This is a genomic window from Pseudomonas sp. AC252 (assembly GCF_979258105.1).
This window is the reverse complement of sequence record NZ_OZ409837.1, coordinates 1,251,971-1,707,550: the sequence shown is the minus strand read 5'-3', so window position 1 is coordinate 1,707,550 and position 455,580 is coordinate 1,251,971. Positions and strand designations below refer to the sequence as shown.

At 60.5% G+C, this 455,580-nt stretch carries 386 protein-coding genes, 7 tRNA genes, 3 rRNA genes, 1 other RNA gene, 25 pseudogenes and 1 riboswitch (2 of these 423 only partly in view); of the genes and pseudogenes, 235 read left to right on the top strand and 187 right to left on the bottom strand.

Annotation, left to right across the window (positions count from 1 at the left end; genetic code table 11):
* Nucleotides 1–135 carry the end of a putative bifunctional diguanylate cyclase/phosphodiesterase gene (locus tag ACZZZ4_RS07995; RefSeq protein WP_129997930.1) on the top strand. Its footprint begins 1,536 nt before the window's first position, so 135 of the gene's 1,671 nt are visible here — the last part of the coding sequence; its start codon lies off the left edge, out of view; it ends in the stop codon at nt 133–135.
* 78 nt (nt 136–213) lie between these two features.
* Here the strand turns inward: ACZZZ4_RS07995 and ACZZZ4_RS07990 are convergent, their stop codons facing one another.
* Entirely contained in the window at nt 214–1,608 is a 1,395-nt protein-coding gene (locus ACZZZ4_RS07990; RefSeq protein ID WP_463547584.1) for a NorM family multidrug efflux MATE transporter, read from the bottom strand.
* Nucleotides 1,609–1,767: 159 nt separating this feature from the next.
* Between ACZZZ4_RS07990 and ACZZZ4_RS07985 the strand changes: the two genes are divergently transcribed.
* The 3 genes from ACZZZ4_RS07985 (at nt 1,768) to ACZZZ4_RS07975 (ending at nt 6,263) form a co-directional block, all read left to right on the top strand.
* Complete coding sequence (locus ACZZZ4_RS07985; RefSeq protein ID WP_039757387.1) at nt 1,768–2,688, top strand: LysR substrate-binding domain-containing protein; 921 nt, start codon at nt 1,768–1,770, stop codon at nt 2,686–2,688.
* A 187-nt stretch (nt 2,689–2,875) separates the two neighbouring features.
* The gene (locus ACZZZ4_RS07980) at nt 2,876–4,852 is read left to right on the top strand and encodes a methyl-accepting chemotaxis protein (protein WP_039757388.1); all 1,977 of its coding nucleotides are present in this window, start codon (nt 2,876–2,878) and stop codon (nt 4,850–4,852) included.
* A gap of 196 nt (nt 4,853–5,048) precedes the next feature.
* Nucleotides 5,049–6,263 (top strand): aldose 1-epimerase family protein, encoded by a 1,215-nt coding sequence (locus ACZZZ4_RS07975; RefSeq protein WP_463547583.1) that lies wholly within the window; start codon nt 5,049–5,051, stop codon nt 6,261–6,263.
* Here the strand turns inward: ACZZZ4_RS07975 and ACZZZ4_RS07970 are convergent.
* Nucleotides 6,260–7,753 carry a YifB family Mg chelatase-like AAA ATPase gene (locus ACZZZ4_RS07970; protein ID WP_039757390.1) on the bottom strand — a complete coding sequence of 498 codons (1,494 nt, stop codon included), beginning with the start codon at nt 7,751–7,753 and terminating at the stop codon, nt 6,260–6,262. The genes ACZZZ4_RS07975 and ACZZZ4_RS07970 overlap by 4 nt on opposite strands.
* A gap of 325 nt (nt 7,754–8,078) precedes the next feature.
* Between ACZZZ4_RS07970 and ACZZZ4_RS07965 the strand changes: the two genes are divergently transcribed.
* Entirely contained in the window at nt 8,079–8,357 is a 279-nt protein-coding gene (locus ACZZZ4_RS07965) for a type II toxin-antitoxin system RelE/ParE family toxin (protein ID WP_080769343.1), read from the top strand.
* A 7-nt stretch (nt 8,358–8,364) separates the two neighbouring features.
* The gene (locus tag ACZZZ4_RS07960; RefSeq protein ID WP_039757791.1) at nt 8,365–8,670 is read left to right on the top strand and encodes a HigA family addiction module antitoxin; all 306 of its coding nucleotides are present in this window, start codon (nt 8,365–8,367) and stop codon (nt 8,668–8,670) included.
* 113 nt (nt 8,671–8,783) lie between these two features.
* On the opposite strand, the gene ACZZZ4_RS07955 is transcribed toward ACZZZ4_RS07960, so the two are convergent.
* The gene (locus ACZZZ4_RS07955) at nt 8,784–9,044 is read right to left on the bottom strand and encodes an accessory factor UbiK family protein (protein WP_415761089.1); all 261 of its coding nucleotides are present in this window, start codon (nt 9,042–9,044) and stop codon (nt 8,784–8,786) included.
* A 394-nt stretch (nt 9,045–9,438) separates the two neighbouring features.
* Here ACZZZ4_RS07955 and glnK point away from each other — a divergent pair, with 394 nt between their 5' ends.
* From glnK to sutA, 4 genes are all read left to right on the top strand, one after another.
* A complete protein-coding gene (glnK, locus tag ACZZZ4_RS07950) occupies nt 9,439–9,777 on the top strand; it encodes a P-II family nitrogen regulator (RefSeq protein ID WP_002555808.1) in 339 nt (112 codons plus the stop codon).
* A gap of 37 nt (nt 9,778–9,814) precedes the next feature.
* Nucleotides 9,815–11,152, top strand: coding sequence for an ammonium transporter (locus tag ACZZZ4_RS07945; RefSeq protein ID WP_024014776.1), 1,338 nt, complete (start codon nt 9,815–9,817; stop codon nt 11,150–11,152).
* A 214-nt stretch (nt 11,153–11,366) separates the two neighbouring features.
* Nucleotides 11,367–11,792, top strand: a complete 426-nt coding sequence (locus tag ACZZZ4_RS07940; RefSeq protein ID WP_129997924.1) for a secondary thiamine-phosphate synthase enzyme YjbQ — start codon at nt 11,367–11,369, stop codon at nt 11,790–11,792.
* Between the two features lie 101 nt (nt 11,793–11,893).
* Nucleotides 11,894–12,220 carry a transcriptional regulator SutA gene (sutA, locus tag ACZZZ4_RS07935; RefSeq protein ID WP_016772583.1) on the top strand — a complete coding sequence of 109 codons (327 nt, stop codon included), beginning with the start codon at nt 11,894–11,896 and terminating at the stop codon, nt 12,218–12,220.
* 189 nt (nt 12,221–12,409) lie between these two features.
* Here the strand turns inward: sutA and ACZZZ4_RS07930 are convergent, their stop codons facing one another.
* The 6 genes from ACZZZ4_RS07930 to lptM are packed head-to-tail and all read right to left on the bottom strand — an operon-like array spanning nt 12,410 to nt 17,019.
* The gene (locus ACZZZ4_RS07930; RefSeq protein ID WP_463547582.1) at nt 12,410–13,117 is read right to left on the bottom strand and encodes an HAD family hydrolase; all 708 of its coding nucleotides are present in this window, start codon (nt 13,115–13,117) and stop codon (nt 12,410–12,412) included.
* Nucleotides 13,114–14,013: a tyrosine recombinase XerC gene (xerC, locus tag ACZZZ4_RS07925; protein ID WP_039757393.1), complete on the bottom strand. Its 900-nt coding sequence runs from the start codon at nt 14,011–14,013 to the stop codon at nt 13,114–13,116. The genes ACZZZ4_RS07930 and xerC overlap by 4 nt, the downstream gene beginning before the upstream one ends.
* Before the next feature lie 2 nt (nt 14,014–14,015).
* Nucleotides 14,016–14,741, bottom strand: coding sequence for a DUF484 family protein (locus tag ACZZZ4_RS07920; RefSeq protein WP_024014772.1), 726 nt, complete (start codon nt 14,739–14,741; stop codon nt 14,016–14,018).
* A 13-nt stretch (nt 14,742–14,754) separates the two neighbouring features.
* On the bottom strand, nt 14,755–15,585 hold the full coding sequence (gene dapF, locus ACZZZ4_RS07915; protein ID WP_039757394.1) for a diaminopimelate epimerase: 831 nt from the start codon (nt 15,583–15,585) through the stop codon (nt 14,755–14,757).
* 3 nt (nt 15,586–15,588) lie between these two features.
* A complete protein-coding gene (lysA, locus tag ACZZZ4_RS07910) occupies nt 15,589–16,836 on the bottom strand; it encodes a diaminopimelate decarboxylase (protein WP_463547581.1) in 1,248 nt (415 codons plus the stop codon).
* Nucleotides 16,837–16,845: 9 nt separating this feature from the next.
* Nucleotides 16,846–17,019 carry an LPS translocon maturation chaperone LptM gene (lptM, locus tag ACZZZ4_RS07905; RefSeq protein ID WP_007911098.1) on the bottom strand — a complete coding sequence of 58 codons (174 nt, stop codon included), beginning with the start codon at nt 17,017–17,019 and terminating at the stop codon, nt 16,846–16,848.
* A gap of 314 nt (nt 17,020–17,333) precedes the next feature.
* Between lptM and cyaY the strand changes: the two genes are divergently transcribed.
* The 3 genes from cyaY (at nt 17,334) to rnk (ending at nt 18,562) form a co-directional block, all read left to right on the top strand.
* Nucleotides 17,334–17,666, top strand: a complete 333-nt coding sequence (cyaY, locus tag ACZZZ4_RS07900) for an iron donor protein CyaY (RefSeq protein ID WP_310403215.1) — start codon at nt 17,334–17,336, stop codon at nt 17,664–17,666.
* Nucleotides 17,667–17,669: 3 nt separating this feature from the next.
* Nucleotides 17,670–17,891, top strand: coding sequence for a DUF1289 domain-containing protein (locus tag ACZZZ4_RS07895; protein ID WP_415761094.1), 222 nt, complete (start codon nt 17,670–17,672; stop codon nt 17,889–17,891).
* 251 nt (nt 17,892–18,142) lie between these two features.
* Entirely contained in the window at nt 18,143–18,562 is a 420-nt protein-coding gene (rnk, locus tag ACZZZ4_RS07890; protein WP_039757397.1) for a nucleoside diphosphate kinase regulator, read from the top strand.
* Nucleotides 18,563–18,571: 9 nt separating this feature from the next.
* Here rnk and ACZZZ4_RS07885 read toward each other — a convergent pair whose 3' ends face one another.
* The 3 genes from ACZZZ4_RS07885 to ACZZZ4_RS07875 all read right to left on the bottom strand — a co-directional run bounded on the left by ACZZZ4_RS07885 (nt 18,572) and on the right by ACZZZ4_RS07875 (nt 22,330).
* Nucleotides 18,572–21,415: a class I adenylate cyclase gene (locus ACZZZ4_RS07885; RefSeq protein ID WP_463547580.1), complete on the bottom strand. Its 2,844-nt coding sequence runs from the start codon at nt 21,413–21,415 to the stop codon at nt 18,572–18,574.
* 183 nt (nt 21,416–21,598) lie between these two features.
* Nucleotides 21,599–21,844, bottom strand: coding sequence for a TIGR02647 family protein (locus tag ACZZZ4_RS07880; RefSeq protein WP_039757399.1), 246 nt, complete (start codon nt 21,842–21,844; stop codon nt 21,599–21,601).
* A gap of 195 nt (nt 21,845–22,039) precedes the next feature.
* Nucleotides 22,040–22,330, bottom strand: coding sequence for a hypothetical protein (locus ACZZZ4_RS07875; protein WP_463547579.1), 291 nt, complete (start codon nt 22,328–22,330; stop codon nt 22,040–22,042).
* A 123-nt stretch (nt 22,331–22,453) separates the two neighbouring features.
* Here ACZZZ4_RS07875 and ACZZZ4_RS07870 point away from each other — a divergent pair, with 123 nt between their 5' ends.
* Nucleotides 22,454–23,113: a glutathione S-transferase family protein gene (locus ACZZZ4_RS07870; protein WP_463547578.1), complete on the top strand. Its 660-nt coding sequence runs from the start codon at nt 22,454–22,456 to the stop codon at nt 23,111–23,113.
* Between the two features lie 128 nt (nt 23,114–23,241).
* Here ACZZZ4_RS07870 and argH read toward each other — a convergent pair whose 3' ends face one another.
* The gene (gene argH / locus ACZZZ4_RS07865; protein WP_463547577.1) at nt 23,242–24,636 is read right to left on the bottom strand and encodes an argininosuccinate lyase; all 1,395 of its coding nucleotides are present in this window, start codon (nt 24,634–24,636) and stop codon (nt 23,242–23,244) included.
* 332 nt (nt 24,637–24,968) lie between these two features.
* Here argH and ACZZZ4_RS07860 point away from each other — a divergent pair.
* The 8 genes and pseudogenes from ACZZZ4_RS07860 to ACZZZ4_RS07825 all read left to right on the top strand — a co-directional run.
* A pseudogene (locus ACZZZ4_RS07860) lies at nt 24,969–25,109 on the top strand (sensor histidine kinase); the annotation flags it as partial.
* A complete protein-coding gene (locus tag ACZZZ4_RS07855) occupies nt 25,106–25,852 on the top strand; it encodes a LytR/AlgR family response regulator transcription factor (protein WP_129997914.1) in 747 nt (248 codons plus the stop codon). The pseudogene ACZZZ4_RS07860 and the gene ACZZZ4_RS07855, both read left to right, overlap by 4 nt.
* Nucleotides 25,853–25,990: 138 nt before the next feature.
* Nucleotides 25,991–26,932 carry a hydroxymethylbilane synthase gene (gene hemC / locus ACZZZ4_RS07850; RefSeq protein ID WP_463547576.1) on the top strand — a complete coding sequence of 314 codons (942 nt, stop codon included), beginning with the start codon at nt 25,991–25,993 and terminating at the stop codon, nt 26,930–26,932.
* Nucleotides 26,929–27,675, top strand: a pseudogene (locus ACZZZ4_RS07845) (uroporphyrinogen-III synthase); the annotation flags it as partial. The gene hemC and the pseudogene ACZZZ4_RS07845, both read left to right, overlap by 4 nt.
* 36 nt (nt 27,676–27,711) lie before the next feature.
* Nucleotides 27,712–28,854: a uroporphyrinogen-III C-methyltransferase gene (locus tag ACZZZ4_RS07840; protein ID WP_039757793.1), complete on the top strand. Its 1,143-nt coding sequence runs from the start codon at nt 27,712–27,714 to the stop codon at nt 28,852–28,854.
* Nucleotides 28,851–30,089: a heme biosynthesis protein HemY gene (locus ACZZZ4_RS07835; protein WP_039757405.1), complete on the top strand. Its 1,239-nt coding sequence runs from the start codon at nt 28,851–28,853 to the stop codon at nt 30,087–30,089. The genes ACZZZ4_RS07840 and ACZZZ4_RS07835 overlap by 4 nt, the downstream gene beginning before the upstream one ends.
* 216 nt (nt 30,090–30,305) lie before the next feature.
* Nucleotides 30,306–30,857 (top strand): disulfide bond formation protein B, encoded by a 552-nt coding sequence (locus tag ACZZZ4_RS07830; protein ID WP_039757406.1) that lies wholly within the window; start codon nt 30,306–30,308, stop codon nt 30,855–30,857.
* A 182-nt stretch (nt 30,858–31,039) separates the two neighbouring features.
* Entirely contained in the window at nt 31,040–31,498 is a 459-nt protein-coding gene (locus ACZZZ4_RS07825) for an Rsd/AlgQ family anti-sigma factor (RefSeq protein ID WP_039757408.1), read from the top strand.
* Between the two features lie 57 nt (nt 31,499–31,555).
* Here ACZZZ4_RS07825 and ACZZZ4_RS07820 read toward each other — a convergent pair whose 3' ends face one another.
* A complete protein-coding gene (locus tag ACZZZ4_RS07820; RefSeq protein ID WP_129997910.1) occupies nt 31,556–32,221 on the bottom strand; it encodes an FKBP-type peptidyl-prolyl cis-trans isomerase in 666 nt (221 codons plus the stop codon).
* A gap of 191 nt (nt 32,222–32,412) precedes the next feature.
* On the opposite strand from ACZZZ4_RS07820, the gene ACZZZ4_RS07815 reads away from it, so the two are divergent.
* Nucleotides 32,413–33,600: an AlgP family protein gene (locus tag ACZZZ4_RS07815; protein WP_463547575.1), complete on the top strand. Its 1,188-nt coding sequence runs from the start codon at nt 32,413–32,415 to the stop codon at nt 33,598–33,600.
* On the opposite strand, the gene ACZZZ4_RS07810 is transcribed toward ACZZZ4_RS07815, so the two are convergent.
* Nucleotides 33,597–34,058 (bottom strand): TIGR02444 family protein, encoded by a 462-nt coding sequence (locus ACZZZ4_RS07810; RefSeq protein WP_463547574.1) that lies wholly within the window; start codon nt 34,056–34,058, stop codon nt 33,597–33,599. The genes ACZZZ4_RS07815 and ACZZZ4_RS07810 overlap by 4 nt on opposite strands.
* Nucleotides 34,059–34,108: 50 nt before the next feature.
* Here ACZZZ4_RS07810 and ACZZZ4_RS07805 point away from each other — a divergent pair.
* The 3 genes and pseudogenes from ACZZZ4_RS07805 to ACZZZ4_RS07795 all read left to right on the top strand — a co-directional run bounded on the left by ACZZZ4_RS07805 (nt 34,109) and on the right by ACZZZ4_RS07795 (nt 37,424).
* A pseudogene (locus tag ACZZZ4_RS07805) lies at nt 34,109–36,018 on the top strand (ATP-binding cassette domain-containing protein).
* Nucleotides 36,018–36,599: a mechanosensitive ion channel family protein gene (locus ACZZZ4_RS07800; RefSeq protein ID WP_039757413.1), complete on the top strand. Its 582-nt coding sequence runs from the start codon at nt 36,018–36,020 to the stop codon at nt 36,597–36,599. The pseudogene ACZZZ4_RS07805 and the gene ACZZZ4_RS07800 overlap by 1 nt, the downstream one beginning before the upstream one ends.
* 192 nt (nt 36,600–36,791) lie before the next feature.
* Nucleotides 36,792–37,424, top strand: a complete 633-nt coding sequence (locus tag ACZZZ4_RS07795; protein ID WP_463547573.1) for a LysE family transporter — start codon at nt 36,792–36,794, stop codon at nt 37,422–37,424.
* 218 nt (nt 37,425–37,642) lie between these two features.
* Here ACZZZ4_RS07795 and ACZZZ4_RS07790 read toward each other — a convergent pair whose 3' ends face one another.
* The 5 genes from ACZZZ4_RS07790 to ACZZZ4_RS07770 all read right to left on the bottom strand — a co-directional run bounded on the left by ACZZZ4_RS07790 (nt 37,643) and on the right by ACZZZ4_RS07770 (nt 42,409).
* A complete protein-coding gene (locus tag ACZZZ4_RS07790) occupies nt 37,643–38,389 on the bottom strand; it encodes a penicillin-binding protein activator LpoB (protein ID WP_129997904.1) in 747 nt (248 codons plus the stop codon).
* 3 nt (nt 38,390–38,392) lie between these two features.
* The gene (lpoB, locus tag ACZZZ4_RS07785; RefSeq protein ID WP_016772610.1) at nt 38,393–38,980 is read right to left on the bottom strand and encodes a penicillin-binding protein activator LpoB; all 588 of its coding nucleotides are present in this window, start codon (nt 38,978–38,980) and stop codon (nt 38,393–38,395) included.
* A gap of 36 nt (nt 38,981–39,016) precedes the next feature.
* Nucleotides 39,017–39,388 (bottom strand): YcfL family putative periplasmic lipoprotein, encoded by a 372-nt coding sequence (locus ACZZZ4_RS07780; RefSeq protein ID WP_016772611.1) that lies wholly within the window; start codon nt 39,386–39,388, stop codon nt 39,017–39,019.
* Between the two features lie 16 nt (nt 39,389–39,404).
* A complete protein-coding gene (locus tag ACZZZ4_RS07775) occupies nt 39,405–40,799 on the bottom strand; it encodes a COG3014 family protein (protein WP_463547572.1) in 1,395 nt (464 codons plus the stop codon).
* A 215-nt stretch (nt 40,800–41,014) separates the two neighbouring features.
* On the bottom strand, nt 41,015–42,409 hold the full coding sequence (locus ACZZZ4_RS07770) for a COG3014 family protein (protein ID WP_129997902.1): 1,395 nt from the start codon (nt 42,407–42,409) through the stop codon (nt 41,015–41,017).
* A 167-nt stretch (nt 42,410–42,576) separates the two neighbouring features.
* On the opposite strand from ACZZZ4_RS07770, the gene ACZZZ4_RS07765 reads away from it, so the two are divergent.
* Together ACZZZ4_RS07765 and ACZZZ4_RS07760 are read left to right on the top strand one after the other, a co-directional pair.
* Nucleotides 42,577–44,475, top strand: a complete 1,899-nt coding sequence (locus ACZZZ4_RS07765) for an FTR1 family protein (protein ID WP_463547571.1) — start codon at nt 42,577–42,579, stop codon at nt 44,473–44,475.
* A 102-nt stretch (nt 44,476–44,577) separates the two neighbouring features.
* A complete protein-coding gene (locus ACZZZ4_RS07760) occupies nt 44,578–45,033 on the top strand; it encodes a YaiI/YqxD family protein (RefSeq protein WP_463547570.1) in 456 nt (151 codons plus the stop codon).
* Between the two features lie 128 nt (nt 45,034–45,161).
* On the opposite strand, the gene elbB is transcribed toward ACZZZ4_RS07760, so the two are convergent.
* Both elbB and ACZZZ4_RS07750 read right to left on the bottom strand, forming a co-directional pair.
* Nucleotides 45,162–45,830, bottom strand: a complete 669-nt coding sequence (gene elbB / locus ACZZZ4_RS07755) for an isoprenoid biosynthesis glyoxalase ElbB (protein WP_463547569.1) — start codon at nt 45,828–45,830, stop codon at nt 45,162–45,164.
* A gap of 166 nt (nt 45,831–45,996) precedes the next feature.
* Complete coding sequence (locus tag ACZZZ4_RS07750; RefSeq protein WP_039757420.1) at nt 45,997–46,656, bottom strand: DedA family protein; 660 nt, start codon at nt 46,654–46,656, stop codon at nt 45,997–45,999.
* 207 nt (nt 46,657–46,863) lie between these two features.
* Between ACZZZ4_RS07750 and hemB the strand changes: the two genes are divergently transcribed.
* Nucleotides 46,864–47,877 carry a porphobilinogen synthase gene (hemB, locus tag ACZZZ4_RS07745; RefSeq protein ID WP_463547568.1) on the top strand — a complete coding sequence of 338 codons (1,014 nt, stop codon included), beginning with the start codon at nt 46,864–46,866 and terminating at the stop codon, nt 47,875–47,877.
* Between the two features lie 18 nt (nt 47,878–47,895).
* The gene (gene ppk1, locus ACZZZ4_RS07740; protein ID WP_101161521.1) at nt 47,896–50,121 is read left to right on the top strand and encodes a polyphosphate kinase 1; all 2,226 of its coding nucleotides are present in this window, start codon (nt 47,896–47,898) and stop codon (nt 50,119–50,121) included.
* A gap of 171 nt (nt 50,122–50,292) precedes the next feature.
* Here the strand turns inward: ppk1 and ppx are convergent, their stop codons facing one another.
* The 5 genes from ppx to ACZZZ4_RS07715 form a co-directional block, all read right to left on the bottom strand.
* Nucleotides 50,293–51,795 carry an exopolyphosphatase gene (gene ppx, locus ACZZZ4_RS07735; protein ID WP_039757422.1) on the bottom strand — a complete coding sequence of 501 codons (1,503 nt, stop codon included), beginning with the start codon at nt 51,793–51,795 and terminating at the stop codon, nt 50,293–50,295.
* A 122-nt stretch (nt 51,796–51,917) separates the two neighbouring features.
* Nucleotides 51,918–52,655, bottom strand: a complete 738-nt coding sequence (locus ACZZZ4_RS07730; protein ID WP_463547567.1) for an amino acid ABC transporter ATP-binding protein — start codon at nt 52,653–52,655, stop codon at nt 51,918–51,920.
* Nucleotides 52,642–53,292, bottom strand: coding sequence for an amino acid ABC transporter permease (locus ACZZZ4_RS07725; protein ID WP_024014753.1), 651 nt, complete (start codon nt 53,290–53,292; stop codon nt 52,642–52,644). The genes ACZZZ4_RS07730 and ACZZZ4_RS07725 overlap by 14 nt, the downstream gene beginning before the upstream one ends.
* On the bottom strand, nt 53,289–53,957 hold the full coding sequence (locus ACZZZ4_RS07720) for an amino acid ABC transporter permease (RefSeq protein WP_463547566.1): 669 nt from the start codon (nt 53,955–53,957) through the stop codon (nt 53,289–53,291). The genes ACZZZ4_RS07725 and ACZZZ4_RS07720 overlap by 4 nt, the downstream gene beginning before the upstream one ends.
* Before the next feature lie 21 nt (nt 53,958–53,978).
* A complete protein-coding gene (locus ACZZZ4_RS07715; RefSeq protein ID WP_463547565.1) occupies nt 53,979–54,764 on the bottom strand; it encodes a transporter substrate-binding domain-containing protein in 786 nt (261 codons plus the stop codon).
* 256 nt (nt 54,765–55,020) lie between these two features.
* Here ACZZZ4_RS07715 and ACZZZ4_RS07710 point away from each other — a divergent pair, with 256 nt between their 5' ends.
* From ACZZZ4_RS07710 to ACZZZ4_RS07680, 7 genes are all read left to right on the top strand, one after another.
* Nucleotides 55,021–55,725 carry a FadR/GntR family transcriptional regulator gene (locus tag ACZZZ4_RS07710; protein WP_071172248.1) on the top strand — a complete coding sequence of 235 codons (705 nt, stop codon included), beginning with the start codon at nt 55,021–55,023 and terminating at the stop codon, nt 55,723–55,725.
* 120 nt (nt 55,726–55,845) lie between these two features.
* The gene (trxA, locus tag ACZZZ4_RS07705; protein WP_003206727.1) at nt 55,846–56,175 is read left to right on the top strand and encodes a thioredoxin TrxA; all 330 of its coding nucleotides are present in this window, start codon (nt 55,846–55,848) and stop codon (nt 56,173–56,175) included.
* A gap of 245 nt (nt 56,176–56,420) precedes the next feature.
* Entirely contained in the window at nt 56,421–57,680 is a 1,260-nt protein-coding gene (gene rho, locus ACZZZ4_RS07700) for a transcription termination factor Rho (RefSeq protein WP_003229334.1), read from the top strand.
* 137 nt (nt 57,681–57,817) lie between these two features.
* Nucleotides 57,818–59,773, top strand: coding sequence for an acyltransferase family protein (locus ACZZZ4_RS07695; protein ID WP_463547564.1), 1,956 nt, complete (start codon nt 57,818–57,820; stop codon nt 59,771–59,773).
* 80 nt (nt 59,774–59,853) lie between these two features.
* Nucleotides 59,854–61,320 carry a 4-hydroxy-3-polyprenylbenzoate decarboxylase gene (gene ubiD, locus ACZZZ4_RS07690; protein ID WP_039757427.1) on the top strand — a complete coding sequence of 489 codons (1,467 nt, stop codon included), beginning with the start codon at nt 59,854–59,856 and terminating at the stop codon, nt 61,318–61,320.
* Nucleotides 61,320–62,288 (top strand): CDP-6-deoxy-delta-3,4-glucoseen reductase, encoded by a 969-nt coding sequence (locus ACZZZ4_RS07685; RefSeq protein WP_039757428.1) that lies wholly within the window; start codon nt 61,320–61,322, stop codon nt 62,286–62,288. The genes ubiD and ACZZZ4_RS07685 overlap by 1 nt, the downstream gene beginning before the upstream one ends.
* A 237-nt stretch (nt 62,289–62,525) precedes the next feature.
* Complete coding sequence (locus tag ACZZZ4_RS07680) at nt 62,526–63,194, top strand: gamma-glutamylcyclotransferase (protein ID WP_039757429.1); 669 nt, start codon at nt 62,526–62,528, stop codon at nt 63,192–63,194.
* Here the strand turns inward: ACZZZ4_RS07680 and glpT are convergent.
* Nucleotides 63,170–64,519 carry a glycerol-3-phosphate transporter gene (glpT, locus tag ACZZZ4_RS07675; RefSeq protein WP_039757430.1) on the bottom strand — a complete coding sequence of 450 codons (1,350 nt, stop codon included), beginning with the start codon at nt 64,517–64,519 and terminating at the stop codon, nt 63,170–63,172. The two genes, ACZZZ4_RS07680 and glpT, sit on opposite strands and share 25 nt — an antisense overlap.
* 257 nt (nt 64,520–64,776) lie before the next feature.
* Nucleotides 64,777–65,754: an NADPH:quinone oxidoreductase family protein gene (locus ACZZZ4_RS07670; protein ID WP_463547563.1), complete on the bottom strand. Its 978-nt coding sequence runs from the start codon at nt 65,752–65,754 to the stop codon at nt 64,777–64,779.
* 150 nt (nt 65,755–65,904) lie between these two features.
* Here ACZZZ4_RS07670 and ACZZZ4_RS07665 point away from each other — a divergent pair, with 150 nt between their 5' ends.
* Nucleotides 65,905–66,312 (top strand): flagellar basal body-associated protein FliL, encoded by a 408-nt coding sequence (locus ACZZZ4_RS07665; RefSeq protein WP_039757432.1) that lies wholly within the window; start codon nt 65,905–65,907, stop codon nt 66,310–66,312.
* Between the two features lie 113 nt (nt 66,313–66,425).
* On the opposite strand, the gene ACZZZ4_RS07660 is transcribed toward ACZZZ4_RS07665, so the two are convergent.
* On the bottom strand, nt 66,426–66,878 hold the full coding sequence (locus ACZZZ4_RS07660) for an EVE domain-containing protein (RefSeq protein ID WP_463547562.1): 453 nt from the start codon (nt 66,876–66,878) through the stop codon (nt 66,426–66,428).
* A gap of 196 nt (nt 66,879–67,074) precedes the next feature.
* On the opposite strand from ACZZZ4_RS07660, the gene ACZZZ4_RS07655 reads away from it, so the two are divergent.
* Nucleotides 67,075–67,230 (top strand): hypothetical protein, encoded by a 156-nt coding sequence (locus tag ACZZZ4_RS07655; RefSeq protein ID WP_007911192.1) that lies wholly within the window; start codon nt 67,075–67,077, stop codon nt 67,228–67,230.
* Between the two features lie 34 nt (nt 67,231–67,264).
* On the opposite strand, the gene ACZZZ4_RS07650 is transcribed toward ACZZZ4_RS07655, so the two are convergent.
* From ACZZZ4_RS07650 to ACZZZ4_RS07635, 4 genes are all read right to left on the bottom strand, one after another.
* The gene (locus ACZZZ4_RS07650; RefSeq protein WP_039757434.1) at nt 67,265–67,870 is read right to left on the bottom strand and encodes a 5-formyltetrahydrofolate cyclo-ligase; all 606 of its coding nucleotides are present in this window, start codon (nt 67,868–67,870) and stop codon (nt 67,265–67,267) included.
* A 79-nt stretch (nt 67,871–67,949) separates the two neighbouring features.
* A non-coding RNA gene (gene ssrS, locus ACZZZ4_RS07645) (6S RNA) lies at nt 67,950–68,128 on the bottom strand.
* A gap of 30 nt (nt 68,129–68,158) precedes the next feature.
* Nucleotides 68,159–68,476: a cell division protein ZapA gene (locus ACZZZ4_RS07640; protein WP_042607079.1), complete on the bottom strand. Its 318-nt coding sequence runs from the start codon at nt 68,474–68,476 to the stop codon at nt 68,159–68,161.
* Nucleotides 68,473–68,682 (bottom strand): TIGR02449 family protein, encoded by a 210-nt coding sequence (locus ACZZZ4_RS07635; RefSeq protein ID WP_007911197.1) that lies wholly within the window; start codon nt 68,680–68,682, stop codon nt 68,473–68,475. Before ACZZZ4_RS07635 ends, ACZZZ4_RS07640 begins: the two co-directional genes overlap by 4 nt.
* Nucleotides 68,683–68,807: 125 nt before the next feature.
* Here ACZZZ4_RS07635 and ACZZZ4_RS07630 point away from each other — a divergent pair, with 125 nt between their 5' ends.
* From ACZZZ4_RS07630 to gcvP, 10 genes are all read left to right on the top strand, one after another.
* Nucleotides 68,808–69,368 (top strand): YecA/YgfB family protein, encoded by a 561-nt coding sequence (locus tag ACZZZ4_RS07630; RefSeq protein WP_463547561.1) that lies wholly within the window; start codon nt 68,808–68,810, stop codon nt 69,366–69,368.
* 27 nt (nt 69,369–69,395) lie between these two features.
* The gene (gene pepP / locus ACZZZ4_RS07625) at nt 69,396–70,730 is read left to right on the top strand and encodes a Xaa-Pro aminopeptidase (RefSeq protein ID WP_463547560.1); all 1,335 of its coding nucleotides are present in this window, start codon (nt 69,396–69,398) and stop codon (nt 70,728–70,730) included.
* Complete coding sequence (gene ubiH / locus ACZZZ4_RS07620) at nt 70,727–71,914, top strand: 2-octaprenyl-6-methoxyphenyl hydroxylase (protein ID WP_463547559.1); 1,188 nt, start codon at nt 70,727–70,729, stop codon at nt 71,912–71,914. Before pepP ends, ubiH begins: the two co-directional genes overlap by 4 nt.
* On the top strand, nt 71,907–72,392 hold the full coding sequence (locus ACZZZ4_RS07615; protein ID WP_129997887.1) for a DUF4442 domain-containing protein: 486 nt from the start codon (nt 71,907–71,909) through the stop codon (nt 72,390–72,392). Before ubiH ends, ACZZZ4_RS07615 begins: the two co-directional genes overlap by 8 nt.
* Before the next feature lie 9 nt (nt 72,393–72,401).
* Nucleotides 72,402–73,619 (top strand): 2-octaprenyl-3-methyl-6-methoxy-1,4-benzoquinol hydroxylase, encoded by a 1,218-nt coding sequence (locus tag ACZZZ4_RS07610; RefSeq protein WP_463549259.1) that lies wholly within the window; start codon nt 72,402–72,404, stop codon nt 73,617–73,619.
* 219 nt (nt 73,620–73,838) lie between these two features.
* Nucleotides 73,839–74,843: an extracellular solute-binding protein gene (locus ACZZZ4_RS07605; protein WP_129997885.1), complete on the top strand. Its 1,005-nt coding sequence runs from the start codon at nt 73,839–73,841 to the stop codon at nt 74,841–74,843.
* 147 nt (nt 74,844–74,990) lie between these two features.
* The gene (locus ACZZZ4_RS07600) at nt 74,991–76,604 is read left to right on the top strand and encodes an ABC transporter permease (protein ID WP_463547558.1); all 1,614 of its coding nucleotides are present in this window, start codon (nt 74,991–74,993) and stop codon (nt 76,602–76,604) included.
* Nucleotides 76,605–77,027: 423 nt separating this feature from the next.
* Nucleotides 77,028–78,110 (top strand): glycine cleavage system aminomethyltransferase GcvT, encoded by a 1,083-nt coding sequence (gene gcvT / locus ACZZZ4_RS07595; RefSeq protein ID WP_125916755.1) that lies wholly within the window; start codon nt 77,028–77,030, stop codon nt 78,108–78,110.
* Between the two features lie 48 nt (nt 78,111–78,158).
* Nucleotides 78,159–78,542, top strand: coding sequence for a glycine cleavage system protein GcvH (gene gcvH, locus ACZZZ4_RS07590; RefSeq protein ID WP_463547557.1), 384 nt, complete (start codon nt 78,159–78,161; stop codon nt 78,540–78,542).
* 254 nt (nt 78,543–78,796) lie between these two features.
* Complete coding sequence (gcvP, locus tag ACZZZ4_RS07585) at nt 78,797–81,670, top strand: aminomethyl-transferring glycine dehydrogenase (RefSeq protein WP_463547556.1); 2,874 nt, start codon at nt 78,797–78,799, stop codon at nt 81,668–81,670.
* Nucleotides 81,671–81,856: 186 nt separating this feature from the next.
* On the opposite strand, the gene ACZZZ4_RS07580 is transcribed toward gcvP, so the two are convergent.
* From ACZZZ4_RS07580 to ACZZZ4_RS07570, 3 genes are all read right to left on the bottom strand, one after another.
* On the bottom strand, nt 81,857–82,177 hold the full coding sequence (locus tag ACZZZ4_RS07580; protein ID WP_172667868.1) for a DUF2388 domain-containing protein: 321 nt from the start codon (nt 82,175–82,177) through the stop codon (nt 81,857–81,859).
* 66 nt (nt 82,178–82,243) lie between these two features.
* The gene (tfpB, locus tag ACZZZ4_RS07575) at nt 82,244–84,028 is read right to left on the bottom strand and encodes a type IV pilus assembly ATPase TfpB (RefSeq protein WP_463547555.1); all 1,785 of its coding nucleotides are present in this window, start codon (nt 84,026–84,028) and stop codon (nt 82,244–82,246) included.
* 92 nt (nt 84,029–84,120) lie between these two features.
* Nucleotides 84,121–84,459: a hypothetical protein gene (locus ACZZZ4_RS07570; RefSeq protein WP_463547554.1), complete on the bottom strand. Its 339-nt coding sequence runs from the start codon at nt 84,457–84,459 to the stop codon at nt 84,121–84,123.
* A 125-nt stretch (nt 84,460–84,584) separates the two neighbouring features.
* Between ACZZZ4_RS07570 and ACZZZ4_RS07565 the strand changes: the two genes are divergently transcribed.
* Nucleotides 84,585–85,049 carry an Lrp/AsnC family transcriptional regulator gene (locus tag ACZZZ4_RS07565; RefSeq protein WP_024014730.1) on the top strand — a complete coding sequence of 155 codons (465 nt, stop codon included), beginning with the start codon at nt 84,585–84,587 and terminating at the stop codon, nt 85,047–85,049.
* Between the two features lie 105 nt (nt 85,050–85,154).
* On the opposite strand, the gene ACZZZ4_RS07560 is transcribed toward ACZZZ4_RS07565, so the two are convergent.
* Nucleotides 85,155–86,525, bottom strand: a complete 1,371-nt coding sequence (locus tag ACZZZ4_RS07560) for a CYTH domain-containing protein (RefSeq protein ID WP_463547553.1) — start codon at nt 86,523–86,525, stop codon at nt 85,155–85,157.
* Nucleotides 86,526–86,681: 156 nt separating this feature from the next.
* On the opposite strand from ACZZZ4_RS07560, the gene argE reads away from it, so the two are divergent.
* Both argE and argA read left to right on the top strand, forming a co-directional pair.
* On the top strand, nt 86,682–87,836 hold the full coding sequence (gene argE, locus ACZZZ4_RS07555) for an acetylornithine deacetylase (protein ID WP_463547552.1): 1,155 nt from the start codon (nt 86,682–86,684) through the stop codon (nt 87,834–87,836).
* A gap of 262 nt (nt 87,837–88,098) precedes the next feature.
* Nucleotides 88,099–89,400 carry an amino-acid N-acetyltransferase gene (gene argA / locus ACZZZ4_RS07550; protein ID WP_016772647.1) on the top strand — a complete coding sequence of 434 codons (1,302 nt, stop codon included), beginning with the start codon at nt 88,099–88,101 and terminating at the stop codon, nt 89,398–89,400.
* Between the two features lie 139 nt (nt 89,401–89,539).
* Here argA and tauA read toward each other — a convergent pair whose 3' ends face one another.
* Nucleotides 89,540–90,529: a taurine ABC transporter substrate-binding protein gene (gene tauA / locus ACZZZ4_RS07545; protein ID WP_463549258.1), complete on the bottom strand. Its 990-nt coding sequence runs from the start codon at nt 90,527–90,529 to the stop codon at nt 89,540–89,542.
* 364 nt (nt 90,530–90,893) lie between these two features.
* On the opposite strand from tauA, the gene ACZZZ4_RS07540 reads away from it, so the two are divergent.
* From ACZZZ4_RS07540 to ACZZZ4_RS07505, 8 genes are all read left to right on the top strand, one after another.
* Nucleotides 90,894–92,237: an OprD family porin gene (locus ACZZZ4_RS07540; RefSeq protein ID WP_039757452.1), complete on the top strand. Its 1,344-nt coding sequence runs from the start codon at nt 90,894–90,896 to the stop codon at nt 92,235–92,237.
* A gap of 291 nt (nt 92,238–92,528) precedes the next feature.
* On the top strand, nt 92,529–93,167 hold the full coding sequence (locus ACZZZ4_RS07535) for a peroxiredoxin (protein WP_024014725.1): 639 nt from the start codon (nt 92,529–92,531) through the stop codon (nt 93,165–93,167).
* A gap of 321 nt (nt 93,168–93,488) precedes the next feature.
* Nucleotides 93,489–94,082: an NADPH-dependent FMN reductase gene (ssuE, locus tag ACZZZ4_RS07530; RefSeq protein WP_463547551.1), complete on the top strand. Its 594-nt coding sequence runs from the start codon at nt 93,489–93,491 to the stop codon at nt 94,080–94,082.
* Nucleotides 94,083–94,171: 89 nt separating this feature from the next.
* A complete protein-coding gene (locus ACZZZ4_RS07525; protein ID WP_041476876.1) occupies nt 94,172–95,146 on the top strand; it encodes a sulfonate ABC transporter substrate-binding protein in 975 nt (324 codons plus the stop codon).
* A 25-nt stretch (nt 95,147–95,171) separates the two neighbouring features.
* Complete coding sequence (ssuD, locus tag ACZZZ4_RS07520) at nt 95,172–96,320, top strand: FMNH2-dependent alkanesulfonate monooxygenase (protein WP_463547550.1); 1,149 nt, start codon at nt 95,172–95,174, stop codon at nt 96,318–96,320.
* 9 nt (nt 96,321–96,329) lie between these two features.
* Nucleotides 96,330–97,112, top strand: coding sequence for an aliphatic sulfonate ABC transporter permease SsuC (gene ssuC / locus ACZZZ4_RS07515; RefSeq protein ID WP_463547549.1), 783 nt, complete (start codon nt 96,330–96,332; stop codon nt 97,110–97,112).
* Nucleotides 97,109–97,915 (top strand): aliphatic sulfonates ABC transporter ATP-binding protein, encoded by an 807-nt coding sequence (ssuB, locus tag ACZZZ4_RS07510; RefSeq protein ID WP_463547548.1) that lies wholly within the window; start codon nt 97,109–97,111, stop codon nt 97,913–97,915. The genes ssuC and ssuB overlap by 4 nt, the downstream gene beginning before the upstream one ends.
* A gap of 104 nt (nt 97,916–98,019) precedes the next feature.
* Entirely contained in the window at nt 98,020–98,235 is a 216-nt protein-coding gene (locus ACZZZ4_RS07505) for a TOBE domain-containing protein (RefSeq protein ID WP_003229256.1), read from the top strand.
* A 167-nt stretch (nt 98,236–98,402) separates the two neighbouring features.
* Here the strand turns inward: ACZZZ4_RS07505 and ACZZZ4_RS07500 are convergent, their stop codons facing one another.
* Both ACZZZ4_RS07500 and ACZZZ4_RS07495 read right to left on the bottom strand, forming a co-directional pair.
* Complete coding sequence (locus ACZZZ4_RS07500) at nt 98,403–99,029, bottom strand: TetR/AcrR family transcriptional regulator (protein WP_039757467.1); 627 nt, start codon at nt 99,027–99,029, stop codon at nt 98,403–98,405.
* 285 nt (nt 99,030–99,314) lie between these two features.
* Nucleotides 99,315–100,691: a glutamine synthetase family protein gene (locus ACZZZ4_RS07495; RefSeq protein WP_039757469.1), complete on the bottom strand. Its 1,377-nt coding sequence runs from the start codon at nt 100,689–100,691 to the stop codon at nt 99,315–99,317.
* Nucleotides 100,692–101,418: 727 nt separating this feature from the next.
* Between ACZZZ4_RS07495 and ACZZZ4_RS07490 the strand changes: the two genes are divergently transcribed.
* The 7 genes from ACZZZ4_RS07490 (at nt 101,419) to ACZZZ4_RS07460 (ending at nt 109,776) form a co-directional block, all read left to right on the top strand.
* Nucleotides 101,419–102,777, top strand: a complete 1,359-nt coding sequence (locus tag ACZZZ4_RS07490; protein WP_016772658.1) for a glutamine synthetase family protein — start codon at nt 101,419–101,421, stop codon at nt 102,775–102,777.
* 56 nt (nt 102,778–102,833) lie between these two features.
* Nucleotides 102,834–104,198, top strand: coding sequence for an aspartate aminotransferase family protein (locus ACZZZ4_RS07485; protein WP_039757470.1), 1,365 nt, complete (start codon nt 102,834–102,836; stop codon nt 104,196–104,198).
* Between the two features lie 171 nt (nt 104,199–104,369).
* Nucleotides 104,370–105,482 carry a polyamine ABC transporter substrate-binding protein gene (locus tag ACZZZ4_RS07480; protein WP_039757472.1) on the top strand — a complete coding sequence of 371 codons (1,113 nt, stop codon included), beginning with the start codon at nt 104,370–104,372 and terminating at the stop codon, nt 105,480–105,482.
* Nucleotides 105,483–105,668: 186 nt separating this feature from the next.
* Entirely contained in the window at nt 105,669–106,766 is a 1,098-nt protein-coding gene (locus ACZZZ4_RS07475) for a polyamine ABC transporter substrate-binding protein (RefSeq protein ID WP_038860901.1), read from the top strand.
* Between the two features lie 63 nt (nt 106,767–106,829).
* Complete coding sequence (locus ACZZZ4_RS07470) at nt 106,830–107,972, top strand: ABC transporter ATP-binding protein (RefSeq protein WP_463547547.1); 1,143 nt, start codon at nt 106,830–106,832, stop codon at nt 107,970–107,972.
* Nucleotides 107,973–108,007: 35 nt separating this feature from the next.
* Nucleotides 108,008–108,889, top strand: coding sequence for an ABC transporter permease subunit (locus tag ACZZZ4_RS07465; protein WP_178083722.1), 882 nt, complete (start codon nt 108,008–108,010; stop codon nt 108,887–108,889).
* Entirely contained in the window at nt 108,886–109,776 is an 891-nt protein-coding gene (locus ACZZZ4_RS07460; RefSeq protein ID WP_024014718.1) for an ABC transporter permease subunit, read from the top strand. The genes ACZZZ4_RS07465 and ACZZZ4_RS07460 overlap by 4 nt, the downstream gene beginning before the upstream one ends.
* 172 nt (nt 109,777–109,948) lie before the next feature.
* On the opposite strand, the gene ACZZZ4_RS07455 is transcribed toward ACZZZ4_RS07460, so the two are convergent.
* Complete coding sequence (locus ACZZZ4_RS07455) at nt 109,949–110,590, bottom strand: HD domain-containing protein (RefSeq protein WP_463547546.1); 642 nt, start codon at nt 110,588–110,590, stop codon at nt 109,949–109,951.
* Nucleotides 110,591–110,900: 310 nt separating this feature from the next.
* On the opposite strand from ACZZZ4_RS07455, the gene ACZZZ4_RS07450 reads away from it, so the two are divergent.
* Nucleotides 110,901–111,866, top strand: coding sequence for a GlxA family transcriptional regulator (locus tag ACZZZ4_RS07450; protein ID WP_463547545.1), 966 nt, complete (start codon nt 110,901–110,903; stop codon nt 111,864–111,866).
* 114 nt (nt 111,867–111,980) lie between these two features.
* Here ACZZZ4_RS07450 and ACZZZ4_RS07445 read toward each other — a convergent pair whose 3' ends face one another.
* Complete coding sequence (locus ACZZZ4_RS07445) at nt 111,981–114,392, bottom strand: penicillin acylase family protein (RefSeq protein WP_463547544.1); 2,412 nt, start codon at nt 114,390–114,392, stop codon at nt 111,981–111,983.
* A 102-nt stretch (nt 114,393–114,494) separates the two neighbouring features.
* Nucleotides 114,495–115,073, bottom strand: coding sequence for a DUF6436 domain-containing protein (locus ACZZZ4_RS07440; RefSeq protein ID WP_463547543.1), 579 nt, complete (start codon nt 115,071–115,073; stop codon nt 114,495–114,497).
* A 98-nt stretch (nt 115,074–115,171) separates the two neighbouring features.
* Between ACZZZ4_RS07440 and bipL the strand changes: the two are divergent.
* Nucleotides 115,172–116,118, top strand: a pseudogene (bipL, locus tag ACZZZ4_RS07435) (phospholipase BipL).
* Between the two features lie 132 nt (nt 116,119–116,250).
* On the opposite strand, the gene ACZZZ4_RS07430 reads toward bipL, so the two are convergent.
* On the bottom strand, nt 116,251–116,982 hold the full coding sequence (locus tag ACZZZ4_RS07430) for a DUF2059 domain-containing protein (RefSeq protein WP_024014712.1): 732 nt from the start codon (nt 116,980–116,982) through the stop codon (nt 116,251–116,253).
* 108 nt (nt 116,983–117,090) lie between these two features.
* Here ACZZZ4_RS07430 and ACZZZ4_RS07425 point away from each other — a divergent pair, with 108 nt between their 5' ends.
* Both ACZZZ4_RS07425 and ACZZZ4_RS07420 read left to right on the top strand, forming a co-directional pair.
* Nucleotides 117,091–117,723, top strand: a complete 633-nt coding sequence (locus tag ACZZZ4_RS07425; protein WP_463547542.1) for a 2OG-Fe(II) oxygenase — start codon at nt 117,091–117,093, stop codon at nt 117,721–117,723.
* Between the two features lie 2 nt (nt 117,724–117,725).
* Nucleotides 117,726–118,211 carry a 2-thiouracil desulfurase family protein gene (locus tag ACZZZ4_RS07420; RefSeq protein WP_463547541.1) on the top strand — a complete coding sequence of 162 codons (486 nt, stop codon included), beginning with the start codon at nt 117,726–117,728 and terminating at the stop codon, nt 118,209–118,211.
* A gap of 103 nt (nt 118,212–118,314) precedes the next feature.
* Here the strand turns inward: ACZZZ4_RS07420 and ACZZZ4_RS07415 are convergent, their stop codons facing one another.
* The gene (locus ACZZZ4_RS07415) at nt 118,315–118,881 is read right to left on the bottom strand and encodes a transporter substrate-binding domain-containing protein (protein WP_463547540.1); all 567 of its coding nucleotides are present in this window, start codon (nt 118,879–118,881) and stop codon (nt 118,315–118,317) included.
* Nucleotides 118,882–119,016: 135 nt separating this feature from the next.
* Between ACZZZ4_RS07415 and ACZZZ4_RS07410 the strand changes: the two genes are divergently transcribed.
* On the top strand, nt 119,017–119,442 hold the full coding sequence (locus tag ACZZZ4_RS07410) for a DUF4399 domain-containing protein (RefSeq protein ID WP_039757489.1): 426 nt from the start codon (nt 119,017–119,019) through the stop codon (nt 119,440–119,442).
* A gap of 117 nt (nt 119,443–119,559) precedes the next feature.
* On the opposite strand, the gene serA is transcribed toward ACZZZ4_RS07410, so the two are convergent.
* Complete coding sequence (serA, locus tag ACZZZ4_RS07405) at nt 119,560–120,789, bottom strand: phosphoglycerate dehydrogenase (protein WP_024014707.1); 1,230 nt, start codon at nt 120,787–120,789, stop codon at nt 119,560–119,562.
* Between the two features lie 205 nt (nt 120,790–120,994).
* On the opposite strand from serA, the gene ACZZZ4_RS07400 reads away from it, so the two are divergent.
* The 4 genes and pseudogenes from ACZZZ4_RS07400 (at nt 120,995) to ACZZZ4_RS07385 (ending at nt 125,351) form a co-directional block, all read left to right on the top strand.
* The gene (locus ACZZZ4_RS07400) at nt 120,995–122,389 is read left to right on the top strand and encodes an FAD-binding oxidoreductase (protein WP_041476861.1); all 1,395 of its coding nucleotides are present in this window, start codon (nt 120,995–120,997) and stop codon (nt 122,387–122,389) included.
* 41 nt (nt 122,390–122,430) lie between these two features.
* Nucleotides 122,431–123,095, top strand: a pseudogene (locus ACZZZ4_RS07395) (fumarylacetoacetate hydrolase family protein).
* Between the two features lie 299 nt (nt 123,096–123,394).
* On the top strand, nt 123,395–124,318 hold the full coding sequence (locus ACZZZ4_RS07390; protein ID WP_463547539.1) for an SdiA-regulated domain-containing protein: 924 nt from the start codon (nt 123,395–123,397) through the stop codon (nt 124,316–124,318).
* 115 nt (nt 124,319–124,433) lie between these two features.
* Nucleotides 124,434–125,351 carry an SdiA-regulated domain-containing protein gene (locus ACZZZ4_RS07385; protein WP_463547538.1) on the top strand — a complete coding sequence of 306 codons (918 nt, stop codon included), beginning with the start codon at nt 124,434–124,436 and terminating at the stop codon, nt 125,349–125,351.
* A 141-nt stretch (nt 125,352–125,492) separates the two neighbouring features.
* Here ACZZZ4_RS07385 and rpiA read toward each other — a convergent pair whose 3' ends face one another.
* The gene (rpiA, locus tag ACZZZ4_RS07380) at nt 125,493–126,167 is read right to left on the bottom strand and encodes a ribose-5-phosphate isomerase RpiA (RefSeq protein ID WP_463547537.1); all 675 of its coding nucleotides are present in this window, start codon (nt 126,165–126,167) and stop codon (nt 125,493–125,495) included.
* Between the two features lie 313 nt (nt 126,168–126,480).
* Here rpiA and ilvA point away from each other — a divergent pair, with 313 nt between their 5' ends.
* Together ilvA and ACZZZ4_RS07370 are read left to right on the top strand one after the other, a co-directional pair.
* Nucleotides 126,481–127,995, top strand: coding sequence for a threonine ammonia-lyase, biosynthetic (gene ilvA / locus ACZZZ4_RS07375; RefSeq protein WP_463547536.1), 1,515 nt, complete (start codon nt 126,481–126,483; stop codon nt 127,993–127,995).
* Nucleotides 127,996–128,036: 41 nt separating this feature from the next.
* Entirely contained in the window at nt 128,037–128,450 is a 414-nt protein-coding gene (locus ACZZZ4_RS07370) for a DUF2269 family protein (RefSeq protein ID WP_463547535.1), read from the top strand.
* 120 nt (nt 128,451–128,570) lie between these two features.
* On the opposite strand, the gene ACZZZ4_RS07365 is transcribed toward ACZZZ4_RS07370, so the two are convergent.
* Nucleotides 128,571–129,227, bottom strand: a complete 657-nt coding sequence (locus ACZZZ4_RS07365) for a histidinol-phosphatase (protein WP_463547534.1) — start codon at nt 129,225–129,227, stop codon at nt 128,571–128,573.
* Between the two features lie 143 nt (nt 129,228–129,370).
* Here ACZZZ4_RS07365 and ACZZZ4_RS07360 point away from each other — a divergent pair.
* Both ACZZZ4_RS07360 and ptsP read left to right on the top strand, forming a co-directional pair.
* Nucleotides 129,371–129,849: pseudogene (locus tag ACZZZ4_RS07360) on the top strand (RNA pyrophosphohydrolase).
* Between the two features lie 22 nt (nt 129,850–129,871).
* Nucleotides 129,872–132,151 (top strand): phosphoenolpyruvate--protein phosphotransferase, encoded by a 2,280-nt coding sequence (gene ptsP / locus ACZZZ4_RS07355; RefSeq protein ID WP_064364717.1) that lies wholly within the window; start codon nt 129,872–129,874, stop codon nt 132,149–132,151.
* Nucleotides 132,152–132,273: 122 nt separating this feature from the next.
* Here the strand turns inward: ptsP and ACZZZ4_RS07350 are convergent, their stop codons facing one another.
* Nucleotides 132,274–133,020: an NRDE family protein gene (locus ACZZZ4_RS07350; RefSeq protein ID WP_463547533.1), complete on the bottom strand. Its 747-nt coding sequence runs from the start codon at nt 133,018–133,020 to the stop codon at nt 132,274–132,276.
* A gap of 130 nt (nt 133,021–133,150) precedes the next feature.
* Here ACZZZ4_RS07350 and ACZZZ4_RS07345 point away from each other — a divergent pair, with 130 nt between their 5' ends.
* The 3 genes from ACZZZ4_RS07345 to ACZZZ4_RS07335 all read left to right on the top strand — a co-directional run bounded on the left by ACZZZ4_RS07345 (nt 133,151) and on the right by ACZZZ4_RS07335 (nt 135,850).
* Nucleotides 133,151–133,933: a sulfite exporter TauE/SafE family protein gene (locus ACZZZ4_RS07345; protein WP_039757504.1), complete on the top strand. Its 783-nt coding sequence runs from the start codon at nt 133,151–133,153 to the stop codon at nt 133,931–133,933.
* A gap of 79 nt (nt 133,934–134,012) precedes the next feature.
* A complete protein-coding gene (gene lgt / locus ACZZZ4_RS07340) occupies nt 134,013–134,828 on the top strand; it encodes a prolipoprotein diacylglyceryl transferase (protein ID WP_016772683.1) in 816 nt (271 codons plus the stop codon).
* Nucleotides 134,829–134,878: 50 nt separating this feature from the next.
* Complete coding sequence (locus ACZZZ4_RS07335) at nt 134,879–135,850, top strand: thymidylate synthase (RefSeq protein WP_463547532.1); 972 nt, start codon at nt 134,879–134,881, stop codon at nt 135,848–135,850.
* 128 nt (nt 135,851–135,978) lie between these two features.
* On the opposite strand, the gene cadR is transcribed toward ACZZZ4_RS07335, so the two are convergent.
* Nucleotides 135,979–136,428 (bottom strand): Cd(II)/Pb(II)-responsive transcriptional regulator, encoded by a 450-nt coding sequence (cadR, locus tag ACZZZ4_RS07330; RefSeq protein ID WP_016772685.1) that lies wholly within the window; start codon nt 136,426–136,428, stop codon nt 135,979–135,981.
* Nucleotides 136,429–136,511: 83 nt separating this feature from the next.
* On the opposite strand from cadR, the pseudogene ACZZZ4_RS07325 reads away from it, so the two are divergent.
* The 7 genes and pseudogenes from ACZZZ4_RS07325 (at nt 136,512) to ACZZZ4_RS07295 (ending at nt 145,584) form a co-directional block, all read left to right on the top strand.
* A pseudogene (locus tag ACZZZ4_RS07325) lies at nt 136,512–138,816 on the top strand (heavy metal translocating P-type ATPase).
* Nucleotides 138,817–138,831: 15 nt separating this feature from the next.
* Nucleotides 138,832–139,695: a LysR family transcriptional regulator gene (locus tag ACZZZ4_RS07320; protein ID WP_463549257.1), complete on the top strand. Its 864-nt coding sequence runs from the start codon at nt 138,832–138,834 to the stop codon at nt 139,693–139,695.
* Between the two features lie 221 nt (nt 139,696–139,916).
* Nucleotides 139,917–140,993, top strand: coding sequence for a putative 2-aminoethylphosphonate ABC transporter ATP-binding protein (locus ACZZZ4_RS07315; RefSeq protein WP_463547531.1), 1,077 nt, complete (start codon nt 139,917–139,919; stop codon nt 140,991–140,993).
* Nucleotides 140,993–142,717 carry a putative 2-aminoethylphosphonate ABC transporter permease subunit gene (locus ACZZZ4_RS07310; protein ID WP_463547530.1) on the top strand — a complete coding sequence of 575 codons (1,725 nt, stop codon included), beginning with the start codon at nt 140,993–140,995 and terminating at the stop codon, nt 142,715–142,717. Before ACZZZ4_RS07315 ends, ACZZZ4_RS07310 begins: the two co-directional genes overlap by 1 nt.
* 33 nt (nt 142,718–142,750) lie before the next feature.
* Entirely contained in the window at nt 142,751–143,776 is a 1,026-nt protein-coding gene (locus ACZZZ4_RS07305) for a putative 2-aminoethylphosphonate ABC transporter substrate-binding protein (protein ID WP_463547529.1), read from the top strand.
* Nucleotides 143,777–143,899: 123 nt separating this feature from the next.
* The gene (locus ACZZZ4_RS07300; RefSeq protein WP_463547528.1) at nt 143,900–145,033 is read left to right on the top strand and encodes a TIGR03364 family FAD-dependent oxidoreductase; all 1,134 of its coding nucleotides are present in this window, start codon (nt 143,900–143,902) and stop codon (nt 145,031–145,033) included.
* Nucleotides 145,030–145,584, top strand: coding sequence for a phosphonate degradation HD-domain oxygenase (locus ACZZZ4_RS07295; RefSeq protein ID WP_463547527.1), 555 nt, complete (start codon nt 145,030–145,032; stop codon nt 145,582–145,584). Before ACZZZ4_RS07300 ends, ACZZZ4_RS07295 begins: the two co-directional genes overlap by 4 nt.
* A gap of 113 nt (nt 145,585–145,697) precedes the next feature.
* Here ACZZZ4_RS07295 and ACZZZ4_RS07290 read toward each other — a convergent pair whose 3' ends face one another.
* Together ACZZZ4_RS07290 and ACZZZ4_RS07285 are read right to left on the bottom strand one after the other, a co-directional pair.
* Nucleotides 145,698–147,074 (bottom strand): GTPase/DUF3482 domain-containing protein, encoded by a 1,377-nt coding sequence (locus ACZZZ4_RS07290; RefSeq protein ID WP_463547526.1) that lies wholly within the window; start codon nt 147,072–147,074, stop codon nt 145,698–145,700.
* Nucleotides 147,067–148,440, bottom strand: coding sequence for a DUF2868 domain-containing protein (locus ACZZZ4_RS07285; protein WP_463547525.1), 1,374 nt, complete (start codon nt 148,438–148,440; stop codon nt 147,067–147,069). The genes ACZZZ4_RS07290 and ACZZZ4_RS07285 overlap by 8 nt, the downstream gene beginning before the upstream one ends.
* An 85-nt stretch (nt 148,441–148,525) precedes the next feature.
* Here ACZZZ4_RS07285 and ACZZZ4_RS07280 point away from each other — a divergent pair, with 85 nt between their 5' ends.
* Nucleotides 148,526–149,038 (top strand): dihydrofolate reductase, encoded by a 513-nt coding sequence (locus ACZZZ4_RS07280; protein ID WP_463547524.1) that lies wholly within the window; start codon nt 148,526–148,528, stop codon nt 149,036–149,038.
* A 108-nt stretch (nt 149,039–149,146) separates the two neighbouring features.
* Here ACZZZ4_RS07280 and ACZZZ4_RS07275 read toward each other — a convergent pair whose 3' ends face one another.
* The gene (locus tag ACZZZ4_RS07275; RefSeq protein WP_463547523.1) at nt 149,147–150,538 is read right to left on the bottom strand and encodes an L-cystine transporter; all 1,392 of its coding nucleotides are present in this window, start codon (nt 150,536–150,538) and stop codon (nt 149,147–149,149) included.
* Between the two features lie 239 nt (nt 150,539–150,777).
* Here ACZZZ4_RS07275 and ACZZZ4_RS07270 point away from each other — a divergent pair, with 239 nt between their 5' ends.
* A complete protein-coding gene (locus ACZZZ4_RS07270) occupies nt 150,778–151,833 on the top strand; it encodes an HAD family hydrolase (RefSeq protein WP_463547522.1) in 1,056 nt (351 codons plus the stop codon).
* Between the two features lie 210 nt (nt 151,834–152,043).
* On the opposite strand, the gene ilvD is transcribed toward ACZZZ4_RS07270, so the two are convergent.
* From ilvD to ACZZZ4_RS07240, 6 genes and pseudogenes are all read right to left on the bottom strand, one after another.
* Nucleotides 152,044–153,885 carry a dihydroxy-acid dehydratase gene (gene ilvD, locus ACZZZ4_RS07265; protein ID WP_024014684.1) on the bottom strand — a complete coding sequence of 614 codons (1,842 nt, stop codon included), beginning with the start codon at nt 153,883–153,885 and terminating at the stop codon, nt 152,044–152,046.
* A gap of 256 nt (nt 153,886–154,141) precedes the next feature.
* Nucleotides 154,142–155,374: a multidrug effflux MFS transporter gene (locus ACZZZ4_RS07260; protein ID WP_463547521.1), complete on the bottom strand. Its 1,233-nt coding sequence runs from the start codon at nt 155,372–155,374 to the stop codon at nt 154,142–154,144.
* Nucleotides 155,367–156,342, bottom strand: a pseudogene (locus ACZZZ4_RS07255) (diiron oxygenase). The gene ACZZZ4_RS07260 and the pseudogene ACZZZ4_RS07255 overlap by 8 nt, the downstream one beginning before the upstream one ends.
* Nucleotides 156,339–157,412, bottom strand: coding sequence for a SagB family peptide dehydrogenase (locus tag ACZZZ4_RS07250; protein ID WP_463547520.1), 1,074 nt, complete (start codon nt 157,410–157,412; stop codon nt 156,339–156,341). Before ACZZZ4_RS07250 ends, ACZZZ4_RS07255 begins: the two are co-directional and overlap by 4 nt.
* Before the next feature lie 451 nt (nt 157,413–157,863).
* Nucleotides 157,864–159,060, bottom strand: coding sequence for a class I SAM-dependent rRNA methyltransferase (locus tag ACZZZ4_RS07245; RefSeq protein ID WP_016772700.1), 1,197 nt, complete (start codon nt 159,058–159,060; stop codon nt 157,864–157,866).
* 159 nt (nt 159,061–159,219) lie between these two features.
* A pseudogene (locus tag ACZZZ4_RS07240) lies at nt 159,220–159,747 on the bottom strand (type 1 glutamine amidotransferase domain-containing protein); the annotation flags it as partial.
* A gap of 239 nt (nt 159,748–159,986) precedes the next feature.
* Between ACZZZ4_RS07240 and ACZZZ4_RS07235 the strand changes: the two are divergent.
* From ACZZZ4_RS07235 to ACZZZ4_RS07225, 3 genes are read left to right on the top strand one after another with little or no spacing between them, the layout of a single operon-like run.
* Nucleotides 159,987–160,799, top strand: a complete 813-nt coding sequence (locus ACZZZ4_RS07235) for an HDOD domain-containing protein (RefSeq protein WP_160769650.1) — start codon at nt 159,987–159,989, stop codon at nt 160,797–160,799.
* A gap of 12 nt (nt 160,800–160,811) precedes the next feature.
* Complete coding sequence (mutM, locus tag ACZZZ4_RS07230) at nt 160,812–161,624, top strand: bifunctional DNA-formamidopyrimidine glycosylase/DNA-(apurinic or apyrimidinic site) lyase (RefSeq protein WP_463547519.1); 813 nt, start codon at nt 160,812–160,814, stop codon at nt 161,622–161,624.
* A 55-nt stretch (nt 161,625–161,679) separates the two neighbouring features.
* On the top strand, nt 161,680–162,003 hold the full coding sequence (locus ACZZZ4_RS07225; RefSeq protein ID WP_076564452.1) for a multidrug transporter: 324 nt from the start codon (nt 161,680–161,682) through the stop codon (nt 162,001–162,003).
* Nucleotides 162,004–162,128: 125 nt separating this feature from the next.
* On the opposite strand, the gene ACZZZ4_RS07220 is transcribed toward ACZZZ4_RS07225, so the two are convergent.
* The 5 genes from ACZZZ4_RS07220 to ACZZZ4_RS07200 form a co-directional block, all read right to left on the bottom strand.
* Nucleotides 162,129–162,380: a YfhL family 4Fe-4S dicluster ferredoxin gene (locus ACZZZ4_RS07220; protein ID WP_003195146.1), complete on the bottom strand. Its 252-nt coding sequence runs from the start codon at nt 162,378–162,380 to the stop codon at nt 162,129–162,131.
* Between the two features lie 145 nt (nt 162,381–162,525).
* Nucleotides 162,526–163,005, bottom strand: a complete 480-nt coding sequence (coaD, locus tag ACZZZ4_RS07215; RefSeq protein WP_003229157.1) for a pantetheine-phosphate adenylyltransferase — start codon at nt 163,003–163,005, stop codon at nt 162,526–162,528.
* Between the two features lie 115 nt (nt 163,006–163,120).
* Complete coding sequence (locus ACZZZ4_RS07210) at nt 163,121–164,716, bottom strand: GMC family oxidoreductase (protein ID WP_463547518.1); 1,596 nt, start codon at nt 164,714–164,716, stop codon at nt 163,121–163,123.
* Nucleotides 164,717–164,847: 131 nt separating this feature from the next.
* A complete protein-coding gene (locus ACZZZ4_RS07205) occupies nt 164,848–165,387 on the bottom strand; it encodes a twin-arginine translocation pathway signal protein (RefSeq protein ID WP_463547517.1) in 540 nt (179 codons plus the stop codon).
* Nucleotides 165,388–165,416: 29 nt separating this feature from the next.
* Nucleotides 165,417–166,847, bottom strand: a complete 1,431-nt coding sequence (locus ACZZZ4_RS07200) for a coniferyl aldehyde dehydrogenase (RefSeq protein WP_463547516.1) — start codon at nt 166,845–166,847, stop codon at nt 165,417–165,419.
* Nucleotides 166,848–166,994: 147 nt separating this feature from the next.
* On the opposite strand from ACZZZ4_RS07200, the gene ACZZZ4_RS07195 reads away from it, so the two are divergent.
* Nucleotides 166,995–167,666, top strand: a complete 672-nt coding sequence (locus ACZZZ4_RS07195) for a TetR/AcrR family transcriptional regulator (protein WP_016772708.1) — start codon at nt 166,995–166,997, stop codon at nt 167,664–167,666.
* Nucleotides 167,667–167,697: 31 nt separating this feature from the next.
* The gene (locus tag ACZZZ4_RS07190) at nt 167,698–168,552 is read left to right on the top strand and encodes a sulfurtransferase (protein ID WP_463547515.1); all 855 of its coding nucleotides are present in this window, start codon (nt 167,698–167,700) and stop codon (nt 168,550–168,552) included.
* Nucleotides 168,553–168,672: 120 nt separating this feature from the next.
* Here ACZZZ4_RS07190 and ACZZZ4_RS07185 read toward each other — a convergent pair whose 3' ends face one another.
* From ACZZZ4_RS07185 to ACZZZ4_RS07170, 4 genes are all read right to left on the bottom strand, one after another.
* Complete coding sequence (locus ACZZZ4_RS07185) at nt 168,673–169,668, bottom strand: hydrolase (RefSeq protein WP_463547514.1); 996 nt, start codon at nt 169,666–169,668, stop codon at nt 168,673–168,675.
* A gap of 65 nt (nt 169,669–169,733) precedes the next feature.
* Nucleotides 169,734–170,348 (bottom strand): 16S rRNA (guanine(966)-N(2))-methyltransferase RsmD, encoded by a 615-nt coding sequence (gene rsmD, locus ACZZZ4_RS07180; RefSeq protein ID WP_039757533.1) that lies wholly within the window; start codon nt 170,346–170,348, stop codon nt 169,734–169,736.
* Nucleotides 170,348–171,838: a M16 family metallopeptidase gene (locus ACZZZ4_RS07175; RefSeq protein ID WP_463547513.1), complete on the bottom strand. Its 1,491-nt coding sequence runs from the start codon at nt 171,836–171,838 to the stop codon at nt 170,348–170,350. Before ACZZZ4_RS07175 ends, rsmD begins: the two co-directional genes overlap by 1 nt.
* Nucleotides 171,831–173,186 carry a M16 family metallopeptidase gene (locus ACZZZ4_RS07170; RefSeq protein ID WP_123441741.1) on the bottom strand — a complete coding sequence of 452 codons (1,356 nt, stop codon included), beginning with the start codon at nt 173,184–173,186 and terminating at the stop codon, nt 171,831–171,833. Before ACZZZ4_RS07170 ends, ACZZZ4_RS07175 begins: the two co-directional genes overlap by 8 nt.
* Before the next feature lie 344 nt (nt 173,187–173,530).
* On the opposite strand from ACZZZ4_RS07170, the gene ftsY reads away from it, so the two are divergent.
* The 4 genes from ftsY (at nt 173,531) to rpoH (ending at nt 177,675) form a co-directional block, all read left to right on the top strand.
* Nucleotides 173,531–175,015 carry a signal recognition particle-docking protein FtsY gene (gene ftsY, locus ACZZZ4_RS07165; protein WP_463547512.1) on the top strand — a complete coding sequence of 495 codons (1,485 nt, stop codon included), beginning with the start codon at nt 173,531–173,533 and terminating at the stop codon, nt 175,013–175,015.
* On the top strand, nt 175,012–175,683 hold the full coding sequence (gene ftsE, locus ACZZZ4_RS07160) for a cell division ATP-binding protein FtsE (protein ID WP_016772715.1): 672 nt from the start codon (nt 175,012–175,014) through the stop codon (nt 175,681–175,683). Before ftsY ends, ftsE begins: the two co-directional genes overlap by 4 nt.
* On the top strand, nt 175,680–176,705 hold the full coding sequence (gene ftsX / locus ACZZZ4_RS07155; protein ID WP_053124717.1) for a permease-like cell division protein FtsX: 1,026 nt from the start codon (nt 175,680–175,682) through the stop codon (nt 176,703–176,705). Before ftsE ends, ftsX begins: the two co-directional genes overlap by 4 nt.
* Nucleotides 176,706–176,820: 115 nt before the next feature.
* Nucleotides 176,821–177,675, top strand: a complete 855-nt coding sequence (rpoH, locus tag ACZZZ4_RS07150; protein WP_016772717.1) for an RNA polymerase sigma factor RpoH — start codon at nt 176,821–176,823, stop codon at nt 177,673–177,675.
* Between the two features lie 182 nt (nt 177,676–177,857).
* Here rpoH and mtgA read toward each other — a convergent pair whose 3' ends face one another.
* Complete coding sequence (gene mtgA, locus ACZZZ4_RS07145; protein ID WP_016772718.1) at nt 177,858–178,580, bottom strand: monofunctional biosynthetic peptidoglycan transglycosylase; 723 nt, start codon at nt 178,578–178,580, stop codon at nt 177,858–177,860.
* 74 nt (nt 178,581–178,654) lie between these two features.
* On the opposite strand from mtgA, the gene ACZZZ4_RS07140 reads away from it, so the two are divergent.
* The 4 genes from ACZZZ4_RS07140 (at nt 178,655) to trmB (ending at nt 180,898) form a co-directional block, all read left to right on the top strand.
* On the top strand, nt 178,655–179,035 hold the full coding sequence (locus ACZZZ4_RS07140; RefSeq protein ID WP_463547511.1) for a DUF423 domain-containing protein: 381 nt from the start codon (nt 178,655–178,657) through the stop codon (nt 179,033–179,035).
* A gap of 71 nt (nt 179,036–179,106) precedes the next feature.
* Nucleotides 179,107–179,307 (top strand): sulfur carrier protein ThiS, encoded by a 201-nt coding sequence (thiS, locus tag ACZZZ4_RS07135; RefSeq protein ID WP_052269070.1) that lies wholly within the window; start codon nt 179,107–179,109, stop codon nt 179,305–179,307.
* Nucleotides 179,308–179,368: 61 nt separating this feature from the next.
* On the top strand, nt 179,369–180,163 hold the full coding sequence (locus tag ACZZZ4_RS07130; RefSeq protein WP_463547510.1) for a thiazole synthase: 795 nt from the start codon (nt 179,369–179,371) through the stop codon (nt 180,161–180,163).
* Nucleotides 180,164–180,172: 9 nt separating this feature from the next.
* Nucleotides 180,173–180,898: a tRNA (guanosine(46)-N7)-methyltransferase TrmB gene (gene trmB, locus ACZZZ4_RS07125; RefSeq protein ID WP_024014663.1), complete on the top strand. Its 726-nt coding sequence runs from the start codon at nt 180,173–180,175 to the stop codon at nt 180,896–180,898.
* 133 nt (nt 180,899–181,031) lie between these two features.
* Here trmB and ACZZZ4_RS07120 read toward each other — a convergent pair whose 3' ends face one another.
* The 9 genes from ACZZZ4_RS07120 to ACZZZ4_RS07080 all read right to left on the bottom strand — a co-directional run bounded on the left by ACZZZ4_RS07120 (nt 181,032) and on the right by ACZZZ4_RS07080 (nt 187,734).
* Nucleotides 181,032–181,355 (bottom strand): DUF3392 domain-containing protein, encoded by a 324-nt coding sequence (locus tag ACZZZ4_RS07120; protein ID WP_008083808.1) that lies wholly within the window; start codon nt 181,353–181,355, stop codon nt 181,032–181,034.
* A 22-nt stretch (nt 181,356–181,377) separates the two neighbouring features.
* Nucleotides 181,378–182,583 (bottom strand): radical SAM family heme chaperone HemW, encoded by a 1,206-nt coding sequence (hemW, locus tag ACZZZ4_RS07115; RefSeq protein ID WP_136493113.1) that lies wholly within the window; start codon nt 182,581–182,583, stop codon nt 181,378–181,380.
* A complete protein-coding gene (rdgB, locus tag ACZZZ4_RS07110) occupies nt 182,580–183,176 on the bottom strand; it encodes an RdgB/HAM1 family non-canonical purine NTP pyrophosphatase (RefSeq protein WP_016772725.1) in 597 nt (198 codons plus the stop codon). Before rdgB ends, hemW begins: the two co-directional genes overlap by 4 nt.
* Entirely contained in the window at nt 183,173–183,607 is a 435-nt protein-coding gene (locus ACZZZ4_RS07105) for a DUF4426 domain-containing protein (RefSeq protein WP_463547509.1), read from the bottom strand. Before ACZZZ4_RS07105 ends, rdgB begins: the two co-directional genes overlap by 4 nt.
* 26 nt (nt 183,608–183,633) lie before the next feature.
* Entirely contained in the window at nt 183,634–184,254 is a 621-nt protein-coding gene (gene metW / locus ACZZZ4_RS07100; protein WP_039757544.1) for a methionine biosynthesis protein MetW, read from the bottom strand.
* 7 nt (nt 184,255–184,261) lie between these two features.
* Nucleotides 184,262–185,401: a homoserine O-succinyltransferase MetX gene (metX, locus tag ACZZZ4_RS07095; RefSeq protein WP_083353760.1), complete on the bottom strand. Its 1,140-nt coding sequence runs from the start codon at nt 185,399–185,401 to the stop codon at nt 184,262–184,264.
* Nucleotides 185,402–185,604: 203 nt separating this feature from the next.
* Complete coding sequence (locus ACZZZ4_RS07090; RefSeq protein ID WP_039757546.1) at nt 185,605–186,195, bottom strand: YggT family protein; 591 nt, start codon at nt 186,193–186,195, stop codon at nt 185,605–185,607.
* A gap of 10 nt (nt 186,196–186,205) precedes the next feature.
* Nucleotides 186,206–187,024 (bottom strand): pyrroline-5-carboxylate reductase, encoded by an 819-nt coding sequence (gene proC / locus ACZZZ4_RS07085; protein WP_463547508.1) that lies wholly within the window; start codon nt 187,022–187,024, stop codon nt 186,206–186,208.
* A 23-nt stretch (nt 187,025–187,047) separates the two neighbouring features.
* On the bottom strand, nt 187,048–187,734 hold the full coding sequence (locus ACZZZ4_RS07080) for a YggS family pyridoxal phosphate-dependent enzyme (protein WP_129997824.1): 687 nt from the start codon (nt 187,732–187,734) through the stop codon (nt 187,048–187,050).
* Between the two features lie 56 nt (nt 187,735–187,790).
* Between ACZZZ4_RS07080 and ACZZZ4_RS07075 the strand changes: the two genes are divergently transcribed.
* The gene (locus ACZZZ4_RS07075; protein ID WP_016772732.1) at nt 187,791–188,825 is read left to right on the top strand and encodes a type IV pilus twitching motility protein PilT; all 1,035 of its coding nucleotides are present in this window, start codon (nt 187,791–187,793) and stop codon (nt 188,823–188,825) included.
* Nucleotides 188,826–188,950: 125 nt separating this feature from the next.
* On the opposite strand, the gene ACZZZ4_RS07070 is transcribed toward ACZZZ4_RS07075, so the two are convergent.
* The gene (locus tag ACZZZ4_RS07070) at nt 188,951–189,568 is read right to left on the bottom strand and encodes a C40 family peptidase (protein ID WP_016772733.1); all 618 of its coding nucleotides are present in this window, start codon (nt 189,566–189,568) and stop codon (nt 188,951–188,953) included.
* A 248-nt stretch (nt 189,569–189,816) separates the two neighbouring features.
* Between ACZZZ4_RS07070 and ACZZZ4_RS07065 the strand changes: the two genes are divergently transcribed.
* Nucleotides 189,817–190,251 carry an NINE protein gene (locus tag ACZZZ4_RS07065; RefSeq protein ID WP_463547507.1) on the top strand — a complete coding sequence of 145 codons (435 nt, stop codon included), beginning with the start codon at nt 189,817–189,819 and terminating at the stop codon, nt 190,249–190,251.
* A gap of 146 nt (nt 190,252–190,397) precedes the next feature.
* On the opposite strand, the gene ACZZZ4_RS07060 is transcribed toward ACZZZ4_RS07065, so the two are convergent.
* From ACZZZ4_RS07060 to gshB, 7 genes and pseudogenes are all read right to left on the bottom strand, one after another.
* Nucleotides 190,398–191,669, bottom strand: coding sequence for a dihydroorotase (locus ACZZZ4_RS07060; RefSeq protein WP_463547506.1), 1,272 nt, complete (start codon nt 191,667–191,669; stop codon nt 190,398–190,400).
* The gene (locus ACZZZ4_RS07055) at nt 191,666–192,670 is read right to left on the bottom strand and encodes an aspartate carbamoyltransferase catalytic subunit (protein WP_463547505.1); all 1,005 of its coding nucleotides are present in this window, start codon (nt 192,668–192,670) and stop codon (nt 191,666–191,668) included. The genes ACZZZ4_RS07060 and ACZZZ4_RS07055 overlap by 4 nt, the downstream gene beginning before the upstream one ends.
* A 27-nt stretch (nt 192,671–192,697) precedes the next feature.
* Nucleotides 192,698–193,204 (bottom strand): bifunctional pyr operon transcriptional regulator/uracil phosphoribosyltransferase PyrR, encoded by a 507-nt coding sequence (pyrR, locus tag ACZZZ4_RS07050; protein ID WP_024014655.1) that lies wholly within the window; start codon nt 193,202–193,204, stop codon nt 192,698–192,700.
* Nucleotides 193,205–193,285: 81 nt separating this feature from the next.
* Nucleotides 193,286–193,723, bottom strand: a complete 438-nt coding sequence (gene ruvX / locus ACZZZ4_RS07045; protein WP_463547504.1) for a Holliday junction resolvase RuvX — start codon at nt 193,721–193,723, stop codon at nt 193,286–193,288.
* Nucleotides 193,723–194,296, bottom strand: a pseudogene (locus tag ACZZZ4_RS07040) (YqgE/AlgH family protein). The gene ruvX and the pseudogene ACZZZ4_RS07040 overlap by 1 nt, the downstream one beginning before the upstream one ends.
* Nucleotides 194,297–194,465: 169 nt before the next feature.
* Nucleotides 194,466–195,365, bottom strand: a complete 900-nt coding sequence (locus ACZZZ4_RS07035; RefSeq protein WP_329515635.1) for an energy transducer TonB — start codon at nt 195,363–195,365, stop codon at nt 194,466–194,468.
* 152 nt (nt 195,366–195,517) lie between these two features.
* The gene (gshB, locus tag ACZZZ4_RS07030) at nt 195,518–196,489 is read right to left on the bottom strand and encodes a glutathione synthase (RefSeq protein ID WP_463547503.1); all 972 of its coding nucleotides are present in this window, start codon (nt 196,487–196,489) and stop codon (nt 195,518–195,520) included.
* Nucleotides 196,490–196,714: 225 nt separating this feature from the next.
* On the opposite strand from gshB, the gene pilG reads away from it, so the two are divergent.
* The 16 genes and pseudogenes from pilG to madM all read left to right on the top strand — a co-directional run bounded on the left by pilG (nt 196,715) and on the right by madM (nt 215,141).
* On the top strand, nt 196,715–197,119 hold the full coding sequence (gene pilG / locus ACZZZ4_RS07025; RefSeq protein WP_016772743.1) for a twitching motility response regulator PilG: 405 nt from the start codon (nt 196,715–196,717) through the stop codon (nt 197,117–197,119).
* A 60-nt stretch (nt 197,120–197,179) separates the two neighbouring features.
* Nucleotides 197,180–197,545: a twitching motility response regulator PilH gene (gene pilH, locus ACZZZ4_RS07020; RefSeq protein ID WP_039757553.1), complete on the top strand. Its 366-nt coding sequence runs from the start codon at nt 197,180–197,182 to the stop codon at nt 197,543–197,545.
* Nucleotides 197,546–197,555: 10 nt separating this feature from the next.
* Complete coding sequence (locus ACZZZ4_RS07015; RefSeq protein ID WP_039757554.1) at nt 197,556–198,095, top strand: chemotaxis protein CheW; 540 nt, start codon at nt 197,556–197,558, stop codon at nt 198,093–198,095.
* Between the two features lie 272 nt (nt 198,096–198,367).
* A complete protein-coding gene (locus tag ACZZZ4_RS07010; RefSeq protein WP_016772746.1) occupies nt 198,368–200,416 on the top strand; it encodes a methyl-accepting chemotaxis protein in 2,049 nt (682 codons plus the stop codon).
* A gap of 11 nt (nt 200,417–200,427) precedes the next feature.
* Nucleotides 200,428–206,337, top strand: a complete 5,910-nt coding sequence (locus ACZZZ4_RS07005; RefSeq protein WP_463547502.1) for a hybrid sensor histidine kinase/response regulator — start codon at nt 200,428–200,430, stop codon at nt 206,335–206,337.
* Nucleotides 206,330–206,800, top strand: a complete 471-nt coding sequence (locus tag ACZZZ4_RS07000) for a chemotaxis protein CheW (protein ID WP_463547501.1) — start codon at nt 206,330–206,332, stop codon at nt 206,798–206,800. The genes ACZZZ4_RS07005 and ACZZZ4_RS07000 overlap by 8 nt, the downstream gene beginning before the upstream one ends.
* Nucleotides 206,801–207,332: 532 nt before the next feature.
* Nucleotides 207,333–207,698: a DUF6124 family protein gene (locus tag ACZZZ4_RS06995; protein WP_463547500.1), complete on the top strand. Its 366-nt coding sequence runs from the start codon at nt 207,333–207,335 to the stop codon at nt 207,696–207,698.
* A gap of 230 nt (nt 207,699–207,928) precedes the next feature.
* Nucleotides 207,929–209,598: pseudogene (mdcA, locus tag ACZZZ4_RS06990) on the top strand (malonate decarboxylase subunit alpha).
* On the top strand, nt 209,598–210,455 hold the full coding sequence (locus tag ACZZZ4_RS06985; protein ID WP_463547499.1) for a triphosphoribosyl-dephospho-CoA synthase: 858 nt from the start codon (nt 209,598–209,600) through the stop codon (nt 210,453–210,455). Before mdcA ends, ACZZZ4_RS06985 begins: the two are co-directional and overlap by 1 nt.
* Complete coding sequence (locus ACZZZ4_RS06980; protein ID WP_003229075.1) at nt 210,455–210,754, top strand: malonate decarboxylase subunit delta; 300 nt, start codon at nt 210,455–210,457, stop codon at nt 210,752–210,754. Before ACZZZ4_RS06985 ends, ACZZZ4_RS06980 begins: the two co-directional genes overlap by 1 nt.
* Entirely contained in the window at nt 210,747–211,598 is an 852-nt protein-coding gene (locus ACZZZ4_RS06975; protein ID WP_463547498.1) for a biotin-independent malonate decarboxylase subunit beta, read from the top strand. Before ACZZZ4_RS06980 ends, ACZZZ4_RS06975 begins: the two co-directional genes overlap by 8 nt.
* Nucleotides 211,595–212,380, top strand: coding sequence for a biotin-independent malonate decarboxylase subunit gamma (mdcE, locus tag ACZZZ4_RS06970; protein WP_463547497.1), 786 nt, complete (start codon nt 211,595–211,597; stop codon nt 212,378–212,380). The genes ACZZZ4_RS06975 and mdcE overlap by 4 nt, the downstream gene beginning before the upstream one ends.
* Nucleotides 212,374–212,994, top strand: a complete 621-nt coding sequence (locus ACZZZ4_RS06965; RefSeq protein WP_415761171.1) for a malonate decarboxylase holo-ACP synthase — start codon at nt 212,374–212,376, stop codon at nt 212,992–212,994. Before mdcE ends, ACZZZ4_RS06965 begins: the two co-directional genes overlap by 7 nt.
* Nucleotides 212,991–213,911 carry a malonate decarboxylase subunit epsilon gene (gene mdcH, locus ACZZZ4_RS06960; protein WP_415761172.1) on the top strand — a complete coding sequence of 307 codons (921 nt, stop codon included), beginning with the start codon at nt 212,991–212,993 and terminating at the stop codon, nt 213,909–213,911. Before ACZZZ4_RS06965 ends, mdcH begins: the two co-directional genes overlap by 4 nt.
* Before the next feature lie 67 nt (nt 213,912–213,978).
* A complete protein-coding gene (gene madL, locus ACZZZ4_RS06955; protein WP_016772756.1) occupies nt 213,979–214,371 on the top strand; it encodes a malonate transporter subunit MadL in 393 nt (130 codons plus the stop codon).
* A gap of 5 nt (nt 214,372–214,376) precedes the next feature.
* Nucleotides 214,377–215,141, top strand: coding sequence for a malonate transporter subunit MadM (gene madM / locus ACZZZ4_RS06950; RefSeq protein ID WP_024014642.1), 765 nt, complete (start codon nt 214,377–214,379; stop codon nt 215,139–215,141).
* 42 nt (nt 215,142–215,183) lie between these two features.
* Here the strand turns inward: madM and ACZZZ4_RS06945 are convergent, their stop codons facing one another.
* A complete protein-coding gene (locus ACZZZ4_RS06945) occupies nt 215,184–216,104 on the bottom strand; it encodes a LysR family transcriptional regulator (protein ID WP_310403441.1) in 921 nt (306 codons plus the stop codon).
* A 141-nt stretch (nt 216,105–216,245) separates the two neighbouring features.
* On the opposite strand from ACZZZ4_RS06945, the gene trhA reads away from it, so the two are divergent.
* Entirely contained in the window at nt 216,246–216,863 is a 618-nt protein-coding gene (trhA, locus tag ACZZZ4_RS06940) for a PAQR family membrane homeostasis protein TrhA (RefSeq protein ID WP_039757573.1), read from the top strand.
* A 175-nt stretch (nt 216,864–217,038) separates the two neighbouring features.
* On the opposite strand, the gene ACZZZ4_RS06935 is transcribed toward trhA, so the two are convergent.
* Complete coding sequence (locus tag ACZZZ4_RS06935) at nt 217,039–217,758, bottom strand: 16S rRNA (uracil(1498)-N(3))-methyltransferase (protein WP_463547496.1); 720 nt, start codon at nt 217,756–217,758, stop codon at nt 217,039–217,041.
* A gap of 208 nt (nt 217,759–217,966) precedes the next feature.
* Nucleotides 217,967–219,373 carry an adenosylmethionine--8-amino-7-oxononanoate transaminase gene (locus ACZZZ4_RS06930; protein WP_463547495.1) on the bottom strand — a complete coding sequence of 469 codons (1,407 nt, stop codon included), beginning with the start codon at nt 219,371–219,373 and terminating at the stop codon, nt 217,967–217,969.
* Nucleotides 219,374–219,594: 221 nt separating this feature from the next.
* On the opposite strand from ACZZZ4_RS06930, the gene ACZZZ4_RS06925 reads away from it, so the two are divergent.
* From ACZZZ4_RS06925 to ACZZZ4_RS06915, 3 genes are all read left to right on the top strand, one after another.
* A complete protein-coding gene (locus ACZZZ4_RS06925) occupies nt 219,595–221,364 on the top strand; it encodes a flavin monoamine oxidase family protein (RefSeq protein WP_129997803.1) in 1,770 nt (589 codons plus the stop codon).
* A gap of 391 nt (nt 221,365–221,755) precedes the next feature.
* On the top strand, nt 221,756–222,307 hold the full coding sequence (locus ACZZZ4_RS06920; protein ID WP_129997802.1) for a cytochrome b: 552 nt from the start codon (nt 221,756–221,758) through the stop codon (nt 222,305–222,307).
* A 31-nt stretch (nt 222,308–222,338) separates the two neighbouring features.
* On the top strand, nt 222,339–222,917 hold the full coding sequence (locus ACZZZ4_RS06915; RefSeq protein WP_039757580.1) for a YceI family protein: 579 nt from the start codon (nt 222,339–222,341) through the stop codon (nt 222,915–222,917).
* A 265-nt stretch (nt 222,918–223,182) separates the two neighbouring features.
* On the opposite strand, the gene ACZZZ4_RS06910 is transcribed toward ACZZZ4_RS06915, so the two are convergent.
* The 4 genes from ACZZZ4_RS06910 to ahcY form a co-directional block, all read right to left on the bottom strand.
* Entirely contained in the window at nt 223,183–225,060 is a 1,878-nt protein-coding gene (locus tag ACZZZ4_RS06910) for a DEAD/DEAH box helicase (protein ID WP_463547494.1), read from the bottom strand.
* A 221-nt stretch (nt 225,061–225,281) separates the two neighbouring features.
* On the bottom strand, nt 225,282–226,094 hold the full coding sequence (locus ACZZZ4_RS06905) for a substrate-binding periplasmic protein (RefSeq protein ID WP_310403453.1): 813 nt from the start codon (nt 226,092–226,094) through the stop codon (nt 225,282–225,284).
* A 163-nt stretch (nt 226,095–226,257) separates the two neighbouring features.
* Entirely contained in the window at nt 226,258–227,103 is an 846-nt protein-coding gene (gene metF / locus ACZZZ4_RS06900) for a methylenetetrahydrofolate reductase [NAD(P)H] (RefSeq protein ID WP_463547493.1), read from the bottom strand.
* A gap of 186 nt (nt 227,104–227,289) precedes the next feature.
* Complete coding sequence (gene ahcY / locus ACZZZ4_RS06895) at nt 227,290–228,699, bottom strand: adenosylhomocysteinase (protein ID WP_039757587.1); 1,410 nt, start codon at nt 228,697–228,699, stop codon at nt 227,290–227,292.
* 23 nt (nt 228,700–228,722) lie between these two features.
* Nucleotides 228,723–228,821, bottom strand: a riboswitch (S-adenosyl-L-homocysteine riboswitch).
* A gap of 190 nt (nt 228,822–229,011) precedes the next feature.
* Here ahcY and ACZZZ4_RS06890 point away from each other — a divergent pair.
* Both ACZZZ4_RS06890 and ACZZZ4_RS06885 read left to right on the top strand, forming a co-directional pair.
* The gene (locus ACZZZ4_RS06890; RefSeq protein WP_016772772.1) at nt 229,012–229,416 is read left to right on the top strand and encodes an acyl-CoA thioesterase; all 405 of its coding nucleotides are present in this window, start codon (nt 229,012–229,014) and stop codon (nt 229,414–229,416) included.
* 174 nt (nt 229,417–229,590) lie between these two features.
* A complete protein-coding gene (locus ACZZZ4_RS06885; RefSeq protein ID WP_415761180.1) occupies nt 229,591–230,478 on the top strand; it encodes a formate/nitrite transporter family protein in 888 nt (295 codons plus the stop codon).
* On the opposite strand, the gene ACZZZ4_RS06880 is transcribed toward ACZZZ4_RS06885, so the two are convergent.
* Together ACZZZ4_RS06880 and ACZZZ4_RS06875 are read right to left on the bottom strand one after the other, a co-directional pair.
* Nucleotides 230,479–231,744, bottom strand: a complete 1,266-nt coding sequence (locus tag ACZZZ4_RS06880; protein ID WP_016772774.1) for a cation:proton antiporter — start codon at nt 231,742–231,744, stop codon at nt 230,479–230,481.
* A gap of 249 nt (nt 231,745–231,993) precedes the next feature.
* Nucleotides 231,994–233,163: an MFS transporter gene (locus ACZZZ4_RS06875; RefSeq protein ID WP_463547492.1), complete on the bottom strand. Its 1,170-nt coding sequence runs from the start codon at nt 233,161–233,163 to the stop codon at nt 231,994–231,996.
* A gap of 344 nt (nt 233,164–233,507) precedes the next feature.
* Here ACZZZ4_RS06875 and ACZZZ4_RS06870 point away from each other — a divergent pair, with 344 nt between their 5' ends.
* Entirely contained in the window at nt 233,508–233,891 is a 384-nt protein-coding gene (locus tag ACZZZ4_RS06870; protein ID WP_024014628.1) for an MAPEG family protein, read from the top strand.
* Nucleotides 233,892–234,005: 114 nt separating this feature from the next.
* Here the strand turns inward: ACZZZ4_RS06870 and mltA are convergent, their stop codons facing one another.
* A complete protein-coding gene (mltA, locus tag ACZZZ4_RS06865) occupies nt 234,006–235,190 on the bottom strand; it encodes a murein transglycosylase A (protein WP_310403464.1) in 1,185 nt (394 codons plus the stop codon).
* A 128-nt stretch (nt 235,191–235,318) separates the two neighbouring features.
* Here mltA and ACZZZ4_RS06860 point away from each other — a divergent pair, with 128 nt between their 5' ends.
* Entirely contained in the window at nt 235,319–235,768 is a 450-nt protein-coding gene (locus tag ACZZZ4_RS06860) for a c-type cytochrome (RefSeq protein ID WP_039757595.1), read from the top strand.
* Between the two features lie 165 nt (nt 235,769–235,933).
* Here ACZZZ4_RS06860 and ACZZZ4_RS06855 read toward each other — a convergent pair whose 3' ends face one another.
* The 4 genes from ACZZZ4_RS06855 to ACZZZ4_RS06840 form a co-directional block, all read right to left on the bottom strand.
* Nucleotides 235,934–236,329: a DUF1090 domain-containing protein gene (locus ACZZZ4_RS06855; protein ID WP_039757598.1), complete on the bottom strand. Its 396-nt coding sequence runs from the start codon at nt 236,327–236,329 to the stop codon at nt 235,934–235,936.
* Nucleotides 236,330–236,426: 97 nt separating this feature from the next.
* Nucleotides 236,427–238,103, bottom strand: coding sequence for an NAD-dependent DNA ligase LigB (gene ligB, locus ACZZZ4_RS06850; RefSeq protein ID WP_463547491.1), 1,677 nt, complete (start codon nt 238,101–238,103; stop codon nt 236,427–236,429).
* 220 nt (nt 238,104–238,323) lie between these two features.
* Nucleotides 238,324–239,514: a methionine adenosyltransferase gene (gene metK, locus ACZZZ4_RS06845; RefSeq protein ID WP_024014624.1), complete on the bottom strand. Its 1,191-nt coding sequence runs from the start codon at nt 239,512–239,514 to the stop codon at nt 238,324–238,326.
* A gap of 18 nt (nt 239,515–239,532) precedes the next feature.
* Entirely contained in the window at nt 239,533–240,528 is a 996-nt protein-coding gene (locus ACZZZ4_RS06840; protein ID WP_463547490.1) for an ArsR/SmtB family transcription factor, read from the bottom strand.
* Between the two features lie 259 nt (nt 240,529–240,787).
* Between ACZZZ4_RS06840 and tkt the strand changes: the two genes are divergently transcribed.
* The 6 genes from tkt to fba all read left to right on the top strand — a co-directional run bounded on the left by tkt (nt 240,788) and on the right by fba (nt 247,137).
* Entirely contained in the window at nt 240,788–242,785 is a 1,998-nt protein-coding gene (gene tkt, locus ACZZZ4_RS06835) for a transketolase (protein WP_039757603.1), read from the top strand.
* 149 nt (nt 242,786–242,934) lie between these two features.
* Complete coding sequence (gene epd, locus ACZZZ4_RS06830) at nt 242,935–243,987, top strand: erythrose-4-phosphate dehydrogenase (RefSeq protein ID WP_463547489.1); 1,053 nt, start codon at nt 242,935–242,937, stop codon at nt 243,985–243,987.
* Nucleotides 243,988–243,999: 12 nt separating this feature from the next.
* Nucleotides 244,000–245,163 carry a phosphoglycerate kinase gene (locus ACZZZ4_RS06825; RefSeq protein WP_375122805.1) on the top strand — a complete coding sequence of 388 codons (1,164 nt, stop codon included), beginning with the start codon at nt 244,000–244,002 and terminating at the stop codon, nt 245,161–245,163.
* A 34-nt stretch (nt 245,164–245,197) separates the two neighbouring features.
* Entirely contained in the window at nt 245,198–245,419 is a 222-nt protein-coding gene (locus ACZZZ4_RS06820) for a hypothetical protein (protein ID WP_016772786.1), read from the top strand.
* A gap of 57 nt (nt 245,420–245,476) precedes the next feature.
* Nucleotides 245,477–245,809, top strand: coding sequence for an MliC family protein (locus ACZZZ4_RS06815; RefSeq protein ID WP_039757606.1), 333 nt, complete (start codon nt 245,477–245,479; stop codon nt 245,807–245,809).
* A 263-nt stretch (nt 245,810–246,072) separates the two neighbouring features.
* Complete coding sequence (gene fba, locus ACZZZ4_RS06810) at nt 246,073–247,137, top strand: class II fructose-bisphosphate aldolase (RefSeq protein ID WP_008081027.1); 1,065 nt, start codon at nt 246,073–246,075, stop codon at nt 247,135–247,137.
* Nucleotides 247,138–247,216: 79 nt separating this feature from the next.
* On the opposite strand, the gene ACZZZ4_RS06805 is transcribed toward fba, so the two are convergent.
* The 3 genes from ACZZZ4_RS06805 to ACZZZ4_RS06795 form a co-directional block, all read right to left on the bottom strand.
* A complete protein-coding gene (locus tag ACZZZ4_RS06805; protein ID WP_463547488.1) occupies nt 247,217–248,416 on the bottom strand; it encodes a type II toxin-antitoxin system HipA family toxin in 1,200 nt (399 codons plus the stop codon).
* Nucleotides 248,413–248,664 carry a helix-turn-helix domain-containing protein gene (locus tag ACZZZ4_RS06800; protein ID WP_129997789.1) on the bottom strand — a complete coding sequence of 84 codons (252 nt, stop codon included), beginning with the start codon at nt 248,662–248,664 and terminating at the stop codon, nt 248,413–248,415. The genes ACZZZ4_RS06805 and ACZZZ4_RS06800 overlap by 4 nt, the downstream gene beginning before the upstream one ends.
* 166 nt (nt 248,665–248,830) lie before the next feature.
* Entirely contained in the window at nt 248,831–249,499 is a 669-nt protein-coding gene (locus ACZZZ4_RS06795; protein WP_039757609.1) for a polysaccharide lyase family 7 protein, read from the bottom strand.
* A gap of 312 nt (nt 249,500–249,811) precedes the next feature.
* Here ACZZZ4_RS06795 and ACZZZ4_RS06790 point away from each other — a divergent pair, with 312 nt between their 5' ends.
* Genes ACZZZ4_RS06790 through ACZZZ4_RS06780 form a run of 3 tightly spaced genes read left to right on the top strand, consistent with a single transcriptional unit; the run spans nt 249,812 to nt 252,788 of the window.
* Nucleotides 249,812–251,935 (top strand): putative bifunctional diguanylate cyclase/phosphodiesterase, encoded by a 2,124-nt coding sequence (locus tag ACZZZ4_RS06790; protein ID WP_463547487.1) that lies wholly within the window; start codon nt 249,812–249,814, stop codon nt 251,933–251,935.
* A gap of 44 nt (nt 251,936–251,979) precedes the next feature.
* Nucleotides 251,980–252,474 (top strand): M48 metallopeptidase family protein, encoded by a 495-nt coding sequence (locus ACZZZ4_RS06785; RefSeq protein ID WP_039757611.1) that lies wholly within the window; start codon nt 251,980–251,982, stop codon nt 252,472–252,474.
* Nucleotides 252,475–252,491: 17 nt separating this feature from the next.
* Nucleotides 252,492–252,788 (top strand): winged helix-turn-helix domain-containing protein, encoded by a 297-nt coding sequence (locus ACZZZ4_RS06780; RefSeq protein ID WP_415763981.1) that lies wholly within the window; start codon nt 252,492–252,494, stop codon nt 252,786–252,788.
* A 96-nt stretch (nt 252,789–252,884) separates the two neighbouring features.
* On the opposite strand, the gene ACZZZ4_RS06775 is transcribed toward ACZZZ4_RS06780, so the two are convergent.
* Nucleotides 252,885–253,337 carry a GNAT family N-acetyltransferase gene (locus ACZZZ4_RS06775; protein WP_039757613.1) on the bottom strand — a complete coding sequence of 151 codons (453 nt, stop codon included), beginning with the start codon at nt 253,335–253,337 and terminating at the stop codon, nt 252,885–252,887.
* Nucleotides 253,338–253,592: 255 nt separating this feature from the next.
* Between ACZZZ4_RS06775 and ACZZZ4_RS06770 the strand changes: the two genes are divergently transcribed.
* Nucleotides 253,593–254,330 carry a substrate-binding periplasmic protein gene (locus ACZZZ4_RS06770; protein WP_463547486.1) on the top strand — a complete coding sequence of 246 codons (738 nt, stop codon included), beginning with the start codon at nt 253,593–253,595 and terminating at the stop codon, nt 254,328–254,330.
* A 79-nt stretch (nt 254,331–254,409) separates the two neighbouring features.
* On the opposite strand, the gene yccS is transcribed toward ACZZZ4_RS06770, so the two are convergent.
* From yccS to betI, 9 genes and pseudogenes are all read right to left on the bottom strand, one after another.
* Nucleotides 254,410–256,584, bottom strand: coding sequence for a YccS family putative transporter (gene yccS / locus ACZZZ4_RS06765; protein WP_129997784.1), 2,175 nt, complete (start codon nt 256,582–256,584; stop codon nt 254,410–254,412).
* A 263-nt stretch (nt 256,585–256,847) separates the two neighbouring features.
* Complete coding sequence (locus tag ACZZZ4_RS06760; RefSeq protein ID WP_129997783.1) at nt 256,848–258,026, bottom strand: BaiN/RdsA family NAD(P)/FAD-dependent oxidoreductase; 1,179 nt, start codon at nt 258,024–258,026, stop codon at nt 256,848–256,850.
* Between the two features lie 157 nt (nt 258,027–258,183).
* Complete coding sequence (gene dbpA / locus ACZZZ4_RS06755; protein ID WP_024014613.1) at nt 258,184–259,569, bottom strand: ATP-dependent RNA helicase DbpA; 1,386 nt, start codon at nt 259,567–259,569, stop codon at nt 258,184–258,186.
* A gap of 257 nt (nt 259,570–259,826) precedes the next feature.
* Complete coding sequence (gene mdtD / locus ACZZZ4_RS06750) at nt 259,827–261,254, bottom strand: multidrug transporter subunit MdtD (protein ID WP_463547485.1); 1,428 nt, start codon at nt 261,252–261,254, stop codon at nt 259,827–259,829.
* A 189-nt stretch (nt 261,255–261,443) separates the two neighbouring features.
* A complete protein-coding gene (locus tag ACZZZ4_RS06745; protein ID WP_463547484.1) occupies nt 261,444–262,781 on the bottom strand; it encodes a TldD/PmbA family protein in 1,338 nt (445 codons plus the stop codon).
* A pseudogene (locus ACZZZ4_RS06740) lies at nt 262,781–264,222 on the bottom strand (TldD/PmbA family protein). The gene ACZZZ4_RS06745 and the pseudogene ACZZZ4_RS06740 overlap by 1 nt, the downstream one beginning before the upstream one ends.
* A 279-nt stretch (nt 264,223–264,501) precedes the next feature.
* Nucleotides 264,502–266,205, bottom strand: a complete 1,704-nt coding sequence (gene betA / locus ACZZZ4_RS06735; RefSeq protein WP_122612391.1) for a choline dehydrogenase — start codon at nt 266,203–266,205, stop codon at nt 264,502–264,504.
* 148 nt (nt 266,206–266,353) lie between these two features.
* Nucleotides 266,354–267,826 (bottom strand): betaine-aldehyde dehydrogenase, encoded by a 1,473-nt coding sequence (gene betB, locus ACZZZ4_RS06730; protein WP_024014608.1) that lies wholly within the window; start codon nt 267,824–267,826, stop codon nt 266,354–266,356.
* A gap of 88 nt (nt 267,827–267,914) precedes the next feature.
* Entirely contained in the window at nt 267,915–268,508 is a 594-nt protein-coding gene (gene betI, locus ACZZZ4_RS06725; protein WP_008085771.1) for a transcriptional regulator BetI, read from the bottom strand.
* 486 nt (nt 268,509–268,994) lie between these two features.
* On the opposite strand from betI, the gene ACZZZ4_RS06720 reads away from it, so the two are divergent.
* Nucleotides 268,995–270,935: a BCCT family transporter gene (locus ACZZZ4_RS06720; RefSeq protein ID WP_223259140.1), complete on the top strand. Its 1,941-nt coding sequence runs from the start codon at nt 268,995–268,997 to the stop codon at nt 270,933–270,935.
* Nucleotides 270,936–271,187: 252 nt separating this feature from the next.
* Here the strand turns inward: ACZZZ4_RS06720 and choV are convergent, their stop codons facing one another.
* From choV to ACZZZ4_RS06705, 3 genes are all read right to left on the bottom strand, one after another.
* Nucleotides 271,188–272,366, bottom strand: coding sequence for a choline ABC transporter ATP-binding protein (gene choV / locus ACZZZ4_RS06715; protein WP_016772804.1), 1,179 nt, complete (start codon nt 272,364–272,366; stop codon nt 271,188–271,190).
* Nucleotides 272,363–273,208, bottom strand: coding sequence for a choline ABC transporter permease subunit (choW, locus tag ACZZZ4_RS06710; RefSeq protein ID WP_463547483.1), 846 nt, complete (start codon nt 273,206–273,208; stop codon nt 272,363–272,365). Before choW ends, choV begins: the two co-directional genes overlap by 4 nt.
* 77 nt (nt 273,209–273,285) lie before the next feature.
* Complete coding sequence (locus ACZZZ4_RS06705) at nt 273,286–274,233, bottom strand: choline ABC transporter substrate-binding protein (protein ID WP_016772806.1); 948 nt, start codon at nt 274,231–274,233, stop codon at nt 273,286–273,288.
* A 435-nt stretch (nt 274,234–274,668) separates the two neighbouring features.
* On the opposite strand from ACZZZ4_RS06705, the gene ACZZZ4_RS06700 reads away from it, so the two are divergent.
* Together ACZZZ4_RS06700 and gbdR are read left to right on the top strand one after the other, a co-directional pair.
* The gene (locus tag ACZZZ4_RS06700; RefSeq protein WP_463547482.1) at nt 274,669–276,045 is read left to right on the top strand and encodes an L-serine ammonia-lyase; all 1,377 of its coding nucleotides are present in this window, start codon (nt 274,669–274,671) and stop codon (nt 276,043–276,045) included.
* 539 nt (nt 276,046–276,584) lie between these two features.
* A complete protein-coding gene (gbdR, locus tag ACZZZ4_RS06695; RefSeq protein WP_129997777.1) occupies nt 276,585–277,688 on the top strand; it encodes a choline metabolism transcriptional regulator GbdR in 1,104 nt (367 codons plus the stop codon).
* Between the two features lie 151 nt (nt 277,689–277,839).
* Here gbdR and ACZZZ4_RS06690 read toward each other — a convergent pair whose 3' ends face one another.
* From ACZZZ4_RS06690 to ACZZZ4_RS06665, 6 genes are all read right to left on the bottom strand, one after another.
* Complete coding sequence (locus ACZZZ4_RS06690) at nt 277,840–278,103, bottom strand: hypothetical protein (RefSeq protein WP_016772808.1); 264 nt, start codon at nt 278,101–278,103, stop codon at nt 277,840–277,842.
* Between the two features lie 317 nt (nt 278,104–278,420).
* The gene (locus ACZZZ4_RS06685) at nt 278,421–279,584 is read right to left on the bottom strand and encodes a gamma-butyrobetaine dioxygenase (protein ID WP_463547481.1); all 1,164 of its coding nucleotides are present in this window, start codon (nt 279,582–279,584) and stop codon (nt 278,421–278,423) included.
* A gap of 24 nt (nt 279,585–279,608) precedes the next feature.
* On the bottom strand, nt 279,609–280,085 hold the full coding sequence (locus ACZZZ4_RS06680) for a thioesterase family protein (RefSeq protein WP_415761201.1): 477 nt from the start codon (nt 280,083–280,085) through the stop codon (nt 279,609–279,611).
* 134 nt (nt 280,086–280,219) lie between these two features.
* On the bottom strand, nt 280,220–281,185 hold the full coding sequence (locus ACZZZ4_RS06675) for an L-carnitine dehydrogenase (protein ID WP_463547480.1): 966 nt from the start codon (nt 281,183–281,185) through the stop codon (nt 280,220–280,222).
* Nucleotides 281,186–281,411: 226 nt separating this feature from the next.
* On the bottom strand, nt 281,412–282,284 hold the full coding sequence (cdhC, locus tag ACZZZ4_RS06670; protein ID WP_463547479.1) for a 3-dehydrocarnitine:acetyl-CoA trimethylamine transferase CdhC: 873 nt from the start codon (nt 282,282–282,284) through the stop codon (nt 281,412–281,414).
* A gap of 119 nt (nt 282,285–282,403) precedes the next feature.
* The gene (locus tag ACZZZ4_RS06665; protein ID WP_130911553.1) at nt 282,404–283,348 is read right to left on the bottom strand and encodes a choline ABC transporter substrate-binding protein; all 945 of its coding nucleotides are present in this window, start codon (nt 283,346–283,348) and stop codon (nt 282,404–282,406) included.
* Between the two features lie 191 nt (nt 283,349–283,539).
* On the opposite strand from ACZZZ4_RS06665, the gene ACZZZ4_RS06660 reads away from it, so the two are divergent.
* The gene (locus ACZZZ4_RS06660; protein ID WP_463547478.1) at nt 283,540–284,484 is read left to right on the top strand and encodes a GlxA family transcriptional regulator; all 945 of its coding nucleotides are present in this window, start codon (nt 283,540–283,542) and stop codon (nt 284,482–284,484) included.
* 143 nt (nt 284,485–284,627) lie between these two features.
* Here ACZZZ4_RS06660 and ACZZZ4_RS06655 read toward each other — a convergent pair.
* The 3 genes and pseudogenes from ACZZZ4_RS06655 to ACZZZ4_RS06645 all read right to left on the bottom strand — a co-directional run bounded on the left by ACZZZ4_RS06655 (nt 284,628) and on the right by ACZZZ4_RS06645 (nt 285,711).
* Nucleotides 284,628–285,043: pseudogene (locus ACZZZ4_RS06655) on the bottom strand (DUF3010 family protein).
* Nucleotides 285,044–285,071: 28 nt separating this feature from the next.
* Nucleotides 285,072–285,299, bottom strand: a pseudogene (locus ACZZZ4_RS06650) (helix-turn-helix domain-containing protein); the annotation flags it as partial.
* A gap of 10 nt (nt 285,300–285,309) precedes the next feature.
* Nucleotides 285,310–285,711 carry a lysozyme inhibitor LprI family protein gene (locus ACZZZ4_RS06645; RefSeq protein WP_073476459.1) on the bottom strand — a complete coding sequence of 134 codons (402 nt, stop codon included), beginning with the start codon at nt 285,709–285,711 and terminating at the stop codon, nt 285,310–285,312.
* A gap of 231 nt (nt 285,712–285,942) precedes the next feature.
* On the opposite strand from ACZZZ4_RS06645, the gene ACZZZ4_RS06640 reads away from it, so the two are divergent.
* From ACZZZ4_RS06640 to etfB, 6 genes and pseudogenes are all read left to right on the top strand, one after another.
* Complete coding sequence (locus ACZZZ4_RS06640; protein ID WP_007962626.1) at nt 285,943–286,920, top strand: dipeptidase; 978 nt, start codon at nt 285,943–285,945, stop codon at nt 286,918–286,920.
* A 103-nt stretch (nt 286,921–287,023) separates the two neighbouring features.
* Nucleotides 287,024–287,554 (top strand): 4-vinyl reductase, encoded by a 531-nt coding sequence (locus tag ACZZZ4_RS06635; protein WP_039757633.1) that lies wholly within the window; start codon nt 287,024–287,026, stop codon nt 287,552–287,554.
* Nucleotides 287,555–287,569: 15 nt separating this feature from the next.
* A complete protein-coding gene (gene dgcA / locus ACZZZ4_RS06630) occupies nt 287,570–289,630 on the top strand; it encodes a dimethylglycine demethylation protein DgcA (protein WP_463547477.1) in 2,061 nt (686 codons plus the stop codon).
* Between the two features lie 113 nt (nt 289,631–289,743).
* A pseudogene (gene dgcB / locus ACZZZ4_RS06625) lies at nt 289,744–291,694 on the top strand (dimethylglycine demethylation protein DgcB).
* The gene (gene etfA / locus ACZZZ4_RS06620; RefSeq protein ID WP_434766964.1) at nt 291,694–292,914 is read left to right on the top strand and encodes an electron transfer flavoprotein subunit alpha; all 1,221 of its coding nucleotides are present in this window, start codon (nt 291,694–291,696) and stop codon (nt 292,912–292,914) included. Before dgcB ends, etfA begins: the two are co-directional and overlap by 1 nt.
* 9 nt (nt 292,915–292,923) lie before the next feature.
* The gene (gene etfB / locus ACZZZ4_RS06615; protein ID WP_463547476.1) at nt 292,924–293,694 is read left to right on the top strand and encodes an electron transfer flavoprotein subunit beta; all 771 of its coding nucleotides are present in this window, start codon (nt 292,924–292,926) and stop codon (nt 293,692–293,694) included.
* Nucleotides 293,695–294,567: 873 nt separating this feature from the next.
* On the opposite strand, the gene gbcA is transcribed toward etfB, so the two are convergent.
* A complete protein-coding gene (gbcA, locus tag ACZZZ4_RS06610) occupies nt 294,568–295,863 on the bottom strand; it encodes a glycine-betaine demethylase subunit GbcA (RefSeq protein WP_039757637.1) in 1,296 nt (431 codons plus the stop codon).
* A 296-nt stretch (nt 295,864–296,159) separates the two neighbouring features.
* Here gbcA and gbcB point away from each other — a divergent pair, with 296 nt between their 5' ends.
* Nucleotides 296,160–297,260 carry a glycine-betaine demethylase subunit GbcB gene (gene gbcB, locus ACZZZ4_RS06605; RefSeq protein WP_129997767.1) on the top strand — a complete coding sequence of 367 codons (1,101 nt, stop codon included), beginning with the start codon at nt 296,160–296,162 and terminating at the stop codon, nt 297,258–297,260.
* A gap of 63 nt (nt 297,261–297,323) precedes the next feature.
* Here gbcB and ACZZZ4_RS06600 read toward each other — a convergent pair whose 3' ends face one another.
* On the bottom strand, nt 297,324–297,857 hold the full coding sequence (locus ACZZZ4_RS06600) for an REP-associated tyrosine transposase (protein WP_463547475.1): 534 nt from the start codon (nt 297,855–297,857) through the stop codon (nt 297,324–297,326).
* Nucleotides 297,858–298,330: 473 nt separating this feature from the next.
* Complete coding sequence (locus ACZZZ4_RS06595) at nt 298,331–299,371, bottom strand: threonine aldolase family protein (RefSeq protein WP_463547474.1); 1,041 nt, start codon at nt 299,369–299,371, stop codon at nt 298,331–298,333.
* 126 nt (nt 299,372–299,497) lie between these two features.
* Between ACZZZ4_RS06595 and ACZZZ4_RS06590 the strand changes: the two genes are divergently transcribed.
* From ACZZZ4_RS06590 to fdhA, 8 genes and pseudogenes are all read left to right on the top strand, one after another.
* Nucleotides 299,498–300,208 (top strand): TraX family protein, encoded by a 711-nt coding sequence (locus tag ACZZZ4_RS06590; protein WP_463547473.1) that lies wholly within the window; start codon nt 299,498–299,500, stop codon nt 300,206–300,208.
* A gap of 286 nt (nt 300,209–300,494) precedes the next feature.
* Nucleotides 300,495–301,748, top strand: a complete 1,254-nt coding sequence (gene glyA / locus ACZZZ4_RS06585) for a serine hydroxymethyltransferase (protein ID WP_024014589.1) — start codon at nt 300,495–300,497, stop codon at nt 301,746–301,748.
* Nucleotides 301,749–301,770: 22 nt separating this feature from the next.
* Nucleotides 301,771–303,020 (top strand): annotated as a pseudogene (locus tag ACZZZ4_RS06580) (sarcosine oxidase subunit beta family protein).
* 14 nt (nt 303,021–303,034) lie between these two features.
* Nucleotides 303,035–303,364 carry a sarcosine oxidase subunit delta gene (locus ACZZZ4_RS06575; protein ID WP_016772830.1) on the top strand — a complete coding sequence of 110 codons (330 nt, stop codon included), beginning with the start codon at nt 303,035–303,037 and terminating at the stop codon, nt 303,362–303,364.
* Entirely contained in the window at nt 303,361–306,378 is a 3,018-nt protein-coding gene (locus tag ACZZZ4_RS06570; protein WP_463547472.1) for a sarcosine oxidase subunit alpha, read from the top strand. The genes ACZZZ4_RS06575 and ACZZZ4_RS06570 overlap by 4 nt, the downstream gene beginning before the upstream one ends.
* Before the next feature lie 181 nt (nt 306,379–306,559).
* Nucleotides 306,560–307,191, top strand: a pseudogene (locus tag ACZZZ4_RS06565) (sarcosine oxidase subunit gamma).
* 234 nt (nt 307,192–307,425) lie between these two features.
* On the top strand, nt 307,426–308,283 hold the full coding sequence (gene purU / locus ACZZZ4_RS06560) for a formyltetrahydrofolate deformylase (protein WP_039757644.1): 858 nt from the start codon (nt 307,426–307,428) through the stop codon (nt 308,281–308,283).
* 112 nt (nt 308,284–308,395) lie between these two features.
* The gene (gene fdhA, locus ACZZZ4_RS06555; RefSeq protein WP_016772834.1) at nt 308,396–309,595 is read left to right on the top strand and encodes a formaldehyde dehydrogenase, glutathione-independent; all 1,200 of its coding nucleotides are present in this window, start codon (nt 308,396–308,398) and stop codon (nt 309,593–309,595) included.
* Nucleotides 309,596–309,657: 62 nt separating this feature from the next.
* Here fdhA and ACZZZ4_RS06550 read toward each other — a convergent pair whose 3' ends face one another.
* Complete coding sequence (locus tag ACZZZ4_RS06550; protein WP_341638063.1) at nt 309,658–309,969, bottom strand: hypothetical protein; 312 nt, start codon at nt 309,967–309,969, stop codon at nt 309,658–309,660.
* 279 nt (nt 309,970–310,248) lie between these two features.
* Here ACZZZ4_RS06550 and ACZZZ4_RS06545 point away from each other — a divergent pair, with 279 nt between their 5' ends.
* Nucleotides 310,249–310,806, top strand: coding sequence for a DUF2780 domain-containing protein (locus ACZZZ4_RS06545; RefSeq protein ID WP_463547471.1), 558 nt, complete (start codon nt 310,249–310,251; stop codon nt 310,804–310,806).
* Between the two features lies 1 nt (nt 310,807).
* Here the strand turns inward: ACZZZ4_RS06545 and ACZZZ4_RS06540 are convergent, their stop codons facing one another.
* Nucleotides 310,808–311,695, bottom strand: coding sequence for an acyltransferase (locus ACZZZ4_RS06540; protein ID WP_039757648.1), 888 nt, complete (start codon nt 311,693–311,695; stop codon nt 310,808–310,810).
* 285 nt (nt 311,696–311,980) lie between these two features.
* Between ACZZZ4_RS06540 and rloA2 the strand changes: the two genes are divergently transcribed.
* The 4 genes from rloA2 to creD all read left to right on the top strand — a co-directional run bounded on the left by rloA2 (nt 311,981) and on the right by creD (nt 316,155).
* Complete coding sequence (rloA2, locus tag ACZZZ4_RS06535; RefSeq protein WP_463547470.1) at nt 311,981–312,487, top strand: retropepsin-like aspartic peptidase RloA2; 507 nt, start codon at nt 311,981–311,983, stop codon at nt 312,485–312,487.
* A 69-nt stretch (nt 312,488–312,556) separates the two neighbouring features.
* A complete protein-coding gene (gene creB, locus ACZZZ4_RS06530; protein WP_039757649.1) occupies nt 312,557–313,237 on the top strand; it encodes a two-component system response regulator CreB in 681 nt (226 codons plus the stop codon).
* The gene (gene creC / locus ACZZZ4_RS06525) at nt 313,237–314,655 is read left to right on the top strand and encodes a two-component system sensor histidine kinase CreC (protein WP_463547469.1); all 1,419 of its coding nucleotides are present in this window, start codon (nt 313,237–313,239) and stop codon (nt 314,653–314,655) included. The genes creB and creC overlap by 1 nt, the downstream gene beginning before the upstream one ends.
* Nucleotides 314,656–314,787: 132 nt before the next feature.
* Nucleotides 314,788–316,155: a cell envelope integrity protein CreD gene (gene creD, locus ACZZZ4_RS06520; protein ID WP_463547468.1), complete on the top strand. Its 1,368-nt coding sequence runs from the start codon at nt 314,788–314,790 to the stop codon at nt 316,153–316,155.
* A gap of 208 nt (nt 316,156–316,363) precedes the next feature.
* On the opposite strand, the gene ACZZZ4_RS06515 is transcribed toward creD, so the two are convergent.
* The 9 genes from ACZZZ4_RS06515 to ACZZZ4_RS06475 form a co-directional block, all read right to left on the bottom strand.
* Complete coding sequence (locus ACZZZ4_RS06515) at nt 316,364–316,993, bottom strand: glutathione S-transferase (protein ID WP_463547467.1); 630 nt, start codon at nt 316,991–316,993, stop codon at nt 316,364–316,366.
* Between the two features lie 180 nt (nt 316,994–317,173).
* On the bottom strand, nt 317,174–317,353 hold the full coding sequence (locus ACZZZ4_RS06510; protein WP_463547466.1) for a hypothetical protein: 180 nt from the start codon (nt 317,351–317,353) through the stop codon (nt 317,174–317,176).
* Nucleotides 317,350–318,480: a PepSY-associated TM helix domain-containing protein gene (locus ACZZZ4_RS06505; protein ID WP_463547465.1), complete on the bottom strand. Its 1,131-nt coding sequence runs from the start codon at nt 318,478–318,480 to the stop codon at nt 317,350–317,352. Before ACZZZ4_RS06505 ends, ACZZZ4_RS06510 begins: the two co-directional genes overlap by 4 nt.
* A 74-nt stretch (nt 318,481–318,554) precedes the next feature.
* Nucleotides 318,555–320,981, bottom strand: coding sequence for a TonB-dependent siderophore receptor (locus ACZZZ4_RS06500; RefSeq protein ID WP_463547464.1), 2,427 nt, complete (start codon nt 320,979–320,981; stop codon nt 318,555–318,557).
* 257 nt (nt 320,982–321,238) lie between these two features.
* Nucleotides 321,239–322,213 carry a FecR domain-containing protein gene (locus tag ACZZZ4_RS06495; protein ID WP_415761225.1) on the bottom strand — a complete coding sequence of 325 codons (975 nt, stop codon included), beginning with the start codon at nt 322,211–322,213 and terminating at the stop codon, nt 321,239–321,241.
* Nucleotides 322,210–322,686 (bottom strand): RNA polymerase sigma factor, encoded by a 477-nt coding sequence (locus ACZZZ4_RS06490; RefSeq protein ID WP_166554767.1) that lies wholly within the window; start codon nt 322,684–322,686, stop codon nt 322,210–322,212. The genes ACZZZ4_RS06495 and ACZZZ4_RS06490 overlap by 4 nt, the downstream gene beginning before the upstream one ends.
* Nucleotides 322,687–322,862: 176 nt before the next feature.
* A complete protein-coding gene (locus ACZZZ4_RS06485; RefSeq protein ID WP_310408833.1) occupies nt 322,863–323,858 on the bottom strand; it encodes an IS110 family RNA-guided transposase in 996 nt (331 codons plus the stop codon).
* 314 nt (nt 323,859–324,172) lie between these two features.
* Entirely contained in the window at nt 324,173–324,880 is a 708-nt protein-coding gene (locus tag ACZZZ4_RS06480) for a 3'-5' exonuclease (protein ID WP_463547463.1), read from the bottom strand.
* The gene (locus tag ACZZZ4_RS06475) at nt 324,877–326,811 is read right to left on the bottom strand and encodes a putative nucleotidyltransferase substrate binding domain-containing protein (protein ID WP_463547462.1); all 1,935 of its coding nucleotides are present in this window, start codon (nt 326,809–326,811) and stop codon (nt 324,877–324,879) included. Before ACZZZ4_RS06475 ends, ACZZZ4_RS06480 begins: the two co-directional genes overlap by 4 nt.
* Before the next feature lie 255 nt (nt 326,812–327,066).
* On the opposite strand from ACZZZ4_RS06475, the gene ACZZZ4_RS06470 reads away from it, so the two are divergent.
* Complete coding sequence (locus ACZZZ4_RS06470) at nt 327,067–327,513, top strand: response regulator (protein ID WP_016772851.1); 447 nt, start codon at nt 327,067–327,069, stop codon at nt 327,511–327,513.
* 135 nt (nt 327,514–327,648) lie between these two features.
* On the opposite strand, the gene ACZZZ4_RS06465 is transcribed toward ACZZZ4_RS06470, so the two are convergent.
* Nucleotides 327,649–329,826: a malate synthase G gene (locus ACZZZ4_RS06465; RefSeq protein WP_415761227.1), complete on the bottom strand. Its 2,178-nt coding sequence runs from the start codon at nt 329,824–329,826 to the stop codon at nt 327,649–327,651.
* Between the two features lie 639 nt (nt 329,827–330,465).
* On the opposite strand from ACZZZ4_RS06465, the gene ACZZZ4_RS06460 reads away from it, so the two are divergent.
* Nucleotides 330,466–330,984 (top strand): glycine cleavage system transcriptional repressor, encoded by a 519-nt coding sequence (locus ACZZZ4_RS06460; protein ID WP_016772854.1) that lies wholly within the window; start codon nt 330,466–330,468, stop codon nt 330,982–330,984.
* Between the two features lie 223 nt (nt 330,985–331,207).
* On the opposite strand, the gene rarD is transcribed toward ACZZZ4_RS06460, so the two are convergent.
* The 5 genes from rarD to ACZZZ4_RS06435 form a co-directional block, all read right to left on the bottom strand.
* The gene (gene rarD / locus ACZZZ4_RS06455) at nt 331,208–332,095 is read right to left on the bottom strand and encodes an EamA family transporter RarD (RefSeq protein WP_415761229.1); all 888 of its coding nucleotides are present in this window, start codon (nt 332,093–332,095) and stop codon (nt 331,208–331,210) included.
* Between the two features lie 202 nt (nt 332,096–332,297).
* Nucleotides 332,298–333,272 (bottom strand): serine/threonine protein kinase, encoded by a 975-nt coding sequence (locus tag ACZZZ4_RS06450; RefSeq protein WP_039757662.1) that lies wholly within the window; start codon nt 333,270–333,272, stop codon nt 332,298–332,300.
* Between the two features lie 205 nt (nt 333,273–333,477).
* Nucleotides 333,478–335,379: a PhoX family protein gene (locus ACZZZ4_RS06445; protein WP_129997748.1), complete on the bottom strand. Its 1,902-nt coding sequence runs from the start codon at nt 335,377–335,379 to the stop codon at nt 333,478–333,480.
* Between the two features lie 70 nt (nt 335,380–335,449).
* On the bottom strand, nt 335,450–336,214 hold the full coding sequence (locus tag ACZZZ4_RS06440) for a TOBE domain-containing protein (protein WP_463547461.1): 765 nt from the start codon (nt 336,212–336,214) through the stop codon (nt 335,450–335,452).
* Between the two features lie 185 nt (nt 336,215–336,399).
* A complete protein-coding gene (locus ACZZZ4_RS06435) occupies nt 336,400–337,134 on the bottom strand; it encodes a double zinc ribbon domain-containing protein (RefSeq protein WP_463547460.1) in 735 nt (244 codons plus the stop codon).
* A 91-nt stretch (nt 337,135–337,225) separates the two neighbouring features.
* Between ACZZZ4_RS06435 and bioB the strand changes: the two genes are divergently transcribed.
* The 10 genes and pseudogenes from bioB to ACZZZ4_RS06385 all read left to right on the top strand — a co-directional run bounded on the left by bioB (nt 337,226) and on the right by ACZZZ4_RS06385 (nt 349,609).
* On the top strand, nt 337,226–338,281 hold the full coding sequence (bioB, locus tag ACZZZ4_RS06430) for a biotin synthase BioB (RefSeq protein WP_016772860.1): 1,056 nt from the start codon (nt 337,226–337,228) through the stop codon (nt 338,279–338,281).
* Between the two features lie 160 nt (nt 338,282–338,441).
* The gene (gene bioF / locus ACZZZ4_RS06425; RefSeq protein WP_463547458.1) at nt 338,442–339,620 is read left to right on the top strand and encodes an 8-amino-7-oxononanoate synthase; all 1,179 of its coding nucleotides are present in this window, start codon (nt 338,442–338,444) and stop codon (nt 339,618–339,620) included.
* Nucleotides 339,613–340,344, top strand: a complete 732-nt coding sequence (locus tag ACZZZ4_RS06420) for an alpha/beta fold hydrolase (RefSeq protein ID WP_129997744.1) — start codon at nt 339,613–339,615, stop codon at nt 340,342–340,344. The genes bioF and ACZZZ4_RS06420 overlap by 8 nt, the downstream gene beginning before the upstream one ends.
* A pseudogene (bioC, locus tag ACZZZ4_RS06415) lies at nt 340,337–341,145 on the top strand (malonyl-ACP O-methyltransferase BioC). Before ACZZZ4_RS06420 ends, bioC begins: the two are co-directional and overlap by 8 nt.
* Nucleotides 341,142–341,822, top strand: a complete 681-nt coding sequence (bioD, locus tag ACZZZ4_RS06410; RefSeq protein WP_016772864.1) for a dethiobiotin synthase — start codon at nt 341,142–341,144, stop codon at nt 341,820–341,822. Before bioC ends, bioD begins: the two are co-directional and overlap by 4 nt.
* A gap of 108 nt (nt 341,823–341,930) precedes the next feature.
* Nucleotides 341,931–342,227: a hypothetical protein gene (locus tag ACZZZ4_RS06405; protein ID WP_016772865.1), complete on the top strand. Its 297-nt coding sequence runs from the start codon at nt 341,931–341,933 to the stop codon at nt 342,225–342,227.
* 275 nt (nt 342,228–342,502) lie between these two features.
* The gene (locus tag ACZZZ4_RS06400; RefSeq protein WP_463547457.1) at nt 342,503–344,308 is read left to right on the top strand and encodes a phenylacyl-CoA dehydrogenase; all 1,806 of its coding nucleotides are present in this window, start codon (nt 342,503–342,505) and stop codon (nt 344,306–344,308) included.
* A 191-nt stretch (nt 344,309–344,499) separates the two neighbouring features.
* On the top strand, nt 344,500–345,789 hold the full coding sequence (locus ACZZZ4_RS06395) for a GGDEF domain-containing protein (protein ID WP_041476719.1): 1,290 nt from the start codon (nt 344,500–344,502) through the stop codon (nt 345,787–345,789).
* 90 nt (nt 345,790–345,879) lie between these two features.
* On the top strand, nt 345,880–347,676 hold the full coding sequence (locus ACZZZ4_RS06390) for an acyl-CoA dehydrogenase C-terminal domain-containing protein (RefSeq protein ID WP_463547456.1): 1,797 nt from the start codon (nt 345,880–345,882) through the stop codon (nt 347,674–347,676).
* A 154-nt stretch (nt 347,677–347,830) separates the two neighbouring features.
* Nucleotides 347,831–349,609, top strand: coding sequence for an acyl-CoA dehydrogenase C-terminal domain-containing protein (locus ACZZZ4_RS06385; protein WP_039757676.1), 1,779 nt, complete (start codon nt 347,831–347,833; stop codon nt 349,607–349,609).
* Nucleotides 349,610–349,837: 228 nt separating this feature from the next.
* Here ACZZZ4_RS06385 and ACZZZ4_RS06380 read toward each other — a convergent pair whose 3' ends face one another.
* Nucleotides 349,838–350,752 carry a LysR family transcriptional regulator gene (locus tag ACZZZ4_RS06380; RefSeq protein ID WP_024014561.1) on the bottom strand — a complete coding sequence of 305 codons (915 nt, stop codon included), beginning with the start codon at nt 350,750–350,752 and terminating at the stop codon, nt 349,838–349,840.
* Nucleotides 350,753–350,921: 169 nt separating this feature from the next.
* Between ACZZZ4_RS06380 and ACZZZ4_RS06375 the strand changes: the two genes are divergently transcribed.
* Both ACZZZ4_RS06375 and ACZZZ4_RS06370 read left to right on the top strand, forming a co-directional pair.
* Nucleotides 350,922–352,148 carry an aspartate aminotransferase family protein gene (locus ACZZZ4_RS06375; RefSeq protein WP_463547455.1) on the top strand — a complete coding sequence of 409 codons (1,227 nt, stop codon included), beginning with the start codon at nt 350,922–350,924 and terminating at the stop codon, nt 352,146–352,148.
* A 192-nt stretch (nt 352,149–352,340) separates the two neighbouring features.
* A complete protein-coding gene (locus ACZZZ4_RS06370; protein ID WP_003228885.1) occupies nt 352,341–352,499 on the top strand; it encodes a YqaE/Pmp3 family membrane protein in 159 nt (52 codons plus the stop codon).
* Nucleotides 352,500–352,648: 149 nt separating this feature from the next.
* Here the strand turns inward: ACZZZ4_RS06370 and ACZZZ4_RS06365 are convergent, their stop codons facing one another.
* From ACZZZ4_RS06365 to rpsU, 16 genes and pseudogenes are all read right to left on the bottom strand, one after another.
* Nucleotides 352,649–354,439 carry a S9 family peptidase gene (locus ACZZZ4_RS06365; RefSeq protein ID WP_463547454.1) on the bottom strand — a complete coding sequence of 597 codons (1,791 nt, stop codon included), beginning with the start codon at nt 354,437–354,439 and terminating at the stop codon, nt 352,649–352,651.
* Entirely contained in the window at nt 354,405–355,565 is a 1,161-nt protein-coding gene (pqqE, locus tag ACZZZ4_RS06360; protein WP_463547453.1) for a pyrroloquinoline quinone biosynthesis protein PqqE, read from the bottom strand. Before pqqE ends, ACZZZ4_RS06365 begins: the two co-directional genes overlap by 35 nt.
* Nucleotides 355,537–355,812, bottom strand: a complete 276-nt coding sequence (pqqD, locus tag ACZZZ4_RS06355) for a pyrroloquinoline quinone biosynthesis peptide chaperone PqqD (protein WP_016772874.1) — start codon at nt 355,810–355,812, stop codon at nt 355,537–355,539. The genes pqqE and pqqD overlap by 29 nt, the downstream gene beginning before the upstream one ends.
* Entirely contained in the window at nt 355,809–356,561 is a 753-nt protein-coding gene (pqqC, locus tag ACZZZ4_RS06350) for a pyrroloquinoline-quinone synthase PqqC (RefSeq protein WP_039757691.1), read from the bottom strand. Before pqqC ends, pqqD begins: the two co-directional genes overlap by 4 nt.
* A 140-nt stretch (nt 356,562–356,701) precedes the next feature.
* Nucleotides 356,702–357,613, bottom strand: coding sequence for a pyrroloquinoline quinone biosynthesis protein PqqB (gene pqqB / locus ACZZZ4_RS06345; protein WP_460121885.1), 912 nt, complete (start codon nt 357,611–357,613; stop codon nt 356,702–356,704).
* 81 nt (nt 357,614–357,694) lie between these two features.
* Nucleotides 357,695–357,769, bottom strand: a complete 75-nt coding sequence (gene pqqA, locus ACZZZ4_RS06340; protein ID WP_003444522.1) for a pyrroloquinoline quinone precursor peptide PqqA — start codon at nt 357,767–357,769, stop codon at nt 357,695–357,697.
* 156 nt (nt 357,770–357,925) lie between these two features.
* On the bottom strand, nt 357,926–360,337 hold the full coding sequence (gene pqqF / locus ACZZZ4_RS06335; RefSeq protein WP_463547452.1) for a pyrroloquinoline quinone biosynthesis protein PqqF: 2,412 nt from the start codon (nt 360,335–360,337) through the stop codon (nt 357,926–357,928).
* A 38-nt stretch (nt 360,338–360,375) separates the two neighbouring features.
* A complete protein-coding gene (locus ACZZZ4_RS06330; protein ID WP_463547451.1) occupies nt 360,376–361,170 on the bottom strand; it encodes a carbon-nitrogen hydrolase family protein in 795 nt (264 codons plus the stop codon).
* Between the two features lie 12 nt (nt 361,171–361,182).
* Nucleotides 361,183–362,865: a flavin monoamine oxidase family protein gene (locus tag ACZZZ4_RS06325; protein WP_463547450.1), complete on the bottom strand. Its 1,683-nt coding sequence runs from the start codon at nt 362,863–362,865 to the stop codon at nt 361,183–361,185.
* Nucleotides 362,866–363,087: 222 nt separating this feature from the next.
* Nucleotides 363,088–363,549, bottom strand: coding sequence for an Lrp/AsnC family transcriptional regulator (locus ACZZZ4_RS06320; RefSeq protein ID WP_039757699.1), 462 nt, complete (start codon nt 363,547–363,549; stop codon nt 363,088–363,090).
* Between the two features lie 314 nt (nt 363,550–363,863).
* The gene (locus tag ACZZZ4_RS06315; RefSeq protein WP_463547449.1) at nt 363,864–364,394 is read right to left on the bottom strand and encodes a PBECR2 nuclease fold domain-containing protein; all 531 of its coding nucleotides are present in this window, start codon (nt 364,392–364,394) and stop codon (nt 363,864–363,866) included.
* A 196-nt stretch (nt 364,395–364,590) separates the two neighbouring features.
* Nucleotides 364,591–364,667: transfer RNA gene (locus tag ACZZZ4_RS06310), tRNA-Ile, on the bottom strand.
* Between the two features lie 15 nt (nt 364,668–364,682).
* Nucleotides 364,683–368,428 (bottom strand): annotated as a pseudogene (locus ACZZZ4_RS06305) (bifunctional diguanylate cyclase/phosphodiesterase).
* A gap of 125 nt (nt 368,429–368,553) precedes the next feature.
* Nucleotides 368,554–370,401: an RNA polymerase sigma factor RpoD gene (gene rpoD, locus ACZZZ4_RS06300; protein ID WP_039757703.1), complete on the bottom strand. Its 1,848-nt coding sequence runs from the start codon at nt 370,399–370,401 to the stop codon at nt 368,554–368,556.
* A 67-nt stretch (nt 370,402–370,468) separates the two neighbouring features.
* The gene (dnaG, locus tag ACZZZ4_RS06295) at nt 370,469–372,433 is read right to left on the bottom strand and encodes a DNA primase (RefSeq protein WP_076564352.1); all 1,965 of its coding nucleotides are present in this window, start codon (nt 372,431–372,433) and stop codon (nt 370,469–370,471) included.
* 486 nt (nt 372,434–372,919) lie between these two features.
* Nucleotides 372,920–373,135: a 30S ribosomal protein S21 gene (rpsU, locus tag ACZZZ4_RS06290; RefSeq protein WP_002551877.1), complete on the bottom strand. Its 216-nt coding sequence runs from the start codon at nt 373,133–373,135 to the stop codon at nt 372,920–372,922.
* 199 nt (nt 373,136–373,334) lie between these two features.
* On the opposite strand from rpsU, the gene tsaD reads away from it, so the two are divergent.
* Nucleotides 373,335–374,360, top strand: coding sequence for a tRNA (adenosine(37)-N6)-threonylcarbamoyltransferase complex transferase subunit TsaD (tsaD, locus tag ACZZZ4_RS06285; protein ID WP_039757706.1), 1,026 nt, complete (start codon nt 373,335–373,337; stop codon nt 374,358–374,360).
* A gap of 23 nt (nt 374,361–374,383) precedes the next feature.
* Here the strand turns inward: tsaD and plsY are convergent, their stop codons facing one another.
* Nucleotides 374,384–374,953 carry a glycerol-3-phosphate 1-O-acyltransferase PlsY gene (gene plsY / locus ACZZZ4_RS06280; protein ID WP_024014548.1) on the bottom strand — a complete coding sequence of 190 codons (570 nt, stop codon included), beginning with the start codon at nt 374,951–374,953 and terminating at the stop codon, nt 374,384–374,386.
* A 74-nt stretch (nt 374,954–375,027) separates the two neighbouring features.
* Between plsY and folB the strand changes: the two genes are divergently transcribed.
* Together folB and folK are read left to right on the top strand one after the other, a co-directional pair.
* The gene (gene folB, locus ACZZZ4_RS06275; protein WP_016772885.1) at nt 375,028–375,384 is read left to right on the top strand and encodes a dihydroneopterin aldolase; all 357 of its coding nucleotides are present in this window, start codon (nt 375,028–375,030) and stop codon (nt 375,382–375,384) included.
* On the top strand, nt 375,375–375,890 hold the full coding sequence (gene folK, locus ACZZZ4_RS06270) for a 2-amino-4-hydroxy-6-hydroxymethyldihydropteridine diphosphokinase (protein ID WP_463547448.1): 516 nt from the start codon (nt 375,375–375,377) through the stop codon (nt 375,888–375,890). Before folB ends, folK begins: the two co-directional genes overlap by 10 nt.
* A gap of 72 nt (nt 375,891–375,962) precedes the next feature.
* On the opposite strand, the gene ACZZZ4_RS06265 is transcribed toward folK, so the two are convergent.
* The 12 genes and pseudogenes from ACZZZ4_RS06265 to ACZZZ4_RS06210 all read right to left on the bottom strand — a co-directional run bounded on the left by ACZZZ4_RS06265 (nt 375,963) and on the right by ACZZZ4_RS06210 (nt 391,335).
* Nucleotides 375,963–376,934, bottom strand: a complete 972-nt coding sequence (locus tag ACZZZ4_RS06265; protein ID WP_056786210.1) for an IS110 family RNA-guided transposase — start codon at nt 376,932–376,934, stop codon at nt 375,963–375,965.
* Nucleotides 376,935–377,209: 275 nt separating this feature from the next.
* Nucleotides 377,210–378,432 (bottom strand): annotated as a pseudogene (locus ACZZZ4_RS06260) (multifunctional CCA addition/repair protein).
* A gap of 63 nt (nt 378,433–378,495) precedes the next feature.
* Nucleotides 378,496–380,058: a SpoVR family protein gene (locus ACZZZ4_RS06255; RefSeq protein WP_463547447.1), complete on the bottom strand. Its 1,563-nt coding sequence runs from the start codon at nt 380,056–380,058 to the stop codon at nt 378,496–378,498.
* Nucleotides 380,055–381,326: a YeaH/YhbH family protein gene (locus ACZZZ4_RS06250; RefSeq protein WP_463547446.1), complete on the bottom strand. Its 1,272-nt coding sequence runs from the start codon at nt 381,324–381,326 to the stop codon at nt 380,055–380,057. The genes ACZZZ4_RS06255 and ACZZZ4_RS06250 overlap by 4 nt, the downstream gene beginning before the upstream one ends.
* A 119-nt stretch (nt 381,327–381,445) precedes the next feature.
* Entirely contained in the window at nt 381,446–383,368 is a 1,923-nt protein-coding gene (locus tag ACZZZ4_RS06245) for a PrkA family serine protein kinase (protein ID WP_039757710.1), read from the bottom strand.
* A 293-nt stretch (nt 383,369–383,661) separates the two neighbouring features.
* Nucleotides 383,662–383,990 (bottom strand): annotated as a pseudogene (glpE, locus tag ACZZZ4_RS06240) (thiosulfate sulfurtransferase GlpE).
* Nucleotides 383,991–384,023: 33 nt separating this feature from the next.
* Complete coding sequence (locus tag ACZZZ4_RS06235; protein WP_463547445.1) at nt 384,024–384,905, bottom strand: symmetrical bis(5'-nucleosyl)-tetraphosphatase; 882 nt, start codon at nt 384,903–384,905, stop codon at nt 384,024–384,026.
* Nucleotides 384,905–385,285, bottom strand: coding sequence for a Co2+/Mg2+ efflux protein ApaG (gene apaG / locus ACZZZ4_RS06230; RefSeq protein ID WP_039757715.1), 381 nt, complete (start codon nt 385,283–385,285; stop codon nt 384,905–384,907). The genes ACZZZ4_RS06235 and apaG overlap by 1 nt, the downstream gene beginning before the upstream one ends.
* A 113-nt stretch (nt 385,286–385,398) precedes the next feature.
* Nucleotides 385,399–386,217, bottom strand: a complete 819-nt coding sequence (gene rsmA, locus ACZZZ4_RS06225) for a 16S rRNA (adenine(1518)-N(6)/adenine(1519)-N(6))-dimethyltransferase RsmA (protein ID WP_463547444.1) — start codon at nt 386,215–386,217, stop codon at nt 385,399–385,401.
* Nucleotides 386,214–387,203, bottom strand: a complete 990-nt coding sequence (pdxA, locus tag ACZZZ4_RS06220; protein WP_463547443.1) for a 4-hydroxythreonine-4-phosphate dehydrogenase PdxA — start codon at nt 387,201–387,203, stop codon at nt 386,214–386,216. The genes rsmA and pdxA overlap by 4 nt, the downstream gene beginning before the upstream one ends.
* Nucleotides 387,200–388,520: pseudogene (surA, locus tag ACZZZ4_RS06215) on the bottom strand (peptidylprolyl isomerase SurA). Before surA ends, pdxA begins: the two are co-directional and overlap by 4 nt.
* The gene (locus ACZZZ4_RS06210) at nt 388,495–391,335 is read right to left on the bottom strand and encodes an LPS-assembly protein LptD (protein WP_463547442.1); all 2,841 of its coding nucleotides are present in this window, start codon (nt 391,333–391,335) and stop codon (nt 388,495–388,497) included. The pseudogene surA and the gene ACZZZ4_RS06210 overlap by 26 nt, the downstream one beginning before the upstream one ends.
* Nucleotides 391,336–391,465: 130 nt before the next feature.
* Here ACZZZ4_RS06210 and ACZZZ4_RS06205 point away from each other — a divergent pair.
* From ACZZZ4_RS06205 to ACZZZ4_RS06195, 3 genes and pseudogenes are all read left to right on the top strand, one after another.
* Nucleotides 391,466–392,484 (top strand): annotated as a pseudogene (locus ACZZZ4_RS06205) (aminoglycoside phosphotransferase family protein).
* A complete protein-coding gene (murU, locus tag ACZZZ4_RS06200) occupies nt 392,481–393,152 on the top strand; it encodes an N-acetylmuramate alpha-1-phosphate uridylyltransferase MurU (RefSeq protein ID WP_122506051.1) in 672 nt (223 codons plus the stop codon). Before ACZZZ4_RS06205 ends, murU begins: the two are co-directional and overlap by 4 nt.
* A 1-nt stretch (nt 393,153) precedes the next feature.
* The gene (locus ACZZZ4_RS06195) at nt 393,154–393,921 is read left to right on the top strand and encodes a TerB family tellurite resistance protein (protein ID WP_039757727.1); all 768 of its coding nucleotides are present in this window, start codon (nt 393,154–393,156) and stop codon (nt 393,919–393,921) included.
* Nucleotides 393,922–394,051: 130 nt separating this feature from the next.
* Here ACZZZ4_RS06195 and ACZZZ4_RS06190 read toward each other — a convergent pair whose 3' ends face one another.
* Nucleotides 394,052–395,038, bottom strand: coding sequence for an alpha/beta hydrolase family protein (locus ACZZZ4_RS06190; protein WP_463547441.1), 987 nt, complete (start codon nt 395,036–395,038; stop codon nt 394,052–394,054).
* Nucleotides 395,039–395,111: 73 nt separating this feature from the next.
* Here ACZZZ4_RS06190 and ACZZZ4_RS06185 point away from each other — a divergent pair, with 73 nt between their 5' ends.
* From ACZZZ4_RS06185 to trpE, 10 genes are all read left to right on the top strand, one after another.
* Nucleotides 395,112–397,508 carry a PAS domain-containing sensor histidine kinase gene (locus ACZZZ4_RS06185; protein WP_463547440.1) on the top strand — a complete coding sequence of 799 codons (2,397 nt, stop codon included), beginning with the start codon at nt 395,112–395,114 and terminating at the stop codon, nt 397,506–397,508.
* 84 nt (nt 397,509–397,592) lie between these two features.
* Complete coding sequence (locus ACZZZ4_RS06180) at nt 397,593–398,222, top strand: response regulator (RefSeq protein ID WP_463547439.1); 630 nt, start codon at nt 397,593–397,595, stop codon at nt 398,220–398,222.
* Nucleotides 398,223–398,576: 354 nt separating this feature from the next.
* On the top strand, nt 398,577–399,701 hold the full coding sequence (locus ACZZZ4_RS06175; RefSeq protein WP_463547438.1) for an ABC transporter ATP-binding protein: 1,125 nt from the start codon (nt 398,577–398,579) through the stop codon (nt 399,699–399,701).
* 50 nt (nt 399,702–399,751) lie between these two features.
* A complete protein-coding gene (locus ACZZZ4_RS06170) occupies nt 399,752–400,795 on the top strand; it encodes an ABC transporter substrate-binding protein (RefSeq protein WP_016772907.1) in 1,044 nt (347 codons plus the stop codon).
* Nucleotides 400,796–401,071: 276 nt separating this feature from the next.
* On the top strand, nt 401,072–402,319 hold the full coding sequence (locus ACZZZ4_RS06165) for an ABC transporter permease (RefSeq protein ID WP_463547437.1): 1,248 nt from the start codon (nt 401,072–401,074) through the stop codon (nt 402,317–402,319).
* A gap of 12 nt (nt 402,320–402,331) precedes the next feature.
* The gene (locus tag ACZZZ4_RS06160; RefSeq protein WP_016772909.1) at nt 402,332–403,156 is read left to right on the top strand and encodes an ABC transporter permease; all 825 of its coding nucleotides are present in this window, start codon (nt 402,332–402,334) and stop codon (nt 403,154–403,156) included.
* Nucleotides 403,157–403,369: 213 nt separating this feature from the next.
* Nucleotides 403,370–404,518, top strand: coding sequence for an iron-containing alcohol dehydrogenase (locus ACZZZ4_RS06155; protein WP_463547436.1), 1,149 nt, complete (start codon nt 403,370–403,372; stop codon nt 404,516–404,518).
* 114 nt (nt 404,519–404,632) lie between these two features.
* A complete protein-coding gene (rpe, locus tag ACZZZ4_RS06150) occupies nt 404,633–405,307 on the top strand; it encodes a ribulose-phosphate 3-epimerase (protein WP_007918813.1) in 675 nt (224 codons plus the stop codon).
* On the top strand, nt 405,304–406,122 hold the full coding sequence (locus ACZZZ4_RS06145) for a phosphoglycolate phosphatase (RefSeq protein ID WP_041476686.1): 819 nt from the start codon (nt 405,304–405,306) through the stop codon (nt 406,120–406,122). Before rpe ends, ACZZZ4_RS06145 begins: the two co-directional genes overlap by 4 nt.
* Nucleotides 406,123–406,192: 70 nt before the next feature.
* Complete coding sequence (trpE, locus tag ACZZZ4_RS06140; RefSeq protein ID WP_463547435.1) at nt 406,193–407,674, top strand: anthranilate synthase component I; 1,482 nt, start codon at nt 406,193–406,195, stop codon at nt 407,672–407,674.
* A gap of 172 nt (nt 407,675–407,846) precedes the next feature.
* Here trpE and estP read toward each other — a convergent pair whose 3' ends face one another.
* Complete coding sequence (gene estP / locus ACZZZ4_RS06135; RefSeq protein ID WP_463547434.1) at nt 407,847–409,754, bottom strand: esterase EstP; 1,908 nt, start codon at nt 409,752–409,754, stop codon at nt 407,847–407,849.
* Nucleotides 409,755–410,161: 407 nt separating this feature from the next.
* Between estP and ACZZZ4_RS06130 the strand changes: the two genes are divergently transcribed.
* From ACZZZ4_RS06130 to ACZZZ4_RS06115, 4 genes are all read left to right on the top strand, one after another.
* A complete protein-coding gene (locus tag ACZZZ4_RS06130; protein ID WP_463547433.1) occupies nt 410,162–410,755 on the top strand; it encodes an aminodeoxychorismate/anthranilate synthase component II in 594 nt (197 codons plus the stop codon).
* Between the two features lie 9 nt (nt 410,756–410,764).
* Complete coding sequence (gene trpD, locus ACZZZ4_RS06125; protein WP_039757740.1) at nt 410,765–411,814, top strand: anthranilate phosphoribosyltransferase; 1,050 nt, start codon at nt 410,765–410,767, stop codon at nt 411,812–411,814.
* Nucleotides 411,811–412,647, top strand: coding sequence for an indole-3-glycerol phosphate synthase TrpC (gene trpC / locus ACZZZ4_RS06120; RefSeq protein ID WP_150743524.1), 837 nt, complete (start codon nt 411,811–411,813; stop codon nt 412,645–412,647). Before trpD ends, trpC begins: the two co-directional genes overlap by 4 nt.
* A gap of 136 nt (nt 412,648–412,783) precedes the next feature.
* The gene (locus ACZZZ4_RS06115) at nt 412,784–413,485 is read left to right on the top strand and encodes a lipoate--protein ligase family protein (RefSeq protein WP_463547432.1); all 702 of its coding nucleotides are present in this window, start codon (nt 412,784–412,786) and stop codon (nt 413,483–413,485) included.
* Between the two features lie 9 nt (nt 413,486–413,494).
* On the opposite strand, the gene crp is transcribed toward ACZZZ4_RS06115, so the two are convergent.
* Nucleotides 413,495–414,139 carry a cAMP-activated global transcriptional regulator CRP gene (gene crp / locus ACZZZ4_RS06110; RefSeq protein ID WP_463547431.1) on the bottom strand — a complete coding sequence of 215 codons (645 nt, stop codon included), beginning with the start codon at nt 414,137–414,139 and terminating at the stop codon, nt 413,495–413,497.
* Nucleotides 414,140–414,373: 234 nt separating this feature from the next.
* Between crp and ACZZZ4_RS06105 the strand changes: the two genes are divergently transcribed.
* On the top strand, nt 414,374–414,796 hold the full coding sequence (locus tag ACZZZ4_RS06105; protein ID WP_016772921.1) for an OsmC family protein: 423 nt from the start codon (nt 414,374–414,376) through the stop codon (nt 414,794–414,796).
* 237 nt (nt 414,797–415,033) lie between these two features.
* Nucleotides 415,034–415,828, top strand: coding sequence for an adenosylmethionine decarboxylase (gene speD / locus ACZZZ4_RS06100; protein ID WP_024014530.1), 795 nt, complete (start codon nt 415,034–415,036; stop codon nt 415,826–415,828).
* Nucleotides 415,829–415,939: 111 nt separating this feature from the next.
* On the opposite strand, the gene coq7 is transcribed toward speD, so the two are convergent.
* The 6 genes from coq7 to hemJ all read right to left on the bottom strand — a co-directional run bounded on the left by coq7 (nt 415,940) and on the right by hemJ (nt 420,482).
* Nucleotides 415,940–416,587, bottom strand: coding sequence for a 2-polyprenyl-3-methyl-6-methoxy-1,4-benzoquinone monooxygenase (coq7, locus tag ACZZZ4_RS06095; protein WP_039757746.1), 648 nt, complete (start codon nt 416,585–416,587; stop codon nt 415,940–415,942).
* Between the two features lie 195 nt (nt 416,588–416,782).
* A complete protein-coding gene (locus ACZZZ4_RS06090) occupies nt 416,783–417,121 on the bottom strand; it encodes a histidine triad nucleotide-binding protein (protein WP_017128660.1) in 339 nt (112 codons plus the stop codon).
* A gap of 56 nt (nt 417,122–417,177) precedes the next feature.
* Nucleotides 417,178–417,966: an SDR family NAD(P)-dependent oxidoreductase gene (locus tag ACZZZ4_RS06085; protein WP_039757750.1), complete on the bottom strand. Its 789-nt coding sequence runs from the start codon at nt 417,964–417,966 to the stop codon at nt 417,178–417,180.
* Nucleotides 417,967–418,027: 61 nt separating this feature from the next.
* A complete protein-coding gene (locus tag ACZZZ4_RS06080) occupies nt 418,028–418,975 on the bottom strand; it encodes a DUF805 domain-containing protein (protein WP_463547430.1) in 948 nt (315 codons plus the stop codon).
* A gap of 78 nt (nt 418,976–419,053) precedes the next feature.
* The gene (locus tag ACZZZ4_RS06075; RefSeq protein WP_463547429.1) at nt 419,054–420,022 is read right to left on the bottom strand and encodes an NAD(P)H-dependent flavin oxidoreductase; all 969 of its coding nucleotides are present in this window, start codon (nt 420,020–420,022) and stop codon (nt 419,054–419,056) included.
* 31 nt (nt 420,023–420,053) lie between these two features.
* Nucleotides 420,054–420,482 (bottom strand): protoporphyrinogen oxidase HemJ, encoded by a 429-nt coding sequence (hemJ, locus tag ACZZZ4_RS06070; RefSeq protein ID WP_463547428.1) that lies wholly within the window; start codon nt 420,480–420,482, stop codon nt 420,054–420,056.
* Between the two features lie 134 nt (nt 420,483–420,616).
* On the opposite strand from hemJ, the gene argC reads away from it, so the two are divergent.
* Together argC and erpA are read left to right on the top strand one after the other, a co-directional pair.
* Entirely contained in the window at nt 420,617–421,651 is a 1,035-nt protein-coding gene (argC, locus tag ACZZZ4_RS06065; RefSeq protein ID WP_463547427.1) for an N-acetyl-gamma-glutamyl-phosphate reductase, read from the top strand.
* Between the two features lie 168 nt (nt 421,652–421,819).
* Entirely contained in the window at nt 421,820–422,170 is a 351-nt protein-coding gene (gene erpA, locus ACZZZ4_RS06060) for an iron-sulfur cluster insertion protein ErpA (protein WP_007918905.1), read from the top strand.
* 69 nt (nt 422,171–422,239) lie between these two features.
* Here erpA and ACZZZ4_RS06055 read toward each other — a convergent pair whose 3' ends face one another.
* Nucleotides 422,240–423,331, bottom strand: a complete 1,092-nt coding sequence (locus tag ACZZZ4_RS06055; RefSeq protein ID WP_463547426.1) for an anhydro-N-acetylmuramic acid kinase — start codon at nt 423,329–423,331, stop codon at nt 422,240–422,242.
* 3 nt (nt 423,332–423,334) lie between these two features.
* A complete protein-coding gene (locus ACZZZ4_RS06050; RefSeq protein WP_463547425.1) occupies nt 423,335–424,759 on the bottom strand; it encodes a peptidoglycan DD-metalloendopeptidase family protein in 1,425 nt (474 codons plus the stop codon).
* 212 nt (nt 424,760–424,971) lie between these two features.
* On the opposite strand from ACZZZ4_RS06050, the gene tyrS reads away from it, so the two are divergent.
* The 32 genes and pseudogenes from tyrS to rpsS form a co-directional block, all read left to right on the top strand.
* Entirely contained in the window at nt 424,972–426,171 is a 1,200-nt protein-coding gene (tyrS, locus tag ACZZZ4_RS06045) for a tyrosine--tRNA ligase (RefSeq protein WP_463547424.1), read from the top strand.
* A gap of 553 nt (nt 426,172–426,724) precedes the next feature.
* Nucleotides 426,725–428,261 (top strand): 16S ribosomal RNA (locus tag ACZZZ4_RS06040).
* 81 nt (nt 428,262–428,342) lie between these two features.
* Nucleotides 428,343–428,419, top strand: a tRNA-Ile gene (locus ACZZZ4_RS06035).
* Between the two features lie 30 nt (nt 428,420–428,449).
* Nucleotides 428,450–428,525, top strand: a tRNA-Ala gene (locus ACZZZ4_RS06030).
* Between the two features lie 247 nt (nt 428,526–428,772).
* Nucleotides 428,773–431,666 (top strand): 23S ribosomal RNA (locus tag ACZZZ4_RS06025).
* Nucleotides 431,667–431,819: 153 nt separating this feature from the next.
* Nucleotides 431,820–431,935, top strand: a 5S ribosomal RNA gene (gene rrf, locus ACZZZ4_RS06020).
* The 16S, 23S and 5S rRNA genes sit together here with 2 tRNA genes alongside, the layout of an rRNA operon.
* Nucleotides 431,936–432,067: 132 nt before the next feature.
* On the top strand, nt 432,068–433,021 hold the full coding sequence (gene birA, locus ACZZZ4_RS06015) for a bifunctional biotin--[acetyl-CoA-carboxylase] ligase/biotin operon repressor BirA (RefSeq protein ID WP_039764223.1): 954 nt from the start codon (nt 432,068–432,070) through the stop codon (nt 433,019–433,021).
* Entirely contained in the window at nt 433,011–433,763 is a 753-nt protein-coding gene (locus ACZZZ4_RS06010) for a pantothenate kinase (protein ID WP_463547423.1), read from the top strand. Before birA ends, ACZZZ4_RS06010 begins: the two co-directional genes overlap by 11 nt.
* Nucleotides 433,764–433,770: 7 nt before the next feature.
* Nucleotides 433,771–434,202, top strand: coding sequence for a hypothetical protein (locus ACZZZ4_RS06005; protein WP_039764221.1), 432 nt, complete (start codon nt 433,771–433,773; stop codon nt 434,200–434,202).
* Nucleotides 434,203–434,344: 142 nt separating this feature from the next.
* Nucleotides 434,345–434,429: transfer RNA gene (locus ACZZZ4_RS06000), tRNA-Tyr, on the top strand.
* Between the two features lie 25 nt (nt 434,430–434,454).
* Nucleotides 434,455–434,528, top strand: a tRNA-Gly gene (locus ACZZZ4_RS05995).
* A 27-nt stretch (nt 434,529–434,555) separates the two neighbouring features.
* A tRNA-Thr gene (locus tag ACZZZ4_RS05990) sits at nt 434,556–434,631 on the top strand.
* Between the two features lie 85 nt (nt 434,632–434,716).
* A complete protein-coding gene (tuf, locus tag ACZZZ4_RS05985; RefSeq protein ID WP_024014521.1) occupies nt 434,717–435,910 on the top strand; it encodes an elongation factor Tu in 1,194 nt (397 codons plus the stop codon).
* 53 nt (nt 435,911–435,963) lie between these two features.
* A tRNA-Trp gene (locus ACZZZ4_RS05980) sits at nt 435,964–436,039 on the top strand.
* A gap of 45 nt (nt 436,040–436,084) precedes the next feature.
* Nucleotides 436,085–436,453, top strand: a complete 369-nt coding sequence (gene secE / locus ACZZZ4_RS05975) for a preprotein translocase subunit SecE (protein ID WP_016772937.1) — start codon at nt 436,085–436,087, stop codon at nt 436,451–436,453.
* A 9-nt stretch (nt 436,454–436,462) separates the two neighbouring features.
* Nucleotides 436,463–436,996 (top strand): transcription termination/antitermination protein NusG, encoded by a 534-nt coding sequence (gene nusG, locus ACZZZ4_RS05970; RefSeq protein WP_007957598.1) that lies wholly within the window; start codon nt 436,463–436,465, stop codon nt 436,994–436,996.
* A gap of 118 nt (nt 436,997–437,114) precedes the next feature.
* On the top strand, nt 437,115–437,546 hold the full coding sequence (gene rplK, locus ACZZZ4_RS05965; RefSeq protein ID WP_003176435.1) for a 50S ribosomal protein L11: 432 nt from the start codon (nt 437,115–437,117) through the stop codon (nt 437,544–437,546).
* On the top strand, nt 437,546–438,241 hold the full coding sequence (gene rplA / locus ACZZZ4_RS05960) for a 50S ribosomal protein L1 (protein WP_024014523.1): 696 nt from the start codon (nt 437,546–437,548) through the stop codon (nt 438,239–438,241). Before rplK ends, rplA begins: the two co-directional genes overlap by 1 nt.
* 198 nt (nt 438,242–438,439) lie before the next feature.
* Nucleotides 438,440–438,940 carry a 50S ribosomal protein L10 gene (gene rplJ / locus ACZZZ4_RS05955; protein WP_008081912.1) on the top strand — a complete coding sequence of 167 codons (501 nt, stop codon included), beginning with the start codon at nt 438,440–438,442 and terminating at the stop codon, nt 438,938–438,940.
* Between the two features lie 73 nt (nt 438,941–439,013).
* Nucleotides 439,014–439,379: a 50S ribosomal protein L7/L12 gene (gene rplL / locus ACZZZ4_RS05950; protein WP_007962228.1), complete on the top strand. Its 366-nt coding sequence runs from the start codon at nt 439,014–439,016 to the stop codon at nt 439,377–439,379.
* A gap of 221 nt (nt 439,380–439,600) precedes the next feature.
* Nucleotides 439,601–443,674, top strand: a complete 4,074-nt coding sequence (rpoB, locus tag ACZZZ4_RS05945) for a DNA-directed RNA polymerase subunit beta (protein WP_016772939.1) — start codon at nt 439,601–439,603, stop codon at nt 443,672–443,674.
* 64 nt (nt 443,675–443,738) lie between these two features.
* Nucleotides 443,739–447,938 (top strand): DNA-directed RNA polymerase subunit beta', encoded by a 4,200-nt coding sequence (rpoC, locus tag ACZZZ4_RS05940; protein ID WP_016772940.1) that lies wholly within the window; start codon nt 443,739–443,741, stop codon nt 447,936–447,938.
* Nucleotides 447,939–448,154: 216 nt separating this feature from the next.
* The gene (gene rpsL, locus ACZZZ4_RS05935) at nt 448,155–448,526 is read left to right on the top strand and encodes a 30S ribosomal protein S12 (RefSeq protein ID WP_003186084.1); all 372 of its coding nucleotides are present in this window, start codon (nt 448,155–448,157) and stop codon (nt 448,524–448,526) included.
* Nucleotides 448,527–448,633: 107 nt separating this feature from the next.
* Complete coding sequence (gene rpsG / locus ACZZZ4_RS05930) at nt 448,634–449,107, top strand: 30S ribosomal protein S7 (protein ID WP_016772941.1); 474 nt, start codon at nt 448,634–448,636, stop codon at nt 449,105–449,107.
* A gap of 30 nt (nt 449,108–449,137) precedes the next feature.
* Nucleotides 449,138–451,243: an elongation factor G gene (fusA, locus tag ACZZZ4_RS05925; RefSeq protein ID WP_016772942.1), complete on the top strand. Its 2,106-nt coding sequence runs from the start codon at nt 449,138–449,140 to the stop codon at nt 451,241–451,243.
* A gap of 31 nt (nt 451,244–451,274) precedes the next feature.
* On the top strand, nt 451,275–452,468 hold the full coding sequence (tuf, locus tag ACZZZ4_RS05920) for an elongation factor Tu (RefSeq protein ID WP_024014521.1): 1,194 nt from the start codon (nt 451,275–451,277) through the stop codon (nt 452,466–452,468).
* Between the two features lie 154 nt (nt 452,469–452,622).
* Complete coding sequence (gene rpsJ, locus ACZZZ4_RS05915; protein ID WP_003186070.1) at nt 452,623–452,934, top strand: 30S ribosomal protein S10; 312 nt, start codon at nt 452,623–452,625, stop codon at nt 452,932–452,934.
* 80 nt (nt 452,935–453,014) lie between these two features.
* Complete coding sequence (gene rplC / locus ACZZZ4_RS05910; RefSeq protein WP_003228738.1) at nt 453,015–453,650, top strand: 50S ribosomal protein L3; 636 nt, start codon at nt 453,015–453,017, stop codon at nt 453,648–453,650.
* 12 nt (nt 453,651–453,662) lie between these two features.
* Complete coding sequence (gene rplD / locus ACZZZ4_RS05905) at nt 453,663–454,265, top strand: 50S ribosomal protein L4 (protein WP_003228735.1); 603 nt, start codon at nt 453,663–453,665, stop codon at nt 454,263–454,265.
* Nucleotides 454,262–454,561, top strand: a complete 300-nt coding sequence (rplW, locus tag ACZZZ4_RS05900) for a 50S ribosomal protein L23 (RefSeq protein ID WP_002555488.1) — start codon at nt 454,262–454,264, stop codon at nt 454,559–454,561. Before rplD ends, rplW begins: the two co-directional genes overlap by 4 nt.
* A gap of 14 nt (nt 454,562–454,575) precedes the next feature.
* Nucleotides 454,576–455,399: pseudogene (gene rplB / locus ACZZZ4_RS05895) on the top strand (50S ribosomal protein L2).
* A 16-nt stretch (nt 455,400–455,415) separates the two neighbouring features.
* A pseudogene (gene rpsS / locus ACZZZ4_RS05890) lies at nt 455,416–455,580 on the top strand (30S ribosomal protein S19); it runs 110 nt beyond the window's last position.

Genomic DNA, 455,580 nt, shown 5'->3' with positions numbered 1-455,580 from the left:
CAGCTGGATTTGTTGCGCGGGTTCGGTTGCGATCAGGTGCAGGGCTATCTGATCAGCCGGCCGTTGCCGTTGGAGGATCTGGTGGAATATCTGATCTTTGGAGCCAGTCAGCAGGCTTCGGTGGAAGCCATTTAAAAGATCGCAGCCTTCGGCAGTTCCTGCCTTGGAATGTGTTCCCTTGTCGGAGCCGCCGAAGGCTGCGATCTTTTGATCTTAATCCGCGCCGATGGCCTCGAACCTTTCTGCAACTGGCTCGCGCCGAATCATCCGCTGCATCTTCCATTCAAACGCCAGCGTCAGGCTCACCGCCGCGCATGCCAGCCCCAGCGCCAGGCCCCACCACACGCCCGTCGGCCCCCAATTGAGGTGGAACGCCATCCACCACGCCGCCGGTGCGCCAATCAGCCAATAGCAAGCGAGCCCCACGAGAAATGTGGTTTTGGCATCCTTGAGTCCACGAATGCAGCCCATGGCAATCGTCTGTGTGCCGTCGAACAACTCGAACCACGCCGCCACCGCCAACAGGCTCACCGCCAGACGGATCACCTCGGCAAACGCCGGGTCGTTGTGGTCGAGGAACAGGCCGACCAACTGATTCGGCCACAGCCAGAACACCAGGGCGAAGCCGAGCATTACTACTGCTCCGAAGGCGATGCCGACACGCCCGGACATGCGTGCGTCGATCAGTTGCCCGGCGCCGTAGTGTTGGCCGACGCGCATGGTGATGGCATAGGACATCCCGGCCGGGACCATGAACGCCACCGACACGATCTGCAGTGCAATCTGATGCGCACCCATTTGCGTACTGCCCATGGTGCCCATGCACAGCGCAGCGAAAGCGAACAAGCCGACTTCCACCGCATAGGTGCCGCCAATCGGCAGACCCAGGCGCCACAACTCTTTCAGGTATTGCCGGTTCGGCCGCGACAGGCCGGCGCGCAACGGATAAGCGTCATACGCTGGATGCTGGCGAATGTGCCAGGCCAGCGTCAGTGCCATGCAGTTGGCGACAATCGCCGTGACCAGACCAATACCGGTCAGACCCAATTGCGGCAGGCCGAACATGCCGGTAATCAAGGCGTAGTTGAGCAGGAAGTTGGCCACGGTGCCGGCGAGGCTGATGACCATCACCGGCGTCGCCCGGCCGATTGCACTGGTAAAACCGCGCAGGGCCATGAAGCTCAAGTAACCGGGCAGGGCGAAGGGCAGGGCGATGAGGAACTGCCCGGCGGCGTTGACGTTGGTTTCGGTCTGGCCGAACAGCAGTAACACCGGTTTCAGGTTCCACAACAGCAGCCCGGCGCCGAGGGCCATCAGCCAGGCCAGCCACAACCCGGCCTGGGTCAGGCGCGCGGCGCCGAGGATGTCACCGGCACCCTGACGGATCGCCACCAATGTGCCGACCGCTGCAATCACGCCGATGCAGAAAATCGACACGAACGAGTAACTCGCCGCACCGAGGCCACCTCCGGCCAACGCTTCCGGACTCAGGCGCGCCATCATCAGGGTGTCGGTCAGCACCATCAGCATGTGCGCCAACTGCGAAGCAATCAGCGGCCCCGCCAGCCGCAGGATGGCCCAGAGTTCGGTACGCACAGGATGCCGCATGGTCATCACCACCTGATTTCAGAGGGAACAGCAGAGCGTCGATTCTCGGCGCTTGGCAGGCGTTGCACAAAGGGATAAAAAGGATGGGTGGCATGATTAATACTCATCCTGAAACGTACCCGCCGGATTGGCTATATCCCCGCTACTGGAGCTTTGTGTATGTCCCGACGCCTTCCGCCGTTGTATGCCCTGCGCGCATTCGAAGCGGCAGCGCGACACAGCTCGTTCACGCGCGCGGCGGAAGAACTGTCGATTACTCAGAGCGCGGTCAGTCGGCACATCCGCACCCTTGAAGAACATTTCGCCTGCCGGCTGTTCCATCGCAGCGGGCGCAACCTGCAACTGACCGAGTCGGCGCGGCTGCTGTTACCCGGCATCCGCGAAGGCTTTGCCGCCCTTGAACGCGCCTGCAATACCTTGCGCGCCGAGGACGACATTCTGCGCATGAAGGCGCCTTCAACCCTGACCATGCGTTGGCTGTTGGCGCGGCTGAGTCGCTTCCGCCATTTACAGCCGGGCAATGAGGTGCAACTGACCAGTGCGTGGATGGATATCGATTCGGTGGACTTCAACAACGAACCATTCGATTGCGCGGTGTTGCTCAGTGACGGGCATTTCCCGCCGGACTGGGAAGCGAGCCTGCTGTTTCCCGAGGAACTGATTCCGGTCGGCGCGCCGAACCTGCTCAATGATCAACCTTGGGACGTGGCGCGTCTGGCGAGCGCTGAACTGCTGCACCCGACCCCGGATCGCCGCGACTGGCGCAGTTGGCTGGAGCGCATGGGTCTGTCCGATCAGGTCTCGCTCAAGGGCGGACAAGTGTTCGATACGCTGGAGCTGGGCATGATTGCGGCGGCACGTGGTTACGGTGTCTCCATGGGCGATTTGCTGATGGTTGCCGAAGATGTCGCGCAAGGGCGCCTGAGTCTACCGTGGCCGACCGCCGTCGCCAGTGGCCTGAATTATTACCTGGTATGGCCAAAGCCACGCCCGGGAGGTGAACGTTTGCGCCGCCTCAGCGACTTTCTGCAGGGCGAGGTCCGTGCCATGCAACTGCCAACGGTAGAGCGCTTGAGCTGAAACGTTCGAGCCGGCACAATGCCACTACTGCGCCATACCCACGCAAAGTGCTCAAGTATTCGGTTTTACCGCCGACTACGAGCATGTGGAACCGTCGTGCCGGTTCTGCGCTACCCCCATTATTAGAATATTTTCCGGGCAATTACCGCGATCAAGGAGGATTCGGTGGCTCGGCCAGGAGCTGTTCATGTCTCAACCTCGTGCTCGGATCGCCTCGCAGTTGGGCCTCGCCCTTGCTGTGATACTGGCGATAGTCATCAGCGGCAGTACGGTGTTCGCCTTGCGTTCGCTGGATTCCGCCAACCTCGCCACCCGTGAAGAGCATCTGGCCAGTGAGGCCCGGCTGCTGGCCGATCAGCTGAGTACCTTCCACGGTACGCTGCGCGAAAGCACCCTGCGCTTGAGCGGTCTGTTCGAAAAGCGCTTCGGCAGTGGTTTGAGTGTGCACCCGGATCAGCCAGTGACCGTGGCCGGCGTGCAGACCCCGGGCCTGCACCTGGGCAACGAGGTGCTGAACAATAACTTCAAGGAAGTTGACGAGTTCAAGCAGATGACCGCCGGTGTGGCCACGGTATTCGTGCGCAGCGGCGAAGACTTCATTCGTGTCAGCACCAACGTCAGCAAGCAGGACGGCACCCGTGCCATTGGCACCGTGCTCGATCATGCCAACCCGGCGTACGCAAAGCTGATGGCGGGGCAGAGTTATGTCGGCCGCTCGCTGCTGTTCGAGCGTTACTACATGTCGCAGTACACCCCGGTGCGCGATGCAGGCGGCAAGATTATCGCGGTGTTGTACGTCGGCTTCGATTACACCGACGCGCAGAACGCGCAGTTCGCCAATCTCAAGCGCTTCCGCATCGGCCAGACCGGCTCGCTGGCGCTCCTCGACGAGCAGAACAAATGGCTGGTGCCGATTGCCGGCGTCGAAGCTCTGGACCAAGCCGTACCGACCATCAACAACCTGGTGAAAACCCCGGGCAAAGGTGAGTTCTGGAGCGACAAGGGCGAAGACTTCTATAGCATCGCCGTGCCGTTCGAAGGTGGCCCGTGGTCGGTGGTGGCGAGCATGCCGAAAGCCGAGATCCGCGCGGTGACCTGGAGCGTCGGTACGCAACTGGCGATCGGCAGCCTGCTGGCGATGTTGCTCGCGGTCGGTTCCGTGGTCTGGCTGCTGCGCAGCAAACTTGCCCCGCTGGGCGATCTGGTGCGTCAGGCCGAGGCGTTGGGCGCGGGCGATCTGAGTGTGCGGCTGAACGTATCGAGCCACGATGAAATCGGTCAGCTGTCCCGTGCGTTCAACCAGATGAGCCAGGCGCTGTCGACCATGGTCGAGCATATCCGCCGCGCTTCGGAAGAGGTCAACAGCCGTGCGCAGGCGCTGTCCGGTTTGTCCGGCGGTGCTTACGAAGGCATGGAGCAACAGTCGGGCGAAATCACCAGCATGGCCGGCGCCGTGGAAGAGTTCAGCGCGACGTCGCTGAACATTGCCGACAACATGGGTGCGACGCAGCGCCTGGCGCAGGAAAACGCTCAGCAAACGCAGATTGGCCGCAGCTCGATGGAAGAAGCATCGTCGTCGCTGGAGCAGATCGCCGGTGCGCTGAACAGCACCGCCACGGTGATCAACACCCTCGGCCAACGCTCGCAGGAAATCGGCGGCATCGTCGGCGTGATCACCTCGATCGCCGAACAAACCAACCTGCTGGCGCTCAACGCCGCGATCGAAGCCGCTCGTGCCGGTGAGCAAGGTCGCGGTTTCGCCGTGGTCGCGGACGAAGTGCGCAGCCTCGCCTCGCGTACCCGTCAGGCCACCGATGAAATCTCCAGCATGATCCACAGCATCCAGCAGGAAACCGGCAACGCGATCAGCACCATGGAGCAGGGCAACGTGCTGATGCAGGAAGGCCTGTCGCGCAACGCCAATGTCGCCTCGGCGCTGGCGCGGATCGACGAGCAGAGTCGTTCGGCGGGGCAGCAGTTTGCCGCGATCACCACTGCCACTCAGGAACAAAGCAGCACGGCAACGTTGCTGAGCAGCAACTTGCAGAGCATTGCCATGGCCAACAGCGAGCAGCGTGAGGTTGTGTCTAACCTGGCTGTCACCGCTAAAGAGCTGGAGAAGCTGGCGGCGGATCTGCGTTCCGAGGTTGACCGCTTCCGTTGATGCATCTTTGAAACAGCTATCGCGAGCAGGCTCGCTCCCACAGTAGTCGGCGTAATTCACAAATATTGTGAAGGCCCGATGTCACTGTGGGAGCGAGCCTGCCTCGCGAATGCTTTTCTCCCACCGCTTTTTAGGACTTGCTGAAACGTTTCCGCAGCGCTATAAAAATGGCACAACTCCAATAAAGGCTGCTGCCATGACCCCGCTCAAACTCCTCGTCGCCTTCGGCGCATTCTCTGCCGCTTCCCACGCCATGGCCTGGGACTATGTCCTGCTCGACGCCAATACTCCGGCAAAGAACTGGACGATCACCAGTGAGCAACTTGGCGTAAAACCCGCCAAAGCGTTTTCCGTGACCCTGCGTACTCTGCATGGCGGTCGTCAGGAGGGCGTCAGCATTGTCGATATCGATAACGGCACGATGAAGCTGTCGGTAGTGCCGACCCGTGGCATGAACGTGTTGCAGGCTTCGGTGGGCGACGTTCGGATGGGCTGGGATTCGCCGGTCAAAGAGGTGGTCAACCCGGCGTTCATCGAACTCAACGGTCGCGGTGGCCTGGGTTGGCTGGAAGGCTTCAATGAACTGGTCACCCGTTGCGGCTACGAGTGGGTTGGCCATCCCGGCATGGACAACGGTGAACTGCTGACTCTGCATGGTCGTGCCGCCAACATACCGGCCAGCACCGTAACTCTGCACATCGACGAGAAGCCGCCCTATGCCATTACGCTGCGTGGCGAGCTGAAAGAGCAGGCATTCAAGAAAGTCGATTTCTCGGTAGCGACCGAGCTGGTCACCGAACCGGGCAGCGCAAGCTTCGCCCTCAACGACACCCTGACCAACAACGGCGACTATCCAAAGGAATATCAGGCGCTGTATCACAGCAATTTCAGCACGCCGTTTCTCGAGCAGGGCGCGAAATTCGCTGCGCCGGTGAAGCAGGTGTCGCCGTTCAACGACAAGGCCAAGGGCGATCTGCCCGACTGGCAGACCTATCGCGCGCCAACCAAGGATTACGACGAAACGGTCTATAACGTCGTGCCGTATGCCGATGCCAAAGGGCAGACGCTGACCGTGCTGCACAACAAGGCCGGCAGCCTCGGCGTGTCCGTTGGCTTCAATACTCAGCAGTTGCCAGTATTTTCGCTGTGGAAAAACACTGATACCCAAGGGCAGGGCTACGTCACCGGACTGGAGCCGGGGACAAGTTTTTCCTACAACCGTCGCTATCAGCGGCCGTTGAACCTGGTGCCGACCATTGCCCCGAAAGAACATAAACAGTTCCAGATCAGCTACACCCTCCTCGCGGACAAGGTGGCTGTGGATAACGCTTTGAAGCGCGTGACCGAGATTCAGGCCGGGCGCGACACCGAAGTGCGCCAGGCACCGCTGGTTGATCTGACTGAGCATTAAGGTGTCGCTGGCCGGTATTGCAGTGCCTCGGCCAGATGCTCGCGGGTAATCGCATCGGCCTGTTCAAGATCCGCCAGCGTGCGCGCGACCTTGAGCAGGCGATGCGCCGAGCGCAGCGACAGGATCAATCGCTCGCAGGCCGCTTCCAGCCATTTTTCATCGGCTGTGGATAACTTGCAGTGACGCTTGAGCCCCGGCAGATCGAGAAACGCATTGGCACAGCGCTGACGTTTCTGCTGGCGCTCCCGCGCTTCGGCCACAAGTGCTGCGGCGCTGGCGCTGTCCTCGCCGGGCTTGGCTGCCGGATTCAATGCGGTCGCTTCACGCGCCACAGTCAGGTGCAGATCGATCCGGTCCAGCAGCGGTCCTGACAGTTTGTTGCGATAGCGCTGGACCATGTCCGGCGTGCACGAGCATTTGCCGCTGGGCTCGCCAAGATATCCACAGGGGCACGGATTCATTGCTGCCACCAGCTGAAACCGCGCGGGGAAACGCACGCGGTCCTTGGCCCGGGCGATGACGATATGCCCGGACTCCAGTGGCTCGCGCAACACCTCGAGAACCTTGCGATCAAACTCCGGCAATTCATCAAGAAACAGCACGCCGTGATGGGCGAGGGTGATTTCACCGGGTTGCGGCTTCGAACTGCCACCGACCAATGCCGGCCCTGAAGCCGAATGGTGCGGTTGGCGGAAGGGCCGTTGCGGCCAGTGAGTCAGAGGCACCCCGCTGGCTACCGACTGAATCGCTGCCACTTCCAGCGCCTCGCATTCGGAAAGCGGTGGCAGCAACCCCGGCAAACGACTGGCCAGCAATGTCTTGCCAGTGCCCGGCGGCCCGCTGAACAACAGGTTATGCGCCCCCGCAGCGGCAATCAGCAGTGCGCGCTTGGCGGCTGTCTGCCCCTGCACCTCGTTGAGGTCGGGATAGGGTTTGGCAGCGTGCATCAAACCATCGGAAACGTAAGGCTCGACCGGCGTGTGCCCATTGAAATGCGCCACCGCTTCCAGCAAATGATCGACCGCAAATACCTTGAGGCCCGAGGCCAGGCACGCCTCTTCCGCATTTGCCCGAGGCACCACCAACGCCCTCCCGGCCTTGCGCGCCGCCAATGCTGCCGGCAGCACGCCACGCACCGGCCGCACGGCACCCGACAGCGCCAACTCACCCAGACATTCCACCTCATCCAGGGTCAGGCAGGGCACCTGCACACTGGCCGACAGAATCCCCAAAGCAATCGCCAGATCGAAGCGCCCGCCATCCTTGGGCAGATCCGCCGGCGCCAGATTCAAGGTGATCCGCCGCGCCGGAAATTGCAGCCCGGAATTGATGATCGCGCTGCGTACCCGATCCTTGCTCTCCTTCACCGCCGCTTCGGGCAGGCCGACCATGGTCAGCGACGGCAGACCGTTGGCCAGATGGACTTCGACGGTAACAGCGGGGGCTTCCACGCCAATCTGGGCGCGACTGTGGACAATGGAGAGGGACATGGTCGTTCCTTGAGCTGAATCGGGGAGCCGCTTCCTGCGGGTTTTTGAAGGGTAGTAGGGCGAAGCCATTTTAGTGGGGTGAGTGGAGCGCAAAAATTTCGCAGGATGTTGCCGCAAGAAATGCCAGGAACTTGCCAGGCCATGGCAAACGGGAATAGGGGAGAGTTTGTGTAGGAGATAGCAACGGGTTCAGTAAGAACCAGCAAGCATGCGTAGTCCGTTTCTGAAAGTCCTGAGAGAACACCCAAATCGCAAGATCATCTGTTTGCGCTAATGATTTTCACGAATAAACTCAGCGTTAATGCATAACGTTAAGCTTTAAACTATGATCGTTAGCTTCAGATGTCCTGAAACCGAATACCTGTTCCGAAGTGGTAAAACCCGTTTCTGGTCAGCCATATTGAGTGTCGCGGAACGTAAGCTGACGATGCTTGATGCGGCAGCTGCGTTGGCTGATCTCCGATCTCCTCCCGGAAATCGGCTCGAGTCTCTGGGAGGCGATCGGAAGGGGCAATACAGTATTCGTATCAACGCCCAATGGCGAATTTGCTTCGTCTGGGGCCTGAATGGGCCCGAGGATGTTGAAATCGTCGATTATCACTGAGGTGAGTATGACCAAGAATGGTATGCGTCCGGTCCATCCCGGCGAGATCCTCAAAGAGGAGTATCTGGAGCCTTTGAGCCTCACAGCCGCTGCGTTGGCGAGAGCATTGAGCGTGTCTACTCCGACGGTGAACGATATCGTTCTACAGCGCCGGGGCATCAGCGCTGACATGGCTTTAAGACTTTCAATCTGTCTGGACACCACTCCTGAGTTTTGGCTGAACCTCCAATCGACCTACGATCTGCGAAAAGCCGAAATTGAAAGAGGAGCTGCAATCCGTGATCAGGTCGAGCGGCTGGCACATTGCGCTTGATAGTGAATCTAGGCAGTGGAGCTGAAGGCTGCTTGAAGGAAAACGTTTGGAGGTGTTTTTTCGACGCCTTTAAAGCTGAAGAGCGTGCCCAACCTTCACTGTCAGTAGTGGTGCTATTCAGCCGGCGGATTCAGTTTCGCCTCCATCTCCGCCACCTTCGCTTCAAGACTCTCAAGCCGTGCCCGCGTGCGCGCCAACACCACCATCTGACTATCGAACTCTTCCCGGCTGACCAGATCGAGTTTGCTGAAGGCACTTTGCAGCAGCATTTTGAACTGGCTTTCGATTTCGGCTTTCGGCAGCGGGGTATCGCCGCTAAAGAGGCGGGAGGCGGTGCCGCTCAGGGCGTCGAAGAAGTCTTTGGGCGCGAGCATGGGAAATGTCCTGGAAACAATGGCCGGCAGTGTATCACGCAGTGTCTATAGTCAATCCCGTTGCACGGATGCACGCTTTTCGCGCAGGGGGACGGACGGTGGCGCACCGTTGTTGTGCGTATCGGCAAACGCTGTTCTGCCCGAGCGCGTGCAACAGGCGCCAAGAGATTGAAATGCAGGGTTTTTGCCGAGCTGGCAAGGTTTCTGCTTAGTCACCCTCGACCCATGCACTGATGCAGTCGCTGTGACGAATGCAGTGCGGCAGACGAAGCGGGGAGTTTCGTCTGATGCGGTTAGCTGGCGTCAACGATGCGTTACAAAGCCAGGCACTGCGCTTAGACTTGAGACGGGTTTGTTTTCCTGGGGCAAGTCCACCAATTCGGGAGAGAGTTTCATGAAGCTAGTCACTGCCATCATCAAGCCGTTCAAGTTGGACGACGTGCGCGAGTCGCTGTCCGAAATCGGCGTGCAGGGCATTACCGTCACTGAAGTCAAAGGCTTCGGCCGGCAGAAGGGTCACACCGAGCTGTATCGCGGCGCGGAATATGTGGTCGATTTTCTGCCCAAGGTGAAAATCGACGTGGCCATCGACGACAAGGATCTGGATCGGGTTATCGAGGCGATAACCAAAGCGGCCAACACCGGCAAGATCGGTGACGGCAAGATCTTCGTGGTCAATCTGGAACAGGCGATCCGCATCCGTACCGGCGAAACCGATACCGACGCGATCTAAGCGCCGCCACAAACCCAACGCCCCAGGAGAAAACAATATGACTCTGCGTAAATTCGCAGGGCTAGGCGCCCTGTTGTCCATCGTAATGCCCGGCATCGCCATGGCGGCAGACGAAGTGGCAGCGCCAGTCCTCAATTCCGGCGACACCGCCTGGATGCTCACCTCGACAGCGCTCGTGCTGTTCATGACCATTCCCGGCCTGGCGCTGTTCTACGGCGGTATGGTTCGCTCGAAAAACATTCTTTCCGTGCTGATGCAGTGCTTCGCCATTACCGGTCTGATCAGCATCCTGTGGGTCATTTATGGCTACAGCATTGCCTTCGACACTACCGGCATGGAGCAGGGCGTCGTCAACTTCAATTCGTTCTTCGGCGGCATGGGCAAGGCGTTCCTCGCCGGTGTCACGCCTTCGAGCATCACCGGTCCGGCGGCGCTGTTCCCTGAGGCGGTATTCATCACCTTCCAGATGACCTTCGCGATCATTACTCCAGCGCTGATCGTCGGCGCGTTCGCCGAGCGCATGAAGTTCTCCGCGATGCTGATCTTCATGGGCGTCTGGTTCACTCTGGTTTATGCACCGATCGCGCACATGGTCTGGTCCGGTAACGGCGGCCTGATGTGGGACTGGGGCGTGCTCGACTTCGCTGGCGGCACCGTGGTGCACATCAACGCCGGTATCGCCGGCCTGGTCGCGTGCCTGGTATTGGGCAAGCGCAAAGGCTTCCCGACCACACCAATGGCTCCGCATAACCTCGGCTACACCCTGATGGGCGCGGCGATGCTGTGGGTCGGCTGGTTCGGCTTCAACGCCGGTTCCGCTGCTGCTGCCAACGGCACTGCCGGTATGGCCATGCTGGTTACCCAGATCGCCACTGCCGCTGCCGCACTGGGCTGGATGTTTGCCGAGTGGGTCACCCACGGCAAGCCAAGTGCACTGGGCATCGCTTCGGGCGTGGTCGCCGGTCTGGTCGCGATCACTCCGGCCGCTGGCACTGTAGGCCCGATGGGTGCACTGGTGATCGGTCTGGCCGCAGGCGTGGTGTGCTTCTTCTGCGCCACCACCCTGAAGCGCAAACTCGGCTATGACGATTCTCTGGATGCCTTCGGCGTGCACGGCATCGGCGGTATTCTCGGCGCGATCCTCACCGGTGTATTCGCAGCCCCGGCACTGGGCGGCTTCGGCACCGTGACCGACATCGGCGCGCAGGTCTGGATTCAGATCAAAGGCGTCGGTTTCACGGTGATCTACACCGCGATCGTCACCTTCATCATCCTCAAGGTGCTGGACGCCGTCATGGGGCTGCGTGTCACCGAGGAAGAAGAGTCGGTCGGCCTCGATCTGGCACAACACAACGAACGCGGCTACAACCTGTAAGTACGCGCGATAAAAAATTGCCCGGTTCGCCGGGCATTTTTTTGTCCGGGATTTGTCATCCAAGGAGCGGCTGAAAGGATTTTTCTTACGGCTCTGGTCGTCTTTACGACGAGGCTTTTTCTGCGGGCAATCGCTTACATCGCTGCAGGATTATTAGGGCCTTTGTTTTTTTTCAGAGCACGCTAGAATGCGCCCCGAACGAGCGGAGAACTGTATGTGGCAACAGACTCTGATAACCCTGCGGGCACGGCCCCGGGGCTTTCATCTGGTAACCGACGAGTTGCTCGCAGGCTTGCCTGAACTCAGGACCTGTCGGGTCGGTCTGTTGCATTTGTGGCTGCAGCACACATCGGCGTCGTTGACCATCAACGAGAACGCCGATCCGGCAGTTCGCCGCGACTTCGAACGATTTTTCAATCGTCTGATCCCACAAGGAACGGACGGCTACGAGCACAACGATGAAGGCCCGGACGATCTCCCGGCGCACTTCAAGGCCAGCGTGCTGGGTTGCCAGATCAGCCTGCCGGTTTCGGCAGGGCGGCTGGCACTGGGCACCTGGCAAGGGATTTATCTGGGCGAGCACCGTGATCATGGCGGTGCCCGTAAAGTCCTCGCCACCTTGCATGGTGAACAGGCATGAGCCGCTGCCGGGCAGCGGTGGAAGATTTTTCAACGGCGGCTTCGACAGCCGCCAAAGCTGGTCTATAACTAATCTGCTTTTGGCAAGTCATGAGGTAGAACATGAGCGACGATGATCTGGAAAACGACGACCTCGAAGTAGGCGACGAAGACGAGGCCGAGGAAGGCCTGGAAGCGGCAGCGGAAGACGTTGCCGAAGACGATGGCGGTGACGACACGCCGGCCCCGGCTGCCAAAGGCAAAGCCAAGGCTGCGGTATCGGTCGACGAGTTGCCGAGCATCGAAGCCAAGAACAAGGAGCGTGACGCCCTGGCCAAGGCCATGGAAGAATTCCTTGCGCGCGGCGGCAAGGTGCAGGAAGTGGAGGCCAACGTGGTCGCCGATCCGCCCAAAAAGCCGGACAACAAGTACGGCAGCCGCCCTATCTGAGGCGCGTCGCTCGCTTGCTGAAAAAGCCCGCCGTCGCTGCGGGCTTTTTCATGCCTGGAATCAATCCGTTGAAAACAAATGCAGTTCCCTGTGGGAGCGAGCCTGCTCGCGGAGAGGGCATGTCAGCCGACACACATGTTGAATGACACACCGCATTCGCGAGCAGGCTCGCTCCCACAGGGCTATAGATCAGTTCGAGGAAGCATTCCAGCGTGCGAGCACCGCTGGCAAATCGGTCAGGCTGCGAATCTCCGCATCCGGCAAGCGCTCCGCCTCCCAGACCTTGCCCGTCGGGTTGAACCACACCGCGCGCAAGCCTGCCTGCTGCGCCCCGGCGATGTCATCACCGGGATGATCGCCGACATGCACCGCCGCTTCAGCGCTTACGCCGCCCCGTTGCAGGGCTTCCCGGAACAGCCGCGCATCCGGTTTGGCGATGCCGATGTCTTCGGCGCACAAGGCAAACTTGAAGTAATCCGCCAGCCCCAGCCGACGCACGTCGGCATTGCCATTGGTGACCACGCCGAGGGCGTAGTGATTGGCGAGCAGCTCCAGCAGTGGCTCGACTTCGGGGAACACTTCGATCTGATGCCGCGCATGCAAAAACACTTCGAAAGCCTTGTCAGCCAGATCCGACGCTTCGCCGTGGGCATATCCGGCTTCTTCCAGCGCATGGAACAGCACACGTCGGCGCAACGCGCTGATGCGGTGCTTGAGCCCCGGTTCGCCCGCCAGCACGCGCTCGCGGATCGCCCACAAATGCTCCACCGGCACTGCGCCCAGATTCGACGCATGTTCGCTCAGCCATTCGCGCAACACGGTTTCGGCGCTGGCAATCACCGGCGCGGTATCCCACAAAGTGTCGTCGAGGTCGAAGGTGATCAACTGAATGCTCATGAATCATCGCCTTTCATGCGTTTGGCCCGGGGGTGGGCGCTGTCGTAGACCGCAGCCAGATGCTGGAAGTCGAGGTGGGTATAGATCTGTGTGGTTTTGATGTCGGAGTGGCCGAGCAATTCCTGCACCGCGCGCAGATCCTGCGAGGACTCGAGCAAATGGCTGGCGAACGAGTGCCGCAGCATGTGCGGATGCAGGTTCTGCCCCAGTTCACGCTCGCCCGCGAGTTTGACCCGCACCTGAATCGCGCGCGGGCCAAGGCGCCGACCTTGTTGGCTGACGAATACGGCATCGTCCGCCGGGTTGGTCATGGCGCGCAGCGGCAACCACTGTTCCAGTGCTTCGCGGGCCTTTTTACCCACCGGCAACAGCCGCGTCTTGCTGCCCTTGCCGAGCACCTGAACCATGCCGTCGGCGAGGTCGAGTTGATCTAGATTGAGCCCGGTCAGCTCGGACAGGCGCAGGCCGGAGGAATAGAACAGCTCAAGAATCGCCTGATCGCGTCGGGCGAGAAAATCGTCCTCGACTGCACCTTCCAGCAATTGCAGGGCGCGGTCGGTATCGAGGGTTTTCGGCAGGCGTCGTTCGCCTTTTGGTGGGGCCAGGCCGGTGGCCGGGTCGTGGTCGCACAGACCTTCGCGATTCAAGTAGTGATAGAGCCCGCGCACCGCTGAGAGCAGGCGGGCGAGGCTGCGCGAGGACTGGCCTTGCGCATGCAGTCGGGCGATCAGGCTGCGCAGGCGCTGGATGTCCAGCGCGGCCCAGCTGCCGATGTTCTGCTTGATGCACCAGCCAAGGACTTTATCGAGGTCGCGGCGATAAGCCGACAAGGTGTGCGGCGACACCTGTCGCTCACTGCGCAGATGTTCGCAGTAAGCGTCCAGTTGTCGTTCCATGGTCAGCGTACCGAGCGCAGCGAGCTGTTGACCCGTGGCAGCACGCGGCCCATGACCTCGGCGATGTAGCTGAGGAACAGGGTGCCGACCGAACTCTTGTAGTGCTGCGGGTCGCGGCTGGCGATGGCCAGAATGCCGTGAATGCCCTGATGGCTGACGGCAACCACGGCGGTCGAGCCGATCTGCTGGCGCTGTTCTTCACCAAAGAGGAAATCCAGCTCATGTTCACGCAGGCTGCCGCTGACGCTTTTGCCTTCGGTGAGCAGGCCGCCGATCGCGGTTTGCGCATCGGCGTGAGTCACCCAGCGGCCGACCGGTGCCGGGTTGTCGCCGAGCAGGATGAGGCTGACGAAGGGCACCTGGAAATCCTGACGCAGGCTGTCTTCAACGCTGATGACCACGTCTTCCAGAGTCGACGCATCCATCAGCGCGAGGATCAGGCGGCGGGTTTTTTCAAAGAGGCGATCGTTGTCGCGGGCCACGTCCATCAGATGCGAAAGGCGATGGCGCATCTCGATATTGCGGTCGCGCAGGATCGTCATCTGCCGCTCGACCAGCGACACGGTGTCGCCACGTCGGTGCGGGATGCGCAACGATGGCAGCAGCTCTTCGTGCTCGACGAAGAAGTCCGGATGAGCCTCCAGGTAGGCGGCAACCGCGGCTGCCTCAAGGCTCTCGGACGCTGATTCGTCGACTGGTCGGGCGGGTACCTGTGGCTTGTCGGTCATGATTTCTGCTCGCTCAAAGACGCACTTGTCCTTCGTATACACGCACTGCCGGACCGGTCATCAACACCGGTTCGCCCGGGCCGGCCCACTCGATGGACAGACGCCCGCCGGGCAGGTCGATCAACAGCGGCGAATCCATCCACCCCTGACTGATGGCCGCCACCGCCGCCGCACAGGCGCCGGTGCCGCAGGCCTGGGTTTCCCCGGCGCCGCGTTCCCATACGCGCAGTTGCGCGCGGTGACGATCGATGACCTGAAGGAAGCCGACATTGACCCGCGCCGGGAAGCGTGGATGGTGTTCGATCTTCGGTCCCAGCTCATGCACCGGTGCGCTGTTGATGTCGTCCACGCGGATCACCGCATGGGGATTGCCCATCGACACGGCGGCCAGTTCGACCGTGGTGCCGTCGACGTCCAGCTGATAGCTGCTGGCCTGGGCTGGCGCCTGGAATGGAATGTCTGCCGGCACCAGGCGCGGCGCGCCCATGTTCACGCCGATCTGGCCGTCGTTACGCACGTCCAGCTCGATGATGCCGCCCTTGGTCTCAACGCGGATCTGCCGCTTGGCAGTCAGACGCTTGTCGAGCACGAAGCGGGCGAAGCAGCGCGCACCGTTGCCGCACTGCTCCACTTCCGAACCGTCGGAGTTGAAGATCCGGTAGCGGAAATCCACGTCCGGGTTGCTCGGCGCTTCGACGATCAGCAACTGGTCGAAACCGATCCCGGTGTGACGATCGCCCCATTGCTTGGCGTGTTTGGGCTGAATGTGCGCGTGCTGGCTGACCAGGTCGAGGACCATGAAGTCGTTGCCCAGGCCGTGCATTTTGGTAAAACGCAGCAGCATGGGTTACTCCGGCAGCAGGCTTTCGCCGGCAAACAGCTCGGCCACGGTCTCGCGGCGACGCACTTCAAAAACCTGATCACCATCCACCAGCACTTCAGCGGCACGGCCGCGGGTGTTGTAGTTGGAGCTCATGACGAAACCGTAGGCACCGGCCGAATGCACTGCCAGCAAGTCGCCTTCTTCCAGCGCCAGCTCGCGGTCCTTGGCGAGGAAATCGCCGGTTTCGCAGATCGGGCCGACGATGTCGTACTTGCGTGTAGCGCTGTCGCGCGGTTTCACGGCCGTGACGTCCATCCACGCCTGATACAGCGCCGGACGGATCAGGTCGTTCATCGCCGCGTCGACGATGGCGAAATCTTTGTGCTCGGTGTGCTTGAGGTATTCGACCTGGGTCAGCAACACGCCGCCATTGGCAACGATGAAGCGGCCCGGCTCGAACACCAGCGCCAGATCACGCCCGTCGAGGCGCTCGCGCACGGCTTTGATGTAGTCGGCAGCCAGCGGCGGCTCTTCATCGCGATAACGCACGCCCAGGCCGCCACCAAGATCGATGTGGCGCAGGTGAATGCCGCAGTCGCCGAGGCGATCGACCAGATCGAGCAGGCGATCCAGTGCATCGATGAACGGCGGCAGCGTGGTCAGTTGCGAACCGATGTGGCAGTCGACACCGACCACTTCCAGGTTCGGCAGATGCGCGGCGCGTACGTACACGTCTTCGGCGTCGGCAATGGCGATGCCGAACTTGTTCTCTTTGAGACCGGTAGAAATGTACGGGTGGGTGCCGGCATCGACGTCCGGGTTCACGCGCAACGAAACCGGGGCGCGAACACCCAGCTCGGCGGCGACCACTTGCAGGCGTTCGAGCTCGTCGGTGGATTCGACGTTGAAGCAGTGCACGCCGACTTCGAGGGCGCGGCGCATGTCGTCACGGGTCTTGCCGACGCCGGAGAAAACGATCTTGTCGGCGCTGCCACCAGCGGCCAGTACGCGTTCCAGCTCGCCACGGGAAACGATGTCGAAACCGGCGCCGAGACGGGCCAGGACATTCAGTACACCGAGGTTGGAGTTGGCCTTGACCGCGAAGCAGACCAGATGCGGCATGCCGGCCAGCGCATCGGCGTAGGCCAGATATTGTGCTTCGATGTGCGCGCGCGAGTAGACATAGGTGGGTGTGCCGAAGCGGTCGGCGATGGCGGACAGCGCCACACCTTCCGCGAACAGCTCCCCGCCACGGTAGTTAAAAGCGTCCATGGCGATCCCTTATTGGTAGACGTCGTGCTTGTGAGCCTTGGATGGCTGCTTTTGCGAGGACTGGGCTTGTTCGGCCGGGTCCTGGTCGTCATCGGGCAGGTACAGCGGGCCTTTTTGGCCACAGGCCGAGACCAGGCAGGCAACCGCGACGAGCGCAGCAAGGGAAGAGATCAGGCGCTTCATGGCGAAATCCTTGAAAATGCGTTAATTGCGCCGGAGTATACCGGCCACCCGGCAGCTTGCCTATGCGAGGGGGTTCCCGTCCGGCGGGGCTCCTGAGAAGCGCATCATCCCTGTGGGAGCGAGCCTGCTCGCGAAGGCGTCGGCAAATTCAACAGGCTCGTTGCCTGACACACCGCTTTCGCGAGCAGGCTCGCTCCCACGGGGGCGGTGCTGGATGGGCCGACAGGTGCTTGGTCGTTAATCTTTGCAATCGGCCGGCAGCGTCCGTATCTTTCGGCGCTTGAGCCTGATCAGACATTTTTGAGGTTGCCGCAATGAGTTTGTCCGAAGCCCGTTTCCACGATCTGGTCGATGAAACCCAGGAAAAACTGGAAGACATATTTGACGAAAGCGATCTGGACATCGATCTGGAAAGCTCGGCCGGCGTGCTGACGGTCAAATTCGAAAACGGCAGCCAGTTGATCTTCAGCCGCCAGGAGCCGTTGCGTCAGCTGTGGCTGGCGGCCGTGTCCGGTGGTTTCCACTTCGATTACGACCAAGAAAGCGAGCGCTGGATGTGCGACAAGAGCGAAGAGCAACTCGGCGAAATGCTCCAGCGCCTCGTCAAACAACAGGCTGGCGCTGAATTCGATTTCGAAGGTCTGTGATTCGTGACTGATGCCGCGCCTGTTCGCCCGCCGAAACCGCTCTACAGCAACGTCAGCCCGGCGGTGCCTTCGCCCTGCACGGGCATCTGTCGACTGGACGAACAGAAAATCTGCCTCGGCTGCGCGCGCCACGTCGAAGACATTCGCGAATGGCGCTCGGCCGATGACCAGCGGCGCCGGGTGATTTGCCAGCAGGCTGCCGCACGAAAATTTCAAGGCTGTTGATATCGTGGCGAGGGATTTATCCCCGTTGGGTCGCGTAGCGGCCCCAAAATCTATACGGCTGCTGCGCAGCCGAACGGGGATAAATCCCCTCGCCACAAGGGTTTCACCCAGGCAAAAAAGGGCGTGACTTGTATATTTTTTGAGCTGTGATAGTGTCCGCGAACGCCTCAAACCACCGAGGCACGGTGAAAACCCCGTCTTTTTGGCGGGGTTTTGCTTTTTTGTGCAGAAGAAAGGAGTCTGCCTGGATCATGACCGCACCTTCCATCACCCTTACCCGTCTGGACGTGCAACGTCTGGAGCGCCTGATCGACAGCCTGAGCGAGAAAGACCAGGCTGCGCCGGGCGTGATTGCGCTGCAAACCGAGCTGGATCGCGCCGACACCGTGGTTGGCCACGATGAAGTGCCCGCCGATGTCGTGACCATGAATTCCCGTGTGCATTGCCGCGAAGAAGGCAGTGGCAAGGATTATCACCTGACCCTGGTCTACCCGAAGGACGCCAACGCCGACGAAGGCAAGATTTCCATTCTGGCGCCGGTCGGCAGCGCGCTGTTGGGTCTTAAGGTCGGCCAGCACATCGACTGGCCGGCTCCGGGTGGCAAGTCGCTGAAGCTGACCCTACTGGAAGTGGAATCGCAACCGGTCAACGGCGGCGCCTTCCCCGAGTAAATCCTCGCCTCAAACCTGTTCGAGCGCTTCATTCAACGAGCGCTCCAGGTCCGCCTTGTAGCGCAGATACAGATTGCTTGAACTGTGCCCGTCACCGAGCAGACCCGAGAGGTCGAGGTCGGTGATGTAGCAGCGATAGCGCTCGGTCTCGCGGCGCTGCTCGACGATCTCCCGGGCGACCACGCTGAACAGCTGGTCGCCATGCTCCAGCTCGCTGAATTCCCGCTGATTGCAGTACAAGGTGACCTGCACTTCGCCGGGCGCGGCTTTGCCGATGATCGCCTGCACGTCATAGAACGGTTTGTTCACCGGCGTCTGCGGTGCCAGTCGGGTTTCGACTCGGCGCGAGCGGCCCGGACCTGACGGCAACAGTTGGTAATACAAAATCTCGGGGCTGCCCGCCGGGCCAGCGTCCATCGGCAATTGCGCCTCACGGCGGTACTGGATCGATTGCAGAAAACGCTGCAGCGGTACCAGCAGGCTTTGCTCGTCGTGGTACGGCAGTTGCTGTTGCCACAAGGCATTGAATTCATCCAGCACGTACAGCTCGGCCTGCTGCTCGCTGATGCGATAGAACACCTGAACGCATTCAGGCTGGCCCATCGGCAGGATCAGCGCGAGGTCGTGATCCTCCAGTGCCATCGGATCGAGGTGCAGTGGGCTGTAGCGCGGTTGTTCTTCGCCCAGATAGTCGAGCAGCGCCGGCAGGGTGGCGAGGGCAACATGGTTGACCTGACCCGGCACCAGCTCCAGCACGTGATAGTGCTGCTGCACCTGGATCAAATAGCGATGATTCAAATCACTGAGCAACAGTGTCTGCGCGGTATCGATGATTTCCTCGACGCGGCGGGCAATGAATTGCGCGCGGTTGTGGCAGAAGCAGCGCACTTTCAGCGACGGCTGCACCGGGCCGCGCGGCAGGTTGTTGAGGTAATCGCGCAGGCAATCGAGCAGCGCATGGGCGCCGTCGAAACGATTGACCAGCACTTCGTTCCAGCTGTTGAGCGTGACCTGATCGAGGGTCAGCACCAGGTTTTCGCGCACGCCGGCATAGCTCAGCGAGTCGGTGCGCTCGGTGGTCATCAGGATATTCAGATCGCGATGATGCTTGAGCGGGTCGACGCCTACGTTGATCAGCAGCAGCACTTCGCTGGGCACAGCGGCACGCAGCAATGGCTCTTCGGCAACGGTGGGCAAGGGCAGGGCGATGCACTGCTGCAGGCTGCCGAGCAGGTTGAACAGCTCGAACTCGCTCAAGTCGCTGGTGCCTGGATGCAGGGCCAGGCGCGTGCTGCTGTCGATCACGCCGTTGCGGTGGCACCAGGTCAGCAGTTCAAGCAGCTCGCGACTGCGCTTGATAGGCGCGAAATGTTCCCACTCCAGCGCCGTCAGGCTGCCGTTGTACAGGCCCCACTGGGTCTGCCCCGGCTCCTTTTTGTTCGGCGACTGCACCAGGGTCAGGGTGTCTTCGGCCAGATCCGGGGCGATGCCCGGATTGATGAACTCGACCTTGTCGGCCTTGCGCTCGAACGCTGCATACAGGCGCCGACCAAGCACATTGAGGTCGCGCTTGTTGATCAGACTGACGGTCTGTTCGCTGCGGGCGAACTGCGTCAGAAAGCGATAGCTGTAATTGAGTTCGTTGACCAGCGCGCGGCGCTCGGCGCTGACCTGGCGCACTTTCCACTGACTGCGGCTGTCGAGCAGCGCCAGTTGCCGCTGATCCCAATGCCACTCGCCAGCCAGGCGTTCGAGCAGTGCGCGCTGCCAACCCTGGCTGCGGCTATTGCCGGTGAGCTTGCGGTTGACCTTCAGATACAGCGCGCGGCGCACCAGCTCAAGGCGTTCCGGCTCGTTGCGGGCGAGCAGGTATTCCTCGATACGCCGGTACACGACCATGTACGGGTCGAGTTCATCCAGATCGAGCTGATTGGCGAACACGGCTTTCTTGAAGCGCAGGCTCAGGCACTGCACCTGCGGATGTTCGCTGGCGTACACCTCGGTCAGCAGCAGTTTGAGCACCGACTTGTAGGGCGACTCGATGCCTTTGAACAATTGCCACAACCCGGCGCCGATGAACTCGCCGGGCGGAATGGTCGCCATCGGCCCGAGATCGAGGGTTTCGTCGGCGCGAATAAAGCGCTTCGACAGTAGGGTGTGGGTGTAAGCGTCGTAGGCGGTTTCTTCATAGACCGGCACCAGCCACCAGATCGGTGTGCGCCCGGCCAGCCAGATTGCCGTGCGGTAAAACTCGTCGAGGAGCAGATAGTGCTGGGTGCTGCCGCAGTTTTCCGAGCTGAGCTGGGCATCACGTTCGCCTTTGACGAAGCGCGCCGGGTCGATCAGGAAGAAGTGCGCCTCGGCGCCCTGGCTCGCGGCCCAGGTTTCCAGCAACTGGCATTTCTTGCGCAGCTCGGCGAGTTCGCTTTCGCTCAGATCAGGGGCATGGCAGACCCACACGTCCATGTCGCTTTGGTCGGCCTGGGCCAGCGTGCCGAGGCTGCCCATCAGGAACAGACCGTGAATCGGTCGCGGCGGGTTACTGCCATGGCGCGGTTTGTAGGAGAACGAGCGAGTCAGGCGCTGCGCCTCGGTCAGCGCGCTGGCGTCCGGCTCATAATTGGACAAGCCGGCCGGCGTACTGCCCGATACGTAGCCGGGAAGCAGCGGATGATTGACGTGGAAGAACAGCGGCAACAGCGTCAACACGCTTTGCTGGCGCGTCGACAATCCTTCGAGTGCACGGCCGAGGCGGCCTTCATTGAGTTTGAGAAAACGTGCGCGCAGCTGGCTGAGTACCTTGCGGTCAATGCCTTCGTCGAGGTCGGGGCGGATTTCGTGGGTGCGCGTCATGTCAGCTCAAACCGGCTTGCAGGCTCGGACGTGGAGAATCTCGGAATGGCCGCAGTTTAGCCGCTGCGCGGCAGGACGTTTAAGCTGAATTTGTTTTTTGACGTCGGTTTTTTACCGGCAGCGATCGGGCGGGCCCGCGGAAATCCCGTGGCAGGAGTTCCCGTGGGCAAAGTCAGGGGAAAATCAGGCGGTTTCCTGCTCTCTCAGAATCGTCAGTACGGTCTGCACGTTTTGCGCGGCATCGCGACCGAGGCTGGTCAGATATCCGCCGTCGGGCTGATCGGTGAGTTCTTTTTCAAAGAGACGCTGGGCAGCAGCGATGTGTTTCGGGGCAGCGGTCTGATGAATTTTCAGACCTTCCTGGGAACTGTCCAGGTTGAAGAGTGCAAGGACTTCCAGTTCGGCAACCAACTCAGGGGTAAGCGACATAAGGACTCCAGACTTTCTAGGAATTGGACGACAGCGCCTCTAAGGTGAACCTGCTGGTGCGGCATGTCCAGTGCTCGGATCAGGGGATTTTGTCTTGAGGCGAATTCCAGTGTAGTCCGCATAAAAAGATCGCAGCCTTCGGCAGCTCTTACAGGAGATCGGTGTAGAAGCTGCGAAGGCTGCGATCTTTTGATCTTAATGCTTTTCCGGTGGCAGCTCTGGCAAAGCGCGCAGTGCCGCTTCGTACCACTGGGTGTCGAACGGGCGATCTTCATCGAGCATCGCGTCAATCTCGTAGGCCAGCACGTGAGCCATCAGGTTGAGGATCTCCTCACGGTCCATGCCGACCAGTGTCAGCTTGTTCAACGTCGCCTTGGCCGCCGGCGGGTTGTCGCTTTCGATCTGGTTCTCGATGGCTTCGATCAGCGTCGCTTCGGTGAATGCTTCTTCGTCGTCATCGTTGACGATGTCTGTCGGCTCGCTCATGGCAGGCTCCTCAGGGAAAGGCGCCAGTTTACCCGCATTCAGCGGCGTGATGCTGCTGGCGGGAAACGTCGCGGCGATCTATAAACAGGCACTGCCCACCCCGCACGGCCTGGAGGCTCTGTAATGTTCAAGCTCTACGGATTCGCTGTCAGCAACTACTACAACATGGTCAAACTGGCACTGCTGGAAAAAGGCCTGCCCTTCGAAGAAGTGACTTTCTATCCGACGCAAACCTCGGACTCGCTGGCCATCAGCCCGCGTGGCAAGGTCCCGGTGCTGGGCGTGGACGCCGGTTACATCAACGAAACCGCGATCATCCTCGAATACCTCGAACAATCACAAAAGGCCACGCCGCTTTTGCCGAGCGATCCGTTTGAGCGTGCGCAGGTGCTCGCGATTGCCAAGGAGATCGAGTTGTACATCGAGTTGCCGGGGCGCGCCTGTTATGGCGAGGCATTTTTCGGTGTGACGTTGCCGGAGGCGATCAAGGAGAAAACCCGGGCCGAGCTGCTGCTGGGCTTCGCGGCGCTGGGCCGTCACGGCAGGTTCGCCCCGTATGTGGCGGGTGACAGCCTGAGCATTGCCGATCTGTATTTCCTCTACAGCGTGCCGCTGGCCTGTGCGGTCGGGCAGAAGCTGTTCGGGATCGATCTGCTGGCTGAGATGCCACAGGCGAAAGCGCTGCTGGAGCGGCTTGAGCAGAATCCGCACGTGCAGAAGATTGCGGCAGACAAGGACGCGGCGATGCCCGCATTCCTGGCGATGATTGCTGCCAAGAAGTGAATTTTGTAGCGCTCTGAAGGAAGCCTTCGCGAGCAGGCTCGCTCCCACATTGAATCGGTGGTGAACACAAATTTTGTGAACATCCTGATTCCCTGTGGGAGCGAGCCTGCTCGCGAAGCTCTTGGCTTTTAGCGGCTGGCGATCAGGGCCTGACCGCGCGCCACCGCAGCCTTGACCTGCGTCGGCGCAGTCCCGCCGATATGGTCGCGAGCATTCACCGAGCCTTCCAGGGTCAGCACGGCAAACACGTCCTGCTCGATCTGATCACTGAACTGACGCAGTTCTTCCAGGCTCATCTCGGCCAGATCCTGGCCGGTGTCGACGCCATACTTCACCGCGTGGCCAACGATTTCATGGCAATCACGGAACGGCAGGCCACGGCGCACCAGATAATCCGCCAGGTCGGTAGCGGTGGAGAAACCGCGCAGCGCCGCTTCCCGCATGATCGCGTGTTTCGGCTTGATCGCCGGGATCATGTCGGCAAATGCGCGCAGCGAATCGCGCAGGGTGTCGGCGGCGTCGAACAGCGGCTCCTTGTCTTCCTGATTGTCCTTGTTGTAGGCCAGTGGCTGGCCCTTCATCAGGGTCAGCAGGCCCATCAGCGCGCCGAACACACGGCCGGTCTTGCCGCGTACCAGCTCGGGCACGTCGGGGTTTTTCTTTTGCGGCATGATCGAGCTGCCGGTGCAGAAACGGTCCGGCAGATCGATGAACTGGAACTGCGCGCTGGTCCACAGCACCAGCTCTTCGGAGAAACGCGACAGGTGCATCATCGCGATGCTCGCGGCCGAGCAGAATTCGATGGCGAAGTCGCGATCGGAAACGTTGTCCAGCGAGTTGCCGCCGACGGCGTCGAAGCCCAGCAGTTGCGCGGTGTATTCGCGGTCGATCGGGTAAGTGGTGCCGGCCAGCGCGGCGCTGCCCAATGGCATGCGGTTGGTGCGTTTGCGGCAGTCGACCAGGCGCTCGTAGTCGCGGCTGAGCATTTCGAACCAGGCCAGCATGTGATGCCCGAAAGTCACTGGCTGCGCGGTCTGCAAGTGGGTGAAGCCCGGCATGATGCTCGCAGCCTCACGTTCGGCTTGCTCCAGCAGGCCTTTTTGCAAGCGGGTGATCTCGGCGAGGATCAGGTCGATTTCATCGCGCAGCCACAGGCGGATATCGGTGGCGACCTGGTCGTTGCGGCTGCGCCCGGTATGCAGCTTTTTACCGGTGACGCCGATGCGGTCGGTCAGGCGCGCTTCGATGTTCATGTGCACGTCTTCGAGGTCGACGCGCCAGTCGAACTGGCCGGCCTCGATTTCGCCCTGAATGGTGTTCAGGCCATCGATGATGCTGTCGCGCTCGGCATCGGTCAGCACGCCGACCTTGGCCAGCATGGTGGCGTGGGCGATCGAGCCCATGATGTCGTGGCGATACAGGCGCTGGTCGAAAGTGACGGAGGCGGTGAAGCGGGCGACGAAGGCGTCGACGGGTTCACTGAAGCGGCCGCCCCAGGACTGATTGGTCTTGTCAGTGCTCATGAATTCGCTCGTATCGGCTTGAAGAAATGGCGTGAAACGCTGGCGCGGATAATAACAGGGTTGCCAATCCTGTCGCTGACGCCGGTCGACAGGTTTTTTCGCGGATGTGTCAGGCATATCCGGCGCGGTCTGCAGGGAATTTACAAAAGGATATTTTTTGATTGAGCAATATCGTTCCGACGAACGTCTACAGTGGACATAAGGGTCGGTGCGAATGCGGATCATGCAAAGGTCTGGCCACTGGCTATAAGAAGAGGGGGCGGGTGAGTTGTCCTTGAGTCAACCACCGAGAGAAACGCAGGAAACACTGGGCTCCGAGCAGTACCAGGCGGACGCTGGCAAATATTGCTGGCCGACGTACGGCACTTTTTGGCGCTCGGGCTAGTCTTAGCGTGGATCGCGGTGACGGAGGTCACTACACCTGTCTACGCTATCCTTGTGCGAGACTCACGCAGGAATCCAGCGCAATATGAATGTCCTGATCGTTGATGACGAACCCCTGGCTCGCGAGCGCCTAAGCCGTATGGTGAGCGAGCTCGAGGGTTACACAGTCCTGGAGCCCAGTGCCACGAATGGCGAGGAGGCGTTAGCGCTGATCGACAGCCACAAACCGGATATCGTGTTGCTCGATATCCGCATGCCGGGCCTCGATGGCCTGCAGGTTGCTGCCCGACTGTGCGAACGCGAGACGCCGCCGGCCGTGGTGTTTTGCACCAGTCCCGATGAATTTGCCGTGGAAGCCCTGCAGGCCAGCGCCGTGGGCTATGTGGTGAAACCTGTGCGAACCGAACACTTGAATGAGGCCCTGAAGCGGGCTGAACGTCCCAATCGGGCGCAACTTGCAGCCCTGACCCGTCCCGCTGCCGAAAGTGGCAACGGTCCACGCAGCCACATCAGCGCGCGCACCCGCAAAGGCATCGAGCTGATTCCGCTGGATCAGGTGGTCTACTTCATCGCCGACCACAAATACGTGACCCTGCGTCACGAAGCCGGCGAAGTGCTGCTCGACGAACCTCTCAAAGCCCTCGAAGACGAATTCGGCGAACGCTTTGTGCGTATCCACCGCAACGCGCTGGTCGCTCGCGACCGCATCGAGCGATTGCAACGCACACCACTGGGACATTTCCAGTTGTTCCTCAAAGGCCTCAATGGCGATGCACTGATTGTCAGTCGTCGGCATGTGGCCGGTGTCCGCAAGATGATGCAGGGACTTTGACCCGGTCTTTACCGGGCGTTCCAGATTCTTTCACCCGGCATGGCAGGCCAGGGAGGCCACGCCGTTTTCTGATTCAGGTCAAAGTGGAATTGACTGAGCTGTTATTATCCGCCGTATCTATTCAGTACGGATTGTTCCATGTCCCCTCGCGAAATCCGCATCGCCACCCGTAAAAGTGCGCTGGCCCTCTGGCAGGCCGAATACGTCAAAGCCCGTCTCGAGGCGGCCCACCCGGGCCTGCTGGTGACGCTGGTGCCCATGGTCAGTCGCGGCGACAAGCTGCTCGACTCACCACTGTCGAAGATCGGCGGCAAGGGCCTGTTCGTCAAGGAGCTGGAAACCGCGCTGCTGGAAAACCAGGCCGACATCGCCGTGCATTCGATGAAAGACGTGCCGATGGATTTCCCGCAAGGGTTGGGCCTGTTCTGTATCTGCGAGCGCGAAGATCCGCGCGATGCTTTCGTCTCCAATACCTACGCAAGCCTTGAAGCTTTACCGAGCGGAGCCATCGTCGGCACCTCGAGCCTGCGTCGGCAGACACAGCTGCTGGCGCGTCGCCCGGACCTGCAGATCCGCTTTCTGCGCGGCAACGTCAATACCCGTCTGGCCAAGCTCGACGCCGGCGAATACGACGCGATCATCCTCGCCGCTGCCGGTCTGATCCGCCTCGGCTTCGAAGATCGCATCACTTCGGCGATCAGTGTCGATGACAGTCTGCCGGCCGGTGGCCGGGGCGCGGTCGGCATCGAATGCCGCAGCGCCGACCACGAAATTCACGCCTTGCTCGCGCCTTTGCACCACGCCGATACCGCTTCGCGGGTGAACGCGGAACGCGCCCTCAACAAACATTTGAACGGCGGCTGCCAGGTGCCGATCGCCTGCTACGCCGTGCTCGAAGGCGAGCAGTTGTGGTTGCGCGGACTGGTCGGTGAGCCAAGCGGCGGCAAGTTGCTCAGCGCCGAAGCCCGGGCGCCGCGTGCTGACGCTGAAGCCTTGGGCGTACAGGTCGCTGAAGACCTGCTCAAGCAAGGCGCCGACGACATTCTCAAAGCGGTGTACGGCGAGGCGGGTCACGAGTGACGGCCTGGCGCCTGCTGCTGACGCGCCCTGCGGATGACTGCGCGGCGCTGGCCGAACAGTTGGCCGGGCACGGGATTTTCAGCAGTTGCCTGCCGCTTTTGGACATTGTCCCGCTGCCGCTCTCTGACAGTATTCGTCAGGCGATGTCGCGATTGCCCGCTTGCAGCGCAGTGATCGTGGTCAGCAAGCCGGCGGCGCGGATCGCGGTGGATCTGCTCAAGTCCGCAGGCACGGCGCCATTGAGCATGCCGTGGTTCAGCGTCGGCGCGGCGACCGCAGAGATTCTTCGCGATCATGGTCTCGATGTGAGCTTCCCGGCTGACGGCGATGACAGTGAAGCCTTGCTGCAATTGCCACGTCTGCGCGAGGCGGTTAGCGAGCCCGGTGCGCAGGTGATGATCCTGCGCGGTGAGAGCGGTCGTGAACTGCTCGCCGAGCGCCTGCGCGCGCTAGGTGCTAGTGTCGAGTATCTGGAGTTGTATCGCCGCGACCTGCCAGCCTACCCGCCAAACGAGCTGCCGCGGCGGATCGAAGCGGAACGCTTGAACGGGCTGGTGGTCAGCAGTGGACAGGGTTTCGAGCACCTGCGGCAAATGGCCGGCGATGCCTGGCCGAAGATTGCGCAGTTGCCGTTGTTTGTACCAAGCCCGAGAGTCGCCGAGCTGGCACGTGCCGCCGGGGCTCAAACAGTTGTGGATTGCCGCGGCGCGAGTGCCGCGGCTTTGCTGACGGCGTTACGGGAATGTCCCGTGCCGTTTTCTAATGCAAAGGATGGATACGTGAGCGAAACAGCCTTGCCAAAAGATGACGTCCAGCCTGCGCTTGATGCCCAGGTTGAAACTCCACCACCGGCCAAAGAGCCGCGCCGAGGCAATGGACTGGCGATTGTCGCCTTGCTGCTCGGTGCCGCCGGTGTCGCCATCGGTGGCTGGGGTGTCTGGCAGGTGCGCCACCTGCAGAGCAACACGCAGCAACAGTCGAGTCAGGTGCAGGCGTTGAACGATCAGGCGCAGAGTCTGAAGCTCAACGAACAGCGTCTGACCGAGCGTCTGGCGCAGTTGCCCGGTGCTGACGAACTCGCCGAACGCCAGCGTCTGGTCACGCAATTGCAGGGCGATCAGCAGCGCCTCAATCAGCGTCTGGAAACCGTCCTCGGCGCCAGCCGCAAGGACTGGCGTCTGGCCGAGGCCGAGCACTTGCTGCGTCTGGCCAGCCTGCGCCTGTCGGCGTTGCAGGACATCAGCAGCGCCCAGGCACTGGTGCAGGGCGCCGACGAAATCCTCCGTGAACAGAACGATCCGGGTTCCTTCGCCGCGCGCGAGCAAGTGGCGAAAACCCTGGTTGCCTTGCGCAGCACCGAACAGCCGGATCGCACCGGGCTGTTCCTGCGCCTCGGCGCTTTGCGCGATCAGGTCATCGACCTCACCGAGCTGGCGCCGGAGTACAAGGATCGCGGCGAGTCGCTGCTGGGCCTGACTGCCGACGGCGACGGCGCCAGCCGCTGGGCGCAGTGGTGGGACAAGGTATCGCGCTATATCCGCATCGATTTCAACGCTGACAAGAACGTCAAGCCGCTGCTGGCCGGGCAGAGTCTGAGCCAGGTGCGCCTGGCCCTGAGCCTGGCGCTGGAGCAAGCGCAGTGGGCGGCGCTCAATGGTCAGGCGGCGGTCTATACCCAGGCGCTGGCCGAGGCGCGCGACGTGCTCAAGGGCAATTTCAACCCGGACAACCCGCAAAGCAAAGTCATGCTGGAGCAGGTCGCCGAGCTGAGCAAGGAACCGGTCACCGTCCAGACGCCGGATCTGGCCGGCACCTTGAGCGCCGTGCAAGGGTATCTGGAGCGACGTAACGTCAATGCCGAGGAATCGGTGAAACCGTTCGCCAAGCCTGCCGGCAACCAGGCGCAGGAGGCGACCCCATGAAGCGCCTTTATGTAATCGTGTTTCTGGTCATCGCCGCGACGGCAGCGCTGGGCCTGGCGATCGCCGAGCATTCCGGTTACGTGCTGGTGGCGTACAAGAGCTTCCGCTACGAGGCAAGTCTGTGGGCGACACTGGCAGTGATCGCGGTGCTGTGGCTGCTGTTCTGGGGCATCAAGGTGCTGGCCGAGCTGGTGATGACCTCCACCGGCGTGGTCAATCCGTGGTCGCGGCGCAATCGCAGTCGCCGGGTGCAAGTGGCGATCGAACACGGCCAACTGGATCTGGCTGAAGGTCGGTGGGCCAGTGCGCAGCGGCATCTGACCCGCGCAGCGGAAGCCGAACGTCAGCCACTGCTTTACTACCTCGGCGCCGCACGTGCGGCGAACGAGCAAGGTCAGTACGAAGAAAGCGATCGTTTGCTTGAGCGCGCGCTGGAACGTCAACCGCAAGCCGAATTGGCGATCGCCCTGAGTCACGCGCAACTGCAGACCGATCGCGGCGACACCGACGGTGCGCTGGTGACCTTGCAGGCGATGCACGAGCGGCATCCGCGCAGCGCACAGACACTGCGTCAATTGCAGCGTCTGCATCAGCAACGTGGCGAATGGTCGGCGGTGATTCGTTTGCTGCCGGAGTTGCGCAAAGACAAAGTGCTGCCGCCAGCCGAACTGGCCGAACTCGAGCGTCGCGCCTGGGGTGAAAACCTGTCCCTGGCAGCCCATCGCGAAGAAGACGGTACGGTGGGTTTGCAGTCACTCAAGCGAGCCTGGGAGCAGCTGACTTCGGCGCAGCGTCAGGAGCCGCCGTTGGTGCTGGCCTATGCCGAGCAATTGCGCCAGTTGGGCGCTCAGGTCGAAGCCGAAGAAGTGCTGCGCACAGCGCTCAAGCGCAAGTACGACAGTCATCTGGCGCGGCTCTATGGTCTGGTTCGTGGCAGCGATCCTGCGCGTCAGTTGCAGACTGCCGAAGGCTGGCTCAAAGAGCACCCGGCCGATCCGAGCCTGTTGCTGACCCTCGGGCGTTTGTGTCTGCAAACCAGTCTGTGGGGCAAGGCGCGTGACTATCTGGAAAGCAGTCTGCGTGTGCAGCGCAATCCGGAGACCTGTGCGGAATTGGCCCGTCTGCTTGCACAGCTTGGCGATACCGAGCGCAGCAACCAGTTGTTCCAGGAAGGTCTGGGACTGCTCGATGAACGTCTGCTGGCGGCGCCTTTGCCGGTTGCGGCGAAGGTGTGAAAGGCGAGGGAGGTTGCTCCCTCGCGAACTTTTCATGCTGAAAATTCCGCTTCTTTGCGCGCTGGAGGCAATTTCCTACAGTTCGCTTCATCATTTCCTCTTGAGCCTGTCGGGTTTTCCCTACACCTGTGGTGAACTGTCGGCAGGCCCTCGCCTTGAAAGGCTGACACGCTTTCCTCTACCGTAACCGTCTGTCTCTACTGTTACGGAAAAGCCATGTCGTTGGCCTGCTCACGCTCCTTGTTCTTCATGGCTTTCATTGCGGGGGCCTTTGCTCTGGGAGCTTCCTATTACCTCGAATACGCAGTCGGTCTGACGCCTTGCAGTCTGTGCCTGGTGCAGCGGTTGTTCCTCACCCTGCTGTGCATTGGCTGCGGCGTTGCAGCGGTGCATGGCCCCCGGCGTGTTGGCTTATGGTGGTACTGGCTGTTTGCGCTGGGCGCCAGTCTGGGTGGAACCACCGCTGCGTGGCGGCAGGTGTTGATCCAGAGTGACTCCATGCTGCAACTGGTCAAATGCTCGCCCACCGTGGAGTCACTGTTCAGCGGTCTGCCGTGGATCTGTGCCTTGCAGCGGATGTTCAAGGGCGGTGCCGACTGTGCGGAAATCTCCTGGACGCTGTTCGACCTGAGCATTCCGGAATGGAGCCTGCTGTTTTTTGTCGGCGTGTCGATTCTTGCGGTTTATCAGTTGCTGCGACTGATCTGGAGCGCTCTGCAACGACCGGTCAGCGACGAAGCGTCGCACTACACGCTGGTCAAGGATTAAACACTTGTATGAACTTTATCTCCTGCGTACCTTGAAGCCATAGGCGTGCGGGCATAATCTGGCCGGCACGTGTCATTGGAATTATGTTGCTCGATGACGCTCTGCCCGATCGTCCACCCAGTCAAATCAGAACAGGGGCGCGGGTGTAGAGCAGCATGACCCACAAGGGAAGAGAGATCGCCATGCTCGAAAGTTGTCAGAATGCTCAGGAACGTTGGGGTGGGGTTCATCTGCTGATCGACCGCTGGTTGCAGGAGCGTGAAGAGCTGATCGGCGCCTACGACAAACTCGGTGCGCAGCCTGATTCGCTGTCCGAAAGCCGCAAACCTCTGTTGGAGTTCTGCGGCGTGCTGGTCGATTACGTATCGGCTGGGCACTTCGAAATCTATGAACAGCTGACTGGCGAAGCCAAGGCGTTCAACGACAAGCGCGGTCTGGAACTCGCCGAGACAATTTACCCACGCATTGACGTCATTACCGAGAAGCTGCTCGCGTTCAATGATCTGTGCGATGAAGGCAAATGCGTTGCGGAGAAATTCAAGGAATTGGGCGGCTTGCTGCATGAGCGCTTCGAACTTGAAGACTGCCTGATCGAAGTGCTGCACACGGCACACAAGGCAGAAGATCCGGTTCAGGCCTGATCCACGTCCTTCATGAAAAACGGTGCGCCCGAAAGCGCACCGTTTTTTTATGCCTGATCAGCTCGTCGCGCCACGCAATTCCACTTCAAATACCAGTGGTGTGAATGGCGCAATCAGGTCGCCGGCACCGTCGGCGCCATAAGCCTGATCCGACGGAATCACCAATCGCCATTTCGCCCCCACCGGCATGCTCTGCAAAGCGGTGCGCCAACCGGTGATCACGCTGTCGAGGTTGAACCATTGCGGCTGGGTGTTCTGATCGAACACGGTGCCGTCCGGCAGCTTGCCGACATACAACACCTGCACTTTGCCGTCCGGGCCAGCCTTGGCGCCAGTGCCCGGAACCAGTTCAGTCAGGAGGATGCCATCGGCCAGTTCCTTCACCCCCGGTTTGGCTTTTTCCGCACTGAGAAAGCGTTGCTCGTTTTCCATCGCCGCATCGCTCGACTGCCGTGATGCCTGCTCGGCATTGCGCGATTCGTGGTCGGCCAGAATCTGTTCGATACGCGCTTCACTCAGCGCCAGCGGCTTGCCCTGATACGCCTGTTGCAGACCTTCGATCAGTGCCTGGATTTGCAATTGCGGCACCTCCTGACGCAGCCGTTCGCCGAGGCTGGCACCGAGGCTGTAAGCCAGGTCATGAGCATCGTTTGCCGTAGTTTTTTCATCGGCATACGCCGCCGAAAAAACCATGCAGAGGGACAACATAAAGTAGCGCGACATGGGCACTCTCCGACCTGAGATGCGGGGGATTATGCCAGTGCCGACGCCTGCATCGGTGAACTGCTTTTTCCGCACGCAGAACATTTGGGCTTCGGTGCAACGCAACGGCAGAGATACTGTCAACATGCCCTAGCGGCGGTATCAGCAGAGGTCTAGTATGAGCCGCACTCACGTCAGCCAGGAGGTAAACCATGTCGGCCACCAAGAAGCCTGTAAATACTCCGTTGCACTTACTCCAACAGTTGTCGGGCAGCCTGCTCGAGCATTTGGAAAACGCTTGCTCGCAAGCCTTGGCTGATGCTGAAAAACTGCTCGCCAAGCTGGAAAAACAGCGTGGCAAAGCGCAGGAAAAACTGCACAAATCGCGCACCAAACTGCAGGACGCCGCCAGCGCCGGCAAAGCCAAGGCACAGAACAAAGCCAAGGCTTCGGTGAAAGAACTCGAAGACCTGCTCGACGCGTTGAAAGATCGTCAGTCCGAGACCCGCAGCTACATTCTGCAACTCAAGCGCGATGCTCAGGAAAGCCTGAAGCTGGCCCAGGGTGTTGGCCGCGTTCAAGAAGCAGTGGGCAAAGTTCTGTCGTCGCGTTCGGTCAAACCGGCAGCAGCACCAGCGAAGAAAGCCGCCGCCAAACCTGTTGCAAGCAAAGCCCCGGCGAAGACCGCAGCGGCCAAGCCTGCTGTTGCGAAAACCGCCGCCAAACCAGCGGCCAAGGCGCCAGTGAAAGCGGCTGCCAAACCAGCGGCGAAAACTGCAGCGAAGAAGCCAGCGGCGAGCGCGGCAAAACCGGCGGCTAAAACCACCGCAGCCAAACCTGCTGCAGCCAAGCCAGCAGTGAAAGCCACCCCTGCCAAAGCCGCTGCAAAACCGGCCGCGAGCAAAGCTGCACCGGCGAAAACCGCAGCCGCCAAACCTGCTGCCAAAGCAGCGGCAAAACCTGCAGCGAAACCTGCTGCCAAGACCGCCGCTGCGAAGCCTGCTGCCAAGACTGCGGCCAAGCCGGCCGCCGCCAAACCTGCTACGAAAGTGGCGGTAAAACCGGCTGCCAAACCAGCCGCCACATCGGCAGCAAAACCTGCGACAAAAACTGCTGCGAAACCGGCCACCAAGCCTGCTGCGAAACCCGCTGCTGCCAAGCCTGCGACCGCTGCTGCAAAACCGGCCGCCAAGCCAGCCGCAAAACCAGCGGTGAAAAAGCCTGCTGCTGCCAAGCCAACCGCGACCAAACCGGCTGCTGCTCCAGCCGCCAAGCCTGCGCCTACCCCGGCTGCTCCAGCTACCTCGACACCGTCGTCCGCTGCTCAATCGACCCCTTCGACTGCGCCAGCACCAGCCGCTTCGTCGAACGTCAGCAGCACCCCGACCAGCGCTTCCTAAGTGCCGGTTGCCGCGACGCGCAGCACTTGCAGCGCGTCGCGGTTCAGGCTGGCGGCAGTGCCGGCCAGATCTTCCAGCCAGGTCACCGAACCTGCATCGTTGCGCGCCCACTCCTGCGCCACACCTTCCAGCCGTGACAGCAAGGTTCGCTCAGCTTCAAGCTCAAGTGACTTGATCTGCTCGCGCATGCCCGCCATCACCGCATCATCGACGGCCCGCGCTTTCCATTGCATGCGCAAGGTTCGCAGCGGTTGCACCACCTCGATATCCCACGGCGCGGTCAAGGCCTTGAGCAAACGAACGCGCGACTCATCGCAGGTCACTGCGCGCTGCTCAAGCCACAAACCGCACAGCAACAGGCAGACATTGGCGCCCGCCGTTTGCAATTGCAGGCAGGCATCTTCCACACCCGGCCGGGCGTAGACATCAAGGGCAAAGCTCCACAGGTCAGAGGACATCGTGCTACTCGCGCCAGTTGTGAGCGAAGCTGGTAGACTCCGCCGCCATTATGATCCGACTTCAGAACCTGACTTTACAGCGTGGCCCGCAACGTCTGCTAGAAGACGCCGAGCTGACCCTGCACGCCGGCCACAAAGCCGGCCTCATCGGCGCCAACGGTGCCGGCAAATCCAGCCTGTTCGCCTTGCTGCGCGGCGAGTTGCACCCGGATTCGGGCGACTGCCTGCTGCCGGCCGACTGGCGCATTGCGCACATGCGCCAGGAGGTCGACACCCTCGAACGCCTGGCGGTCGATTATGTGCTCGATGGCGACCTGCGTCTGCGTGAGGTGCAACGCGAGCTTGCCGCCGCCGAGGAGGCCCACGACGGCACCGCACTGGCGCGGCTGCACGCCGAACTCGACAGCGCCGACGGCTACACCGCCGATGCGCGGGCGCGCAAGCTGCTCGCCGGCTTGGGTTTCACCAATGAGCAGATGGACCGTCAGGTAGGCGATTTCTCCGGTGGCTGGCGGATGCGTCTGAATCTGGCGCAGGCACTGATGTGCCCGTCGGATCTGCTGCTGCTCGATGAACCGACCAACCACTTGGACCTCGACGCGATCATCTGGCTCGAAGAGTGGCTGAAGAGTTATCCGGGTACCTTGCTGCTGATTTCCCACGACCGTGATTTCCTCGACGAAGTGGTCGATCACGTCGCCCATGTCGATCAGCGCAAACTGACGCTATATCGCGGCGGCTACACCGCGTTCGAACGCGCTCGTGCCGAGCGTCTGGCCCAGCAGCAACAGGCCTACGAGAAGCAGCAGGCGCAGCGTGCGCACATGGAAAGCTACATCGCCCGCTTCAAGGCGCAAGCGACCAAGGCCCGTCAGGCGCAGAGCCGGATCAAGGCACTGGAGCGCATGGAAGAATTGTCGGCGGCCCACGTCGACTCGCCGTTCGACTTCGTCTTCCGCGAGTCGACCAAGATCTCCAGCCCACTGATCGACCTGTCCGATGCGCGCCTGGGTTATGGCGACAAGACCATCCTCGAGAAGGTCAAGCTGCAACTGACCCAGGTGCGCGGATCGGTCTGCTTGGGCCGAACGGTGCGGGTAAATCGACGCTGATCAAGAACCTCGCCGGCGAGCTCGAACCGCTGGCCGGGCGCCTGACCCGTGGCGAAAACACCGTGGTCGGCTACTTCGCCCAGCATCAGCTCGACTCGCTGGACTCCAAGGCCAGCCCGTTGCTGCACTTGCAGCGCCTGGCACCGAGCGAGCGTGAGCAGACCCTGCGTGACTTCCTCGGCGGTTTCGACTTCCGTGGCGCGCGCATCGATGAGCCGGTGCTGAATTTCTCCGGTGGCGAGAAGGCCCGTCTGGCCCTCGCTTTGATCGCCTGGGAACGGCCGAACCTTCTGCTGCTCGACGAACCGACCAACCACCTCGACCTGGAAATGCGTCTGGCGCTGACCATGGCCCTGCAGGAATTCAGCGGTGCGGTGCTGGTGGTCTCTCACGATCGGCACTTGCTCAAGAGCACCACCGACAACTTCTATCTGGTGGCCGATGGCAAGGTCGAAGAGTTCGACGGCGATCTCGAAGACTACGCGCGTTGGCTGGTGGAATACCGTCAGCGCAATGCGCCGGTCAGCAACACACCGGTCAATCCGGACAAGACTGACAAGAAGGCGCAGCGTCAAGCGGCAGCAGCGTTGCGTCAGCAACTGGCGCCGCACAAGCGCGAGGCTGACAAGCTTGAAGCCGAGCTGGGCAAGCTGCACGAGAAACTGGCCAGGATCGATGCCAGCCTCGGTGACAGCAATATCTACGAGCCGGCGCGCAAGAATGAATTGCGTGATCTGCTCGCCGAACAGGCCAAATTGAAGGTGCGCGAATCCGAGCTGGAAGAGGCCTGGATGGAAGCCCTGGAAACCCTGGAAAGCATGCAGGCGGAGCTGGAGGCGTTGTCCTGATGGAAGCCTTCAAGCTGCCCTTTGCGGCGGTGTGGGTCGAGCCCATCTGGTTCACCGCGCAGATTCTGCTGATTCTGCTGGCCGGTTACCTCACCCAGCGTTTCGTTGCCAAAGGCCTGACTCGCCTGGGTGAGCGCTATCCGTTTCCACCGCAGTTGCTGATGCCGCTGCGCGGCGTGTTGCGCTGGCTGATCATGGGCAGCGCGCTGCTCTTCGTGCTCGAGCGCCTCGGCGTTTCGGCCACGGTGCTGTGGACGGCGCTGTCGGGATTTGTCGCGGTGGCGGCGGTGGCGTTCTTCGCCATGTGGAGTGTGCTGTCGAACCTGCTCTGCGCAATTCTCATTTTCACCGTCGGGCCGTTCCGCCTCGGCGACGTGGTCGAGCTGGTGGACACCACCGACAAGCCTGGCGTCAAAGGCCGGGTGATCGCGATCAATCTGCTCTATACCACGCTGGTCGAGGCCGAAGAGCTCGGCACCGGCAGCGCCATGGTGCAGGTGCCGAACAGCCTGTTCTTCCAGCGTTCGGTGCGGCGTTGGCGCGGGACCGATGTGTTGCCGTCGAGCGGGTTTGAGAAGTAATTTCTACGTCGTCTGTTCCGACGCCTTCGCGAGCAGGCTCGCTCCCACATTGGAATGCGTTCCCCCTGTGGGAGCGAGCCTGCTCGCGAAGGGGCCCTCAGCTTCCTGCAATATTTAGCAAAAAACTGGTAGTCATCCACACGAAGCCGCATTAGCTTAGGCATTTGTCACAAGCATCAGCCGAGGTATGCGATGGAGCTTCAAACATGGCTGGCATTCTTTGCCGCCTGCTGGGTGATCAGTCTGTCCCCGGGCGCAGGCGCCATCGCGTCGATGTCCAGCGGTCTGCAATACGGTTTCTGGCGCGGCTATTGGAACGCGCTGGGCCTGCAGATCGGTCTGGCGGTGCAGATTGCGATTGTCGGCGCGGGTGTTGGCGCCGTGCTCACTGCTTCGGCCACGGCGTTCCATGCGATCAAATGGTTCGGCGTTGCCTATCTGGTTTATCTGGCGATCAGGCAATGGCGCGCGTTGCCCATGGACATGAGCGATGACGCTGCGGTTCGGCCGATCGGCAAGCCGCTGGCCCTGGTGTTTCGCGGCTTTCTGGTGAATATCAGCAATCCCAAGGCATTGATATTCATGCTCGCGGTGCTGCCGCAGTTCATCAATCCCCATGCGCCGCTGCTGATTCAGTATCTGGTGATCGGCGTGACCATGGTCTTTGTCGACCTGATTGTCATGGCCGGCTACACCGGGCTGGCGTCGAAGGTGCTGCGCCTGTTGCGCACACCCAAGCAGCAGAAACGCATGAACCGCACCTTTGCCGGGCTGTTCATCGGCGCAGCGGCATTCATGGCGACGTTGCGCAAAGCGGCGGCGTAAACCGCTCGGGCAGAAAAAAGGCGACCTCAAGAGGTCGCCTTTTTCATTTCTACCGAGACATCGGGGCAAGCGAGCTTTTGTGGCGAGCGGATTTATCCCCGTTGGACTGCGCAGCAGTCCCAATCGTCTTGAATCAATAGCGAGGGCCGCTTCGCGACCCAACGGGGATAAATCCCCTCGCCACAGAGCCCTTCGCCACAAAAGTCCTCAGATCCGGCTCAGCGTAAAATCACCGGCGCCGTGTCACGCGGCAGATTGTTGCGCTGCGGCGCCTCACGCGGCTGCTCATAACCGTCACCACCACCGAGCTGCATGCTCAGTTGCCCGGCCACGTCTTCGCCCAACGCCTTGGACACGTCACGCACCACCCGCGGACGGTTCAGCGAGATCTTGATGTCGCGGTGGTTCACCAGTTTGGTGTCCTGCGCTTCGCCCATCGCCGTGAAGGCCGAGGTGATCTCGTAGGTCTTGGTATTGATCAGGCTGAAATCCGCCACCAGCGTCAGGCCCAGCACCGCCGAATAGCTGTCGGTGTGCGCCAGCTCGTTGATGTCCTGGGTGAAGTCGATGTCGGACACAGTGCCGAACAGCACATAGTCGGCGCCTTTGAAGTTGCCGGCCTTGATGCGCTTGATCACGTCATACACATCGCCCTTGGACGAGGCGGTGTACGGTGTGCCCTGCACCAGCTGGAACATGCCGGTACGCAGGATTTCACCCTTGATGTCGCCGGTGAATTTGCGCAACTCGCCCTGTTCGATGTAGCTGGTGGTCGCTTCGATCTCGTTGTAGCTCGAAGAACCGCTGGCGCTGTAGTAACTCTCGCGGTGGTTGCTTTGCGCCGAAACGATGTGGATGTATTGCTCCACGCGTTCCTGATACGCCAGATCCGTCACCGCGACTTTCGGGGCCGCCTGCGCGCTGAACGCGCAAGCCAGGGCCATCATGCCAATCCATGTGCGCATCGATTAACGCTCCGTGGTTTTGCGGATCTCTTTTTCGTCCATCCACTCGGCCAGACCGCTTTCAACGTCGATCAGTTGCAGGCTGAATTTGTAGAAGACGTCCTTGTAGTCGCTGCTGCGCTTGACGATCGAGCTGATCGAGCCTTCGATGCGGTACTTGGCGGCAACCATGTTGCCGGTCTTGGCCACGGTGCTTTTCTTGTACAGACCGCTCTGGTTTTGCAGCTTGAGCTGGTCAACCTGGCTCTGCATGGCGTTGTTGTCACTGGCGAAGCGCGCAACACCGGTCTTCATCAACTGAGTCTTGATGCTGGTGGTGATTTCGCGAGTGTCGATGTACTCGCTGGTCTTGTTCTTCACGTCGTAGACCTGAACCACCGGACGACCCTGCAGAATGCCGGACTGGGCCAGCGAGCGGGTCATCGACTCGGCGATCATTTGCAGGTCGGTCGAACCGAATTCGTTGGTCACGGTTTCAACCGCTTTGGTGTCGCCGTAGCTGATGTTCTTGCTGCCCAGGGTCGGCGAGGTGTTGGCGCAACCGGAGGCGAGCAGGGCGATGACGGCGATGCAGGAAAAGCGTGCAAACATGAGAAAGCTCTCTCAATCAGAAATAGGGTGGCGGGCTTAAGGCGTCTTGATTTCCAGACGGAAATCCACGGCTTTCGGGGTCGGCGCGATGGCCTGAATGAAGCTGGTCTGAGCGCCGTACATCATCTGGCTTTTCCAGACTTCTTCTTCGGCAACCGGGAAACCTTCGGCGCCAAGCCAGGCGAAGCGGTAGTAGAAGATCTTGTTGCTGTTGAGGGTGTTGCTCAACTGCACGTTGACGGTCATGAAGCCGTTTTCCCGGGCCACGCGCATGGCGCCGACGACGATGTGTTTCTGCGGGCCCATGGCCACGACTTTGCTCGCGGCGCTGCCCGGCTCTGGCGGTGGCGGGGTGGCGCAGCCTGCCAGCAAGGCGAGGGCGGCGACGGCGATGATCTTCAAGCGCATTGCAAAGACTCCGTTCTTAAGGTTGTTTGAGGCTGGCGACGTTGGTCGCGGCAGCGCTCGGCATTACGTGAGCGGCGATGCCGCCAGCGAATACCTGGTTGCCCACGGCACGCAGGCTGACCACTTGATAACGCTGGTCGACGGTGACCTTGACCACCGAGCCGCCGACGGCGCTCGGCAGGGTAACCTGATGCTCGCCTTTTTTCAGGCGCAGGCGCACCACTTGCGTGTTGTCCGGCAGGGTGCGCCATGTACGGGTATCGGCACCTTCGAGCACTGCTGAAGAAATACCCACAGCGAGACCGGCCAGCGGATTGGTTTCGTTGATCTTCTTTTGCGCCACGCCTTTGGTGATCGCGCGCACGGTGGTGCGCACGATGATCCCCGGCATGTCATCGCGCAGGGCGCGGCGCGACATGGCGGTGGTGCTGTTCAGCGCGGTCAGGTCGACTTGCTTGCCGTCGACGCCGATCTGCGCAAACGGCGCGGTGGAGGTGTCAGGCTTGATGATCGGGAACGACAGCGGAGTGATCACGACGTTATTGGAGATCGGTAATGGCAGCGGCACACGAATCGAGTCGCGGGCCGGGGCCAGACCGCTCTGCACGACGATGAGAATGTCGCTGTCGTCGGACTTCGACGGTTTGTCGAGATTGACCAGCGCCTGTTCGAGCAGTGGCGTGTTCGGGCGTAATTCGGCGGCTTTGCGATAACCCGGCGCGGCCAGATCTTTCTCGCCCAGTGCTTCGTAGACGAAACCGGCGAGGTAATGGCTGAATGCACTCTGGTAGCTGTTTTTCAGGCCGACCACTTCCGGTGCGTCGAGGCTGGCCACCGGATAACCCTGCAGATCCTTGTACTGAGTCTTTATGCCTTCTTTCTCGGCCTGTTCTTCGCTCTTGAGGTATTCCTTGTCACGCAGGTCGGCGATCACCGCTTCGCGTTCGTGGGTCTTTTTGATCGCCGTGCGGGCGCCATCGAAATCGTTGACCGCCAACAGGTTCAGGGCCATCTGCGTGGTCAGCATGACTTTTTCGTAGTCATAGCCTTCGTAGCGACGCACCTTGTCGTTGACGATGAAGCTGCCGAACTGTGCCAGGTACTTGGCCGAGTCGAGCTTGACCGCGTCTTCCCACTGACCGACCACCTGATCGGCACTGCCCCAGGCGTTCTGGCTGCCTGACAGGTCGCCCTTGGCGCGCAGCAGTTCACCTTTCTCGAAGTAATAGAGCAGGTCTTTGTCGGTGCCGGTGTTGTTCTTTTCCAGCAGGGTCAGCGCCGCGTCGACGTTGCCGGAAGCCAGTTGCTGATTGGTCTGGGCCAGTTCGGAATCGTAGTTGCGAAACGCTGCGCAGCCGGACAACAGCGTGACAGCGCTGAGCGCGAGCAGCATGGGAGCGCGGAATGCCATGGGTACTTCTTCCCTGAGTAACAAGACTTGCAGCCGCGTGTGCTGGTCGGGCTGGTGTGACCTATCGACGGCGGCGCTGGCCTCCTGCCAATTCCTCATGAGTGAGGAGCTTTTGATGCCGGCTCGCTGGGCGAGGGCGCGGCATTATAAGCGCGTGATGATGGCTATGTAATGTCTTTTTGGTGGCGTGGAGGGCGTTCGTGCCATCACCTGGTTTAGTTGTTCACGACGCGTTCGGCCGCTGTTTTGCCGGGCCCGAACGCGCTGCCATTGGCGAAAACCCGATCGCCGAGGGCGCGCAGGGCGATGACCTGGCGGTTCTGATCAATCCGGATCTTCAGCGGTGCGGCGTTGTTGATGTGGGGCAGAGTGATCGCGTGTTCGCCTTTCCTCAGGCGCACGCGCAATACCTGAGTCAGGTTGGGCAGGGTGCGCCAGGTACGCGTATCGGCCTGTTCGAAACCATCCCAATGGGTCACGTACGATGCTTTGCTCGGGTCACGTCGGTTGTCGGTGGCTTGCACGTCGGCTGCCAGAAAGGCCCGGTAAGTGGTGCGCTGGATAATGCCGGGCATGTCATCGCGCAGCGTGCGCAAGGACATGTCGGTGATGCTGTTGACCGCGATGAGTTTCTTCTGCCGGCCATCGATGCCGATCTGATTGAAGGCCGGCGTCGAAGTGTCGGGCACCATCACCGGGAACGAGATGTTGGCGACAATGACCTGCCCGTCTGCCAGCTTCACCGGGTACGGCACACGCAGCGAACTGCGTGCGGGAGCGAGGCCGCTTTGCACGATGATCAGCACATCGCTTTCGTCACCCTTGAGGCCGGGACTGTCGAGGTCACGCAATGCCTGCTGAAAGAACGGCAAGTCCGGGCGCAATTCGATGGCCTGGCGATAGCCGGGCGCGGCGAGATTCTTTTCCCCTAGCGCTTCATAGGTAAAGCCCGCGAGGTAGTGACTGAACGCGCTTTGGTAGCCGTTCTTCAAGGCGATCACCGCCGGCGCGTCCAGCATGACTACCGGATAGCCCTGCAGATCCTTGTAGTGCACACGCACGCCCTGCTTTTTCGCTACCTCTTCGACGCGCTCATATTCGAGCTCGCGCTGCCGGGCGATCAGCGCTTCGCGCTCATGGGTTTTCTTGATGTCGGCGCGAGCACCATCGAAATCATTCACGGCCAGCTGGTTGAGGGCCATCTGCGTGGTCAGCATGACTTTTTCATAGTCATAACCATCGTAGCGCCGCAGCTTGTCATTGATGATGCTGCCCCAGTGATTACCCATGGCGGCCAAGAGTTTGTCGCCGGTGGTTTCAAGGGTGTCCTGGCGCTCGATCACCATTTGCTCGGCACTGCGCCATGCCGCCTGACTCTGGGGCAGTTCACCGCCCGCGCTCAACACCGCGCCTTTCTCGAAGTAATAGAGCAGATCCTTCTGCTCGTCCGGGTTATGGGCCTCGATCAAGGCCAGCGAGCCGGCGACGTTGCCTTGTTTCAATTGCTCGGTGGTCTGTTCCAGCTCTAGGTCGTAATTGCGATAAGCCGCACAACCCGCCAGTTGTGTCATGGCGGTCAGCAGCAGGGGAAGCAGCAGGCAAGGGCGCATTGAAAGGGTCTTCCTTGAACAAAGCGGGAACATTTACGTTATTGGAGCCGATGGTGGCACATGGCTTCAACGATATGAATCATTCCCTGCCAACATCGACAAAGCTTGAGAGAAACGTCTACGAAGTGAACAATATGTAACTTCGCATTTCCATTTGAGATTCGTTCATGATTGCCTCGTCCCGATTGCTGGCCTGGCTGCTGTTCCCGTTATTGTCCCTGAGCAGCCTGCCGCTGCTGGCCGATACCGTGGAAGGCGCGCCGCAAGCGTTGCACCTGCTCGATTACATCAGTGCCGATTACCCGCCGACGGTCGCGGCAGGCAAAGTCATCGACGATGGCGAATACCGCGAGCAGCTGGAATTCACCCAGGTTCTGCAAGGCTTGATCACTGCATTACCGGCCAAACCGGAAAAAGCCGCGCTGGAACAGGGCGTCGAATCTTTGCACGCCGCCATCAGTGCGAAGCAGGACGGTGCTGATGTCGCCCGTCAGGCCCGACAGTTGGGGGCGAAACTGGCGGTGGCGTATGAAGTCAGTCAGGCGCCGATCATCACCCCGGACCCGACACGCGGTGCGCCGTTGTATGCGCAGAATTGCTCGGTGTGCCACGGCGATTCCGGTGCCGGCGACGGCCCGGCCGGCGTAGGTCTGACCCCTGCGCCAGCCAACCTGCGCGACGCTGCGCGCATGGATCACCTGAGCCTGTACGCGATCTACAGCACCCTCGGCCAGGGCGTCGAAGGCACCGACATGCCGGCGTTTGCCGATCAGCTCGATGATCGCCAGCGCTGGGATCTGGCCACCTACATCGCCGGCTTCAGTGCCGATGCGGCGGCCGCCAAGTCCGACAAGGTCTACAACATCGCCGATCTGGCCCGCCAGACCCCGGCCGAAGTGCAGGCGGCGGAAGGCGCAGAGGTTGCGGCGACGTTCCGGGCTCAGCGCGCACAACCACCGCAGGTCAAACGCGGTCCGGCGCAGTTGCTCGATTACACTGCCGCCACGCTGGACAAGAGCCTCGCGGCCTACCGCGCCGGTGAACATGATCAGGCCTATGACCTCTCGGTGGCGGCGTATCTGGAAGGCTTCGAACTGGTCGAAAGCTCGCTGGACAACGTCGATGCCAATGTGCGCAAGGACACCGAAAAATCGCTGATGGCGTATCGGCAGTCTCTGCAGGACGGTCTTCCGGTCGAGCAGGCCGAGCAGCGACTGGATGCGGCCAAGGCCAAACTCAAGGAATCCGCCGGCCTGCTGGGCAGCGATGGTCTGAGCTGGTCGCTGAGCTACATCTCCGGTCTGCTGATTCTGCTGCGCGAAGGTCTGGAAGCGATTCTGGTGCTGGCGGCGATCCTCGCCTTCCTGCGCAACACCGGTCAGCAGTCAGCGGTGCGCAGTGTCAACGTTGGCTGGGGCCTCGCGTTGCTGGCGGGCTTGGGCACCTGGGCGCTGGCGGCGTATGTGATCGACGTCAGCGGTTCGCAGCGTGAGTTGCTGGAAGGCGCCACCGCGCTGTTTGCCAGCGTCATGGTGTTGTGGCTCGGCGTGTGGATGCATGACCGCCGTCACGCGGCGGCCTGGCAGGATTACATCAAGAGCAGCCTGGTCGGCGGCGGTGGACGTTTCGGCTTTGCGATCCTCGCGTTCTTCTCGGTCTATCGCGAGTTGTTCGAAGTGATCCTGTTCTACGAAACCCTCTGGCTGCAGGCCGGGCCCGCCGGGCACAACGCGGTGCTGGCCGGCGGTGCGACGGCGTTGGTGCTGCTGGTCGGCTTGGCCTGGGTGATTCTGCGCGGCTCGGCGAAACTGCCGCTGACGCTGTTCTTCAGCATCAACGCCGCGTTGTTGTGCGCGTTGTCGGTGGTGTTTGCCGGGCATGGCGTGAAAGCCTTGCAGGAGGCCGGGATCTTCGGCACACGGCCGGTGGCGTTCTTTGAATTCGACTGGCTGGGGATCCATGCCGATGCCTATTCGCTGATTGCGCAGGCGGTGGCGATTGTGGCGATTGTTGTGTTGTACGGGCGTAGTTGGGTGGCGGAGAAGCGCCGGGTTTCGGCTGCATAAAGGCATTCGCTGCGCTCATATTCGCGAGCAGGCTCGCTCCCACAGGTTCGGTATGTATCCTGTGGGAGCGAGCCTGCTCGCGAATTTTTTGGAGGCAAGAACATGCGTGTATGGATCGATGCCGACGCCTGTCCACGGGCGGCGAAGGATCTGGTGGTGAAGTTCGCGTTAAAGCGCCAGTTCGAAGTGGTGCTGGTGGCCGGGCAGCCGCAGACCAAGCCGGGGCTGGCCATCGTCAAACTGATCGTGGTGCCGAGCGGGCCGGATGCGGCGGATGATTATCTGGTCGAGCACGCCGTGCCGGGTGAGCTGGTGATCTGCAGCGATATCCCGCTGGCCGATCGGCTGGTGAAGAAGGGCGTGGCGGCGCTGGATCCGCGCGGCAAGGAGTTCGATGCGCAGAACATGGGCGAGCGTCTGGCAGTGCGTAACCTGTTCACCGATCTGAGGGAGCAGGGCCAGATGAGCGGCGGGCCGGCGCCGTTTGGTGAGCGTGAAAAGCAGGCGTTTGCCAATGCTTTGGACCGGATTCTGACCCGGCTCACCCGCAAGGACTGAGTCTTGCACAATCGCTGTGGGAGCGAGCCTGCTCGCGAAGGCGTCGTATCAAACAGATTTGAATTGAATGACACTCCGCTTTCGCGAGCAGGCTCGCTCCCACAGTCGGGTTTGCAGGCAGGCAGGGATCAAGCGTCGTTTTCGTGAGTCAGTTCGAGCACGCGGTCGACCAGTTTGTTGATCCCCGAAGCCGCTTCACTGATGGTCTGCGCCAGCATGTACGCCGGGGTGGTGACCAGTTTGCGCGCCTTGTCTTCGACGATTTCGGTCACCGCGCACTCTTCGTGGGTGGCGCCCATTTTGTTCATGGCCGCCGCGGTGTCGGCGTCGTTGCCAATGGTGCAGGTCACGCCCGGGCCATAGATTTTCGCCGACAGCGCCGGGGAAATACAGATCAGCCCGACCGGCTTGCCCGCTTCGGCAAATGCTTCGGCCAGGGCCAGCACTTCGGGTTGCACGGTGCAGCCTGCGCCTTCGATGGCAAAGTTCGACAGGTTCTTCGCCGCGCCGAAACCGCCGGGCACGATCAGCGCATCGAAGTCTTCGACGTCGGCATCGCGGATATCCTTGACGTTGCCCCGGGCAATCCGCGCCGATTCCACCAGTACGTTGCGCGACTCCGGCATTTCTTCGCCGGTCAGGTGATTGATCACATGCAATTGCGCGATGTTTGGCGCGAAGCACTGCACCTGTGCGCCGCGCTGGTCGAGGCGCAACAGGGTGATGACACTTTCCTGGATTTCGGCGCCGTCGTATACGCCACTGCCGGACAGGATCACTGCAACTTTTTTGCTCATGGGCTTCTCTCCAGATTCATGGCGCTCAATGTCCCTTAAATCGTCACGCGTTGCCATAGGGCATGGGCGACGCGCGCGGGAACAGAGCGCTCTCTCAATGGATCGCAACGGCGGCGGGGTGTTCATTATTTGCCTGGGCTGCGCGTGGAAGCCGCCAGCGAATGGCTTATTCGGCTGGCGTTTTCGGTTCAGCAGGAGGGCTCGCTTCGACCTGGCGCAACTGCTCGGCCTCGGCGGCTTTGGCGAGTTGCTCGTCCTGATAGATTTTCTTCGCCAGTTGCGCATTCTTGAAGCGGCGTCGCAGCCACAGGCCCAGCCCCAGAATCAGCAAGGCGCCGAGCACCCACAGCTCGTACTTCTTGATGCTGCCGAGCATGCCTTCCAGCACTGCGCCGAAGTGGTAAGCCGCCGCAGCCAGTGCGGTGGCCCAGATTGCCGCGCCAATGCCGTTGAGGAGCAGGTAGCGTCCCGGCGGATACCCGGACAGGCCGATCGCCACCGGCATCACCGTGCGCAGGCCATAAACGAAGCGGAAGCTCAGGACCCAGATGTCCGGATGCTTGCGAATGTGCTCCAGGGCACGGTCGCCCATCATCTGCCAGCGCGGTTTGCGCGCGAGCAATTTGCGCCCGTGCTTGCGCCCCAGGAAGTACCACAGCTGATCGCCGGCGTAGCTGCCGAAGAACGCCACGACCACCACCAGATTGATGTCCATGTATCCACGGAACGCAAGGAAGCCTGCGAGCACCAGAATGGTTTCGCCTTCGAAGAACGTGCCGAGAAACAAGGCAAAGTAGCCAAAGTCGTGCAGAAATTGTTGGAGCATTGTCTGGGTGCTGGCGAAATGAACGCGCAGCCTAACCCTTCGGGCACATTCATGAAAGTGTCCAAATGTGTCTCGACGTGAACATTTCCTACATCGACAATGGATTGCGGCTACCTGTCACAGAGCACACACAACTGTCATCTGTTGGTCATAATGGCCGTCTATAACTGTCACGCTCGCCCGTTTGCCCGGGCTCAGGAGTCTGCCGTGAGCTTTACCCCCGCCAATCGTCTGTTCCCAGCCACTCGTCTGCGCCGCAATCGTCGTGATGATTTTTCGCGGCGCCTGGTGCGTGAAAACGTATTGACGGTCGATGACCTGATCCTGCCGGTGTTCGTGCTCGACGGTGAAAACCGCCGCGAAGCCGTGGCCTCGATGCCGGGCGTCGAGCGACTGAGCATTGATCTGCTGCTTGAAGAAGCGGCGAAATGGGTCGAGCTGGGCATTCCGGCGCTGGCTCTGTTCCCGGTCACCCCGCCTGAGCTGAAATCCCTTGATGCCGCCGAAGCCTGGAATCCCGAAGGCATCGCCCAGCGCGCCACTCGCGCCCTGCGCGAGCGTTTCCCGGAGCTGGGCGTGATCACTGACGTGGCGCTGGACCCGTTCACCACCCACGGTCAGGACGGCATTCTCGACGAAGACGGCTACGTGCAGAACGACATTACCGTCGATGCGCTGGTGCGTCAGGCGCTGTCCCACGCCGAAGCCGGCGCGCAGGTCGTGGCGCCATCGGACATGATGGACGGTCGCATCCAGGCCATCCGTGAAGCGCTGGAAATTGCCGGTCACGTCAATATGCGCATCATGGCCTACTCGGCGAAGTACGCCAGCGCCTACTACGGCCCATTCCGCGATGCGGTGGGCTCGGCGTCGAACCTCGGCAAGGCCAACAAAGCCTCTTATCAGATGGACCCGGCCAACAGCGACGAAGCGCTGCACGAAGTCGGTGCGGACTTGTCCGAAGGCGCGGACATGGTCATGGTCAAACCGGGCATGCCCTACCTGGACATTCTTTTTCGGGTCAAAGATGCCTTCAAGGTGCCGACCTTCGTCTATCAGGTCAGTGGCGAATACGCCATGCACATGGCCGCTATCCAGAATGGCTGGTTGAGCGAAGCGGTGATCCTCGAGTCACTGACCGCCTTTAAACGTGCCGGTGCAGATGGCATCCTGACTTACTTTGCCGTTCGTGCCGCTCAATTGTTACGAGAGCAGAAATAGCCCTCCCAGGAACATTCCATGAATACCGAAGGACTCACTGAAGTTGCCGTAAAAGAAGCTCAGCCGGTGGTCGAGCAAATCACCGAAACTCCGCCGGAACTGGAGCCTGCGCCACCCGCGCCGGTCGCTGAAACCGCCGCGGCGGTGCCGGCGATCGCCATTCCCGGCCTGGATGACAGCAGCCTGTACATCCACCGCGAGCTTTCGCAATTGCAGTTCAACATCCGCGTGCTGGAACAGGCGCTGGACGAGTCCTACCCGTTGCTGGAGCGGCTGAAGTTCCTGCTCATCTTCTCCAGCAACCTCGATGAATTCTTTGAAATCCGCGTCGCCGGGCTGAAAAAGCAGATCACCTTCGCCCGCGAACAGGCCGGCGCTGACGGCTTGCAGCCGCATCAGGCGCTGGCGCGGATCAGCGAGCTGGTCCACGGTCACGTTGACCGCCAGTACGCGATCCTCAACGACATCCTCCTGCCGGAGCTGGAAAAGCATCAGGTGCGCTTCATCCGTCGGCGCAACTGGACGACCAAGCTCAAGACCTGGGTCCGCCGCTATTTCCGCGACGAGATCGCGCCAATCATCACCCCGATCGGCCTCGACCCGACGCACCCGTTCCCGCTGCTGGTGAACAAGAGCCTGAACTTCATCGTCGAGCTCGAAGGCATCGACGCCTTCGGTCGCGACTCCGGTCTGGCAATCATTCCGGCTCCGCGTCTGCTGCCGCGGATCATCAAGGTGCCGGAAGAAGTCGGCGGCGCCGGCGACAACTATGTGTTCCTGTCGTCGATGATCCACGCCCACGCCGATGACCTGTTCCAGGGCATGAAGGTGAAAGGCTGCTACCAGTTCCGTCTGACCCGAAATGCCGACCTGGCGCTCGACTCCGAAGACGTCGAAGACCTCGCCCGCGCCCTGCGTGGCGAGTTGTTCTCGCGGCGTTACGGTGACGCGGTGCGTCTGGAAGTCGCCGACACTTGCCCAAAACACCTCTCGGACTACCTGCTCAAGCAGTTCAACCTGAGCGAGACCGAGCTGTATCAGGTCAATGGCCCGGTCAACCTGACGCGGCTGTTCAGCATTACCGGTCTCGACAGCCACCCGGAGCTGCAATACACGCCGTTCACCCCGCAGATTCCGAAACTGCTGCAGAACAGCGAAAACATTTTCAGCGTGGTCAGCAAGCAGGACATCCTTCTGCTGCATCCGTTCGAGTCGTTCACGCCGGTGGTCGACCTGCTGCGTCAGGCGGCGAAAGACCCGCACGTTCTCGCCGTTCGCCAGACCCTGTACCGCTCCGGCGCCAACTCCGAGATCGTCGATGCGCTGGTGGATGCCGCGCGTAACGGCAAGGAAGTCACGGCGGTGATCGAGCTGCGCGCGCGCTTCGACGAAGAGTCCAACCTGCAACTGGCCAGCCGTCTGCAAGCGGCGGGTGCCGTGGTGATCTACGGCGTGGTCGGCTTCAAGACCCACGCCAAGATGATGCTGATTCTGCGCCGCGAGGCTGGCGAGATCGTCCGTTATGCGCACCTCGGCACCGGTAACTACCACGCCGGTAACGCCAAGCTCTACACCGACTACAGCCTGCTGACCTCCGATGACGCCTTGTGCGAGGACGTCGGCAAACTGTTCAGCCAGTTGATCGGCATGGGCAAGACGCTGCGCATGAAAAAGCTGCTGCATGCGCCGTTCACCCTGAAGAAGGGCATGCTCGACATGATTGCCCGCGAAACCCAGTTCGCCCTCGAAGGCAAACCGGCGCACATCATCGCCAAGTTCAACTCGCTGACCGATCCGAAGATCATCCGCGCGCTGTACAAGGCCAGTCAGTCCGGGGTGCGCATCGATCTGGTGGTGCGCGGCATGTGCTGCCTGCGCCCGGGCATCGCCGGGGTCTCGCACAACATTCATGTGCGCTCGATCATTGGCCGCTTCCTCGAGCACACGCGGGTGTTCTACTTCCTCAACGGCGGCGACGAGCAGATGTTCCTCTCCAGCGCCGACTGGATGGAGCGCAACCTCGACAAGCGCGTCGAGACCTGCTTCCCGGTGGAAGGCAAGAAGCTGCTGACCCGCGTCAAGAAGGAGCTGGAGCTGTACCTGACCGACAACACCCACAGCTGGAGTTTGCAGTCGGACGGCCGCTACATCCGCAACACGCCCACTGGCAACCAGAACCCGCGCAGTGCGCAGGCGACGTTGCTGGAGCGGTTGGGCAGCCCGATATTGCCGGTGAGCAGTTGACCGTCAGCCCAATAAAAAAGGCGATCCCTCGGGATCGCCTTTTTTGTATCTACACTGATTCCGACCTGTGGCGAGGGGATTTATCCCCGTTGGGCGCGAAGCGACCCCTTGAGGCAAAATCAGGCCTGCTGCGCAGGCCAGCGGGGATAAATCCCCTCGCCACAATCAGTGTCAGTGCACCGTGAGAACAATCCCCACCCGCGTCAACCAGTCCGCCTCAAGTCCGAAATCCGCCTGGGTCAGCTGATTTTCATCCAGCCAGTTCTCCGGGAATTGCACATCGAGATGGTCGCCATTGGCGTGCAGCACCACCTGCGGCATCGCCTGGGTTCCGCGAATGTGATGGAACAGAATGGCAAACCGCAGCAGCACGCACAGGCGAATCAGCTTGATGCCGTCATCGCCGAATTCGGCAAACTTGTCCTTGGGAATATTGCGCCGATGGCCACGCACCAATAGCGCGAGCATCTGCTGGTCTTCTCGCGAGAAGCCGGCCAGATCGGAGTGCTCGATCAGGTAGGCACCGTGCTTGTGGTAGTGATAGTGAGCGATGTCGAGGCCGACTTCGTGGACTTTCGCCGCCCAGCCGAGCAGTTCGCGCCAGATGCCGTCGTCCAGTTCCCAGTCGACGGCGACCTGATCGAACGCGTGCAGGGCCTTGCGCTCGACCCGCGCCGCCTGTTCCAGATCGACGTGATAGCGCTCCATCAATGAGGTCAGGGTGCGTTCGCGCACGTCTTCGTGATGATGGCGGCCGAGCAGGTCGTAGAGCACGCCTTCACGCAGCGCGCCTTCGCAATGGTCCATGCGTTGCAGTTCGAGGGCGTCGAAGATCGCTTCGAGAATCGCCAGGCCCGCCGGGAAGATCGCGCGGCGGTCAGGCTTGATGCCTTCGAAATCGATCTTGTCGGCGTCGCCAAGCTTGAACAGCTTGCGCTTGAGCCACGCCAAGCCTTCGGCGTTGACCTCGCCGCTGCCATGGCCGCCAGCCTTCAGGGCCAGGCCGATGGCGCGAATCGTACCGGAAGAGCCGATGGCTTCATCCCAGGTCAGGCGATGCAGGGCGTGCTCGATGCTCATGATTTCCAGGCGCGCCGCCGTATAGGCCTGGGCGTAGCGGGCCGGGGTGATTTTGCCGTCCTTGAAGTAGCGCTGGGTGAAACTCACACAGCCCATTTGCAGGCTTTCGCGCAGCAACGGCTCGAAGCGCTGGCCGATGATGAATTCGGTACTGCCGCCGCCGATGTCGGCGACCAAACGTTTGCCTGGGGTGTCGGCGAGTGTGTGCGAAACGCCGAGATAGATCAGGCGCGCTTCTTCACGGCCGGAGATGACTTCAACCGTGTGGCCGAGGATTTCCTCGGCGCGGCGGATGAATTCGCCGCGGTTGCGCGCTTCACGCAGGGCGTTGGTGCCGACGATGCGCACGGCGCCGAGCGGCATACCGTTGATCAGTTGGGCAAAGCGCTTGAGGCAATCGAGGCCGCGCTGCATCGATTCTTCGTTGAGCTGGCGCGCGTCGTCGATGCCGGCGGCCAGTTGCACCTTCTCGCCGAGGCGCTCGAGGATGCGGATTTCGCCGTTCTGGGCCTTGGCCACGACCATGTGAAAGCTGTTGGAGCCCAGGTCGATTGCGGCGATCAGGGACAGATTCTTGGCTTGGGATTGCGGCATGGTCAGGGGGTCTCGGTCGATAACCCCGACATCGTGCCACGATCAAACGCTGGCGCCAACGCGCATGGTTCAAACCTGATCGTTCCTACGCTCTGCGTGGGAACGATCAGGATGAGGCTGCTTCAGGCTGTCGCCTCCACCGTGCCAATAAAGTTCGCCAGCTCCGCCGTCTGCGGATTGGCAAACAACACCTTCGGATCGCCCACCTCATGCACCTTGCCGTGGTGCATGAAAACCAGTTTATCGCCGACTTCCCGGGCAAAGCGCATCTCGTGGGTGACCATGATCAGTGTCATGCCATCCTTTGCCAACTGCCGCACCACGCTGAGCACTTCATTGACCAGCTCAGGGTCGAGCGCCGAGGTGATCTCATCGCACAGCAGCACTTTCGGCGACATCGCCAGAGCCCGGGCAATCGCCACGCGCTGTTGCTGGCCGCCGGACAGGCGATCCGGAAAGGCATCGAATTTTTCCCCGAGCCCGACCCGCTCGAGCATTTCGCGCGCCAGTTCGGCTGCCTTGGCCTTGGATACTTTCTGCACCACTTGCGGCGCGAGCATGACGTTCTCCCCGACGGTCAGGTGCGGGAACAGGTTGAACTGCTGGAAGACCATGCCGACCTTCTGTCGCAGGCTGCGCAGATCGGCGCGGGCGGCGTCGAGGTATTCGCCGTCGACTTCGATCACGCCGTCGTTGATCGACTCCAGGCCATTGAGCGTGCGCAACAGGGTCGATTTGCCCGAGCCACTGCGGCCGATGATCGCCACGACCTGACCTTCCTCGACGCTGAGGTCGATGCCTTTGAGTACGTGGTGATCGCCGTAATATTTATGCAGGGCGGAAATTCTAAGCAGAGGCATGCAGTCTCCTTTCCAAGTAGCGCGCACTGAGGGACAAGGGGTAGCAGAGCAGGAAGTAGCCGAGGGCGACGAGGCCATAGACCATGAACGGTTCGAACGTGGCATTGGCGAGCATGCCGCCGGTCTTCGTCAGTTCGGTGAAGCCGATGATCGAGGTCACCGCTGTGCCTTTGACCACTTGCACCGAGAAGCCCACGGTCGGCGCCACGGCGATGCGCAGCGCTTGCGGCAGAATCACGTAGCGCAGCTGCTCCAGCGGACTGAGCGCCAGGCTCGACGAGGCTTCCCACTGACCGTGGGGAATGGCCTCGACGCAGCCGCGCCAGATCTCCGCCAGATAGGCGCTGGTGAACAAGGTCAAGGCGATCGCGGCGGCCATCCATGGCGAAATCTCGATCCCGGCCAGCGCCACACCGAAGAACACCAGAAACAGCTGCATCAGCAGCGGCGTGCCCTGGAACAGCTCGATCCAGGTGCGGGCGATGCTGCTGGGCAGGGTGTTCTTGGAGATGCGCATCACCAGAATCAGCAGGCCGACGAGGCCGCCGCCGATGAATGCCACCAGCGACAGCGCCAGGGTCCATTGCAGGCCGGTGAGTAGGTTGCGCAGGATGTCCCAGAAAGTGAAGTCGCTCATTGGCTGCTCCTCGCAATGAACCGCCGGCCGAACCAGTTGAGCAATTGGCGGATCAGCAGCGCCATGCACAGGTAGATCAGGGTAGTCAGCGCGTAGGTTTCAAAGGCGCGGAAGTTGCGTGACTGAATGAAGTTGGCGGCGAAGCTCAATTCTTCCGTGGCGATCTGCGAACACACCGCCGAGCCGAGCATGACGATGATGATCTGGCTGCTCAGCGCCGGCCAGACCTTACCCAGCGCCGGCAGCAGGACGACGTGGCGGAACGCTTCGAAGCGCGTCATCGCCAGTGCCGCAGCCGCTTCCAGCTGCCCGCGCGGAATCGCCTGGATGCCGGCGCGGATGATCTCGGTCGAATAGGCGCCAAGGTTGATCACCATCGCCAGCACCGCCGCCTGCCACTCGGAAATCTGCACGCCGAGCGACGGCAGGCCGAAGAAGATGAAGAACAGTTGCACTAGAAACGGCGTGTTGCGGATCAACTCGACGTAGACGCCGAAGATCGCCGAGAACGGGCGAATCTTCCACGCCCGCACCAGCGCCCCGACAATGCCCACGCCGACCCCAAGCAGCGCGCCGATGGCGGTCAGCTCAAGGGTGAACAGCGCGCCGCGCAGCAGCAGGTCGGTGTTTTCCACCACCGGCAGGAAATCGAACTGATAAGCCATGAAGGTCTCCCGCGCAGTCGATCAGAGATCGGCCGGCAGCGGCTCTTTCAGCCAGGTCTGCGAGTTCTTTTCCAGCGCGCCGTCAGCTTTTGCGGTGTTGAGGATGTCGTTGACCCCGGCCAGCAGCGCCGCTTCGTTCTTGTTCACACCGACGTAGACCGGCGAATCCTTGAGCTTCACTTTCAGCGCCGGTACGCGCTTGGGGTTCTTCTCGCTGATGGCCACCATCACTACGTTGCCGCTGGCGATCAGATCGACTTGCCCTGCCAGATAAGCGGCGATGGTCGAGTTGTTGTCTTCGAAACGTTTGATGGTCACGCCTTCGGGGGCGACTTTGCTCAGCTCGATGTCTTCGATGGCGCCACGGGTGACGCTGATGGTCTTGCCCTTGAGGTCGTCGAGGCTGGTGATCGCAGCGTCTGGCGGGCCGAACACGGCGAGGTAGAACGGCGCATAGGCGCGAGAGAAGTCGATGACCTTCTCGCGCTCGGCGTTTTTGCCAAGGCTGGAAATCACCAGATCGACCTTGCCCGTGGTCAGGAACGGAATGCGGTTGGTGCTGTTGACCGGCGTAAGCTCGAGTTTGACCTTGAGTTGGTCAGCCAGCAGTTTCGCCGTGTCGATATCCAGGCCGCGCGGCTTCATGTCCGGGCCGACCGAGCCGAAGGGCGGGAAGTCCTGGGGCACGGCGACTTTCAGCGTGCCGCGTTTGACCACGTCGTCCAGACCGTCGGCGTGAGCGGGAGCCTGGCACAGCAGCAGGCCGGCAAACAGGGAAGCGAGGAGGGCGCTGTAACGCTGGGTCATGGACAATCTCCGGATCGGCGGGAAGTGGTTGCTCCGATCGGACAGAGCATGGGCCGTGCCAAGAGGTGGATTTCGCCCCGGCAGGCCGCGGTAGCAGCGGTTTGGTTCGGTCTTACTGGTCTGAACAGTCAACTCGGTTTTCGCACTGCGATGGCGCATCGGCTGCCCGCGCCGAACCCCGCTGGGGCACGACTTGCCGGACTCGGCGAATAGCTTTACAACTAGCCGCACCTTGGCCCTGATGCGTCCGCAAACCATGAATTCGATCTCCCGCGCCGTACCTGAAGTGGCGCTGCAAGCGATCCGCAAACTGATCACCGAACAGGGCTTCGGCGCCGGCGATGCGTTGCCTTCGCAACGGGATCTGGCGCTGCAACTAGGGGTCAGCCGCGCTTCCTTGCGTGAGGCGCTGTCGTCGCTCAGTGCACTGGGCGTGGTCAGTATTCAGCCGGGCAAGGGCGTGTTCGTGCAGTCGCCGGTCGAGTTGTCGCGCGGCGAAGCGCCGGGCTGGCCATTCGCGGCGCAAGCCTCGCCGCTGGACATCTTTCAGTTGCGCTACGCGCTGGAGGGCTTTGCCGCCGGGCTTGCCGCGACAACCTTGAGTACGTTTGATCTGGATGCGCTGGAAGACAACGTCGCGGCGATGCGCGAGCACTTGCGCGGCGGCGACTTCGAAGCAGCGGCGAAACTCGACTTCGAATTTCACCGGCGCATCCTTCTCGCCAGCGGCAATCAGGCGATGCTGAGCATTCTCACCGCCAGCGCCGAGATCTTTCTCGAGAGTCAGAAACTGCCGTTCATCCGCGCCGAGCGCGCCATGGAAACCTGGCAGGAACACCGCAAGATCCTCCGCGCACTGGCCCGCCGTGCGTCGGGAGCTGCGCAGAAAGCCATGCAGGAACACGTGCGTAACGCCGCACTGCGCACCGGAATCGCCTTCATCGCTCCCGCCACGGCGTGACTTGAGCTATACCCAAACTCATCAGGGGCCATAGCAACACTCAATCATCTGCGGCTTCCTGAACAAGGGAAGGGCGGCTATGATGGGCCACGTTTTTTTGCTTACAACCTGGAGAATTCCATGAGCAGCGATCTGATCAAACACGTTAGCGACGCTAGCTTCGAAGCCGACGTACTCAAGGCCGAAGGCGCTGTCCTGGTCGACTACTGGGCTGAATGGTGCGGCCCTTGCAAAATGATCGCACCGGTTCTGGACGAGATTGCCGAGACTTACAAAGGCAAGCTGACCGTCGCCAAACTGAACATCGACGAAAACCAGGAAACCCCGGCCAAGCATGGCGTGCGTGGTATCCCGACGCTGATGCTGTTCAAGAACGGCAACGTTGAAGCGACCAAAGTCGGCGCACTGTCGAAGTCGCAACTGGCGGCTTTCCTCGACGCCAACATCTGAGCGTCGCAGTAAAACGCTGAAAAAAGCCCCGCAAATCGCGGGGCTTTTTGCGTATTCAGGGCTAGACGCTCCGAAACTCAGGTGGTACATTCGGCCCCGCACTGGTTTCTCCACTGCCCCCTGCTAGCCGTCGCCGACGCACTCCTTTTCGAATTAGTTCGCGATCCTGTCGCCTTCTCCGCGGCGCGGCCTCATTAAGCCAAAAGCTTAATTTCCCCCTCCATAAATGATTACGTCATTCCTATATGAATCTGACTGAACTCAAGCAAAAGCCGATTACCGAACTGCTCGAATTAGCCGAACAGATGGGCATAGAAAATATGGCCCGTTCGCGCAAGCAGGACGTGATTTTCTCCCTGCTGAAAAAACACGCGAAAAGCGGCGAGGAAATCTCCGGTGATGGCGTGCTGGAGATTCTCCAGGACGGCTTCGGCTTCCTGCGCTCCGCAGACGCTTCCTACCTCGCCGGCCCTGACGACATCTACGTCTCGCCGAGCCAGATCCGCCGCTTCAACTTGCGCACCGGTGACACCATCGTCGGCAAGATTCGTCCTCCGAAGGAAGGCGAGCGGTATTTCGCTCTGCTCAAGGTCGACACGATCAACTTTGATCGTCCGGAGAACGCGAAAAACAAGATTCTCTTCGAGAACCTGACCCCGCTGTTCCCGACCGTGCGCATGAAGATGGAAGCCGGTAACGGTTCGACCGAAGACCTCACCGGTCGTGTGATCGACCTGTGTGCACCGATCGGCAAAGGTCAGCGTGGCCTGATCGTCGCACCGCCGAAAGCCGGTAAAACCATCATGCTGCAGAACATCGCAGCGAACATCGCCCGTAACAATCCTGAAGTTCACCTGATCGTGCTGTTGATCGACGAGCGTCCGGAAGAAGTGACCGAAATGCAGCGCACCGTGCGCGGCGAAGTGGTTGCCTCGACCTTCGACGAGCCGCCGACCCGTCACGTGCAGGTTGCTGAAATGGTGATCGAGAAGGCCAAGCGCCTGGTCGAACACAAGAAAGACGTGGTGATCCTGCTCGACTCCATCACCCGTCTGGCCCGAGCCTACAACACCGTGATCCCGAGCTCCGGCAAGGTCCTGACCGGTGGTGTCGATGCCCACGCCCTGGAGAAGCCGAAGCGTTTCTTCGGCGCCGCGCGTAACATCGAAGAAGGCGGCTCGCTGACCATTATCGCCACCGCGCTGGTTGAAACCGGCTCGAAGATGGACGAAGTGATCTACGAAGAGTTCAAGGGTACCGGCAACATGGAACTGCCTCTGGATCGCAAGATCGCCGAGAAGCGTGTGTTCCCGGCCATCAACATCAACCGCTCCGGCACCCGCCGCGAAGAGTTGCTGACCGCCGACGACGAACTGCAGCGCATGTGGATTCTGCGCAAGCTGCTGCACCCGATGGACGAAGTCGCCGCCATCGAGTTCCTGGTCGACAAACTGAAAACGACCAAGACCAACGACGAGTTCTTCTTGTCGATGAAGCGCAAGTAGTACGCCGCTGATAGAAGGAGCGCTCCACAAGGGGCGCTTTTTTTGTCTGCGATTTATTTGTATCTGGATTGAAGTTTGCGCGGCTGCTAACGTCGCGCCTTCAAGGGATTCTGTATCCAGAACAGGTAAGGTTTTTCATGCACACGTTTGGCAATCGCCGTGATATCGACGGCTTACGCGCGCTCGCGGTACTTCCCGTCGTGCTCTTTCATTTCGGATTCAATACATTCAGCGGCGGCTTTGTCGGCGTGGATGTTTTCTTCGTCATCTCCGGATTCCTGATCACCTCGATCCTGTTCCGTGAAATCAGCGCCAAGCGTTTCAGCTTTGTCGATTTCTGGGCGCGCCGTGCCCGCCGCATTATTCCGGCCCTGACGGTGGTCATGCTGGTGACGCTGGCGCTGGGTTGGCTGCTGCTGACAGCGAAGGATTTCTCCGAACTTGGGCGGACGGTGCGTTATCAGTCGCTGTTCATCTCCAATATCCTGTTCATGCGCGAGGACGGCTACTTCCAGCCGGCCTCCGATCTGAAACCGTTGTTGCACACCTGGTCGCTGGCGGTTGAAGAGCAGTATTACATCTTCTTCCCGTTGCTGATGGCGGTGCTGGTTCGCTATGTCAGACACTGGCGCTGGATGTTGCTGGGATTGCTGCTGATTTCCTTTGGCCTGAACATCGCCTGGATTGAGCACAAGCCGGAATTCACCTTTTTCTCTCTGCCGACCCGTGCCTGGGAATTGTTGTGCGGGGCAATGCTTGCGGTAATGCCTGCGCCGAGACAGGCCGTACGACCGTGGCTGTACCAGATGGTCGGCATTGCCGGTCTGGCAGCGGTGCTGCTCGCCGTGTTCACGTTTGATCGCTCAACGGTGTTTCCCGGGTGGGCGGCGTTGCTGCCGGTATTGGGCACCACTGCCCTGATCTGGTCAGGCGCCCAGGGACCAAGCTGGGCCGCGCGACTGTTGAGCCTGCGACCGCTGGTCTGGATCGGCCTGCTGTCTTATTCGCTGTATCTGTGGCACTGGCCGATTTACGTTTACGCCAACGCCATTTCCATCGACGGTATCCAGCCGCTCGAGGCGCTCGCCTGGATGGTGCTGGCAGTGGGTCTGGCGTGGCTGAGCCTGCGCTACATAGAATTGCCGTTTCGAGAAAAGCGTTTGCTGGGCGAACGTAAATCGATACTGGCGGGTGCGGTAGTGGCCATTGCTGTACTGGTCGCGGTCGGTTCGGCGATTCGCTCGGCCGACGGTATCCCCGGGCGCCTGAGCGGCAAGGCTCTGGAATATGCGCAGGCCCGCGAATGGCGTGCCGGGCAGATGAAATGCATGGTGGTGACGCAAGACAAATCGATCGACAAGGCCTGTCTGGTCGGCGGCGAACAGAGTACGCCGCCGACCCAGGCGTTCTGGGGTGACAGCCATGCGGCTGCGTTGATGCCGGCCATCGAGGCCAATGCCCGCCGCGACGGTCGTTCGGTGTGGTTGTTCAGTATGAGCGCCTGTCCGCCGATTCTCAGCGACGAGCCGCGCCAGCGGTGCAAGGACTTCAACCAGCAGACCATGGACAAAGTGCTCAGCCTTGGCATCAAGGACGTGGTATTGGCGTCCAATTGGAGTCTTTACGTCTATGGTCGCGAGGATGGCGACAGAAAGGTTTTGCTCAACGCCCATGACGATACCGCCCAGGCTGAGGAACGCATGGCCGCCGCGTTGCGCACGCGGGTGGCCGCCTTGCGCGCAGCCGGCGTGCAGGTCTGGCTGTTCAAGGAGGTGCCGCTGCAACGCAAGGGCGCCATTAACCGCCTGACCAGTCTGGCAAGGATTGGCCGGTCCGCCGAAGGTCTGGGGCGTCCGCTTGATGAGCATCTGGCGCGCCAGCATTTTCTCGGCAACTTGTTCACGTCCATGAGCGAAGCCGATCCGGGTGTTCACGTCATCGACCCGACGCCGATGATGTGTGCTGACGGGGTCTGCAGCATCGAGGTCAACGGCCACTCGCAGTACAAGGATGAGGACCATCTCTCGGACATTGGCAGCGCCAGGCTGAGCCCGTTGTTTGCACCAGTATTGCTGGGCACAAATCGACATTGAGTACTGTCAGGCTCTGACGGACTGCTGTTTGCCCTTCAGAGCAGGTAGGATGTACGCCTATTTTGAGGGTGCCATCGTCAATGAAATTCAAGGATCTTCGGGATTTCGTGCAGCAGCTTGAGCAGCGCGGAGAGTTGAAACGCATCCAGATTCCCGTCTCGCCGGTGCTGGAGATGACTGAGGTGTGCGACCGCACGCTGCGAGCCAAGGGCCCGGCGCTGCTGTTCGAAAAACCCACCGGTTACGACATTCCGGTGCTCGGCAACCTGTTCGGCACCCCCGAGCGGGTGGCCATGGGCATGGGCGCCGAGTCGGTCAGCGAGCTGCGTGAAATCGGCAAGCTGCTGGCCTTCCTCAAGGAGCCGGAGCCGCCGAAGGGCTTGAAGGACGCGTGGTCAAAACTGCCGATCTTCCGCAAGATCATCTCCATGGCGCCGAAAGTGGTCAAAGACGCGGTGTGCCAGGAAGTGGTCATCGAAGGCGACGACGTCGATCTGGCCATGCTGCCCGTGCAAACCTGCTGGCCCGGCGACGTCGGCCCGTTGATCACTTGGGGTCTGACCGTCACCAAAGGCCCGAACAAGGAACGCCAGAACCTCGGTATCTATCGCCAGCAAGTGATCGGCCGCAACAAGGTGATCATGCGCTGGCTCAGCCACCGTGGCGGCGCCCTCGACTTTCGCGAGTGGTGCGAGAAACATCCGGGCCAGCCGTTCCCGGTGTCCGTGGCCCTTGGCGCCGATCCGGCGACGATTCTCGGTGCGGTGACGCCGGTACCGGACAGCCTCTCCGAATATGCTTTCGCAGGGCTCTTGCGCGGCAATCGCACGGAACTGGTCAAGTGCCGTGGCAACGACCTGCAAGTGCCGGCCACCGCCGAAATTATCCTTGAAGGCGTGATTCATCCCGGCGAAATGGCCGACGAAGGTCCGTATGGCGACCACACCGGTTACTACAACGAAGTCGACAGCTTCCCGGTGTTCACCGTCGAGCGCATCACCCACCGGATCAAGCCGATCTACCACAGCACTTACACCGGCCGTCCGCCGGATGAGCCGGCGATTCTCGGCGTGGCGCTGAACGAAGTGTTCGTGCCGATCCTGCAGAAGCAGTTTCCGGAGATCACCGACTTCTACCTACCGCCGGAAGGCTGCTCGTACCGCATGGCCGTGGTGACGATGAAGAAGTCGTATCCGGGGCATGCCAAGCGCGTGATGCTTGGCGTCTGGTCGTTCTTGCGACAGTTCATGTACACCAAGTTCGTTATCGTCACCGACGACGATATCAACGCCCGCGACTGGAACGACGTGATCTGGGCCATCACCACGCGCATGGACCCCAAGCGCGACACGGTGATGATTGATAACACGCCGATCGACTACCTCGACTTCGCCTCGCCGATCTCCGGCCTGGGCTCGAAAATGGGCCTGGATGCCACCCACAAGTGGCCGGGCGAAACCACCCGCGAGTGGGGCCGCGTGATCGTCAAGGACGACGCCGTCACCCAACGGATCGATGCCATCTGGAACCAGTTAGGAATAGATTGATGCGTGTAACCCTGCAGCCTTCCGGAGCCGTGCTCGAGATACAACCCGGTGAGCGGATTCTCGACGGCGCGCGGCGCCTGGGCTATGACTGCCCGCAAAGCTGCCGCAACGGCAATTGCCACGTGTGTGCCGCGCTGCTGGTCGAGGGGCGCGTCGAGCAGGCCGGCAAAGTCCACGACCATGGCGAGTTCTACACCTGCATCGCCGCACCGCTGGAAGACTGCGTGCTGTTGTGGGATGGCGTGCTCGCATTGGGTGAGCTGCCAGTGCGCAGCCTGTCGTGCCAAGTCATCGAATGCCGCGAGGTCGGCGGCGACACCTGGCGCGTGCGTCTGCGCGCACCGGCGGGCAAGCCGCCGCGCTATCACGCCGGGCAATATTTGATGATCGAGCGCGAGAGCGGCGAGAAATCGGCGTTCTCCATGGCTTCGGCACCGCACGGCGGACGTGATCTGGAAATTCATGTGCTGGCGCGCGAAACCAGTGCGTTAAGCCTGGTCGAGCAGTTGCAACGCAACCCGATGGTGCGTGTCGAGCTGCCCTTCGGCGACACACATCTTGCTGAGCTACCTGACGGTCCTCTGGTGTTGATCGCTGCCGGCACCGGCATGGGCCAGATTCACAGCCTGATCGAACATTGCCGCGCCGAAGGCTTCAAGCATCCTGTGCATCTGTACTGGGGCGTGCGCCGGCCCGAGGATTTCTATCAGATCGAGCACTGGGACGAATGGCTGAAGCTGCCCAATCTGTTCCTGCACAAGGTGGTCAGCGACCAGTGCGGCTGGGAGGGGCGCTGCGGGATGTTGCACGAGGCGGTTTGCGAGGATTTCCCCGACCTGAAGCCGCTGCACGTCTATGCCAGCGGTTCGCCAGCGATGGTCTACGGCACGCTGGACGCGCTGGTCGAGGCGGGCATGGATGCGCATCAGATGCGCGCCGATGTGTTCGCCTACGCGCCGCGCTCTTGAAAATGTGGGAGCAAGCGCGCTCCCACACTGGTTTAATGCGTAGCGCTCGCAACGCGTTATAACTCTACATATAGCCGATCGGTATTTATCTAATTGCATAAATACCGCTAGGTTATATATCAATCAGGCGATTAATCAGTGGCACTTAAATTGCCTTAAAACATATGTGCCTTATTGTTACAGCGGTGCGTTCTATTAAGTAATTCTTCACCCGCGGGGAGCTGAACGCTATTCGCCATGAGCGCCATTGAAAACGCAATTCTGAACCTGGCTTATCCTCCGCGGCTCGATCTTGGGCCGCAGCTGACGCACGAACAACTTCTCGCTTCCATGCAATCGACCATGGCGCGCCACAAAGGCGGGCCGGTGTGGTTGTTCGCCTATGGCTCGCTGATCTGGCGGCCGGAATGCACGGCGGTTGAGCGCATGCGCGGTCGCGTGCATGGCTATCATCGTGGCTTGTACCTGTGGTCCCACGAGCACCGGGGTACGCCGGAAATGCCCGGCCTGGTATTCGGTCTGGATCGCGGTGGCTCATGCAGTGGCTTTGCCTACCGTTTGCCGGAAGACGATCTCGATACGGCGCTGTATGCCTTGTGGAAACGCGAGATGCCGTTTCCGTCGTATCGCCCGCACTGGCTCAATTGCCGGCTCGAAGACGGCACTCAGGTGCAGGCCTTGGGATTTGTTCTGGAGCGTCACCTGCCGAGCTATGCCGGCAACTTGCCGGATCATGTGCTCAGCCAGGTCTTTGCCAGCGCCAGCGGGCGTTACGGCACCACTCGCGATTATGTCGAGCAGACCGTGCACGCCCTGCGCAGCCACGCCATGCCGGATCGAAATCTGGAGGCGCGGCTCAAGCGCTGTAAATCACACAGCGATCAGGCGACCGCTTCACGGCTTTGACTGGCAACTTGCTTGTGCCATAGCGTTGGCGCAAGGAAGGCCATCGCCAGCAAGCAGGCGCCGACCAGCAGGACGAAACCGCCATCCCAGCCGAAGTGATCGACGGTGTAGCCCATCGCCGCACTGGCTGCGACCGAACCTCCCAGATAACCGAACAGGCCGGTGAAGCCCGCTGCGGTACCGGCGGCTTTCTTCGGCGCCAGTTCCAGCGCTTGCAGGCCGATCAGCATCACCGGACCGTAGATCAGGAACCCGATCGACAGCAGGGCGATCATGTCGACCATCGGGTTGCCGGCCGGATTCAGCCAGTACACCAGGGTCGCAACAGTCACCAGCGCCATGAACACCATGCCGGTCAGGCCACGGTTGCCACGGAAGATCTTGTCCGACATCCAGCCGCACAGCAGCGTGCCCGGAATCCCCGCCCACTCGTAGAAGAAATAGGCCCACGAGGTTTTATCCACGGTGAAGCCCTTGGCTTCCTTCAAGTAGGTCGGCGCCCAGTCCAGCACGCCGTAGCGCAGCAGGTAGACGAAAACGTTGGCCATGGCGATGTACCAAAGCATTTTGTTGCGCAGCACGTACTTGACGAAGATTTCCTTGGCGCTGAATTCGTCTTCGTGGCTGGCGTCGTAGCCTTCCGGGTAATCGTTCTTGTACTGCTCGATCGGCGGCAGGCCGACCGATTGCGGGGTGTCACGCATGGTGATGAAGGCGAATACCGCCACGCCCAGCGCTACCGCTGCCGGTACGTAGAACGCCGCGTGCCAGTCATTGAACAGGCCCATGCCGATCAGGAACAGCGGGCCGATCAGACCGCCGCCGACGTTATGCGCCACGTTCCACACCGAGACCACGCCACCGCGTTCCTTCTGCGACCACCAATGCACCATGGTCCGCCCGCTCGGCGGCCAGCCCATGCCCTGCGCCCAGCCGTTGATGAACAACAGAATGAACATCATCGTCACGCTGGACGTTGCCCACGGCGCGAAACCGAAAATGAACATCACCCCGGCCGACACCAGCAGGCCGAACGGCAGGAAGAAGCGCGGGTTGGAGCGGTCGGACACCAGGCCCATGAGGAATTTCGACAAACCATACGCAATGGCGATCGCCGACATCGCCAGACCGAGGTCGCCACGGCTGTAGCCTTCATCGATCAGATACGGCATGGCCAGGGAGAAGTTCTTGCGCAGCAGGTAGTAACCGGCGTAGCCGATAAAGATACCGGCGAAGATCTGCCAGCGCAGGCGGCGGTAGGTGCTGTCTATTTTTTCTTCAGGCAAAGGAGCCTGATGTGCGGCAGGACGAAAGAAAGCAAACATTCAAGAGCTCCAGTTTTCTTGTTTTGACTGCGGATGCGAATGTTACAGTTTCGTTACCGAAAATAGCATCGCTTCACGTCGGCAAAACAGCGGAAATTTGGGCAGGTGAGCGTTCCTTTATGAACATGTCGCTCTGAGACAAGTACGGGGCGCGGAGGGAATGGTGGCTCGGGTGGGTTTCTGCGGTTTTGCGTATTTCAGAGGCGCATGTCAGTGCTGAGGCGATCCGGATCGCTGCTCCGGATCGCTCCATGTTCTTAACGAACCTGAACGACAACCTTGCCCACGGCTTTGCGCTGGCCAAGATCATCGATTGCCTGTGCGGCGTTGCTCAGTGGGTACAGCTGTGACACCAGCGGTTTGAGCTTGCCCTCGGCAAACCAGGCGAACAGCTGCTGAAAGTTGGCTGCGTTGTCCTGGGGTTGGCGCTGGGCAAAGGAGCCCCAGAACACGCCGAGCACCGCCGCGCCTTTGAGCAGCGCGAGGTTGACCGGCAGTTCGGGGATGCGGCCGCTGGCGAAGCCGACTACGAGCAGGCGGCCGTTCCAGGCGATGGCGCGGATGGCCTGGTCGAACAGGTCGCCGCCGACCGGGTCGTAGATCACGTCGGCGCCCTGGCCGTCGGTGAGGCGTTTGATCTCGTCCTTGAGGCTGGCTTCGCTGTAGTTGATCAGTTCTTCGGCGCCGGCAGCCTTGGCCACCGCGAGTTTCTCGGCACTGCTGGCGGCGGCGATCACGCGGGCGCCCATGGCTTTGCCGATCTCCACCGCGGCGAGGCCGACACCACCGGATGCGCCGAGGACCAGCAGGGTTTCGCCCGGTTGCAGGTTGGCGCGTTGTTTGAGCGCGTGCATCGACGTGCCGTAGGTCATGCTGAATGCAGCGGCGACGTTGAAATCCATCGACGGCGGAATCGGCAGGACGTTGTAGCCCGGCACCGCCACCTGCTCGGCAAAACTGCCCCAACCGGTCAGGGCCATGACCCGGTCGCCGACTGTCAGGTGGCTGACCTTTTCGCCGACTTCGCGCACCACGCCCGCCGCTTCACCGCCTGGCGAAAACGGGAAGGGCGGTTTGAACTGGTACTTGCCCTCGATGATCAGCGTGTCCGGGAAGTTGACCCCGGCGGCGTGCACGTCCAGCAGGATTTCATTCTTCTTGGCGACAGGGCTGGCGACGTCTTCCAGCACCAGCGATTCGGCAGGGCCGAAGGCTTTGCACAGCACGGCTTTCATCAGGGCTATTCCTTTGGGAGTGATGGCCGATAAGTGTAGGTGTGTGAATCAACGGGTCAACGAGCATGCCCGGCCCTGATAGTCAGCCATAAGCTTGTGCTTGCGCGGCGGGTCGCTATGCTAGGCCGCAAACCGGATAAGGAGCGAATTGTGAAAGCGTGGATCATGTTGTTGCTGGCCCTGTCTCTGCCTGTGGCAGCACTGGCCGAAGAAGCCAAAGAAGGCGAGGCGCCGAAGGTCAATTACATCACCCTGAGCCCGCCGTTCGTCGGCAACTATGGCCTCGACGGCACCGCCAAGCTCAAAGTCTACAAAGCTGACGTGGCCCTGCGCGTCACTGGCGAAGAGGCGACCAAACTGGTCAAGGCCAACGAGCCGCTGATCCGCAATCAGCTGGTGGCGTTGTTCACTCAGCAGACCACCGAGGCGATGGGCAGCATTGAAGGCAAGGAAAAGCTCCGTCAGGAAGCGTTGAAACAGACCCAGCAAGTGATGAATGACGAGACCGGCAAGCCTGTTGTTGAAGATCTGTTGTTCAACAACCTGATCATTCAGTAAGTCATTCGCTGTCCGGGCAGGCCTCTTCGCGAGCAGGCTCGTTCCCACATTGGACTGCATGTTCCTGTGGGAGCAAGCCTGCTCGCGAAAGCTATTTATCAGGCAAAAATGAATCAGGGTTTGAGCCCGATAACCGCCGTCCACTGTTCTGGTGTAACCGGCATCACCGACAACCGTGAGCCCTTCTGCACCAGCGGCAGCTCCGCCAGCGCCGTCTGCTGCTTCAGATAATCGAGCTTCAACACCCGCGCAAACGTTTCGACATGCTCGACATCGATCGCGCTCCAGGCATTTTTCTCCAGCGTAGCCTTCGGATCGAAGTAATGGCTGTCCGGCTCCAGTGCCGTCGGATCGGGATACGCTGCTTCGATTATCTTGCCGATCCCGGCAATCCCCGGCTCCGGGCAGCTGGAATGGTAGAAAAAGAACTCGTCACCGACCGCCATCGCCCGCAGGAAGTTGCGTGCCTGATAGTTGCGAACCCCGTCCCAGCGCGCCTTGCCGAGCTTTTCCAGGCCCTTGATCGAGAGTTCGTCGGGCTCTGATTTCATCAGCCAGTAGGCCATGTGGTGTGCTCCTGAAGCGGTCATTGGGCAGGTTGTCGGGCAATTTTATGACAAACCGACAGTCGGTTGACGTCAGCGTTTGCGCACAGGTTCACGTTGCCGCAAAATGCCGGCCTTTAAAGCTTGACGCTGCTGCACGGCCTACGAACGGAAACCGCTGCTGTCATCGTGATGATGTGCCTTGAGGGGGCAATCGATGAAACGCAAACCGGATTTGCTATGGACTTTGGTAATTTTGTTTGGCCTGGGCGTGGTAACCACCGGTTACGCGCAGAGCCTGTGGGCGAACAAGGCCGATGCGCCGATTGAAGTGGCGCAACAAGTACAACAGTCGACCGCTTTCAAACGCTGAACCTGTCTCTCGACGCCGCTGTTCTGTGCGGCGTCTACTCTGCGAAATACCACGCCTTGTCGGTGACCGTGCCTTGTAACGGGACATCCCAACTCGCCTGCGCCAAACGTTCGACCTTCTGACATTCATGGGCCAGGCCCAGCAGCGTCGGCTTGCGCCAGTTCTTGCGCCGGGCCAGATAGGCGAGGCTGCGATCATAAAATCCGCCGCCCATGCCCAGGCGCCCGCCGACATCGTCAAACCCCACCAGCGGCAACAACACCAGATCCAGCGCCCAGACCTTGCGTTGCCTAGCCAGATTGGCCCGGGGTTCAAGAATCCGGAAACGATTGGGCTTGAGCTTCTCGTCGGGCCGGATGCGCTGGAAGACCATTTTCGTTCGCGGCCAAGCGCTGAGTACCGGCAGATAAGTCGCCTTGCCACGCCGCTGGGCTTCGCGCAGGAGCAGGCGTGGATCGATTTCACCGTCGGTGGGTAAATACAGAGAGATATGTTTCGCCCGGCGAAAATGCGGGTCTTGGGCCAGTTGCCGGAACAGGCCTTTGGCAGCCTGGCGTTGTTCGCCCGGCGTCAGTGCGCGGCGCGCCTTGCGCAGCAGGCGGCGGAGTTGCGGGCGGGGCAGCAGCGCGGGTTCGGTCATGGTTCGGCTTCGGCAGGTTGGACGAAAACGTACGCATAAAAAATCCGATGTCGGCATACACCGACATCGGATTCGAATCAGGCTCCCCGGATGAACCGCTGTCAACTCAGCCCTTGAACCCGAAAGTTCAAGGTGGAAGAAGCAGTAGACTTTAAGGCTTTCCGTCTAGCGGACATGCACACCAGCCCAACGTGCAACTTCCAGGGTAGTGCGAATCGGCTCCGGGACATCGTCAACTGGCAAGCACCCCAGGGAGTGCCGCGAGTATACCTCAAGCTGCCAGTCGAATCAGCCCTTGGCGGTACTCTGATCGTCGGCCAGGACCAGGTCGACACGATCGAGCAAGTCGCGCACCTGTTCGCGGGTCGAGCCACTGGCCTGAATATCCGGGCGCTCTTCTTTGTGCAACAGGTCGTGGGTGATGTTCAACGCGGCCATCACGGCAATGCGGTCGGCGCCGATGACTTTGCCGCTGCTGCGGATCTCGCGCATCTTGCCGTCCAGGTAGCGGGCGGCGCTGACCAGATTGCTGCGTTCTTCCGGCGGGCAGATGATCGAATACTCTTTGTCGAGGATCTGCACGGTAACGCTATTGCTTGAACTCATGAGTCTTGCTCCAGGGCCTTGAGGCGCGAAATCATCGATTCGACCTTACGCCGGGCGATTTCGTTTTTTTCAATGAGGTGAGCGCGTTCCTCGCGCCAGGTTTTTTCCTGAGCTAGTAAGAGTGCGTTTTGACTCTTAAGTTGCTCGACTCGGCCAATCAGCAGTTCGAGTCTGGCCATCAGCGCTTGCAGGTCGGTGTCTTCCATTGGGTCCACGTGTTCGTCTGATGGGTGGTAACTGGCGGACAGCCTTTAATGGTCTTGGCGGGGCTGTCGATGTAGGATACAAGGCCTTCATTCTAGACATAGCGCCGTCTGGCGCCTAGCTGCCCATGACCATTGCGAATTCCCCGTACCAAGCCTTTGCCACCCTGCTGACTGCCAGCGGCCACAACGTCTCGCCTGCCGAACTGCACGGCGTGCTGCTCGGGCGCAGTTGCGCCGGGGCCGGCTTCGATCACGAAGGCTGGCTGATCGACGCCGCCGAACTGCTCGAAGGCGATATTCAGGACAACGTCCGCAACGCTCTGATCGGCCTGCAGGAGATGGTCAAGGGCGAGCTGACCGGCGACGACGTCGCCGTCGTTCTGCTGCTGCCGACCGACGATGCACCGCTGGCCGACCGCGCTGCTGCGCTGGGCGAGTGGTGTCAGGGTTTCCTCAGCGGTTTCGGCCTGAACTGCCGCGACAGCAGCATGCTCAGCACCGAAGCCACCGAAGTGCTGCAGGATCTGGCGGCCATTTCCCAGGTGCAGGATGCGCTGGAAGAATCCGAAGACGGCGAAACCGACTACATGGAAGTCATGGAATACCTGCGCGTCGCGCCGCTGCTGCTGTTCTCGGAAACCAAAAAAGCCGATGTGCCGCCAGCCGCCAAGCCGTCGCTGCATTAATCGCGTGCCAGGGAAAGCCATCTGCCCATGACCCATATCCCCAAAGCGGAATACAGCCGTCGCCGCAAGGCCCTGATGGCGCAGATGGAACCCAACAGCATCGCGATCCTGCCCGCCGCCGCGGTAGCCATCCGCAACCGCGACGTCGAGCACGTCTACCGGCAGGACAGCGATTTCCAGTACCTCAGTGGTTTCCCCGAGCCACAGGCCGTCATCGTCCTGATGCCCGGTCGCGAGCACGGCGAGTACATCCTCTTCTGCCGTGAACGCAACGCCGAGCGCGAATTGTGGGATGGCCTGCGCGCAGGGCAGGAAGGCGCGATCCGCGAGTACGGCGCCGACGACGCCTTTCCGATCACCGACATCGACGACATCCTCCCCGGCCTGATCGAAGGCCGCGACCGGGTGTATTCGGCGATGGGCAGCAACCCGGAATTCGACCGGCATCTGATGGACTGGATCAACGTGATCCGCTCCAAGGCGCACCTCGGTGCGCAGCCGCCGAATGAATTCGTTGCCCTGGATCATCTGCTGCACGACATGCGCCTGTATAAATCGGCGGCAGAAGTGAAGGTGTTGCGCGAAGCCGCGCGGATTTCGGCGCAAGCGCATATCCGCGCGATGCAGGCCAGTCGTCCGGGGCTGTATGAATACAGCCTCGAAGCCGAACTGGATTACGAATTCCGCAAGGGCGGAGCGAAGATGCCGGCCTACGGTTCGATCGTCGCCGCCGGGCGCAACAGCTGCATCCTGCATTACCAGCAGAATGACGCCTTGCTCAAGGACGGCGATCTGGTGCTGATCGACGCCGGGTGCGAGATCGACTGCTACGCCAGTGACATCACCCGCACATGGCCGGTCAACGGCAAGTTCTCGCCGGAGCAGAAGGCGATCTACGAGTTGGTGCTGGCGTCACAGGAAGCCGCGTTCGCCGAGATCGCACCGAACAAACACTGGAATCAGGCGCACGAAGCCACGGTGCGGGTGATCACCGCAGGTCTGGTCAAGCTTGGTTTGTTGCAGGGCGAGGTTGACGAATTGATCGCCAGCGAAGCCTACAAGGCTTTTTATATGCACCGCGCCGGCCACTGGCTGGGCATGGATGTGCATGATGTTGGCGAGTACAAGGTCGGCGGCGAATGGCGCGTGCTGGAGGTCGGCATGGCGCTGACCGTGGAGCCGGGTATCTACATCGCCGCGGACAATCAGAACGTGGCGAAGAAATGGCGCGGCATTGGCGTGCGCATCGAGGATGACGTGGTCGTGACCCGATCCGGCTGTGAAATCCTCACCAGCGGCGTGCCGAAAACCGTCGCCGAGATCGAAGCGCTGATGGCACAAGCAAGGACACATGCAGCATGAGTCGAGTCAATCTGGCAATCATCGGTGGCGGTCTGGTCGGCGCCAGTCTGGCGTTGGCGTTGCAGGCCGGGGCCAAGGCGCAGGGCTGGAAAATCGTCCTGATCGAACCGTTCGCCCCCGGCGACAGCTGGCAGCCGAGCTACGACGCCCGCTCCTCGGCGCTGTCGTACGGCTCGCGGCAGATTTATCAGCGCCTGGGCGTGTGGCAGGAAATCTCCCGCCGCGCCGAGCCGATCAAACAGATTCATGTCTCCGACCGTGGCCGCTTCTCCACCGCGCGCTTGTCGGCGATGGAAGAGGGTGTGCCAGCGCTCGGTTACGTGGTGGAAAACGCCTGGCTCGGCCAGTGCCTGTGGCAGCACCTCGACAAAGACGTGATCACGTGGCGCTGCCCGGCGGAGGTCACGCGCATGGAGCCGTTGGCCGATGGCTATCGCCTGACCCTCAACGATGAAACCACGCTGGAATGCGACCTCGCGGTGCTCGCCGATGGCGGCCGCTCCGGGCTGCGCGAACAGTTGGGCATCAACGTGCGCACGCGCCCTTACAACCAGAGCGCACTGATCGCCAACATCACCCCGAGTGAAGCGCATAACGGCATGGCCTTCGAGCGCTTCACCGACGAGGGGCCGATGGCCCTGCTGCCGTTGCCGGACAATCGCTGCGCACTGGTGTGGACGCGACTGGGCATGGATGCGCAGCGTCTGACTGAATTGAGCGAGCGTGAATTCCTCAGCGAATTGCAAAGCGTGTTCGGTTACCGCCTCGGCACTTTGAAACAGGTCGGCGCACGGCATCTGTATCCGCTATCGCTGATCGAAGCTGAAGAACAGGTGCGCTCGCATCTGGCCGTGCTTGGCAACGCCGCACATAGCCTGCACCCGATCGCCGGACAGGGCTTCAACCTGTCGCTGCGTGACGCCGACGCCTTGGCTGCCGCGCTGCTGGCCAGCGACAAGCCGCTGGGCGACTTCGCCACGTTGCAGGCCTATCGCGAACGGCAGCGCCTCGATCAGGACCTGACCGTGGGCTTCTCCGATCAGGTCACGCGGCTGTTCGGCAGCACCCAGCCGCTGGTGTCGCTGGGGCGCAACCTCGGCCTGCTCGGCCTCGACCTGCTGCCGCCAGCCAAACGCTGGTTTGCCCGGCAGGCGATGGGCCTGGGAACCCGTCCGGATGCTTGAGTGGCTGAGCAACACATTCGGCAAGGCGCGGTTGATGCGCTGGGTGATGACCTTTTATCCGCCGTATCTTGGCGCCGGCGTGCGCGTTCGGCACATCAGCGATGACTTTCGCGACGTGCAGGTGTCCATGGGGTTGGGCTGGTACAACCGCAACTACGTCGGCACCCAGTTTGGCGGCAGTCTGTATTCGATGGTTGACCCGTTCTTCATGTTGATGCTCATGGAAAACCTCGGCCCGAAATACATCGTCTGGGACAAGGCCGCCGATATCGATTTCATTGCGCCGGGCAAAGGCCCGGTGTTCGCCCGGTTCAACATCGACCAGACCCTGCTCGACGAGATCCGCCGGCAGACCGCCAACGGCGAGAAATACCTGCCGCAGTTGCAGGTCGACATTCATGACGGCGCCGGCAACCTTGTGGCGCGGGTCGGTAAAACCCTTTACGTGCGGCTCAAGCCGCAAGCGAGACAGGCCTAAAGCATGGAAATGCGCGCAGATCTGCTGATTGTCGGAGCCGGAATGGTCGGCAGCGCCCTGGCGCTGGCGCTACAGGACAGCGGCCTGGAAGTGCTGCTGCTCGACGGCAGCCCGCTGAGCGTGAAACCGTTCGCTGCCGAAGCGGCGTTCGAACCGCGCGTCAGCGCGTTGTCGGCGGCGAGCCAGCGCATCCTCGAACGCCTCGGCGTCTGGGACGGTATCGCCCAGCGGCGCAGCAGCCCGTACACCGACATGCACGTCTGGGACGGCAGCGGCACCGGGCATATTCATTTCTCGGCGAGCAGCGTGCATGCCGATGTGCTCGGGCATATCGTCGAGAACCGCGTGGTGCAGGATGCGCTGCTCGAGCGTTTGCATGACTGTGACCTGGGCATGCTGGCCAATGCGCGGCTGGAACAGATGCGTCGCTCCGGCGATGACTGGCTGCTGACCCTGGCCGATGGCCGCACCTTGCGCGCGCCGCTGGTGATCGCGGCCGATGGCGCCAATTCAGCGGTGCGCCGTCTGACCGGCGTGGCGACTCGCGAGTGGGATTATCTGCATCACGCCATCGTGACGAGCGTGCGCTGCAGCCAGCCGCACCGCAAAACCGCCTGGCAGCGCTTTACCGATCACGGACCGTTGGCGTTTCTGCCGCTGGAGCGTGATGGTCAGCAGGACTGGTGCTCGATCGTCTGGTCGACCACACCGGGTGAAGCCGAGCGCTTGATGGCGCTGGAGGAAACTGCGTTTTGCGCTGAGCTGGAGCGAGCCTTTGAAGGGCGCCTCGGTGAGGTCATCAGCGCCGATCCACGTCTCTGCGTGCCGCTGCGTCAGCGCCACGCCAAACGCTATGTCGCAGAAGGCCTGGCGTTGATCGGTGATGCGGCGCATACCATTCACCCGTTGGCGGGGCAGGGTGTAAACCTTGGTTTCCTCGATGCAGCGGTGCTGGCCGAAGTGCTGCTGCAAGCGCATGAACGTGGGGAGCGGCTGGCGGACGTGAAAGTGTTGAGTCGCTACGAGCGTCGACGCATGCCGCACAATCTGGCGCTGATGGCGGCGATGGAAGGCTTCGAGCGGTTGTTCCAGGCCGACCCCCTGCCACTGCGCTGGTTGCGCAATGCCGGGTTGAAACTGGTCGAGCAGATGCCCGAGGCGAAGGCGTTGTTTGTGCGTGAGGCGCTGGGGCTGACCGGGGATCTTCCAGCTCTTGCAAAGCCCTGAGATGTTTTAAAGGCTGATGGCCTCATCGCGAGCAGGCTCGCTCCCACAGTTGAGATGCATTCCAATGTGGGAGCGAGCCTGCTCGCGAAAGCGTCCGCCCGCTCGCCGCAGTTTTGAGTCGTGCAACATCTGGTAACGCCTTCCCCCAGTGTTCGATTGTGGTGGTAAATGTGAGTCCTTATCATTTGGCCCACATTTCCCGACCGAGAGACCACTCCCATGTTGGCACCCAAGCGTCTTCTGACCGCACTGGCCTTGACCCTGATCGGCAGCACCACTGCCCAGGCTGCCGATGAGGTGGTGGTTTACTCGTCGCGTATCGATGAGCTGATCAAACCGGTATTCGACGCCTACACCGCCAAGACCGGGGTGAAGATCAAGTTCATCACCGACAAGGAAGCGCCGCTGATGCAACGGATCAAGGCCGAAGGTGAAAACGCCACCGCCGACCTGCTGCTCACCGTCGATGCCGGCAACCTGTGGCAGGCCGAGCAGATGGGCATCCTCCAGCCGTTCACTTCAAAGACCATCGACGCCAACATCCCCCTGCAATATCGCTCGTCCACCCACGCCTGGACCGGCCTGAGCCTGCGCGCGCGGACCATCGCCTATTCCACCGAGCGAGTGAAACCGGGCGAACTGACCACCTACGAAGCGCTGGCCGACAAGAACTGGGAAGGCCGCTTGTGCCTGCGCACGGCGAAGAAGGTCTACAACCAGTCGCTGACCGCGACCATGATTGAAGTCCACGGCGCCGAGAAGACCGAGCAGATCCTCAAGGGCTGGGTCAACAATCTGTCCACCGATGTGTTCTCCGATGACGTTGCAGTACTTGAAGCGATCAACGCCGGGCAGTGCGACGTCGGCATCGTCAACACCTACTACTACGGTCGCCTGCACAAGCAAAAGCCAGAATTGCCAGTGAAGCTGTTCTGGCCGAACCAAGCCGATCGCGGCGTGCACGTGAATCTGTCGGGCATCGGCCTGACCAAACATGCACCGCACCCGGAAGCGGCCAAGGCTCTGGTTGAATGGATGACCACGCCTGAGGCACAGAAGATTTTTGCAGATGTGAACCAGGAATTCCCGGCCAACCCGGCGGTGGCGCCTTCGGAAGAAGTGGCGGCGTGGGGCAAGTTTGTCGCCGATACCTTGCCGGTTGAGGTGGCGGGCAAACGTCAGGCTGAGGCGATCCGGATGATGGATCGGGCGGGGTGGAACTGAGGCGTTTGCGATTGATCGTTCCCACGCTCCGCGTGGGAATGCAGCCTTCGACGCTCTGCGTCGTGCCGCTGAAAGCGTGACGCGGAGCGTCACAGGATGTGTGCCCACGCAGAGCGTGGGCACAATCATTTGAACGAGATTGTTTCCTTGGCCCACCCCGCCCAACGCCGCTGGTACCCCATCGTCTTCGCCATCGCCGCGCTGGTGCTCTTGCCGCTAAGCGTGCTGCTGTTGTCGTGGCAGACCATCGATCAGCAGATCTGGTCGCACCTGTGGCAAACCCAGATGCCGCGTCTGCTCGGTAATACCCTGACGCTGATTCTCGGCGTCGGTGTCGGTGTGACCCTGTTGGGTGTGAGCCTTGCCTGGCTGACCAGCCTCTGCGAATTTCCCGGTCGGCGCTGGCTCGACTGGGCGCTGATGCTGCCCTTCGCCATCCCTGCCTACGTGCTGGCGTTTGTCTTCGTCGGCCTGCTGGATTTCGCCGGCCCGGTGCAAACCCTGCTGCGCGAATGGTTCGGCAGCGGCCTGCGCCTGCCGCGAGTGCGCTCCACCGGCGGGGTGATCGTGGTGCTGGTGCTGGTCTTCTACCCCTACGTTTACCTGCTGGCGCGTACTGCGTTTCTGGCTCAGGGCAAAGGCCTGATGGAAGCGGCGCGGGTGCTCGGGCAGTCGCCGTGGCAGGCGTTCTGGCGGGTTGCGCTGCCGATGGCGCGTCCGGCGATTGGCGCGGGCGTGGCGCTGGCGCTGATGGAAACCCTCGCCGATTTCGGCGCAGTGTCGGTGTTCAACTTCGACACCTTCACCACGGCCATCTACAAAACCTGGTACGGCTTCTTCAGCCTGCCCAGCGCTGCGCAACTGGCCACTCTGTTGCTGCTGGTGGTGATGCTGGTGCTGTACGGCGAGCGCCGCGCGCGCGGGGCGAATCGGGCCAGCAATGAGCGGCCACGGGTGAAGGCGCTGTATCACTTGCGCGGGCTCAAGGCGTTGGCGGCGACAGGCTGGTGTGGAATGGTGTTCGCCTGCGCCTTCGTCATTCCGGTTCTGCAACTGGTCGTCTGGTTCTGGCAGCGCGGACGCTTCGATCTGGATGAACGCTACGCCGGGCTGATTCTGCACACGCTGTATCTGGGCGCGATGGCCGCTCTGATCACCGTCAGCGTTGCGCTGTTGTTGGCGTTCGCCCGGCGTCTGGCGCCGACCCCAGCCATCAACTCCGGCGTCGGCCTGGCCAATCTCGGCTACGCCTTGCCTGGTTCGGTGCTGGCGGTGTCGATCATGCTCGCCTTCAGTTATCTGGATCGTGAACTGGTGATTCCGCTCTCCGCCTGGCTCGGTGGTGCCGGCAAACCGTTGCTGCTTGGCAGCCTCGCGGCGTTGCTGATGGCGTATCTGGTGCGCTTCATTGCCGTGGCGTATGGACCTCTGGAAAGCAGTCTGGCGCGTATACGGCCATCTTTGCCCGAAGCGGCACGTAGCCTGGGTGTCAGTGGGCCGCGACTGTTTTTCAAAGTGTATCTGCCGCTGTTGCTGCCCGGCACCTTGAGCGCCGCGTTGCTGGTGTTCGTCGATGTGCTCAAGGAAATGCCTGCGACCCTGCTGATGCGCCCGTTTGGCTGGGACACGCTGGCGGTGCGCATCTTCGAAATGACCAGCGAAGGCGAATGGGCGCGCGCCTCATTGCCGGCATTGACGCTGGTGCTGGTTGGCCTGTTGCCGGTGATCGGGTTGATTCGACGTTCCGCGCACCGAAACTAGGGGGCGTTCTCGATTGGTTTCCCCACCGCGCCGGGTCTGCTGTTGTGCAGGGCAAGACGCGAGAAGCGTGGTTTGGTTGTTCCAAATAAGCTTCGAGCAACGCAGCCCTGCACAACAGCAGGCCCGGCCCTCCGGGTTGTGCCTAAAAGCGAGCCAGCCTGCGTTGCAGGCCTTGAAAAGGGAATACCATTCCCAGCGGCCTGCGCCTTGCCTGGCTCGCTTTTAGGCGACAACGCGGTGGGGAAACCAATTGAGAACGCCCCCGTAGTAGTGAGTCCTACATCATGCGGCTACAATGCGCGGCATTCGGTGCGGTTCGTCTGACAGACCCGTGCGCTGGAATCGACTGAAAGCCTTATCCATCAAGGCTTTCAGCCGTATAGCGGCGGTCCGCACCCTCGCCACGCCCGGAAGGAGAAACCCATGGGACAGCGTACGCCTCTGTATGACCTGCACCTCGCGCTTGGCGCGAAGATGGTCGATTTTGGCGGTTGGGACATGCCATTGCATTACGGCTCGCAGGTCGAGGAGCACCACGAAGTGCGCCGCGATTGCGGGGTGTTCGATGTTTCCCATATGACCGTGATCGATGTCACCGGCGCCCAGGCCAAGGCCTGGCTCCAGCATTTGCTGGCCAACGACGTCGAACGTCTGCACAGCCCCGGCCGGGCGTTGTACAGCACCATGCTCAACGAGCGTGGCGGCATCGTCGACGACATGATCGTCTATCGCCTCGACGATGCGTACCGGCTGGTATTCAACGCCTCCACCCGCGATCAGGATCTGGCCTGGATGAACGCCCAGCTCGGCGCTTACGACGTGCAGTTGCACGAGCGCGCCGAGCTGGCGATGCTCGCCATTCAGGGCCCGCAGGCGCGGCACAAGATTGCCGAACTGGTCACCCAGTCGCGCGCCACGCTGATCCAGCAACTCAAACCTTTCGAAGGCGCCATCGACGGCGACTGGTTCATCGCGCGTACCGGCTACACCGGCGAGGATGGCCTGGAAATCTGCCTGCCGGCGAATCAGGCGCCGGGTTTCTTCAACGACCTCGTCGGCGCCGGCATTTCGCCGATTGGCCTCGGCGCTCGCGACACCTTGCGGGTCGAGGCTGGGATGAACCTGTACGGTCAGGACATTCATCAGGACGTTTCGCCGCTGGCTTCGAACATGGCCTGGAGCATTGCCTGGGAGCCGGCCTCGCGGCAGTTCATCGGCCGCGCGGCGCTGGAGGCGGAAAAAGCCGCCGGCGTGGCGCACAAACTGGTCGGTCTGGTACTGGAAGAACGCGGGGTTTTGCGCGCTCACCAGGTGGTTCGCATCGCCGATGTTGGCGAAGGAGAGATCACCAGTGGTAGTTTCTCTCCTACGCTGAGCAAATCGATTGCCCTGGCGCGTGTACCGATGGCAACTGCCGACCGCGCCGAAGTGGAAATCCGTGGCAAGTGGTACCCGGTACGCGTGGTCAAACCGACCTTCGTACGCCATGGCAAGACTTTGATCTAACCTTTTCCGGCGGGCACGACCGCTGACCAATTCCTGAGGAAACCGAAGATGAGCGATATCCCTGCCGAACTGCGATTTGCCGAAAGTCATGAATGGGCGCGTCTGGAAGCCGACGGCACTGTCACCGTGGGCATCAGCGATCACGCGCAGGAAGCGCTGGGCGACGTGGTGTTCGTCGAACTGACCGAAGTCGGCAAGGTGTTCGCTGCCGGTGATCAATCCGGTGTGGTCGAGTCGGTAAAAGCCGCTTCCGACATCTACGCCCCGGTCAGCGGTGAGGTCATCGCGATCAACGAAGACCTGAGCGGCTCGCCTGAGCTGCTGAACTCCGACCCGTACGGCGCGTGGATCTTCAAGCTCAAGCCAAGCGACGAGGCCGAGCTGGACAAGCTGCTGGATGCTGCCGCTTATCAGTCTGCCATTGGCGAGTAAGCGTTAAGCACACCGCAAAGCCCCGACCTGTCGGGGCTTTTTTGTGCACGATGATTTCCCCCTGTGGGAGCGGGCTTGCTCGCGAAGGCGGTGTATCAGACACATTCATGTCGACTGACAAACCGCCTTCGCGAGCAAGCCCGCTCCCACAATGGAAATGCGTTTGATACTGGAATATTGGGCGCGATACGGGCTGCTATGCTGGTTTGACCGTGTTGCAATGACGCCGAGCGCAAGCCAAGAGAGAGCCCGTCATGTCCCAGTCGCCGTCCCTGAGCCAGTTACGCGATTCCGAAGCCTTTCTGCGCCGCCACCTCGGCCCGGATGCCGCCGAGCAGCAGGCGATGCTCGACAGCCTCGGCCTGGGTAGTCGCGCCGAGCTGATCGAGCAGACCGTGCCGCCGGGCATTCGCTTCAATCGCGCACTGGATCTGCCGCCGGCACTCGACGAACAGACTGCGCTGGCGAAACTGCGCGGTTATGCCGAGCAGAATCAGCTGTTCACCAGCCTGATCGGTATTGGCTACCACGGCACCGTCACGCCGACCGTCATCTTGCGCAACGTGCTGGAAAATCCCGGCTGGTACACCGCGTACACCCCATATCAACCAGAGATCGCCCAGGGCCGGCTCGAAGCGCTGCTGAATTTTCAGCAACTGACCATCGACCTCACCGGCCTGGAACTGGCCAACGCCTCGCTGCTCGATGAGGCTACCGCAGCGGCCGAAGCCATGGCTTTGGCCAAGCGCGTGGCGAAGTCGAAGAGCAATCTGTTTTTTGTGGATGAAAATTGCCATCCGCAAACCCTCTCCGTGGTACAGACCCGCGCCGAAGGTTTCGGCTTCGAGCTGATCGTCGACGCGGTGGATAACCTGGCGCAGCACGAGGTGTTCGGCGCGCTGCTGCAATACCCCGACACCCACGGCGAAATCCGCGATCTCAAACCCTTGATCAACCACCTGCACGCACAACAGGCCCTGGCCTGCGTCGCCACCGATTTGCTCAGCCTGCTGGTGCTGACGCCGCCGGGTGAGTTGGGTGCCGATGTGGTGTTCGGTTCGTCCCAGCGTTTCGGTGTGCCGATGGGTTATGGCGGCCCGCACGCAGCGTTCTTCGCCAGCCGCGAGGAATACAAACGGGCGATTCCGGGGCGAATCATCGGTGTATCGAAAGATGCTCGCGGCAACGTCGCGCTGCGCATGGCCCTGCAAACCCGCGAGCAACACATCCGCCGCGAGAAAGCCAATTCGAACATCTGCACGGCGCAGGTGCTGCTGGCCAATATCGCCAGTTGCTACGCGGTATATCACGGCCCCGAGGGCTTGAAGCGGATTGCCCAGCGCGTGCATCGCCTGACCTGCATCCTCGCCGCGGGACTTGAGCGCAACGGCATCAGCCGGCTCAACAGGCAGTTCTTCGACACGTTGACTCTTGAGGTTGGCGGCGCACAAACGGCGATCATCGAAAGTGCTCAGGCAGCGCAGATCAACCTGCGCATTCTTGGTCGCGGTCGCGTTGGGCTGAGTCTGGATGAGACCTGTGATGAGCACACCGTGGCAAAACTGTTTGATGTGCTGCTCGGCGCCGATCACGGCTTGAGCATCGGCGCACTGGATGCCGAAGACATCGCTTCGGGCATTCCCGGCGAACTCCAGCGCAGCACGCCGTACCTGCGCCATCCAGTGTTCAACGCGCATCACAGCGAAACCGAGATGCTGCGTTACCTCAAACAACTGGAAAACAAGGATCTGGCGCTCAACCAGTCGATGATTCCCCTCGGCTCCTGCACGATGAAACTCAACGCAACCAGCGAGATGATCCCGATCACCTGGCCGCAGTTCGCCCATCTGCATCCGTTCGTGCCACGGGAGCAGGCTGTCGGTTACACGCTGATGATCGAGGAGCTCGAGCGTTGGCTGTGTGCAATTACCGGTTTCGATGCGATCTGCATGCAGCCCAACTCCGGCGCCCAAGGCGAGTACGCAGGCTTGCTGGCAATTCGCAAATATCACGAGAGCCGAGGAGAGGGCGCGCGGGATATCTGCCTGATTCCGTCGTCGGCCCACGGCACCAATCCTGCCTCGGCGCAGATGGCCGGGATGCGTGTGGTGATTGTCGAATGCGATGAGGCGGGAAACGTCGATCTGGATGATTTGCAGCTGAAAGCCGCGGAGGCCGGGAATAAGTTGTCGTGCCTGATGGCGACCTATCCGTCGACCCACGGGGTTTACGAGGAAGGCATCAGCGAAATCTGCGCAGTGATTCACCAGCACGGCGGCCAGGTGTACATGGATGGCGCCAACCTCAATGCGCAGGTCGGCCTGGCCAGACCGGCGGACATCGGCGCCGACGTGTCGCACATGAATCTGCACAAGACCTTCTGCATTCCCCATGGCGGCGGCGGGCCGGGCATGGGCCCGATCGGCGTTCGTGCACACTTGGCGCCGTTTGTGGCCAACCATCCAGTGGTGCCGATCGACGGGCCGCTGGCGCAGAACGGCGCAGTCAGCGCAGCGCCGTGGGGCAGCGCGAGCATTTTACCGATCAGTTGGATGTACATTGCCATGATGGGCCCGCACCTGGCAGACGCCAGCGAGGTGGCGATTCTGGCGGCGAATTATCTGGCGCAGCATTTATCCGGCGCGTTTCCGGTGCTGTATACCGGGCGCAATGGCCGGGTGGCGCATGAATGCATTCTTGATCTGCGCCCGCTGAAGGCGCAGACCGGCATCAGCGAGGAAGACGTTGCCAAGCGGCTGATGGATTACGGTTTCCACGCGCCGACCATGTCCTTCCCGGTGCCCGGTACTTTGATGGTCGAGCCGACCGAGAGCGAATCCAAGGCGGAGCTCGACCGCTTCATCGCGGCGATGCTGAGCATTCGCGCCGAGATCAATGAAGTGCAGAAGGGCAACTGGCCGGCGGAAGATAACCCGCTGAAACGCGCGCCGCATACCTTGGCCGATGTCACCGGAATCTGGGAACGGCCCTATAGCCTCGAACAGGCCATCACCCCGGATGCGCACACACGCTTGCACAAATATTGGCCGGCGGTGAATCGGGTGGATAACGTTTACGGCGATCGCAATCTGTATTGCGCTTGTGTGCCGGTGGATGATTACCGCTGATCTCTAAATCCACCACCGTCCCTGTGGGAGCGAGCCTGCTCGCGAAAGCAATCGTCCAGCCAGCATTTTCGGTGACTGGCTCACCGCTTTCGCGAGCAGGCTCGCTCCCACAAGGCATGGTGGTGAGGCGGTAATCCGGGCAAAAAAATGCCGCTCGATCGAGCGGCATTTTTGAGGGTGCGAGGCTTACTCGGAAGCCACGGCGTTCTTCGCCAGAATCGCGTTCGCCAGTTCCATGTCCGAAGCCTGGAGGCCAGGGTTGTCGGCGCGGACTTTCTGCATCGCTGCTTCCAGGTACGGGCCACGGATGCCGCCGTCGCTGGCGACGAAGCTGCCGGCGTCGTCCTGGGCCGCGACGATCAGCTTGTGATCCTTGAAGGTCAGGTAGGTCGAACCGGTGGTGGCACCGGAGGAGATGACGTTACGCCAAAAGCTGTCCGCCATGGCCGAACCAACGGGAAGCGACAGCAGGGCCAAGGTGGCGACAGCAAGTTTGAGACGCATGATGAGGTGACTCCTGGGGATTGACTACGGCGTTGGATAGGCGATTCCCCGGTCCAGTTCCGTGCCGACTTATTTCAACTCACTTTGTGGCGTCACCCGCAGCACTTCTTCCACCGTGGTCAACCCTGCGGCCACTTTCTGCGCACCGGACAGACGCAGGCTGCGCATGCCTTCCTTGAAGGCTTGGCGGCGAATCGCGGTGAGGTCGGTATCCGGGGTGATCAACGCTTTGAGGCTGTCGCTCAGTTGCATGATTTCGTACACGCCGGCGCGGCCGCGATAACCGGTGTCGCGGCATTCCAGGCAGCCGATAGCCCGTTGCGCATTGCTCGGCAGCGGCGCCTGCCACGGCCGGGTCAGGGTTTGCCAGTCATCATCATCGAGCGTCAGCGGCGCCTTGCAATGCGGGCACAAAGTGCGCACCAGACGCTGGGCCATGACCCCGAGCACGGTGGCTTTGATCAGGTAATGCGGTACGCCGAGTTCGAGCAAACGACTGATGGCGCTCGGCGCATCGTTGGTGTGCAGCGTCGACAGAACCAAGTGCCCGGTGAGCGCGGCCTGAATCGCCATTTCCGCAGTTTCCAGATCGCGGATCTCGCCGATCATGATGATGTCCGGGTCCTGCCGCATCAGCGCCCGGACCCCGGCGGCGAAGGTCAGCTCGATGTTGTGCTGCACCTGCATCTGGTTGAAGGCCGGCTCGACCATTTCGATCGGGTCTTCGATGGTGCAGAGGTTGACCTCCGGTGTCGCCAGTTTTTTCAGCGTGGTGTACAGGGTCGTGGTCTTGCCCGAACCGGTCGGCCCGGTGACCAGAATGATGCCGTTGGGTTGCCGGGTCATGTCTTGCCAGCGGCGCAAATCGTCGGCGCTGAAACCCAACTGGTCAAAATTCTTCAGCAGCACTTCCGGGTCGAAAATCCGCATGACCATTTTTTCGCCGAACGCCGTCGGCAAGGTCGACAGCCGCAACTCCACTTCGCCGCCATCGGGGGTCTTGGTCTTGACCCGGCCGTCCTGGGGTTTGCGCTTTTCCGCGACGTTCATGCGGCCAAGGCTTTTCAGGCGGCTGACGATCGCCATGGTCACCTGTGGCGGGAATTGATAGACGTTGTGCAACACGCCGTCGATGCGAAAGCGTACGGTGCCGTGCTCGCGGCGCGGTTCGATGTGGATATCACTGGCGCGCTGCTGGAAGGCGTACTGGAACAGCCAGTCGACGATGTTGACGATGTGCGCGTCGTTGGCGTCCGGCTCCTGGTCGCTGGCGCCGAGGTTGAGCAGTTGTTCGAAATTGCCGAGGTTACCGCCCTGGGCGTCGGCATTGCTGGCGCCGCTGACCGATTTGGCCAGCCGGAAAAACTCCACGCTGAAGCGCTGGATGTCGACCGGGTTGGCCACAACCCGTTTGATCGGCAGCTTCAACACGTGGGTCAGGTCAGCTTCCCAACCGTTGACGTAGGGCTGAGCGCTGGCCACGGTGACCGAGTCGCGGTCCACGGCGACGGCGAGAATCCTGTGCCGTTGCGCAAAGGCATAGGACATCAGCGGCGTGATCGCCGCAACGTTGATTTTCAGCGGATCGATGCGCAAGTACGGCTGGCCGGCCTGCTGCGCCAGCCACAGGGTCAGGCTTTCCAGATCCAGATATTTGCCCGGACGGCTGAGGTCGTCGAGTTGCTGGCTGGCGATGAATTCCAGCGGATGCATCTGCCCGTGAGCCGCATGGCGACGGCGGGCATTGAGCGCCTGTTCCGCCGCGTCCTGGCAGATGAAGCCTTGGGCGACCAGTTCTCGCAACACATCGTTGAGGTCGAGCCAGCGGTCCTGAGTGACAAATTGAACGGACATGCGGCTTTCCTTTTTGAGCGTCATGCGCAAAAGGATAGTCGTGGCCCCGCTGACCGTTGGGCCACTACCCGACGAAGCCGTTGCCGGATTTGTCAGCCGGCAGCCTGGGCGGGCGCCTGCCACGCCGCGTCGGCGTTGCGCAGGTCCACCGCGCAGACGCTGATCAGGTTGCGCAGTTTTTCCGCGATCACTTGCGCGCGGTGCCAGCTCAGGCCGCTCATGAGCAGATCGATCGACAGCAGATCGTCCTGGCGCTGGACGTTGACCTGCTCCGGAGTCAGAAACTGCAAGGCGAACAGATTCAGCACGCGCACCAGCAGATCCGGCTCGGCCTCGGCGAGGATTTGGTATTGCGCCAGGCAGTGGGCGTTGTTGACGTTCCAGACATCGGCGCGGGCAGGCGCGCTGTTCACGGCTTCAAGGTGCGGCATGGCGAATCTCCAGATCAGTGGAGAAATTTTTACATTCGGTGCGGGGTATTTCTTGGCTATGATCGGCCTTTATAGCGATTTGTCGAAACGGATAATTCGTTAAAGGCGATCTTGGAGGAATTGTTATGCACAGCGAGCTGGACGCTTACGACCGGAAGATCCTCGCCCTGCTGCAGGAAGACGCTTCGCTGTCGAGCGCGCAGATCGCCGAGCAGGTCGGCCTATCGCAATCGCCGTGCTGGCGGCGGATTCAGCGGATGAAGGAGGAGGGCATCATTCGCGGTCAGGTGACCTTGCTTGATCGCAAGAAGATCGGCCTGAACACGCAGATCTTTGCCGAGATCAAACTCAACGCTCACGGCCGCTCGAACTTCACCGAATTCACCGAGGCGATTCGCGGCTTTCCGGAAGTGCTGGAGTGTTATGTGCTGATGGGCGCGGTGGACTTCATGTTGCGCATTGTCGCGGCGGACATTGAGGCGTACGAGCGGTTCTTCTTCGAGAAGCTATCGCTGGTGCCGGGGATACAGGAAGTGAACTCGATCGTGGCGCTGTCGGAGATCAAGTCCACCACCAGCCTGCCGGTCTAGTGCGGATGGCCTTTGTGGCGAGGGGATTTATCCCCGCTGGGCTGCGCAGCAGTCCCGCTTGATCGTTCCCACGCAGAGCGTGGGAACGATCAGGTGGGAAGGTGTTTAGCTGCGCAGCAGGATTTTCCAGGCGCGGTTCTGGTACACCGCAATCGCCTGATGCTTGCGCGCATCGAGCAGTTCGTCAGTGATGGTCGGCTCGTTGGCCAGTTGCGCCAGTTTGTTCAGCTCACCGTACAGGCGATCCATTTCCGGAATGTCCAGTACGTTGCGCGCATGGTGCAACCAGACCTGAATGCGCTCGATACGCGGCAGTTGCTCGGCGAGATCTTCCGGCTGCTGCTGATAGCGCTGCAGCTGCAGAGCGGTGGCTTCTTCGCCCAACAGACGCGGCAACCAGCTGTGCAATTGCGCGTCACCCTGACGGTTGCCACGGGTGTTGCGGTCGGAGGTCCAGGTGCGGGCCAGCAGCCAGCGTGAAGCGTTCAGCGAGAACTGGCCCCAGCGCGGGTCTTTCAGCTCTTCAAGGAACTGCTCCGGCGCGGCCTTGCGCACGTCTTCGTCTTCGATGCCGACTTGCACCAGCGGGCGCCAGTCTTCCAGCAAGGCATCGAGGGCCGCGCGCAGGTCGTGGGTCGACTGACGCGGTGCGGCCTGGCCGAGGCTGCTGAGCAGGGCGCGCATTTCCGCAAGGTTCTCGACCCAGTCTTGCAGCAGGCGCCAGTGGCCGTTGAAACGATATTGCTCGGCCAGCCGCTGGCTGCTACCGAGCAGATGCCAGCTCAGCGCGGCGAAGGCGTCGTCGAGGCGGGTTTCGCTGGTCAACTGCGGCGCCGGCAGGCTCAGCGAATAGCTGTTTGCATCGTGAAGACGATAGCCGCGCTCGGCCTTGCTGATATCGCACGGCATCAGCGCCAGGGTTTCGGCCAGTTCGGCAGCCAGTTCCAGCAGCGCGGCCGGCTCGCCTTCGCGCAGTTCCAGTTCCAGCTCGCAGATTTCTTCCTTCTGCTTGCCGACCACCACATGACCGAGGTCCAGGGCGGCTTCGATGACCACTTTGGTCTTGCCACGGCCCCAGGCGATTTCGGCGCGCTCGCGGACGAAATCGGTGGTGAAGATCGGCTTGAGGGTTTTCTTGTCCAGCTCGGCCAGTGCCTCGGGCCAGCATTCGCCGTCGAGTTTCTTTACGTCGAGCTTGGCTTTCGGCAGTTTCCAGTCGTACTCGTTACGCTCGGACAGACCGGCGACGCTTTGGCCACGGGTCTTGAGGGTCTGAATCACTTCGTCACCGTCCTTGCGCAGGCGCAGGGCGACCTTGGCCTGGGCGAGGTCGCGCTCGGGGGTGTCGAAGTACTGGTTCATCAACTCACGGCGTTCCCAGCCACTTTTGTTGCGTTTCTTCAGCAGCGGGTGCTCGCGCAGGGCAGCGAGGGTTTCGCGGCTGACGCGGAGTTTGATTTCAGTTTCTTTTTGCATGGCCGGAACATCCAGAATCGGGAGCGCAGCCGGGGGAATGTGTGGCTGCCAAGGCCGTGCAGTGTACAGGAGTCAAACTTCCTACGCCCTGCGGCGGTTTATTCCGCGCGCCGGATGGTTCTATAGTGGGCCTCAATCCGGGACCTGGAGTCAGTGATGCCATTGCCGTCCATGCAAGACCAGTTCGCCGCGCTGATTGCCGCGCCATCGGTCAGCTGTACTCAACCGAACCTGGACCAGTCCAACCGCGCCGTCATTGATTTGCTCGCTGGCTGGCTCGGTGACCTGGGTTTCAGCTGCGATATCCAGCAGGTCAGCCCCGGCAAATTCAATCTGCTTGCCAGTTTCGGCAGCGGCCCCGGTGGCCTGGTGCTGGCCGGGCACAGCGACACTGTGCCTTATGACGACGCGTTGTGGCAGACCGACCCGCTGAAGCTCACCGAAGTCGATGGCCGCTGGGTCGGGCTGGGCAGCTGTGACATGAAGGGCTTCTTCGCGCTGATCATCGAGGCGGTGCGGCCGCTGCTCGATCAGCCGTTCAAACAACCGCTGCTGATTCTCGCCACCTGCGATGAAGAAAGCTCGATGTCCGGCGCCCGAGCGCTGGCCGAGGCCGGGCAACCGCTGGGCCGCGCGGCGGTGATCGGCGAGCCGACCGGGCTCAAGCCGATCCGCATGCACAAAGGCATCATGATGGAGCGCATCGACATCCTCGGGCAGAGCGGCCACTCGTCTGATCCGCGTCTGGGCCACAGCGCCCTTGAAGCGATGCACGATGCTATCGGCGAACTGCGCGGTCTGCGCCTGTTGTGGCAGCGCGAATTCAGCAATCCACAATTCAGCGTGCCGCAACCGACGATGAATTTTGGCTGCATCCATGGCGGCGACAACCCCAATCGCATCTGCGGCCAGTGCTCGCTGGAGTTTGACCTGCGGCCGCTGCCGGGCATGGACCCGAGCGTGCTGCGCGCGGAAATCCTGCGCAAGCTCAACCCGGTGGCCGAGCGGCACAAGGTGAAGATCGACTACAAGCCGCTGTTCCCGGAAGTGCCGCCGTTCGAGCAGGCCGAGGACGCAGAATTGGTGCGTATCGCCGAAAAGCTCACCGGCCATCGCGCCGAAGCAGTGGCGTTTGGTACCGAAGCGCCTTATCTTCAGCGCCTCGGCTGCGAAACCATCGTCCTCGGCCCCGGTGACATTGGCTGTGCGCATCAACCCGGCGAGTACCTTGAAATGTCACGTTTGCAGCCTACCGTGCATCTGATCCGGCAGTTGATTGAACATTATTGCCTGACGACAGACGAACGATGACGGCCCTGTGTGGGAGCGAGCCTGCTCGCGAAAGCGTTTTGTCAGTCGCCATTGATGAACCTGATCCACCGCTTTCGCGAGCAGGCTCGCTCCCACAGGGTTAAATGTCTTGCATCAACCCGGTAAATTGCCTGCACCCCAACCCGTATTCATGAGGAGAGCGCGCGTGTCGCCAAGCCTGTTCCGACGATAACCATCAGCCCGCTGTGCGTTTTTCGTTTCGCCCCTTTTTTCGGCTGCTCTTTATTACAGGCCCAGGTTCATGCCCGAATACGTCAATTGGCTCCGCCACGCGTCTCCTTACATCAATGCCCACCGCGATTGCACCTTCGTCGTCATGCTGCCCGGCGACGGCGTCGAGCATCCGAATTTCGGCAACATCGTCCACGACCTGGTCTTGCTGCACAGCCTCGGCGTGCGCCTGGTGCTGGTGCACGGTTCGCGCCCGCAGATCGAAACCCGCCTCGCCGCCCGTGGCCTGACCCCGCATTACCATCACGGCATGCGCATCACCGATGCCGCAACGCTGGAGTGTGTGATCGATGCGGTCGGCCAGTTGCGCATCGCTATCGAAGCGCGGCTGTCGATGGACATGGCCTCGTCGCCGATGCAGGGCTCGCGTCTGCGCGTGGCCAGCGGCAATCTCGTCACCGCGCGGCCGATCGGCGTGCTGGAAGGTGTCGACTATCACCACACCGGCGAAGTGCGTCGGGTCGATCGCAAGGGCATCAACCGCCTGCTCGACGAGCGCTCGATCGTGCTGCTGTCGCCGTTGGGCTATTCGCCGACCGGCGAGATCTTCAACCTCGCCTGTGAAGACGTCGCCACCCGCGCCGCGATCGATCTGGGCGCGGACAAGCTGCTGTTGTTCGGCGCCGAACTCGGCCTGATCGACGAGAACGGCAAACTGGTGCGCGAACTGCGCCCGCAACAAGTGCCAGCCCATTTGCAGCGTCTGGGCATGAGCAACTATCAAGCGGAGTTGCTCGATGCCGCCGCCGAAGCTTGCCGTGGCGGCGTGGCGCGCAGTCATATCGTCAGTTACGCCGAAGACGGCGCGCTGCTGACCGAGCTATTCACCCGTGACGGCGGCGGTACGCTGGTCGCGCAGGAGCAATTCGAATTGGTGCGCGAGGCGGCGATTGAAGACGTCGGTGGCCTGCTCGATCTGATCAGTCCGCTGGAAGAGCAGGGCATTCTGGTGCGTCGCTCGCGGGAAGTACTGGAGCGAGAGATCGAGCAGTTCAGCGTGGTCGAGCGTGAAGGAATGATCATTGCTTGTGCGGCGCTGTATCAGATTGCCGATTCCGATGCTGGCGAGCTGGCGTGTCTGGCGGTGAATCCGGAGTACCGCCACGGCGGCCGCGGTGATGAGTTGCTCGAACGCATCGAAACCCGGGCGCGAGCGCAGGGGTTGAAAACCCTGTTCGTGCTAACCACCCGGACGGCGCACTGGTTCCGCGAGCGCGGGTTCGAGCCAAGCAGCGTAGAACGCCTGCCAGCAGCGCGGGCATCGCTGTACAACTATCAGCGCAACTCGAAGATCTTCGAAAAGACTCTCTGAACAACAGCGAGGTCTCCTGTGGCGAGGGGATTCATCCCCGCTGGGTCGCGTAGCGGCCCCCTGTGTTTTCACCTGAAAACGCAAGGGGACTGCTGCGCAGTCCAACGGGGATAAATCCCCTCACCACAGGGTTCTGCATTCAGTCAGTGATGAATTTAGCGCTGACGTACGGCGAGTAATCCGGCAGCACCGTCTCGACCTTGCCCTGTTCCTTCAAGAATTTCGCCGTTTCGGCAATGGCCTTCGCGGTGCCGCCGTCCAGCAGCGCCGTGGTTTGCTGCGCCTGCGCGTCGGGGAATGCCGAACCGGCCAGCAGTTCCGGTACATCCGCCGCATTGGCGCCGGTCAATTTGGCGATTTTCTGCACAGGCACCGAGTCCGCCGTCCAGCTGTCCTTGTGCGCGGCGTAATCAGCGAACGAGTCCAGGGTGACCACGGCAAACTTGGCCACGACCTCGGGATGCTTCTCGGCAAAGTCCTTGCGCGCCACCCACACTTCGAAGGTCGGCGCGCCCCACTGGCCGACTTGGGCAGCATCGGTCAGGGTCTTGCCGGTCTTGCGGATCTCGCCCAGCGCTGGTGACCAGACAAACGCCCCGTCGATGTCGCCGCGCTTCCACGCGGCGGCGATCTCGGCCGGTTGCAGATTGACCACTTTGACTTGCGAAGTCGTCAGGCCCCAGTGCTTCAGCGCCCCAAGCAGACTGTAGTGCGAGGTCGACACGAACGGCGTGGCGATGGTTTTACCGATCAGATCCTGCGGCTTGTCGATGCCGCTGCCGTTGCGCACCACCAAGGCTTCGGCGGCATTGATCTGCGCCGAGACGATGAAAGCCACGATCGGTAAATTGCGCGAGGTAGCCGCTGCCAAGGGACTCGAGCCGAGGTTGCCGATCTGTACGTCGCCAGAAGCAATGGCTGTCACTACTTCCGGGCCGCTGTTGAAGCGTCGCCAGTCGATCTTTTCGCCGATGGTTTTTTCATAGACACCATCGGCCTGCGGCACTTTGCTCGGATCAATCCCGGTCTGGTAGCCGACCGTCAGACCGGCGGCATGTGCGGAAAAACAAAACAGTGCCGACACACAAACTGTAACAAATTGACTTGATAGTGCGCGTTTCGCCATGATGCGTCGCCTTTTCGATGGGATTTGCCGTGTTGGGAGTACGGCAAAGCTAATCGATCTAAAAAAAGGTCAACAAATACCATTTAGGAATGAGCTTAGGCGCCGATACGCTGTTTCCCAGCGCGGATGGCCATTAATGGGCCATATGCCTGAATGGCATGAAAAAGAACGAATAAATTCTTTTTGGGTTTATCAGGAAGTCTTTACGCTGCAGGGACCAAATCACTCGCGATTAGACGATGGTCGTAGACATACAAGGTTACGATTGACTTGGCAGTCACGGTCTGGCGCTAATCGCGAATCTTAGGATTCAGGGCAAATCGACCCCGAACCAGGAACACAAGAATTAGAACGAGAGGAGCGATACATGAACAAGTCTACCTTGGCCCTGGCTGTGGCCGTTGGGGTTATGGCGCAGCAGGCAGGCGCCGCCGGTTTCATCGAAGACAGCAAGGCTACTCTGGGTCTGCGCAACTTCTATATCAACACTGACAACCGTGACGGCGCTGGCGCCAACAAGAACGAAGAGTGGGGTCAAGGCTTCGATCTGCGTTTCATCTCCGGTTACACCCAAGGCACCGTAGGTTTCGGTCTCGACGCCATCGGCCTGCTCGGCATCCGTCTTGATTCGGGCGGCGGCACCAACGGCAACAGCGGCACCGCTTACGGCGGCACCGTGTTCCCGAGCGAGTCCAACGGTAAAGCCGTGGACAACTTCTCCAGCCTGGGTCTGACGGCCAAAGCCAAGATCTCCCAGACTGAATTGAAGCTCGGCACCCTGCAGCCGAAACTGCCAGTCATCGTCACCAACGACGGCCGCCTGCTGCCACAAACCTGGCAGGGCGGTCAGATCACTTCCGGCGAGATCAAGGACCTGACCCTGGTCGGTGGTCAGATCGAAGCGGTAAAAGGTCGTAACTCCAGCAACAACGAAAACCTGTCGATCGGCGGCGCCAACACCCGCGGCACGGCTTTCCGTGACAGCAACAAGTTCATCTACGCCGGTGGTGACTACAAGATCACCAAAGACCTGACTGCCCAGTACTACTACGGCAACCTGGAAGATTTCTACAAGCAGCACTTCCTCGGTCTGGTACACAACTGGTCGATCGGCCCGGGTGTGTTGAAGTCTGACCTGCGTTACTTCAACAGCTCCGACGACGGCAAGAATGGCACTGACTCGGCTTACTACAGCTCGGGTAACTACACCGGTTTCCGTAACGGCCGTGGTGAAGTCGACAACAACCTGTACAGCGGCCTGTTCCTGTACACCGTTGCCGGTCACACCTTCGGTGGCGGTTACCAGGTTTCCAACGGCAGCAGCGACTTCCCTTGGCTGAACCAGGGTGACGGTTCGTCGAACTACACCATCACCGATATGCAGATCCAGAAGTTCGGTCGTGCCGGTGAGAAAACCTGGCAGGCTCGCTACTCCTACGACTTCGCCAAGGTCGGCGTACCTGGCCTGACCGCCGGTGTGGTTTACCTGAAAGGTGACAGCATCGACACCGTGGGCACCAATGGTCGTGAGAGCGCGTCGAACCGCTCCGAGTGGGAACGCGACTTCACCATCGGTTACGTAGTACCGGAAGGCCCGTTCAAGAACGTCGGCCTGATGTGGAAAAACGCTGTATGGCGCACCGACCTGCCGAACACCCGTTCGCAGGATGAAAACCGCCTGATCGTCAGCTACTCGATCCCGCTGCTGTAATCACGCGGCTCGACACGCAGACAAAAAAGCCCCGTCCGGCATCGCGCCGGACGGGGCTTTTGCGTTTCGAGTCAGGCTCACCCCCGTAAGCCCTTCTCGATTTCCCTCTTTGCTGCAACTCAAGGCCTTCTCGAACCTTGCGTTGGATGTTCGTCGCGATGCCGGTCGGTGTCCAATGAACAGATGTTTAATATTCATTAATGATCTAGATATCTAGTTATTTATTCTTTTTCACGCTGACCGATCACGAGCTACAGTTGTTGTCTCCCATCCCTCATCAGGAGCAGCACCATGAGCCTCAGACTCGGCGACATCGCCCCCGATTTCGAACAGGATTCCAGCGCCGGCAAGATTCGTTTCCACGAATGGCTGGGCGATAGCTGGGGTGTGCTGTTTTCCCATCCGGCGGATTTCACTCCGGTGTGCACCACCGAGCTGGGTTTCACCGCCAAGCTCAAGGATGAATTCAGCCAACGCGGCGTCAAGGCCATCGCGCTGTCGGTCGACCCGGTGGACTCGCACCACAAGTGGATCGAGGACATCAACGAAACCCAGAACACTATCGTCAACTTCCCGATCCTGGCCGATGCCGATCGCAAGGTCTCCGATCTTTACGACCTGATCCATCCGAACGCCAATGACACGTTGACCGTGCGTTCACTGTTCGTGATCGATCCGAACAAGAAGATCCGCTTGACCATCACCTACCCGGCGAGCACCGGGCGCAACTTTCACGAGATTCTGCGGGTGATCGACTCGCTGCAGCTCACCGACAACTACAAGGTCGCCACTCCGGCCAACTGGCAGGACGGTGAAGAGGTGGTGATAGTGCCGTCGCTCAAGGATGAGGACGAGATCAAGCAGCGCTTCCCGAAAGGCTATCGCGCGGTGAAGCCGTACCTGCGCCTTACGCCGCAGCCGAACAAATAAGTCAGTGAGATTTTGATCGTTCCCACGCTCTGCGTGGGAATGCCGCCCGTGACGCTCCGCGTCACAGTGGACGCGGAGCGTCCATGGATTCATTCCCACGCAGAGCGTGGGAACGATCTTCGTGTGACTACAACGCAGGGGATTTCCGGCCGTTTCGACGGCCTTTTTTTTCGCCTGAATTCTGTCCGTCCGCATATCTCTTAAATGCATAACCAAATGAATAAATATGATTTATGGATATATAAATCAGCTGGTAAGGTCACTGCCATTGAAGCGAGATCGCAGCCTGCGAATCGCCTGTAACGCTTAAAGGAATCTGCAATGCTGGTCGTCTCACTCGGTGGCAGCCCCAGCCTGCGCTCCCGTTCCGGGGTGCTGCTGGAGCGTGCGCAACGCTGGTTGCAACAGCAAGGGGTGGAAGTGGTGAGTTATCAGGTACGGGATTTCCCGGCCGAGGATCTGCTCCACGCCCGCTTCGACAGCCCGAAGGTCCTCGACCTGCTGCAACAGATCGCAAACGCCGACGGCCTGCTGATCGCCACGCCGGTGTACAAGGCCTCGTTTTCCGGAGCGCTGAAGACCCTGCTGGATCTGCTCCCCGAGCGTGCGTTGAATCACAAGATCGTCTTGCCGATGGCCACCGGCGGCAGCATCGCCCACATGCTGGTGGTCGATTACGCCCTCAAGCCTGTGCTGTCGGCACTCAAAGCGCAGGAAATGCTTCAGGGCATTTTCGCCGAGGACAGCCAGATCGCTTACGGCGAAGGCAGTGCCACCGCGCAACTGGCGCCGGCCCTGGAGCAGCGCTTGCACGAGGCCCTGGACCAGTTCATCGGCGCCATGGCGCGCCGGCCGAAACCGCTGGAGCCGGGCCTGCTGAACGAACGTTTGTTGAGTGCTCGCTGGAGCATTTAAGCCTCATCGAAATTTGAAGTACTGGCCTTACTCGCCCGCCAACGGGCAAGCAGGTGCAGCCAAAACCCAACAGCAAAAAGGAGAGCGCTATGCGCACTGTATTTTTGCGTCGTGGTCTGGTCGCTCTGTTTGCTGCGGCTGTCACCTTCGGCGCCATCACCCAAGCTCAAGCCGAGACATTGCGGATCGGTTATCAGAAGTACGGCACGCTGGTGCTGCTCAAAGCCAAGGGCACGCTGGAAAAACGTCTCGCCGCGCAAGGCGTCGATGTGCAATGGACCGAGTTTCCCGGTGGCCCGCAACTGCTTGAAGGCCTTAATGTCGGCTCGATCGATTTCGGCGTGACCGGCGAAACCCCGCCGGTTTTCGCTCAAGCTGCCGGCGCTGATCTGCTCTACGTTGCCTACGAACCGCCAGCGCCGAACAGTGAAGCGATCCTTGTGCCGAAAGACTCGCCGATCAAATCGGTGGCCGATCTCAAGGGCAAGAAAGTCGCCCTGAACAAGGGCTCCAACGTGCACTACCTGTTGGTGCGTGCACTGGAAGACGCCGGTCTCAAGTACAGCGACATTCAAACCGTATTCCTGCCGCCAGCCGATGCCCGCGCCGCGTTCGAGCGTGGCAGTGTCGACGCCTGGGTCATCTGGGATCCGTACCAGGCCGCTGCCGAGAAACAACTGCAAGCGCATACCCTGCGTGACGGCAAAGGCATCGTCGACAACCACCAGTTCTACCTCGCGACCAAACCTTACGCGCAGAAAAATCCCGAGGTGATCAAGACCCTCGTCGAAGAAGTGCGCGCGGTGGGCGAATGGTCGAAAGCCAATCCCGAAGACGTGACGCAACAAGTCGCGCCGCTGCTCGGCCTGCCGGCTGACATCACCCTGACCTCGGTGAAACGCCAGGGCTACGGCGCGTTGTTCCTGACCCCGGAAGTGGTGGCCGCGCAACAGAAAATCGCCGACACGTTCTTCCAGCTCAAGCTGATTCCCAAGCCGTTGAGCATCAAAGATGTGATCTGGACCCCGCCGGCCGCTGTGGCCCAAAGCTCTCAAGCCCAGTAATTCGAATCCACAAGGAGACCACTCCATGAGCCTCAATATCTTCTGGTTCCTGCCTACCCACGGCGACGGCCATTACCTTGGCACCGCCGAAGGCGCCCGCGCGGTTGATCACGGTTATCTGCAACAGGTCGCCCAAGCGGCGGATCGTCTGGGTTTTGGCGGTGTGCTGATTCCCACCGGGCGTTCCTGCGAGGACTCATGGCTGGTCGCGGCCTCGCTGATTCCGGTCACCCAGCGTCTGAAATTCCTCGTCGCCCTGCGCCCCGGGATCATTTCCCCGACGGTCGCGGCGCGGCAGGCAGCGACGCTGGATCGTTTGTCGGGCGGCCGTGCGCTGTTCAATCTGGTCACCGGTGGCGATCCGGAAGAACTGGCCGGCGACGGTCTGTTCCTCAACCATGAAGAACGCTATCAAGCCTCGGTGGAATTCACCCGCATCTGGCGCCGTGTGCTGGAAGGCGAAACCGTCGATTACGACGGCGAGCACATCAGCGTGAAGGGCGCCAAGCTGCTCTATCCGCCGATCCAGCAACCGCGTCCGCCATTGTATTTCGGTGGTTCTTCGGAAGCGGCGCAGGATCTGGCCGCCGAACAAGTGGAGATGGTCCTGACCTGGGGCGAGCCGCCGGCCGCAGTGGCCGAGAAGATCGCACAAGTCCGGGCCAAAGCCGCCAAACTCGGCCGTACCGTGCGCTTCGGCATTCGTCTGCATGTGATCGTCCGTGAAACCAACGCCGAAGCCTGGCAGGCGGCGGACCGGCTGATCTCGCATCTGGACGACGACACCATCGCTCGCGCTCAGGCTTCGCTGGCGCGTTTCGATTCGGTCGGCCAGCAACGCATGGCCGCGCTGCACGGTGGCAACCGCGACAACCTTGAAGTCAGCCCGAACCTCTGGGCCGGCGTCGGTCTGGTGCGTGGCGGTGCCGGTACAGCGTTGGTCGGCGATGGCCCGACCGTGGCAGCGCGGGTCAAGGAATATGCGGATCTGGGCATCGACACCTTCATCTTCTCCGGTTATCCACACCTCGAAGAATCGTATCGGGTGGCCGAGCTGCTGTTCCCACACCTCGACGTCGAACGCCCGGAACTGCCGAAGAGCGCCGGTTATGTGAGCCCGTTCGGCGAGATGGTCGCGAACGACATCCTGCCCAAAGCCGCATCGCAGAGCTGAGGCGCGGCCATGAACAAATTTATCCACAGCCTCGCGCCTTGGGCGTTGCCGGTGTTGCTGCTGGCGGTGTGGCAGCTGTCGGTGTCGGCGGGCTGGTTGTCGACGCGGATTTTGCCGGCGCCGGTGGCGGTGATTGAAGCCGGTGTCAGTCTGGTACGCAGCGGCGAGATCTGGACGCACCTGGCGATCAGCGGCTGGCGCGCGGCACTCGGTTTCGCTATCGGCGGTAGCATTGGCTTGGTGCTGGGTTTTATCACCGGCCTGTCGAAGTGGGGCGAGCGCCTGCTCGACAGCTCGGTGCAGATGATCCGCAACGTGCCGCATCTGGCGCTGATTCCGCTGGTGATCCTGTGGTTCGGCATCGACGAGTCGGCGAAGATTTTCCTCGTCGCGCTGGGCACCTTGTTCCCGATTTACCTGAACACGTATCACGGCATCCGCAACGTCGACCCGGCGCTGGTGGAGATGGCGCGCAGTTATGGCTTGAGCGGTTTCAGCCTGTTCTGGCAGGTGATTCTGCCGGGTGCGCTGCCGTCGATTCTGGTCGGCGTGCGCTTCGCCCTGGGCTTCATGTGGCTGACGCTGATCGTCGCCGAAACGATTTCGGCCAGCTCCGGCATCGGCTATCTGGCGATGAACGCCCGCGAATTCTTGCAGACCGACGTGGTGGTGCTGGCGATCCTGCTTTACGCGGTCCTCGGCAAACTCGCCGACCTCGCCGCCCGTGGACTTGAACGTGTGTGGTTGCGCTGGCATCCGGCCTATCAGGTTGCCAAAGGAGGTGCGGCATGACCGCTCAACAACCTCCACGCCTGTTGCGCGGGATTCCACTGGCGGTGCGCAACCTGCAAAAAACCTTCGGCGCGCGCCAGGTGCTGCGCGACATCGATCTGCACATTCCGGCGGGGCAATTCGTCGCCGTGGTCGGGCGCAGCGGTTGTGGCAAGAGCACGTTCTTGCGCTTGCTCGCCGGCCTCGATCAACCCACTGGCGGCGACCTCCTCGCCGGCTCCGCAGCGCTCAGCCAGGCGCGCGATGACACGCGATTGATGTTCCAGGAAGCGCGGCTGCTGCCGTGGAAAAGGATCATCGACAACGTCGGTCTTGGCCTCAAGGGCAACTGGCGCCAGCAAGCGCTGGATGCACTGGAAGCAGTGGGTCTGGCTGATCGCGCCAATGAGTGGCCGGCGGCGTTGTCCGGCGGACAGAAACAGCGTGTCGCCCTGGCGCGGGCGCTGATCCATCAACCGCGTCTGCTGCTGCTCGACGAACCGCTCGGCGCATTGGATGCACTGACCCGCATCGAGATGCAGCAACTGATCGAACGGCTGTGGCAGCAACACGGTTTTACCGTGCTGCTGGTGACCCATGACGTCAGTGAAGCGGTGGCGATTGCCGATCGGGTGATTCTGATCGAGGACGGCGAAGTCGGCCTCGACCTGCACGTCGAACTGCCGCGCCCCGGGGTGCGTGGCTCGCATCGCCTCGCCGCACTGGAAACCGAAGTGCTCAACCGTGTTCTGTCCCTGCCCGGCGAACCGCCGGCGCCGGAACCCGTTTCACCCCTGCCTACGCAATTGCGTTGGGCGCAATGACGCAGCTGCAAGCTACAAGCTACAAGCTGCAAGTAGAAGCACTGCTTTTACTTGCCGCTTGTAGCTTGCCCCTTGCAGCTTATTTCGACCTCAGGAGAAATATCATGACTATCAAAGCCATCAACGTGCGCAACCAGTTCAAAGGCTCGATCAAGGAAATCGTTCTCGGTGACGTGCTGTCGGAAATCGACGTGCAGACCGCTTCGGGCATCGTTACTTCGGTGATCACTACCCGCTCGGTCAAGGAGTTGGAGTTGGTCGTGGGTAGCGAAGTGATCGCCTTTGTGAAATCCACCGAGGTGTCGATCGCCAAGTTGTGAGCCGATGAGCAAGAAACAACCCCGGAGGGTGTGAGCCCTGCGGGGTTTTTTGTGCCTGTCGATCGTTCCCATGCTCCGCGTGGGAATGCCTCTAGGGACGCTCCGCGTCCAGTGACGCGGAGCGTCACGGGCTGCATTCCCACGCAGAGCGTGGGAACGATCATGTCTCAGCGCTTGGGTAGATACGGCGGTAGGTACAACCCGATATAGGCATCAAACACCCGCATCCCTTCCTCGGCCATGCGCGAGGTGATCTGTCCGTGTTGCTGCACCGAACGTGCATACACCCGGTCGCCGAGTTCCATCGCCAGGGCAAACACATCGACATCGTCCGGCAGCCTCGGCAACTCGAAATGCTGGTCGAACAGCTTGTGCATCAGGTCGCCCAGTTCGAGGTCGTGCTGGCGGTCAGCCTGGGTCACTTCGGTCAGGCCGTGTTGCGCCAGGATCAATTGCCGTGCGGCCGCATCCTGGTCGTAGATCTCGAGCATGCGCTGTTCGACCAGTCGCGACAGGTCACGCCAGTCACGCAACGCATCGTGATCGATCGGCGCTTGCAGGCAAGCACGAAATGCTGCGTGGACATCGGCGGTCAGCGCTTCGAGCAGCGCCGGGACGCTGGCGAAGAAGTGATACACGGAGGAGGGCGGAATCTGCGCGCGCTCGGCGACGCTGTAGATCGACAGACTGGCCACGCCCTCGGCCGCCAGCAGCGTGCGTGCGGCATCGAGTATCGAATCGATCCGCGCCTGACTGCGGGCACGGGGTTTGCGGACGGTGGCGGGACGCGTCATGGAAGTCTCCTGCGGGGCAGCGGGCATTGTACGAGGCGGTTCCTGTGTTGTCTGCCAGTACCCTGTGGCGAGGGGATTTAGCGAATCGTCGCACCGCCCCGTTCGGCTGCGCAGCAGTCGTAAACCCTGAGAGCCGGGTATTCCTGACACACCGAGTGGGATGGATTTGGGGCTGCTTCGCAACCCAACGGGGATAAATCCCCTCGCCACAGGTTTTGTGTTCGGCCATAAAAAAACGCCGCTGGCTGAATCAGCCAACGGCGTTTTCCTGAAACTGCAATCCGCTTAAACGGTATGCAGATACCAGTTGTACTCAAGGTCGGAGATGGAGTGTTCGAATTCCTCCAGCTCGCTTTCCTTACAGGCGACGAAGATATCGATGTACTTCGGATCGATGTACTTGGCCATCACCTCGCTGTCGTCCAGCTCGCGCAGGGCATCGCGCAAGTTGTTCGGCAGGCTCTGTTCGTTCTGTTCGTAGCTGTTGCCTTCGACAGGCGCGCCCGGTTCGATCTGGTTGACCAGGCCATGGTGCACGCCGGCCAGTACCGAAGCCATCAGCAGGTACGGGTTGGCGTCGGCGCCGGCCACACGGTGCTCGATACGTACGGCATCGGCCGAGCCGGTCGGTACGCGGATCGCCACGGTGCGGTTGTCCAGGCCCCAGCACGGCGAGTTCGGTACGTAGAACTGCGCGCCGAAGCGACGGTAGGAGTTGACGTTCGGGCAGAGGAAAGCCATCTGCGCCGGCAGGGTCTCGAGCACACCGCCGATCGCGTGACGCAGCGCGGCGTTCTGCTCGGGATCCTCGCTGGCAAAAATGTTTTTGCCGGCTTTGTCCAGAATCGAAATGTGTACGTGCAGACCATTGCCCGCCTGGCCCGGATACGGCTTGGCCATGAAGGTGGTGTCCATTTCATGGTCGTAGGCGATGTTCTTGATCAGACGCTTGAGCAGGACGGCGTAGTCGCAGGCCTTGATCGGGTCGGCGACGTGGTGCAGGTTCACTTCGAACTGCGCCGGGGCACTTTCCTTGACGATCGCATCGGCCGGGATGCCTTGCTCTTTGGCACCTTCCAGAATGTCCTGGAGGCAGTCGACGTATTCGTCGAGGTCGTCGATCAGGTAGACCTGCGTCGAGTGCGGGCGTTTGCCGGAGATCGGCGAGCGTGGCGGCTGTGGACGGCCGTTCACGTTTTCCTGGTCGATCAGGTAGAACTCGAGTTCGAAGGCGGCGCAGATGGTCAGGCCGAGCTCGTCGAACTTGGTCACCACTTGGCGCAGCACTTCACGGGGATCGGCGAAGAACGGATCGCCTTCGAGTTCGTGCATGGTCATCAACAGCTGCGCGGTCGGGCGCTTCTGCCATGGCTCGTTGCACAGGGTATCGGGGATCGGATAGCAGATACGATCGGCGTCGCCGATGTCCAGGCCCAGACCGGTGCTTTCCACCGTGGAGCCGTTGATATCCAGGGCAAATAGAGAGGCCGGCAGGTTGATGCCTTTCTCGTAAACCTTGTGGAGGCTGGTGCGTTCAATGCGCTTGCCGCGCACCACACCATTCATATCCGCAATCAGAAGGTCAACGTACAGAACCTCAGGATGTTCCTTAAGGAACGCGTTCGCTTCGTTAAGCTGAACGGCACGCGGGGGTACCGACATGATGCAACACCTTTGTTGTTAAAAATATCAATCATTGATCTTTTCTGGTTTCAGTCAACCCGAACGGCCTGCCGAAGTCAAGCGAGGCCTTTTTTGCCCCGAAAAAGCGCTTGAGGGGCATTTATGGGGCACTTTGGGGCGTTTTTTCCAACCTTGAACGTTGCTCAGCTGCGGGCTTGAGCAGGCCGTGTTGTATTTTTTACGGGGGTGTTGTGTAAAAAAATGAACAAGGCTAAGCTCCGGTCAAACCCATAACAGCAATAATACCGGGGTGCTTCATGTCTCGCCTGCCGTTAATCGGCATCACCGACTGCTCGCAACAGTCCGGTCTGCATGCTCATCACATCAGTGGCGATCCATCCGTCCGTAGCGCAGCCAGCAAGGCGCGCAGCCTGTCGACGAGACTCTCGTCAGCATCGGGAAAAACGGCAGCGTCCGATATTCTGGACGTCGGACACAGCATCCGCTTTATGGCGTCTCCTTCCACTATAGAACTCTTTCCCTCCCAAAGCCCGTGCCGCACTCAGCGTCGTGCCTGTGATTCTGCACGTTTGCAAAGTGCACGGGAAATGCAACGCCAGCGTCAAGGGCAGGTAAGCTCCTCTTTCATTGTCTATGCGCGGTGCCAGGCGTAAGCCGGCACTGCGCGAGCAAGCCCCTTTAACGCGACGCCGCAAGCGTCAAAATTGCCTGACATTGCGTCAGGAGACTCAGCCCAGAGGCATTTATGAGTAACAACCTCGACCAGCTCACCGATTGGTTGAAAGACCGCAAGATCACAGAAGTCGAATGCATGATCGGCGACTTGACCGGGATCACCCGGGGCAAGATTTCGCCGACCAACAAGTTCATCGCCGAGAAAGGCATGCGTCTGCCGGAGAGCGTGCTGCTGCAGACCGTGACCGGCGACTACGTCGAAGACGACATCTATTACGAACTGCTCGACCCGGCCGACATCGACATGATCTGCCGTCCCGACCAGAACGCCGTGTACCTGGTGCCGTGGGCCATCGAGCCGACCGCGCAGGTGATCCACGACACCTACGACAAGCAAGGCAACCCGATCGAGCTGTCGCCGCGCAACGTCCTCAAGAAAGTCTTGAAGCTGTATGCCGACAAGGGCTGGCAGCCGATCGTCGCGCCGGAAATGGAGTTCTACCTGACCAAGCGCAGCGACGACCCCGACTATCCGTTGCAGCCGCCGATCGGCCGCTCGGGCCGTCCGGAAATCGGTCGACAGTCGTTCTCCATTGAAGCGGCGAACGAATTCGACCCGCTGTTCGAAGACGTCTACGACTGGTGCGAATTGCAGGAGCTGGACCTCGATACGCTGATCCACGAAGACGGCACGGCGCAGATGGAAATCAACTTCCGTCACGGTGACGCGCTGTCGCTGGCCGACCAGATCCTGGTGTTCAAACGCACCATGCGTGAAGCCGCGCTCAAGCACGACGTGGCGGCGACGTTCATGGCCAAGCCGATGACCGGCGAGCCGGGCAGCGCCATGCACCTGCACCAGAGCATCATCGACATTCAGACCGGCAAGAACGTCTTCTCCAACGAAGACGGGACGATGAGCCAACTGTTCCTGCACCACATCGGTGGTTTGCAGAAGCTGATCCCCGAGCTGTTGCCGCTGTTCGCGCCGAACGTCAACTCGTTTCGCCGCTTCCTACCGGACACTTCGGCACCGGTGAACGTCGAGTGGGGCGAGGAGAACCGCACCGTTGGCTTGCGCGTGCCGGATGCCGGCCCGCAGAACCGTCGCGTGGAAAATCGCCTGCCGGGCGCCGACGCCAACCCGTACCTGGCGATCGCTGCCAGCCTGCTCTGCGGCTACATCGGCATGGTCGAGGGCCTGAATCCGAGCGCGCCAGTGGTCGGTCGTGGATACGAGCGCCGCAACCTGCGCCTGCCGCTGACCATCGAAGACGCGCTGGAGCGCATGGAAAACAGCGCGACCATCGAGAAGTACCTCGGCAAGACCTTCATCACCGGCTACGTCGCGGTCAAGCGGGCCGAGCATGAAAACTTCAAGCGCGTGATCAGTTCCTGGGAGCGTGAGTACCTGCTCTTCGCCGTCTGATACGCCGGGCGCGGCGGCCAGCCGTCGCGCCTTCACCGATAACAAGGAGAATTGGCATGACCAGCAACAACCCGCAAACCCGTGAGTGGCAAGCGCTGAGCAGCGATCACCACCTGGCCCCGTTCAGTGATTTCAAGCAACTGAAAGAGAAGGGCCCGCGGATCATCACCAACGCCAAGGGCGTTTACCTGTGGGACAGCGAAGGCAACAAGATCCTCGACGGCATGGCCGGCCTGTGGTGCGTGGCGATCGGTTACGGTCGCGATGAGCTGGCTGATGCTGCTGCCAAACAGATGCGCGAGCTGCCGTACTACAACCTGTTCTTCCAGACCGCCCACCCGCCGGCACTGGAACTGGCCAAGTCGATTGCCGACGTGGCGCCGGAAGGCATGAACCACGTGTTCTTCACAGGCTCCGGCTCCGAAGGCAACGACACCATGCTGCGCATGGTTCGCCACTACTGGGCGATCAAGGGCCAGCCGAACAAGAAAGTCATCATCAGCCGCAAGAACGGTTATCACGGTTCGACCGTGGCCGGCGCAAGCCTTGGCGGCATGACGTATATGCACGAGCAGGGCGACCTGCCGATCCCGGGCATCGTCCACATCGCCCAGCCGTACTGGTTCGCCGAAGGCGGTGACATGTCGCCGGAAGAGTTCGGCATCTGGGCGGCCAATCAGCTCGAAGAAAAGATTCTCGAAGTCGGCGTCGACAACGTCGGGGCCTTTATTGCCGAGCCGATCCAGGGTGCCGGCGGCGTGATCATTCCGCCTGACACTTACTGGCCGCGCATCAAGGAAATCCTCGCCAAGTACGACATCCTTTTCGTTGCCGATGAAGTGATCTGCGGTTTCGGCCGTACCGGTGAGTGGTTCGGTAGCGATTTCTACGACCTCAAGCCGCACATGATGACCATCGCCAAGGGCCTGACCTCAGGCTACATCCCGATGGGCGGGCTGATCGTGCGTGACTCGGTGGTGGCCGTGCTCAATGAAGGCGGCGATTTCAACCACGGCTTCACTTACTCCGGCCACCCGGTGGCCGCAGCGGTGGGTCTGGAAAACATCCGCATCCTGCGCGACGAAAAAATTATCGAGAACGCCCACAACGAAACGGCACCGTATTTGCAGAAACGTCTGCGCGAGCTGAACGATCACCCGTTGGTGGGTGAAGTTCGCGGCGTCGGTCTGCTGGGGGCGATCGAGCTGGTGCAGGACAAGGCCACGCGCAAGCGTTACGAGGGCAAGGGCGTGGGCATGATCTGCCGGCAGTTCTGCTTCGACAACGGCCTGATCATGCGCGCGGTGGGTGACACCATGATCATTGCGCCGCCGCTGGTGATCAGCAAAGCCGAGATCGATGAGCTGGTTACAAAGGCACGCAAGTGTCTGGACCTGACCCTCGGTGTGCTGCAGGCCTAGGTGCTAGGCTTTGAGCGGGGGAGCTGCGGCGCACTCGCTCAAAGCTGTCAGAAAGGCTGGTCTTTTGTTGAAAGACCGCCTCGGATCTTGCCAGACTAGCCGCGGTTCCAGTTGTCCGGGTTCGGCCGCTGAACAAAGTGGTTCAAAAAAGAAAAATTTGGAGCATGACGCATGAAGGCATTAGGTAAAAAGCTAGCTGGCAAGACTCTGCTCGCGCTGTCCATGGCGGGCATGATGGCAGGTGCGGTGCACGCGGACGACAAAGTACTGCACGTTTACAACTGGTCCGACTACATCGCGCCGGACACCGTGGCCAACTTCGAAAAAGCCACCGGGATCAAAGTCGTCTACGACGTCTTCGACAGTAACGAAACCCTGGAAGCCAAGCTGCTGGCCGGCAAGTCCGGTTACGACATCGTGGTGCCTTCCAACAACTTCCTCGCCAAGCAGATCAAGGCCGGCGTTTACCAGGAGCTGGACAAGTCCAAGCTGCCGAACTGGAAAAACCTCGACGAAGACCTGCTCAAGGCCGTTGGCGATGCCAGCGACCAGGGCAACAAACACGCCTTCCCGTACATGTGGGGCTCGATCGGCATTGGCTACAACCCGGCCAAGGTCAAGGCTGCGCTGGGCATCGACAAGATCGATTCGTGGGACGTGGTGTTCAAGCCGGAAAACATCGAGAAACTCAAAAGCTGCGGCGTGAGCTTCCTCGATGCCCCGACCGAAATGATTCCGGCGGCATTGCACTATCTGGGCAAGCCGACCAACAGCAAGGACAAGGCTGATCTGAAAGCCGCCGAAGACCTGTTCCTGAAGATCCGTCCTTCGGTTGCCTACTTCCACTCGTCCAAGTACATCTCGGACCTGGCCAACGGCAACATCTGCGTCGCCGTCGGTTACTCGGGTGACCTGGAGCAGTCCAAGACCCGTGCTCAGGAAGCCGGTGACAAGGTCAAACTGGCCTACACCATTCCGAAAGAAGGCGCCGGTACTTTCTACGACATGGTCGCCATTCCCAAGGATGCCGAAAACGTCGAAGCCGCCTACAAGTTCATGAACTACCTGCTCGAGCCGCAAGTGATGGCCGGCATCACCAACGCCGTGCGTTTCCCGAACGGCAACAAGGCGGCGACGCCTCTGGTGGACAAGGACATCACCAGCGACCCGAGCATCTACCCTTCGGCTGAAGTGAAGAAGCAGCTCTATGCGATCAGCGATCTGGACGCCGCCACACTGCGCCTGATCACCCGTAGCTGGACCAAGATCAAATCGGGCAAATAAGCCGGTTTGTTGCCACAACCACTGGCCGTCGTCGCTGCGACGGCGGCCAGCGGATAATTAAATGACAGAAAGTTTTGCTGGATCGGTTTTTCGAGGGTAAGTTGCGCGCCGGTTTTGTTGTCGGGCAGCCATGGCTGTCATGCAGCGCGGGGCAACTTGGGCCCAATCCATTTAGAGGACCTCCACTTGCCTGTATTTTCTTCTTTGCGCAAAGCCCTACTGGCCGCTGCCGGCCTGACAATCGCTGTCGGAGCCCAGGCCGCCGGTACGGTGCATATTTATAACTGGTCCGATTACATCGGCGAATCGACCCTGGCCGACTTCGAAAAAGAGACCGGGATCAAACCGGTCTACGACGTTTTCGACTCCAACGAAACCCTGGAAGGCAAACTGCTCGCCGGGCGTACCGGTTACGATGTGGTCGTGCCGTCGAACCACTTCCTCGGCAAGCAGATCAAGGCGGGCGCGTTCCAGAAGCTCGACAAGGCGCAGCTGCCGAATTATTCCAACCTCGACCCGGTGCTGCTCAAGCGCCTGGAGCAGAACGATCCCGGCAACCTCTACGCCGTGCCGTATCTGTGGGGTACCAACGGCATCGGCTACAACGTCGACAAGGTCAAAGCCGTGCTCGGTATCGACAAGATCGATTCCTGGGCCGTGCTGTTCGAGCCGGAAAACATCAAGAAGCTGCACAGCTGCGGTGTCGCGTTCCTCGATTCGGCTGATGAAATGATGCCGACCATGCTCAATTATCTGGGCCTGAACGCCAACAGCACCAACACCAAGGACTACGAAAAGGCCACCGCCAAGCTGCTCGCGGTGCGTCCATACGTAACCTATTTCCATTCCTCGAAGTACATCGGCGATCTGGCCAACGGCGACATCTGCGTGGCCATCGGTTTCTCCGGCGATATCTTCCAGGCGAAGAACCGTGCCGAGGAAGCCAAGAAGGGCGTCAACATCGCCTATTCGATTCCGAAAGAGGGCGGCGCGCTGTGGTTCGACATGCTGGCGATCCCCAAGGATTCTTCCAACGTCAAAGAGGCCCACGCCTTCATCAACTATTTGCTGAAACCTGAGGTGATCGCCCAGGTCAGTGATTACGTCGGTTACGCCAACCCCAACCCGGGTTCGGACAAGCTGATGGAACAATCCATTCGCACCGATGAAGCGGTTTACCCACCGCAAGCAGTCCTCGACAAGACCTACGTGTCGACCGAGTTGCCAGCCAATATTCAGCGTTTGATGACCCGCAGCTGGACCAAGGTCAAGTCGGGCAAATAACGCACAAACTATCCAGGGTTCGTCTTGCGGGGCGAACTGCTGCTTCTGTTGGGAGTTTCGTAAATGGCAGTTGCCTCCGGCGCCTACAAGAAAGCCCTCGAGGGCGACCAGACACCGAAACAGGTGCTGGTCAAAATCGACCGGGTCACGAAGAAGTTCGACGAGACGATTGCCGTGGACGACGTGTCCCCGGAAATCAAGAAGGGCGAGATCTTTGCCCTGCTCGGCGGTTCGGGATCGGGCAAATCCACCTTGCTACGGATGCTTGCAGGCTTCGAACGGCCCACGGAAGGGCGGATTTTCCTCGACGGCGTCGACATCACCGACATGCCGCCGTACGACCGTCCGATCAACATGATGTTTCAGTCCTACGCACTGTTCCCGCACATGACCGTGGCGCAGAACATTGCCTTCGGCCTGCAGCAGGACAAGATTCCCAAGGCTGAAATCGACGCCCGCGTGGCCGAGATGCTCAAGCTGGTGCAGATGAGCCAGTACGCCAAGCGCAAGCCGCATCAACTGTCCGGCGGTCAGCGTCAGCGCGTGGCCCTGGCCCGCTCGCTGGCCAAGCGGCCGAAGCTGTTGCTGCTCGACGAACCGATGGGCGCACTGGACAAGAAGCTGCGTTCGCAGATGCAACTGGAACTGGTGGAAATCATCGAGCGCGTCGGCGTGACCTGCGTGATGGTGACTCACGATCAGGAAGAGGCCATGACCATGGCCGAGCGCATCGCGATCATGCACCTGGGCTGGATCGCCCAGATCGGCAGCCCGATCGACATCTACGAAACCCCGACCAGCCGTCTGGTCTGTGAATTCATCGGCAACGTCAACATTTTCGAAGGCGAAGTGATCGACGACGCCGAAGGCCACGCGACCATCACCTGCAAGGACCTCGACCGGCAGATCTACGTCGGCCACGGCATCAGCACCTCGGTGCAGGACAAGTCGGTCACCTACGCGATTCGCCCGGAAAAACTGCTGGTCACCGCCGACATGCCGACCTGCGAGTACAACTGGTCGAGCGGCAAGGTCCACGACATCGCTTATCTGGGCGGGCACTCGGTGTTCTACGTCGAATTGCCGAGCGGCAAACTGGTGCAGTCGTTCGTCGCCAACGCCGAACGTCGCGGCGCGCGTCCGACCTGGGGCGATCAGGTCTACGTGTGGTGGGAAGACGATAGCGGCGTGGTACTTCGCTCATGAACATGCGCAAATTCAAACGCCGTATAAACCGAATCATCCCCAATGGCCGGCAAATGGTCATCGGGGTGCCGTTCATCTGGCTGTTCCTGTTCTTCATGCTGCCGTTCTTCATCGTTCTGAAGATCAGCTTTGCCGAAGCCGACGTGGCGATCCCGCCGTACACCGAGATCTACACCTACGCCGAACAGAAGCTGCAACTGCTGCTGAACCTCGGCAACTACGCGATGCTCGGCGACGACGAGCTGTACATCGCCGCCTACCTCGGCTCGCTGAAAATGGCCTTTATCAGCACCGTGCTCTGCCTGCTGATCGGTTACCCGATGGCCTATGCCATCGCCAGCGCGCGCAAAGAGCTGCAAACGGTGCTGGTGCTGCTGATCATGATGCCGACCTGGACGGCGATCCTGATCCGCGTCTACGCGTGGATGGGCATTCTCAGCAACAACGGTCTGCTCAACGGTTTCCTGATGAGCATGGGCCTGATCGACGAGCCGCTGCAGATCCTCAACACCAACCTCGCCGTGTACATCGGCGTGGTCTATTCGTACCTGCCGTTCATGATCCTGCCGCTGTACGCCAACCTGGTGAAGCACGATCAAAGCTTGCTTGAAGCTGCTTCCGACCTCGGTTCGAGCACCTTCAACAGCTTCTGGAAAATCACCATTCCGCTGTCCAAGAACGGGATCATTGCCGGCTGCATGCTGGTGTTCATTCCGGTGGTGGGCGAGTTTGTGATTCCGGAACTGCTCGGTGGCCCGGAAACCCTGATGATCGGTAAGGTGCTGTGGCAAGAATTCTTCAACAACCGCGACTGGCCGGTGGCATCCGCGCTGGCGGTGGTGATGCTGGCGATCCTGATTGTGCCGATCATCCTGTTCAACCGCAGTCAGGCCAAGGAAATGGAGGGTAAAGAATGAAACGCTTCCGTTTCTCCAGCCTGATGCTGGTATTGGGTCTGCTGTTCATCTATCTGCCGATGCTGATCCTGGTGATCTACTCGTTCAACGCCTCGAAACTGGTAACGGTGTGGGGCGGCTGGTCGATCAAGTGGTACGTCGGCCTGCTCGACAACTCGCAACTGATGGGCTCGGTGTTGCGCTCGCTGGAAATCGCCTGCTACACGGCGGTTGCCGCGGTGGCGCTGGGTACGCTGGCGGCATTCGTGCTCACGCGTATCACCCACTTCAAGGGTCGCACGCTGTTCGGCGGCCTGGTGACTGCGCCCTTGGTGATGCCGGAAGTGATCACCGGTCTGTCGCTGTTGCTGCTGTTCGTGGCCATGGCGCAGATGATCGGCTGGCCGCAGGAACGCGGCATCGTCACCATCTGGATCGCCCACACCACGTTCTGCGCGGCGTATGTGGCAGTCGTGGTGTCGGCGCGCTTGCGTGAGCTGGACCTGTCGATCGAAGAGGCGGCGATGGACCTGGGTGCACGGCCGTGGAAGGTGTTCTTCCTGATCACCATCCCGATGATCGCACCGTCGCTGGCAGCGGGCGGGATGATGTCGTTCGCGCTGTCGCTGGATGACCTGGTGCTGGCGAGCTTCGTGTCCGGCCCGGGTTCGACGACCCTGCCGATGGAAGTGTTCTCGGCCGTGCGCCTGGGCGTGAAGCCGGAAATCAACGCCGTGGCCAGCCTGATTCTGCTGGCGGTGTCGCTGGTGACCTTCCTGGTGTGGTTCTTCAGCCGCCGTGCCGAAGAAGCCCGCAAGAAAGCCATCCAGCAAGCCATCGAAGAGAGCGCGGCTGATTCGTGGAAGCAACCGGACGCACGTCGCGCGCCTGCGCCACAGACCGTGTGAGCCGACGGGGTGGTCTCATTCCCGAGGCCAACCCAAATCAAAATGTGGGAGCGGGCTTTTGTGGTGAGGGGATTTATCCCCGATGGACTGCGCAGCAGGCCTTTTTTGGGGTCGCTTCGCAACCCAACGGGGATAAATCCCCTCGCCACAGGGCCCAGTTCCAAATCTGGTTTTAAGCAGTCCAGGGAGACTGCCGGATAACCTCGACGAAATTCATCGGTTTGAACCCCGGCTCCTGATCCACCAGCACATCAGTCTTCACATTGCCAAACGTAGTCTGCGGGCGATGACGCAAGCCATCGGCAAACGCGCAGATGATGCACTCCTTGAAACCTTCCCCGCGTGGATGCGCATGCACCACGGCTTCGCGCTGCACGCTGCTGAACGCCGCGTAATCCATGCCCAGCACGTCCATTTCCACCCCGGCTGTGACCAGCGCGACGGTCGGGCGCAGATGCTTGGGCACGCCCGGCGTGGTGTGCAATGCGATCGACAGCCAGACTTGCTCAATATCGTCGTCGCTCAGCCCGTACGGCTTGAGAAAGGCTGCGGCGGCGTTGGCGCCATCGACTTCGAAGCGCTCTTCATCGCTGCGATGGCCTGCGACCAGGCCGAGGTCGTGGAACATCGCACCGACGTACAGCAGCTCCGGGTTATAGGCCAGTTGCTGGCGCTCACCGCTCAATGCGCCGAACAAAAACACCCGGCGCGAATGGTGATAGAGCAGATCGGATTCAATGTCGCGGATGTATTCGGTGGTGGCCCGGGCGAGGGCGCTATCAGGGATCTTGATGCCGGCGATGGTGCTGGTCATAACGGTTTCCTCGTCGAAAACGCCGTCGTGGCGCTGCTGGAGAAAGTCTGTTCCCGGCGCGCATAGCGAACAATCGAGGCATGGCTGCGATCCTTGCCAATCCACCTGCAAATCGTGCCAGGCTCGCTTGTCGGGTGTGGATTGGCTAGGGTGACCCGGGCAACAAGCCAGGCACGGCCCATGTGGGAGCGAGCCTGCTCGCGAAGGCGGTGTGTCATTCGACAGCTATGTTGCGTGTGACGGCCTCTTCGCGAGCAGGCTCGCTCCCACAGGTTTGTGTGTTTGCCAAAGGATCGAGGACGTTTCAGTCATGAACAAATCCGTCGCCATTGTGGTGTTCCCCGGCGTGCAGTCACTGGACGTCAGCGGCCCCATGGACGTGTTCGCCGAAGCCAACCGCTTTCTTGCGCCGCAGGATCACTATCGGCTGGAAGTGATCGGCGTGGAGCATGGACCGATGACCTGTTCCAACGGAATGAGTCTGAACGCCCACTGCCATTTCAGCGAAGTAACGGATAGCCCCGACCTGTTGCTGGTCGCGGGTGGGCCGCAATTGCCGTTCATGGATTTTGGCCCCACGTTCGACGCCTGGTTGCGTGAAGCCTGTGGCCGCGCCCGGCGTTTCGGCTCGATCTGCAATGGCGCGTTCATGCTCGCCCGCGCCGGTTTGCTTGAGGAGCGCACCGTCACCACGCACTGGAACGATGCCGACGCGTTGGCGCAGTTGTGCCCGAGCACGCGGGTCGAGGCGGATCGCCTGTATGTCGAGGATGGCACGCTCTACACCTCGGCCGGGGTCACGGCGGGCATCGACCTTTCGCTGTACCTGCTGGCGCGCGACCACGGCGCTGAAGTGGCCCTCAGCGTGGCGAAACGGCTGGTGGTGTTCACCCAGCGCTCGGGCGGGCAATCGCAGTTCAGCCCGTTCCTCACGCCGCATGCCGAACCGACGTCAGCGGTGGCGCTGGTGCAGTTGTATGTGCTGGCCAATCTCACTGGCGATCTGACGATTGCCGACTTGGCCAATGCGGCGAACATGAGTGCGCGCAATTTCTCCCGGGTGTTCGCGCGGGAAGCCAAAGTGACCCCGGCGGAGTTCGTCGAACGGGCGCGGGTGGATGCGGCGCGGGTCATGCTGGAAAGCACCACGGCGCCGTTGAAGACTGTGGCGTATCAGTGCGGTTTTCGTGATGCGCAGCATATGCGCAGTGTGTTCAACCGCAGATTAGGCGTGACGCCGCAGCAGTTTCGGCTGAATTTTGCCGTGAAGCTTTGAGTTTCCGGTTGCTGCTGATGGCCTCTTCGCGAGCAAGCTCGCTCCCACATTTGGAATGCAAACTCCTGTGGGAGCGAGCTTGCTCGCGAAAGGGCCGGTGCAGATTGCATCAATCTATTGCGCAGCCCGCGCAGGCAACAGCTTCAACGTATTGCGCGTATTCGCCAGCACCTCTTCCTCGCTGAAATGCGCCTGAACATAAATCCCCTCCACATACGCCTCGGCCTGGTCGTCATAGTGACTGTCCAACGGTACGCCACTCTGGCCGACCGGGTTGATCGTCAAGCCATGCACCGGATCGGCAAAGTCCACCAGACGCCGGGTCGACGGCCCATAAGTCACCGGCCACGGCGCCGGGCCGATCTTCGCCGAGAGGTTGTTCGGCACTTCGTGGCTGCCCGGCGCTGCGAACGGGCCGACGTTGAACAGGCGATCCAGCGGCTTCTGCTGCCCCAGCGGATGGCCGTGAGTCAGGGTGTGCGCCGCGCCCCACTGCCAACCCGCCACGTTGGCGCCGAGGGTCAGTTTCAGATGCTGCATGCTTGCCAACCACGCCGTGCGCACGACATCGGCGCGGGTTTCTTTGGCTGGCGTGCTGCGATTGTCCCACCACGCTGAATCCGCCTTCGCCGCCAGGCGTGGCAAGGCGGAATCGATCACCCGCGTCGACAGCATCGTTTCGAAAAAGTCATTGCCCAACTCATCGCGCATCGCCGCGTCGGCAAGGTCGTAGAGGAACTGGTTGAACACCGTCGCGCTGACCGAATCCAGCGGATAGTCGCCGGGCCATTGCGCCAATTGGTCGACCAGTTTGCGTTGCGCCGGATCACTCACCACTTCACGCAACACCGGCAGCAGCGGCGCCAACAGGCGCGGGCCGTAACTGGTTGCCGTGCCCAGTTGCAGTTTCTGGTTGGCCTCGTTGCTCCACTTCACCCGGTTGTCGCTGAGTTGACGATCGAGCTGCTGGCCGCGATCGGCAAGGTTGTAGTAACCGGGAATCTCCATGCCGGTCGGCGACACGGGCTGGAAGTTGGCCGAGACGATATAGCCCCGCGCCGGGTTCTCTTCCTGCGGGTTGGCGCTGAACGGGTAGTAACCGTCCTTGTCCGCCTGATTGGTGCTGCCATCGAGAATGAATTCCGGTTTCACCCCGGCCGGCCGCTTGGGCAGCAGCGCCGACGCCCACCAGGCGATATCACCTTTGGCGTTGGCGTAAATCAGATTCAGCCCCGGTGCCTGGACCTTGGCCGCAGCCGCGCGGGCCTTGGCCAGGGTGTCGGCACGGTTGAGCTGGTAGAAGCCTTCAAGGATCGGGTTCGGCGTTTCCAGAAAGGCCCACCACATGGCGATCGGTGTTTTCCCGGCAGCAGTGCCCAGCGCATCGTTGACGATCGGCCCGTGCGGGGACTGGCGCAGGGTTATCGTCACCGGCGCCTGCCCCTTCACATTGATCTGCTGCTCGCTCACGAGCAGGTCGGTCCACTGGCCGCGATACCAGACCTGATTGGTATTGTCCGGGTTGACCTTCTCGGCGATCAGGTCGAGATCGTCGTTCTGGAACATGGTCAGGCTCCAGCCGAAATCGAGGTTGTGTCCCAGAAACGCGAACGGCACCAGCGCCTGATGATGGCCGTACAACTCGAAACCCGGCGCCGACAGCTGCGCCTCGTACCACACCGACGGCACCGAGAAACGGATATGCGGATCGCCGGCCAGCAATGGCTTGCCGCTCTGGCTGCGGTTGCCGGCAATCACCCAGGCGTTGCTGCCCTCGAACTGCGGCAGACCGTTGTCGAGCAGCGCGTGTTCGCTGAGGCGGGCGAGGGCGGTGAGGTCCTGCCAGTCGCCGGCGGCCAGGGCCGGCGCGTGCCGGGTGTGATCGGTAGCCAGAACGCCTTTGGCCTGCCAGTCCAGATCGAACACATTGAGATAATCGGCACCGAGCTGATCGCGCACGTAAGTCAGCAACGGCTCGGTGCGAAACGCGGCGGCAAAGCTGTAGGCCATGTAACCGGCGACGCTGATGCTGTCCTCGGCCGTGAACGGCCGCTTGGGGATGCCCAGCACGTCGAACTCGATCGGCGCGGCGTGGCTGTCCTGATATTGGTTGATGCCGTCCAGATAAGCTTGCAGGCCCTTCCACGCCGGCGACTGCCTGTCGAGGCTGGCGACGTAACTGGCCGCGCGCTCGCGGATGCGCAGGCTGCGAAACAGCTTATCGGTGTCGAGCAGCTTCGGCCCGAGCACTTCGGCCAGTTCACCGCGGGCGAGGCGGCGCATGGCTTCCATCTGGAACAACCGGTCCTGCGCGTGGACATATCCGAGGGCGCGATAGAGGTCGGTTTCGTTCTCGGCGCGGATATGCGGCACACCGCGCTCGTCGTAGCGCACGGTCACCGAGCCTTGCAGATTGCGCAGCTCGACCTGGCCCTGGCGCGTTGGCTGCTTGCTGTAGATATAGCCGCCAACGGCGCAGAGCAGGACAACGATGAGCAGGGCAACAACGGTGAACGCACGCTTCATGGTGACTCCTTGTGCAGGCGGGAGGGCCGCCCATCGGGCTGCAAACATTTAGCACAGAGCATCTGTGCGCTGCAGCGCTGTCCTTGAAAAGTCCGGAATGCCTTACTTCGCGTCCGCCGGCCACGGGCAATAACACCCCACCGCCAGCGTATGCGTGGCATTGACCGGGCGATCCTCGGTCAGGGCATGCAGGATCGGTTCGATAAAGCTGTTGCTCGAGTTGCAGGCCAGGCCTTCGCTGTAAGGGCCGAAGTATGCAAGTTTGCCGCTGCGATCCCAGATCGCCACGGCGGGACTGGCGGGTATTTGTTCGGAGCCGGGCAGGACGATGATGGTTTTCAGGCTGGCGAGGGTGGCGGGCAACTGGCCGTGGCTGCCAGGCTTTTGCACGGCGAAGAACTCCACGCCGCGAGGACCGAACTGTTCGACCATCTCGCTCAGGTGCTGTTGATTGCCGACGTTGCATGGGCAAGCCGGGTCCCAGAAGTGCACCAGGCGAATATTGCCTGGCCCGGCGAGGTTGTCCGGCAAGCGCAGCGGGTCACCGGAAAACATCGCGGTGTGCTCGCTGAATGCACGCAGATAGCGGCCCTGAAACCAGTCATACGCCGCCCACAGCACCCCGGCGCAGATCAGCGCGAGCAGGCTGGCGAACAGTGCGGTGCGGTACGGCGAACGCATGGATTTGCTTCCTCAGAGGCGAGCTAGCTTGCCATGTCTGTCTCTACAGATGAATATCGCAGGCCGATAAAGTCCGTTTACCGCTCTGGAATACCCGCATGCCTGATACTTTCGACCCCGATCATTTGCGCGCGAGCCTCAAGCCGTTGGCCGAGTGGCAGCCGTTATCGGATGAGGCGAAGGCTTATCAGCGCTTCTACAAGACCGACTTCGTCGAGCGCGATGTGTGGCGCGGCATGGGTCGTTTCGAAGTCGATGGCTACGAGCTGGTCAGCCATTGCTGGTGGCCGGAGAAGGTCAAGGCGACGCTGTTTCTGCTCCACGGTTATTACGATCACATCGGCCTGTACCGGCATGTGATCGAGTGGGCGCTGGATCAGGATTTCGCCGTGATCGCCTGCGACTTGCCGGGGCATGGTCTGTCGAGCGGGCCGCGGGCGAGCATTCGCGATTTCGCCGAATATCAGCACATGCTGCAGGCGCTGTTTGCCGAAGCTCATTCGATCACGCTGCCGCAGCCGTGGCATTTGTGTGGGCAGAGCACCGGTGGGGCGATTGTCGTCGATCATCTGCTTAATCATGGCGAGAACAGTCCGGCGCAGGGGCAAGTGATTCTGCTGGCGCCATTGGTGCGACCAAGGGCGTGGGGCTGGTCGCAGTTGAGTTATTACCTGCTGCGGCCGTTTGTACGCGGTGTGGCGCGACGCTTCAGCGAGAACTCCAACGATCCGGATTTCCTGCCGTTTCTGCAGGCCGATCCGTTACAGCCAAGGCGTCTGCCGACGAAATGGGTGGGCGCGCTGTCGCGCTGGATCATTCGCGTCGAGCACGCGAAAAAAGCCCGCGACGGCCGCTGATCATTCAGGGGCAGGCGGACATGACGGTCGATTGGCAGCACAATCTGCAGGTATTGAAATGGAAGTTCGACCGCCCGCAGATTCTGCTGTTGGCCGAGGCACGGCATCACCTGGCCAATGAGACGGCGGAGATGCGTGAGGAGTATTTCGAGTTCTTGAGCAAGCGGATCAGGGGCCGAAACCTTTAGCGCTTGTGAGGGCCTCTTCGCGAGCAGGCTCGCTCCCACAGGGGAGTTGGGCTGTTCACAAATTTTGTGTCCGCTGGAGACCCAATGTGGGAGCGAGCCTGCTCGCGATAGCGGTGTAAGAGACGACGAAGATCACTGGCCGACCGCCAACCCCGCCCGAATCGCCGCCAGCGCCGCCTGGTAATAAGCCTTGCCCTCGGTCGACTCGGCAAACGTCGCAAACTCTTCCAGCTCTTCATCCGACAAATCGCGATAAACGTAGAGCAGCGTATTGTTCAGATCCGCGCCGATCTGATCCATCAGCCGCTGGCGCTGACCGTTCAACATACCCTGCGCCTGACCGCCACCGAGCAAACCCGGGATCATCGAACTCAAACTGTCCGCCGCCACACCGGCAATCGCCAGACTGACCTCGGCGCCAGCCTCACGGGCCGGCAGTGCCTGAGCGAGATGGCCGATGATCAGCAAACGACTGTCGCTCGCCTGCATCTTTGGCAGGCCCTGGGCATTTTTTGCCAGTTGATCGCGACGAGTCGCCAGCAATTCGGCGGCGACGATTTTCTTGCCCAGCGGCGACTGGAAGAAGGTCAGCGCCGGTTTCGGGTCGGCGAGTTTCTGCCGCAGTTGCGCTTCGGCGCGTTGATCCATGGCCTGTGCGGCGAAGCGCTGGTTGCTGTTGTTGACCAGCGCCTGAAATACCGCAGGCGGCAGGCTGTTCTGATAGCGCTGCTGGGCGGCGCTCAGGGCATCGTTGAAATGCGCGCGTTGTTCTGGCCAGCCGGCGACCTTGTACAACTGATCGTGGCCGTCCGCCCAGGCGGGCAATACGCAGAACATCAACAGTGAAAAAAGCAAACGGCGCATAGGGACTCCTGTCAGCAGCGGACTATTGTCCGTGCGGTGCCGGTACTTGTCGAGAATTCGTAGCAAGCCGCTGCGTGGCTCTGTCGGATTTGTTGCCGTCGGCATACTATGCGCGCCATGCCGATATCCTCTGAACACCCGCTGCTGTTACGCATTGTCGACGACCTGGCCGAACACGGCTGGTCGCAGCAGAACATCTTCCTGCCCGCCGGTCTGACCCGGGCGCTGGCGGCCGAGTGCCGTAAACGTGAAGCCGAGGGTGAGCTGGCGCCGGCGGCGGTCGGGCGCGGGCCGTTTTCGGAGATTCGCGAGGGTATTCGTGGCGATCACATTCAGTGGATTGACCCGGGCCAGGCCGAGGCCACTGATCGCTATCTGAGCCTGATGGACAGTCTGCGCGAGGCACTCAATCGCGGTTTGTTTCTTGGGCTTGAGGATTTCGAATGCCATTTCGCCCTGTACCCGCCCGGCGCGTTCTACCTCAAGCACGTCGACCGCTTTCGCGATGACGACCGGCGCATGGTGTCGGCGGTGATCTATCTCAATGACGCATGGCTGCCGGAGGACGGTGGCCAGTTGCGCATGTATCTGGGTGATGAGCGCGTGCATGACGTACAGCCTACCGGCGGCTGCCTGGTGGTGTTTCTCTCCGGCGAAGTACCCCACGAAGTATTGCCGGCCCATCGCGAGCGGCTGTCGTTGACCGGCTGGTTTCGTCGCCGTGGCAACGAGCCGTTCTGAACATGGAAAAAATCCTGGTCAGCCGCTGCCTGTTGGGCCATCGCGTGCGTTATGACGGTGGCGCGAGCGGGCCGTTTGATCTACTTGAGCAATGGATCGAAGAAGGACGCGTGGTGCCGTTGTGTCCGGAAGTGGCCGGTGGTTTGCCGACGCCGAGAGCGGCGGCGGAGATTCCCGGCGGGCAGGGCGGTGAGGTGCTCGATGGCACTGCTGCTGTGATCACTACCGATGGCGAGGATGTCAGTGCGCAGTTTCTCGAGGGTGCGCGGCAAGCGCTGGAACTGGTGCAAAAGCACGGCATTCGCGTGGCGGTGCTCAAGGCCAACAGTCCTTCGTGCGGGAATCTGCTGACGTATGACGGTACGTTCAGCGGGACCAAGGTCAATGGCGAAGGGGTGACGGCGGCGTTGCTCAAGCGTCATGGGGTTCGGGTTTTCAGTGAGCTTGAACTACGGCAAGCCGCGCAAGCCCTGACCCGACTCGATTAAAAGCTTCATCGCAAATCCAGCTGTAGGAGCTGACGAGTGAAACGAGGCTGCGATCTTTTGATCTTCAAAATCAACATCAAAAGATCGCAGCCTGCGGCAGCTCCTACGGTTCGGTGAGCCACTTCTGCGACAACGCCGCCAATCGCCCATCCGCCTTGATCCTCTCCAGCGCACTCTTGAGGCTGGCCTGAAACGCCGGGTTGCCCTTCTGGAAAGGAATCGCCAGCTCGACCGGCGCTGCCGCTTTCGGCTTCTCTTCGGTCAACGCCTGCACCAGCACCATCGGCCGCGGCGTCTCGTCCTTCTTCGCCAACAACTGCCCATCAACCTCGCCGTAAGGCTCGCTGAAGTCGAAACGATCCTTGAGTTCGGGTGTCAGTGCTATGTGGTTGAGCGCGACGTCGTACTTGCCGCTTTCAACGCCCTGGAGCAGTTCGCCCTCGTCGGTGACGATGAAGTCGGCGCGCACATCCAGCTCCTGGGCCAGAAGTTGCCCAAGCTCGACCTCGAACCCCGTGAGGGTGTCGCCTTCCTTGTAATTGAAGGGCGGTGTATTAGCCTCAAGGGCTATGCGCAGCTCGCCACGGTCGTTGACGTCATCAATCAGTTCGGCGTGAACCAGCGGGCTCAGAAGGGGTAGCAGGCAGAACAGGCCAGGCAGCAAGCGCATGGTCACTCCTTTGAAATCATTATCGCGACGCTCTGATTCAGGCTCGCTTTGCTATGGTTGTCGAGTGCCTTCGACAACGAATGGTCATGAAGTTGTCATGACCGTGCGGATTTTACGGAAAAACTGGAGAAGAAAATGAAAAGCTTTATGTCACGTGCAGCGTTGGCCGGTGTGCTGATGGGTGTTTCGGTGCTGGCCAGTGCGGCGACACCGGCGCCGAAGGATGCTGAAGTGTTCATCGTTTCTCCCGAGGATGGGGCTACCGTCTCGCAGGAATTCAAGGTCAAGTTCGGCGTCAAGAACATCGCGCTGGCCCCGGCGGGTGACACCACCAAGAACACCGGCCACCATCACCTGCTGATCGACGTCGACGACCTGCCGGCCGAAGGCGCGCCGATCCCGACTGACGCCCACCACATGCATTTCGGCAAGGCGCAGACCGAAGCCACGATCAAACTGGCCCCGGGCAAGCACACCTTGCAACTGATCCTCGGCGACAGCGGCCACATGCCGTTCGACCCATCGATCGTTTCGGAAAAAATCACGGTTAACGTGAAATAAAAAAGGGAGCCCTGCGGGGCTCCCTTTTTCATTCAGCTTCGAGTGGCTAGCTGCAAGCGGCAAGTAACGGCAAAGCGCTTTCACTTGCCGCTTGTAGCTTGCGGCTTGTAGCTGCTTTTAGAAAAGCACCCGACTACGGATAGTACCGTTGACGTGTTGCAGCTTCTCTTGCGCCAGCTCGGAATATTCGGCGTCGACGTCGATCACCACATAGCCGACTTTCTCGTTGGTCTGCAGGAATTGACCGGAAATGTTGATGCCGTTTTCGGCGAAGACCTTGTTGATCTCGCTCATCACACCCGGGATGTTCTCGTGGATGTGCAGCAGGCGGTGCTTGCCGGGGTGAGCCGGCAGGGCCACTTCCGGGAAGTTGACCGACGACACCGAAGTACCGTTGTCGCTGTACTTGACCAGTTTTTCCGCCACTTCCAGACCGATGTTGGCTTGCGCTTCGGCGGTCGAGCCACCGATGTGCGGGGTCAGGATCACGTTGTCGAGGCCACGCAACGGGCTTTCGAACTCTTCGTCGTTGGAGCGTGGTTCCACCGGGAACACGTCGATGGCTGCGCCGATCAGGTGCTTGTCCTTGATCGCATCCGCCAGGGCGTCGAGCTCGACCACGGTGCCGCGCGCGGCGTTGATCAGGATGCCGCCCTTCTTGATGGCGCGGATTTCCTTCTCGCCGATCATCCACTGAGTGGCGGCGGTTTCCGGTACGTGCAGGGTGACGATGTCGGACATGCCCAGCAGCTCGTGCAGGTTGTTGACCTGCGTAGCGTTGCCCAGCGGCAGCTTGGTCACGGTGTCATAGAAGAACACTTGCATGCCCAAGCCTTCAGCCAGCACCGACAGCTGCGTGCCGATCGAGCCGTAGCCGACGATGCCCAGCTTCTTGCCACGGATCTCGAACGAGTTGGCGGCGGATTTGATCCAGCCGCCACGGTGGCAGGATGCATTCTTCTCAGGGATGCCGCGCAGCAGCAGGATCGCTTCGGCCAGTACCAGCTCGGCTACGGAACGGGTGTTGGAGTACGGCGCGTTGAACACGGCGATACCGCGCTCGCGGGCCGCACTGAGGTCAACCTGGTTGGTGCCGATGCAGAAACAGCCGACCGCGACCAGTTTCTTCGCGTGATCGAAGATCTCTTCGGTCAGTTGCGTGCGCGAGCGAATGCCGATGAAGTGAGCGTCAGCGATCTTCTCCTTGAGCTGGGCTTCCGGCAAGGAACCAGTCAGGTATTCGATGCTGGTGTAGCCCGCCGCCTTGAGGACGTCGACAGCCGATTGGTGGACGCCTTCGAGAAGAAGGAACTTGATCTTGCTCTTATCGAGAGAAGTCTTGCTCATCTGCGTAAACCTGTATCCCGGAGAAAAATGGCAGGGAGGGAGCAGCCTGGAGCTGACCCGCACGGCAACAAAGCCGTCACCGCGGATCTGGCCTTGGGCACTGTCCTGCGGGGTCGGTATGCTAGCATAGCCACCCCGCTAAACACTCATTCCTGCGACGTGAAGCGTTCTCAGGATGACCATGAATTGTTCGAGAGTTCTGTCGATGACCAATCCTGCGCTGATTGATGAACTGAAGACCCTGGTTGAGCCTGGCAAAGTCCTCACCGACGCCGACTCCCTGAACACTTACGGCAAGGATTGGACCAAGCATTTCGCCCCGGCGCCGAGCGCCATCGTGTTTCCCAAGACCATCGAGCAAGTGCAGGCCGTGGTGCGTTGGGCCAACACCCACAAGGTCGCACTGGTGCCGTCCGGCGGGCGCACCGGGCTGTCCGCCGCAGCAGTGGCGGCCAATGGCGAAGTGGTGGTTTCGTTCGATTACATGAACCAGATTCTCGACGTCAACCTCACCGACCGCACCGCCGTGTGCCAGCCGGGTGTGGTCACCGAGCATCTGCAGAACGTCGCCGAAGAAAACGGCCTGTACTATCCGGTCGACTTCGCCTCGGCGGGTTCCAGCCAGATTGGCGGCAATATCGGCACCAATGCCGGCGGGATCAAAGTGATTCGCTACGGCATGACCCGCAACTGGGTGGCCGGCATGAAAGTCGTCACCGGCAAGGGCGACGTGCTCGAGCTGAACAAGGACCTGATCAAGAACGCTACCGGTTACGACCTGCGTCAGCTATTCATCGGCGCCGAAGGCACCCTCGGTTTCGTCGTCGAAGCGACCATGCGCCTCGATCGCGCGCCGAAAAACCTCACGGCGATGGTCCTCGGCACCGCCGATTTCGATTCGATCATGCCGGTGCTGCACGCCTTCCAGGGCAAGCTCGACCTGACCGCTTTCGAATTCTTCTCCGACAAGGCCCTGGCCAAGGTCATGGGCCGCGGCGACGTGCCGGCTCCATTTGAAACCGAGTGCCCGTTCTACGCCCTGCTCGAATTCGAAGCGACCACTGAAGAAGTGGCCAACAGCGCGCTGGAAACCTTCGAACACTGCGTCGAGCAGGGCTGGGTGCTGGACGGCGTGATGAGTCAGAGCGAAACCCAGCTGCACAACTTGTGGAAGCTGCGCGAGTACATCTCTGAAACCATTTCCCACTGGACGCCTTACAAGAACGACATCTCGGTGACCGTCTCGAAAGTGCCGGCGTTCCTGCGCGAGATCGACGCGATCGTTGGCGAGCACTACCCGGATTTCGAAATCGTCTGGTTCGGCCACATCGGCGACGGCAATCTGCACCTGAACATCCTCAAGCCCGAAAACCTGAGCAAGGACGAGTTCTTCGCCAAGTGCGCCACCGTCAACAAGTGGGTGTTCGAAACCGTCGAGAAATACAACGGTTCGATTTCGGCCGAGCACGGCGTCGGTATGACCAAGCGCGACTACCTGACTTACAGCCGCTCGCCGGCCGAGATCGAGTACATGAAAGCGGTCAAGGCAGTGTTCGACCCGAACGGCATCATGAACCCGGGCAAGATTTTCCCGGTTTGATCGGTAATCTCTGTTGAATCAATGAAGGCAGGAGTCGGTAAATGAGCTATCAGCACCAGTACGTCGACGGCACGCGCATCCACTTTCCGATCGGGAAAGTCGTGTGCATTGGCCGCAATTACGCCGAGCACGCCAAGGAACTGGACAACCCGGTGCCGACCGAGCCGCTGCTGTTCATCAAGCCGGGCAGTTGCGTGGTGCCGCTGGAAGGCGGTTTCAGCATTCCGACCGAGCGCGGTTCGGTGCACTACGAAGCGGAAATCGCTGTATTGATCGGCAAGCCGTTGTCGACCAAGCCGAGCCGTGAAGAAGTCCTCGATGCGATCTCCGGCTTCGCCCCGGCGCTGGACCTGACCCTGCGCGACAAGCAGGCCGAGCTGAAAGCCAAGGGCCTGCCATGGGAAATCGCCAAGTCGTTCGATGGCGCGGCGGTGATCGCCCCCTTCGTGGTCGGCAGCACCTTCGCTGACCTGACCGACATCGGCATCCGCCTGACCATCAACGGCGAAGTGCGTCAGGACGGCAACAGCAGCGCGATGCTCAACCCGATCGTGCCGATGATCCAGCACATGGCCGGCTGCTTCTCGCTGCAGGCCGGTGACGTGATCCTCACCGGTACGCCAGTGGGCGTCGGCCCGCTGAACGTCGGCGATGAGATCGTCCTCGAACTGCCGGGGCGAGCAGCTTCAGCAGCAGCGTGCGCTAACCGCAGAACCCCTTTAGGGGGTGAGCTTTGTGGTGAGGGGATTTATCCCCGGTGGCGCGCGAAGCGGGCCCCTCTTGATCTTAAAGAGGGGCCTGCTGCGCAGTCCAACGGGGATGAATCCCCTCGCCACAAGGGCCATTCCATATCTGTAATGTGTTGCTGCTGGCAAAATGCACACGGCGATCCCGCCATTTCCCGTTTTTTTCACATCCTCTCTGGATAATTTCCGCGATTCTGGCGTCTCAGCCGGCCTCTTTGTGCTATTACCCTTGGCCTGAATTAACGGAACGCATCCCTCGATGGCACCTCCAACTCAGCAGAAACCCTCCCTCCGATCCCGCTTCGTCCTGCGCTGGTATGTCTGGCTGTTGCTGGTCATCGCGGCAACCTATGGGCTGGCGTTCGCGATGCACTGGGATGATCGCGGCGTGCTTTGGGTGCTGGAGCGCTTCGAGAGCAAGGCCGAGCAGAAGGAGAGTGTGTGGCTGCCCGATTATCAGGTGGTGATTGATGCCAAGCCGCTGCCGGGCATGGAAAAAGACGAAGCTTCCGACCTGGCTTACAACCCGCAGACCAAAACCCTGTTTTCGGTGATGGGCAAAAATCCGTTCCTCGCTGAGCTGACACTGCAGGGCGATGTCCTGCGCAAGATGCCGCTGGTGGGCTGGAGCAATCCGGAAGGCCTGACGGTCATGGAAAACGGCCTGCTGGCGATCGTTGATGAACGTCAGCACACACTGTCGATCGTCAAGGTCGACGCCGGTACACGCGAGCTGAACATGGCCGACTTTCCGAAGTACGACCTCGGGCCGTCGAAAGACCAGAACAAAGCCTTTGAAGCCATCACCTGGGATCCGCGTAATCGACAGCTGGTGTTGGGGGAAGAACGCCCGCCAGCGCTGTTCACCTGGAAGAGCGACGGCAGCCAGACACTGACCGGCGAAAAGCAGAAACTGGCCAGCGACGAGCTCGACATTCGTAACCTCTCGGCGCTGGCGGTCGATCCGCGCACCGGCCATCTGCTGGTGCTGTCAGCCGATTCGCACCTTCTACTGGAACTGGACGAGAGCGGCGAGCAGGTCAGCTTCATGACCCTGCTCGGCAATTTCAACGGTTTGAAAGACACCATTCCCCGCGCCGAAGGGGTGACGATGGACGAGGACGGCACGCTGTACATGGTCAGCGAACCGAACCTGTTCTACCGCTTCGAAAAACACCGGTAATTTTCCCTACGGCAATCGCGGAATTGTGCGGTTGTAGTGGCAGGCAAGTGGCCATTAAGCTTCAGTTCAGACAGGCGTGATATTTCATCGGCCTGTTTTGAATCCGAGCCCCCCAATGCGTCGACTTGCCCGTCCCAAACCGCTGATTCTTGTCCTGTTGATGATTGCCCTGATCGCGTTGGTCGCGATCGGCCAATACCTGCGCCTGTTCGAGCGCGCCTGGTTCAACCTGCACACGTTGTGGCAGCCGTTGAGCAGCGAGGCGATTGGCCTGGATCAATATCGGGTGACCATCGAAGCGCGGCCGATCGACGGGCTCGACGATGACGTTTCGGCGCTGACCTACGATCCGGTGCGCAAAAGCCTGTTCACCGTGACCAACAAGAATTCCGAACTGATCGAACTGTCGCTGGAAGGCAAGATCCTGCGGCGCATTGCCCTGGTCGGGTTCGGCGATCCGGAAGCGGTCGAGTACATCAGTGCCGACACTTACGTGATCACCGACGAGCGCCAGCAACGCCTGATCAAGATCCACCTTGAAGCCGACACCACTTTCCTCGATGCCGAAGACGCCGAGCAGATGACCCTCGGTGTGCACATGGCCAGCAACAAGGGTTTCGAGGGGCTGGCTTACGATTCGGTGGGCAAGCGGCTGTTCGTGGCGAAAGAACGCGACCCGATGCTGATTTACGAAGTCCACGGTTTCCCGCATTTCAAACCCGACAAGACCTACGCCGTGCACGTGATCAACAACCCCAAGCGCGATGCCGGGATGTTCGTGCGTGATCTGTCGAGTCTGCAGTACGACGAACGCAGCGGGCACTTGCTGGCACTGTCGGACGAGTCGCGTTTGATTATCGAGCTGGATGTCGACGGCCGTCCGTTGAGCACCATGTCGATCAGCGGTGGGCGCCAGGGGTTACAGAAAACCGTGCCGCAGGCCGAGGGAATTGCGATGGATGATGACGGCACGTTGTACCTGGTGAGCGAGCCGAATCTGTTTTACGTCTTCAAAAAGCCCACGCAAAACTGACCAACACCACAAAACACTGTGGGAGCGAGCCTGCTCGCGAATGCGGTTGGCCAGTCAATAAAGATGTTGGCTGAACCGGCGCATTCGCGAGCAGGCTCGCTCCCACTGGTTTATTTGTCTGCCCATGATTCGGGCAGTCTGTTACTCAGCCTTCAGGGTTTTCACGCCTTCGCTGGTGCCCAGCAACAACAGATCCGCCGGGCGCGCGGCGAACAGGCCGTTGGTGACCACGCCGACGATGGCATTGATCTGCGCTTCCAGCTCCACCGGGTTGGTGATCTGCAGGTTGAACACGTCGAGGATGATGTTGCCGTTGTCGGTCAGCACGCCTTCGCGGTACACCGGGTCGCCGCCCAGCTTTACCAGTTGGCGGGCCACGTGGCTGCGGGCCATCGGGATCACTTCCACCGGCAGCGGGAATTCACCGAGCACCGGCACCAGTTTGCTGGCGTCGGCAATGCAGATGAAGGTCTTGGCCACGGCGGCGACAATCTTCTCGCGGGTCAGGGCCGCGCCGCCGCCCTTGACCAGGTTCAGGTGCGCGTCGCTCTCATCGGCGCCGTCGACGTAGAACTCCAGATCGCTGACGGTGTTCAGCTCATACACCGGAATCCCGTGGCCCTTGAGGCGCGCGGCGGTGGCTTCGGAACTGGCGACCGCGCCATCGAACGCGCCCTTGTGCTGGGCCAGGGCATCAATGAAGCAGTTGGCGGTGGAGCCGGTGCCGACGCCGACGATGCTCTTGTCGTCGAGTTTCGGCAGGATGAAGTCGACGGCGGCCTGGGCCACGGCCTGTTTGAGTTGATCCTGGGTCATGCGGGCTCCGAAGCGGGCAAGGGGTGGGCAGAAAGGCCGGCATTATAGGCCTCGCGGTGGTACGGGGGAAACAAGCTGTGGTGAGGGGATTTATCCCGTTCGGCGACGCAGTCGTCGTAAAACCCAGGAACGCGGTGTGACTGAAAAAAGCAGGGGAGCGCTTCGCACTCCAACGGGGATAAATCCCCTCGCCACAACGGTGCTCACTCAAGAATGGGTTTCCAGACCTTAAAACCACCTGTTTAGTGTGGTCGCCTCGGCAAAAGGCGGGTTAGACTCGCTGGTCCCGCCCAATCGCCAGTGATGCTTTCCGATGCTCGAACAGTACGTCAAAAAGATCCTCACCTCGCGCGTTTATGACGTTGCCGTAGAAACCCCGCTGCAGAACGCTCGCCAGCTCTCCGAGCGGCTGGGCAACGACATCTGGCTCAAGCGCGAAGACTTGCAGCCGGTGTTCTCGTTCAAGATTCGCGGTGCCTACAACAAACTCACCCAACTGACCGACGAGGAGCGCGCCCGTGGCGTGGTCACCGCGTCGGCGGGCAATCATGCGCAGGGTCTGGCTCTGGCGGCGAAAGTGTTGGGCGTCAAAGCCACCATCGTCATGCCCAAGACGACCCCGGAAATCAAGGTCGAAGGCGTGCGTTCGCGCGGCGGCAAAGTGGTGCTGCACGGTGACTCGTTCCCGGAAGCGCTGGCCTACTCGCTGAAACTGGTCGATGAAAAAGGCTACGTCTACATCCACCCGTACGACGATCCGCACACCATTGCCGGGCAGGGCACCGTGGCCATGGAAATCCTCCGTCAGCACCCGCAGCCGCTGGACGCGATTTTCGTCCCGGTCGGCGGTGGCGGGCTGATCGCCGGTATTGCGGCGTACGTGAAATACCTGCGGCCGGACATCAAGGTGATTGGCGTCGAGCCGGACGATTCCAACTGCCTGCAAGCCGCGATGGCGGCGGGCGAGCGCGTGGTTCTGCCGACCGTGGGCATCTTCGCCGACGGCGTGGCGGTGGCGCAGATCGGCCAGTACACCTTCGATATCTGCAAGGATTACGTCGACGAAGTGATCACCGTCAGCACCGATGAGATCTGCGCAGCAATCAAGGACATCTACGACGATACCCGCTCGATCACTGAACCTGCAGGCGCTTTGGGCGTGGCAGGGATCAAGAAATACGTCGAGCAGCGTGGCGTCAGCGGCCAGACCTTCGTCGCCATCGACTCCGGCGCCAACGTCAACTTCGACCGCCTGCGCCACGTCGCCGAGCGCGCCGAACTGGGCGAAGGTCGCGAGGCGATCATCGCCGTGACCATTCCGGAAAAAGCCGGCAGCTTCAAAGCGTTCTGCGAAGCCATCGGCAAGCGCCAGATCACCGAATTCAACTACCGCTACAACACCGGCAGCGAAGCGCACATCTTCGTCGGCGTGCAGACCCACCCGGACAACGATCCGCGCAGCGCCTTGCTGGCGAGCCTGACCGAGCAGGGTTTCCCGGTCATCGACCTGACCGACAACGAACTGGCCAAGCTGCACATCCGCCACATGGTCGGCGGTCGCGCGGCGCAGGTGGTCGATGAAGTGGTGCTGCGTTTCGAATTCCCGGAGCGTCCGGGGGCGCTGTTCAACTTCCTCAACAAGCTCGGCGGGCGCTGGAATATCTCGATGTTCCACTACCGCAACCACGGCGCGGCGGACGGCCGTGTGGTTGCCGGCCTGCAAGTGCCCCATGACGAGCGTCATCTGGTGCCGGCGGCACTGGCGGAAATCGGCTACCCGTATTGGGATGAAAGCGACAACCCGGCCTATCAGCTGTTTCTTGGCTGAGCGGCTACGCTGATGGGCATGGATCTACGGAAGAGAATGACATGGAAACCCTGACCACTCTGAAAGTCCTCCACGTCGCGGCGACCGTGGTCATCCTCGCGAGCGGGCTGGGGCTCGCCGCCCTGACCTGGCGTAATCGCAGCGAAGGGCCGGCCAGTACGATGCGCCGTCCGTGGCTGTTCATCTGGTGCCTGATGCTGATCGGCATGCTCAGCATGCCTTTCACCGGCTGGTGGCTGGTGCATCTGGTTGGCTGGCCATTGGGCCAATTGTGGATTCTGGGGTCCAGCGTGATCTATGCCGTGGCCACATTCAGTGCGGTCTGGCTGCTGGTCCGGCTGGATCGGCTGTGGACAACCGGCGTGGGCAATCGCAAGTTCAATCTGGCGCTGGCGATTGTCAGCGGCGTCGGATTTGTCGCCATCGCGGGGTTGATGGGGGCCAAGCCGGTTTAAGGCTTGAGACCGGGGCGCCCCTATCGCTGGCAAGCCAGCTCCCACAAGGATTTTCAGTGAACACAGATTTTGTGACCACCCGAAAAACCTGTGGGAGCTGGCTTGCCAGCGATGGCCATTTCAGCCGCGCAGACTGATCACCGGCCAGCCCCGCTTCTCGGCCTCGGCACGCAAATTCGGATCCGGGTCTACCGCCACCGGATTCGCCACCTGTTCAAGCAGCGGCAGATCATTCATCGAGTCGCTATAGAAATAGCTGCCCTCCAGCGAATGCCCGGTCTCTTCCAGCCAACGATTCAGGCGCGTGACCTTGCCTTCACGGAAGCATGGAATGTCGGTGCTGCGCCCGCTGTAGCGGCCGTCGATCATTTCGCATTCGGTGGCGATCAGGGTTTCCACGCCCAGGCGCACGGCGATCGGCGCCGTCACGAAACGGTTGGTCGCGGTGATGATCACCAGTTTGTCGCCGGCGTCGCGGTGCTTTTTCAGCAGCTCGAGTGCCTTGGGCAGCACGATCGGCTCGATGCAGTCGCGCATGTAATCGCTGTGCCAGGCGTCGAGTACGGCCATTTCGGTGCGGCCGAGAATTTCCAGGCAGAAGTTCAGGTAGGCGGCGTTGTCCAGCTTGCCGGCCAGGTAATCCTGATAGAAGTCGTCGTTGCGCGCCTTGTAGGCGATCGGGTCGAGGAAGCCGCGCTCGCACAGATAATCGCCCCAGGCGTGATCGCTGTCGCCGCCCAGAAGGGTGTTGTCCAAATCGAATAGAGCCAGGCGCATTGCAGTTACCCGCTGAAAAGTCAGTAAAAAGGCGACAAGAATACGGTCTTTTCACAAGAGTGCACATAAGGTAGGAACCTTCGTTGCCGCCTGCTCAAGCTTTGTGGAACAATGCGGCGACATGCGTTTGCGAGGTTGTTGCCGTGATCGACCCCGATGGTTTCCGCCCCAATGTCGGGATCATTCTGACGAATGACGCCGGCCAGGTGCTATGGGCTCGCCGTATCAATCAGGACGCCTGGCAGTTTCCGCAAGGGGGATCAACCCCGAGGAGACGCCGGAAGACGCCTTGTACCGCGAGCTGAACGAAGAAGTTGGCCTGGAACGTGAAGATGTTGAAATACTGGCCTGTACCCGAGGCTGGTTGCGCTATCGTTTGCCGCAACGCCTGGTGCGTACCCACAGCCAACCGCTGTGCATCGGCCAGAAACAGAAATGGTTTCTCCTGCGCCTGATCTCCAACGAGCAGCGGGTGCGGATGGATCTGACCGGTAAACCGGAGTTCGATGGCTGGCGCTGGGTCAGCTATTGGTATCCGTTGGGCCAGGTGGTGACATTCAAGCGCGAGGTGTATCGACGCGCTCTCAAAGAGCTTGCCCCGCGCCTTTTAGCGCGCGACTGACGACGGAGTTCGACCCCGAGCCATGCTCAATACGCTGCGCAAGATCGTCCAGGAAGTTAACTCCGCCAAGGATCTCAAGGCGGCGTTGGGGATTATTGTGTTGCGCGTCAAAGAGGCCATGGGCAGCCAGGTCTGCTCGGTCTACCTGCTTGATCCGGAAACCAATCGCTTCGTCCTGATGGCCACCGAGGGCTTGAACAAGCGCTCGATCGGCAAGGTCAGCATGGCCCCCAACGAGGGTCTGGTCGGTCTGGTCGGCACGCGTGAAGAACCCCTGAACCTCGAGAACGCTTCGGTCCACCCGCGCTATCGCTACTTCGCCGAAACCGGTGAAGAGCGTTACGCCTCGTTCCTCGGTGCACCGATCATCCACCACCGCCGCGTCGTCGGCGTGCTGGTCATCCAGCAGAAAGAACGCCGCCAGTTCGACGAAGGTGAAGAAGCCTTCCTCGTGACCATGAGCGCGCAGCTCGCCGGCGTTATCGCCCACGCCGAGGCCACCGGTTCGATCCGTGGTCTGGGCCGTCAGGGCAAGGGCATTCAGGAAGCCAAGTTCGTCGGCGTGCCGGGCTCGCCGGGTGCGGCCGTCGGTACCGCGGTGGTCATGCTGCCGCCAGCGGACCTGGACGTGGTGCCGGACAAGACCATCACCGACATCAACGCCGAGCTGGCGCTGTTCAAGACCGCCATCGAAGGCGTGCGCGCCGACATGCGCGCGTTGTCCGCCAAACTCGCGACCCAACTGCGCCCGGAAGAGCGCGCGCTGTTCGACGTCTACCTGATGATGCTCGACGATGCCTCGCTGGGCAGCGAAATCACCACCGTGATCAAGACCGGTCAGTGGGCTCAGGGCGCGCTGCGTCAGGTGGTCACTGAGCACGTCAACCGTTTCGAATTGATGGATGACGCCTACCTGCGCGAGCGCGCCTCGGACGTCAAAGACCTTGGCCGTCGGCTGCTCGCCTATTTGCAGGAAGAGCGTCAGCAGAACCTGGTCTACCCGGAAAAAACCATTCTGGTCAGCGAAGAGCTGACGCCGGCGATGCTCGGCGAGGTGCCGGAAGGCACGCTGGTCGGTCTGGTTTCGGTACTCGGTTCGGGTAACTCTCACGTCGCGATTCTGGCCCGGGCCATGGGCATTCCGACGGTGATGGGCCTGGTCGACCTGCCGTACGCCAAGGTCGACGGCATCGAAATGATCGTCGACGGCACCCGTGGCGAGGTCTACACCAACCCCAGCGAAGTGCTGCGCAAGCAGTTCGCCGAAGTCGTCGAAGAAGAGAAACAACTGGCGCTGGGCCTCGATACCTTGCGCGACCTGCCGTGCGTGACCCTTGATGGCCACCGCATGCCGCTGTGGGTCAACACTGGTTTGCTCGCCGATGTGGCGCGGGCACAGAAGCGTGGCGCCGAAGGGGTCGGTCTGTACCGCACCGAAGTGCCGTTCATGATCAACCAGCGCTTCCCGAGCGAGAAGGAACAACTGGCGATCTACCGTGAACAGCTCGCCGCGTTCCACCCGCAACCGGTGACCATGCGCAGCCTCGACATCGGCGGTGACAAGTCGCTGTCGTACTTCCCGATCAAGGAAGACAACCCGTTCCTCGGCTGGCGCGGTATCCGTGTAACCCTCGACCACCCGGAAATCTTCCTGGTGCAGACCCGCGCGATGCTCAAGGCCAGCGAAGGCCTGAACAACCTACGGATTCTGCTGCCGATGATCTCCGGCACTCACGAACTCGAAGAAGCCTTGCACCTGATCCACCGTGCCTGGGGCGAAGTGCGCGACGAAGGCACCGATGTGCCGATGCCGCCGATCGGCGTGATGATCGAAATCCCCGCAGCGGTGTACCAGACCAAGGAACTGGCGCGGATGGTCGACTTCCTTTCCGTCGGCTCCAACGACCTGACTCAGTACCTGCTGGCGGTCGATCGCAACAACCCGCGCGTCGCCGACCTCTACGACTATCTGCACCCGGCGGTGCTGCAAGCCCTGCAAACCGTGGTTACCGACGCCCACGCCGAAGGCAAACCGGTGAGCATCTGCGGTGAAATGGCCGGTGATCCGGCGGCAGCAGTATTGTTGATGGCGATGGGTTTCGACAGCCTGTCGATGAACGCCACCAACCTGCCGAAGGTAAAGTGGATGTTGCGTCAGGTGAACCTGAGCAAGGCGCAGGAGATGCTGGCGGAACTGATGAAGATCGATAACCCGCAAGTTATCCACAGCTCGCTGCAACTGGCGCTGAAGAATCTAGGATTGGCGAAGATGAATTCGCCTGTGGTGAACAAGGCTCTCTAACAGGCTGATGTCCTCTTCGTCGGAACGCCGCCCGGAGCAGGCTCGCTCCCACAGGGATTCGTATCGATCACGAAACCCAGGTGGGAGCTAGCCTGCTCGCGAAGGCGCCAGTTCAGGCACCGCTAAACCACAATCTCCACTTCGCCCAAATGCCCGCCATATGGCCCAAAACTGCGCTCCACCATCCGCCGCGTCCCGTCTGCCTGCACGATCAACGCTGTACTCGCCCGGGTGCCATAACTCTGGCTGGCAATAAACACACTCGACAACAACGCTTCCGTCGCCATGCCCACCCCCGTATCCGGCAACTCCGCCTCGGGTGCTGTCTGCGCATCGCTCAGCAAGGCCAGCAACCGCTCAGGCTGCGGATCATCCAGCACCGCGCTCAACGCCGCCCTGGCCTTGAGCAGTTTCGGCCACGGCGTATCCAGCCCCGCGTTGGATAACCCATACAGCCCAGGCTGGAGCATCACTGGTTCCGACGCCCTCGCATTGAAATGCCACAGCTCATGGGCGTTGCCCAGCAGCAGGTTGAACCCGGCGTATTCGCCCGCACGACCCACCACATCGCTCAAATAATCATCAATCGACAGGTCGCCCATGAGAAACCGCGCCACCAGCTCGCCCCGGGATTTGGTTGCCGCCGGCTGTTGCGGATCGCGGATATTGGTCAGCGCGGCGAAGCGTCCGTTGGCGCCGATCCCCAGCCAGGTGCCGCCGGCTTCAAGATCACGCCCGGCATGCACATGCGGCGCCTCGGGCCACGGCGCCAATGGCAGACTGGGGCGGGCGTAGAACTCGTCGCGGTTGGCCGCGACGATCAGTGGCTGGGCATGGCCCGGGCGCCAGGCGAAAACAATCAGGCACATAAGGTGGTCCTTGTGTGTTTTTTGCCCACTCTACGCATCCGGCGTCCGTGCATCCATCGCCAGTGGAGCAGAAGGCTGCGCATCCGTTAACATGCCGCTCCTGTTTTGCCGATGCGTGCTGGAGACGGTCATGGAATTTCTGCTCTACCTGGCGCTCGGCGCCTGTGCGGGCGTGCTCGCCGGGCTGTTTGGCGTTGGCGGCGGGATCATCATCGTCCCGGTGCTGGTGTTCAGCTTTACCTTGCAGGGTTTCGATCAGTCGATTCTCACGCACCTGGCGGTGGGCACGTCGCTGGCGACGATCATTTTCACCTCGGTCAACGCCGTACGTGAACATCACCGCCGGGGCGCGGTGCGCTGGGCGATTTTTCGCTGGATGACCGTGGGCATTCTGCTCGGTGCCGGTTTCGGTGCGCTGACCGCAGAAGCGATCTCCGGGCCGAACCTGCAAAAGATCATCGGCGTATTCGCACTGATTATCGCCGTGCAACTGGCGCTGGACGTCAAGCCCAAGGCCAGCCGAACGGTGCCGGGCAAACTCGGTCTGACTGCCGCTGGTACGGTGATTGGCTGGGCCTCGGCGATTTTCGGCATTGGTGGCGGCTCGCTGACCGTGCCGTTTCTGACCTGGCGCAGCGTGCCGATGCAGCAGGCCGTGGCAACCTCATCGGCCTGCGGCTTGCCGATCGCTCTGGCCAGTGCAGCAAGTTTCATGATTCTGGGGTGGCACGATCCGTTGTTGCCGGCCCATAGTCTCGGTTTTGTGTATTTGCCGGCATTGTTGGGCATCGCCCTGACCAGCATGGTGTTTGCTCGGCTCGGCGCGCGTCTGGCGCACAGGTTGTCGCCGCGCTTGCTGAAAAGGCTGTTCGCCGCTTTGCTGTTCTGCGTGGGTTTGAGCTTTCTGCTCTGACCGCGTGGCAATCCTGGCTTAATCCTGAGGTGGCAGCGTCGCCCGGGAATTTCGCTTTCCACTCTAACAAGGAGTCGCAATGCTGCCTTACCCGCAGATCGACCCGGTGGCCCTGGCCATCGGTCCGCTGAAAATCCACTGGTACGGTCTGATGTACCTGATCGGCATCGGCGGCGCGTGGCTGTTGGCGTCGCGCCGGCTCAACCGCTTCGACCCGACCTGGACCAAGGAGAAACTCTCCGATCTGGTGTTCTGGCTATCAATGGGTGTGATCGTCGGCGGCCGTCTGGGTTACGTGCTGTTCTATGATCTGAGCGCGTACCTGGCCAACCCGACGCTGATTTTCGAAGTGTGGAAGGGCGGCATGTCGTTCCACGGCGGATTCATCGGCGTGATGCTGGCGGCCTTGTGGTTCGGCAAGCGCAATGGCAAGTCGTTCTTCCAGTTGATGGACTTCGTCGCGCCGATGGTGCCGATCGGCCTGGGCGCCGGGCGCATCGGCAACTTCATCAACGCCGAGCTGTGGGGCAAGGCCACCGATGTGCCATGGGCGATGGTGTTCCCGCCGTTCAGCGATCCGGCGCAACTGCCGCGTCACCCGTCGCAGCTTTACCAGTTCGCCCTCGAAGGCGTGGCGCTGTTCCTGATCCTGTGGATTTTCTCGCGCAAACCACGCCCGACCATGGCGGTCTCCGGCATGTTCGCGCTGTTCTACGGCATCTTCCGTTTCATCGTCGAGTTCGTCCGCGTGCCTGATGCGCAGTTGGGCTATCTGGCGTGGAACTGGCTGACCATGGGTCAGGTGCTCTGCGTGCCGATGATTGTCGGCGGGCTGTTGCTGATCTGGCTGGCCTATCGTCGCGCCCCGGCAGCGCCGCTCGCGCCGACGGCTTAAACTACGAACCCCGGCGCGCGACGCCGGGGCTCAAAGGACACAGGTAACTCATGAAGCAATATCTCGAACTGGTCTCGCACGTCATAAAGAACGGCACCAAGCAGGCCAACCGCACCGGCATCAACACCATCAGTTTCCCGGGAGCGATGCTGCGTTTCGACCTGCAGGAAGGTTTTCCGGCGATCACCACGCGCAAAATGGCCTTCAAATCGGCCATCGGCGAGATGTGCGGCTTTCTGCGTGGCGTGAACAACGCCGCTGAATTCCGCGCGCTGGGCTGCAAGGTCTGGGACCAGAACGCCAACGAAAATGCGCAGTGGCTGGCCAACCCGTTCCGTCAGGGCGACGACGACCTCGGCGAAATCTACGGCGTGCAATGGCGCAAATGGCCGGCGTACAAGCAAATCCCGCTGAGCAACACCGCCGCCATTGAACAAACCCTGGCCAACGGCTACAAGCAGATCGCTCAGGGCGAAGAAAATGGCCAGGCCTACGTCGTGCTGTACAAGGCGATCGATCAGGTGCGCCAGTGCGTCGACACGATCATCAAGGATCCGGGCAGCCGGCGCATTCTGTTCCACGGCTGGAACGTCGCCCAGCTCGATGAAATGGCCCTGCCGCCATGCCATCTGCTGTACCAGTTCCACCCGAACGTCGAGACCAAAGAGATCTCCCTGACCCTGTACATTCGTTCCAACGATCTGGGTCTGGGTACGCCGTTCAACCTCACCGAAGGCGCCGCCCTGCTGAGCCTGATCGGTCGCCTGACCGGCTACACGCCGCGCTGGTTCACCTATTTCATCGGCGACGCGCACGTTTACGAAAACCACCTCGACATGCTCAACGAACAGCTCAAGCGCGAGCCGTTTGCCATGCCGAAACTGAAGATCTCCGACCGCGTACCGGAGTTTGCCAAGACTGGCGTGTACCAGCCAGAGTGGCTGGAATTGGTGGAGCCGAGCGATTTCTCGCTGGAAGGTTACGAGCACCATGCGCCGATGACCGCGCCGATGGCGGTCTGACGGTCCTCACGCACAACCCTTGTGGGAGCGGGCTTGCTCGCGAAAGCGGTGTATCAGTTAACGATGATGTCGACTGACATACTGCCTTCGCGAGCAAGCCCGCTCCCACATTTGGCTTTGTGTAGAGCTCAGTGGCCGTGGCTACGGCCCACATGGGAATGTTCAACTTCGGTCGCGACAACCCCGCCACTGACTTCCAGCCGCTGCAAGATCCCGCATTGATCTGCCTCCGGCCCTTCGCCACAGCGTTGGCGCAGGTCGAGCAGTTGTGTCTGCAAGGCCAGCAAGCCATCAATCCGCGCTTTCACATGCTGTATGTGCTCGTCGATCAGAGCGTTGACGCTCTCGCACTGATCCTGCGGGCTGTCGCGCAGGGCGAGGAGGCTGCGGATTTCTTCGAGGGTCATGTCGAGGGTGCGGCAGTTGCGGATGAAGGTCAGCCGCTCGGCGTGGGCCTGGGTGTAGACGCGGTAGTTGCCATCGCTGCGCGCCGGTTCTGGCAGGAGGTTTTCGCGCTCGTAGTAACGGATGGTTTCCACCGCGCAGTCGGTGAGTTTCGCCAGTTCGCCGATCTTCATGACGGCCATCTCCAAAGGGTGCTTGACCCTATAGTGGCTACAGGGTCTTTACTTGGCAACAGGCACCTTCATGGACGCGACCAATGAGCGATTCCCTGCACACCCACAAGCCCGGCGACGGCCACGATCACAGTCATAAATTGCAGCCCGTGCACGAACACGACCACGGTGGCGATTCCTGCTGCGCTTCGAAAGTTGCGCCGGCCCCGGTTCATTCCCACGCAGATTCCTGCTGCTCGTCGAAAGCCGCAGCGCCTGCCTTGGTGCAATTGAGCGAAAAGACCAGCGATGATGCACGCCTGAGCAGTTTCCGCATCGAGGCGATGGACTGCCCGACCGAGCAGACGCTGATCCAGAACAAGCTCGGCAAACTGGCCGGTGTGCAGCAGCTGGAATTCAATCTGATCAACCGCGTGCTTGGCGTGACCCACAATCTGCCGGGTACCGAGCCGATCACCGAGGCGATCAAATCCCTCGGCATGCACGCCGAGCCGCTGGAGGCGGGCGTCGATGCGCCGGCCCCGGCGCCAGTAAAAACACTGGTGGCCACTGGCGCTGTCCGGCCTGACCGCGCTGGGCGCCGAAGTCATCCACTTCACCAGCGCCGCACCCGACTGGGTGGTGGCAGTCGTTGCGCTGGTGTCGATCCTCAGCGGCGGCCTCGGCACTTATAAAAAGGGCTGGATCGCCCTGAAGAACCTTAACCTCAACATCAATGCGCTGATGAGCATCGCCGTAACCGGCGCCATCCTCATCGGTCAGTGGCCGGAAGCGGCGATGGTGATGTTCCTGTTCACCGTCGCCGAGCTGATCGAAGCACGCTCGCTGGACCGCGCGCGCAATGCGATCAGCGGCCTGATGCAGATGACCCCCGAGCAGGCCACGGTCTTGCAGGCCGACGGCAACTGGCTCGAACAAGAGGTAAAAAGCGTCGAACTGGGCGCCCGTGTGCGGGTGAAACCCGGCGAGCGCATTGCGCTCGACGGCGCGGTGATCAGTGGCAGCTCGACCATCGATCAGGCACCGATCACCGGGGAAAGCTTGCCGGTGGAGAAAACCATCGGAGACAAAGTCTTCGCAGGCACGATCAATCAGGCCGGGTCGCTGGAATATACGGTGACCGCAGCGGCGAACAATTCGACGCTGGCGCGGATCATTCACGCCGTCGAACAGGCCCAGGGTGCGCGGGCGCCGACTCAGCGCTTCGTTGATCAATTCTCGAAAATTTATACCCCAGCGGTGTTCGTCTTCGCTTTGGCAGTGGCGGTGATCCCGCCGTTGTTCATGGGCGCGGCTTGGTTCGACTGGATCTACCGCGCGCTGGTGTTGCTGGTGGTTGCCTGCCCGTGCGCACTGGTGATTTCCACGCCGGTGACCATCGTCAGCGGCCTCGCGGCGGCGGCGCGCAAGGGCATTCTGGTCAAGGGCGGCGTGTATCTGGAGGGCGGCTTCAAGCTCGATTACCTGGCGCTTGATAAAACCGGCACCATCACCCACGGCAAACCGGTGCAGACCGATTACTTGTCGCTTGATCCGACAGCCGATGCCAGCGCGCCGGCCATCGCTGCCGCGTTGGCCGGGCGCTCCGATCATCCGGTGTCGCTGGCGATTGCCAGTGCCGCTGTGGATAAGAATTCCGCCGCGCTGGATGTGGATAACTTCGCAGCATTAGGCGGGCGGGGCGTCAAGGGCGACATCAATGGCCAGACCTATCACCTGGGCAATCATCGTCTGGTCGAAGAATTGGGCCTTTGCTCGCCGCAACTGGAAGAGAAGCTGTTCGCGCTGGAAAAGCAGGGCAAATCCGTGGTCCTGCTGCTCGACAGCTCAGGCCCACTGGCGCTGTTCGCCGTGGCCGACACGATGAAGGAGACCAGCCGCGAAGCGATTCGCCAGTTGCATGAGCTCGGGGTGAAAACCCTGATGCTGACCGGCGACAACGTCCACACCGCGCAAGCGATTGCCGCCCAGGTCGGCATCGACGAGGCGCGCGGCGATTTGCTGCCGACCGACAAGCTGCAAGCCATTGAAGATCTGTACAAGCAGGGTCACCGGGTCGGTATGGTCGGCGACGGCATCAATGACGCCCCGGCATTGGCCCGCGCCGAAATCGGTTTCGCCATGGCCGCCGCGGGCACCGACACTGCGATCGAAACCGCCGATGTTGCCCTGATGGACGACGATCTGCGCAAGATCCCTGCCTTCATCAGCCTGTCGCGCAATACCGCGAGCATCCTCAAACAGAACATCGCCCTGGCGCTAATGATCAAGGCGATCTTTCTTGCGGTAACCTTCGCCGGGCTCGCCACCATGTGGATGGCGGTGTTTGCCGATATGGGCGTGAGCCTGCTGGTGGTGTTCAACGGTTTGCGCCTGCTGCGCAAATAAACGTGAGGGATGGTTGTGCTGAGTGCCGAGCTGAAAGCGTTTTACATGGTCGCCCGCCTGGGCAGCATCACGCTGGCGGCGAAAAAACTCGGCCTCAGCCAACCGACCGTGACCACGCAGATCCGCAATCTGGAGAGTCAGTATTCGGTGGAACTGTTCTACCGTGGCGGGCGCCGACTGAGCGTCAGCGACGAAGGCGCGCGGCTGCTGCCGATGGTCAAGACCCTGTTGCAGCAAGAGGCCGACATCGAGTTTTTCCTGCGCAATAGCGGGCAAGTGGAGGGCACGCTGCGTATTGCCGCGACGGCGCCGTATTACATCCTCGATCTGGTGAAGACCTTCCGCGAGCGTTTGCCGCAGGTGGAAGTGTCGGTGGAAATCGGCAACTCGCAGCAGGTGCTGGAAGCGCTGGAGGATTACCGCGTGGATGTCGCGGCGTCGTCACAGCTGCTCGACGATGCGCGGCTGATTCGCCGGGTACTCGGCAGCGATCCGCTGGTGCTGGCGGTGCATCGCAATCATCCATTGGCCGCGCAGGAGCATGTGACGCTGAGTGCGCTGGCCGGGCATACGTTGTTGACGCGCGAGCCGGGTTCGACCACGCGGCGCTTGACCGAAGAGTTGCTGGCCAGCGCCGGGGTCAGCTTCGGGCCGTTGCTGGAAATTGGTAGCCGCGAGTCGATCCGTGAAGCCGTGCTGCGCAATATCGGCATCAGCATCATTGCCCGCCAGGAGGTGCCGCATGATCCGCAACTGAGGGTGCTGACCATCGAGAATGCGCCGCAGATTCCGGAGTATCTGTATTGCCTCAAAGAGCGCAAGGGTGCGCGGTTGCCGGCGGCGTTCCTAGGCTTGGCCCAAGAGATGTCTCCCGCGTAATGATCGTTCCCACGCTCCGCGTGGGAATGCAGCCCGGGACGCTCTGCGTCCCAAAAGCCGAACGCGGAGCGTCCGTTGAGGCATTCCCACGCGGAGCGTGGGAACGATCGGCGGCGAACCAAAATCCCCGAATACCACTATCAGCCGTTTTTGCCTCGCTGCCACATGACGGACGCATTACAACTCTAGGATTGGCCTCATCTGCTTGATGAGGTCCGTCCATGAATCCCGCCATCGCAACAGCCCTGACCAACCCCGGTGCGCCGATGAAAGTGCGCGGCGTGCACAAGCGTTTCGGCGCGTTCACTGCGCTGGATAACGTTTCCCTCGACGTCGCCGCCGGCGAACTGGTGTGTCTGCTCGGCCCGTCGGGCTGTGGCAAGACCACGTTGCTGCGCTGCATTGCCGGGCTGGAGCAGCAGGACAGCGGCGAGCTGTACCTGGGCGATCGCGATGTCTCGCACCTTGCCCCGCAGGCCCGCGACTACGGGATTCTGTTCCAGTCCTACGCGTTGTTTCCCAATCTGACGGTCGAGGCGAACATTGCCTACGGCCTTGCCGGCAGCGGTCGCGATGAAGTGCGTCGGCGTGTCGGTCAGATGCTGGAGCTGGTCGGCCTCAGCGGCAGTGAGAAAAAGTACCCCGGCCAATTGTCCGGCGGTCAGCAACAGCGAGTAGCACTCGCTCGCGCATTGGCGCCGGCGCCGTCGCTGTTATTACTCGACGAACCGATGTCGGCCCTCGACGCGCGGGTGCGCGAGCATCTGTGCACCGAGCTGCGCCAGCTGCAACGCAATCTCGGCATCACCACGCTGATGGTCACGCACAATCAGGACGAAGCGATGTTGATGGCCGATCGCATCGCGGTCATGAATAACGGCCGCGTCGAGCAGTACGCCACCCCACAGGAAATCTACAACCGCCCGGCCACGCCGTTCGTGGCCGAGTTTGTCGGCCAGGGCAACTGGCTGCCGTTTCAGCGCAGCAGCGACAGTCACGCCCGGGTCGGCGGGATGAATCTGCGTCTGGCCGATGGCAGCGTGCACGGCGCATCGGGTCGACTGTTCTGCCGCCCGGAGGCGATCAACGTCAACCCGCTGGTACACGAAGAGAACCTGTTCCCCGCCAAGGTTCGCGAAATCACTTTCCTCGGCAACCGCTGCCGGATGAGCTTCGAACTCGATCAACTGCCGGGCCATGCGCTGCTCGCCGAACTCGCGCCAGAAGCCATGCCGCGCCTCGGCGCCCAGCAGATCATGGTCGCCTTGCCGCCGCGCAGTTTGCAGGTGTTCGCCTGATGAACAGCAACCTCGCGCTGCCGCTACCGCACAAGCAGGTGCGACAGTCCTCGAAAGCCGAGATCGGCGATCGCCTGTTCGTGGTCGGCGGCAAAATCCTCCTGCTGGTCTTGCTCGGCCTCGCGGTGCTGCTGCCGTTGCTGGCGATCTTCTGGCGCGGCTTCAGCAATGACGCCGGGCAGGGCGGTGGCTGGCTCGCGGCGAAGGAGTTGGTGACCAGCGCCAATTTCCACTGGCTCCTCGGCAATAGCCTGAAAGTATCCCTCGGCGTTGCGGCCATTGTCGTACCGCTGGCCTACCTGTTTGCCTACGCGCTGCAACGCACGCTGATTCCGGGCAAAGGCATCTGGCGCGGTATCTCGTTGCTGCCGCTGATGGCGCCGTCGATGCTACCGGGGATTGCGCTGGTCTATCTGTTCGGCAACCAAGGCATGCTGCGTGGGCTGCTCTCGGACAATATCTACGGGTTCTGGGGCATCGTGCTCGGCGAGGTGATCTACACCTTTCCCCATGCGCTGATGATTTTGCTCTCGGCATTGTCGTTGGCCGATGCGCGTTTGTTCGATGCCGCGTCGAGCATGGGCGCCAGTCCGGCCAAGGCGTTTCGCAGCATCACTTGGCCGGCGACCCGCCAAGCGGTGTTTGCGGCGTTCTGTCTGGTGTTCACCCTGACCATCACCGATTTCGGTGTGCCGGTGGTGGTCGGTGGCGATTATCAGGTGCTGGCGCTGGAAGCCTACAAAGCCGTGGTCGGCCAGCAGCAATTCGGTCGCGGCGCGTTGATCGGCATGGTGCTGTTGCTGCCGGCGCTGTTCAGTTTCGGTGTCGATACGTGGTTGCGTCGGCGTCACGGCGATTCCATGAGCGGGCGCGCGCAGGTGTTCAAGCCGCTGCCGTCCAGGCTGCGCGACGGCTGCTATCTGGCGATCGTTTTGCTGATTTGCGCCGCGTTGATTCTGGTGTTCGGCATGGCGGTGTTCTCCTCGCTGGTGAAGTTCTGGCCGTACAACCTGTCGCTGTCGCTCAACCACTATCAGTTCAACGAGACCGCCGGCGGTGGCTGGCTCGCCTACAGCAACAGTCTGAAAATGGCGCTGGGCACCGCGCTGATTGGCAGCGTGGTGATTTTCACCGGCGCCTATCTGATGGAGAAAACCCGCACTCAGCGCGGGCTCAACCTGGCTTTGCGTATGCTCAGCTTTGTGCCGATGGCGGTGCCGGGGCTGGTGCTGGGCCTGGGCTACGTCTTCTTCTTCAACCTCAGCGGCAATCCGCTGCACGTGCTCTACGGGACGATGACGCTGCTGATCGTCTGCACCATTGCGCACTACCTGACCACCGCACAAATGACCGCGACCACCGCGCTGCGCCAGCTCGACGCCGAGTTCGAAGCCGCCGCGCTGTCGCTCAAGGCGCCGCTGTACCGGCATTACCTGCGCGTCACCGTGCCGATCTGCCTGCCGGCGCTACTCGACATCGTGCGCTATCTGTTCGTCTCGGCGATGACCACCGTGTCCGCAGCCATCTTCCTTTACAGCCCCGACACCATTCTCGCGGCGGTGGCGGTGCTGAACATGGACGATGCCGGCAACGTCGGCGGCGCGGCGGCGATGTCGACCCTGATTCTGTTCACCTCGGCGGGCGTGTCCTTGCTGCTGGCGTGGGCTTCGCGCGGCTTGCTGCGCCGTTCCCAGGCCTGGCGGCAAACCGCGCCCGGTCACTGAAATCCGACCTTCTCTCACCACAGGAAACCGATCATGTTCAAGCCTATGGCCCTGGCCGCTGCTGTGCTCGCGACTTTCAGCCTGAATGCCTTCGCGGCAAAAACCGAGTTGACGGTGTACACCGCCCTCGAAGCCGAACAACTGAAGTCCTACAAGGACGCTTTCGAAAAGGCCAACCCGGACGTCGCGATCAAATGGGTGCGCGACTCCACCGGGATCATCACCGCCAAACTGCTCGCCGAAAAGGCTCGTCCGCAGGCCGACGCGGTATGGGGCCTGGCCGCGTCGAGCCTGGCGATTCTCGATCAGCAAGGCATGCTGCAAAGCTATGCGCCGAAGGATCTGGGCAAGATCGGCGCGAATTACCGCGACGCCGCCAACCCGCCAGCCTGGGTCGGCATGGACGTCTGGGCCGCGACCATCTGCTTCAACACTGTCGAAGCCGAGAAGCAGGGGCTGAGCAAACCGGTGAGCTGGCAGGACCTGACCAAGCCTGAGTACAAGGGCAAGGTCGTCATGCCCAACCCGGCGTCGTCCGGCACCGGTTTCCTCGACGTCAGCGCCTGGCTGCAAACCTTTGGCGAGAAGCAGGGCTGGGCCTACATGGACGGCTTGCACCAGAACATCGGCCAGTACGTTCACTCAGGTTCCAAACCGTGCAAACTGGCGGCGGCGGGGGAGTTTCCGATCGGGATTTCCTTTGAATATCCAGCCGTACAGTTGAAACGCCAGGGCGCGCCGCTGGACATCATCCTGCCGAAGGAAGGTCTGGGCTGGGAGATCGAAGCGACGGCGGTGATTAAAGGCACACCGCATGAAGAAGCGGCGAAGAAGCTCGCCGATTTCTCCGCCAGCGCCGAGGCGATGGATCTGTACAAGGAAAACTTCGCCGTGCTCGCCCAGCCGGGGATTGCCAAGCCGCAAACCGAATTGCCCGCCGACTATGAGCAGCGCCTGATCAAGAACGACTTTGCCTGGGCCTCGAAGAATCGCGACGAGATCCTGGCTGAATGGCGCAAGCGGTATGACGGCAAGTCCGAGAAAGTTGTCGCCAAGTAACCGGTGCCGATCGTTCCCACGCTCGTGGGAATGAATCCCGTGACGCTCTGCGTCACAAAGGACGCGGAGCGTCCTCGGCTGCGTTCCTTTGCTCCGCGTGGGAACGATCATTGAGGTGGCTTCATGACACAACCCAAAGACCTGCTCATCATCGGCGCCGGCATCCTCGGTCTGTCCCACGCCTACGCCGCCGCCAAACGCGGCCTGAAAGTCGCGGTATTCGAACGCACCGCCACGCCCCTCGGCGCTTCGGTGCGCAACTTCGGCCAGGCGCTGGTGACCGGTCAGCCGCCCGGCATCATGCTTGAATTAGCCAAGGCCAGTCGCGAGATCTGGGGCGACTGGGCGCAACTGGCCGGCCTGCAGATCAAGCGCAACGGCTCGTACCTGTTCGCCCGCAGCGAAGCCGAAGAACACCTGCTCGAAGCCTTCTGCGCCGGCCGTGCCGTCGAGCATGGCTACGACGTCGAGCTGCTGCGCGGCGCGGCGTTGCGTGATCTGTATGGCGGCCAGTTCAGCCATCACCGCGCCGCGCTGCACGGTGTCGATGATCAGCAGTTGTACTCGCGCGAAGCGATTCCGGCGCTGATCGATTATTTGCGCCGCGAGCTCGGCGTCGAGTTTCACTTTTCCACGCTGGTGCGCGACGTCGAGCCGGGGCGACTGCGCAGCACTGCCGGTGAGTTCTGCGCCAAGCAGATCATCGTCTGCTCCGGCCACGACTATCAGACCTTGCTGGCCGAGCCGATTGCTGCGCTCAATCCGCAGATCTGTCGTTTGCAAATGCTCCGCGCCAGACCAAGCATCGAGTTGAACCTGCAACACGCCGTGCTCACCGGCCTGAGCTGCGTGCACTACGGCGCTTTCGCCGATTTGCCGCAAGCCGCGGCGGTGCAGGCGCAGATCCTCCGTGAACAACCGCACCTGCACGCCAACGGCATTCACCTGCTGATCAGCCCGACGCCGTATGGCGAACTGATCATCGGCGATTCGCATGATTACGGCAGCGATGCTTCACCGTTCAACGCTGAGCAGGTCGACAACTGGATGCTCGAACTCGCCGAGCAGACCCTGGGCTGCCAGGTGCAAGTGGTCGAACGCTGGCAGGGCGTCTATGGTTCTCGCGGGCCGGGGCCGTTCTCGTTCCTGCGTCCGGCACCGGGCCTGAGCGTGGCGCTGATGCACACCGGCGTCGGCATGAGCGTCGGCCCGGCGCTGGCCGAACGCAACGTCGCGCAGCTACTGGAGGGGGCATGAATCACGAGCAGGTGATCGCGCGGGTGTTCGGCCTGTATGAACGCTTCGGCGCCAGCGATTACATCGGCGAACCGGTGTCGCAATTCGAGCACATGTCCCAAACCGCAGAACTGGCCATGGCTGAAGGCTGTGACGATGAAGTGGTGCTGGCGGCGTTCTTTCATGACATCGGCCATCTATGTGCCGAGGGCGCAGAAAACATGGGCGGTTATGGCGTGGTCAGCCATGAACGGCTCGGTGCGGATTATCTGCGTGAGGCAGGTTTCAGCGAACGGCTGGCGCGACTGGTGGAATATCACGTGCAGGCCAAGCGCTATCTGACCTTGCGTGAACCGGGGTACTACGCGCAGTTGAGTGAGGCGAGTCGGCGTACGCTGGAATATCAGGGCGGAGTGATGAGTGAGGCAGAGGCGGATGCGTTTGCGGCTGATCCGTTGTGTGCGCTGAGTTTGCGCATACGGCGCTGGGATGAGTTGGCGAAGGATAGGGCGGTGCCGGTGATGGATCTCGGTTTGCTGAAGGAGAAGGCGGCGCGGCTGCTGGCGGCGTAATCCAAGTAACCGAGTCGCGCCATTCGCGAGCAAGCTCGCTCCCACAGGGTTTTGTGTTGTGACCACGATCCAATGTGGGAGCGAGCTTGCTCGCGAAGAGGCCGGCTAAGACGCTACAAATCTGCTGCCAGCAAATCAATCTGCTCCTGCCTTTCCCCCTGATTCAACTTCGCCTGCGGATTGAGCGACGACCACTGCGGATGCGCGCGCGCCTTGTTCAGCGCCTCCGGCAACTTGCCTTCGCGCCAGGTTTTATCCACAGGTGTGGCCACCTGAATGCTGTCCATCGCCGCATGCCCACGCTGATCGAGCGCCAGCAACAACTGGCGCTGGCGCAAGGCCAATAGGCGCAGCACGGCGTCGTCCACCGTCAATTTCCGCTGGCCTTTGATCTTGCCGAGCAGGCGACTGCCATAACTGCGCGCGGTTTGCAGCGCACCGCCGGCAATCGCGCCGGCCAGTGCCGCTGCGCCGAGGGTAATCCCGCCGACCAGCAGATCCACACCAGCGCCGGCCGCCGCACCGGCCGCAATGCCGCCGCCGACGCGCACGCCGAGTTGCTTCAGGGTTTCCGGGTTGAACAGGTCATCGCCCCAGCGCCCGTCGAGCAACGGCAAATCACTGGCCGCCGCGTCCTGCGGGCGAAACGCGTAGAGCTTGAGCAGCGCCTCAACGCACTTCTGCTCACGCTGACGTACGGCTTTGCGCAGCTCGCTGATCGCCTGTTGTTCCTGCTCGGCTTCGCTGACCACACTGCGCCGGCACGCAGCGCAGTCGATCAGCAATTCGGCAATCAGGCGTGCGGCGCTTTGCTGACGGGCGAGGCGCTGCGCCTGCTGGTCGGCGATCAACCGCTCCAGTTGCGGCCGGGCGTTTTCCAATAGCAGGGCGAGGCTCTCGTACAAGCGCCGCTCGCCATCCTCGGGCGGTGCGACGCTGTCGAAACGTACCAACGCATGCAGCCCCAACCGCGCCAGCGCCTCGCGCCAATCGGGTTCGCGATGGTTGGCGCTGCTGACGAAATTCAGCACCGGCAGCAGCGGTTTGCCGCAACTGGCGAGCACTTCCAGTTCGTCGCGGTACTTGGCCAGCACCGGTTCGCGGGCGTCGATCACATACAGACCGGCATCGGAGTCCAGCAGTTGTCGTAGTACCTTGGCCTCCTGCTCGAAACGCTGGCGCGCCTCGCTGCCGTCGAGAAACCGCGCCAGTCGTGCCGGGCCGTCGAGGCGTTCGCCGGGGCGTTCCAGACGCTCGAGAAAATCCAGCAGGGCGATGGCATCTTCCAGCCCCGGCGTGTCGTACAGATCGAGCAACGGCTCGCCATCTACCGACAACCGCGCGCCTTCGACATGCCTAGTGGTGCTTGGCCGATGCGAGACTTCGCCGAAGCCGACATCGCGAGTCAGCGTGCGCAGCAGCGAGGTCTTGCCGACGTTGGTGTGGCCGACCACCGCGAGTTTCAGCGGGGCCTTGCGTGCATCAGTCATGTCCGCTCTCCAGCCAGTTCATCGGCGCGCAATCGGCGAACGGCAACTCCAACTGTTGCAGCGCCGCGTGCCAGTCACCCAGACGTTGCCCGTCCAGCGCTTCGCCGGGTGGCGCTTGCAGCAGCCAGACGCGAGTGGCGCCGGCGTTGCGCGCGAGTTCGGCGATCAATGCGAGGCTGCCGCGATCCGGCGAACGTCGCGGATCACAGGCGATGGCCAGCCGCGCCGGCGGGAAGCGACTGAGTTGTTCGAGCAGCTTGTGCCGCGATTCGCGACTGTCGAGGATGCCCGCGTTGCTGACATTTTTCGGCAGCACGGGTGGCCACGGACGCTGTTCGTCCAGCTCGATCGCCACCAGCAGCGCGCCCTCGCTGGCGAGTTCGCCGACGTTGCTTTCGATGCGATGCAGCTGCGCCGGCTCCGGGTCGTTGACGCCGAGGCGCTCGCTGGTTGGCATCAACCGTTCGCGCAGTTGCGCGTAGCCGGGCAGGTTCAGATCCAGGTGCAACGCGGCTTTGCCGCTGTTCCAGCGCCACAGGCACAACAGCGCGAGCAGCAGGCGCGGCAGCACGCCGTAGACCACCAGCACGCCGACCAGCCAGGTCGCCCAGGCCTGTCGTGCGCTTTCGATGTCGAGGGCACCGGCGCCGCTGGCGCGGATCATTTCCTCGGTCGGCACGTTGAAGCCGAGCAGCGACGGCAGATAGCCGAGAGCCTGGGTGATGTGGATGAAAGTGTCGGCGCCGAGGATCGTGGTTTCCCAGACAAAGCCGTAGCGCCGCGTGGCCATCAGCGTCAGCAACAGAATCAGCGCGCTGAGCATCGCCAGCAGCCACAGGCCATTGACCAACGCGCCGAGTGCCCAGCGATTGAGTTTCTTGCGTTGCAGCAACAACAGCAGGGCCGGCGCCAGTTGCGCGGCTTTGGCGTCGCGGGCGAATTTTTCGCTGAGCCACAGCCACAAGCGCCCGAGGGTGGCGCCGTGTTCGCCAGCGAAAATCAAGCCCAGCGCCCAACTCAGCAGCAAAATCAAATTGATCCCGAGCAGACTGCCCAGCGCCCAGAACACATTCACCGGCGTCTGGCCAAGTGCGGCGAAAGCCAGACCGGCGCCGCTGAGCACGGCGAAAATCATCAACAGCACCAGCGCCAGGCGCGCGCCTTGCAGCCAGTGCATGAGGGCGGCGGTGAGCCCGTCACGCTCGGCCAGCCATAGCGCCCGGCGCACAATTCGGCTCGGCAGATCGCCGCCAGCGGCACGGGCCAGACGATTGGCTTCCAGATCATCCAGCGGCCCTGCGTGTTCTTCGCGCAGGCGGATGGTTTCGGTGAGCCAGAGGTTTTGCAGTGGAGTCAGTTCAGTCACGCGGCGTCCCGTCGCTAAATCGAGCGCTGAGCATAACCGCTGTGGCGCTTATCGGGGTAAGCGCGGCTCTGGTATCCTCGCCGGCATGACTAAATCACTGCCCCTCAGCCTGATCGCAGCCCTCGGTGAAAACCGCGTGATCGGCGTCGACAACAGCATGCCCTGGCACCTGCCGGGGGACTTCAAATACTTCAAGGCGACCACGCTCGGCAAGCCGATCATCATGGGTCGCAAGACTTGGGATTCGCTCGGCCGGCCGCTGCCGGGGCGTTTGAACATCGTGGTCAGCCGCCAGTCCGATCTGCAACTCGAAGGTGCCGAGGTCTATCCGTCGCTGGAAGCCGCCGTGGCCCGCGCCGAGGAATGGGCGAAAGCCCAGGGCGTTGATGAACTGATGCTGATTGGCGGCGCGCAGCTGTATGCGCAGGGACTGGCGCAGGCCGATCGGCTGTACCTGACCCGCGTGGCGCTGAGCCCGCAAGGAGACGCGTGGTTTCCGGAGTTTGACTTGAGCGAGTGGAAACTGGTCTCGAACGTGCCGAATCCGGCAGAGGGCGACAAGCCCGCGTACAGCTTCGAAGTTTGGGAGCGCGCATGATCGTTCCCACGCTCTGCGTGGTAACGCCTCAGGGGACGCTCCGCGTCCAGTGACGCGGAGCGTCATGGGCTGCATTCCCACGCGGAGCGTAGGAACGATCATCTTGGCTCAAGCCTGAGCAAGTTCCGCATGCTCATCGGCATCGAGCAGTGCCTTGTCAGTCTGCTGCATCACCTGGCTGGTAATCGCCCCGGCGGTAATCGAGCCACTCACGTTCAACGCCGTGCGACCCATATCGATCAGCGGCTCGACCGAAATCAGCAGGGCCACCAGTGACACGGGCAAGCCCATCGCTGGCAGCACGATCAGTGCGGCGAACGTCGCGCCGCCACCGACCCCGGCGACACCGGCCGAGCTCAATGTGACAATCGCCACCAGCGTCGCGATCCACAGTGGATCCAGCGGGTTGATGCCGACCGTTGGCGCGACCATTACCGCCAACATTGCCGGATAGAGACCGGCGCAACCGTTCTGGCCAATCGTTGCACCGAAAGACGCAGCGAAACTGGCGACCGACGACGGGATGCCCAGACGACGAGTCTGCGCTTCGATGCTCAGCGGAATGGTCGCTGCGCTGGAGCGGCTGGTGAAGGCGAACGTCAGCACCGGCCAGATCTTGCGGAAGAACCGCAGCGGGTTGATCCCGGCGGCCGACACCAGCACACCGTGCACGACGAACATCAGGCCCAGGCCGATATACGAGACCACGACGAAACTGCCGAGCTTGATGATGTCCTGCAGGTTGGAACCGGCGACCACTTTGGTCATCAGCGCCAGCACACCGTACGGGGTCAGCTTCATCACCAGACGCACCAGACGCATCACCCAGGCTTGCAGGGTGTCGATGGCGGTGATCACTTTCTGGCCTTTCTCGACGTCGTCCTTGAGCAGTTGCAGCGCAGCCACCCCGAAAAATGCCGCGAAAATCACTACGCTGATGATCGAGGTCGGCTTGGCCCGGGCCAGGTCGGCGAACGGGTTCTGCGGGATGAACGACAGCAGCAATTGCGGCACATTGAGGTCGGCGACCTTGCCGGCGTAGTCGTTCTGAATGGTTTGCAGGCGCGCCATTTCCTGAGTGCCGGCGACCAGACCTTCAGCGCTGAGGCCAAACAGATTGGTCAGGCCGATGCCGATCAGCGCGGCGATGGCGGTGGTGAATAGCAGCGTGCCGATGGTGAGGAAACTGATCTTGCCCAGCGACGAGGCATTGTGCAGACGGGCGACCGCGCTGAGGATCGAGGCGAACACCAGTGGGATCACGATCATCTGCAGCAATTGCACGTAGCCGTTGCCGACCAGATCGAACCAGCCGATCGAGGCTTTCAGCACCGGGTTGCCGGCACCGTAAATCGTGTGCAGCGCGACACCGAACGCCACGCCGAGGACCAGTGCAAGCAGAACTTTTTTCGCCAGGCTCCAGGTGGTGTGGCGGGTTTGCGCCAGACCGAAGAGCAGGGCAAGGAACACCAGCAGGTTGAGAATCAGCGGTAGATTCATGAGGACTCCAGTAAAGACTGTGCCAACAGCCATCCGGGGCTGCTGCGAACCGGCAAGCCTAACAGCTTGATTTGCAATGAATTAATACCAAAATCGCAGGGCGTCCGTCGTTTTTGGAATAAGCCTGTGTCGCTGTCGGCAATGCAACTGGCGCGCAGGGGACGCAGGCGGTCGCTGACAGGCGAGGGTTGTCACACTTATTTGTTAGCGTCGAACTCTTTGTATCGGGGAGTAGCGCTATGAAAATTGCACGCACGTTGTTGGCTGTGGCACTGGCGGCTGGCCTCGCTGGCCATGCATTGGCCACGGACCTCAAGCATTGGCCGGCGGATCAGGCCAAGGCGCTGGACGCGATGATCGCTGCCAACGCCAACAAGGGTAATTACGCGGTGTTCGACATGGACAACACCAGTTACCGCTACGACCTCGAAGAATCCCTGCTGCCGTTCATGGAAAACAAGGGCCTGATCACCCGCGACAAGCTCGATCCCTCGCTGAAACTGATGCCCTTCAAGGACACCGCCGAGCACAAGGAAAGCCTGTTCAGTTATTACTACCGCCTCTGCGAAGTCGACGACATGGTCTGCTACCCGTGGGTGGCGCAGGTGTTCTCCGGCTTCACCCTCAAGGAGCTCAAGGGCTACGTCGATGAGCTGATGGCTTCGGGCAAACCGGTGCCGGCGACGTATTACGAAGGCGATGTGGTGAAGAAGCTCGACGTCAATCCGCCGAAGATCTTCACTGGCCAGCAGGAGCTGTACAACAAGCTGATGGAGAACGGCATCGAGGTCTACGTAATGACCGCCGCCTCCGAGGAGCTGGTGCGCATGGTCGCGGCGGATCCCAAGTACGGCTACAACGTCAAACCGCAGAACGTCATCGGCGTTTCACTGCTGCTCAAGGATCAGAAGACTGGCGAGCTGACCACTGCGCGCAAACAGATCACCGCCGGCAAATATGACGAGAAGGCCAACCTCGGGCTCGAACTGACGCCGTACCTGTGGACCCCGGCAACCTGGATGGCCGGCAAGCACGCGGCAATCCTCACCTACATCGATGAATGGAAAAAACCGGTACTGGTCGGCGGCGATACCCCGACGAGCGACGGTTACATGCTGTTCCATGATGTCGACGTGGCCAAGGGCGGCATTCACTTGTGGATCAACCGCAAGGACAAGTACATGACCCAGATCAACGGCATGATGGCCAAGCACGCGGCGGCGCAGGCCAAGGAAGGCTTGCCGGTGACAGCGGACAAGAACTGGGTGATCGTCAAGCCTGAGGAAATCCAGTAACTCACGATCGCATGTAGGAGCTGCCGAAGGCTGCGATCTTTGATCGTTCCCACGCTCCGCGTGGGAATGCAGCCCGTGACGCTCCGCGTCACTGGACGCGGAGCGTCCCTTGAGGCATTCCTACGCAGGAGCGTGGGAACGATCAGTGTCAGACGGATAAAAAAATGCCCCGCACGTTGGCGGGGCATTTTTGTTTCTGCACCTGGACGCTTACAAGCCGTCGAGCATCGCTTTGTTGCGCACAGCACCCTTGTCGGCACTGGTCGCCAGCAGGGCGTAGGCCTTGAGGGCGGTGGTCACTTTGCGTGGACGCACCTCAACCGGTTTCCAGCCTTTCTTGTCCTGCTCGGCGCGGCGTGCCGCCAGTTCTTCGTCGCTGACCAACAGGTTGATCGAGCGGTTTGGAATGTCGATCAGCACCTTGTCGCCATCCTGCACCAGACCGATCGCGCCACCGGCCGCGGCCTCTGGCGAAGCGTGACCAATCGACAGGCCGGAAGTACCGCCGGAGAAACGCCCGTCGGTGAGCAGTGCACAGGCTTTGCCCAGGCCTTTGGATTTCAGGTAGGAAGTCGGGTAGAGCATTTCCTGCATGCCCGGGCCGCCTTTCGGGCCTTCGTAGCGAATGATGACAATGTCGCCTTCCTTTACTTCGTCGGCGAGGATGCCGCGCACGGCGCTGTCCTGGCTTTCGAAGATTTTCGCGTTGCCTTCGAAGACGTGGATCGACTCATCGACCCCGGCGGTTTTCACCACGCAACCGTCCTGCGCGATGTTGCCGTAGAGCACGGCGAGGCCGCCTTCTTTCGAATAGGCGTGCTCGAAACTGCGGATGCAGCCGTTTTCACGGTCGTCGTCCAGGGTTTCCCAACGGGTCGACTGGCTGAACGCGGTCTGGGTCGGGATGCCCGCAGGACCTGCCTTGAAGAAGTGATGCACGGCCTCGTCGCTGGTCTGGGTGATGTCCCACTTGGCGATGGCTTCTTCCATGCTGCGGCTGTGCACGGTCGGCAGGTCGGTGTGCAGCAGGCCGCCACGGGCCAGCGAACCGAGGATGCTGAAAATGCCGCCGGCGCGGTGCACGTCTTCCATGTGGTACTTCTGGATGTTCGGCGCGACCTTGCACAGCTGCGGCACGCTGCGCGAAAGACGGTCGATGTCGCGCAGGTCGAAATCGATCTCGGCTTCCTGGGCGGCTGCGAGCAAGTGCAGGATGGTGTTGGTCGAACCGCCCATGGCGATGTCGAGCATCATTGCGTTCTCGAACGCCTTGAAGTTGGCGATGTTGCGCGGCAATACGGAGTCATCGTTCTCGCCGTAGTAACGCTTGCACAACTCGACGATGGTGCGCCCGGCCTGCAGGAACAGCTGTTCACGATCACTGTGGGTGGCCAGGGTCGAACCGTTGCCCGGCAAGGCCAGGCCCAGTGCTTCGGTCAGGCAGTTCATCGAGTTGGCGGTGAACATGCCGGAGCACGAACCGCAGGTCGGACAGGCGCTGCGCTCGTACTCGGCGACTTTCTCGTCAGAAGCGCTGGAGTCGGCGGCGATCACCATGGCGTCGACCAGATCGAGACCGTGGGAGGCGAGTTTGGTCTTGCCGGCTTCCATCGGGCCACCGGAAACGAAGATCACCGGAATGTTCAGGCGCAATGCAGCCATCAACATGCCGGGGGTGATCTTGTCGCAGTTGGAAATGCAGACGATGGCGTCGGCGCAGTGGGCGTTGACCATGTACTCGACGGAGTCGGCGATGATCTCGCGGCTCGGCAGCGAATACAGCATGCCGTCGTGGCCCATGGCGATGCCGTCATCGACGGCGATGGTATTGAACTCCTTGGCCACGCCACCGGCGCGTTCGATCTCGCGGGCGACCAGCTGACCCAGGTCCTTCAGATGCACATGCCCCGGGACGAACTGGGTGAACGAGTTGGCGATGGCAATGATCGGCTTCTTGAAGTCGTCATCTTTCATGCCGGTGGCGCGCCAGAGGGCGCGGGCGCCGGCCATGTTGCGGCCGTGGGTGGAAGTTTTCGAGCGGTAATCTGGCATGGAGCACTCCGGGCGGCTAATCACGTACTAAAGGGGAGTGAGCTTCTGTTGACCTCTGAAACACCCGAAAAATGGCCGTGTGTCCGGAAGCTGCCGATGACGTTGCGGGATCGCCGCTGGTCTCAGCCTGAGCTCATAAACCCGCCGGGGATGAATGGCGATGAATGAGGCGATTCTACACCGCTGGCGTCGCGAGGGAATGGCGCAAAGCGTTGTTCCCGTGCTGAAGGGGCCGGTGCAATGACGACTGGCAGGGTCAATGGTCGCCTCCCGGCATCACCGGATTGCTGCGCAGGTTGCTGACGCGACGGCCAATCACGCTGTTGAGCAACAGCGATACGCCGCTCAACACCACAAAACCGTAACCCAGCGTCGCTTGCAGGTTGGCCGGGCCGAGGCTGATCAGGGCGCTGACCAGCCCGCCACAGATAAAAATGATGGTGCTACCGGCGGATGCCGATGCGCCGGCATTTTCGGCAAACACGCTCATGGCGCGGGAGGTAGCCGGGGGGCGCGCAATGGTGGTGCCCACGGTGCAGATGAGCATTGGGACCAGCACCGCCGCGGCTGACAGCTCATGGTTGGTGGCCAGATAGAGCATCACCAGACCCGAGAGCAGGATCAGGCTCAGGCCGGTGAAAATCTGCTGTTGCGCATTGATAAGCCGGTTCAGCACGCTGGCGAGCAGGCCGCCGAAGACATAAGCGGCGCCATAGATCAGCAGAATCAAGGCGAAATCGTAAGGCGCCATCTGCAACTGCTCCATGAAGATCAGCGGCGAAGTGACGATGAAGGAAAAGTGGCAGGCGAAAGCGAACGCGGAAATCAGCCAATAGCCGACAAACGGGAAGTTGCTCAGCACCCGTCTGTAGGACTGAATGAAACCCAGGTGTGGACCGTTCTGAACAGGCCGGCTGTTGTCGAGCAGTCGCCAGGTTTTGATCAGAACCACAGCCGCAAGGGCGATGAATACCCAGAAGCTGCCGCGCCAGCCGAGCGTGGCTTGCAGAAACGTACCCGCCAGCGGCGATAGCGAAATGAAGATGCCCGTGGCAGTGACCATCAGGATCCGCAACCGGTCACGCTCCTGGCCTTCAAACAGATCCTGCACCAGTGCCTGAGACAGCACGAAACAACCGCACCCCATCGCCTGCATCACCCGGAAAACGAGGAACAGCGTGTAGTCATTGCTCAGCACGCAACCAAGGGCGCCGAGCAGCGACACGCTCATGCCGGCCAGCAGCAAACCCTTGCGTCCAATCACGTCCGATAGCGGGCCGATCAGTAGCTGAGCGAAGGCAATACCGACGGCGAACAGACTGATCGACAGCGCGATGTCGCTCGGTGATCGACCAAAGTGTGCCGCCAGCGCCGGGAACGAGGGCAGCAGAACATCCAGCGGGAACACGCCGAGCAGGATCATTGCCAGTAACAGCGTGACTGCTCCGCGCCGTTGTCGGCGGCTGACTGCACAGCTGTGTTTATTCATCGATCAATCCTGCTTTGGCGAAAAGTGTCTGGTTATGGGGCAGAGCAAAAAACCAGCCTTGCGCAGGGCCTCCAGCGTGGGTTTGCAGCCGGCGCGAGCGCGAGCACGGCTGGCCTGCACAGTTGCCATCGCACCGACAATCTCTTTCATGTCACTTTCGGCAATACCGGCCGAGCGCAGGCTTTGTTGCAGCCAGCTCTCGTCGACCTCGAAGAACAGGGGGATGATCTCCACAAGAGTCCTGGCGGCGAACAGGCGCTGGCGACTGTTCATCGCAATCCAGAAGTAATGGAAGGCTTCTGCGAAGTAACGGCTGTGCCGGGCTTCGTCGGCAAGATGATCACGCAGCATGTCGTTCACACTTGAAACCATCGTGTTGCGGCAGACCTCGAGCAACTCCCGGGCGATGATGGTTTCCGAGACAAATCCGAGCAGAAACCAGGCCAGTGCGCGGTTCTTCTCCGGCGTGCGCGCGATCAGAGCGTTCATGCGTGTGATCCGCTTCGGAATGACCGGTCGCCGGGTGATGCTGTAGAACGCGGCGATCTGCTCGGCTATCTGGTTGGAGAAAAGCGCGTGGTAACCCTCGTCGGTGTACAGCTGCAATGCAGCGTGTTTCATTGGCAGCGGTATATAGATGGGCAGTTCGCGGTGGACGATGACCTCCACTGCGCGGTTGACGATGCGGTGTTCGAGCAGGGTGGTGTAATCGAGGAAATACACCAGATGATTGGCGGTCAGACGGTGCAATGTTTCGCGACCTTTGGCCTGGATCGCCGGATGCCCCAGATAAGGCAGAAAGGCCGGGGAAACCAATAGCGATTTTGCAGTTGCTGCTCGACATCGCCCGGCAAACGATAGTTATGGGTACTGCTGCGCACCGATGCGCGGCTTTCCCAGTCGGGAAGGGTGAATTTGAGCGACCACGACACCGGTGCCTCGCCCTCATCCAGCGCTGTGGAAATCATGACGGTACCCCGGCAAGCAAATCACGCATTTCCTGGCACATGGCTTGGCCATCGCTTTCGCCGCAACCGACAAAAAACAACGGTTGCTCAGCGCTGCCTTCGAGCCCGAGCAGGGTTTCAACCTGGGCGTCGGCAAACGCGCCGGTCAGCCAGGTATTGAGCCCCAGCGTCGTCGCGACGAGCTGGAAGGTTTGCGAAAGATGGCCAGCCTCGATGAACGCCATGCGATAGGCGCGCGAGTGTTCGTACTTCCACCAGAGTCGATCAAACCTGGCGGTGATGAATACGCCCAGCGGCAGATTGTTGATGAAATGCTGGCCGCCGAGCATTTGACCCAACGCCGGTTCAGGCAAAGGGTTGATCCGGCTCAAGGCATGCTCGCCACAATGGTAGGCGTAGATGCCCGGTTCAAGCCCGACGATGTTCTGAGCCAGAAGAAAGCCTTCACAAGCGTTCAGACCACCACCTGAGGGACTGCTCCGGCGGGCCTCAAGGCCGGGTGCGACAGGGTCGTCCTGCGAATGATTGCGCTTGGGAAGATAGCCGAGCGTGAAATACAACAGCGTTGCAACCTCGGCCAGTGTCACCGCCGCACCGGTGTAGGAGCGACAGGTTTTGCGCGTCCGCAATGCCTGAGTCAGGCTGTCATCAATCATTGCGCCGGGTGCAGGCAAGTTGATAAGCGCCTCCGCTGGCCGGCGCTCGCTGTCTGTTGAAGGTTCTGGCTTCGCCAATACTTCGCTGCAGTGCGCCAGATAGTGTCTGGACCACTCCTGAATATTCTGTGGCGTATATTCGCAGGGGATATTTTGCGTGCCGATGTGATAAATCTTCGACAGTTCATCCCAGCCCCAAGTTGGGCTGTCTATTTTTAAAACTGTTAGAATGCCTGCGTCCAGAAGTTGTGTATCTATTATGTTGTTTGGGTCAAACAGGTTTGGGTTGTCTATAAGAATGGCGAGGCGGTGGGAATAGTCAAGATCAAGCTCGTGCTGAGTATGGTTCTTGTAGTTCCACACAACTTGTCCAGGCGGGCGCGGCAATATAAACAGAAAGGGATTGATATGCATTGGTTCAGATCACTCAGGGAAAGTCATGAGGACGCCGAAGTGCCGGCACTCTCCGGCGTCCAGACTTACTTAGCGGGCGTTGGCTGCAACCAGGAAGGCGAGGTTGGCGAGTTTATTTGTTTCCAGATAAATGGTTTTCATGATGTGAACTCCTTGTTCATCAGTAGTTGAAGTCGCCTCATGGCGACAACTTCATAATAGTTTGTAATCGAATATTGGCAAGGGGATATTAAGTAGGAATATTCCAGTAATTCTGTCGGAGTGATCGAGTGCTGGATATCTACGCTGTAGGTTAATTTCCCGCAACTAACAGGTATGGCGAAACGTCCTGCAAGGAAGCTGGAAAGTAATTGTAGGAAGACGACAAAACACTCATGTTGAGTGTGAAGGAAAGAGGGGAGGGTGGTGGAAAAAAACGGGGAGCTCAGCGGCTCCCCGTGTTCTATCGCAATCAGCTGTTGGGCAGCAGGCGGCAGGTAATGCTCTTGATGTAGCGGGTTTCGGCGATGGCCGGGTGCACCGGATGATCAGGGCCCTGACCGCCACGCTCGAGCATTTGGATGTTGCGGTCCAAATGGCGCGCGCTGGTCAGCAGAATATTCTGCAAATCGTCTTCCGGCAGGTGCATGGAGCACGAAGCACTGACCAGAATGCCGTCCTTGGTCAACAGGCGCATGGCTTGCTCATTCAGACGACGGTAGGCGCCTTCGCCGTTCTTCATGTCTTTCTTGCGCTTGATGAAGGCTGGCGGATCAGCAACGATCACGTCGAAGCGCTCTTCGCTGGCTTTCAGTTCCTTCAACGCTTCGAAGACGTCGCCTTCGATGCAGGTCATTTTGTCAGCGAAGCCGTTCAACGCCGCGTTGCGTTCGACGCCGTCGAGGGCGAATGCAGAGGCGTCGACGCAGAACACTTCGCTGGCGCCGAACGCAGCGGCCTGCACGCCCCAGCCACCGATGTAGCTATAGAGATCAAGTACGCGTTTGCCTTTGGCATAAGGCGCCAGGCGCGCGCGATTCATGCGGTGGTCGTAGAACCAGCCGGTTTTCTGCCCTTGAATGACCGGCGCTTCGAACTTGACGCCGTTCTCTTCCAGCGCGACCCACTCCGGGACCAGACCGAACACGGTCTCGACGTAGCGGTTGAGGCCTTCGGCATCACGGGCGGCGGAATCGTTCTTGAACAGGATGCCGCTTGGCTTGAGCACCTGGGTCAACGCGGCGATCACGTCGTCTTTATGCGCTTCCATGGTCGCCGAGGCGATCTGCACCACGAGGATGTCGCCGAAACGATCGACCACCAGACCCGGCAGCAGGTCGGAGTCGCCGTAGACCAGACGATAGAACGGCTTGTCGAACAGACGCTCGCGCAACGACAGCGCGACGTTCAGACGGTGCACCAGCAGCGACTTGTCGAGTGCCAGTTTGATGTCGCGCGACAGCAGGCGCGCGCAGATCAGGTTGTTCGGGCTCATGGCGACGATGCCCAACGGCTTGCCGCCAGCGGCTTCGAGCACCGCCTGATCGCCGGCCTTGAAGCCGTGCAGAGGCGTGGCGGCCACGTCGATTTCGTTGCTGTAGACCCACAAGTGGCCGTTGCGCAGGCGACGGTCGGCGTTGGCTTTGAGGCGCAGGCTAGGCAGGGACATGACGTCGCTCCGGAAAAAGAGCGGGAGTATAGCGTGTTGAGGTTTGCGCAGGGCTGAGGATGCGATGAAACGCTGATGCCTTCGCGAGCAGGCTCGCTCCCACATTGGAATGCATTCCAAGTGTAGGAGCGAGCCTGCTCGCGAACGGGATCGCGAAGATTACGCAGCCAATGCGTCAATCAGGGCCTGACTGAACGCCGGCACATCGTCCGGCTGGCGACTGCTGATCAGGTTGCCGTCCTTGACCACTTCCTGATCGACCCAGTTGACCCCGGCATTGACCAGATCGTCCTTGACGGTTTTGTAGCTGGTCATGGTCTTGCCATTGACCAGTCCCGCCGAGATCAGCAACCAACTGCCGTGGCAAATCACGGCAATCGGCTTGCCCGCCGAAGCGGCAGTCTTGACCAGATGCTGAGCATCCTGGTCGATACGGATGGTGTCGGAATTCTGCACGCCTCCGGGCAGCAGCACGGCATCGTATTGATCGATGCTCACCGCCTGGAAAGTGTTGGCGACGGGGAAGTCGTCCGCCGGTTTGTCATGGTTCCAGCCTTTCACCGTGCCGGCTTCGGCCGAGAGGATATCGACCTGCACGCCGGCCTGCTCCAGGGCATCCTTGGGGCCGGTCATTTCGACCTGTTCGAAACCATCGGTAACCAAAATAGCGACGCGTTTGCCATTGAGGAAGTTGCCATCGGTAAGCTCCTGAGTCTGTGGAGATTTTGCCTTCGCAGCGAACCGTTGAGGTCCGCTGCGCCCTACAGATTCCGAAGCCTGGGCACAGATGAAAGTTCCAGCGATGTGCCCATCGGTGTGTCGCCCTGCGGTTTCAGCGGTTAGAATCGCCGCCTGCCCCGGAGTGTGTACTTATGTCCCAAGAGCTGACCACCGAACAGATTCAACAATCGCTGCAAGGCATCAGTGTGCCGGCGCAACCGCAGATCATGGTGGATCTGCAAATGGAGCAGTACATGCCCGACCCGGACCTGGAGGTGATCGCCAAACTGATCTCCCAGGACCCCGGTCTGTCCGGCGCGCTGCTGAAAATCGTCAACTCGCCGTATTACGGCCTGAGCAACAAGATCACCTCGATCCAGCGTGCGGTGAATCTGTTGGGCAGCCGTTCGATCATCAACCTGATCAACGCTCAGTCGATCAAGGGCGAGATGAACGACGACACCATCGTCACCCTCAATCGTTTCTGGGACACCGCGCAGGATGTGGCGATGACCTGCCTGACCCTGGCCAAGCGCATTGGCACCCAGGCCGGTGACGAAGCCTATGCCTTGGGCCTGTTCCACGATTGCGGCGTGCCATTGATGCTGCAGCGCTTCCCCAATTACATGACCGTGCTGGAAGAGGCCTACGCCAGCGCCAGCCCGGAATGCCGCGTGGTCGATACGGAAAACCGTGTGTTCAACACCAACCACGCCGTGGTCGGCTACTACACCGCCAAGTCCTGGCGCCTGCCGGAGCATGTCAGCGCTGCCATCGCCAACCACCACAATGCGCTGGCGATTTTCAGCGACGAATCGTCGAAGAACAGCCAACTGAAAAACTTGCTGGCGATTCTGAAAATGGCCGAGCACATCTGCGCCTCTTATCGCGTGCTGGGCAACCAGAGCGAGGATTTCGAGTGGAGCGCGGTCGGCCCGCTGGTGCTCGATTACGTCGGTCTGTCGGACTACGACTTCGAAACACTCAAACAAACGATTCGCGACCTCGGCGCGCATTGATCCGAGGACACCATGCCTGAACTGCCGGAAGTCGAAACCACCCGTCGCGGGATCGCCCCGCACCTGGAAGGCCAGCGGGTCAGCCGCGTCATCGTTCGTGACCGGCGTTTGCGCTGGCCTGTCCCGGAAGACCTCGATGTGCGCCTGTCCGGGCAGCGCATCGTGCTGGTCGAGCGGCGCGCCAAGTACCTGTTGATCAACGCCGAGATCGGCACGCTGATCAGCCATTTGGGCATGTCCGGCAATCTGCGTCTGGTCGAGGCCGGGTTGCCGGCGTTGAAGCACGAGCACGTCGATATCGAACTGGAATCGGGTCTGGCCCTGCGCTACACCGACCCGCGACGCTTCGGCGCGATGCTGTGGAGCAACGACCCGCTCAATCACGAATTGCTGATTCGCCTCGGGCCGGAGCCGCTGACCGATCTGTTCGATGGCGAGCGCCTGTTCCAGCTGTCACGCGGGCGCTCGATGGCGGTCAAGCCGTTCATCATGGACAACGCAGTGGTAGTCGGGGTCGGCAATATCTACGCGACCGAAGCGCTGTTCGCCGCCGGCATCGACCCGCGCCGCGAAGCCGGGGGTATTTCCCGCGGGCGTTATCTGAAACTGGCGATCGAGATCAAACGCATCCTCGCCGCCGCCATCGAGCGTGGCGGCACAACCTTGCGCGACTTCATTGGCGGCGACGGTCAGCCGGGCTATTTCCAGCAGGAACTGTTTGTCTACGGCCGCGGTGGTCAGCACTGCAAGGTCTGCGGCACCGGCCTGCGCGAAGTGAAGCTGGGTCAACGCGCCAGCGTGTTTTGCCCGCGCTGCCAGACCTGAAAAATCCTTCGGTCTATAGTGAGAAGTCTCACTGCTCAGCCCGAAGGATCGTGCCATGAAAGTCCTGCAAGTCTTCTTCGTCACGCTGCTGTTGTGTTCCAGCCTGGCTGTTCAGGCCTCGGAGACCGGCAGCGGTGATCCGCGTTACACCATCCAGAATCCCCCGGCCTACGCCATGCTTGGCGACCTGCTGATTGCCCGACCTTTGCTGGTGGTGGCCACGGTGATCGGTGCAGGAGCGTTTGTGGTGTCGTTGCCGTTTACCGCGCTGGGCGGCGGTGTTGGCGATGCGGGACAGGCGCTGGTGGTTGATCCGGCGAAAGCGGCGTTTGTGCGGTGTCTGGGGTGTACAGGGGAGGGGTTCGAGCAGCGCGAGTGAGCTGATCGGGTTTCAGTGGTGTGGCTGATGGCCCATTCGCGAGCAGGCTCGCTCCCACAGGGGAATGCATTGCAAATGTGGGAGCGAGCCTGCTCGCGAAGAGGGCGGTATAGGCGCTGAAGTGATCAGGCCTTGCCGGTGATCTTGCGGTACTTCTCCATCAACTGTTCTTCAGTCTCCGGATGGGCTTCGTCCAGTGGAATGCAATCCACCGGGCAGACCTGCTGGCACTGCGGCTCGTCGTAGTGGCCGACGCACTGGGTGCACAGGTTCGGGTCGATCACGTAGATCTCTTCGCCTTGGGAAATGGCGGCGTTCGGGCACTCGGGTTCGCAGACGTCGCAGTTGATGCAATCGTCGGTGATGATCAGGGACATGCTAACTCCAGCCGGGGCGGCAGGCCCGGGCGCTATATATCAATGCGCGCAATTGTGCCGCATTGGCGAGCGCAGTGCACGCGGGGGCGATCAAGGGCACGAGACTGCAATCTTTAAAAGCAAAGATCGCAGTCTGCAGCAGCTCCTACTTCTTGAAGCGTAGGGTCAGCGCGTCGGCCACGGCCGGGTGGACGAACTTGCTGATATCGCCGCCCAGCGCGGCAATCTCCCGCACCAGCGTCGACGAAATGAACGAATAACGCTCCGACGGCGTGAGGAACAGGCTCTCCACATCCGGCGCCAGTTGGCGGTTCATGTTGGCCAGCTGGAATTCGTATTCGAAATCCGACACCGCGCGCAGACCACGCAGGAACACATTGGCGTTCTGCTCTTTGGCGAAATGCGCGAGCAGCGTCGAGAAACCGACCACTTCCACGTTCGGCAGGTGTTTGGTGACCTCGCGAGCCAGTTCGACCCGTTGTTCTAGCGGGAACAGCGGGTTCTTTTTCGGGCTGGCGGCGACCGCAATGATCACGTGATCGAACAGGCGCGAGGCGCGTTCGACCAGATCGCCATGGCCCTTGGTAATAGGGTCGAAGGTACCTGGGTACAACACTCGGTTCATCGCGTCGTCCTGGCGGGAGTCCGTTGGGGAGTCGGATGGTATCGCAGCATTCCCGGTCGGCCAAGTCGCCTGTTGGGTAAGAAAGCACTATAGACGATAGGAATACTCTGCTTTTTCATGGATTTTTCAGTCGGTCAGCCAAGGCTGTCGCCAGTTGCGCGGTCAGGCCATACACCGACAGCTGCGGGTTGGCGCCGATGCTGGTGGGAAAAAGCGAGCCGTCGTGAATCGACAGATTGCGCAGTTGATGATGGCGACCGAGGCTGTCGGCAACCGCGCTTTTCGGATCTTCACCCATCGCACAACCACCCATCACATGGGCGCTACCGAGTCGCGTGCGGTACAGCTCCAGGCTCAGTCCATCGATCATTGAGCGCGCCTCGGCCAGGGTCTTCACATAGCGGCCGTCGGCGTGCATCGGCATCACCGATTGCGCGCCGCCGGCGAACTGGATTTCGGCCATGACGTGAAAGGCCCGGCGCAAACCGTCCCATGCGTATTGCGAAACCTGATAGTCGAGCACCGGCGAGCCATCACCGCGCAGCTCCACCGAGCCACCGCTGCTGTCCGGGTGGAAGCCATCGCGTAGCAGCGCCAGCATCGCGTGGGTGTGCGGCAGGTCGGCCATATGCTGGGCGTTTTCCTTGCCGAAACCACCGAGCAGTGTGGCGGCCAGCGCCGGATGCAGCGGTGGCACTTCAAGTTTGAATGCCATCGGCCCGGTGGTGCCGTCCTTCCATTGAAAATGGTCGGAATAAATCGACTGCGGCGCGCCGTAGAACGGATTGACCACCTCGGCGAAACGCGCGGCGGACATGTTCACCGGGTGCAGAAAGGTGCGCTTGCCCACGCGCTCATGCGGATCCGGCGCGTCGGAGCGCAGCAACAGCGCCGGGCTGTTGATGCCGCCGCCGGCCAGCACGTAATGCCGCGCCTTGACGGTGATGCTGCGCCCGGTCGGCTCGACGCAGCGCTCGTCCATCGCCACGCAATGCAGCCCGGTAACCTTGTCGCCACTGATCAGCAGTTTCTCCACCCGCGCCAGATACAGCAGCTCGCCGCCCTTTTCCAGCGTCGCCGGGATGGTCGTGACCATCATCGATTGCTTGGCGTTGCTCGGACAGCCCATGCCGCAATAGCCGAGATTCCAGCAACCGCGAACGTTGCGCGGGATCACGTGCCAGCTGTAGCCGAGTTGCTCGCAGCCTTTGCGGATCACATCGTTGTTGGCATTGGGCGGCACCATCCACGGCGCGACGCCGAGGCGCTGCTCCATTTTTTCGAACCACGGCGCCATCTCTGCCGGACTATGGCCTTTGACGTTGTGCTCGCTGGCCCAGTGTTCGAGGGTCGGCTCGGGCGTGCGGAAGCTTGAGGTCCAGTTGATCAGCGTCGTACCGCCGACCGCGCGGCCCTGCAGGATAGTAATCGCGCCGTCCTTGCTCATGCGCCCGATGCCTTCCTGATAGAGGCTGCTGTAGGCCTCGTCTTCGAGCAGTTTGAAATCCGAACTGGTCTTCAGCGGGCCTTCTTCGATCAGCAGGACTTTGTAGCCGGCCGCGCTGAGGATCTCCGCTGTGGTGCCGCCGCCGGCGCCACTGCCGATGATCGCCACGTCGGCTTCGAGGGTGAGGTCGTCGCTCAGTTGCGCGCCGTTGTAGGTTTTCCAGCCTCGGGCGAGGCCTTCACGGAAGGGATCGGGTACGGGCATCGGTCAGGTTCTCTTTATTATTCTGGATGCTGAGGTGATGCAGTTGGCCCCTTCGCGAGCAGGCTCGCTCCCACAGGGACATGCATTTCAAATAGGGGAGCGAGCCTGCTCGCGAAGGCCGCGCCCCGGTTTCAGACCTTTGGAGGCCCGGGATAACCGCAGTGAGCCCAGGATTCGGCGCGGGTGTACCAGGCCATCATCACTATCTGCTGCAACGAGCTACGGCCCATGCGCAGCAAGCTCAGTGAACTGTTCTCCCAGCGTTCGAGGAAATGCCGCATCGCTTCAGGGCTGGCGTTTTCCCAACTGCCCCAGATGCCGGTGAGCGGGCCACGGGTCACGGCCATACCCAGCACGTCGAACAGTTGCCGAGTGAGCTTGAGCATTTCCGGCGACACGTGATTAAGGCTGTAGTCCAGCGACTTCAGCGTGCCGTCGACCGCTGCGGGCATTTCCCCGACGGCGCCGTCGAGCATCACCGGGACCAGCGCGCGCAGGAACAGCAGATCGCCGACGCGCAAAACGACAAAGCCGTTGGCGCTGACGCTCGACGAGCAGCCAGTGAGGCTGGCGCCAAGGCCGGCGGTGGCGAGAAACGCGGTGGCGCCGAGGCTGAATTTCAGCAGGCCACGGCGCGACAGGGCGGGTGTTTCGGTCAGGCTTGGGTGCATTGTTGTTATTACCCGGCGTCGACGAACGTTTAGCGAATGAACAGCTTCTGAATCAGTTTCTGAATTGATCTGCCGTAGGGCGGGTAAATCAGCCGGGCAGCGTTGAAGCGCTGTTTGATCAGCACGCCCTTGGCCTTGCTGAACGTCAGGAAACCTTCGTGGCCGTGGTAATGGCCCATGCCCGAGGGGCCGATGCCACCGAAGGGCATGTCGTCCTGAGCCACATGCAACAAGGTGTCGTTCAGGCACACACCGCCGGAATGGGTCTCGTGCAGTACGCGATGCTGCTCGCGTTTGTCGTAGCCAAAGTAGTAAAGAGCCAGAGGACGAGGCCGCTGATTGATGTAAGCGAATGCCTGCTCCAGATCGCGGTAAGGCACGATTGGCAGCAATGGGCCGAAGATTTCGTCCTGCATCACGGTCATCTCATCGCTGACATTGAGCAGCACGCTGTGCGGCATGCGGCGGCCCTGGCCTTGTTCGAACAACGGGATCAGCAGCGCGCCTTTGCTGGTTGCGTCGCTGACGTATCCGTTGAGCCGGGCCAACTGGCGTTCGTTGATGATTGCTGTGTAGTCGGCGTTGTCGGCCAGGGTCGGGTAGAAGCCTTTCACAGCCTGACGATAGGCCTCGACGAAAGCGCCGACGCGGTCTTCCGGCACCAACACGTAGTCGGGCGCGACGCAGGTCTGCCCGGCGTTGAGGGTTTTGCCGAAGGCGATGCGTTCGGCGGCGTCCTTGAGCGGTACGTCTCTGGAGACGATGGCCGGCGACTTGCCGCCCAGTTCCAGGGTGACTGGCGTGAGATTTTCCGCCGCAGCGCGCATGACGTGTCTGCCGACGCTGGTGGAACCGGTGAACAGCAAATGATCGAACGGTAGACGCGAGAACGCCACGCCGACATCCGCCTCACCCAGCACCACGCACACCAGGTCTTCGGGAAAGATCCGCGCCAGCAGTTCTTTGAGCAGCAGCCCGGTAGCCGGGGTCGATTCGCTGAGCTTGAGCATTACCCGATTGCCGGCAGCCAGGGCGCCGACCATCGGCCCCACGGCCAGATACAGCGGGTAGTTCCACGGCACGATCACACCGACCACGCCCAGCGGCTGATAAACCACCTTCGCCGAAGCCGGCTGGAACGCCATGCCGACCTTGCGCCTTGAGGGCTGCATCCATTTTTTCAGATGACGACTGGCGTAGTGAATGCCGTGCAGGCTCGGCATCAATTCGGCGAGCAGGGTTTCGTCGGCGCTGCGATGACTGAAGTCGGCACTGATCGCTTCGATCAACGCCTGACGCTCGCTGCTAAGCAAATCGCGTAAAGCCTTAAGCCACTGTTGACGTTGCGCGGCCAGCGGCATCGGGTTGGCCGAGTACGCGGCTCGTTGCGCATGGAACTGCCGATCGAGCGTTTCAAGAGGCTGTTGCAGGGTTTGCAGGTAGGCAATGTCGGCAGTCATCGCAGGCTCCGGATTTTATTGTAATGAGCACTTTTTAGAGTCGATGCTCTAGAAAGTCAAACGACTTCCGCGCACGTCAGTGTTTTATCCATTTCCGGTTAGGTCGTAAGATGCGCCGTCAACGCACTCTGAATTAAAGCTCAAGCCATGGCCCCACGAATAAAAACCAGCGAGCGCATCGTTCAGAACAGCCTGGAGCTGTTCAATCAGCAGGGCGAGCGCAGCGTCAGCACCAACCACATCGCCGCGCACATGGAGATTTCTCCGGGCAACCTGTACTACCACTTCCCCAACAAGCAGGCGATCATCGCCGTGTTGTTCAGTGAGTACGAAGCCCTGGTGGACAGCTTTTTGCGTCCGCCTCAGGGCCGCCCGGCGACCGTCGAGGACAAGCGTTTCTATCTCAAGGAACTGCTCTCGGCCATGTGGCGCTACCGCTTTTTGCACCGCGACCTCGAGCATCTGCTCGACAGCGATGCGGAACTGGCCGCGCGTTATCGGCGCTTCTCCCAGCGTTGCGTGATCCAGGGTGCCGCAATCTACGAAGGTTTTGTCGCCGCCGGCATTCTGAAAATGGATCGCGTGCAGATCGAATCGCTGACCCTCAACGCGTGGATCATCCTGACGTCGTGGGTGCGTTTTCTGTGCACCACGCGGGAAAACTCCAATCACCTCAGCGAACAGGCCGTGAAGCGTGGCGTGTATCAGGTGCTGGTGCTGGAAGCAGGGTTTGTTACCGATCAGGCGCGGGATGAAGTCAACGCATTGTTCGACGAGTTCTACGTGCCGCTGGCGCAGGCCCTTGAAGACGTGAAATAAACCGTTCAGCCGAATTCCACAGGAGCCCGTTATGTCGATTGCGCAGTTGATCAGCCCACAAGCACTGGACGCTCGCAAAGAGCAGCCGGGGCTGGTGATTCTCGATTGTCGTTTTGCCCTCGAAGATCCGGATTACGGCCAGCGCAGCTACGCCGAAGGGCACATTGCCGGAGCGAGTTTCGCCGATCTGGAACGGGATCTGAGCGGTAAAGTCGAGAAGGGCGTGACCGGGCGTCATCCGTTGCCCGAGCCGGCGGCGCTGATCGAACGCCTGCAAGCCTGGGGCATCAGCAGCGACAGCGATGTGGTTTTGTACGACGACGGCCCGGGTGCATACGCGGCGCGGGCGTGGTGGTTGCTGGCATGGCTGGGCAAGCGCGACGGCGTATTCATTCTCGATGGCGGGCTCAAAGCCTGGCACGCGGCCGGCCTGCCGCTGAGCCTGGATCCGCCGAGCGTGACGCCGGGTAACTTCAGTGGTCAGCCGGACATGCGCCTGTTGCTCAGCGCCGAGCAATTGCAGGAACGCCTCGGCCAGCCAACCCTGACCCTGCTCGACGCCCGCGCCTTGCCGCGCTTCAAGGGCGAAATGGAACCGATCGATCCGGTGGCCGGACATATTCCCGGCGCGCAGTGCGCGGCGTTCACCGACAATCTCGGCAGTGATGGTCGCTTCTTGCCGGCCGAGCAGCTCAAGCAGCGCTTTGCCGCAAAACTGGGCGATCGCTCACCGTCGGAACTCGTCGCCTACTGCGGCTCCGGGGTGACGGCGTGTCACAACCTGTTTGCGCTGTGCCTGGCCGGTTATCCGCTGGGTGCGCTGTATGCCGGATCGTGGAGCGAATGGATCAACGAGCCATCGCGTGGTATTGCCACCGGCGAATAAACACCGTCATCTCCCTGTAGGAGTGAGCCTGCTCGCGAAGGCGTCCTGTCAGGCATTGAATTTCAAGACTGACCCACCGCCATCGCGAGCAGGCTCACTCCTACAAGGGACATGCGGCGCTCAGTGGTCGAGTGCGGCCAGCCATTGCGGTATGCGCCGCTCCAGGTAATACCCGGGCCTGCGCACCGAGCCGTCGACGAAACCTACGTGACCGCCACGCGCCTGTAATTCGAACTGGGTGCAGGCTGACAACTCGTCGGGTTGCGGCAAGCTGTGCGGGAACACGAACGGATCGTCCGCGGCCTGAATGATTAGCGTCGGCGTGCGGATTTCGCCAAGGTAGTAGCGGCTCGATGCGCGGCGGTAGTAATCCTCGGCGTCATTGAAACCGTGCAATGGCGCGGTAACCCGGCCGTCGAAATCCCAGAAAGTGCGCATGTTCTCCAGCGAGCCGAGCGCGGCCAGTTTTGCCAGGCCGTCTTCGCGCCCGTCATGCTGGAACTGACGCTGCTTGTTCCTGATGTAGGCGACCATTTCGCGCATGAAATGCGCCTGATACACCCGCGAAAACCCCTGGCCGATACGATCGGCACATTGATCGAGACGGAACGGCACCGACACCGCCACCGCGCCGAGCACGCCGCTGTCGCTGCCGGTTTCGCCCAGATGCTTGAGCAGCACGTTGCCGCCCAGGGAATAGCCAACCGCATACAACGGCGCCAACGGTCGTTTCGCGCGCAGGTGCTGGATGGCTTCGGCAAGGTCTTCGCTGGCGCCGGAGTGGTAGCTGCGCGGCAACAGATTCGGCTCGCCGGAACAACCGCGCCAGTTCAGTGCGACGCTGGCCCAGCCCTGGTCGGCCAAGGCCTTTTGAATGCCCGCCACATAGGGCGAATTGGAAGAACCGGTCAGCCCGTGTAGCACCAGCACCAACGGCGCCTCGGCGCTGTGCGGGCCGTGCCAGTCGAGGTCGAGGAAATCGCCGTCCTCGAGCCACAGGCGTTCGCGTTCGCGCTCGATGTGCACGGTCTTGCGCCACAGCGGCCCCCACAAGGTTTGCAGATGCGGATTGCCGAGGCCGAAGGCGGGGATGAAGCGTTCTGGCGAAGGGGGCACGATGATTCTCGATGGGCTTGTGGCGAGGAAGCTCGCCCCCTCGCCGCAGGTTGCTTGCGACCTTGTCAGCCGGCGATGTCCGCCGTGCGCTGCCACAGCGCGTAAAAAACCCGACCGGATTTCTGTTCACGATGCAGGCGCCAGTTGCCCGGCAGGCCCAGCGTCGATGGCGCTGTTTCGCTTTCAGTGTAGATCCACGAATCGGCCGCCAGCCATTGGCGCTCTTCCAGCAAAGTACAAACCGCTGGCAACAGGTTCTGGTTGAACGGCGGGTCGAGGAAAACCAGATCGAACGGCGTCGCGGTCTGGGTTTCCAGATAGCGCAGCGCGTCGGCGGTCTGTACCTGACCGTTGGTGCAGCGCAGGGTGCCGAGGTGTTCTTTCAGGCTGGACACTGCAACGTTGCTCGCGTCCAGGGCCTGAGCAGTGGCCGCGCCACGGGACAACGCTTCGAGAAACAGCGCGCCGCTGCCGGCGAACGGGTCGAGCACTTTCGCCCCTTCGACATACGGCGCAAGCCAGTTGAACAGGGTTTCGCGCACGCGATCCGGGGTCGGGCGCAGGCCCGGTGCGTCGGGGAAGCTCAGCTTGCGGCTGCGCCACTGGCCGCCAATGATGCGCAGCTGATTGACGCCGTTGTGCACGTTTTGCACAGGTTTTTTCGGTGCTCGAGTCGCCATTAATGCTCCGGAACCCCGAGCGGTTGCTCGGCAGGTTTATCAGATGGGGCCGGTAACGGCTTTTGCGGCACGGTCGGGCCAGCGGTGACGATGACCATTTTCTCCGTGCTCAAGTGTTTGTTCAGCGCATCGCGGACCTGCTCCACAGTCAGGCTCTGCGATTGCCGCATGAAATCGTCGAGATAGCTCAGCGGCAGATTATAGAAGCCCATCGCGCCGAGTTGGCCAACGATGTCGGCGTTGCTCGCGGTGGACAGCGGGAAGCTGCCGGCCAACTCGCGCTTGGCATCGTCGAGTTCTTTCTGCGTCGGCCCGGTTTTCAGGTAGTCGGCGAGCACGTCCTGGACCAGTTTCAGGGTGCCTTCGCTCATCTCGGCGCGGGTCTGCAGGTTGATCATGAACGGCCCACGGGCCTGCATCGGGCTGAACGCCGAATACACGCCGTAGGTGAGGCCACGCTTCTCGCGCACTTCGCTCATCAGGCGCGTACCGAAACCACCACCGCCGAGGATCTGATTGCCCAGCGACAGCGCGGCGTAATCCGGATCGTCGCGATCAATGCCCAGTTGCGCGAGCATCAGGTTGGTCTGTTTCGACGGAAATTCGATGTGGTTGACGCTGGCCTTCGGTTCCTGCGGCGCAGCGATCTTCGCCAGTGCCGGGCCTTTCGGCAGGGCAGAGGAGACCTGATTGGCGATCGCCTCGGCTTCGGCTCGCGACAGGTCACCGACCAGTGCAATCACAGCGTTGCCGGCGGCGTAGGTCTTGGCATGGAATTCGCGCAATTGCGCGACGGTGATCTTCGGCACGCTTTGCGCATTGCCATCGCTGGAATGCGCGTAAGGGTGATCGCCGTACAGACGCTTCATCAGCTCGAGGCTGGCGAGTTTGCCGGGGTTCTGCTTCTGGTATTCGAAACCGGCGAGCAGCTGGTTCTTGATGCGCGCGAAGGAGTCGGCGGGGAAGGTCGGTTTGCCGACCACATCGGCGAACAGCTTCAACGCCGGTTCACGCTGCTCAGGTGCGCTGAGGCTGCGCAGCGAAGCCAGCGCCATGTCCTTGAACGCACCGTTGCCGAAGTCGGCGCCGAGGCCTTCAAACCCTTGAGCGATGGCGCCGACGTCTTTGCCGGCGATACCTTCGTTGAGCATGGCATTGGTCAGCACCGCGAGGCCCGGCACGTTGCCGTCCTGGCTGCTGCCGGCGGCGAAGATCAGGCGCATGTCGAACATCGGCAGCTCATGCGCTTCGACGAACAGCACTTTCGCGCCTTCAGCGGTGTTCCAGGTCTGCACATCGAGCTTGCGGCTGGCCGGGGCCTTGCCGTCGAGTTCGGCCAGCGATTGCAATTTTTGGCTGATTTTGGCGTTATCCAGTGCTTCGCTGGCGTGGGTGTCAGCGCCTGGCGACAGATACATTGCCGCCGAGCCGATCACCGCGACAGCGAGCAGGCCAAGCAGCATCAAGCGTGGGGTTTTGCGCTCACTCATGAGTCGTCTCCATTGGCAGGACGTGGGCGACGCTGAGACGTTCGCGGGTGAAATACTTTTTCGCGGCGTTCTGGATGTCTTGCGGGGTCACGCTTTCCAGATCGGCCAGTTCGGTGTCCATCAGCTTCCACGACAGGCCGACCGTTTCCAGTTGACCGATCGCGGTGGCCTGGCTGGTGATCGAGTCACGCTCGTAAACCAGGCCGGCAATGACTTGAGCACGGACGCGTTCCAGCTCTTCGGCAGACGGCGCGGTGGTTTTCAGCTGCTCGAGCAGTTTCCATAAACCGGCTTCAGCCTGAGCGATGGTCTTTTTCTTCTGTGTGTTCGGCGTCGCCGACAGGGTGAACAGACTGTCACCACGGGTGTAGGCGTCATAGTCCGACGAGCCGCCAGAGACCAGCTCTTCGCCGCGTTCCAGTTGCGCCGGGATGCGCCCGCTGTAGCCGCCGTCGAGCAGCGCCGAGATCAGGCGCAGGGCGTTGACCGAGCGTTTGTCTTCAGCGGTTGCAATGCTCGGCACGTTGAAGCCAAGCATCAGGCTCGGCAGTTGGGTTTGCACGCGCAGGGTGATCTGGCGTTCGCCGGGCTCGGCCAGTTCCAGCGGTTTTTTCGCCGGTGGCACGTCGCGTTTGGCGACCGGGCCGAAGTAGCGCTGGGCGAGGGTTTTCACTTCGTCTGGAGTGACGTCACCGACCACCACCAGCGTGGCGTTGTTCGGCGCATACCAGGATTGGTACCAGTGGCGCAGTTCCTCGACTTTCATACGGTCGAGGTCAGCCATCCAGCCGATCGTCGGCGTGTGATAACCGCTGGCCGGGTAGGCCATGGCCTTGTAGCGCTCGTAGGCCTTGGACATCGGCTTGTCATCGGTGCGCAGGCGGCGCTCTTCCTTGATGACTTCGATTTCCTTGGCGAACTCGTCGGCCGGCAGGCGCAGGTTGGCCATGCGGTCGGCTTCCAGCTCAAACGCCACGCCGAGGCGATCGCGGGCCAGCACCTGGTAATAAGCCGTGAAGTCGTCGCTGGTGAACGCGTTCTCTTCGGCGCCGAGGTCACGCAGGATCAGCGAAGCTTCGCCGGGGCCGACTTTTTCGCTGCCCTTGAACATCATGTGCTCGAGCGCGTGGGACAGACCGGTCTGGCCCGGAGTCTCGTAGCTGGAGCCGACCTTGTACCAGATCTGCGAAACGACCACCGGCGCACGATGGTCCTCGCGCACGACGACCTTGAGGCCGTTGTCGAGGGTGAATTCATGGGTCGGTTGCGGGTCGGCCGCCAGGGCCGAAAGGGGCAGGCAGACTGCGCTGAGCAGCAGGCCAGCAGCGCGGCGGGCTAGAGCATTCATTCGTTTTTCAACCTGTTGGGCTGCCCGCTTGGTCTTAGCGTCGGCGGGCGAGAGGGTGCTAGGATACTGATCCGTTTTACTGGCGGCCACGCCTATCAGGCTTCGAACGCTGATCGGGCTGTTTGGGTTCATGGCAGAATGCTGCGGTTTATCGACTAGACAGCGCTTTTTCGCCGATTTTTACCGGTTTAACCCTTCGTTAAAACGATCCTTGAGGTGCCTTTGGCGCCTCGACAAAATGTTGCGCGTGAACAAGCTGGGTGAAACACAGTCTGTTCTGCATCGAATATTTATTTGCCGGGGCGCCCTGTTGGCGCGTCGCTACCGTGAGATAGCCGTCCTCCATGTTTGGTTCCAACGACGACAAGAAGAGCCCAGCTGCGGCTGGCGAGAAGAAAAGCCTGTTCGGATGGCTGCGGAAGAAACCGCAGGAACCCGTCGTCGAACAGCCGCCCGCGATTCCTGAGCCGGCCCCCGCGCCAGCACCTGTAATAGAAGAAGAACCGGCGCCGATTGTGCTGCCGATCGCTGAGCCGGTGCTGCAACCGGAAGCTGAGGCCGAGCCCGAAACGCCGGCCGCTGCCGAGTTGCCGCTGACGCCCGCTGCCGAGCCGTGGCTGACCTTGCCGGTGGCGGAAGAGCCGGTGGCCCTGGTTGAAGAAGCGGCGGCGCATGTGACGCCAGTGATTCCTGCGCCGGTTGCCGAGGTGGCGGCGCAGCCTGTGCCTGAACCGGTTGTCGCGCCAGCGCCGGTCGTTGCCGAGCCGGTTGCCCCGGTTGTCCAGCCGTCCGAGCCTGAGCCTGCACCGCTTGCCGCTGCGCCAGTTGTCGCTCCGGTTGTGCCGATTGAAGCGCCTGTAGAAACGCCCGTCGAAACCCCGCGCAGCGAAGAAACCAAAGCCGGTTTCTTCGCCCGCCTCAAGCAAGGTCTGTCGAAGACCAGCGCCAGCATCGGCGAGGGCATGGCCAGCCTGTTCCTCGGTCGCAAGACCATCGACGATGACCTGCTCGACGACCTCGAAACCCGTCTGCTCACCGCCGACGTCGGCGTTGAAGCCACCACGCAGATCATCCAGCGCCTGACTCAAAAGGTCGCCCGCAAGGAACTGGCCGACGCCGACGCCCTGTACAAATCCTTGCAGGCCGAACTGGCGGCGATGCTCAAGCCGGTTGAACAGCCACTGAAAATCGCCTCGCAGAACAAGCCGTTCGTGATTCTGGTGGTCGGCGTCAACGGCGCCGGCAAAACCACCACCATCGGCAAACTGGCGAAGAAGCTGCAACTGGAAGGCAAGAAAGTCATGCTGGCGGCTGGTGACACCTTCCGTGCAGCGGCCGTGGAGCAATTGCAGGTCTGGGGCGAGCGCAACAAGATTCCGGTGATCGCCCAGCACACCGGCGCCGATTCGGCTTCGGTCATCTTCGACGCGGTGCAAGCGGCCAAGGCCCGTGGTATCGACGTGCTGATCGCTGACACCGCCGGTCGCCTGCACACCAAAGACAACCTGATGGAAGAGCTGAAAAAGGTCCGCCGGGTGATCGGCAAGCTCGACGCCGACGCGCCGCACGAAGTGCTGCTGGTGCTCGACGCCGGCACTGGCCAGAACGCCATCAACCAGGCCAAGCAGTTCAACCAGACCGTCGAACTGACCGGCCTGGCGCTGACCAAACTCGACGGCACCGCCAAGGGCGGGGTGATTTTCGCATTGGCCAAGCAGTTCGGCCTGCCGATCCGCTACATCGGCGTCGGTGAAGGCATCGACGATTTGCGCACCTTTGAAGCCGAACCCTTTGTCCAGGCACTGTTTGCCGAGCGGGAGCGTTCATGATTCGTTTCGAACAGGTCGGTAAACGCTACCCGAACGGTCACGTCGGCTTGCATGAGCTGAGCTTTCGAGTCCGTCGTGGCGAGTTCTTGTTTGTCACCGGCCACTCCGGTGCCGGTAAATCCACGCTGTTGCGCCTGTTGCTGGCAATGGAGCGGCCAACCAGCGGCAAACTGCTGCTCGCCGGGCAGGACCTGAGCACCATCAGCAACGCGCAGATTCCATTTCTGCGCCGGCAGATCGGCGTGGTGTTCCAGAATCACCAGTTGCTGTTCGACCGCACGGTGTTCAACAACGTCGCCTTGCCGCTGCAAATTCTCGGCCTGTCCAAGGTCGAGATTGCCAAGCGCGTCGATTCGGCGCTGGAGCGCGTGGCACTGTCGGACAAATCCGATCTGTACCCGGGCGACCTGTCCACCGGTCAGCAACAGCGCGTCGGCATCGCCCGCGCCATCGTCCACCGCCCGGCCTTGCTGCTGGCGGACGAACCGACCGGTAACCTCGACCCGCGTCTTGCGGCGGAGATCATGGGCGTGTTCGAAGACATCAACCGTTTAGGCACCAGCGTGCTGATCGCCAGCCACGACCTGGCACTGATCGCGCGCATGCGTCATCGCATGCTGACCCTGCAACGCGGCCGCCTGATCGGCGACGGGGAGGCTGGGGTATGAGTGCGACACGCAGTCCGAAGGTTTCCGAGCGTGTGGCCCCGAAGGCCGCCGACCCGCAACCGCAAAAGAAGAAAAAGCACGACGATGACGATGGTCCGGACTTCGCCACGCTGTTTCGCGCCTGGATCGAAAGCCACCGCGCCAGCCTGCTCGACAGCCTGCGCCGCCTCGGCAAACAGCCGATCGGCAGCTTCTTCACCTGCATGGTGATGGCCGTTGCATTGAGTCTGCCGATGGGGCTGTCGCTGTTGCTTAACAACGTCGAGCGTCTTGGCGGTTCCTGGCAGCGCGCGGCGCAGATTTCCCTGTACCTGCAACTCGACGCCAGCCCGGAGCAGGGCGAGTCGCTGCGTGAGCAGATCAAAGGCATGCCCGGCGTAGCCGATGCGGAATATGTTGGCCGCGATCAGGCGCTGGAGGAGTTCCAGCAGCAGTCCGGCCTGGGCGAAGCCCTGCGTGAGCTGCCGGAAAACCCTTTGCCCGGTGTAGTGCTGGTGACACCGAACGAAGTCGACAAGCCGACACTCGAAGCATTAAGACAAAAACTTTCCGAGCTGCCCAAGGTACAACAGGCGCAACTTGATCTAGTCTGGGTCGAGCGTCTGGCCGCCATCCTCAAGCTTGGCGACCGCTTTGTCTTCGGTCTGACGGTGCTTTTGGTGTCTGCATTACTTTTGGTGATAGGCAATACCATTCGTCTTCATATTGAAAACCGCCGCACCGAGATAGAAGTGATTAAACTCGTCGGCGGCACTGACAGTTATGTGCGTCGCCCTTTCCTTTATATGGGCGCGTTGTATGGCTTCGGTGCAGGGCTGTTGTCCTGGGGTGTATTGGCGTTCGGCCTCAACTGGCTGAACGATGCGGTGGTTGGACTGGCCGGCTTGTACGGCAGTGATTTCGCCCTGGCCGGCGTGCCAGTGGCCGACGGTCTGTCGCTCTTGCTTGGCGCGGTGCTGTTGGGTTATATCGGTGCATGGATTGCAGTCGCACGTCATCTCAGGGAGCTGGCGCCGAAGTAGAATCTTTTTTGCGCGTGATTGACCTTGCGGTTTTTATGGGAACTTGTACCTGAGTTCCCGGTCAATTTTTCGCAGTGCCGAGAGGCACGAGTATGTAAGTGGGAGGTTTTTTCGTATGACCAATTCTTTGCAACCTGCGTATGCGCTGGTTCCGGGTGCGAACCTGGAAGCCTACGTGCACACCGTCAACAGCATTCCATTGCTGACGCCGGAGCAGGAGCGTGAACTGGCCGAGAGTCTCTACTATGAGCAGGATTTGGGGGCGGCTCGGCAGATGGTGCTCGCCCACCTGCGTTTTGTCGTACACATCGCCCGTAGCTATTCCGGCTACGGTCTGGCTCAGGCTGACCTGATCCAGGAAGGTAACGTCGGCCTGATGAAGGCCGTCAAGCGCTTCAACCCGGAAATGGGTGTGCGCCTGGTGTCGTTCGCCGTGCACTGGATCAAGGCGGAAATTCACGAGTTCATCCTGCGCAACTGGCGCATTGTGAAAGTCGCGACCACCAAGGCCCAGCGCAAGCTGTTCTTCAACCTGCGCAGCCAGAAAAAGCGCCTGGCGTGGCTGAATAACGAGGAAGTCCACCGTGTGGCGGAAAGCCTTGGCGTCGAACCACGTGAAGTGCGCGAAATGGAAAGCCGCCTGACCGGCCATGACATGGCCTTCGACCCGGCTGCCGAAGCCGACGACGACAGTGCTTTCCAGTCGCCGGCCAACTACCTGGAAGACCACCGGTACGACCCGGCGCGTCAACTGGAAGATGCCGACTGGAGCGACAACTCGAACACCAACTTGCACGAAGCACTCGAAGTGCTGGACGAGCGCAGCCGTGACATCCTCTACCAGCGCTGGCTGGCGGAAGAAAAAGCCACGCTGCACGACCTGGCGCAGAAGTACAACGTGTCGGCCGAGCGAATTCGTCAGCTCGAAAAGAGCGCGATGAACAAGCTCAAGTTGTCGATCGCCGCGTAACTGGCGAAGCCGCGACAAAAAAACGCCCCGATCAGCGATGATCGGGGCGTTTTCATTTCTGGCTTCACGCAAAACCCATGTGGGAGCGAGCTTGCTCGCGAAAGCGGAGTGTCAGTCACCGCCACTGCTGAATGATCCACCGCTTTCGCGAGCAGGCTCGCTCCCACATTGGTATTTCGGTGTTATTCAGCCCAAGGCGCCCGTCGCGAATCATTCAGCCCGAGCAAATAACTGTCCCCGCCCAACTGACTCATCTGCTGCCGAATCCATCCGGCACGGCGCGATACGTAACCGGTCGGATGACTCGCGCTCCACACCCGTGGATTGGGCAGTACGGCAGCCAGATAACTCGCCTGCTGGCGCGACAATGACTTCGCGCTTACGCCAAAGTGATGCCGCGCCGCCGCTTCAGCGCCAAACACGCCGTCATCCCACTCGACACTGTTCAGGTACACCTCAAGAATCCGCTGCTTGGGCCAGAACACCTCGATCAGCGCGGTAAACCACGCTTCCAGACCTTTGCGCAGATAGCTGCGGCCCGACCAGAGAAAGAGGTTTTTCGACACCTGCTGGCTCAAGGTGCTGGCGCCGCGAATCGAGCCGCCCAGTTCGTTGTGGGCCAGAGCGGCCTGGATTGCGCGCAGATCGAAGCCCCAGTGCTCGGGGAATTTCTGGTCTTCGCCAGCAATTACCGCCACTTTCAGGTCATCGGAGATCTCGTCCCAGGGTTTCCAGGTGCGCTGCAGGTCAATCGGCTCGCCGTCGACCCAGGATTCGACCTTGCGCTCGACCATCAACGCCGTACCCGGCGGAGGCACGAAGCGAAACACCAGCACCAGCAAGACACTGCCGCCGGCGAACCAGAGCAGGGCCTTAGTGAGACGACGGAAAATTGAACGCAGCATAGAGATGGCTTGGCCGAACCCGTGGAGCGGGCCATTATACAGACCCTGCCGATGGCGTCTGACTGGAGTTCCCCATGCTGCGTGGCTTTTTGATGCTGGCCGCTTTTTTCGGATTCACCGGCGTTGCGCTGGGCGCGTTCGCCGCCCATGGCCTGAAAAACCGCCTGACCCCGGAATACCTGACGATTTTCCAAACGGGCGTCACCTACCAACTGGTGCACACACTCGCGCTGTTCGGCGTTGCGCTGCTGGCCACGCAGATTCAAGGGCGACTGATCACTTGGGCCGGCGTGTCCTTCACCATCGGCATCCTGTTGTTCTCCGGCAGCCTGTACGTGCTGACCATGACCGGCATCAGCAAGCTCGGCATCATCACGCCGTTTGGTGGTCTCGCGTTTCTCATCGGTTGGGTTTGCCTCGGCCTCGCCGCCTGGCGCTTGCAGCTAACCGCTTGACGCTTGGTACTGACCTTTAGGTCATGATCGGGCTAGAATGCCAGCCCCTAAAAATGATGGCGGCGTTGTGCATGCGCATTCAGTTGAACGGCGAGTCCTTTGAATTGCCCGACGGTGAAACCGTTGCGGGCCTGATCACCCGTCTGGATCTGACCGGGCGCCGTGTGGCCGTAGAGCTCAATCTGGACATCGTCCCGCGCAGCCAGCATGCCGATACCAGGCTAAACGACGGTGACAACGTCGAGGTAGTACACGCCATCGGCGGCGGCTGATCGCCCCGGCCTGCAAGGGCACAGAATTCTGCAAGACCCTCACCCCTCAAGAGGATTCCTTATGAGCATCGTTCGTAGCGACAAGCCTTTTGTGCTGGCCGGTCGTACTTACCAGTCGCGTTTGCTGGTCGGTACCGGCAAGTACCGTGACATGGAAGAAACCCGCCAGGCCATCGATGCCTCGGGTGCCGAGATCGTCACTTTCGCCGTGCGCCGCACCAACCTGGGCCAGATCGAAGGCGAGCCGAACCTGCTCGACGTGCTGTCGCCGGAGCGCTACACCTTTCTGCCGAACACCGCCGGTTGCTACGACGCCATCGAAGCCGTGCGTACCTGCCGCCTGGCGCGTGAGCTGCTCGACGGCCACAACCTGGTGAAGCTGGAAGTGCTGGCCGACCAGAAAACCCTGTTCCCCAACGTGATCGAAACCCTCAAGGCCGCCGAAACGCTGGTCAAGGAAGGCTTCGACGTGATGGTCTACACCAGCGATGACCCGATCATCGCTCGCCAGTTGGCCGAAATCGGCTGTATCGCCGTGATGCCGCTGGCCGGTCTGATCGGCTCCGGTCTGGGCATCTGCAATCCGTACAACCTGCAGATCATCCTCGAAGAAGCCAAGATCCCGGTGCTGGTCGATGCCGGTGTTGGTACCGCTTCCGACGCGACCATCGCGATGGAGCTGGGTTGCGACGCCGTACTGATGAACTCGGCCATCGCCCACGCCCAGCAACCGGTGATGATGGCGCAAGCCATGCAGCACGCCATCGTCGCCGGTCGCCTGGCGTACCTCGCCGGCCGCATGCCGAAAAAACTCTATGCCAGCGCCTCTTCGCCGCTGGATGGTCTGATCAAGTAAGAGCCATTGATGACTGAATCGAACGACACGCCTGTCCAGCCGGACGAAGGCGACGAGCGCCAACACCGCCGCATCAAGAGTTTCGTGATGCGCGCCGGGCGCATGACCGAAGGCCAGCAACGCGGCCTGGACCAGGGCGCGCCGCTGTACGTGCTGCCGCTGGCCGATGCGCCGGTCGATTACGACCAGGTGTTCGGCCGCTCGGCGCCGCGCTCGCTGGAAATCGGTTTCGGCATGGGCCACTCGCTGCTGGAAATGGCCGCTGCTGCTCCAGAGCAGGATTTCATCGGTGTTGAAGTGCACCGTCCGGGTGTCGGCGCGCTGCTCAATGGCGTGCTGACCCAAGGGCTGACCAACCTGCGGGTCTACGATTGCGACGCGATCGAAGTGCTCAACCGCTGCATCGCCGACAACAGCCTCGATCGCCTGATGCTGTTTTTCCCGGATCCGTGGCACAAGAGCCGCCACCACAAGCGCCGCATCGTCCAGGCCTCGTTCGCCGAACTGGTGCGCAGCAAGTTGAAGGTTGGCGGCATTCTGCACATGGCCACCGACTGGGAACCGTACGCCGAGTACATGCTGGAAGTGATGAACGTCGCCCCCGGCTACCGCAACCTTGCCGAAGACGGCAAATGCGTCCCACGCCCTGCCGAACGCCCGATCACCAAGTTCGAACGCCGCGGCGAACGTCTTGGCCATGGCGTGTGGGATCTGAAGTTCGAGAAGATCGCTTAAGCATCACGCAATAAAAAACTGTGGGAGCGAGCCTGCTCGCGAAAGCGGATGTTCATTCAACACTGATGTTGACTGACACACCGTATTCGCGAGCAGGCTCGCTCCCACATTTTGTTTCGGGGTGTTTGCGAAGTCAGCGGCGATCAGCAACCACGCCGATCAGCACCAGTACCACCAGCAACACCGGCGCCAGGCTGTAGTTGTTGAACTGGCTCAGGCCTTTGATCACCCATGGCGTGGCGTAGATCAGCGCGGCGCCGCTGCCAATCAGGCAGAGCAGGGCCATCAGGGGCACGCGCAGGGCGCCGGCGATGCTGCCCAGGCGTTGCTCGACCCAGCCTTTGAAGTCAGCGCCGAACAGCACCAGCAGGCAACCGACCAGCGCCAGAGCGATTTCCGAGAGATTGCTGCGGCTCCAGCGGGAGACGGTGGCCAGCAGGTCGAGTATCAAATCCATGCGTTTTCCCTTTGAGCTGAAGTCAGTTCAGAAATTGTTGCAGCAAGTCGTTGAGGAACAGCTGGCCGCGTTCGGTCGCCGCCAGGCGTGACGGTTCGACCTGCAACAGGCCGCTTTGTTCGGCCTCGCGGCGGCCTTCGGCGAGGGTCTCCAGCGACAGGCCGGTGCGTTCCGGATACAGGCGCGATTCGACCCCGGCGGTCAGGCGCAGGGCGTTCATCAGGAACTCGAACGGCATCTCGTCATTGCTCAGGGATTTCTCGCCGGCCTGAAAGCTTTTCGCCGGGTTCAGATAATCCTTCGGCAGGCGGGTTTTCCATGTCCGCACGATGCGCCCGTCCGGGTGGCTCAACTTGCCATGGGCACCGGCGCCAATGCCGATGAAGTCGCCAAAACTCCAGTAATTGAGGTTATGTCGCGCCGGGCGACCGGCCTGGGCATACGCCGACACTTCGTATTGCGCGTAACCGTGCTCGGCCAGTAGCGCTTGGCCGGCTTCCTGAATGTCCCACAGCGTGTCGTCTTCCGGCAGCACTGGCGGCTGGTTCCAGAACACCGTGTTCGGCTCCAGCGTCAGTTGATACCAGGAAATGTGCGTCGGCTTCAGCGCGATGGCCTGGCGCAGATCGCTCAAGGCATCGTCCAGCGACTGATCAGGCAAGCCATGCATCAAGTCGAGGTTGAAATTATCGAACCCGGCCTGTCGCGCCATGCCTGCCGCACGCACGGCTTCGTCACCGTTGTGAATGCGGCCAAGGGCTTCAAGTTTTTCCTGCTGAAAGCTCTGGATACCGATCGACAGGCGATTGATCCCCAGCTTGCGATAGGCGACAAACTTCTCTTGCTCGAAGGTGCCCGGATTCGCCTCAAGGGTGATTTCGATGTCGGCGGCGAACGGGATGCGCTGCTCGACGCCCTGCAACAAACGCCCGAGGGCTTCGGCGCTGAACAGGCTTGGCGTCCCGCCACCAAAGAAAATCGATGTCAGCTCACGGCCGTACACCGCATGCAGATCCTGATCGAGATCGGCCAGCAACGCGTCGACGTATTCCTGCTCCGGCAGCACCGGGCTGGCGGTGTGCGAGTTGAAATCGCAATACGGGCATTTGCGCACACACCACGGGATGTGGATGTACAGCGCCAGGGGCGGCAGGGTTGGCAGCGGTGCCCGAGGCGAGGACGCGGCGCCGCCGATGATCAGCGACGACGCGGAAGAATCAGTGGTCATTTCAAGCCCAGACGCTGGCGCAGCAGATCCATTGCACGGGCGCGGTGGCTGATCTGGTTCTTGTCGGCCGGGCTCAGTTCGGCGCTGGAACAGTCGCGCTCCGGCACCCAGAACAGCGGGTCGTAACCGAAACCGTGTGCGCCGCTGGCTGCGGTGAGGATGCGCCCATGCCACAGGCCTTCGCAGAGGATCGGCAGCGGATCATCGGCGTGGCGCACCAGTGCCAATACACAGACGAACTGCGCGCCGCGCTCGGCTTGTGGCACGTCCTTGAGCGCATCGAGCAGTTTGGCGTTGTTCGCCGCATCGCCCTGGCCGTCGGCGTAACGCGCCGAATAGATGCCCGGTGCGCCGCCGAGGAAGTCCACTGCCAGCCCGGAATCGTCGGCCAGTGCCGGCAGCCCGGAAATGCGCGCGGCGTTGCGGGCCTTGAGGATCGCGTTCTCGACAAACGACAGGCCGGTTTCTTCCGGCTCGACCTTGCTCCATTCGCCAATCGAGCGCAGTTGCACCGAGTCGCCGAGCATGGCCTGGAGTTCTTTGAGTTTGCCGGCGTTATGGCTGGCCAGTACGAGCTGCTTGATGTTCATCATTCGCCGGGAAAGAGTTCTTGGTTGAAATTGATGGTGTTGATCTTGTCGCCATTCTGCACCTTGATTTCAAAGGTGCGGGTTTCCTGCTGCGGCACCGGGTACTGGGCGATGTAGTAGATCGCGCCCTGTTCGGTGACCTGACGGAATTTCAGCGCCACGCTGTTGCTGGTCAGGTCCTTGATCGTGCCGGTGACGCTGGCGATCACCGGTTTGCCGTCCTTGACCACCGAGACGTTGATCACGCCCTGGTTCTTGCTGCGGATCAGCTCGGCAGCCTTGGCGATGTCCGGTTGCAGGAACGTCGAGTTGAACGTGTTGTAGTGCACCGTGATGTCGCCGAAGGTTTCCTTGCGTTCACCCTTGATGACATCCGCCGCCATGGCGCTGGCGCTCAGGCAGGCGGTGAGTAACAACAATGCTATACGACTCATGTTCGTGCTCCTTCGAATGCCCAGGCTCAGACCGCGACTCGGTGGTCCGCCAACTGCGGACTGCTGACGCGATAGATGCCGATTTCACCTAACAGATTAGGCCATAGCTTACTGGCCCACCCGTGGCGGTGCTGTTGATCCACGGCAAGCCGATCAATGACCTTTGCGTCACGTTCGCGGCACAGTTCTTCGAAATCCTCGAAGGTGCAGAAGTGGATGTTCGGCGTGTTGTACCAGGTATAGGGGAGGAATTCCGAGACCGGCATACGGCCCTTGCTCGCCAGGTACCAGCGGCAGCGCCAGTGGCCGAAATTGGGGAAGGTGATGATGCACTGACGGCCGACCCGGAGCATTTCGTCGAGGATCCTGTCCGGGTAATGCACCGCTTGCAGGGCCTGAGTCATGACGACGATGTCGAAACTGTTGCTGGCAAAATTGCCCAGGCCTTTGTCCAGATCCTGCTCGATGACGTTGATGCCCTTGGCCACGCACTCGGCGATGTTGTCGGCGTCGTTTTCCAGGCCATAACCGGTGACGTTCTTGTTGTCGCGTAGCCAGGTCAGCAGCTCGCCGTCACCGCAACCGAGGTCAAGGACGCGGCTGCCGGCGGGGATCCACTCCTGGATGATTTCCAGATCAGCTCTCATGGCTTTCTCACAACGAAATGCGGTTCATGTAATTGCCGAACGCCTGCAAATAACGCGGGATCGGAATCAGGAAGGCGTCGTGGCCTTGGGGCGCGTCGATTTCCAGATAACTGACGTCCTTGCGCGCAGCCATCAGCGCATCCACCAGTTCCCGCGAGCGCGCAGGGGAGAAGCGCCAGTCGGTGGTGAACGACATCACGCAGAATTTTGCCGTAGCGTTTTCAAAGGTTTTCGCCAGATCATCGTCGAAGTTCGCCGCCGGATCGAAGTAATCCAGCGCTTTGGTCATCAACAGATAGGTGTTGGCATCGAAGCGCCCGGAAAACTCTTCGCCCTGATAACGCAGGTAGCTCTCGACCTGAAACTCGACACTGTGGAAGTCGTAGTTGAGCTTTTCGCTCTTCAGGCCACGGCCGAATTTCTCACCCATGGAGTCGTCGGACAGATAGGTGATGTGCCCGACCATGCGCGCCAGCATCAGCCCGCGCTTGGGGATCACGCCGGCTTCCTGGAACGAACCACCGTGGAATTCCGGGTCGGTGAGGATCGCCTGACGCGCGACTTCGTTGAAGGCGATGTTCTGCGCCGACAGTTTCGGCGCCGATGCGATCGCCAGACAGTGCCGCACGCGATCCGGGTAAGTGATGGTCCATTGCAACGCCTGCATGCCGCCGAGGCTGCCGCCGATTACCGCTGCCCACTGGCCGATGCCGAGCAAGTCAGCGAGGCGCGCCTGGCTGTGCACCCAGTCTTCGACGGTGAGCACCGGGAAATCGGCGCCGAACGGCTTGCCGGTTTCCGGGTTGATGCTGCTCGGGCCGGTGGAGCCGTTGCAGCCGCCGAGGTTGTTCAGACTGACCACGAAGAATTTGTTGGTGTCGATCGGCTTGCCGGGGCCGATGCAGCTGTCCCACCAACCGGGCTTGCGGTCGTCGACGCTGTGATAACCAGCGGCGTGATGATGACCGGACAGCGCGTGGCAGATCAGCACGGCGTTGCTCGCCTGAGCGTTCAGCGTGCCGTAGGTTTCATAGATCAGGTCATAAGCGGCCAGCGAACGGCCACAGGCCAGCGCCAGCGGCTCGCTGAAATGCGCGGTTTGTGGCGTTACCAAGCCAACAGAATCGGCGGGAAAGGCAGTTGGCATCGACCCTGCTCTCGTTGAAATGAGGCGTAAGTCTAAAGACCGGGGGGTTAGCGGCAAGCAACGATCAGGTCCGGCGTTTTCGCTTCGGATCGAGGTGCAGCCATTCGCGAGCAGGCTCGCTCCCACAGTTGAAATGCATTCCAATGTGGGAGCGAGCCTGCTCGCGAAAAGGCGACTCGGTCAGTCAGACCGAACGCACTCGGTTACATCAGCAAACGCAGAATCTCCGGCATCATCGTCATCGCTGCCAGATTGTTGATCACCAGCATGTCGATCAGTTTGAGCGCAAGGAAGGCGAAGATCGGCGACAGGTCCAGGCCGCCGAGGTTTGGCAGGAAGCGGCGGAACGGTGCCAGTGCCGGCTCGCAGATCTGATTGACCAGCTCGGCGCCCGGATTGTGGCTGCCCGGTGCGACCCACGAGAGGATCACGCTGATGATCAGAGCGAAGAAGAAGATCTTCAAGAACAGTGCAGTGACGCCGATCAGCGACCAGATCAACAGTTGCAGCGGGTTGCCGGTGGTGCCGTAGGTCAGCAGCAGGGTCAGCGCCATCAGCAGCAGTTGCACCAGAATCGCCAGCACCAGCGAGGACATGTCGAGGCCGAACAGGCTCGGGATGATCCGGCGCAAAGGCTTGAGCAGCGGCTGGGTGGCCTTGACCACGAACTGGCACAGCGGATTGTAGAAGTTCGCCCGCACCAGTTGCAGGACGAAGCGCAGCAGCACGATCAGCAGGTACAGGCTGCCGAGGGTTTGCAGCACGTAAACCGCTGCGGTGTTCAATCCGATCATGTAAGGCTCCTTATTTGCCCAGTTGTTCGGCCATTTCGGCCGAGCGGTGCGCGGCGGCGCCGAGTGCGGTTTCAACCAGCGCTTGGAAGCCGCCAGCCTGGAATGATTTGATCGCAGCTTCCGTGGTGCCATTCGGCGAGGTCACGCGGCGGCGCAGTTCGGCCGCGTCGACATCGCTGGACACCGCCATGTGCGCGGCGCCCAAGGCAGTCTGCACGGTCAGTTGCTCAGCGATTGCTTTCGGCAGGCCCAGTTTGACGCCAGCGGCGGTCATGGCTTCGATCAGCAGGAAGAAGTACGCCGGGCCGGAGCCGGACACTGCGGTGACTGCGTCCAGTTGCTGTTCTTCGTCCAGCCACAGGGCGATGCCGACGGCGGACAGCAGCTCTTCGGCTTGCTGACGCTGCTGGGCGGTGACTTCACTGGTCGCGTACAGACCGCTGACACCCTGACGCAGCAGCGCCGGAGTATTGGGCATACAGCGCACGATCGGCTGCTCGCCGAGCCATGCGGTCATGCTCGCGCAGGTGATGCCAGCGGCAATCGACACTACCAGTTGATTGGGCTGCAGGCTTGGGCGAATCGCCTCGCACACGGCTTTCATCGCCTGTGGCTTGACCGCCAGCACGACAACATCGACTCCGTCGATGGCCTGGGCGTTGTCAGCGAAGGTTTCGATGCCATGTTCGGCGCTGACCTTGGCACGGGTTTCTTCGCCCGGATCGCTGGCGCGGATCTGCGCCGCTTCCAGACCCTTGGCGCGCAAGCCGCCAATCAGACTGGCCGCCATGTTGCCCGCACCGATAAACGCAATACGTGTGTTGCTCATGTGTGGTCCTTATCTGGAAACGTTCAAGACTGGGAATAATCTCTGGCGCCAAACAGCGCGGTACCGATCCGCACCCAGGTGGCTCCTTGGGCGATGGCCGACTCGAGGTCGTGGCTCATGCCCATCGACAGTGTGTCGAGCGGCAGATCGAGGCTCGCCTGCAATGCCTGCACGGCGGCGAAGGCAGCGTCCTGTTCGGCGCGCTCCTCGGTCGGCTCGGGAATCGCCATCAGTCCGCGCAGCTTCAAGCGTGGCAACGCGCTGATGGCCTCGGCCAGCGCTGGCAGATCGGCCGGGGTGCAACCGGATTTGCTCGCCTCGCCGCTGACATTGACCTGAATGCAGATGTTCAGTGGCGGCAGTTCGGGCGGACGTTGTTCGGACAGGCGTTGGGCAATTTTCAGACGATCCACGGAGTGCACCCAGTCGAAATGCTCGGCAATCGCGCGAGTCTTGTTCGATTGAATGGGGCCGATGAAGTGCCAGATCAAGGGCAGGTCGGCCAGCTCCAGCTGTTTGCCCAAGGCTTCCTGCAAGTAGTTCTCGCCGAAGTCGCGCAGGCCGGCGGCGTAGGCTTCGCGCAGGGCCTGGGCGGGTTTGGTCTTGCTCACGGCGAGCAAATGGATGCTGTTTTCGTCGCGGTGCGCGGCTTTGGCCGCTGCCTGGATGCGCGAACTAACCTGAAGGATGTTGTCTGCTATCGTGGACATCAAGAGGCGCCGGCGGTCTGTAGGTTCGCGGCATTCTACTGGAATTGAGGGACGCTATGGATATCACTGAATTGCTGGCCTTCAGCGCCAAACAGGGCGCTTCCGACCTGCACCTGTCGGCCGGCCTGCCGCCGATGATCCGCGTCGATGGCGACGTGCGACGGATCAATCTGCCGGCGCTGGACCACAAGCAAGTGCACGATCTGATCTACGACATCATGAACGACACTCAGCGCATCGAATTCGAGAAAAATCTGGAAACGGATTTTTCCTTCGATGTACCCGGCGTGGCGCGCTTTCGCGTCAACGCCTTTAACCAGAACCGTGGTGCCGGCGCTGTGTTCCGTACCATTCCGTCGAAAGTGCTGAGCATGGAAGACCTCGCCATGGGCGATGTTTTCCGCAAGATCACCGATGCGCCGCGCGGGCTGGTGCTGGTCACCGGGCCGACCGGCTCCGGCAAATCGACCACGCTGGCGGCAATGATCGATTACCTCAACACCCATCGCCATCACCACATTCTCACCATCGAAGATCCCATCGAGTTCGTTCACGAATCGCGCAAATGCCTGATCAATCAGCGCGAAGTCCATCGTGATACCCGCAGCTTCGCCACCGCACTGCGTTCGGCGCTGCGTGAAGATCCGGACGTGATTCTGGTTGGCGAGATGCGTGATCTGGAAACCATCCGCCTGGCGCTGACCGCCGCCGAGACCGGGCATCTGGTGTTCGGCACGCTGCACACGACCTCGGCGGCGAAGACCATCGACCGTGTGGTCGACGTGTTTCCCGGCGACGAGAAGTCGATGGTCCGTTCGATGCTGTCGGAGTCGTTGCTGGCGGTGGTGTCGCAGACGTTGATCAAGAAGATCGGCGGCGGGCGGGTGGCGGCGCATGAAATCATGCTCGGGACGTCGGCGATCCGTAACCTCATTCGCGAGGACAAGGTGGCGCAGATGTATTCGGCGATTCAGACCGGTGGGTCGTTGGGCATGCAGACACTCGATATGTGCCTGAAGGATCTGGTGACCAAGGGCTTGATCAGCCGCGAGCATGCGCGAGAGAAGGCGCGCACCCCGGATAATTTTTGAGGGAGTGATCGTTCCCACGCTCTGCGTGGTAATGCAGCCCGGGACGCTCTGCGTCCCTGCCGAAGCGGACGCGGAGCGTCCATTGAGTCATTCCCACGCGGAGCGTGGGAACGATCGATATGGTGTTAGCGCTGGACTACGCGCATCTGCTGTTGCTCTTTCGGCAATACGCGCTTGGCCACGACGTAGTGCTTTTCCCAGTACGGCTTGTTCAGCGTGTCGATGCTCACCGCTTTGCCTCGGCGTGGGGCGTGGATGAAGCGGTCGTTGCCCAGGTAGATGGCAACGTGGTTGACCCGGCGGCTCTTGATGTTGAAGAAAATCAGGTCGCCCGGCTTCAGATCCTTGCGTTCGACCTTCTCGCCGTGACCGCTGGCCATGGCGTTGGAGGTGCGTGGCAGGTCGAACGTAGCGTCGTTGAACGCATATTTCACCAGACCGCTGCAATCGAAGCCTTTACTTGGGCTGCTGCCGCCCCAACGATAAGGTGTACCGAGGACGTTTACCGCACGGCTCAGCACATTGCTGCTTTCCTTGCTCGCCATCGGTGGCACCAGCTTGCTGCGGCTCTTGCTGCTCAGCGTGGTGGTCTTGGACTTGCTGCTTTTGCTCGATGGAGCCGAAGCATGGGATTTAGGGGTGAAGCCGTTGACGTTAGGAAGACGTTGCTCACGATTGGTGGCGTGGGCGGCCAGTGGCATTAATAGGCAAATAGTCAGCCATGTCTTGAAAAATGGTCGCATTAGGCGTGGCTCGTAAGTGATAGCGCGCAACTTTATAACAGCTTTTTTTGCCGTTCCGAGGCCGTTCATCGATTCATGCCGCCGGCTACGGAACCAAAAACGCTCAAAAAGTACGCAATTGTCCGACAGAAGTCAGGTTCTACAAGGGTTTCGCGCTAGCAACGGTAACATTTGCCATACGTCGGCCACCTGTAAAAAAGTCACAAAGAAATGAAGAATATTTATCTATCGAGTTCAATGAGGTCTTAATGAACAGCTATCAGCTACCCCCCGTGAAGGAAAAAGACACTCACAGCAAAGTTATCGGCTACCTGCTGTGGATTTTCGGATTCACGGGAGCGCACCGCTTTTATTACGGCAAGCCGGTGACCGGGACGATCTGGTTTTTCACTTTCGGTTTGCTGGGGATTGGCTGGCTGATCGACGTGTTTCTGATCCCGGCGATGGATCGCGAAGCCGACCTGCGCTTTGCCGCCGGGCCGATCGAGTACAACGTCGCGTGGATCCTGCTGACTTTCCTCGGAGTGTTCGGTGTGCACCGCATGTATCAGGGCAAGTGGATCAGCGGTTTGCTGTATCTGCTGACGGGTGGGTTGTTCTTTATTGGCGTGCTGTATGACTTCTGGACCCTGAACGACCAGGTGTCGGTGCGCAACGCGAAAAATCGCGGCGCCTTCCAGTAAGTTGTGGCGAGGGGATTTATCCCCGTTGGGCCGCGAAGCGGTCCTGAATCCGAGAACGCGGTGGATTTGTTCCACCGCGTGCAATGGCTTCGCGACTGCTACGCAGCCGAGCGGGGATAAATCCCCTCGCCACAATCTCCCTCAAGTCAAGCCTGGTGCGTAATCCGCCCATCCACCAGCGTATAGCGCACCACACCCGGCAGGCTGTGCCCGATGAACGGGCAGTTCTCGCCCTTCGACAGCCATTGCTCGCCGGCTACCGTCGAAGACTTCGGATCGAACAGCACGATATCCGCCGCACCACCCACCGCCAGTTTGCCCGCCGGCAGACGCAGCGCTTCGGCCGGGCCTGCGCTGAGACGTGCCAGCAGCGTCGGCAAGTCGAGCAAACCATCCTCGACCAGCGTCATCGCCAGTGGCAGCAGCAGTTCAACACTGCTGATGCCCGGCTCGGTGGCGCCGAACGGGGCCAGTTTGGCGTCGCGCTCGTGGGGCTGGTGATGGCTGGAGATGGCCGAGACCACCCCGGACTTCACCGCCTCACGCAGGCCATCGCGGTCGGCGCGGGTGCGCAGCGGCGGTTGCACGTGATAGAGGCTGTTGAAGTCGATCAGCGCTTCATCAGTCAGAATCAACTGGTACAGCGCCACATCGGCAGTGACTTTCAGACCACGGGCCTGCGCCTGAGCAATCAGGGCAACACCGCGCGCACTGGTCAACTGGCTGAAATGCGCACGCACGCCGGTCTGCTCGACCAGCAGCAGATCGCGGGCGAGCGCCACGGTTTCGGCGGTTTCCGGGATACCCGGCAGACCCAGGAAACTGGCGACCGCGCCTTCGTGGGCGAGACCGCCCTCGGCCAGATCGTGATCCTGCGAGTTGAAGATCACCGTCAGGTCGAAAGTCGCCGCGTATTCCAGCGCCCGGCACAGGGTGCGGCTGTTGCGGAAGCTTTCCAGGCCGTTGCCGAACGCCACGCAACCAGCGTCGCGCAGGGCCACCAGTTCGGCCAGTTGCTCACCATCGAGACCTTTGCTCAGTGCGCCGATCGGGAACACCTTGGTGTTGCCGGCTTCGCGGGCGCGGTCGAGGATCAGTTCGGCCACGGCCGAGGTGTCGAGCACCGGTCTGGTCTTCGGCGGGCAGCACAGGCTGGTCACGCCACCGGCAGCGGCGGCGCGGGTTTCGCTGACGATCGAGCCTTTGCGGCTGTAGCCCGGCTCGCGGAGGGCAACGTTGAGGTCTACCAGGCCAGGCGCGGCCACCAGGCCATGCGCGTCGATGGTTTCTATTGCGCTGAAACCGGCCGGCGCGGCGCCGAGGGCGACGATCTTGCAGGCTTCAACGTGGATGTCGGTGATTTGATCCAGGCCGCTGCTGGGATCGATGACGCGTGCGCTGAGAATGCTGAGCTTCACTGGGCGTTCTCCTGCTCGAATTGACGTTGCGCAGTCTGCCCGCTCATGGCCATGGACAGCACGGCCATACGAATCGCGATGCCGTAGGTCACTTGATTGAGGATCACCGAGTGCGGGCCGTCGGCCACCGCCGACTCGATCTCCACGCCACGGTTGATCGGCCCCGGGTGCATCACGATGCAATCGGGTTTGGCCCCGGCCAGACGCGCGGTGGTCAGGCCGAACAGGCGATAGAACTCGCCTTCGCTGGGCAGCAGGCCGCCGGTCATGCGCTCGCGCTGCAGGCGCAGCATGATCACCACGTCGACGTCTTTCAGGCCTTCGGCCATGTCGGTGTAGACCTTGACGCCGTATTGCTCGATGCCGATCGGCAGCAGGGTTTTCGGCGCGATCACGCGGATGTCCGGGCAGCCGAGGGTTTTCAGCGCGAGCATGTTCGAGCGCGCCACCCGCGAATGGAGGATGTCGCCGACGATCGCCACCGAGAGGTTTTCGAAACCGCCCTTGTGCCGACGGATGGTGAGCATGTCGAGCATGCCCCGGGTCGGGTGCGCATGCCGGCCGTCACCACCGTTGATGATCGCCACTTGCGGGCAGACATGCTCGGCGATGAAGTGCGCCGCGCCCGAGTCGCCGTGGCGCACGACGAACATGTCGGCGGCCATCGCCTCAAGGTTGCGCAGGGTATCGAGCAACGTTTCGCCCTTGCTCGCCGACGATGTCGACACGTTCAGGGTGATCACGTCTGCCGACAACCGTTGGGCCGCCAGTTCAAACGTGGTGCGGGTGCGCGTGGAGTTCTCGAAGAACACGTTGCACACGGTCTTGCCGCGCAGCAACGGGACTTTCTTCACCGCCCGGGCGCCGACTTCAAGGAACGAGTCGGCAGTGTCGAGGATTTCCGTCAGCAACTCGCGGCGCAAACCGTCGAGCGAGAGGAAGTGGCGCAGCTGGCCCTGATCATTGAGCTGCAGCGGGCGCTTGGTATCTAGAGGCGTCATCGCGAGGGGGACTCTCAATAGGGCGGATTAAAGGGTGACGTCTTGCAGTTCGAGCGTCAGCGGCTCGGGGCCGGACAACTTGACCCGCTGGTTGCCGGCCAGGGTCAAGGTGGCGCCGACCACGTTCGGGCGGATTGGCAACTCGCCGGCGTCCAGGTCCAGCAGGCAGACCAGCGTCACGCTGGCCGGGCGGCCGTAATCGAACAGTTCATTCATGGCGGCGCGGATGGTCCGACCGCTCATCAGCACGTCGTCGATCAGCACCAGATGCTGGCCTTCGATCTCGAAGGGCAGGGCGGACGGGCGCACTTGCGGGTGCAGGCCGTTCTGGCTGAAGTCATCGCGATAGAAGGACACATCCAGCGTACCCAGTGGCGCATCGCTGGCCAGTTCCTTGAGCAGCGCCTGCGCGACCCAGATGCCGCCGGTGCGGATGCCGATGTAACGCGGTTCGCTGATGTCACGCTGGGCAAGGTGCGCCTTGAGGCGGGTCGCCATCTGGCTGATCAGATCGGCGGGATTGGGCAGGCTCATGGTTGCTCCTTCGTGATTCCGCGCTGCGTCCTGCCGGACGAAGCTCGGTTTATAACCAAAAGAAAAGCGCCGAAGCGCTTGTCAGGATTCAAACAATGCAGTGTTTTCATCGAGCCAGCCCTGCAGCAGCAGGGCAGCGGCGATGGCGTCCACCGGGTTGTCGCGGTAACTGCCTTTCTGCCCGCCACGCACCAGTCGCTCGCCCTTGGCTTCGAAAGTGGTCAGGCGTTCGTCGTGGGTATAGAAGGGCAGGTTGTAGCGGCCGTTGAGGCGGCGGGCGAATTTCTTCGCGCGTACGCACATCTCGCTGGGCGTGCCGTCCATGTTCAACGGCAGGCCGACCACCACGGCGTCGGGTTTCCATTCCTTGATCAGCGCTTCGACCTGATCCCAGTTCGGCACGCCGTTTTGTGCCTTGAGCGTGCACAGTTCGCGGGCCTGGCCGGTAATCACCTGGCCGACCGCGACGCCGATCTGTTTGGTGCCGTAGTCGAAGCCGAGAATCAGGCGCAGGGCCATCAGGCGTGACCTGCCTGGCTGGTGAGCAGATTGAGATCGATGCCCAAGTGCCGCGCCGCCGCTTCCAGGCGCAATTCGCTGCGGGTATTGAACAGAATGTCGGCGTTGAACGGGCAGGTCAGCCAGGCGTTGTCGGCCAGTTCAGCCTCCAGCTGCCCGGCCTCCCAGCCGGCGTAACCGAGGGTGATCAGGCTCTGCGCGGGGCCGACGCCGTCGGCGATGGCGAACAGCACGTCCTGCGACGTCGACAGGGCCAGGTCGCCGTCCAGCTGCGCGGTGGCCTGGAAAGTCTGGCCCGCCGGGTGCAGGACGAAACCGCGATCGGTCTGCACCGGCCCGCCGATGAAGATCGGCACATCCTGGCAGCGCGCGGGCGGCTCGATGTCCGGGCGCAACTGTTCGAGGATGTCGGCCAGGTTCAAGTCTTGCGGCCTCGTTGACCACCAGCCCCATCGCGCCATTGGCCGTGTGCTCGACGATGTAGGTCAAGGTGTGGGCAAAGTTCGGGTCGGCCATGTGTGGCATGGCGATCAGGAAGTGATGCTTGAGGTAGCTGGGGCTGACGTTTTTCATGAGCGCTAGTGTGGCGTTCGAGGGGCGAACTGACAAGCTGGAGATGCTGACAACACAATTCCGATGTGGGAGCGAGCCTGCTCGCGAATGCGGTGGATCAGTCACATTAATATTGAATGACACACCGCATTCGCGAGCAGGCTCGCTCCCACAGGGTTTTGCAGGGTCTTTAATTGCTGGAGAGCTTGTCGCCCCGGGCAAATTTCCAGGTGCGGATGATTTCCAGGCGGTCGATGTCCGACAGATCGCCGGTAAACGGTGCAAACGGTGCGGCCAGGCGGACGATGCGCTGCGCCGCCTGATCAAGCAGCGGCTGGCCGGAGGATTCCAGCACCAGCACTTCATACAGCGAACCGTCGCGGTTGATCGAGACCATCAGGCGCAAATTACCGTAGATCTGCTTGCGTCGCGCTTCTTCGGGATAGTTGAGGTTGCCGATGCGCTCGACCTTCTTGCGCCAGTCGTCCTTGTACCAGGCGCCTTTGTCGCGCATGGTCGAGGCCGCGCTCAAGCGGTGGATGCGTGGGCGTTTGGCGTAAAGCTGTTGTTCCTTGGCCAGCTCCGCCTCAAGGCTGGCGATGTCGCTGGACAACTGCGAGCTGTCGAACGCCGGCGCGTCGACGGTCGGTTTGACTTCGGTTTTGCTTTCTTCTTTCTTGGTCGGCGCTTTCTTTGGTTTCGGCGCGACGGTGGTCACCGCTGCTTTCGGTGCGGCTTCCTGCACCTCTGGCTTGGCCGCGGGCGGCGGGGTGACCTTTTTCACCTGATTGTCCTGGAACGGCGCGACTTCGGTGGTCTTGGGCAGGGCTTTCTTGTCCAGCGTGCCGCTGCCTTCCTGGTTTTCCTGAGCGAGAAAATCTGCCTTTTCCGGTTTCTTCTCGGCCTTGAAGGTGGCCAGGGTGATTTCCAGGGTTTTGCTGATCTGCTGCGGCTCGACCATGGTAAAGCCGACGCCGAGCAGCAGCGCCAGGTGAATCAGCGCCGCGAGAAACAGGGTAAAACCGAGGCGATCGGCCGGGCGCACGCCACGATGGGCGAGTTCAGCAGGCAGATCGGACGGCAGAGTCATCGTAGAAAAACCAACATCGCGTTTTTTGGGCTCGGCATGATAACGCAATGTTGGTTTTTAGCTGCAAGCGACGAGCTTCAAGCGACAAGCTGCATAGGGGCAGCTGCAAGTTTCGAGCTGCAAGCTGCAAGTTAAGAGCTTGCCGCCTGGCTTTAAGCTTGTGGCTTGCGGCTCGAAGCTTGCAGCTTGCTTTCGATAGCATTCATGAGCATGCCGCCGATATCGGTGCCGAACGCATTGTCGATTTCACGGATGCAGGTCGGGCTGGTGACGTTGATTTCGGTCAGGTGCTCGCCGATCACGTCGAGGCCGACGAACAGCAGGCCTTTCTCGCGCAGGGTGGGTCCGACCTGGGCGGCGATCCAGCGATCCTTATCGGTCAGCGGACGCGCTTCGCCACGGCCACCGGCGGCGAGGTTGCCACGGGTTTCGCCCATGGCCGGGATCCGCGCCAGGCAATAATCCACCGGCTCGCCATCGATCATCAGGATGCGCTTGTCGCCATCGACGATCGCCGGCAGGTAACCCTGAATCATGATCTGCTGCTTGCCGTGCAGGGTCAGGGTTTCGAGGATCACCGAGAGGTTCGGGTGGCCGGCGGTGTGGCGGAAGATCGACGAACCGCCCATGCCGTCCAGCGGCTTGAGGATCACGTCACCGTGATGGTCGGCGAACTGACGCAATACGTCCGGGCGGCGGCTGACGATGGTCGGCGGCGTGCACTGCGGAAACAGCGTGGCAAACAGCTTTTCATTGCAGTCGCGCAGGCTCTGCGGCTTGTTCACCACCAGCACGCCGGCGGCTTCGGCCTGTTCCAGCAGGTAAGTGGAGTAGACGAACTCCATGTCGAACGGCGGATCCTTGCGCATCAGGACCACGTCCAGGTCGCTCAGCAGTTTGTCCTGCTCGGCGTCCAGTTCGAACCATTTGTCCGGGTTGGCGAAGACTTTCAGCGGGCTCATCCGCGCCCGCGCCTGGCCCTCGGCCTGATACAGGTCTTTCTGTTCCATGTAGAACAGTTCCCAGCCACGCTTTTGCGCGGCCAGCAGCATGGCCAGCGAGCTATCCTTTTTATAGGAGATGCTGGCGATAGGGTCCATGACAATCCCGACGCGAACGCTCATTGGGTTTTCCTCGAAATTTGGCTACCGGATCGGTATTGAAAAAGTGCCGCCAGAGTGGCGCCGGGCGGGTTTTCGGTCAAGGAAAAACCCGTCGATAGATTGCATCTGGAGACTGTGCTAAAAAGGCTGGCAGATCGCGCCGACCCTTGGCTATCAAGGGTTTCAGGCCATTATTCACAGCAAAACGGACAATTTGATTCGCAAAGGCGACGGTAGAACCCTCTTATGGAACAGCAGTCCAGCGCCTTGAAGGTCATGGTGATCGACGACTCGAAAACGATTCGCCGCACCGCCGAAACATTGTTGAAGAACGTCGGTTGCGAAGTGATCACTGCCATCGACGGTTTCGATGCGCTGGCGAAGATCGCCGACCACCATCCCGGGATCATCTTTGTCGACATCATGATGCCGCGTCTGGATGGTTATCAGACCTGCGCTTTAATCAAGAACAACAGTGCGTTCAAGGCCACGCCGGTGATCATGCTGTCATCGCGTGACGGGCTGTTCGACAAGGCCAAGGGGCGGATTGTCGGCTCTGATCAATTTCTGACCAAGCCGTTCAGCAAAGAAGAACTGCTCAACGCGATCCAGGCCCATGTTCCGGGCTTCGCCGCCGTTTTGCCGCAGTAACACACGCACAGTGACGCTCGGCCAGCGGGCCGGCAGTCGACCAGAAAAATGGGGAAGACCATGGCACGTATCCTGATCGTCGATGATTCGCCGACTGAAATGTACAAACTCACCGGCATGCTCGAAAAGCACGGCCATGAAGTGCTCAAGGCCGAGAACGGCGCCGACGGCGTGGCCCTGGCCCGTCAGGAAAAACCCGACGCCGTGCTGATGGACATCGTCATGCCCGGCCTCAATGGTTTTCAGGCGACCCGCCAGTTGACCAAGGATGCCGACACCGCGCACATCCCGGTGATCATCATCACCACCAAGGATCAGGAAACCGACAAGGTCTGGGGCACCCGTCAGGGCGCCAAGGATTACCTGACCAAACCGGTCGACGAAGACACCCTGATCAAGACCCTGAACAACGTCCTCAAAGGCTGATCGCGCGATCATGAGCGAATCGCTGACTGCGTTCGAACTGCTCTGGCAGATCGACCAGCGCTGCCGCTTGCTGGCGGCGGACCTGCCGTCGCAAGCGGCGCGCCCGGATCGCTGGAGCGGCATCGGCTTTCGCCTCGGCGAGCATTGGTATGTGGCGCCGATGGGCGAAGTCAGCGAAGTTTTGCATGAGCCGCGCTTCACCCAGTTGCCCGGGGTCAAGCCGTGGGTCAAGGGGGTGGCTAACCTTCGCGGGCGGCTGCTGCCGATCATGGACCTGTGCGGGTTCTTCGGCCATGAGCTGTCGCCGCTGCGTAAACAGCGGCGGGTATTGGTGGTGGAACATGAAGACGTGTTCGCCGGGGTGATGGTCGACGAGGTGATCGGATTGCAGCATTTCGAACAGGGCAGTTTCGAACCACTGTCGATCAGCAAGCGCCAGGGCTCCAAGGCCGAATTCGTCAAAGGCTATTTCCGCCGCGAACAGAATTGGCGGGTGTTCAGCCTGTTTGCGTTGGCCAAATCCCCGGTGTTCATGGGTGTGGCTCTATAGCACGAACAACACAGAACCCATTGGGTGGAATGGGCCATGTGATCAGGAAAATTGTGGGTCAGACAGACCTGTGGCGAGGGGATTTATCCCCGATGGTTGGCGAAGCCGACCCAAGACCTGTATTTGAGATGTAGCCGATACGACTCAGGTTTTTGGGGCCGCTGCGCGACCTATCGGGGATAAATCCCCTCGCCACAAAATTTCTTCATCATGAGGTTGCCTCCCACAGGGATTGCAGCAGGCCTCAAAGGTGTGGGTTAAGGCGAGGACCGATGACAAAAGCAAAAACAGGCAAGTCGGCAGAAGCATCGCGCAGCCGTGCGCAGATCATCGTGCTGTTTATCGCACTGATCGTGTTCATCATGCTGCTGTTCGCCAACTTCGCTTACCTCAACACCCAGGCGAACTACGACAAGCAGTACATCGGCCACGCCGGTGAGCTACGCGTGCTCTCGCAACGCATCGCCAAGAACGCCACCGAAGCGGCGGCGGGCAAGGCGGCGGCGTTCAAACTGCTCAGCGATGCGCGCAACGATTTCGCCCAGCGCTGGGGTTACCTGAAAAAGGGTGACCCGAACACCGGCCTGCCGCCGGCACCCGTCGCCGTGCGCCCGGAAATGCGTGCGGTGCAGATGGACTGGGAACGCCTGCTGAAAAACACCGATGCGATCCTCACCAGCGAACAGACCGTGCTGTCGCTGCATCAAGTCGCCGCGACACTCGCAGAAACCGTGCCGCAATTGCAGATCGAATACGAGAAAGTCGTGGAAATCCTCCTGCAGCGCGGCGCCCCGGCGGCGCAGGTGGCGATGGCGCAACGGCAATCGCTGTTGGCTGAACGCATTCTTGGCGCAGTCAACACCGTGCTCGCCGGTGACGAAAACTCGCAGCAGGCCGCCGACGCCTTTGGCCGCGATGCCGCGCGTTTCGGTCTGGTGCTCAACGGCATGTTGCAAGGCAACCCGGCGCTGAAAATCAGCCAGGTCGAAGACCGCGACGCCCGTGCGCGTTTGAGCGAAATCTCCGAGCTGTTCCAGTTCGTTTCCGGCTCCGTGGATGAAATCCTCGAAACCTCGCCTGAGCTGTTCAAGGTCCGCGAGTCGGCCAGCAACATCTTCACCCTGTCGCAAACCCTGCTCGACGAAGCTTCGCACCTTGCTACAGGTTTCGAGCACCTGGCCGGCGGGCGCAACACCGACACCATTGGCGGCTATGTGCTGGGCTTGCTTGCGCTGGCCTCGATCATCCTCATCGGCCTGGTCATGGTCCGCGAAACCAATCGCCAGTTGCGCGAAACGGCCGAAAAGAACGAGCGCAACCAGAACGCAATCATGCGCCTGCTCGACGAAATCGAAGACCTTGCCGATGGCGACCTCACGGTGACCGCGTCGGTGACCGAAGACTTCACCGGCACCATCGCCGACTCGATCAACTATTCCGTCGACCAGTTGCGCGATCTGGTGGCGACCATCAACCTCACCGCCGGCCAGGTTGCCGCCGCCGTGCAGGAAACCCAGGCCACCGCCATGCACCTGGCCCAGGCCTCGGAGCAACAGGCCCAGCAGATTTCCGAAGCCTCGACAGCGATCAGTGACATGGCCGAGTCCATCGATCAAGTCTCGGCCAACGCTGCCGAATCGTCGGCGGTGGCCGAGCGCTCGGTGGAAATCGCCAACAAGGGCAACGAGGTGGTGCACAACACCATCCACGGCATGGACAACATTCGCGAACAGATTCAGGACACCGCCAAGCGCATCAAGCGCCTCGGCGAATCGTCCCAGGAAATCGGCGACATCGTCAGCCTGATCGACGACATCGCCGACCAGACCAACATCCTCGCCCTCAACGCGGCGATCCAGGCATCGATGGCCGGGGATGCCGGGCGCGGTTTTGCCGTGGTTGCCGACGAAGTGCAGCGGCTGGCCGAACGTTCGTCCGCCGCGACCCGGCAGATCGAAACCCTGGTGCGAGCGATTCAGGCCGACACCAACGAAGCGGTGATTTCCATGGAACAGACCACCACCGAAGTGGTGCGCGGCGCGCGACTGGCGCAGGATGCCGGTGTGGCCCTGGAAGAAATCGAAGGCGTGTCCAAGACCCTCGCGGCGCTGATCCAGAGCATTTCCAACGCGGCGCAGCAGCAGACCTCTTCGGCCGGGCAGATCTCGCTGACGATGAACGTGATCCAGCAGATCACCTCGCAGACTTCGTCGGGGTCCACGGCCACCGCCGAGAGCATCGGCAACCTGGCGAAAATGGCCAGTCAGTTGCGCCGTTCGGTGTCCGGTTTCACCTTGCCGGCGGCGACAGATAAAGCGTGAGTGGAGTGGTTATGGGTGATCGGCACGACTACGTGGCCCTGGAATGGGTCAAGGGCGAAATTGCCGAAACGCTGAAGCTGGCGCATCAGGCGATCGAGGCCGTGCTCGACGATCCGCAGGCCGTCCCCGGGCTGGACGAGTGTCTGGCGTACATTCATCAGGTCCACGGCAGCCTGCAAATGGTCGAGTTCTACGGCGCAGCGTTGCTCGCCGAAGAAATGGAGCATCTGGTCGAAGCCCTGCAACATCAACGCGTGCCACACCGCGACGAAGCCTTGCACCTGATGCTGCAAGCCCTGGGGCAATTGCCGCTTTACCTTGACCGCGTGCAGAACGCCCGCCGCGACCTGCCGCTGGTAGTGTTGCCGCTGATCAACGATCTGCGCAGCGCTCGTGGTGAAAGCCTGTTGGCGGAAACCAGCCTGTTCAGCCCGCCGCTGCCCGAGCTCGCGCCGATCAGCGACGCGGCACTCGCGACACTGGAACCGCCCGATCTGCCGAACGTGCTGCGCAAACTGCGGCAGATGCTGCAAATGGCATTGGTCGGTCTGCTGCGCGAACAGGACGACCAGACGCACCTTGGCTATCTGGCCAAGGTCTTCAGCCGTCTCGAAGCGCTTTGCGGCGACGCGCCGTTGAGCCCGTTGTGGCAGGTCGCCTCGGCGTTGGTCGAGGGCATGCGCGAGGGCGCCATCGCCAACAGTCCGGCGCTGCGCAGCCTGTTCAAGGACGCCGACCAAGAGCTCAAGCGCCTGCTCGAACAGGGCATCGTCGGGCTCAATCAGCCGGCGCCGGCCGAGCTGCTGAAAAGCCTGTTGTTCTATATTGCCAAAGCCGAACATCCCACCGGGCAGATGCTGACCATGAAAGATCGCTACTCCCCGGACGACGCGTTGCCCGACAGCGCGATGGTCGATGAAGAACGCGCGCGCCTCGCCGGCCCCGACCGCGATGCCATGCGCTCGGTGCTGGCAGCGCTGTGCGAAGAGCTGGTGCGGGTCAAGGAGCGCCTCGATCTGTTCGTGCGCAGCGACCGCCAGCACGCTTCGGATCTGGACAGCCTGCTCGCGCCGCTGCGGCAGATCGCCGACACCCTCGCGGTGCTGGGTTTCGGCCAGCCGCGCAAGGTCATCATCGACCAATTGGCGGTGGTGCTCAGCCTCGCTCAGGGCCAGCGCGAACCGAACGACGCAATCCTCATGGACGTCGCCGGGGCCTTGCTCTACGTCGAAGCAACGCTGGCCGGCATGGTCGGCACGGTGGAGACGCAAAGCGCCGACGACACGCGCCTGCCGACCACCGACCTGACACAGATCCATCAGATTGTGATCAAGGAAGCGCGCATCTGCCTGCAACAGGCCAAGGACATGATCGTCGATTACATCGACGCCGATTGGGACCGCCAGCATCTGCAATCGCTGCCCGAACTGCTGACGCAGGTGCGCGGCGCGCTGGCGATGATTCCGCTGGCCCGCGCAGCGAGTCTGGTCGAGGCCTGCAACGGCTTCATTCGCGAGCATTTGATGCTTGATGCCCACGAACCGGGTTGGGAACAACTCGACCATCTGGCCGATGTGATCAGCAGCCTGGAGTATTACCTCGAACGCCTGAGCGACGACCCGCAGGCGCCCGCCGAGCATCTGCTCGATGTCGCGCAAAACAGCCTCGCCAGCCTCGGCTTCTTCGCCAACGAGCAGCCCGGCGAAGCGCAAGTGCCGGTGCTCGATGAGGTACTCAGCCCCAGCGAAGCCCAGGTCATGCAGGATCTGCAAACTCTCGACGACCCTGACGTCGTGCAGTCGCTGGCCGAGGTGCTGGCCAGCCCGTTGTCGGCGCTCAACCCGCCGGCGCGCAACAGCCCCGACAGCCTGATGCCGCCGCCGGCCGATGAAGAACCGGTCGACGATGAACTGCGCGAAGTGTTCCCGGAGGAAACCGACGAAGTTCTCGCAGTTCTCCACGAATACCTGCCGCGCTGGACCGCCAATCCCCAGGACCGCGCCGCGCTGACCGAACTGCGCCGGGCTTTCCATACCTTGAAGGGCAGCGGTCGCATGGTCCGCGCGCTGGTCCTCGGCGAGCTGGCCTGGGCGGTGGAAAACCTGCTCAATCGCGTGCTCGAACAAAGCGTCGAGCCCGGCGCAGTGCTGCGCCAATTGCTCGACGACACGGTGTTGCTGCTGCCCGAGCTGATCAACGAATTTGCCACCCAGCGCCAACGCCAGCGCAGCGATGTCGACCAACTCGCCGCACGCGCCCACGCGTTGGCCAAAGGCGATGAGCCGCTGGCTGCCGAAGACACCGACGACGTCGCCGCCCTCGATCCGCTGCTGCTGGAAATCTTCCGCAAAGAAGCCGAAACCCACCTTGCCAGCCTCAACCGTTTCCTCGATCAGGCCGCCGAACAGGTGCCGTTGCCGGCCAGCGACGAACTGCAACGGGCGCTGCACACGCTCAAGGGCAGTGCCTCGATGGCCGGCGTATTGCCGATGGCCGAACTGGCGGCTTCACTGGATCAACTGGCCCGCGAGTTCAAGGCGCATCAGTTGCCGCTGGATCTGGACGAGGTCGAATTGCTGCTCGAAGCCGAGGGCCTGTTCCGCGTCGGCCTGCGCCAGCTCAAACACGATCCGCTGGCGCCGATTGTCGGTGCGCAGTCGCTGATCAAACGCACCGAGGCGCTGCTCGCCGAGCGCCTGCAAGGCAGCACCGATGGCGCTGACAGCGGCCTGCGCCTCAAGCGCGATCCGCAACTGATCAACAACTTCCTCGCCCAGGGCATGGACATCCTCCTCGACGCGGAAAACCTCTTGCAGCGCTGGCAGCAGCACCCCGGCGAACGCCAGGAACTCAGCGCCTTGCTCGATGAACTGACCACCCTCGGCGAAGGCGCGCATCTGGCCGATCTGCAGGCGGTCGATGGCCTCTGCGAAGCCTTGCTCGACTTGTATGGCGCGGTGGAAGAAAGCAGCCTGGCGGTCAGCGAGCGGTTTTTCCACGAAGCGCAACTGGCCCACGAAGCGCTGATCAACATGCTCGACGAACTCGCCGCCGGCCAGGAAATCACCCCGCAGCCGGAGCGGATTCGTGCCTTGCAGGAACTGCTCGACGAAGGCCTCGACCCGGCGGCGATGGGCCTGATCCGCAGCGATGGCAGCCGCACCCTGGACATTCGCGAGCTGGGCAGCGCCACCACCCAATTGCAGCAATCGGTTGCCGCCCTCGAGCCGGACGATGAAATCGTCGAAATCTTCCTCGAAGAGGCGGTGGACATTCTCGACAGCGCCGGGCAAGCCTTGCAGCGCTGGCTCAAGGACCCGGACAACGCTGCGCCACTGTCGTCATTGCAGCGCGACTTGCACACGCTGAAGGGCGGCGCGCGCATGGCCGAGGTCGAGGCCGTCGGCGACCTCGCCCAGGAGCTGGGAAATCTCTACGAAGGGCTGGTTGATCGACGCTACAACCACAGCGCCGCGCTCGAAGGTTTGTTGCAGCACAGTCATGAGCGTTTGGCACTGATGCTCGAGCAACTGCAAGCGCATCAAGCGCTGACCCCGGCGCAGGATCTGATCGACGCGATCCGTCAGTTGCGTCAGAGCCAGGCCGCCAGCGAATCTGCCCCCGCAACGGTCGAACACGACAACGCCGGGCATGATCCGGAGTTGCTGGAGATCTTCCTTGAAGAAGGTTTCGACATCATCGAAAGCTCCGGCGCCGCGCTGTTGCGTTGGCAGGCCGAGCCGGGCAACCGTCAGGAAGTCGAAACCCTGCTGCGCGATCTGCACACCCTCAAGGGTGGCGCGCGGATGGTCGAAATCGGCCCGATCGGCGACCTCGCCCATGAGCTGGAATTTCTCTACGAAAGCCTCTCTAGCGGTGCGCTGCAACCGTCCGCCGAGCTGTTCGCGCTGGTGCAGCGCGGCCATGACCGACTGGCGCAAATGCTCGATGGCGTGCGCGCCGGGCAGCCGTGCCCGCCGGCCGATCGGCTGATCAGCGCGATCCAGAATTTCAGCCATCCGGCGCAGGTTGAAGCGCCGCTGGCGCCAGCTCCGGTGATCAAGCCTGAGGCAGCGCCACCGGCGGCCGATGCTGGCGCGGACATGGTCAAGGTTTCTTCCGAACTGCTCGATGAACTGGTCAATCTGGCCGGGGAAACCTCGATCTTTCGGGGGCGAATCGAGCAGCAAGTCAACGATGCGCAGGTTGCTCTCAACGAGATGGAAACCACCATCGAGCGCATGCGCGATCAGTTGCGCCGGCTCGACACGGAAACCCAGGGGCGCATCCTCAGCCGTCAGCAAGTCGACGGTGAGCGCCTCGGTTATGAAGATTTCGATCCGCTGGAAATGGACCGCCATTCGCAGCTTCAGCAACTGTCGCGGGCGCTGTTCGAATCCGCCTCGGACCTGCTCGACCTCAAGGAAACCCTCGACCGCCGCAACCACGATGCGGAGAACCTGTTGCAGCAACAGGGGCGGATCAACACCGAATTACAGGAAGGCCTGATGCGCACGCGCATGGTGCCGTTCGAACGCATGGTGCCGCGTCTGAAACGCATCGTGCGTCAGGTCGCCGAGGAGCTGGGCAAGGATGTCGCCTTCGTCGTCGGCAATGCCGATGGCGAGATGGACCGCAACGTGCTGGAGCGCATGGCCGCGCCGCTGGAACACATGCTGCGCAACGCCGTCGACCATGGCCTCGAATCCGCCGAGGTGCGGTTGGCGGCGGGCAAACCGGCGCAAGGGCAGATCACCCTTGATCTGTCGCGCGAGGGCGGCGACATGGTTTTCGACATCCGCGATGACGGCGCCGGGGTGCCGCTGGAAGCCGTGCGGCGCAAAGCGATCAAGCGCGGTCTGCTGGCGCCCGATGCCGAGATCAGCGACCGCGACGTGTTGCAGTTCATCCTTCAGCCGGGTTTCTCCACGGCAGAGAAAATCACTCAGATTTCCGGGCGTGGCGTCGGCATGGACGTGGTCCACGAAGAAGTGCGCCAGCTCGGCGGCAGCATGAGCATCGATTCGGTGCCGGGGCAGGGCGTGCATTTCCGCATTCGCTTGCCGTTCACCGTGTCGGTTAACCGCGCGCTGATGGTGCAGTGCGCTGAGGATCAGTACGCGATCCCGCTGAATACCATCGAAGGCATCGTGCGTGTGTTGCCGAATGATCTGGAAGGGCACTTCCGTCAGGATCCGCCGAGCTATCAATACGCCGGCCAGCGTTATGAGCTGTGCTACCTCGGCGAGCTGTTGAAGACTGCGCCACGGCCAAAACTGCTCGGGCAGAACCTGCCGTTGCCGGTGCTGTTGGTGCATTACAACGACCGCCACATTGCCGTGCTGGTCGACGCCATGGCCGGCACCCGTGAAATCGTGGTCAAAAGCCTCGGCGCACAATTCGCGGCGGTGCAGGGCGTGTCGGGGGCGACGATTCTCGGCGATGGCCGGGTGGTGCTGATTCTGGATCTGCTCGCACCGATCCGCGCGATGCAGGCGCGCCTGGCGCAGGAGCCGTCACTCACGGAGATCGACAGCGAACCGCACAAGCCGCTGCTGATCATGGTCGTCGATGACTCGGTGACGGTGCGCAAGGTCACCAGCCGTTTGCTCGAGCGTCACGGCATGAACGTGCTGACCGCCAAGGACGGTGTCGATGCGATGCTGCTGCTTGAAGAACACACGCCCGACCTGATGCTGCTCGACATCGAAATGCCGCGCATGGACGGCTTCGAAGTCGCCACCCAGGTGCGCGCCGACGAACGCCTGCGCCACTTGCCGATCATCATGATCACCTCGCGCACCGGGCAGAAACACCGCGACCGCGCCATGGCCATCGGCGTCAACGACTACCTCGGCAAGCCGTATCAGGAATCGGTGTTGCTGGAGAGCATCGCCCAGTGGAGCAAGAAACATGCATGAACACCGGCACAACCCGCGCACCGGCCAGTTGACCGGGCTGCTGCTGCCGCTGGCCGATCGCAACCTGATCCTGCCCAATGTCGCCATCGCCGAGCTGATCGACTACCAGGCCAGCGCCTTCGACCTCGACACACCGCCGTGGTACCTGGGGCGGGTGACCTGGCGCGAGCGGCAGATTCCGCTGATCAGTTTCGAATCGGCCTGCGGGCAGAAAATCGTCATCGGCGAACGGGCGCGGATCGTCATCCTGAATGCGCTGGGCGGCTTGCCGGAGCTGAGATTCATCGCGCTGCTGGTGCAGGGGATTCCTCGCTCCTACAAGCTGGACAGTCAGTTGAGTTATGTCGATGTGCCGTTGTGCGCGCTGGAGCAGGCAGCGGTGCAGGTGGGCGAGCAGGTGGCGAAGGTGCCGGATTTGTTGGGGCTGGAGAAGTTACTGGTGGATGCGGGATTGGTTTATTGATTTGCGTTTGTGGTGTCCTGGCGGGCGTATTCGCGAGCAAGCCCGCTCCCACAGTGGAGCGATGTCGTACACAAAATCTGCGTACCCTGAAGCTCCCATGTGGGAGCGGGCTTGCTCGCGAAAGCGCCAGTCGCGGCAGCAAATTCCTACGGGTAGATCCCCAATCCAGATCAGCCAATAAACAACAATTGATTGAGGTGTTTAAAGACACCCAGTGTTACGCCGCACCAGCCTACAAATCCTTGCGCCGCTGCCTACGCCTGCGCCAGAATCCGCCGGCTTGTGCGCCCAGGGCTTGCTGCGTAACTTGGATCGGGTCACTGATTCCCAGTGATCGGGTTTAGCAGCCCGTGGTCAATCTGAGGTTGCACGAGCACCGTCAGCCAGGCTTCACGTCTGCACTTGATGGCGGCTGTGCGCAGGGCGCTTCGGCGCGCCGGCTTCCTTAGGTTCCCCGGTCTGCTAACCTGCGTTCAGCTGCCACCCCTTCTTTTAGCAGAGATGCGGTTGCGGCTTTATCCGGAACCTGAAGATGAAAAAACCATCGCCCAATCCGCCGACCAAAGACCCGGCATCGCCCTACCAATCCCCCGACTCAAAGAAATTCCACGAAGCCGCCGAGCGCGCCCTCGACCATTATCTCGGCCCACCCAGCGCTGACTTCATGGCCCCGCCTTACACCCCCAACACGCTGTACATGGCCAACCCCGAAGCCGACACCGAATCCTTGCTGGCCGACGCCTGTGAAACCCTGGGTTCGGCGACGGTGATGCTGCACAACCACGCAGCTTCCGTGGACGGCTCTCAGCGCAAGACCCTGCAGGGCATCGCGCAGATTGTCATGGTGGCAGAGATGGCGGTGAACCGGGTGCTGGACAAACTGGTGCCAACCGACTGAGCGAGTGCGCTGAGGCGACTGGCCTCTTCGCGAGCAGGCTCGCTCCCACAATTGGAATGCGTTCGATCGTTCCCACGCGGAGCGTGGGAGCGATCAATGTGGGAGCGAGCCTGCTCGCGAAAGCGATCGTGACCATTACTCTCAGCGTAATGATTCACCACCCAGCTTGATTGATGCCCTCATCGCACACGCCTAACTTGGCTCCACGACAGCGAACCCGTGGAGCGAGCATGACAACAACAATTTCCCCGACTCGCGCTGGACGCGGCGACGTGACGAGAAGCAGCGCCGGCTCGACAAGGTGCGCGGGCTGGCCGATGGGGCGGTGTTGCCCAGCGACAAAATCGTCGCCGCGCTTGAAGCGCTGATCCATCCCGGCGACCGCGTGGTGCTGGAGGGCAACAACCAGAAGCAGGCGGATTTCCTTTCGCGTTCGCTGGCCAAGGCCGATCCGGCCAAGCTCCATGATCTGCACATGATCATGCCCAGCGTCGGCCGCTCCGAGCACCTTGATCTGTTCGAACGTGGCATCGCCCGCAAGCTCGATTTCTCTTTCGCCGGCACCCAGAGCCTGCGCATCAGCCAGTTGCTCGAAGACGGCTTGCTCGAAGTCGGCGCGATCCACACCTACATCGAACTCTACGCCCGCCTCGTTGTGGACCTGATCCCCAACGTTGTGCTCTCGGCCGGCTTCATGGCCGACCGCGCCGGCAACATCTACACCGGCCCGAGCACCGAAGACACCCCGGCCCTGATCGAACCGGCGGCGTTCAGCGACGGCATCGTTATCGTTCAGGTCAACCAATTGGTCGATGACGTCAGCGAACTGCCGCGCGTGGACATTCCCGCTTCATGGGTCGATTTCGTAGTTGTGGCCGACAAGCCGTTCTACATCGAGCCGCTGTTCACCCGCGACCCACGCCACATCAAGCCTGTGCACGTGCTGATGGCGATGATGGCGATTCGCGGGATCTACGAAAAACACAACGTACAGTCCCTCAACCACGGCATCGGTTTCAACACCGCCGCCATTGAGCTGATCCTGCCGACCTACGGCGAATCCCTCGGCCTCAAAGGTAAGATCTGCCGCAACTGGACACTCAACCCGCACCCGACGCTGATCCCGGCGATCGAAAGCGGCTGGGTCGAGAGCGTGCATTGCTTCGGCACCGAACTGGGCATGGAAAATTACATCGCCGCGCGGCCCGACGTGTTCTTCACTGGCCGCGACGGCTCGCTGCGCTCCAACCGCATGGTCTGCCAACTCGCCGGGCAGTACGCGGTGGACCTGTTCATCGGCGCGACGTTGCAAGTCGATGGCGACGGCCATTCCTCAACCGTAACCCGTGGCCGTCTCGCCGGTTTCGGTGGTGCGCCGAACATGGGCCACGACCCGCGCGGCCGCCGTCACGGCACCCCGGCGTGGCTGGACATGCGTCACGCCGATGGGCCGCAACCGATGCTCGAACGCGGCAAGAAACTCGTGGTGCAAATGGTCGAGACCTTCCAGGAGGGCGGCAAACCGACCTTCGTCGAAACCCTCGACGCCGTGGAAGTGGCGAAGAAAAGCGGCATGCCGCTGGCACCGATCATGATCTACGGCGACGACGTTACCCACCTGCTCACCGAAGAGGGCATCGCCTATCTGTACAAGGCGCGCTCGCTGGAAGAACGCCAGGCGATGATCGCCGCGGTCGCCGGAGTTACCGCCATCGGCCTGCGGCACAACCCGAAAGACACCGAACGCATGCGCCGCGAGGGCCTGATCGCCTTGCCCGAAGACCTCGGCATCCGCCGCACTGACGCTACCCGCGAATTGCTCGCGGCGAAAAGCGTGGCCGATCTGGTCGAGTGGTCCGGCGGCCTGTACAACCCGCCCGCCAAATTCAGGAGCTGGTAATGCACGCATTCAACCTGCAAGCGAAACCGCTGTCCCTGGCTGACCGCTTGGCCGATCTGGCGGTGGACGCGCTGATCGACGAAGCCGATCTGTCGCCGAAACCGGCGCTGGTCGACCGTCGCGGCAACGGCGCGCACACCGATCTGCACCTGGGCCTGATGCACGCGTCGGCGTTGGCCTTGTGGCCAGCGTTCAAGGAAATGGCTGAGGTGGCGCTGGAGCTGGGCGAAGTCGGTGTCCCGTTACGCGAAGCGATTGGCCGCATCGGTCGCGAGGGCGAACAAGCCATGCTCGTGACCACCAACGGCGTCAACACCCATCGCGGTGCGATCTGGGCGTTGGGACTGTTGGTGACGGCCGCCGCGCTGCAACCGAAATCCATCGCCCTGTGCGCCGCCCGCCTGGCACTGCTCGACGACCGCTACGCACCGACACCACTCAGCCATGGCGCACAAGTTGCCCAGCGTTACGGCGCACGCGGTGCTCGCGAGGAAGCGCAACTGGGCTTCCCGTCCGTGCTGCAACGCGGCTTGCCGCAACTGCACAAAAGTCGCGCCAACGGTCACGGCGAACAGAACGCCCGGCTCGATGCGTTGCTGGCGATCATGACCGAGCTGGCCGATACCTGCGTGCTCTACCGCGCCGGGGAACCGGGCCTGCACGCCATGCAGGCCGGCGCGCAAGCGGTGCTCGATGCCGGTGGCAGCGCCAGCCTCAGCGGTCGTCGGCGCCTGCACGAACTGGATCAACAACTCATCGCATTGAATGCCTCGCCCGGTGGCGCCGCCGACCTGCTCGCCGCGACGCTGCTGCTCGATCGCATCGAGCGCGACGGCATCTCTCAGGGAGCGTTTTGATGGAAACCCTATCGTTTGAATTCCCCGCCGGGCAGCCGCCACGCGGGCGTGCGCTGGTCGGTTGTGTCGGCTCGGGTGATCTGGAAGTGCTGATCGAGCCGGGTCTGGCCGGCAAACTGACGATCAACGTGCAGACCTCGGTCAACGGCGCGCAGCAGCGCTGGCAGCACCTGTTTGCGCGGATGTTCGACGGCACCACGCCGCCGGCGATGGCCATCGACATCCACGATTTCGGCGCGACGCCGGGGGTGGTGCGCTTGCGTCTGGAACAGGGTTTCGAGGAGATCGGCCATGACTGACAGCGCAGCGTTGCTCAACAAACACAGTTTCGTCGAACTCGGCGCGCGGCAGCGGGCGAAAGCCTTGCTCGACGCCGGGACCTTTCGCGAACTGCTCGATCCGTTTCAACGGGTCATGTCGCCATGGCTTGAGCGCCAGGGCGTAGTGCCGCAAGCCGACGATGGAGTGATCATCGCCAAGGGCAGCCTCGACGGTTTGCCGGTGGTCATCGCGGCGATTGAAGGCGCGTTTCAGGGCGGCAGCCTTGGCGAAGTCGGCGGGGCGAAGATTGCCGGTGCGCTGGAACTGGCCGCCGAAGACAACCGCAACGGCATCCCCACCCGCGCCGTGTTGCTGCTGGAAACCGGCGGCGTGCGCTTGCAGGAAGCCAATCTCGGTCTGGCGGCGATTGCCGATATCCATGCGGCGATTGTCGATCTGCAGCAGTACCAACCGGTGGTCGGCGTGGTCGCCGGCAGCGTCGGTTGCTTCGGCGGCATGTCGATCGCCGCTGCGCTGTGCAGCTATTTGCTGGTGACCCAGGAAGCACGTCTCGGCCTGAACGGCCCGCAAGTGATCGAGCAGGAAGCCGGGATCGAGGAATACGACTCCCGCGACCGGCCCTTCATCTGGAGCCTGACCGGCGGCGAACAGCGTTTCAACACGAGGCTGGTGGACCGTTATGTCGGCGATGATGTGGCGCAGATTCGTCAGCAGGTCGGCGAACTGCTCCAGCAAGGCCTGCCGGCACAGCCGCGCAGCCAGCGCGCCGAGTGGTTCCTGCAGCGCCTCGGCAAGCTGAACACTGACCTGCAAATCGAACCGTCGGTGGTTCGCGATCTGTATCAAGGAGAGCGCTCATGAGCAGTTATTCATTGCGCGGTTTGCACTGGTTCAATGCGCTCAGCGCTGGCGCCAGTGTCGTCGAAGGTTTGCCGCCGTCGTTGAAAGTCGCCGACGCTGAGCTCGGCCGGTTTATCGCCGTGGTGGCTGACCCGGACAACCGTTTCCCACGCGCCCGCCACGGCGAAGTCGGCTTGCTCGAAGGGTGGGGTCTGGCCAAGGCTGTGGATGACGCGATCAGCGCTGATCGTGATAAAGCGCAAAAGCGCCCGATCATCGCCATCGTCGATGTGCCGAGCCAGGCGTATGGCCGCCGCGAAGAAGCCCTCGGCATTCATCAGGCGCTGGCCGGCGCGGCGGACAGTTATGCCCGTGCGCGTCTGGCCGGGCATCCGGTGATTGCGCTGCTGGTGGGCAAGGCCATGTCGGGTGCATTTCTCGCCCACGGTTATCAGGCCAATCGCCTGATCGCGCTGCGCGATCCCGGCGTGATGGTTCACGCGATGGGTAAGGCCTCGGCGGCGCGGGTCACCTTGCGCAGTGTCGAGGAACTGGAGGCGCTGGCCTCCAGCGTGCCGCCGATGGCCTATGACATCGACAGTTACGCCAGCCTCGGATTGCTTTGGGAAACCCTGTCGGTGCAGCAAATTGAACAGCCGACGGCGGAAGATCTGGCGCGCGTGACTGAGTGCCTGAAGCTAGCGATCAACGATGTGAGCAGCACTGATTTGAACGGGCGCCTTGGTGCGAATAATCGTGCCGCCTCCAGCAAAGTCCGCGAATTGCTGAGGGCGCAGTGGTGAACCTGCCCCTGGCCCACGATCTGCTCTGGGGCATGACCCCGGCGCAGTTGCCGGCGGATGCGCCGGCGTGGGCGATCGCGGCGCTGGCGGTCGGGCAACCGGTGGTGGTTCGCCGTGCCTTGAGCAAGGAAGGTCTGGTCGCGGTCGGCGTTCGTGGTGTGTTGCGCGAGCAGCGGCTGGCGACGTTTATGCCGCTCGACTCGATTGCCTGTCGGGTCAGTCCCGAGGCCCTTCGTCATGTTGAGTGCGAGCGAGATCTGCCGGTGATGCAGGGGCTCAAACAACTGCGGCCGCTGCTCGATGGCTGCGGTTGGGTCTGGGGTGTCAGCGGCAGTGTCGGGTTTGAATTGGCCAGTGGCTTCAGAGCAATGCATGCGGCCAGTGATCTCGATCTGATTCTGCGTGCGCCGCAGATGATCACGCGCAATCAGGCACGCAAACTCGTGGAGCTTTTCGATCAGGCTGTGTGCCGGATCGACATGCAATTGCAAACGCCGTTCGGCGCTGTGGCCTTGCGGGAATGGGCCAGCGGTTCGTCCAGGGTGCTGCTGAAATATGCCCATCAGGCGGCATTGGTGGTCGATCCGTGGAACCCGCAGGAGCAGGCAGCGTGAGCAGTCTGCTGGTGTTTCCCGGCCAGGGCGCGCAGCAATCCGGCATGCTCCAGCGTTTGCCTCGGGAAACGCTGGTCGAGGCCAGTGATGTGCTCGGCGAGGATGTTTTGCAGCTGGATTCAGCCGAGGCATTGCGCACGACCAGAGCGGTGCAACTATGCCTGCTGATCGCCGGTGTCGCTGCTTCGCGGCAGTTATTGCAGGATGAACTGAGCGCGGATTACGTCGCTGGCCTCTCCATCGGCGCCTACCCGGCAGCAGTGCTGGCGGGAGCCTTGAGTTTCAGCGATGCGCTGCATCTGGTCAGCCTGCGCGGTGAGCTGATGCAACAGGCTTATCCACAGGGCTACGGCATGACCGCGATCATCGGCTTGCAGTTGTCCACCGTCGAAACCCTGCTGGCGCAAGTGCACAGCGAAGATGCGCCGGTGTACCTGGCCAATATCAACGCCGATAACCAAGTGGTCATCGCCGGCTGCGACAAGGCCATGCACGCGGTGGCCGAACTGGCGCGCGGTCGTGGTGCCGGAGTGGCGAAACGGCTGGCGGTGAGCGTGCCGTCGCATTGCCCGTTGCTGGAAAAACCGGCGCAGGCGCTTGCCGAGGCCTTCGCCAAGGTTGAACTGAAGAACCCGAAAATCGCTTATCTGAGCGGCAGTCGCGCGCGGCCTGTGAGCAAAGTCGAAGCGCTGCGCGATGACCTCGCTTTCAACATGTGCCGCGTGGTGGACTGGCGCGGCACCGTGCAAAGCGCCTACGAGCGCGGCGTACGTCTACAGATCGAACTGCCGCCCGGTGCGGTGCTGACCGGGCTGGCGCGCCGGGTGTTCGAGCAGGGCACCGTCACTGCCTTCGACAGTGCCCGCCTCGACACCCTGCAAGCGCTGTTGCGCGAGGAGGGTGGCCGCCAACTCTAAAACCGCCGCGACTCAAGCTTCGAACAACAAAAACAACATTCGACGATGCACTTTGAGGACTACAACAATGATTATTTACGGTGTGGCGTTTCTCGCCTTCTGCACGCTGGTCGGTATCTGGGTCGGTGAACTGCTCGGCAAGCTGATCGGCGTGCCGGCCAACGTCGGTGGCGTCGGCATTGCGATGCTGCTGTTGATCGGCCTGGGCAGTTATCTCTACAAGAGCGGCTGGCTCAAGGGCAAGACCGAGCAAGGCGTCGAGTTCTGGAGCGCGATCTACATTCCCATCGTGGTCGCCATGGCCGCGCAGCAGAATGTCTACGGTGCGCTGAAGGGCGGGCCGATGGCGATTCTTGCCGGCACCCTCGCCGTAGTGATCGCTTTTGCCCTGGTGCCGGTGCTGACACGCATGGGCAACAAGCAAGAGACGCCGATTGCTCCTGCCAAGACCGCGGGGTAATCGCCATGTACGAATCAATGATGAAAGTGATCACCGGTTACGGTCTGATCAGCGGCTTCCTGATTGTCGGCCTGACCATGTGGGTGTCCTACTGGATGTCCAACACCTTCACCAAGGGCCGTCTGCACGGTTCGGCGATCGCCATTCTTCTCGGGCTGGTGCTGTCGTATATCGGCGGCGCACTCACCGGTGGGCAAAAAGGCGTGGTGGATATTCCCCTGCTGTCCGGCATCGGCCTGCTCGGCGGCGCCATGCTGCGGGATTTCGCGATTGTCGCCACCGCGTTCGGCGTCAGTGTCGACGAGCTCAAACGCGCCGGGCTTGTCGGCGTGCTGGCGCTGTTTGTCGGCGTTGGCACCTCGTTCGTCGCCGGCGTCGGTGTGGCGATGGCGTTCGGGTACACCGATGCGGTGAGCTTGACCACCATTGGCGCCGGTGCGGTTACTTATATCGTTGGCCCGGTGACCGGTGCGGCGATTGGCGCCAGTTCCGAGGTGATGGCGCTGTCGATTGCGGCGGGGCTGATCAAGGCGATTCTGGTGATGGTGATGACACCATTCGTGGCACCGATGATCGGCCTGAACAACCCGCGCAGCGCGGTGATTTTCGGCGGCTTGATGGGCACCTCAAGTGGCGTCGCCGGCGGGTTGGCCGCCACCGATCCGAAGCTGGTGCCGTATGGTTGCCTGACGGCAGCGTTTTACACCGCGCTAGGGTGTCTGCTCGGGCCTTCGCTGCTGTTTCTGGCGATGCGCGGATTGATGGGCTGACCGAGCTCACGCTGATCGTTCCCACGCAGAGCGTGGGAACGATCATGGGCTCGCCTGCCGGTTGGCATACATCCGACACTCCGCCAATAACGCCAGCAAATTCGGATCGCGCTCCTTGGCCTTGAGAAACACCACGCCAATGTGCTGCTGCAACCGGTACTTCTCCTGCAACGGAATCAGCTTCACCCGATTCTCGTACACCGCCGCAATCCGCCCCGGCAACAAGGCGTACCCCACCCCGGAGCTGACCATGCTCAGCAAAGTGAAGATGTCATTGACCTGCATCGCCACTTTCGGCTCGAACCCCGCCTGCTTGAACACCCGATTGCCATCCTGATGCGTCGCAAATCCCTGGGTCAGGGTGATGAAGGTTTCATCCCGCACCTCGGCCAGATCGACTTCACTGCGCTGAGCAAATTTTGAATCGGCCGGGGTGGCGAGGAAGATGTCGTCGGAAAACAGCGCAATCTGTTCGCAGTCCGGATCGTTGATGCTGTCGTCCAGTGACACCAGAATCGCGTCGACCTCCATGTTTTTCAGCTTGTAGAGCAGGTCGATGTTCGAGCCGAGGATCAGGTCGATGTTGAGTTCGCTGCGGCGGATTTTCAGGCCCATGATCAGTTGCGGCACGGTTTTCACCGTCAGCGAATACAGCGAGCCAAGCTTGAAGCGCTCAGCGGAGAATCCGGCGGCTTCGCGGGTCAGGCGCACGCTGTCGACCACATCGTTGATCAGCTTCTGCGCGCGCTCTTCCAGCACGTAAGCACTTTCCAGCGGCGTCAGATTGCGACCCTCGTGTTTGAACAGCGGGCAGCGCAGGGCGTTTTCCAGTGAGTGAATCGCGCGGTGCACGCTGACGTTGCTGGTCTGCAATTCGGCGGCGGCGCGGGCGAGGTTGCCGGTGCGCATGAAGGCGAGGAACACCTCGAGTTTTTTCAGGGTCAATTCTTCGTCGATCAGCATGGCGCGGACTCTTTTTGGTATCGGCCGATTGTGCCCAATTCCGACGGGCCGCGCAGGCGAGGTTGAACAGAAACATTGCGCTTTTACGCTCAAGGCCCGAGCCTTGCGCGCTTGCGCTAGTGACTACGAGGTCTGCGACACATGTATCACGGGGAAAAACTCAACGCCTGGACCCATCTGGTCGGAGCCATCGCCGCGTTTATCGGCGGCGTTTGGATGCTGGTGATTGCCAGCCTCGACGGCAGTCCATGGAAGATCGTCAGCGTGGCGATCTACGCCTTCACTTTGCTGGTGCTCTACAGCGCTTCGACCGTGTACCACAGCGTGCGCGGGCGCAAGAAAGCGATCATGAAAAAGGTCGATCACTTTTCGATCTACCTGCTGATCGCCGGCAGCTACACGCCGTTCTGCCTGGTGACGTTACGCGGGCCGTGGGGCTGGACGCTGTTCGGGATCGTCTGGGGGCTGGCGCTGATCGGCATTCTGCAAGAGATCAAACCGCGCTCCGAGGCACGGATTCTGTCGATCGTGATTTACGCGGTGATGGGCTGGATCGTGCTGGTCGCGGTCAAACCGCTGATTGCCGCGCTGGGCACGGCGGGGTTTGCCTGGCTGGCGTCGGGCGGGGTGCTGTATACGGTGGGGATTATCTTTTTTGCCCTCGATCACCGGCTGCGGCATGCACATGGGATCTGGCATTTGTTCGTGATTGCCGGGAGTTTGCTGCATTTTGTCGCGATTCTGTTTTACGTCCTGTAAATGCGATCTCTGTGGGAGCGAGCTTGCTCGCGAAGGCGTCAGGTCAATCAACATTTTTGCTGAATGACACACCGCATTCGCGAGCAAGCTCGCTCCCACACTGGATCTAGGGCGTTCACATAATCGGTGCTCACTGGAGATCTACTGTGGGAGCGAGCTTGCTCGCGAAGAGGTCTTAGAAGTCGCCCCAAAGTTGCTGGGCCACCGCCAACGCCACCACCGGCGCAGTCTCGGTGCGCAGCACGCGTGGGCCAAGGCGGGCGGCGTGGAAGCCATTGCCTTTGGCCTGCTCGACTTCGCCGTCCGTCAAGCCACCTTCCGGCCCGATCAGGAACGCCAGCGTCGCCGGTTTGGCATGACTCACCAACGGCTCTGCCACCGGGTGCAGCACCAGTTTCAATTCGGCTTCGGTCTGCTTGAGCCAGTCCGCCAGCAACACCGGCGGATGAATCACCGGCACCCGTGAACGCCCGCACTGTTCGCAAGCACTGATTGCTACCTGACGCCAGTGCAGCAAGCGCTTGTCGGCGCGTTCGTCCTTGAGGCGCACTTCGCAGCGTTCGCTGAAGATCGGTGTGATTTCCGTGACGCCCAGTTCGGTGGCTTTCTGAATCGCCCAGTCCATCCGCTCACCCCGGGACAAGCCCTGGCCGAGGTGGATCTGCAGCGGCGATTCGACTTGCCCGGCGAATTGCTCGTCGATATGCACGACGACGCGTTTCTTGCCGACGTCCACCAAGGACCCGCGAAATTCATGGCCGGAACCGTCGAACAACTGCACCGTATCGCCCTCGACCATGCGCAGCACGCGGCTGATGTAATGCGCCTGGGCTTCCGGCAGTTCGTGTTCGCCGGTGCTCAGCGGGGCGTCGATAAAGAAGCGGGACAGTCTCATTTCGGGTCTCTAAAAAAATGGCGCGTAGTCACTGTAGTGAAGAGCTTCTGTGGCGAGGGGATTTATCCCCGTTGGGTGGCGAAGCCGCCCCAAAATCAGCACACGCGGTGACTCAGGAGTACCGCGTGTGCTGATTTCACGACTGCTGCGCAGCCGAACGGGGATAAATCCCCTCGCCACAGGGTCCTTCTCAAACCTTTGGTATCGATCAGCCCGGATCGCGAAATCCCGGGTGGAAGTCTTTCGGCACCGCCACGCTGACGCTGTCACGCGTAGCAATGTCGATACCTTCGCTAGCCACCTCAGCAAGGAAATCGATCTGCTCCGGGGTGATCACATACGGCGGCAGGAAATACACCACGCTGCCCAGCGGCCGCAGCAACGCGCCTCGCTCCAACGCATGCTGGAACACCTTCAAGCCGCGACGCTCCTGCCAAGGGTAGGCCTCTTTCGTGGCTTTATCCTTGACCATCTCGATGGCCAGAACCATGCCGGTCTGGCGCACTTCGGAAACGTTCGGGTGATCGACCAGATGCGCCGTCGCCGAAGCCATGCGCTGAGCCAGGGCCTGGTTGTTCTCGATGACGTCGTCCTGCTCGAAGATATCCAGCGTCGCCAGTGCCGCAGCGCACGCCAGCGGGTTGCCGGTGTAGCTGTGCGAGTGGAGGAAGGCGCGCAGGGTCGGGTAGTCGTCGTAAAACGCGCTGTAGACCTCATCGGTGGTCAGGCACGCCGCCAGCGGCAGGTAGCCGCCGGTGAGGGCTTTCGACAGGCAGAGAAAGTCCGGGCGGATGCCGGCCTGTTCGCAGGCGAACATCGTCCCGGTGCGGCCGAAGCCGACGGCGATTTCATCGTGAATCAGGTGCACGCCGTAGCGGTCGCAGGCCTCGCGCAGCAGCTTGAGATAAACCGGGTGATACATGCGCATGCCGCCGGCGCCCTGAATCAGCGGCTCGACGATCACCGCCGCGACGCTGTCATGGTTTTGCGCCAGGGTCTGTTCCATGGCGGCAAACATGTTGCGCGAGTGTTCTTCCCAGCTCATGCCGTCGGGGCGCAGATAGCAATCCGGGCTCGGCACCTTGATGGTGTCCATCAGCAGCGCTTTGTAGGTCTCGGTGAACAGCGGCACATCGCCGACCGCCATTGCTGCCATGGTTTCACCGTGGTAGCTGTTGGTCAGGGTGACGAAGCGCTTCTTGTTCGGCTGGCCGCGATTGAGCCAGTAGTGAAAGCTCATCTTCAGTGCGACTTCGATGCAGGACGAACCGTTATCGGCGTAGAACACTCGGTTCAAGCCTTGCGGGGTCATTTTCACCAGACGCTCGGACAGCTCGATTACCGGTTGGTGGCTGAAACCGGCAAGGATCACGTGTTCGAGTTGATCGACCTGATCCTTGATGCGCTGGTTGATACGCGGGTTGGCGTGGCCGAACACGTTGACCCACCAGGAGCTGACCGCGTCGAGGTAGCGCTTGCCTTCGAAGTCTTCGAGCCAGACGCCTTCGCCGCGTTTGATCGGGATCAGCGGCAGCTGTTCGTGGTCTTTCATCTGGGTGCAGGGATGCCACAACACCGCGAGATCGCGTTGCATCCACTGGTTATTCAGGCCCATTTACAGTCTCCTCGAGGCGGCTCGCGTCAGGCGCGGGCGAACAATCGCGCAAGCCTATGCAATGCATCGCGCGGGAACAACCCATTGTGTCGATTGAGCTACTTTGTCTGAGCTGATAGACGTCGCTGGCGGCGTTTTGATGGCTAACGTATTCTTCGCGGTTCTTTGAGTCGTCTGGCTCGCAAACTGCTTTTCCCACCTGTTTTTCCGGAGTTCGCTGAATGTCTGTCGGTTGGCTGCGCGCCTGTGCGCTGGTGATGTTGGGGCTGTTCAGCGTTACGGCGCTGGCCAAGGATAAAACCGCAATCGTGATCGGCGGCGGCCTCTCGGGTCTGACCGCTGCTTACGAGCTGCAGAACAAGGGCTGGCAGGTCACCCTGCTGGAAGCCAAACCGAGCCTGGGCGGTCGCTCGGGCATGGCCACCAGCGAGTGGATCGGCAACGACAAGACCCAGCCGGTGCTGAACAAGTACGTGTCGACCTTCAAGCTCGGCACCACGCCGGCGCCGGAATTCGTGCGTACGCCGAGCTATCTGATCGACGGTGATTATTTCTCCGCTACCGATCTGGCCACCAAGCAGCCAGCCACCGCCGACGCACTCAAGCGCTACCAGAAGACCCTCGACGATCTGGCGCGCTCGATTGACGATCCGCAGAACCCGGCGGCGACTGCCACCCTGCATGCGCTGGATCAGATCACCGTATCGAGCTGGCTCGACAAGCAGAACCTGCCGGCCACCGCGCGTCAGTTGATCAACCAGGACATCCGCACCCACTACGACGAACCTTCGCGTCTGTCGCTGCTGTATTTCGCTCAGCAAAACCGCGTCTATCGCGGCGTTTCCGACCGCGACCTGCGCGCCTCGCGTCTGGTCGGCGGCAGCCAGGTACTGGCCCAGGCCTTCGTCAAACAGATCAAGACCATCAAGACCAGCTCTCCGGTGTCGGCCATCACTCAGGACAAGGACGGCGTGACCGTCAAGGTCGGCAGCGTCGGCTACCAGGCTGACTACGTGGTGCTGGCCGTGCCGTTGCGCGCACTGAACAAGATCGCCCTGACCCCGGCGCTGGATGCCCAGCACCTGGCGGCGATCAAAGGTACCAACTACGGTTGGCGCGACCAGATCATGCTGAAGTTCAAGACGCCCGTGTGGGAAAGCAAGTCGCGCATGTCCGGCGAGATCTACAGCAACACCGGTTTAGGCATGCTCTGGATCGAGCCGGCGCTGAAGGGCGGCGCCAATGTGGTGATCAACCTGTCCGGCGATAACGCCCGTGTAATGCAGGCGTTCGGCGACAAGCAGATGGTCGATCAGGTGCTGATCCGTCTGCATGCGTTTTATCCACAGGCCCGTGGCTCGTTCACCGGTTATGAAATCCGTCGCTACAGCACCGACCCGTCGATGGGCGGCGCCTACCTGGCTTACGGCCCGGGGCAGATCAGCAAGTTCTGGCGCCTGTGGGAACGTCCGCTGCAACGCGTAGCGTTCGCCGGCGAACACACCGACACCCTGTACCCGGGCACCCTGGAAGGCGCACTGCGCACCGGCCAGCGCGCGGCCAGCCAGGTTGAAGATCTGGCGGCCGGCAAGTCGTTCGAACCGGTCAAAGTGGTTCCGGCTGCAGCAGCGGCAGGCGCAGCGGGCGCGGTGGCGGCGAAGAAGGGCAACTTCTTCACTAACCTCTTCGGCGGTTCGGATGACGAGAAAAAGCCTGAGCCTGCGAAAGCGCCAGAGCCAGCACCTGCTCCGGTCGCTCCAGCGCCTGCACCGACCCCGGCACCTGCGCCAGCGCCGGTGGAAGCACCGAAGCCAGCGGCCCCGGTAAAAGCCGAGCCGGCAAAGAAAGCAGCGACCAAGCCTGCGGCGAAGAAGCCTGCAGCCAAAACCGATACGAAAAAGCCGGCTGCCAAACCCGCAGCAAAAAAGGCTGAACCGGCGAAGAAACCAGCGGCCAAGCCTGCTGCAACGACCGAGACCAAGGCGCAGTAAACCTTGCGGTGAATGAAAAAGCGCGGCTTTTACGCCGCGTTTTTTTGCCTCCGAGACCGCTTTCGCGAGCAAGCCCGCTCCCACCTTTGACCGTGTTGCTTGTTGGAATGCAATCGCTGTGGGAGTGGCCTTGCTCCCACATTTGACCGTGTTTCCTCAGTTGGAATGCAATCACTGTGGGAGCGGGCTTGCTCGCGAAGGGGCCGGCGCAGGCATTCCGATTCCAATGCCTTGCACCAACATCCCGCCACACTTTTGCCTTTAATCTTTCCTTAACACGCCACTTCCAGACTCTTGATCGTATTTCTCGATATTTCAAAGCAAAATTTTCCGCTTTAATTCGATAGATAACTCGCTAGTCTTGGTTCGCAGTTCTCACAGGATTTGGGCAATGCAGCTACGTAACTCTTCTTCGCGCTATGGTTGGGTCAGCATTTTCATGCACTGGGGCGTGGCGCTGGCGGTCTTCGGGCTGTTCGCGCTGGGTTTGTGGATGGTCGGGCTGGATTACTACAGCACCTGGCGCAAAGACGCGCCGGACCTGCACAAGAGCATCGGTCTGGTGCTGCTCGGTGTGATGCTGTTGCGGGTGTTGTGGCGCTTCATCAGCCCACCGCCTTCTACGCTGCAAAGCTACAGCCGCATGACCCGTATCGGCGCCAAATTCGGCCACGGGTTTCTGTATCTGGCGCTGTTCGCTGTGATGATTGCCGGTTACCTGATTTCCACCGCAGACGGTGTCGGGATCCCGGTGTTTGGCCTGTTTGAAGTCCCTGCTCTGCTCTCCGGACTACCGGATCAGGCAGATACCGCTGGGGTGATTCATCTGTGGCTGGCGTGGGCACTGGTAATTTTTTCCGGTCTCCATGCGTTGGCAGCATTGAAGCACCACTTTATCGATCGTGATGCGACCCTCACTCGAATGCTCGGTCGCAAAGCCTGAAATTCAACCTCGACTCAAAGGAAAAGAAAGCATGTTGAAAAAGACTCTGGCCGCTCTGGCAATCGGTTCCGCCGTGCTGTCCGCCAACGTAATGGCTGCTGACTACGTAGTAGACAAAGAAGGCCAGCACGCCTTCGTCGACTTCAAGATCAGCCACCTGGGCTACAGCTACATCACCGGTACCTTCAAGGACATCGACGGCAAGTTCAGCTTCGACGCCGCCAAGCCTGAAGACAGCAAGATCGAGTTCAACGTCAACACTGCCAGCGTGTTCACCAACCACGCCGAGCGCGACAAGCACATCGCCAGCGCTGACTTCCTCAACGCCAGCAAATTCGGCAAGGCCACTTTCGTTTCCACCAGCGTCAAATCCACCGGTGCCAACACCGCTGACGTGACCGGCGACCTGACCCTGCTGGGCGTGACCAAGCCAGTTGTCGTCAAGGCCACCTTCCTGGGCGAAGGCAAGGATCCATGGGGCGGCTACCGTGCCGGCTTCGAAGGCACCACCACCATCAAGCGTTCCGATTTCGGCAAGCAGAAAGACCTCGGTCCGAAGTCCGATGCGGTCGAGCTATATGTTTCGTTTGAAGGTGTGAAAGCGAAATAAATTTCGCCGCCACATGAAAAACGCCCCCGGTCGCAAGGCCGGGGGCGTTTTTTATTGTCTGATACATCACTTCGCGTCACTGAAAACCTATGGGAGCGAGCTTGCTCGCGAAGGCGTCAGGTCAATCACTTGATTTGTTGAATGACGCACCGCTTTCGCGAGCAAGCTCGCTCCCACAGGGATCTGAGTGATCTTGCGATTTTCACAAGTCAAAAAAATGCCCCGGCTCTTTCGAGTCGGGGCATTTTTCATGGCGGCTTGAAACTCAGCGATTGCGGGTCAGCAAAGCCGGTTTCTCGCCACGCGGGCGGCTTGGCAGTTGATCGAGCTGTTCAGGCGTCGGGAAGCGGTCGGCTTTCGATTCCTTGTGCATGATCTTCGGACCGTTGCTGCGCGGGTTCTGCACGGCCGGTTCGCTGCGTGGCTGATCGTCACGGGCCGGACGGCGGTTGCGCGGCGCGGATTCGTCACGACGACCCTGACCGTCACGCGGAGCGCCATTGCGCGGGCCGCTGCGTTTGGCCGGTGGCGTGCCGGTGCTCGAGCCGTTGCTGTTGCGCGGACCGTTCTGGCGACCCTGTGGCTGACCGCCGCGCGGTGCGCCAGTGCCTGAGCCTTGCGCCGGTGCGCCCGGACGACGGCCACGGCCACCGGCAGGAGCGGCTTTCGGCACGTAGTCGACGCGGTTACCGAAGTTATCGATATCGTCGTCGAGGAATTCGTCCGGAGCACGATCAGCCGCTGCACGCGGTGGTTGGCTTGGGCGTTGGTCGCGGCTCGGGGTGCCTTCGCGCGGTTTCTGTTGACGGGCAGGGCGCTCGCCACGTTCACCGGCCGGTTTTTCCTTGCCCTTGTCTTTGCCTTTGTCCTTGCGACCGCCGCCACCGCCGCCACCGCCGCCGCCATTCGGGCCATCGCCACGTGGGCCACGGGAATTGCGCGGGTTGCGGATGTCGGGACGCTCGCGGGCTTCCGGCTTCTCGGCTTCGATGGTGCTGGAGTCGAAGCCCATCAGATCGCCGTCGGCAATCTTCTGCCTGGTCATGCGCTCGATGCTTTTCAGCAGTTTTTCTTCGTCCGGCGCGACCAGCGAGATCGCTTCGCCGGAACGACCGGCGCGGCCGGTACGGCCGATACGGTGCACATAGTCTTCATCGACGTTCGGCAGCTCGAAGTTGACCACATGCGGCAACTGATCAATGTCCAGACCACGAGCAGCAATGTCGGTGGCAACCAGAATGCGCACTTCGCCGGCCTTGAAGTCGGCGAGGGCTTTGGTGCGGGCGTTCTGGCTCTTGTTACCGTGGATCGCCACCGCCGGCAGGCCGTGTTTGTCCAGGTATTCAGCGAGACGGTTGGCGCCGTGCTTGGTGCGGGTGAAGACCAGCACCTGTTCCCACGCGCCAGCGGTGATCAGGTGCGCCAGCAGCGCACGTTTGTGGCTGGCGGGCAGGCGGAACACGCGTTGTTCGATGCGCTCGACCGTGGTGTTCGGCGGCGTGACTTCGATGCGCTCCGGGTTGTGCAGCAGTTTGCCGGCGAGGTCGGTGATGTCTTTCGAGAACGTTGCCGAGAACAGCAGGTTCTGACGCTTGGCCGGCAGACGCGCGAGGACTTTCTTCACGTCATGCACAAAACCCATGTCGAGCATGCGGTCGGCTTCGTCGAGAACGAGGATTTCCACGTGGGACAGATCGACACTGCCCTGGCCGGCGAGGTCGAGCAAGCGACCCGGGCAGGCGACGAGGACGTCGACGCCACGGGACATGGCCTGGACCTGCGGGTTCATGCCGACGCCGCCGAAGATGCAGGCGCTGACGAATTTCAGGTCACGGGCGTAGATCTTGAAGCTCTCGTGCACCTGGGCCGCGAGTTCGCGGGTCGGGGTCAGGACCAGTACGCGCGGTTGGCGCGGGCCGTGACGCTGGGATTTGTCCGGGTGACCGTTGGGGAACAACCGCTCCAGAATCGGGAGGGCGAAACCGCCGGTTTTACCGGTACCTGTCTGAGCCGCCACCATCAGGTCGCGACCTTGCAACACGGCGGGAATGGCCCGCTGTTGCACCGGAGTAGGCTCGGTATAGCCCGCATCTTCGATGGCACGGACTAAAGCCTCGGAGAGACCGAGGGAAGCAAAGGACATGAGTAATCCTGTTTTAGTTAGGGCTTGGCCCAATGGGAGTCTTGCCTGGCGCGAATCACGTTTAAGAGGACGCAATCCCGTCCGGTCCAGCGGCGGTTCCGAAGGCACGTCAGGAGTGCTCGCGCGGGCTGGAAGCTGCGCTGTAGCGGGTCGAGAGGCCTGTTACGGTTCCGGGCGTCCGGGCGTGAGCCTGGCGGGAACGCCGGAGTATAACAGAGCAATCACTGCGCGCTGCTTTCCTGCTGCTCAACGGTTTTGCCGCTGGCCGTGGCTGAGCGCAGTGAGGCGTTGTCGACGGGCGCAGCGCCATAGCGCGCGCTGAGCTCGGCGTAGGCTGGTTCGCGCTTGAAACGCTTGAGTTCGGCACCGAATCGCTGCACCAGCAAGTCCATGCCGGCATTGCGCCGAACTGCCAAAAACTGGCTCTGACGGCTGATAACTGTCGGGTTTTCGGTGATCAGATTGCGAATATTCAGCTCATCGAGCAAATGCTGGCCGACGCGGCGATCGGTAATCAGCAGGTCGATACGCCCGCGTACCAGTTTGCCGAAGTTGGCTTCATGGGTTGGCGCCGGCTCCCGGGTAAACAGCTCCGACTGGCTGAAGTCAGGGCTGTACAGATAACCCGGCGAGGTGCCGATGGTCAGGCCTTTGAGTTGTTCGAGGGTGCGGAAAGGATGCGGCCGGTCGTTGGCGTAGAACATCACGAATTCGACGTCGGACAACGGTTCGCTGGGATAGAGCAGGGTGGCGTCACGCTCTGCGCTGTGAAAGATGTCCAGCGCACCGTCGGCCTGACCGGTTTCGAGCATCGACAGGCAGCGCTTCCACGGCAGGAACTGCCATTCGACTTCAATGCCCAGACGCTTGAACACGATGGCGGTGGTTTCGTAGTCCAGCCCGAGATTCTGCCCGCCCTGTTCGTACACGTACGGCGCCCAGGGCTCGGTGACAATACGCAACTTCTCGCCCCGAGCGGCGAAGCTCAGGCAAGCAAAAACCAGCACGGCGAATAACTGCGTGATCAAAGGCATGGCTGGAGATTACGACGAGAAACCCGAAAGAGCCAGAAAGTGCCTGCACAAGCTCTGTTCCGAGGTTCAAAACGCAAAAAATCGCAGCCGCGACACCCCTGCAGGAGCCGCCGAAGGCTGCGATCTGTTGCTTGTAGCTTTCAACTTGAAGCTTGCGGCTGCCTCAACGCGGCAACTTCAGGTTATTCCAGATCGCCAGGCTAGGTTCGGCCTGGTTCATGGAATAAAAATGCAGCCCCGGTGCGCCGCCCTGCAGCAGGCGTTCGCACATTTCGCTGACGACTTGTTCGCCAAAGCATTGAATGCTTCGCGTGTCGTCGCCGTAGGCTTCCAGTTGCTTGCGGATCCAGCGCGGGATTTCCGCACCGCAGGCATCGGAGAAGCGCGCTAGCTTGCTGTAGTTGGTGATCGGCATGATCCCCGGCACGATTGGCAGATCCACGCCCAGCGCCTGCAAACGGTCGACGAAGTAGAAATAACTGTCGGCGTTGAAGAAGTACTGGGTGATCGCGCTGTCGGCACCGGCCTTTGCCTTGCGCACGAAGTTGGCGAGATCGTCTTCGTAGTTGCGCGCTTGTGGATGCATTTCCGGGTAAGCGGCGACTTCGATGTGGAAGTGATCGGCGGTTTCTTCACGAATGAATTCCACCAGCTCATTGGCGTGACGCAGCTCACCGCTGGTCATGCCCATGCCGGACGGCAGGTCGCCACGCAGGGCAACGATGCGCTTGATGCCGGCAGCCTTGTATTCGTTCAGCAGGCCGCGCAGATCGTCCTTGCTGTCACCGACGCACGACAGGTGCGGAGCGGCGGGAACTTTGACTTCGCTTTCCAGCTGCAACACGGTGTTGAGCGTGCGATCACGGGTCGAACCGCCAGCGCCGTAGGTGCAGGAAAAGAAATCAGGGTTGTAAGTGGCCAACTGACGGGCAGTGGCGAGCAGCCTTTCTTGCCCGGCATCGGTCTTGGTCGGGAAAAACTCGAAGCTGTAGCGACGGTCTTGGGACATTGGAGGGGGCCTCCAGCTGCAAGCTGCAAGCTTCAAGCTGCAAGAGGGCGGAGCGCCGGGATCCTGTACCTGAAGCTTGCAGCCAGCGGCTGCGTAATAACGATGAAGAAGCCAGCGACAGCTACAAGCCTCAAGTAAACCAACCGCTTTTACTTGCCGCTTGCAGCTTGAAGCTCGCAGCTGCTCTTAATAGCGATAGGCGTGCGGCTTGAACGGGCCTTCGACGGTGACGCCGATGTAGTCAGCCTGTTGCTTGGTCAGTTGGGTGACCACGCCGCCGAAGCCGCGAACCATTTCCAGGGCCACTTCTTCGTCGAGTTTCTTCGGCAGTACTTCAACGGTCAGACGCTCGGCTTTCTGCGCTGGCGACAGGTCGGCGTATTTCTGGCCGAACAGGAAGATCTGTGCCAGAACCTGGTTGGCGAACGAACCGTCCATGATGCGGCTCGGGTGACCGGTGGCGTTGCCCAGGTTCACCAGACGGCCTTCGGCCAGCAGGATCAGGTAGTCGTCGTTCTGAGGGTCGAAGCTGCCGGCGCCGGTGCGGTGAACCTTGTGCACCTGTGGCTTGACTTCTTCCCATGCCCAGTTCTTGCGCATGAAAGCGGTGTCGATTTCGTTGTCGAAGTGACCGATGTTGCAGACCACGGCGCGCTTCTTCAGGGCCTTGAGCATGTTCGCGTCGCAAACATTGACGTTACCGGTGGTGGTCACGATCAGGTCGATCTTGCCCAGCAGTGCTTTGTCGATGCTCGCTTCGGAACCGTCGTTGATACCGTCGATGAACGGCGACACCAGTTCGAAACCATCCATGCAGGCTTGCATGGCGCAGATCGGGTCGACTTCCGACACTTTGACGATCATGCCTTCCTGACGCAGCGACTGAGCCGAGCCCTTGCCCACGTCACCGTAACCGATGACCAGCGCTTGCTTGCCGGACAGCAGGTGGTCGGTGCCGCGCTTGATTGCATCGTTCAGGCTGTGACGGCAGCCGTACTTGTTGTCGTTCTTGGACTTGGTCACCGAGTCGTTGACGTTGATGGCCGGGATTTTCAGCTCGCCCTTGGCCAGCATGTCCAGCAGACGGTGTACGCCAGTGGTGGTTTCTTCGGTCACGCCGTGAACGCGATCGAGCACTTGCGGGTATTTCTTGTGCAGCAGCTCGGTCAGGTCGCCGCCGTCGTCGAGGATCATGTTGGCGTCCCATGGCTGGCCATCCTTGAGGATGGTCTGCTCCAGGCACCACTCGTACTCTTCTTCAGTCTCGCCTTTCCAGGCAAACACCGGGATACCGGCAGCAGCGATTGCGGCAGCGGCCTGATCCTGAGTAGAGAAAATGTTGCAGGACGACCAGCGTACTTCGGCACCCAGGGCAACCAGGGTTTCGATCAGCACGGCGGTCTGAATGGTCATGTGGATGCAGCCGAGGATTTTCGCGCCCTTGAGCGGCTGCTCGGAAGCGTATTTGCGGCGCAGACCCATCAGGGCAGGCATTTCCGATTCGGCGATGATGGTTTCGCGACGGCCCCAGGCAGCCAGGGACATGTCGGCAACTTTGTAATCGGTAAAATCGGCAGGCGTGTTGACAGCGCTCATGAAGAGCCTCCATTCGTAATGTAAGCGAATGGGCGCCGTTGTGCGTTTAGTGTCCGGCGCAGGCCGGTCAACGCCCCATCCGAGCCTGACAGGTCAAACCTGCTGCAGCGCCCCTCGGACAGGTGGCGGGAAAACGGCATAGCCGTTCTGAATCGGTGGCGATTATAGCGGTCTTCGCCCGGCTAGTGGCAAGCGGCAAGCTACAAGCGGCAAGTAAAAGCCAATCCGCTTTTACTTGCAGCTTGTAGCTGAAAACTTGAAGCTGGGGGCCAATACCCCTAACGCTCAAACGCCTCGACCCAGGAGCCCCCCATGAATTTCCACACCCGCAAATGGGTTAAACCCGAAGACCTCAACCCCAACGGCACCCTGTTCGGCGGCAGCCTGCTGCGCTGGATCGACGAAGAAGCGGCGATCTACGCCATCGTGCAACTGGGCAACCAGCGTGTGGTGACCAAGTACATCTCGGAAATCAACTTCGTCAGCGCCTCGCGCCAGGGCGACATCATCGAACTGGGCATCACCGCCACCGAATTCGGCCGCACCTCGATCACCCTGACCTGCGAAGTGCGCAACAAGATCACCCGCAAGAGCATCCTGACCGTCGAGAAGATGGTATTCGTCAACCTCGGCGAAGACGGCCTGCCGGCGCCGCACGGGCGCACCGAGATCAAATATGTGAAAGACCAGTTCAAGGATGACGAGGCCGTTCAATAACCTCAGCGGCGCATTCTTCGCGAGCAGGCTCGCTCCCACAGGTACAGCGTGATCCTTGTGGGAGCGAGCCTGCTCGCGAAATCGCTTGCCAGGTCAGCGAAGATTCGCCTGGCCACTGAACAGCCATGAAGCGCAACGGTCGTAGCTACATCGCCCCCCACCGGTTGCCACGCCATGACCACCCCCACCAGCGAAAAGACCCCCGACCTTTCGGCCAAAGAGCAGCACGAAGTCGAGAAGAGCCAGCCGCCGCGCGCGGCCGTTCTGCATGAAATCATCCGCACCCAGGGCGATCAGGAACTGGAGCGCAGCATTGCCGCGCTGTGGTGGTCGGCGCTGGCGGCGGGCCTGACCATGGGCCTGTCTTTGATGGGCATGGGATTGCTCAATTCACGCCTGCCCGATGGCGACGAATTCAAGGTGATCGCCAGTTTCGGCTACTGCGCCGGTTTCCTCGCGGTGATCCTCGCGCGCCAGCAACTGTTCACCGAAAACACCCTGACCGCCGTGCTGCCGGTGATGACCAAGCCGACGCTGAAGAATTTCCTGCGCCTGATCCGTCTGTGGACAGTGGTATTGGTCGGCAACCTCTGCGGGACGATTCTGGTGGCCTACGTGATGCTGGAACTGCCGATCTTCGACAGCAAGACCGACGTCGCTTTCCTCGAAATCGGTCGCAAGGTCATGGAACACAGCGCCAGTCAGATGTTCGCCAAGGGCATCGTCTCCGGCTGGATGATCGCCACCATGGTCTGGATGATCCCGTCCATGGAGAGCGCGAAGATGTGGATCATCATCCTCATCACTTACTTCATGGCGCTGGGCGACTTCACCCACATCGTCGTCGGATCGGCGGAAGTGTCGTATCTGGTGTTTGCCGGCGAGTTGCCGTGGAGTGACTTCTGGGCAGTCTTCGCCGCGCCGACGCTGGCGGGAAACATCATCGGCGGCAGCTTCATCTTCGCGCTGATCAGCCATGCGCAGATTCGCAGCGAAAGTGGTGCGCCGAAGGAATCAGCGGATCAGACTCTCGAGCCCGATCCGCAGTCGATCAAGAAATGATCAGTGGTGGGCTGGCTCAGGCACGCTGGCCGGCTCATTGCGCGTTGCGTGCTTGACCAGTTTGCCGATGGTCAGGCCCTGCAGCAGGATCGACGACAGCACCACGATGTAGGTGATGCTCAGCAGCAGGTCGCGCTCCGGGCCCAGCGGCAGGGCCAGCGCCAGTGCCACCGAGACACCGCCGCGCAGACCACCCCAGGTCAGGATGCGGATGGTGCCGGCCGGCACTGAGCGCCAGCGCCGCAGCAGCAGGATCGCCGGGGCCACGGTGAGCAGGCGCGACAGCAGAATCGCCACCGCCAGCAGACCTGCGGCGGCCATGTGCAGCCAGTTGAACGGCAGCAGCAACAGCTCCATGCCGATCAGCGCAAACAGCAGCGCGTTGAGCATGTCGTCGAGCAATTCCCAGAAACCGTCCAGATAGCGCCGGGTCATGTCGTTCATCGCCAGATTGCGCCCGAGGTTGCCGATGATCAGACCGGCCACCACCATCGCAATCGGCGCCGAAACGTGGAGTTCGGTGGACATCGCCGAACCGCCGATCACCAGGGCCAGGGTCAGCATCACGGTGATCTGGTGCTGCTCGACGCTTTTGATCATCCGATAGACCAGATAACCGATCAGTCCGCCGAACAACACACCGCCGATCGCCTCGTGGACGAAGAGCATGGCCGTGGCACTGACGGTCGGGGTTTCGCCCAGTTGCGCGATGCCCAGCAGCACGGTGAAGACCACGACAGCCGTGCCGTCGTTGAATAGCGATTCGCCGACGATGGTGGTTTTAAGTGGTTTCGAGGCGTTGGCGGTACGCAACACGCCGAGCACGGCAATCGGGTCGGTCGGTGAGATCAGCGCACCGAACAACAGGCAGTAGAGGAAGCTCACGTGCCAGCCGAACAGGGCAAAAATGTAGAACGCCAGGCTGCCGATCACTACGGTGGCGATCAACACACCGAAGGTGGCCAGCAGACCGATCGGCCAACGATAGCTGCGCAAGTCATTCAAGTTGACGTGCAGAGCGCCGGCGAACAGCAGGAACGAAAGCATCCAGTTCATCAGCAGATCACCGAAATCGATCTGGCCGATCAGTTGCTGCACGCGGTCTTCGAGGCCGGGAAAGCCGAGCACGCTGAGGCCTTGCAGGAGCAATGAGAACAGCAGGGCGGTAACCATCACACCGATGGTCGGCGGCAAGCCGATAAAGCGGAAATTGACGAAGGTCAGGAGGGTGGTGAGGCAGATGAAAGCGGCGACGAGTTCAAGCATCCGGGGTCCTTTGGATGAAGGGTGAATGGCGCGCGACCGGAGGTTGGACGCAGGGGTTTGATGGGCGAACAGCGACATGGGACACACCACTGTTCATTGTGGCGAGGGGATTTATCCCCGCTCGGCGGCGAAGCCGTCGCAATCCGGCTTATCGATTATTTCTGACAAAACCCGATTGAAGGTTTTGGGACTGCTGCGCAGCCCAACGGGGATAAATCCCCTCGCCACAGGTGGTTAGTCGCAGAGGTCTCAGCCAGTCACATTGACCGCACTCGCCCGCCGACGTTGCAGGTAAATGAACAGCAGTGCCGTCAGCACCGTCAGCCCGCCAACCAGCGCCCCGGTCCACGGCAGGTCCGCCAGATCCGCGCCGCTGGCGACGACGAGTCCGCCGATCCAGGCGCCTGCGGCATTGCCGAGGTTGAACGCGCTCTGGTTCAGCGTCGAGCCGAGATTCGGCGCTTCGTGGGCCTGGTCGATGATCAACAGCTGCAGAATCGGGCACAGCGCGAAGGCAAAAATGCCCCACAGCACCAAGGTGATCGCCGCCGGAATCACTGCACGGCTGGTTTGGCTGAACGCTCCGAGAACCACCACAACTGCCAACGCCACGCCGACCAGTGAAGGCAATAAGCGACTGTCGGCCAGGCGCCCGCCGAGCATGCTGCCCGCCGTCAGGCCGACACCAAACAACAGCAGCATCACCGTCACGCCGTGGGGGCTGACGCCAGTGATGTCTTGCAGAATCGGAGCGATATAGGTGAACACGCTGAACAGACTGGTCGAGGCCAGCACGCTCATGCCCAGCGCCAGCAGGACGTTGACCTTGCTCAGTACTTTGAATTCGCTGGCGAGGTTGGCCTTGTCCATCGCGATGTGTTTCGGCAACCACAGCCACTGCGCCAGCGCGGCGACAATGCCGATCACCGACACCGCCCAGAAGGTCGAGCGCCAGCCAGCGTATTGCCCCAGCGCTGTGCCCAGCGGCACGCCGAGGACGTTGGCAAGCGTCAGGCCGGTGAACATCATGGCAATGGCTTGCGCGCGTTTGTTCGGCGCCACCAGGCCGGCGGCCACCACCGAGCCGATGCCGAAAAACGCCCCGTGACACAGCGCCGTGACCACGCGCGCCGCCATCAGGGTCGCGTAGTTGGGTGCCAGCGCGCAGAGCACGTTGCCGAGAATGAACATCAGCGTCATGCCCAGCAGTGTCGCTTTGCGCGGCATGTTGGCGGTACCGATCGCCAGAATCGGCGCGCCGAACACCACGCCCAGGGCGTAACCGGTGATCAGCAGGCCTGCGTGAGGAATGCTCACCGCAAGGTCGCGGGCGACATCGGGCAGCAGGCCCATGATGACGAATTCGGTGGTGCCGATGCCGAACGCGGCAACGGCGAGTGCAAGCAGAGCGAGGGGCATGCGCAAGGTCTCTGTCGGTAGTCTTGACGCTTTGATCAGGCATACGTGTGCCAGCGACCGTTTTCGAAGAAAGCGGAGCAGGCAGCTTTTATTGGAATTTTTGGGTGTGCAGCTGAGTACGGCGTGGTGGGTTGCAGTATAAACAGCTGCTGACACATGGCGAATCAATTCTGACCAGTCGGTTCTGCAATCGCATATTCACCGTAAACGCTGCCGTGAAATATCCGCCTGAAAGAACCTTTCGGCCGGCCACGGCTCTTAGCCTGTGGGCAGGTGCTGATCGGCATGCTGGTGATGAAGCTCTGACCGCTCGCCAATTATTCGAATCGAAAAAGGACGACGTTATGACAGTGGCTCTGTGGTGTGTGTTGATCGCGATTTTCCTGCCTTACGTGTGCACGATCGTGGCGAAGGCCACCGGCGGTTTCCGCTTGAAGGACAATTACGATCCACGGGATTTTCTCGATAGCGTCGATGGCGTCGCCCGTCGCGCCCATGCGGCGCAGTTGAACAGCTTTGAAGTCACACCGGCGTTTGCCGCCGCGGTGATCGTCGCGCATCTGGTCGGCACTGCGGAGCTGGTGACGGTCAATGTGCTGGCGGTGCTGTTTATCACCAGTCGCCTGCTGTACATCATCTGCTACCTGGCTGACTGGGCTGCACTGCGTTCGGTGGTGTGGTTTATCGGGATGGGGCTGATTGCTTCGTTTTTCTTTGTGTCGATCTGATTATCGGCTGTTGCTGCCGGCCTCTTCGCGAGCAGGCTCGCTCCCACATGGAAATGCATTCCAAATGTGGGAGCGAGCCTGCTCGCGAAAGCGATGGATCAGACGACGAAGAACCTAAGACTTTTGCTTCGGTGTATCCGCCACCTGCGGCACTTGCGGCAATTCTTTTCCTTTAGGCCAGAGCATCCATATCTGCCCCTGCTGTTTCATGTCTCCGGCCAGTTGCCCGGCCGCATCGCCAGTGCCCCAGAACAGATCCGCGCGCACCTCACCGGCAATCGCGCCGCCGGTATCCTGCGCGGCGACCGGGCGCACCAGCGGTGTGCCGTCCGGCTTGGTGGTCGACAGCCACAACAGACTGCCCAGCGGAATCACTTTGCGATCCACTGCCGCGCTGTAGCCGGCGGTCAGCGGTACGTTCAGCGAGCCGCGCGGGCCTTCGTTGCTGTCCGGGTTGCGGGTGAAGAACACATAGCTCGGGTTGCTGGCGAGCAGTTGCGGAATGCGCGTCGGGTTGGCCTTGGCCCAGTTGCTGATCGCGCTCATGGTTACCTCTTCCTTCTTCAGCTCACCTTGCTCGACCAGCCAGCGACCGATCGGCCGGTACGGGTGGCCGTTCTGGTCGGCGTAGGCGATGCGTAACTGTTTGCCGTCCTCGGTCTGAATCCGGCCTGAGCCCTGGATCTGCAGAAATTGCAGATTCATCGGATCAGTCAGATAGGCGACCACCGGCGCTTTCACGCCTTTGGATTCAATGGTCGCCGCGTCGTCGTAAGGCTTGAGCACGCGGCCTTCGAGGCGGCCGCGCAGGCGCTTGCCTTTCAATTCCGGGTAGATGCTGTCGAGCGAGACGATGATCATGTCTTCCGGCACGCCATACACTGGCACGTTTGCCGTTGCGGTGGGCGTCAGGCTACCGGGATAGACCGGTTCGTAATAGCCCGTGATCAGACCGTTGGGGTTGTCGTTCTCGGCGCGCAGGCCGTAGACATCGAGGTTCTGTTTGAGGAATGCACGAATCTCGGCGGCGCTTTGCGGCACATTCGCCGCCGCAGTGCAGGTCGGCCCCCAGACCGCGTCGGTTTTGAGTCGCGTGCAGGCGCTGCGCCAGGATCCGAAACCGGCGACCAGATCGTTGTCGGAGACCGCGGGCAACGCTTCCCAGGTCGCGCTGGAATAAGTGGCCAGCGCATGGGTTTTCGGTTCGGCATTGTCGCCGCCGGTGCAGCCTGCGAGAGCCGCCAATAAGGGCAGGGTAGCGAAGAGCGGGTGACGCCAGGCCGTGAAGCGGCTGTTCATGGAGTGATTCCTGTGCCGGTTGGCCGAGTGCTCCATGCGCTCGACCAACCCGTATTTTTAATAGGGCTATTGGTGTTTGGCGGTGAGCCGAGGATACTGGCCGCCGATTTCCGCGACCTGAAGCCACCATGACTCTGAAACCCATTGCTGTTGTATTGCTGGCCTGCCTGACCTTGTCCGCCTGTGGCGGCGTCGACCCTAATTCGCCGTTGGGCCAGCGCAAAGCCATCTTCAAGCAGATGCTCAAGACCAGCGAAGACCTCGGCGGCATGTTGCGCGGGCGCATTGCTTTTGACGGGCCGAAATTTGCCGAGGGCGCAGTCAGGCTTGATGCGTTGGCCCATGAGCCGTGGAAGCATTTCCCGCAGGTGCGCGAAGAAGATCACACCAGCGCCAAAGATGATGTCTGGCAGAAACAGGCGCGTTTTCAGGAACTGGCCCGCGCGCTGGAGGCAGCTACCGGTGAACTGGTGGTCGCCAGCCAGATTCAGCCATACAAGGCCAGCAATCTTGGGCCGGCAGTGCAGAAAGTCGAGGATGCCTGCAGTGCTTGCCATAAAGAGTTTCGCGATCATTGATTCCTGAGGCTGCTGAGTACCTTGTGGCGAGGGGATCTATCCCCGATGGGCTGCGAAGCAGCCCCAGCACCATACAACCGGATTTTTTCAGTCGGACCCGACCAGCCGAATTTGCGACGGCTTCGCCGCCGGACGGGGATAAGTCCCCTCGCCACAGGGCTTTGGTTACTTGTCGATCTCGTCCAGCGCGTCCTGCAGTTCCTTGCGCGACTCGGCGAGCTTTTCCTTACGCTTGTTGATCTTCTCCGGATCGCCTTTCTTCATGGCCTTGTCGAGGTCTGCCTGACGCTGGCTCACCTCATGCTTGGCCTCAAGCACCTTATTCTCACGTTCCTTTTTCAGCCCGGCGTCGGTGCAGTGTTCGTTCACTTCACGCAGTGCGGTTTCCAGACCCGCCTGCTGCTCCATGTTGCCGCGCGACTTGGCCTGTTCGATCTGGTTGATGATGCCCTGCTTCTTGGCAGCGCAACCGGTCAGGCCCGGGCCGTCTTCCTCGGCCATGACCGGGGCGGCCATGACGCCGCAAAGAGTGAGCAGGGCGAGCGGTGCGAGAAATTTCATAAAAGCTCCATGTGCAAAGGCAATCGGGGTTGGAGGGCACTGCGCTGTTGGAGCGTCTGGCCGGCCGTTGGGTTCCCGCCGGGCGGGGATTGCAGGTTCAGAAGCCGTCGATTCCGGCGGCTTTCAAGGTTTCACTCAAAGCCACTACTTGCGGGTCGCGAAAGAATGCGCTCAGTTGCGCCGCGCGTCCCGGGCCGATGCCGGTTTCTGCCTGCCATTGTTCCGTGTCGCGTTGTGCCAGGGCCTGCCACGAATCGTTCAGTTGTGCCTGTCCGGTCGGCGGCATGCCCAGCGCTTTCAACCATCGAGCGAACGGCTGTTGCCGCGCGCCGTGAAAACTCTGGATCAGACGTGCGCTGCTGCGCTCGCCGAGGCCGGCAATGGTAGCAAGCTCTGACGCATCGAGGGTCAGCCAATCCAGCAGGTGTTTCAGACGGCCTGTTTCCAAAAGTTTCTCCCAGGTGCCACGACCGACATGCTGCATGGCCAGGCCCTGCTTGCCACTGAGCCAGGTCAGACGCGCGAGAAACTGGCTTTCACACCCCGGCGTCAGTTGCCAACAACTCAGGACGTGGTAGTCGTCGCCATTGGGAATACTGATGTCTGCCCGTTCGCTGGTGCGCAGCACGACACTGTCGAGGCGCGGAATGGTCAGCCCGGCCAGACTGATTGCCACCTGATCGCCGGGACGGATGTCGAGGCTTTTCCAGCGTTTCAGCGAGCTGACGCTGACTCGTTTGATTTCGCGGTCATCGAGTCTGACCGGCAGCAGTTCCAGCACTGGTGTGATCCGCCCTGTACGGCCGATCTTGAAGTTGACCTTGCGCACTTCGGCCAATGCCTGGGCGAACGGGTACTTCCAGGCAATCGCCCAATAAGGTGCCTTGGCCTGCCAGCGCTCGGCGGGTGGCCGTTGGCTCTGACGCAGCACCACGCCGTCGCTGGCAAAGGGCAGAGGCGAGCGATACCAGTGCTCGCGCCATTTTTGCGCGTCTTCGTATTGGCTGATGGGCTGCGTAAAGGGCTCGGTTGCGGCGAACCCCAATGCCTGAAGTTCGGACAATCGCTCCGGCAGTCGCACAGGGCCTTGCGGCCAGTCCCAGACAAACAGCCCGATCCCGGCAGCCTGTTCGGCATCCAGCGATTTGCGCCCCATCAGACCGGCGACGGTGGCGCGGGCATTGACGCTGCCGGACTGTGATTGAACATGGGCGTTCAGGCGCCAATAGAGTTCGCCCTGTACCAGCAGATCCCGTGGCTGCCTCAAACGTTGCGGAATGGCTGCGATCCTGCGCGCGGAGGCTGTCCAGTCCTGACCGCTGACGCCGTCACCACGGCTTATTGCCTGCTGGAGTATTCCCTGGCGGTAGATCAGCGTGACAGCCACGCCGTCGACCTTGGGCTGCACCCAGACGTTCTGGCGATCGCGCAGCCAGTGGGCGACGTCTTCGGCTTTGTGCAGCTTGTCCAGGCCGGTGTGGGCGATGGGGTGGGTGACCGTGCCGGACGCGGTGCGCAACGGTTGCGGGGATGAGGTGTGGTTGAAACAGGCCTGCCATTCTTTCAGTCGCAGTTGGGACTGGTCATAGAGTTCGTCGCTGATCAATGAGCGGCCTTCGCGGTGGTAGGCGTCGTCCCATTGATCGATCCGGTTTTGCAGGGCGGTGATTTCGCGTTGGGCTTGGGGTAAGGGCCAGTCGGGGCAGTTGGCTTGGCTGACGAGGGTGATGAGTGCCAGCAGAAAGGCCAGCAACAGGCGCAGTGTGAAGAGCATTGTGAGCATCCTTGCTCGGGGGTGATGCTTGAAGGGTAGGTGAGGATCAGAAGAACGTTGCGCGGCTTTTTTGCGAACTGTTTCGGGGCAGGGGAACTGGTGTTGCCGGGGCGAGCGCCTTCGCGAGCAGGCTCGCTCCCACACGGATCTCAAAAATCTGTCAGGCATGAAAAAGCCCCGCACGGCGCGAACCGTGCGGGGCTTTCATGCAGCCAGGGTTTTACAGGCCAGCGGCGGAACGCAGGGCGTCGGCGCGGTCGGTTTTTTCCCAGGTGAACGTGGTGAAGCTGTCTTCGCCAACGGTCTTGGTCTGCGGTGCCCGACCGAAGTGGCCGTAGGCTGCGGTTTCCTGATACATCGGGTGCAGCAGGTCGAGCATGGTGGTGATCGCGTATGGACGCAGGTCGAACACTTCACGCACCAGTTTGATGATCTTGTCATCGCTGATCTTGCCGGTGCCGAAGGTGTTCAGCGAGATCGACGTAGGCTGGGCCACACCGATTGCGTAGGACACCTGAATCTCGCAACGCTCGGCCAGGCCGGCCGCAACGATGTTCTTGGCCACGTAACGGCCAGCGTAGGCAGCCGAACGGTCAACCTTCGATGGATCCTTGCCGGAGAACGCGCCGCCGCCGTGACGGGCCATGCCGCCGTAGCTGTCGACGATGATCTTGCGGCCGGTCAGACCGCAGTCGCCTACCGGGCCGCCAATGATGAACTGGCCGGTCGGGTTGATGTGGAACTGGGTGTCCTTGCTCAGCAGTTCGGCAGGCAGCACGTGCTTGACGATCAGCTCCATCACGCCTTCGCGCAAATCTTTGTACGAGACTTCCGGGTTGTGCTGGGTCGACAGAACCACAGCGTCGATGCCGACAACCTTGCCGCCTTCGTAACGGCAGGTCACTTGCGACTTGGCATCCGGACGCAGCCAAGGCAGCAGGCCCGACTTGCGTGCTTCAGCCTGACGCTGCACCAGCTGGTGCGAGAAGGTGATCGGCGCTGGCATCAAAACGTCGGTTTCGTTGCTGGCGTAGCCGAACATCAGGCCCTGGTCGCCGGCGCCCTGATCTTCAGGCTTGGCGCGGTCAACGCCCTGGTTGATGTCGGGGGACTGCTTGCCGATGATGTTCATCACGCCGCAGGTCGCGCCGTCGAAGCCGACTTCGGAGCTGGTGTAGCCGATGTCGCAAATCACGTCACGAACGATCTGCTCCAGGTCGACCCAGGCGCTGGTGGTCACTTCACCGGCAACGATGGCCACGCCGGTCTTGACCAGGGTTTCCACGGCCACGCGAGCGTGTTTGTCCTGGGCAATAATGGCGTCCAGCACCGCATCGGAAATCTGGTCGGCGATTTTGTCCGGATGTCCTTCAGACACGGACTCGGAGGTGAAGAGGGAGTATTCGCTCATCTCGATGTTTTCCTGAATTTACCGATGGTGAGTGTCGCCAGCCGGTCGCTGAAAGTGGCGAACCTGGATCTGGAAACCATTACGTAAGCCTACATAGAGGCTTTCCCCGGGAACGAGTCCCGCAGCGGTGGCCCAACGGGCCAGATCGTCCTGTTCAAACCCCAACCAGAGATCACCGCAGGCCTCCCTGGCCCAACTCTGGTTGTGGCTACATAACTCTGTCACGAGCAGGCTACCGCCCGGTTGCAGCAAGTCGGCCATGTGCCTGAGCGCATCGGCCGGGGCGGCAAAATGGTGCAGGACCATGTTCAGCACCACGCAATCAGCCGTAAGGCTCGTGCCGTTCAATGCATCGGCCAATTGCAGGCTGACGTTAGCCAGCTGTTCACGTTCGCATACCTGACGCGCCAGTTCGAGCATCGCCGGGCTGTTGTCCAGCGCGGTGACGGTGCCGAAGCGACAGGCCAGTTCCGGCAGAAAAGCACCATCGCCGGGGCCGACTTCAATGGCCGTGGCTGCACCATCGAAGTTCAGTTTGTCGAGCAGGGCCAGCACGCTGTCACGGTACTGCGGCAGGCCTGCGATCAAGTCTTGCTGGGCACGGAATTTTTCCGCGACCCGGGCGAAAAAGTCCTGACTGGCCGCGGCACGCTGGCCGTGAACCTGCTCGATGCGCGCTCGCACCTCGTCAGGCAGATCCAGATTGTCGACTTCTTCCAGCAATGCCGCGTGCAGCTTGCCGCCGAGCAATTCGCTGTGGGGCAGGGCGCGACGATAGAAAATCGCATTGCCTTCACGGCGTGTCGCCACCAGATCGGCTTGCGCCAGCACCTTGAGGTGATGGCTCATGCCTGACTGGCCGATGCCGAAAATCTGCGCCAGCTCCAGCACGCCAAACGAATCGTTGGCCAGCGCGCGCAAGACATTCAGCCGCAGCGGATCGCCGCCGGCCTTGCACAGGGCCGCCAGCTCGTCGCAATCGTCATGGCGAATGGAAGGCACGCGTAAGTTCATAGGGCTGGCAGTCTAGAGACGGGGGCAAGGCACCGCAAGGTCAATATCAAAAAGTTTTGATATTGCTCGATAAATGGCACTTCTCAACGCACGGTAGTCTCTACAAACGAACAGCGGAAAGGTTTCACCAGGCGAAACCTGCGCTATCGATTGGAAAAACGCCTGCCGATGACTATCTGTCATTGCCCCCAGACGCATGGGTGAGGGAAAATGCCCTCCTTTTTTCCGTTTCAGTCTATTCACACCCAGGAGATCAGCGATGCCTAGCCGTCGTGAGCGTGCCAACGCCATTCGTGCCCTCAGCATGGATGCCGTGCAAAAAGCCAACAGCGGCCATCCCGGTGCCCCTATGGGTATGGCAGATATTGCCGAAGTGCTGTGGCGCGACTACCTCAAGCACAACCCGAGCAACCCGTCGTTCGCCGACCGTGACCGCTTCGTGCTGTCCAACGGCCACGGCTCGATGTTGATCTACTCGCTGCTGCACCTGACCGGTTACGACCTGTCGATCGACGACCTCAAGCAGTTCCGTCAACTGCACAGCCGCACTCCAGGCCACCCGGAATTCGGTTACACCCCGGGCGTCGAAACCACCACCGGTCCGCTGGGTCAGGGTCTGGCCAACGCCGTCGGTTTCGCGCTGGCTGAAAAAGTCCTGGGCGCGCAATTCAACCGTCCTGGCCACGACATCGTCGACCACCACACCTACGTGTTCCTCGGTGATGGCTGCATGATGGAAGGCATTTCCCACGAAGTCGCCTCTTTGGCCGGCACGCTGGGCCTGGGCAAGCTGATTGCCTTCTACGATGACAACGGCATTTCCATCGACGGCGAAGTCGAAGGCTGGTTCACCGATGACACGCCGAAGCGTTTCGAAGCCTATAACTGGCAGGTGATCCGCAATGTCGACGGTCACGATCCGGAAGAGATCAAGACCGCCATCGAAACCGCGCGCAAGAGCGCTCAGCCGACGCTGATCTGCTGCAAGACCACCATCGGTTTCGGTTCGCCGAACAAGCAGGGCAAGGAAGATTGCCACGGCGCCCCACTGGGTGACGCGGAAATCGCCCTGACCCGTCAGGCGCTGAACTGGAACTACGGCCCGTTCGAAATCCCGGCCGACATCTACGCCGAGTGGGACGCCAAAGAAGCTGGCCGCGCGGTCGAAGCCGAGTGGGATCAGCGTTTCGCTGCTTACTCCGCTGCATTCCCGACCGAAGCCAACGAGCTGATCCGACGTCTGAGCGGTGAACTGCCGGCCGACTTCTCGGAAAAAGCCTCGGCCTACATCGCCGAAGTCGCGGCCAAGGGCGAAACCATCGCCAGCCGCAAGGCCAGCCAGAACACCCTTAACGCGTTTGGCCCGCTGCTGCCGGAACTGCTCGGCGGTTCGGCTGACCTCGCCGGTTCCAACCTGACCCTGTGGAAAGGTTGCAAGGGCGTCAGCGCTGAAGATGCCAGCGGTAACTACATGTACTACGGCGTGCGCGAATTCGGCATGACCGCGATCATGAACGGCGTGACCCTGCACGGCGGCCTGGTGCCTTACGGCGCGACCTTCCTGATGTTCATGGAATACGCGCGCAACGCCGTGCGTATGTCGGCACTGATGAAGAAGCGCGTGATCCACGTCTACACCCACGACTCCATCGGCCTGGGCGAAGACGGCCCGACGCACCAGCCGATCGAGCAACTGACCAGCCTGCGCACCACGCCGAACCTCGACACCTGGCGTCCAGCCGATGCCGTTGAATCGGCAGTCGCGTGGAAAAACGCACTGGAGCGCAAGGACGGCCCGTCGGCGCTGATCTTCTCGCGGCAGAACCTGCAACACCAGGAACGCGATGCTGGCCAGATCGCCAACATCAGCCGTGGTGGTTATGTACTCAAGGACTGCGCAGGCGAGCCTGAGCTGATCCTGATCGCCACCGGTTCGGAAGTCGGTCTGGCGGTTCAAGCCTTCGACAAACTGACCGAGCAGGGCCGTAAGGTTCGCGTGGTATCGATGCCTTGCACCAGCGCGTTCGATGCTCAGGATGCGGAGTATAAGCAGTCGGTGCTGCCGTTGCAGGTCGGCGCACGTATTGCCATCGAAGCGGCCCACGCCGATTTCTGGTTCAAGTACGTAGGTCTGGAAGGTCGTGTGATCGGCATGACCACCTACGGTGAGTCGGCGCCGGCCTCGGCATTGTTCGAAGAGTTCGGTTTTACCCTGGAGAACATCCTCGGTCAGGCTGAAGAGCTGCTGGAAGACTAAATCTGACAGTTGTGTTGTCCGGGCTGGCCTTCGCGAGCAGGCTCGCTCCCACAGGGAAATGCATTCCAATGTGGGAGCGAGCCTGCTCGCGAAAGCGTTGGTTCAGGCAACATCGCAGTGCCTGATTCACCACGGTAATCGAGAACCCCATGCCTCAACCGCGTCCCTACAAAGTTGCACTCAACGGCTATGGCCGCATTGGTCGTTGCGTCTTGCGGGCGTTGTTCGAGCGCGGCGATAAGGCCGGGTTTGAGATTGTCGCGATCAACGATCTGGCCGACATGGCCAGCATCGAATACCTGACACGCTTCGACTCCACCCACGGGCGATTCCCCGGCGAAGTGCGGGTTGAAGGCGATTGTCTGCATATCAATGGCGACTGCGTGAAGGTCCTGCGCAGTGCCACCCCCGAAGGCATCGATTGGGCGTCGCTGGGCGTCGATCTGGTGCTCGAATGCTCCGGTGCCTATAACACCCGTGCCGACGGCCAGCGCTTTCTCGATGCCGGCGCGCCGCGCGTATTGTTCTCGCAGCCGATGGCCAGCGAAGCGGATGTCGATGCCACCATCGTCTACGGCGTCAATCAGGACTGCCTGACCGGCGACGAACTGCTGGTCTCCAACGCTTCGTGCACCACCAACTGCGGCGTGCCGTTGCTGCGTCTGCTCGATCAGGCGATTGGCCTGGATTATGTGTCGATCACCACGATTCACTCGGCGATGAACGATCAGCCGGTGATCGATGCCTATCACCACGAAGACCTGCGCCGCACGCGTTCGGCGTTCCAGTCGGTGATCCCGGTGTCCACTGGTCTGGCGCGGGGCATCGAGCGCCTGCTGCCGGAACTTGCCGGACGAATTCAGGCCAAAGCCGTGCGCGTGCCGACAGTCAACGTGTCCTGCCTCGACATCACGATGCAGACCGCCACGGCGACTGATGCCAATGAGGTCAACCGGATCCTGCGCGAAGCCGCCACCAGCGGCCCGCTCAAAGGCCTGCTGGCCTACACCGAGTTGCCGCACGCCAGCTGTGATTTCAACCATGACCCACATTCGGCCATCGTCGATGCCAGTCAGACCCGTGTTTCCGGCCCCAAACTGGTGAACATCCTGGCCTGGTTCGACAACGAATGGGGTTTTGCCAACCGAATGCTGGACGTTGCAGACCACTATCTGCAAACAGCAACTTCAAAAAAACCGTAGGAAGTGCGACCCATGACCGTGTTGAAGATGTCCGACCTCGATCTGCAAGGTAAGCGCGTATTGATCCGCGAAGACCTCAACGTCCCCGTCAAGGACGGTGTTGTCACCAGCGACGCGCGCATCCTGGCTTCGCTGCCGACCATCAAGCTGGCCCTGGAAAAAGGCGCGGCAGTGATGGTCTGCTCGCACTTGGGCCGTCCGACTGAAGGCGAGTTCTCCGCCGAGAACAGCCTGAAACCTGTCGCCGACTACCTGAGCAAAGCGCTGGGCCGTGAAGTGCCGCTGGTGGCTGATTACCTCGGTGGCGTTGAGGTCAAGGCTGGCGACGTCGTGCTGTTCGAAAACGTGCGCTTCAACAAGGGCGAGAAAAAGAACGCCGACGACCTGGCCCAGCAATACGCGGCCCTGTGCGACGTGTTCGTGATGGACGCTTTCGGCACCGCTCACCGCGCCGAGGGTTCGACCCACGGCGTGGCCAAGTTCGCCAAAGTCGCTGCCGCTGGCCCGCTGCTGGCCGCTGAACTGGACGCACTGGGCAAGGCCCTGGGCGCGCCGGCCAAGCCAATGGCGGCCATCGTTGCTGGCTCCAAGGTGTCGACCAAGCTCGACGTGCTGAACAGCCTGAGCCAGATCTGCGATCAACTGATTGTCGGCGGCGGCATCGCCAACACCTTCCTCGCGGCCGCTGGTCACCCGGTTGGCAAGTCGCTGTACGAACCGGATCTGCTCGACACCGCCCGTGAAATCGCGGCGAAAGTCAGCGTGCCGTTGCCGGTTGACGTCGTGGTCGCCAAGGAATTTGCCGAAAGCGCTGAAGCGACTGTGAAGCTGATCGCTGATGTTGCGGCTGACGACATGATTCTCGACATCGGCCCGCAAACCGCCGCCAATTTCGCCGAACTGCTGAAGTCGTCGAAAACCATTCTGTGGAACGGCCCGGTCGGCGTGTTCGAGTTCGATCAGTTCGGCAACGGCACCAAAGTGCTGGCCCAGGCCATCGCCGAAAGCTCGGCATTCTCCATCGCGGGCGGTGGCGACACCCTGGCGGCGATCGATAAATATGGCGTGGCTGAGCAGATCTCCTACATTTCCACCGGTGGTGGCGCGTTCCTCGAATTCGTCGAGGGCAAGGTGCTGCCTGCCGTTGAAGTCCTGGAAAGCCGGGCCAAGGCCTGAGGCCGCCCGTTTGGCCAGGCAAAGGAGTGTTCACATGGTCAAGTCGTTAGCGCTGTTGTTGCTGACCGGTACGCTGGCGGCCTGCGGGAGCACCCCGAAGGCCGACGCGACGCCGGCACCGAGCGAGCCGCAGAAGGGCTGTTATCAGGCCGACTGGCAGGCCGAAACCAACCCGGTGCTGAACAAGCGCTCGGGCCCGGACGGCCTGGACAAATACGAGACGCAAACCCCGGTCAAGGAACATGGTTGTCCTTGACGGGTCTGACTCTTTAACTCAGGGCTGGCGGCATGCGTCGTCAGTCGAGGAACACGGATGAAAGGCTTGATCGCCGTTGCGGCGTTGGCATTGTTGGGTGGTTGCGCGCAGTTGAGCCTGTTTCAGTCGTCAGCCCCGGCAGACAACTGGACGACCTGGACCTGCGACAGTCAGGCCAAGGTGTTGTGGCGTTACGCCGATGCCGGCCAGAAGGAAGTCGATGTGCGACTGGGCGGCGCTGATCAGGTCTATCGCCTGAAAGAAGAGCCGGGCGCCTCGGGCACGCTGTACAGCGATGGCATGCTGGCGTTTCACGTCAAGGGTGACGAAGGCCTGGTGTACTGGGTCGCCACCAATGACCTGATTGGCCGTGGTTGCAAGACCGAGTAAAACGATTGATTTGATTCACAGCGATCCAAATGTGGGAGCGGGCTTGCTCGCGAAGGCGGTGGATCAGCTCGCATAGATGTTGAATGTTTAACCGCATTCGCGAGCAAGCCCGCTCCCACAGTGGTTGTCTGTAGTTCTTGAGATTTTGTATCACCGAATTCGCAGCCCGGGCCTCAACCCCCGATCTGCATTAACTTGAATAGCCGCCGCCGCTCCGGCAGGCTGGCACGATCAACGACCCTCAACCGGGAGAGACACACACAATGGCACTTATCAGCATGCGCCAGATGCTGGACCACGCAGCCGAGTTCGGCTACGGCGTTCCAGCTTTCAACGTCAACAACCTTGAGCAGATGCGCGCCATCATGGAAGCCGCTGACAAGACTGACTCCCCGGTGATCGTCCAGGCTTCGGCCGGCGCCCGCAAATACGCCGGTGCGCCATTCCTGCGTCACCTGATCCTGGCCGCGATCGAAGAATTCCCGCACATCCCGGTGTGCATGCACCAGGACCACGGCACCAGCCCTGACGTCTGCCAGCGTTCGATTCAACTGGGCTTCAGCTCGGTAATGATGGACGGCTCGCTGGGCGAAGACGGCAAGACCCCGACCGATTACGACTACAACGTCCGCGTTACCCAACAAACCGTGGCCATGGCTCACGCCTGCGGTGTTTCGGTAGAAGGCGAGCTGGGCTGCCTGGGTTCGCTGGAAACCGGTATGGCCGGTGAAGAAGACGGCATCGGCGCCGAAGGCGTTCTGGATCACAGCCAGATGCTGACCGACCCGGAAGAAGCCGCTGACTTCGTCAAACGCACCCAGGTCGATGCCCTGGCCATTGCCATCGGCACCAGCCACGGCGCCTACAAGTTCACCAAGCCACCAACCGGCGACGTGCTGGCGATCGACCGCATCAAGGAAATCCACAAACGCATCCCGAACACCCACCTGGTGATGCACGGTTCGTCCTCGGTTCCGCAAGAGTGGCTGGCGATCATCAACCAGTACGGCGGCGACATCAAAGAAACCTACGGCGTGCCGGTTGAAGAAATCGTCGAAGGCATCAAGCACGGCGTGCGCAAGGTCAACATCGACACCGACCTGCGCCTGGCATCCACCGGCGCCATGCGTCGCCTGATGGCCACCAACCCGAGCGAATTCGACCCACGTAAATTCTTCGGTGCCACCGTGACCGCAATGCGTGACGTGTGTATCGCTCGTTACGAAGCGTTCGGTACTGCTGGCAATGCTTCGAAGATCAAACCGATCTCGCTGGAAGCGATGTATCAGCGTTATCTGAAGGGTGAGTTGAACGCTAAGGTCAACTGAGCCTGAGAGTTGAGCTGATTAAAAAGAAACCCGCCGAGAGGCGGGTTTTTTGTGGGCGGGATTTCTCGTGGTAACGATGCTATCCAAAAGTCAGAGAAAATGGCGCTGCCGCGTGCTTAATGGCGTTGAACACTTGGGGCGCCTGTTCGCGATACTGAGGATAGCGATCGAGCACCGTATCAACCGAGGCAAGCAGATGCTGAATGCGCTCTTTGGGTTGGTCGATTTCACAGGTGTGAGCGAACTCCAGGAGTCCTTGTCGTGAGGGGAACATTGACTTGTTGCCCGCCAGATCCAATGCCAGAACATCTTCTGGAATATAGGCCGTGGTGTTGACGATGTCGTAAGCCGGAGCCAGATGCGCGTCGCGTCGCGTCGGTTCGGAATAGAGCAATCCGAAGTTTTTCAAATGAGCGTCGCCATTCCCAACAATGCAGCTCAGAGCGACGCTATCGAAGAGTTGATCAAGCGACGTACGCAAGTGTTTCGCTGGGCAAAACACTCGAACAGCCTTGGCGATTGCCGCATAACTCTTGCTGTACTTCTCGTTAGCCGACAGCCCCATCAGCACCGCCATGTCTTCAAACCCAATCGGATTGAGCTGGTCGTCGCGGTCAAAGCGGCGCATGACAAACAGTTTGGCGTTGTCGGAAAGGTAAAACGGTGGAACGGGAATACCCGCCTCTTTCGCCATGGACATGCAAAGGAATTCGTTAATCGCCAGGCCCGGGAATTCGTCTCTGCCACTCTTGATGATCAGATCCGAGGTTTTGGATGTCACTCTCGGCAACGCTATTTCTTGCCGCTCCGGCACCAGCAACTTGGGTTGAACACCTGAAATGCCTGCCCGCAGGATGTAGCGATCGAGCATGTCGGCGAAGATATCTTCCGTACCGTCCCACGTGAGAATCTCTTCGAGTTTTTCTCCCGGAAATTCTTGAGCCTGCAACAATGCATCAACGGTTTCAGAGCGTACGTGAACCCTGCCAATGGGCGATGTACTGCCGGAAAGCGCCAGTAGCAGCATTGGGTCGACGTTCACAGTCTTGGCCAAGCGGTTGCGCAACTGCTCCAGTACGTAGCCTTCGGGCAGGTTCATTTGGAAGACAGGGTGCAACTCACGCCGACGAAACTCGTCATGCCGTACAGGCATCAGGAGGCTGATCGCCATTTGTGGCGATGCATCTTCGTGATAACGAAAAGTGAAATCCTCGGCATCGCTGAAAAGCCTGCCGCTATTACCTTCAGGGGTACGGACTTGAAGAGAGGCCATTTTCATTCGAATAAATCTCCGATCTCTTCAAGGGTTGGCATCGTTGCTGGAACCACCGAGAGTTCGCAGTCCAACGCAGCCAAAACCCGCGCGTAAGCGATCATGCCGACAGAAAGGGTGCCTTTCTCTACCGCAATGACTTTGTATCGTGTCAGTCCCGCCAGATCGGCAAGTTGAGCCTGCGTCAGGCCACGATTTATACGTTTTTCACGTAATTGAATCCCGAGACGGGTAATTAAAAGAGAGTAATCCATGTTTCGCTACCGTAACATTTTGGTGTCAATGTACCGTATGCGGAACATTTAATCCATTTGGCTCAAGAAACCCGCCCTCAGGCGGGCTCTTCTGAACGATTATTCTTCAGTTCAACGTGACCGAATGCCTGTCGGGCGCGCTCGCCAGCTCCTTGTGGTGTTTGGGTTACTTGTCGTGGTCAATATCCAGTTTGGTAAACGTCACCTGTCCACCTTCACTGGTGTAGCCGGTGTTGTCCTGCACATATACCCCGGCCTTGAAGTACAGCGGCTTGTTGCGCCAGGTCGCGCTGATCTGCGAATCCCACTGATATCCCGCCGCACTGACGCCCAACGCGCCACCAGGACTCAGATGGATAAGGTAGTTGAATTCGCGATCGAGCTTCACGCCAGTGGCGAGGGTGATGACGCGGCTTTCGTCATCATCGGGGCGCATGCGCACTTTGATCACCAGGTTGCCGGTCTCGGTTTTTTCCTTGTACTGGTACTCAAGTTTGAGCATCGGCTTCTGGCTTTCATACGCATGGATCTGGCCGATGACGATCTTGCCCGAGCTGGGCACTTTGTTTACCGCGAGGGTGGCGCGCAGCAGGTTATCGGCGTCCGGGTAATACCAATTGCGCAGGGTGCCGTTGCTGTAGGTTTCGCGCAGTTCGGTGCGCGGGTAGACGGCGTTTTCGGTTTTTGAACCGGTGACCGGTGACCAGAAAAACAAGGTCCCGGTATCGGAATGGAAGTATTGATCCTTGAAGCCTTTCACCAGTTTTTCGGTTTCGACGGTGTATGGCGGGCTGCCAACGGGAACGCTGAGGTTCCAGGTTGCGAGATCGATCATGTCGGTTCTTCCACTCGATTCATCCTGAACGCGGGTGCCAGAAGCTCTAGCCCGCGCCTTTTCGGGGCGCCTTTATAAGCGTAGCGGCTATTTTTGTTAATGCCCGTCCGGCGGTTGATTGGCGTCAACATCCTGTCGAAATGCCATCCTTCCCGGTTTTCGGGGGCTGTAGGCGTGACCGTTAGTCGGCTCGACGGAACAATGGTCGAATGATGGCGCCATGACAGCTTCTGCTTTATGGGAACCGCGACTAGAGTGAAGGCTCAGTACGTCTATGGTTTTTGCCGGCAACGGCTTGATAAGAGAAGCAGCATGGAATGCGCGCAACCCCAGCCAGGTGAAGGCAGCTCGGTCCTTTTGATCGTCGATGATTACCCCGAAAACCTGATCAGCATGCGCGCGTTGCTGCAGCGTCAGGATTGGCACGTGATGACCGCCGCCTCCGGTTTCGAGGCGCTGAACCTTTTGCTCGAATACGACATCGATCTGGTCCTGCTCGATGTGCAGATGCCCGGCATGGACGGTTTCGAGGTTGCGCGGCTGATGCGCGGCAGCCAGCGCACGCGGCTGACGCCCATCATTTTCCTGACCGCCAACGAGCAATCCCAGGACGCCGTGATCAAGGGCTATGCCAGTGGCGCGGTGGATTACCTGTTCAAGCCGTTCGATCCGCAGATTCTCAAGCCCAAGGTCCAGGCGTTGCTTGAGCACCAACGCAATCGCCGTGCCCTGCAACGCCTCAGCCATGACTTGGAAGTGGCGCGGGCCTTCAATGCTTCAGTGCTGGATAACGCCGCCGAAGGCATTCTGGTGCTGAGCGAGGACGGCGTGATCCGTTTTGCCAATCCGGCGATTTCACGGCTGCTCAATGCGCCGGTGAAGGAACTTGAGGGCAAGGAGTTTCTCGATTTCCTGCAGAAGCCGCACATTCCGCTATGGGCCGATTCCGAGTTCTACGCCGGCTACCAGCGCGGTGAAACCCTGCGTCTGCATGATGCATTGTTGCGTACGGCGCCGGGGCAGCAAGTGCCGGTGGCCTTGTCTTGTGCTCCGCTGCCCTCGGAGCAGCATGCAATGGTGGTGACGGTGCTGGACATGTCGGTGGTGCGTCACTTGCACCAGCAACTGGAGTTCCAGGCGGTGACCGATCCGCTGACCGGGTTGCTCAACCGACGCGGGTTCTACCAGACCGTGGAAAACCTGCTGCTGCGCGGCGAGCGCAGTGACAGCAGCTGGGTGTTGCTCTACCTCGATCTCGACGGTTTCAAACGCGTCAACGACTCCCTTGGCCACGATGCCGGCGACCGCGTGTTGCGCTGGGTTTCCGAGCAACTGAAGGCGTGCCTGCGGCCGTTCGATATTCTCGCGCGCATGGGCGGCGATGAATTCACCGCGCTGCTGGATCTGGAGTTTCCCGAGCAAGCGGCGAAGATTGCCGAGAAGCTCATCGAGCGTGTGTCGGTCTGTCAGCAGATCGAAGGTCTGGATATCGTCCTTGGCGCCAGTATCGGCATCGCTACTTATCCCGACTGCGGGCGCAATCTCGACGGTTTGCTGCGCGCCTCGGACATTGCCATGTACGAAGCCAAGCGTGCCGGGCGTCAGCAATATCGCTTCTATGATCATGAGATGAACGGCCGCGCACGCTCGCGTCTGATGCTTGAAGACAGCGTGCGCGAGGCCATCGAAAACCGCGATTTCAACCTGGTCTATCAGCCGCAGGTAGCGATCGGCAGCGGGCAGATCCGTGGGTTCGAAGCGTTGCTGCGCTGGCAGCATCCGAGCGTCGGCGATGTGCCGCCGGGGTTGTTTCTGCCGTTGCTGGAAGAGGCGCGCTTGATCAGTCGCCTCGGCAGCTGGATCTATCACCGTGGCGCCGGCCAGCGCAAAGCCTGGGAAACCTTGTTCGCCGACGATCTGGTGCTCGGCGTGAGCCTGAGCAACACCCAGTTCGGCCTGCCGAATCTGGTCACTGAATTGCGTCAGGTCATGGAGCGCCATGCGCTGCTGCCTCGGCAACTGGAAGTCGAAGTCACCGAAGAAGCGTTGATGCATAACCCGGACGAGACCCGCAAGCAACTGCGGCTGCTGCGTCATCTCGGGGTGCGCGTGGCGCTGGACGATTTCGGTTCAGGGCCGTGCTCGCTGGCGCATCTGCGCGATCTGGAACTGGACACGCTGAAGCTCGATCGCCACTTGATCGCGCGCCTGCCGGACTCGCCACGCGATGCGGCGCTGGTGCGCATGGTCATCGACCTGTGCAAGCAATACGGTCTGCTGGTGATCGCCGAAGGTGTAGAAACCATCGAACAATATCAGTGGCTGCAAGCCCATGGCTGTGAGTACGTGCAGGGCTTCCTGGTGGCGCGCCCTCTGGTCGCCGAGGACGCCGTGCGCTTTGCCGAACCGTTTGACTGGAGCGCGCTGGCCGGCTGAATTCGCTACACTGGCGCACCTTTTCCGAACCGCGTCGCTCGTCCATGACTGTGTTGAAATACCTCCAGGCCTATCCCGAGCGTTTGCAGGATCAGGTGCGCCAGCTGATCGCCGAAGGGCGGCTGGGTGATTACCTCGATCAGCGCTATTCGGGACGGCATGACGTACAGAGCGACAAGGCACTGTACAGCTACGCGCTGGATCTCAAACAGCAGTATATGCGCAACGCGCCGGCCATCGACAAAGTGCTGTTCGACAACCGCCTCGACCTGACCCATCGCGCGCTCGGTCTGCACACCACGGTGTCACGAGTGCAGGGCGGCAAGCTAAAGGCAAACAAGGAAATCCGCATCGCCGCGCTGTTCAAGGACGCCGCGCCGGATTTTCTGAAGATGATCGTGGTGCACGAGCTGGCGCACTTCAAGGAATCGGACCACAACAAGGCGTTCTATAAACTGTGCGAGCACATGCTGCCGGGGTATCACCAGATCGAGTTCGATCTGCGTGTGTACCTGACGTGGCGGGATATGCAGGCTTGACCAATCAGGAAGGTGTGATGGACGTCAGCAAGACCAAAAGCAGTTTCTACCGCCGTTTGTACGTGGCCTATCTGATCGACAGTGGCTTGGCGCCAAGCGTGCCGGCGCTGACCGAAGTCACCGGCATGCCTCGACGCACGGCGCAGGACACCATCGCCGCGCTGGCTGATCTGGACATCATCTGTGAGTTCGAACAGGAGGAGGGCGCGCGCAATCATGCCGGGTGCTATCGGATTCGCGAGTGGGGAGCGATTGATTGCGGCTGGATCGAGCGCAATTTGCGGCAGATAAAGGCAGTGCTTGAATACCCCTGATTCCTGCGCCGACGGTTCTGACGCCTTCGCGAGCAGGCTCGCTCCCACAATGGATGCGCATTCCCTGTGGGAGCGAGCCTGCTCGCGAAAGGGCCTTCAGGACCGACGCATGCCGATATGTGGAATGTCATCCTCGAGATATTCCTCGCCGACTGCGACAAATCCGTACTGGCCGTAATACCTCTGCAAGTGTGCCTGCGCCGACAGATAGATCGGTACCTGCGGCCAGTGCTTTTCGGCCTGCTTCAGCGCCTGTTCCATCATCGCGTGGCCCAACCCTTTGCCACGGCCGGCGGGCGCGGTCACCACGCGGCCAATCACCACGTCGCCGCCCTGGGATTCCGGATCCAGCAGGCGCAGGTAAGCCATCAGTTGATCATCCTCCCAGCCCATCAGGTGATGGGTATCGCCGTCCAGATCCTGGCCGTCGAGATCCGGATAGGCGCATTTCTGTTCGACCACGAATACATCAGAGCGCAGCTTCAACAAGGCGTACAACTGCTCTTTGCCCAGATCACGATGATGTTTGCAGATCCACTCGATTGTCATTTTTCGATTCCTTGACCATGTCGCCCGATACTAAGCGCAGCAGCGCCGTATGTCTGTATGGCGCAACAGTCTGTGATAAAGGTCAAAATGCCACTATTCCTTTCTCACGCTGGCTGCGACTTTGTGTAATCTGCTGAAGAGCACTGTCCACTGGCTCCCATGAGCTAATGTTCAATGCTTGGGTTTTGCCGGTAAGGGGCCTTGGATTTTGACGTGAAACCACGTCGGGCGGTTGCCCGCTGAGGATGTTCAAGCATGCTGCGATTGCTTCAAGCCGTTGCGTTGATCGGACTGCTGGTGCTGGGCCAGGATGCTGCGGCGCAGAAGCTGCGGCTGGCGTTCGATAACTGGCCGCCGTTTACCGACGATGCACTGGTCAACGGTGGCCTGGCTACCGACATTGTCAGCACCGCACTGGCTCGCGCCGGTTATGCCAGCGGTTATGAGCAAGTGCCGTGGGCGCGAGCATTGCTGGGGATTGGCGAAGGGCGTTACGACGTGCTGGTCAACGCCTGGTACAACGACGAGCGCACGCAGATCGGCCAGTTTTCCGCTGAGTACCTGATCAACCGCATCCGCTTCCTCAAGCGTAAAGACGCACCCATTGAATACAACAGCCTTGAGCAACTGCACACCTATCCGATTGCGGTGGTGCGCGGCTATGCCTATTCCGCACCGTTCGATGCCGACACGGCGATGCAGAAAGTGCCCGTGCACAACTTCGCCATGGGCGTACGCATGCTCGCGGCGGATCGGGTCAAGCTGACGCTGGAGGATGAGTACGTAGCGAAGTATTACCTGGCGCGGGAATCGGCCAAGGTGCGCAATTCGGTGGAATTTCTAGCCAAGCCGTTGAGTGAGAACAGCCTGCACATACTGGTCAGCCTGCAGAACCCACAGCATGAGCAGATTGTCGCGGGGTTTGATCGGGCGATTGCCGCGATGAAGGCTGACGGCACCTATGAGAAGTTGTTGCGGCGGCATGGAATGTAGTTGGGAGCTACAAGTTTCAAGCTGCAAGCTTCAAGTTAGAAGCCGGGGCGGCGTCTGGCTTGCAGCTTGCAGCTTGCAGCTAGACCTCTTTGATCAGATGCGCCGCCAACGTCCGAAGTGGCCCCAGCTGCCGGCAAATCAGCGCCAGCTGCGTCTGCACCAGTCGCTGGCCCTCATCGATTTCATCTGGCATCTGTTCCAGATCATTGGCCAGCGCTTCTTCTTCATCACTTTGAATCGCAATCGACTGCTTGCTCGCCAGGCCTTGGGCGATTTCGTCGATGCTGGTGGCCAGTCTCACCCCGGCGCCTTCGATCAGATGCTCGCGCACATCCGCCGGCAGTTGCGTTTCGCGGTGCGCGCCGAGGCCGGACAGGTAACTGAGCAACGTGTGCGACAGCACCAGGAAACGGAAGCCGACATCCGCCTCCTTACGGAAATGCCCCGGCTCCATGAGCATGTTCGCCAGTGTTGTCGACAGTGCCGCGTCGGCGTTGTGCGCGTTGCGGCGCGCCAGGCGATAGGCGAGGTCGTCGCTCTTGCCGGCGGCGTATTGCTGCATGATCTGGCGCAGGTAGATGCTGTTACAGGTCAGGGTATTGGCCAGCACTTTGTTCAGGCGCCGACCCTGCCAGTCTGGCAGGAACAGGAACACCGCCAGCCCTGCGATCAAACTGCCCAGCAAGGTATCGAACAGCCGTGGCAGAAACAGTCCGTAGCCATCGCCGACCTGATTGAAGCAGAACAGCACCATGATCGTGATCGCCGCCGTCGCCAGGGTGTAGCGGGTGGTGCGGTTGGTAAAGAACACCACGCCGGCAGCAATGGCGAAGCACGATTGCACCACCGGGTTGGGGAACAGATCGAACAGCGCCCAGGCCACCGTCAGACCAATGGCCGTGCCGATGATCCGCTGGCCGAGCTTGCGCCGGGTGGCTCCGTAGTTCGGCTGGCAGACAAACAGCGTGGTGAGGATGATCCAGTAGCCTTGCGACGGGTGGATCAGGTGCACCATGCCGTAGCCGATGCTGAGTGCCAGCGGCAGGCGCAGGGCATGACGGAACAGCAGAGAAGTCGGCGTCAGTTGCGTACGCAGGCGAATCCATACGTCCTTGAGATTGCGCGGTGAGCGGTCGAGCAGGCTGCTGTCGGTGGCGTCCGCCAGAGCATCGGGGTTGCTCGCATCGCTGAGCAGGCGGTCGAGGGTGCCGAGGTTCGCCGCCAGTGCGCGCAACGAGCGCAGCAGGCCGCGCCATGCCGGGTTGCTCTGGATGCGCAAGTGTTCGAGGGAGGCATGCAGGTCGCTCAAAGCTTCGGCGAAACTGGCGTCGTAGATGAACGGCTGGCGCATCTGGATTGACTCGGCCAAGGCCCGGCAGGCCTTGCCTTGCTGGCGCAGCAGGCGCTGGCAGCGAAACAGCACGTCGCTGTGGAAGAATGCCTCGGCCAGCGCGTTGTAAGGGTAGTGCGAAGAGCTGGCGCGTTCGTGGATGTCCTGCGCAAGAAAATACAGCTTCAGATAACGGCTGACTTTCGAGCCCGGTCGACCATTGCCGACCCGGTGCAGGATGATTTCCTTGGCGGTGTTGAGTGCGGCGACCACCCGGCCGTTCTGTTGCGCCAGTTCGAGGCGGCGGGCTTCGACGTCCATCTGCCGGATCGGCTCGAACAGCGAGGATTTCAGCTTCAGATACAGGCCCAGTTCGCGGAACAGCCGCGCCAGACTCTGCTGCACCGGTTGATTGGAAAACAGCGCCTGCCACAGCACCGAGAGCAGGCCATACCACGCTGCACCGGCGACCAGCAGCATCGGTTCATGCCAGAAATCGGTAACCGCGCCGCCGCGCTGATCGACGCCGATCATCGTGTACACCGAGAGAATCAGCGTCGCCGAGGCGATCGCACCGTAACGCTCGCCCAGCGCGCCGAGCATGGTCAGGCCGAAACTGGCCAGCGCCAGGGCCACGGCAAAAATGATCGGGTAGGGAAAGAGCAATTCCACCGACAGCGCGGCGATGCTGAAACACACCAGCGTCACCGCCAGAGCGTTGAGACGACCCTGCCAACTGTCGTCGGTCTCGGCCAGGGCGCTGGCGATGATGCCGAGGAACAACGGGATCAGCAGGCCCATTTCATCCTGATACCAGCACAGCGCCATGCTGCCGGTCAGGGCGATGAATACCCGCACGCTATAGCTGAATTTATCCAGCGCCCACAGGCGCCGCAAAGACTGACGAAACGAGGTCGAGGACATGAAGTGCGAAGGCCTTCCGAGGCGATGCCGCTAAATTGAGCCAGTAATGACGCCGACGCAATGGCGCCGAGCACATCTGACAGCAAAAAGTGTTCCTTTGAGGTCTTGTGCCGAACTAAATCTCAAATGGCGTACATATCCATGTGGGAGCTGGCTTGCCAGCGATGGCGGTCTGACATTCAACATTGATGTTGGATGTACCGGCCTCATCGCTGGCAAGCCAGCTCCCACAGAGATTGCATTTCACATTCGAGAGAATGGGATCAGACGTATTGCGCGGCAGCGTAACCGGAGGCCCACGCCCATTGAAAGTTGAACCCGCCCAGATGCCCGGTAACGTCGAGCACTTCGCCTATAAAATACAGCCCCGGGCTTTTCAGCGACTCCATGGTCTTGGACGACACCTCGCGGGTATCGACGCCACCCAGGGTCACTTCAGCCGTGCGATAGCCTTCAGTCCCCGCCGGTACAACCTTCCAGCTGCCAAGCTTCTCGGCGATCTCCGCCAGTTCCGCGTGGGTGTACTGCTTCATTGGTTTGGAAACGAACCAGTTATCCGCCAGCAGGTTGGCCATTTTCTTGGTGAAAATCTCGCCAAGCAAAGTCTTCAGTTCACTGTTCGGGCGTTCGGCGACCTGCTCTTGCAGCCAGCTCGCCGCGTCGTGATCCGGCAGCAGGTTGATCTCCACCGTGTCGCCGGGCTCCCAGAACGAAGAGATCTGCAGAATCGCCGGGCCACTGAGGCCGCGATGGGTGAACAGGATGTTTTCGCGAAAGCTCTGGTCATTGCAGCTGACCAGACAATCCACCGAGGTCCCGGACAGCTCTGTGCACAACTCCTTGAGCTGGTCGGTAATGGTGAACGGCACCAGCCCGGCGCGGGTCGGCAGCAGTTCATGGCCGAATTGTCTGGCGACCTGATAACCGAAACCGGTAGCGCCCAGGGTCGGGATCGACAGGCCGCCGGTGGCGATCACCAAAGACTGGCACTGAACCTGGCCAAGTGTGGTGTCGAGGAGATAACCGCTGTCGATTTTTTCAATGGTCTGGATCGAGGTGTCCAGACGCAGATCGACGCCGGCCTGATCGCATTCATCGAGCAGCATGCCGAGGATGTCGCTGGATTTGTTATCGCAGAACAACTGGCCGAGTTTCTTCTCGTGGTACGGCACGCCGTGCTTGCCGACCAGACCGATGAAATCCCACTGGGTGTAACGCGCAAGCGCCGACTTGCAGAAATGCGGGTTCTGCGAAAGGAAATTGCTCGGTTCGGTGTACATGTTGGTGAAATTGCAGCGTCCACCGCCGGACATGAGGATTTTCTTGCCGGCTTTGTTCGCGTGGTCGAGCAGCAACACCTGACGCCCGCGCCCGGCGGCGGTCAGGGCACACATCAAGCCGGCCGCGCCAGCGCCAATGATCACGACTTCGGTAGAGCGCAAAACGGTGTCCTCACACAAAATTCAAAATCACCTGTGACCCATGTGGGAGCGGGCTTGCCCGCGATGAGGTCTGCACATTCAACATAAATGTTGTCTGTCAGGCCGTCATCGCGGGCAAGCCCGCTCCCACAGGGATCTCCTCTGGATGGAAGATCGCTTACAGAATACGCACGCGCAACGAGCGGCCCTTGATCTTGCCGTCGTTCAGGCGCTGCAAGGCCTGCATGGCCACGGTGCGCTCGACAGCGACGTAGGCCTGGAAATCGAAGATGGCGATTTTGCCAACCTGCGCGCCGGGAATGCCCGCTTCGCCGGTCAGTGCGCCAAGAATGTCGCCCGGGCGCACTTTGTCTTTGCGGCCAGCGCCGATGCACAGGGTAGTCATCGGCGGTTGCAGCGGTGCCAGGCCCTGGGACTTGAGGTTGTCGATCTGATCCCAGTTCAGCGGCGCTTTCTGCAACTGTTCAATGGCTTGCGCACGATGAGCTTCGGACGGCGCGACCAGGCTGATGGCGATGCCTTTCTCGCCCGCGCGACCGGTGCGGCCGACGCGGTGGATGTGGATTTCCGAATCGCGCGCCAGCTCGACGTTGATCACCATGTCCAGCGCATCGATGTCCAGGCCACGGGCGGCGACGTCGGTGGCGACCAGCACCGAGGTGCTGCGGTTGGCGAACATCGCCAGCACCTGATCGCGGTCACGCTGTTCCAGATCGCCGTGCAGGCCAACAGCGGAAATGCCTTTGGCGGTCAGGTGGTCGACGGTTTCCTGCACCTGCTGCTTGGTGAAGCAGAACGCCACGCAGGACGCCGGACGGAAGTGGTGCAGGACTTTGGTCACCGCGCTCATGCGCTCTTCCGGGGAAATCTCGTAGAAGCGCTGCTCGATCTGCGTGTCGTCGTGGAAGGCTTCAGCCTTGACGGTCTGCGGATCGCGCATGAATTTCGAGGCCAGTTGCTTGATGCCCACCGGGTAGGTCGCGGAGAACAACAGAGTCTGGCGCCGCTCGGGGGTCTTGATGATGATGTCTTCGATGGCGTCGTAGAACCCCATGTCGAGCATGCGGTCGGCTTCGTCGAGGATCAGCGTGTTCAGGCCGTCGAGCACCAGCGAACCCTTGCGCAGGTGCTGCTGAATGCGCCCCGGAGTGCCGACGATGATGTGCGCGCCGTGCTCCAGCGAAGCGATCTGCGGGCCGAATGACACGCCACCGCACAGGGTCAGGACCTTGATGTTGTCTTCAGCGCGGGCCAGACGACGGACTTCCTTGGCCACCTGGTCGGCCAGCTCGCGGGTCGGGCAGATCACCAGCGCCTGGCAACCGAAGTAGCGCGGATTGATCGGGTTGAGCAGGCCGATGCCGAACGCGGCGGTCTTGCCGCTGCCGGTCTTGGCCTGGGCGATCAGGTCCATCCCCTTGAGGATCACCGGCAAGCTCTGCGCCTGGATCGGCGTCATCTGGGCATAACCGAGTGATTCGAGGTTAGCCAGCATGGCGGCGGACAGCGGCAGAGTATTAAAAGCGGTGGCGATGGTGGTCACGGGACTGGCCTGCAAAACAAAATGTCGCGCAGTGTAGCAGCCCCGTGCCCGTTTCCTCGACAGTTCTGGACGAACAGCGATTGAACCCGAGGCAGGGATTACCTGTGGCGAGGGGATTTATCCCCGCTGGGGTGCGTAGCGCCCCCAAAAAAGATGAATGCGATCAGCCTGACTGGCGGAGGCGACAGCAGAAGCAGAGGGGCGCTACGCGCCCCAACGGGGATAAATCCCCTCGCCACAGAGCTCTCCCCCACACATCAGTGCTCGATGTGCTCTTCCGGGCGCTTGGCGCGGCGGCCGTCTTCCTTCGATAGCTGGGAGAAAATCGTCGCGGCGAGCATGGCCATGATGCCGACCGTGACGAAGGTCAGTTGGAACGCACCGAGTACGGTTTCCACGCCGTCGTTGCCGACCTTCGCAGTGAATCCCCCAAGCAGCGCACCGGCGCAAGCCACGCCGAGGCTCAGCGACAACTGCGCGACCACCGACAGCAAACTGTTGCCGCTGCTGGCGCTGGCATCGTCGAGGTCGATCAGCGTCACCGTATTCATTGCAGTGAATTGCAGCGAGTTGATCGCACCGAGCACCGCCAGCAGGCACAGCAGCAGCCAGTACGGCGTCTGCTCGCTGACCAGGCCCATGCTCGCCAGCATGATCCCCAGCGCCAATGTGTTGCCGGTGAGGACGATGCGATAGCCGAGGCGTTCGATCAGCGGCCGCGCGACCCACTTGGCGATCATCGCCGCAGCGGCCAGCGGTAACATGCTCATCCCGGCTTGCGAGGGGGAGTAACCCAAGGCCACTTGCAGCAACAACGGCACCAGAAACGGCAGGGCGCCGCTGCCCAAGCGTGCGAACAGGTTGCCGAGAATACCGACGGCGAAGGTACGTGTCTTGAACAGCGACGGCGCGAACAACGGATTGTCGATATGCCCGGCGCGCAGCCAGTACGCCGCCAGACAGGCCATGCCGGCGAACAGCAGCAACATCACCCGCAAGTGCGGCAGGTGGAGTTCGCCGAGGCCTTCCATGGCAATGGTGATGAGGATCATCGCCGCGCCGAACAGCAGAAAACCGAGGCTATCGAAGCGCGTGCGCTCCGTACCGCGCAGGTCAGGAATGAATTTCCACACCGCATAACAACCGATCACCCCGACCGGCAGGTTGATCAGGAAGATCCAGTGCCACGTCACGTATTCCACCATCCAGCCGCCCATGGTCGGGCCGATCAGTGGACCGAGCAGACCCGGAATGGTGATGAAACCCATGATCCGCACCAGTTCCGAGCGCGGGTAGGCGCGCAGCACCACCAGCCGCCCGACCGGCAGCATCAGCGCACCGCCGAGGCCCTGAATCACCCGCGCACCGATGAGCATGCTCAGGCTGCTGGATAACGCGCAGAGCAACGAGCCGAAACTGAACAGCAGAATGGCGCCGAAGAAGATCTTCTTGGTGCCGAAGCGGTCGGCGATCCAGCCGGAGGCCGGGATCAGCAGGGCCACGGTGAGCATGTAGGCGATGATCACGCCCTGCATGCGCAACGGGTCTTCGGCCAGATCGCTGGCCATGGCCGGCAGCGCGGTATTGAGGATGGTCCCGTCGAGGGACTGCATGAAGAACGCAATGGCGACGACCCACGGCAACCAGCGTGCGGTGATGGCGTCGAGAGGCGGGCGGTTGGGCATGGAACCTCTTGTGGGTGGTTAATACAGATTTTTGTTCAAACATGAAACCCTGTGGCGAAGGGATTTATCCCCGCTGGGTCGCGCAGCGGCCCCAAAAAGCGGGACTGCTGCGCAGTCCATCGGGGATAAATCCCCTCGCCACAGTTTCTATTCCAATAGTTGATCCCCTGTGTGCCGGGGAGCTTTGTTTTACAGCGTTAGGGTCAACCGGCTGACCAGCGCCCCCGGCAACAGCGATGACGAGGTATTGCGCTGGCTGTAGGTACTGGCCGACAGCAGCAATTCACGCTCGGTAGTCAACGCTTCCAACTGCGAGCCGAGCAGGTTGTAGGCGCTGTCGTCGAAACGCATGGCGCTGACCGGCGCCTGGATTTCGCCATTTTCGACCCAGAAGGTCGCGAAACGGGTCATGCCGGTCATGCGCGCCGCCGGTTGATCGGAGTAGTTCAGGTACCACAGGTTGCTGATGTACAGCCCGGTGCCCAACTGCTTGAGAATCTCTGCTTGCGACAGATCACCGGCGGCCATGTTCAATGCGCTGGGCATCTCGCCGCCGCCCGCACCGTTCGCCGCCAGACCATATTCGGCGGCGCTGCGCGAACCGACCAACTGATCCCCGGCCCGGCCTTCGATGATCAGACGCAGATCGCTGCGCGGATAACCCTCGGCGGAAAACGCCGGGCTCAGGGACTCGCTGACTTTTTCATCCAGCGACACCAGCGGGCTGAACGCCTGATCGCCGACGTACAGTTTCTGCAACGGACTGCTCTTGCTGGCGATCGATTGCGCCGAAAAACCGCCCCAACTGAGCATGCCCATGATTTCTTCCAGCGCCGCCGGTGCCAGATAGGCGCGGTACTGACCCGGCGCCAGAGTGCGTAACGGTCGACCGAGAAACTCCAGCTGTTCGCGGGCCTGGGCGAAACGTCGGGCGAAGCCCTCGTCGCTCCAGTCGTGCCCGGCATAGCTGGCCTTCACCGCTTCGCCGTTTTCATGGAACAGGCTGAAATCGAAATTGAAGCTGTTGGCTTCATGCCAGCCGAACGCACCGGCGGAGCTGGCGAAACCGCGGCTGATCGGACCGGCGGCATAGAAACCGACCAGATCCAGACCTTCAGCGGCGGCGCAGATTTGCCCGACGACATCTTCGGTGTCCGGCAGCGGATGCGCTTGTACGTGCGTGCTCTGCCAGCTGTTGTGATTGAGCAGCAGGTACGGATCCTGCGGCAGCAGCGGCAAGGTTTCGCGCAGTTGTTGCAGACCTTCGGCAAGCCGTTGCAGATCGGCTTCCTGATCCCCGGACAAGGTAATCTCCAGGTCGGCGTGGCGACCGTCGTTGATCAGTTTCAGGCCGACGTCAGCTTGTTGGACCTGCCCGGCCTGACGCACCTTGGCGTGATTGAAACGCACGAACGCCGACGTTTCGCCGGCATAGCTGAGCGTGAACTGTTCCGGCTCGCGTACGCTGTCGCGCAGCCAGTTGACCATGACCTTGAAGGCGTCGGACTGACGCTTCGAAATGCTCATCAGGCGTCTCCCCCAAACACATCAATGTTGCTGAATACGCAGGCCGGCGAAGCGTGGCCGACGCGAATCACCTGGTTCGGTTCGCCCTTGCCGCAGTTCGGCGTGCCCAGCACCCTGACGGTGTTGGCATCGCCGACGGCGCGCAGGCTTTTCCAGAAGTGCGCGGAAATGGCCCGGTAGTTGGGATTTTTCACCACGCCTTTAAGTTCACCGTTCTCGATCAACTGGGCCCATTCGCAGCCGAACTGGAATTTGTTGCGCGCATCGTCGATCGACCACGAGCGGTTGGTGCTCATCAGAATGCCATGCTCGATACCACCGATCATCTGCTCCAGCGTCTGATCGCCCGGCTCGATATTCAGGTTGGCCATGCGGTCGATCGGCGGGCGGTTCCAGCCGCAGGCGCGGCTGTTGGCAACGCCATCGAGGCCGGCGCGGTATTGCGACAGTGCCCCGCCCAGTGGTCGCAGCAAGAGGCCGTCGCGAATCAGGAATTGTTTGCTCGCCGCAGTGCCGTCGTCGTCATGGCCGTAGCTGGCGAGTTCTTCGGGGATGCCCGGATCGAAGGTTACGTTGAGCAGGTTCGAGCCGTATTGCAGGCTGCCGAAATCGCTGGTCTTGACGAAACTGGTGCCGGCGTAATTGCGCTCATCGCCGAGGATGCGGTCGAGCTCCAGCGGGTGACCGATGGATTCGTGGATCTGCAACATCATCTGATCGGGCATCAGCAGCAGGTCGCGCGGGCCTTGCGGCGTGTTCGGCGCGAGCAGCAGTTGCAGGGCCTGATCGGCGACTTGCGGACCGGCACCGACCAGGCCGCAGCGGCTGATGACATCGGCGCCACCCTGTTGGCCGAAGTTCTCGCGACCGAGGCTGCGGGTCTGGCTGTCGTTGCCGTCGTAAGCGGTGACGTCGAGGCTTGGATAAACGAAGCGCTGGGCCTGACGCAATTCGGCGCCGGCGCTGCTCAGGTAGATCTGCTCGACATGGGTGATACCGATGCTCACCTGCCAATTGACCAGGCGCTCATCCTTGGGCACCGAGGCGGATTCCGCACCAAGCAGATCGAAGCATTCGCTCAGGGACGGGAAGGGCTGTTCGAGGTTAGGCGAAAAATAATCCGCGCGGTCGCTGGAAAGCGGCTGCTCGCGCAGATCGAGCAAGGCGTGCGGCTTGAGGCGGCGGGCCTGTTGCTCGGCGCGTTCGAGGGCGGCTTGCAGGCCTTGTTGCGAGAGGTCATTGGTCGCCGCGTAGGCTTCGACGCCATTGACGCGCACGGTAAGCATCGCCCCTTCATCGCGGCTCAGGCTCGGCGGTTCGGCGACGTTCTTGCGCACCGACAGAAACTGCCCGGACTCACGCACATACCGCAGGGAAAAAATTCAGCGCCCGTGCGCAAGGCAGCGAAGCGCTGCTTGAGCTGGGGGTGGAAATCGAACATTCGGGAACCTCCTTGTAATGGAGTAGCGGCATGGCGACAGCGGGGAGGGATGAAACGATTGCGCGAGGTCTAGAGTAGGCCTGCGTGGGGGTAGGATCAAGTGAAGAGGGGGTGTAGGGGGATTTACTGTGCAGCAGAGGAATTTGTGCTGGTTGTGAGGGCCTCATCGCTGGCAAGCCAGGCTCCCACAGGTTTTTTGCTGAACACAATATGTGTGAACGACGCAAAGCCCTGTGGGAGCTGGCTTGCCAGCGATTAGCCGTGACGCGGTGTCATGTCTTACTGGGTAACGGGGGTGATATCACGCATCGGCTTGCCTTTGACCGGTGCACCATTGGCAACGTAATAAGCAGCATTACTGCGCGGCAGCGGCTTGCGGCCGCGGATCTTGTCGGCGATTTTCTCGGCCATCATGATCGTCGGCGCGTTGAGGTTGCCGGTGGTGATGATCGGCATGATCGAAGCATCAACCACGCGCAGGCTCTGCATGCCGTGCACACGACCCTCGCCATCGACCACGGCCATCTCGTCGGTGCCCATCTTGCACGAGCAGGACGGGTGGAACGCGGTTTCGGCGTGCTCGCGGATGAACTTGTCCAGTTGCTCATCGGTTTGCACGTCGATGCCCGGGCTGATCTCCCGGCCACGGAATGCGTCCAGTGCCGGCTGCTGCATGATTTCGCGGGTCAGGCGGATGCCGTCGCGGAATTCCTGCCAGTCCTGCTCAGTGGCCATGTAGTTGAACAGGATGCTCGGGTGCTGGCGCGGGTCCTTGGATTTGACCTGGATGCGGCCACGGCTCGGCGAACGCATGGAGCCCATGTGCGCCTGGAAACCGTGCTCTTTCACGCCGTTGCTGCCGTTGTAGTTAATCGCCACTGGCAGGAAGTGGTACTGGATGTTCGGCCATTCGAATTCCGGACGCGAACGGATGAAACCGCCGGCCTCGAACTGGTTGCTGGCGCCGATGCCGGTGCCGTTGAACAGCCACTCGGCACCGATGGCCGGCTGGTTGTACCAGAGCAGCGACGGGTACAGCGAGACCGGTTGGGTGCAGGCGTATTGCAGGTACAGCTCGAGGTGATCCTGCAGGTTTTCACCGACGCCGGGCAGGTCGTGAACCACCGGGATGTCGAGGCTTTCCAGCAGTTTCGCCGGGCCGACACCGGAGCGCTGCAGAATCTGCGGCGATGCGATGGCACCGGAGCACAGCAGGACTTCCTTGCGCGCCTTGGCTTCCACACGTTCTTCAGCGTCACCAATCAGGTAACGCACGCCGACCGCACGCTTGCCTTCAAACAGAATCTTGTCGGTCAGGGCGTGAGTGACGATGGTCAGGGTCGAACGCTTCTTGGCGATGTCGAGGTAGCCACGGGCGGTCGAAGCACGACGGCCGTTCGGCGTCACGGTGCGGTCCATCGGGCCGAAGCCTTCCTGCTGATAACCGTTGAGGTCTTCGGTGCGCGGGTAACCGGCCTGGACGCCGGCTTCAACCATGGCGTGGAAAAGCGGATTGTTACCGGCTTTCGGCGTGGTCACGCTGACCGGGCCGTCGCCACCGTGGTAATCGTTCGGGCCGATGTCACGGGTTTCGGCTTTGCGGAAATACGGCAGGCAATCGAGGTACGACCAGTCTTCCAGGCCCGGCAGTTTCGCCCAGCCGTCATAGTCCATGGCGTTGCCACGGATGTAGCACATGCCGTTGATCAGCGACGAACCACCAAGGCCCTTGCCGCGACCGCATTCCATCCGGCGGCCGTCCATGTGTGGCTCCGGATCGGTTTCGTAGGCCCAGTTGTAGCGACGCCCCTGCAGCGGGAACGCCAGTGCGGCGGGCATCTGGGTGCGGAAGTCGAGGCGGTAATCCGGGCCGCCCGCTTCGAGCAGCAGAACGGTGACGCCTTCGTCTTCAGTCAGACGGGTCGCAAGTGTGTTACCTGCAGAACCGGCGCCGATGATGATGTAGTCGTATTCTTGAGTCATAAATTCTCCTGCGGGAGCTACAAGCCACTAGCTTCAAGCTGCAAGAAAAAGCAGCGAGCTGTGGCTTCGAAATCGGGGAGGCCGGCAAGCCCAAACTGCTTTTACTTGCAGCTTGAAACTTGCCGCTTGCAGCTGATCAGCTAGCTGATCAGAACACCGAGACGTAATCGCCCAGCTCGACCTGTACCGATTTGATGCGGGTGAAGTTGTTCAGCGAGCTGATCCCGTTCTCACGGCCCACGCCCGACTGCTTGTAGCCGCCGACCGGCATTTTTGCGTCGGACTCGCCCCAGGCGTTGATCCAGCAGATACCGGCTTCCAGTTGATGAATCACGCGGTGGGCGCGGTTCAGGTCTTTGGTGACGATACCGGCGGCCAGGCCGAAGTCGGTGTCGTTGGCGCGGCGGATCACTTCTTCTTCGGTTTCGTAGGAGAGGATCGCCATCACCGGGCCGAAGATTTCTTCGCGCACGATGGTCATGTCGTCGGTGCAGTCGGTGAATACGGTTGGAGCCACGAACGCGCCTTTGGCGAATTCGCCGTCGGTCAGACGACCGCCGCCGCACAGCACGCGTGCGCCTTCTTCTTTACCCTTGGCGATGTAAGCCAACACGCTTTCCATGTGCGGGAAGCTGACCAGCGGGCCGAAGTTGGTGTTTTCGTCTTCCGGGTTGCCAACGCGGATGCGGGCAACGCGCTCAACGATCTTGGCTTCAAAAGCGGCTTTCAGGTGCGCCGGTACGAACACGCGAGTGCCGTTGGTGCAGACCTGACCGGAGCTGTAGAAGTTGGCCATCATCGCGGTGTCGGCGGCGCGATCGAGATCGGCGTCGTCGCAGATGATCAGCGGCGACTTGCCGCCCAGTTCCATGGTCACGTCTTTGAGCGACGAAGCCGAAGCGCTGGCCATGACTTTCTTGCCGGTGTCGGTGCCGCCAGTGAAGGAGATTTTCTCGATGCGCGGGTGCTCGGTCAGCCAGGTGCCGACTTCGCGGCCGCTGCCGGTCAGGACGTTGAACACGCCGTTCGGTACGCCGGCCTCGGTGTAGATCTCAGCCAGTTTCAGGGTGGTCAGCGAGGTAACTTCGCTTGGCTTGAAGATCATCGCGTTACCGGCCGCCAGGGCTGGAGCGGATTTCCACAGGGCGATCTGGATCGGGTAGTTCCACGCGCCGATACCGGCGACCACGCCCAGTGGTTCGCGACGGGTGTAAACGAAAGAGGTGTCACGCAGCGGGATCTGCTCGCCTTCGATGGCGGGCACCAGGCCTGCGTAGTATTCCAGCACGTCAGCGCCGGTGACGATGTCGACGTACTTGGTTTCGGAGAACGATTTGCCGGTGTCCAGGGTTTCCAGCGCGGCCAGCTCATCGTTGCGCTCGCGCAGGATATCGACGGCGCGACGCAGGATGCGCGAACGCTCCATGGCGGTCATTGCGGCCCAGATTTTCTGGCCCTTTTCGGCGCTGACCACGGCGCGCTCGACGTCGTCTTTGGTCGCACGTTGCACCAGTGCGAGGACTTCACCGTTCGCCGGGTTGATGGCTTCGAAGGTGGCGTCGCTGCCGGCGTCGGTGTACGCGCCATCGATGTAGAGTTTTTGCAGTTCGAAACGGGCCATAGTGTCCTCGCAAGTGCATTGGTGGTTGGCGTTGACCACCGCGATGACGCTGCGGTGGAGTTCAGGGGCCGAGCATTTTCTGTGTGCTCTAGCTCACCTTCTTGGCCAATTGGAAATCCATGTATTCGTAAGCGATCTGTTGCGCCTGCGCTGTGTCGAAAGCGTCTCCCGACAGCGCGCCGCGCAACCACAAGCCGTCAATCAACGCTGCCAGACCCCGGGCGGCGCTGCGCGCATCTTCGAGCGGCAGCACACGGCGGAACTGGCAGCACAGGTTGGAATACAGACGGTGATCGTTGATCCGCTGCAACCTGTGCAAAGACGGCTGGTGCATGCTGGTGGCCCAGAAGGCCAGCCAGGTTTTCATTGCCGGGCCATTGACCTGGCTGGCGTCGAAGTTGCCTTCGATGATCACCTGCAGATGCGCCCGTGGGCTGTCATCTGCCAGCGCCTGACGGCGCGCGGTGACGCTCTCGCTGAGGGCGGTCATCAGGTACCGCATCGTGGCGGCGATCAGGCCGTTCTTGTCCTGAAAGTAATGACTGATGATGCCATTCGAGACACCGGCCAAACGGGCGATCAGCGCAATGCTGGCGTCCCCCATTCCGACCTGATCGACCGCTTGCAAAGTGGCTTCGATCAATTGTTGGCGGCGGATGGGTTGCATACCGACCTTGGGCATCTTGCACATCTCCTTAGGCCTTCCGAGGGGCGAATGACGCCGATCGGATTGAGGGCCAGTCTATTTTGTTTTGATTGAACGTTCAATCAACAAAGAATAAGATCTGCGACAATTCGTCGCTGCCTACAGAAAATTCCTACGCGTGATGACGATAAAAACCGACACCTGAAACGGCTCGAAACCTGCGTGGGGCATGGCGCGGTTCGCGACTCGAAGGACGTGTTGAAAGGGCAAGACGCTCGGGGCCAGGTTTCGGATGAACGTCCGTCGCCTCTGGCCACGAAAGCGAATACGCAACGCCATTTCGGCAGGTTCGGGCTTTTTTCGGAGTGTCTTTATATCACCCGCCGGTCGGCTGCCAACTAACCGATTGGTCGGGTTCCGTGATGCCTTGTGTTCTTCTCTCGCACTGCCTGGAGCATTTGTGCCATGAGTTCTGCCTCGCTAATAAAGACCCCGCCCGAGAAGGTGACGGTCAACGGTTGGGTGTTCTACACCTCGACCGCGCTGATTCTGTTGTTGACCGCCATTCTGATCATCGCCCCGCAAGAGGCCGGCAGAATGTTGGGCATGGCCCAGGCCTGGCTGTCGCGCAGCTTCGGCTGGTACTACATGGTAGTGATCGCCGCCTACCTGGTGTTCGTGGTCGGTCTGGCGTTTTCCTCGTACGGCAAACTCAAACTGGGCAGCAAGGACGACACCCCGGATTTCAGTTATGGCGCCTGGGCGGGGATGCTGTTCTCGTCGGGCATCGGCATTTCGCTGTTGTACTTCGGCGCGTCCGAGCCGCTGGATCACTACTTCAATCCGCCGGAAGGCACGTCGGCCAGCAATCTGGCGGCGCGGCAGGCGGTGCAACTGACCTTCCTGCACTGGGGCCTGCACGGCTGGGCGATTTACGCTTTGGTCGGTCTGGCCGTGGCGTATTTTGCCTATCGGCATAACCAGCCACTGGCGCTGCGTTCGGCGCTGTATCCACTGGTCGGCGAGCGTTGGGTCAAAGGCGCGGCCGGGCACGCGGTGGACGGCTTCGGCATGTTCGTGACCCTGCTGGGTCTGGTGACCAACCTGGGGATCGGCTCGCTGCAAGTGTCGTCCGGGCTGGAAAACCTGTTCGGCATGGAGCACAGCAACACCAACCTGCTGATCGTCATCATCGTCATGAGCACCGTGGCGACCATCGCCGCTGTGTCAGGTGTGGAAAACGGCATCCGTCGTCTGTCCAACCTGAACATCGTGCTGTTCAGCGGTCTGCTGATTTTCGTCCTGCTGTTCGGCCCGACTTTGCACCTGCTCAACGGCTTCGTGCAGAACATCGGCGACTACCTCAACGGCGTGGTGCTGAAGACTTTCGACCTGTACGTCTATGAAGGCGACAGCGCCAAGTCCGATCGCTGGCTGGGTCTGTGGACTCTGTTCTACTGGGCGTGGTGGATTTCCTGGGCGCCATTCGTGGGCATGTTCATCGCGCGGATTTCCCGTGGCCGCAGCGTGCGTGAGCTGGTCGCCGGCGTGCTGCTGATTCCGCTGGGCTTCACTCTGGCGTGGCTGTCGATCTTCGGCAACTCGGCGCTGGATCTGGTGATGAATCAGGGCGCGGTGGAGCTGGGCAAGACGGCACTGGAACAGCCGTCAATGGCGATCTATCAGTTGCTTGAGCATTATCCGGCGTCGAAAGTCGTCATCGGGGTGTCGATCTTTGTCGGCTTCGTGCTGTTCCTGACCCCGGCCGACTCCGGCGCGGTGATGATGGCGAATCTTTCTTGCAAGGGCGGCAACGTCGATGAAGACGCGCCGCACTGGCTGCGGATCTTCTGGTCGGTGGTGATCACCCTGGTGACCATCGGCCTGCTGTTCGCCGGCAACTTCGAAGCCATGCAGACCATGGTCGTGCTGGCCGGCCTGCCGTTTTCGGTGGTGCTGATCTGCTTCATGTTCGGCCTGCACAAGGCGATGCGCCAGGACGTGCAGATCGAACAGGAGCAAGCGCAACTGGCCGAGCGCGGACGCCGTGGTTTCAGCGAGCGCTTGACGCAACTGGATCTGCAGCCGAGCCAATCGGTGGTGCAGCGCTTCATGGACAAACACGTCACCCCGGCGCTGGAAGATGCAGCGGCGCAATTGCGCAATCAGGGCATTGAAGTGCAAACGCTGTTGGGCAAGGCCAAGCGCTGCATGGGCGTGCGGGTCGAGATGGAAGAGGGCAACCCTTTCGTTTACGAGGTGAGCCTGGATGGTTATCTGGCGACCCCGACCGAGTCGGCGCAATCGGATGAAGCGCGTCAGCGTTATTACCGCGCTGAGGTGTATCTGCACAATGGCAGTCAGGATTATGACTTGATGGGCTTTACGCCGGAGCAGATTACCCGGGATGTGCTCGATCAGTTTGAAAGCCATCGGCAGCTCCTTGGCCGGGTGTATAGCTAAACCTTGAGATTCAGCGGTGCAGTCAGCTGCACCGCTGAACCATTGTGGCGAGGGGATTTATCCCCGTTGGGCTGCGAAGCAGCCCTGAAACCGTCAAACGCGGTTTTACTCAATTACCGCGATTGACGACTTGGGGCCGCTTCGCGCCCCATCGGGGATAAATCCCCTCGCCACAAGTTCTCTGTTTGCAGTTGAATATCTGTACGAACAAAAACGCCGCGATAGTCTCGCGGCGTTTTCGTGTCTGCGGGTTTACCCCAGATTCTTGCCCAACAACGCGTGATACAACTCGCTGTCGCCGAGAATCCCCACCACATGGTTGTTGTCGTGCAGCACCAGCTTGTTGCCGGTCTGATAACGGATCTGCAGCGCGTCACGCATGCCGATGTTCGAGTCCACCAGCGTCGGTTTGCGCTCCAGGCCTTCCACCGCTTGCCCCGGTGCCCAGTTCTGCAGGTTCAGCACCGAGCCGTTCTGGCGTGCGCCTTTGATGGTGTTGCCTTCGGCCAGGTCCAGCCACGAATCGCCGCCCGGATCGAGGCACACCGAACCGTTGATTCGTTTGCACTTGTCCAGCGTGCGCATCAGGCTGCGCCCGCAGAGCACGTTGAGCGGGTTGGTGTGGGCGACGAAGGTGCGCACATAGTCGTCCGCCGGGTTGAGGACGATTTCTTCCGGCACGCTGTACTGGATGATCCGGCCGTCCTTCATGATCGCGATGCGGCTACCCAGTTTCAGGGCTTCATCGAGGTCGTGGCTCACAAACACGATGGTCTTGCTCAGCTTGCGTTGCAGCTCCAGCAGTTCATCCTGCAAGCCTTGGCGGATCAGCGGGTCGAGGGCCGAGAACGGCTCGTCCATCAGCAGAATATCGGCGTCCATCGCCAGCGCACGGGCGAGGCCGACGCGTTGCTGCATGCCGCCAGAGAGCTCATCAGGCTTCTTGTTGCGCCACTGGGTCAGGCCCACCAGTTCGAGTTTCTCGTCGACCAGTTTCTTGCGTTCCTTCTCCGGTCGGCCCTGCATTTCCAGACCGAAACTGATGTTCTCGCGCACCGTCAGCCACGGCATCAGAGCGAACTTCTGAAACACCATGGCAATGCGCTTGGTGCGCATCATTTTCAGCTCGGCTGGAGTGCACGAGGCGATGTCGATCTGACGGTTTTCATGCTCGACGAACAGCTTGCCGCGGCTCACGGTGTTGAGGCCGTTGATGCAGCGCAGCAGGCTCGACTTGCCCGACCCGGACAGGCCCATCAGCACGCAGATCTCGCCCTTGTTGATGTCCAGCGTGGCTTTTTCCACACCGACGATCTGCCCGGTCTTCTTGAGGATCTCGTTGCGGGTCATGCCCTGATCGAGCAGCTTGAGCGCCTCGCGCGGATCTTTGGAGAAGATTACGTCAACGTCTTCGAAGCGAATTATGCTCATGCGTCACCCCCTACTTTAGCGTCGGGTTGTTTGCAGATACGGTCGAGCATGATCGCCAGCAGTACGATTGCCAGGCCTGCTTCGAAGCCCAGCGCAATATCAGCAGTGTTCAGTGCGTTGACCACCGGTTTGCCGAGTCCGTCAGCGCCGACCAGTGCCGCGATCACCACCATCGACAGCGACAGCATGATGCACTGGGTGATGCCGGCCGCGATGCTCGGCATGGCGTGCGGCAGTTCGATCCGTGAGAGTAGCTGGCGACGCGAGCAGCCGAAGGCCTTGCCAGCATCCATCAGTTCTTGCGGGACATCGCGGATGCCCAGGTAGGTCAGGCGGATCGGCGCCGCGATGGCGAAGACCACCGTGGAGATCAGGCCCGGTACCACACCCAGCCCGAAGAGGGTCAGGGTAGGAATGAGGTAAACGAAGGTCGGTACGGTCTGCATCAGATCGAGCACCGGCCGCATCATGGTGTAGAACATCGGTTTGTGCGCGGCGACGATGCCCAGCGGCACGCCGATCAACACGCAGACCAGGGTGGCGAACAACACCTGGGCGAGGGTTTCCATGGTTTCCTGCCAGTACCCCAGGTTGAGGATCAGCAGGAACGAGGCGACCACGAACGCGGTCAGGCCCCACTTGCGTTGAATCAGATGGGCGATGATGGCGATCAGGCCAACCAGCACCAGTGGATTGAACCAGGTCAGCGCAAACGTCACGCCGTGGATCATCGTTTCCAGTGTCACGGCGATTGCGTCGAAGGTGTTGGCGCCGTGTTGCGTCAACCATTCGACGAAGCCCGCGATGTACTGGCCTAAAGGTATTTTCTGATCAATCAGCATGGTAGTGAACGTCCGCATGCAAGGAAATTAACAGCCCGGGCAGGCACGCCTGCCCGGCATAAGCGGTGCCTTTCAAATCAAGGCGCGAGCTTGGCTTTCACGGCCTCCAGGCCTGGTTTACCGTCAATGGTGGTCACGCCAGCGAGCCAGGTATCGAGCACCTGTGGATTCTTTTTCAGCCAGGCCTTGGCGGCCGCGTCAGGCTTCATCTTGTCGTCGAGGATGTTGCCCATCAGTTCACTTTCCATGTCGACGGTGAACTCCAGGTTTTTCAACAGTTGACCGACGTTGCTGCATTCTTCGGCGTAACCCTTGCGGGTGTTGGTCGCCACGGTGGCTGCGCCGAAATCGGGGCCGAAGAAGTCGTCGCCGCCGGTCAGGTATTGAATCTTGAAGCGCTTGTTCATCGGATGCGGTGCCCAGCCGAGGAAGACCACGGCGGTGTCGCGCTTCTGCGCCCGGTCGACTTGCGAGAGCATGCCGGCCTCGGAAGATTCGACGATCTTGAAGCCTGCGGTCTTCAGGCCGAAGGCGTCCTTGTCGATCATGCTCTGGATCAGCCGGTTGCCGTCGTTGCCCGGCTCGATGCCGTAGATCTTGCCGTCGAGCTCTTTCTTGAATTTGGCGATGTCGGCGAAGTCATGCAGGCCTTTGTCGTACAGGGCTTGCGGCACGGCGAGGGTGTACTTGGCGCCCTTGAGGTTGGTGCGCACGGTGTCGACGGTGCCGGCATCGCGATACGGCTTGATGTCGTTCTCCATGGTCGGCATCCAGTTACCGAGAAACACGTCCATGTTCTTGCCGTCGGCCAGCGACTTGTAGGTCACGGGCACGGAGATCATGGTGGTTTTGGTTTTGTAGCCGAGGGCGTTGAGAACAACAGAAGTGGTGGCGGTGGTCGCGGTGATGTCGGTCCAGCCGACATCGGAGAAGTTAACGAGGCTGCACTGTGCCGGTTCTGCGGCTTGCGCCAGTAACGGCAGACTCAGCAGGGCGGCCAACAACAACGACGGGGAACCTTTCATGGATGGACTCCTTGGTGTTTTTTTTGGCAGTGTTCCGACTGTGGACCACCGCACTTATGGGTTGCGGTTGGTGGCGTTCTGACGACAGCTCTACCGCAGCGCCTTGCAATCGAGTCATCCCGATCATGTACCAGTGAAAATCTGACGCCTACAGGGAGGGTCGTATCCAGTACAGGGATGGTCGCTTCCAGTGTCGGTGACGTCGCTTACAGCTTTTTTCCGCCCCCGATGGCCTGCTCAACGGCATAAAAACGGCGTATTTGCGGGGCGAAAACGTAACGACGCTGCTGGACATGAGTGCGTCGGTGTCAGACGCCGTGCGCGCCGACAAAAGCCCGATGATGCCGGCATTCGGCGGATCGCAGCTTGAGCGTAGCAGCTCCGCCAGCGGGCGCTTTGGCCGCCCGGTCCGGTATTCTCAGGAGCTCTGCAGCAATGGCTATCAGCGTTTTCGACCTGTTCAAAATCGGCATCGGCCCTTCCAGTTCCCACACCGTCGGGCCGATGCGCGCCGCCGCACTGTTCGTCGAGTCGCTGCGCGGCAAGCATCAGCTGGAACAGGTGCGGCGCATCGAGGTGCAGTTGTTCGGCTCGCTTTCCGCCACCGGCATCGGTCACGGCAGCGACAACGCAGTGATCATGGGCCTGATGGGCGAGTGGCCGGACGCAATCGACCCGGCGCAGATCGGCCCGCGCATTCAGGCGCTGCGTGAAACCCATACGTTGTTATTGGATGGTCGCCTGTCGGTGCCGTTTGTGTGGGCGCGGGACATGCGCCTGATCGATGAAAACCTGCCATTCCATCCCAACGCCATGACGCTGGTGGCCGAAGGCGAGTTCGGTGAGTTGCACCGTGACACCTACTATTCGGTTGGCGGCGGCTTCGTCGTTGATGAGGCGCAGGCCAGCAGCGGCGTAGTCGATCTGGATCGCACCGAATTGCCTTACGATTTTTCAAGCGCGGTCGAGTTGCTGCAGTTGTGCCAAACGCACAACCTGCGCGTCGCTGAACTGATGATGGCCAACGAAAAGGTCTGGCGCAGCGAAGAAGAAATCCGCGCCGGCCTGATGAAGCTGTGGCGGGCGATGCAGGATTGCGTCGAGCAGGGCCTCAAGCACGAAGGCATTCTGCCCGGCGGCTTGAATGTGCGCCGGCGCGCGGCGAAGTTGCACCGCAGCCTGCAAGAGTTGAATAAACCCAATGTCATTGGCTCGACGTTGAGCGCGATGGAGTGGGTCAATTTGTTCGCCCTGGCCGTCAATGAAGAGAACGCTGCCGGCGGGCGCATGGTTACCGCGCCGACCAACGGCGCGGCGGGGATCATCCCGGCGGTGCTGCACTACTTTATGAAGTTCAGCGAGGCGGTCACCGACGCCAACGTCGTCGACTATTTCCTCGGCGCGGCGGCAGTCGGCATTTTGTGCAAGAAGAATGCTTCGATCTCTGGGGCCGAGGTCGGTTGTCAGGGCGAGGTCGGTTCGGCCTGCGCGATGGCAGCGGCGGGGCTGGCGGAGATTCTTGGCGCCACGCCCGAGCAATTGTGCAACGCGGCGGAAATCGGCCTGGAGCACAACCTCGGCCTGACTTGCGATCCGGTCGGCGGGCTGGTGCAAGTGCCGTGCATTGAGCGCAATGCGATTGCGGCAGTGAAAGCGATCAACGCGGCGCAAATGGCCCTGCGCGGCGACGGTCAGCACTTCATCTCGCTGGACCGGGTGATCCGCACCATGCGCGATACCGGCGCGGATATGCATGACAAATATAAAGAGACTTCGCGCGGTGGGTTGGCGGTCAGTGCGGTTGAGTGCTGAAACGGCGTTGCCCTTATCGCTGGCAAGCCAGCTCCCACAGGTTCTTCAGTGTTGATGCCATTTGGTTCACACCACAAATCCCTGTGGGAGCTGGCTTGCCAGCGATAGGGCCAGACCAGTCAAAACTGCTCAGCAATCGATCACCACATTTCAACCGCGCCACCTTTTGGCGCGTCGCAATCAGACAAGCGTCATTGTCAGGCGTGACTTGTCAGTCGTTACCTGACCGTACGTCGCTCGCGCTTGCGGTGACACTCTGTGCAAATCCTCTGCAGGCCAGTTCCCACAAGTGCTACCGATCTGCTCACAGGCTGCGCGGCAGGGCTCTGGCGGCGCCTGATGGCAATTCGAAATGGCATGTTCCGAGGTCTCGTATAGACGCGTCGCGAGGTCGTTTTCAGGAGTTATTGAATGGCCGTCCAATTTCAGGCACGGCAATTGCTCTGTCATAACAAAGCCTGCTTCCCTCGTGTGAACGCCGGCAATAACAAGAGCCTCCGCCTGAGGCCATCACCCGCTTTGTGTGAGGAGATACCGCGATGACGTCGTTCAACTCCGGGGCCCAACCCCAGAACCGTGCGCCTCAATCCATCGGCTTTCTGCTGCTGGACAATTTCACGCTGATTTCCCTGGCGTCCGCCGTTGAGCCACTGCGCATGGCCAACCAGTTGTCCGGTCGCGAGCTGTATCGCTGGAGCACCCTCACCGTCGATGGTGGCCAGGTCTGGGCCAGTGACGGTCTGCAGATCACTCCCGACGCCTCCATGCACAAAGCCCCGCAACTGGACACCGTTATTGTCTGCGGCGGGATCGGCATTCAACGCACCGTGACCCGTGAACACGTCTCGTGGCTGCAAAGCCAGGCGCGTCAGTCCAAGCGTCTTGGCGCGGTGTGCACCGGCAGTTGGGCGCTGGCCTGCGCCGGTCTGCTCGATGGCTTCGATTGCAGCGTGCACTGGGAATGTCTGGCGGCGATGCAGGAAGCCTTCCCGCGGGTGGCCATGAGCACACGCTTGTTCACCCTCGACCGTAACCGCTTCACCAGCTCTGGCGGCACCGCGCCGCTGGACATGATGCTGCACCTGATCAGCCGCGACCACGGTCGTGAACTGTCGGCAGCGATCTCGGAAATGTTCGTCTACGAACGCATCCGCAACGAACAGGATCACCAGCGCGTGCCGCTCAAGCACATGCTCGGCACCAACCAGCCGAAGTTGCAGGAAATCGTCGCGCTGATGGAAGCCAATCTGGAAGAGCCGATCGATCTGGATGAACTGGCGGTGTATGTCGCGGTGTCGCGTCGACAGCTGGAGCGGTTGTTCCAGAAATACCTGCACTGCTCGCCGTCGCGCTATTACCTGAAGCTGCGGCTGATCCGCGCCCGGCAACTGCTCAAGCAGACGCCGATGTCGATCATCGAAGTGGCGTCGGTGTGTGGTTTCGTCTCCACGCCGCATTTCTCCAAGTGCTACCGCGAATACTTCGGCATCCCGCCGCGTGATGAGCGCGTCGGCTCCAACACCACCCAGCAAGTGGCGATGCTGCCGCTGCCGCAAGCGATCGTGATGTCGCCGCTCTCGGGGCCGATGTCGGCGCTGAGTCAGGCGCGCAATGAGTCGACGTTTGCCAGCGTAAGGCTGTAGACCGAGTCTGATCGTTCCCACGCTCTGCGTGGGAATGCAGCCCGGGACGCTCTGCGTCCCAAAAGGCCGAACGCGGAGCGTCCGTTGAGGCATTCCCACGCAGAGCGTGGGAACGATCAGGTAGGCGCGAGCCTGCTCGCGAAGGGGTTTCTCAGGCGCTGTGGGACTGCTGGTAATCCGAAAGGGCCGGCAACAACTGTTTATCGATCGCCTGGCGCACCGCCGGCTGAATGCTGGCGCCGCTGGTGTACATGTCCTTGACCATCTTGCGCAGTTCAAACGCGCGAACGTTATCCAGGCCACGCACCGCACACTCGCAGGCCTGCTCGGCGGTGGTGCCGCTCGGCACCTGAATACCCAAGGCCTTGAGCTGGCCCAACAGATCTTCCTGGTCGATCAAATCGGCGTACATCATCACGCAAATCCTTCTGTGGCAACGGAGGTCTTGGCTCGATTCTGGTGGCCCCGACCGGACCCGGCAAGGGCGTTTTGTCGCAGTGGCCGGGACGACTATGAACAGGTCGTTTTCGGCTAACCGACTGGATCGTCGACTAGGCACACTGGCGCCAGCTCGCTTCACGAAGGTTTGGTCACCCTCGCCTGGCAGCTCCTCAACAGTACCCTCCTCAGCTCCGATCCTGTCACGGCTTGATCGGAGTTTTTTTGCCTGTGAATCTGGGTTGGGATGTTGATCGAGCTGACGCCATCGCTGGCAAGCCAGCTCCCACGGATCTACCTCTGCAACACCAGAATCCGCGACAACAGCTCATCCCGGTCGACATAGCAGCCCTGGAAATGCCGCGCCCCGGTGGCTGGATCAAAGGCATTGCGCGCATGCAGCGTGCGGCGGTTGTCAAAGCACCACAATTCGCCCGGGTTGAGCCGCTGCACCAGCCGAAACCGCGGCTCGCGGGTCATCGCAATGAAGCGCCGATAGGCTCGATACAGCAACGGCATCTGCGCCACCGACGTATCGAACGCCCCGCGCAGAAAGTTGGCCATGCGAATCTCCGCCATCCGGCCCAGCGCATCCACAGCAATGATCGGCGCCAGGCAGCGATAGTCGCTGTGCCGGTCCTTGTTGCGAAATTCCACGGGTATTTCACACAGGGCCTCAAACAGCTGCGGCTCCTCCTGACGCAAGGCGTCGGCGATCGCAAAACCATCGACGAAAATACTCTCGCCGCCCTCGGCCTCATTCACCAGGCAATGCAGAAATTGCAGCCCCGGTTGCAGCTCGCGAGTCGGCAAATCCGTGTGCAATGGCAGGTTGAAGGCGGTGTAGGCGTTGCTGTCGGCGTCGGCTTTGGATTGCACATTGAACAGCACGCCGAAGTTGCTTTCGCGGATGAAGGAAATCCGCTGCGCGATGAGCTTTAGCGAGCCCGGCTCGGCGGGCACGCCGCGCACTTGGGTCAGGCCGATGTCGCGCACGGCGAGCAACCATTGCAGCAGCGCGGCGTTGTCGTTCATCAGTGCGGTGTATTCGAACACCGGCAACTGCAGATCGCTGGACCACAAACGGGGCTGCGGTTTGCCGACCAGGCGTTCGGCGCGGGATTCGTCGTCATAGGCATGAGCGCGCAACCAGCCCGGGTCGAAGCGGCTGAGGTGACCATCCTGCCAGTCGATGCGCAGGCAGCCGTCGGTGTCGATGCGCGTGGCGTGCGGTTGCAAGTCCTCGGCGGCATCGACGCTCTCGAAGACCTGTTCGCGGGTGACGCTATAGACGCAGCGATCACACGGGCAATTGTCGCGCAGCCATACGTGGTGAAACGGGCTGATACGACCGTCAGCCCACTCAATGACAACGCGATCCGCCAGACCCTGCACGCCTCGCAGCGCGCTGATCAACGGATAAGTACGAAAATCGGCAACAGCGACGGCGGTGTGCATGGCGGCTCCTTGGCAGTGGGGGATTTACCGGGCGGGTGGCAGCGCAATCACGCGGCCGAGGTAAGCGGGAGCGGGCAGGTCGGTCTGATCAGCGACGATGGCTTGCAGGCGATGCAACGTATCGGGGCTGAACGGCGCCGAGCGCGGGCCGGCGAGGTCGACGTGCAGGAGCATCTGTTCATTGCCGGCCAGCGCTTGCTCATCGCCGATCTTGTGCAGGCTGTGATAGAGGTGGAGGCGCTTGCTGTCGTGGCCGATGATTTGCGTGCGCACTTCGACCTCGGTGTCGAGCTTCACTTCGTGCAGGTAATTGAGGTGCAGCTCAAGGGTGAACAGCGAATGGCCGCTGGCCTCGCGGTTGCTGCTGTCCATGCCGAGGCGGTCCATTAGCGCGTCGGTGGCGTAGCTGAAGATCAGCAGGTAGAAGGCATCGCGCAGGTGACCGTTGTAGTCGACCCAGTCGGAGATGATGGTGGTTTGGTAAGTGGTCAGGTGGGGCATGGTTTCTCCTGGCGGTGATCGTTCCCACGCACTGCGTGGGAACGCCTCTTGTGACGCTCTGCGTCACGCTTCTGAGACGCGGAGCGTCCCGGGCTGCATTCCCACGCAGAGCGTGGGCACGATCAGGTAGCGAATCACTCGCTGAACGCCATCCCATGCTTCTCTTTGGTGGTCTTCACCGCCTCGAGCACCGCCAGCAAACAATCATCACGATAGCGCTCCAGCGCCGAAATGCTGTGGCGACCGAGCTGATCAGTGGTGCCATCGACCACATCATCGATCAGCTTGTCGGTCAGCTCCGGTGCTGGCAGATATGTCCACGGCAATTGCAACGCCGGGCCGAATTGCGACATGAAGTGGCGCATGCCGGCATCGCCGCCGGCCAGGGTGTAGGTCAGGAACGTGCCCATGAACGACCAGCGCAGACCGGCGCCAAAGCGAATCGCATCGTCGATCTCGCCGGTCGTCGCCACACCGTCGTTGACCAGGTGCAACGCCTCGCGCCACAGCGCTTCGAGCAGGCGATCGGCGATGAAACCCGGCACTTCCTTGCGCACATGCAACGGGCGCATGCCGAGGGATTTGTAGACTTGCATCGCCGCTTGCACCGCCTCCGGCGCGGTGTTTTTGCCGCCGACCACTTCCACCAGCGGCAACAGATAAACCGGGTTGAACGGATGCCCGACCACGCAGCGTTCAGGGTGCGTCGAGCTCTCGTAGAACTCGCTGGGCAAAAGGCCTGACGTGCTGGAGCCGATCAGCGCATCGGGCTTGGCCGCAGCGCTGATCTTGCTGTGCAGATCAAGCTTCAGTTCCAGCCGCTCCGGGGCGCTTTCCTGGATGAAGTCGGCGTCACGCACGCATTCCTCGATGGTCGCGACAAAGCGCAGACGATCCTGCGAAGCGCCGGGTGCCAGGCCGTTCTTCTCCAGCGCGCCCCAGGCATTGGCCACGCGTTGGCGCAATGCCGCTTCGGCGCCGGGCGCCGGGTCCCAGGCCACCACGTCGAGGCCATGGGCGAGGGCGCGGGCAACCCAGCCACTGCCGATGACACCGCTGCCCAGAGCGGCGAAGGTTTTGATTTCGGTGATAAAGCGCATGGTGATTTCCTGAGAGAGTTCGGTGATCCCTGTGGAAACTCTGTTCTCGTGGCGAGGGGATTTAGCCCCGATCGGCTGCGAAGCAGTCGTAAAACCTGTGCTCTCGGTCTATCTGATGCCCCGGGTTGTCAGGTTTTGGGGCGGCTTCGCCACCCATCGGGGATAAATCCCCTCACCACAAAATTTATGTTCACAGGGAGAAAGGGTGAGGTTCAGCCGCGCTGAATCAGGCCCATTTTTTGCGTCCTTCCGCCGGGGTCAGCACGCGGGCACCGAGGCGGCTGAGGATTTCCGTGGCGCGTTCAACCAATTGGCCATTGGTCGCGAGCACGCCTTTGTCCAGCCAAAGATTGTCCTCCAGCCCGACCCGCACGTTGCCGCCGAGCAGCACCGCTTGCGCCGCCATCGGCATCTGCATGCGGCCAATGCCGAAGCCGGCCCACACCGCGTCGGCGGGCAGGTTGTCGACCATGGCCTTCATTGTGGTGGTGTCGGCCGGCGCGCCCCACGGGATGCCCAGGCACAGCTGGAACAGCGGGTTGTCGAGCAAGCCTTCCTTGATCATCTGCTTGGCGAACCACAGATGCCCGGTGTCGAAAATTTCCAGTTCAGCCTTCACCCCCAGCTCGGTGATGCGCTTGGCGCCGGCGCGCAATTGCGCCGGGGTGGAGACGTAAATGGTGTCGCCATCGCCGAAGTTCAGCGTGCCGCAATCGAGGGTGCAGATTTCCGGTAGCAGTTCTTCAACATGGGCGAGACGGGTCAGCGGGCCGACCAGATCGGTGTTCGGGCCGAACTCCATCGGGTTCTCGCCGGCGCCGATTTCGAGGTCGCCGCCCATGCCGGCGGTGAGGTTGACGATGATGTCGACGTCCGCCTCGCGGATGCGCTCCATCACTTCGCGGTACAGCGCCACGTCACGGCTGAACTTGCCGGTCTGCGGGTCGCGCACATGGCAGTGCACGACGGTGGCGCCGGCCTTGGCCGCTTCCACCGCGGCAGCGGCAATCTGTTTCGGGGTGACCGGCACGTGTGGACTCTTGGCGGTCGTGTCGCCAGCACCGGTGAGTGCGCAGGTGATGATGACGTCGTGGTTCATGGTGCGTTTCCTTCAGGCGTGATGGGTCTGTCCGCAGCCCTTTTTCGGGCTGCGAAGCGTCGTCCGGTTCCCTCTCCCTCCGGGAGAGGGCTAGGGTGAGGGGCTTTTAAATGAAAGGGTTATTTGCTGGTCAGCTGCAGGTTTTCAGCAGCCGGTTTGCCATCGAAAGTCGTCACACCTTCAAGCCAGCGCTGTTTGTCTTCGGGGTGATCCTTGAGCCACTGCTTCGCCGACTCGAAGGCATCCTTGTGATCGAGCAGCGGCTGCATCATCCGGCTCTCGGCTTCGGCGGTGAACGTCAGGTTGGTCAGCAGGCGGCCGATGTTCGGGCATTGCTCGGCGTACTTCGGTGATGTGACCGTCCACACCGTGGCCATGCCTTCGTTCGGGCCGAGGGCGTCTTCGCTGCCGGTCAGGTAGGTCATCTGAATGTTGACGTTCATCGGGTGCGGCGCCCAGCCGAAGAACACCACGGCTTCCTTGCGCCGCACGGCGCGGTCGACGGCAGCGAGCATGCCGGCCTCGCTCGATTCGACGAGCTGGAATTTACCCAGACCGAACTGGTTTTTGGCGATCATCGCTTTGATCTGGGTGTTGGCACCTGAGCCTGGCTCGATGCCGTAGATCTTGCCGCCCAATTCCTTCTCGAATTTGGCGATGTCAGCGAAGGTTTTCAGGCCCTTGTCAGCCAGATAGGTCGGCACGGCGAGGGTGGCGCGGGCGTCTTTCAGGCTCGGTGCTTCGAGCACTTTCACCTGATTGGCCTCGACGAACGGGGTGATGGTCTGGGTCATCAGCGGGTTCCAGTAGCCGAGGAACAGGTCCAGGCGCTGATCGCGAATCCCGGCGAAGATGATCTGCTGGGAGGCGCTGGTCTGTTTGGTGCTGTAGCCGAGGCCGTCGAGCAGGACCTGGGTCATGGCACTGGTGGCGATTACATCGGTCCAGTTGACCACGCCCATGCGTACGTTCTTGCAGGAGGCCGGTTCGGCCGCCATCACGCCGGTGCTGAAGAAAGCGGTACCGCTGAGTGCAAGAACGCAGCTGCTGATCAGTCGTTTCATGTCGGGTTCCTCGGCAGTTCGATTATTGTGGTTCCCGGCATCTGCGCGCCGGTGAGGCCAAGTTACGCAGCTATGCGCCCGTGAAAGCGCACTGCGGCGACGGGCATTTGCACTGTAGCGACCTGCACGCTTGAACGGCGCCGATAATCGGCGTATCAACGAGCCACGCGACCCGCCAACCGAGTGCGCCCATGTCCCAGGATTTCTACTTTTTGCTGATGCCGGGGTTCTCCGCCATCGGCTTTATTTCCGCGATCGAACCGTTGCGCGTGGCCAACCGCTTTCGTGGCGAGTTGTACCGCTGGCATGTGCTCAGCACTGACGGCGGCGCGGTACTGGCAAGCAACGGCATGTCGGTCAACGCCGATGCGGCGCTGGAGCCGCTGAAGAAAGGCGCGACCTTACTGGTGGTGGCCGGCTTCGAACCGCTGAAGTTCGTCACGCCGACGCTTGAGCACTGGTTGCGCAGGCTGGACAAGGACGGCGTAACCCTCGGCGCCATCGACACCGGCAGCTTCGTCCTCGCCGAAGCGGGCCTGCTCGATGGCCATCGGCTGACCCTGCACTGGGAAGCGATCGATGCGTTCAAGGAGTCTTATCCACAGCTCAGCGTGACCCAGGAACTGTTCGAGATCGATCGGCGGCGGATCACGTCGGCGGGAGGTACGGCCTCGATTGATCTGATGCTCGACCTGATCGCCCAGGCCCACGGTCCTCAACTGGCGATTCAGGTCAGCGAGCAGTTTGTGCTTGGGCGCATCCGCCCGCGCAAAGACCACCAGCGCATGGAAGTCGCCACACGCTACGGGATCAATAACAAGAAGTTGGTGCAGGTGATCGGCGAGATGGAGCAGCACAGCGAACCGCCGCTGACCACGCTGCAACTGGCCGAGTCGATCAAGGTGACCCGGCGGCAATTGGAGCGTTTGTTCCGGCTGCACCTGAACGATACGCCGAGCAACTTCTATCTGCGGTTAAGGCTTGAGAAGGCGCGGCAATTGCTGCGCCAGACCGACATGAGCGTGCTCGAAGTCAGCATTGCCTGCGGGTTTGAATCACCGTCGTATTTCACCCGCAGTTATCGCGCGCGTTTCGCCCGCTGCCCGCGCGAAGACCGGCGTACCGCGCAGGCCTGAATGGTTTCAGCAACACTCTAGAACCCTGTGGGAGCGGGCTTGCCCGCGATGAGGCCAGCACATCCAACATTGTTATTGCCGGACACACCGCCATCGCGGGCAAGCCCGCTCCCACAGGTTCCAAGGTGATTTCGGGAATCGGGTTATTTCTTCACCAACGCCGAACACGCCGCCTTGTAAGCCTCATGCTGATACTTGTTCAGCGTCCCCGGCAGTTCAAAGTTGTGCTTCTTGGCCTGGGCGTTGATCGTCTGCGGCGACAGCAGCGTCACCTCACACCCGTCCAGCAGCTGAAACACGCCTTCGATCTTGAACGTCGTCGGCCCACCGGCAAACTCACCTTTCTTGCTGCGCTTCTTGATCGCAATTCGGTCCACCGAGTTCTCCCGCACAAACGACGCGACCTGCGCCGCAAACCGCCGCACGTTCGCTGCCTCGTCATCGTCATCCAGAGCAATTTTTTTGTGGCTAGAGGGACATGGCTCAACGTCGAACCGTCGAGCGCCGCCACGGCGATGATCGCTTCGCTGCCTTTGATTTCAATGCCGCAGATGTTCATGACAATTCCTTTGAATAAAGAGGGCAGCCTACAGCTCAAGCTGACTGGCTGTGATGCCGAACGCGGCGGCGATTTTCTCGCGGGTGGCCTTGCGGGGTTTGGCGACTGTTTCCTGCTGGGCAAACGCCGGTTGCGAGATGCCCATGCGCTTGGCCACTTCTTCCTGCGTCAGGTTGAGATGTTCGCGCCAGGCGCGGATCGGTGTTGCGCCATCAACCATATGGCTGACCACTTCATGAGGAATCATTGATTTATCCTTTGTATGTTTATTCCTGCCCGATCGACTCCAAAAACTCCGACCGTTCATCACTCATCCGCGCGACACAATCATTCTGCGCAATGGTGAACGCCTTGCTCCCCGCTGTTGCCGGGAAGGCTTCCACCGCGCAATCCGCATCCCGCGTCTTCAGCCACTGCTGCTGGGCGGTTTTCAGTTTGGCGGTGATGTCGGCCAGTTGCGTCGGGTTCTTGCCGTACGCGGTCTGCATGCGTTCGTTGAGGCTGGCGTAGTTGTCTTTGAGCAGGTCTTCGGCGGTGCTGCGGCTGTAGGCGGAGCATTCCAGGGTCTGGATGTCGTTTTCCACCGCATCGCACGGGTTGTTCTCGGATTCTTCGGCGGCGTGGGCGCCGGTCGCAATCAGTGCCAGGGCGAGGAAGATCGATTTCATTGGGGTCGCTCTAATCCGTGGGTAAGTGCAGGCTGCGGCAGATTCTGGCGCAAGCGCGCGGGCTTGAACAGCCAGCCGAGGCGGGCGGCCGACGACCCTTTGTCGCGGATTGACGCTTTCGGCAATTCCCCTGTCGTTTTTGCACCCGGTCGCCCCGGCACCGAGGCATATGCTGGCCCCAAAGCGCCGGCAGACGATTCGGCGCATGAATCGCCAATAAGGGGACGCCTGATGAGCCCAGCCGAATTACACGCCGACAGCATCGTTATCGACGGTCTGATCATTGCCAAATGGAACCGCGAGCTGTTCGAAGACATGCGCAAGGGCGGTCTGACGGCGGCCAACTGCACTGTGTCGGTGTGGGAAGGTTTTCAGGCGACCGTGAACAACATCGCTGCCAGCCAGAAACTGATCCGCGAAAACAGCGACCTGGTGATGCCGGTGCGCACCACCGCCGACATCCGTCGCGCCAAGGAGCAGGGCAAAACCGGCATCCTCTTCGGCTTCCAGAATGCCCACGCGTTCGAAGACCAGATCGGCTATGTCGAGGTGTTCAAGCAGCTCGGCGTCGGCATCGTGCAGATGTGCTACAACACCCAGAATCTGGTCGGCACAGGTTGCTACGAGCGCGACGGCGGACTGTCGGGTTTCGGTCGCGAGATCGTTGCCGAGATGAACCGCGTCGGCGTCATGTGCGACCTGTCCCACGTCGGTTCCAAGACCTCCGAAGAAGTCATCCTCGAATCGAAAAAACCGGTTTGCTATTCGCACTGCCTGCCATCGGGTCTTAAAGAGCATCCGCGCAACAAGTCCGATGCCGAGCTGAAGTTCATTGCCGACCACGGCGGTTTTGTCGGCGTGACCATGTTCGCGCCGTTCCTCGCCAAGGGCATCGATTCGACCATCGACGATTACGCCGAAGCCATCGAGTACACCATGAACATCGTTGGCGAGGATGCCATCGGTATCGGCACCGATTTCACTCAGGGCCACGGCCAGGATTTCTTCGAATACCTGACCCACGACAAGGGCTACGCCCGCCGCCTGACCAGCTTCGGCAAGATCATCAACCCGTTGGGCATCCGCACCGTCGGCGAATTCCCGAACCTCACCGAGACCCTGCTCAAACGCGGCCATTCCGAGCGCGTGGTGCGCAAGATCATGGGCGAGAACTGGGTCAACGTCCTCAAGGACGTCTGGGGCGAATAACGCTTTCACGACCGCCGCCGAACTGCCCCCTCTCCTGCGGGAGAGGGCTGGGGTGAGGGCCGCGGCCACCACTGAACCATAATTTTTCTGGAGTTAAGTTTCCATGGCCAAGATCGCCCCGCAATTGCCTATCGAAGTCGACAGCGAGACCGGTGTCTGGACCTCCGACGCCCTGCCAATGCTGTATGTGCCGCGTCACTTTTTCGTCAATAACCACATGGGCATCGAGGAAGTGCTCGGCGCCGAAGCCTATGCCGAGATCCTCTATAAGGCCGGCTACAAATCCGCCTGGCACTGGTGTGAAAAGGAAGCCGAATGCCACGGCCTGGAAGGCGTCGCGGTGTTCGAGCACTACATGAAGCGCCTGTCGCAGCGCGGTTGGGGGCTGTTCAAGATTCAGGACATCGACCTCGATAAAGGCACCGCCAGCGTCAAGCTCGAGCACTCGGCATTCGTCTATGTCTACGGCAAGGTCGGGCGCAAGGTCGATTACATGTTCACCGGCTGGTTCGCCGGCGCCATGGACCAGATTCTCGAAGCCCGTGGCAGCAAGATCCGCACTGTCGCCGAACAAGTCTACGGAGGCTCCGAAGAGGGCCACGATGACGGCTTGTTCATCGTCAAGCCGTTGTAAGCCGAGGACCGTGCCATGGCTTTCGAAGCAATGTTCCAGCCGATCCAGATCGGCAAACTGACCATCCGCAACCGCGTGCTCAGCACCGCGCACGCTGAGGTCTACGCGACTGACGGTGGCATGACCACCGACCGCTACGTCAAGTATTACGAAGAGAAGGCCAAGGGCGGCATCGGCCTGGCGATTTGCGGCGGTTCGTCTGTCGTGGCGATCGACAGCCCGCAGGAATGGTGGAGTTCGGTCAATCTGTCCACCGACCGGATCATTCCGCACTTCCAGAATCTGGCCGACGCCATGCACAAGCATGGCGCCAAGATCATGATCCAGATTACCCACATGGGTCGTCGCTCGCGCTGGGACGGTTTCAACTGGCCGACCTTGATGTCGCCCTCGGGCATCCGTGAACCGGTGCACCGCGCCACTTGCAAAACCATCGAGCCGGAAGAGATCTGGCGAGTGATCGGCAACTACGCCCAGGCTGCGCGCCGGGCCAAGGCTGGTGGCCTCGATGGCGTCGAACTGTCGGCCGTGCACCAGCACATGATCGACCAGTTCTGGAGCCCGCGCGTCAACAAGCGTACCGATGAATGGGGCGGCAGCTTCGAAGGGCGGATGAAGTTCGGCCTGGAAGTCCTGAAAGCCGTGCGCGCCGAGGTCGGTGACGACTTCTGCGTGGGCATGCGCCTGTGCGGTGACGAGTTCCACCCGGACGGCTTGTCCCACGAGGACATGAAGCAGATCGCCAAGTATTACGACAACACCGGCATGCTCGATTTCATCGGCGTGGTCGGCTCGGGTTGCGATACCCACAACACCCTGGCCAACGTCATTCCGAACATGAGTTATCCACCGGAGCCGTTCCTGCACCTGGCGGCCGGGATCAAGGAAGTGGTCAAGGTGCCGGTGCTGCACGCGCAGAACATCAAGGACCCGAACCAGGCCACGCGCATCCTTGAAGGCGGTTACGTCGACATGGTCGGCATGACCCGCGCGCACATCGCCGACCCGCACCTGATCGCCAAGATCAAGATGGGCCAGATCGACCAGATCAAGCAGTGCGTCGGCGCCAACTATTGCATCGACCGCCAGTATCAGGGGCTGGACGTGCTGTGCATCCAGAACGCCGCAACCTCCCGTGAATACATGGGCGTGCCGCACATCATCGAGAAATCCACCGGGCCAAAACGCAAAGTGGTGATCGTAGGTGCCGGCCCGGCCGGGATGGAAGCCGCGCGCGTGGCCGCCGAGCGTGGCCACGACGTCACCCTGTTCGAGAAAAAAGACTTCATCGGCGGGCAGATCACCACCGCATCGAAAGCACCGCAGCGTGACCAGATCGCCGGCATTACCCGCTGGTTCCAGCTGGAACTGGCGCGGTTGAAAGTCGATCTGCGCCTGGGCACGGCGGCGGACGCCGATACGATCATGGACCTGCGTCCGGATGTCGTGGTGCTGGCGGTCGGTGGTCATCCGTATCTCGAGCAGAACGAACACTGGGGCGCGGCCGAAGGACTGGTGGTGAGCAGCTGGGACGTGCTCGACGGCAAGGTCGCGCCGGGCAAGAACGTGCTGGTCTACGACACCATTTGCGAATTCACCGGGATGTCGGTGGCCGACTTCCTCGCCGACAAGGGCAGCCAGGTCGAGATCGTCACCGACGACATCAAGCCGGGCGTGGCCATCGGCGGTACGTCGTTCCCGACCTACTACCGCAGCATGTACCCGAAAGAAGTGATCATGACCGGCGACATGATGCTGGAGAAGGTCTACCGCGAAGGCGACAAGCTGATCGCGGTGTTGGAGAACGAATACACCGGTGCCAAAGAGGAGCGGGTGGTCGATCAGGTGGTCGTCGAAAACGGCGTGCGCCCGGACGAGGAAATCTACTACGCCCTCAAGGACGGCTCGCGCAACAAGGGCCAGATCGACGTCGAAGCGCTGTTCGCGATCCAGCCGCAACCTTCGTTGAGCGAGGCGGGCGAGGGCTACTTGCTGTTCCGCATCGGCGACTGCGTGGCGCAGCGTAATACCCACGCCGCCATTTACGACGCACTTCGGCTCTGTAAGGATTTTTGACGGCTCAGCTGCAAGCTACAAGCTGCAAGCTGCAAGAAAAAGCACAGCCAATCCATGCTGCTCTTTCTTGCCGCTTGTAGCTTGCAGCTTGCCGCTCGCCAGAGGTGACTCTGATGTTGAACACCCTTCTTCCAATCCTGTTGTTCGCAGCCACTGGGCCTTGCTGTCCTCGGTGCGTTGCGGCGGATGAACATGTGGCGCCGAGGGCGGGCGGCGAAGGTCGATCTGCTCGGCGGTCTGCTGGCCATGCCCAAGCGCTACATGGTCGACCTGCACCACGTCGTCGCGCGGGACAAATACATTGCCAACACCCACGTCGCCACGGCGGGCGGTGCGGTGGCGTCGATTGTGCTGGCCATTCTGGTGCACGGCTTCGGCCTGCATAACCGCATCCTCGGCTACGCCTTGCTTCTGATGTCGGCGGTGATGTTCGTCGGCGCGATTTTCATGTACCTGCGCCGGGTCAATCCGCCTGCGCGTCTGTCGAAAGGCCCGTGGATGCGCCTGCCGAAAAGCCTGCTGGCCTTCTCCGCGTCGTTTTTCCTGGTGACCCTGCCGGTGGCGGGAATCCTGCCGGAAAACTTCGGCGGCTGGGTGCTCGCCGCCATTCTCGGTGTTGGCGTGCTGTGGGGCGTGTCGGAACTGTTCTTCGGCATGACCTGGGGCGGGCCGATGAAACACGCCTTTGCCGGTGCGCTGCACCTGGCCTGGCACCGTCGCCCGGAACGCTTTGGCGGCGGGCGCTCGACCGGTTTGAAGCCGCTGGACCTGAACAATCCCGATGCGCCACTGGGCGTGGAAAAACCCAAGGATTTCACCTGGAACCAGTTGCTCGGTTTCGACGCCTGCGTGCAGTGCGGCAAGTGCGAAGCAGCATGCCCGGCCTTCGCCGCCGGCCAGCCGCTGAACCCGAAAAAACTGATTCAAGACATGGTCGTCGGCCTCGCCGGCGGCACTGACGCGAAGTTCGCTGGCAGCCCGTATCCAGGCAAACCGATCGGCGAGCATGGCGGCAATCCGCACCAACCGATCGTCAACGGTCTGGTCGATGCCGAAACCCTGTGGTCGTGCACCACCTGCCGCGCCTGCGTCGAGGAATGCCCGATGATGATCGAGCACGTCGATGCGATCGTCGACATGCGCCGGCATCTGACCCTGGAAAAAGGTGCGACGCCGAACAAGGGTGCCGAAGTCCTCGAAAACCTGATCGCTACCGACAACCCCGGCGGTTTTGCCCCGGGCGGGCGGATGAACTGGGCGGCGGATCTGAACCTCAATCTGCTCAGTGAGAGGAAATCCACCGACGTGCTGTTCTGGGTCGGCGACGGCGCCTTCGACATGCGCAACCAGCGCACCCTGCGTGCGTTCGTCAAAGTGCTGAAAGCGGCCAACATCGACTTCGCCGTGCTCGGCCTTGAAGAACGTGACAGCGGCGATGTGGCGCGGCGTCTCGGCGACGAAGCGACGTTCCAGTTGCTGGCCAAGCGCAACATCCAGACGTTGGCCAAATACAGCTTCAACCGCATCGTCACCTGCGATCCGCACAGTTTCCATGTGCTGAAAAACGAGTACGGCGCCTTCGATGGCAACTACCTGGTGCAACACCACAGCACCTACATGGCCGAGATCATTCAGGCCGGCGCGCTCAATCTCGGTCAGCACAAAGGCAGCAGCGTGACCTATCACGATCCGTGCTACCTGGGCCGCTACAACGGCGAGTACGAAGCGCCGCGCGAAGTGCTGCGTGCCCTCGGCATCGAAGTCAAAGAGATGCAACGTTCCGGCTTCCGTTCGCGCTGCTGCGGCGGTGGTGGCGGCGCGCCGATCACCGACATTCCGGGCAAGCAGCGCATCCCCGACATGCGCATGGAAGACATCCGCGAGACCGGCGCCGAACTGGTGGCGGTGGGTTGTCCACAGTGCACGGCGATGCTCGAAGGTGTGGTCGAACCGCGTCCGCTGATCAAGGACATCGCCGAACTGGTGGCCGACGCGTTGCTCGAGGACGCCGCGCCAAGCAAGCCTGCCACCCCGGCCAAACGTGAACCTGCGGAGGTGCACTGATGAGCGACATTATCCGCCGCGACCCGCGCGCCGAATGGATTGCGCGCAACCGCCTGCATCCGCTGCACGCGGCGATGCAACCGGCGCAGCACAGCTGGATGGGGCCCAACGGCGTCATCCGCAAGAATCTGCACGGCATGGGTTTTATCGGCCCCAACGGCATCAAACGAATCGACCGCAGCGGCGCGCAGCAGGGCGGGGCGGTCAAACGCTCGGCTGCTGTTGAAGTGCAGTTGCCGCTGCATCAGGTACCGGCCCCGGCGTTCTACATCAGTGTGGTGCCGGACATGGTCGGTGGTCGCCTGAGCAGCCACGACCGCGATCTGCTCGGCCTCGCTCACCAACTGGCCGGCAGCGATGGTGCGGTGCTCGCCGTGGTGTTCGGCGAGCACAAGGAAAGCGCTTTCGAAACCGCTGGCGTCGATCGCCTGCTGCTGCTCGAAGGCGAAGAGTTCAGCGGTTATGCACCGGAACAACGGGTGCAGGGTTTGCGTGCTGTGGATAACCAGTTCAACCCGCGTCACTGGTTACTGCCGGACAGCCGCAGCGGTGGCGGCGAACTCGGCCGGCGCTTTGCTGCAGCTTTGGGCGAACGCCCGGCCACGCGGGTCTGGCAGGTCAAGGATCAGGAGTGCATCGGCCGCGCCGGGGCCGGATTGCAAGACCTGGCGCGTCCAGTGGCGCGGTTGATTCTCGCCGCTGCGGAATGCGCCGAACCGGTCAGCGAAACCCGTCACGAAGCGTTGCCGGTGGAGTTATCCACAAGCGTCGCGCGCAGTCTGTCGCGAATCGAAGATCTTGGTGCGGTGGCGGTGGATCCGGCAGCTATCCCGATGGCCGAAGCCGAGTTCATCTTCTCCGGCGGTAACGGCGTCAAGGACTGGCAGCTGTTTCACGAAACGGCAGCAGCTCTCGGCGCCACTGAAGGCGCTTCGCGCGTTGCGGTGGACGACGGCTTCATGGCCCGCGACCGCCAGGTCGGCGCGTCCGGCACCTGGGTCACCGCGCGGGTTTATGTGGCTGTGGGTATCTCGGGAGCGATCCAGCACCTGCAAGGCATTGGCGCCTGCGACAAGGTGGTGGCGATCAACCTCGATCCGGGGTGCGACATGATCAAGCGTGCCGATCTGTCGGTCATCGGCGAAAGCGCAGAGATTCTGCAAGCGTTGATCGAAGCGGTCGCGGCTTACCGCAACGAAGCCAAACGCGATGCGGCTTAAGGGAACGCTATGAACACGAACGTTATCAGTCTGGTTTCCATCGGCGCTCACCCGACCTCGGGTCGGCCACGGCGCGCCGATCAGGATGCGCGCGCGGTGGAACTGGGCCTGCAACTGGCTGGGGATAACCTGCAAGTGCTGCACGCCGGTGATGTTGCCGAACCGGTCCTGCGTGCCTATCTGGGCATGGGCCTGGAACAACTGCATGTGCTGGAACAACCCGCTGGCGCCGATGCCTTGCCGGCGCTGACTGCGTACCTGCGCGATGCCGGGGCGCAAGTGGTGCTGACCGGCAGCCAGGCGGAAACCGGGGAGGGTTCGGGGATGTTGCCGTTCCTGCTGGCGGAAGGTCTGGGCTGGCCGCTGGTGGTGGGCCTGGCGCAGGTCGAGTCGATCAACGACGGATCGGCGCTGATCTTGCAGGCGTTGCCGCGCGGGCAGCGGCGCCGTTTGAAGGTCAAACTGCCGTTTCTGGCCACTGTGGATAACGCCGCGCCGAAGCCTCGGCAGAGTGCCTATGGCCCGGCGCGACGGGGTGAATTGGCCGCCGATGACGTTGAAGTGGTGGAGGACCAATTGTTGGCCGTCGCCACGCTGCAACCGGCCAAGCCACGGCCCAAGCGCTTGAAAGTGATCAAGGCCAAGAGTGGGGCGGACCGGATGAAGGCTGCGACGGCCAAGGCCAGTGGCGGCGGGGGACAGGTGCTCAAAGGCGTCACCGCACAGGCTGGGGCGGAGGCGATTCTGAAGCTGCTGATTGAAGAGGGCGTTGTCCGCTAGTCACCTCTTCCTGGCATGGAATAACCACTGTGGGAGCGAGCCTGCTCGCGAAAGCGGAGTGTCAGCCGACACATGCATCGACTGAGCCGACGCTTTCGCGAGCAGGCTCGCGCCCACATTGGTATTCATTCACAGTCAATCCTTACTGTTTACCCACAATCCCTGTTGGTGAAGCTGTGGATAACGTGTTCGCCCTTGCTCGCACCCCGCGCCATTCAAGCCTTTCAGCCATAAGATCAAAAAACGATCAGCGTAACTCACGGATTTCTCGGGCTTTTCCCTCGATATAAATCGACAAGTTGCCCCCAATCTCTGTTGGCGCTTCTGTGGATAAGATGTTCGCTCTCAGCTGTAGGCCATATGGAGCAGGGCTTACATGGGTTTGATTAATTATTGATCAAATGTGCTTCCCGGGCGCCGAGAGCTGTTAAGACGAAGGTGTTTTCCCCAGCCGTAGGTGTTTTCCACAGAAGATTGAAAGTTGTCCCCGATCTCTGTTGGCGCTTCTGTGGATAACGTGTTTGCTACCCGCTATAGGCCTTTGAATCCGTGCGTTGTACGGGAGCGATCAAAAAATGATCAATTGTTTTGAGAAACCGTGATTCAGAATAAGTCACGGTTTTTCTTTGCAAATCAGCAGGATATTTTCTGACTCCTCCACAGTTACCCCCATTTGCTGTGGGCGGGTATGTGGATAACTTGTTTGCGGAAGGCTGGAGGGCTTGGTGGGTATGGGGGTGGAGATGGCTGATTGGAAATTGATCAATCAGACTTGTGATGTAGGTCAGGACGCCTTCGCGAGCAGGCTCGCTCCCACAGGGGAACGCATTCCACCTGTAGGAGCTGCCGCAGGCTGCGATCTTTTGCTCTTGATCAGCCCTGAACCGGAACGCCTTTGAGGTAAGGCGCAGGCTCGGCCCCGAGGTTGTTCAACATGCGCTCGCTGTACCAGTCGACGAAGTTGACCACGCCGAATTCATAGGTTTTGGAGTAAGGCCCAGGCTGGTAAGCGGTGGAGTTGATCCCGCGCTGGTTTTCCTCAGCCAGACGGCGGTCCTGATCGTTGGTCGCGTCCCACACCTGGCGCATGCGCTCGACGTCGTAATCGACACCTTCCACCGCATCCTTGTGCACCAGCCACTTGGTGGTGACCATGGTTTCCTGGGCACTGATCGGCCACACGGTGAAGACGATGATGTGGTCGCCCATGCAGTGGTTCCACGAGTGCGGCAGGTGCAGGATGCGCATCGAGCCCAGATCGGGGTTCTTGATGCGGCCCATCAGTTTCGCGCAGCCCTGTTTGCCGTCGAGGGTCATCGACACGGTGCCCTTGAGCAGCGGCATGCGCACGATGCGGTTGCGCAGGCCGAAACTGGCGTGGGCGTAAGGAATCTTTTCCGCTTCCCAGGCAGCGGCGGACGCAGCAACGTGATCCTTGAACGCCTGATCGGCGCGCGGGTCTGTGACGTCGTCCCACTCCAGCAGGGTTTTCAACAGTTCCGGGTGCGAGGCGTTGCAGTGGTAGCACTCACGGTTGTTTTCCAGCACCAGTTTCCAGTTGGCCTTTTCCATCAAGGTGGTGGTGATCGCCACCTTGGTGTTCTCCATGTCATACGGTTCCATGTAATGGTTGAGCGTCGACAGGAAGTCATCGATGGCCGGCGGGTTTTCCGCCAGGCTGATGAAGATGTAGCCGCCAGCGGTTTTCACATTCACCGGTTTCAGGCCGTACTGCTTCATGTCGAAGTCGGCGCCCATCTCGGTGCCGGCGAACAGCAGGCGCCCGTCCAGTTCGTAAGTCCACTGGTGGTAATGGCAGACCAGTTTGGCGACTTTGCCTTTCTCACTCGTGCACAGGCGCGAGCCACGGTGGCGGCAGACGTTGTGGAACGCGTGCACCACGCCCTCGGCGCCACGGATGACGATGATCGGGTTCTTGCCGATCTGCAGAGTCAGGTAGTTGCCTTTGGCCGGGATCTCACAGGTCATGCCGGCAATCAACCATTCCTTCTGGAAGATCTCCTGCATATCGATATCGAACAGGCGCTCATCGCTGTAGAACGGTTGTGGCAGCGAAAAAGTGCGCTCGCGCTCCTGCAGCATTTGTGCGGTGGCCTTGCGTGCGGGTTCCAGCGGATCGCCCAGGCTGATTTTTGCGGTGACGTCCATCGATGTAATCCTCATGGCCCTCTGCGTGGCCGGCGAAAGTGGCTGATCAGGTGTGCTGCAAAACGGTTGCTACGCAAGGTGTAAAGAAGTCGTCTTGTGTTGGGGCGAGTGTGGGGCCGGCGCTGGGGCGAACCTTATCCATGCGCGACATGGCGCAATCTGTTCCCGACGCGCAAGGCCCGGTGTTCAAGGGCTGGTCGCGATAAGTATGTCAATGTCGCGGATAGGTAAACGCACGGTCTGCGCTATACGCAGAATCGCCGACAAGAGGCCGACAGTCGGCCGTGGAGAACAGCATGTCCAACAGCTTCCTGAATCCGGTCACCACCCAGACCTGGGCCAATGGCCGACACATTGTCCGTTGCGTCAAAGTCATCCAGGAAACCTGGGATGTGCGCACCTTCTGCTTTATGGCCGACCAGCCGATCCTGTTCTTCTTCAAACCGGGGCAGTTCGTCACCCTGGAGCTGGAAATCGAAGGCCAGCCGATCATGCGCTCGTATACGATTTCCAGCTCGCCGTCGGTGCCGTACAGCTTTTCGGTCACGATCAAGCGCGTGCCGGGCGGCAAAGTGTCGAACTGGCTGCATGACACGCTGCATGAAGGGCAAGAGCTGGCGGTGCACGGGCCGGTCGGTCTGTTCAATGCCATGGACTTCCCGAGCCCGAAAGTCCTGTACCTGAGCGGTGGTGTCGGGATCACCCCGTGCATGTCGATGGCGCGTTGGTTCTACGACACCAACGCCAACGTCGACATGACCTTCGTGCACAGCGCGCGCTCGCCAAAAGACATCATCTATCACCGCGAGCTCGAGCACATGGCGTCGCGGATCGACAACTTCAGCCTGCACCTGATCTGCGAAAAGCATGGCCTCGGTGAGCCGTGGGCCGGCTATCGCGGTTACCTGAATCACAAGATGCTCGAACTGATGGTCCCGGACTTCCTCGAGCGCGAAGTGTTCTGCTGCGGCCCGACGCCATACATGAACGCGGTCAAGCGCTTGCTGGAAGTGGCCGGCTACGACATGTCGCGCTACCACGAAGAGTCCTTCGGCGCCACGCCACCCGAGGCCCGCGCCGACGCGGTGGAACAGGCCGAACAAGCCGCCGATGCGCCGGAAATCGACGCAGCGGATCTGCATCAGGTGGAATTCACCGCCTCCGGTAAAAGCATTCGCGTCGGCCCGGGCGAAACCGTCCACGCAGCCGCCGCCAAACTCGGCCTGATGATCCCGAAAGCCTGTGGCATGGGCATTTGCGGGACGTGCAAGGTAATGAAGCTGGGCGGCGAAGTGGAGATGGAGCACAACGGCGGGATTACCGAGGAAGATGAGGCCGAGGGGTTCATCCTGTCGTGCTGCAGCGTGCCGAAGGGGGATGTGCGGATTGAGTTCTGAGGCTTTTATGATCGTTCCCACGCTCCGCGTGGGAATGCCGCCCGGGACGCTCCGCGTCCCATTTCAATACCAGCGCTGGACCTCGATCATTCCCTCCATTCCAGCGTAGTCCCTGGCACTCGAGTAACGCCAATGCTCCGGTAAATCCACATATCCGCGTTTCACCGGATTGTTGTGGATATATTCAAGCTTCTGACGCATCACTGATTCGCTGTAGACCATCTCTGCGTGTGCACCTTCTTGCCATAGCTGATAAACCCGATCCTGTTTGTGCGCACGCTTGCTGGAGCGCAGGCGCTGGAACGCTTTGTCGGCGCCTTTTGTTTGCAAGTCATTGATGATTTGTCGCGCGGTGAAGGACTTGAACTGGCTGAGGCATTTGCTCAGATCGGGTGCTTGGGCGACGAAGTGCAGGTGGTTTTCCAAAATCACGTAGCCGTATAGCTTCAGGTCATGATGAGTCTGCTGATATCGCCAGCAGTTGAGCAGGTGCTCAACGATGTACGGGCGAATGAATAACGGCAACCACTCCATTACTGTGCAGGTGAGGAAGTGCGGTTTGTCGGCTTCGGTAATCGTATAGCGGCTGCGGCCCATGGGATTCGATCCTTGAATCTTGCGGTGCGAATGAGATGGAACGCGGAGCGTCCCGAGATGCATTACCAAGCGGAGCGTGGGAACGATCAGAATGGGGCGGGCGACATAATTGCGCTAGAAGAGGCTTCTGGTACCACGGTGGGAAAAGTCATTCCGGTCCAAAGATCGTTCCCACGCTCTGCGTGGGAATGCAGCCATTGACGCTCCGCGTCATAGCGGTTTTCAGCCTGTCGCCAAGGGTGAAGCTGGAACGCGGAGCGTCCCTGGAGGCGTTACCACGCGGAGCGTGGGAACGATCAGGGTGGGGCAGATGGGAGATAAAGATCGTTCCCACGCTCTGCGTGGGAATGCAGCCATTGACGCTCCGCGTCATAGCGGTTTTCAGCCTGTCACCGAGGGTGAAGCTGGAACGCGGAGCGTCCCGGGAGGCGTTCCCACGCGGAGCGCGGGAACGATCAGTGTGGCGGGGGTAATCAGGCCGACATGACCTCGCGAATATCGTGCGCCAGTTCGCGCACGCGTTCTTCTTCGGTGTCCCAAGAGCACATGAAGCGGGCGCCGCCCTTGCCGATGAAGGTGTAGAAGCGCCAGTTTTTTGCAGTCAACGCAGCGATGGCCGGCTCGGACAGTTGCAGGAACACGCCGTTGGCCTGCACCGGGAACATCAGTTCGACGCCGGGAATGTCGCTGACCAGTTCTGCCAGCAGTTGCGCGCAGTGGTTGGCGTGGCGGGCGTATTTGAGCCAGGCGTCGTTTTCCAGAATGCCGACCCACGGTGCCGACAAAAAGCGCATCTTCGACGCCAGTTGCCCGGCCTGCTTGCAGCGGTAATCAAAGTCTTCGGCCAGTTTGTGGTTGAAGAACAGGATCGCTTCACCCACCGCCATGCCGTTTTTCGTGCCGCCGAAGCACAGCACATCAACGCCGGCTTTCCAGGTGAGGTCGGCGGGCGAGCAGCCGAGGAATGCGCAAGCGTTGGAGAACCGTGCGCCGTCCATGTGCAGGTGCAGGCCCAGTTCCTTGCAGGTTGCGCTGATGGCGCGGACTTCTTCCGGGGTGTAGACGCTGCCGACTTCGGTGGCCTGGGTCAGGGTCACCACGCGCGGTTTCGGGTAGTGGATGTCCTGACGCTTGAGTGCGACTTCGCGGATCGATTGCGGGGTGATCTTGCCGTTTTCAGTGCCGGCGATCAGCAGCTTCGAGCCGTTGGAGAAAAATTCCGGAGCGCCGCATTCGTCGGTTTCGACGTGGGCGGTTTCCGAGCAGATCACGCTGTGGTAACTCTGGCACAGCGACGACAGGGCCAGCGAGTTGGCGGCGGTGCCGTTGAAGGCGAAGAACACTTCGCAGTCGGTTTCGAACAGTTTGCGGAAATGATCGGCCGCGCGGGCGGTCCATTCATCGTCGCCGTAGGCGCGCTGGTGGCCGTGGTTGGCCTGTTCCATGGCGGCCCAGGCTTCTGGGCAGATACCGGAATAGTTGTCGCTGGCGAATTGTTGGCTCTTGTCGGTCATGGCCGGCTTCCGTAATCGAGACTCTTGTGAAGGCTCGTGGTCAATGAGGATGCGCACTTTACCGAAGATCTTCCGGGGAGCACATGCGATGTCGGGTGGGGAAAATTACCAGTTTATGGGCCGATTATGCACCTGAGCCAACGCGACGGTGCCCTGGATCTGCTCAAGTGGCTGGCGTTGCTGAGCATGTTGCTCGATCACCTGCGATATGTCGGCTTCTCCGCCGATTGGCTGTATGTGCCAGGTCGTCTGGCGTTTCCGTGGTTTTGCTTGGCGATGGCGGCGAATCTGGCACGAGACGGTTCACGCAAAATGGAATGGCGCTATCTGGGCTGGCTGTTGCTGTTCAGCGCCATCAGCGAAATCCCCTATCGCTTTTATATCCCCGACCCTGACACCTTCAACGTGATGCCGACGCTGGCGCTGGGCTTGCTGGTGGCGCGCGGCTGGCAGGACCCAGCGTTGGTGGCGCGGTTGCTCGCATTGGCCGCACTGGTGGTTGCGGCGGTTTTTCCAGAACGACTGATGTTCGGTTTCTTCGGCGTATTGTTGCCGCTGGCGATGCTGCTGGTGTTCCGCCGACCCTGGTATTTCAGCCTGTTGCCGGGGCTGGTGTGTCTGGCGGCGAACCAATGGCAAGTGCTGCTCGAATCGGCGCGCTTCGGCAACAGCGTGGCGATTCTCGGCCTGGCGACATGTCTGCTTGCGCCAATGCTGGGAATGTTCCTGTTGCGACATGGGCGACATCTGCAGCCACCACCGATGCGGCGCTGGGCGTATGCGCTGTATCCCGCGCATTTTTTCCTGCTGCTTGCCATCCGCCAAATCATCGCCTGACCTCTGTGGGAGCGAGCTTGCTCGCGAAAGCGGTGTGTCAGTCAACAATGATGTTGACTGACATGGCCTCTTCGCGAGCAAGCTCGCTCCCACAAGGGATCTTCAGCGCTTGCAGGTTTGCGCCTAACAGGTCATTTCCAGCCATGTCGTAAACGCACCTTTGCGTGGCGTCCGCAGGCATTTGAGCTGTCTGTGCCGGTCATACCATCGCATCAAAGGGCACCGCTGCGATTGCCGGTGCCTCACCGAGACGAAATGGCGCACAGATGCCGCTGGGAGAGACGCGATGTTCAGCAAGCAAGACCAGATCCAGGGTTACGACGATGCACTGCTGGCGGCGATGAATGCCGAGGAGCAACGTCAGGAAGATCACATCGAGCTGATCGCGTCGGAGAACTACACCAGCAAGCGTGTCATGCAGGCGCAAGGCAGCGGCCTGACCAACAAATACGCCGAAGGCTATCCGGGCAAGCGCTACTACGGTGGCTGCGAGCATGTGGACAAAGTCGAAGCGCTGGCCATCGAACGCGCCAAGCAACTGTTCGGTGCCGACTATGCCAACGTCCAGCCGCACTCCGGCTCCTCGGCCAACAGCGCCGTGTACCTGGCGCTGATCCAGCCGGGCGACACCATTCTCGGCATGAGCCTGGCCCACGGTGGTCACCTGACCCACGGCGCGAAAGTGTCGTCCTCGGGCAAGCTCTACAACGCCGTGCAGTACGGCATCAACACCGACACCGGGCTGATCGACTACGACGAAGTCGAGCGTCTGGCCGTCGAGTGCAAACCGAAAATGATCGTTGCCGGTTTCTCTGCTTACTCCAAGACTCTGGATTTCCCGCGCTTCCGCCAGATCGCCGACAAGGTCGGTGCGCTGCTGTTCGTCGACATGGCCCACGTCGCCGGTCTGGTCGCTGCTGGCCTGTACCCGAATCCGCTGCCGTACGCCGACGTGGTCACCACCACCACGCACAAGACCCTGCGCGGCCCGCGTGGCGGGCTGATCCTGGCCAAGTCCAACGAAGAGATCGAGAAGAAGCTCAACGCCGCCGTTTTCCCCGGCGCCCAGGGCGGCCCGCTGATGCACGTCATCGCCGGTAAAGCGGTGTGCTTCAAGGAAGCGCTGGAGCCTGGGTTCAAGGCCTATCAGCAACAAGTGATCGACAACGCCCAGGCGATGGCTAGCGTGTTCATCAAGCGTGGCTACGATGTTGTGTCCGGCGGCACCGACAACCATCTGTTCCTGGTCAGCCTGATCCGTCAGGGCCTGACCGGCAAGGACGCCGACGCCGCGCTGGGCCGCGCGCACATCACGGTGAACAAGAACGCCGTGCCGAACGACCCGCAGTCGCCGTTCGTGACCTCGGGCCTGCGCATCGGCACCCCGGCGGTGACCACGCGCGGCTTCAAGGTCAGCCAGTGCGAAACCCTCGCCGGCTGGATCTGCGACATCCTCGACAACCTCGGCGACGCCGATGTCGAGGCCAATGTCGCCCAGCAGGTCTCGGCCCTGTGCGCAGACTTCCCGGTTTATCGCTGAGTCGGTTCTGGAGTAAATGACTATGCAACGCTATTCCGGCTTCGGCCTGTTCAAACACTCGCTCAGCCACCACGAAAACTGGCAGCGCATGTGGCGTACGCCCACCCCGAAAAAGTCTACGACGTGGTCATCGTCGGCGGCGGCGGGCACGGCCTGGCGACGGCCTACTATCTGGCCAAGGAGCACGGCATCACCAATGTCGCCGTGGTCGAGAAAGGCTGGCTGGGCGGCGGTAACACCGCGCGCAACACCACCATCGTGCGTTCCAACTACCTGTGGGACGAGTCGGCGCACCTCTACGAACACGCGATGAAATTGTGGGAAGGCTTGTCGCAGGATCTCAACTACAACGTGATGTTCTCCCAGCGCGGCGTCTACAACCTGTGCCACACCCTGCAGGACATCCGTGATTCGGAACGTCGGGTCAGTGCCAACCGCCTCAACGGCGTCGACGGCGAATTGCTCGACGCCAAGCAGGTTGCGGACGAGATTCCGTACCTGGACTGCTCGAAAAACACCCGCTACCCGATCATGGGCGCGACCGTGCAGCGTCGCGGCGGCGTCGCCCGTCACGATGCCGTGGCCTGGGGCTTCGCGCGTGCCGCCGATGCCTTGGGCGTGGACCTGATCCAGCAGACCGAAGTGATCGGTTTCCGCAAGGAAAACGGCGTGTGCATCGGCGTTGAAACCAACAAGGGTTTCATCGGCGCCAAGCGCGTCGGCGTGGTGACGGCCGGTAACTCCGGGCACATGGCCAAGCTGGCCGGTTTCCGCCTGCCGATCGAATCCCACCCGCTGCAAGCGCTGGTGTCCGAGCCGATCAAACCGATTATCGACAGTGTGATCATGTCCAACGCCGTGCACGGTTACATCAGCCAGTCCGACAAGGGCGACCTAGTGATCGGCGCCGGTATCGACGGCTACAACGGCTACGGCCAGCGTGGTTCGTACCCGGTGATCGAGCACACCATCCAGGCCATCGTCGAGATGTTCCCGGTGCTCTCGCGGGTACGCATGAACCGCCAGTGGGGCGGCATCGTCGATACCACGCCGGACGCTTGCCCGATCATTTCGAAAACGCCGGTACCGAACATGTTCTTCAACTGCGGTTGGGGTACCGGCGGCTTCAAGGCCACACCGGGTTCGGGCAACGTGTTTGCCGCGAGTCTGGCCAAGGGTGAAATGCACCCGCTGGCCGCACCGTTTTCCATCGACCGTTTCCACAACGGCGCTCTGATCGACGAACACGGCGCTGCTGCCGTCGCCCACTAACAGGAGAAATACCTATGTTGCACATCTTCTGTCCTCACTGCGGCGAGCTGCGCTCCGAAGAGGAATTTCACGCATCCGGCCAGGCGCACATTCCGCGCCCGCTGGATCCGAACGCCTGCACCGATGAGGAGTGGGGTGACTACATGTTCTTCCGCGATAACCCGCGCGGTCTGCACCACGAGTTGTGGGACCACGTTGCCGGTTGCCGCCAGTACTTCAACGTCACTCGCGATACCGTGACCTACGAGATTCTCGAGAGCTACAAGATCGGCGAGAAGCCGCAATTCACCGACAAGGCTGGCACTGCGAAAACAGCCACGACGGCGCTGGGAGAGAAGGTATGAGCCAGACCAATCGCCTGTCCAACGGTGGACGGATCGACCGCAACAAAGTGCTGAGCTTCACCTTCAACGGCCAGACCTACAAAGGCTATGAAGGCGACTCGCTGGCCGCTGCACTGATTGCCAACGGCGTCGATATCATCGGCCGCAGCTTCAAATATTCGCGCCCTCGCGGCATCTTCGCCGCCGGTTCCGAGGAGCCGAACGCCGTGCTGCAGATCGGTGCCACCGAAGCCACGCAGATTCCCAACGTGCGCGCCACGCAACAGGCGTTGTATCAGGGGCTGGTCGCCACCAGCACCAACGGCTGGCCGAGCGTCAACAACGACATGATGGGGATTCTCGGCAAGGTCGGCGGCAAGCTGATGCCGCCGGGTTTCTACTACAAAACCTTCATGTACCCGCAATCGTTCTGGATGACTTACGAGAAGTACATCCGCAAGGCTGCCGGCCTCGGCCGTTCGCCGACCGAGAACGATCCGGACACCTACGACTACATGAATCAGCACTGCGACGTGCTGATCGTCGGTGCCGGCCCGGCCGGTCTCGCCGCTGCCCTGGCCGCTGCGCGCAGCGGTGCCCGCGTGATTCTGGCCGATGAGCAGGAAGAGTTCGGCGGCAGCCTGCTCGACTCGCGCGAAAGCCTCGACGGCAAACCGGCGATGGAATGGGTTGCCAGTGTCATCGCTGAATTGAAGAACACCCCGGACGTGCTGCTGTTGCCGCGCGCCACGGTCAACGGTTACCACGACCACAATTTCCTGACCATTCACGAACGCCTCACCGATCACCTCGGCGACCGCGCGCCGATCGGTCAGGTGCGTCAGCGCATCCACCGTGTCCGCGCCAAACGTGTGGTGCTGGCGACCGGCGCCCACGAGCGTCCGCTGGTCTACGGCAACAACGACGTGCCGGGCAACATGCTTGCCGGCGCGGTGTCGACTTACGTGCGTCGTTATGGCGTAGCGCCGGGCAAAAAACTGGTGCTGTCGACCAACAATGATCACGCCTATCGCGTCGCTCTGGATTGGCTCGATGCCAGTCTGCAAGTGGTCGCCATCGCTGATGCCCGCAGCAATCCGCGCGGTGCATTGGTCGAAGAAGCACGTGCCAAAGGCATTCGCATCCTCACCGGCAGCGCCGTCATCGAAGTGCGTGGCAGCAAGCGAGTGACCGCTGCCCGCGTCGCCGCGATTGACGTAAAGGCCCACGCCGTGACCAGTCCGGGCGAATGGCTCGATTGCGATCTGGTCGCCAGCTCCGGCGGTTACAGCCCGGTGGTTCACCTGGCTTCGCACCTCGGCGGCAAACCAGTCTGGCGCGAAGATATTCTCGGTTTCGTACCGGGCGAAGCTCCGCAGAAACGTGTGTGCGTCGGTGGCATCAATGGCGTCTACGCGCTCGGCGATTCGCTGGCCGACGGTTTTGAAGGTGGCGTGCGCGCTGCCGCCGAAGCCGGTTTCCAGACTGTCGAAGGCGTGTTGCCGAAAGCCCTGAGCCGACTCGAAGAGCCGACCCTGGCGCTGTTCCAGGTGCCGCACGAGAAGAACTCGGCGCGTGCACCGAAGCAATTCGTCGACTTCCAGAACGATGTCACCGCCGGTGGCATCGAATTGGCGACCCGTGAAGGTTTCGAGTCGGTCGAGCACGTCAAACGCTACACCGCGCTGGGCTTCGGCACCGATCAGGGCAAGCTCGGCAACGTCAACGGTCTGGCCATTGCCGCCCGTTCGCTGAACGTGACCATCCCGCAGATGGGCACCACCATGTTCCGTCCGAACTACACGCCGGTGACCTTCGGCGCCGTGGCCGGCCGGCACTGCGGGCACATCTTCGAACCGGTGCGCTACACCGCGCTGCATGCCTGGCATGTGAAGAACGGCGCCGAGTTTGAAGACGTCGGTCAGTGGAAGCGTCCCTGGTACTTCCCGAAAAACGGTGAAGACCTGCACGCGGCGGTCAAGCGCGAATGCAAAGCCGTGCGCGACAGCGTTGGCCTGCTCGATGCTTCGACCCTCGGCAAGATCGACATTCAAGGCCCGGATGCCCGCGAGTTCCTCAACCGCGTGTACACCAACGCCTGGACCAAGCTCGACGTGGGCAAGGCTCGCTACGGTCTGATGTGCAAGGAAGACGGCATGGTCTTCGACGACGGTGTGACCGCGTGTCTGGCCGACAACCATTTCGTCATGACCACCACCACCGGCGGCGCCGCGCGCGTACTGCAGTGGCTGGAGCTGTACCACCAGACCGAATGGCCGGACCTGAAGGTGTACTTCACGTCGGTCACCGACCACTGGGCGACCATGACCCTGTCCGGGCCGAACAGTCGCAAGCTGCTCAGCGCCGTGACCGACATCGATCTGAGCAACGAAGCGTTCCCGTTCATGACCTGGAAAGAAGGTCTGGTCGGCGATGTGCCGGCGCGGGTGTTCCGTATCTCGTTCACCGGTGAGCTGTCGTACGAAGTCAACGTGCAGGCCGACTATGCGATGGGCGTGCTGGAAAAAATCGTCGAGGCCGGCAAGCAGTACAACCTGACGCCGTACGGCACCGAAACCATGCACGTGCTGCGCGCCGAGAAGGGTTTCATCATCGTCGGCCAGGACACCGACGGCTCGATGACCCCGGACGACCTGAACATGGGCTGGTGTGTCGGTCGCACCAAACCGTTCTCGTGGATCGGCCAGCGCGGGATGAACCGTGAAGACTGCGTGCGTGAGCAGCGCAAGCAACTGGTGGGCCTCAAGCCGATTGATCCGAACGTCTGGCTGCCGGAAGGCGCACAACTGGTGTTCAACACCAAGCAGACGATTCCGATGACCATGGTCGGCCACGTGACCTCCAGCTACGCGCACAACTCCCTCGGTTATTCGTTTGCCATGGGTGTGGTCAAGGGCGGTCTCAAGCGCATGGGCGAGCGGGTGTTCGCACCGCTGGCCGATGGCAGCGTGATCGAGGCGGAGATCGTTTCTTCGGTGTTCTTCGATCCGAAGGGTGATCGCCAGAACATCTGACAGCTTCGGGCCCTGTGGGGTGGCGGATATCGCCTTCGCGAGCAAGCTCGCTCCCACAGGTTTCGGGTTGTTAATGGGATTTGTGTCAGGCATCAGTCCAGTGTGGGAGCGAGCTTGCTCGCGAAGGCGGAGTCACAGCCACCACAAGGGCCGGAACCAACAGAATTGATAAAGGTGCTTTATGACCACAGCCAACGTGTACCAACAACGCCCGACCACCGGGGCCCGTGCCGAGTCGTCGCTGCACCATGCCGACCTCGCCAGCCTGGTCGGCAAGGGCCGCAAGAACGCCGGCGTGATCGTGCGTGAGAAAAACTCCTCGGCCACCTGACCCTTCGTGGCGATGGCCACGATGCAGCCTTCGCGGCCGGTGTGCACAAGGCGCTTGGCATTGAATTGCCCGGCGCGCTGAGCGTGATCGTCAAAGGCGAAACCAGCCTGCAATGGATGGGCCCGGACGAGTGGCTGCTGATCGTGCCAAGCGGCGAAGAATTCGCTGCCGAGCAGAAACTGCGCGAAGCGCTGGGCGATCTGCACATTGCTATCGTCAACGTCAGCGGCGGTCAGCAGATCCTCGAACTGAGCGGGCCGAACGTGCGTCAGGTGCTGATGAAGTCGACCAGCTACGACGTGCACCCGAACAACTTCCCGGTCGGCAAAGCGGTGGGCACGGTGTTCGCCAAGTCGCAACTGATGATTCGCCATACCGCCGAAGACACCTGGGAACTGCTGATCCGCCGCAGCTTCTCGGATTACTGGTGGTTGTGGTTGCAGGATGCTTCGGCCGAGTACGGGCTGAGCGTTCAGGCCTGAGACTGAATGGCTATCGTGCCTGCTTCTGTGGCGAGGGGATTTATCCCCGTTCGGCTGCGAAGCAGTCGCAATACCTGTGAATTCGATCTACCTGATAAACCGCGGTGATTGGTTTTGGGGTGGCTTCGCCACCCAACGGGGATAAATCCCCTCACCACAAAAGCAGTTCAGCGCAGGTCAGTCTGGTTCAGAGTTCACTTTGCTCACCGTTGTTGTAACAGGAGTCACCGCACCATGAGCCGCGCCCCAGACACATGGATTCTGACCGCCGACTGCCCCAGCGTCCTCGGCACGGTGGACGCAGTCACGCGTTTTCTGTTCGAGCAGGGCTGCTATGTCACCGAGCACCACTCGTTCGATGACCGCCTCTCGGGGCGCTTCTTCATCCGCGTGGAATTCCGTCAGCCTGATGGTTTCGACGAACAATCTTTCCGCGCAGGTTTGGCCGAGCGCGGACAGGCGTTCGGCATGCTCTTCGAGCTGACCGCGCCGAACTACCGGCCGAAAGTGGTGATCATGGTGTCCAAGGCCGATCACTGCCTCAACGACTTGCTCTACCGCCAGCGCATCGGCCAGCTGTCGATGGACGTGGCGGCGGTGGTGTCCAACCATCCGGATCTCAAGCCGCTGGCCGACTGGCACCAGATTCCCTACTACCATTTCCCTCTCGACCCCAACGACAAACCGGCGCAAGAGCGTCAGGTCTGGCAGGTGATCGAAGAGGCCGGTGCCGAACTGGTGATCCTTGCCCGCTACATGCAGGTGCTGTCGCCGGAGCTGTGCCGCAAGCTCGATGGCAAGGCGATCAACATTCATCACTCGCTGCTGCCGGGCTTCAAGGGCGCCAAGCCGTATCACCAGGCTTACAACAAGGGCGTGAAACTGGTTGGCGCGACGGCGCATTACATCAACAACGACCTCGACGAGGGGCCGATCATCGCCCAGGGCGTCGAGGCGGTGGATCACAGTCATTATCCCGAAGACCTGATTGCCAAGGGCCGGGATATCGAAGGCCTGACCTTGGCGCGGGCGGTTGGGTATCACATTGAGCGACGAGTGTTTCTCAACGCCAATAGAACAGTCGTTCTTTAGCTTCAAGCTCCAAGCCGCAAGAAAAAGCGGTCAGCACACTTCTTGCGGCTTGTAGCTTGCCGCTTGAAGCTCAATCAACTCTCTACCCAACAACAAATATAGAGGTGATGGCATGTCTGGCAATCGTGGTGTGGTGTATCTCGGCGCTGGCAAGGTCGAAGTACAGAAAATCGACTATCCGAAAATGCAGGACCCGCGTGGTCGCAAGATCGAGCACGGGGTCATTCTCAAAGTGGTTTCCACCAACATCTGCGGCTCCGACCAGCACATGGTGCGCGGTCGGACCACGGCGCAGACCGGTCTGGTGCTGGGTCACGAAATCACCGGCGAGGTGATCGAAAAGGGCTCCGACGTCGAAAACCTGAAGATCGGCGATCTGGTCTCCGTTCCGTTCAACGTGGCTTGCGGGCGCTGCCGTTCCTGCAAGGAGCAACACACTGGTGTCTGCCTGACGGTCAACCCGGCCCGTGCCGGTGGCGCATACGGTTACGTCGACATGGGCGACTGGACCGGTGGCCAGGCTGAATACGTACTGGTGCCGTACGCCGACTTCAACCTGCTGAAACTGCCGGATCGCGACAAGGCCATGGAGAAAATCCGTGACCTGACCTGCCTCTCCGACATCCTCCCGACCGGTTACCACGGCGCCGTTACGGCCGGCGTCGGCCCGGGCAGCAGCGTTTACATCGCCGGCGCTGGTCCGGTCGGTCTGGCCGCTGCCGCTTCCGCACGTTTGCTCGGTGCGGCGGTGGTGATCGTCGGCGACGTCAACACCATCCGCCTGGCCCACGCCAAGGCCCAGGGCTTTGAGGTTGTCGACCTGTCCAAGGACACCCCGCTGCACGAACAGATCGCCGCGCTGCTGGGCGAGCCGGAAGTCGATTGCGCGGTGGACTGCGTCGGTTTCGAAGCACGTGGCCACGGCCACGACGGCGTCAAGGCCGAAGCCCCGGCCACGGTGCTCAACTCACTGATGGGCGTCGTGCGCGTTGCCGGCAAGATTGGTATCCCAGGCCTGTACGTCACCGAAGATCCGGGTGCTGTGGACGCCGCCGCGAAAATGGGCAGCCTGAGCATCCGCTTCGGCCTGGGCTGGGCCAAATCCCACAGCTTCCACACTGGGCAAACTCCAGTGATGAAATACAACCGCCAGTTGATGCAGGCGATCATGTGGGACCGCATCAACATCGCTGAAGTGGTCGGCGTGCAAGTGATCAGCCTCGATCAGGCGCCGGAAGGTTACGGCGAGTTCGACGCGGGCGTGCCGAAGAAGTTTGTGATTGATCCGCATAAGTTGTTCAGTGCGGCGTGAGTTCTACCCATATAAGAAGGGCAGCCGATCGGGCTGCCCTTTTTTGTTCTGAACACGACCAGTTATTTAAAGGCGCATTTGCGGGCGTCACCATCCTTGGTTGCACACTCATCACCGTTCCAATTGCTACCGGTGGCTTGAACTGGAGTGTCGTTTCTGTAGCCGGCCGAGACGCCAAGGTCTGCCTCACCTTCGTATCGGCAGATGACAACTGAATTAGCAGTGTCTTTATCTTTAAGTCGGGCAGAAGTGAAGGTGACATCTTCGGCGCCTTGCGCATGGGTCACTGATATCGTTGGGCAGGTTGCAGCATAGGCAGTACTCATCATGGTCAGACCAAGCAGGGCGCCAGTGACAATTTTCAACTTCATCATTTCGTACTCCGTTACGTAATCGGAGTGGAGATATTCACTTGCGTCGTTATGACTGCCAACTGTCAGATCTGACAGTTGGTTAGTTCTAATTGAAATAAATAGTCGGGTTTTCAGTTTGAAGTCGAATAGTGAAGGGGCTATTCAACGATTGAACAATTCATTTAGGTGAGTGCGTAGAGAAGGGGATGCGCCGCGAGGAACATGCCGCCCAATACCCGGTCAAACCGGCAGTTTCGTCGCCGTTATCCGGTGGCAGCTTTTCCCCAAGAGGATGTCTGAATGAAGATTTCACGCGGTTTTGCCCTGGCATCGCTCCTGACTCTGGCCGCCGGGCCGGTGTTTGCCGGTTTCAGTTTGAACGATGTGGCCGGGGCGGTAGCGGGGATGCAGGGTGGTGACAAGGCGGCCGCTGCGGCGCCGACCTCGGAGACCGCTGGTTTGTTGAGTGCTCTGAGTGCGCTGGACGTCACGCCGGAGCAGGCCGTTGGCGGCACCAGTGCGATGCTCGGGCTGGCGAAGAATCAGTTGAGCAGCACCGACTATTCGCAACTGGCCAAGGAAGTGCCGGGCATCGACAAGTTGTCCGGTGGCAGCGGCAATCTGGCGGCGCTGGGCGCGTTGCTCGGTTCGTCCGGCAAGTCCGCTGGCCTTGAGAATGCGTTGGGCAATGTCAAAGACACCAACGACCTGAACAACGCGTTCAGCGCGCTGGGCATGGACAGCGGCATGATCGGCCAGTTTGCCCCGGTGTTGCTGCAATATCTCGGTCAGCAGGGCGTCGGTGGTTCGCTGTTGAGCAGCCTGGGCAGCATCTGGAGCACCGGCACCGGCACTTGAGTCAGCGGCGCTCGCTGCGCAGCTCGGCGATGCGCTGATCCTTTTCGGTCCAGAGCTGGTTGACCCAGTTCTGGACACGCTGGCGAAACGCCGGATCCTTCTCGTAATCGCCCTGCCACAGCGTCGGGTCGAGTTCGCGGGTCCTGATGTCGATGATCACTCGCGGCACGTTGCCGCTGATCAAATCCCAGAAGCCCGGGATCTTCTCCTGCGGATACACCACCGTCACATCGAGCATCGCGTCGAGTTGTTCACCCATCGCCGCCAGCACGAACGCCACGCCGCCGGCCTTGGGTTTGAGCAGGTGGCTGAACGGTGATTCCTGCTGGGTGCTTTTCGCCAGGGTGTAGCGCGTGCCTTCCAGATAATTCACCACCGTCACCGGTTGGCGCTTGAACAGCTCGCACGCCGCTTTGGTGATTTCCAGATCCTTGCCCGCCAGTTCCGGGTTCTTCGCCAGAAAGGCTTTGGTGTAGCGCTTCATGAACGGGTAATCCAGCGCCCACCACGCCAGGCCGAGGAACGGCACCCAGATCAGCTCTTTCTTGAGGAAGAATTTGAAGAACGGCGTGCGCCGGTTGAGGGTCTGGATCAGCGCCGGAATATCGACCCACGATTGATGGTTGCTGACCACCAGATAGGACGTGTCGCGGCGCAGATCGTCGCCGCCGCGAATGTCCCATTGCGTCGGGATGCACAGGTGGAAGATCAGCTTGTCGATTTCGGCCCAGGTCTCGGCGATCCACATCACCGCCCCCGATGCGTAATCCCGCCAGCGCCCGGGTGCGACCAGTTTGAGCAGGGCAAACACCATCAACGGCCCGATCAGGATCAGGGTGTTGAGCAACAGCAGCAGGGTGACGAAACAGCCGGTGAGCAGGCGGCGCATAAGCAACTCTATGAAGTGGCAGGGGCGAGCCATGATAAGCAGCTTCGCGCGACAGGCCAAATCGGTGCTGACGAATGTTTCACTTTTCGCCGGGTATGCTTCGCTCAAGTGTTGCGTTGCCTGAGCTGGCCCCTTCGCGAGCAAGCCCGCTCCCACATTTTGAAATGCGTTCCCCCTGTGGGAGCGGGCTTGCCCGCGAAGGCGGCCTATGGCGAACGAATGACTTCGCTGGTGTCTAAAATCCCGCGCCTGCCGCCCTTAAATTTTTCCAAGGAAGCCCCTTACGTGAAATCCCTCCTTGCTCTGTTTGCCCTCATCGCGCTGCCGGTCATGGCCGCCGAGCCGACGCTGTACGGTCGCTACGAATACATCGCGCTGCCGGAAATCGGTGGCGAAGTGCTCAAGGCCAAGATGGACACCGGTGCGCTGACCGCCTCGCTGTCGGCCAAGGACATCGAGACCTTCACCCGCGATGGCGAAGACTGGGTGCGTTTCCGCCTCGCCACCAAGGACGCCAGCAACAAGGTCTTCGAGCACAAGGTCGCGCGCATCAGCAAGATCAAAAGCCGTTCCGACGAGGATGATGAAGAGCGCGACAGCAGCGATGTCGCCAAGCGTCCGGTGGTCGATCTGGAACTGTGCCTGGGCAACGTCAAGCGCACCGTCGAGGTCAACCTGACCGACCGCAGCCACTTCAACTACCCGCTGCTGATCGGCGCCAAGGCCTTGCGCGAGTTCGGCGCTGCGGTCAATCCGGCGCGGCGTTACACCGCCGACAAGCCTGACTGCTAAGTGGTCTGATTGACGTAACCCCGGGCTTGGGGCACGGTTCGCGCACTAACTGCCACGGGCTCGGACGCCATGCCGCACATCCTGATTGTCGAAGACGAAGCGGCGATTGCCGACACACTGATTTTTGCCTTGCAGGGCGAGGGGTTCAGCACCACGTGGCTGAACCTCGGCGCAGCGGCGCTGGAGCATCAGCGGCAAACCCCGGCCGACCTGATCATTCTCGATATCGGCTTGCCGGACATCAGTGGCTTCGAAACCTGCAAGCAGTTGCGGCGCTTCACGGAAGTGCCGGTGCTGTTTCTCAGCGCCCGCGACGCCGAGATCGACCGCGTCGTGGGTCTGGAGATCGGTGCCGACGATTACGTGGTCAAGCCGTTCAGCCCGCGTGAAGTGGCGGCGCGGGTCAAAGCCATCCTCAAACGCATGGCGCCGCGCCCTATCCCGGAAGCAGGCTCAACGCTGTTTCGCATCGATGCCGAACGCGTGCAGATCAGCTATCGCGGCCAGCCGCTGAGCCTGACCCGCCATGAATTCCGCTTGTTGCAATGCCTGCTCGAACAACCCGAACGAGTGTTCAGCCGCGAGCAATTGCTCGATGCGCTGGGCGTTGCCGCCGATGCCGGTTACGAGCGCAGCATCGACAGCCACATCAAAAGCCTGCGCGCCAAGTTGCGCCTGGTGCGCGCCGAGGCCGAGCCGATCCAGACCCATCGCGGCCTCGGTTACAGCTACAGCCCGGGGCACAGCTGATGTCGCTGGGGCTGCGGATCTTTCTGGTGTACGTGCTGTTTGTCGGCCTGACCGGTTATTTCGTGCTCAACACGGTGATGGAGGAAATCCGCCCCGGCGTACGCCAGTCCACCGAAGAGACGTTGGTTGACACCGCCAACCTGATGGCAGAAATCCTGCGCGACGATTTCAAGGCCGGCACCCTCAGCGAGAACCGCTGGCCGCAACTGCTCCGTGCGTATGGCGAGCGTCAGCCGCAAGCGACCATCTGGGGCTTGCCGAAGAACCAGGTCAACCATCGCATTTACGTCACCGACGCCAAGGGCATCGTCGTGCTCGACTCCAGCGGCGTCGCAGTCGGCCAGGATTATTCGCGCTGGAACGATGTTTACCTGACCCTGCGCGGCGAGTACGGCGCGCGCTCCAGCCGCAGTGATCCTGCCGATCCGAGCTCGTCTGTGATGCACGTCGGCGCGCCGATCCGCGACAACGGCAGGATCATCGGTGTGGTCACTGTGGCCAAGCCCAACAGTTCGCTGCAACCCTACGTCGATCGCACCGAGCGGCGTTTGCTGTTTTACGGCGCCGGACTGATCGGCCTCGGCCTGCTCTTCGGCGCCTTGCTCTCATGGTGGCTCAGCCGCGCGCTGCACCGATTGACCGGTTATGCCCAGGCGGTGAGCCAAGGCCGGCGCGTGGAAGTGCCGCACTATCGCGGCGGCGAACTGGAGCAACTGGCCACAGCGGTCGAGCAGATGCGCACGCAGCTCGAAGGCAAGGCGTATGTCGAGCGCTACGTGCACACGCTGACCCATGAATTGAAAAGTCCGCTGGCGGCCATTCGAGGCGCGGCGGAGTTGCTGCAAAGCGAAATGCCGGCCGTCCAGCGTTTGCGCTTTGTCAGCAACATCGACAGCGAGAGCGCGCGGATGCAGCAGTTGATCGAGCGCCTGCTTAATCTGGCTCAGGTCGAGCAACGCCAAGGGCTGGAAGAACGGGTGGCAGTGCCGCTGGCGCTGTTGGTCGCAGAACTGCTCAAGGCGCAGGCCGCGCGGATCGAGGGCAAACAAATGCGCGTCGAGCAAGCGATCGGCGAGGATCTGCTGTTGATTGGCGAGCCGTTTCTGCTGCGCCAGGCGTTGGGCAACCTGCTGGAAAACGCGCTGGATTTCACTTCGGCGCAGGGCTTGTTGCGCTTGCGTGCCGAGCGGGTTGGCGAGCAGATCGAGTTCCGCCTGTTCAACCAGACCACACCGATTCCCGATTACGCCTTGCCGCGTTTGACCGAACGCTTCTACTCGTTGCCGCGACCGGACAGCGGACGCAAGAGCACCGGGCTGGGGCTGAACTTCGTTGAAGAAGTGGTCAAGTTGCATGGCGGGGCGATGCGCATTGGCAATGTCGAGGGCGGGGTTGAGGTGGTATTGCGCCTGCCGTGAGACCGAGTCGCGGCCTTCGCGAGCAGGCTCGCTCCCAAAGGGGAATGCATTCTCCACACAATCTCCATATTCCCCCCACACTCCCACCACACCGCATCAGCAGACTCCCCCCATCCAAACAGGGAGAGTCCCATGAACAAGAATCTGACCATCAAGCTCGGCGCGATTGCCTTGCTGATCCTGCTGTTGCTGATCCCGTTGCTGATGATCGACGGCATCATCGATGAGCGTCAGCAACTGCGCGACGGTGTGCTCGAAGACATCGCGCGCAGTTCCAGTTACAGCCAGCAACTGACCGGGCCGGTGCTGGTGGTGCCGTATCGCAAGGTGGTGCGCACCTGGAAGACCAACGAGAAAACCAACAAGCGCTACGAGGACATCAGCGAAGCGCGCGGGCGTTTGTACTTTCTGCCGGAGCGTTTCGAACTCGACGGCCAGGTGCAGACCGAACTGCGCAAACGCGGCATTTACGAGGCGCGGCTGTTCCACGCCGATAACCGTATCGACGGGCATTTTTCCCTGCCGGCACAGTTGGGCATCAAGGAAAATTTTGCCGATTACCGATTCGACGCGCCGTACCTCGCCGTGGGTATCAGCGACATTCGCGGCATCGAAAACGCGCTGAAACTCGAGCTCGCCGGCCAGCAACTGGACTTCGTGCCCGGCAGCGAAGTGGCCTGGATCGGCGAGGGCGTACACGTGACCCTGCCGGCGCTCGACGCCAGCAAAGCCACGCAACTGACTTTCGGTTTCGACCTGCGCCTGCAAGGCACCGGCTCGCTGCGTGTGGTACCGGTAGGCAAGACCAGCAGCGTCAGCCTCGCCGCCAACTGGCCGCATCCCAGCTTCGTCGGCAACTTCCTGCCGGCCAAGCGCGAGATCAACGATCAGGGTTTCAGCGCCGACTGGCAGACCTCGTTTTTCTCCACCAATCTGCAAGAGGCGATGGAGCGCTGTGTCGCTGGCGACTGTGATGCACTCAACGGCCGCAGCTTCGGCGTCAGCTTCATCGATCCGGTGGATCAGTACCTGAAGAGCGACCGGGCGATCAAATACGCGCTGCTGTTCATCGTCCTGACCTTCGCCGGTTTCTTCCTCTTCGAAGTGCTCAAGAGCCTGGCGGTGCACCCGGTGCAATATGCCTTGGTCGGTGTCGCGCTGGCGTTCTTTTACCTGCTGTTGTTGTCACTGTCGGAACACATCGGTTTTGCGCTGGCGTATCTGTTGTCGGCCAGTGGTTGCGTGTTGTTGATCGGCTTCTATGTCAGCCACGTCCTGCGCAGCGCGCGGCATGGCTTGAGTTTCTCGGCCGGGCTGGCGGCGCTGTATGGCTTGCTGTACGGCTTGCTCAGCGCCGAGGATTACGCGCTGCTGATGGGCTCGCTGATGCTGTTCGGTCTGCTCGGGGTGTTCATGGTGCTGACGCGCAAACTGGACTGGTACGGGATTGGTTTGAAGCCGGCCAGGCCGCTGGAGTTTGACGTGGAGGCGATGCAATGAGCCGGGTGGGATTGCGTGAAGATCAGCGGGAGCTGGAGGTTTTGATGACGCTGATTTTTGCAGCGCTGCCATCGGAACCGAGGTGGTGCATTCGCGAGCAAGCCCGCTCCCACATTGGATTTTTGTTGCTGCAACCATGGCATGAACAACACAGATCAACTGTGGGAGCGGGCTTGCTCGCGAAAAGGCCGGAACAGGCGCCGCCGGCTTAAGGCTTGGGCATCGTAGCGATCATGGACGGTCGCTGACTCGCCTCAACGAACCAGTTGGCCAGTTGCGGGTTGGCATCCCGCCAGTCCATGTCCGGGAAGCGCAGATCCAGATAGCCCAATGCGCAGGCCACGCTGATCGCCGCGACATCGAAATGGCTGGTCAGCTCGGCAATCGCTTCCTTCTCAAGCACGGCGAGGGCGCGGCGGATCTTGTCGCGCTGGGCGTCGAGCCATTCGTCCCAGTGTTTTTCCACCGGGCGCAGCACAGTTTCATAACGCACCATCACCGAGGCATCCATGATCCCGTCAGCCATCGACGCCAGCGTCAGGCGCCGCCAGCGCGCCGCACCTTCACGGGGGATCAGCGGATTGCCGACGTGCTGCTGGTCGAGGTACTCGAGGATGACGCGGCTGTCATGGATGACATTGCCGTCGGCCAGGCGCAGGGCGGGGATCTTGCTCAACGGGTTGTCGGCGATCAGCGCCGGGTTCGGGCTGACCGGGCTGAGCACACATTCCTGCAGCGCGACACGATCCTGCTGACCGGTTTCGTGCAGCAGCACCATGACCTTGCGGACGAAGGGCGACAGGGTGTTGTGGTACAGGGTCATGCTGGGGGCGGACATGGAGGAACCTCGGTGGTCGGCGAAGAGCAGGAGATTAGCCTAATCACATCACGCTTGGCTGGCGAGGATTCGATGGTGTGCTGACTGACGCCTTCGCTAGCAAGCTCGCTCCCACATTTGAAATGCGTTCCCCTGTGGGAGCGAGCTTGCTCGCGAAGGCGCCATGTCAGGCAACAGTAATCACCCGCGCTGCAGCAATCCCCTTATGGCCAAAACCGCTGGCACACCAAGCCCGACCCAGCTCAACGCATCCCAGATTCCATCCCCCAGCAACGCCGCAAACAGCCCCGCCGCACTGAGCAGGGCGATCACGATCGGTGTGCTGAAGACCTTCCAGAAACTCGACTGACGCGGCTTCATGCCGAGGCCTCCGCCGTTTCCAGAACAGGCTTGGCCGCCTTGCGCCGCACTACCCAAAGGTAAACGCCACTGGCCAGCACGATGATCGTCAGCACATCCAGGGTCGCCCAGAGAATCTTCATCGGCATGCCGCCGTAGTCACCAAAATGCAGCGGTTGCGACATGCCCATGGCGTCCATGTACCACGGACGTTCCGCCACAGCGGTGACTTGCAGAGTCGTGGCATCGATCAGCACCGGCGTCAGCAGGTGCGAGGTCAGGTGCGTGCCGCCCTTCATGAACACCGCGTAATGGTGCTCGCTGGAAAAGCGCGTGCCGGGGAAGGCGATGAAATCCGGCTTCATCCCCGGTGCGACTTCCTCGGCGATGTCGAGCAGCCGCGTAGCCGGCGCCAGTTGCGTCAGCGGCGGCGCATCGCGATACGGCGCGATCAGCGTGGTCAACGCGTCGTTGCGCCAGGCGGCGATGAGCAGGTCGGCGCATGCGCTGATCACCCCGGTCACGCCCACCACCAGGCACCAGGTCAGGGTGACCACACCGATCAGGTTATGCAGATCGAGCCAGCGCAGCCGCGTGGATTTGTCCTGACGCACGGTGCCAAATTTCAAGCGGCGCATGAATGGCAGGTACAGCACCGTGCCGGAGATGATCGCCACGACAAACAACAGACCCATGAACGCCAGCAGCAGCTTGCCCGGCAGCCCGGCGAACATGTCGACATGCAGGCGCAGGATGAACAGCATCAGGCCACCGTTCGCCGAAGGGGTTTCCAGCGCTTCGCCAGTGCGCGCATCGAGCATGAAGGTGTGCGAAGAGTTCGGCTCGGTGTCGGCAGTCTTGGCCATGATCGCGAACGCCGCGTTCGGCTCTTCGTCGTCGTAGCCGAAGTACTGCATCACTTCGCCCGGGCGATGCTTCTGCGCGGCATCGACCAGTTGCTGCAGATTGAGTTGCGGCGTGTCGGCCGGCATCTCGCGCAGCTCCGGGGCGTTGCCCAGCAAGTGATCGATCTCGTGGCTGAAAATCAGCGGCAGACCGGTCAGCGCCAGCATCAGCAGAAACACCGTGCAGATCAGGCTGGTCCAGGTGTGGATGAACGACCAGCGGCGGATGGTTTTACTTTTCATTGCATGACCTTCAAAAACACCAAAGCCGCCCGGTGCGGACGGCCTGGGAACAGGGCCTGTTTCAGCTCACTGGCTTACCACTTGTAAGTGGCGCTGGCGACGACACTGCGCTGGTCGCCGTAGTAGCAGTAGAAGCTGTCGCAGGTGGAAATGTAGTCCTTGTCGAACAGGTTGGTCGCATTCACCGCCAGCGATGCACCCTTCAGACTGTTGTCCAGACGGCCGAGATCATAATGCACGCTGGCGTCGAACACGGTGTAGGCGTCAGCCTTGCCCAGCCAGGTGTTGGCCTTGTCGCCGTAGGTGTTGCCGGTGTAGCGCACGCCGGCACCGATACCGAAACCGTCGAGCACGCCGGCGTGCCAGGTGTAGTCGGTCCACAACGAGGCCTGCTGGTTGGGCATCAGTTGCAGACGGTTGCCCTTGTCGACGCCTTTCTGCACTTCGGACTTGGCCAGGGTGTAGGCGGCGATGACTTTGAGGTTGTCGGTCACATCCGACACCGCTTCCAGCTCGAGACCTTTGACCTTCACTTCACCGGTCTGGCTGGTCACTGAAACGTTGTTGACGAAGGTGTTCACTGCGACATTCTTCTGGGTCAGGTCATACACGGCGGCGGTCAGCAGGGTCTTGCTGCCCGGCGGCTGGTATTTGATACCCAGCTCCCACTGCTTGCCTTCGGTTGGCTTGAGCGAACCGGTTGAGGTGACATCGGCGCCAGTGGTCGGCTGGAACGACTCGGCGTAGGACAGATACGGCACGAAGCCGTTATCGAAGACGTAGCTGAGCGCCGCGTTGCCGCTGAATTTCTTGTCGCGCTGGGTATTGGTGGCATCGCCCTTGTTGAAGAATTCAGTGCTGGTGTGCACCCAGTCTTCACGGCCGCCGAGGGTCAGGCGCCACTGGTCGAGAGCCATCTGATCCTGCACGTAGAGACCGGTCTGGTAGGTCTTCTGGTTGTAGTCGTAAAACGCGGTGGAGCGTGCTGGACGTACGATCGGCTGGCCGTAGATCGGGTTGATGACGTTGGTTTGCAGACCATCGCCAAAAATCGAGGTGTAGTTGGTGTTGCTGCGCTGGTGATCCAGACCCAGCAGCAAGGTGTGGCGAATCTCACCCGTGGCGAAGTCGGCCTGGAAGTTATTGTCCACGGCGAACTGGCTGATGTCTTCATCGACGCTGGTGCTGGTGCGGCCGACGTTGCCCTCTGCATCCACGGTAGTGAACGGGTAGGAACCGGGTGTCAGCGACTGGAACGACAGGTCCGACTTGGTGTAGCGCAGGTTCTGTTTGAACTGCCAGACATCGTTCAACCGATGTTCGAAGGCATAACCCAGCGCGTAGTAGGTGCGGTCGTAGTATTCCCAATCCGGATCGCCGAGATTCTTGTGATGGGAAATATCACCGAGCGGCGATTTGATCTTGGTGCCCTGGATCGGCAGAAACTGGCTGGTGATGCCGGTGTCGTCGCGGGTGAACTGGCTCAGCAGAGTGAGTTTGGTGTCGTCATCGATGTTCCAGGTCAGGCTCGGCGCGATGTTGTAGCGCTTGTTGTCGACGTGATCGACCTGGGTGCCGCTGTCGCGCACCACGCCGCTGAGGCCATAGAGAAACTGCCCGGCGTCATCGATCTTGCCGGTGCTGGCGAAGTTGATCTGGCGGTGATTGTCGCTGCCGTATTGCAGCTGGATTTCGCTGCTGGCCTCGGCGCTCGGACGGCGGCTGACCATGTCGAGCAGACCGCCCGGCGGGGTCTGGCCGTACACCGACGAAGCCGGGCCACGCAGCAGGGCGAGGCGGTCGAGGTTCCAGGTTTCCTGTTTCGGATTGGCGTACACGCCTTTGGGCAGCGGCAGGCCATCGAGGAACTGGGTCGGCTCGAAACCGCGTACGCGCAGCCAGTCGGCGCGGGTGTCGCTGCCATAGCTGCTGGCGGTGATGCCGGGCATGTAGCGCACGGCGTCATCAAGGCTGTGCACGCTGCGGTCATCCATCTGCTGACGGGTGGCCACCGAGATCGAACGCGGTGCTTCGACCAGGGCGGTGTCGGTCTTGGTGCCGGCGGCGGTGCGGGTCGCGGTGTAGCCTTCGACCGGGCCCCAGGCGCTTTCGAAGTTTTCCACACCGATGACCGAAGTTTCCGGCAGGGCCAGCGTGCCTTCCGGCATGGCCTCCAGTGTGTAAGTGCCGGCGCTGCTCTGTTCCAGTTGCAGACCGGTGCCCCGCAAGGCTGCGCGCAGGGCGCCGACGGCATCGTATTGGCCGTTGACCGGTGCCGAGGTCTTGCCGGCGGCCAGCGCAGGATTGAGCGACAGGGCGAGGCCGCCCTGACTGGCGATCTGGTTCAGGGTGGTCGACAGCGGCGCCGCCGGCAGGTTGTAGGCGCGCACGCTGGACGCTTGCTCGGCGGCGAGCAACGGACTGCTGATCAGCGGCGTGCCGAAAGCGATGGCAAAAGCCAGCAGACTGGGGCGCAACAAGGTGTCTGGCGAACGGGACATACGGCGGCTCCTGAATGGAAATATTTCTCAATTGCCTGTGTGCCGGACGAGATTGGAAAAGTGATAGGGCTGGGTGGAAATTCTTTTGGCTGGAAATGGTTGTGCGGCTGATGTCGCCTTCGCGAGCAGGCTCGCTCCCACATTGATCGTTCCCACGCTCCGCGTGGGAATGCCTCAATGGACGCTCTGCGTCCGCTTCGGCAGGGACGCAGAGCGTCCCGGGCTGCATTCCCACGCAGAGCGTGGGAACGATCATGTCAAGGGGCGGAGGGCTCCGCCTTCGCCACGGTGACCCAATACGGCGTATGCCGCTCGATCTGCACCGGCAAGGTCGGCAGCAATGCACTCAGGGCCTTGTCGGTGTCGTGCAATGGAAAGCTGCCGGTAATGCGCAGATCGGCCACATCCGGCGCCACGCCGAGATGCCCGCGGCGATAGCGCCCCAATTCATGCACCAGATCGCCCAGCCGTGCGTTGTCCACCACCAGCATGCCGCGCGTCCAGGCATCGGCGCCGGGGGTGAGGGCGGCAATCGAGCCCAGCCCGTCACTGCGCAGCAACACCTGCTGGCCTTCGCGCAGAATCTGTTCTTGCGGGTTGGCCTGGGCATGCGCCGCCACCGCTGACTGCAACACGCTCAGGCGCGTGCCGTCGTCCTCGCGCTTGACCAGAAACCGCGTGCCCAGCGCACGCATGCTGCCTTCGCGGGTTTCGACGATAAACGGCCGCGCATCGCCATGCCCGGTCTCGATGAGGATTTCGCCTTCCTGCAGCACGATCAAGCGGCGCTTGTCATCGAAGCGTACGTCGACCGCGCTGTGGGTGTTGAGGTTGAGCAGAGTGCCGTCGGACAGGCGCAGGGTGCGCTGTTCACCGGTGGCGGTACGCTGATCGGCAAGCCAGTAATCCAGCGGCAGATAGCGCTCACTGACAAACAGCCCCAGCCCGACGACCATCACTACACTGGCCAGCCCGCTGCCGAGTTTGCGCACGCGCCGGCGAATACCTTCGCGCGATTGCAGCAACGCATTGCGCGCCGGGCCCTTGGCGACGCTGAAACGCTGATCGAGCATGCCCAGCTGGCGCCAGGCGCGAGCATGTTCTTCATGCGCCGCATGCCATTTGGCGAACTCCTCGCGCTCCAGCGCGGTGCTCGAATCGAGAGTCAATTGCCAGGCAATCGCCGCGTCCAGCACGTGCGCCGGCACCGGGCGCGAACTGGCCGCGGTCATGTCGGTTCACCGTAAAGGGCGATGTAGCACTGACGCAGACCTTGCGCCAGATACTGACGCACGCGCGGCACCGAGACGCCGAGTTTACCGGCGATCTCGGCGTGGCTGAGGCCGTCGAGGCGGTTATACAGAAACGCTGCGCGGGCCTTGGTCGACAACTTGCCGAGCAGGCGATCGATGGCTTTGAGGTCGTCGAGGATCATTTGCTGTTCTTCCACCGACGGCTGCTCGTCTTCGGGGATCAGCATCAGTTCGGTGAGGTAGGCCTGTTCCAGCGCCGCGCGGCGGAAGTAGTCGAACAACAGGCCCTTGGCGATCGCCACCAGAAACGCCCGGGGTTCGCGCGGCGTCAGCAGTTCGTCGCGGTTGAGCAGGCGCACGAAGGTGTCCTGGCTCAAGTCCTCGGCGCGTTGCGGACACGCCACATTGCGCCGCAACCACGCCAGCAGCCAACCGCGATGGTCGCGATACATCGCACCGACGAGCTCACTGTGGGGGTTGGGCACTGATGACACCGGACATCACCGATTGGGAAATGTTAACTAACGAGAATAGTTCGCGATTCTGGCAGAGGTGGGAATGGTTAGCAATTGGCCACTGGTCAGGTGATCTGAAGCAACGCGTTGCCTTGTAGATACTCTGTTCACGGTCAAGCTTTTTGGACGTGTTTACCGCTAAAAAGCTTGGCCGTGTCGAAGTCTTCTCCGGCCTGCATGCAGGCCCATAGTCCGGTCAGGTATTTGCGCATGACTGCGACGATAGCTTGCATCTTCCTCTTTCCTCGGGCCACCAACGCTTCGTAAAACGCTTTCACGTTCGGGTCGCAACGTATGGCGGTCAGCGCAGGCATGTACATCGCTGAGCGCAAATAGGCATTGCCGCCCTTACTTATCCGGCCGGGTTTATCAATGCTGCTTCCTGATTGCGTGAGTCGGACATCGAGTCCGGCATGGCGGCTAACCTGCGCGGATTTAAGCGTCACCGGTAAGGTCGTCAGTTCAGCCAGCGCTGCAAATACTGAGATCTCACCCATGCCTGGAGCGGCAATCATGTGTCCAAACTGGGCGCTCAACATTGGGCAGTTGTCGATCAATGCCCGACCAGCGACACGGAAACGCTCGATTCGTTTGTCAAAGGCGTTGATGGCCTCTTCTTCATCCTCAATCAGCATCGGGAGTGTTGTTTGAGTAGCTTTTAGCGCATGCAGCTCGTTTTTGGCGCGGGTGCGGTGACCTGTCAAACGATTGATGTGGCGGCCGATAGCACGCAGCTCAAGCTGTATTGAAGTGGGCGGCGTCCACAACCTTGGGCTCATCCGTTCGCCGTATTCAGCTAATAATTGGGCATCGATTGCGTCCGTTTTGCTGTTTTTCAGCATCAGCTTTGCAAAGTTGTGAAAACTCTTCGGATTGATAACCGAGACTGGCAAACCCGCCGCAGCGAGCTCCATGGCCAAGTCCAGGTAGTAGATACCGGTGGCTTCCATCACCACAGATATCGGCTTGAGCTCAAGCAATTTGCCGACAGCAGCCTTGCGCCCCGCCGGCGTCTGGTCGATATTGCACTGACCTGCAAAGCGGCCGCCATTGCGCCAGCCCATCGCTGTAGTGCGAGATCCCACATCCAAACCGACGTGCATGTTCATGCTTTCAACTCCAAGAGAACTGAGTTAAAAATGCTTCCTGGTTCCCCTGACCTCGAACTTCATGCCACTGCAACCTTGTAATGCGAAGTCCGACTCGTCGGCTTCTCGATACTCTTCGTGGTGGGCAATGAGGCGGGGGGACCTCTCTACAGACAAGGTCAGGAGCAAGTCCTGCCTTAAGGAGCGATCGGTCTCCCCCAGAAACACATCTTCGTATGTCGCACCAGCGAGCTTAGATCTCATTCATGCTGGTGTCTGGGGAACATACAAGGAGCGAGCCTGCTCGCGAAGGCGGCTGGGGAGGTGCCGAAAAGCTAGAAGGACGGCGCCTGCTGCCGCCGCTTCCACTGGCTCAACCGCTGCTGCAGATTCAACGGACTGTAAATCTGCTGCGCCCGCGCCCGGCTGAACAGAATCAGTGCGAGTTCCGCCGTGGCCAGCGCATCGGCACTGGCGTTATGCCGTTCGAACACTTCAAGCCGGAACCACTCGATCCACTCATCCAGCCCCGCCTCGCGAATCTGCGCCTGCGGACATAACAGCGGCGCAATGTCCGCCACATCCAGAAATACATGTTGCAGCTTGTGCCCCAGATGTTCCTTCAGCGCGCGCCCGAGCATGTGCTGATCGAACGGCGCATGAAACGCCAGCACCGGGCTGTCGCCGATGAACTCCAGCAACTCCAGCAACGCTTCCGCCGGGTCGCTGCCTGCGGCAATTGCACTAGGGCCGAGGCCATGAATCAGCACGCTGGGGCTGAGCTTCAATTCGCGGCATTGCAAGGTGCGTTCGAACTGCTGACGGAAATCGATCGCGCCGTCCTCGATCACCACCGCGCCGATCGACAGGACCCGATCCTTGCTCATATTCAGGCCGGTGGTTTCCAGGTCCAGCACCACCCAGCGCTGCTCGCGCAGGCTGCATTCGTTCAGCTCGGCAAGCGCCGGCAGCTTCGCCAGCCGCTGCTGCAAGTCCGCCGACACCACGGGGCTGGCCGGGCGCAGCCAGGAGAACAGGCTCATAGCTGATACCGCAAGGTCAGGCTGCTTTGCAGGCGCTGCGCCTGGCGCAGGGATTCGCGCAGGATGCGCCGGTCGAGATGATTGAGGCTGTCGGGATCGACGCGGTTGGAGTACGGCTGGTTCTCCCGGGTTTGCAACTGATGCTGCTGCATCCGCGTTTGTTGAATGAAGTGATAGGCCTCTTCATACGCCGCGCCGTCGAGTGGCTCGATGACCTCTTTATCGACCAGTTGGCGAAAGCGTTCGAGGGTGTTATTGGCGTCGATGCCGTTGGCCAGCGCCAGCAAGCGGGCGCCGTCCACGAACGGCGTCAGGCCCTGGATTTTCAGATCCAGCGTGGCCTTCTCGCCGTTCTTGCGTGCCAGCACGAACTCACGGAAGCGCCCAACGGGAGGGCGATTGCGCAGCGCATTTTCGGCGAGCATGCGCTGGAACAGACGATTGTCAGCGACTTGATCGAGGATGCCCCGGCGCAATTGCTCGCAGCCTTGCTCATCGCCCCAGACCACACGCAGGTCGAAATAAATGCTCGAGCCCAGCAGGTTCTCCGGCGTGGCTTCGCGGATGAACGCGGCAAAGCGCCGCGCCCATTCGGCCCGCGACAGACACAGCTCGGGATTGCCGGCCATGATGTTGCCCTTGCACAGGGTGAAGCCGCACTGCGCCAGGCTGTGGTTGATCTGCTGGGCAATCGGCAGCAGCTTGCCGCGAATCTCTGCTGCGTGCGCCGCGTCGTGGGCATCGAACAGGATGCCGTTGTCCTGGTCGGTGTGCAGCGTCTGCTCGCGCCGGCCCTCGCTGCCGAAACACAGCCAGCTGAACGGCACGCCCGGGTCGCCTTTTTCCGCCAGGGTGAGTTCGATCACCCGGCACACCGTGTGATCGTTGAGCAGGGTGATGATGTGGGTGATCTGCGTCGACGACGCGCCGTGGGCGAGCATGCGCTCGACCAGTTGGCCAATCTCGCCGCGCAGGGTCACCAGTTGTTCGACCCGTTGCGCGCTGCGGATGGTCCGGGCGAGGTGGACCAGATCGACCCGTTGCAGGGAGAACAGATCACGCTCGGACACCACGCCGCACAAGCGCTGATCCTTGACCAGGCAGACGTGAGCAATGTGCCGCTCGGTCATGGCGATCGCCGCATCGAAGGCGCTGTGATCCGGCGACAGATAAAACGGTGATCGAGTCATGTGCTGTTCGATGGCGTCGCTGAAATCACCGACACCTTCGGCGACCACATGGCGCAAATCGCGCAGGGTGAAAATCCCCAGCGGCGCCTTGTGCTCATCCACCGCGACGATGCTGCCGACCTGTTGCTCGTGCATCAGCTTCACCGCTTCACGCAACGGCGTCTCGGCGCTGCAGGTCACCGGATGGCGCATCGCAAGTTCACCGAGACGAGTGTTCAACGAGTATTGGGTGCCGAGGGTCTCCACGGCTTTTTGTTGCACTTGCTGGTTGACCTGATCGAGCAGGCTGCTGACCCCACGCAAGGCGAAATCGCGGAAGGCGCTGGACAGGGCGAACAGTTTGATGAACGCCAGTTTGTTCAGTTGCAGGCAGAAGGTGTCTTCGCCCGCCAGGTGCTCGGTGCGTGTGGCGCGTTCACCGAGCAGCGCGGCCAGCGGAAAGCATTCGCCGGTGGTGATTTCGAAGGTGGTCTCGGTGCCGGGCTTGGTGATGTGCTGGCGTTCGCCGACCACCCGACCCTGTTTGACGATATGAAAGTGTTCCACCGGGCCGTCGGCCGGTTTGATGATGCTCTCGCCCTGGGCGAAAAAACGCAGCTGACATTGCTCCACCAGATAGGCGAGGTGGGCGTGTTCCATCTGATTGAAGGGCGGGAAGCGCTGGAGGAATTGCAGGGTGCCCTGAATGTTCTGCAACACCGCGGTTTTCCCTGCCTGGGTGAAGGCGTCCGCTTTGCTCATAACCATTACCGCAGTCTTTTTCGAATTGTTGTGGTCGGATCGTTGCGGCCATGGTCGACCCCGGCGGGCAGAGTGCCCATTGGACGTAAGTCTAGGTTTAGCCACCATTGGCCGATTTTCGGAAATAACCTACACAAAAGCTCGGAAAAGCTTGCGCTAGCCACTTGGAAAAAATTCCGACGAAGTGCACATTGAAGCGCTGTCCGGCGATGTCTGACGACTTGCCAGGGATTGTTTGAACATTTAGAGAACGCCATGTCCGACCACGATATTTTGAGCGACGCCGAGCGTGAAGCGCTCAGCGCAGTAATGCTCGAACCTGATCTGCCGCCGCAGCGTGTCCTGATCGTCGACGACGACAAGGACGCCCGCGAGCTGTTGTCGGAGATTCTCGCGCTGGACGGCATTCGCTGCATGACCGCAGCCAGCGGTGAAACCGCGCTGAAAATGCTCGATGAAAAGCCTTCGATCGGTCTGGTGATTACCGACCTGCGCATGGGCAATGTCGACGGCCTCGAGCTGATTCGCCAGGTGCGTGAATCGGTACGGGCAGCGATGCCGATCATCATCGTCTCCGGCGATGCCGACGTGAAAGACGCGATCGAAGCGATGCATTTGAGCGTGGTGGACTTTCTGCTCAAGCCGATTGATACGGGCAAGTTGCTTGAGTTGGTGAAACACGAATTGGGCATAGAACCTTAAGACATATTTCGTCGCCCAGCAGATGATCGTTCCCACGCAGAGCGTGGGAACGATCAAAGAATTCAATCCACCTCAAAAACAAAAAGGCCCTGAACTCTCGATCAGGGCCTTTTTCATTCCAACCATCAACTCAAGTCACAGACCATTTGCGGCCTTGAACTCACGACGACGGCGGTGCAGCACCGGCTCGGTGTAGCCGTTCGGTTGCTTGGTGCCTTCGATCACCAGTTCGACCGCCGCCTGGAAGGCGATGTTGCTGTCGAAGTCCGGTGCCAGCGGGCGATACAGCGGGTCGTTGGCGTTCTGGCGGTCGACCACCGGCGCCATGCGCTTGAGGCTTTCCATCACCTGTTCCTCGGTGACGATCCCGTGGCGCAGCCAGTTGGCGATGTGCTGGCTGGAGATGCGCAGCGTCGCACGGTCTTCCATCAGGCCGATGTCATTGATGTCTGGCACTTTCGAACAACCGACACCCTGGTCGATCCAGCGCACCACGTAACCGAGAATGCCTTGGGCGTTGTTGTCCAGTTCGTTCTTGATCTGCTCTGGTGTCCAGCTTGGGTTCACTGCCAATGGAATGGTCAGGATGTCGTCCACCGAGGCGCGCGCACGTTTGGCCAGTTCGGCCTGACGCGCAAATACGTCAACCTTGTGGTAGTGCAGCGCGTGCAGCGCAGCGGCGGTCGGCGATGGCACCCAGGCAGTGTTGGCGCCGGCGAGTGGGTGAGCGATTTTCTGCTCGAGCATCGCGGCCATCAGATCCGGCATCGCCCACATGCCTTTGCCGATTTGCGCACGACCCTGCAGGCCGGTGCTCAGACCGATATCGACGTTCCAGTTTTCGTAGGCACCGATCCACTTCTCGGCCTTCATGTCAGCCTTGCGCACGACAGGGCCGGCTTCCATGGAGGTGTGGATTTCGTCGCCGGTGCGGTCGAGGAAACCGGTGTTGATGAACACCACACGCTCGCTGGCCGCCTTGATGCAGGCCTTGAGGTTGACCGTGGTGCGGCGCTCCTCGTCCATGATCCCGACTTTCAGGGTGTTGCGCGGCAAGCGCAGGACATCTTCGATGCGCCCGAACAGCTCGTTGGTGAATGCCGCCTCTTCCGGGCCATGCATTTTCGGTTTGACGATGTACACCGAACCGGTGCGGGTGTTGCGCCGCGAGGTGTTGCCGTTGAGGTTGTGCATTGCGGCCAGGCAAGTCACCAGACCGTCGAGGATACCTTCCGGTACTTCGTTGCCTTGGCTGTCGAGGATCGCATCGATGGTCATCAGATGGCCGACATTGCGCACGAACAACAGCGAACGACCGTGCAGGGTCACTTCTCCGCCATTGGGCGCGGTGTAGGTGCGATCCGGGTTCATGGTGCGGGTGAAGGTCTGGCCGCCCTTGGACACGGATTCCGCGAGGTCGCCCTTCATCAGGCCGAGCCAGTTGCGGTAGATCACCACTTTGTCGTCGGCATCGACGGCGGCCACGGAATCTTCGCAGTCCATGATCGTGGTCAGCGCCGCTTCCATGAGGATGTCTTTGACGCCGGCGGCGTCGGTCTGGCCGACCGGGGTGCTGGCGTCGATCTGGATTTCGAAGTGCAGGCCGTTGTGCTTGAGCAGCACCGCGATCGGTGCGTTGGCGTCGCCCTGGAAGCCGATCAACTGGGCGTCATCGCGCAGGCCACTGTTGCTGCCGCCCTTGAGCGTCACGACCAGTTTGCCGTCAGCGATCTTGTAGCCGGTCGAGTCGACGTGGGAGCCCGCTGCCAGTGGCGCGGCTTCGTCGAGGAAAGCACGGGCGAAGGCGATGACTTTGTCACCACGCACCTTGTTGTAGCCTTTGCCTTTTTCCGCGCCGCCCTCTTCGCTGATCGCGTCGGTGCCGTAGAGAGCGTCGTACAGCGAACCCCAGCGGGCGTTCGAAGCATTGAGCGCGAAGCGCGCGTTCATCACCGGAACGACCAGTTGCGGGCCGGCGGTGCGGGCGATTTCATCGTCGACGTTTTGTGTCGTCGCCTGGAAATCAGCCGCTTCTGGCAGCAGATAACCGATCTCTTGCAGGAAAGCTTTGTAGGCCACGGCATCGTGCGCCTGGCCGGCATGCTGCTGATGCCAGGCATCGATGCGCGCCTGGAAGTCATCGCGTTTGGCGAGTAGGGCTTTGTTCTTCGGCGCCAGGTCGTGAATGACCTTGTCGGCACCTTCCCAGAATTGTTCGGCGGTGAGGCCGGTACCGGGAATGGCTTCGTTGTTCACGAAGTCGAACAGGACTTTGGCGACCTGCAGGCCACCGACTTGAACGTGTTCAGTCATTGCTTGCCTCACTCTGCTCAGCTATTTCGCTTTTCAGCTCGTCAATTTAACAATGAAGCTTCTGGCCATTTAAACCACAAACCTGCGGACCAGTACATGCCATTGCTGGCGGCTGGGCTAGGACCAATCAACGGCTTGGAGGCCTTGCTGACGGGGCTTTCAGGGTTGCGAAGGGCCTTGGGCAGACATCGATCCAGCGTTATGTAGTGCGCGCTGCGGCATACTACATGATGAGTTGCGCTTGTGAAAATCAGACTAATTACGTCGTTCTGCGACCTCATGACGCATTGCGGTCACGTCGCGGAACGGGATGTTCTCAAAAAAGCATTGGATTGTTCCAGCTAAATATCGAAAGTTGTACACATAAATGCTGTTTGGCTGCTATGGCGCAGTCTGGCGTCTCCACCTTTGCGATGAGCGAATCTGTGGCGAGGGGATTTATCCCCGTTGGGTGGCGAAGCCGCCCCCTGCGCTCCGGCTGGCAGACCCAATTGGCAGGACTCACGACTGCTGCGCAGCCGCACGGGGATAAATCCCCTCGCCACAGGCCATCATCTGCCAGCACTGGGTCAGGCTGAATCAAGCCGCTTGCCTATACTTGCCCTTCGATAACAAAAGTCATGACAAGAGGGCTGCGCCATGGATCATCTCGTACTCACCGTTTTTGCCCCGGACAAGCCCGGGCAGGTCGAGCGCATCGCCCAATGCATCGCCGAGCACGGCGGCAACTGGCTGGAAAGCCGCATGTCACGCATGGCCGGGCAGTTCGCCGGGATCCTGCGCGTGGGCGTGCCGGCGGAGGCTTACGATGAACTGGTCGATGCCCTGCAAGCGCTCTCGGCCCATGGCATCCGCGTATTGATTGCCGAAAGCGGCGTCGAGCAGTCCTGCACGTGGAAACCGATCGCCATGGAACTGGTCGGCAATGACCGACCGGGTATCGTCCGCGATATCACTCGGCTGTTGAGCGAGCAGGGCGTAAACCTGGAGCGACTGGTAACTGAGGTGCGCCCGGCGCCGATGAGCAGCGAGCCGCTGTTTCACGCCGAGGCGATTCTGGCGGTGCCACTCACCTTGTCGCTCGACGTTCTGCAGGCGCGCCTGGAAACCCTGGCCGATGATCTGATGGTCGAGCTGGTGTTGCGCACAGAGGTTTAAGCGCAAACAGGGTTATTCAGGTTTAACGTGCACCTGCCTGTGGATAACCTGTAGAGACGGGCCGCCACGCCACGCCGGCCGTGGCTTTGCGCCGGTTGATCAAAAAACCGCCAACATTCAGTGACTTGCGCACAAACGGCGGGGATCACGCTGTGGATAAGCTTGGGAAGGAACGATGCAGGCCACGAGAACCGTGGCCTGTAGAGGTTTGTGCGTTTTTTGATCAGGTGCGTCGGCGCAAACTTATCCACGCGTCAACGCTATAGACCGCCAACCCGGCCCAGATAAACATGAACGCGACCAGCGTGCTCGAAGACAAATGCTCGCCAAACAGCAGCACGGCTTGCAGCAACACCAGCGTCGGCGCGATGTATTGCAGGAAGCCGATGGTGGTGTAGGGCAAGTGGCGGGTGGCGGCGTTGAAACACACCAGCGGCACCAGCGTCACCGGGCCGGCGGCCACCAGCCACCAGGCTTCGGAGGTGGTCCAGAAGGCCGGCTGCACGCTGGTGGCAGTCTGGTTGAACAGCAACCACGCAATCGCAATCGGCACCAGCATCCAGGTTTCCACCACCAGCCCCGGCAGCGCTTTGACCGGCGCCTGCTTGCGGATCAGGCCGTAAAAACCGAAGGTCAGCGCCAGCGCCAGCGACACCCACGGCAGGCTTCCGACTTGCCACACCTGCTGCGCCACGCCCACCGCAGCCAAGCCAACGGCCACCCACTGCATGCGCCGCAGCCGTTCGCCAAGGATCACCATGCCCAACAGCACGTTGACCAACGGATTGATGTAGTAACCCAGACTTGCTTCGAGCATGCGGCCATTGTTCACCGACCACACGTAGGTCAGCCAGTTGGCCGCGATCAGCGTGCCGCTCAACGCAAGGATCGCCAGGCGTTTAGGGTTGTCGAGCAGCTCGCGCAGCCAGCCCGGGTGCTTCCACACCATCAGCAGCAACGCACCGAACAGCGCCGACCACAGCACCCGGTGAATGATGATCTCGACGGCCGGGACTTCGGCGATGGCTTTGAAATAGATCGGGAACAGGCCCCAGATGATGTAGGCGCTCAGGCCCAGAATGTACCCGCGACGCGGGTTGGCGGCTTGCATGCAGAATCCTTGTTCAGGCAGCTGACAAAGGAGTGATTGTAAGGAGATTTGTCTGCGAATGTCGCAGACCAATGTTCATGGAATTGTGAACACCGAATGTGGGAGGGGCTTGCTCCCGAAGGCGGTGTATCAGCCAACATCAATGTTGAATGCCAATCCGCTTTCGGGAGCAAGCCCCCTCCCACATTAGCCAAGCGTTGAATCAGAACAGTTTCAACGGCTCTTCATTCAGTGCCGCCAGTTGCTCACGCAACGCCAGCACCTGATCGCCCCAGTAACGCTCAGTGCCGAACCACGGAAAGCTGTGCGGGAATGCCGGGTCATCCCAGCGCCGCGCCAGCCAGGCGCTGTAGTGCATCAGGCGCAAGGCGCGCAACGGTTCGATCAGCGCCAGTTCGCGCGGGTCGAAATCATGGAATTCGTTGTAGCCGTCCATCAATTCCGACAACTGCCCCAGACACTCCTGGCGATCGCCGGCGAGCATCATCCAGATGTCCTGCACCGCCGGGCCCATGCGGCAGTCGTCGAGGTCGACGATGTGGAACATCTCGTCGCGGCACATCATGTTGCCGGGGTGGCAGTCGCCGTGCATGCGGATGTTCTGGTGCGGCGTGGCGGCGTAGACGTCTTCGACGCGTTTGAGCAGGTCGCGGGCAACCGACTCGTAAGCCGGCAGCAGGCTTTTGGGAATGAAATTGCCCTCAAGCAGGGTGTTCAGCGAAGCATGGCCGAAGTTCTGCACGGCGAGGGCTTCGCGGTGTTCGAACGGCTTGGTGCCGCCCACCGCATGCATGCGCCCGAGCAACTGGCCGAGGCGATACAGCTGATCAAGATTGCCCGGCTCCGGCGCACGGCCCCCACGGCGCGGGAAAAGCGTGAAGCGGAAACCGGCGTGCTCATGCAGGGTTTCGCCGTTGTGGATCAGCGGCGCCACCACCGGGATGTCGATGTCGGCCAGTTCGAAGGTGAACTGGTGCTCCTCAAGGATGGCCTCGTTGGTCCAGCGCTGCGGACGATAGAACTTGGCAATCAGCGGCTCGGAGTCTTCGATACCGACCTGATACACGCGGTTTTCGTAGCTGTTGAGCGCCAGAATGCGCGCGTCGCTGAGGAAACCGATGCTTTCAACAGCATCCAGGACGAGATCGGGGGTGAGGGTTTCAAACGGGTGGGCCATGCTGACTCCTGCGCGCAGCAGGCTGCTGCGTCCGGCTCGGCATGGTAGCGCAGACTGTAGCGGTTGAGGGTTTTGCCTTGGAAACGGGTTGCCTGTAAGGGCCTCTTCGGGAGCAAGCCCCCTCCCACAATGGATCTGCAGTGTGCTGATCTCATTCACACAGGCGATCAAATGTGGGAGCGAGCCTGCTCGCGAAAGCGGATTATCAGGCGCCGACGATCCCACCATCCTCGCGAGTAATCGCCATCACCGACGACCGCGGCTTGCCGTTGGGCAGGTGCTCGGGGAAGGTCGAACCGCCGTTTTCGCCCGGATGCTGAATCCCGACAAACAGGGTTTTCTGATCCGGCGAGAAGCTGATCCCGGTCACTTCGCAACCCACCGGCCCGACCATGAAACGGCGAATCTCACCGGTCGCAGGATCGGCGCAGAGCATCTGGTTGTTGCCCATCCCGGCGAAGTCGCCAGCGTTGCTCGAGTCACCATCGGTGAGAATCCACAGGCGGCCGGCCTTGTCGAAACCCAGACCGTCGGGGCTGTTGAACATGTTCTGCGGGGTGATGTTGGATGAGCCACCCTTCGGCGTCCCGGCATGCACACCGGGGTTGCCGGCGACCACGAACAGATCCCAGGCAAACGTCTTCGAAGCGTGATCGTTGCGGTCGGTGCGCCAGCGCAGAATCTGCCCGTAAACGTTCTTCTCGCGCGGGTTCGGCCCGCCCACCGGTTGCCCGTCTTCGCCGCGTTTGGCGTTGTTGGTCAGGGTGCAATAAACCTGGCCGTCCTTGGGGCTGACGACGATCCACTCCGGGCGGTCCATGCGTGTTGCCCCAACCACGCTGGCGGCGAGTCGCGCGTGAATGAGCACTTCAGCCTGATCGGCAAACCCGCTGCTGGCGTCGATGCCGTTCTTGCCGTGGGTCAGTTCGATCCACTGGCCCTGGCCTTTCGGGTGATCAGGGTTGCCGTCGCCGGCATCGAATTTGGCCACATACAACGTGCCGTGATCGAGGATGTCGCGGTTGGCTTTCTGATTGCGATGGTTGATGCGATCGCGGCTGACGAATTTGTAGATGAACTCACCGCGTTCGTCGTCGCCCATGTACACCACAGCGCGACCATCGTCGGTCTCGGCCAGTGCGGCGTTTTCATGCTTGAAGCGGCCCAGCGCGGTGCGTTTGACCGGAGTCGATTGCGGATCGAACGGATCGATCTCGACCACCCAGCCGTGACGGTTGAGCTCGTTGGGGTTCTTGGCCATGTCGAAGCGCGGGTCGTGCGGGTGCCAGTTGATGTCTTTGCTGCTGGCGACAACGCCGTAGCGCTTTTGCGCGGCATCGAATTGCTGCTGGGCGTTGCTGCTGCCGAAGCAGTCGGTGAAGTTTTCTTCGCAGGTCAGATAAGTGCCCCACGGCGTCTTGCCGTTGGCGCAGTTCTGGAACGTGCCGAGGACTTTTTTGCCGTGCTTGTCAGCGGCGGTTTTCATCAGATCGTGGCCGCGGGCCGGACCGCTGATGCGCAGCGGCGAGTTACCGTGAATCCGACGGTTGTAGCGCGAGCCTTGGACGAATTGCCACTGGCCGTTCTTGCGCTGCACTTCGATCACCGACACGCCTTCGCAGGCCAATGCCTTGCGCACGTCTTCAGCCGACTGCGGCATGCCGCCATGCGGATATAGATAGCGATAGTTGGTGTATTCGTTGTTGATCGCCATCAGCGCGCGGTTCTTGTCGTCCGGGAAGGCGAACAGGCTCATGCCGTCGTTATTGTCGCCGAACTGCACTTCCTGTGCGGCAGCGGTGCCGTTACCGCTCGGATCGAAGGCCGGGCCGTTCTTGTGCAGCGGCTGGCCCCAACTGATCAGCACCGAAGACTTGTAGCCCTTGGGCAGGGTGATGGCGTCGGTGGTCGCCGCCGGAATGCTCTCGAAACCGAGCAGGCGGCTGTTGCCGGCGCTGACGCTGGCGGCCATGACGCTGCGGCTCAACAGGTTGCCGCCAAGGAACATCGCCGCCCCGCACAACGCGCCGGCGCTGATGAAACCGCGACGGCTGAGGCCGACCATTTTTTCCAGATCAGTGGATTGGTTTTCTTCTAATAGGCTCACATCAGGCTCCCTGCTTGGTTATGGGCAACACCTTAATGCGGGTCGATGACGCTTTTGTGGCAAGGGCCGATCAGAGCGGCGTGCCGATCAGCACGTTGGAGGGCGCACATTGCACCTGCACCGCAGACCCCACGGCGAGTTGCTGGCGGCGCAAGTGCAGCGGTTCGGCCAAGGCGCAGAGGGTGTGGCCGTTAGGCAGGGAAATACGCACTTCGCTGGGGCCGTCCTCGGCATCAAGAATCGCTTCGATAGTGCCGCGCAGGACATTGTGTCCGGGCGTGGCCGGCTGATCGGCGCCGAGCAGTTCAAGCCAGCCGGCCTTGATCAGCGCCATCACTTCGGTACCGGGCTGCAATTCCAGATGCACGGTGCTGTCGTGGGTGATCTGTGCCTCCAGAGCAATGCCCTCGGCGAGTTCGAGGCGGATCAGATCGTTGCGTCCCTGCGCCTGAATCGCTGCCACCGTGCCATGCAGTTGATTGCGCGCGCTGGTCCTGAGCATCAGCCGACCGAGCAGGTCGAGATCGCTGGCGTCTTCCGCCGCTTCCAGCACCTGCGCCTGCAGCGCCTGCAATTTCTGATACAGGCGCAGCACCCGCTCGCCCTCGCTGGACAGTCTGGCGCCGCCGCCACCCTTGCCGCCCACCACGCGCTCGACCAAGGGTTTCTGCGCCAGGTTGTTCAGCTCATCGATCGCATCCCACGCCGCTTTGTAACTGAGCCCCGCGCTCTTCGCCGCACGAGTGATCGAACCCTGCTCGGCGATGTGTTGCAGCAGGGCAATGCGCTGCGGACGGCGAACGATGTGCTGGGAGAGCAGGGTGGGCAGGGACATGGCAGAACGCTTCTGGCTCGGGCGATGAGAAGGACGTTGGCCACTTGCAACGCGCGAGTCAAGCCTTACGCCGAACCCCTGTGGGAGCGAGCCTGCTCGCGAAAGCGGTTTGAGCAACAACATCTTTGTTGAATGTGATGCCCATTCGCGAGCAGGCTCGCTCCCACATGAGATATGTATTCGCTTCAGGTACCGGGCTTCGGCGTACGAGCCAGGCAGTACACATCAACCCGCGCCGCACCAGCATTCATCAACAACCGCGCCAGCGCCTGAGCGGTCGCGCCCGTGGTCAGAACATCATCCACCAGCGCGAAATGGCGGCCGCTTACCTCTGCATCAGGCGCCAGCGCAAAGGCATTGCGCAAGTTGCGTTTGCGCGCCTTGGCGTCGAGATCCTGTTGGGCATCGGTGTGCATGACTCGCCTTAGAAGCTGTTCTTCACAGGGCAAATCCAGCGACACACTCAACCAGCGCGCGAGCATCCCTGCCTGATTGAATCCGCGCCGACGCAGGCGTTTATTCGCCAACGGCACCGGCAGCAGCACATCGGGGCGCGGCAAGTCCTCGGCGAAGCGATGCTGCAGGTATTGACCGAGAACGTCGGCGAGCAGGTGACCAAACGGCCATTTCGCGTTGTGTTTAAAGCGCGTGATCAGACTGTCCACCGGGAAGCAATACACCCAGGGCACCGCGACCTGCTCGAAGGCCGGAGGCTCTAGCAGGCACTCGCCGCAAGTCAGGCCATCCGCCGCCAGCGGCAAAGCGCAGCTCTGACAATGGCTGCCGAGCCAGGGCATCTCGGTTTCGCAGGCCTCGCACATTGGCATTTGTGCTTCCGCGGGCTCATCGCACAGCAAACAGGTCTGTACGTTTTTTAAACAGATGTAAACCTGTCCTTGGTATTGCGGTTGACAGCGCATCGCTCTTCCTTAAATATGCCGAACATCCGTGTAGCGCCTGTGGATATTCCATTTTCCCCGGCGCCCGCCAAGCATAACCAAGGAATTGCCCATGAGCGCGAGCACCACCGCCACCCTGCGTCACGATTGGTCTCTGGCCGAAGTCAAAGCACTCTTCGTACAGCCATTCAACGACTTGCTATTCCAGGCGCAAACGGTGCACCGCGCACATTTCAACGCCAACCGCGTGCAAGTCTCGACACTGCTGTCGATCAAGACCGGCGCCTGTCCCGAAGACTGCAAGTACTGCCCACAGTCCGGGCACTACAACACCGGCCTGGAAAAAGAAAAACTGATGGAAGTGCAGAAGGTCCTCGAAGAGGCGGCCCGCGCCAAAGCCATCGGTTCGACGCGGTTCTGCATGGGCGCGGCGTGGAAACATCCGTCGGCCAAGGACATGCCGTATGTGTTGAAGATGGTTGAAGGGGTGAAAGCCCTGGGCCTGGAAACCTGCATGACCCTCGGTCGTCTCGATCAGGAGCAGACCGAAGCGCTGGCCAAGGCCGGTCTCGATTACTACAACCACAACCTCGACACCTCGCCGGAGTTCTACGGCAGCATCATCACCACCCGCACTTACAGCGAGCGTCTGCAGACACTGGCCTACGTGCGTGAGTCGGGGATGAAAATCTGCTCCGGCGGCATTCTCGGCATGGGCGAATCGCTGGACGATCGCGCCAATCTGCTGATCCAGTTGGCCAACCTGCCGGAGCACCCGGAGTCGGTGCCGATCAACATGCTGGTGAAAGTCGCTGGCACGCCGCTGGAAAACGCCGAAGACATCGACCCGTTCGACTTCATCCGCATGCTCGCCGTGGCGCGCATCCTCATGCCGCAATCTCACGTACGTCTGTCCGCCGGTCGCGAAGCGATGAACGAGCAGATGCAGGCCCTGGCATTTTTCGCCGGCGCCAACTCGATTTTCTACGGCGACAAATTGCTCACCACCGCCAACCCTCAGGCGGACAAGGACATGCAGCTGTTTGCGCGCCTAGGTATCCAGCCGGAGGCCCGTGAAGAGCATTCCGATGAGGTTCATCAGGCTGCGATCGAGCAGGCACTGGTGGAGCAGAAGAGCAGCGAGCAGTTCTACAACGCTGCGGTGTAAAAACCCGCGCGGATTGTTCTGAAGGAATGCAAAACCCCTGTGGGAGCGAGCCTGCTCGCGAAAGCGGTTTGGCCGCCAACATCCATATTGGATGTGACGCCCATTCGCGAGCAGGCTCGCTCCCACAGGGGATCTGTGTCATTTGAAAATCGAGGCCTGCATGTCTTTCGATCTCGCCGCACGCCTTGCTGCCCGCCGTGCCGAAAACCTCTACCGGCAGCGTCCGCTGCTTGAATCGCCGCAAGGTCCGCAAGTGGTGGTCGACGGCCAACCGCTGCTCGCTTTCTGCAACAACGACTATCTGGGCCTGGCCAATCATCCGCAGGTGATCGAAGCCTGGCGCACCGGTGCCGAGCGCTGGGGTGTCGGCGGTGGCGCGTCGCATCTGGTGATCGGCCACAGCAGCCCGCATCACGCGCTGGAAGAAGCCCTCGCCGAACTGACCGGCCGGCCGCGTGCGCTGCTGTTTACCACCGGCTACATGGCCAACCTCGGCGCGGTCACCGCGCTGGTCGGGCAGGGCGATACAGTTCTGGAAGACCGGCTCAATCACGCTTCTTTGCTGGACGCAGGCCTGTTGTCCGGTGCGCGTTTCAATCGCTATCTGCACAACGACGCCGAGAGTCTGGCCAAGCGCCTGGAGAAAGCCACTGGCAACACACTGGTGGTGACCGATGGCGTATTCAGCATGGACGGCGACATCGCCGACCTGCCGGCGCTGGCCCGCGCGGCCAAGGCCAAAGGCGCGTGGCTGATGGTCGACGATGCCCACGGCTTCGGCCCGCTGGGCGCCAACGGTGGCGGCATCGTCGAGCATTTCGGCCTGAGCGAGGACGATGTGCCGGTGCTGGTCGGCACCCTCGGCAAAGCCTTCGGCACCGCCGGGGCCTTTGTCGCCGGCAGCGAAGAGTTGATCGAAAGCCTGATCCAGTTCGCCCGGCCGTACATCTACACCACCAGCCAACCGCCGGCGCTGGCCTGCGCGACGCTGAAAAGCCTCGAACTGCTGCGCAGCGAACACTGGCGTCGTGAGCACTTGCAGGCCTTGATCCGCCAGTTCCGCCACGGTGCCAAGCAGATCGGGCTGGAGCTGATGGACAGTTTCACGCCGATCCAGCCGATCATGATCGGCGATGCCGGCCGCGCGGTGCGGTTGTCGCAAATGCTCCGCGAGCGCGGGCTGATGGTCACTGCGATTCGCCCTCCGACCGTGCCGGCCGGCAGCGCGCGACTGCGCGTCACGCTGACCGCCGCCCACAGCGAGGCGCAGGTGCAACAGTTACTGGAAGGGCTGGCGGATTGTTTCGCCCGATTGTCGTTGGAGCCAAGCCATGCGTAATCGTCTGATCCTGTTGCCCGGCTGGGGCCTCGGCGTGTCGCCGCTGGAACCGCTGGCCGCAGCATTACGTGGCCTCGACGAACATCTGCAAGTCGAGATTGAACCGCTGCCGGAGCTGGACTCCGCTGACCTTGAAGACTGGCTCGACGAACTCGATGCGCGCATTCCACAGGAAGTCTGGCTCGGTGGCTGGTCGCTGGGCGGCATGCTCGCCTCTGAGTTGGCGGCACGACGCGGCGAGGCGTGCTGCGGGGTGCTGACGCTGGCGAGCAATCCGGCGTTTGTTGCGCATGAGCAGTGGCCGGATGCGATGCCTGCCGAGACCTTTGATGCATTTCTTGCCGGTTGCCAGGCCGATCCGCGTACGACGCTCAAGCGTTTTGCTTTGTTATGTGCGCAAGGTTCGCCAGACCCGCGTGGCTTGTCGCGCTTGCTGCTCGGTGGCGCGCCAGCCATCGCGCCGGCCGCGCTGATGGCAGGTCTGGAGCTACTCGCGCAGCTGGATACGCGACAGGCGCTGCAGGGGTTTCGCGGCCCACAGTTTCATCTGTTCGGCGGGCAGGACGCGCTGGTCCCGGCGGAAGCGGCCGGCGCATTGTTCGCGCTGTTGCCGGATATCGAAATTGGTCTGATCGAACAGGCCAGCCATGCTTTTCTGCTGGAGGACCCGCACGGAGTCGCGGGCGCGATCCAGGCGTTTCTACATGAGTGCGCTGATGACTGATCTGTCCCTCGTGCTGCCTGGGGGCTTGCCTGACAAGCGCCAGGTGGCGGCGTCTTTTCCCGCGCCGCGGCCAGTTACGACAGCGTCGCCGAGTTTCAGCGTGACGTCGGCACGCAGTTGCTTGAGCGCTTGCCTGCGAGTTTCACGCCGTCGCGGTGGCTCGATCTCGGTTGCGGCACTGGCTATTTCACCCGCGCGCTGGCCTCGCGTTTCACCCAGAGCAGCGGTTTTGCGCTGGACATTGCCGAGGGCATGCTCAATCACGCACGGCCGCTGGGTGGCGCTGAGCATTTCATTGCCGGCGATGCCGAAAGGCTGCCGTTGCAGGACGCTAGCTTCGATTTGATTTTCTCCAGCCTGGCGGTGCAGTGGTGCGCCGACTTCGAAACGGTGCTCAGCGAAGCTTTTCGCGTGCTTAAACCGGGCGGGATTTTTGCCTTTGCTAGTCTGTGTACAGGGACGCTGTTCGAGTTGCGTGAGAGTTGGCAGCAGGTCGACGGGCTGGTGCACGTCAATCGCTTCCGCGAGTTCGCCCGCTATGAACAGTTATGTGGCGGAAGTGGCATGCGCGCAGTGAGTCTGGAAAATCTGCCGCACGTGTTGCATTACCCGGATGTGCGCAGCCTGACTCACGAGCTCAAAGCGTTGGGTGCACACAATCTGAACCCTGGCCGGCCGGGTGGTTTGACCGGGCGGGCGCGGATTCTCGGGCTGGTCGACGCGTATGAGCGCTTCCGTCAGACGTCGGGGCTGCCGGCAACGTATCAGGTGGTGTACGCCGTGTTGGAGAAACCTCTATGAGCGCAGCCTATTTCATCACCGGTACCGACACCGATGTCGGCAAGACCACCGTCGCAGCCGGATTGCTCCATGCAGCGCGCTCGGCAGGCTTGAGCACGGCGGCGGGCAAACCGGTGGCTTCCGGGTGCGACGTCACGCCCAAGGGCTTGCGTAATTCCGATGCCTTGGCGCTGCTGGCCGAATGTTCCTTGCCGCTGACTTATCAACAGGTCAACCCGGTGGCGTTCGAGCCAGCGATCGCTCCCCATCTGGCGGCGCGCGAAGCAGGTGTGGCGCTGACGGTGCAATCGCTGCTGGCGCCGATGCGCGGGATTCTGGCGATGAACGCCGATTTCACCCTGATCGAAGGCGCGGGCGGCTGGCGGGTGCCGTTGGCCGATCAGGACAATCTCTCGGACTTGGCGATTGCGCTGAAGCTGCCGGTGATTCTGGTGGTGGGCGTGAGGCTGGGGTGCATCAGTCATGCGTTGCTGACCGCCGAGGCGATTGCTCGCGACGGTCTGCAGTTGGCGGGTTGGGTGGCGAATATCATCGATCCGAAAACCTCTCGGCTGGAGGAAAACTTAGCGACGCTCGCCGAACGCATACCGGCGCCGTGCCTGGGCCGGGTGCCGAAACTCAAAGCGTTGAGCGCCGAAGCGGTGGCCGAGCATCTGCAACTGGATCTGCTCGACTAAGTTTTTCACTATGAACAGGCACTGTGCTATTAGTGTTTTTGACGGGTGTTTTGCTGGCGCGTCTGCTTCAATGGCGACCATTGATCCTTTGCAGGGATGAGAGTGACTATGGAAATCTCCGGCAACACAGCTTTTTATGCGGGCCTGAGTTCGATTCAGTCCGGGCAGAACCGGGTCGATCAGGCGGCCAGTCAGATCGCCAACAACACCATCGAACGTTCGGTGACCAGCCAGTCGTCCGAAGTGCAGGTCAATCGCCTGCGCGGCGTGGATCGCGCGCAGGAATCGGATCTGGCGAGCAATATCGTCGAGCTGTCGCAGGGCAAGATCCAGGCAGAGCTGGGTGTGAAAGTGGCCAAGGCGTCCGACGAAGTGCTCGGGACGATCATCGATACGTTTGCCTGAATGAGTTTGTTCTAGATCCCGAAACGCCGCGCCCTGTCGCGGCGTTTTTCGTTTAAGTCCTTCTTGCTCAACTAATCTTTTTACAACGTCCGTGGCTAACGTGAAGGCGCGGCGATTTGTCGTCTCCGGCATTTGCGAAAGGCTGATGACGAATGGCAAAAGAACGACGCTTGACAAGATTTCGGCGTAAACGTATGTTTCAAACAACTGTTTGACCGTCACAACAACTCAACACGGTCGTTCATTCCCGGTTACATCAGCAGAGGTTTATCGCTATGCCTGACTACAAGGCCCCCTTGCGTGATATTCGCTTCGTTCGTGACGAGCTGCTCGGCTACGAAGCGCACTATCAGAGCCTGCCAGCGTGCGCAGACGCCACGCCGGACATGGTTGACGCCATCCTCGAGGAAGGCGCCAAGTTTTGTGAGCAGGTACTGGCGCCGCTGAACCGCGTGGGCGATCTGGAAGGTTGCACCTGGAGCGAGTCCGGCGTGAAAACCCCGACTGGCTTCAAAGAGGCGTACAAGCAATTCGTCGAAGGCGGCTGGCCAAGTCTGGCGCACGACGTTGAGCATGGCGGTCAGGGCCTGCCTGAGTCGCTGGGTCTGGCGGTCAGCGAAATGGTCGGCGAAGCCAACTGGTCGTGGGGCATGTACCCAGGCCTGTCGCACGGCGCGATGAACACGATCTCCGAGCACGGCACCCCTGAGCAGCAGGAAGCCTATCTGACCAAACTGGTCTCCGGCGAATGGACCGGCACCATGTGCCTGACCGAACCGCACTGCGGCACCGACCTGGGCATGCTGCGCACCAAGGCCGAGCCTCAGGCCGACGGTTCCTACAAAGTTTCCGGCACCAAGATCTTCATCTCGGCCGGTGAACACGACATGGCCGACAACATCGTCCACATCGTACTGGCCCGCCTGCCGGATGCTCCGGCTGGCACCAAAGGCATCTCGCTGTTCATCGTTCCAAAGTTCCTGCCAAACGCCGATGGCACCATTGGCGCGCGCAACGCAGTGAGCTGCGGTTCGCTGGAACACAAGATGGGCATCCACGGCAACGCCACCTGCGTGATGAACTTCGACGGCGCCACCGGTTACCTGATCGGCCCGGCGAACAAAGGTCTGAACTGCATGTTCACCTTTATGAACACCGCCCGTCTCGGTACCGCGCTGCAAGGTCTGGCTCACGCCGAAATCGGCTTCCAGGGCGGTCTGAAGTACGCTCGCGATCGCCTGCAAATGCGTTCGCTGACTGGCCCGAAAGCGCCGGACAAAGCCGCTGACCCGATCATCGTTCACCCTGACGTGCGCCGCATGCTGTTGACCATGAAGGCGTTCGCCGAAGGCAACCGCGCGATGGTCTACTTCACCGCCAAACAGGTCGACATCGTCAAATACGGCGTCGATGAAGAAGAGAAGAAGAAGGCCGACGCACTGCTGGCGTTCATGACCCCGATCGCCAAAGCGTTCATGACCGAAGTCGGTTTCGAATCCGCCAACCACGGTGTGCAGATCTACGGCGGCCACGGCTTCATCGCCGAGTGGGGCATGGAGCAGAACGTTCGCGACAGCCGCATTTCGATGCTGTACGAAGGCACCACCGGCATCCAGGCTCTGGACCTGCTCGGCCGTAAAGTGCTGATGACTCAAGGCGAAGCTCTGAAAGGCTTCACCAAGATCGTCCACAAGTTCTGCCAGAACAACGAAGGCAACGAAGCCGTCCAGGAATTCGTCGCGCCGCTGGCTGCACTGAACAAGGAATGGGGCGAGCTGACCATGAAGGTCGGTATGGCTGCCATGAAAGATCGCGAAGAAGTCGGCGCGGCCTCCGTGGACTACCTGATGTACTCCGGTTATGCCTGCCTGGCCTACTTCTGGGCGGACATGGCACGTCTGGCTGCGGAAAAACTGGCTGCCGGCACCACCGACGAGGCGTTCTACACCGCCAAGCTGCAGACCGCGCGCTTCTACTTCCAGCGCATCCTGCCGCGTACCCGCACACACGTGGCCACTATGCTGTCGGGCGCTGGCAACCTGATGGACATGAAAGAAGAAGACTTCGCGCTGGGCTACTAAGCCTCAACGCAGTCTGACGAAAACCGCTGCTCCCGTTAGGGGGCAGCGGTTTTTTTGTTGGCGGATCGCTCAGATAGTCGAGCTTCCGGCCGTTATAGAGACCGTGTGTGATCTGGATCACATTGTGTGGGCTTGGCCGCACTTTGCAGGCACAATGCCATCTCTTTGCTATGACGGGTCGGAGCTTACCCTTGCCGCGTTCTTCCGCTGTACGTTTCAGCCATTTCCTGCCATCACTGCTGTTATTGCTTGCGGGGCTGGCGGCTGCGTACGTCAAAGACCTCAGCGTGTTTTTCACGTCCCTGTTCAATGTCTTGCCGACCCTGGTTCTGTTGCTCGGCGGGGCGTATTGCGCGGTGTACCGACGACAGCGCGAACTGTTTCTGATGCTCACGGTTTACATCGCCTATTTTCTGCTCGATACCCAGACCGACTTTTACCGCGACAACGGCAAAGTCCGCGAAGACGCTGCGGTGGTTTTCCATCTGGTCTGCCTGTTGCTGCCATTGTTGTTCGGGCTGTTCGCAGCGTGGCAAGAGCGTACGCATCTGTTTCAGGACATGGTCGCGCGGTTCGCTGTGCTGCTAGCGTTTGGCAGCGTGGCGCTGGGGCTGGAGCAAAGTTACCCACAGGCGCTGCTGCTGTGGTTGTCGGAGATCCGCTGGCCGGCGCTGCACGGCGCGTGGATGAGTCTGATCCAGTTGTCCTATCCGGTGTTCATCTCGGCCTTCCTGCTCCTGGCCTGGCAATACTGGCGTAACCCGCGCCCGCTGCACGCGGCGCAACTGGTCGGCTTGCTCGGGGTCTTCTGGATGTTGCCGAAGACTTTCATTCTGCCGTTCACCCTGAACATCATGTGCAGCCAGGTGATGCTGATGATCGCCGCCGCCGTTGCGCATGAGGCCTATCAAATGGCCTTCCGCGACGAGCTCACCGGCCTGCCGGGACGACGTGCGCTCAACGAACGCATGCAGCGACTGGGGCGCAACTATGTGCTGGCGATGAGCGACGTCGATCACTTCAAGAAATTCAACGACACCCACGGCCACGACGTCGGTGATCAGGTGCTGCGGCTGGTCGCCAGCAAACTGTCGAAAATCAGCGGTGGCGGTAGGGCGTATCGCTACGGCGGTGAGGAATTTGCCTTGGTGTTTGCAGGCAAAACCCTTGAGGAATGCATGCCGCACCTGGAAGTGATCCGCGAATCGATCGCCTCCTACAGCATTCAGTTGCGCAACCAGGAAAACCGCCCGCAGGATGATCAGCAAGGTCGACAGCGCCGCAGCGGTTCCGGGGCTTCGGCGGTGTCGGTGACGGTGAGCATCGGCGTCGCCGAACGCGTCGAGCAGCGCACTCCGGAAGAAGTGCTCAAGTCCGCCGACCAGGCGTTGTATAGCGCCAAGGGCGCCGGGCGTAACTGCGTCATGGCGTTCGGGCAGAACCGCCGTGGCGCGGTGCGCATGGATACCGCTGCGGGTTGAGTGATGACGGCGCATTCAGCGCCCGCACATTGATTGTCGCGCGTGGTGGCCAGCAGTAGGTTGGAGGAATCTGCTGACGGAGAAGCCACCATGCCTGAGTACAAAGCTCCCCTGCGCGACATGCGCTTTCTGATCGATCACGTCTTCGACTTCCACTCCAGCTACGCCAGTCTCGGCGCGCATGACGCCAGCCCGGACATGATCAGCGCGATCCTCGAAGAAGGCGCGAAGTTCTGCGAGAACGTGCTGGCCCCGCTCAATCGCAGCGGCGATGAAGAGGGCTGCCATTTCGACAACGGCGTGGTAACAACGCCTACAGGCTTCAAGCAGGCCTTCGCACAATATGTCGAGGGCGGCTGGCACGGTTTGGCGGCTGATCCGGCTTACGGTGGTCAAGGGCTGCCGAGCTCGCTGGGACTGGTGATCAGCGAGATGGTCGGTTCCAGTAACACGTCCTGGGGTATGTACCCGGGCCTGACTCACGGCGCGATGTCGGCGATCCACGCCCACGGTACCGCCGAGCAGAAAGACACTTACCTGAGCAAACTCACCGCTGGCCAGTGGACCGGCACCATGTGCCTGACCGAAGCCCACTGCGGCACTGATCTGGGCATCATCAAGACCCGCGCGGTGCCACGGGCCGACGGCAGCTACGCGATCACCGGCAGCAAGATCTTCATTTCTGCCGGCGAGCATGACCTGAGCGATAACATCATCCATCTGGTCCTGGCCAAGCTGCCGGACGCACCGGCCGGAACCAAGGGCATTTCCCTGTTTATCGTGCCCAAGTTTCTCCCCGACGCGGCAGGCGAAGCGGGGGAGCGCAATGGCGTTTCCTGTGGTTCGATCGAGCACAAGATGGGCATCAAGGCTTCAGCCACCTGCGTGCTGAACTTCGATGCCGCCACCGGTTACCTGATCGGCGAGCCGAACAAGGGCCTCAACTGCATGTTCACCATGATGAACCACGCGCGACTCGGCACCGGCATGCAGGGCCTGTGTCTGGGCGAGGCGAGTTTTCAGGGTGCGATCAAGTACGCCAATGACCGCCTGCAGATGCGCGCGCTGACCGGTGCCAAGGCCCCGCAAAAACCTGCCGATCCGATCATCGTTCACCCCGATGTGCGGCGCATGTTGCTGACCATGAAAGCCTTCAACGAAGGCAATCGGGCGCTGACCTACTTCACCGCACAGATGCTTGATGCCGCGCACCTGAGCAGCGATGCCGAGGCGCGTCGGGAAGCCGAAGACCTATTGGCGTTCCTCACGCCAATCTGCAAAGCCTTCATGACCGACACCGGGCTGGAAGTGACCAATCACGGCATGCAGGTGTTCGGCGGCCACGGTTTCATTCGTGAGTGGGGCATGGAGCAACTGGTGCGCGACTGCCGGATTGCGCCGATCTACGAGGGCACCAACGGCATTCAGGCGCTGGATTTGCTCGGGCGCAAAGTGCTGGGCAGTCAGGGCAAGCTGCTGCGGGGCTTTACCAAAATCGTCCACAAGTTCTGCGCAGCGAACGCCGACCATCCGCAGTTGGGCAGCTTCGTCGCGCAACTGAACGGGCTCAATCAGCAGTGGGGCGACCTGACCATGAAGGTCGGCATGGCCGCCATGAAGAACCCCGACGAAGTCGGCGCCGCATCGGTGGATTACCTGATGTACAGCGGCTACATCATCCTTGGCTACCTGTGGCTGCGCATGGCGTTGGTTGCCCAGGCACAGCTGGAGGCTGGCGAGGGTGAGGCTGATTTCCTCAAGGGCAAACTGGCGACGTGCGAGTTCTACTTCAAGCGCTTGCTGCCGCGTACGTCTACGCATCAGGCGGCGATCGAGGCGGGGAGTGATTGTTTGATGAATTTGCCGGCGGAGGCGTTTGCTTTGTAGGGCAGATCGAAAGATCGCGGCGATTTTTTACGGTGACTAAAAATAACAAATCAGTCACCGGTTGACCCTATGTGTCGCAAAAGTTGTTGAGGTACACTCAGGCTCAGAAAACATCATTCCACGAACCACCTGTTTAGATCTTGCGAGGTTTGCCATGGCTGACTACAAAGCGCCGCTGCGCGATATGCGCTTCGTCCTCAATGAAGTGTTCGAAGTCGCCAAACTCTGGGCCGAGCTGCCGGCGCTGGCCGAGACCGTCGACGCCGAAACCGTTGAAGCGATTCTCGAAGAGGCCGGCAAGGTCACCAGCAAAAGCATCGCGCCGCTGAGCCGTGCCGCTGACGAGGAAGGTTGCCATTGGGCGGACGGTGCCGTCACCACGCCGGCCGGCTTCCCACAGGCCTATCAGACTTATGCCGAAGGCGGCTGGGTCGGCGTCGGCGGTGATCCGGCCTATGGCGGCATGGGCATGCCCAAAGCCGTGTCGGCGCAGGTCGAAGAAATGGTCAACTCCGCCAGCCTGGCGTTCGGTCTGTATCCGATGCTGACCGCCGGCGCCTGCCTGTCGATCAACGCTCACGCCAGTGAAGAACTCAAAGCTGCGTACCTGCCGAACATGTACGCCGGCATCTGGGCCGGCTCCATGTGCCTGACCGAGCCGCATGCTGGCACTGACCTGGGCATTATTCGCACCAAAGCCGAACCTCAGGCCGACGGTTCCTACAAGGTCAGCGGCACCAAGATCTTCATCACCGGCGGCGAGCACGACCTCACCGAAAACATCATTCATCTGGTCCTAGCCAAGCTGCCGGACGCCCCGGCCGGTCCGAAAGGCATTTCGCTGTTCCTGGTGCCGAAGTTCATGGTCAATGCCGACGGCAGCCTCGGTGCGCGTAACCCGGCCAACTGCGGATCGATCGAACACAAGATGGGCATCCAGGCGTCGGCAACCTGCGTGATGAACTTCGACGAAGCGGTGGGCTATCTGGTCGGCGAACCGAACAAAGGCCTGGCCGCGATGTTCACCATGATGAACTACGAGCGCCTGGGTGTTGGTATTCAAGGCCTGGCCACGGGCGAGCGCTCTTATCAGAACGCCGTCGAATATGCGCGTGATCGCCTGCAGAGCCGTTCGCCGACCGGTGCGCAGAACAAGGACAAAGTCGCTGACCCGATCATCGTTCACCCGGACGTGCGGCGCATGCTGCTGACCATGAAAGCCTCGAACGAAGGCGGCCGGGCGTTTTCCACTTATGTGGCGATGCAACTCGACACCGCCAAGTTCAGCGAAGACGCGACCACCCGCAAGCGTGCGGAAGATCTGGTGGCGTTGCTGACGCCGGTAGCGAAAGCCTTCCTGACCGACCTGGGTCTGGAAACCACCGTTCATGGCCAGCAGATTTTCGGCGGCCACGGTTACATCCGCGAGTGGGGCCAGGAGCAACTGGTGCGTGACGTGCGCATCACCCAGATTTACGAGGGCACCAACGGGATTCAGGCGCTGGACCTGGTGGGTCGCAAGATCGTTGGCAGTGGCGGTGCGTTCTACAAATTGTTCGCTGACGAGATCCGTCATTTCACCGCCACCGCCAGTGCCGATCTGGGCGAGTTCACCAAGCCGTTGAACGATGCCGTCGACACCCTCGACGAGCTGACCGCGTGGCTGCTGGACCGGGCGAAAAACAATCCGAACGAAATTGGCGCGGCCTCGGTCGAATATTTGCAAGCGTTCGGATACACCGCTTACGCCTACATGTGGGCGTTGATGGCCAAAGCCTCGCTGGGCAAGGAAGCGCAAGATGATTTCTATGCGAGCAAGCTGGGTACCGCACGCTTCTATTTCGCCCGTCTGCTGCCACGTATTCACTCGTTGAGCGCGTCGGTCAAGGCCGGTAGCGAGTCGCTGTTCCTGCTGGATGCGGCACAGTTTTGATCCTGTAGACGTCATGTAAGCATTTGCTTACGTGACGTGCTGCTGTTCTCCCATATGCGTACATTGGATCCACGGCTAATCTACGTTTCATGGACGTCGCGCAGGAAGCGCAAAGTAAACAACACGGACACGTAGGATTCTGCCAGGGTGGCGGAGTGAAATGGATGTCAGGGAAACAGTCTGCAAAGCCCCGCTTCGGCGGGGTTTTCTTTTGCCTGAAGAAAAGTTTCAGGCGAGCGGATCGAGGGGCGGCTTCACTTCGCGATCGATCACCTCTTCAAGCAATGTCCGCAGCAATGCCAACGAGGCCTGCTGGCGTTGTACATCGCGGCACACCAGGCCAACTTGCAACGGCACCCGTGGCTCGCTCAGCGGTTTCCACAGCAGATCTTCATCGTCGTATTCCTTTTGCGAACGTCCCGGTAGCACCGTCGCCAGCCGGGTGTGTGGCAGGCTGTCGAGAATCCCCAACATATTGTTCAACTCGGCCTGCACCTGCGGGCGTCGTCCGAGGCTGGTCAGTTGTGCCTGCCAGATCTGCCGGATCTGGAATTCTTCGCCGAGCAGCAACATGGGCAACTCAGCGGCCTGGCGCATCGAGACTTTCTTGAACTCGCGCAATGGATGGTCTGCCGGGATCACCAGCGTCAGTTCGTCTTCATACAGCAACACCCCGTGCAGACCGGGTTGGCGCGGTGGCAGATAGCTGATACCGATGTCCAGCGAACCATTGAGCAGACGCCGCTCGATTTCCAGTCCGGTCAGTTCATAGATCTGCACCACCAGATGTGGCTGCGCCTTGCGCACACGCTCGAGCATTTGCGGCACAAGGCTGGTGTGCACCGTTTGCAGCACACCGATCGCCAGGGTGCGCAACGCCTGCCCCTTGAAATTACCCAATGCCTCGCGCGCCCGCTGCAAGCCATCGAGCAGCGGCAACGCGTGGTTGTACAGCGTGTGCGCAGCGAGAGTCGGCAGCAGGCGTTTACTGCTGCGTTCGAACAGGGTGACGTCGAGGTTCTGCTCCAGCTGTCGGATCTGTTGCGACAGCGCCGGTTGCGAGATCGACAAGCGCTCAGCCGCACGGCCGACATGGCCTTCTTCGTAGACCGCGACGAAATAACGCAGTTGCTTGAAATCCATAAGTAGCGCTTATAGAAATGGCTGGGAAATCGAAATGGCTTGAAGCCGGTTGCGCGCCTAGTCTAACCGCATTCACAAGGCTTACAGGGCCAGAAAGCGTGATGCATCCCATTTGCTTCGTTAGTGCTTACATAGGCAGTTCAAAAAACCTCAAGCGAGGTTTTTTCGCATGAATCTGTTCAGTTTGCGGCGCCAGACGCCAAGTCTGGATGACCTCACCTTCGAGGCGGGGCCATCCACTATGACCGATCACCTCAATGCCCAACGCCTGATGCCCGGTGTCGAGCGACCGTATCAAGTGTTCGTTCGGGGCCAGGGTTCCTGGCTGTGGGACAGCAACGATCGCGCCTACCTCGACTTTTCCCAGGCTGGCGGCGCCAACAGCCTTGGCCACAGCCCCACGGCGCTGGTCAAAGCCATCGCCAATCAGGCCCAAGCGCTGATCAATCCCGGGTGCAATCTGCATAATCGCGGCATGCTCAGCCTCGCCGAATGTTTGTGCGCCAGCACGTCCAGCGATCAGGCGTACCTGCTCAACAGTGGCAGCGAGGCTTGTGACGCGGCGATCAAACTGGCGCGCAAATGGGGGCAACTGCATCGCAGCGGCGCCTCGCGGATCATCGTGGCGCAGCAGGGTTGCCATGGCCGCAGTCTGGCGACGGTCGATCGAGTGCCATTCAATGACCTGCCAGCGCTGCATGCGGCGGTCGACGCGCAAACCGTAGCAATCATGCTGGAGCCGATCCAGAGCGATGCCGGGGTCATTCCGGCGACCGAGCATTACCTCAAAGGGGTCGAGCGACTGTGTCGTGACCTGGGCATTCTGCTGATTCTCGACGAATTGCAGACGGGTATGGGCCGCTGCGGCAGCTTGCTTGCCGAACAGTCCTACGGGATTCGCGCCGATATCGTCGTGCTCGGCAAAGGCCTCGGCGGCGGCTTGCCGTTAGCGGCCTTGCTGGCGCGAGGCAAGGCTTGCTGTTTCGCCATCGGCGAGCTGAGCGGCACCCATCACGGCAACGCCTTGATCACGGCGGCCGGTCTGGTAGTGCTCGACAGCATCCATGACCGCAGCTTCTTTCAGCAGGTCAACGACAGCGGCCAGCACCTGCGCGAAGGCCTGGCGCGACTGGCGCACCGCTACGGGCACGGCGAGTTGCGCGGCCAAGGCCTGTTTTACGGGCTGACGCTGTCCGCCGAATGCGCCGACGCCGTCGTTCACGCCGCACTTCACGAAGGCCTGATATTGAACGCTGCGCAGCCTGACTGCCTGCGCTTCACCCCGGCCCTCACTGTCAGCAAAGCCAACATCGACGAAATGCTCCTGCGCCTGGGCCGCGCCTTCTCGCGAGTGCGCACCGTCCAATTGCAATGCCGCAAGGGCATTGCCGTCTGAGCTGAGGTGCCCCAACCGATTACCCGAACCGTCTCGCGGTATAACGCACGCCCCACGCCTGATTCTTTTGGCGTGGGGCGTTTTTTTGTGATGCTGGCGATCAAATAGCAAGCGTAATGAACCCTGACGAACGGCGCGGGTCGATTAGCTTGTATGGCTCAAGTGAGCCAACCCCCATTCAGGAGCTGCCCCATGGATTTCATTCGCATCATCATCGCTATTCTGTTGCCGCCACTGGGCGTGTTTCTGCAGGTCGGGTTTGGCGGGGCGTTCTGGCTGAACATTCTGCTGACGTTGTGCGGCTACATTCCGGGGATCGTGCATGCGGTGTATATCATCGCCAAGCGTTGAGTTCAGTGGCGTCTGATCAATAGCTATCGCGGGCAAGCCCGCTCCCACAGTGTTATGAGGGATCACAATTTTTGTGTACACCAAATAACCTGTGGGAGCGGGCTTGCCCGCGATTGAGCGACGCAGTCTCAAAGTGAGGGCTCAGTCATTCAGCCCATCACCCGCCGATAAAACGTCCACTCCTGCTCCAGTGCATGCGCCTGGTTAGCCGCGCGACGAAAGCCGTGGCGTTCGTCAGGGTAGTAATGCGCTTCGACCGGGATGCCGTTGTGCTCCAGCGCCGCGACCATGTCGCGGGTCTGTTGCGGCACGACCACCGCGTCCAGTTCACCCTGGAAGAAAATCACCGGCACGCGAATGTTGTCTGCGTGCAGCAGTGGCGTGCGGGCGGCATAGCGTTCGGCATCTCGCTCGGGATCGCCGATCAGCCAGTCCAGATAATCGCCCTCGAACTTGTGCGTGGCCCGTGCCAAAGCCACCGGATCGCTGACGCCATAAAGGCTGGCGCCTGCGCGGAAAACCTGTCTGAACGCCAGCGCGCACAATGTCGTGTAACCACCTGCACTGCCACCGCGAATGAACGCGCGCTCACCATCGATCAAACCTTGGTCCGCGAGGTAGCTGACCACCGCGCAGGCATCCTCGACATCCACCCCGCCCCAGCACAGATGCAGCGCTTGCCGATATTCGCGACCATAGCCACTGCTGCCGCGATAGTTGAGGTCGGCGACGGCGAAGCCGCGCTGGGTCCAGTACTGGATACGCGGATCGAGGGTCGGATAGCACGCCGACGTCGGGCCGCCGTGGATAAACACCACCAGCGGCGGTTTCGCTTCACCGTTCATGGCCGAATAGAAGAAACCGTGCGCTTCGCCGGAGCCGCTCGGATAACGCAAGGTCTGCGGACGGCTGATGCGTTCGGCGGGCAATGGCGCCACGCCGCCAGCGAGGACTTTCACTGCGTGAGAAGCACGATCGATGGCAATCACTGCCGACGGGCTGACCGGCGAGGCGGCAATGCAGTAGATGAACTGCTGATCAACTGCCAGGTGACGGAAGCGGCTGTAGTCGCCGCTGAAATCCTCACTACCAAGGGCCAGGCGGCCGAAACCAGCCTCGCTCCAGCTGGCTAAAAATTGATCACCGACAGGCAGCCAAGTGCAGCCGCCCAGTTGCCAGGGCGCGGGCGCGTGATCGGCCTCGGCACTCGGTAGCGCGTGCAAACCGTCAGATGTTTCGACCCACGGCTGCCAGTAGCCGCCACGATCTGTCAGGCAGTAGAGCCGGCCGTCGGCGTCGAAACGCGGCTGCTGGATCGACTCCTCAATCTGCTCGCCGGCAATACAACGAGGTCCGGAAAAATCACCTTCCGCGACGATCAAGCGCGTCGAGGTCCACGGCTGATGCGGTTGGCTCCACTCGATCCATGCCAACCGCTGGCCGTCCGGGCTCAGCGTTGGCGACGCATAAAAATCTGCACCTTCGGCCAGCACCTGTCGCGTTCCGGTGTCCAGATCAATCGCCACCAGTCGATGCTGATCATGCTGCTCTTCAACTGCCAACACCCGGCCAGCGGCGAATTGCAGATCGCCGTAGCGGCAGTCAGTCGACGTCAGCGCGACCGGCGCGCCATCCAGCGCCTGCCGATACATCTGCTGATCCGCTTCATTGATGAAAACCACCCCGTCAGGCGTCAGACAAAACGCACCACCGCCATATTCGTACACGCGGCTACGCACGCTGAAACCGTCCGGCGTCAGACGTTTCGCCACGCCATCGCGCCAATGCCAGATTCGGCACGCGGCGTCCTCGGGGCGGTATTCATTCCAGAACACGCCGTGGACGCCGAGTTGCAGTTCGGCGAAGTCGGTTCCGGCGGCGACGGCCTGGGCGGCGCTGAAAGGCTCAGCCCTTGGCGATGAGGCGTGAGTTTCGTTCATTGCGAAAGGCCAGTTGTTCGATGGTTTGAGTGGCGGTCTCGGCTTCTTCGCGGGCCTTGAGGATCACGCCGTGATGTTCGGACTTGCTGCACACCGGGTCGGCGTTACTGGCGTCGCCGGTGAGCATGAACGCCTGGCAGCGGCAGCCGCCGAAGTCTTTTTCTTTCTCGTCGCAAGAGCGGCACGGCTCGGGCATCCAGTCGTAACCGCGAAAACGGTTGAAGCCGAACGAGTCATACCAGATGTGCTGCATGCTGTGATCGCGCACGTTGGGAAACTGCACAGGCATCTGGCGCGCACCATGGCAGGGCAGGGCGGTGCCATCCGGGGTGACGGTCAGGAAGATGCTGCCCCAGCCGTTCATGCAGGCTTTCGGGCGTTCTTCGTAGTAGTCCGGCGTGACGAATATCAGCTTGCACGGATGCCCTTCGGCTTCCAGCCTGGCCCGGTATTCGTTGGTGATGCGTTCGGCGCGCACCAGTTGTTCCTTGGTAGGCAACAGACCCACACGATTGAGCTGCGCCCAGCCGTAGAACTGGCAAGTGGCGAGTTCGACGAAGTCGGCCTCCAGCGCAATGCACAGTTCGATAATGCGGTCGATCTTGTCGATGTTGTGCCGATGGGTGACGAAGTTCAGCACCATCGGATAGCCGTGCGCCTTCACCGCACGCGCCATTTCCAGCTTCTGCGCAAAGGCCTTTTTCGAGCCGGCGAGCAGGTTGTTCACTTGCTCGTCGCTGGCCTGAAAACTGATCTGGATGTGATCGAGCCCGGCCTTTTTGAAGTCGCTGATTTTCTGCTCGGTCAGGCCAATGCCGGAAGTGATCAGGTTGGTGTAGAAACCCAACTGCCGCGCTTCACGGATCAGTTCGGCCAAGTCCTGGCGCACCAGCGGTTCGCCGCCGGAAAAGCCCAATTGCGCCGCGCCCATCTCGCGCGCTTCGCGGAACACCTTGATCCATTGCTCGGTGGTCAGCTCTTTGCCCTGCTCGGCGAAATCCAGCGGATTGGAGCAGTACGGGCATTGCAGCGGGCAACGGTAGGTCAGCTCGGCGAGCAGCCACAGCGGCAGGCCGACTTCCGGTTTGGCCGGCACATCAGCCAAGGGTGAGCCAGTGTTGCTCACGGGCAACCTCCATGAATTGCTCGACGTCATCACCGAGCTCGGGCACGCCGGGGAACTGCTTGTCGAGTTCGGCAATGATCGCCGCGACATCACGCTCACCGTCAATCAGGCCGCCAATCAGCGCGGCCGTTTCGTTGAGCTTGATCATGCCCTCTGGGTACAGCAACACATGGCCCTTTTGCGCCGGTTCGTACTGGAAGCGATAGCCCGGGCGCCAGCTCGGCACTTTGCTGCGGTCGAAACTCATAAGATGATTCCTTTATGCCAGACCCGTTGTTCGGTCACGCTGTGATACGGCGGACGGTTCAGTTCGTAGGCCATGCTCATGGCATCGAGCATGCTCCAAAGAATGTCCAGTTTGAACTGGAGAATTTCCAGCATGCGCTCCTGGCCTTCACGGGTCTTGTAGTGCTCAAGGGTGATCGCCAGCCCATGCTCGACGTCACGCCGCGCCTGACCGAGACGAGTGCGGAAATATTCATAACCGGCCGGGTCGATCCACGGGTAATGCTGCGGCCAGCTGTCCAGGCGCGACTGGTGGATCTGCGGCGCGAACAATTCGGTCAGCGAGCTGCTTGCCGCCTCCTGCCAACTGGCGCGACGGGCGAAGTTGACGTAGGCATCGACGGCGAAACGCACGCCGGGCAATACCAGCTCCTGGGAGCGCAACTGATCCGGATCGAGGCCGACAGCCTGACCCAGACGCAGCCAGGCTTCGATGCCGCCGTCTTCACCGGGCGCGCCGTCGTGGTCGAGCAGGCGCTGAATCCACTCGCGGCGGATTTCCCGATCCGGGCAGTTGGCGAGGATCGCTGCGTCTTTCAGGGGAATGTTCACCTGATAGTAGAAGCGGTTGGCGACCCAGCCCTGAATCTGCTCGCGAGTCGCGCGGCCTTCATACATCGCCACGTGGTAGGGGTGATAGATGTGGTAATAGGCGCCTTTGGCGCGCAGGGCCGCTTCGAATTCGGCGGGGGACAGCGGGGTGTCGGTCATGTCTGTTCTCCGGGAACAACCACTGGAAATCTTTGGTGTCAGTGCTGGCCACTTCGCGAGCAGGCTCGCTCCCACAGTTGATCGCATTCCATTGTAGGAGTGAGCCTGCTCGCGATAGACCGCGCAGCGGTCTCGATTGCTTAAAGCACGATGCTCATGCCATCAAACGCCACTTCAACATTACGCCGCGCCAGCTCGGCACGCTCCGGCGAATCCTCGTCAAGGATCGGGTTGGTGTTGTTGATGTGGATAAGCACCTTGCGCTGCTCGGGCAACTGCTCCAGCACTTCGAGCATGCCGCCGGGGCCGTTCTGCGCCAGATGGCCCATCTCGCGACCGGTGCGGGTGCCGACGCCACGGCGCTGCATTTCATCGTCATCCCACATTGTGCCGTCGACCAGCAGGCAATCGCTGCCGGACATGATTTCCAGCAGCGGCGCATCGACCTTGCCCAGCCCCGGCGCGTAGAACAGCTTGCCGCCGGTGTTGAGGTCTTCAACGATCAAGCCGATGTTGTCGCCCGGATGCGGATCGAAACGATGCGGCGAATACGGCGGCGCGGCGCTGCGCAACGGTAACGGGGTGAAACGCAGGTTCGGGCAGGCCGCTACAGTGAAGCTCTGGTCGAGTTCGATGCGGTTCCATTCCAGCCCGCCGTTCCAGTGGGTGAGCATCTTGAACAGGGGGAAACCGGTGCTGAGGTCTTCGTGAACCATGTCCGTGCACCAGACCTGATGCGGGCAGCCTTCGCGCAGGCTGAGCAGGCCGGTGGTGTGGTCGATCTGGCTGTCCATCAGGATGATCGCGCTGATGCCGGTGTCGCGCAGGGCCCGGCCCGGTTGCATCGGGGCAAAGCTTTGCAGTTGCGCGCGGATGTCCGGCGAGGCATTGCACAACACCCAGTTCACGCCGTCATCGGAAATGGCGATGGACGATTGGGTGCGGGCCTTGGCATTCAGGCTGCCGTCGCGAAAGCCTGCGCAGTTGACGCAGTTGCAGTTCCACTGCGGAAAACCGCCACCGGCGGCCGAACCCAGAATCTGGACGAACATGAACGCTCCATCATTTCAACGCGGAAAATAAAACGCCTCGGCGAGCCGAGGCGTTGCACTGCGAATCTGCGTAAGCAGAACTCAGCGGCTGGCGAAGTACATGGTGACTTCGAAGCCGATGCGCAGGTCGGTGTAAGCAGGTTTGGTCCAGGCCATGAGATGTCTCCTTCTGAGGGTTGGGATAGCGCTATCCATAGTTATAGTCCACGGCAGCGCGGTGATGTTCCAATTAGTTAGGCGGCTATGTTACTCAAAATTTCAACGGCGTGACCCGTGAATCTTTGAGAAAGCTCCTTGCAGCCTCGGTAATGATCAATTTGTCGCTTGCCACGGCGCGCCGGGCATCGGTTCATTGGCCAGACAGTGGTAGCCGCCATCGGCATTGATCAGACGCTGCGCAGCGGCCAGCAAAGCCTGGTGATCCAGCTGCTGGATCGCCGTAACCAATTGCTCACGGTAATCCGACGAATGGCCGGCGAGTTTACCCTGCCACAGAAGTTCGGCAGCGTCCTTGTTGGACTGTGTCGCCGGATTGAATTGGTCGGCGAGGTTTTGGCTTTGTTGCTTGAGGCCTGCATCACCAAGCGTTTCGATCATCGCCGGAATGCCGTTGAAGAACGCTTGGATGTGTTCAAGCAGGATCGCCGCAGAGGCTGTCGGCGATTGCACGCCAAAGACAATCGCAGTCGTGCCGTGCACCTGACGCAGCGCGCTGAACACGGCGTACCCCAATTGCAATTCGACGCGCAGGCGCTGATAGAAAGGCGTCTGGCACAGCTGTGCGAGCAGGCGCCACGCGGCTTCATCAGCGATGTCACGACTGGCGGTCGGGCAGATCAGCAGCAAGGCGTGTTCGCTGGAAGCCGTGTTGATCTGGCTCCAGTGGTACTGGCCTTGGGTGATCGGTGTCACTGGTAGCTGATTGTCCGGTGTGCCGGGAATGCGGCTCAGCGCCAGACCCATGGCTGATTGGGTCTGTTGATTCAGTCCAAGAGCGAGGCCGTCCCAGCGCGAAGTTGTCCACAGCTGTTTGGCGTCATCGCGGGTTTCAATCGTGGGCAGGTATTTTTCCGGCAACGCTTCGAGCAGTTGGCGGATCGGCATCGACGGTATCTGCACCTCGTCGCGCGGCGAATCGGCATCGATCATCGTCAGACATTTCAGCGCGTGCTCCAGGACGCTGGGCATCGGGTCATGTAATCCGGTCATTTTCAACAGGCATTGGTTACCTGCGGCGCTGAAAGACAAGTCCACTCCGGCTTCGGACGCATCCTGTCGGATCTGACGCAGACCGCGCTGCAGTCTTGCGCGCAGATCGGCGCTGGCTGCGGTCTCGACCTGCCAGCGCAGGTAAATCGCGCCCTCATCGCTGTTGTCTGGCAGTGCCTGGCTGAAGTGCATCGGCGACCGTTCGCGACGACTGCGCGAGCGATCCTGGGCGAAGGTGCGCAGGCCTCGGTGGGCGCTGGTCTGGCCGCGAATCAGCCCGGCGTTGGCTAGCGGTTCATTGGCGCGCAGGAACGGGTTCGCGGCGGGCAGGTGCCAATGATCGCTGAAGTTATCCACACCACCGATTTCGCGAAGGATGTGCGCAAGTCCGGCAACACCCGACTCGGACAGACCTGATTCTTTCTGCTCAACGTCGATGCGCGCTAGTTGCAACGCGCCGCTGACTTGCTGCTGGCGCTGAAGCAGGGCGGCGTATTCCTCGCGCAACGGCGTCCAGTCCTGGCGGGCGAAGAAGCTCAGCCAGTCCAGCAGTTGTTCGCGAATGGCACCCAGTCGTTCGCCGGCGGCATTGAATTGAAGATGCAGCAGGGATTGCCCGGCAAATAGATAAAGCGGCGCGGCTTTCAAACCATCGGCCAGTTTTTGCTGGCGCAAATGTGCAAGCAATCCACCGGGTTTGGCGCTGTTTAACCATCGGCAGAGAAAGGCCATCGCTTCTGCGGAGGAAGCGTGTAAGCCGTCGAAGGCGAATAACAGGTTCGCGTGAGCGCCAACCTGTTGATAACTTCTCACCGTCAGCGGTGGCGGTGCAGCCTGGGCAACTTTATCCCCAACCGGCAACACCGCTGCGAATTGCCGCGCCAGCTCCCGCAATTCATCAATACTCTGTGGACCGACCAGACTGAGGCTCATTTGCCCGGTTCGATAAAAGCGCTGATGGAAATCTTTCAGCGCCGACTGAAACCCTGACGATTCGACCTGCAAGCTGTCCCGATTGCCCGCATGAAACCCGCGCAACGGGTGCTCCGCTGGCAAACCTTCATACAAGGCAAACTGCTGTTGCGCTGTCGGATCCTGCGACCAGGCGACGAATTCCGCCTGGAGCACTTCCCGTTCACGCAGTTGATCGTCCAGATTCATACGCGGTCGGGCGAGCATTTCTGACAGACGCTCGAGCCCGGCGCTGAACGACGATACTGGCAGCTCGAAGAAAAAATCCGTGGTGCGCTCACGGGTGCTGGCATTTACCTGCCCGCCGTGACGCTGCACGTAGGCCATCAGCGCTTCATCTGTGGGAAAACGCTCGGTGCCGAGAAACAGCAAATGCTCAAGGAAATGCGCCAGCCCCGGCCATGCCAATGGCACGTCATGGCTGCCGGCCGCCACGCGTAACGCGGCAGCGCTGCGCTTGAGACCGGGCACGTGGCGCAGGGTCACGCGCAGGCCGTTGGCCAGTGTTTCAGTGTGGGGGCGGGGATGAGTCGGCGCAGGCATGGGCACTTCCAGAACAGTGAAGTGCCCATGCTAGCGGATTAGCGGCGGTTGAGCGCGCCGTAAAGCTCTGGCCTGCGATCGCTGAGGTAGCGGTTGGCCTGGCGTGAGTCGTTCATCAATTGGCGGTCCAGTTCACCGACGATCAACGCCTCGTCCAGACCTGCCAGGGCGATACGGCTACCGTCCGGCGCGGCAATACTGCTTTGCCCGCAATACTGGATATCGCCTTCATGTCCGCAGTAATTGGCGTAAGCCACGTAGCACTGGTTTTCGAAGGCGCGGGCACGCACGGTGACGTCGGCGACGAAGTCGAACGGAACCATGTTTGCTGTCGGTACGACGATCAGCTCGGCGCCGGCCAAGGCCAGACGACGCGCGTTTTCCGGAAACTCCAAGTCATAGCAGATCAGGAAGCCGAGCTTCCAGCCGTTCAATTCAATCACCGGCAACTCGGAGTCACCGGGGCTGAACATCGACCGGTCGAGATCGCCAAACAGATGCGACTTGCGGTAATTGCACAGGCGCTCGCCGTGGGCGTCGATCAGTTGCACGGCGTTGTAGATCTGCCCGTCGGCGGTGCGCTCGGGGTAGCCGTATACGATCGCCAGACCCGCAGCCTTGGCGATCCGGCCGATCTGCTGCGCCCATTCGCCGTTATAGACCTCGGCCAGCGTGCTCACCGCTTCGGCGCCGATGTTGTAGCCGGTCATGAACATCTCCGGCAGCACCAGCAGATCAGCGCCCTTGGCCTCCATTGCTACTTGATGCAGACGCTGCAGGTTGGCGGCGGGGTCCAGTGGCAACGGTGGACATTGGTAAACGGCTACGCGCATCGGGGAATCCTCTTACTCGGGCAGGGCGATAGGGCCGATGTCTTTGAACACATCACCCGGGCCCGGGTTCTCTTTATGTGTCGAACCGCCGAAATGCTTCATGATGCCCCACACCGCGTTGAGCGAAGTCTGCACCGCGCCTTCGACCCACGCCGGTGTCCACGACACATCGTCGCCAGCGATGAAAATACCGCGCTGCTCCGCTGGCATATCGTCCTGCATGAAGTGCGCGTACATGCGCTGGTTGTAGCGGTAATGGCCGGGCAGGGCGCCTTTGAAGGCACCGAGGAAGTACGGATCGGCTTCCCACGACACAGTGATCGGATCGCCGATGATCCGCGCGGCGATGTCGACTTTCGGGTAGATCTTTTTCAACGAGTTCAACGCCAGCTCAACGCGTTTTTCCACCGGATGCGGGAGCATTTTCAACGCGTCGCTCATCCACGAGTACGACAGGCAGATCACCCCCGGCTTGTCGTCGCCGTTGTCGAACAGATAGGTGCCACGGGTCAGGCGATCGGTGAGGGTCATGCTCATCACGTCGCGGCCGGTCTCCGGATCTTTGTCTTTCCAGAACGGCCGATCGACCATCACGAAGGTTTTTGACGCTTGCATGTAGCGGGTGCGGTCGAGGGCCATCCACATTTTCTGCGAGAACAAGGTTTCGTCGCACTCGATCTGGGTAGTCAGCAGCCAGCTCTGGCAGGTTGTCAGCACAGCGGCGTATTCGCGGGTGTCACCATTGTTGTCGGTAACGGCGAAACGGCCCTCCGGTGCGTGGGCAATTTTCTTCACGCCCGAACGCGGCGCGCCACGGTGCAGGGATTTCAGGCTGGTGCCGGCCGGCCAGTGCACGCAACGTTCCGGTACATGGCGCCAGATGCCCTGCGGCACCTGCTCGACGCCACCGACCACCAAGTGCTGATGATCGTCGCAGTTGGTCATCACCACGCGAAAGATTTCCAGCATCGAATTGGGGAAGTCCGAATCCCAGCCGCCGGTGCCGAAACCGACCTGGCCGAACACTTCGCGGTGCTGGAAAGACAATTTGGCGAAGGCCTTCGAAGTGGCGACGAAGTCGTAAAAGGTCCGGTCGTCCCACAGCGGCACCAGCTTGTTCCACAGCTCTTTAAGGCGCGGCACATCACGGTCGCGAATGGCTTGTTGGATATCGGAAAACTGCGAGCCTGCTTCCAGCGCATCCGCCCAGGCATCAGCCACTTCCTGGAACAATGCCGGAAGATCCTTCAGGCTTTCGGCGTAATAGGTTTCGCCTTCCAGATCGATCACGGTGCTGCCAGACGCGCCGGTCAACGGGTTGGGAAAAGGCTTGGTTTCGAGGCCGAGCTTGTCGACGTAGTGGTAGAACGCCGTGGAGGACACCGGAAAGCGCATGCCACCGAGCTCGGCGACGATGGCGTCTGTGCCGTTGAAGGCCTGCGAGCGCAGACGACCACCGAGTTTCGACGCCTCGTACACCACCGGTTTCAAACCGAGCTTCATCAGCTCATACGCGGCCACCAGACCGGCGATGCCCGCTCCGACAATCGCCACTTCAGCGCCATGGTGCTGCTCGGGAATGCTGCCCAAACCAGCCGGATGCTCGATCCAGTCGTCAAACGCGAACGGAAAGTCCGGACCGAAGATGGTGATGGGATTCTTGCCGTCTGCAGGGTGACGATTGTTGTTGTTCATGGCTGACCTTGTTGGCGACCCGACGCAGGATTCGCGTCTGAGTATAGGAAAAGATGCCGCCATTCTAGGGAGCGTGGAGCGCGTTAATAAGACGCAATGTGTCGTCGTTTTGCCTGATTGTTGTGCAGACTGACGAATGCAGGCTGCATACCGACCAAAATGTGGGAGCGAGCCTGCTCGAGAAGAGGCTTTGAAATTCAGTCGAGAAGCTCGATCAAAATCTTAAACCGGCTGACCCCGATCTATCTTGCTACTCAGAATGATCGACGTTGTGGTCTTCTCCACCCCATCGACGCTGCCAATCTGATCCAGCAACTGATCAAGCTGCTCCGGCGAATCGGTGCGCAACCACGCCACATAATCAAACTCGCCACTCACCGCACACAGCTGCTGCACCTGCGCCATCGCACTCAAGCGCCGCAGCACATCCTTGCCGGAACGCGGTTGGACCTTGATCCCGACATAGGCTTGCAGCCCCCCATCGACAACACGCTGACCGAGTCGCACGCCGTAACCGGTGATCACCTTGGCCTTTTCCAGCCGGGCCAGACGCGACGTCACCGTCGTGCGAGCAATGCCTAGCTGACGGGCGAGCATGGCCACGCTTTCGCGGGCATTGATTTGCAGCGCGGCGATCAGTTGGCGGTCGATTTCGTCGAGGATGGGGTGGCGGGTGTCTGGCAAGGGGGGCTCCATTAGCGTTGGGTCGAAGAGAGGCTCACTTTACAGGCAAACAACGATAGGCTTCTGCGCCACAGCAAAGTGCTCACGGATGATTTTGCTGAAACAAATGTTCTGACAATTGATTTGACTTGTCTGCCCTGTTTCCCAAGAATGCCACCAAGAGCGCGAAATCTGCTGCCTTGCAGGGCATCAGCAGATGTAGGTACCTCAGCGATGCTGCAACATCGGTGTCAGGTGAGACCTCTTCATCCCATTTCCTGAGGATGCAAATATCAGGATTCAGATGTTACGGGCAGCCAATGGCTGCCCTTTCTTTAGTCGATGAAAATGTACCGCTTATACAAAAGCTCGCTTTTTCGATGCCTGTTCATGGCTCTCGCGGGAGCGTGCATAAAATTCCAAAGAACGTGTCCATCCCTAATGTCCACAACCACGAGCATGTCATTTTTTGCCTCATAAGCATTGATGAATGCCACGCGGTGTCCGCCGTTATCGTAACGGACTTTCCAAATTTCAAAGGGGCCCGTTAAAGTATCGATAGCATGTCGAACATAGCGTTCGCGGGAGTCCGGGCGTTTCTCAACAATATGGGCAAGTTTGTCTCTCGCAACCGCAATGTTTCCAATGGGCGTCAGGATCGTGACGGCCATAACCGACTCATCGATGAAACCGAAGTATTCCAAGAGTATTCCCAAGGCGCCCGCTGCATCGTCAGCCCTTTTGATTTCTGCAATTGCGGCTGATCGAAGTTCTTTCGAGAGTGTTCTCAAGTCGGGTAGGGCAAGATCGATCCAGGTTGCTTGGCCGGCTGCTTCCCTGATTGATGGAGCAGCATTCATGAGCATGGAAACGATCCCGGGCGGCGATGCGTCAGGAGATTAATTGCTCGCAGGAAAGCCTAACAAGGCTGCAAACGTCCTGGAAACGTCGCTTCAGAATGTTCCTACAGATAGCGCAGCTTTCTTCCGAGCGTCGGGATTAGCATGACTGGGAAATCAAAGCCCATAAAAAAAGCCGCGCATTCAGCGCGGCTTTTCAATTTGGTGGGCCCACACGGACTCGAACCGTGGACCAAAGGATTATGAGTCCTCTGCTCTAACCAACTGAGCTATAGGCCCTCAGTAGGCCGCGGATTATAGCGACGGTTTCGCGGCTGTGCTATCCGAAAAATCCGATACGGTTACATGCAGAAACGTCGCGGCGAATTCCTCCGGGGGCAGCGGCAGGCTGACGATGTAGCCCTGGATCTGTTCACAACCTTCCGCGGTGAGGAACTGTTGTTGCGCCTGGGTTTCCACGCCTTCGGCAATTACGGTGAACTGCATGCTGCGGCCGAGTGCGATGATGGCACGCACGATCGCCGCGTCGTGGGGATCGTCAGGCAGTCCGCGGACAAAGGACTGGTCGATCTTGAGGATGTCCAGCGGCAGCCGTTTGAGGTAGCTGAGCGAGGAGTAGCCGGTGCCGAAATCGTCGATCGCCAGTTGCACGCCGAGGTGTTTGAGCTGGTGCAACACCGCCAGCGCTTCTTCGGCCTGACTCATGATGAAATTCTCGGTAATTTCCAGTTGCAGTAAATCCGGCCTGAGGCGGTTGTCCTTGAGCAGTTGTTCGATGCGCACCAAGAGGTTGGGCTGACGCAATTGCGCACCGGCGAGGTTTACCGAAAGCGGACCGAGCGGTTGGTAGATCTCGTTCCACTCGAACATTTGCCGGCAAGCGGTCTCCAGCACCCAATCGCCGATCTGCAGGATCATGCCGTTCTCTTCGGCCAGTGGAATGAAATGCTCGGGCGGCACGTCGCCGAAGGTCGGGTGGCGCCAGCGAATCAGCGCTTCGGCGCCGACAAGGCTGTGGTCGACCAGGCTGATTTTTGGTTGGTAATAGAGAAACAGCTCATCACGCTCGATGGCGCGGCGCAGTTCGTGCTCCAGCGCTATGCGCTCGCTGGCCTGGGCGGTGAGATCCCGGGTATAGCTTTCGACGCGGTTGCGTCCTTTGGCTTTGGAGCGGTACATCGCCGCGTCGGCGTTTTTCACCAGCGTGGCCACATCGCAACCGTCGCGGGGATAGAGGCTGGTGCCGATGCTGGCGCTGATAAAGAACTCGTGTTCGCCGGCCTGGAACGGCGCTCCGAAGCAGTTGAGCAGTTTCGTCGCGATGTTGTCGGCGTCGCTGGCTTGCTGCAAACCTGGCAACAGGATGATGAACTCGTCACCACCCAATCGCGCGACCGTGTCGATATCGCGCAGTTGTTCTTTCAAGCGCACGGCAATGCCCTTGAGCAACAGGTCGCCGACCGGGTGGCCGAGGCTGTCGTTGATGTGTTTGAAGCGGTCGAGATCGAGAAACAGCACCGCTCCCTGGCCACCATTTTCCTGTTGGCTGGTCAGGGCCATTTGCAGGCGACTCTCGAACAAGGTGCGGTTGGGCAAACCGGTGAGGGGGTCGTGGTGAGCCTGGTAATCGAGCTTGGCCTGGGCATGCTTGAGGCTGGAAATATCGGCGAACACCGCGACGAAGTGAGTGATGAACTTGTCGCGATTGCGCACCGCGCTGATGGTAAGCCAGCTCGGGTACAGCTCGCCGTTCTTGCGCCGGTTGGAAATCTCGCCTTGCCAGTGTCCCTCGTCGGTCAATTGGTGCCACATCGCCGCGTAGAACGCGCTGTCATGCAGCCCGGACGCCAATAGCCGGGGGTGTGGCCCAGTGCTTCGCTTTCGCTATAGCCGGTGATTTCGGTGAAAGCTCGATTGACCGCACTAATGTGTTGTTGGGTATCGGTGATCAACACGCCCTCGGCAGTGCTCTCGAAAACCGTTGCCGCCTGCTGCAGTTTTTCCTGCATGAGATGGCGTTCGGTGATGTCGCGGGCGATGGTCAGCATGCAGTCTTCGTCACCGATCGGCAGTGGACGACTGGACACTTCGCACAGGCGGATCTGCCCGTCGCTGCGACGGATGTGGCAGGTGAAGTCGCGGACAAAACCGTCGCGCTGCAGCAGGTCGATCATCTGTTTGCGTTCGTTGAGGTTGACCCAGATACCCAGGTCCAGCGTCGAACGATCCACCGACATGGCGCTGTTGAAACCGGTGATGCGACTGAAGCCTTCGTTGACCTCCAGCAACAGGCCGTCGCTCTGGCGCGACAGCAGAAGGCCGTCCGGCGACGCATGAAAGGCCTTGGCAAACTTCTCCTCCGATGTTTGCAGTTGCTGTTGGGTTTCCTTGAGTTGGCTGATGTCGCGCACCACCACCACCAGCGCCGGGGTGGTGTCGAGGTCGAATGGCTCGGCGGAGATCAGCCCGGTGAACACCTGGCCGTTGTTGCGGCGAAAGGGCATTTCCAGGTTGCGGATGCTGCCGGCCTGCAAGCGCTGCAGCAGGCCCGGCCCAACCCCGGGAATCCCCCAGATATTAAGGTTGGTGGCGGTTTGACCGATCACGTCCTCGGCGCGCAGGCCGATCTGTTCCTCGAAGGCCTCGTTGACCTCCAGCAGGCAGCCGTCGGACAGGCGCGCAATCACCAGAATGTCCGGACATTGCTCGAACACCGAAGCGAACTTCTGCTCCGACAGGCGCAGCGCTTCTTCAGTGCGCTTGATCTCGCTGATATCGATCATCAGACCGCGCATCACTGGCTCGTGGCCGTGCTCAATCAGGCTGACGATGTCGCGCACCCACAGGCAGCGACCGTCGGCGGTGATCACGCGGTAGTCGACGATGTGATCGCGGCCCTGGCGCAGCGCTTCCTTGCAGTAGTTCTGCGTGCGGGTCAGGTCGGCGGGGTGAATGATGTTGTGCCAGAAGCCCGGAATCAGCCAGTGAGATTGTGGATAACCGAGCAAGTCTTCAGCGTGCGGCGAGACATAGCTGTAGGTGAAGTCGCTCATCCGCGCTTCCCAGGCAATCGCCGACAAGCTCTCCACAAGGCCGCGGTAGTGATATTCGCTACTGCGCAATTCCTGCTCGAGGTCGATGCGCCGGGTGATTTCCGAGCTCAGACGGCGGTTGATGCGGATCACCGCGGCGAGGACTGTTATCAGCAGCAACAGGCCGGGCAGGCCGTACATCAGCAGGTCCGACCAGAACGTGCGGTGGTCAAGCACGTTGCCGACCCAGTGTTCCTGAATGCTGCTGATTTCCGCCGGCGTCATGTCCGCCAGGACTTTGTCGAGAATGCCCACCAGTACCTTGTTGTCCCGGGGCACGGCCATCGCCAGTTGATAGCGATACGGCGTTTCGCCGCTGACGTAGAGGCCGTCAAGCTTGAGCTGGCGCAGGCTCCAGACGCTGGAAGCCAGATCGCCGACTACCGCGTCCACTTCGTCAGTCGCCAGGGCTTGCAGCGCTGAACTGACGTTGGGCATGGCTACCAGATTCAGATCAGGGTGGTGAGTGCGCAGCAGTTCGTGGGGGGCATAGTTTTCGACAACGGCGATTTTCAGCCCGTACAGGTCGTCGAGTTTGCGCGGCTGGGCGCCGCCGACATGGGCGAGGATGACGATCGGGAAGTCGAGGTACGGCCGGGTGAATGACAGATAACTCTGGCGCTCTGGCGTCGACATGATCCCCGGCAGCAAATCGATCCTGCCCTTCTTCACCTGCTCCAGCACCACCGTCCAGCTCACCGGTTCGATAGGCGTCAGCTTGATGGACAAGCGCTGACGGATCACCTCGATATAGTCGGCAGCCAGTCCCTGATAACGGTTCTGATCGTCACGAAACTCGAAGGGCGGCCACGACGCGTCGACACCCAGGCGCAAGTCGGGGTGAGCCGCCAGCCAGCTGCGTTCTTCATCGGTGAGAGTCAGCGCGTCAGCCGTGGCGGTGCAGATCATCAATGACAGCAGAAACAGCACGGGCGCCAGTCTGGGCATAACGCTCTCGTTAGGGCTGGGGGGTGATTGTTTCGAGTGTAGACGCGGTATGCGGCGGGGAGGGCGGAGCGGGGAATTTAATCTGCCATAAAACAAAACCCCCGGCCTGGGCCGGGGTTCTGGTATCACTCGTCGAGGAAGGAGCGCAGATGCTCGCTTCGCGTCGGGTGGCGCAGCTTGCGCAGCGCCTTGGCTTCGATCTGACGGATCCGCTCACGCGTTACGTCAAACTGTTTGCCCACTTCTTCGAGCGTATGGTCGGTGTTCATGTCGATACCGAAACGCATGCGCAATACCTTGGCTTCACGGGCAGTGAGGCCGGACAGGACTTCGCGAGTCGCTTCCTTCAGACTTTCCACCGTGGCGACATCGATCGGCGACTGCATGGTCGAGTCTTCGATGAAATCGCCCAGATGGGAGTCTTCGTCATCACCGATCGGGGTTTCCATGGAGATCGGCTCTTTGGCGATCTTCAGTACCTTGCGGATCTTGTCCTCAGGCATTTCCATGCGTTCGCCGAGCTCTTCCGGGGTCGGTTCGCGACCCATTTCCTGCAGCATCTGCCGGGAAATACGGTTGAGCTTGTTGATCGTCTCGATCATGTGCACCGGAATACGGATAGTGCGGGCCTGGTCGGCGATCGAGCGAGTGATCGCCTGACGGATCCACCAGGTGGCATAAGTCGAGAACTTGTAACCACGACGGTATTCGAACTTGTCCACCGCCTTCATCAGACCGATGTTGCCTTCCTGGATCAGATCGAGGAATTGCAGACCGCGGTTGGTGTACTTCTTGGCGATCGAGATCACCAGACGCAGGTTGGCTTCAACCATCTCTTTCTTCGCGCGGCGGGCCTTGGCCTCACCGATCGACATGCGACGGTTGATGTCCTTGATTTCGGCGATGGTCAGGCCGGTCTCGGTTTCCAGTGCGATCAGCTTCTGCTGGCAACGGATGATGTCCGGCTGCACGCGACCGATGGCTTCGGCATACTTGCTCTTGCCTTTGGCCAGGGCGTCGGACCAGCTTTCGTCGACTTCGTTGCCCGGGAACTGACGCAGGAAATCGGCGCGCGGCATACGTGCATCACGTACGCACAGCTGCATGATCGCGCGCTCTTGCTGACGCAGACGATCCAGGGCACTGCGCACACGCTCGACCAGGGCTTCGAATTGCTTCGGCACCAGTTTGATCGGCATGAACAGCTCGGCCAGGGCCAGCAACTCGGCAACCGCTGCCTTGTTGTGACGACCGTGCTTTTTCAGGGCCTTGCGGGTGATTTCCATCTGGTCGGCCACGGCGCCGAAGCGCTGCGCAGCGATAACCGGGTCCGGACCGCTTTCGGCTTCTTCTTCGTCATCGGAAGATTCGGCTTCATCGTCGTCGGTATCGTCGTCGGCCTTGACGGCTTTCGGGTCGACCGGCGGCGGCACTTCTGCCGCAGGCGGCGCGATGCCGTCGTCCGGGTCGATATAACCGCTCAGGACGTCGGACAGGCGACCACCTTCGGTGGTGACGCGGGTGTACTCGGAGAGAATGTGGTCAACCGTGCCAGGGAAGTGCGCGATTGCGCTCATCACTTCACGAATGCCTTCTTCGATCCGCTTGGCGATTTCGATTTCGCCTTCACGGGTCAGAAGCTCGACCGTACCCATTTCACGCATGTACATGCGCACCGGGTCAGTGGTGCGACCGATATCGGTCTCCACCGCCGCCAACGCAGCGGCTGCTTCTTCCGCAGCGGCCTCGTCGGTATCGGCGTCGGCCAACATAAGGGCGTCCGCATCCGGAGCACTCTCGTGTACGGGGATCCCCATGTCGTTAATCATGCGGATGATGTCTTCCACCTGCTCCGGATCTGAAATATCCTCGGGCAGGTGGTCGTTGACCTCGGCGTAAGTCAGATACTTCTGCTCACGACCCAGTTTGATCAACTCAATAATACGAGACTGCTGTTGCGCTTTTCCGGACATAACACCCTATCCACTGAAGGTCTTGGCGGGCAAAAAACAAGCCGAGGATTATACCTGAGCTATGACCTCACGCGCCAGTTGAGGTCGGGTTTGATGCGGAAACATTGCGACTTAAAAGGTCGCGCAGTTGATTTTTCTCTTCGACGCTCAGTTCGCTTTGCCGCGCTTTCCTGAGTAACTGTTCGAGATTTCGCTCGCGTTGGCGGGCGGACAAGCTAGTAATGGTGTCGAAAAACTGTTGTTCAAGGTTATCTCCGTCAATCAGCCATTCCTTTTCTGCCAGCGCCTTGAGCAAACGACCCTGTTCAGTACCGTGCCACCGCGCGATCAACTGAAATGAGTTTAGCTTGGGATTCTTCTGTACGGCTTCGAGCAGTGCCACAAGCAACTGGGCGTTGGTCTGATTTTCATCGGCAATGTGCCCGGCGTCTTCGACGCGCTTGGCCAGTTGCGGATGATGGAGCAATGTTCTAAGGGCCGTCAGGGTCGGCGATTCGACGCCAATCGGCGTGCGCGGGCGCTGCTGTTCGCGATCGCCACCACGCTTGCCGTTCTTGTCCCATGGTTTCTTGTCCCACTTCTTGCCGCCGGCGCCGGGTTTCTTCGGCGTCCATTCCTGCTGCGGCGCGTACATGTCCTGTGCCTGCGGCTGATGGTAGTCGCTGTAGTCCGGCATGGCGTCGTAATCGAAGCCCGGATCGTAGGCGGGCGGTGCTTCCTGCGGCGCACTCTGAACCAATTGGCTGACGGTCTCGCTGCTCAGGCCGGTAATCTCGGTCAGGCGCTGACGCATGAGGATGCGCAGGTTCGCGCCTGGAACCTTATCGATCAATGGCGCGGCGAGGGTGGCCATGTGCGCCTTGCCCTCAAGTGAACGCGGGTCGGCTTCTTCGGTCAGTTGCTGGAAAAAATAATCGGCCAGCGGCTGCGCGTGCTGATTGATGCGCGCTTTGAAAGCGTCGGTGCCTTCGGCGCGAACCAGGGTGTCCGGGTCTTCGCCTTCGGGCAAAAACAGGAACCGCGCGCGACGACCGTCCTGCAGGCACGGCAGGGTCGCTTCCAGTGCGCGCCACGCGGCGTTGCGGCCCGCCTGGTCGCCGTCGAAGCAGAACAATACGTTCGGGACGACGCGAAACAGACGCTTCAAATGTTCTTCGCTGGTCGCGGTGCCCAGCGTGGCAACGGCATTGCGCAAGCCTTGCTGCGCTAGGGCAATGACGTCCATGTAGCCTTCGACGACAATGATCTCGTCAAGGTTGCGATTGTTCTTGCGCGCTTCATAAAGGCCGTAGAGTTCCTGGCCTTTATGGAATACCGGGGTTTCCGGTGAGTTCAGGTACTTGGGCTTATCGTCGCCCAGTACGCGACCGCCGAAGGCGATGATCCGTCCACGGGTGTCGCGGATCGGGAACATCACGCGATCACGAAAGCGATCATAGCGTTTGCCGGTTTCGGCGTTCTCGATCAGTAGGCCGGCTTCGATCATGGCTTTTTGTTGCAGGGTGTCGCTGCTCAGATGCTTGAGCAGGTTGTCCCAGCCCGGCGGCGCAAAACCGAGGCCGAAATCCCGGGCGATCTCGCCGGTCAGGCCGCGCCCCTTGAGGTAATCCACTGCAGCCTTGCGCGACGGATGACTCTTGAGCGCCTGCCGGTAGAAATCGGCGGCGGCGGTGAGCAGCGGATACAGCGGCGAATCGGTCGGCTGACGCGGCTTGCGCTCGCGACCGCTTTCTTCGCGAGGGATTTCCATGCCGGCGGCTTTGGCCAGATCTTCGACGGCCTGGGGGAAATCCAGGTTGTCGTGATCCATGAGAAAGCCGAGGGCGTTGCCGCCAGCACCGCAGCCGAAGCAGTAATAGAACTGTTTGTCGGGGCTGACACTGAACGACGGGGTTTTCTCTTTGTGGAACGGGCAACAGGCGGTGTAGTTCTTGCCGGCCTTCTTCAATTGCACGCGCGAGCTGACCACGTCGACGATGTCGGTGCGGTTCAGCAGGTCGTCAATGAAGCTCTGGGGAATCAGCCCGGCCATGGCGTTCTCGTCGTCTGCGCTGCAATAGGTCCGTTGCGACAGGCTGTCGGACGCGGGCCATTGCTGGAAACGCACAAAAAGTGCGGCTCGACCGGTGTCGTCTGCGTGATCGCTGTCGGGAAGTGTATCTGCCGAAAATCCACTGACGTTAGTACCTATCAGTCTTCGACTATGTGAAAGTGTTGCGCTGAATCCGCTGACGGCCGGTTGTCGGCCTCGGATAGCTCAATAAAGCGGGCACGCATGCAGGTGCCTTGGGCTGATCGTCGTAAGAGGAATCAGTGGGTGTGCTCGTCAGTAGCCTTGAAAGGCTCGTCAGAAAAGACGTGCACCGCTGGCAAAAGAGCCAGGCCTGACGCGGTGAAGCAGATTTGTCTCGGTCGCATCGGCGGCGTCGACGGTGAAGCATCAAGCGTTTTACGCAAATGCCATTAGCCCGGCTGAGGGCCGGGCTTAGGCAAGAAGCTTGCTACGAACGTCTGTGTATTAGTACAGACGAACGGCGCGGCGCTGTTCGCGCTGAACTTTCTTGGCGTGACGCTTAACAGCGGCTGCTGCCTTGCGCTTACGCTCAGAAGTTGGCTTCTCGTAAAATTCGCGGCTACGAACTTCAGCCAGTACACCGGCTTTTTCGCAGGAGCGCTTGAAACGACGCAGAGCTACGTCGAAGGGTTCGTTCTCTTTTACTTTGACGGCTGGCATCCAGAGCTACCTTCATTCATTACCGGGGTCAACATCCTCGCGGCAAAAGAGCACTTGAAGACGTCGGTTTTTAAGGGTTGCGGATGTTAACCCCTCATCGCTCGGAATGCAAAGCCTCTGATCGAAAACCGCTGGTCGGGGCATCACGTGGCGACTATTATGCGCGCCTTCGAATTCAGCCTAAACAAGGCGCAAACCCATGCTAGTACTGGGATTAGAAACCTCTTGCGACGAAACCGGCGTCGCATTGTATGACAGCGAACGCGGCCTGTTGGCCGACGCGCTGTTCAGTCAGATCGACCTGCACCGCGTCTACGGCGGTGTGGTGCCGGAGCTGGCTTCGCGTGACCACGTCAAACGCATGCTGCCCTTGATCCGTCAGGTGTTGGCCGAGGCCGACTGCGTGCCGACCGAGATCGATGCAATCGCCTACACCGCAGGTCCTGGCCTGGTTGGCGCGTTGCTGGTCGGTGCTTCCTGCGCACAGGCGCTGGCGTTTGCCTGGGGCATTCCGGCCCTCGGTGTGCACCACATGGAAGGCCACTTGCTGGCACCGATGCTGGAGCCAAAACCACCTGAATTCCCGTTCGTCGCTTTGTTGGTCTCTGGCGGTCATACCCAGTTGGTTCAGGTCGACGGCATTGGCCAATACAGCCTGCTCGGCGAGACGCTCGACGATGCGGCCGGCGAAGCTTTCGACAAAACCGCAAAGATGATGGGCCTCAATTACCCTGGCGGACCGGAAATCGCCAAGCTGGCCGAGAAAGGCGTCGCAGGACGTTTCACCTTTCCGCGTCCGATGTGTGACCGTCCGGGGCTGGACTTCAGCTTCAGCGGCCTGAAAACCTTCGCCCTCAACACCTGGCAGCAATGCGTCAGCGCCGGGGACGACGGCGAGCAAGCCCGTTGCGACATCGCGCTGGCGTTCCAGCAGGCTGTGGTGGAGACTTTGACCATCAAGTGCAAGCGCGCCCTGAAACAGGCGGGCATGAAGCGGCTGGTGATTGCCGGCGGCGTCAGCGCCAACAAGGCTTTGCGCGTTTCGCTGGAAAAAATGCTCGGCGATATGAAGGGCGATGTGTTCTACGCGCGCCCGGAGTTCTGCACCGACAATGGCGCGATGATCGCGTTTGCCGGTTGCCAGCGCCTGAAGGCCGGTCAGCAGGAAAGTCTGGCAATCACCGTGCAGGCACGCTGGCCGATGGAGCAGTTGTCGGCACTGTGATGAGCGATGCTCACGAAAGGCATTTAAAAATGCCGTTCGCGCCCGGCAAACAGGTCGCGTAGATTGCCGCGATGACGCCAGACAATCAGCAAGGTCAGCGCGCTCATTGGCAGCAAGGCTTCCGGCTCTTGCCAGGCCAGCAATGGCAGGGTCAGTGGCGTGGCAATCAGCGCCGCCAGCGAGCTGGTGCGGGTCAGGTAGAACGTCAGCAGCCAGGCACATACGGCCAGCAGCGCGGCGGGTGGATACAGGCCGAGCAGCATGCCGGCGGCAGTGGCAACGCCTTTGCCGCCGCGAAAGCGGAAGTACAAAGGGAACAGGTGACCGATCACGGCGCATACGCCGATCCAGGCCTGATCCTGCAGCGAAAGGCCAGCGCTGGAGGCGATCAGCACCGGCAGCAGGCCTTTGCACAGATCACCGAGCAGGGTCAGGATCGCCAGTTTGCGACCGGCCAGGCGCAGCATGTTGGTGGCGCCGGCATTACCCGAGCCACTCATTCGCGGATCCGGGTTTCCGGTCAGGCGGCTGAGCAAAATGGCGAAGGACAGCGAGCCGAGCAGGTAGGCGAGAATCGCCAGTAACCAAAACATGCTAACTATTCCGGGCGAGGACGCCCTGATTCTAACGGCGCATCGCGCCCTTGTCGTGCAGCGGAGAGAAGTGCTTGGACAGAGTGTTTATCGAGGGCCTGGAAGTCGACACCGTGATCGGTGCCTACGACTGGGAGCGCGGCATCCGTCAATGCCTGCGTCTTGATCTGAGCTTCGCCTGGGACAATCGCCCGGCCGCCGCCGGTGACGATCTGACCCTGGCGCTCGATTACGCCAGTGTTTCCACGCGCATCCAGGCCTTTGCCGAGCAGGCGCAGTTCCAGCTGGTCGAGACCTTTGCCGAGCGTCTGGTTGAAGTGCTCATGGCCGAATTCAAGATCACCTGGGTGCGGCTGAAACTGACCAAGCCGGGCGCGGTGCCGGCGGCCAAGGGTGGTGTGGGTGTGGAGATCGAGCGCGGATGTCGCTGACTCAGGTCTACCTCGGGCTCGGTAGCAATATCGAGCGCGAAACCCATTTGCGCGCCGGTCTCGATGCGCTGGCCAAGTTTCTGGTGGATATCCGTTGTTCGGCAGTGTTCGAGAGCCAACCGGTGGGCATCAAGAGCGGGCCGTTCTTCAATTTCGTGGTCTCGGCCTACACCGATCTGCCGTTGATGGAGCTCGATCGCCGCTTGAAATTCATCGAAGCGGACAACGGTCGTTATGCCCCGGATCGCAAGGGTCTGCCGCTGGATATCGACGTGCTGCTGTATGGCGATCTGGTGGGTAACTTTGATGGATTGATTCTGCCGCGTGTGGAAATCCTGAAAAATGCTTTTGTACTGTGGCCGCTTTCGCTGATTGCGCCGCAGCGGGTTCACCCAGGGGTGGGCAAGAGCTTTGCGACGTTGTGGGCCGAGGCGCAGATTGATCAGGTGTTGGCGCCGGTTGCGTTCGAATGGAATGGGCAGCAATTGACTCCGTCGAATCTTTAAAGCAAAAAGATCGCAGCCTTCGGCAGCTCCTACCGAGGAATTTGCGTTTCCCTGTAGATACCGTCTTGAGCCTCACCGGGCAAGCGCAAGTTTCGGGTCATATGGCAGTCCAGACTTGAGCACTCCGTAAACGAAGTGCAGCAGCTTGCGCATTGCTGCGCAGATGATCTGCTTGGGGGCCTTGCCGTTGGCCTCCAGGCGTTCTTTCATCGCCTTGATCGCCTTATTGTGTTTCAGCGCCACCATGCCAGGCATGTAGAGGCCTGCACGCAGCCGTGCCGACCCTACTCTTGAGATCAGGGTATGACCTTTGAGCTTTCCTGATTCCTGCAGCTTTGGATTGAGCCCTGCAGCAGCGACCAGTTGGCGAGGATCACTGTATTTGCGCAAGTCACCCAGTTCGGCCAGCAATCGTTCAAGCGTTTTTTGTCCGATGCCGTCGATGGTGACGATGAGATCCCGCATCTGACGCATATCCGGGTCGTCATCGATGTGTTTTTTGATCGCCTTGTGCGTTTCTACGATCTCTTTTTCAATATGGCGCAGAACGGAGTTGATCGAGTCTTTGACCTTTTCGTCGGAAACGTCCAGACGATTAAGCTCCATTTGTTCCATTTCCTGAAGGTCATCCAAGCGGCGCACCATTGCTTTCAACTGGCGGTATTTCAGCGGCTCAGGCGCCCATGGGTGAAGTTTTTGATCTTTTTCCCGGGCAAAGTCGGCGATCAGTTTGGCATCACTTTTATCAGTCTTGATGCGGCGCAGTTCGCTGTCAGCGTACGCTTTGGTCGTAGCCGGGTTCACGACGCAGACCCGGAAGCCTTTGTTGTAAACGAACTCCGCGAGTTCCAAGTGGTAAACGCTCGTGGCTTCCATCACGATCAGGGCCGAACGCTCGGCGTTTTTTTCTAGCCACGCCTCAAACTCTTTAAAGCCCTTTGGATCGTTGGCCAGCTTGGCCTTGGTTTTGTGCTTGCCGTTGGGCTGGTGTGTAGCGATATCAAAGGTGTTCTTTGCGATGTCGACGCCAACGAAACCGGACATGATCGTTTCTCCACTTGTTCCCTGTTGCGATCATCACGTCACTCTGTCCAACCTTGCGAATGCGGGCTCTCGCCGCAGGCGGGCCCAAGATACCGTGCGAACTGTACGAGTGAGTGTGGAGGGCTGGAGCACGATCTACGTCACAGGCAAAAAGCCTAAGGAGCTGCGCGGCTTCCAAGTCCCTCCCTCGATGATCAGTCGAGAACTATCGCTCCTGACGGAGCGTTAGTCGAGATACAAGGAGCTGCCGAAGGCTGCGATCTTTTGATCTTGCTTCAGGCGCTGTCTTTGTAGTTTTTCAATGCTTTCAACCGTTCACGCTTCAGCGCTTCGCCCAATTCCGGCCCCTTGAGTCCCTGCTCCAGCAAAGGCTGCACCGCCACCGCTCGCGCAGCTTGCGCCGCTCCGCGCAAATAATCCGCCTGTGGATAACTGCGCTGCTCCAGGCCCTTGCGGCCACGGGCGTCCATCTCGCACGCGACGATAAACTCTTCGAAGCGCTGCGGCCGGCGATAGATATCGAAGCTCTGCAATAACTCCAGCAGCGTCGAGGCTTTCAGCTCCAGCGCCCGGTGCCCATGGGTGTGATACTGCCCGACCAGCAGCGCCAGTTCCTGACAGTCCTTGGGGACCTTGAAGCGCTCGTTGACCGCTTTGATCAGCTTCAGCCCCGTGTGCTCATGGGCGATATGCCGGGGCCATTCTTCTTCCGGCGTCAGACCTTTGCCCAAGTCGTGCAGCAGGCAGGCCCAGCGCACCGTCAGCGGCTGCTTGTGCAGGGCCGATTGCTCCAGCACGCTCAAAGTGTGCAGGCCCGTGTCGATTTCCGGGTGATGAGTTTCCGGCTGCGGCACGCCGAACAAGGCGTCGACTTCCGGCATCAGTACTTTCAGCGCGCCACAGTCGCGCAATACCTGGATGAACACCTGTGGGTGATCTTCCATCAAGGCGCGGGAAATTTCCTTCCAGCTGCGCTCGGCAGTCAGCGCTTGCAGTTCGCCGGACTCACTGAGCTGCCGCATGAGGTCCATGGTTTCATCGGCGACCGTGAAGCCCAGCCCGGCATAGCGCGCGGCGAAACGGGCAACGCGCAGCACACGCAGCGGATCTTCGGCGAACGCCGGGGAAACATGGCGAAGGATTCGTGCTTCGAGGTCGCATTGACCATGATACGGATCGGTCAGGTTGAGTTGATCGTCCTCGGCCATGGCATTGATCGTCAGGTCGCGGCGAATCAGGTCTTCTTCCAGCGTGACTTCCGGACTTGCATAGAAGGTGAAGCCACCGTAACCGCGACCGCTCTTGCGCTCGGTGCGGGCGAGGGCATACTCCTCGCCGGTTTTCGGGTGCAGAAACACGGGAAAATCTGCGCCGACCGGGCGAAACCCTGGGCGAGCATTTCCTCCGTGGTAGCGCCCACCACGACCCGGTCGACATCGGTGACCGGCAACCCTAACAGGCGATCACGTACCGCGCCGCCAACCTTGTAAACCTGCATAAAAAACCTCCGTCAGTCCGACAGGATAACCCTTGCGTCAGACTTTCGGAGGCCGGAACCGGATCAAAGATGAATCACGGCCAGATCGAGCCGGCCGTAATCGCCCTCGTTGTGCTCACTGCGTGGCGGCACGTGATGGGTTTTCATGATCTGGTCGCCCTGCAGGGTTTCCAGATGAATGTCGAAGCCCCACAGCCTATGCAGATGCTTGAGCACTTCCTCGGTGGAGTCGCCCAACGGTTTGCGGTCGTGCTGCTGATGACGCAGGGTCAGCGAGCGATCGCCGCGCCGGTCAATGCTGTAGATCTGCACGTTCGGCTCACGATTGCCGAGGTTGTACTGCGCAGCCAGGGTTTCGCGGATGATTCGGTAGCCGCCCTCGTCATGAATGGCTGGCACCAGCAGGTCGTCCTTCTGGTCGTCATCGAGGATGCTGAACAGTTTCAGATCGCGAATCACCTTCGGCGACAGGTACTGCAGGATGAAGCTCTCGTCCTTGAAACTGCTCATGGCGAACTTGATGGTCGACAGCCAGTCGGAACCGGCGATGTCCGGGAACCAGCGACGGTCTTCTTCGGTGGGCTCTTCGCACATGCGCCGGATGTCGCGGTACATGGCGAAACCCAGCGCGTAGGGATTGATGCCGCTGTAGTACGGGCTGTCAAAGCCAGGCTGAAACACCACGCTGGTGTGCGAGGTAAGGAATTCCATCATGAAGCCGTCAGTGACCAGACCCTCGTCATACAGATCGTTCATCAGCGTGTAATGCCAGAACGTCGCCCAGCCTTCGTTCATCACCTGGGTCTGGCGCTGCGGATAGAAATACTGGGCGATCTTGCGCACGATTCGCACGATCTCGCGCTGCCAGGGTTCGAGCAACGGTGCGTGTTTTTCAATGAAATAAAGAATGTTTTCCTGCGGCTCGGCCGGGAAGCGGGCGTTGTCCTTGTCGCTGTATTTGTCAGCGCCCTTGGGGATGGTGCGCCACAGATCATTAATCTGTTTCTGCATGTGCTCTTCACGATCCTTCTGCCGCCGGCGCTCTTCTTCGGCGGAAATCGGATACGGGCGCTTGTAGCGGTCGACACCGTAATTCATCAGGGCGTGGCAGGAATCGAGCAGATCTTCCACTGCATCAATGCCGTGGCGCTCTTCGCACTGCATGATGTACTGCTTGGCAAACACCAGGTAATCGATGATCGAACTGGCGTCAGTCCAGGTGCGGAACAGGTAGTTGCCCTTGAAGAAGCTGTTGTGGCCATAGCAGGCATGAGCCACCACCAGGGCCTGCATGCAGATGGTGTTTTCTTCCATCAGATAGGCGATGCACGGATCCGAGTTGATCACGATCTCGTAGGCCAGGCCCATCTGACCACGACTATAGGATTTCTCAGTGCTGAGGAAGTGTTTGCCGTAGGACCAGTGGTGGTAACCCAGCGGCATGCCCACCGAGGCATAGGCGTCCATCATCTGCTCGGCGGTGATCACTTCGATCTGGTTGGGATAGGTATCCAGCGCATAGCGGGCCGCAATCCGGGCGATTTCGCGGTCGTAGGTCTGGATCAGCTCGAATGTCCATTCAGAGCCGGTGGAAATCGGCTGGCGTTTCTGCTCTTTGGCGGTCATGTCACTAACCTGCGCTGGAAGAGTTCACGGAAGACCGGATAGATATCTCCGGCCGAGACCAGTTGCTGCTGGGCAAATGTGTCAGAGAAGGCTTCGGCGATGCGTTCGTACTCGTACCACAAGGCCTGATGTTCGCGCGGGGTAATCTCCACATAAGTGTAGTACTGCACAAACGGCATGATCTGGTTGATAAGGATGTCGCGGCAGATCGGCGAATCGTCATTCCAGTTGTCGCCATCGGAGGCTTGAGCGGCGTAGATGTTCCACTCGTTGCTCGGATAGCGCTCTACCATGATTTCCTGCATCAGCTTCAGAGCGCTGGAAACAATGGTGCCGCCGGTCTCACGAGAATAGAAAAACTCCTCTTCGTCCACTTCCCGGGCGCTGGTGTGGTGACGGATGAATACCACGTCGATCTTGTCGTAGTTACGCTTGAGGAACAGGTACAGCAGGATGAAAAAGCGCTTGGCGATGTCCTTGGTCGCCTGCGTCATCGAGCCGGAAACGTCCATGAGGCAGAACATCACCGCTTTGGAGCTGGGGTTCGGTTGCTTGACCAGCAGGTTGTATTTCAAGTCGAAGGTGTCGAGGAACGGCACGCGATGGATACGTGCGCTGAGTTTCTCTATTTCAGCTTCGAGTTCCTGGATATCGCCGAAGTTGTCCGGTTCTTCGCGTTTGAGCCGCGCCAGCTCTTCCTTGGCCTCGCGCAGTTTCGCGCGACTGCTGCCGGACAAGGCAATACGACGCGCATGTGCTGAGCGCAGGGTGCGGATGATATTGATGCGTGAGGGGTTACCTTCGTTGCTTATCCCCGCGCGTACGGTTTTGAACGTGTCGGTGCCGGTCAGGTTGCGTTTGACCAGGTTCGGCAATTCGAGGTCTTCGAACATGAATTCGAGGAACTCTTCCTGAGTGATCTGGAAGACGAACTCGTCCATGCCTTCGCCGGAATTACCCGCCTTGCCCGGACCGCGTCCACCGCCGCCTCCCGGTGGACGGGCAATATGTTCACCGGCCGTGAACTCTTTGTTACCGGGATGCACCACGGTCTGTTTGCCGCCGCGTCCGTGATGAAGCACCGGTTCGTCGATGTCGCGACCGGGAATGCTGATCTGTTCACCATGCTCCATATCGGTGATGGAGCGCCGGCTGACTGCCTCTTCGACAGCCTTCTTGATGTGGTCACGGTAACGTCGCAGAAAACGCTGACGGTTCACCGTGCTCTTGTTCTTGCCATTGAGGCGTCGGTCGATCACATAGCTCATAAGGCCCCTCCGGGGAGCTTCAAGTTTTGAGCTGCAAGCTGCAAGTCGAAGCGATTGGGCCAGGATTCAGCCTCCGCGCGCTCTTTCTTGCAGCTTGTGGCTTATAGCTTGCAGCTGCCTCACTGCGACTTGCGGACCCGCAGGTACCATTCGGACAGCAGGCGTACCTGTTTATCGGTGTAGCCACGTTCAACCATTCGCGTAACGAAGTCGTTGTGTTTCTGCTGATCCTCCTTGCTGGCCTTGGCGTTGAAACTGATGACGGGCAGCAGGTCTTCGGTGTTGGAGAACATTTTCTTCTCGATGACCACCCGCAGTTTTTCGTAGCTGAGCCAGGTCGGGTTCTTGCCGTTGTTGTTGGCCCGGGCGCGCAGGACGAAGTTGACGATTTCGTTACGGAAATCCTTCGGATTGCTGATGCCGGCCGGTTTTTCGATTTTTTCCAGTTCTTCGTTCAGCGCCACGCGGTTGAGGATCTCGCCGGTTTCCGGATCGCGATACTCCTGATCCTGGATCCAGAAATCCGCGTACAGCACGTAGCGGTCGAAGATGTTCTGACCGTATTCGCTGTAGGACTCGAGGTACGCCGTCTGGATTTCCTTGCCGATGAACTCGATGTAGCGCGGTGCCAGATATTCCTTCAGATAGCGCAGATAACGCTCGCGGGTTTCGGCCTGGAACTGTTCCTGTTCGATCTGCTGTTCCAGCACATAGAGCAGGTGCACCGGGTTGGCGGCGATTTCGTGCGGGTCGAAGTTGAACACTTTGGAGAGGATCTTGAAGGCGAAGCGGGTCGACAGGCCATTCATGCCTTCGTCGACACCGGCCGAGTCACGGTACTCCTGAATCGATTTGGCTTTCGGATCGGTGTCCTTGAGGTTTTCACCGTCGTAGACGCGCATCTTCGAATAGATGTTGGAGTTTTCCGGCTCCTTGAGGCGCGACAGCACGGTGAACTGCGCGAGCATCTTCAAGGTGTCCGGTGCGCAGTGCGCCTTGGACAGAGAACTGTTGAAAAGCAGTTTGTCGTAGATCTTCACTTCGTCGCTGACGCGCAGGCAGTACGGCACTTTGACGATGTAGATCCGGTCGATGAACGCCTCGTTGTTCTTGTTGTTGCGGAAGGTATGCCACTCCGATTCGTTGGAGTGAGCCAGCAGGATGCCGGTGAACGGAATCGCGCCGAGGCCTTCGGTACTGTTGTAGTTACCTTCCTGCGTAGCGGTCAGCAAAGGGTGCAGCACCTTGATCGGTGCCTTGAACATTTCGACGAATTCCATCAGGCCCTGGTTGGCCCGGCACAGCGCACCGGAGTAGCTGTAGGCGTCGGCGTCGTTCTGCGGGAATTCTTCAAGCTTGCGGATATCGACCTTGCCGACCAGCGCCGAGATGTCCTGGTTGTTCTCATCACCGGGTTCGGTCTTTGCCACGGCGATCTGATTGAGGATCGACGGGTACAGCTTGACCACGCGGAACTGGCTGATGTCGCCGCCGAATTCGGCCAGGCGCTTGGTCGCCCAGGGCGACATGATGGTGTTCAGGTAGCGCCGTGGAATGCCGAAATCTTCCTCGAGGATTGCGCCATCTTCGGTGGCGTTGAACAAACCCAGGGGCGATTCGAAAACCGGTGAGCCCTTGATGGCGTAGAAGGGCACCTTCTCCATCAATTGTTTCAGCTTCTCGGCCAGGGACGATTTACCGCCACCGACGGGGCCGAGCAGGTAGAGGATCTGTTTCTTCTCTTCCAGGCCCTGGGCCGCGTGGCGGAAATAGGAGACGATCTGGTCGATGCATTCTTCCATCCCGTGGAAGTCTTCAAAGGCCGGATAGCGGCGGATCACCTTATTGGAAAAAATGCGCGACAGCCTCGAGTTGGTCGAAGTGTCGAGCAGTTCCGGTTCGCCGATAGCCATCAATAGACGCTCGGCGGCGGAAACGTAGGCGCTCCGGTCTTTCTTGCACAGCTCCAGGTACTCTTGCAGCGAGAGTTCTTCCTGGCGTGTGGACTCGAAGCGTTGTTGGAAGTGGCTAAAGATACTCATGACGTCACCTCGCTCGATACGTGGAGCCGACGCCGGATCACTCAGTCGATGCTGGCAGCAGTCGCTGTGGCAGCTGCTGTTTACCCCCAGAATTCTTCCACGGTCGACAAACCGCGAAAGCTACTCCCGATGACCCGCGCGCCGGTGTACCGGCTCTCCCCTGTTTTGGATGGCCTGCGCTTAAGGATAGTTGGGAATTCGAGAGGTAAAGGCGAGATACGTAATTAGTTGTGGCAGACCGTTCGTCTGCCGCGCGCAGGCCCACGGCAGCCGGGGCCTGCGCCGCGCAAAAATTATTCGGCGGTGCCTTGCGCGGTTTCCGACGGATAAGTCGTACGCCACAGCTCAAAGCCGCCGTCCATGCTGTAAACGTCGGAGAAGCCCTGGCTGACCAGATAGGCGGCTGCGCCCTGGCTGGAATTGCCGTGGTAGCAGACCACCACGGTCGGTGCATCAAGGTCGGCACCTTGAATGAAAGCGTGCAGCGAATGGTTGTCGAGATGCTTCGAGCCGCTGATATGCAGCGCGGCGAAGGTCGCTGGATCGCGTACGTCGACTACGACTGCGCCCTGTTCACGCAGGGCCTGCGCCTGTTCTGGGGGATTCGTTTGAATTCGCTCATGGCGGGTTCCTGTAGCTCAACTGAAAGTGCAGTCTAACGCGGTGCGCCGACTGGCGAAGATTCGGGGATAAGTGGCGCGACCGTGTGTGCAAGCCCGCCGTGTTCATCACATTTGCATGACAGACGTTCGCCGCTGTCGACGTTCATCAGTGTCAGGCTGCCGCCCCATACGCATCCGGTGTCCAGCGCTGAAATGCCCGGCTCGTGGATGTTGCCTTCGAGCGCTGCCCAGTGGCCAAAAATGATGCGCAGGCCTTTGGTCTTGCGTTCTTTGTGCTGAAACCACGGTTTGTAGCCGGGCGGGGCGCTGTCGAGGCCTTCCTTGCTCTTGAGGTCAAGCTTGCCCTCGGCGGTGCAAAAGCGCATGCGCGTGAAGTAATTGGTGATCACCCGCAGGCGATCGATGCCTTTGAGGTCGTTGTCCCATTTTGCCGGCTCGTTGCCGTACATGCCGTCAAGGTAGGCCGGGAAGACATTGTCGTCGCGCAGTGCAGTCTCGACTTCGGCGGCGCATTTAAGGGCACGGCGCAGCGACCATTGCGGCGGGATGCCGGCGTGGACCATGGCGACATCACGGATTTCGTCGTAATGCATCAGCTTCTGCTGGCGCAGCCATTCCATCAGTTGCGGGCCATCGGGCGCCTCGATGATTTCGCGCAAGGTGTCGCTTTTCTTCAAACGCTCGATCTTTTTCGCGGCGGCCAGCAGATGCAAATCGTGATTGCCGAGGACACAGACCAGCGATTCGCGCATCTCATAGAGAAAACGCAGGGTTTCCAGCGACTGCGGGCCACGGTTGACCAGATCGCCAACCAGCCATAGCCGATCCAGCGCCGGGTCGAAGGCAACTTGCTGGAGCAGGCACTTGAGCGGCTCGAGGCAGCCTTGCAGGTCACCGACGGCGTACGTCGTCATCAGTGCAGGGCTCCGGGTACAGCGAGGCGAAACGGTTTGATGACTGCATCGAAATGTTTGCCGTCATCGGCGAGCATTTGATAAGTGCCCTGCATGGTGCCGACCTTGGTGGTCATCACCGTGCCGCTGGTATACGTGTGGCTCTTGCCTGCATCGATCAACGGTTGCTGGCCAACGACGCCTTCACCGCGTACTTCTTCGACATGGCCGTCACCATCGGTAATTACCCAGTGCCGGGCCAGAAGCTTGGCGGCAAGCTCGCCGTTGTTCTGCACGGTGATGGTGTAGGCGAAGGCGAAACGGTCGTGTTCGGGTTGCGATTGGTCTGCCAGATAGTGAGTGACGACGCTGACATCGACCTGATAACGGGAATCGGACATGCAAGAGGGCCTTAACGAAGCGGAACGCGGGGCGTAGCTGATGGGGAATCAGTCTAGGCAAGTATCGGGCAGTAAACCAGAGTGGTGTGCTGCCCGATAGCGTTCATCGCGGGTCAGTCGGCGGCGGGAGCTGCCGGGACCTGTATCGCGAGCTGGTCGGCCAGACGCACGAATGCGGCCAGATCCAGTTGCTCGGGACGCAGGCTGCCATCGACGCCAGCGGCTTCGATCTCGGCATTGCTGAGCAATTGCTTGAGGGTATTGCGCAAGGTTTTGCGGCGCTGGTTGAAAGCTTCGCGCACCACGCGCTCCAGCAGCTTGTGATCCTTGGCCGGGTGCGGCAGTACCGCGTGGGGCACGAGACGAACGATCGCCGAATCTACTTTCGGCGGCGGATTGAACGCGCCCGGTCCGACGTTGAACAGATGTTCTACACGGCAGTGATACTGAACCATGATCGACAGACGACCCCAATCACCGCCACCCGGGCCTGCGGCCAGACGCTCGACCACTTCTTTCTGCAACATGAAGTGCATGTCACGAATGATGCCGGCGTTGTTCAGCAGGTGAAAAATCAGCGGCGTGGAGATGTTGTAGGGCAGGTTGCCGACTACCCGCAGGCTGTTTGGCGCGGCGTTCAGCGAATTGAAGTCGAACTTCAGCGCATCGCCCTGATGCAGGTTGAAATTGCTCATGCCAGCAAACTGCTGATTGAGGATCGGAATCAGATCCTTGTCCAGTTCCACCACGTCGAGTTGCGCGCCAGAGCCAAGCAAACCTTGGGTCAGGGCACCCTGACCGGGGCCGATTTCCAGCAGGCGGTCGTCAGGCTTGGCGTGAATGGAGCGCAGAATGCGGTCGATAACGCCGGCATCGTGGAGGAAGTTCTGACCAAAGCGTTTGCGCGCCTTGTGTTGGTATTGCTCGTTCATAAACGGGTCTCGGCCATCTGGTAGGCGGTTTCCAGGGCGACTTGCAGGCTGCCGGTGTCGATCCTGCCGCTGCCGGCCAGATCCAGGGCGGTGCCATGGTCGACCGAAGTGCGGATGATCGGCAGGCCCAGCGTCACGTTGACGGCAGCGCCGAAGCCCTTGTACTTGAGCACGGGCAAGCCCTGGTCGTGATACATCGCCAGCACTGCGTCGCAGTGCTCCAGATATTTGGGGGTAAACAGAGTGTCGGCAGGCAGCGGGCCACGAAGGTCCATGCCCTCGCCGCGCAGGCGCTCTAATGTCGGTTCGATAATGTCGATTTCTTCATGGCCCAGGTGGCCACCTTCACCGGCGTGCGGGTTGAGGCCGCAGACCAGGATGCGTGGCCGGTCAATGCCGAATTTTTCTTGCAGATCGGTGTGCAGGATTCGCGTCACTCGCTCCAGCCGTTGCGGGGTGATCGCGTCGGCAATCTCGCGCAGAGGCAGATGCGTGGTGACCAGCGCCACGCGCAAACCGCGAGTGGCAAGCATCATCACTACTTGCGCGGTGTGCGTCAGATCAGCGAGGAACTCGGTGTGTCCGGAAAACGCGATGCCCGACTCGTTGATCACGCCTTTGTGCACCGGCGCGGTGATCATCCCGGCGAAGTCGCCGTTCAGGCAGCCATTGCCGGCACGGGTCAAGGTTTCGAGGACGAACGCCGCGTTGGCCTTGTCCAGTTCCCCTGCGACTACCGGTGCGCTGAGCGGAGTGTCCCAGACGTACAGGCTGTTGGTCGGCGCTGGAACATCTGGCCACTGCCCTGGCGCGACATCCAGCAGATTGACGACCAGCCCCAGTTGCGCGGCCCGCTCAAGGAGCAGGTCGCGGCTGGTAATGGCAATCAGGGGATGTGGCTGGGCTTGCGAGGCGAGCAGCAGGCACAGGTCGGGACCGATGCCGGCTGGTTCGCCGGGTGTCAGCGCGAAACGCTTGGGTTTCACTGCGCTGCCTGGTCTGCACCAGGGAGTTTTATTTCTACGTACGCTTCGTCACGGATCTGCCGCAGCCAGGTTTGCAGCTCTTCGTCGTATTTGCGGTTGCGCAGTACGGTCATGGCTTGCTGCTCACGGGCCTGTTCGGTGCTGTCGGTGGCGCGACGGCCAAGGACTTCCAGCACGTGCCAGCCGTATTGCGTCTGGAATGGCTTGGACAGCTGACCTTGTGGGGTCTTGGCCATCACCTCGCGGAATTCCGGCACAAGTACGTTCGGGTCGATCCAGTTCAGGTCGCCACCATTGAGCGCGGAACCCGGGTCTTCCGAGTAGTTCTTCGCCAGCTCGGCGAAGTCTTCGCCGGCAGTGATGCGGTCGTACAACGATTGCACCAGTGCCTTGGTCTTGGCCTCGTCGCGGATCGGGCTCGGCTTGACCAGGATGTGGCGCACATGAACCTCGTCGCGCATCTGCGCTTCGCCGCCACGTTTGCCCAGTAGCTTCAGAATGATGAAACCGCCCGGTGTACGTGCAGGTTGGGTGATGTCGCCGACGGCCATGCTGCTCAGTTCACGATCGAAAGGCGGTGGCAGTTGCGCGGCTTTACGCCAGCCCATGTCGCCGCCTTCCAGCGCATTGTCGCTGCCGGACTTGGCAACAGCCATCTGACCGAAGTCGGCGCCTTGCTTGAGCTGCTGGTAAACCTCCATGGCCTGACGCGCGGCGCTCTGAATAGCATCAGAGTTGGCGCTTTCCGGAGTCGGGATCAGGATGTTGGCCAGGTGCAGTTCTTCGGACAGCTGCATTTTGCCAAGGTCGGAGGCGAGGAAGTTTTTCACTTCCTGCTCGGAAACCTGAATACGTTCGGCCACACGACGCTGACGCACACGGCTGATGATCATCTCGCGCTTGATCTGATCACGGGCGTCATCATAGTTCAGGCCATCGCGAGCGAGCGCAGCACGAAACTGATCAACAGTCATGTTGTTGCGCTGAGCAATGGTGCCGACAGCCTGGTTCAGCTCTTCGTCAGTAATGCGGATGCCCGAACGTTCGCCGATCTGCAGTTGCAGGTTTTCTACGATCAAACGCTCGAGCACTTGCTGATCGAGCACGCCCGGAGGCGGCAGACCGCCACCGCGCTTGGCGATGGTCTGCTGAACTTCGTGAACGCGCTGGTCCAGTTGGCTCTGCATGACCACGTCGTTATCGACGATCGCCACCACTTTATCGATGGACTGTACGGCGGCGTTGGCCGCCGTACCGGAACAACGCGCCCAGCAGCACCGGGCGCAGACAATCAGAAAGCTTGGTCTTCACGTTCACGATAACCTTGAATGCCTTTGTCGAGGAAGCTCTCTACCTTGGCGCCAGTCAGGCCGCCGAGTCCCTTCAGAACAATTTGGAGGAAAATGCCGTGGTCGCCTTTCTCGTTTTCCGGAGCTTCCTGACTGAACTCGTCATAGGAGACCCAGTAACGGTTGATCAGGCGCAGTTTCCAGCAGCAGTTGTCGTATTCGAAACCACCGAAAGCTTCCAGCGTGCGATTGCGGTTGTAGTCGTACTGCCAGCGGCTGATGGCGTTCCACTGCGGAACGATCGGCCAGATGACCGAGAAGTCATGCTGCTGGATCTTGTAGTAGTCCTTCACGTAGCCAGGCTGCCCGGGAACGCCGTAGTCACCACCGCCCACAGTCCATTTACCGGTGTTCTGGTCATACCGGACCTGGTCGTTGCGATAGCGATAGCCCGCGTTGATGACCTTGTTCGGGTTGTCGGCTGGCTGGTAGTGGAACATCGCACTGCCGGAGCGCGGGCTGCGGCTGTCCGGGTCCCAGTTGTAGTCGGCTGTGGCGCGCCAGTCGCGGTTCCAGCGGTATTCATATTCAAGCGCGTATGGCGAAACACTGGATTTCGCATCTTCGCGCGTTTTTGGATCGATACCCGGCAATTGAACTTCGCGGTTCTTGAAGTAATAGGCCTGACCCACGCTGATGCGTTGACGTTCAAAGCCGTTCTCTTCGATCCAGCGGCTGGTCACGCCCAGCGATAGCTTGTTCTCGTCGCCGACACGATCGGAGCCGGTGAAGCGATTATCGCGGAACAGCGACGAGTAGTTGAACGTAGTCTCGCTGGTATCAAACACAGGGATGTCTTCCTGGTCGACCTCTGGGACATAGAGGTAGAACAGGCGTGGTTCCAGGGTCTGGCGGTAGTCTTTGCCGAAATAGGAAGTATCGCGGTCGAAGTACAGTCCGCTATCGATGCTCGCAATCGGCACTGCGCGATTCTGGTTACTGCTGAAATCGCCGCTGATGTATTTGGTGCCTGTGGCTGCGGCATTAGCCTTTTGATCGATGATGTCCTGTTTGCCGCTGCTATCCAGATCCAGTTGATATTGGGTGTATTGGTACTTGAGCGTCGGTTTGAAGAAACCGTAAGTCCAGTTCAACGGCAGACTGATGGCGGGCGCCAGGTTTAAGCGGTCGCCGTTGGCGCGAGCCAGACCGGTTACGTTTTCGTCGAGGCGGTCTTTCCCGTAGAGACCGGTAAGCGGGTCGAATGGACCACCGTTCTCGTCCAGATATCTGCCAGTTCTGAGATCGCGGTCAAACCTTACGAGCTCGGTGTTGTACGAGAAATCCAGGCCGCCAGGATGATAGGGCAGAGACCCCATGAAGGTGATCTGCGGCAAGCGGTCATACGGTGTAATGGCCGAGACGGTCGCGAGCTGGTAGGACTGTGCATTGATCGCAGCGGCGTAGCTGTCGCCCCGATATGTCACTGTGCCTTGCTGGTTCACGAAGTCCGAGGTCTTCACACCGATCTGGTCGGTTTCGAGATCCTGGAAGTAATAAGGATCGCTGATTTTGGTGTAGTCAACCGTGGTCAGCACACGGGAGTCGAGCCCGCCCTTGTGTTGCCAGTTGTACATGTAGCGGGTTTTCTTGGAGTCGGTCTGCAAATCGCGCTCATCGCTCTCGTCGTTGAGATACGCAGCACCGAACTGACCTTCACTCGACTTGGTCAGGTAACGGAATTCGCCTTCCACCAGCATGCCGCGCTTGCTCATGTAGCGCGGGTACAACGTGGCGTCATAGTTCGGCGCCAGGTTGAAGTAGTAAGGAGTGACCAGCGTGAAGCCGGTGTCGGTGCTCGAACCGATGGTCGGCGGCAGGAAGCCTGACTGGCGACGGTCGTCGATCGGGAAGTAGATGTACGGGGTGTACAGAATCGGGATGTCTTTGACGCGCAACGTCACGTTGGTTGCGGTACCGAAACCGGTCGCCGGGTTCAAGGTGATGTTGTTGCCCTTGAGCTGCCACGCGTTGCTGTTAGGTTCGCACGTGGTGTACGTGCCGTCCTTCAAGCGGATGATCGCGTTTTCGGCACGCTTGGCATACAGCGCATTACCGCGGATACGCGATTTGTGCATCACGTATTCGGCGTTGTCGACCTTGGCTTCACCGGTGTCGAGCTGCACATCGGCGTGGTCGCCGACGATCAGTGCGCCGTTGTCGCGGATGCGCACGTTGCCGGCCAGTTCGCCACGGCTCTCGGCCTGATACAGATTAGCCTCGTCAGCTTCGACCTGCATGCTGCCCTGACGCATGATCACGTCACCGGCGAGGCTGGCGACCTGGGTGTCCTGCTCGTAACGCGACGCTTTGGCACCAATGAAGGTCGGCGCGTCACTTTTATTCGTCTTGTCATTCATGCCAGGACGAATCGGTTCGATATAGGAACCAGAGCAGTAAGGACCAGTCTCGGCCAATTGCGCAGCGGTGAGCTTCTCGCGCGGAACCCAGTCGAGGTGACTGTAGTCTTCGCTACGGGATTTCAGGCCGCGGCCCTTGGACTCAGTGACCAGTGCGGTTTTTGCACCGGTCTCTGCGCCGGAACCGTTGTCGGCCGGGGCCTCGCCAGCAGAGCTGACGGCACTGCCGTCATGCACCGGACGCGGCGGCAATGCCGCGGTGGGCGACTTGGGCGCACAGTCCCAGCCACCCGTAGCCGAGACGGAGCAGTCATACTGCTCGGCGGCAACAACGAATTGACTGGCCAGAGGTTGCATAGCCAGCAGACTGCCGGTTACCAACAACGGAAATTTTTTACGAAACGCGGGGGATTTCAATGCCATCTTATTAGTCCGGGCTTCCTGCGTGCCATCTGCCCGCGGTGTGGGCCGCACGCCTCTCGATGGTCTGAAAAAGATGCTGGATAATAAAGCATGACCCGCTTGACGGCTAGCGCCGTCGGAGACCCTTGCAATGCCTGACCAAGATGTACGCTTGCAACACCTGAAAGTTTGGCTCGATGAGCAGTTGGCAAAGCTGTTTGCCGAACAGGGCTGGGGCACCGTGCCCCCGGCCACGTTGACTGCGGCCAGCAGCGACGCGAGTTTCCGCCGCTACTTCCGCTGGGAGGGCGATGGTCGCAGCTTCGTCGTGATGGACGCGCCGCCCCCCAGGAAAACTGCAAACCGTTCGTGGATATCGCCTTTTTGCTGGCGAAATCCGGAATAAATGTGCCGAAAATTTATGCCGAGGACCTCGAGCGCGGTTTTCTTTTGCTCAATGATCTGGGCAACAAGACCTATCTCGACGTGATCGATGGCGAAAATGCCGACGCGTTATTCCACGATGCCCTGCAAGCGCTGTTGGCTTTTCAACAGTTGCCGATGGTTGCGCCGTTGCCGAGTTACGACGTCGCCCTGTTGCGGTGTGAGCTGGAGTTGTTCCCCGAGTGGTACGTCAAGCATGAGCTGGGCATTGAATTCGATGCGGCTCAGCAGCAACAATGGCAGCACATCAGTGAGCTGCTGATCGACAGCGCGCTCGCGCAGCCGAAAGTGCTGGTGCACCGCGACTACATGCCGCGCAACCTGATGCTCAGCGAGCCCAATCCCGGCGTGCTGGATTTCCAGGACGCGGTATACGGCCCGGTGACCTACGACGTGACTTGCCTGTTCAAGGACGCCTTCCTCAGTTGGCCTGAAGAACGCGTGCGCGGCTGGCTGGAAAGTTATTGGCAGCAAGCCTCGGCGCTGGACATCCCAGTGCAGCCCGACTTCGAAGACTTTCTGCGCGCCAGCGACCTGATGGGTGTGCAACGTCACCTGAAAGTCATCGGCATCTTCGCGCGCATCTGTCATCGCGACGGCAAGCCGCGTTATCTGGCGGACGTGCCGCGCTTCTTCGCTTATATAGAAGCAGTGATCGCGCGCCGCCCTGAACTGGCGGAGCTGCAAGCGCTGTTCAGCAGCTTGCGTGCTGGAGCGACGGCATGAAGGCAATGATTCTGGCGGCGGGCAAAGGCGAGCGCATGCGCCCGCTGACCCTGACCACGCCGAAACCGCTGGTGCGTGCCGCTGGCGTGCCGCTGATCGAGTATCACCTGCGTGCCCTCGCGGCCGCAGGTTTCAACGAAATCGTCATCAACCACGCCTGGCTCGGTCAGCAGATCGAGGATCATCTGGGTGACGGTTCGCGTTTCGGCCTGAGCATCCAGTACTCGCCGGAGGGCGAGCCGCTGGAAACCGGTGGCGGGATTTTCCGAGCGCTGTCGTTACTTGGTGACGATGCGTTTCTGGTGGTCAACGGCGACATCTGGACCGATTACGACTTCAGCGTGCTGCACCAGCCGATCAATGGCCTGGCGCATTTGGTGCTGGCGGACAATCCGGCGCATCACCCGAATGGCGACTTCACTCTCATCGACGGCAAAGTGCAGGACGGCGAGCCTGATCAGCAGACGCTGACTTACAGCGGCATCGCCGTGCTGCACCCGCAGTTGTTCGATGGTTGCAGCGATGGCGCGTTCAAGCTCGCGCCGCTGCTACGCAACGTCATGGCCAAAGGTGAAGTGACGGGCGAGCGGTTGAAGGGGCATTGGGTAGATGTTGGTACCTACGAGCGTCTGGCCGAAGCCGAAGCTTTGATAGAAGCGAGTCGCTGAGATGCTGTGGCCAGGGACTCTGATTGGAGCCGGAGTGGGGTACGCGATTGCCAGCATTCCGGGGGCCATGCTTGGGGCGTTGTTGGGGCAGGCGCTGGATCGGCGCTTGCACTTGCAGAGCTGGGGACATTTACGCGAAAAGCTCGGCGGCCGGCCGATGCTGCGCAACGACGAATTGCTGTTCGTGTTGCTCGGGCGTCTGGCCAAGAGCGACGGGCGCGTCACTGACGGGCATATCCAGCAGGCGCGCAATGAAATGCGTGCGCTGGAGATGAGCGAGCCGGCGACTCGACGGGCCATCGCGGCGTTCAATCGCGGCAAGTCCGGCAGCGATAATCTGCGCGGCTATCTGCGCCGGTTAAGTACTCAGCCCCATGCGGCCGAAGGCGTTTTGCGTGCCTGCTGGCGCATGGTCTGGGCCGATGGTCGCGCTGGTGTCAGCGAACGTGAGTTACTGGCGCAGTGGGGCAAATGGCTGGGCTGGACGCCGCAACAGGTGCAAGCGCTGGCCAGCGATTATGAACCGGGCAAGCGGCCGATCGTCAGTGCGGCGGTGAGCTATCAGGAGGCGATGAAATTGCTTGGGGTGTCGGCGAGCAGCGAGCCGGCACAGATCAAGCGCGCCTACCGGCGATTGCTTAGTCGCCATCACCCGGACAAGATCGCCGGCAGCGGCGCGACGCCGGCACAGGTGCGTGAGGCGACCGAGCGGACGCGGGAATTGCATAGCGCCTATACGTTGATTCGGGAGCGGCGGGATTTTCGCTAGGCATTGAAGATGTGACGCCTGCAATGGCCCCTTCGCGAGCAAGCTCGCTCCCACATTCGACCCGGGTCCTTCAGATAAAACACGGTTAGATGTGGGAGCGAGCTTGCTCGCGAATGGGGCGACTCGGTTATCAGTCAACAGCCTGCGGATTCAACCAGCCCCGCACCCGCCGAAACAATTGTTCCTGCTCAGCCTTCTTGTCCGGCAACACCTTCAGCGCCACCTGGCTGAACGCCGAGGACTTCAGACGCTTGCTCGCCTGCATGCGCTCCAGCGCCGCGTTGCGATCCAGCGCTTTGTCCATATAAAAAATATCCACCGTCGGCAGCTTCAGCGTCGGCGTCAGTTCGGCGAGTGGCGGCAGGGCTTTGGCCGGTGCTTGCGCGTCAACCATGACCAGTTTCTCCACCTGAGGCGTTTGTCGCTCGCTGAGAAAGCGCGCCGCCCAATAGGCGCCGGTGCCGTGACCGAGTAGGACAATGCTGCGCGCGCTTTGCTGTTCGGCGTAGGCAATCGCCGCGTCAATCCTTCCGAAGATGCGATTGGCATCAGCCTTGGCCTGTTCTTCGCTGGTCTCGGCGACCACCTGTTCGGCAACTTCCGCTTCACCACCAGCGGCTTGTTCGATCGGTTGCGCGGTGGTGGCGTCCTTGCTTGTGGTTTCCGGGGCTTTCGGCGCGGCGGCCGGTTCGATCACGCGCGGGGCGATAGCGTCGCCTTGCAGGTCCGGCAGGGTAATGCTCAGGCTGCTCCACTCGGCATCCGGCAATCTGCGTCGCAACGGGCCGACTGCCTGCGGCCAGTCAGCGGTTTCGCCGGTGCCGGGAACGATGATCACCGCGCCTTTGGGCTCGGCGCTGTTGGCCGGTTTCCACAGGGCGAGGAAGGTGTCGCTGCCAGCCTGCAGTTGTTGCTGCTCTTGCGCCGGCAGTTTACGTTGCAGTGCGGCGGCCTCTTCCTGACTACGCTCAAGCAGTGGCTGGCGCTCGGCCGGTTTTTCTTCGGCGGGTTTATCCGTGGCGGCAGGCGCCGGGTCGGCGGCTTCGACGGAAAACGCACAAGGCAGGATCAGCGACAGGCACAATGCTGGCAGTGCCAGGCGGTAGACAGAGGGCATCGGTTATTCCAGGCCAGAAAGTATCCCGGCAGCCTAATGGGTTGGTCAGAATTTGTCAGTGTATGAGACTTCAATGAAGCGATTTTGCTGCCTGTGGGTTATCGGCTGTTTGTGGTTTCCCTTGATGGGCTGGGCGGCGCCTGCGCCACCGGATCATGCCGCGCAATTGTCGCCAGAGCAGCAGCAATGGCTGGCGCAGCACAACGAATTGCGCGTCGGCCTGGTCTTGCAAGCACCCTACGCAACCTACGATCGGCGCTTGCAGCGATTGTCCGGGGCCAATGTCGAGTTGATGAAACTGCTGGCCAAAACCCTCGGCGTGGAACTGAGCTGGCGTAACTTTCAGGATATCGGGGCATTGGAAAGCGCTTTGCGCGAGGGTGAAATCGACATCGCCCCGGGCCTGAGCCAGACTCCCAGCGCGCTGCGCCTCTGGCAGTTTTCCGACCCGTACATGCGCGTGCCGCAATTGGTGGTCAGCGATCAGAAAAGCAGCGGCGCGGTCGATCTGGAAAAACTCGACAGCCAGACCCGCGTCGCCGTGCGCATGCCGAGCAGCACCGCCGATTACCTGCGCAGCAACTATCCGCACTTGAATCTGCAAGGCGTACCGCTGGAGCGTCAGGCCTTGCAACTGCTGTTGAGTCAGCAAGCCTCCTACGCGGTGGTCGACGAAGCACAGTTGGGCCGGCTGTCGGTGGAGCCGGAATTTGCCGAACTGGTAGTGGTCGGCGATATCGGCCTGCCGCAACTGCTGCGCGTGGCCTCGCGGCGCGATTGGCCGGAACTGGCCGGCATCGTCCAGAGCGCCTTGCGCGCGATCCCGGCCAAGGATCTGGAACAACTGCACAACCAATGGCTGCAGCCGAAATACCCACGGCTGACCGAATCGCCGGGGTTCTGGCAGAACCTCAGTCTGTTGTTCGCGGTGATGCTGCTCAGTTGCGCGGCGATCATGGTCTGGCAGCGGCGCCAACAGCACAGCCTCGAACAACGCCTGCTCAGCGCCCGCGAAGACATTGCCTTGCGCGCGGCCAGTGAAGAGGCGCTGCGGCTGACACAGTTTTCCATCGACCAAAGCACCGTCGGCATTCTCTGGGTCAATTGGGACAGCCATGTGCGTTACGCCAACCGCGCGGCGGAAAACATGCTCGGCTATCCCTCGGGCGGGCTGATCGAACGGCCGCTGATCGATTTCGAGCCCGGCCTGCACATGGATCGCTGGCTCAATCTGTGGAAGCGTGCACGGGCCAGTGAAGAAGGGCCGCTGAGCTTCGAAAGCAGCTGCCTGCGTGCCGATGGCAGCGTGTTGCCGGCTGACGTTTCCCTGAGCTTCCTGCGTTTTCGCGACAGTGAATATCTGGTGGTCTACCTCACCGATGTCACCGACCGTCGCCGTGCGCTCGCCGCGCTGCAGGAAAGCGAGGCGCGTTTGCAAGGCATCGCCGCCAACGTCCCGGGTCTGGTGTTCAGGCTGGAGCGGGCACCGGTCACTGGGCAGATCGACTTTGCCTATATCAGCGAAGGCAGCGAAAGTCTGGTCGGTTATGCGCCGGCAGCCATCGCCCATCGCGACATGGGCCTGCGCAGTCTGGTGCATCCCGACGACAAGGCCAGTTATCACCGCACCCAGGATCAGGCGCTGGACACCGACAGCGACTGGTCATGGCAGGGGCGCATCGTCACGCGCCAGGGCGAGCAGCGCTGGGCCGAGATCAAGGCGATCACCCGCCAGTTGGAGGACGGCGCCTATGTGTGGGACGGCATCGTCTGGGACATCAGCGAAAGCAAACGCATCGAGCTGGAACTGGCGGCCTCGCGCGAGCAACTGCGTGAACTGTCGGCGCACCTGGAGAGCGTGCGCGAAGAAGAGAAGGCGCGCATCGCCCGCGAAGTCCATGATGAGTTGGGACAGATGCTCACCGTGCTGAAACTGGAGACATCGATGTGCGAATTGGCCTACGCGCAACTCGATCCGGGACTCAACGAGCGGCTCAACAGCATGAAGCGCCTGATCGCACAGTTATTTCAGCTGGTGCGCGATGTGGCGACGGCGTTGCGTCCGCCGATTCTTGATGCGGGGATTGCCTCGGCCATCGAGTGGCAGGCTCGGCGTTTCGAGGCGCGCACACAGATACCGTGTCTGGTGCAGGTGCCGGACAACCTGCCGGCGCTCAGCGATGCCAAGGCGGTGGGGCTGTTCCGGATTTTGCAGGAAGCGCTGACCAACGTGATGCGCCATGCTCAGGCGCATACGGTGGAATTGACGCTGGCGCTTACGGGCGATGAATTGTGTCTGACCGTCAGCGATGATGGCGTAGGATTTGTCGCCGCCGAGGGTCGGCCGACGTCGTTTGGTCTGGTCGGCATGCGTGAGCGAGTGTTGATCATGGGCGGGCGGCTGGAGCTGGTGAGTGAGCCGGGGGAGGGCACCAGTCTGGTGGTGCGAGTGCCGGTGCGTGAGGTCTGAAAGTCTGTGGTGTTTGGGCTGACGCTATCGCGAGCAGGCTCACTCCTACAGGGATTGGTGTGTACCTGAAATCTGGAGAAGAACGTGATCCGTGTACTGGTAGCCGAAGACCACACCATCGTCCGTGAAGGCATCAAGCAATTGATCGGCCTGGCCAAGGATCTGCAAGTGGTGGGGGAGGCGAGCAATGGTGAGCAACTGCTGGAGACTCTGCGCAGCGTGCCTTGCGAGGTGGTGTTGCTGGACATCTCCATGCCCGGCGTCAATGGCCTGGAAGCGATCCCGCGTATCCGGGCGCTGAACAGTCCGCCGGCGATTCTGGTGCTGTCGATGCACGACGAAGCGCAAATGGCCGCGCGAGCCTTGAAGGTCGGCGCGGCCGGGTATGCGACCAAGGACAGCGACCCGGCGCTGCTGCTCACGGCGATTCGCAAAGTCGCGGCGGGTGGGCGTTACATTGACCCGGAACTGGCCGACCGCATGGTCTTCGAAGTCGGCCTGACCGATACCCGGCCGCTGCATTCGCTGCTGTCGGAACGCGAATTCTCGGTGTTCGAGCGCCTGGCCCAAGGCGCCAACGTCAACGACATCGCCCAGCAACTGGCCTTGAGCAGCAAGACCATCAGCACGCACAAGGCGCGGCTGATGCAGAAGCTCAACATCACCTCGCTGGCCGAGCTGGTGAAATATGCGATGGAGCACAAACTCCTCTAAAAATCACCGCGGTCAAAACTGTGGGAGCGGGCTTGCTCGCGAAAGCGGTGTACCAGTCGCCGAATGAGTTGAATGACCCACCGCATTCGCGAGCAAGCCCGCTCCCACAAGGGATGTGCTTTGAGGCTGGCATCTTGGGCATATCTGTTAGCGACAAACGCTTTTGCCTGTTCTTGCCGCTTGCAGCTTGCCCCTTGCCGCTGCGTTTGCCCAAACGCGCCATCCTTGTAGGGCAATCCCTACCCCCAGCCTTCCATTACGCTTAAGCGATTCTCTCCTGCGCCCCGATTTGCGTGGCCGCCGCCAGCCACTAGGCTTGATGAACAAGCAGTCATCAACAACAAAGGTGTGGGTATGAGCCAGGTCGATACAAACGCAGGGACCGGTGATGTGCTGGTCAGCTTTCGTGGTGTGCAGAAGAGCTACGACGGCGAGAACCTGATCGTCAAAGACCTCAACCTGGACATTCGCAAAGGCGAATTCCTCACCCTGCTCGGGCCGTCCGGTTCGGGCAAGACCACCAGCCTGATGATGCTCGCCGGATTCGAGACGCCGACCGCCGGCGAGATTCTGCTGGCCGGGCGTTCGATCAACAACGTGCCGCCGCACAAGCGCGACATCGGCATGGTGTTCCAGAATTACGCGCTGTTCCCGCACATGACCGTTGCCGAAAACCTCGCTTTTCCGCTGTCCGTGCGTGGCCTGAACAAAAGCGACGTCAGCGAGCGGGTGAAGAAAGTCCTCAGCATGGTTCAGCTCGATGCCTTCGCCTCGCGTTATCCGGCGCAGCTGTCCGGTGGTCAGCAGCAGCGTGTGGCACTGGCACGCGCGCTGGTGTTCGAGCCGCAACTGGTGTTGATGGACGAGCCGCTCGGCGCACTCGACAAACAACTGCGTGAACACATGCAGATGGAGATCAAGCACCTGCACCAGCGCCTCGGCGTGACCGTCGTCTACGTGACTCACGACCAAGGCGAAGCGCTGACCATGTCCGATCGCGTTGCCGTGTTCCATCAGGGCGAGATCCAGCAGATCGCGCCGCCGCGCACGCTTTACGAAGAGCCGAAAAACACCTTTGTCGCCAACTTCATCGGCGAGAACAACCGTCTCAACGGCCGCCTGCTCAGCCAGAGCGGCGAGCGTTGCGTGGTCGAACTGGGCCGTGGCGAAAAGGTCGAGGCGCTGGCGGTCAACGTCGGCCAGACCGGCGAGCCAGTGACCCTGTCGATCCGTCCGGAGCGCGTCAGTCTCAACGGTTCGAGCGATCAATGCGTCAACCGCTTCTCAGGGAGGGTGGCGGAATTCATCTATCTGGGCGACCACGTCCGGGTGCGCCTGGAAGTCTGCGGCAAGACCGACTTCTTCGTGAAACAACCGATTGCCGAGCTCGATCCTGCGCTCAGCGTCGGCGACGTGGTTCCGCTTGGCTGGCAGGTCGAGCACGTTCGCGCGCTTGATCCGCTTTTAGAGGCGCACTAAGCGCCCCGGCAATACCAACCCACCAATCCTGCACGTGGAGAGAACAATAAATGTTGAGATCCCTGAAGTTCACCGCCCTGACTCTGGGCCTGATGGGTGCGACCGGCGCGATGGCCGCCGGCCCGGACTTGACCGTGGTGTCGTTTGGCGGGGCGAACAAGGCGGCGCAAGTCAAAGCCTTCTATGCACCGTGGGAAGCGGCGGGTAACGGCAAGATCGTTGCCGGCGAATACAACGGCGAGATGGCCAAGGTCAAAGCCATGGTCGACACCAAGAGCGTGTCGTGGGATCTGGTCGAAGTTGAATCGCCAGAGCTGTCCCGCGGTTGCGACGAAGACATGTTCGAGCAGCTTGATCCTGCGCTGTTCGGCAAGACCGAAGACTACGTCAAGGGCGCCATTCAGCCGTGCGGCGTAGGTTTCTTCGTCTGGTCGACCGTGCTGGCTTACAACGCCGACAAGCTGAAAACCGCACCGACCAGTTGGGCGGATTTCTGGGATACGAAGAAATTCCCGGGCAAGCGCGGCCTGCGCAAAGGCGCCAAGTACACCCTCGAATTCGCCTTGATGGCCGACGGCGTGGCGCCGAAAGACGTCTACAAGGAGCTGGCGAGCAAGGGCGGCCAGGATCGGGCGTTCAAGAAACTCGATGAGCTCAAGCCAAGCATTCAGTGGTGGGAAGCCGGCGCGCAACCGCCGCAATACCTCGCTTCCGGCGACGTGGTAATGAGTTCGGCCTACAACGGTCGCATCGCTGCGGTGCAGAAAGAATCCAACCTGAAAGTCGTGTGGAACGGCGGCATCTACGACTTCGACGCCTGGGCCATCCCGAAAGGCCTGGACGCCAAGCGCGCGGAAGCGGCGAAGAAATTCATCGCCTTCTCGGTGCAGCCGCAGCAGCAGAAGACCTACTCGGAAAACATCGCCTACGGCCCGGCCAACACCCAGGCTGTGCCGCTGCTGGCCAAGGATGTCCTGAAGGACATGCCAACCACCCCGGAAAACATCGCCAACCAGGTGCAGATCGACGTCAGCTTCTGGGCTGACAACGGCGAGCAACTGGAGCAGCGCTTCAATTCCTGGGCGGCGAAATAACCACTTTTTTACCTGTATGGAGATGGCAAGGGCGCTTTTGTGGCGAGGGGATTTATCCCCGTTGGGTTGCGAAGCAGCCCCGAAGCCATACCCGCTCGGTGGGTCAGGTAAACCGCATTCTCAGGTTTTACGACTGCTGCGCAGCCGAACGGGGATAAATCCCTCGCCACAAAGGTTCGCTGCCACAGGAGGACTCGCTCCCACAGGTAGCAGTGTTCCAACACAACAGAGGTGGTTCGCCACCTCTGTAACGATCAAAGATTTGCGGAGTACGTCATGGCCATCGCCGTTCCCCTGAACGAGGGCGCCAGCCCCACCTTGAAGCAAAAGCTCAAGCACGCCGAGCGGGTCAACCGCTGGAAGGCCCAGGCGCTGATTGCGCCGCTGGTGCTGTTTCTGCTGCTGGTGTTTCTGGTGCCGATCGTGGCGCTGCTCTATAAAAGCGTCGGCAACCCGGAAGTGGTTGGCGGCATGCCGCGCACTGTCACTGCCATCTCAAGTTGGGACGGCCGTGGTCTGCCCGCCGAGCCGGTGTACAAGGCGGCCAGCGAAGACCTCGCCGAAGCCCGCAAAAACCAGACGCTGGGCGATCTGTCCAAGCGCTTGAACATGGAGTTGGCTGGCTACCGCAGCCTGCTGACCAAAACCGCCCGGGCGCTGCCGTTCGCCAGCGAACCGGCCTCTTATAAAGAAGCGCTGGAAGCGCTCGACGAACGCTGGGGCGATCCGGCTTATTGGCAAGCGGTGAAACGCAACACCAGCAGCATCACTCCGTATTACCTGCTGGCGGCGGTCGATCACCGTATCGATGACCTCGGCGAACTGGCACCAGCCACCCCGGATCAGGCGATCTACCTCGACATTTTCGCCCGCACCTTCTGGATGGGCCTGGTCATCACCGTGATCTGCCTGTTGCTCGCCTATCCATTGGCTTATCTGCTGGCGAATCTGCCTTCGCGCCAAAGCAACCTGCTGATGATCCTGGTGCTGCTGCCGTTCTGGACCTCGATTCTGGTGCGGGTTGCAGCCTGGATCGTGCTGCTGCAATCCGGCGGCCTGATCAACAGTGCGCTGCTGGCCATGGGCATCATCGATAAACCGCTGGAACTGGTGTTCAACCGCACCGGCGTGTACATCTCGATGGTGCACATCCTGCTGCCGTTCATGATTCTGCCGATCTACAGCGTGATGAAAGGCATCTCGCCGACCTACATGCGCGCGGCGATTTCCCTCGGTTGCCATCCGTTCGCCAGCTTCTGGCGTGTGTACTTCCCGCAGACCTATGCTGGTGTCGGCGCCGGCTGCCTGTTGGTGTTCATCCTCGCCATCGGCTACTACATCACCCCGGCGCTGCTCGGCAGCCCGAACGACCAAATGGTCAGCTACTTCGTCGCCTTCTACACCAACACCAGCATCAACTGGGGCATGGCCACCGCGCTCGGCGGGCTGCTGTTGCTGGCGACCGTGGTGCTTTATCTGATCTACAGTTGGCTGGTCGGCGCCAGTCGCCTGCGCCTGAGCTAAGGGGAATTTGCGATGCTGAGTCCTTACATGTCGCCCATCGAACGGGTGTGGTTCTACAGCCTGCGGATTCTCTGCGGCCTGATCCTGTTGTTTCTGATCCTGCCGGTGCTGGTGATTATTCCGCTGTCGTTCAACTCGGGGAGTTTTCTGGTCTATCCGCTGCAGGGCTTCTCGCTGCAGTGGTATCACGACTTCTTCGCCTCGGCGGAATGGATGCGCGCACTGAAAAACAGCATCATCGTCGCCCCGGCGGCAACGGTGCTGGCGATGATCTTCGGCACGCTGGCGGCGATCGGCCTGACCCGTGGCGACTTCCCCGGCAAGTCGCTGGTGATGGCGCTGGTGATCTCGCCGATGGTGGTGCCGGTGGTGATCATCGGCGTGGCGAGTTATCTGTTCTTCGCGCCGTTGGGACTGGGCAACAGCTTCTTTTCGCTGATTGTCGTGCACGCGGTGCTGGGCGTGCCGTTTGTGATCATCACGGTTTCGGCGACGTTGCAGGGTTTCAATCACAATCTGGTGCGTGCCGCTGCGAGTCTCGGCGCTTCACCGCTGACGGCGTTCCGCCGGGTGACCTTGCCGCTGATTGCGCCGGGGGTGATTTCCGGGGCGCTGTTTGCCTTTGCGACGTCGTTCGATGAAGTGGTGGTAACGCTGTTTCTTGCCGGGCCCGAGCAGGCGACGTTGCCTCGGCAGATGTTCAGCGGCATTCGCGAGAACCTCAGCCCGACGATTGCCGCTGCGGCGACGTTGCTGATTGCTTTCTCCGTCATCCTGCTTCTGACCCTTGAATGGCTGCGCGGGCGTAGCGAGAAACTGCGTACTGCGCAGGTCTGACACCAGCCCCTCTGCCGGAACCGAATCGTTTTCTGTAGGAGCTGCCGAAGGCTGCGATCTTTTGATTTTGCTTTTAAATCAAGATCAAAAGATCGCAGCCTTCGGCAGCTCCTACAGGTTATCCGTTGGTCATTCATGACCTGAATAGCAGACAACCCCAAATCCCCAGCTAATCTTGTGCCCAGCTCCCACATCTATAAGAGGCTGCGCACCATGAGTCTGTCCCAGTTCAAAATCGCTCACAAACTGATCACCGGCGCCGCAGCCATCGAGCAACTGGCCGCCGAGCTCACGCGCCTTGATGTCGACAACCCGCTGATCGTCACCGACGCGGCGCTGGTCAAGTCCGGCACCGTCGAGCTGGCGCTGGTGCAACTCGGCGGGCGCGAGTACGAGATTTTCGACCGTGTGCTGCCCGATCCGGAAATCGCCATCGTCGAAGACTGCATGCGCGCCTATCGCGAGGGCGGGCATGACGGTTTGATCGGCCTTGGCGGAGGCAGCGCCATCGACATTGCCAAGAGTGTCGCCGCCTACGCCGGTTACCACGGCGCGCTGGAAGATCTGTTCGGCGTCGATCAGGTGCCGCGCAAAGGCCCGCCGCTGATTGCCATTCCGACCACCGCCGGCACTGGCTCTGAAGTCACCAACGTGGCGATCCTCTCGGACAAGGTCGCGCAGTTGAAGAAAGGCATCGTCAGCGACTATCTGCTGCCGGACGTGGCGCTGGTCAGTCCGCAAATGACCCTGACCTGTCCGCGCAGCGTCACCGCCGCCAGTGGTGTCGATGCACTGGTGCACGCCATTGAATCCTATCTGTCGGTGAATGCCTCGCCGATCACCGACTCCCTCGCCATTGGCGCGATCAAGTTGATCGCCAGCGCCTTGCCCAAGGCCTACGCCAACGGTGCCAACTTGCAAGCGCGCGAAGACATGGCCACCGCCAGCCTGATGGCCGGCATGGCGTTCGGTAACGCCGGGGTGGGTGCGGTGCATGCGCTGGCGTATCCGTTGGGCGGGCGCTTCAACATTGCCCACGGCGTCAGCAACGCCTTGCTGCTGCCCTATGTGATGACCTGGAACAAAATGGCCTGCGTCGAACGCATGCAGGATATTGCCGAAGCCATGGGCGTGAAGACCGCTCATCTGAGCGTCAGCGAAGCAGCGGAAAAAGCCGTGCAGGCCATGACCGACCTGTGCGCGGCGGTGGAAATCCCTGCCGGGCTGCGCAGTTTCGGCGTGCCGGAGGAAGCGATCCCGGCGATGGCCGTGGAGGCCGCCGGCATCGAGCGGCTGATGCGCAACAATCCGCGCAAACTCAGCGCCGGCGATATCGAGAAGATCTACCGCGCGGCTTACTGAGGCGCGGTCGCTGAGGGCTCATGGCACAACCCAATCATCGCGGTCCCGGTGCGCGCGTGGAAACTTGAGGTATACAATGCGCGCCATCGTGATTTAGCTCAGCACAGGTGCGTCATGCAGCCCTTCGTAATTGCTCCGTCGATCCTCTCCGCCGACTTCGCCCGCCTCGGCGAGGAAGTGGACAACGTTCTCGCCGCCGGCGCCGACTTCGTCCACTTCGATGTCATGGACAACCACTACGTACCGAACCTGACGATCGGCCCGATGGTCTGCGCGGCGCTGCGCAAGTACGGCGTCACCGCGCCGATCGACGCGCACCTGATGGTCAGCCCGGTGGACCGCATCGTCGGCGACTTCATTGAAGCCGGCGCGACCTACATCACCTTCCACCCCGAAGCTACTTTGCACGTCGATCGCTCGCTGCAGCTGATCCGTGAAGGCGGCTGCAAGTCCGGCCTGGTGTTCAATCCGGCGACTCCGCTGGACGTGCTCAAGTACGTGATCGACAAGGTCGACATGGTCCTGCTGATGAGCGTCAACCCGGGCTTCGGCGGGCAGAAGTTCATTCCCGGCACCCTCGACAAGCTGCGTGAAGCGCGCGCCATCATCGATGCCTCGGGCCGCGACATCCGTCTGGAAATCGACGGCGGCGTCAACGTCAACAATATCCGCGAAATCGCCGCTGCCGGCGCTGACACCTTCGTCGCCGGTTCGGCCATTTTCAACGCGCCGAACTATCAGGAAGTCATCGACAAGATGCGTTCCGAACTGGCACTGGCACGCCCATGAGCGGTTTTGAGCAGTTGTTCCCGGGGCAACTGCCACGGTTGGTGATGTTCGATCTGGATGGCACGCTGATCGATTCGGTTCCCGACCTGGCGGCGGCGGTGGACACCATGCTGCTCTCCCTCGGCCGTCCGCCGGCGGGCATCGAAGCAGTGCGCGAATGGGTCGGCAATGGCGCGCCGGTGCTGGTGCGTCGGGCCTTGGCCGGTGGCATCGATCATTCGGCTGTGGATGACGCTGAAGCCGAGCGCGCATTGGAGATTTTCATGGAGGCGTACGGCGCCAGCCATGAGCTGACCGTGGTCTATCCCGGTGTGCGCGACACGCTCAAGTGGCTGCACAAGCAAGGCGTGGCCATGGCGCTGATCACCAACAAGCCCGAGCGCTTCGTCGCGCCGCTGCTCGATCAGATGAAGATCGGTCGCTACTTCAAGTGGATCATCGGCGGCGATACCCTGCCGCAGAAGAAGCCTGACCCGGCAGCACTGTTTTTCGTGATGAAAATGGCCAATATTCCGGCCTCGCAATCGTTGTTCGTCGGCGACTCGCGCAGCGATGTGCAAGCGGCGAAAGCGGCGGGGGTCAAATGTGTGGCGCTCAGTTATGGCTACAACCATGGCCGGCCGATTGCCGAGGAATCGCCGGCGCTGGTGATCGACGATTTGCGCAAACTAATTCCCGGTTGCCTGGATCTGGCCGGTGGGATAACGTTGCCCGACGCTGTTCAACCCCCTTCTGGAAACGCCATCGTGGTGGTCACCCGCAAACTCTGGATGAAAGTCATCAAGGCCCTGGCCCGTTGGCGTTGGCGCGCCTGACTGATTCTGGCCGGCCCTGCCGGCGCGTTTGCATACCTGACTGATTGCACCTCACACCACGAGGCACCTTATGAATCGCGAAGAATTCCTGCGTCTGGCCGCTGACGGCTATAACCGCATCCCGCTGGCCTGCGAAACCCTGGCTGACTTCGACACGCCGCTGTCGATCTACCTGAAACTGGCCGACCAGCCCAACTCCTACCTGCTCGAATCGGTGCAGGGCGGCGAGAAATGGGGCCGTTACTCGATCATCGGCCTGCCGTGCCGCACTGTGCTGCGGGTGCACGACCATCACGTCAGCATCAGCGTGGATGGCGTCGAGACCGAGAGCCACGAGGTTGAAGACCCGCTGGCGTTCGTCGAAACCTTCAAGGCGCGCTACAACGTGCCGACCATCGCCGGCCTGCCGCGCTTCAACGGTGGTCTGGTCGGCTACTTCGGTTACGACTGTGTGCGCTATGTCGAGAAGCGTCTGGGCAAATGCCCGAACCCGGATCCGCTGGGCGTGCCGGACATTCTGCTGATGGTCTCCGACGCTGTCGTGGTATTCGACAATCTGGCCGGCAAGATGCACGCGATCGTCCTCGCCGACCCGGCGCAGGCCGATGCCTTCGAACAAGGCGAGGCGCGGTTGCAGGAACTGCTCGAGCAACTGCGTCAGCCGATCACCCCGCGTCGTGGCCTGGATTTCAGCAAACAGCAAGCGGCCGATCCGGTGTTTCGTTCCAGTTTCACTCAGGACGATTACGAAAAAGCCGTCGACACCATCAAGGAATACATCCTCGCCGGCGACTGCATGCAGGTGGTGCCGTCGCAGCGCATGTCGATCGACTTCAAGGCTGCGCCGATCGATCTATACCGCGCGCTGCGGTGCTTCAACCCGACGCCGTACATGTACTTCTTTAACTTCGGCGATTTCCACGTCGTCGGCAGTTCGCCGGAAGTGCTGGTGCGTGTTGAAGACAATTTGATCACCGTGCGCCCGATCGCCGGCACTCGCCCACGCGGCGCCACCGAAGAAGCCGATGTGGCGCTGGAGCAGGATCTGCTCTCGGATGACAAGGAGATCGCCGAGCACTTGATGCTGATCGATCTGGGCCGCAACGATACCGGGCGAGTCTCGGAAATCGGTTCGGTGAAGCTCACCGAGAAAATGGTCATCGAGCGTTATTCCAATGTGATGCACATCGTCTCCAACGTCACCGGCCAGTTGAAAGAAGGACTGACCGCGATGGACGCACTGCGGGCGATTCTGCCAGCGGGCACCTTGTCGGGCGCGCCGAAGATTCGTGCGATGGAAATCATCGATGAACTGGAGCCGGTCAAGCGTGGCGTGTACGGCGGTGCGGTCGGTTACTTCGCCTGGAACGGCAACATGGACACCGCGATTGCCATTCGCACGGCGGTGATCAAGAACGGTGAATTGCACGTGCAGGCCGGCGGCGGCATCGTCGCCGACTCGGTGCCGGCGCTGGAATGGGAAGAAACCCTGAACAAACGCCGCGCGATGTTCCGCGCCGTGGCGTTGGCCGAGCAGACCCCGGACGCCTGATCCACGCAATTTCCCATGTGGGAGCAAGCCTGCTCGCGAAGATGGGGTGTCAGTCACCGTTGATATTGACTGACCCAGCGCTTTCGCGAGCAGGCTCGCTCCCACATTGGGTTTTGTGTTGAGGCATAAAAAAGCGGCGCCCTGTCAGGCGCCGCTTTTTTGCATCTACGACTCAGAAATCCAGCACGACCCCGACATTCACTCCCTGCTGCTTGAAGTCATCGTCCTTGCGGAACGTATAACCGCCACGCAGCGCCAGATCCGCCGTCAGCTTGTGACTGACACCGAGGCTCAAGCGGTTCAGGTGACTTGCCGGTGTGTAGCCTTCCAGGGTGAAGTCATTGGCCGGCAGGGTGTTGAGTGCGATGTTGACCTTCTGCACGTCATCTTCGTACTCACGCTCGTGGGCGTATTCGCCGTACACCTGGGTTTGCGCGGTGAAGTTGTACTTGCCCTGGATGCCCAGGCCCAGGCGTTTTGAATCGCGGCTCTGGTCATCGAAGGTCAGCGCGGTGGCGCGGTTGCTCTTTTCCGAGTAACCGTCGACATCGACACTGGCGTAATCGGCGCTGACAAACGGCGACAGGTGCCATTGGCTGCCCGGTTGCGCAATGTCATAGCCGAGACGCGTGCTGAACGCCCACAGGCTGCCGTCGGTATCGCCTTTCTCCGCGCCCTCGCTGGCGCCGAGGTCGAACTTGCGCTTGAGGTTGTCGTAGTCGAGTTTGCCGCCGGTCAGCGCCGCGTCGGCCCACCAGCGGTTCTGCTGGAACTGGGCAAACGCGGTGGCCATGTAGCTGTTGAGTTTGTAGTCGGAATCGTTGTGCCCGGCCTCGAGATTCTGTCGGTACAAACCGGCCGCCACGCCCACGCGCCAGGCTTCGTTCAGGCGATAGCTGCCGCCGACGTTGAGGTTGTAACCGCTGCCATCGGCACTGGCGCCGCTGCTCTGGCTGTCGACATCCAGACGTTGTCCGCCGGCCGAGACAATCGCGCGCCATTGGCCGACCGCTTGCCAGTTCTCCCAGTCCGCCTGCCATTGGTTACGCAATTCATCCTGATGCGCACGCACAGTGCCGTGGGCCATTTCCGGCAACAGGCTCAGTTCCCACGGCGCTGCCAGTAGAGAGTAGGCGTAATCGGCGATCAGTTTCTGCCCGGATTCGGTCGGGTGCACGCCATCGTTGTAGATCAGTTTGGTCGGATCCGGCGTTGCACTGTTGATCCCGTAGCGGGCGTTTTCCGGGCAGCCGCCGCCGCTGAAGCAAGTCGCGGTGAGGTTCTGATCGATGGCCAGACCGAAGCGTCCCGGGTCGGCGAAAACTTCCGACAGCAGCACCGGAATATTCAGCGGAATGACTTCGGCATTGATGCCCTGCAGGCGCGTCACCAACTGGCTGTTGAACTGGTTGGCGAGGGTGCTGCTGAATGCTTGCAGCGGCGTGCCATTGAGGGCCGGGGTCAGGCCCACGTCGGGCAGCAGCCAGACCATCACGTATTTGGCGCCGGCGGTCTGCAGGGTTTGCACGCTGTCGGCCAGGCGATCGGCTGCGGCGTTGGCCTGGGGCAGGCTGAGAATGCGGCCCTGGAGGAAGTCGTTGCCGCCACCGGAAATGTAATACAGCGCATTCGGGTCGGCGCGCAGGCCGTTCGAAGGAAGGTAACCGGGCCGCGTGCGTTCGCCAGTGGCCGACTGGGTAGTGATCGAGTCGAGAATCTGGTCGGTGCGATAACCGCCGACCGCCCAGTTGTTGCCGTCGGGTTGACCGTTTGCCGCGCGCACCGCAGAACTGGAGGAGGCTGTCTGGTCAGGCGAATAGCCCAGGCGGGCACCGAGCAGTTGCGTGGAATTCAATGAATAAACTTCGCCGCTGCCATTCTGATACACCGGCCCGGTGCGGTTGGTGTAGCGCTCGGTGGAACCCGCGGGGCCGCCGGTGTCGGCGAAGGTCCCAGCATCGTTGAGGCTGTCGCCGAACACAATGAAACTGGAATAAGGATTGGGCGCCGCATTGGCCTGGGCGCAGGCCAGTGCGAGCAAGCAACTGGCCAGCGGTACAAACAACGTCTGTCTGATCATGAGCAAGTCCGTTTATTTATTGTTGTAGGTGAACGAAACGACAGTACCAAAAACGTTCGGCATTTTGCCATCGGTCGCGAATCCTTCTGCCGTTTTATAACCCGCAGGCCCCGCCATATTGCACGGTCCGCCCAGCTAAGTTACTGTGCCGGAACGTATGAACGAGACCTTCCCCGTGTTGATCACCAGCAAACTCCTGGATCAAGTCATCAAGGCACACGCCCGCTGGCGTTGGCGCGCCTGAATCTTCTCTGCCGGCTCCGCCGGATCTGTATCGCTTTGCCTTCCTTGTCTGTTTGAAATGCCGCTGTGCTGGCGCTCTCTGCGCGTCCGACATCGCGCAGCGCCCTGCGGGCAAGTCATCTGAAGGCTGTCATCAAGTCAGAATTCAAGAGGTTCGAAACGCCATGTTGCTGATGATCGACAACTACGACTCCTTTACCTACAACGTTGTGCAATACCTCGGCGAGCTGGGTGCCGAGGTCAAAGTGGTGCGCAACGACGAACTGACCATCGCCGAAATCGAGGCGCTGAATCCCGAGCGCATCGTGGTTTCCCCCGGGCCGTGCACGCCTACCGAGGCAGGCATTTCCATCGACGCGATCAAGCACTTCGCCGGCAAACTGCCGATCCTCGGCGTTTGCCTCGGCCACCAGTCCATCGGCCAGGCCTTCGGCGGTGATGTGGTGCGTGCCCGCCAAGTCATGCACGGTAAGACTAGCCCGGTATTCCACGAGAACAAGGGCGTGTTCGCCGGCCTCAATCACCCACTCACCGTTACCCGTTACCACTCGCTGATCGTCAAGCACGACAGCCTGCCCGATTGCCTCGAGCTGACCGCATGGACCCAGCACGATGACGGCTCGGTCGACGAGATCATGGGCCTGCGTCACAAGACCCTGAACATCGAAGGCGTACAGTTCCATCCCGAATCGATCCTCACCGAGCAGGGTCATGAACTGTTTGCCAATTTCCTCAAACAAACCGGCGGCACGCGCTAAGGACTTCCCATGAATATCAAGACAGCCCTGAGCCGTATCGTCGAGCATCTCGACCTGAGCACCGAGGAAATGCGTGACGTAATGCGCGAGATCATGACCGGCCAGTGCACCGAAGCGCAGATTGGCGCGTTCATGATGGCCATGCGCATGAAGAGCGAGAGCATCGACGAAATTGTCGGCGCGGTGTCGGTGATGCGCGAGCTGGCCGATCAGGTCCAGCTGAAAACCCTCGATGGCGTGGTCGATGTGGTTGGTACCGGCGGTGACGGTGCGAACATCTTCAACGTCTCGACCGCGTCTTCCTTTGTTGTCGCGGCGGCCGGTTGCACCGTGGCCAAGCACGGCAACCGCGCAGTGTCCGGCAAGAGCGGCAGCGCCGATCTGCTGGAAGCTGCCGGCATTTACCTGAATCTGACTCCGGTACAGGTCGCGCGCTGCATCGACAACGTCGGCATCGGTTTCATGTTCGCCCAGACCCATCACAAAGCGATGAAGTACGCCGCCGGCCCGCGTCGCGAACTCGGCCTGCGCACGCTGTTCAACATGCTTGGCCCGCTTACGAATCCGGCCGGTGTGAAACATCAGGTCGTCGGCGTGTTCACCCAGACGCTATGCCGGCCACTGGCCGAAGTCTTGCAGCGGCTGGGCAGCAAGCACGTGCTGGTGGTGCATTCGAAGGACGGTCTGGATGAATTCAGCCTCGCCGCGCCGACCTTTGTCGCCGAGCTGAAGAACAACGAAATCACTGAGTATTGGGTCGAACCGGAAGACCTCGGCATGAAGAGCCAGAGCCTGCACGGCCTGTCGGTCGAAGGCCCGGAAGCTTCGCTGGCGCTGATCCGTGATGCCCTCGGCAAGCGCAAAACCGAAAACGGCCAGAAAGCTGCCGAGATGATTGTGCTCAATGCCGGTGCGGCGCTGTATGCCGCCGACCTGGCAAGCAGTCTGAAACAGGGTGTGGAGCTGGCGCACGACGCGCTGCACACCGGCCTCGCTCGAGAAAAGCTCGAGGAGCTGGGTGCCTTTACCGCGGTATTCAAAGTGGAGAATGAAGGATGAGTGTACCGACGGTTCTGGAAAACATTTTGGCGCGCAAGGTTGAGGAAGTCGCCGAGCGCAGCGCCCGGGTCAGCCTGAGCGAGCTGGAAAGTCTGGCCAAGGCGGCCGATGCACCCCGTGGTTTTGCTCAGGCTTTGCTGGCGCAAGCGAAGAAGAAGCAACCGGCCGTGATTGCTGAAATCAAAAAGGCCTCGCCGAGCAAAGGCGTAATCCGCGAAGACTTCGTGCCGGCCGACATCGCCAAAAGCTACGAGAAGGGCGGGGCGACCTGTCTGTCGGTGCTGACCGACATCGATTACTTTCAGGGCGCCGATGCCTACCTGCAACAGGCGCGCGCCGCCTGCAAATTGCCGGTGATCCGCAAGGACTTCATGATCGATCCGTACCAGATCGTTGAAGCCCGCGCGCTGGGCGCCGATTGCGTGCTGCTGATCGTCTCCGCGCTGGACGACGTGAAGATGGCCGAGCTGGCCGCGGTGGCCAAAGGCGTCGGTCTCGACGTCTTGGTGGAAGTGCACGACGGTGACGAACTTGAGCGCGCGTTGAAAACCCTCGACACGCCGCTGGTCGGGGTCAACAACCGCAACCTGCATACTTTTGATGTCAGCCTGGAAACCACCCTCGACCTGCTGCCGCGCATCCCGCGCGATCGCCTGGTGATCACCGAGAGCGGCATCCTCAATCGGGCCGACGTCGAGCTGATGGAAATCAGCGATGTGTACTCGTTCCTGGTCGGCGAAGCGTTCATGCGCGCGGAAAACCCTGGCGTTGAATTGCAGCGCTTGTTCTTTCCGGAGCGTGGTGTGCCGATCAGCGGGTCGACCCTCGACTGATATTCTTTCAGACCGAGTCGACCGTTTCGCGAGCGAGCTCGCTCCCACATTTGGAATGCATTTCCCTGTGGGAGCGAGCTTGCTCGCGAAGACGTCCTCATAACCTCTAAAGATTCCAGATCTTCCGGAGTTATCGATGTCGCTGCCAACCCCTCTGACCATCGAATCCGGCCTGCAAGCCGAACAGGACTTGCTGGCCTCGGTCTGCGCTGGCGACGCCGAATTTGGTCTGCTGTTCTGGCAACCCACCGACCGCGCCCTGGTCATGCCGCGCCGTCTCAACCGTCTTCCTCAATTCGAACACGCCTGCGAAGTTTCCGCTGCCGCTGGCTGGCCAGTCCTGCTACGTGAAACCGGCGGCGAACCGGTCCCGCAATCGGCTGCAACAATCAATATCGCACTGGTGTATGCGCCACCTCGCAGCGAAGGCGATCTGAACCGCATCGAAACCGGCTACCGCCGTCTGTGCGATCCGGTCTGTCAGTTGCTGGATGAGTTGGGTGGCACGTCGTCAGTCGGGGAAATCGACGGTGCGTTCTGCGATGGCCGCTTCAACGTCAATCTCGACGGCCGCAAGATGGTCGGCACCGCCCAGCGCTGGCGTCAGAGCCAGGGCGGACAACGTCCGGTGGGCCTGGTGCATGGGGCGATGCTGATGGAAGACGAACGCGAGTCAATGGTCGCCGCGGTCAATCGTTTCAATGAAGCCTGCGGCCTGGAGCAGCGGGTGAGGGCGCAAAGCCATATCGCCCTGCATGAAAAATTCAACGCGCCACTGGCGCTGGCGCGTCTCGATGAATTGTTTCGTTTGATGCTGGCGCAGATTTACAGCCCTTGATTCACGGGCTCAACGCGTGCCGAAGACCACCATGGTCTTGCCCTTCACGTCGACCAGATTGCGTTCTTCCAGATCCTTGAGCACGCGGCCGACCATCTCTCGCGAACAACCGACGATTCGACCGATTTCCTGACGGGTGACTTTGATCTGCATGCCGTCCGGGTGGGTCATGGCGTCCGGCTGTTTGCACAGCTCCAGCAGGCAGCGGGCGACGCGACCGGTGACGTCGAAAAACGCCAAGTCGCCGACTTTGCGCGTGGTGTTGCGCAGGCGTTGTGCGATTTGTCCGCTGAGGGCGTAAAGAATGTCTGGATCCTGCTGCGACAGTTCGCGGAACTTGGCGTAACTGATTTCTGCGGTTTCACATTCGACCTTGGCCCGCACCCAGGCGCTGCGTTCCTGCTCCTGACCTGCCTGCTCGAACAGACCCAATTCGCCGAATAAATCCCCGGCGTGGAGGTAGGCGATGATCATCTCGCGACCATCGTCGTCCTCGATGAGGATGGTCACCGAACCCTTGATGATGAAGTACAGCGTGTCCGAGCGATCGCCGGCGCAGATGATGTTGCTCTTGGCCGCGTGACGCCGGCGCTGGCAATGCATCAACAGCTTGTCGATGTTCTTGATTTTGGGTGTGGGGGTAATAGCAACCATGGTTGTATCCCGAAAAGACTGCACGGTGATGTTTGAGTTTTTATGAGGCGCTGAAGGCGGTCGCTACAGGGCTGACGAATGGGCGCCAGCGAATTGGCGCCAGCTTACCAGACACTTCGTCGAAAATTCGAGAAATTACCTACAGCCAGAAAGCATCCGTCCTAGGACGTCGTTCCTGTCGGGACAAAGTGCTGTGCTAAGCTGGCGACCCTTTTTTACAGTGGAGTCTGGGCGATGAAGGCACGCATCCAATGGGCTGGCGAAGCCATGTTCCTCGGCGAATCCGGCAGCGGTCATGTCGTGGTGATGGACGGCCCGCCGGACGCCGGTGGCCGTAACCTCGGGGTTCGTCCGATGGAAATGCTTTTGCTGGGTGTCGGCGGTTGCAGCAACTTCGACGTGGTCAGCATCTTGAAGAAGTCGCGTCAGGCCGTTGAAAGCTGCGAGGCTTTCCTCGACGCCGAGCGTGCGACTGAAGATCCCAAGGTCTTTACCAAGATCCACATGCATTTCGTGGTCAAGGGCCGCGGTCTGAAGGAAGCTCAGGTCAAGCGCGCCATCGAGCTGTCGGCCGAGAAGTATTGCTCGGCGTCGATCATGCTCGGCGCGGCTGGCGTTGCAATCACCCACGACTATGAAATCGTCGAACTCGGCTGAACCGACATTCAACTATCATAAAAGCAGTGCAGACTCTGGCGATCCCCCGCTGACGTCTGCATAATGCGCCACTTTTTTCAGGGCAGTGATCGGTCAGCCGACGGGTCATCCGCCTGAACAGATAACCAAAATCGCCATCGCGAAGAGGTGTTAACCGTCCTACGCAGGTGCGTTGTTCGCACTTGACGGGCATGCTTGATCACGCGGCCGCGCCGCATACATAGAGAGTTTTTAACGGTGAAAAGCAAACTCAAGCTCCACGGGTTCAATAACCTGACAAAGACCTTGAGCTTCAACATCTATGACATCTGCTACGCGGAGACCCCGCAAGACCAGCAGGCTTACGTCGAGTACATCAATCAAGAGTACAACGCGAAACGCCTGACGCAGATTCTCACAGAAGTTGTCGAGATCATTGGTGCCAACATCCTGAACATCGCCAGTCAGGACTATGAACCCCAGGGCGCCAGCGTCACGATTCTGATTTCGGAAGAGCCGGTGACCCCGACTGACAGCCAGATCGAAGAATCGCCGGGCCCGTTGCCCGAAATCATTCTGGCCCACCTCGACAAGAGCCACATCACGGTGCACACCTATCCGGAAATCCATCCGGACGACGGTATTGCGACCTTCCGTGTGGATATCGACGTGTCGACCTGTGGTGTCATTTCACCGCTCAAAGCGCTCAACTTCCTCATTCACCAGTTCGATTCGGACATCGTGACCGTGGATTATCGTGTGCGCGGCTTCACCCGTGACGTTGAAGGCAACAAACACTTCATCGACCACGAGATCAACTCGATCCAGAACTACCTCTCCGAAGACACCCGCGACGCGTACCAGATGACCGACGTGAACGTGTACCAGGAAAACCTGTTCCACACCAAAATGCTGCTGAAGAACTTCGAACTGGACAACTACCTGTTCGGCGACGCGACCAGCAACCTCTCGCCCGAGCAACGTGCCCAGGTGACCGACCGTGTGAAACACGAAATGCTGGAAATCTTCTACGCGCGCAACATGCCGACCTAAGATTACCGGACACAAAAAAGGCGACCTCCTGGTCGCCTTTTTCATGCCTCACACAAAACCCCTGTGGGAGCGAGCCTGCTCGCGAAGAGGCCATCAGCACCGACACAGATCTCAGATCCGATAAGTACTCTTGGTCATCACCTTCGCCAACAAACTCATGCCGAATTTCACCGGCGCCGGAAAACGAAACCCGCCCGCATCCAGGGCACTTTCCGCATGGTGTTCTTCATCGATGCGCATCTGCTCGAGAATCGCCCGGGACTTCTCGTCTTCGGCCGGCAATTGCTCCAAATGTTCGTTCAAGTGCTTGCACACCTGATGCTCGGTCGCCGCAACGAAACCAAGACTGACCTTGTCACTGATCAGCCCGGCCACCGCGCCGATGCCGAACGACATGCCGTAAAACAGTGGATTCAGCACGCTGGTGTGGCTGCCCAGCTGATGGATGCGCTGCTCGCACCAGACCAGATGATCGACCTCTTCTTCAGCCGCGTGCTCCATGGCTTCGCGTACCTGCGGCAACTTGGCCGTCAGCGCCTGGCCCTGATACAGCGCCTGGGCGCAAACTTCACCGGTGTGGTTGATGCGCATCAGACCGGCGACATGGCGGGTGTCTTCATCGCTCATCTGCGTATCCGGCTGCAGAATCGCCGGCGACGGGCGGTACGGCTGGCCACTGAAGGGCAACAGCGTGCGCATCGCGGCATCGGCTTGCAGCAGCAGACGGTCTATGGGCGAGTAGTGACGTTGGGTAGTCATGCTGACCTCCGGGAAGAATCTCGGCGGCCAGTTTAACCGAATCGGCCGGCGAGGGTTTGTGCTGGGTCACTTGCTGGGCGGTCAGGTTTTTTGTGGGAGCGAGCCTGCTCGCGAAAGCGGATTATCGGATACTGAAGTGTTGAATGTATCGGCGCCTTCGCGAGCAGGCTCGCTCCCACAGTGAGTTGTCGCCAATCAGCCCGGCGGCCAATTCATCTGGCGCTGCCCCAGCACGTGCATATGAATGTGATAGACAGTCTGCCCGCCAAGTTCATTGCAGTTCATCACCACGCGGAAGCCTTCTTCGCAACCCAGCTCCAGCGCTAGGCGCTGGGCGGTGAACAGGATGTGCCCGGCCAGCGCCTTGTCGTCTTCGGTCAGGTCATTGAGCGTGCGCACCGGTTTCTTCGGGATCACCAGAAAGTGCACCGGAGCCTGGGGGGCGATGTCGTGGAAGGCCAGAACCTGGTCGTCCTCGTAAATGATCTTCGCCGGGATTTCCCGGTTGATGATCTTGGTGAACAGAGTATCCACTGCTGTTTCTCCGTTGAGTTGGGCTGAAATGAGTGTACCGCTGCGAAGTTGTCTTGCTAGCGGGGGCAGTAAGCTTTATTGACCATGCCGACAATCGTCCGGTTAAGCCAGCGCGAACCCAGTCGCGGCAGGAACGCCAGCCAGCGGTTGCGTCGTCCCGGAATGATGATCGCGCGGTTTTTTTCCAATGCACGTACGGCATGCAGCGCCACTTCTTCCGGACTCATCAGCGAGTGGCTGCTTTCGATCTTTTCGCTAGTCATCTGCGCCGTACGGAAGAACGGTGTGCGCGTGGGCCCGGGGCACAGTACCGAGACTTTCACGCCGCTTTGTTTGAGCTCCACGCGCAAGGCTTCGGAAAAATGCAGCACATACGCTTTGCTGGCGTAGTACGTGCTCATCCACGGGCCGGGGCTGTACGCGGCCACCGAGGCGACGTTGAGAATCTGCCCGCCGCCCAGCAGCGCCATGCTGTTACCCAGCGCATGGCAGAGGCGGGTGAGGGCGAGGATATTGACCTCTATGAGGTCCTGCTCGGTCATCCAGTCTTGCGCGAGAAAGGGCCCGCAGGTGCCGATGCCGGCGCAATTGACCAGCAGATCGATCTGCCGGTCGCCTTCTTCCAACTCCAGCAAAAAGCCGGACAGGCGTAACGGTTCGCCGAGATCGCAGGCACGAAACAACACTTCGACATCGAAGCGCTGGGTCAGCTCGATGGCGATACTTTCCAGCTGATCACGCTGTCGTGCCACCAGAATCAGGCTGCGGCCGCGCCGGGCCAGTGCTTCGGCCATGGCCAGGCCGATGCCGCTGGAAGCGCCAGTGATCAGAGCGTAACGGGTCATGCAGTTCTCCATCGCAACAGCTCCGCGCCGGCGACGCGGTTGTCGCGGCGAAGAGCGCTGTTCATTCTTGCGCAGAGTCTACAGGGGCCTGCGCCGGTTCGGCTGCCTCGTCGGCGGAAATCGCTGGCGGTTCGACGACCTCAACTTCGTCGGTGATCACCGAGCCGCTGTCATAGCTGCTCTCCAGATTGCTTTCATATTCTTCCTGCACGGCCGAGAAACCGCCAAGCAGGCCTGCGGCAAAAATCAGTGCGAAGAATACGATCCACAACGAGCACAGCACTTTGACCGCCGTGCTGTTCGGCGGAGGTGGTGGGCCATAGCGGTTGGCGCCGGTATTGCCGGGAACAACCATGATCACCAGTGGGAAGAAGCTGCCCACGAACGGCACCAGATTCAACAGCCACAGCCAGCCCGACCAGCCGATATCGTGCAGGCGCTGAACGCTGAACAGAATGCTGACGATCATGAAGCCAATGAACAGGAATACCGCCAGGATCCCGCCGAGGATCAGGCCTGTGGTCGAGTCGCCATTGACCAGGCCCAAGGCAATCAAGGCGAACACACCGACGATGGGCAGGGTCACTAGGCTCAAGACCATGGTCCAGGCCAGAAAGCGCAAGCGACCGATACGGCCTTCGACGCTGAATGGCTTGAGCGTAGCAAACGCTGGCAGGCTTTCTCCGACGTTCGCCCGAGGTGGTGCGTAAGGCGAATCCGGCTCAGCCACAGCTGCCGGGTTGTCATGAACATCCGCCAGATTGAGCTCGATGGCCGTTTCCGCTTCTATACGCGCATCGATCCCGGTTTTGTTCAACGCTTGCAGATATGTCTGCGCATCGCTGTGGGACAGATCACGCTTGAGGGCGACGGCGCGGCCACTGAACAGGCGCTCGATGGCAGCCACATCGCTTTTGAACAGATCCGCCAGATTCAGCTTGGCTGTGGTGATGTCGACGCCGGGTTGCAGCGCGCCGTCGAAGACGATCTTGTAACGGGGTTCGCTCATGGCCGAGGCATCCTTGTCGCGATTGGGTTTGCTGTATTCAGTTCAATGCCAGTCTGCCAGCGACTGGTCGGGGTATCTTCAGCGCGGCCAGCGTTGTGGCAGCTGTGCGGCGCGCGTTTGAGCTTGACGATATTCACCATCCAGCCTTGCGATCAACTGATCGACGCTCGGCAGGTCGTCAATCTGTCCTACGCCCTGGCCTGCCGACCATACGGTCTTCCAGGCTTTGGCTTCATCGTTGATCGGCTTGAGCTTGTCGCCGAAATTCACCTCGCCTTTGCCTTGCAGGGCTGCCATGTCGAAACCGGCCGCCTCCAGACTCTGGCGCATGAAACTGGCCGGCACTCCCGACACCGCTGGAGTATGAATGATGTCGGCAGCCTTGGCTGTCAGCAGCATCTCTTTATAAGCGTCAGGCGCGTGACTTTCAGTGGTGCCGATAAATCGCGTGCCGAAGTAGGCCAAATCCGCGCCGAGCAGCTGCGCGGCGAGAATCTCATGGCCGTGGTTCAAACATCCTGCAAGCAACAGCGTCTTGTCGAAAAACTCGCGGATCTCGGCAATCAGCGCAAACGGGCTCCAGGTGCCAGCATGCCCGCCGGCGCCGGCCGCGACGGCAATCAGCCCGTCGACACCGGCTTCAGCGGCTTTCTCGGCATGGCGCCGCGTGGTCACGTCGTGAAAAACCAGACCTCCGTAGCTGTGCACCGCGTCGACCAGTTCCTTCACTGCGCCGAGGCTGGTGATAACAATCGGTACCTTGTGCTCGACGCAGATGTCCAGATCCGCCTGCAGTCGCGGGTTGCTGTGATGAACGATCAGGTTCACCGCATAAGGGGCCGGATTATCCAGCGTCGCCAGGCCCGCTTCGATCTGTTCCAGCCAAGCCTTGAACCCACTGCTTTCGCGTTGGTTCAGAGCCGGAAAACTGCCGACCACGCCGTTGCGGCAGCAGGCGAGCACCAGTTCCGGATTGGAGATCAGAAACATCGGCGCTGCTACTACGGGCAGACGCAGACGTTGTTCGAGCAGAGCGGGCAGCGACATTGTGAACCCCAGGGATCTGTATCGATTGAAGTTAGAACGGCTTGATCACGACCAGAATTACGATAGCCAGCAATATCAGAACCGGCACTTCATTGAACCAGCGATAAAAGACATGGCTGCGGGTGTTTTCGCCACGGGCAAAGCGTTTTACCTGCGCGCCACACATATGGTGGTAACCGATCAGCAGCACGACCAGGGTCAGTTTGGCGTGGATCCAGCCGCCCTGGCTGAAAAGGCTTGGGTTGAGGTAGATCAGCCAGCCACCGAAGATCAGCGTGGCGATCATCGCCGGGCCCATGATGCCGCGGTACAGCTTGCGCTCCATGACACTGAAGCGTTCCTGGCTGATCGTGTCTGCGCTTTGCGCGTGGTAAACGAAAAGGCGGGGCAAGTAGAACAGCCCGGCAAACCAGCAGACGACGCTGACAATGTGAAACGCTTTGAGCCATAGATAGAGCATTTTTGGTTATTCCCTCATTCACGGTAGCCAGATAGTAGAGGCTTGAGCGTCCGCGCGTCACCTTGGCGGTTGTCGCAGGCGCGCGCGGCCCCTATTATCGACGGCTTTCCAGTGGGTTCGTTGAGGGCAGGTTTATGGTCAAGGTCGGTATCGTCGGCGGCACGGGTTACACCGGTGTCGAACTGCTGCGTCTGTTGGCACAGCATCCGCAGGCAGAAGTGGTCGTCATCACTTCCCGATCCGAGGCCGGTCTGGCCGTGGCTGACATGTACCCGAACCTGCGTGGCCACTACGACGGCCTTGCGTTCAGCGTACCGGACGAGAAAACCCTCGGCGCCTGCGATGTGGTGTTCTTCGCCACGCCACATGGTGTGGCACACGCCTTGGCAGGCGAGCTGCTGGCGGCGGGTACCAAGGTCATCGACCTGTCCGCCGACTTCCGTCTGCAAGATGCTGATGAGTGGGCCAAGTGGTATGGCCAGCCACACGGCGCCCCGGAATTGCTGGACGAAGCGGTCTATGGTCTGCCGGAAGTCAATCGCGAGCAAATCAGGAAAGCGCGCCTGATCGCGGTGCCCGGTTGCTATCCGACCGCAACGCAGTTGGGTTTCCTGCCATTGCTGGAAGCCGGTCTGGCCGACGCATCGCGTTTGATCGCCGACTGCAAATCCGGTGTCAGTGGTGCCGGGCGTGGTGCGGCTGTAGGTTCTTTGTACTCCGAGACGTCGGAAAGCATGAAGGCCTATGCGGTAAAAGGTCATCGTCACCTGCCGGAAATTCGCCAGGGCCTGCGTCGGGCGGCGGGCAAGGATGTCGGCCTGACCTTCGTCCCGCACCTGACGCCGATGATTCGCGGCATCCACTCCACGCTCTACGCGACAGTAGCGGATCGCTCGGTTGATCTGCAGGCACTGTTCGAAAAGCGCTATGCCAACGAACCGTTCGTCGATGTCATGCCAGCCGGCAGTCACCCGGAAACCCGTAGCGTGCGCGGCGCCAACGTGTGCCGCATCGCCGTGCATCGTCCACAGGATGGCGACCTCGTAGTCGTGCTCTCGGTGATCGACAATCTGGTCAAGGGCGCCTCGGGCCAAGCGGTGCAGAACATGAACATCCTGTTCGGCCTGGACGAGCGCTTCGGCCTGTCCCACGCCGGCATGCTTCCTTAAAAGCAGCTACGAGCTTCAAGTCACAAGCGACAAGAGATCAGAGGCAAGCTTGAAGCTCACCGCTTGAAGCTTGCCGCTGCTCCTCTAATAGTTGACCAATTTTCTAGGACAAGCGGATAATGCGCGTCATCACGCATTATGGCGGCGTAACGCCGGGAGATAGTCAGCATGAGCGTCGAATCCTTCACCCCCACGGCTTTGCAATTCACTCAAGGTGCTGCGCACAAGGTGAAGAGCCTGGTCGATGAAGAGGGGAATGATCGCTTGAAGCTGCGCGTATTCGTTACGGGCGGCGGTTGTTCAGGGTTTCAATACGGTTTCACCTTCGATGAAGACGTGGCCGATGACGACACCATTGTCGAGCGCGAAGGCGTGAGCCTGGTGGTCGATCCGATGAGCTTCCAGTACCTGGCCGGTGCCGAGGTGGATTATCAGGAAGGTCTGGAAGGTTCGCGCTTCGTGATCAAAAACCCGAATGCCACAACGACTTGTGGTTGCGGGTCGTCGTTCTCGATCTGATCGCACTTCACTGCACACAACAAAACGCCGCAGAACCTTTCGGTTTTGCGGCGTTTTTGTATCTGAAGCTTATGCCGGGTAGATGGCGCCGAGTACGCGCAGGCCGCGAGCACCGGTGACGCTTGGCCGGTTAGCAGCGATGCCTTCGAGGCAGCAATGAGCCAGCCAGGCGAAGGCCATGGCTTCTACCCAGTCCGGATCCACGCCGTGAGTTGCGGTGCTGGCGACCTTTGTGTCCGGCAGTAGATCCGCCAGGCGTTTCATCAACGTGGCGTTATGCGCGCCGCCGCCACAGACCAGCAGTTCCATCGTGTCCGATTGAGCACTTTGCAGCGACTCGACGATGGTCAGCGCCGTCAATTCGAGCAGCGTGGCCTGAACGTCTTCGGCTGCGAAGGTTGGCAGGTTCGAAAGATGCTGTTCCAGCCATGGCAGATTGAAGACTTCCCGGCCGGTACTTTTCGGGCCTTTGGTGACGAAGAACGGGTCGCTTAGCAGTGCCGTGAGCAGGGCTGGTTCAACCTTGCCGGTCGCTGCCCATTTGCCGTCCCGGTCATAGTTTTCGCCGCGTTGCCGGTGAATCCAGGCGTCCATCAGAACATTCCCCGGGCCGCAGTCGAAACCGGCTACAGGTTTGCTTGGCTCAATCAGGCTGAGATTGCTGAATCCGCCGACATTCAAGACTGCCTGGTTACCGCTACGCTCTTCAAACAACGCTTCGTGAAACGCTGGCACCAGAGGTGCACCTTGACCTCCCGCCGCAACATCGCGGCTGCGGAAATCACTGACGACGGTAATACCGGTCAACTCAGTCAGCAGAGCTGGATTGCCGATCTGCACGGTAAAACCACGCGCCGGTTCATGGCGAATGGTCTGACCGTGGCTGCCGATGGCACGGATGGCATCGGGCTTGAGTTGTTGTTGCGCGAGGAGGGCGTGAATACCTGACGCGGCAAGGTCAACCCAGTGTTGCTGGGCAATCGCCGAGCGGGCGATCTCGTCGGCGCCGCTGGCGCACAAGCCAAGCAGCTCGGCGCGCAGGGATTCAGGCATTGGCAGGTAGTGGGTGGCGATCAGTTTGATCGCCGAGGTCTGCTCGATCAGGGCGATGTCCAGCCCGTCGAGACTGGTTCCGGACATCACACCGATATACAGGGCCATGACTTAGCGCTTGCTCGAAGCCAGCATCGTGGCCTTCTCTTGGTCCATGCGCGCCATCAGCGGCTGGCTTTGCGCAAGGAAGCGTGCGCGTTCGGACTTGGCGATCGGATCGGCCATCGGCAGCTTCTGGCCCAGCGGATCGACGTGAACGCCGTTGACCTGGAACTCATAGTGCAGATGCGGGCCGGTGGAGAGGCCGGTGGTACCGATGTAGCCAATGACTTGACCCTGCTTGACAGTGCCGCCGGTTTTCACGCCTTTGGCGAAGCCCTGCATATGGCCATAGAGCGTACGATAAGTGTTGCCGTGCTGAATGATTACGGTATTGCCATAACCACCACGACGGCCGGCCAGCAACACTTTGCCGTCGCCGGCAGCCTTGATCGGCGTGCCCCGTGGCGCTGCATAGTCGACGCCTTTGTGGGCGCGAATCTTGTTGAGAATCGGGTGTTTGCGGCCCATGGAGAATTTCGAGCTGATGCGGGCGAAGTCAACCGGCGTACGGATGAAGGCCTTGCGCATGCTGTTGCCGTCAGCCGTGTAGTAGCTGCTGTTGCCTTGTTTGTTGGTGTAGCGAACGGCGGTGTAGGTCTTGCCGCGGTTGGTAAAGCGCGCGGACAGGATCGGGCCGGTGCCGACCGCTTTGCCGTTGATGACTTTCTGCTCGTAGATCACATCGAATTCGTCGCCCTGACGAATGTCCTGGGCGAAGTCGACGTCGTAGCCGAAGACGCTGGCCATATCCATGGTCAGGCTGTGAGAAAGGCCGGCACGCGCAGCCGACTGCGACAGTGAACTGTTGATCACGCCGTGAACGTACGCGGTGCGCACGGTTGGCTTGGCGGTAATGCGGTTGAAGGAGTAGCCCTTGTCGTTCTTGGTCAGGGTGATGGTTTCAACGTCGCTGACCTTGCTGTGCAGACTGGTCAACTGGCCTGCCGGATCCAGTTCGAATTCGAGTTTCTGGCCACGCTTGAGCTGGCTGAACTGTTTGGCTTGCTTGTCGCTTGCCAGTACTTCGTGCACGGAGGCTGCTGGGAGGCCGACTTTTTCAAACAGGGTAGACAGCGTATCGCCTTTGGAAACCACGACTTCGCGGTGACCAGGCTCTTTCGGTTTTTCAGCAGGTGCAACAGTTGCCGGCGCCGTTTCAGCGGTTTGCGCAGCGTTTTCGGCGCTGTTTTCGATTTGTGCGAACGGGGAAGCTGCGGGTTCGTTTGTGGCTTGAGCCGCATCAGCAGCGTCTTGATCTTGTGTCAGTTGTTCAGCAGGACTTTCCAGTTCAAGACTCAGAGTCGTCTTTTTGGCTTCAACATCGCTGGAGGGAAATACCAGCAGCGCCAGGCTGAGAAGGGCGGCGATTCCACTTGCGGCGAGCAGGTGGGTCTTCGGGTAAAGCGGGGGCGCTTTAGACGGTTCAGTGGTCATAGGTAATTTTTGACTTTGAAATAGATGAATTGGAAAAGATGAATGACATGATGAAGATGAAATAACTGTATAAAATATAACCAAATCATCGTTGAAGCAAGTCTGCAGACCTCGGGTCTGTGGATTGGTGTCCGTGCGCCGGGCAAAACTTGTAATTGGTGCGCGTTCTTGTATGGTTGGTTCCCTTTGAATCTGAGCCTTGCGGGTCTGTTATGAAGTCGGTTGAAGAGCAGCTAGCGCTGATTAAACGTGGTGCGGAAGAACTGTTGGTCGAGTCCGAGCTGGTCGAGAAGCTCAAGCGTGGCCAACCGCTGCGTATCAAGGCTGGTTTCGACCCAACCGCTCCGGACCTGCATCTGGGTCATACGGTGCTTATTAATAAGCTGCGTCAGTTTCAGGAGCTGGGGCATCAGGTGATCTTCCTTATAGGTGACTTCACCGGGATGATCGGTGATCCGAGTGGCAAGAGCGCCACGCGTCCGCCGCTGACGCGTGAGCAGGTTCTCGAAAATGCCGAGACCTACAAGACTCAGGTTTTCAAGATTCTTGATCCGGCGAAAACCGAAGTTGCCTTCAACTCCACTTGGATGGACAAGATGGGGCCGGCGGATTTCATTCGTCTGACTTCGCAATACACCGTGGCCCGCATGCTTGAGCGCGATGACTTCGACAAGCGTTACACCGCCAACCAGCCAATCGCTATTCACGAGTTTCTCTATCCGTTGGTTCAGGGTTATGACTCGGTCGCGCTGCGCGCGGATGTCGAGCTGGGCGGTACTGACCAGAAATTCAACCTGCTGATGGGGCGCGAGCTGCAGCGTGGTTATGGTCAGGAAGCTCAGTGCATTCTCACCATGCCATTGCTGGAAGGTCTGGATGGCGTGAAGAAGATGTCCAAATCGCTGGGCAACTACGTCGGTATCCAGGAGGCGCCGGGCGTCATGTACAGCAAGCTGGTTTCCATTCCGGATGCGCTGATGTGGCGTTACTTCGAGTTGCTCAGCTTCCGCTCGATGGATGAGATCAACTCATTCCGGGCTGACGTTGAGGCTGGCGCGAACCCGCGTGATATCAAGATCAAGCTGGCTGAAGAGATCGTTGCGCGTTTCCATGGTGAAGAGGCAGCGGCAAATGCTCACCGTGGCGCTGGCAACCGCATGAAAGATGGCGAGCTTCCGGATGACTTGCCTGAGGTTGAGCTGGCTTCGGCTGAGGACATGCCAATCGCTGCCGTCCTTAATAAGGCTGGCCTGGTGAAGAACTCGGCGGCGGCGCGTGATCTGTTGGCGGCGGGTGGGGTGCGCGTTGATGGTGAAGTGGTTGATCGCTCCTTTATATATGTACTGGGCGCGACTCACGTTTGCCAGGCCGGCAAGAAGGCTTTTGCACGCATCACGCTGAAATCTGAATAAAGTTGGAATTAGGGGTTGACGGCGAATTTTAGAGGTCTATAATTCGCCCCACTTCCGGCGCAGTCGAAACGGAAAACTCCTTGAGATTCAAAGAGTTACGCAGTTTTCGACAGCGGCTTGCTTCAGATCATCGAAGTTTGGAAGGAGTTGAAGGAGTGGTGATGTTTGGCTCTTTTAACGGTTCGATCTTCTCGGTCGAAAGCGGAGAAAAAGAGGTGTTGACAGCAGCGATTAACGCTGTAGAATTCGCCTCCCGCTAACGAGAGATCGGAAGCGCAAGTGGTTGAAGTTGTTGAAGAATTCTTCGAAAACTTCTGAAAATAATCACTTGACAGCAAATGAGGCTGCTGTAGAATGCGCGCCTCGGTTGAGACGAAAGATCTTAACCAACTGCTCTTTAACAACTGAATCAAGCAATTCGTGTGGGTGCTTGTGCAGTCAGACTGGTAGTCAACAAGATTATCAGCATCACAAGTTACTCCGCGAGAAATCAAAGATGTAACCAACGATTGCTGAGCCAAGTTTAGGGTTTCTTAAAAACCCAAAGATGTTTGAACTGAAGAGTTTGATCATGGCTCAGATTGAACGCTGGCGGCAGGCCTAACACATGCAAGTCGAGCGGATGAAAGGAGCTTGCTCCTGGATTCAGCGGCGGACGGGTGAGTAATGCCTAGGAATCTGCCTGGTAGTGGGGGACAACGTTTCGAAAGGAACGCTAATACCGCATACGTCCTACGGGAGAAAGCAGGGGACCTTCGGGCCTTGCGCTATCAGATGAGCCTAGGTCGGATTAGCTAGTTGGTGAGGTAATGGCTCACCAAGGCGACGATCCGTAACTGGTCTGAGAGGATGATCAGTCACACTGGAACTGAGACACGGTCCAGACTCCTACGGGAGGCAGCAGTGGGGAATATTGGACAATGGGCGAAAGCCTGATCCAGCCATGCCGCGTGTGTGAAGAAGGTCTTCGGATTGTAAAGCACTTTAAGTTGGGAGGAAGGGTTGTAGATTAATACTCTGCAATTTTGACGTTACCGGCAGAATAAGCACCGGCTAACTCTGTGCCAGCAGCCGCGGTAATACAGAGGGTGCAAGCGTTAATCGGAATTACTGGGCGTAAAGCGCGCGTAGGTGGTTTGTTAAGTTGGATGTGAAATCCCCGGGCTCAACCTGGGAACTGCATCCAAAACTGGCAAGCTAGAGTATGGTAGAGGGTGGTGGAATTTCCTGTGTAGCGGTGAAATGCGTAGATATAGGAAGGAACACCAGTGGCGAAGGCGACCACCTGGACTGATACTGACACTGAGGTGCGAAAGCGTGGGGAGCAAACAGGATTAGATACCCTGGTAGTCCACGCCGTAAACGATGTCAACTAGCCGTTGGGAGCCTTGAGCTCTTAGTGGCGCAGCTAACGCATTAAGTTGACCGCCTGGGGAGTACGGCCGCAAGGTTAAAACTCAAATGAATTGACGGGGGCCCGCACAAGCGGTGGAGCATGTGGTTTAATTCGAAGCAACGCGAAGAACCTTACCAGGCCTTGACATCCAATGAACTTTCCAGAGATGGATTGGTGCCTTCGGGAACATTGAGACAGGTGCTGCATGGCTGTCGTCAGCTCGTGTCGTGAGATGTTGGGTTAAGTCCCGTAACGAGCGCAACCCTTGTCCTTAGTTACCAGCACGTTAAGGTGGGCACTCTAAGGAGACTGCCGGTGACAAACCGGAGGAAGGTGGGGATGACGTCAAGTCATCATGGCCCTTACGGCCTGGGCTACACACGTGCTACAATGGTCGGTACAAAGGGTTGCCAAGCCGCGAGGTGGAGCTAATCCCATAAAACCGATCGTAGTCCGGATCGCAGTCTGCAACTCGACTGCGTGAAGTCGGAATCGCTAGTAATCGCGAATCAGAATGTCGCGGTGAATACGTTCCCGGGCCTTGTACACACCGCCCGTCACACCATGGGAGTGGGTTGCACCAGAAGTAGCTAGTCTAACCTTCGGGAGGACGGTTACCACGGTGTGATTCATGACTGGGGTGAAGTCGTAACAAGGTAGCCGTAGGGGAACCTGCGGCTGGATCACCTCCTTAATCGACGACATCAGCTGCTGCATGAGCTCCCACACGAATTGCTTGATTCACTGAAGAAGACGATAGAAGCAGCCCGAAATTGGGTCTGTAGCTCAGTTGGTTAGAGCGCACCCCTGATAAGGGTGAGGTCGGCAGTTCGAATCTGCCCAGACCCACCAATTTTGTGTGGGAAACGCCTGTAGAAATACGGGGCCATAGCTCAGCTGGGAGAGCGCCTGCCTTGCACGCAGGAGGTCAGCGGTTCGATCCCGCTTGGCTCCACCACTACTGCTTCTGAAGTTTGAAAGCTTAGAAATGAGCATTCCACCGGTTCGGTGATGAATGTTGATTTCTAGTCTTTGACTAGATCGTTCTTTAAAAATTTGGGTATGTGATAGAAAGATAGACTGAACGTTACTTTCACTGGTAACGGATCAGGCTAAGGTAAAATTTGTGAGTTCTCTTAGTTGAGAAATTCGAATTTTCGGCGAATGTCGTCTTCACAGTATAACCAGATTGCTTGGGGTTATATGGTCAAGTGAAGAAGCGCATACGGTGGATGCCTTGGCAGTCAGAGGCGATGAAAGACGTGGTAGCCTGCGAAAAGCTTCGGGGAGTCGGCAAACAGACTTTGATCCGGAGATGTCTGAATGGGGGAACCCAGCCATCATAAGATGGTTATCTTGTACTGAATACATAGGTGCAAGAGGCGAACCAGGGGAACTGAAACATCTAAGTACCCTGAGGAAAAGAAATCAACCGAGATTCCCTTAGTAGTGGCGAGCGAACGGGGACTAGCCCTTAAGTGGCTTTGAGATTAGCGGAACGCTCTGGAAAGTGCGGCCATAGTGGGTGATAGCCCTGTACGCGAAAATCTCTTAGTCATGAAATCGAGTAGGACGGAGCACGAGAAACTTTGTCTGAATATGGGGGGACCATCCTCCAAGGCTAAATACTACTGACTGACCGATAGTGAACTAGTACCGTGAGGGAAAGGCGAAAAGAACCCCGGAGAGGGGAGTGAAATAGATCCTGAAACCGTATGCGTACAAGCAGTGGGAGCAGACTTTGTTCTGTGACTGCGTACCTTTTGTATAATGGGTCAGCGACTTATTTTCAGTGGCGAGCTTAACCGAATAGGGGAGGCGTAGCGAAAGCGAGTCTTAATAGGGCGTCTAGTCGCTGGGAATAGACCCGAAACCGGGCGATCTATCCATGGGCAGGTTGAAGGTTAGGTAACACTGACTGGAGGACCGAACCGACTACCGTTGAAAAGTTAGCGGATGACCTGTGGATCGGAGTGAAAGGCTAATCAAGCTCGGAGATAGCTGGTTCTCCTCGAAAGCTATTTAGGTAGCGCCTCATGTATCACTGTAGGGGGTAGAGCACTGTTTCGGCTAGGGGGTCATCCCGACTTACCAAACCGATGCAAACTCCGAATACCTACAAGTGCCGAGCATGGGAGACACACGGCGGGTGCTAACGTCCGTCGTGAAAAGGGAAACAACCCAGACCGTCAGCTAAGGTCCCAAAGTTATGGTTAAGTGGGAAACGATGTGGGAAGGCTTAGACAGCTAGGAGGTTGGCTTAGAAGCAGCCACCCTTTAAAGAAAGCGTAATAGCTCACTAGTCGAGTCGGCCTGCGCGGAAGATGTAACGGGGCTCAAACCATACACCGAAGCTACGGGTATCATCTTCGGATGATGCGGTAGAGGAGCGTTCTGTAAGCCTGTGAAGGTGAGTTGAGAAGCTTGCTGGAGGTATCAGAAGTGCGAATGCTGACATGAGTAACGACAATGGGTGTGAAAAACACCCACGCCGAAAGACCAAGGTTTCCTGCGCAACGTTAATCGACGCAGGGTTAGTCGGTCCCTAAGGCGAGGCTGAAAAGCGTAGTCGATGGAAAACAGGTTAATATTCCTGTACTTCTGGTTATTGCGATGGAGGGACGGAGAAGGCTAGGCCAGCTTGGCGTTGGTTGTCCAAGTTTAAGGTGGTAGGCTGAGATCTTAGGTAAATCCGGGATCTTAAGGCCGAGAGCTGATGACGAGTTACCCTTTGGGTGACGAAGTGGTTGATGCCATGCTTCCAAGAAAAGCTTCTAAGCTTCAGGTAACCAGGAACCGTACCCCAAACCGACACAGGTGGTTGGGTAGAGAATACCAAGGCGCTTGAGAGAACTCGGGTGAAGGAACTAGGCAAAATGGCACCGTAACTTCGGGAGAAGGTGCGCCGGTGAGGGTGAAGGACTTGCTCCGTAAGCTCATGCCGGTCGAAGATACCAGGCCGCTGCGACTGTTTATTAAAAACACAGCACTCTGCAAACACGAAAGTGGACGTATAGGGTGTGACGCCTGCCCGGTGCCGGAAGGTTAATTGATGGGGTTAGCTAACGCGAAGCTCTTGATCGAAGCCCCGGTAAACGGCGGCCGTAACTATAACGGTCCTAAGGTAGCGAAATTCCTTGTCGGGTAAGTTCCGACCTGCACGAATGGCGTAACGATGGCGGCGCTGTCTCCACCCGAGACTCAGTGAAATTGAAATCGCTGTGAAGATGCAGTGTATCCGCGGCTAGACGGAAAGACCCCGTGAACCTTTACTATAGCTTTGCACTGGACTTTGAATTTGCTTGTGTAGGATAGGTGGGAGGCTTTGAAGCGTGGACGCCAGTTCGCGTGGAGCCATCCTTGAAATACCACCCTGGCAACTTTGAGGTTCTAACTCAGGTCCGTTATCCGGATCGAGGACAGTGTATGGTGGGTAGTTTGACTGGGGCGGTCTCCTCCTAAAGAGTAACGGAGGAGTACGAAGGTGCGCTCAGACCGGTCGGAAATCGGTCGTAGAGTATAAAGGCAAAAGCGCGCTTGACTGCGAGACAGACACGTCGAGCAGGTACGAAAGTAGGTCTTAGTGATCCGGTGGTTCTGTATGGAAGGGCCATCGCTCAACGGATAAAAGGTACTCCGGGGATAACAGGCTGATACCGCCCAAGAGTTCATATCGACGGCGGTGTTTGGCACCTCGATGTCGGCTCATCACATCCTGGGGCTGAAGCCGGTCCCAAGGGTATGGCTGTTCGCCATTTAAAGTGGTACGCGAGCTGGGTTTAGAACGTCGTGAGACAGTTCGGTCCCTATCTGCCGTGGACGTTTGAGATTTGAGAGGGGCTGCTCCTAGTACGAGAGGACCGGAGTGGACGAACCTCTGGTGTTCCGGTTGTCACGCCAGTGGCATTGCCGGGTAGCTATGTTCGGGAAAGATAACCGCTGAAAGCATCTAAGCGGGAAACTTGCCTCAAGATGAGATCTCACTGGAACCTTGAGTTCCCTGAAGGGCCGTCGAAGACTACGACGTTGATAGGTTGGGTGTGTAAGCGCTGTGAGGCGTTGAGCTAACCAATACTAATTGCCCGTGAGGCTTGACCATATAACACCCAAGCAATTTGCTGACCTGAGAAGGCACCAGATTGCGGTGTGTGAAGACGAAACGAACCGAAAGTTCGAAACGCACAAACACCAGCTGTCACATACCCAATTTGCTGAAGCGAGACCATCTGGTCACGAGTCAGTACCCGAATTTCTTGACGACCATAGAGCGTTGGAACCACCTGATCCCATCCCGAACTCAGCAGTGAAACGATGCATCGCCGATGGTAGTGTGGGGTTTCCCCATGTGAGAGTAGGTCATCGTCAAGATTAAATTCCGAAACCCCAATTGCGAAAGCAGTTGGGGTTTTGTTTTGCCTGCGAGAAATGTGTCCGCTTGATTTCTATGCAACGGCCCGGGGCATGGCTATTATGCGGACCTCATTGTGAGGCGATACCTGCATGCTGACGTTGGTGAATCTACTGAAGGATGGACGATTCCATTCCGGACAGGACTTGGGCGTTGCCTTGGGAATTAGCCGAAGTGCTGTATGGAAGCAGCTACAACAGCTTGAAGCTGAACTTGGCCTGTCGATCCATAAAGTTCGCGGTCGCGGATATCAATTGTCGACGCCTCTGACGCTCCTTGATCCTCTTGAAATAACCAAGAAGATGCCTCCATGGCCGGTGCGTGTGTTCGACTCTGTTGACTCGACAAATGCCGAAGCTCTGCGCTCCATCAATGACGGTGCCCCCGCGCCGTTTTTGCTGCTCGCGGAGCGACAATTGGCAGGCCGTGGTCGTCGAGGTCGTAAGTGGGTAAGCCCATTTGCGGAAAACCTTTATTACAGCCTTGTGCTCCGTATCGACGGCGGAATGCGCCAGCTTGAAGGGCTGAGCCTTGTTGTTGGCTTGGCCGTCATGCAGACCTTGCGAAGCTCGGGGGTATCGAACGCCGGTTTGAAATGGCCCAATGATGTCTTGGTGGGAAACAAGAAGATTGCCGGGATCCTACTTGAGCTCGTCGGAGATCCGGCAGATGTCTGTCATGTTGTGCTGGGTATAGGAATCAATGTGAATATGCAGGTTGCACAAGAGGTCGACCAGCAGTGGACTTCCATAAGGCTTGAGTCTGGGCAGGCCTGTGATCGCAACGCTTTGGTGGTTGAGCTTAGCACTCAACTGAACACCTATATCCATAGGCACCAAGCCCATGGATTCGCTGGTTTGCAAGCAGAATGGGCGGAAAATCATTTGTGGCAGGGTCGCACTGTTTCATTGATTGCGGGTAACAGTCATATCGAAGGGGTTGTGCTCGGCATCGATAATCAGGGCGGGTTGCGCTTGATGGTAGGCGGTGTTGAACAAGTCTTTAGTGGCGGAGAGCTCAGCCTGAGGTTGCGTGATGATTCTTGAGCTTGACTGCGGCAACAGTTTTATAAAGTGGCGCGTGCTCAATGGCTTGGCGAGCGAAGTGGTCTCGGAAGGGGTGGTAGATTCCGATCTGGCTTTGATTGAGAGCCTGCGCATCATAAATGCGCTGTCACTGCGCAACTGTCGTTTGGTCAGCGTCAGGACTGACGAAGAAACAGGCGCGTTAATCGATCTTATTGAGCGTGAATTCACTATACCTGTCGTATGTGCAAAATCCGCTCGTGAGATGTCCGGCGTTCGTAACGGCTACGAGGATTATGAGCGTCTAGGGCTTGATCGCTGGCTAGCGATGCTTGGGGGTTTTCACCTGGCTGCCGGCGATGCTTGCCTGATTCTCGACTTTGGTACAGCGGTCACTGCTGATTTTGTTGCGGCTGACGGTGAGCATCTCGGTGGGTTCATCTGTCCTGGTTTGCCTTTGATGCGAAACCAGCTGCGCACTCATACTCGTAAAATTCGCTACGGGGATCAGGCGGCGGAGCGCGCCCTCTCCAGTCATGTGCCGGGGCGGACTACCGCAGAAGCGGTGGAGCGCGGGTGTTCGTTGATGTTGAGGGGCTTCGTGCTCACTCAATTAGAGCTGGCTCAAGCATATTGGGGCGAAAACTACCTCGTTTTCATTACGGGAGGGGATGCTGATCTGGTTGGTGGCGTCGTGCCTGATGCTCGGGTTGTACCCGATCTTGTTTTCGTCGGCTTGGCCATGGCGTGTCCCTTGTCCTGAGGTTTATATGCGTTGGTTGTTCCTGCTCCTCGTAGTTCTCAACGGTTTCTATTATGTCTGGCATCAGCAGGAGGCGCCCTTGCGAGCCAAAGACGTAACGCCTCTGAACCTGTATCGCGGTTCGCAGCAGGATATTCGTTTGCTTAGTGAAACAGCCGGTGATGGGCGCAGGATGGAGGGTGCTGCGCGTCAACAGTGCCTGTTTCTTGGTGGGTTTTCTGATGAGGATTCAATTGCCAAGTTGCAGCAGCGTCTGGGGACGATGAGGGTCAGTGTGCAATCCGTGCCGAAAGATGCTGCCGGGAGCGGTTATTGGCTGGCGGTTGCTCCGGACGGCCAGCGTTTGTTGGGCGATCAACAGTTGCAAAACCTTTCCAAGGAATTCAATGAGTTAAAACATAAAATAATGCTGTGTGAAGGGGTTGCACCCACTCAATAGTTTGCATAGAATGGCGCCCGCTCCACAGCGAACACCTTAATCGGCATTCAGTGTGAAGTGTGTCAACGCAGCTAACCTCAGGTTTTTAAATGAGAAAATGCTTGACAGGGGTTTGGCATGATATAGAATGCCGGCCTGATTAGGAGGGGTTCCCGAGCGGCCAAAGGGATCAGACTGTAAATCTGACGTCTACGACTTCGAAGGTTCGAATCCTTCTCCCTCCACCAGATTTAAGCGTGAGCTGCAGGCTCCGCGGGTATAGTTTAGTGGTAGAACCTCAGCCTTCCAAGCTGATGATGCGGGTTCGATTCCCGCTACCCGCTCCAAGTTTGCAGGTTGTGCAAAAGGGTTTTGCTCTTGTAGCTCAGTTGGTAGAGCACACCCTTGGTAAGGGTGAGGTCAGCGGTTCAAATCCGCTCAAGAGCTCCATATAACAAGGCAGATATGAAAATATCTGCCTTTGTTTTAATGGTTGATATTGTTTGTCTAATTTCTTCTGTAGAGGGTGATATCGATGGCTAAGGAAAAATTTGATCGTTCCCTGCCCCACGTCAACGTTGGGACCATTGGTCACGTTGACCACGGTAAAACCACTCTGACTGCTGCTCTGACTCGCGTCTGCTCCGAAGTTTTCGGTTCGGCCGTCGTTGAATTCGACAAGATCGACAGCGCACCAGAAGAAAAAGCTCGCGGTATCACCATCAACACCGCTCACGTTGAGTACAACTCGACTATTCGTCACTACGCTCACGTTGACTGCCCAGGTCACGCTGACTACGTGAAGAACATGATCACCGGTGCTGCTCAGATGGACGGCGCGATCCTGGTTTGCTCGGCCGCTGATGGTCCGATGCCGCAAACCCGTGAGCACATCCTGCTGTCCCGTCAGGTAGGCGTTCCGTACATCGTGGTTTTCCTGAACAAGGCTGATCTGGTAGACGACGCTGAGCTGCTGGAACTGGTTGAGATGGAAGTTCGTGACCTGCTGTCGACCTACGACTTCCCGGGCGACGACACTCCGATCATCATCGGTTCGGCTCGTATGGCGCTGGAAGGCAAAGACGACAACGAAATGGGCACCACTGCCGTTCGTAAACTGGTTGAAACTCTGGATACCTACATCCCAGAACCAGTTCGTATGATCGACAAGCCATTCCTGATGCCAATCGAAGACGTGTTCTCGATCTCGGGTCGCGGTACTGTTGTGACTGGTCGTATCGAGCGCGGTATCGTTCGCGTTCAGGACGCGCTGGAAATCGTTGGTCTGCGTGACACCACCACCACCACCTGCACCGGTGTTGAGATGTTCCGCAAACTGCTCGACGAAGGTCGTGCTGGCGAGAACTGCGGCGTTCTGCTGCGCGGTACCAAGCGTGACGACGTTGAGCGTGGCCAGGTTCTGGTCAAGCCAGGTTCGGTCAAGCCGCACACCAAGTTCACCGCAGAAGTTTACGTTCTGAGCAAGGAAGAAGGCGGTCGTCACACTCCGTTCTTCAAAGGCTACCGTCCACAGTTCTACTTCCGTACTACTGACGTGACTGGTAACTGCGAGCTGCCAGAAGGCGTTGAAATGGTAATGCCAGGTGACAACATTCAGATGACTGTTACCCTGATCAAAACCATCGCGATGGAAGACGGTCTGCGTTTCGCTATCCGTGAAGGCGGTCGTACCGTCGGCGCTGGCGTCGTAGCCAAAATCATCGAATAAGCGGTTGTAATGTATTTTTCGGGCCGGCATAATGGTCGGCCTGATTTTGTTTTAGGTCAGTAGCTCAATTGGCAGAGCGACGGTCTCCAAAACCGTAGGTTGGGGGTTCGATTCCCTCCTGACCTGCCAGATTCACTTGGTGTGTCTGGCTTTCTTTTCACAGGATCTTCATAGATGACTCCTAAAGCTGAAGCTCAAGGCTCTCGCTTCGATCTGCTCAAGTGGCTTGTAGTAGTCGCTTTGGTAGTTGTTGGCGTTGTTGGCAATCAGTATTACGCTGCTTCGCCGATCCTGTACCGTGTACTCGCTTTGCTTGCCATTGCTGCTGTAGCTGCCTTTGTAGGCCTGCAGACTGCGAAGGGCAAGTCTTTCTTTGTGCTGGTTAAGGAAGCTCGCACCGAGATTCGTAAAGTCGTGTGGCCAACTCGCCAAGAAACCACGCAGACCACGCTGATTGTCGTGGCTGTTGTTCTGGTTATGGCGTTGCTGTTGTGGGGTCTTGATTCCCTGCTCGGCTGGCTTGTTTCCTTGATTGTCGGCTAAGGGTGTCCCGTGGCTAAGCGTTGGTATGTTGTGCATGCTTACTCGGGTTACGAGAAGCATGTGATGCGCTCGCTGATCGAGCGCGTAAAGCTGGCTGGCATGGAAGATGGCTTCGGCGAGATTCTGGTTCCCACTGAAGAAGTGGTTGAAATGCGTAACGGCCAGAAGCGCAAAAGCGAGCGCAAGTTCTTCCCGGGCTATGTGCTGGTCCAGATGGATATGAACGAGGGTACCTGGCACTTGGTCAAGGATACTCCTCGAGTGATGGGTTTCATCGGCGGTACCGCTGACAAGCCTGCGCCAATTACCGATAAAGAGGCAGAAGCGATTCTGCGTCGCGTTGCTGACGGTAGCGACAAGCCGAAGCCGAAGACGTTGTTCGAGCCAGGCGAGACGGTACGTGTCAATGACGGTCCATTCGCTGATTTCAATGGCGTTGTGGAAGAAGTTAACTACGAAAAGAGCCGGATCCAAGTGGCAGTGCTCATTTTCGGTCGCTCTACTCCGGTGGAGCTCGAGTTCAGTCAGGTCGAGAAGGTCTAACTGGACAAGCAATCCCAACCCCGCAGCCTTAGGCTGTGGGGTTTTGTCGTCACTGGGATAAACGCGCAAGTAACCGGGGAGCCTTTCGAGGCGTTCGAACCCGTAATTGGAGTGCCTCATGGCCAAGAAGATTACCGCTTACATCAAGCTGCAAGTGAAGGCCGCTCAGGCTAACCCAAGTCCACCGGTTGGTCCTGCTCTGGGTCAGCACGGCGTGAACATCATGGAATTCTGCAAGGCTTTCAACGCCCGTACTCAGGGTCTTGAGCCAGGTCTGCCGACTCCAGTGATCATCACTGTCTACAGCGACCGTAGCTTCACTTTCGAAACCAAATCCACCCCTGCTTCGGTTCTGCTGAAGAAGGCGGCCGGTCTGACCAGCGGTTCCGCTCGTCCGAACACCGTTAAGGTTGGCACCGTTACCCGTGCTCAGCTGGAAGAAATCGCGAAAACCAAAAACGCGGATCTGACTGCAGCTGATATGGATGCAGCCGTGCGTACTATCGCCGGTTCTGCTCGTAGCATGGGCCTTAACGTGGAGGGTGTGTAATGGCTAAGCTGACCAAGCGTCAAAAGGCTATCGCCGGCAAAATCGAAGCAGGCAAGGCCTACAACATTGTAGACGCCGCTGCTTTGCTGGCCGAGCTGTCGACTGTCAAGTTCAGCGAGTCGTTCGACGTTGCTGTAAACCTGGGTGTAGACCCGCGTAAATCCGACCAGGTTGTTCGTAGCGCTACTGTGCTGCCACACGGCACTGGCAAGACCGTTCGCGTTGCTGTGTTCACCCAGGGTCCAGCTGCTGAGGCCGCTCTGGCTGCCGGCGCTGACCGTGTAGGTATGGACGACCTGGCTGCCGAAATGAAAGGCGGCGATCTGAACTATGACGTAGTGATCGCATCCCCGGATGCCATGCGCGTTGTAGGTCAGTTGGGTCAGATCCTCGGTCCACGTGGTCTGATGCCTAACCCGAAAGTCGGCACCGTGACTCCAGACGTAGCCAACGCGGTCAAGAACGCCAAGGCTGGTCAGGTTCGTTATCGCACCGACAAAAACGGCATCATCCACACTTCCGTTGGCAAGATCGGCTTCGACGCCGTCAAGCTGAAGGAAAACGTTGAGGCCCTGATCGCTGATCTGAAGCGTATCAAGCCAGCTTCCTCGAAAGGCATTTACGTCAAGCGCGTTACCCTGAGCACTACCATGGGCCCAGGTCTGGTTATCGATCAGAGCTCGCTCGACGCGTAAGACAAAGGTTGGCGCGGATTGCCGCGCCAATTGAAAGATTGGGGTCCCTGCCTGGCGGGGGCTATCCAAGACCGTAGGCGGCGCAAGCCTTAAACCTCAAGCCTACGCAGATGGTGCTCCCGGTTCCTTACCGAATCAGACACCAAAACGACATTCGGTTCCGATCGAATGAAACGGTAACAAGCAGGAGTTAAACCCGTGGCAATTAATCTCGAAGACAAGAAGGCCATCGTCGCTGAAGTCAACGAGGCTGCCAAAGTCGCTCTGTCCGCTGTCGTGGTTGATGCACGTGGCGTAACAGTAGGCGCAATGACCGGACTCCGTAAAGAGGCTCGTGAAGCTGGCGTTTACGTACGTGTTGTACGTAACACCCTGCTCAAGCGCGCCGTTGCTGACACTCAATACAGTGTCCTCAACGACGTGTTCACCGGCCCGACCCTGATTGCATTCTCGAACGAACATCCGGGCGCTGCTGCCCGTATCTTCAAAGAGTTTGCCAAGGGTCAGGACAAGTTCGAGATCAAGGCAGCTGCGTTCGAGGGCAAGTTCCTCGCAGCTAATCAGATCGACGTACTGGCAACTCTGCCGACCCGTGACGAAGCAATTTCCCAGCTGATGAGCGTGATTCAAGGCGCTACCAGCAAATTGGCTCGTACTCTGGCGGCAATTCGCGACCAGAAAGAAGCTGCCGCAGCCTGAGGCTCGTCACTTCTCGCGTTTTTTGTTTATTTCGATGGTCGCGTAGGCCGTCCCCCAATTCAGGAATTGAGTCATGTCTCTGACTAACGAACAAATCATCGAAGCAATCGGCCAGAAATCCGTAGTGGAAATCGTTGAGCTGATCAAAGCGATGGAAGAAACCTTCGGTGTTACCGCTGCTGCCGCTTCGGCTGGCCCAGCTGTAGCTGCTGCTGCTGTTGAAGAGCAAACCGAGTTCAACGTTGTTCTGCTGGAAGCTGGCGAGAAGAAGGTTAACGTGATCAAGGCAGTTCGTGAACTGACCGGTCTGGGCCTGAAAGAAGCCAAAGAGAAAGTAGACGGCGCTCCTCAGGTTGTAGCTGAAGGCGTTTCGAAAGAAGCGGCTGAAGACGCCAAGAAGAAGCTGGAAGAAGCAGGCGCTAAAGTCGAGCTGAAGTAAGCATCGACTTTGCTCCTCCAGCCCGAGCGTCAAGCGACAGGCTGATGGCTGGTGGCTCTTGCCACCGGCCTTTTTCCGTTATTGGCAGCCGACTGGGTCGGTGCTGATAAAGGCGCTGTAACCACCCGATGCGGTGGCGCAAACCATGGGGTTTGCACGATTTTCTGGCTGCTCCCGTCGGGAGGGGCCAAACAAGCAGGTGACCAAGCTGGGGAACGCTGATGGCTTACTCATATACTGAGAAAAAACGTATCCGCAAGGACTTTAGCAAGTTGCCGGACGTCATGGATGTGCCTTACCTCCTGGCCATCCAGCTGGATTCGTATCGTGAATTCTTGCAAGCGGGAGCGACTAAAGATCAGTTCCGCGACGTGGGCCTGCATGCGGCCTTCAAATCCGTTTTCCCGATCATCAGCTACTCCGGCAATGCTGCGCTGGAGTACGTCGGTTATCGCCTGGGCGAACCGGCATTTGATGTCAAAGAATGCGTATTGCGCGGTGTAACTTTCGCCGTACCTTTGCGGGTAAAAGTGCGCCTGATCATTTTCGACAAAGAATCGTCGAACAAAGCGATCAAGGACATCAAAGAGCAAGAAGTCTACATGGGTGAAATCCCCCTGATGACTGAGAACGGTACCTTCGTAATCAACGGTACCGAGCGTGTTATCGTTTCCCAGCTGCACCGTTCCCCGGGCGTGTTCTTCGACCACGACCGCGGCAAGACGCACAGCTCCGGCAAACTGCTGTACTCGGCTCGCATCATTCCTTACCGCGGTTCGTGGCTGGACTTCGAATTCGACCCGAAAGATTGCGTCTTCGTGCGTATCGACCGTCGTCGCAAGCTGCCGGCCTCGGTACTGCTGCGCGCGCTCGGTTACACCACCGAAGAAGTGCTGGACGCGTTCTACACCACCAACGTATTCCACCTGAGCGGCGAAACCCTCAGCCTGGAACTGGTGCCATCGCGTCTGCGTGGTGAAGTTGCGGTTCTGGACATCCAGGACGAGAAGGGCAAGGTCATTGTTGAGCAAGGCCGCCGTATTACCGCGCGCCACATCAACCAGATCGAAAAAGCCGGTATCAAGACGCTGGATGTGCCACTGGACTACGTCCTCGGCCGCACCACCGCCAAGGCTATCGTGCACCCGGCTACCGGCGAAATCCTGGCCGAATGCAACACCGAGCTGAACACTGAAGTCCTGGCAAAAATCGCCAAGGCTCAGGTCGTTCGCATCGAGACCCTGTACACCAACGACATCGACTGCGGTCCTTTCGTCTCCGACACGCTGAAGATCGACTCCACCAGCAACCAATTGGAAGCGCTGGTCGAGATCTATCGCATGATGCGTCCAGGCGAGCCGCCAACCAAAGACGCTGCCGAAACCCTGTTCAACAACCTGTTCTTCAGCCCTGAGCGTTATGACCTGTCTGCGGTCGGCCGGATGAAGTTCAACCGTCGTATCGGTCGTACCGAGATCGAAGGTTCGGGCGTGCTGTGCAAGGAAGACATCGTCGCGGTACTGAAGACTCTGGTCGACATCCGTAACGGTAAAGGCATCGTCGATGACATCGACCACCTGGGTAACCGTCGTGTTCGCTGCGTAGGCGAAATGGCCGAGAACCAGTTCCGCGTTGGCCTGGTACGTGTTGAGCGTGCGGTCAAAGAGCGTCTGTCGATGGCTGAAAGCGAAGGCCTGATGCCGCAAGACCTGATCAACGCCAAGCCAGTGGCTGCGGCGGTGAAAGAGTTCTTCGGTTCCAGCCAGCTGTCGCAGTTCATGGACCAGAACAACCCGCTGTCCGAGATCACCCACAAGCGTCGTGTCTCTGCACTCGGCCCTGGTGGTCTGACTCGTGAGCGCGCAGGCTTTGAAGTCCGTGACGTACACCCGACTCACTACGGTCGTGTCTGCCCGATTGAAACGCCGGAAGGTCCGAACATCGGTCTGATCAACTCCCTGGCTGCGTACGCTCGCACCAACCAGTACGGCTTCCTGGAAAGCCCGTACCGCGTGGTGAAAGAGGGTGTGGTCACCGACGAGATCGTGTTCCTGTCCGCTATTGAAGAAGCCGATCACGTGATCGCGCAGGCTTCGGCGACCATGAACGAGCAGAAAGTCCTGATCGACGAACTGGTTGCCGTACGTCACCTGAACGAATTCACCGTCAAGGCGCCGGAAGACGTCACCCTGATGGACGTTTCGCCGAAGCAGGTTGTCTCGGTTGCAGCGTCGCTGATTCCGTTCCTCGAGCACGACGACGCCAACCGTGCGTTGATGGGTTCGAACATGCAGCGTCAGGCTGTACCGACTTTGCGCGCTGACAAGCCGCTGGTAGGTACCGGCATGGAGCGTAACGTAGCCCGTGACTCTGGCGTTTGCGTCGTGGCTCGTCGTGGTGGCGTGATCGATTCCGTCGATGCCAGCCGTATCGTTGTTCGTGTTGCCGATGACGAAGTTGAAACCGGTGAAGCCGGTGTCGACATCTACAACCTGACCAAGTACACCCGCTCGAACCAGAACACCTGCATCAACCAGCGTCCGCTGGTGCGTAAAGGCGATCGCGTTCAGCGTAGCGACATCATGGCCGACGGCCCGTCCACCGACATGGGTGAACTGGCACTGGGTCAGAACATGCGTATCGCGTTCATGGCATGGAACGGCTTCAACTTCGAAGACTCCATCTGCCTGTCCGAGCGTGTGGTTCAGGAAGACCGTTTCACCACGATCCACATTCAGGAACTGACCTGTGTGGCCCGTGACACCAAGCTTGGCCCAGAGGAAATCACTGCGGACATCCCGAACGTGGGTGAAGCTGCACTGAACAAGCTGGACGAAGCCGGTATCGTTTACGTAGGTGCTGAAGTAGGCGCAGGCGACATCCTGGTGGGTAAGGTCACTCCGAAAGGCGAGACCCAACTGACTCCGGAAGAGAAACTGCTGCGTGCAATCTTCGGTGAAAAAGCCAGCGACGTTAAAGACACTTCCCTGCGCGTGCCAACCGGCACCAAAGGTACTGTCATCGACGTACAGGTCTTCACCCGTGACGGCGTTGAGCGTGATGCGCGCGCACTGTCGATCGAGAAGTCCCAGCTGGACGAGATCCGCAAGGATCTGAACGAAGAGTTCCGCATCGTTGAAGGCGCGACTTTCGAGCGTCTGCGTTCCGCACTGGTAGGCCACAAGGCCGAAGGCGGCGCCGGCCTGAAGAAAGGTCAGGACATCACCGACGAAGTCCTCGACGGTCTTGAGCACGGCCAGTGGTTCAAACTGCGCATGGCTGAAGATGCTCTGAACGAGCAGCTCGAGAAAGCTCAGGCCTACATTGTTGACCGTCGCCGTCTGCTGGACGACAAGTTCGAAGACAAGAAGCGCAAACTGCAGCAGGGCGATGACCTGGCTCCAGGCGTGCTGAAAATCGTCAAGGTTTACCTGGCAATCCGTCGCCGCATCCAGCCGGGCGACAAGATGGCCGGTCGTCACGGTAACAAGGGTGTGGTCTCCGTGATCATGCCGGTTGAAGACATGCCGCACGATGCCAATGGCACCCCGGTCGACGTGGTCCTCAACCCGCTGGGCGTACCTTCGCGTATGAACGTTGGTCAGATCCTCGAAACCCACCTGGGCCTCGCGGCCAAAGGTCTGGGCGAGAAGATCAACCGGATGGTCGAAGAGCAGCGTAAAGTCGCTGAACTGCGCACCTTCCTGGACGAGATCTACAACCAGATCGGCGGTCGTAACGAAGATCTGGACAGCTTCTCCGATCAGGAAATCCTCGATCTGGCGAACAACCTGCGTGGCGGCGTTCCAATGGCCACCCCAGTGTTCGACGGCGCCAAGGAAAGCGAAATCAAGGCCATGCTGAAATTGGCAGACCTGCCGGAAAGCGGCCAGATGCAGCTGACCGACGGCCGTACCGGCAACAAGTTCGAGCGTCCAGTTACCGTTGGCTACATGTACATGCTGAAGCTGAACCACTTGGTAGACGACAAGATGCACGCGCGTTCTACCGGTTCTTACAGCCTGGTTACCCAGCAGCCGCTGGGTGGTAAGGCGCAGTTCGGTGGTCAGCGTTTCGGGGAGATGGAGGTCTGGGCACTGGAAGCATACGGTGCTGCTTACACTCTGCAAGAAATGCTCACAGTGAAGTCGGACGATGTGAACGGCCGTACCAAGATGTACAAGAACATCGTGGATGGCGATCACCGTATGGAGCCGGGCATGCCCGAGTCCTTCAACGTGTTGATCAAGGAAATTCGTTCCCTCGGCATCGATATCGATCTGGAAACCGAATAACACGTGACGCGAATCGAGAGCGGGGCAGGATTGCCCGCTCTCTGCTCCGCCAGGAGGAAAGGCCTTGAAAGACCTACTGAATTTGCTGAAAAACCAGGGTCAAGTCGAAGAGTTCGACGCCATCCGTATCGGATTGGCCTCGCCGGAGATGATCCGTTCGTGGTCGTTCGGTGAAGTTAAAAAGCCGGAAACCATCAACTACCGTACGTTCAAACCTGAGCGTGACGGCCTGTTCTGCGCCAAGATCTTTGGCCCGGTAAAGGATTACGAGTGCCTGTGCGGTAAGTACAAGCGCTTGAAGCACCGTGGTGTGATCTGCGAGAAGTGCGGCGTTGAAGTTGCACTGGCCAAGGTTCGTCGTGAGCGCATGGCGCACATCGAACTGGCTTCGCCGGTTGCCCACATCTGGTTCCTGAAATCGCTGCCGTCGCGTATCGGCCTGCTGATGGACATGACCCTGCGTGATATCGAACGCGTTCTCTACTTCGAGAGCTATGTCGTTATCGATCCAGGCATGACCACCCTTGAAAAAGGTCAGCTGCTGAACGACGAGCAGTACTTCGAAGCGCTGGAAGAGTTCGGTGACGATTTCGACGCCCGCATGGGTGCCGAAGCTGTCCGTGAACTGCTGCACGCTATCGACCTGGAACACGAGATTGGCCGTCTGCGCGAAGAGATTCCGCAAACCAACTCGGAAACCAAGATCAAGAAGCTGTCCAAGCGTCTGAAGTTGATGGAAGCCTTCCAGGGTTCCGGCAACCTGCCAGAGTGGATGGTGCTGACCGTTCTGCCGGTTCTGCCGCCAGATCTGCGTCCACTGGTCCCGCTGGATGGCGGTCGTTTCGCGACCTCCGACCTCAACGATCTGTATCGTCGAGTGATCAACCGTAACAACCGTTTGAAGCGTCTGCTGGATCTGTCCGCTCCGGACATCATCGTGCGCAACGAAAAGCGTATGTTGCAGGAAGCGGTCGATGCACTGCTCGACAACGGTCGTCGTGGCCGCGCTATCACAGGTTCCAACAAGCGTCCTCTGAAATCCCTGGCTGACATGATCAAGGGTAAGCAAGGTCGTTTCCGTCAGAACTTGCTCGGTAAGCGTGTTGACTACTCCGGTCGTTCGGTAATTACCGTAGGCCCGACCCTGCGTCTGCACCAGTGCGGTCTGCCGAAGAAGATGGCTCTCGAGCTGTTCAAGCCGTTCATTTTCGGCAAGCTCGAAATGCGCGGTCTGGCGACCACCATCAAAGCCGCCAAGAAAATGGTCGAGCGCGAGCTGCCAGAGGTTTGGGACGTTCTCGCTGAAGTGATTCGCGAACACCCGGTCCTGCTCAACCGTGCACCGACCCTTCACCGTCTGGGTATCCAGGCGTTTGAACCGGTACTGATCGAAGGTAAGGCTATCCAGCTGCACCCTCTGGTCTGCGCCGCGTACAACGCCGACTTCGACGGCGACCAAATGGCCGTGCACGTACCGCTGACGCTGGAAGCCCAGCTCGAAGCGCGTGCATTGATGATGTCGACCAACAACATTCTGTCGCCAGCCAACGGTGAGCCAATCATCGTTCCGTCGCAGGACGTTGTATTGGGTCTGTACTACATGACCCGTGAAGCGATCAACGCCAAGGGCGAAGGTCGTGTGTTCGCGGATCTGCAGGAAGTCGACCGTGTGTTCCGTGCCGGCGAAGCCGCACTGCACGCCAAGGTCAAGGTTCGTATCAACGAAACCGTAAACGACCGTGACGGCAACAGCGTGAGCGGTACCCGTATCGTCGACACCACTGTCGGCCGTGCGCTGCTGTTCCAGGTTGTGCCGAAAGGTCTGTCGTTCGACGTCGTCAACCTGCCGATGAAGAAAAAGGCGATCTCCAAGCTGATCAACCAGTGCTATCGCGTGGTTGGTCTGAAAGAGACCGTGATCTTCGCTGACCAGTTGATGTACACCGGTTTCGCTTACTCGACCATCTCCGGCGTTTCCATCGGTGTTAACGACTTCGTTATCCCGGATGAAAAAGCCCGCATCATCGGTGCAGCCACCGACGAAGTGAAAGAGATCGAGAGCCAGTACGCCTCCGGCCTGGTAACCCAGGGCGAGAAGTACAACAAAGTGATCGACCTCTGGTCGAAGGCGAACGACGAAGTTTCCAAGGCGATGATGGCCAACCTCTCGAAAGAGAAAGTCATCGACCGTCACGGCGACGAAGTTGATCAAGAGTCTTTCAACTCGATGTACATGATGGCCGACTCGGGTGCGCGGGGTTCCGCAGCACAGATTCGTCAGCTGGCCGGTATGCGTGGTCTGATGGCCAAGCCGGACGGTTCCATCATTGAAACGCCAATTACTGCGAACTTCCGTGAAGGTCTGAGCGTACTTCAGTACTTCATCTCGACTCACGGTGCTCGTAAAGGTCTGGCGGATACCGCGTTGAAAACCGCTAACTCCGGTTACCTGACTCGTCGTCTGGTAGATGTGGCGCAGGATCTCGTAGTAACCGAGATCGATTGCGGCACCGAACACGGTCTGCTGATGACTCCGCACATTGAAGGCGGCGACGTTGTAGAGCCGTTGGGTGAGCGCGTATTGGGTCGTGTCATTGCCCGTGACGTATTCAAGCCGGGTACCGAGGACGTTATCGTTCCTGCCGGCACTCTGGTTGACGAGAAGTGGGTCGAGTTCATCGAGCTGAACAGCATCGACGAAGTGATCGTGCGTTCGCCGATCAGCTGCGAAACCCGCTACGGCATCTGCGCCAAGTGCTACGGCCGTGATCTGGCTCGTGGTCACCAGGTGAACATCGGTGAAGCGGTCGGCGTTATCGCTGCCCAGTCCATCGGTGAGCCGGGTACCCAGCTGACCATGCGTACGTTCCACATCGGTGGTGCGGCAAGCCGTACTTCCGCAGCTGACAGCGTTCAGGTGAAAAATGGCGGTACCGTCCGTCTGCACAACCTGAAGCACGTTGAGCGAGTGGATGGCCACCTGGTTGCTGTGTCCCGTTCCGGTGAGCTGGCAATCGCGGACGACTTCGGTCGTGAGCGCGAGCGTTACAAGCTGCCGTACGGTGCTGTGATTTCGGTTAAGGAAGGTGACAAGGTCGACGCTGGCGCAATCGTGGCCAAGTGGGATCCACACACTCACCCGATCGTTACCGAAATGAAAGGTACCGTGACCTACGTGGGCATGGAAGAAGGCATCACGATCAAGCGTCAGACTGACGAATTGACCGGTATGACCAACATTGAAGTACTCGATGCGAAAGATCGTCCAGCTGCCGGTAAGGAAATCCGCCCAGCAGTTAAGATGGTCGACGACAACGGCAAGGATCTGTTGCTGCCAGGCACTGACGTTATCGCTCAGTACTTCCTGCCAGCCAACGCCTTGGTCGGTGTGGCTGACGGTGCGAAGATTGCGATCGGTGATGTTATCGCTCGTATCCCGCAGGAAACTTCGAAGACCCGTGACATCACCGGTGGTCTGCCGCGTGTTGCCGACCTGTTCGAAGCCCGTCGTCCGAAAGAAGCGTCGATTCTGGCTGAAGTCAGCGGCACCATCGCGTTCGGTAAAGAGACCAAGGGCAAGCGCCGTCTGGTCATTACCCCGAACGACGGTAGCGATCCGTACGAGGAGCTGATTCCGAAGTGGCGTCACCTGAACGTCTTCGAAGGCGAGCAGGTAAACCGCGGCGAAGTTATCTCCGACGGTCCAAGCGATCCGCACGACATCCTGCGTCTGCTGGGTGTAAGCGCGCTCGCCAAGTACATCGTCAACGAGATCCAGGACGTTTATCGTCTGCAAGGCGTGAAGATCAACGACAAGCACATCGAGACCATCCTGCGTCAGATGCTGCGTAAAGTTGAGATCTCCGAGTCCGGCGATTCCAGCTTCATCAAGGGCGACCAGATGGAACTGACTCACGTTCTGGTAGAGAACGAGCGTCTGAGTGCGGAAGACAAGTTTGTCTCCAAGTTCACTCGCGTTCTGCTGGGTATCACCAAGGCGTCGCTGTCCACCGAATCGTTCATCTCGGCGGCTTCCTTCCAGGAAACCACCCGCGTACTGACCGAAGCGGCAGTCACCGGCAAGCGCGATTACCTGCGCGGCCTGAAAGAAAACGTAGTCGTGGGTCGTCTGATCCCGGCCGGTACCGGTCTTGCCTATCACAGCGAGCGCAAGCGTCGCCGTGATGCCGACAAGCCGTTGCGCGTAAGCGCCAGTGAAGTGGAAGCTGCACTGACCGAAGCGCTGAACTCGAGCGGTAACTGAGTTCTGCGATAAACGAGCGTGAGGCCCTGATCGCTCCGTTCGTCGAATCGAGACATCAAGTCAAGGTTCGATGGACGGGGAGGTCGGGGCCTTGCCTTGACTGGAATCAAGATCCTCTTTAGACTCTTGATCCCCTAAATTTGGCGGGAATTCGTTCCTGCCATTTTGCTTTTCTTGCAAGACAATAGCGTCGCAAGACAACAGTGGAGCTAGTAGATGGCAACTATCAACCAGCTGGTACGTCAGCCGCGTAAGCGTATCGTCGAGAAATCCGACGTACCTGCGCTGCAGAACTGCCCGCAACGTCGTGGCGTGTGCACCCGTGTGTACACCACCACGCCGAAAAAACCTAACTCGGCACTGCGTAAAGTATGCCGTGTGCGTCTGACCAACGGTTTCGAGGTTTCCTCGTACATCGGCGGTGAAGGCCACAACCTGCAAGAGCACAGCGTGGTACTGATCCGCGGCGGTCGTGTAAAAGACTTGCCAGGTGTTCGTTACCACACCGTTCGCGGCTCCTTGGATACTTCCGGCGTTAAAGGCCGTAACCAGGGTCGTTCGAAGTACGGTACCAAGCGTCCGAAGTAATCGGCCGTTTTGCAGATTTTTATTTTATTGAGTCGATAAGAGTAAGGTCGGGCACGCATCCTCTGGATCTGTCCCGAGCTAACCTGAAGACCGCTTGAGGGCTTATCATGCCAAGACGTCGCGTAGCAGCAAAGCGTGAGATTCTGGACGATCCGAAATACGGAAGCCAGATCCTCGCCAAATTCATGAACCACGTTATGGAGAGCGGCAAGAAAGCCGTTGCCGAGCGTATCGTTTATGGTGCCCTGGAAACCGTTGCGGCCCGTAAGGCTGGCACCGATCCCCTGGAACTCTTCGAAAAAGCACTCGACGCCATCGCTCCGCTGGTCGAAGTGAAGTCGCGCCGCGTTGGTGGTGCTACTTACCAGGTTCCGGTCGAGGTTCGTCCTTCCCGTCGTAACGCTCTGGCAATGCGCTGGTTGGTAGACTTCGCCCGTAAGCGCGGCGAGAAGTCTATGGCTCTGCGTTTGGCTGGCGAACTGCTGGATGCTGCTGAAGGTAAAGGTGCTGCTGTTAAGAAGCGTGAAGACGTGCACCGTATGGCCGAAGCTAACAAAGCTTTCTCGCACTACCGCTTCTAATTTTAGCTTCACTAATTTTGCGAGGGCTTTATGGCTCGTACTACTCCGATTAGCCGCTACCGTAACATCGGTATCGTCGCTCACGTGGATGCTGGTAAAACCACCACCACCGAGCGCGTACTGTTTTACACCGGCAAAAGTCACAAAATGGGCGAGGTGCATGATGGCGCCGCGACCACAGACTGGATGGTTCAGGAGCAGGAGCGTGGTATTACCATTACTTCTGCTGCCATTACCGCCTTCTGGAAAGGTTCCGAGAAGCAGTACTCTCACGAGCACCGTTTCAACGTAATCGATACCCCGGGCCACGTTGACTTCACCATTGAAGTTGAACGTTCCCTGCGCGTACTCGACGGCGCTGTCGTTGTGTTCTGCGGTACTTCGGGTGTTGAGCCGCAGTCGGAAACCGTATGGCGTCAAGCCAACAAATACGGCGTTCCACGTCTTGTTTACGTAAACAAGATGGACCGTGCCGGCGCCAACTTCCTGCGCGTGATCGGTCAGATCAAGCAGCGTCTGGGTCACACTCCGGTGCCGATCCAGTTGGCCATCGGTTCCGAAGACAACTTCCAGGGTCAGATCGATCTGATCAACATGCAAGCTGTCTACTGGAACGACTCCGACAAAGGTATGGTCCCTGTTCGCAAGGACATTCCTGCCGAGCTCCAAGAGCTGGCTGAAGAGTGGCGCAACAATATGGTTGAAGCTGCTGCCGAAGCCAACGAAGAGCTGATGAACAAGTACCTGGAAGGCGAAGAGCTGTCGATCGAAGAGATCAAGGCTGCTTTGCGTCAGCGTACTATCGCCGGCGAAATCGTTCTGGCCGTTTGCGGTTCTTCGTTCAAGAACAAGGGCGTTCCCCTGGTTCTCGACGCCGTTATCGACTACCTGCCTGCTCCGACCGACATTCCTGCTATCAAGGGTTCCAACCCTGATAACGAGGAAGAAGAGATGGAGCGTCATGCAGACGACAATGAGCCTTTCGCGGCTCTGGCGTTCAAGATCGCTACCGACCCATTCGTGGGTACTCTGACCTTCGTCCGCGTTTACTCGGGCGTGTTGAACTCCGGCGACGGCGTGATCAACTCGGTCAAAGGCAAGAAAGAGCGCGTGGGTCGTATGGTGCAAATGCACGCAAACGCCCGTGAAGAGATCAAGGAAGTACGCGCTGGTGACATCGCGGCCCTGATCGGCATGAAGGACGTCACCACCGGTGAAACCCTCTGCAACGCTGACAAGCCAATCATCCTGGTTCGCATGGACTTCCCGGAGCCGGTTATTTCGGTTGCCGTAGAGCCTAAGACCAAGGATGACCAGGAAAAAATGGGTATCGCTCTGGGCAAGCTCGCTCAGGAAGACCCGTCTTTCCGCGTTAAAACTGATGAAGAGACTGGTCAGACGATCATCTCCGGCATGGGCGAGCTGCACCTGGACATCCTGGTTGACCGGATGCGCCGTGAGTTCAACGTCGAAGCCAACATCGGCAAGCCTCAGGTTTCGTATCGTGAGCGCATCACGAAGAACTGTGAAATCGAAGGCAAGTTCGTTCGTCAGTCCGGTGGTCGCGGCCAGTTCGGTCACTGCTGGATCCGTTTTGCTCCTGCTGACGAAGGTCAGGAAGGTCTGCAATTCGTGAACGAAGTTGTAGGTGGTGTGGTTCCTAAGGAATACATCCCGGCTATCCAGAAGGGTATCGAAGAGCAGATGAAGAACGGCGTTGTTGCCGGCTATCCGCTGATCGGCCTGAAGGCTACCGTGTTCGATGGTTCTTACCACGACGTCGACTCCAACGAGATGGCGTTCAAGGTGGCTGCTTCCATGGCGACCAAGCAACTGGCCCAGAAGGGCGGTGGTGAGTTGCTCGAGCCGATCATGGCGGTAGAGGTTGTTACGCCTGAAGACTATATGGGTGATGTGATGGGCGACCTTAACCGTCGTCGCGGCATGATCCAGGGTATGGAAGACACAGTGTCCGGCAAGGTTATCCGTGCCGAGGTTCCACTGGGTGAGATGTTCGGTTATGCGACCGACGTTCGTTCCATGTCCCAGGGTCGCGCAAGCTACTCTATGGAATTCAAAAAATACGATACGGCTCCGTCGCACATCGTCGAATCCGTAACCAAAAAACAAGGCTGATTCAGCCCCTTTAGGCTAGGAGTTAATTGTCGTGGCTAAAGAAAAATTTGATCGTTCCCTACCGCACGTCAACGTTGGCACCATTGGTCACGTTGACCACGGTAAAACCACTCTGACTGCTGCTCTGACTCGCGTCTGCTCCGAAGTTTTCGGTTCGGCCGTCGTTGAATTCGACAAGATCGACAGCGCACCAGAAGAAAAAGCTCGCGGTATCACCATCAACACCGCTCACGTTGAGTACAACTCGACTATTCGTCACTACGCTCACGTTGACTGCCCAGGTCACGCTGACTACGTGAAGAACATGATCACCGGTGCTGCTCAGATGGACGGCGCGATCCTGGTTTGCTCGGCCGCTGATGGTCCGATGCCGCAAACCCGTGAGCACATCCTGCTGTCCCGTCAGGTAGGCGTTCCGTACATCGTGGTTTTCCTGAACAAGGCTGACCTGGTAGACGACGCTGAGCTGCTGGAACTGGTTGAGATGGAAGTTCGTGACCTGCTGTCGACCTACGACTTCCCGGGCGACGACACTCCGATCATCATCGGTTCGGCTCGTATGGCGCTGGAAGGCAAAGACGACAACGAAATGGGCACCACTGCCGTTCGTAAACTGGTTGAAACTCTGGATACCTACATCCCAGAACCAGTTCGTATGATCGACAAGCCATTCCTGATGCCAATCGAAGACGTGTTCTCGATCTCGGGTCGCGGTACTGTTGTGACTGGTCGTATCGAGCGCGGTATCGTTCGCGTTCAGGACGCTCTGGAAATCGTTGGTCTGCGTGACACCACCACCACCACCTGCACCGGTGTTGAGATGTTCCGTAAACTGCTCGACGAAGGTCGTGCTGGCGAGAACTGCGGCGTTCTGCTGCGTGGTACCAAGCGTGACGACGTTGAGCGTGGCCAGGTTCTGGTCAAGCCAGGTTCGGTCAAGCCGCACACCAAGTTCACCGCAGAAGTTTACGTTCTGAGCAAGGAAGAAGGCGGTCGTCACACTCCGTTCTTCAAAGGCTACCGTCCACAGTTCTACTTCCGTACTACTGACGTGACTGGTAACTGCGAGCTGCCAGAAGGCGTTGAAATGGTAATGCCAGGTGACAACATTCAGATGACTGTTACCCTGATCAAAACCATCGCGATGGAAGACGGTCTGCGTTTCGCTATCCGTGAAGGCGGTCGTACCGTCGGCGCCGGCGTCGTAGCCAAAATCATCGAGTAAGACTTTTAAAGTCAGCTTGATGGATTGAAAAAGCCCCCGCTCAGCGGGGGCTTTTTTATTGGGTTGACACCTATCGGGGGCGTCTATAGAATTGCGCCTCCTTTTAACGGGCGTATTGCGCCCGGTGGGAATAGCAGCCGGAGTCTGAAATCCAATGCAAAATCAGCAAATCCGTATCAGGTTGAAGGCTTTTGACCATCGCCTGATCGACCAATCAACCCAGGAAATCGTGGAAACCGCGAAACGTACTGGTGCTCAAGTGCGTGGTCCAATTCCACTGCCTACCCGTAAAGAGCGGTTCACCGTTCTGGTTTCCCCGCACGTCAACAAAGACGCGCGTGACCAGTACGAGATCCGCACTCATAAGCGTGTTCTGGACATCGTCCAGCCAACGGATAAAACCGTTGATGCGCTGATGAAGCTTGATCTTGCGGCCGGTGTGGAAGTGCAGATCAGCCTCGGCTAAGACTCGGTCTTGGTCGTGTAACGCTCTGAAATGGGCGGCCATAGCGGGTGAAAGCCCCGTACACTCATGAGGTTTACAACATGACTATTGGTGTAGTCGGTCGTAAATGCGGTATGACCCGTATTTTCACCGAAGAAGGTGTCTCCATTCCGGTCACGGTCATTGAGATCGAGCCGAATCGCGTCACCCAGTTCAAAACTGAAGAGACCGATGGCTATCGTGCAGTGCAAGTCACTGTCGGCGAGCGTCGCGCTTCGCGTGTAACAGCAGCTCAGGCTGGCCACTTCGCTAAAGCGAACGTTGCCGCTGGTCGCACCACCATGGAATTCCGCCTTGAAGAAGGCGAGTACCAGGCAGGCGATCTGATCAACGCTGAAATCTTCGCCGCTGGTCAACTGGTTGATGTAACCGGTCAGTCCAAGGGTAAAGGCTTCCAGGGTACGATCAAGCGTTGGAATTTCCGCGGGCAAGATAACACCCACGGTAACTCCGTATCCCACCGCGTCCCAGGCTCTATCGGCCAGTGCCAGACTCCTGGTCGTGTATTCAAGGGCAAAAAAATGTCCGGTCATATGGGCGCTGAGCGCGTGACCGTGCAGTCCCTGGAAGTAGTGCGCGTGGACGCTGAACGCAATCTGTTGTTGGTCAAGGGTGCTGTTCCTGGCGCTACTGGCGGCAACCTGGTTGTACGTCCAGCAGCCAAGGCTCGCGGTTAAGGGGAAGCTGACATGCAATTAAATGTAAATGACGCTCAAGCGATCGAAGTTTCCGAACTGACATTTGGCGGCGAATTCAACGAGACGCTGGTTCACCAAGCAGTCGTGGCCTACATGGCCGGCGGCCGTCAAGGTAGCAAGCAGCAGAAGACCCGTTCCGACGTTCGTGGTGGCGGCAAGCGCCCATGGCGTCAGAAAGGTACTGGCCGTGCTCGTGCCGGTACTATCCGTAGCCCAATCTGGCGTGGCGGCGGTACCACTTTCGCAGCTCGTCCACAGGATCACTCCCAGAAGCTGAACAAGAAGATGTATCGCGCAGCAATGCGTTCCATCCTTGCTGAGCTGGTGCGTACTGATCGTCTGGTCGTGGTTCAGGATTTCGCTGTTGAAACTCCGAAAACCAAAGATCTGCTGGGCAAACTGAACAACATGAGCCTGACCGACGTTCTGATCGTGTCGGACGCTGTTGATCAGAACCTGTACCTGGCTGCTCGCAACCTGCCGCACGTAGATGTACGTGATGTGCAAGGTTCCGATCCAGTTAGTCTGATCGCATACGACAAGGTGTTGATCACCGTGTCGGCCGTGAAGAAATTCGAGGAGCTGCTGGGATGAACCAGGAACGCGTATTTAAAGTTCTGCTTGGCCCGCACGTTTCCGAGAAGGCTACGGTTCTGGCAGACAAGAAAGGCCAGTTCGTTTTCAAGGTTGCTACCGATGCAACCAAGCTGGAAATCAAGAAGGCCGTCGAAAGCCTGTTCAGCGTGAAAGTAGAGCGCGTCACTACCCTGAACGTTCTGGGTAAGAGCAAGCGTACTGCTCGCGGTCTGGGCAAGCGTAATGACTGGAAGAAGGCAGTTATCTCCCTTCAGCCAGGCCAAGATCTCGATTTCAGCAGCAGTGCTGAGTAAGGAAGGGGTGCATCATGGCAATCGTTAAATGCAAACCGACTTCCCTGGCCGCCGTTTTGTGGTCAAGGTGGTCAACCAGGAGCTGCATAAAGGCGCTCCTCACGCACCGCTGCTCGAGAAAAAATCGAAGTCTGGTGGTCGTAACAACAATGGCCGTATTACCACTCGTCACATCGGTGGTGGTCATAAGCAGCATTACCGTATGGTCGATTTCCGTCGCAACGACAAAGATGGCATCGTCGCCACTGTCGAGCGTATTGAATACGATCCAAACCGTACTGCTCACATCGCACTGCTCTGCTACGCAGACGGCGAGCGCCGCTACATCATCGCCCCTAAAGGCGTGAGTGCTGGCGACCAGCTGATCGCAGGCGCTCTGGCTCCAATCAAGCCAGGCAACGCTCTGCAGCTGCGCAACATTCCAGTCGGTTCTACCGTACACGGCATCGAATTGAAGCCAGGTAAAGGTGCACAGATCGCTCGTTCCGCTGGTGCTTCGGCTCAGCTGATCGCTCGTGAAGGTGTCTACGTGACCCTGCGTCTGCGTTCCGGTGAAATGCGTAAAGTCCTGGCTGAATGCCGTGCGACCCTGGGTGAAGTCTCGAACTCCGAGCACAGCCTGCGTTCGCTGGGTAAAGCTGGTGCCAAACGCTGGCGTGGCGTTCGCCCAACCGTTCGTGGTGTTGCCATGAACCCGGTTGACCACCCACATGGTGGTGGTGAAGGTCGTACCTCTGGTGGTCGTCATCCGGTATCGCCATGGGGCTTCCCGACTAAGGGCGCGAAGACTCGTGGTAATAAGCGTACCGACAAAATGATCGTCCGTCGTCGCAAGTAAATAGAGGGATACGACAGTGCCACGTTCTCTGAAAAAGGTCCTTTTATTGATCTTCACCTACTGAAGAAGATCGAAGTGGCGGCGGAAAAGAACGATCGCAAACCAATTAAAACCTGGTCGCGTCGTTCGATGATCCTGCCACAAATGGTCGGTCTGACCATCGCAGTACACAACGGTCGTC

Excerpts from the sequence above, each read along its gene's own strand:
- argC (WP_463547427.1), top strand. The coding sequence starts at position 420,617 with ATGGTCAAGGTCGGTATCGTCGGCGGCACGGGTTACACCGGTGTCGAA.
- dnaG (WP_076564352.1), bottom strand. The coding sequence starts at position 372,433 with ATGGCCGGGCTGATTCCCCAGAGCTTCATTGACGACCTGCTGAACCGC.
- pqqC (WP_039757691.1), bottom strand. The coding sequence starts at position 356,561 with ATGACCGACACCCCGCTGTCCCCCGCCGAATTCGAAGCGGCCCTGCGC.
- ACZZZ4_RS07760 (WP_463547570.1), top strand. The coding sequence starts at position 44,578 with ATGCGTGTATGGATCGATGCCGACGCCTGTCCACGGGCGGCGAAGGAT.
- ACZZZ4_RS07725 (WP_024014753.1), bottom strand. The coding sequence starts at position 53,292 with ATGAGCGACTTCACTTTCTGGGACATCCTGCGCAACCTACTCACCGGC.
- ACZZZ4_RS06910 (WP_463547494.1), bottom strand. The coding sequence starts at position 225,060 with ATGTCCTTTGCTTCCCTCGGTCTCTCCGAGGCTTTAGTCCGTGCCATC.
- ACZZZ4_RS07035 (WP_329515635.1), bottom strand. The coding sequence starts at position 195,365 with ATGACTCTGCCGTCCGATCTGCCTGCTGAACTCGCCCATCGTGGCGTG.
- rpiA (WP_463547537.1), bottom strand. The coding sequence starts at position 126,167 with ATGACCCAGGATCAACTCAAACAGGCCGTGGCCCAGGCCGCCGTCGAC.
- lysA (WP_463547581.1), bottom strand. The coding sequence starts at position 16,836 with ATGGACGCTTTTAACTACCGTGGCGGGGAGCTGTTCGCGGAAGGTGTG.
- fusA (WP_016772942.1), top strand. The coding sequence starts at position 449,138 with ATGGCTCGTACTACTCCGATTAGCCGCTACCGTAACATCGGTATCGTC.
- rarD (WP_415761229.1), bottom strand. The coding sequence starts at position 332,095 with ATGCAAGCCGCCAACCCGCGTCGCGGGTACATTCTGGGCCTGAGCGCC.
- ahcY (WP_039757587.1), bottom strand. The coding sequence starts at position 228,699 with ATGAGCGCTGTCAACACGCCTGCCGATTTTACCGATTACAAAGTTGCC.
- metX (WP_083353760.1), bottom strand. The coding sequence starts at position 185,401 with ATGCCAACTGCCTTTCCCGCCGATTCTGTTGGCTTGGTAACGCCACAA.
- betA (WP_122612391.1), bottom strand. The coding sequence starts at position 266,205 with ATGACTCAAGAATACGACTACATCATCATCGGCGCCGGTTCTGCAGGT.
- rpoH (WP_016772717.1), top strand. The coding sequence starts at position 176,821 with ATGACCAATTCTTTGCAACCTGCGTATGCGCTGGTTCCGGGTGCGAAC.
- ACZZZ4_RS06450 (WP_039757662.1), bottom strand. The coding sequence starts at position 333,272 with ATGGCCCACCCGTTTGAAACCCTCACCCCCGATCTCGTCCTGGATGCT.
- ACZZZ4_RS06485 (WP_310408833.1), bottom strand. The coding sequence starts at position 323,858 with ATGAACATGCACGTCGGTTTGGATGTGGGATCTCGCACTACAGCGATG.
- ACZZZ4_RS07730 (WP_463547567.1), bottom strand. The coding sequence starts at position 52,655 with ATGCCTCTGCTTAGAATTTCCGCCCTGCATAAATATTACGGCGATCAC.
- rdgB (WP_016772725.1), bottom strand. The coding sequence starts at position 183,176 with ATGATGAACATCAAGCAGCTCGTACTGGCCAGCCATAACGCCGGCAAA.
- ACZZZ4_RS06985 (WP_463547499.1), top strand. The coding sequence starts at position 209,598 with ATGCACGCATTCAACCTGCAAGCGAAACCGCTGTCCCTGGCTGACCGC.
- ACZZZ4_RS07390 (WP_463547539.1), top strand. The coding sequence starts at position 123,395 with ATGGCACCTCCAACTCAGCAGAAACCCTCCCTCCGATCCCGCTTCGTC.
- ACZZZ4_RS07670 (WP_463547563.1), bottom strand. The coding sequence starts at position 65,754 with ATGAAAGCCGTGCTGTGCAAAGCCTTCGGCCCTGCCGAATCGCTGGTG.
- metF (WP_463547493.1), bottom strand. The coding sequence starts at position 227,103 with ATGTCCCAAGACCGTCGCTACAGCTTCGAGTTTTTCCCGACCAAGACC.
- ilvA (WP_463547536.1), top strand. The coding sequence starts at position 126,481 with ATGCTCGAACAGTACGTCAAAAAGATCCTCACCTCGCGCGTTTATGAC.
- ACZZZ4_RS07485 (WP_039757470.1), top strand. The coding sequence starts at position 102,834 with ATGACCAGCAACAACCCGCAAACCCGTGAGTGGCAAGCGCTGAGCAGC.
- ACZZZ4_RS07480 (WP_039757472.1), top strand. The coding sequence starts at position 104,370 with ATGAAGGCATTAGGTAAAAAGCTAGCTGGCAAGACTCTGCTCGCGCTG.
- ACZZZ4_RS06505 (WP_463547465.1), bottom strand. The coding sequence starts at position 318,480 with ATGAAAAGTAAAACCATCCGCCGCTGGTCGTTCATCCACACCTGGACC.
- ACZZZ4_RS07205 (WP_463547517.1), bottom strand. The coding sequence starts at position 165,387 with ATGCACCCAAGCCTGACCGAAACACCCGCCCTGTCGCGCCGTGGCCTG.
- ACZZZ4_RS06495 (WP_415761225.1), bottom strand. The coding sequence starts at position 322,213 with ATGACCGCGGCCAGTTCGCGCCCGGTGCCGGCGCACGTGCTGGACGCG.
- ACZZZ4_RS07350 (WP_463547533.1), bottom strand. The coding sequence starts at position 133,020 with ATGTGCCTGATTGTTTTCGCCTGGCGCCCGGGCCATGCCCAGCCACTG.
- ACZZZ4_RS07250 (WP_463547520.1), bottom strand. The coding sequence starts at position 157,412 with ATGCATATCAATCCCTTTCTGTTTATATTGCCGCGCCCGCCTGGACAA.
- ACZZZ4_RS07565 (WP_024014730.1), top strand. The coding sequence starts at position 84,585 with ATGCACAGCGAGCTGGACGCTTACGACCGGAAGATCCTCGCCCTGCTG.
- ACZZZ4_RS06825 (WP_375122805.1), top strand. The coding sequence starts at position 244,000 with ATGACCGTGTTGAAGATGTCCGACCTCGATCTGCAAGGTAAGCGCGTA.
- ACZZZ4_RS07715 (WP_463547565.1), bottom strand. The coding sequence starts at position 54,764 with ATGACCCAGCGTTACAGCGCCCTCCTCGCTTCCCTGTTTGCCGGCCTG.
- tyrS (WP_463547424.1), top strand. The coding sequence starts at position 424,972 with ATGAAGTCGGTTGAAGAGCAGCTAGCGCTGATTAAACGTGGTGCGGAA.
- ACZZZ4_RS07945 (WP_024014776.1), top strand. The coding sequence starts at position 9,815 with ATGACTCTGCGTAAATTCGCAGGGCTAGGCGCCCTGTTGTCCATCGTA.
- glnK (WP_002555808.1), top strand. The coding sequence starts at position 9,439 with ATGAAGCTAGTCACTGCCATCATCAAGCCGTTCAAGTTGGACGACGTG.
- ACZZZ4_RS07195 (WP_016772708.1), top strand. The coding sequence starts at position 166,995 with ATGGCCCCACGAATAAAAACCAGCGAGCGCATCGTTCAGAACAGCCTG.
- ACZZZ4_RS06860 (WP_039757595.1), top strand. The coding sequence starts at position 235,319 with ATGACTCTGAAACCCATTGCTGTTGTATTGCTGGCCTGCCTGACCTTG.
- ACZZZ4_RS06640 (WP_007962626.1), top strand. The coding sequence starts at position 285,943 with ATGAGCCCAGCCGAATTACACGCCGACAGCATCGTTATCGACGGTCTG.
- ACZZZ4_RS07385 (WP_463547538.1), top strand. The coding sequence starts at position 124,434 with ATGCGTCGACTTGCCCGTCCCAAACCGCTGATTCTTGTCCTGTTGATG.
- ACZZZ4_RS07490 (WP_016772658.1), top strand. The coding sequence starts at position 101,419 with ATGAGTAACAACCTCGACCAGCTCACCGATTGGTTGAAAGACCGCAAG.
- birA (WP_039764223.1), top strand. The coding sequence starts at position 432,068 with ATGCTGACGTTGGTGAATCTACTGAAGGATGGACGATTCCATTCCGGA.
- ACZZZ4_RS07695 (WP_463547564.1), top strand. The coding sequence starts at position 57,818 with ATGCACACGTTTGGCAATCGCCGTGATATCGACGGCTTACGCGCGCTC.
- ACZZZ4_RS07400 (WP_041476861.1), top strand. The coding sequence starts at position 120,995 with ATGACCAATCCTGCGCTGATTGATGAACTGAAGACCCTGGTTGAGCCT.
- ACZZZ4_RS07120 (WP_008083808.1), bottom strand. The coding sequence starts at position 181,355 with ATGGATTTGATACTCGACCTGCTGGCCACCGTCTCCCGCTGGAGCCGC.
- fdhA (WP_016772834.1), top strand. The coding sequence starts at position 308,396 with ATGTCTGGCAATCGTGGTGTGGTGTATCTCGGCGCTGGCAAGGTCGAA.
- trxA (WP_003206727.1), top strand. The coding sequence starts at position 55,846 with ATGAGCAGCGATCTGATCAAACACGTTAGCGACGCTAGCTTCGAAGCC.
- ACZZZ4_RS06170 (WP_016772907.1), top strand. The coding sequence starts at position 399,752 with ATGTTGAGATCCCTGAAGTTCACCGCCCTGACTCTGGGCCTGATGGGT.
- ACZZZ4_RS07420 (WP_463547541.1), top strand. The coding sequence starts at position 117,726 with ATGGAAAAAATCCTGGTCAGCCGCTGCCTGTTGGGCCATCGCGTGCGT.
- ACZZZ4_RS06570 (WP_463547472.1), top strand. The coding sequence starts at position 303,361 with ATGAGCCAGACCAATCGCCTGTCCAACGGTGGACGGATCGACCGCAAC.
- ACZZZ4_RS07445 (WP_463547544.1), bottom strand. The coding sequence starts at position 114,392 with ATGAAGCGTGCGTTCACCGTTGTTGCCCTGCTCATCGTTGTCCTGCTC.
- rnk (WP_039757397.1), top strand. The coding sequence starts at position 18,143 with ATGACCGCACCTTCCATCACCCTTACCCGTCTGGACGTGCAACGTCTG.
- ACZZZ4_RS07525 (WP_041476876.1), top strand. The coding sequence starts at position 94,172 with ATGCGCACTGTATTTTTGCGTCGTGGTCTGGTCGCTCTGTTTGCTGCG.
- tsaD (WP_039757706.1), top strand. The coding sequence starts at position 373,335 with ATGCTAGTACTGGGATTAGAAACCTCTTGCGACGAAACCGGCGTCGCA.
- ftsX (WP_053124717.1), top strand. The coding sequence starts at position 175,680 with ATGAGTGCGACACGCAGTCCGAAGGTTTCCGAGCGTGTGGCCCCGAAG.
- mtgA (WP_016772718.1), bottom strand. The coding sequence starts at position 178,580 with ATGCTGCGTTCAATTTTCCGTCGTCTCACTAAGGCCCTGCTCTGGTTC.
- ACZZZ4_RS07070 (WP_016772733.1), bottom strand. The coding sequence starts at position 189,568 with ATGCGACCATTTTTCAAGACATGGCTGACTATTTGCCTATTAATGCCA.
- gbdR (WP_129997777.1), top strand. The coding sequence starts at position 276,585 with ATGACGTCGTTCAACTCCGGGGCCCAACCCCAGAACCGTGCGCCTCAA.
- ACZZZ4_RS06190 (WP_463547441.1), bottom strand. The coding sequence starts at position 395,038 with ATGCCCTCTGTCTACCGCCTGGCACTGCCAGCATTGTGCCTGTCGCTG.
- ACZZZ4_RS07930 (WP_463547582.1), bottom strand. The coding sequence starts at position 13,117 with ATGAGCATTCAGTTGATCACCTTCGACCTCGACGACACTTTGTGGGAT.
- ACZZZ4_RS06005 (WP_039764221.1), top strand. The coding sequence starts at position 433,771 with ATGCGTTGGTTGTTCCTGCTCCTCGTAGTTCTCAACGGTTTCTATTAT.
- ACZZZ4_RS06790 (WP_463547487.1), top strand. The coding sequence starts at position 249,812 with ATGGAATGCGCGCAACCCCAGCCAGGTGAAGGCAGCTCGGTCCTTTTG.
- ACZZZ4_RS07920 (WP_024014772.1), bottom strand. The coding sequence starts at position 14,741 with ATGACCGACAAGCCACAGGTACCCGCCCGACCAGTCGACGAATCAGCG.
- hemW (WP_136493113.1), bottom strand. The coding sequence starts at position 182,583 with ATGACCACTGATTCTTCCGCGTCGTCGCTGATCATCGGCGGCGCCGCG.
- ACZZZ4_RS06475 (WP_463547462.1), bottom strand. The coding sequence starts at position 326,811 with ATGAGCAAAGCGGACGCCTTCACCCAGGCAGGGAAAACCGCGGTGTTG.
- ACZZZ4_RS06820 (WP_016772786.1), top strand. The coding sequence starts at position 245,198 with ATGGTCAAGTCGTTAGCGCTGTTGTTGCTGACCGGTACGCTGGCGGCC.
- pilG (WP_016772743.1), top strand. The coding sequence starts at position 196,715 with ATGGAACAGCAGTCCAGCGCCTTGAAGGTCATGGTGATCGACGACTCG.
- ACZZZ4_RS06380 (WP_024014561.1), bottom strand. The coding sequence starts at position 350,752 with ATGGATTTCAAGCAACTGCGTTATTTCGTCGCGGTCTACGAAGAAGGC.
- rho (WP_003229334.1), top strand. The coding sequence starts at position 56,421 with ATGAATCTGACTGAACTCAAGCAAAAGCCGATTACCGAACTGCTCGAA.
- ACZZZ4_RS06680 (WP_415761201.1), bottom strand. The coding sequence starts at position 280,085 with ATGCCCCACCTGACCACTTACCAAACCACCATCATCTCCGACTGGGTC.
- ACZZZ4_RS06890 (WP_016772772.1), top strand. The coding sequence starts at position 229,012 with ATGAATTTCCACACCCGCAAATGGGTTAAACCCGAAGACCTCAACCCC.
- ACZZZ4_RS06885 (WP_415761180.1), top strand. The coding sequence starts at position 229,591 with ATGACCACCCCCACCAGCGAAAAGACCCCCGACCTTTCGGCCAAAGAG.
- creD (WP_463547468.1), top strand. The coding sequence starts at position 314,788 with ATGAACAAGAATCTGACCATCAAGCTCGGCGCGATTGCCTTGCTGATC.
- ACZZZ4_RS06980 (WP_003229075.1), top strand. The coding sequence starts at position 210,455 with ATGGAAACCCTATCGTTTGAATTCCCCGCCGGGCAGCCGCCACGCGGG.
- ACZZZ4_RS06805 (WP_463547488.1), bottom strand. The coding sequence starts at position 248,416 with ATGAAAATGGCCTCTCTTCAAGTCCGTACCCCTGAAGGTAATAGCGGC.
- ACZZZ4_RS06705 (WP_016772806.1), bottom strand. The coding sequence starts at position 274,233 with ATGAAAGGTTCCCCGTCGTTGTTGTTGGCCGCCCTGCTGAGTCTGCCG.
- fba (WP_008081027.1), top strand. The coding sequence starts at position 246,073 with ATGGCACTTATCAGCATGCGCCAGATGCTGGACCACGCAGCCGAGTTC.
- ACZZZ4_RS06975 (WP_463547498.1), top strand. The coding sequence starts at position 210,747 with ATGACTGACAGCGCAGCGTTGCTCAACAAACACAGTTTCGTCGAACTC.
- etfA (WP_434766964.1), top strand. The coding sequence starts at position 291,694 with ATGAGCGACATTATCCGCCGCGACCCGCGCGCCGAATGGATTGCGCGC.
- serA (WP_024014707.1), bottom strand. The coding sequence starts at position 120,789 with ATGAGCAAGACTTCTCTCGATAAGAGCAAGATCAAGTTCCTTCTTCTC.
- rsmD (WP_039757533.1), bottom strand. The coding sequence starts at position 170,348 with ATGGCGACTCGAGCACCGAAAAAACCTGTGCAAAACGTGCACAACGGC.
- ACZZZ4_RS06600 (WP_463547475.1), bottom strand. The coding sequence starts at position 297,857 with ATGGGCCGCAGCCGCTATACGATTACCGAAGCCGACAAACCGCACTTC.
- ACZZZ4_RS06795 (WP_039757609.1), bottom strand. The coding sequence starts at position 249,499 with ATGATCGATCTCGCAACCTGGAACCTCAGCGTTCCCGTTGGCAGCCCG.
- lgt (WP_016772683.1), top strand. The coding sequence starts at position 134,013 with ATGCTGCCTTACCCGCAGATCGACCCGGTGGCCCTGGCCATCGGTCCG.
- trpC (WP_150743524.1), top strand. The coding sequence starts at position 411,811 with ATGAGTGTACCGACGGTTCTGGAAAACATTTTGGCGCGCAAGGTTGAG.
- ACZZZ4_RS07810 (WP_463547574.1), bottom strand. The coding sequence starts at position 34,058 with ATGTCCTCTGACCTGTGGAGCTTTGCCCTTGATGTCTACGCCCGGCCG.
- ACZZZ4_RS07245 (WP_016772700.1), bottom strand. The coding sequence starts at position 159,060 with ATGTCCCTGCCTAGCCTGCGCCTCAAAGCCAACGCCGACCGTCGCCTG.
- rpsG (WP_016772941.1), top strand. The coding sequence starts at position 448,634 with ATGCCAAGACGTCGCGTAGCAGCAAAGCGTGAGATTCTGGACGATCCG.
- ACZZZ4_RS06105 (WP_016772921.1), top strand. The coding sequence starts at position 414,374 with ATGAAGGCACGCATCCAATGGGCTGGCGAAGCCATGTTCCTCGGCGAA.
- ilvD (WP_024014684.1), bottom strand. The coding sequence starts at position 153,885 with ATGCCAGATTACCGCTCGAAAACTTCCACCCACGGCCGCAACATGGCC.
- dgcA (WP_463547477.1), top strand. The coding sequence starts at position 287,570 with ATGGCTTTCGAAGCAATGTTCCAGCCGATCCAGATCGGCAAACTGACC.
- ACZZZ4_RS07630 (WP_463547561.1), top strand. The coding sequence starts at position 68,808 with ATGACCATTGCGAATTCCCCGTACCAAGCCTTTGCCACCCTGCTGACT.
- ACZZZ4_RS07570 (WP_463547554.1), bottom strand. The coding sequence starts at position 84,459 with ATGCCGCACCTTGAAGCCGTGAACAGCGCGCCTGCCCGCGCCGATGTC.
- purU (WP_039757644.1), top strand. The coding sequence starts at position 307,426 with ATGAGCCGCGCCCCAGACACATGGATTCTGACCGCCGACTGCCCCAGC.
- ACZZZ4_RS07260 (WP_463547521.1), bottom strand. The coding sequence starts at position 155,374 with ATGAATAAACACAGCTGTGCAGTCAGCCGCCGACAACGGCGCGGAGCA.
- ACZZZ4_RS06905 (WP_310403453.1), bottom strand. The coding sequence starts at position 226,094 with ATGCCTTTGATCACGCAGTTATTCGCCGTGCTGGTTTTTGCTTGCCTG.
- ACZZZ4_RS07960 (WP_039757791.1), top strand. The coding sequence starts at position 8,365 with ATGACCAAGAATGGTATGCGTCCGGTCCATCCCGGCGAGATCCTCAAA.
- ligB (WP_463547491.1), bottom strand. The coding sequence starts at position 238,103 with ATGCTCTTCACACTGCGCCTGTTGCTGGCCTTTCTGCTGGCACTCATC.
- ACZZZ4_RS06050 (WP_463547425.1), bottom strand. The coding sequence starts at position 424,759 with ATGACCACTGAACCGTCTAAAGCGCCCCCGCTTTACCCGAAGACCCAC.
- apaG (WP_039757715.1), bottom strand. The coding sequence starts at position 385,285 with ATGTCCGATTCCCGTTATCAGGTCGATGTCAGCGTCGTCACTCACTAT.
- secE (WP_016772937.1), top strand. The coding sequence starts at position 436,085 with ATGACTCCTAAAGCTGAAGCTCAAGGCTCTCGCTTCGATCTGCTCAAG.
- choV (WP_016772804.1), bottom strand. The coding sequence starts at position 272,366 with ATGAGCATAATTCGCTTCGAAGACGTTGACGTAATCTTCTCCAAAGAT.
- ACZZZ4_RS07790 (WP_129997904.1), bottom strand. The coding sequence starts at position 38,389 with ATGCGCACATGGATTGGCATGATGGCCCTGGCTTGCGCGTTCAGCGCG.
- ACZZZ4_RS07815 (WP_463547575.1), top strand. The coding sequence starts at position 32,413 with ATGTCGGCCACCAAGAAGCCTGTAAATACTCCGTTGCACTTACTCCAA.
- gshB (WP_463547503.1), bottom strand. The coding sequence starts at position 196,489 with ATGAGCGTTCGCGTCGGGATTGTCATGGACCCTATCGCCAGCATCTCC.
- plsY (WP_024014548.1), bottom strand. The coding sequence starts at position 374,953 with ATGTTTTGGTTACTGGCGATTCTCGCCTACCTGCTCGGCTCGCTGTCC.
- ppx (WP_039757422.1), bottom strand. The coding sequence starts at position 51,795 with ATGCCGCAATCCCAAGCCAAGAATCTGTCCCTGATCGCCGCAATCGAC.
- ACZZZ4_RS07980 (WP_039757388.1), top strand. The coding sequence starts at position 2,876 with ATGTCTCAACCTCGTGCTCGGATCGCCTCGCAGTTGGGCCTCGCCCTT.
- cadR (WP_016772685.1), bottom strand. The coding sequence starts at position 136,428 with ATGAAGATCGGCGAACTGGCGAAACTCACCGACTGCGCGGTGGAAACC.
- folK (WP_463547448.1), top strand. The coding sequence starts at position 375,375 with ATGTCGCTGACTCAGGTCTACCTCGGGCTCGGTAGCAATATCGAGCGC.
- ACZZZ4_RS06510 (WP_463547466.1), bottom strand. The coding sequence starts at position 317,353 with ATGAAGCCGCGTCAGTCGAGTTTCTGGAAGGTCTTCAGCACACCGATC.
- ACZZZ4_RS07985 (WP_039757387.1), top strand. The coding sequence starts at position 1,768 with ATGTCCCGACGCCTTCCGCCGTTGTATGCCCTGCGCGCATTCGAAGCG.
- madL (WP_016772756.1), top strand. The coding sequence starts at position 213,979 with ATGATTATTTACGGTGTGGCGTTTCTCGCCTTCTGCACGCTGGTCGGT.
- ACZZZ4_RS06700 (WP_463547482.1), top strand. The coding sequence starts at position 274,669 with ATGGCTATCAGCGTTTTCGACCTGTTCAAAATCGGCATCGGCCCTTCC.
- ACZZZ4_RS07780 (WP_016772611.1), bottom strand. The coding sequence starts at position 39,388 with ATGCGCTTGAAGATCATCGCCGTCGCCGCCCTCGCCTTGCTGGCAGGC.
- bioB (WP_016772860.1), top strand. The coding sequence starts at position 337,226 with ATGAGCGCGAGCACCACCGCCACCCTGCGTCACGATTGGTCTCTGGCC.
- mdtD (WP_463547485.1), bottom strand. The coding sequence starts at position 261,254 with ATGCCCAACCGCCCGCCTCTCGACGCCATCACCGCACGCTGGTTGCCG.
- ACZZZ4_RS06775 (WP_039757613.1), bottom strand. The coding sequence starts at position 253,337 with ATGACAATCGAGTGGATCTGCAAACATCATCGTGATCTGGGCAAAGAG.
- pqqF (WP_463547452.1), bottom strand. The coding sequence starts at position 360,337 with ATGCCTGCGCCGACTCATCCCCGCCCCCACACTGAAACACTGGCCAAC.
- ubiH (WP_463547559.1), top strand. The coding sequence starts at position 70,727 with ATGAGTCGAGTCAATCTGGCAATCATCGGTGGCGGTCTGGTCGGCGCC.
- creB (WP_039757649.1), top strand. The coding sequence starts at position 312,557 with ATGCCGCACATCCTGATTGTCGAAGACGAAGCGGCGATTGCCGACACA.
- ACZZZ4_RS07875 (WP_463547579.1), bottom strand. The coding sequence starts at position 22,330 with ATGAGCGAGCCGACAGACATCGTCAACGATGACGACGAAGAAGCATTC.
- ACZZZ4_RS06175 (WP_463547438.1), top strand. The coding sequence starts at position 398,577 with ATGAGCCAGGTCGATACAAACGCAGGGACCGGTGATGTGCTGGTCAGC.
- ACZZZ4_RS06935 (WP_463547496.1), bottom strand. The coding sequence starts at position 217,758 with ATGAGACTGTCCCGCTTCTTTATCGACGCCCCGCTGAGCACCGGCGAA.
- ACZZZ4_RS06500 (WP_463547464.1), bottom strand. The coding sequence starts at position 320,981 with ATGTCCCGTTCGCCAGACACCTTGTTGCGCCCCAGTCTGCTGGCTTTT.
- ACZZZ4_RS07680 (WP_039757429.1), top strand. The coding sequence starts at position 62,526 with ATGAGCGCCATTGAAAACGCAATTCTGAACCTGGCTTATCCTCCGCGG.
- argH (WP_463547577.1), bottom strand. The coding sequence starts at position 24,636 with ATGAGCACTGACAAGACCAATCAGTCCTGGGGCGGCCGCTTCAGTGAA.
- ACZZZ4_RS07410 (WP_039757489.1), top strand. The coding sequence starts at position 119,017 with ATGAAAAGCTTTATGTCACGTGCAGCGTTGGCCGGTGTGCTGATGGGT.
- ACZZZ4_RS07800 (WP_039757413.1), top strand. The coding sequence starts at position 36,018 with ATGGAAGCCTTCAAGCTGCCCTTTGCGGCGGTGTGGGTCGAGCCCATC.
- ACZZZ4_RS07835 (WP_039757405.1), top strand. The coding sequence starts at position 28,851 with ATGAAGCGCCTTTATGTAATCGTGTTTCTGGTCATCGCCGCGACGGCA.
- ACZZZ4_RS06800 (WP_129997789.1), bottom strand. The coding sequence starts at position 248,664 with ATGGATTACTCTCTTTTAATTACCCGTCTCGGGATTCAATTACGTGAA.
- ACZZZ4_RS07720 (WP_463547566.1), bottom strand. The coding sequence starts at position 53,957 with ATGGCTTATCAGTTCGATTTCCTGCCGGTGGTGGAAAACACCGACCTG.
- ACZZZ4_RS06770 (WP_463547486.1), top strand. The coding sequence starts at position 253,593 with ATGCTGCGATTGCTTCAAGCCGTTGCGTTGATCGGACTGCTGGTGCTG.
- ACZZZ4_RS07615 (WP_129997887.1), top strand. The coding sequence starts at position 71,907 with ATGCTTGAGTGGCTGAGCAACACATTCGGCAAGGCGCGGTTGATGCGC.
- ACZZZ4_RS07870 (WP_463547578.1), top strand. The coding sequence starts at position 22,454 with ATGTTCAAGCTCTACGGATTCGCTGTCAGCAACTACTACAACATGGTC.
- ACZZZ4_RS07310 (WP_463547530.1), top strand. The coding sequence starts at position 140,993 with ATGAACAGCAACCTCGCGCTGCCGCTACCGCACAAGCAGGTGCGACAG.
- ppk1 (WP_101161521.1), top strand. The coding sequence starts at position 47,896 with ATGAATACCGAAGGACTCACTGAAGTTGCCGTAAAAGAAGCTCAGCCG.
- estP (WP_463547434.1), bottom strand. The coding sequence starts at position 409,754 with ATGATCAGACAGACGTTGTTTGTACCGCTGGCCAGTTGCTTGCTCGCA.
- trpD (WP_039757740.1), top strand. The coding sequence starts at position 410,765 with ATGAATATCAAGACAGCCCTGAGCCGTATCGTCGAGCATCTCGACCTG.
- ACZZZ4_RS06540 (WP_039757648.1), bottom strand. The coding sequence starts at position 311,695 with ATGCGCCGCCTGCTCACCGGCTGTTTCGTCACCCTGCTGCTGTTGCTC.
- tuf (WP_024014521.1), top strand. The coding sequence starts at position 434,717 with ATGGCTAAGGAAAAATTTGATCGTTCCCTGCCCCACGTCAACGTTGGG.
- ACZZZ4_RS06435 (WP_463547460.1), bottom strand. The coding sequence starts at position 337,134 with ATGCGCTGTCAACCGCAATACCAAGGACAGGTTTACATCTGTTTAAAA.
- trhA (WP_039757573.1), top strand. The coding sequence starts at position 216,246 with ATGTATCACGGGGAAAAACTCAACGCCTGGACCCATCTGGTCGGAGCC.
- elbB (WP_463547569.1), bottom strand. The coding sequence starts at position 45,830 with ATGAGCAAAAAAGTTGCAGTGATCCTGTCCGGCAGTGGCGTATACGAC.
- ACZZZ4_RS07305 (WP_463547529.1), top strand. The coding sequence starts at position 142,751 with ATGTTCAAGCCTATGGCCCTGGCCGCTGCTGTGCTCGCGACTTTCAGC.
- rplL (WP_007962228.1), top strand. The coding sequence starts at position 439,014 with ATGTCTCTGACTAACGAACAAATCATCGAAGCAATCGGCCAGAAATCC.
- ACZZZ4_RS07190 (WP_463547515.1), top strand. The coding sequence starts at position 167,698 with ATGTCGATTGCGCAGTTGATCAGCCCACAAGCACTGGACGCTCGCAAA.
- mdcE (WP_463547497.1), top strand. The coding sequence starts at position 211,595 with ATGAGCAGTTATTCATTGCGCGGTTTGCACTGGTTCAATGCGCTCAGC.
- ACZZZ4_RS06235 (WP_463547445.1), bottom strand. The coding sequence starts at position 384,905 with ATGACGACGTACGCCGTCGGTGACCTGCAAGGCTGCCTCGAGCCGCTC.
- ACZZZ4_RS07940 (WP_129997924.1), top strand. The coding sequence starts at position 11,367 with ATGTGGCAACAGACTCTGATAACCCTGCGGGCACGGCCCCGGGGCTTT.
- thiS (WP_052269070.1), top strand. The coding sequence starts at position 179,107 with ATGCGCATTCAGTTGAACGGCGAGTCCTTTGAATTGCCCGACGGTGAA.
- ACZZZ4_RS06255 (WP_463547447.1), bottom strand. The coding sequence starts at position 380,058 with ATGACCGCCAAAGAGCAGAAACGCCAGCCGATTTCCACCGGCTCTGAA.
- ACZZZ4_RS06930 (WP_463547495.1), bottom strand. The coding sequence starts at position 219,373 with ATGGGCCTGAATAACCAGTGGATGCAACGCGATCTCGCGGTGTTGTGG.
- ACZZZ4_RS06440 (WP_463547461.1), bottom strand. The coding sequence starts at position 336,214 with ATGTCCCTGCCCACCCTGCTCTCCCAGCACATCGTTCGCCGTCCGCAG.
- sutA (WP_016772583.1), top strand. The coding sequence starts at position 11,894 with ATGAGCGACGATGATCTGGAAAACGACGACCTCGAAGTAGGCGACGAA.
- ACZZZ4_RS07495 (WP_039757469.1), bottom strand. The coding sequence starts at position 100,691 with ATGTCGGTACCCCCGCGTGCCGTTCAGCTTAACGAAGCGAACGCGTTC.
- ACZZZ4_RS06545 (WP_463547471.1), top strand. The coding sequence starts at position 310,249 with ATGAAGATTTCACGCGGTTTTGCCCTGGCATCGCTCCTGACTCTGGCC.
- ACZZZ4_RS07455 (WP_463547546.1), bottom strand. The coding sequence starts at position 110,590 with ATGACCAGCACCATCGCCGGCATCAAGATCCCTGATAGCGCCCTCGCC.
- cyaY (WP_310403215.1), top strand. The coding sequence starts at position 17,334 with ATGAGTTTGTCCGAAGCCCGTTTCCACGATCTGGTCGATGAAACCCAG.
- hemJ (WP_463547428.1), bottom strand. The coding sequence starts at position 420,482 with ATGCTCTATCTATGGCTCAAAGCGTTTCACATTGTCAGCGTCGTCTGC.
- ACZZZ4_RS07560 (WP_463547553.1), bottom strand. The coding sequence starts at position 86,525 with ATGCAAAAAGAAACTGAAATCAAACTCCGCGTCAGCCGCGAAACCCTC.
- metW (WP_039757544.1), bottom strand. The coding sequence starts at position 184,254 with ATGAGAGCTGATCTGGAAATCATCCAGGAGTGGATCCCCGCCGGCAGC.
- gbcA (WP_039757637.1), bottom strand. The coding sequence starts at position 295,863 with ATGGACGTCACCGCAAAAATCAGCCTGGGCGATCCGCTGGAACCCGCA.
- ACZZZ4_RS07105 (WP_463547509.1), bottom strand. The coding sequence starts at position 183,607 with ATGAGTCGTATAGCATTGTTGTTACTCACCGCCTGCCTGAGCGCCAGC.
- betB (WP_024014608.1), bottom strand. The coding sequence starts at position 267,826 with ATGGCCCGTTTCGAACTGCAAAAACTCTACATCGATGGCGCGTACACC.
- bioD (WP_016772864.1), top strand. The coding sequence starts at position 341,142 with ATGAGCGCAGCCTATTTCATCACCGGTACCGACACCGATGTCGGCAAG.
- ACZZZ4_RS06165 (WP_463547437.1), top strand. The coding sequence starts at position 401,072 with ATGGCCATCGCCGTTCCCCTGAACGAGGGCGCCAGCCCCACCTTGAAG.
- ACZZZ4_RS06945 (WP_310403441.1), bottom strand. The coding sequence starts at position 216,104 with ATGCTGATCGACGAAGAATTGACCCTGAAAAAACTCGAGGTGTTCCTC.
- ACZZZ4_RS07885 (WP_463547580.1), bottom strand. The coding sequence starts at position 21,415 with ATGACGCGCACCCACGAAATCCGCCCCGACCTCGACGAAGGCATTGAC.
- ACZZZ4_RS06635 (WP_039757633.1), top strand. The coding sequence starts at position 287,024 with ATGGCCAAGATCGCCCCGCAATTGCCTATCGAAGTCGACAGCGAGACC.
- ACZZZ4_RS07130 (WP_463547510.1), top strand. The coding sequence starts at position 179,369 with ATGAGCATCGTTCGTAGCGACAAGCCTTTTGTGCTGGCCGGTCGTACT.
- ACZZZ4_RS07990 (WP_463547584.1), bottom strand. The coding sequence starts at position 1,608 with ATGCGGCATCCTGTGCGTACCGAACTCTGGGCCATCCTGCGGCTGGCG.
- rpsL (WP_003186084.1), top strand. The coding sequence starts at position 448,155 with ATGGCAACTATCAACCAGCTGGTACGTCAGCCGCGTAAGCGTATCGTC.
- ACZZZ4_RS07365 (WP_463547534.1), bottom strand. The coding sequence starts at position 129,227 with ATGCGCCTGGCTCTATTCGATTTGGACAACACCCTTCTGGGCGGCGAC.
- ACZZZ4_RS07610 (WP_463549259.1), top strand. The coding sequence starts at position 72,402 with ATGCGCGCAGATCTGCTGATTGTCGGAGCCGGAATGGTCGGCAGCGCC.
- ACZZZ4_RS07440 (WP_463547543.1), bottom strand. The coding sequence starts at position 115,073 with ATGCGTTCGCCGTACCGCACCGCACTGTTCGCCAGCCTGCTCGCGCTG.
- ACZZZ4_RS07290 (WP_463547526.1), bottom strand. The coding sequence starts at position 147,074 with ATGACTGATGCACGCAAGGCCCCGCTGAAACTCGCGGTGGTCGGCCAC.
- ACZZZ4_RS07005 (WP_463547502.1), top strand. The coding sequence starts at position 200,428 with ATGGGTGATCGGCACGACTACGTGGCCCTGGAATGGGTCAAGGGCGAA.
- ACZZZ4_RS06370 (WP_003228885.1), top strand. The coding sequence starts at position 352,341 with ATGGATTTCATTCGCATCATCATCGCTATTCTGTTGCCGCCACTGGGC.
- ACZZZ4_RS06365 (WP_463547454.1), bottom strand. The coding sequence starts at position 354,439 with ATGAACGAAACTCACGCCTCATCGCCAAGGGCTGAGCCTTTCAGCGCC.
- coq7 (WP_039757746.1), bottom strand. The coding sequence starts at position 416,587 with ATGACTACCCAACGTCACTACTCGCCCATAGACCGTCTGCTGCTGCAA.
- ACZZZ4_RS06665 (WP_130911553.1), bottom strand. The coding sequence starts at position 283,348 with ATGAAACGACTGATCAGCAGCTGCGTTCTTGCACTCAGCGGTACCGCT.
- ssuB (WP_463547548.1), top strand. The coding sequence starts at position 97,109 with ATGACCGCTCAACAACCTCCACGCCTGTTGCGCGGGATTCCACTGGCG.
- rplK (WP_003176435.1), top strand. The coding sequence starts at position 437,115 with ATGGCCAAGAAGATTACCGCTTACATCAAGCTGCAAGTGAAGGCCGCT.
- ACZZZ4_RS07000 (WP_463547501.1), top strand. The coding sequence starts at position 206,330 with ATGCATGAACACCGGCACAACCCGCGCACCGGCCAGTTGACCGGGCTG.
- ACZZZ4_RS07080 (WP_129997824.1), bottom strand. The coding sequence starts at position 187,734 with ATGTCCACGATAGCAGACAACATCCTTCAGGTTAGTTCGCGCATCCAG.
- erpA (WP_007918905.1), top strand. The coding sequence starts at position 421,820 with ATGAGCGTCGAATCCTTCACCCCCACGGCTTTGCAATTCACTCAAGGT.
- ACZZZ4_RS06480 (WP_463547463.1), bottom strand. The coding sequence starts at position 324,880 with ATGAGCCTGTTCTCCTGGCTGCGCCCGGCCAGCCCCGTGGTGTCGGCG.
- ACZZZ4_RS06875 (WP_463547492.1), bottom strand. The coding sequence starts at position 233,163 with ATGCCCCTCGCTCTGCTTGCACTCGCCGTTGCCGCGTTCGGCATCGGC.
- ACZZZ4_RS07225 (WP_076564452.1), top strand. The coding sequence starts at position 161,680 with ATGAAAGTCCTGCAAGTCTTCTTCGTCACGCTGCTGTTGTGTTCCAGC.
- ACZZZ4_RS06660 (WP_463547478.1), top strand. The coding sequence starts at position 283,540 with ATGTCCCAGGATTTCTACTTTTTGCTGATGCCGGGGTTCTCCGCCATC.
- ACZZZ4_RS06780 (WP_415763981.1), top strand. The coding sequence starts at position 252,492 with ATGGACGTCAGCAAGACCAAAAGCAGTTTCTACCGCCGTTTGTACGTG.
- ACZZZ4_RS06130 (WP_463547433.1), top strand. The coding sequence starts at position 410,162 with ATGTTGCTGATGATCGACAACTACGACTCCTTTACCTACAACGTTGTG.
- pilH (WP_039757553.1), top strand. The coding sequence starts at position 197,180 with ATGGCACGTATCCTGATCGTCGATGATTCGCCGACTGAAATGTACAAA.
- ACZZZ4_RS07470 (WP_463547547.1), top strand. The coding sequence starts at position 106,830 with ATGGCAGTTGCCTCCGGCGCCTACAAGAAAGCCCTCGAGGGCGACCAG.
- pepP (WP_463547560.1), top strand. The coding sequence starts at position 69,396 with ATGACCCATATCCCCAAAGCGGAATACAGCCGTCGCCGCAAGGCCCTG.
- ACZZZ4_RS06080 (WP_463547430.1), bottom strand. The coding sequence starts at position 418,975 with ATGAGCGAACCCCGTTACAAGATCGTCTTCGACGGCGCGCTGCAACCC.
- ACZZZ4_RS06870 (WP_024014628.1), top strand. The coding sequence starts at position 233,508 with ATGACAGTGGCTCTGTGGTGTGTGTTGATCGCGATTTTCCTGCCTTAC.
- rpoD (WP_039757703.1), bottom strand. The coding sequence starts at position 370,401 with ATGTCCGGAAAAGCGCAACAGCAGTCTCGTATTATTGAGTTGATCAAA.
- rpsJ (WP_003186070.1), top strand. The coding sequence starts at position 452,623 with ATGCAAAATCAGCAAATCCGTATCAGGTTGAAGGCTTTTGACCATCGC.
- ptsP (WP_064364717.1), top strand. The coding sequence starts at position 129,872 with ATGCTCAATACGCTGCGCAAGATCGTCCAGGAAGTTAACTCCGCCAAG.
- ACZZZ4_RS06925 (WP_129997803.1), top strand. The coding sequence starts at position 219,595 with ATGTCTGTCGGTTGGCTGCGCGCCTGTGCGCTGGTGATGTTGGGGCTG.
- rplD (WP_003228735.1), top strand. The coding sequence starts at position 453,663 with ATGCAATTAAATGTAAATGACGCTCAAGCGATCGAAGTTTCCGAACTG.
- ACZZZ4_RS07505 (WP_003229256.1), top strand. The coding sequence starts at position 98,020 with ATGACTATCAAAGCCATCAACGTGCGCAACCAGTTCAAAGGCTCGATC.
- ACZZZ4_RS07335 (WP_463547532.1), top strand. The coding sequence starts at position 134,879 with ATGAAGCAATATCTCGAACTGGTCTCGCACGTCATAAAGAACGGCACC.
- glpT (WP_039757430.1), bottom strand. The coding sequence starts at position 64,519 with ATGTTTGCTTTCTTTCGTCCTGCCGCACATCAGGCTCCTTTGCCTGAA.
- ACZZZ4_RS07370 (WP_463547535.1), top strand. The coding sequence starts at position 128,037 with ATGGAAACCCTGACCACTCTGAAAGTCCTCCACGTCGCGGCGACCGTG.
- ACZZZ4_RS07450 (WP_463547545.1), top strand. The coding sequence starts at position 110,901 with ATGAACAAATCCGTCGCCATTGTGGTGTTCCCCGGCGTGCAGTCACTG.
- ssuD (WP_463547550.1), top strand. The coding sequence starts at position 95,172 with ATGAGCCTCAATATCTTCTGGTTCCTGCCTACCCACGGCGACGGCCAT.
- ACZZZ4_RS07220 (WP_003195146.1), bottom strand. The coding sequence starts at position 162,380 with ATGTCCCTGATCATCACCGACGATTGCATCAACTGCGACGTCTGCGAA.
- lptM (WP_007911098.1), bottom strand. The coding sequence starts at position 17,019 with ATGAAGCGCCTGATCTCTTCCCTTGCTGCGCTCGTCGCGGTTGCCTGC.
- ACZZZ4_RS06405 (WP_016772865.1), top strand. The coding sequence starts at position 341,931 with ATGGAAATCTCCGGCAACACAGCTTTTTATGCGGGCCTGAGTTCGATT.
- ACZZZ4_RS07275 (WP_463547523.1), bottom strand. The coding sequence starts at position 150,538 with ATGAATCTACCGCTGATTCTCAACCTGCTGGTGTTCCTTGCCCTGCTC.
- ACZZZ4_RS07605 (WP_129997885.1), top strand. The coding sequence starts at position 73,839 with ATGTTGGCACCCAAGCGTCTTCTGACCGCACTGGCCTTGACCCTGATC.
- ACZZZ4_RS06085 (WP_039757750.1), bottom strand. The coding sequence starts at position 417,966 with ATGACCCGTTACGCTCTGATCACTGGCGCTTCCAGCGGCATCGGCCTG.
- ACZZZ4_RS06920 (WP_129997802.1), top strand. The coding sequence starts at position 221,756 with ATGCAGCTACGTAACTCTTCTTCGCGCTATGGTTGGGTCAGCATTTTC.
- ACZZZ4_RS07345 (WP_039757504.1), top strand. The coding sequence starts at position 133,151 with ATGGAATTTCTGCTCTACCTGGCGCTCGGCGCCTGTGCGGGCGTGCTC.
- ACZZZ4_RS07170 (WP_123441741.1), bottom strand. The coding sequence starts at position 173,186 with ATGAATGCTCTAGCCCGCCGCGCTGCTGGCCTGCTGCTCAGCGCAGTC.
- ACZZZ4_RS07825 (WP_039757408.1), top strand. The coding sequence starts at position 31,040 with ATGCTCGAAAGTTGTCAGAATGCTCAGGAACGTTGGGGTGGGGTTCAT.
- proC (WP_463547508.1), bottom strand. The coding sequence starts at position 187,024 with ATGAGCAACACACGTATTGCGTTTATCGGTGCGGGCAACATGGCGGCC.
- ACZZZ4_RS06155 (WP_463547436.1), top strand. The coding sequence starts at position 403,370 with ATGAGTCTGTCCCAGTTCAAAATCGCTCACAAACTGATCACCGGCGCC.
- ACZZZ4_RS06685 (WP_463547481.1), bottom strand. The coding sequence starts at position 279,584 with ATGCACACCGCCGTCGCTGTTGCCGATTTTCGTACTTATCCGTTGATC.
- gcvT (WP_125916755.1), top strand. The coding sequence starts at position 77,028 with ATGGGACAGCGTACGCCTCTGTATGACCTGCACCTCGCGCTTGGCGCG.
- ubiD (WP_039757427.1), top strand. The coding sequence starts at position 59,854 with ATGAAATTCAAGGATCTTCGGGATTTCGTGCAGCAGCTTGAGCAGCGC.
- rsmA (WP_463547444.1), bottom strand. The coding sequence starts at position 386,217 with ATGAACGAGCAATACCAACACAAGGCGCGCAAACGCTTTGGTCAGAAC.
- ACZZZ4_RS06880 (WP_016772774.1), bottom strand. The coding sequence starts at position 231,744 with ATGCTTGAACTCGTCGCCGCTTTCATCTGCCTCACCACCCTCCTGACC.
- ACZZZ4_RS07300 (WP_463547528.1), top strand. The coding sequence starts at position 143,900 with ATGACACAACCCAAAGACCTGCTCATCATCGGCGCCGGCATCCTCGGT.
- ACZZZ4_RS07710 (WP_071172248.1), top strand. The coding sequence starts at position 55,021 with ATGAATTCGATCTCCCGCGCCGTACCTGAAGTGGCGCTGCAAGCGATC.
- ACZZZ4_RS06185 (WP_463547440.1), top strand. The coding sequence starts at position 395,112 with ATGAAGCGATTTTGCTGCCTGTGGGTTATCGGCTGTTTGTGGTTTCCC.
- ACZZZ4_RS06075 (WP_463547429.1), bottom strand. The coding sequence starts at position 420,022 with ATGTCGCTGCCCGCTCTGCTCGAACAACGTCTGCGTCTGCCCGTAGTA.
- ACZZZ4_RS07430 (WP_024014712.1), bottom strand. The coding sequence starts at position 116,982 with ATGCGCCGTTTGCTTTTTTCACTGTTGATGTTCTGCGTATTGCCCGCC.
- bioF (WP_463547458.1), top strand. The coding sequence starts at position 338,442 with ATGTCTTTCGATCTCGCCGCACGCCTTGCTGCCCGCCGTGCCGAAAAC.
- ACZZZ4_RS07640 (WP_042607079.1), bottom strand. The coding sequence starts at position 68,476 with ATGAGTTCAAGCAATAGCGTTACCGTGCAGATCCTCGACAAAGAGTAT.
- ACZZZ4_RS07830 (WP_039757406.1), top strand. The coding sequence starts at position 30,306 with ATGTCGTTGGCCTGCTCACGCTCCTTGTTCTTCATGGCTTTCATTGCG.
- gcvP (WP_463547556.1), top strand. The coding sequence starts at position 78,797 with ATGTCCCAGTCGCCGTCCCTGAGCCAGTTACGCGATTCCGAAGCCTTT.
- ACZZZ4_RS06690 (WP_016772808.1), bottom strand. The coding sequence starts at position 278,103 with ATGATGTACGCCGATTTGATCGACCAGGAAGATCTGTTGGGCCAGCTC.
- ssuE (WP_463547551.1), top strand. The coding sequence starts at position 93,489 with ATGCTGGTCGTCTCACTCGGTGGCAGCCCCAGCCTGCGCTCCCGTTCC.
- epd (WP_463547489.1), top strand. The coding sequence starts at position 242,935 with ATGCCTCAACCGCGTCCCTACAAAGTTGCACTCAACGGCTATGGCCGC.
- mutM (WP_463547519.1), top strand. The coding sequence starts at position 160,812 with ATGCCTGAACTGCCGGAAGTCGAAACCACCCGTCGCGGGATCGCCCCG.
- ACZZZ4_RS07765 (WP_463547571.1), top strand. The coding sequence starts at position 42,577 with ATGATTGCCTCGTCCCGATTGCTGGCCTGGCTGCTGTTCCCGTTATTG.
- choW (WP_463547483.1), bottom strand. The coding sequence starts at position 273,208 with ATGCTGATTGATCAGAAAATACCTTTAGGCCAGTACATCGCGGGCTTC.
- ACZZZ4_RS07685 (WP_039757428.1), top strand. The coding sequence starts at position 61,320 with ATGCGTGTAACCCTGCAGCCTTCCGGAGCCGTGCTCGAGATACAACCC.
- betI (WP_008085771.1), bottom strand. The coding sequence starts at position 268,508 with ATGCCCAAGGTCGGTATGCAACCCATCCGCCGCCAACAATTGATCGAA.
- ACZZZ4_RS07535 (WP_024014725.1), top strand. The coding sequence starts at position 92,529 with ATGAGCCTCAGACTCGGCGACATCGCCCCCGATTTCGAACAGGATTCC.
- ACZZZ4_RS07975 (WP_463547583.1), top strand. The coding sequence starts at position 5,049 with ATGACCCCGCTCAAACTCCTCGTCGCCTTCGGCGCATTCTCTGCCGCT.
- pqqD (WP_016772874.1), bottom strand. The coding sequence starts at position 355,812 with ATGAGTTTCGACCGCAGCAAAGTGCCGAGCTGGCGCCCGGGCTATCGC.
- ftsE (WP_016772715.1), top strand. The coding sequence starts at position 175,012 with ATGATTCGTTTCGAACAGGTCGGTAAACGCTACCCGAACGGTCACGTC.
- ACZZZ4_RS07820 (WP_129997910.1), bottom strand. The coding sequence starts at position 32,221 with ATGTCGCGCTACTTTATGTTGTCCCTCTGCATGGTTTTTTCGGCGGCG.
- ACZZZ4_RS06390 (WP_463547456.1), top strand. The coding sequence starts at position 345,880 with ATGCCTGAGTACAAAGCTCCCCTGCGCGACATGCGCTTTCTGATCGAT.
- ACZZZ4_RS07855 (WP_129997914.1), top strand. The coding sequence starts at position 25,106 with ATGAATGTCCTGATCGTTGATGACGAACCCCTGGCTCGCGAGCGCCTA.
- pyrR (WP_024014655.1), bottom strand. The coding sequence starts at position 193,204 with ATGAGCCTGCCCAATCCCGCCGATCTGATCAGCCAGATGGCGACCCGC.
- dapF (WP_039757394.1), bottom strand. The coding sequence starts at position 15,585 with ATGCTGCTGCGTTTTACCAAAATGCACGGCCTGGGCAACGACTTCATG.
- rplC (WP_003228738.1), top strand. The coding sequence starts at position 453,015 with ATGACTATTGGTGTAGTCGGTCGTAAATGCGGTATGACCCGTATTTTC.
- creC (WP_463547469.1), top strand. The coding sequence starts at position 313,237 with ATGTCGCTGGGGCTGCGGATCTTTCTGGTGTACGTGCTGTTTGTCGGC.
- ACZZZ4_RS07415 (WP_463547540.1), bottom strand. The coding sequence starts at position 118,881 with ATGCGCTTGCTGCCTGGCCTGTTCTGCCTGCTACCCCTTCTGAGCCCG.
- ACZZZ4_RS07650 (WP_039757434.1), bottom strand. The coding sequence starts at position 67,870 with ATGACCGAACCCGCGCTGCTGCCCCGCCCGCAACTCCGCCGCCTGCTG.
- coaD (WP_003229157.1), bottom strand. The coding sequence starts at position 163,005 with ATGAACCGAGTGTTGTACCCAGGTACCTTCGACCCTATTACCAAGGGC.
- ACZZZ4_RS07315 (WP_463547531.1), top strand. The coding sequence starts at position 139,917 with ATGAATCCCGCCATCGCAACAGCCCTGACCAACCCCGGTGCGCCGATG.
- murU (WP_122506051.1), top strand. The coding sequence starts at position 392,481 with ATGAAGGCAATGATTCTGGCGGCGGGCAAAGGCGAGCGCATGCGCCCG.
- lpoB (WP_016772610.1), bottom strand. The coding sequence starts at position 38,980 with ATGTTTGCACGCTTTTCCTGCATCGCCGTCATCGCCCTGCTCGCCTCC.
- ACZZZ4_RS07795 (WP_463547573.1), top strand. The coding sequence starts at position 36,792 with ATGGAGCTTCAAACATGGCTGGCATTCTTTGCCGCCTGCTGGGTGATC.
- trmB (WP_024014663.1), top strand. The coding sequence starts at position 180,173 with ATGACTGAATCGAACGACACGCCTGTCCAGCCGGACGAAGGCGACGAG.
- argE (WP_463547552.1), top strand. The coding sequence starts at position 86,682 with ATGCCATTGCCGTCCATGCAAGACCAGTTCGCCGCGCTGATTGCCGCG.
- ACZZZ4_RS07065 (WP_463547507.1), top strand. The coding sequence starts at position 189,817 with ATGAACAGCTATCAGCTACCCCCCGTGAAGGAAAAAGACACTCACAGC.
- ACZZZ4_RS06400 (WP_463547457.1), top strand. The coding sequence starts at position 342,503 with ATGCCTGACTACAAGGCCCCCTTGCGTGATATTCGCTTCGTTCGTGAC.
- rplA (WP_024014523.1), top strand. The coding sequence starts at position 437,546 with ATGGCTAAGCTGACCAAGCGTCAAAAGGCTATCGCCGGCAAAATCGAA.
- pqqB (WP_460121885.1), bottom strand. The coding sequence starts at position 357,613 with ATGTTCGTCCAGATTCTGGGTTCGGCCGCCGGTGGCGGTTTTCCGCAG.
- ACZZZ4_RS07010 (WP_016772746.1), top strand. The coding sequence starts at position 198,368 with ATGACAAAAGCAAAAACAGGCAAGTCGGCAGAAGCATCGCGCAGCCGT.
- ACZZZ4_RS07140 (WP_463547511.1), top strand. The coding sequence starts at position 178,655 with ATGCTGCGTGGCTTTTTGATGCTGGCCGCTTTTTTCGGATTCACCGGC.
- ACZZZ4_RS06575 (WP_016772830.1), top strand. The coding sequence starts at position 303,035 with ATGTTGCACATCTTCTGTCCTCACTGCGGCGAGCTGCGCTCCGAAGAG.
- ACZZZ4_RS06460 (WP_016772854.1), top strand. The coding sequence starts at position 330,466 with ATGGATCATCTCGTACTCACCGTTTTTGCCCCGGACAAGCCCGGGCAG.
- ACZZZ4_RS07660 (WP_463547562.1), bottom strand. The coding sequence starts at position 66,878 with ATGGCCTACTGGCTGATGAAATCAGAGCCCGACGAACTCTCGATCAAG.
- ACZZZ4_RS06245 (WP_039757710.1), bottom strand. The coding sequence starts at position 383,368 with ATGAGTATCTTTAGCCACTTCCAACAACGCTTCGAGTCCACACGCCAG.
- ACZZZ4_RS06385 (WP_039757676.1), top strand. The coding sequence starts at position 347,831 with ATGGCTGACTACAAAGCGCCGCTGCGCGATATGCGCTTCGTCCTCAAT.
- metK (WP_024014624.1), bottom strand. The coding sequence starts at position 239,514 with ATGAGCGAATACTCCCTCTTCACCTCCGAGTCCGTGTCTGAAGGACAT.
- rpoB (WP_016772939.1), top strand. The coding sequence starts at position 439,601 with ATGGCTTACTCATATACTGAGAAAAAACGTATCCGCAAGGACTTTAGC.
- ACZZZ4_RS07775 (WP_463547572.1), bottom strand. The coding sequence starts at position 40,799 with ATGGCATTCCGCGCTCCCATGCTGCTCGCGCTCAGCGCTGTCACGCTG.
- ACZZZ4_RS07965 (WP_080769343.1), top strand. The coding sequence starts at position 8,079 with ATGATCGTTAGCTTCAGATGTCCTGAAACCGAATACCTGTTCCGAAGT.
- ACZZZ4_RS07655 (WP_007911192.1), top strand. The coding sequence starts at position 67,075 with ATGAAACGCAAACCGGATTTGCTATGGACTTTGGTAATTTTGTTTGGC.
- ACZZZ4_RS06325 (WP_463547450.1), bottom strand. The coding sequence starts at position 362,865 with ATGAACAACAACAATCGTCACCCTGCAGACGGCAAGAATCCCATCACC.
- ACZZZ4_RS06010 (WP_463547423.1), top strand. The coding sequence starts at position 433,011 with ATGATTCTTGAGCTTGACTGCGGCAACAGTTTTATAAAGTGGCGCGTG.
- hemC (WP_463547576.1), top strand. The coding sequence starts at position 25,991 with ATGTCCCCTCGCGAAATCCGCATCGCCACCCGTAAAAGTGCGCTGGCC.
- ACZZZ4_RS06855 (WP_039757598.1), bottom strand. The coding sequence starts at position 236,329 with ATGAAATTTCTCGCACCGCTCGCCCTGCTCACTCTTTGCGGCGTCATG.
- ACZZZ4_RS06375 (WP_463547455.1), top strand. The coding sequence starts at position 350,922 with ATGAATCTGTTCAGTTTGCGGCGCCAGACGCCAAGTCTGGATGACCTC.
- rplW (WP_002555488.1), top strand. The coding sequence starts at position 454,262 with ATGAACCAGGAACGCGTATTTAAAGTTCTGCTTGGCCCGCACGTTTCC.
- ACZZZ4_RS07210 (WP_463547518.1), bottom strand. The coding sequence starts at position 164,716 with ATGCCCGTACCCGATCCCTTCCGTGAAGGCCTCGCCCGAGGCTGGAAA.
- ACZZZ4_RS07500 (WP_039757467.1), bottom strand. The coding sequence starts at position 99,029 with ATGACGCGTCCCGCCACCGTCCGCAAACCCCGTGCCCGCAGTCAGGCG.
- rpe (WP_007918813.1), top strand. The coding sequence starts at position 404,633 with ATGCAGCCCTTCGTAATTGCTCCGTCGATCCTCTCCGCCGACTTCGCC.
- madM (WP_024014642.1), top strand. The coding sequence starts at position 214,377 with ATGTACGAATCAATGATGAAAGTGATCACCGGTTACGGTCTGATCAGC.
- ACZZZ4_RS07015 (WP_039757554.1), top strand. The coding sequence starts at position 197,556 with ATGAGCGAATCGCTGACTGCGTTCGAACTGCTCTGGCAGATCGACCAG.
- ACZZZ4_RS07460 (WP_024014718.1), top strand. The coding sequence starts at position 108,886 with ATGAAACGCTTCCGTTTCTCCAGCCTGATGCTGGTATTGGGTCTGCTG.
- cdhC (WP_463547479.1), bottom strand. The coding sequence starts at position 282,284 with ATGAACCACGACGTCATCATCACCTGCGCACTCACCGGTGCTGGCGAC.
- ACZZZ4_RS07425 (WP_463547542.1), top strand. The coding sequence starts at position 117,091 with ATGCGCGCCATGCCGATATCCTCTGAACACCCGCTGCTGTTACGCATT.
- ACZZZ4_RS07055 (WP_463547505.1), bottom strand. The coding sequence starts at position 192,670 with ATGACGCCTCTAGATACCAAGCGCCCGCTGCAGCTCAATGATCAGGGC.
- ACZZZ4_RS06195 (WP_039757727.1), top strand. The coding sequence starts at position 393,154 with ATGCTGTGGCCAGGGACTCTGATTGGAGCCGGAGTGGGGTACGCGATT.
- mltA (WP_310403464.1), bottom strand. The coding sequence starts at position 235,190 with ATGAACAGCCGCTTCACGGCCTGGCGTCACCCGCTCTTCGCTACCCTG.
- ACZZZ4_RS06915 (WP_039757580.1), top strand. The coding sequence starts at position 222,339 with ATGTTGAAAAAGACTCTGGCCGCTCTGGCAATCGGTTCCGCCGTGCTG.
- ACZZZ4_RS06785 (WP_039757611.1), top strand. The coding sequence starts at position 251,980 with ATGACTGTGTTGAAATACCTCCAGGCCTATCCCGAGCGTTTGCAGGAT.
- ACZZZ4_RS06745 (WP_463547484.1), bottom strand. The coding sequence starts at position 262,781 with ATGAGCATTTCGAAGCGTCAGTCCGACGCCTTCAAGGTCATGGTCAAC.
- ACZZZ4_RS06550 (WP_341638063.1), bottom strand. The coding sequence starts at position 309,969 with ATGATGAAGTTGAAAATTGTCACTGGCGCCCTGCTTGGTCTGACCATG.
- ACZZZ4_RS07750 (WP_039757420.1), bottom strand. The coding sequence starts at position 46,656 with ATGCTCCAACAATTTCTGCACGACTTTGGCTACTTTGCCTTGTTTCTC.
- yccS (WP_129997784.1), bottom strand. The coding sequence starts at position 256,584 with ATGTCCTCGACCTCGTTTCGTCAGTCTTTGCGGCGCCTGTGGGCGCTG.
- ACZZZ4_RS07175 (WP_463547513.1), bottom strand. The coding sequence starts at position 171,838 with ATGAGTGAGCGCAAAACCCCACGCTTGATGCTGCTTGGCCTGCTCGCT.
- ACZZZ4_RS07635 (WP_007911197.1), bottom strand. The coding sequence starts at position 68,682 with ATGGAAGACACCGACCTGCAAGCGCTGATGGCCAGACTCGAACTGCTG.
- ACZZZ4_RS06840 (WP_463547490.1), bottom strand. The coding sequence starts at position 240,528 with ATGAACTTACGCGTGCCTTCCATTCGCCATGACGATTGCGACGAGCTG.
- ACZZZ4_RS06145 (WP_041476686.1), top strand. The coding sequence starts at position 405,304 with ATGAGCGGTTTTGAGCAGTTGTTCCCGGGGCAACTGCCACGGTTGGTG.
- gbcB (WP_129997767.1), top strand. The coding sequence starts at position 296,160 with ATGTCCAACAGCTTCCTGAATCCGGTCACCACCCAGACCTGGGCCAAT.
- ACZZZ4_RS07770 (WP_129997902.1), bottom strand. The coding sequence starts at position 42,409 with ATGCGCCCTTGCCTGCTGCTTCCCCTGCTGCTGACCGCCATGACACAA.
- ACZZZ4_RS06465 (WP_415761227.1), bottom strand. The coding sequence starts at position 329,826 with ATGACTGAACACGTTCAAGTCGGTGGCCTGCAGGTCGCCAAAGTCCTG.
- ACZZZ4_RS06265 (WP_056786210.1), bottom strand. The coding sequence starts at position 376,934 with ATGTCCGGTTTCGTTGGCGTCGACATCGCAAAGAACACCTTTGATATC.
- ACZZZ4_RS07295 (WP_463547527.1), top strand. The coding sequence starts at position 145,030 with ATGAATCACGAGCAGGTGATCGCGCGGGTGTTCGGCCTGTATGAACGC.
- ACZZZ4_RS07280 (WP_463547524.1), top strand. The coding sequence starts at position 148,526 with ATGACTAAATCACTGCCCCTCAGCCTGATCGCAGCCCTCGGTGAAAAC.
- ACZZZ4_RS06490 (WP_166554767.1), bottom strand. The coding sequence starts at position 322,686 with ATGTATCGCGACCATCGCGGTTGGCTGCTGGCGTGGTTGCGGCGCAAT.
- tkt (WP_039757603.1), top strand. The coding sequence starts at position 240,788 with ATGCCTAGCCGTCGTGAGCGTGCCAACGCCATTCGTGCCCTCAGCATG.
- tfpB (WP_463547555.1), bottom strand. The coding sequence starts at position 84,028 with ATGTCCGTTCAATTTGTCACTCAGGACCGCTGGCTCGACCTCAACGAT.
- rpsU (WP_002551877.1), bottom strand. The coding sequence starts at position 373,135 with ATGCCAGCCGTCAAAGTAAAAGAGAACGAACCCTTCGACGTAGCTCTG.
- ACZZZ4_RS06515 (WP_463547467.1), bottom strand. The coding sequence starts at position 316,993 with ATGTCCGCCCCCAGCATGACCCTGTACCACAACACCCTGTCGCCCTTC.
- ACZZZ4_RS06210 (WP_463547442.1), bottom strand. The coding sequence starts at position 391,335 with ATGGCATTGAAATCCCCCGCGTTTCGTAAAAAATTTCCGTTGTTGGTA.
- ACZZZ4_RS07200 (WP_463547516.1), bottom strand. The coding sequence starts at position 166,847 with ATGACTGCCGACATTGCCTACCTGCAAACCCTGCAACAGCCTCTTGAA.
- gcvH (WP_463547557.1), top strand. The coding sequence starts at position 78,159 with ATGAGCGATATCCCTGCCGAACTGCGATTTGCCGAAAGTCATGAATGG.
- ACZZZ4_RS06420 (WP_129997744.1), top strand. The coding sequence starts at position 339,613 with ATGCGTAATCGTCTGATCCTGTTGCCCGGCTGGGGCCTCGGCGTGTCG.
- ACZZZ4_RS07970 (WP_039757390.1), bottom strand. The coding sequence starts at position 7,753 with ATGTCCCTCTCCATTGTCCACAGTCGCGCCCAGATTGGCGTGGAAGCC.
- ACZZZ4_RS06055 (WP_463547426.1), bottom strand. The coding sequence starts at position 423,331 with ATGGCCCTGTATATCGGTGTGATGTCCGGAACCAGTCTCGACGGGCTG.
- xerC (WP_039757393.1), bottom strand. The coding sequence starts at position 14,013 with ATGGAACGACAACTGGACGCTTACTGCGAACATCTGCGCAGTGAGCGA.
- ACZZZ4_RS06115 (WP_463547432.1), top strand. The coding sequence starts at position 412,784 with ATGTCGCTGCCAACCCCTCTGACCATCGAATCCGGCCTGCAAGCCGAA.
- ruvX (WP_463547504.1), bottom strand. The coding sequence starts at position 193,723 with ATGGCCCTGCGCCTGATTCTCGGCTTCGACTACGGCACCAAACAGATC.
- ACZZZ4_RS06675 (WP_463547480.1), bottom strand. The coding sequence starts at position 281,185 with ATGCGCTTTATCACCGAAATCAAAACCTTCGCCGCTCTGGGCAGCGGT.
- ACZZZ4_RS07955 (WP_415761089.1), bottom strand. The coding sequence starts at position 9,044 with ATGCTCGCGCCCAAAGACTTCTTCGACGCCCTGAGCGGCACCGCCTCC.
- ACZZZ4_RS07540 (WP_039757452.1), top strand. The coding sequence starts at position 90,894 with ATGAACAAGTCTACCTTGGCCCTGGCTGTGGCCGTTGGGGTTATGGCG.
- argA (WP_016772647.1), top strand. The coding sequence starts at position 88,099 with ATGCCCGAATACGTCAATTGGCTCCGCCACGCGTCTCCTTACATCAAT.
- ACZZZ4_RS06160 (WP_016772909.1), top strand. The coding sequence starts at position 402,332 with ATGCTGAGTCCTTACATGTCGCCCATCGAACGGGTGTGGTTCTACAGC.
- ACZZZ4_RS07090 (WP_039757546.1), bottom strand. The coding sequence starts at position 186,195 with ATGATCGGATTGAACACCGCAGCGGTTTACGTGCTGCAAACCCTCGGC.
- ftsY (WP_463547512.1), top strand. The coding sequence starts at position 173,531 with ATGTTTGGTTCCAACGACGACAAGAAGAGCCCAGCTGCGGCTGGCGAG.
- ACZZZ4_RS06590 (WP_463547473.1), top strand. The coding sequence starts at position 299,498 with ATGCACCTGAGCCAACGCGACGGTGCCCTGGATCTGCTCAAGTGGCTG.
- ACZZZ4_RS06330 (WP_463547451.1), bottom strand. The coding sequence starts at position 361,170 with ATGCGCGTAGCCGTTTACCAATGTCCACCGTTGCCACTGGACCCCGCC.
- etfB (WP_463547476.1), top strand. The coding sequence starts at position 292,924 with ATGAACACGAACGTTATCAGTCTGGTTTCCATCGGCGCTCACCCGACC.
- ACZZZ4_RS07270 (WP_463547522.1), top strand. The coding sequence starts at position 150,778 with ATGAAAATTGCACGCACGTTGTTGGCTGTGGCACTGGCGGCTGGCCTC.
- ACZZZ4_RS06595 (WP_463547474.1), bottom strand. The coding sequence starts at position 299,371 with ATGACCGACAAGAGCCAACAATTCGCCAGCGACAACTATTCCGGTATC.
- ACZZZ4_RS06470 (WP_016772851.1), top strand. The coding sequence starts at position 327,067 with ATGTCCGACCACGATATTTTGAGCGACGCCGAGCGTGAAGCGCTCAGC.
- ACZZZ4_RS06250 (WP_463547446.1), bottom strand. The coding sequence starts at position 381,326 with ATGAGCTATGTGATCGACCGACGCCTCAATGGCAAGAACAAGAGCACG.
- ssuC (WP_463547549.1), top strand. The coding sequence starts at position 96,330 with ATGAACAAATTTATCCACAGCCTCGCGCCTTGGGCGTTGCCGGTGTTG.
- ACZZZ4_RS06815 (WP_039757606.1), top strand. The coding sequence starts at position 245,477 with ATGAAAGGCTTGATCGCCGTTGCGGCGTTGGCATTGTTGGGTGGTTGC.
- trpE (WP_463547435.1), top strand. The coding sequence starts at position 406,193 with ATGAATCGCGAAGAATTCCTGCGTCTGGCCGCTGACGGCTATAACCGC.
- crp (WP_463547431.1), bottom strand. The coding sequence starts at position 414,139 with ATGGTTGCTATTACCCCCACACCCAAAATCAAGAACATCGACAAGCTG.
- ACZZZ4_RS06315 (WP_463547449.1), bottom strand. The coding sequence starts at position 364,394 with ATGCTCATGAATGCTGCTCCATCAATCAGGGAAGCAGCCGGCCAAGCA.
- glyA (WP_024014589.1), top strand. The coding sequence starts at position 300,495 with ATGTTCAGCAAGCAAGACCAGATCCAGGGTTACGACGATGCACTGCTG.
- ACZZZ4_RS06995 (WP_463547500.1), top strand. The coding sequence starts at position 207,333 with ATGAAAAAACCATCGCCCAATCCGCCGACCAAAGACCCGGCATCGCCC.
- ACZZZ4_RS06645 (WP_073476459.1), bottom strand. The coding sequence starts at position 285,711 with ATGAAATCGATCTTCCTCGCCCTGGCACTGATTGCGACCGGCGCCCAC.
- ACZZZ4_RS07880 (WP_039757399.1), bottom strand. The coding sequence starts at position 21,844 with ATGTCGCTTACCCCTGAGTTGGTTGCCGAACTGGAAGTCCTTGCACTC.
- ACZZZ4_RS07075 (WP_016772732.1), top strand. The coding sequence starts at position 187,791 with ATGGATATCACTGAATTGCTGGCCTTCAGCGCCAAACAGGGCGCTTCC.